Below are 443751 nucleotides of genomic sequence, written 5' to 3'. Positions count from 1 at the left end.
CCGCCGCCGTCGTGGACGCTGACGATGTCCGCGCCGGCGGCACAGTTCAGCAGGGCGTTCAGGATCGGCCAGTCGGCGACGGCGTCAGTGCCGTCTTTCATCGCCTCGGTTTCCCGGTTCGGCGAGGCCACGCTCCCGGCATCCAGATGGTCCCGCGTAACGACGACGGGTGCCGAAATCTCCCCGTCAGCGACGAGTTCGTTGATGCGGAGCGCGAGGCGGGCACGCTCGGTCAGCCCGTCCTCGGTCGCGTACCCAAGCCAGCACACTCGCGAGGGGAGCCCCTGGAAGGATACCTGCTCCTGAGCGAGGTCGATCCAGCGGTGGAGGTCGTCCTTCTCCGGGAACAGCTCCTTGACCGTGTCGTCTGTCCGGTGGATGTCCGCGGGGTCGCCCGAGAGCGCGGCCCAGCGGAACGGCCCCTTGCCCTCACAGAACAGTGGGCGGATGTACGCGGGAACGAACCCCGGGAAGTCGAACGCGCTGTCGAGGTCGCGCTGGTCCTCGACCTGTCCACGGATGTTGTTGCCGTACTCGAAGGCGATGGCTCCCCTGTCTTGCAGTTCCAGAATGCCCTCGACGTGTCGCGACATCGTATCGAGGCTCTCTGCGACATACGTCTCGGGGTCGCGTTCGCGGAGCCGGTCGGCGTCCTCGACAGTGTAGCCAGCGGGGTAGTACCCTTCGAGTTCGTCGTGTGCGCTCGTCTGGTCGGTCACTACATCGGGGACGAACCCCATGTCCAACATCTCCGCGAGCATGTCGGCGGCGTTCATGTGGACGCCGACGCTGTAGGGCTCACCGTTCGCCGCGGCCGCCTGTGCGCGCTCGATGGCCGTCGCGAGCTCGTCGGTTTTCTCCTGGCAGTACCCCGTCTCGATACGCCGGTCGATACGGTCCGCGTCGACTTCGGCCGCGATACAGACGCCGTGGTTCATCGTCACCGCGAGCGGCTGCGCACCGCCCATTCCGCCGAGACCGCCGGTGACGACAATCTTCCCGCGAAGGCCGTCGTTCTCTGGGTAGTGTTTCCGGGCAAGTGCGGCCAGCGTCTCGTAGGTCCCCTGGATGATGCCCTGCGTGCCGATGTAGGCCCACGAACCGGCGGTCATCTGGCCGTACATGATCTGTCCCTTCGCTTCGAGTTCGTGGAAGTGCTCCCAGGTGTCCCACTTGCCGACGAGGTTCGAGTTCGCGATGAGGACGCGGGGGGCTTTCTCGTGGGTTTTGAATCGACCGACCGGCTTGCCGCTCTGGACGAGGAGAGTTTCGGTAGCACCGAGTTCGCGGAGTTCGTCGACGATGGCGTCGTAGGCGTTCCATGACCGGGCCGCACGCCCGGTTCCGCCGTACACGACCAGCTTCTCGGGCTGCTCGGCGACGTCGGGGTCAAGGTTGTTGTTCAGCATCCGTAGCGCGGCCTCCTGTCGCCACCCTTCACACTCGATATCAGTGCCGGTGGGCGCACCCTGGTACTCGCGCCACTGTTCTGAGGGCGTCCCGACGTCGTGGCCGGTGTCTGGGCCAGACTGCTGTGCCATACCCTCCTGTTTGCGCCCGAGTGTGATAGCAGAGGCCCTCCTTGCGGAACTGTTTTTATATGTATGTGTGTATTGGTTGCTATGTACGAGGCGGTGTTCCGGGTGGCCGGTGACGGGGCCTACGAGGCGGCGACCGACGGGACGGGCACGCGAATCGAGCTGTGGTGTACCGACCACAGCGACCTCCTCTACGTCCGCGGAGGGGATGTCGGGCCGGTCGTCGAGCAGGTCCGTGAGACTGTCGGCGTCGCCGAGCGCCTCGAAACAGATGACGGGCAGGTTCTGGTCACAGAGGCGTGTCTGAAGGTACACTTAGCGGATACCGTCGAGCACTATCTGGCCGACGAGGGGTGTCTGCTCGTGCCGCCACTTCGGTACGCGGAGGGGCACAAGCTCGTTCGAGCGCTGGGGCTCAGTTCCGAGGCGCTGTCGGCGGTGTACCGGTCATTAGCGTCGGCGTTCGAGGTCACTGTCGAGTCGAAACGCGAGGTCGGATCACTGACGCCCGACGCGCCGCTGGTGACCGTTGGCGACGTGGTCCCGTCGCTCTCGCCACGCCAGCGCGAGGTGTTCCTGACGGCATACGAGCAGGGGTATTACGAACTGCCGCGCGGGACGACGACGGCGGCTATTGCGGACCGTGTTGGTGTCCAGCGCCGAACTGCGGAGGACCACCTGCGGCGCGCCGAAAAGAAACTGGCCGACGCGCTGGTGGGGTACCTGTAGCGACGGCGGGTGCGACCAATACGCTGTCCTAGCAGCACCCTGTTCGGGGATGGTATCGATGCCCGCAGTCCGGACACGTCGCGCTGAACGCCGTCGCGTCATACTCGAAGCCGGTGTCACACTGCTGGCAGACGAGTAGCTGTGCCATAGCAGTAATGCAGGTCTGCGTCCACATCAGTGTCCTGCTGCCGCTGGCGGGGTGTATTTCCGTGTCCGGGCGAAGGGCCGAGTATGGACCTCGACCGCTTTACCGACGACACGCCGGCCGACGACGCACCCGGCGAGGCCAGGGTCTGTGTTGTCGCCGCGCAGACGGAGACGTTCGAACGCTGTCGGCAGGGTTTCTACCCGTCTCCGGAGTCGTATGACCGAACGACAGAACCGTTCGACTACATGGCGTTCTACCGGACTGCCCCGGTATCGGCGGTCACGCACTACGCTCCGGTGACCGCCAGAACGGAGCAGACCCGTGGCGGCCCGGGACCGATGGACGCTGACGATTGGGCCGCCCTCATCGACCCGTTCTCGGAGACGGACGATGTCGTAGTGTTCGAACTGGCCGACCTCGTACCGCTCGGAAGTCCTGTCGAGAACGACCAGCACGGCCTCCGAGGGGCGTGGTACTGCACTATTGAGAACCTACGGACCGCCGATACGCTCTCGACGCTGGCTGCTACCGCGACTACCTGAGCAGGGTCCGATAGCCCACGCAACACCCCGCTATCAGGGGCGAGGGTTCAAGCGGGAAGCGCCCGTATAGATGGCGAATGCTCATCTACCCATCAGTCCGAGACCACGGCGTCTCGCTGTGTGAGCGGGCCGGCTACGATGTGGCGGTGCGTGACGATAGCGGCGGACCGCCCGCGCTCGCGACGCCGAACGACGACGCGGTCGGTCTCGTGGATGCCACAGACCCGCGCCCCGTCGCTATCGAGCCGCTGACCGAAGCCAACGTCGGCCCCGATGGACTCATTCCCCGGTTCGTCGACGCGGTTCGGGAGGGCCGGGACTGCCTGTTCGTGGTCCCGTCAACGGAGGCGATGGGAACGACACTGACACAGATGGTCGCTACCATCCTGGGTGAGCCCGCCTGTCTCGCCGCCGACGGCCCTGACGGCCGGCAGTTCTACAATGGCCCCGACCGCGTCCCGCTCTCAGATGGAACCTACGCCTGTGCGCGAGCCCCCGCCAGTGACCTCCAGTGGCGCGAAGTCAGAGTTGATCAGGGTCGGCCCAGACTCGAACTCGGCGTCGGGACGGAGGTGATCGCAGTTCTCGAACACGTCGACTCGCTCGCCGAGGCCGGTCGCCACGCCTTCCAGCACGCCTACCGCCGGGCGGATAACGGGCAGTTCGAGGTGACAGCCGGCGGCGACGTAATCGAACGGTTCCCCGGTCCGACAGCGATGCGGCGCGGCGGCTACCCGCCCGTGCCGATGCCGCTGGTCCCTGAGCACCTGTTCCCCGAAAACGCGGACAGCTCACGGTGGGCCGTCTGCCAGCCCGATGGCGGTACGGACGTACTGACCGTCACTGGACTGAGTGCCTGGGGCTGACGGCGGGTCTTTTCTCCTGCTACTGTGCGGACAGCGACTGGTGTCTGCATCAGAACGACTATGTATCACCGCAAAATATCACTAAGTGGTATGAGCGATTCCGACTCATTCGAACAGTTCAGCGACGTCGGCGAGGCGGAAGTCACACGCGCCATCGGGCAGGAGTGGACCGAGGAGTTCATGGACTTCTCGGACTCCGACGTGATTATCGTCGGCGGCGGCCCCTCGGGGCTGATGGCCGCGAAAGAACTCGCCGAGCGCGGCGTGCAGGTGATGGTCGTCGAGAAGAACAACTACCTCGGCGGCGGTTTCTGGCTCGGTGGCTTCCTGATGAACAAGGTCACTGTCCGCGACCCGGCCCAGCAGGTGCTCGACGAACTCGACGTCGACCACAAACAGTCCAAAGACAGCGAGGGGCTCTACGTCGCCAACGGGCCTGAGGCCTGTTCCGGCCTCATCAAGGCCGCCTGCGACGCCGGCGCGAAGATGCAGAACATGACGGAGTTCACCGACATCGTCATCCGCGAGGACCACCGTGTCGGAGGCATCGTCATGAACTGGACGCCGGTCCACGCGCTACCCCGCGAAATCACCTGCGTCGACCCGATCGCCGTCGAGGCCGACCTCGTCATCGACGCGACCGGCCACGACGCGATGGCCGTCAAGAAACTCGACGAGCGCGGCGTCCTCAACGCGCCGGGCCTCGAAGACGAAGCCAGCGGCATGGACCAGACCGACGACGACACCTACGGTGCGCCTGGCCACGACTCACCCGGCCACGACTCTATGTGGGTCGGCGAGAGCGAAGACGCTGTCGTCGAACACACAGGCCTCGCCCACGACGGCCTCGTCGTCACCGGCATGGCCACCGCGACGACCTACGGCCTCCCGCGCATGGGCCCGACGTTCGGCGCGATGCTCGTCTCTGGCAAGCGCGCGGCGCAGGTCGCGCTTGATGAGCTTGAAGTCGATGCCGAGCCGGTCGACGTCACGAGTCGCGACGCAACCCCGGCTGACGACTGAATCCCCTCCCACGTCACTGGTTTTAAAAAACCCATCTTTTATACGTTTCAGTAATCCATTCAGGCCATAATATCGCATTAATACAAACAATTATACAACCGTGCGATAGTTCTGTTAGTGATTGACAATCAATGCCTGAAGAGATGCAGCGGAGCGACAACCACGGGTCTGACGAGCCAGTCGGCGGCGAGATCGCGGTCCAGCTCTGGAGTCGGCGACCGGTCTGTGGCCCTCGAACGACAGCTATCGACCGGTTCACAGAACTCGCCGCAACGGGAGTTATCGATGACTTCGATATTCAGACGTGGCCCGAGGAAATTCCCGTGTCCCAGCGGAGCGAGCATGGAGAGATGCTTGCGACTGTCGACAGATACGAACAGTGGGCGACCAGACGAGGACTGAGTCTCCGACCGCCCTTTGAGACGCGGACCTCGTCGTTACTCGTCGGCGGCAGTACGGAGGTGCTGCGACTCCCGATGATAGCCGTCGCCGTCTACGCAGACGACGATCTGGTCGGGGTATACCCGTGTACTGACGGGGAAACCACATGGTCGGTCACGGATTGCATCGACGCGCTCACTGCGGACCCGACGGCACTCCCGCACGAACCGAAGTAGTGCTCGCCACTGGAACGTCACAGACTGTCCGTGGCGGTTCTGGCCAGCACTGCGGTAGGTGGCTGTCTCTCACCGGTAGCGCCGCATCGACCCGTTCGCTCTGATTCTTCAGTTCGCCGTCTCAATGCGCGGGGGTCTCCGAGACACAAATGGTATTACCCAACGATACCACTGGCTAATACAATGAAGTCCGTCACGCTGTACCGCGCCCCGACGGCGGTCGTCGACGCCGACGCGATCGCCGACTGGCTCGACGAACGGGTCGAGGCCACTGTCTCCGTCCGGGACCGGTTTCTCTCGTTGCATGGCGACTCGGACCTGGCGGAGTCGTTCGCGGAGGCGCGGGTGCTCTCGCCGTACGATCGCGAGACCGGGAACACGATGCTCGGCATCGTCCGCTACGAGGAGCGAGCCATAGAGTCGCCCGAGCGGGCCGGCGGCGTCATCTACGACGGGCTGGCCGTCCAGCGGGCGCTCCACGAGCGACTCCCCGAGTCCGAGCGGTCGCTGGACCACCTCCACGTCCCGCTGTTGGACCGCGTCGTCGGGACCTGGGGCGACCACGACGGCCGCTGGCACAAGCGCGTGCACGTCCTCGGCCAGCCCGCGGTCGTCTCGGTGCCGGGGCTGTACGAGGCCCCCGCAAAGCCCGAGCAGTACTACAAGGAACAGCAGAAACACGCCCTGCTCTCCGGCGGTACGCCGCCCCGCGAGGTGCTCGAAAACGAGGTCGAGGGGGAGTTTCTCGTCGAGGACGACCCGCGGACGACCGAGGCGCTCAAGGGCTACGTCCTGCAGGCGTACCACTACCTCGACACGGGCGAGGCGTTCTGTGACGTGGAGACCTGTCGGCTCCACAACCCCCACCGCCAGCCCGGCGTCGTCGCTGCACAGCTACGGAAGCCCGAGTTCTGTCCGGCGCACGCTGAACGGTACCGACCGTAGCGGTTCGGCCCGCGCCCGTCAGGGCACAGTCCCGCTCAGCAGGCCGAGGTATCCCCCGGCGAGCGCCTCGTAGCGCCTGTCGACGGTCAGTTCGGTGAGTCGCTCCCGGGCCGCCCGGACCCGCCGCTCGAACGCGCTGGCGTGTGACCGCCGCGACAGCCGCGTCCCCGGCGCTGAGAGCCGGACGAACCCCTCGAACGCGAGGTTCAGCGGCGCGGCGAGGGCGCTGGGACTCCGCTGGAAGTTCAGCAGGGCGACACGGCCGCCGGGGGCGACGCTGTCACACCACGCATCGACCGCTGCCGCGGGATCCTCGAAGATGCCGGCAACGAACGTCGCCAGGACGGCGTCCGCCTCTCGAACAGGCGGTCGGGCGGCGTCGGCTTGCACGTAGTGTACGGTCCCGCCCGTCCGCGCGGCGTGTTCGCGTGCGCGTTCGAGCATCGCCCGCGTCACGTCGACGCCGACGATCCGACCCGACGGGTCGACTCGCTCACGGAGCGCCGGCACGTTCGCCCCCGTGCCACAGCCCATCTCGACGACGGTATCGCCGGGCGCGAGCGCCAGCGCCTCCGCCGTCCTGTCGCGCCATGCCGTCACACCGGGTGCATTCGCTATCCAGTCGTACACCCGCGCCCACCGGCCGTAAAACGACTGCGCGTCGGTCACAGGATTTCGCGGGCCGTTTCAGCGACCGAGACGGCGTCGTCCCCGAGCAGGTACACCACCGGTTCGATACCCATCGCGCCGGTGTGATAGAGCACGTCGACGCCCGGGTCGTCGGCCAGCGCGGCTGCGACGGCTGGTTCGACGCGCTCCTCGGCGTCGAACTCGACGACGGTCCGGCCCGCCTCTCGCAGCGCGGCCACGACGCCGTCGTCGTACCGGACGTTCAACACCGCGCGGGCGTCGCTCCCGGCGGTCCGCGCCGCCAGCAACAGCGTCGCGACGTGTTCGCTGACGCCGAACTCCGGGTCTGCCGGAATCGTTGCCCGCCCTTTCACGTCGAGAATCCGCCCCGGGACGGCGGCCACGTCCTCGATGCTCTCGGCGTCGGGGAGACACTGGACGAGGTTCGACCCCACTGCTGGGATGAGCGTCGCGAACCCGCTGGTGTTTTCCAACACACTGAGTCCGCGCCGCACCGACGCGAGCGTTCGTTCTGCTGCTCGGAGCTGTGAGTCCGGGTCGTGGACGGCGAACTCGTCGTCGTAGTCGCCCAGTTCCGGGACGGCGTCCTCGTGTATCTGCGCCAGCACGCCGCCCTGTTCGAGTTCGCGGATGAACACCTCCGTTTCGACCAGCGCTTGTACCGGACTCATATCGCCGTCAGCCAGCCCGTCGGCCAGCCGCTCGACCAACTCTTCCAGCCCGCGGTGGGCCAGCAAGTCCTCCTGACGCGCCACGTCGCCGTGGACGTACTTCGAGACCGCACTCTGGCTGATTCCCAGCAGGTCGGCGACTTCGGACTGTGTCAGCCCGCGCTCCCTGAGAGCGTCGGCCAGCAGCGAGCGAAACGTCGGCAGGAAGTCGTCGACGACGATCTCCTCGATGAACCGCATCTATTGGTCGCCTCCGAACTCGCGGTCCCCCTGTATCTTGCTGGCCTGCGGTCCGGACTGGCCCTGGTACTTCGAGCCGCGTTCGGCCCCGTACGGGCGGTCGGCGGGTGTCTTGAGTTCCGTGAACGTGAGCTGTGAGATCCGCATACCGGGCGTCAGCGCGACCGGCGCAGTGCCGAGGTTCGACAGTTCGAGCGTGATCTGTCCCTCGTAGCCGGGGTCACAGAGTCCGGCGGTCGCATGCACCACAATCGCCAGCCGGCCCAGCGACGAGCGCCCCTCGACGTGGGCGATGAGGTCGTCAGGGATGGCGACGCGCTCGTGGGTCGTCCCCAGCACGAAGTCGCCGGGGTGGAGGATAAACTCCCCGCCCTCCTCGATGATGGTTTCCTCGACGTAGTCTGCGACTTCGTCCTCGGAGTTCGGATGAATACAGGGGATGTTGGCGTGCTGGAACTCCAGGAATTCCCGGCCGAGACGGAGGTCGACGCTGGCCGGCTGAATCTGGATGTCCGGGTCGTCGAGCGGCTCGACGACGAGGTCACCCTGCTCCAGCCGTCGGAGAATATCAGCATCTGAGAGTATCATGAGAGTGGCGTTTGCGGCCGCGGGCCTAAACCTCCCGGTTCTCGTAACGGTGGCCGCACCGGTTTCGTGATAGTCGTCACCGAGCACTCCCGACCAGCCGACGGTATCAGGCGACTGTTACTGGTAGCGTCGCGGCGACGACGGCGACGGCGACTGCGGCGTACCTGCTGATTCCGTGGACGACGCGGAGGCCGCCGGCCCACACGTACGCCTGCCAGGCCGCGGTGCCGACCTGTATCGCGAGGAAGGTGAGCCCGGAGAGGCCGGTCTGTAAGGTCCGGACCTGTTCGAGCAGCACCTGTGGCGAGGTGGCGGCGAAATCCGCTCGGGCGGCGAACCCGACGAGCGCCGCCCCGCCGACGGCAGCGCCGACGACCGAGGGGAGCAGGCCCCAGCCCGTCACCTCCAGCGTCGGCCCGAACCCGGCCGAGCCGCCGGCGATTTTCGCGCCGACGTACAGGGCGACGGCGAGGCCGAACCAGACGACGACGAGGCCGACGAGTACAGCGGGGAGTATCTCGGCAGCCTGGTCCCAGATGAGCGACCCGACTTCGACAGTCTGTGTCGCCGGTTCGTCACAGCCCGAGGGGGTTATCCCGGCGACGCCGTCGTCCTCGCAGAACTGGTCGGGCGGGCGCGCGGGGTTGTCTATCTCGGTGGTCGCGGTGAACTGGGCGGCAAACAGGCGGAGCGCGAGTCCGACGACGGCCGTCAGGGCCACGGCAGCGCCGAGCGCGAGCCCCGCCCCGCGGACGCCGCCGAGGTCGTCGCGTCGCTGCTCGAAGAACGTCTCGGGGTACAGGAGGACGGTCTGGACGGTGGAGGGCATCTCCGGGGTGTGCTCGGCCACGGCGTATGTACTCTGTGGTATGTGCAACCGTGGAGGGAGTCCGACGGGAGTTTAAGTACGGGTGGCCATGTAAGCATATGAAGCAGGCTATCGTCGCACGGGCCGACATCGGCATGGGCGAGGGCAAGCTCGCCGCCCAGGTTGCCCACGCCTCGCTGTCGGCCTACGAGGACGCCGGCCCGAAACCCCGGAAAGCCTGGAAGGGCGCGGGGCAGAAGAAAGTCGTCCTGAAAGCCACGAGCGAGTCCGAGCTGTTCGAACTCGCGGACGTGGCCGAGCGCGAAGGCCTGCCGCATGCGGTCGTCCGGGACGCCGGCCACACACAGCTCGACCCGGGAACCGTCACGGCGCTCGCCGTCGGCCCCGCCGAGGACGAGCTGGTGGACCGCGTCACCGGCGACCTGCCGCTGTTCTGAGGGCAGCGGCCCGCGATACGGTTATATAAGAGCAACCCTAACCTCAGGTGAACAACAACACGATACATCATGCAAGGAAACGAACAACAGGCCTACGACCGCGGGATTACCATCTTCTCCCCGGACGGACGCCTCTATCAGGTCGAGTACGCACGAGAAGCCGTCAAGCGCGGAACCGCCAGCGTCGGGGTCCGTACCGAGGACGGCGTGGTCATCGCCGCCGACCGCCACGCCCGGTCGCCGCTCATCGAGCGCGACAGCATCGAGAAGATCCACGAAATCGACTCCCACGTCGGCGTCGCCAGCGCGGGCCACGTGGCCGACGCGCGCCAGCTCATCGACGTAGCTCGTCGTCAGGCCCAGGTCAACCGCCTGCGCTACGACGAGCCGGCCTCCGTCGAGTCGCTGACGAAGGAAATCACGGACTACATCCAGCAGTACACCCAGACCGGCGGCGCGCGCCCGTTCGGTGTGGCGCTGCTGGTCGCCGGCATCGAGGACGGCCAGCCGCGGCTGTTCGAGACGGACCCGTCGGGAACGCCCTACGAGTGGCAGGCCGTCGCCATCGGCGGCTCGCGCGAGGACATCCAGTCGTTCCTCGAAGACGAGTACGCCGAGGAGATGGACCTCGAAAGCGGCATCGAACTCGCGCTCCGGGCGCTCGCGTCGGTCAACGAGGAAGGCCTCGACGCCACGGGCGTCGACATCGCCACCATCGACGTGGAGACCGAACAGTTCGAGAAGCTCTCGGAGGAGGACATCGCCGAGCGCCTCGAAGAGTTCGAACTCGGAGGTGAGAACTGATGTACGACCCCGAGAACCGGCTGACCGACGCCTACGAGCCCGAGGTCGGGACCCTCCCCAACGAGAGCGAGGGCCGCGACGAGGAGAACGTCGTCAAGACCGGGACCACGACCGTCGGCCTCTCGACCGAGGACGGCGTCATCATCGCCACGGACCGGCGCGCCTCCCTCGGCGGCCGTTTCGTCTCGAACAAGCAGGTCACGAAGGTCGAGCAGATTCACCCGACAGCCGCGATGACGCTGGTCGGCAGCGTCGGCGGGGCCCAGTCGTTCATCCGCTCGCTGCGCGCGGAGGCGGACCTCTACGAGGTGCGCCGCGACGAACCGCTCTCGATTCACGCGCTGGCGACGCTCGCGGGCAACTTCGCCCGCGGCGGCCCGTACTTCGCCATCAACCCCATCGTGGGCGGCGTCGACGAAGAGGGCAGCCACGTCTACAGCGTCGACCCGGCCGGCGGCGTGCTGGAAGACGACTACACCGTCACCGGGTCCGGGACGATGGTCGCGACGGGGACCATCGAAGGGCAGTACGACCCCGAGATGACCCTCGACGAGGCGCGCTCGCTTGCCATCCGCGCGGTCAACGCCGCGGCCGAGCGCGACACCGGCTCCGGCAACGGCGTCGTCATCGCCGAGATCACCGACGAGGGCGTCGAAATCGACGCCTTCGACGACTACGAGTCGGCCGAATAGCTCGGCTCCCTCGGTTTTCGGTTTCTTTGCGGTCAGTTGTTCCCGGCAGTTGCTGCTCAGTCTCGTGGCACGACCCGCATCGGGTACTCCGACTGCCGCATGATGTCCTGTGCGACGCTGCCGAAGATGAGCCGGTCGGTCTGACTCCGCTTGCGGACGCCGATGACGAGTTCGTCGGCGTCGACCTCCGCCGCGATGTCGAAGATATCCGTCGCGGGGCTGTTGCCCCGGATTATCTGGTAGGTCTCGACGGACACCTGGTCGCCCAGCCGGTCCGAGACGACTTCGAGCGCGGCCTTCCCGTCGGCGACCGCCGCCGACGACGTGCTGTCGCCGCCGCGCTGTGAGTTGACCGCGTAGACGCTGTCGTCGGGATCGAGGACCCCTTCGAGGTACGAACACAGCGTTTCGCTGACTGTCTCTGAGTTCGTCGCGAGCACGAAGGTCTGCATACGCCGAGGTGCGACCGCCGCCGTTATAAGTGTGTTTCTAGTTACCAATCCACATTCGAGCGTCACTCCGTGACGACCAGCCAGCAGACCGCCAGAAAGACCGCGAGGACGAGCAGTATCGACCCCCAGACGAGCGCCCCAAAGGCCGCCGAGCCCAGCGCGGCGAGGGGGAGCGCGGCCGTCGCGGTCATCGCTCGGACCCCCCGTCGGCCACCGGGTCGTCGAGCGCGCGCACCTCTCGTCCGAGAGTGTCGAGGTCGGCGTCGGCCCCGCCGAGCAGCGTCGCCGCGGCGGTGAGCGCGGCCGAGACCAGCGTCGCGCCGGCGAAGGCGACCAGGAACGACGGCGCCGGCAGGACACCGCCGATGCCCGGCACGGCGGCGACGAGGCCACGCAGCGACGGGAAGTACGCGAAGCCGACGGCCAGGCCCGCAACTCCCGAGACCATCGCGCCCGGCCCAGTGAGTCGCTCGGTGTAGAGGCCGGTGAGGAACGGCACGAAGACGCCGGCGGCAAGCAGGTCGGCCGTCAGGAACAACTGGAGGACGCTGTACCCCTGTGCGCCGATGAACATCGCGGCGAGGGCGACGGCGACGGTCAGCCCCCGCCCGCCGAGCCAGAGGGTCCGCTGGTCGGGGTCGTCGAGCAGTCGGGCGAGGTCGGCCGTGACGACGCTGGCGATGGCGTTGAACATCGTGTCGGCGGAACTCATCACCAGCAACACGGCGAGGACGACGACGGCGAGGGTCACCCACGCCGGGAACGCCTCCGCGACCACGAGGAAGAAGGCGATGCTGGCGGAGCCGGATTCCGTGAGCCCCAGCCCTGCGGCGGCGATGCCGAACAGTCCGGACAGCAGGAGCATCGGGACGACGACGACGGCGGCGATGCCCATTCCGCGGCGGAGGGTACGCTCGCCGTCGGCGGCGTACACCCGCTGCCAGACGCCTTGGTTCAGCATATTCGCGCCCAGCAGAGCGAACGCGACGTACAGGCCGAACTTCAGGCCGGGACCGAACGTCGGGTCGAGCAGCGTCGGGTCCGCCGACACCACCGTCGCGTGGAATTCGCCCGTGCCACCCAGCGAGAGCAGCGCGCCGCCGAAGCCGACGGCCAGAAGCGGTAGGATGACCAGCGTCTGGACGGTGTCGGTGACGATGCTGGCGAGCAGGCCGCCGTATGTCGTGTAGATGAGGACGAAGCCGCCGATGAGCAACGAAGTCTGCCAGAGGGGTACGTCCGCGACGAGTGCGAGCGCGCCGGCGATGCCAGTCATCTCCGCAGCGAGGAAGATGAACATGTAGAACACCGAGACCAGCAGGACGAGCAGGTACATCCCGGAGCCAAAGCGGGCGTAGGCGAACTCAGTCAGCGAGTGGCCCGCGGGCATCACCTCGCGGATGCGAGCGCCGACCGGAATAAAGAGGACGAGCGGGATCGCGCTGCCGATGGCGTAACCCAGTACGGCGGGCAGCCCACCGAAGGCGGCCCCGGCTTCGGCCGGGCTCAGCAGAATCCAGACGCCCATCATCGACGCGATGACGGTCGCAGCGAGGGTTCCGCTGCCGGCCGAGTCACGAGCAGAGATGTACGTCTCCACTGAGTCGATGCGGCCGCGGGCGGCGAAGAGGCCGACGCCGGTGAACACGAGGACGGTCGCCGCCGTCAGGCCGAGAGCCACGGTCGAGGAGACCATCTACGGGCGCACCTCCCCGTCGGCCGCGCTCTCGTAGGCCGTCTCGAAGAACCGCCGTTCGAGCGCGACCGTGCGGTCGAACAGCGACGCGACGCGTGCCGCTCGCCGCGGGGAGAGCGTCGGGCCGACGGCGTCGAGTTCGCCCCGGAGCCAGTTGACGAAGGCGACGAACGAGTCGACGGCGTGGAGGTCCACCCACTCGGCGAAGTAGAAGGGCAGTCCCATCCCGGCGCTGGGCGGGCCGTCCGGGTCGCCGTGGTCCGTAGCGACCGCTGTCGCCCACGACTCGTATATCCACTCTGCCGGGACGAGGACGGCCAGCGTCTCTGCGTACCCGCCTTCCCGTGCGGCGCGGCCGAGCAGGTCGACGAACGCCGCCGTCGTCGGCGTAGGCTCGGGGTCCTGCCGGCGCGACTCGTCGACCCCCAGTGCGGCAAAGGAGCGCTCGAAGTAGTCGTCTTCGTCATCGGTCACGGTATCGAGGAACTCGACGAGGCGGCGCTTGGCGGTCATGTCCGGGGCCTGCCCGACCGCATGGCCGAACGTCCCGACGAGTTCGCCGACGAAGGCATAGTCCTGCACCAGGTAGTGTGCGAACGCGTCCTCGTCGAGCGTGCCGGCCCCGAGTTCCTCGACGAATCGGTGGCCGACAGCGTCGTCCCAGTCCGGCTGACTCTGGTCGCGGAGCCACTCGGTGAATCGGGGTTCGTCGGTGCGCTCGGCGTACGCTGAGTACGTCTCGGCTGTCATAGCGCCCACCCTTCTTGCGTGTAGGCCATCTCCCAGAACCGGTGTTCGAGCTTCGCACTCGTCAGAAACGCGTCCTCCATGGCGTCGCGCTGGCCGGGATACCGCTCGCCACAGCGGTCGACGTACGCCCGACACCAGCCCGTCGCCTCGCGGAAGTCATCGCTGGTGTACATCTCGATGAACGGTGTGTACCGGTGTTCGCCGTCAGCCAAATCGGCCATGTGCTCGGCCACGTCGAGATAGCCCTGCATGCAGGGGTACAGCGCAGCAGCAATCTCCGCCTCGTGGCCCTCGTAGGCTGTCCGAACGAGGAAGTTCGTGTACGCCAGACAGGTCGGGGCTTTCTCGGTCGACTCCAGTTCTCGCTCCGAGATACCGTACTCCGACGCGAACTCCCGGTGGAGATCCATCTCGGTATCCAGCACCTGATGGGCGACCCCGAGTAGATGCGTCATCGTCGACTCGTCGTCTGCCGTCGCGCCGGCGAGCGCGAACAGCCGCGCGTAGTCCTGCAGGTACCGGTAGTCCTGTTTCACCCAGTGTTTGAACGCCGACTCGTCGAGCGTCCCGTCGGCCAGTTCGCGGACAAATGGGTGGTCCTTCTGTGCGTCCCAGATGTTCTCGCCGATGTCAAGCAGGTGGTCGCTGAACGCCATTGGTAGCAAATACAACAAACTCCGAGGTAATATATCCTGCTAATACAACTAGGTTGTAACTCCGTAGACGAGCAGTGCGCGCAGTGAGCTACAGGTGCTGCGCGTCTCGGGGCCGGTTTCGCTGCTGGCAATCACGACAACGCAGTCGACCGACAGCGTCCGTAGTCCCAACTGCTAAGCGAACTACGCCCCTCACTTCCGGCAATGACACTGCAGTTACCGAGCGAAATTGTGGTCGAGCGGTTTCTCCCGACGGCCCGGGCGATGCTCGCCACGAGACTCGACGAGGAGGGCTGGACGCAACAGGAGATCGCCGACCAGCTCGGCGTGACACAGGCCGCAGTGAGCAAATACGGCAGCGGCTCGGTCACCATCGAGGAGCGGTTCCGGGACGACGCCCGGATGCAACAGACCATCGAGCGGATCGCTGACGGCCTGGTCGCGGGCGAGATGGACGAGTACGCGGTGCTGAACGAACTGCTCACCCTGGTACGGGAGTTCGAGGACCGGGGTCCCATCTGTGCGGTCCACGAGGAGGAGATGCCGGCGCTGCAGGGGATGGGCTGTGACCTCTGTGTTCGGGGGACAGACACCGCAGTACAGGCGGAACGGGCTGTGCTGTCGTCAGTCCGGCGAGCCACGCGGCTGCTGGCCGACAACGACGCCGTCGTCGACGCCATCCCGAATGTGGGGATGAACGTCGGCATGGCACTGCCGGACGCCGAAGACGCGCTCGACGTGGCGGCAGTTCCCGGTCGGATTCACAACCTTCGAGGGCGGGTCAACGTGCCGTCGAACCCCGAGTTCGGGGCGTCGGAACACGTCGCCCGGACGATACTGACCGCGATGGCGGTCGATCCCTCGTGCCGAGCGGCGCTCAATCTGACGACTGACGAGGCATTTCTCGATGCTGCCCGGGAACACGGTGTCGAGCCGCTGAAGTTCGACGCCGGCTACGAAGACCGTAACGAACGGCTCGAAGCCACCTTCCGCGAACGCGGCGCTGTTCCGCGTGTCATCTACCACAGCGGTGCGTTCGGTATCGAACCGATAACCTACGTTTTCGGTGAGTCAGCGGTCGAAGCTGCTGAACTGATGATCGAACTTCTCGACGCGGCCGACTCCTGAGCGGTTTCGGTCGCCGAACCCGTCAGAACCAGCCGGTCTCGGGGTCGATGGGATTCTCGGGCTCCTCGCCCCGCAGTACCCGGATGACATCTTCGGCCACGGTCTGTGTCAGCTCGACCCGGGACGCCTCGGAATACCACGCGACGTGCGGGCTACAGACAACGCTGTCGAGGTCGTGTAGCGGTGAGTCTCCCGGCGGCTCTGGCTTGCGCACGTCCAGCCCGGCCCCGCCGAGGTCGCCGCTGATGAGCGCGTCGTACAGCGCTGCTTCGTCGACGAGCCCGCCCCGGGCCGTGTTCACGAGCAGTGCGTCGTCGTGCATTCGGTCGAGCGCGTCCGCGTCGACCATCTCCCGTGTCTCGTCGGTCAGCGGGGCGTGCAGCGAGACGATATCGGAATCGGCCAGCAACGTCTCGAAGGTGACTGACTCGACACCGAGGTCGCCCATCCGGTACTCGGGCACGTACGGGTCGTGGGCGACGACATCGACGTCGAACCCTCGAAGCTTCGCGGCGAAGCGGCTGGCAAGCTTACCGAAGGCAACGAGACCCACGGTACTACCGGCAAGACGGCGCATCGGCTGGCCGACAGTCCACTCCCACTCACCACGCTTGACCGAGCGGTCAAACGTCGGTATCTTCCGCAGGCAAGCCAGCGTGAGCGCGAACGTATGAGTTGACACCTCCTCGACAGAGTAGTCCGGGACATTGACCACCCTCACACCGGCATCGACCGCCGCTCGCACGTCGATGTTGTCCACGCCGATGCCAGCCCGCCCCACCACTTTGAGCGAGTCCCCGGCTTCGACGACCTCGGCTGTGACCTGTGTGCCGGCGTCGACAATTAACGCATCAGCGTCGTTCACTGCGCGCGCGACGGCCGCCGGTTCTTTCGCCGCTGTCGTTTTGACGGTCGCATCGACCGCATTCAGCACCGCCGCCCGTGTCTCCCCGTCCATCACTTTGGTGTCAGAGACGACAACTTTGTGAGACATACTCTGGCTTGCTCTGCCCCGGAAATAAAATCATCTGTCAGGATCGGTTCAGTCATTGAAACCGCGTCACTGTGGCACTACTGCGCCCCGGTAACCGGCACAGAACTGACAGAATAGTAGCAAACTTTTATGATACATTCGCGAGGAGGTGGCAACAGTATGTCGGCTGGTAACACAGGTGAGACAGCGCTCGAACGTATCGGCTATCGACTCTCTGCGTGGGTGGAACGGTGGATGCCAAGCCCGTTCCTGTTCGCGCTCATCCTCAGCTACGTCGTGTTTCTGGCCGGCGTCGGCCTCACCGGCTCCGGCCCCGTGAAGATGGTCCAGTTCTGGTACGACGGCTTCTGGGCCTTCCTGACGTTCTCGATGCAGATGGTCCTCATCCTGATGACGGGCTTCGTTGTGGCGTACCATCCGCGCGTCAATGCCGGCATCCGCCGGCTGACAGAGCTACCCAGCACCGGAAAGCAGGCGGTCGTCCTCGTCGGACTGTTGACGATGCTGCTTGGCTGGGTCCACTGGGGACTGAGCCTCATCCTCGGCGCGATCTTCGCCCGGGAGATGGGCAAGACCGCCCACGAGAACGACATCAACGTCCACTATCCGGTCCTCTGTGTCGCGGGCTACCTCGGTCTCGGTCTCACCTGGCACTGGGGGCTGTCCGGGTCTGCACCGCTCTTGCTCGCGACGGAGGGCAATGAGTTCATTCAGCAGGGCGTCATTGACGTCGTCGTCTCCGCCTCAGAAACCATCTTCCACCCCTACGGCCTCATTCTGACCGGCCTGTCGATAGCCTACGCGCTCGTCGTCCTCTACGTCATCACGCCGACCGGAGACCAGGCGCGGGGCATCACGCATTACATCCCCGAAGACGACCTGTTCGAATCCGCGAGTGACGGCGGCGTGGAAGCAACCGCAACCACCAATCAGGTCCCGGCCGAGCGCATCAACCACAGTCGCGTTCTCGGCGGGATTATCGGCCTGACCGGCATCGCGCTGGTCGCCTCACAGTTCGTCCAGTCCGGCATCGACGCGCTCGGACTGAACATCGTCAACTTCGGCTTCCTGACGATTGGTATCTTCATTTACATGGACCCACAGACCTACCGGGAGAAGTTCGGCGAGGCGGCGACCGCCGCCTCGGGCATCGTGTTGCTCTTTCCGTTCTTCGCCGGCATTCAGGGCATGATGGCCACCTCCGGGCTGGCGCAGTTGATGGCAAACGCGCTCATCTCGGTCTCGACGCCACAGACGTTCCCGGTCATCGCCTGGCTCACCGGCGCGACGGTCAACATCTTTGCTCCCTCCGGCGGCGGCGAGTGGATCATCCTCGGGCCGCCGATTCTCGAAGCCGCGCAGAACCTCGGGGTCCCGGCCGGTCAGGCGACGATGGCCTACGCCGTCGGCGACGCCCACACGAACCTCCTGAACCCTTTCTGGGCGCTGCCGTTGCTCGCTATCACCCGCATCAAGGCCCGGGAGATGTTCGGCTACGCCATTGCAATGTTGCTCGCGCTGACGCCGTTTCTGGCTGTCGTGCTGTTCGTCCTCCCGTACTGAGACGGCAGCGGCGTGACAGCCGAGGCTGATTGCCTCTTCTTCGAGCGTTAAGTTGTTAGAGAAACTGCACTCCGACAATGGCAACTGAGACGGGAGCCGAGGGGGACGTAGATCTTCTCGACTCCTTTCGGCAGTTCTTCGCGCTGGAGCGGGACGTGCTCGTGCTGTCGCTGTCCATGCTGGCATTCAGCCTCGCGTTCCAGATGACCAGCCGGTACGTCCCCGAGTACATGCGGATTCTGGGGGCCAGTGCCGGCGTCATCGGCCTGTACGGGAGCGTCGGGAACCTCATCAGCGCGGTGTACCCCTACCCCGGCGGCGCGGTGTCTGACCGCATCGGCTCGCGGCTGGCACTGACCGCCTTCGCGACGCTGGCGACGGTCGGCTTCGGTATCTGGTATCTCGCTTCGGTCATCGGCGACATCGCGCTTGGAACGGTGACGCTGCCGGCCTGGACGCTCGTGTTCGTCGGCCTCTTTCTCGCACAGGCTTGGAAGTCCTTCGGGCTGGGTGCGACATTCGCTATCGTCAAGCAGAGCGTCCCGCCGGGGCGACTGGCGATGGGATTTGCCAGCACGGAGATGTTCCGCCGCATCGGCTTCCTGCTCGGACCGCTCGCCGCCGCGGCGCTGCTGGCGACGACTGCGACGTTCGTCGAGGGGTTCCAGCGCGTGCTGGCGGTCGCGCTTGCCTGTGGCGTCGTCGCCACTGTCGCTCAGCACGTCCTCTACGACGCCAGCGAGGACACGCTCGGGAAGTCCTTCGAGGGCATCGACCAGATTCTCGCCGACCTGCGGACGATGCCGGCGACGCTCCGCCCGCTGCTGGTCGCCGATACGCTCGTCCGGTTCGCTAACGGCATGGTGTATGTCTTCTTCGTCATCGTCGTCACCGAGTTCCTCGCTGTGGGGTTCACCGGCTTCGGCGTCCAGTTGCGGCCCGACGCCTTCTTTGGCGTCCTGCTCGGCGTCGAGATGGTCGTCGCTATCCTCTCGATGGCCCCCGTCGCAAAACTCACCGAGTGGGCCGGCCTCAAGCCCGCCGTCGCACTGGGCTTTCTCGTCTACGCCGTCTTTCCACTCTTGCTCATCTTCGCACCGGGTGACCAGTGGGTGCTGGTGCTGTTGTTCGCGTTTTCGGGCCTGCGATTTGCCGGCCTGCCCGCTCACAAGGCGCTCATCGTCGGCCCGGCGAAACAGGATACTGGCGGCCGCGTCACCGGGACGTACTACCTGCTTCGGAATACGCTGGTCATCCCCAGCGCTGCGCTCGGTGGCTGGCTGTACGGCAGTGAGTGGGCCGTCGGCGTCGGTGGCGTGACGCTACGGGCCGGCCCCGAACTCGCCTTCGGCGTCGCTACCGCCGTCGGACTGGCCGGCGTCGCCTACTTCGTCGCCTTCGGTCGGGAGTTCGAAGCCTACGAGTAGTCGGGCTTACCACTCCTCGCGGGGCGGGAACTCCTCGCCACAGCGAGGGCAGTACCGCATCGGTGCGCGGGACTCCTGACCGTCCCTGTCGAACGTTATCTCCCGTCCACAGCTCTCACATGCTAGCTTTGGCATCGTGGTGCTCTCGGGTCGCCTGCACAGCCACGACCTGTGCTAGATAGAGTATGTCCCGTGATAACACTAGGTATCGGCTGAGAGACGGACCCACGCCGAGTCCGCAAACGCCAGCCATAAGCGCCGAGCAACGAACTACTCGACCAATGCGAGACGCCCATCCAATCGAGCGAGCGGTCGGCATGGAGTACTACGTCAGCGACGCCGACGGGGTGGGCGGCCGCCTCCGTGCCGCCCCGGCGGACTTCCGGGTTCGGGAACTGGAGGCGTTCGACACCGAGCCGGTCGACGCCGACACCGGCGCGTACCCGCATCTCGTCTTCCGGGCGGAGCTTCGCAACTGGGAGACCAACGACTTCGCCAGCGAGCTGTCGGACCGACTGGGCATCTCCCGCGAGCGGGTGTCGTGGGCGGGGACGAAGGACAAGCGCGCGGTCACGACCCAGCTGTTCTCGGTGAAAGGCGTCGCGGCCGGGGACCTGCCGGATATCGGCGGCACGGACATCGAAGTCGTCGGCCGCGCCGGCCGCCCCATCCTCTTTGGCGACCTGGCTGGCAACGCCTTCGAAATCGTCGTCCGGGACACCGAGAACGCCGACGCCGCCGCGAGCGTCGTGGCGGACCTCCAGGCGTTCGCCGCCGGGGAGGACCCGACTGCCGGCGAGGACCGCTCCAGCGACGCCGCGCTACCGGCCGGCGACACGACGGTCGGCGTGCCCAACTACTTCGGCCAGCAGCGGTTCGGGTCCCGCCGGCCGGTCACCCACGAGGTTGGGCTGGCCATCGCTCGCGGCGAGTGGGAGGATGCGGTTCTCGCCTACGTCGGGAACCCCCACGACCGCGAACCCGAGTCAACCCGGGAAGCCCGCGCGTACGTCGACGAAACTCACGACTGGGCCGGCGCGCTGGACAGGCTGCCCGGCGCGTTGGGCTACGAGCGCTCCATCTGTCACCGCCTGGTCGAGAACGGGGCCGATGAGCCGACGGATTTCCGTGAGGCGCTAGAAGCGCTACCGTCGAACCTCCAGTCGCTGTTCGTCAACGCCGCACAGTCCTACGTGTTCAACCGCATCCTCTCGGAGCGGCTGGAGCGGGGGCTCCCCTTCGACCGGCCGGTCGAGGGCGACGTGGTCTGTTTCCGGGACAGCGACGCGCCCGAGGACTTCCCGATTCCGGACGCCGACCGCACCCAAGAGGTCACGGCAAAGCGGCTCTCGACCGTCGAGCGTCACTGCGAGCGTGGTCGAGCGTTTGTCACCGCGCCGCTGGTCGGGACCGACACCGACCTCGGCGGCGGCGAGCCGGGCGACATCGCCCGCGGGGTCCTCGACGACCTCGGGCTCGAACGCGGCGATTTCGACCTCCCCGGGGCGTTCGACAGCGACGGGACGCGCCGCGCGATACTGCTCCGGACCGACCTCGGCGTCGACCGTACCGGCGACGACCTGACGTTCACCTTCTCGCTGCCGAAGGGGAGCTACGCGACAGTCGTCCTCCGGGAGTTCCGGAAAGGCGACCCGGCAGAGTGAGCAGTCGCTTGTGGCGCAAGTGACGCGGAATATGCAACGGTTAAGTCCGGCCACACACGCCATCTCGTATGGGCGAGCTACCGGACGAGTTTTCGTGTACCATCACCGACTGGGAGTACATCTACGGCCTCTGTCGAGACGTGGCCGACGACGTGAAGGCCGCCGAGTTCGAGCCCGACGTGGTCGTCGCGCTGGCGCGGGGCGGTTGGTTCGGCGGGCGCTGTCTCTGTGACTTCCTCGGGCTGGACGACCTGGCGAGCCTGAAAGTCGAACACTACGTCGGGACCGCGGCGAAAGGCGAGGAGGCACAGATTAAGTACCCGCTGGCCGACGGCGCGGTCGAAGGCAAGGACGTGCTGGTCGTCGACGACATCGCCGACACCGGCCAGTCAATCGAGACAGCCGCCGAGTGCGTCCGCGACCGAAACCCAAGCAGCGTCCGAACGGCGACGCTCCAGTTGCTCCAGACCAGCGACCACGAACCGGAGTTCGTCGGCGAGCGCCTCGACGAGTGGACCTGGGTCGTCTACCCCTGGAACTTCGTCGAGGACATGGTCGAACTCGTCGCGGGTGTGATGGCAAAGAGCGATCAGCAGACCCACACCGAAGATGACATCCGCCGTCTGCTCCGGGAGTACCACGGTGTTAGCCGGACGAATCTGGAAATCGCACAGCCGAACCGCTTGGGCGAGGTCACGACCGAGATGGAACGGCGGGACGTCGTCAAATCGGTCGGTGACGGCTGGCAACTCACCGACGACTGAGCAGGTCAGCCGCGACAGCCCGGCAGGTATCGCTCACGCTCGCTAGTCCCGACGCCCACTGCCGCTAGGTCCAATACACACCGCCGCCGGTCACGATACAAACGCGGTTAACGGCGAGTTCGGCCGTCGTCCCGAACGTACTCTAACGCACTGAGGAACAGTTCTGTGTCGACTCGTTCCTCGGACTCTTCGAGTCGTTCACGAATTTTCGTTGGAGTCATGTGTGTTGGTAACATGGTTCTACACCGGTATAACTCTTTCTCACCTGCTAACACATTCGACGCGAGCGCAGGTCTGACACGGCAGCAGGGCCGCCCGGTGGGCCGCCAAAACCATCACACGGGAACACCCCGTTGAGGGAATATATTTAATACCCTGCTCACCCAACAGAAACCATGGCCGCTTACGGCCGGCCGTCACTTCGAGACCTGTTCGATGAATCACCGACGCCGCACATCGCGCATCCACCGCGGAGTCACCATCGAGACTTCTACATCGCCACAGACGGGTCGTTCAGACCCCACAACGGCACCACATCACCCGACAGCGAGGCAGCTAGCTCGACCGGCGGACTGGGTGTCGTCGTGGAAACTCTCGACGGTGAGCGCGTCGTCAGGCTATCGGTCCCGGACACCTGCCCCGACAACAACGTTGCGGAGTATCGGGCACTCCATCTGGGGCTCGACGTGCTTGCGAGACGGGCTCCGCCCAACGCCCGCGTCGGCTTACTCATCGACCACGACCAGCTCGCTGAGAACGTGAACGCGGAGGTACTGGCCTCTCACGGCTCCGCCTACGACCCACCACACTCCGTGTCGGTCCCGCCGGCGACAGGGCTGCACTGGCGCGGGATTCAGGCACGTATCAACGGGTTCGGCGAGGTCCGCGCCGCACGGATTTCCGGCGACCGCAACCCCGCGCATCCGCTCGCGAACGCGCCCGACCAGTACGCCCACGTCAACGGCGAACCGGACCGGTGTGTCCTCCCCGACGCGCCGACCGTGAACGAACGCGTCCCGCCGCCGTCGCGTGCCGAGCGCGGCGGGGCATCGGACTGACGGCATCCGGTCGGTCCCACCGACCGGCGGCCCCCTGTTCTCTCGAATCGTTGCCGACAGCGCCGCGTCGCCATCTGGTTCTCTCCGGCCCTGCCCCCGAGTTCGGGATACTAACATACGGCGACGATTCTGCGAGATTCGACAGCCACGGTGAGAGCGTGTCGTAGCGAGCGGCTCTAGGGTGCTGTACCGGTCCTGTTTCACAGTAGATTATCTCTATAAGTTATGCAGATAGCGTAGCGAGTGGCCGCGTACGTTCGGGTAACGTCACACAGACCAAATTTTATGTATTAGAAATGGGATAGTATACGGTGGGAGGTGAGCTACGTTGAGTACCAGAACTGACGGACCCGACGGTTTCAGCGGACAGTACGTCGAGCAGCTGTTGCCGCGTCAGTCGCCGACGCGGCACGACCTCGTCCTCGCCGTCATCCCCGCGGTGTTTGTCCTCACACTCGCCGCCGCGGTCGTTCTGGGCCTCTCGTTGCAGGCGGCGATAACCGGCGCGTCGCTCGTCGGCGCCGTGGCGGTCGTCGACGCGCTCTTCCTCCACCCGCCGACCCGCGGCCGACGGCGAGGCGATACGTGACATCGCGTTCCGGCGACAGGCCTGAACGCTATGTTTTTTCGGACGGATGATTCCGACCTAACTCGAAAAAAGCAGTCGCCTGTCCGTTACTCCTGTTGCGCGTCGACGACAGCGACGCCGGCGAGGTTCACGATGTCCTTGACCTCGTCGCCGCGCTGGAGGACGTGGACCGGCTTGTCCATGCCGACGAGCATCGGCCCGATGGCCTCAGCGCCGCCAAGCCGCTGGAGGAGCTTGTAGCCGATGTTCCCGGCTTCGAGGTTGGGGAACACGAGGACGTTCGCGGGGTCGTCGAGTTCCGAGAACTCGTAGGTGTCCTGCAGGATGTCCTCCACGACGGCGGTGTCGGCCTGCATCTCCCCGTCGACCGGGAAGTCGACGCGGTCGTCGTCCTGCAGGCGAGAGACAGCCCGGCGGATCTTCTTCGTCCCGAGGTTGTCGACGCTGCCGAAGTTCGAGTACGACAGCATCGCCGCCCGCGGTTCGACGTTGAACCGGCGGGCCAGTTCCCCCGTGTGGCGGGTGACCTCCTCCAGCACGTCCGCGTCGGGGGCCTGATTCACGGTGGTGTCGGCACAGAAGATGACGCGGTTCTTGAACGTCAGCATGTAGACGCCGGCCGCGTAGTTGGCGTCGTCAGCCGTCCCGATGACCTGGAGCGGCGGGCGCAGCGCCGAGGGATAGTGGTGGGTCAGGCCGGTCAGCATCGCGTCGGCGTCGCCCATCTCGACCATGACGCTGCCGAGGTAGTTCCCGTCCCGAATGAGCTCGTCGGCCTCGCGGCGCGTGACGCCCTTGCGCTGGCGGAGTTCGTACAGCCGGTCGGCGTAGTCGGCCACGTCGGCCGTCTCAGGGTCGACGACGACGGGGTCGAACTCAAGCCCGAACTTCCGGCGCGTGGACTCGATGCGGTCGGCGTCGCCGATGAGTATCGGCTCGGCGATACCCTGTTCGACCAGCTGGTAGGCCGCGCGGATCATCTTCTCGTCGTGGCCCTCGGCGAGCACGACGCGCTGGGGGTCGCTCTTGGCTTTGTTGAGCACGACGCGCATCATCTCGCGGGACTTGCCAAGCCGGGCTTCGAGTTCCTCGACGTAGGCCTCCGTATCGATTTCCGTCCGTGCCGCGCCGCTCTCGATGGCGGCCTCGGCGACCGCGGGCGTCACCTCGAACAGGACCCGCGGGTCCAGCGGTTTCGGAATGATGTAGTCCGGGCCGAATTGCAGCGGCTGGTCGCCGTAAGCCTTGACGACCTCGTCGGGCACATCCTGCTTGGCGAGGTCGGCCAGCGCTCGGGCCGCTGCCACCTTCATTTCCTCGTTGATTTCGGTCGCTCGCACGTCGAGCGCGCCGCGGAAAATAAACGGGAACCCGAGGACGTTGTTGACCTGATTCGGGTAGTCTGAACGACCGGTCGCCATGATAACCGTGTCGTCACGGGCGGACTTGGCAGACTCGTAGTCGATTTCTGGATCCGGGTTCGCCATCGCGAAGATGATGGGGTCGCTGGCCATCGACTGCACCATCTCCTGGTCGACGATGCCGCCGACTGAGAGCCCGACGAACACGTCGGCCCCGTCCATCGCGTCGGCGAGGCCACCCTCCGGAATATCCCGGGCGAACTCCTGTTTGAACCGGTTGAGTTCCTCGTGGGTCGCCCGCTCCTCAGTGATGATACCCGAGGAGTCACACATTGTGATGTTGTCCTTCGAGACGCCCAGAGAGACGTAGAACTTCGCCGAGGCAATCGCGGACGCTCCGGCCCCGGAGAAGACGACCTCTAGGTCCTCCAGTTCCTTCTCGGCGATGTCGGCCGCGTTGACGAGCGCCGCGCCGGAGATGATCGCGGTCCCGTGTTGGTCATCGTGGAACACCGGGATGTCGAGTTTCTCGCTGAGTCGGCGCTCGACTTCGAAACACTCCGGGGCGGCAATGTCTTCCAGGTTGATACCGCCGAAGGTCGGTTCCATCGCCGCCACCGTCTGTATCATCGCCTCAGCGTTGTCCGTGTCCAGTTCCACGTCGAACACGTCGATGTCGGCGAACCGCTTGAACAGCACGCCCTTGCCTTCCATGACCGGCTTCCCGGCCTCCGGACCGATGTCGCCCAGGCCGAGCACGGCGGACCCGTCGGAGACGACGCCGACGAGGTTCCCCTTCGCGGTGTACTCAAAGGCCCGCTCGGGGTCTTCGTCTATCTCCTTACACGGTGCGGCCACGCCGGGCGAGTACGCCAGCGAGAGGTCACGCTGTGTGTTCGTCGGCTTTGTTGTCGCAATCTCTATCTTCCCCGGCGGCTTGCTCCGGTGGTACTCCAGTGCGTCCTCGTCAAGTCCCATACCCGGATGTCGAACCCAACTGTAAAAAAGACAAGTTTACCGTCAACGAACGAGCGGTACAACGACGGTTGTCGAATACCGGCCGGTTGCAGCGGATTTTGCTTCGGTTGTATCCCATCAATTGGAAAATATCCACTGTCGAGACAGCGTCGTACTGGACCGCCGTCGGCTCTCAGTTCGCGTTCGTGAGTTCACCGACTCGGTCGGTCAGTTCGGTAACTGCGTCTTCCTGCTGGTCGGTCGCCTCGACGATCTCCTTCGTCGCCGCTTCGGCCTCTCGGGCGTGATTCTGCGCGTCTTCGACCATCGAAGTCACGTTCTCGATAGCGCTCGCCTGATCGTCGTTGGCGTCGGCGACTTCCTGGATACCGCTTGTCGCCTCCTCGACGGCGTCGGAAATCTCGTCCAGCGCATCCAGCGCGTCCTCGATCTCGGACTCCGCACGCTCGACCTGTTCGTGGGATGTCTCGACCATCTCGGCTGTCTCGGTCGCCTGGTCTTGAATCGTGGTAATGCTCGTCGAGATCTCGGAGGCGTATTCGCTCGTCTCGTTCGCGAGCGTTTTCACCTCGTCGGCCACGACAGCGAACCCGCTCCCGCTTTCACCAGCCCGGGCCGCTTCGATGTTGGCGTTCAGCGCGAGCATGTTCGTCTGCTCCGCCACGTCGGCGATGATCTCGACAATCTCGCTGACTTCGTCCATCTGGTCGTCGAGGTCGGTGACGGTGTCCACGAGGTCCTCGCTCGTCTCGGCGAGCCCGTCGGTAACGTCCATGACAGCTTCGCCGGCGTCTGACCCGTCTTCCGCGGCCGCCTTCGCGCGCTGTGCCGCCGAGGCCACTTCGCTGGACGTTGCGGCGACCTCCTCCATCCCGGCCCCGATGTTCTGGATGTTGTCAGCCGCCTGCGTGAGGGAGTCCGTCTGTTCGGTAACCCGACTTTCGACAGCCTCTGCGGACGAATTCGCCTGTTCGATAGTGACCGCGAGTTGCTGTGCCTGCTCGTCCACCTGGTCCGCCAACTCCTCGACCTGTTCTGCCATATCGTTGAGCGACCCGATGACTTCGTACAGCTGATCGTCGACGTACTCGCCGCCGTCGGTCCGGTCGAACGACGCCCGGGCGTCGAGGCGGCCGTTCTTGAGTGCAGCCATGGTCGATTTGACCTCCTCGACCAGGTCCGTCACCGCCTCGTGACGCTTGGCCTCGTCGGTCCGGTCCTGGACCATCTCGACGACCGCGATGAGTTCGTCGTCCTCGTCGTAGATGGGAGCGGCGCTGAACGAGATGTTGCGCTCGTTTCCGTGCTGGTCGGCCATCACGCTCGTATCGCGGTACAGCGTGAAGTCCTCGTCCTCGACCTTTGGCACGTCGTACTTTCTGTGGGTCGTCTCCGGGGCGTCGAGGACCTTGTCGGCGAGGGTCTTCCCGCGTCGACCGTCCGGATAGAACGCTATGCTCGCCATCTCCATCTCCTTTGCTTCGGCCTCGGAGACACCAGTCAGGTTTTCGATCGAACTGTTCCAGCTGCGGATATCACCGTTCGTATCCAGAACAAAGAGCGGCGTCCCGATATGCTGCAGTACGTCGTGGTAGTCGAACCCGTCGGTAGCGCTGCTTTCAGCTGTAGCGCCAGTGAAGGCATCGATACCGGCCTGGGTGACAGACTGTGTTGTTTCCAGCCCTTCGTGAAGCTCCGCCTCGACAGTGTCGATAGCATTCTGTGCATCCGGGCCGAGTTCGTCCCGAAGCTGTTCGAACGCACTTTCGACGAGCGATTCCGTGACAAAGCCCTGGGTGGCGATAAACTCACGCTGGCTTATGCCGGCGGTTTCGTAGTCGTCAATCAGCGCCCGGAGTTCGTCAGGTTCGAGTTCGAACTGCCGCTCGACGTGCTGTGTCCCGATAGCGGCCGTATCTTGGTCGTCGAAGCGGTCAGTGAGGCGTGGCGAGTTCGGGTCAAGGGCGTCGGCCAGAAAGCGAGCTTGTCCGTCACTCGCGACGAATCCGCCGTCCGCCCGTCTGGCCGCAGCGTCCGGAGAACGGGACCGTTGGCCGGAGAGATAAGTGCGGATCTGTTCGAACATAAGGTGGCTATGTTACATTGGCTAACAGCTGTAGATAAAGATGACTCCGAGAGTATCAGTAAAGATAATTGTGCTCGGTGGCCGAGCGCGAAAAGAGAGCATAAGTACGTGCAACCGAAGGTCTAGGTATGACCACCCGTTTCCGCCGACTGGTGGCGACGACGACGGTGCTGACGTTCGCACTCATCCTGCTCGGCGTGTACACCGGTGCTATCGGTGCCGGGCTGACCTGTGAGGCACGCTGGCCGTTCTGTGACGGCTGGATGGGGCTGTTCCCCGCAAACTGGGCGAGTTTCGTCGAGTGGTTCCACCGTTTAGTCGCAATGATCACTGGCTTTGGCATCCTCGGTTCGACGATCGCCGCGTGGCGCGGTGAGTACAGCCGGCGGATCAAACTCGCGACAGGTGTCGCCACGGTCGTGCTCCCGGTGCAGATTCTCCTTGGCGCGAACACCATCTTCAACTTCGGTGCCACGGCGCAGGTACTCCACCACGGGGCCGCACAGCTCATCTTCGGCGCGATGGTCGCGGCGACGGCGTGGGCCTACACCGATACGGCGGAGTCGCCGTCGGTACAATCGACCGAGACCCAGCACACAGCACGCGCTGACGATTGAACACGTGTCCCACCTCCGTGGGTAACACGTAAGATATATTCCGGTCTGTCGTGTGGTGAGGACTATGTCAGACAACGGTCTTTCACGACGCCAGTACCTCTCCACCGTCGGTGGAACTGCAGTAACTGTCTCGCTCGCTGGGTGTTTCGGGGGCGGTGGCGGCGACGGCGGCGCTACCGAAATCACTGCCGGAACTGCACCGGGGTTCCCCCCGTTCGAGATGAAACAGGACGGCGAACTCGTCGGATTCGACATCGACCTGCTTGAAGCGGTCGTCGACGAGACCGATTACACCCTGGCCGGCTGGGAAGAGTTCGAGTTCAAGTCGCTGATTCCGGCGCTCACGAACGAGAACATCGACGTGGTCGCCGCAGGGATGACCATCAACGACGAGCGGGACGAGACCATCGACTTCACCGACCCGTACTACAGTTCGAACCAGGCGATTGTCGTCCGTGAAGACGGTGACTTCTCATCGGAGTCGATGTCGGACCTTTCCGGGCGCCCAATCGGCGCACAGAAGGGCACGACGGGCGAGAGCACGGTCCAGTCGGAACTCATCGAACCGGGGAACCTCGACGAGTCGAACTACAATTCCTATGGCAACTACGTGCTGGCGGTCGAAGACCTCCAGAACGGCAACATCGACGCCGTCGTCATCGACGAGCCGGTCGCACAGACCTTCGCCGCACAGCGTCCGGTCACCATCGCCTTCACGTACGAGACGGGCGAGAACTTCGGGTTCGGCGTCCGGGAGGCCGACGACGAGTTCACCCAGGCGCTCAACGATGGCCTGTCCACAGTCCGGGACGGGAACACGTATCAGGACCTGACGAACAAGTGGTTCGGCCAGCAGTAACCGATGCCACCGCTCCCGTTGCAGAGTGACTGGGCGTTTGTCGCCGGGAACCTTGACCTGCTACTCGCAGGCACGGGTGTCACGGTCGGCCTGACAGCCGCGAGTATTCTGCTCGGCTTTCTGCTCGGCTTTCCGGCGGGAGCCGTTGAGGTGTACGGCCGTGGGCCGCTCAAACGCGCCGTCGAGACGGCCGGCGTCGTCCTTCGCGGCACGCCGCTGCTCGTCATCATTATCCTGCTGTTCTTCGGTCTCTCGGTGTCGAGCAGCGCCTTCGTGACGGCGACTATCGCGCTCGGACTCCGGAGTGCCGCGTATCAGTCACAGATCTTCCGCGGCGCACTCCAGAGCGTCGACGAGGGCCAACTGGAAGCCGCTCGCGCCGTCGGCATGGGCCGGCTCCAGGCCATCCGTAGCGTCGTCGTGCCCCAGGCACTCCGCCGAAGCGTGCCCGGCTTCCAGAACGAGTTCACGATCGTCCTGAAAGACACGAGTATCGCCATCGTCATCGGTCTCGGCGAACTGCTGACTGTCGGCCAGAACCTCTACCAGGGCGGTCAAAGCACCGCTGCGCTTGAGATTTTCCTGACTGTGAGCCTCATTTACTTCGTTCTCACGTTCGTGACGAACCGCTCGCTCGATTACGTCGACGACCGCTTCAGCATCCCCGGAGGTGAGCGGGCGTGAGCGATCCGTTACTGGAACTTGACGACGTGTACAAGTCCTACGGCGATGAACAGGTCCTCTCCGGCGTCAGCTTCGAGATGGACGCCGGCGATGTCGACGTGGTTATCGGCCCCAGCGGGAGCGGCAAGTCGACGATGCTCCGCTGTGTGAACCGCCTCACCGAGATCGACAGCGGCGACATCTACCTCGACGGCGACTGCGTCACCGACGCCGACACCGACGTCAACGAACTCCGAAAACAGGTTGGGATGGTGTTTCAGGATTTCAACCTCTTTGCCCATCTCACGGCGCTCGGGAACGTTACACTCGGCCTGCGGAAAGTCCGCGGCATGGACAAATCGGCGGCCCAGGAGAAGGGGTACGAGCATCTGGAACAGGTCGGACTGCTGGATCAGGCCGACTCGTACCCCGCTGAACTCTCAGGCGGGCAGAAACAGCGTGTCGGCATCGCCCGCGCGCTCGCCATGGACCCAGAACTGCTGCTGTTCGACGAGCCGACCAGCGCGCTCGACCCCGAACTCGTCGGCGAAGTCGTTGAGGTAATGCGCGACCTCGCCGCCGAGGGCATCACGATGCTCGTCGTCAGCCACGAGATGGGATTCGCGCGGTCGGCGGCGTCAGACATCATCTTCCTTGATGACGGGCGTATCGTCGAACACGGCCCGCCGGAACAGCTGTTCGAGAACCCAGAGGCGGCACGGACCGGCGAGTTCCTCAGTCGCTTGGAGACGACCCACGAGGGGGAGTGACCCATGGGGACGCCGGAGTCAACGACCGCCGGGCGAACCCTCCGCGCCCGCGCTGCCGGGCTGACCGACCAGCCGCTGACGCTGCTTACTGTCGCCGTCTTCTGGACGTGGCTCGTCGTGCGCTGGACGAACGACTTCCTGCTGGACGGGGCGCTCATCGAGCGCAATACGTCGTTCTTCCCGACTGCGCCGTTTGAGGCGGCCGCGTCAACGCTCGGCGGGCTCGCGACGAGTCTCGGTCCGGTTGGGGTCCCCGTCGGCTGGGTCGCCGGCTTCTTCGAGTTTCTGGCCGCGTCGATTCCATACCTGCCGCAACTGGCGACCGGCGTGTGGGCCACGATACTGCTGACAGTGCTCGGCATCGCGCTTGGGTTCTTCATCGCTGTCCCGCTTAGCGTCGCTCGGGTATACGGCGGGTCTGTCACCCGTCTGGTCGCGCTGGCGTACACCGAACTGTTCCGCGGGACGCCGCTGCTCGCCCAGTTGTTCGTCCTCTACTTCGCGACGCCGCTGACGGCAATCATCCGCGAACTGCCCACAGTCGGGACCGGATTCATTCCCGCACAGGCGTTCTGGGTAGCCGTTATCGCGTTCATGCTCAACAGCGCCGCCTACCAGTCGGAGTACATCCGCTCGGCGCTGAACTCCGTCCCGGAGGGGCAACTCACCGCCGCGCGCGCCATCGGCCTCTCGAAAGTCGATGGGATACGGCACGTCGTCCTGCCACAGGGCCTGCGCTACGCGATTCCGGGCTGGTCGAACGAACTGGTGTACCTCATCAAGTACTCGTCGCTTGCGAGTTTCATCACCGTCCGTGAACTGTTCGAACGGACCGACGCCATCGCCAGCGAGACCTACCGGTACACGGAACTGTTCGTCCTCGCCGGCCTGCTGTATCTGGCGCTGGTGCTCTCGGCGTCGCTCCTGATGGAATTCGTCGAGGACCGGGTCGCCATTCCCGGCCTCGGCACGACCAGCCGATGACTACATAAAGTCAGAAAGGCCAGACTGCTGGTCGTCATCGGCTGTCTCGCTCGCTGTTTCCGTCTCGTCGTCGGTAGCGCTGTCGTCCTCGGCGGCGTCGGAGCCAGCGCCATCGTCCGCCGCAAGCGTCACCTGCTGCTCGCCGTTCTCCTCGTCAGCGCTGGTATCCTGACTATCGGTCTCCGTATTGGTTTCGCCGTCCCCGTCGGCACTCGCATCCTCGAATGCCCCACCGGAGTGTTCGACGGCAGCTTCCTCCTTGAGTGCCTCGGCGTCAGCGACGATGTCCTGCACCTTATTCGTGTCTTTGCCCGATCCAGTGACGAATGAGACGTGCTCGGCCTCCATGTCGTAGGTCGCCGCCATTGCCACCGTCAGGTCCCGGTTCCGGCAGTGGTGAGTCATCGTCGAGAGGAAGGGCATGATCTCCCGGCGGGCGGTCCGCATCGACACGCCGTCGATAGCGGCAATCTGCTGGGCGACGTAGTCCCGTGTGTTCCGGGTTCCCTTCGACCGGCCGAGCTTCGACCAGTAGCTCGGCGGGCCGTAGCGAGTCCAGCCGCCCTTTGTCCCGTCCCGCGCTGCGGCGACGCCGGCGGTCATGTTGTCGCCGGCATACCGCCAGAAGGAGTAATTCTGCGTCTCGCGCACGCGGCCAAGCCACTGGTCGGCGTTCGAGAGGAACTCGTAGGCGCGGACCAGTTCGGCCCCTTCGTAGTCCTTGGGCATGTTGTCCTCGATCCAGTTGATGAGGTCATCGGGCGTCTCATCTACGTCGTAGCTGGCCTCAAGGGCTTCCTGTGCGCCGGCCTCCTTGAGCACCACGTCGAGGTACTCGAAGATGCCCTCAGTCGTGTCGCGCTCGCCGGTTACCACGTCGTCGGCGGTCAGCTGCTCTGTCGTTTCGGCGATGGCTTGGAGGTCTTTGACCGCGCCCCGCAGGTCGCCGCTGTTCTGCTCAGCGAGTTCCTGCAGCGCGTCGGACTCGTACTCGACACCCTCCTGGCGGCAGAGGTCACGGAGAACGGGGACGATAGAGCGGGGCGAGACGTCCCGGAACTCGATGTCCTGGCAGTTGTTTCGCAAGCCGTTTGACATCTCGTAGTACTCGTTGGCGATGAGAATCATCGGCTGACTGGCCTCTTTCACGAGGGCCGTGATCGCTCGTGCACCCCCGCGGTCGGCGTTGCCGTGGATGTTGTCCGCCTCGTCCATGATGACGAGCCGGCGGCCGCCACCGCCAGCGGTCAGCGTCCCTGACTTGGCCGCCTCGCCGGCAACCCGATTGATAACGTCCTTGGTCCGGGAGTCGCTGGCGTTGAGTTCGATAGTCGGCCACCCCATGTCGTTTGCCAGCGCGTGGGCCGCTGAGGTCTTCCCGATACCCGGGGAGCCATAGAGGATGACCGCCTCACGGTGGTCGTCCCACGTCTCCGCCCACTTTTTGAGTGCGTCGCGGGCCTTGTCGTTGCCCCGCACCTCCGACAGTGTCGTCGGGCGGTACTTCTCCGTCCAATCCATTGGCTCGTTGTTGGCGCGACCGGCGTTTAGGGATTGCGGAGCGGTGTCGGTCCACTACTGAGATTTTTATTGAAAGCAACGGACAGTGTGTCCCACCAGTGGCCGGACGAAATCTCCCTTCTGCTCGTCGCGGCGTCAGTCCCGTCGTCGGCGTGGTCCTCATGCTCGTGATTAGCGTCCTTTTGGCGGCAACAGTCAGCAGTGTTGTGTTCAGTGCCAGCAGCGACCTGAACCAGCAGACACCGACCGTTGCCCGCTCGACAGGGGAGTTCGTGATTGGTCCGTCGGGTAGATGCGGTGAAAATACGGTGACGATTCGACACGACGGCGGCGACCCGGTCCCGGCCGACGAACTGGAAGTCGCTGTTGGACTGCCGGACAACGGCGCCCGCATCGTTGCGCTGCCAGTTTCCGGGACGGCGCTGTCAGCGAGGAATACTGCTGATCCGGACAACGTCGTCTACGACTACTGTGTCGGCGGTGTCATCGCTAATGGCGGACAGCGGTGGTCTGCGGGCCGGATAATCGCGTTCCAACTGAACGCCGGCGGTGGAACCGTCGAGCCGGGCGACAGCATCGAAGTACGCGTCGTCCACGCTCCCACGAACGGTGTCCTTGTCGAGGCCGAACTGACCGCTCGCCGGTAAGCGCCCGTGGTTCCGATACCCTTTTATTCGCGACCCCCCAGCGTGTGAACTAATGGCAGGGGGCGCACGTGACGACCTCGCGGAAAAAATGGCGGGCGAGGTGGCACTGAGCGACGACCCAGGGGCGACCCTGCGGAAGTGGCGTACCGACTTCGACGTTGCACAGACCGAACTCGCCGACAAACTCGATGTCTCCCCGTCCGTGGTCTCGGACTACGAGAGCGGTCGGCGTGACAACCCCGGTATCGGCGTTGTCAGGCGACTCGTCGTCGCATTGCTTGACATCGACGAGAACCGCGGCGGCGACCACATCCGCCAGCACGCCCGCGTGCTTTCGGCTGGATTCGACAGCGACGTGGTCCACGACCTCCGCGAATACTCCGCGAATGTGGGCGTCGAGCGGGTCTACGACGCTATCGACGCCGAGGAACTGTTCCGGGGTAGTCAAGACACCGTGGCGGGCCACACTGTCATCAACTCCATCGCCGCCATCACGCGCCTCTCTTCGGACGAGTTCTACCAGCTGTACGGTCAGTCGACGAACCGCGCGCTCGTGTTTACCAATGTGACCCGCGGCGAATCCCCCCTGGTCGCACTTCGGGTCGTCTCACCGACGCCCAACGCCGTCATCCTCCACGGACTTGACGACGAGGCCGTCTGGGAGCACGCGCAGGACCTCGCCCGCATCGACGACTTTTCGCTTGCGATCACCAATACAGATCTTGAGGATCTGTTGGGTGGCCTTCGAGAGCTTCCCTGAGCGCGCCGGTTCTGGCCGTGCTGTTTCGCGCCCGTCGACGTACTCTCTGGAAAACGACTGTTGTCGTGACTGCGATCTCTTTGTTCACCGGACAGCGTGACACAACTGCTCCGTCGGACTGCAGAGTTTCTAGGGAGAACTACTTTGATACCGAGGTGTCATGTCCACGCATGGTGCAATTGGGCTATCTTATCCTCTGGGCGTTCGCCGGCTTTGGACTTCTTGTTGCTGCCTCATTCGTCGGGACGATGCTTGCGCTTCAATACTACAACAGTGGGGGAACCCTCTCTGTGTCTCTCGACGACAGTATTAGCCGCCTCAACAACGATAAGCCGTAGTCGGGTAGTGTATACTGTCCAGTGCAGTACAAATAGAATTCCACGTATCCACGACAATAGATGGGATACCCCTCGCTATTCTCCACGGCTCCCTGCGGTCGCCGTTCCGACTCGAGAGCCACTCCCTTCGGTCGTGCCTCTCGCTGCTCACGGGTCACTCCGTTCCCCGTTCGCATTTCGAGGTTCTCGCTCGCGCTGCTCGCTCCGAACCTCGCTATTCTCGCGGCTGCGCCGCTCGTCTGTACGAAACCCCTCGCTTCGCTCGGGCTCTCGCTACTCCACGTACCGATATTTCCGCTCACCCATCCGGCCCCAGCCGTCGAAGGCGAACTCGTTTTCAGGGGCGGTGAACTCCTCGACATCGGTCTCAGTCTCGTGATTATGGACGTCGTGGACTTGTTCGTACTCGGCGAAGGAGAGGTCGTAGCGGTTCCGGATCTGTTCGTCGATGTCGAGCGCGCCGATTTCCTCCTCCCAGCCGGGGACGACAGTCTCGGCGTGGACTTCCGCCTGCGCGCCGGACCCGTAGGAGGCAACTAACAATCTGGCATCGTCCAGATCCAGTCCGTTCTCACGGGCGTGTTTCAGTCCGGAGGCACGGGCGATGTGGACGGAGCCGGTGTACCAGTTGCCGACCTCGCGGGAGATCTCAAGCGTCGGCTCTATGGTATTGGCGTACCAGTCCTGATAGCGCTCGGTTTCGGTGAGTGCATCGGTGTACTCCTTGATTGCGGCATGGAACTCGTCGTCTGTCTCGAAGTCCGACCGCATGGGCTGGTGACCGATTTCCTCGGCCAGCAGGTCACCCACGTCCGTGCCGCGAACGATGTGTCGGTAGCCGAGTGCCGCGGCCTTCCGGACCATCCCCGGGAACGGCGTGTGGAAGGGAATCATCTCGTAGTCGCCCGGGTGGATGTCGCCGGCCACCTCGGCGAAGTCCTCAAGCGCTTCGCGCATGCGGGCGAGGTAGACGTTCACCGAGCGTTTCCCGTCAACTGACGGGAACTGCTGATTGGGCTTGAGGAAGTCAGTCTCGTCGGCGCTGCCGTATCCCTGTTCGGCAGAGAGTTCGACCAGATTCGGGTCTTCGTCGACGAGCATCGCCACCGCGCCGGCTCCCTGCGTGGCCTCGCCGGGGTCGTCGCGGGCGTACAGTGCGGTGTCAGTAGCGATGACGAGCGCGGCCCGACCGCGGTTTCGTCCGGCGCGAATCCAGTTGTAGGCGTCGTCGAGGCTCTGTGTCCCGGAGATACAGGCGAACTTCCGCTCGCCCTTGTTGGCGTGGTGGAAGTTCTCGTCGTATACCTGTTCGAGACAGCCCGCGATGTATGTCGAGACGGGTTTTGAGTTGTCGAAAGCGCTCTCGGTCGCTACGTCGATACGGCCGATATCTTCCGGTGTTAGCCCCTTGCGCTTCATCAGGCGATGGGCCGCATTCGCCCCCATCGTGACGATGTCCTCGTACACATCGGGGAACGATGATGCGCGCAGGCCCAGTCCCTTCGTGTACTTCCCCGGATCGTCTCCCTGAGCCGGTGCGAACGTCTCAGCGAGGTCGAGTTTGAGCTTCCCGGTCCAGATCTCCATGGCGTCGATACCGACTGCAGTCATGAGTCTAACGTCAGTGTGGATGTATATGGGTTTGTCGACTGGTCTTTCGACGATTGCCTAGTATTGCGCCAATCTGGCGCGAACGGTCCGTGAGATAGTTATTCGCTGGCTGCCGGCTTCGTATTAAAGGAGAAATCGACCATACATTCGTCTTCGAGAACGTCGTACGGCTCACTTGGTGACGGAACGGCACGCGACCAGTCGGTGTTGTTGACTACGAGCCGATACGTTCCCGGCTCGATAGTAATCCGGTTGTCGCGGATGTTCGTCTTGTGGAACCGTGACACCTCACCAGCGTACCGGGCCCGGTAGCGACTCTGGAACGCCCGGTACTCTTCTTCGGTGAACAGAATGACATCCACGGCCGGGCCGCGCCGAACGATGAGGTCGTAGGTGAGCGTCGTCTGGCCAGTCACGTCGACTGTGAAATCTTCGTACTCGTTTTCTTCCAATCGGAACGTCGTATCAACCGACCGGTGGTTCGGCTCGGGTGTCGGCGTCGGTGTCTCAGTCTCGACCTGCAGCCGTGCCGATGTTTCCGTAGTGCTGTTCGCCTGCGACGCCTCGGCGCGCTGTGCTGTTGAAGTGTTTGCCGGAGCAGCACTATTCGCTGACGAGGCAGTGTTAACACGATCCGCTGTCGCGGTGCGTTGTGACGCTGTCGGTTCCGGGACTGGCGTCGTCTCGGACTCCTCTTCAGGTCGATTCCCGAGACAGCCGGCAGAGAGCGCGGCGAGCACCGAGGCTCCGAAGCCGCGCCGCGACAGGTCACCCATACCTCAGGACACTCATCCACAGTAAAGATGTTTACGGGCGGGTTCTCGTCGCTGGTAATTGGATCGCCGCCCCCTCCCAAACATATTTGTGGAGAGAGAGCCGAATCTACGCCGTTCGAGACGGGTCCGAGATAACTGTATCCAAGGTATCATTTCTCGGAACCGAACAGGAACGTTTCATATGAACAGGTCGGTCATCACACTCGGAGTAGTGGTTCTGGCGGTACTCAGTGTCTCGGGACTTGCGGGAGTAGCGGTCGAGGGAACGCTTGGCGTAGACGCGAGTCAGCCAGCCCCGACGGAGTCCGTAGAAGCGTCGTCGGCGACGACGCCCCACAAGGACAGTGTGTCACCCGACACGCCACGCAGTGAGAAGACTGCGGCCGTGGTCACACAGTCCACCGAAGCTCCCTCGACGCCGGAAGCGGTACAGCCCACACCGGCAGACTCGGGGACAGATATCGATACGACCCGCCTCGAAGACCGGCTCGTAGCGGCAATCAATGACCGACGCGGCAACCCGGTTGCCAACGACGCTTTCGACGGCTCGCTCTCGGATGAGACCAAAACCGGACAGAAGCTCTCAGCGATGGCCGGCAACCACAGCCAGCGAATGGCTGCACAGGGGTTGGCCTCCCCGATTGCGAACGGGTCAGATACGACAGATCGATACGCAGCCGCTGGACTGTCCGAGCAGTGTCGCCTCCGTCACGAAGGCAATGCGTATCTCCGCCCGGTGACCGACCTCGAACTGGTCACGAGCATCGACCCGAACGGGGCGAACGCGACCCGGACGGCGAACGCCGTCGCCGACCACTGGTTCGACCTCTCGGGCCCCCGTGACACGTTGTACGTGGCGAACGCGAACCACATCGGCGTCGGCGCGGCGACCGCCGACGGCGTCGTCTACATTACTGTGAATCTCTGCTGAGACCGGCGACAGAGCGGCCGTTACGGCACCTCTTTGCGAACAGTATCGGCATTTCCTCCCGAGTCAACAACGCGGAGTGCGACTACTGTGCCGGAGTCTACCTTTCTGTTCTCTACCGTCTGTCCGGTTGCATCGTCGAAGATACCGTCGCCGTCGAGGTCCCACTCGTAGGCTGCGATGTCGCCCTGCGGGTCGCTGGATGGGCTGGCATCAAAGTCCCACTTGTCGTTCGATTCCGGTCCATTGGAGGCTATCGTGAAGTCGGCGTTCGGTTGCTCGTTCGTGTTCGCGCCGCCGGGAGTGACCGTGAACATCTTCGAATCAGTACCGCCGCTTGCCAGCTCGTAGGTGACTGTTATCGTGACGCTCTCGCCGGCCATATCCACCTCGGAGGTGCCAAATAAAGTGTCCTGGACGAACTCGAACAGGTGGAACGTCGCAGTTGATGTGTCGGACAGTACCGGGTTTGGACCGTTCAGGCTGCCATCACTGTCGACATCAACAGTTCGTGGGATATCTGTTCCGCCACCGAAGTCGGTATATCCGTCCGTGTCTGCCTGGATATATATCTCATTCTCTTGTGGTGCCGGGGGACGGTCGTTGCTAAAGCTGTCGCTGAGTCGGATTATATCGTCATTAACGGGGTCGATTGCCACCGTCGTTATTGTGATCTCCTCATCCAATTCATTGGTGACAGTAAACTGGACGCCACCGTCAGTGTCCCCGTTGCTATCGAGGGCAACAGCGTCCTCGTTGTAAATGAGACCACTGGTGCCAGACCCATCACCGGATCCTTGGTTTGGCTCCGTCACCGTTAGCGGAATCGAGACATTTTCTGGGGTCTCCCCATCGAACGACCCGTCGATTTCACCGAGGCTGAACTGTGCGGTGTATGTTCCAGTTGCCGTCGACTGGTTCGCTTCGTAGACGAACTTGACCCGACCGTCGTTGTCGGACACTTCCGTACCCGTGGTAAGCGAGCCGGCGTTACTCCCGTCGACTGTGCCGTTGACTTGGATATCGCCGCTGGGATTGTTGTACGCGTCCCGAACCTCCAGCACAACCTCTCCGCTTTCGCCTTTCGCGACAGTAATATTCTCACTGTCGACCGTCGTGAGGTACGCCTCGCTCTCGGAGGTAACCCGAGTACCGACACCTGCTTTCGCCATCTTCAGGCGGTAGTTCGTCCCTCGTTCAAAGACGATGGTGATGTTGTAGAGCGATCCGGGTCCATCAGCCTCGGTGACGTTCGCGACGTATCGTTCGTTGCTCATGTCGCCCGGATTCGGGTCGATTTGGTCCTCAAGAAGGACACTCCACTCCTCCTCCGGGAGACGGGAGAGAAACGAGACCGAGACGTTCGATGTCGCCGTCGTATTTGTTACGCGGACCGTCCGGGAGGACTGGGATTTCGGCTCTACGTCGACCGTGACCGAATCGCTCGCCGAGCGGCTCATCGACCCGTTGAGCGTGACGAGCGTGATGTCGCGCCCGTCGACCATCGCCTGTTCCGAGAGCGTGATGTTCCCCCCGCGGAACTGGTTGTAGACCACCGAGTGCTCGTAGACAGTCTCCGGCGCCTCCCCGTAGACGTTGTATTCCGGCTTGTAGGCGATGGCCCCCGTGTTGTAGTGTCGCGGCGTGGCTCCGTCCCAGTAATCTGCCGTTTCAGGGGTAATCGCCTCAGCGTTGCGAACCGTGAGGTTTTGCGACTCGTTGCTGGTCCCATCTGTGTACAGCAACCCCGACGGTGGCCCGGGATTCGTCGCCACCAGCCGACTCGGGTATCGCGTCCCCAACTGGACCGAGACGGCTTGCCGGCTCGGCTGTCCCGGGACAGAGACGATTGCGTTTCGCAGGTCCTGTAGTTGCGTTTGGACCTGCTGATTGTGGTTGAACTCCACCTCCCGGTTTTGCTCCGGCACGGCAAACGCTTGGTACGATGAGAAGGCGATGATCAGCACGCCAAACAGCAGTACAGCCCCGACCTGTACTGACTGCGCACGCTCATCGCCCATGAAAGTCATGGCGATGAGTTGCGGAGACGGCGGTAAAAACCTGACTGCCGAATTATCAACTCTCGTCTTCTTCGACGACTTCCGGATCGCTCATCGCAGTCTGGAGACTGTCGAGTCCATTGACCCACTCGGAGACGAGTCCGTATTCGAGGTCCTCAGCGACCTCCATCGGGAGCTCCGACCCGCCGATGATCTGCGTGCCGGCCTGCACACAGTACCCGAGCGCCGCATCGAGATCCTCTTGGGCTTCCGCGTCTGCGGCAGCTTCAATGTAGTCCGTGATGGTCGCGTCGTCCGCGGCCCCCTCAGCAACGAACTCCTCGGCCGCGTAGAACACGCACAAAAGCGAGGTCTGGACGCCGTCGATCAGCATCACGGTCTCCTCGTCGTCGATGTTGATGTCATCGAGAACGATTTCCCGGACCCCGGTAAGCTCGTCGAGCGTCGCCTCCTCGTCAAGCGGTCCGTCCTCGTAGTCGGTGATAATCTTCGCGACCGCGATCGCGGCGTCGTCTTGGAGGTTCAACAGGAGACGCGCCGAATCCTCGTCTTCAGGGTCGACGTCTTCTTCCTCGATACGGTCTAGCCAGTTCTGCCAGCGTTCTTCGGTGTAATACTCCCCCGGCGGAGTGCTCATACCAGTCCGTTCGTGCCGTTGGGGATAGTAGTTTCGACCGGCGGTCGCTCTGGCGCGCGGGCTTTCTCATAGAGAGGGACAAGCGAACCACTATTTTAGCGCTTGAAACAGCTCCTTTGTGAGGATTTCCGGATCGTCTGCACGCTCCGAAGGCCTGCTACGGTCTCGGTTGAGGGACGCACTTTTATGTCAGCCGAACATGTTATGTTCTGTCATGGCACAGCGACAGCCAGTTCCGACCTATGACGGCCCACTCGAGCCGGCTGCAGTGGCCGTGCTGGCCAAACGTGTTGGTCTGGCGCTGGTCGCCGTGGCGCTGCCGGTTGCAGTCGGTGCGTTCGCCGGCATGGCCCTTACCGCCGGGTCGCTCTCGGCCGCGACCGATGCCACGGCCGGCGCAATGAGCGGGCCGCTGACAGCAGCGCAGGGCCTGTCTCGGCTGTTCTACGTCAGTGCGCTCGGGACCGCGCTGGGATGCTGGGCTCTCGGGCTGGGGCTCCTTCTCGACGGTCTCGACCTGTAGGTCAGCCGTCGCCGTCCGGACGCATCTCCACGCTGCCTTGCAGTGACTCCTCGTCCGCCGCGTCCACGCGGTTCGAGAGGGTCCGCTGAGGGAACGGGATCGAGATGTCTTCCTCGTCGAACGTGGCTTTCACGCCCCGGACCACCGCCGAGATGGCGCGCCACTTCCGCGGTGGCGTCGGGTGATCGATCCAGAACCGGAGTTCCATCACCACGGCGGAATCGCCGAAGTCCTTCGGGACAACGTCCGGCGTCGGCGAATCGACGACGTGCTCGATGTCCGCCATCGCTTCACGGGCAAGGTCCATCGCCCGGTCGATGTCGGTGTCGTAGTCCACACCGATGTCGACTGTGAGCCGCAACAGTCCCTTCCGGCTGCGGTTCGTCACCGCGCGGTCGCTCACGCGGTCGTTCGGTATGATGACGAACTCGCCGTCGAAGTTCTCCAGCCGCGTGTTGAAGATCGTTATGTCGGTCACGATACCCTCCTGATCGCCGACGAGCACCCAGTCGCCGATAGTGAACGGACGGGAAAACATCAGGACGAAGCCGGCGATGAGCGAGCCGAGCGTCTGTCTGGCGGCCAGACCGACAACAATACCGAGAAACCCGGCCCCGACGAGCAGGCCACTGAGATCGATACCCCAGACGGCGAAGATCGTTGCACCGATGGTGACGAACACGGTGACCTGCCCCAGTCGGAGGAGGATCTCCTCCTGATGTTCGGTGAAGCCGGTAACAGCTTGGCTGAACCGTCCAATCCACCGCTGCATCTGGTCAGACAGGACGAAGGCCAGCATGACGAGAACGACCGTCTGTATCGTCGCCAGTACTGACCGATCGCTCCCGTTGAGGTACGGCCCGACTGTCTGGACGATATCGAGAACGCCCCAGACGATGAGAAACGAGACGACGACGAGAACGACCATCGAGAACTGGGCGATCCTGAGAAACACGCCCCGGATGGTCGTCGGCGTGTAGTCGGCCATGAGCTGCAGCCAGTCCCCGGTTCGGGCCGATGCGACAGATCGAAGCCGGGAGAGGACTGCTGGAACGACGACGACGCTGAGAAGGAGCACAGTCAGGAGAATGAGCGTCGCGACGAGTCGCCCCTGCGTTGCGACCAACTGGTCCAGCGACCGCTGTAACACTGTAAAGAGGTCCAGAAGGCTTTCTCCGGTGTCGTTGGCCGTCGGCGTAGGCGTGGCCGTCCCCTGCACAGCCACGTATCGCCGCCGTAGGAACTTGTGTCTTCGTCTTTGAGACGGTCTGTAAGTATCTGAAACCGGTCAAAAGCGACTCGTTGTGGCTCCAGTTAGACGCCGCGACCCTGCAACTGCTCTTCCTCGTCTAGGTCCGCGTTCGCTTGGCCTTTCATCCCTTTGCCGGGGTTCTTTGCGATCTCTTTGAGCTGTTCGGGGTCGTCGTAGTTGTTGACCGCCGCGACGACGGACTCACCCATCGCCTGTGGGTTCTCAGCGCCGAAGATACCCGAGCCGACGAAAATGCCGTCACAGCCGTGTTGCATCATGAGCGCGGCGTCGGCGGGCGTGGCGATGCCGCCGGCCGCGAAGTTGACAACCGGAAGCCGACCGCGGTCGGCCGTCTCGTGGACGAGCCGCCGGGGCGCGCCGTGTTCGCGGGCCCACTCGTCGCGTTCTTCGTAGGCCATCCCTTCGAGCTTGCCGATAGCACGCTGGATGTTACGCTGGTGCGTGACGGCCTGATTCACATCGCCGGTACCCGCCTCGCCCTTCGTGCGAATCATCGCCGCGCCCTCGTCGATGCGGCGCAGCGCCTCGGCGAGGTTCCGCGCCCCGCAGACGAATGGAGCGGTGAACTCGCGCTTGTCGATGTGGTAGCGGTCGTCGGCCTGGGTCAGCACTTCCGACTCGTCGACCATGTCCGCGCCAGCCGCTTCCAGAATCTGGGCCTCGGCGGTGTGGCCGATGCGGGCCTTGCCCATCACCGGAATCGACACTTCCTCGATTATCTCTTCGAGTTTACTGGGGTCAGCCATCCGGGCGACACCGCCTCGCTTGCGGATATCGGCCGGCACCGACTCTAGGTGCATCACGGCAACCGCGCCGGCGTCCTCGGCAATCCGGGCTTGCTCACGGTTGACGACATCCATGATGACGCCGCCTTTCTGCATCTTCGCGAAGCCGCGTTTGACGAGGTCAGTCCCGCGACGGAGGTCCTCGAGGTCGGTCTCTTCAGTCATTATCCAGACTTAGTGCTGGATTTACTTAACGCGTGTCCTTTCGAGGGACAGAACGCCGTTTGACCCACCCGCGGGGACCCGGTATCGGGCCAGCGATCACAGGACGAAGCTGAGACCACTACCGTTTTCATCGCGTCTCCCCACTCCATCGACATGGCTCCGGATGAGGGTGTCGGCGGACGCATCGACGCGGCTGTCGCGCGGGTGTTCAGCCGGCGGCTCCCCGATGCCGAAGGGCTTCCGCGGTACGTCGCGCCGCTGCCGGCGTGGCTAGAGAACGTCGGCCTCAGACTCGCCTGGCCAATCGCGCTCGTCAATCTGGTCGGGACGCTGTTCGGGTTCTGGTACTACGCCGGCCGGCCGCTGAACACAGCGCCGCCGCTCATAGAGGGGCAGCTCGGTGCGGCTCCGCTAGCTGCTTACCCCCTGATTCCGGATTCACCCGTGGCGACGATGTTCATCGGGCTCTCGCTGGTGGCCTGGCGGCTCGACTGGAACGCTGAGTGGCTCCACATGCTCGGCTTCTTCGGCTGCATCAAGCTCGGCCTCTGGACGCCGTACGTCCAGCTCGCTCTCAATGGTCCCGGCGGAATTCCGCTGTGGCTCTACTGGTTCCTGATTCTGAGCCATCTGGCGATGGCGCTGGAGGCGTTTCTCATCCACCGCTACGCGAGCTTTTCGGTCATCTCGGTTGCCGTTGCGGTGTTCTGGTACGGCTTCAACGACATCGTGGATTACTTCCTCCCGATTCTGGACGGTCCCCACCACACTTGGCTGCGTGCTGAACCTCTCGCCGCCACCGGTGGGTTCGACCACACGGTGCTCGCCCACGACCTTGCGGCCGGCTGGGCGGTCGTACTGACGCTCTTGGCGACATTTCTCGCGCTGGCGACGCGTGTAGAGAAAGTAAAACGACAGGCGTGAACGGTTCGGTCTCCCGCCAGTGGTTTCGGTAGTGTCTCAGGTCGTGAATCCGTCCTCTGCCTCGCGCTCGTCGAGCACCCACTCCAGTTCCTCGATAGCGCGCAGGATGGCGACCTCCGCCTCGTCTTCCAGTTCGGTCGACGGCGGGTCGTGCTTGTCGTACTCGTCCTGCAGCGCCTCGATGCGGTCCCGAATCGTTTCCTCTGTTCGCATGGTTCAAATGACCGGACCCGCAGGTCTTGATGCTACTGGTCCCGGCGATGTGCGGTCAGTGACCGCCGGGAACACCTGCAAAACGAGCCGAGTCTACCGAACGACGACGACGGCGCTCTCGGTTTCGGTCATTTCGCCCTCGCCGGAGTAGGTCCGGGACTCTTCGACGGTGAACATCTCGTCGGTGAGCGTGACACCGGCAACGTGCAGTTCGTCGTCGTCGATATCGTAGTCGCCATCTTCGATAGCAGCGTCGATAGCGCCGACTTCGCTGCCGAACTCGGGGCCGACCAGCGAGTAATCGAGGTCAATGCCGCTGACCTCGGTCGTGATGTCCGGGGCCTCGTCGTAGGTGTCCAGTTGCGCGACGTGCATCGCCTCGGCGACGGCGTCCTCGAAGCCGGCGACGTGGCCGAACACCTCAACGTGGTCGAGGTCGGCGTTCAGCGGCAGACCGTTCTCGGTCTTGTACCGCCGGAGCGCGGAAACGACCTCCATCGCCGTCTCGCCCGCTTCGAGGTCGGCGTCGTAGCCGCCCGAAGTCGGCCAGTCCGTCGTGTGGATTGAGGTATCCTCGTTATAGCACCGCTCCCACAGTTCCTCCGTGATGTGGGGGAGGAACGGCGCGAACAGCTGCAGGAAGGTCCGGTGGGCCTGCAGCAGCGTGAACTCGGTCGAGGCCGCGGTCCCGTCCGAAAGCCGCTGCTTGGCGATTTCGAGGTAGTCGTCACAGAACGTGTTCCAGAAGAACGACCGGAGTTCGTTGCGGGCCTTCGAGAACTCGTAGGCCTCGAACTTCGCCGTGACCGACTCGATGGTCGCGTCTAGTTCAGCCAGCAGCCACTCGTCGACCGCGGCGAGGTCGTCGGGCTCGTCTGGCTGACTCGCGGGCGTGAGCTGGTCGACCAGCCGGGAGGCGTTCCAGAGTTTCTGGAGGAGTCGCTCACCAGCTTCGAGGTCCCCCTCCTTGTATGGGAAGTCGTCGCCGATGGAGGTGCCGGCGGCCCAGTACCGGGTGGCGTCGACCGGGAACTTCTCTAAGACCTCGCTTGGCGGGATGACGTTGCCCTTGGACTTGGACATCGCCTCGCGGTTCTCGTCTAAGACCATCCCGTTTATCATCACGTTCTCGAAGGGCACCTCGCCGGTGTGTTCGTAGCACTTGACGACGGTGTGGAACAGCCAGAACGAGATGATGTCGTGGCCCTGCGGGCGCAGGTCGAAGGGGTACAGCTCCGGCAGTTCCATGGTGAACGACTCGCTGTCGGCGTCCCAGTCCCAGCCGGCATTCACGAGCGGCGTCAGCGACGAGGTCGCCCAGGTGTCGAACACGTCCTCCTCGGGCGTCAGCGAGTCGTGGCCGCACTCAGGACAGCTATCGACCGGCGGGTCGTCTGACAGCGGGTCGACCGGGAGCTGGTCGCGCTCGGCCATCACGGGCTCGCCGCAGTCGTCGCAGTACCACACCGGAATCGGGATGCCCGAATCGCGCTGGCGGGAGATACACCAGTCCCACTCAAGTCCCTCTATCCAATGCTCGTAGCGGGTGGCCATCTTCTCGGGGAACCACTCCATCTGGCGGCCCGCCTCGATGTACTCCTCTTTCTTGTCGAGCAGTTCGATGTACCACTGCTCGGTGACGAGGTACTCGACTTCCTCTTCACAGCGTTCGTGGACCTGGACGGTGTGGTCGTGGTCGCGGCTCTCCAGCAGCGACCCCTCCTCGCGCAGGTCCTCGATGATGGCCTTGCGGGCCTCGGTGGTGTGCATCCCCTCGTAGTCGCCGGCGAGGTCGGTCATCGTCGCGGACTCGTCGATGGCGAGCCGCAGCGGCAGGTCGTGGGCCTGGTACCACTCGATGTCGTTCTGGTCGCCGAAGGTACAGCACATCACGATGCCGCTGCCGGTCTCCATGTCGACGCGCTCGTCGGCGATGATGGGAACCTCTTGCTCGAAGATGGGGACCCGGGCCGTCCCGCCGACGAGGTGCTGATTGTCGTCGTCCTCGGGGTGGACGAAGACGGCGACACAGGCCGGAAGTAGCTCGGGCCGCGTCGTCGAGATGGTGAACGTCGCGTCCTCGTCGGCAGGCCCCTCGCCCGTCTCCACGAGGTCGAAGGCGATATCGTTGAACTTCGTGTGCTTGTCCTTGTCCTCCTGTTCGACCTGTGAGATGGCCGTCTCACAGTCCGGACACCAGATGGTCGGTGCGCGCTGGCGGTACTCCCGGCCCTGCTCGTAGAGGTCGAGGAAGGATAGCTGGGAGACCCGCTGGACGTCCGGCGCGATGGTCTTGTAGGTGTTGTCCCAGTCGACCGAGATGGCAAGCGACTGCACGTCCTCGGTGAACTCGTCCTCGAACTGTGTACACACGTCGCGACACTTCTCCTGGAACTCTCGGCGCGGGTAATCCTGGTGTCGGATGCCGAGTTCGCGCTCGGTGAGCCGTTCCGAGGCGATGCCGTTGTCGTCGTAACCGAAGGGGAAATAGACGGTGTCGTCGCGCATCCGGTGGAAGCGGGCGACGAAGTCCTGCAGGGTGAACTGATAGAGGTGCCCCATATGGAGGTTCCCCGACACCGTCGGCGGCGGCGTGTCGATAGTGAAACGGGTGTCGGCGTCCCCGTCGTAGGCGTAGGTCTTGTCCGCGACCCACTGGTCTTGCCACTCCGGCTCTACCTCGCGAGGGTCGTACTCCCCCTCAAGGGCGTTTTCTGGTTTGTCTGCGCTCGATTCGTCCTGCGGTGGGTCCTGTGTATCACTCATATTCAAACTGTGGGTGTAACACCCGGGTCGCATCTGACTGCGGCGTGGTTATCAGCGGTGCGTGCGTCGATTTGGGGAGGTGGTGTGGGGCGTGGGGGCCCCTACACCGACGGGCGCGAGAACCAGCGTTCGGGAGAGTCGACGCACCATCTGTACAATACTCGACCAACGGCAGGATTAATGACTTCGGTTTTCACTGGCGCCCCGGCGGGCTCACACCAGCGACCGGCTCACGGCAGGTCGGGCTCGCGATGTTCGCGGTCCTCGGCAGAGTGAGCACGGACCCAGAGCTGTCCGATACGCGAGAGTGTCGTCCGGTAGGACTTTCCGTGCTCTTCCTGCTCGATATACCCCTTCCCGCCGGGGCCGAGCCGGTCAACGTTGTAGATGACCTTCGATCGGAAGGAGTCGGTGTACTCCTCGCCCATGTCCCGGGCCAGCTGTTGGGCCAGTTCGGAGACGGATTCGAACTCGCCGTGTTCGCCGAGGGTAAACAGAATGACCTCCTCGAAGGGCTTGACGTTCGAGAAGGACGCGACCGGCAGTTCGACGATGTGGGACCCGTCGATCTCTTTCGCGCCGATGGTCGTCCCGCGTTCGTCGAACTCCGCCAGCAGATCCCGTGCGGTTTCGAGTCGGTCATCGACGCGTTCGTCGACATCCTCGCCCGTGCGCATGTCTTCCAGCATATCGATCTGCTTGCGCAGTTCCTCGGCGAGTTCCGTCTCCAGATACTTCTCGGGGACCGTGTAGTAGGTGTGGATGCGGTCCCGGTCGCCCTCGCGTTCGACCATAATCGAGTGGGCCGCGGTCGCAAAGGCAAAGGAGACAGTCCGGGGCATCGCGGAGACGTTGACCCACACCTCGCTTCCCGCGTCGAGTTCCGCGTTGATGAGCTCGAAGGCCTGCTCGAAGGCCTCGTCGTAATCGTACACGTCGGCGACGACGAACCGCTCTGTTTCGGCCCCGAGCAGGTTCTGGTAGTCCTTTTCGAGCTTCTCGGCGAGGTTGCGCGAGTACTCGACGTTGGCCTCGCTGCCGACCGCCCCCTCGAGCAGGATGACGCGGTCAACGTCGAGTTGCTCGCGCACCAGCGGCGCGATGAGCCGGTCGTAGTCGAACCCGACCGGGACGATGTGGGTCTGCATATGTGGGACAGTGGGCGGGAATTTATAAAAACATCAGCCTCTCGATCGCCGTTATGCCCATCCTGATGCTTGTCACAGCACTCTCCTGTGTTTCTATAGCGATAGGACCGCCGTGGCGGTTTCAGTCCGTCCCGTATTCCAGAAGACCGTCGCAGAATGACTTCGCTGGCGCGCTGATTTCGGGCACTGAGGTAAAGCACTCAGTACAACAACCAACGGCGGATGTGACGCCTGCGCGAATACTCTTGATTATTGACCGAACTGATTGGATATCCATTCTTGGTCGTCTGTCGGCCAGTAAGGATGAGGTCAGCCGGGCAGTACCTCTGACTATTATGCCCCCTATTGTCGTTTAGTTGTAATAAACACGGCTATACAACCCGTTGCCCACCTCTATAACCTGAGAACACACTACTTTATACGTGGGTTCCCGAAAATCGTATATGTTTCCAGAAAGGTACAACCTTACCAATTTACAGCGGGTCTTTAGTAATCCCACGCTTCTCAGACGGGAACTTGGGCGTATAACTTCGAGGGTAGTGTTCCCCATAAATAATGAAATATTTGAGAGGAAGCACGGAGACGGCATTGATATAATGTCCCAAGACTGGGATAATTTGGTTATTCTTGACGCGTGCCGATATGATCACTTTTTAGAACAAAATACCCTTCGGGGTTCGCTGCGTCCAGTCCTGTCTAAGGGAGCCCACAGCTGGGAGTTTATGCGGAATAATTTCGCTGGAAAGTCTCTCTATGATACCGTTTATGTGACGGGAAATCCGCACACCCCAAAACTGCCTGATAATACATTCCACGCTATCGACATAACACACAACCCATCTGAACCTGAAAAAACAATACAAATGGCACTCGATGCTCATGAAAAGTATCCGGATAAGCGTTTAATTATTCATATCATGTCGCCTCATGCACCTCATCTTGGAAAGACTGCTAAGAAACTCAGAGAGCGAAATGAGGAGCTGAACACCTCAAAGACAGGGAACTCCAGTGGGCAAAATATATGGAAGTCGACAATAGAAGGGCAGGTTACACGGGAAGAACTTCGTCAAGCCTATCAAGAATCGGTTGACATTGCTTTAGAACATGCTGAAACATTAGTTAATGAACTCGACGGCAAGTCCGTTATAACATCAGATCACGGCGAAATGCTCGGAGAGCGGGTATTCCCGTTAACACACCGCCAGTACGCTCACCCGCATAACTTGTACACCCGTGAGTTGCGCTTTGTTCCTTGGTTTGAGGTTGAGCAGGATTCAGAAACCCGGCGTGAAGTGGTTAGCGAACCACCTACTGCATTTAACAGACCAGATAAGGAGACTGTTGACAACCGTCTCGAGGCACTAGGTTACAAATCCTGATATTCTGTCCAACACTTTTTAATTGATTCATAGTTCTGCCCTATTTATTGAATACCGTTAAAATGACATAGTGATACGATTTGGTTACGACCGCTGGCGATGGTTAGCAGCATTTTGTCGTAATTGTCTCCCCCACAAGAGGACAGGTTGTCTTGTGCAGTTGTCAGTGACAGGCGCCATGTGGTTTGTCTCTCTATGACCACTAGCGACGTTCCAAGGCTTGGAAGAGTCTCGTGGGGCCGCTATAGTAACAATTGAAACGATTTACACACTGATCGCACTGCCGTCGGGCGATCAGGTGTGTATTGATTTTCAATGGCTACTATCGTCTTCGGGGGTCAGCAATAGATATGTTGTTGCCAAGGGTATGATTATATCAGACTCTTATTTTTGAAAGCGTAAGTTCCCCCCATTTCGTCCAATTCAACAAACCCAGCAGAGACCATTTTATCCACATATTCTCTTTCGCTAAACTCGTCAAACGGGTGGAACTCGATAATTGCAAAGGGAACAAAATCTGAAATAATATTGAGTTCTTCCTCAATCATTCTAAATTCTCCTCCTTCCATATCAGATATTAATACGAAATCGTCTAGTTCATATTCGGCACAGATGCTTGATATACTGAACCCTTCGACACTAATTTGTCTGCCAGACATTTCCTTTTCCGTACTCCCGGAGGAAAACTTATTATCAAGACTCAACTTTACGTCATCGTCATTTGCAGAATATGCACCTTCCAGCAGAATATAATCAGACTGATTTAGCTGCTTCGTCATTTTATTACAGTTAACATTCTCCGGATTTGGTTCGACAGCGATTTGCCTCTCGTCGTCTCGAACTTTGCTATCAATGTAAGCTGAAATATACCCAATTCCGGCACCAAACTCAATTATAGGATAGTTTTCTGGAAGATACGCGTCAATGAGATTTTTTTCTCTTATTGAATGTTCATTCCGGAAGTAATACGGAAAGAAACGCGCTTTATTCTTCGTTTGTACTGCTCCACAGTTTGTGTTTATCTTTACGCCATTATAATCAACCGGGTTGAGAAATTTCTCAACCGCATGACCAGACATTATCTGGTAGGCTTGTGCGATCTTGTTTTTGATTGTGTTCATCAATGGTTCCTACAGCGTGTGGCATACAGAAGGACGCGAACGGTATATATCTACCACCAATTGTCCTACTAGTGAATCAGGCATTCAGTTGACGTATTCGCTGAACTCGTTCGAAGCCCGAACCGTATACTCCCTTGCCTGCCTCGTGAGGGTCAATTATCAGCGTCAATAGCTGTAGCGTGTTTCATACATCTATTTCAACTTGTTGTCGTGGGGTGTTCGGCCGGTCTCAATGCTATCCTCGCTTGAAGTAGCCACGACGCTGTTCCCCCTCCATCGATATATAGCGCCGGTCGTAGTCGAACCCGACCGGGACGATGTGGGTCTGCATACGTGCATGACTGGGGCGGTGATTATAAAAAGGACCAGACTCAGGCTGCCGAACGCGTCTACGGGCGACCGCTATTCGCAGCTTTCGTGCACGATAGCGCCTTCTTCGTTCGGTCCGCGGCGCTCACCAGGAACGATTGGGTCCTCACAGACGGCACAGGTAAGCTTCCCGCTGGCGTGGCCGTTCGAGGCCTCGGCGTCGTCGGACGACGTGAAATCCACACTCACGTCCGTCGACTCATCTGCTGGCTCGTCGTCCACGTTCGGAGCGAACACGTCGTCGTCATCGGCCGTCGTATCGATGTCAAGCGTATCGTTGAAACCACAGTAGCCGGTTGAAGCGTTGAAACCCAGGCCGAGCGCGCCGATTCCGGCGAGCAGGCCGCGCTTGCGTTTCCCGCTGCGAAGCCAGCGCAGGGAGACGATTGTCAGGACAACTGCCAGCACCGCTCGGATCAGGCGGTCGCGACCGCCGACATTCTTATCGGAGTCCATATTGACACATTCGTCTGGATGCTTTTGTAGGTTTACATGTCGGCCGGTGGCCGCCGTCCGGCGGTTCCCGTGTAGAACGGAGCGCCCTGTTCAGTCGCTCTCGACGCCGGAGACGGCGTAGACGGTGTGGTTCTCGGTCGCAGCGGGAGCAGTCACCAGCGAGACGCTGACCGTCAGCACGAGACCGACTATGATACCGACGATGCCCGGCGTCCAGCCCAGGTATGCCGTCGGCAGGGCAACGCTGATACCGACAAGTCCGCCAAGTGTCGAGAGCACCGGGAAGACGTGCAGGCCATAGAACACCTGGCTGCCGATCACGCCGGCGTACATCCCCGTTCGCGTGGTCCCCTGCCAGTACAGCGCAAGTGCGACAGGAAGGGTAAGCTGTGCGAACCCGCTGAAGGCCGTTTCGCCGATTTGGACCAGCGTTCCCGGCGAGTAGAGACTCGCAATGAACGAGAGGGTGGCAAAGACGATCACGCCGAGGCGGGCAACGAGCGCCTCGCGCCGGTCGGTTGCTTCGTCGCTAGCGTTGCTACGGCCGGTCAGTGGGCGGTAGAGGTCTCGAGTCAGGTACGACGAGCCCGACAGCAGCATCGAGTCGCTGGAGGACATCATCGCGGCCATCGCGCCGGCGATGACCAGCGCGGTGAACCACGTCGGCGTGTACTCGCCCAGCAGCGCGGGGATGACGTTGCCGCCCTCCGGCACCGTGACACCGAGGCCGGCCGCCCACGCGCCCAGCATGAACGCCGGCACGAACAGAAGCAGGACCAGCACCGGCCAGAGCGCGAACGTCCGCTTGAGCACCTTCTTCGAGCCGGCGGCGAAGAAGCGCTGATTGATCTGGGGGAACATCGTCACGCCGAAGGCGATGCTGACCGCGGTCGAGATGATGTACTGCGGCGTGTAGAGGCCGCCGCCGAGACCGACGAAGGCTGGCTCTTTGGACGCCAACAGGGCCGTCGCCTCGCTAGCGCCGCCGACAGCAGAGAGGACCCAGGCGACGGCGACCCATATTAAAGAGAGCATGAACAGCCCCTGAAGCGTGTCGGTCCAGGCGACGCCGCGCATGCCTGAGAGCGCAACGTAGGCAATCATGAACAGCGTGATGCCGCCGGCCCCGACCCAGAACGGGACCGCGCCGTTCGTGAGGCCGACGATAGCCTGTCCGGCTCCTTTCTGCTGGAGCATCACGTACGGGAACAGCCAGACAAGGCTCACGCCGGCGACAACAACGCGGAGCGCCGTCGAGCCGAAGCGATCGCCCAGCATTTCCCCCAGCGTGACGTAGCCGTGGCGCTTGCCGACGAGCCACTGCTTGTACCCCAGCACGTACCAGAGGACCGCGAAGATGATGCCGTCCATCAGCCCCATCACGAGAATCCACTCGGGACCGGCGCTGAAGGCGAGGTTCGGGCCGCCGAAGAACGTAAACGCCGACAGGAGCGTCGCAAACGTCGTGAACAGCAGGACGACCGTCCCGAGCGTCCGGCTGGCGAGGTAGTAGTCCTCGGCGGTCCGGTCGGTCAAACGGTAGGCGACTGCGCCGACCGCGAGCGCGATGATCATGTACGCACCGACGATACCCAACTGGAGCCCGGTGTCAGCCATCTCACCGCACCTCCTCGACCCCGAGACCCCAGTCGGTGCGCGCGAAAACGGCGAAGACGATGCTCGCGAGCGCCATCCATCCGATGTGCCACCACAGCCACACGGGTAGCCCAGCCGTGACTGTGCTGGTGTCCCAGAGGAACCACGGCACTGCCAGCGCCATCAACACGAGCGCGACGACTGTCCACCCAGCGGCCCTGACCGTACTCATATTACAACGGGCTAGCCGCTGGCCGTACTAATGGGTAACGAACCTTCATCAACTCTGGTTGAAGAACTATCTTCTTCAATACACGCGGGTGCCGGGGTCGACCTCCCGTTCGGGTGTCAGGTGAACGACGCCGTCCTCGCTGTCGACGCCGGTCACCAGACACTCGCTCTCGAACCCGGCGATAGAGACTGTCCCGAGGTTGACGACGGCGACGACCTGTGAACCCAGCAGGTCCGCAGGCTCGTACACGTCGGTCAACCCTGCGGCCGACTGGCGGGTCTCGTTGCCGAAATCCACGTCGAGCTTGTACACATCCTTGCGTGCTTCGGGAAACGGCTCGACATCGACGATTTCACCGATACGCATCTCTACGTCTTCGAGGAACCGTGCGGGGTCGATCTCGGTTTCAGTGAATCCCATGCCCCCCGATAGCCCGTCCAGTTATTTTACGACAGCGTTCGCAGCAACGATATGCAGACAGCGATCCAGCTCTGGACACTCCGCGAGCTCCGGGAACCGCTATCGGACGTGCTCGACCGCATCAGCGCCGCGGGCTACGACGGCGTAGAGTTCGCCGGTATCGGCGACCCGGGTGCGTCTCAGCGCGCACTCGACGATGCGGGGCTCGACATTGCCGGCGTCCACGTCCCGCTGGACGACCTGCAGTCCGACCCGCGCACTGTTGGCAATCAGGCCCGGACGCTCGATGCGCCGTACATTGTTCTCCCGTATCTCGACGACGACCACTTCGCAAGCGAAAGCGCGGTCGAGTCGACGGCGACGCTGCTCGGGATGCTCGCGGCGGACTTTGACCGGCCCCTGCTGTACCACAACCACGACCACGAGTTCGTCCCGTTTGGCGACGGCACCGCCTTCGACGCGCTCGTCGACCAGACGACGATTGATTTCGAGTTCGACGCCGGTTGGGCGCACGCGGCGGGACAGGACCCTGTCGCACTGCTTCGGCGACTCAACGGGCGCGTGCCCGTCGTCCACCTCAAGGACATGACTGCGGATGGGGAACCGACTGCCCTCGGAGACGGCGTGGTGCCGCTCCAGGCGGTGGTCGATGCGGCCCGCGAGGCCGGGACTCAATGGCTCGTCTTCGAACACGACAATCCAACGGACCCAGTCGACGCTATCCGGGCTGGTATCGACGGCATGCGCCCGTTGCTAGAGTGAGTGGCTGCCCTGTCGGTGAGAGTGTTTCACAGCGGCAGTGTTGACTCACCACGCAGCTGTGGGACGATTCCCCCATCGAGTCGGGTGCGCAAGGTTATTCCGCTGTACATCCCAACATCAGTATAGTGACAGCAGTCCGTCGGAACACCGGTTGACGGGCTGGAAAACAGGACAATCATGCAAGATACGGCGAAATATCTGATACATGCCGACATCACGGCGGCGGGAGTCGTCGAGCGGAGCGACGTCGTCGGCGCGGTGTTCGGCCAGACGGAGGGACTACTCGGCGACGAACTGGACCTGCGGGACTTGCAGGACTCGAAGAAGGTCGGCCGCATCGACGTGGAAATACGCTCCGAAGGTGGACAGTCCTTTGGCGAAATAACCGTCGCAAGCGGCCTCGATAGGGTCGAGACCGCGATTCTCGCCGCGGCACTGGAGACCATCGAACAGGTGGGACCGTGTCGGGCCGAGATAGAGGTCTCCGAAATCGAGGACGTGCGTAGCGCCAAGCGGCGCGAGGTCGTCGAGCGCGCGACGGAACTGCTGAACGACTTCGAGGAGAAGTCCATCCAGACCGCGGACATCGTCGAGACGGTCAGACAGCAGGTCCGGGTCGCCGACGTGACCGACTACGAGGGGCTCCCGGCCGGACCGCGCGTGGCCGACTCCGACGCAATCGTCGTCGTCGAGGGCCGCTCGGACGTGATGCAACTGTTGAAGTACGGCATCAAAAACGCCGTGGCGGTCGAGGGCACGGACGTCCCCGACGCCATCGCAGACCTGACAGCTGGCCGCACGGTGACCTCGTTCCTCGACGGCGACCGCGGCGGCGACCTCATCCTGAAGGAACTCGCGCAGGTCGGCGACGTGGACTACGTCGCGGTCACGCCCACCGGCAAGTCCGTCGAGGACCTCTCGCGTAGCGAGGTGATGGCGGCGCTCCGGGACAAGGTGCCCTACGAGACGGTCGCAAGCGCACAGAGCCTCGACACCATCCGCGAGGAGATGTCCCAGACAGGAGAATCGACGACCGCTGATGGCGGTGCCGTGGCGACTGCGATGTCGGACGACACCGCTGACACCCAGCCCACACCCAGCACACAGGCTGGGTCGGCACAGGCCGAAACAGCCGACGAGGCGACGGCGGCGTCCGACGAGTCGGATACGGCCCCTCCGGCGGCCGACGCGACCGACGAGGATGCCACCGACAACCCGGCCATCCCGTCGCTCTCAGACCACATCGAGGCTGTCATCCAGAACCACAGCGGGACGGCCAGACTGCTCGACGAGGACGCGACGCTGCTCGCGGAGGGCGAGACCGACGATGTCGTCTCGTTGCTTGCGTCGGCCGAGACTGTTCCCAGGACGGTCGTCGTCGACGGCGACTGCACGCAGAAGCTCCTCGACGTCGCCGCCCAGTGCGGCGTCGATGTTGTCGTCGCCGCCGGCCACGGTGAGTACGTCAAACAGCCGACGGCCGTGCAGGTCCGTATCGAGGGTTAGAGGTCCCGAACGAGCAACACGCCGTCGCCGTCGTCGTAGTGGCCGGGGAGTTCGTCGGCGACCGAGAACCCGAACCCGTCGTAGAAGCCGCGCGCTCGCTCGTCGTCCGTGCGCGCGGTGAGTCTGACTGTTTCGAACTCACGAGTCCGGAGCCTGTCCAGTAGCCCGTCCATCAGTGCCGTCCCGAGGCCCTGTCCCTGTTTGCCGGGGGCGATAGCGAACTCCGCCAGATACGCGACTGGCGGGTCCGGTACGACCAGCGCGTAGCCGAGCGGTTCACCGATGTCGAGCACCAGCACGAGCGGCGGACCGTCGATTCCGACACCGAGTAGTTCCGGCCACGGCTCGTCAAGCGTGTTTGTCTGGATCGCCCGGAGCCGGGCTTCGTCCTCAGGGCGGGCCTCACGGATCATAAGAGGCCGACGACCAACACGACGCCGACTCCGGCTAATGCGGCCGCCAGGGTCGCGAGCATGTTGACACCCTGATTGCCGACGACTGACCCCTCGACGGTCGCACCCAGCAGGCTGTCGACGGTCATGCCGACCAGCCCACAGAGGAGGATAACACCGCTGCCGACCGTGGTGATGTCCTGTGTGAGTGCGGCGATGCCGGCGATGATACCCGCGCCGACAGCCCCAGCAGCTACGCCTTGCCAGGTCACGCCCCCGTCAGTACCCGGCTCGACGGGTTTGAGCGTCGTGATGAGTCGCGGGTTGTCGTAGAGCCCGCCGAACTCGCTAGAGAACGTATCGGTCATTGCCGCGGCGACGGCCCCGGCAAAGGCATAGAAGAACAGCAGCGGGTCGACGGTGATGTGGCTCGGGCTCGCCGCCGCGGCGACGACGGCAAAGAGCGCGACGATGGAGTTCGCCAGCACGTTCCCGCTCCCGCGTGCCCCCTCGTTTTCCTCGGCGATGCCTCGTTCCAGTTTCTCGTCGTAGCGGTACTTCGTCGAGAGGCCGCCGAGCCCGAAGAAGGTTATCAGCATGGCGAACCAGCCGAAACCGCCGAGCACGATGGTCAAAAAGGAGAGGAGGACGCCGGTGAGCATTCCGGGGAGCGACGCGGTGTCGAGCGCGTAGGAGAGGTAGCCAAGCAGTACTGTTACGGCGAGTGCGATGACGACGCGCCGTGTCGTCACTGACGGGTCGAGCTCGAAAAACAGCCACAGCAGCAGTCCCACGGTGAGTATCACCAGCGGGTCGTCCCGTTCGAACAGGACCGAGCGAAGCAGGGCGGCGACGAACGCGCCGCTGGCGGCGAGAAACAGCACGAGCGGCAGATCGACGGCGGCTGCTCCCTCGCCGACGGCCGCCTGAATCCGCGTTCCGAGCACCTGCCCTGTGACCCCGGCGACGAAGCCGACGAAGACGAAGCCCGCGGTTGCCACCACCTCGTCTGCGCGGACGGTGTATGCGAGTCGCTGGCCGAGGTTGCCGTAGGCGACGATGACGACGACGCCGACGAACACCGGCACCGGTAAACTGAACCGGACGGCAAGCAACGCGAGCCCGGCGGCGGCCAGTGAAAAGGCTGCCAGCCCGTACAGTTTCCCATCCTCGTAGTCGCCGGGGCGCGCGAACAGGTCGAACAGCCGAGAGTCCTGTCCGATGACCGTTACGCCGAGCGCGGCGACGATCACGAAGGGCGCGATAGCGGCGACAGTCGCGAGTTCGAGCGAGCGAAAGCCCGTTGCGGCCGGGACGGCGACCGCGAGGGTCCCCACCGCGGCGAACGCACCTGCCCGACGGACTGTGCCAGTCACGTCCCACCGGTATCCCCGAGAGGCACTTACCCTTTCCGAACTGTGGAGGCGACGGTACCGTGGGATTTACTGTGGCTGTCAGCATACCGGCGGGCGTGGGACTATACGACCGGTATCTCGCAACGCGTGTTCGGCGCAGCGACGCCGACCTGCCCGAAACGGTCGCGCTGGTGATTACAGAGCGAGACCTGCTGGGTGACGGTGCATATCGGACCCTGGAGCGGTTTTTCGACTGGGCTGTTCAGTACGGCACTGACACCGTCGTCGTCTACGTGAGCGTCCTCGACGAGGAGGCGATTCCGACGCTACAGCGTGAGCTCGAAAATGTCACCGCGCCACGGGAGATAGCGGTCAGAGTACCGGACGACGAGACGACGGCCGACGCCCCGATTCAGATTTCAATCGGACTCGGCGGGCAGTCGGAGTTCGCGACGGCCGTCCAGAAACTCGCGGAAGACGTCGATGCGGGCTCACTCGACCCGGACGACATAGACGAGGCCGCGGTCGAGGAGCACCTCGTCTTCCCGACCGACCCGGACCTGGTCATCAAGACCGGGGCCGAACGGCTCTCCGATTTCATGATTTGGCAGTCCGTCTATTCGGAACTGTACTTTACCGACGTGAACTGGCAGAACTTCCGGCAGCGGGATTACTTGCGGGCGCTGCGGGATTATCAGGAGCGACAGCGGCGGTTCGGGCGGTAATCAGTCCGCGAGGTCGTACTCTTCGTCGAGTCGCTCGCGTTCGGTACTCGGGAGCGCGTCACGGAATCGCCCGAGCATCCGCTTGGCCGTCGGTAGCTCCGATTGCTCGATGGCACGAACCAGTGCCAGCGACCGCTCGGCACGGGTCGTCCGCCAGGACTGCTCTCGGTTCTGGTACGTCCGGATCGCTCGCAGGAAGTCGACTTTCCGGAACTCCGGCCAGTAGGGGGTACAGAAGAACGTGGCGGCCTCGTTGCCGTTGGCGTGCCACGGCAGGAAGTTCGAGGTGCGTTCGTCGCCGCCGGTCCGGACGATGAGGTCAACGTCGCGGGTCGGCCCCTCGTAGAGCCGTTCTTCGATGGTTTCCGCGGAGACATCCGTCGGGTCGAGAGTCCCGTCCTCGACAGCAGTGGCGATGTCGCGAGCCGCACCGAGCAGTTCGGCCCGGCCGCCGTAGGCCAGCGCGACGTTGAGATTGAGCTGGTCGTACTGGGCGGTTCGTCCCTCCGCGTAGTCGATGGCGTCACGAACCCGCTCGGGGAGCATCTCTGTCTCGCCGATGGCGCGGATACACACGCCTGCCTCGTGGACCCGGTCAGCGTCGGCAAACGTCCGGAGCTTCTGTTCGACGAGGTCGAAGATGTGTTCGCGTTCCTCGGGGTCGCGATCGAAGTTCTCCGTCGAGAACGCGTACAGGGTCACTTCACGAATGTCGAGTTCGTCACACCAGTTCAGGAGCGCCTCCGTCGTTTCAGCCCCTTCTGTGTGGCCCTTTTGCTTCTTCGTCCCTTGTTTCTCGGCGTAACGGCGGTTCCCGTCCTGAATGACAGCGACGTGGTCGGGCGTCCCGGATAGTTCCCACTGGAGCAATCGCTCGTAGGCCGCATATCCCAGTCGCTTCCCCCTCGATAGCATCGTTGTAATCATTTCAACCACTCAATAAGGGCTTTGTGGAAGGGACTGGGTACAGTTATTTCCTGCCTAATATGGTGAAATATATGCGCATAGTTTTAATATACCCCGGCTTAACGTTCAAATTGCAATGGCGACCGGTACGGTAGACTTCTTCAACGACACAGGCGGTTACGGTTTCATCGATACCGAAGACTCCGACGAGGACGTCTTCTTCCACATGGAGGACATCGACGGTCCTGACCTCGAGGAGGGGCAAGAAGTGGAATTCGAGATTGAGCAGGCCGACAAAGGCCCGCGCGCGAAAAACCTCACGCGGCTGTAACCATGGCGACAGGCACTGTCGACTTCTTCAACGATACGGGTGGCTACGGTTTCATCGAAACCGACGATGCCGACGAAGACGTGTTCTTCCACATGGAAGACGTCGGCGGCCCGGACTTAGAAGAAGGGCAAGAAGTCGAATTCGACATCGAACAGGCAGACAAAGGCCCGCGAGCGAAGAACCTCAAGCGGCTGTAAGCGAGGACGGCTCGCTTTGCAACGGGTTCGCGACTGACTGAGCGGTGCAACTCGGCAGCGTGTGGGTTCCCACCGCTGTCGCCGCCCCGTCACTCGAACCGAATATCTTCGGGTAGAGCCGACCAGCGTTTGGAATCCGAAGTGTCTTAGGGACAGCAACACCGACCGCATGGTATGAGCGAGGCCGACGCACTTGACGACGACCTTTACCGCCGGACTAAACAACTGCTTGAGCCCGGCGAGATTCAGCTCAACGGCGCTGTCGTCCACACGGAGTACGACGGCAGTGACGAGATAGAGATGATGCAGGCCACCATCGAGGTCGGTGAAATCATCGCCGAGGGCGCGGGGCTGGACCCGACGGACACGTTCGTCTACTCCGGTAGCGACGACCCCGAGTTCGCCTCGAACCAGCATCAGGGCCTCACGCTGGACGACGAAGAGTTCGTCTGGGAGTGCCAGCAGCTCCTGCGCAACGGCTCCTTCGACTTAGTCTTCTACTACGAGGCGAGCGCCGACCACGACGGGATTCTCAAAGCTATCGAGGACGCCGGCTACGCTGTCACCGGGGTCGAAGGCGAGTAGCTACGTTAGTCGCTGGTCACCAGCCGTTCCTGGCAGTTGTGACAGTAGGTGTAGTCAGGGCCGTTCGCTGCGCCACAGATACGGCAGTTTGTTGCTTCGACGGCGGCCTGTTCGAAGTAGGCGTTGAGCTGGCCGGTGTCGCGACCGTTGGGCTGGCCGCTGAACTGCTCGACAAGCGTGTCGTGTGCGGCGTAGTCCATGAGCCGGAACATGAGAACGAACCACAGCGGCACCCCTATCAGGACGAACAGGTAGACCAGCAGCCGGACCGTCAGTTCGGCTGTCGAGATTACCACATCTGGGGTAGGGACGCAAGGAGGTAAAACGCTCCGGCGACCCGGGCGTGCGGGCTGCATTCGCCCGCCTGTCCCGGACTGCTTTTATTCGCAGAACCCCCAGATAGCGCTATGAGCGAAGACCTCGGAACAGTAGACCGGGCCGTGCTGAACGCCTTTCAGGGGGGGTTCCCGGTCGTCGAACGGCCGTTCGAGCCGGCCGCGTCGGCGCTTACCGACCACGGTGTCGACATCGACGCGGACGAACTGTTGACGCGCGTACAGGACCTCGACGACGCGGGCGTGCTCACGCGGTTCGGGGCACTCATCAACGCCGAAGCGATTGGCGGCACTGCCACGCTCGTCGCGACCCACGCCCCCGAGGAGAGCTACGACGACCATGCCGAAATTATAAACGCGTACCCGGAGGTCGCGCACAATTACGAGCGAGCACATCCGCATCTGAACATGTGGTTCGTGGTCTCGGTGGCTGAAGAAGGACGTGTCGAGGAAGTCCTGGCCGACATCGAGGCTGAAACCGGCGAGGAGACGTACAATCTCCCGAAACAGCAGGAGTTCCACGTCGGCGCGAAATTCCCCGTCGAGGGCCCACAGACGCAGGCAGTCGACTGTTCGAACTTAGGGCCGGATGTGACACCGACTGACAGCCAGTCTCTCACCGCCGACGAACTTGATCTCGTGCTTGAAATTCAAGATGGCCTCCCAGTCACTGCCACACCGTACGCCGACGTGGCCGACGAGATCGGCGCCGATGTCGACTGGGTACTGGAGACGCTACAGCGGTTCAACATGGAAGGAAAGGTCCGCCGCGTCGGCGTCATCCCGAACCACTACGCGCTCGGCTACAGTGAGAACGGGATGACCGTCTGGGACGTGCCCGACGCAGTCATCAACGAAGTGGGACCGGCCATCGCCGAGTTCGACTTTGTGACCCACTGCTACGAACGGCCGCGCCACGACGGCGTCTGGCCGTACAACTTCTTCGCGATGACCCACGGGCGAAGTGAAGCGGAGAGCCAGGAGCGCATCCAGCAGGTCCGCGACCGAATGGCCGACCACTGGGACGTGACCGAGGACGACTGGGACACGCTGTTCTCGACTCGCATCCTGAAAAAGACAGGTATCAGGTTGGACGAACGAGCGCGACAGAACACCGAGACCGCGTGAACGTACGCATCTCGGACTGGAGTGTCGAATCAGGGAGCCCTAACCGATGATTCCGCTCATGCACGACTTCGAGGGTGAGACGGTACTCGTCGTTGGCGGCGGTCCGGTCGGCGCGCGCAAGGCCCGAACGTTCGCCGCGGAGGCGAGCGTCGTCGTCCTCAGTCCCGAATTCGATGATCGCGCGTTCGCGGACGCGGAAAAAGTCCGGGCCGCACCGACCCCGGAGGACGCCATGGACTGGGTCAAGCGGACCGACCCGGCGCTGGTCGTCGCCGCGACGGACGACCCGGACCTGAACGACGCCTTCAGCACTGCCGCCAATGACCACGGCGCACTCGTCAACCGCGCTGACGACCACGGTGGCCAGTCGTTTGGCAATGTCGTCGTACCGGCCACGGTACGGGACGACCCGGTGACGCTCGCGATTGCAACCGGCGGGCGCGCACCAGCGCTATCGAAGTACCTTCGCGAGGAGTTCGAAGACGAGTTCGGAAACGCTGGTCTGATGGCGGAACTCGTCGGCGACCTCCGTGAGGACCTGCGCGAGCGAGGGGTCCCGCCGGCCAAACGGCGTGACGCCGTTAGGTTCGTTGTCAGGTCACGGGAAGTTTGGAAGGCTTTAGATAGTGGCAGGTCCAAGGGTGAGCAAGTAGCTAGAGACGTGACCGGAGAGTTACCTGGTGATCAAACGTGAGAGGGGACACTGGTGCAATCGTTGGGGTCTGTATCTCCCATGAACGCGCAAGCGTCGACCAATTAGAGACTGCTGCGGCGGACAGCGAGCGCCACGCCGTCGAATCCCTGCTCGCGAATCCCGCAGTGGAAGAAGCGATTGCGCTGCAGACGTGTAACCGTACCGAGGGGTACGTTGTCGTCTCTGATCACGAGGATGGGCTCGACGCGCTCGAACTGTTTACCCGAGCCGTGCCCGACGAAGTTGTCGTCGAGATGGGTCACGAGGAGAGTCTCCGTCACTTGCTCCGGGTGGCCGCCGGGCTCGAATCGATTGTGCTGGGCGAGGACCAGATCCTCGGCCAGCTCCGGACCGCCTACGAGACCGCCCGCGGCGTCGGCGGCATCGGCCCGATGCTGGAAGACGGCATCACGAAAGCGATTCACGTCGGCGAGCGCGCCCGCACGGAGACAAAAATCAACGAGGGCGTCGTCTCGATTGCCTCCGCCGCGGTGCGTCTTCTCAAACAGGAGAGTTCGCTGGCAAACGAGACAGCGCTCGTCGTCGGGGCTGGCGAGATGGGCCAACTCGCTGCCGATGCACTCAGCGAGGAGGTAGACCGGCTGCTCGTGGCCAACCGGACGGTCCCACACGCCGAGCACGTCGCCGAATCGGTCGACATCGACGCCAGTGCGGTGGCGCTCGACGGCATCGAGGCGGCGGTCTCCGAGGCCAGTGCGGTCATTTCGGCGACGGGAAGCGGCGATCAGGTGTTCGATATCGGGACTTTCAGCGATGCCGGCGAGGTGTCAATTGTCGATATCGCACAACCGCGCGACGTTCCGGCCGGCGCGGACCGCCTCCCGTCGGTGACGGTGTACGACCTCGACGCGCTGGAGTCGGTGACCGCCGAAACGCGGAACAAGCGACAGCGAGCCGCCGAAGCGGTCGAGCGTATCGTCGACGAGGAGTTCGACCGGCTGCTCACGCAGTACAAGCGCAAGCGCGCAGACAGGGTCATATCGACGATGTACGAGAGCGCCGAACAGGTCAAAGCCGCAGAAATAAACAGCGCACTTTCCGCGGCTGACTTCGACGAGGACCAGGCAGAAGTCATCGAAGCGATGGCCGACGCTATCGTCTCGCAGATTCTCGCCGCACCGACCAAGAGCCTGCGCGACGCCGCGGAGGAGGACGACTGGTCGACAATTCACACGGCGCTGGAGCTGTTCGACCCGGACTTCGGCGGCCCCGACCAGGCTACCCAGCCCGAATTCACCAAGGGTATGTCGGTCGAAGACATCCCGGACGGCATGCGCGACGACATCCCGAACGCGGTGCTCGACCGCCTCTCCGACGACTGACCACGCCCACCTTTTTGCCCACGCCGTCCGACGTGGTCGATATGGCAGACCTGCTCTCTGACGAAGAGATTAGCGACCGACTACCGAAAGAGTGGACCCGGGAAGGCGACGAGATCGTCCGCGTCTTCGAGTTCAACGGCTATCTCGACGCGTCGGGCTTTCTGAGCGCTGCGGCTGGCATCGCTGAGGACGCGTGGCATCACCCGGAGATGACCATCCGCTGGGGCGAGGTCGAAGTTCGACTCACGACCCACGACGCCGGTGGCATCACCGAGAACGACATTGATCTCGCCGAGCGCTTGAACGGCATCCACGACTGACAGTGTGACCGTGGACACGACTGACAGACTCGCCGCCCTCCAGCCGACTGCGCCCGACGGCGCGACCGCGCGGTACGTTTTCCGGGTAGAGGTCCGACTGGAGCCAGCCGCAGATGGGTTGTGGACCGACCCTGACCGGTTCGAGACGACGCTGTACCGGGCGGCTGACGACCCGGGGACAAGCGGCTGGCTGTTCTTCCGGGACACGCTCTGGCGGGGTGAAATCGCTGACGAACCGCACTTCCGCCGGCTCGTCGCAGACGAACTCGGCTGTCAGGTCGTTTCGGCGTCGTTCAGTGAACTCAGGACTGACGAGGCGTATTTCGACGCGCTGAAAGCCGAGATTGCGGACGACCTGTCGCTGTTCAATGCCGACTCGGTCAGCGACGTGACCAACAAGTACCTTGGTAGCTCGATCCGGGTGACGTGAAACGAGCCGCCGCTGCGTAGTCAATGGCTACAGAGCAGTTATACGCAATAAAACCGGTCGTAGGGCCCGAAAGACTTTATTAGAGAGTCTCCAAGTGATGTATCCTCATGACCACCGACTACGACTTCTGGCTGTTTGATCTCGACGGGACGCTCGTCGACATCGAGCCAGCCTACCCTCGGAAGGTGATGGGTGCTGTCGGCGACCGCCTCGGCGTCGAGTTCACCGACCGCGAACGGGATGCACTCTGGTACGGATTCGGTGGGACACGGTCACGGACGCTTGCAGAGCGCGGCGTCGACCAGCAGGAGTTCTGGCGGCTGTTCCACGAGGAGGAAGACCCCGTCGCTCGGGCGGAGGCGACGTATCTCTACGACGACGCCGAGGCGTTCCTCGCAACCCTCGATACACCGGTCGGACTGGTCACACACTGCCAGCAGTACCTCACCGAACCGGTGCTTGACCATCTCGACATCGCCGACTGGTTCGAAACAGTCGTCTGCTGTGACGACGATATCGGCTGGAAGCCCGACCCGAAACCGGTCGAACTGGCGATGCGGGAGCTGGGTGTCTGGTACAACGGCCACAGCGGCGTGCTGGCAGGGGACAATCCGTCAGACATCGGTGCGGCGTGGAACGCAGGCCTTGATGGCGTCCACGTTGGTCGGCGGTCCCCGGCGGAGACGGGACGGTGCGTGCGCGGCGACAGACGCGTCGCCACGTTGCTCGATCTGGCGTCGTCTCAGGGCAGGTAGTCCCAGTCCTCGACGGTGACGGCCGTTCCGGCATCGATACCGGCCTCGTCTGCGGGCACGGACACCCAGCCATCAGCCCGGGTCGCTGTCGCGAGGTCAACACCGGGCAGCGGCGTTGCCGTCCCGTCGCTTACGGCGACCGGAGTAAACGTCTCGATGCCGGTCTGACTGTCGACGTGCGCTGCGAGCGTCGCTCGTGTTTCGGGATGAGGAGACAGCGGGGCATGGGCAAACGTCTTCAAGAGCGGGCGCACGAGCTGAACAGCGCCGACGCGGGCAGCGCCTGCCGACTCCGGCAGCAGTACTACCGGTCGGTTCTCGACGACGGCTAGTCCGGCCCGACGGCCGGGGTCGATCGCGAGGCGGTCCGCAAGCACCTCGCCGAGTTCGGCGACGATTTCTCGGAGCGTATCACCCGGCTCCGTTCCGGTAACGACGATCATATCACGGGTAAGGTCGCGCTGGATGGCCATCCGGAGCGCCGGCGCGTCGTCGGCGACTGGGTCCCGGTAGGTCACCTTCCCGCCCCACCGGTCGACGTACTGAGCAAGCGTGAACCCCGCCGTCTCGACCTTGCTGGCCGTGCTGGCATCCGGTCGGAGTTCGTCACCGGTTGGTATGATTCCGGCCTGCGGTCGCTGGCGGACGAGCAGTTCGGAGACGCCGGTTGCCCGCAGCAGCCCCACGTCGCCGGGCCGTACCTGATGGCCCTGTTCGAAGACAGTATCGTCGACCGAGATATCTGCCTCCTCGACAGGCTCGTTCGCTGTCGTATCTGTCGCCAGAATGCGTCCGACGGCGACGGAGAGCGGAATTCTGTCCGTCCGGTCGATGGGTCCGGCAACACTGCCGATTCGGCGGCGGGCGGTCTCCAGCGAGAGCGACGCAGCATCCGACGGCGAGGGGCCAGCCATACCCGTACTAGCAGCCGCTCTATCAAAAGTACCCTGCGTAGTGGCGCTGTCGCGATGCGGTGCCGGTTCAGCCACCGCGGCGACGCTGCTTTGTGCTGGCTGCCGCGTGTGGCGACGTTGCTCTCAGCCGGCTGCCGCGCCCTAGCCGTCGGTCGGCATAACTGGGAACATTTTTTTCAGCCGGGTCCGGCATCGACGTATGGTCCTCCCGCAACTGGTTGCCACCGTCTTCTTGCTCATCGGTAGCGTCGTCCTCTTCCGCGGCGGCCAGGAACTCCAAACGGTGTTTCACATCCTCCGGAACGATCCGGTCCCGGTGCGCTCGCTCGATGGCCACACCGGCCCCGTCGAAATCACCGGTGCGGCTGTCGCCCACGAGGAGGGCGAGACCGTTACGGCCCCCTTCACCGGCAGCGAGTGTCTGGCATACACCTACGAGGTCGAGGAGTACCGGTCGTCCGGGAAACACTCACACTGGGAGACGCTGGACGAGGGACAGAACGGCGTCGACTTCGTCGTCGACGACGGGAACGACCGCGTCCGAGTGAACCCCGATGGAGCGGACGTGCGATTCGAGTCTCAGTCAGTGACGGTGTCTCCCGGAACTGAACTCCCCGAGCGCTTGGCCGACTACGTCGAGCGAACGGAGGGCGTCGAGGCGCAGGACGGCTCCGTAAACCTCCTCGTGACGGAGATCAGCCTGGGGAACAAACAGCGCTTTACCGAGCGCCGACTGGACGTTGGGGAGGACGTGTACGTCTACGGCCAGGCGATGCGCGGCCCCGCAACAGAATGGGGGAGCAATCTGGTCGACGCCATCGTCGGGGACGGCAACGCGACGCCGGTATTCGTTATCTCCGACACCAGCGAGCGTGGTACTGCCCGACGGATTGTTCGGGGCAGTATCGCCGAAGTCGCGTTCGGACTTGTCGCAGTCCTCATCGGCGCTGCCGTCCTCCTCTCCGTCCTCCTGTAGTAGCGAAGACCGTCGGGTTTACCACAGCCTACCACCTAGACGAGCGTATGTCTGCCCTGCGTGAAGCGCTTCGGGACCTTCCCGATGCCGTGTTCGCGGACGTGCTCGAATCCGAGGACGAATACCTGCTCGTGCTCGACCTGCCGGGTGTGGCCGCGGATACAATCGACGTGACCGTTGAAGGGGGCCGCCTTCGCATCGACGGGCAACGGACCAAGGATGTGCCCAGAGAGTTCACCTTCGTCCGCGAGGACCGCTCTGTCTTCCTCGATGCCGAACTCCCGCTCCCGCCGGACACGACCGGTCAGGGCGGAGAGGGAACCGTGGAAAACGGCGTCCTCGAACTCCGCCTGCCGAAGGCAACAGCCGCACCGAGTACGACGATTCCGATCGACGGGGACTGATTCAGAGGTGGCAATCCGGTGAACCTTCGCGCGTACTGGCGGTTCCTCGTCGTCGCTCGCCACTTCCTGCCCCTGTTGGTCGCGTACGCACGAGACCGAAAACGGTTCTTCGTGATCGGCTCATCGCGCCGCGTCACGTCCGAACAGCGTCGCAAACGAGCACAGCAACTACTGGACTCGCTGTTGACGCTCGGCCCGACCTTTATCAAACTCGGCCAGATCCTCTCGACGCGGCCGGATGTTTTGCCACCGGAGTACATCGAGGAGTTCTCGAAGCTACAGGACCGCGTGCCACCGGCTAACTGGGACGAGGCGCGGGTCGTCCTCGAAGACGAACTCGGCCCTGTCGACGACCGCTTCGACGAGTTCGAGACGGAGGCGATAAGCGGCGCGTCGCTCGGGCAGGTGTATCTGGCGGAAGTCGACGGCGAGAAGGTCGCGGTCAAGATTCGCCGCCCCGGCATTGAGGCGCTGGTCGAGGCTGACCTGCGGGTCGTCCGCTGGTCGCTGCCGCTGTTGATGTATTTCATCGACGACTCCCGGTCGTTCTCGCTGGAGACGCTCGCCGACGAGTTCTCGAAGACCATCCGCGAGGAGATGGACTACCAGCGCGAGGGGCGGATGCTCACCGAAATCCGGGAGAACTTCCGGGACAACGACCGCATCTGCATCCCCAAGGTCAAGGAGTCCCACTCCACCCAGCGGGTTCTGACGATGGAGTACGTCCCCGGCACGAAAATAAACGACATCGACAGCCTCGATGCGGGCGGTATCGACCGGACGGAGCTGGCTGAGACGCTCCAGCGGGCGTACCTCCAGATGATTATCGACGACGGCGTGTTCCACGCCGACCCCCACCCGGGGAACCTCGCGGTCCAGGACGACGGGACGCTGGTCTTCTACGACTTCGGGATGTCCGGCCGGGTCGACCCGTTCGTCCAGGACAAGATAATCGACTTCTACGCCGCCGTCGCCGACCAGGACATCGACGCCATCCTCGACGCCCTCATCGAGATGGGGACGCTCTCGCCGGAGGCCGACCGGCAAGTGATGGGCGATGTGATGGAACTGGCCATCGCCGACGCTCGTGGCGAGGATATCGAGCAGTACCGCGTCCAGCAGATCATCCAGCAGGTCGAGGACACGATCTACGAGTTTCCGCTCCGACTGCCGGCGAACCTGGCGCTCGTATTGCGCGTCGCCACAGTCGTCGAAGGCGTCTGTGTCACTCTCGATGAGGACTTCGACTTCATCGGCGTCGCCACCGACTACCTGCGCGAGGAGGGGTACATCGCCGAGGGCGTGCGGAACTTCGTCGAGGACCGCGCAACCGAAGTGTCCGATGCCGCCCGGTCGGCCGTCCGGATCCCGCCGAAACTGGAGTCCGCCCTCGACAGGGTCGAGCGTGAGGACTTCCGCGTGCAGGCCGATATCGAGGACTCCGATGGGCTGCTCGCGACGATGACCAAGCGGCTCATCCTCGGGATGTTGCTCGCGAGCACACTGTTCTCGACGGCGTTTCTCTACACGCAGGCGTCGCTGCCGGCCACTGGGGTCGGCATCGCTGGAACCGTCGGTCTCTCTCTGGCGCTGTGGTGGTCATTCCGCTCAAAGAAGGCTGTCCGCGCCAAGCCGCAGTTCACGCGACAGAGCATGCGCGAGCAAGACCGGGAGAGTCCGGGCGGACTCAACACCTCTTTCGGCGAGGACACCGACGACGCCTACAGCGGCGACTGAACGCCGACCGAGTTGGGGGTCAAAGCCGCTTTTCGAAGTGAACGAGTTCGTACTCGCCCTGTGTCGACCGGCCGACCTCCTGATACCCCTCGTCGCGGTAGAACGCGACCGCGGCGGGCTGGCTCTGTGATGTCGTCGCAAGCAGGACCTCGTACCCCCGCTCAGCCACTTGCTGTTCGAGTCTGTGCAGGAGTCGACGACCGTAGCCACGCCGCTGCCGGGACGGAGCGACCCGCATCCGGTGGAGTTCGGCCGCGCCGGGCACAGTCCGCTCGTCGGCGTGGCCGACCTCGTTCGGGAGGAACCCCCCCATCGCGGCGAGGCCGCCGTCGAACGTCTCCGGCAGTTCGTCGTCGACGGCGGGAACGACACCGACGAGAAACGCGCCGCCGGTGTCGAAATACCGCGTTTCGATGTGTCTCAGGTCTGACGTCCCGGGGATGTCGCTGGGGTCGTTGCCGGTCGCACGGATCGCCCGCTCGTGGAGACGCCAGACGGCGGCGGCGTCTCGGTCGTCGTAGGACCGAAACTGAATCTGGTCGGTCATCGAATACGCTCTGGACGACTCATTGTCGAAGTGAGGCTTTAATTCTACCTTATCAGCGTATGGTTCTATTATAGCCGCCTGAATTTATCCGGAACGTTCAGTATTCCGGCTCTGGTACAGGGGGTATGAGAAAATCCGGTGGCACGTGCTGGGTGCAACCCCCCGTTTGCGGACGCGATACGTCGATACCATTGCGATCAAGGGGGCATGTGAGTCGACAATGACGGCCCCAGCAACCAACAACGTGGTGTTGGTCACGATTGATTCGCTGCGGGCGGACGCACTGGGTGGCGCTGACAGCGTCTCCCCTGTCATGGACTCGCTCGCCGAATCTGGCGTCGTCTTCGAAAACGCCGCCGCACAGGGAAACTGGACGCCGTTCTCGTTTCCCAGCATCCACGGGTCACGGCCAGTGTTCGCGGAGAGCGAGGACATCGGTCTGGCGTCGACGCCGACGCTGGCCGAGCAGGTGTCCGATGCCGGCATCGAGACCGCAGGCTTCAACGCCGCAAACGGCTTTCTCACCGATCACTGGGGGTACGACCGCGGGTTCGACGAGTTCGAGCCGTTCGTCGACAGCGGCGGCTACAGCAAGTACCTGGCGGCCCACCCGACGATTCAGGCCTGGGTCCAGCTGGGAACCTCGCCGTTCCGACGCGCTGCGACCGTTCTCAGCGGCGGGTCCGACGAACGCCCCTTCGCTGACGTGTCCCGGATGGGAGACCTCGAAGACCACGCGACTGAGTTCCTGAAGACGACCGATGGGCCGTTCTTCCTGTGGGTCCATTACATGGACACGCACACGCCGTACGTGCCGGCACCGCGGCATATTCGCGAAGTGTCGGACAACCACTTCGGCGTTCTCCGGATGCTCACGTCCCACCTCCGAACCGGGCTGGGCTGGGAAGTCGACGACCGGACGCTGGAGACACTTCGGACCCTGTACGAGGCGACAGTCCGGCAGGTCGACGCCAGCGTCGGTCGGCTACTCGACACCCTCGAAACCGAGGGCCACCGCGACGATACGGCCATCATCGTCGCCGGCGACCACGGTGAGGAGTTCCTCGAACACGGCCATCTCGCCCACTACCCCAAGCTCTATCGAGAACTCATTGACGTTCCCTACATCGTCTCGACGCCGGACAGCGAGGACCAGTCGGTCGAGACGCCGGTCGGCCTCGATACAATCGCGCCGACAGTGTGTGACCTGCTGTCGCTCACGCCCGCGGCGGAGTGGGACGGGGAGTCTGTCGCTCCGGCGGTCCACGGCGCGGCTATCGAGGACCGCGGCCCCATCGTCTCCGCAGCGGTCCGGGGCGAGAGCGTGACCAGCCAACCGATTCCACGGAGCCGCGCGGACGGGGAACTCCTCCTCAGCGCACGTGACGAGCGCTACACGTACATCGAGTTCACAGAGTCGGGCCGTCAAGAACTGTACGACCGGACGAACGACCCCGAGGAGCAGGTCGACCTGTGTTCGGACTCGACGGACGCCGACCCGCCCGCGACCGTTCTCGACCGGCTTTCGGATGCTGTCGCTGAGCACCTCGCCACACTCGACAGCGACGGGAACGGAGCTGGAACCACTGAAGCGTCCGACGAAATAACAGCACGGTTAAAGGCGCTCGGTTATCAGTAAGGCTGTATGGCGTCTGCTGTCGTCACACCGGCCCGGCGACAGCAACTCGTCCGGTTTTTCCTCGTCGGCGTGGTCGCGGCATCCGCCCAGACGGTGTTGCTGTGGTCGTTCGTCGATGTCGGCGGTCTAAACTACATCCTCGGGGCGGCGCTCGCTATCGAACTCACGATACTGTTTCAGTACGTCCTCAACAACGCCTGGACGTTTCACCGCTCGCAACACTCGACGCTCAAAGAGTACATGCTGGGGATGGGGAAGACGAACCTCGTCCGGGGAACGGCAATTCCGCTCCAGCTGGGCCTCCTCTATGCGTTCGTCACCTGGGGCGGCGTGACGTACCTCATAGGGAACGGCGGCGCAATCGTCATTACTGGCGTGTACCGGTACGCGCTGGACGCCCACTGGACGTGGGGTTAGACCGTCGGAACGGGGACCTCGTCGAGCACGCTCTGGATGACCGTTCCCTTGTCCACCTGCTCGACGCGGGCATCAGGGGTTAACACCAGTCTGTGTGCCAGCACCGGCTGTGCGACCCGCTTGATGTCGTCCGGCGCAACGTACTCCCGGCCCGCGATTGTCGCCATCGCTCGCGTCGCCTCGAACAGCCGCTGGGTCCCACGTGGTGAGACTCCAACATCCACGCGGTAGTCGTCCCTGGTCGCCCGGACGAGGTCAGCCATGTACTGCAGCAGGTCGTCGTCGACGGTGACCGTCTCCGGGACACTCCGGAGTTCCGTGACCGATGCCGCGTCGAGTATCGGTTCCACGGTCGGGCTCTGTGTCGTCCGGCCGGCACGCCGCCGGAGGAGCTCGACCTCGCCTTCGTCGTCGGGGTAGCCGAGTGACGTCTTTGCCAGGAATCTGTCGACCTGTGCCTCCGGCAACTCGAAGGTCCCCTCCATATCGACCGGGTTCTGCGTGGCGATGACGAAGAACGGCTCGGGCAGGTCGTACGTGTCTCCGTCGACGGTGACCTGTCCTTCCTCCATCGCTTCGAGCAGCGCGGACTGTGTCTTGGGCGGTGCGCGGTTGATTTCGTCGGCCAGTACGACGTTGGCGAACACTGGCCCTTCAGTGAATTCGAAGCTCCGGGTCTCCTCGTTGAAGATGTGTGTTCCCGTGATATCGGCCGGCAGGAGGTCCGGCGTGAACTGGATGCGGGAGAAAGACAGTCCCAGCGCGGTCGCGACGCTGCGGGCGGTCAGCGTCTTCCCTGTGCCGGGCACGTCTTCGAGGAGGACGTGGCCCTTCGCGACAACACCCAGCAGCACCGTCTCGAAGAAACCGCGGTCAGCGATGACGGCACTCCCGATCTCGTCGAGGATCTGACTCGACACCTCGCTTGCCTCGGTAGCGTCCATAGTCTGTCATGTTACGGGTCCGATAAAGGGGTGTCGAGTCCGAAATCGAAACCCCTAAAGAGTAAACGGCGGTACTGATGGATGAGCCGAGGTAGCCTAGCCTGGCCAAGGCGGTTGCTTCGAGAGCAACTGTCCTCACGGACTCAGGAGTTCAAATCTCCTCCTCGGCGTTCTCTGTACCAGAACCGGTGAGCGTCGCGAGTCTGAATGCTGTAGCAGACAGTAGAAACCCGGATGAGGAGCCGCGGTACGATGCTGTGACCACCGCCCGTGGTTCGCCTCCGCTCCCCGGGCTCTCTGACTGAACACCGGGCGATAGCACTGGGGCCGAGCGGGCCGTTTCCGGTCGACTGCCAGTCAGGTCAGCAAGAAAATCAGCACGCTGATCGTCATGACGATGAGAATAAACGCCGCGGCAAGCGCACCGCCCATCGACACCATCGCGTTGGCGGTCGAAGCCAGCGTCTCGGTTCGGTCGTTGCCAAACACCGTCACGGTCACCTGTTCGCTCGCCATCCCGGCCTCGACGGGTTCAAGATCGGCGACGGCTCTGTCGACGAGGTCCCCGATGAGCGCAACGATTTCCTTCTCGGGGATGGCCTGCCCGACCTGATTCTCGGCCTCGACAGTATTGACGATGTGGGTGTCGCTGGTCATCACCTCCATCATATCCACGCCTTCGGCGGCGTCGATGATGCGCTGACGGAGGCCCGGCTCCATGTTGTTGCCGTCGATGAGTACGTACGCCGTCCGCTGGTCGTTGACCTCGAAGACACAGACCCGGATACCGAGCGGGCCGATGCCCTCCGCAGGCTCCCAGGGCGTTGCGTCCCAGGCGACCCCACAGCGGAGTTGGCCAGTTTCGGCGTCTGTGAGCAGGCTCCCGAGCTGGCCAGCTCCGTGGAGCATATCGAAGGACCGCTGACTGCCGGGCACGACGTGGCCGAGGTCGTCGCCTTCGAGTCCGTCGTTGCAGTTGTGCGCGTCGACCAGCAGCACGTCTTCCAGCCCGTCGGCCCGTGCTTCCGACATCGCTGAGAGTCCGACGGCGTACTCCACGTCGTCGGCACAGCCTGGCGCATACGTGTTCACGACGAGCGCGTCGGAGCCAAATGCCTGTCCCGTCAGCGTGGCCTCGCCCTCGGTGACTCGGTGGCCTGCCGTCGCATGGCTGTCGTATTCGATGTGCTGGTACGCTGTCTCGGCCGTCGACAGAATCTTGTCGACTTCCCGCTCTGTGACGAGGTTGAAGTCGTGGCCGGCAGTCGCGTGGGGCGGGAATGCGAGGCCGTCAGCCGACTCGGCGACGCGTCTGGGGAGGTTCCCCCCGCCGATCTCACCCATCGGACCGGGGTGAATCATCGGCAGGACGAACCGGGCTTTCTCCTCACCGTCCGGCCGACGGACCGACAGCAAGGTGACCGGAACGACGGCCTCTTCGCCGATATCCTCGAAGAACTCCTCCAGTTCACGCGTGCCCTCGGCGATGTGGCCGATGAAGCCCCGGAGGAAATCTAGCGCGGAAACACCCAGCGAGGAGCGCCACGGTTGGTCGATGACGACGAGGAACAGCCAGACCGCCAGCGCGTAGATGACACAGATAACCGCGAGAATGATGAAGTCTTCCGGGATGAACCCCTGGACCTGTGGCGGGACCTCTTCGGGGCGAGAAAGGTACTCCCGGAGCATCGGGTCTTCGAGGATGAACGCGGTCGCCCCGCTGTATATCGCCAGCAACACGGCGGCAGTGACTGTCTGGACGCTCGCCGGAATCGTCGCTTTCAGCAGTGAGTGCCGCGAGACGGCCATCAGTATCAGCAGCCGGAAGGCGAATATCGACGCCAGCGCGACTAGCAACACGTCGAAGACGAAGTTCTGCCCGAGGCGGACAGTAAAGATGGCGATGAGGCCGGCAACGGTCAGCATCGCGATGGTGATGAGCTCACAGATGACTGCAAGCAAAGTGGCCCGGTTCGGGGTGAGTTGCCCGCCAAGCTGCCGGTCGACCCACGGCGTCACCGCACTGGCGATTGAGGTCGGCAGGCCGATGAGAAACACGCCCTGCCAGGCGTCGTCAAGGATGAACCGTGAGTCGAACGCAACGATGCCGGTCATCGCGGCGATGACCAGCGCGAAGGCGAGGCTCGTATACCAGGTCGGAGCCCTGAAAATAAATCGCGAAAGGCTAGCAAGATTTCCCTGTGTCGCCGTCATTTTTGTATCACACCCTACGAGCGAATATAAAACCAGTTACATTCTTCCCCGGCGGTTACTGGCGGGCGACAGACTGCTGATCACACACCGACAGGAAGTTCTCGAACACTTCTTCGCCCTCTTCGGTGTGAGCGACCTCCGGATGCCACTGGACGCCGTATATCGCCTCGTCCGTGTTGCTCATCGCCTCGACGCCACAGACATCGGAAGTCGCGGTTCGCTCGAATCCGGGTGGGACCTCTTTCACTTCGTCAGCGTGGCTGGCCCACACACGCGTGTCGGGATACAGCGAACCGAGGAGCGGATCGGCCTCGTCGAGAATGTCGACTGTCACGTCCGCGTAGCCACCGTACTCGCCGCTGCCGACCCGGCCGCCGAGTTCGTCGGCGATGAGTTGCATGCCCAGGCAGATGCCGAGCACGGGAACGTCGAGGTCGAGGTACTCGGGACAGTTCCCGATATCGTCCATATCCGGGCCGCCCGAGAGGACGATGCCGTCGGCGTCAATCTCTTCGGGTGGGGTCGTGTTGTCCCTGAGCGAAACGTCGACGCCCATGTCACGGAGCGCGCGTTGCTCCAGATGTGTGAACTGTCCGTGATTGTCGATAACGTCGATTCGGGTCATTACTGACGCGAAGGCCGCGAAGGCGTATATATCTCCTGATGCGGTCGACGGGTCCCCTCGCGTCCGGTTTCAGGGCCACTCTCGAAGGGTCTGGCGAATCTCGTCGAGGACCGTCGGGCCGCACAGTTCCAGCGTCACGACATTGCCGTCGTCCGAGGTTGTGAGGTGTACGGCCCCGCCGTAACTTTCGACGATCCACGTCGTCAGCCACAGTCCGACTCCTTTCGAGTGGTGCAGTTGCGTCTCCTCTCCGCTGTCGAGGACCTCCCGTTCGTGCTGTGGAATCGACGGACAGTTATCGCCGATGTGGACGAACACGGTTCGGCCGTGTTCTTCGACCGAAATATACAGTGTCGGGGTCTCCTCGCAGTGGACGACTGCGTTCTCGACAACATTCCGGAACACGATGTCGAGCATCCAGTCGGCGTACACCTGCGACTGTTCAGGGAGGTCGAGTTCGACGGTGGCCTCCGGGTGTGACTGCGTGATCTGTTTCGCCTGTTCTCTGATACACGGTACGAGGTCAATCGGCTCCTGTGCGCGGCGGTCCGCATCGAACGCGAACTCTATCTGTCTCGCCTTCTCTGTGGTGTCGATGATGCCATCGATGGTCCCGCTCAGCTGCTCGACGTGTGCACGCGACTTCGGGCTGCCGCGTTCTGCCGTCTCCCGCTGCAGTTCGCCGAGGTGTCCGAGTGCCACGTTGAGATTGTTCCGGAGGTCGTGCCTGAGCACTCGAAACAACACTTCGTTGCTCTGTGCGAGTCGGCGTCTGGACCGCCGGAGTTCGAGCAGCCATCCGAACAAAATCCCGCCGAACCCGCCGACTGCGACCCCGCTTGCGAGTATCGACGGGATCATCGAGGACTGCGGCATCGGGGCGAGCAGTACGACGATTTTGATGAGCGTAAACAGCGCGATGCCCAGCCCGCACCACTCCGCAGCAGTCCATATCTGGTCGCCGGACAGTCCGCTCACCGGAAGCCAGTAGTTCGCCGCTACTAGAGCTAGCGCCGGTGTCAGCCCCACGCTGAGGATGACCATGTCAATCAGGGACGGGCGGACGGTAGAGATGCCGTGGGCGAGCAGTGCGCCGGTAATCACAACACCGGTTGCGACGACATATCCCGTCCCCAGCGACTGCTTCGTGAGCGCCGGAGAGGTCACTATACTACTCAGTTACTGTGATCCTACTTATCGGTCTGCCACCAGATATCAAATTTGATATTAAGATGGAGTTACGAGTCGTCGTAGCGGTCGGCTGCCGATTCAAACCCCAGTTCGGATTGCTCCTTAGAGCGGCGCTGTTCCCGTTGTGCGATGGCTTCGGGGTCTGGATTCACGTCGTCGTCGAGCCGCGCCCAGGACTGGTGGATTTTGGCGTGACACCACCGGCAGAGAAACACCGTTATTTCGTGCGATAGCTCGTCGCCGTCGCCGCGGTACGAGAGGTGGTGTTCCTCCAGTAGCGGCCGCTCGTCGGAGTGGGCCATACGCCGCTCTTCGAGTCCGCAGCGAACACACTCCCGGTCGTGATTCCGGGAGCGGAAATGCGGGCAGTCGGCCCAGTCCCATTCCGGCTCTGTGTCTGCATCTGCGTCGTCGGGCGCGATTGCTGCCGGACAGCGAAAGTCGTCAGCGCTCCGTGTGTTGGCGAATTCGGGGTCGTGGCGGCCGTGTTCGCGCGCCCAGCGGCACTTCCCCTCGCTGGTAACGAAGTCACACCGCGTCACGTGGTCGTACGGGTCGTCAACGCCGACGGATGTCCCCCCGGGAGCCTTCTCCATGTCATATAGTCCGTGGCCATGCCCCCTCAAACCCTCCGTTCCGACAGAAGACTTTTTGACTGCGTACGACTTCCGCGGTGGTATGCGGCTCGTCCACGACCCCGACGGCGCGGCTCGCCCTCTCGCGACGGAAGTGGAATACGCCGAATCGATACTCGAACAGAGCCGGGGGCTGATGTTCCGGTCATCGATTCCCGACGACTACGCGCTTGTCTTCCCCTTCAACCGCGCCAGCCGACAGTTTATCCACATGCTGTTCGTCCGGTTCCCGCTGGACGTACTCTGGCTCGTCGACGAGGAGGTCCAAGCCGTCGAAACCATGCAACCTTGGCGCTCGGTCGGCTACGCGAACGCGGACACTGTCATCGAACTACCCGGTGGCGCGGCATCAGACGTCTCTGTGGGTGACATGGTCCGCTTAGAATCCTGAACACGACCGGTATGAAGTGTGGTCGTCGGTTCCGTCACCTTTTAGACCGTGAGGATTAGAGTAGTCACCACTATGTCGGAACACCCGACGGAGGATAGAGGAAGTCGCCGCGAGGCGGCTGGCCGCGAAATTCGTGGCGCGTGATGGAGCATCTTCTGTGAGTCAGAACACACTGTTCGAGGGGCACCCAGCGATGCGTGCGCTCTCAGATGTCGGTGAGGTACAGTTTCTCGACACGACACTGCGCGACGGTGAGCAGGCCCCCGGCGTCTCGCTGACGCCGGACGACAAGGCCGACATCGCCCGCTCGCTCGATGCGGCGCGTATCGATGTCATCGAAGCCGGGAGCGCCTGTACTGGCCCCGGCGAACGCGAGACGATTTCCCGCGTCGCGGGACTTGACCTCGACAGTACTGTCACCAGCTTCTGTCGTGGGATCCAGAACGATATCGACCTCGCGCTCGACTGTGGTGTCGACGGCATCAACCTCGTCGTTCCGGCCAGCGACAAGCACGTAGAACAGAAGGTCGGCACCTCGAAGACCGAGAACGTCGACAACACCGTCGAACTGGTGGAGTACGCTGTCGATCACGGGCTCTGGGTTGAGGTCATCGGCGAGGACGGCTCGCGGGCCGACCTAGACTACCTCGAAGAACTGCTCGGAGCGGCCACCGAGGCCGGTGCGGACCGCATCTGCTGGGCCGACACCGTCGGCCACGCGACGCCGGACCGCGCGCTTGAATGCGTCTCTCGGCTCTCGGATCTGGGTCCGGTCAGCACCCACACCCACGATGACCTGGGGCTGGCGGTGACCAACGCCTTGGTGTCTATCGCGGCGGGCGCGGACCTCGTCCATGGGACGATAAACGGCATTGGCGAGCGTGCCGGCAACGTCGCCCTCGAAGAGGTCGCCATCGCGCTCGACCACGGCTACGGCGTCGAGTCGATGGACCTCACCGAGGTGTACGACCTCGCCCAGCTCATCGCCAACCGGACCGGCATCCCGCTGGCTCCGAACAAGGCGGTCGTCGGCGAGAACGCCTTCACCCACGAGTCCGGCATCCACACCGACGGCACGCTCAAGGACGACTCGATGTACGAGCCGTACCCACCCGAGAAGGTGGGGCGCGAGCGCCGCCTCGCGCTCGGCAAGCACGCGGGCCGGGCCGGTGTCGAGGCGGCCCTCGACGAACACGATGTCGAGGTCACCGAAGACCAGCTCTCGGAGATCGTCAGTCGCGTCAAGGAAATCGGCGACCGCGGCAAGCGAGTCACCGACGCCGACCTGCTGACCATCGCCGACGAGGTGACCGGCGACGCACGCGACCGCCGGGTCGAACTGCTCGGCCTGACCGCCGTCTCCGGCTCCGATACGCCGACCGCAAGCGTCCGACTGTCGGTCGACGGCGAGGAACGCAAGGAGGCAGCGGTCGGCTCTGGACCGGTCGACGCCGCGATGAACGCCGCCGAAGTGGCGTTGTCCCACACTGCCGACGCGACACTCGAAGACTATCACGTCGACGCTATCACGGGCGGGACAGACGCACTCGTCACTGTCGAAATCGAGATGTCACGCGGTGACGATCACGTTGTCGTCTCTGCCAGCGACTCGGACATCACCCGGGCGTCCGTGCGCGCGATGGTGGACGCGATGGACCGCCTCGTCGCCGACGACGAAGAAACGCTCGTCGCCGACGACTGAGTAACTGATTTACGCAGAACGGGTCCCCTCCCGGGACCACGACACGAACGGTCGTTACTTGTGTCCGCGGCTGGCCTCGTGGTACTGGAACACTGTTTCCATGCCCCGAACCAGCGCATCGAGGTCCACGCTCTCGGTGTCGAACTCGCGGTCGCGAACGGACTGGTAGATGTCGGCCCACCGGTCCCGGAACCGGGCCTCGAACTGTTCGGCTTTGATTTTGTCGATGAGTTCGGCTTTCCCGTCAGGGTTTTCGAGTTCCTCGGGCGTGACGAATCCCTCCTGAAGGGCCAACACGACGATTCCCGCAGTGTAGTCCCCTTCTTTGACCTCTCGTTCCCATGTCGTGAGCCAGTTGCCGATTCGGGCCATCTCCTGTAGGTCCCAGATGAGGTCCCGAACGGTGCCGTAGTCAGCGAGTTCGAAATCCGGCGAATACATGAGGTCAACAGCCGCGTAGGGGAACATTACCATGTTATGTGCCCCATAAGTTTCTGCCCCGCTGAGGTTCGCAATCCGGGGGTTCTCGTTGACGACTGCGCTGTAGTCCATCGCGTTCAGCGTCTGTCGCATATCGTACGTGAACACGTCGTAGAACTCGTTGACGCGCGGCGCGTCGGTCAGTCCCCCCTCGAACTCCCGCCAGACGCGCTCGATAAAGGAGAAATAGTCTTCACTTACTGCCGCACGGCTCGGGTCAACGGCTGACGGGTCCTGAACAAGCCGTCGGGCCTCTTCGAAGGTGTCTCGGTCTCCGTCGTTCTCGACGATATCGTCCAGAATCGTGACGTACATCGTGAGAATCGTCTTCTGTGTCCGGACGTGGTCTGCGTGGGCCGGATGGACGGAGGAGAGGGTAAACTCGGGGAACAGCGAGTAGATCCACTGCCAGAGGAACCGATCACGCTCGCCACAGACCCGCTCGTACTCGTCTGCCAGTTCTGCAACCCGGTCCGGGAGGCTGGTCGTCCGAACCTCTTCGAGAAGGCTCTGTGCATCAACCGACGGAGACTCAACGCTCATCGTGACTGCCCTCCAACGCTTGCAGCCTCTATTCCGGCACAGTCGGTGGAATAATGTCTGATTAACTGAGGTTTTGCTGTCTCTACTGCCTCGGATTGAACGGTCACTGCCTTGGCGTTCTTACCCGACTGCGAGCCGGTTTCGATCAGTTGGTGTCCGACGTCCATACATCCGAAAGGCGAAGTTGAGCCTATAGTGGTACTGACGCCTAGCCTGCTGGTAGTATACTATTAACAAAGTATTTGACCGATTTTACTCCAGGTTACGTACCAGTTTTTCAATTGCTACCGGAAAAGAAATATCTACTTACTGAAACGTAGCGGCGATATACAACTCAGAGAGGAAAATAAGGTAATAATAACCCACCTGTCGGCGGGACCACTCACGATAGAGAGTGTCAGGAGAACAGCCGTGGGGTCAAGTTACGCTTCGAGTCCGGTTGCGGCCGAAACGTCACGGGACGGTGTCACCAGCACTGAGCGGTTCCCCTCAACTTCGATGCGGCAGTTGGCCATACTGAACACGACCAGGCCGTCAGGACTCGGTGCCCCATCCGTGTCTGGGCGGAACAGCCGGTCCAGCGCATCTGGATCGATACAGTCACTGATTCGATCATCGAGGTCGACGGGGTCGACACCCAGCGTGTCAGCCACGGCGTGGACGATGGTTTCGCTCAGCGGTTCGTTGGGTGTCGGTCTGTAGACCAGTTTTGCCTGGGACATTGTTCGTCGCTGTTTGTGGTTTGATGAGTGATTGAAAAGGTGATTGTGGCTATACAGATACAGCTCGGTTGACTGACCACTAATAGTATAGCGACGGCGTCAGCTATCGCCGAACACGAGTTCGAGCAGCTTTCGCTCGCTGACGCGGAGGTGCCGGTTGACCGTCGGCTGTGACACGTCCAGACTGGCCGCGATTTCCTGCCCGGTCGTCTCTCGGGGCCAGTCGAAAAAGCCACTCAGGTACGCCGTCTGGAGGACTTCAAACTGTCTGTCTGTGAGTTGCTCTTCCAGCGCCGACCGGACTGTCCCGTCCTGTTGACTGTCAGACTCTGCGCCGTCACGGCGCGCAATCAGCGCGACGTTGGCGTAGCGCTCGTCGAACTGTTCGACAAACTGCCGGATGTCAGTCTCACCCGAAACGACAACTGTCACCGTGAGTCCGCCCGTCGATGTTCGGATCGATTTCAACCGCCCGCCCTGCTCCAGTAGCGTCCCTGCGACGGTCTGGCCAGTCACGACAACCTCGTAAAGCCCGTCCAGCTGGTCGGTAGAGATCGCTCGCGCGGTGTCGACACGAGCCATCGATAGCAGCTGTTCCTCGACAACAACCGGGTCACAGTCCGAGACAGCGAGGAAGAGACGGAGTGCACCGTCGCCTCGCTGTACGGCGCCTTCGCAGACGACAGAGACGCCGAGCCGGTCCGCGAGCTGGGTCAGGAACGACTGCGGAGCAGACAGCGATAGTTCGAGTTCGACAGTGCCGTCGCCGGCCCGTCGCTGCCGGGATTCGATTTCCCGTATCGCATTCGCGATTGTCTCACCGAGTTCGGCGAACACCTCTTGGAGCATCTCATCGAACCCGTCTTCCTGGTCGGCGTACACCGTCAGGACGCCGTAGACGAAGTCGTCGTACTCAAGCGGGATACTGAGCGCCGACTGGAATTCGCGAGAGAGCGCCTCAGTCCGCCAGTGGTCGCCCCGGAGGTTGTCGGCCACTGACGGGACAACAGTCATCGTTTCGGACTGTGCGGTCTGAACGGCCGGCGGTCCGCCGCCGCGTTCGAGTGACAGCGAGATGGCGTCCAGATAGCTCGCGGTGTCGCCCGCCCACGCCCGGGGGACGAGTTCCGTCGCATCCTGCCGGCCGAGCCAGGCGAAAGAGAACCACTGTGAGTCGGCCAACTGGTCACACACGGCTTGTTCGATCTCCTCGGTGGTCTCCGCTTCGACGAGTACCTGATCGATCCGTCGAATGATCGCGTTGACCTGCTTGAGCCGCCGCAGTTCGCGGTTCTGTTCGCGGCGTTCAGCCTCGCGTTCTCGGAGCGTCGTCTCGCGGTCGACGCGTGCGAGTGCGGCTTCCGCGCTGGCGGCGAGCAGGTCTACCATCTCGCGCGTTCTGGCGTCGCTGTGTTGCTCACCCAGTTCGATGTAAAACACGCCGTGGTCTTCGAGCGGGAGACAGAGTCGCTTCGCGTCCGCCGTTACTGGTCCCGCCCCGAGGTCGATGGAGTCGCCGGGGGCGACTTCGACTGGGCTGTCTTGTACGAACACGTCCCACACCGTGCTCTCGCCCGGTCCGACAGACGCGCTTCGATCCGTCTCGACGTCGCCGACGCTTCGGAGGGTGTTGTCACTCCGGTCGAACAGGTAGATCTCTACGTCGGGCAACTCCAACACGTCGACGGCGGTGTCGAGTATCTGTTCGGCCACAGCCGTCTTCGTTTCCGTGTGTAGCAACTTCCGGGTCGACTCATGTAGCGCTGCGAGCGTCTCCTCGAACCGCTTCCGGTCCGATATGTCGCGGACGACACCGACCTGCCGGTAGCTCCCGTCCTTGCGGTCGTATGTGGTGAACTTGGTCTCTATCGGGAGCGTCTCGCCGTCGGCGGTCCGGAGGTCCGTCGTCAGCGTCCCCACGTCGCGTTCGCCCTCGATGAACTGTCGCGACATCTCCGCGGCCTCCTCGATGACGGATTCGTCCGCCAGCAGCGTCGCGTTCGACCCGACCAGCGTGTCTTTGTCGTAGCCAGTCATCGATTCGACGGCGCTGTTGACCGTCTGCATCGTGAACGACTCGTCGAGCGTGTAGATGCCGTCCTCGATGGTCTCGACGATGCGCTCGTACTGCTCGAGCATCTCCGTCCGCTCGTGGCGCTCGGTGACATCGTGAACAATACCCAGATACAGTTCCTCGCCGTCCCACTGCTGGGGCTCGAAGGCGATTTCGACCCACCGTTCCGTGTCGCCGGCAGTACACGACGACGTCAGCGGTGTTCCCGGTGACTCACTGCAGTGGGTCCCGAGGTCAGCGTCACGCAGAGCTGGGAAGAACGCAGCTATCTGGCTTCCAAACACGTCCGACGGGTCGGAGTCAAGGAGCGCACAGAGGTGATCGTTCCCGGTCCGTATCTCCCCGTCCGCGGCGACGACGATCACTGGCTCGGGCATTCGCGCGGCGAGCGTCTCCAACAGCACAGGGGGGGACTGCTGTGCCGGTGTGTCAGGTGCCGCTTGTTCGTCTTCATCCGTTCCACCGACCGGCTTCTCCATACCGTTTCACGGCACTTGCCATGGGAAAGGTTGCTTTCAGTATACGTACCAGAATGCGGCGACTGTGTATCTGTTGGGTCCGGATACGGCTCAGTCGCTCCCGCTACGTCGACCGGCGATTCGAACTACGTCTTCGAGGCCGGACACATCGTAGTCTGGGGTCACGTCGAATTGCGTGTCGACCCTGTGGGGTCGACGGATGAACGCCGAGTCGATGCCGGCCCGGTGTGCCGCCTCGATGTCGGATGCGTTGTCGCCGACGAACAGGGCGTCACTGACATCGAGGTCCGCCATCGCCCGCTCGATGTAGTACGGCCGGGGTTTCTTCCGCCGAAGGCTCTCGACTGTCGGCTCGCGCGCCCAGACGGTGTCGAAATAGTGGCCGATATCGAAATGCTCGAAGGCGAAGGCGACGGTCTCGCGCTGGTTCGAGGAAACCACACCCAGCGGGCAGTCAAGTCGGTCAAGCTCGGCTACGTCGGCGTAGGGCTGTTTCTCGCCGGCCCGGATAAGCGCCTGCTGCACCGCGGTCAGGGCCTCGTCACGAGCCCGGAAGAACCGCTCGGGGTCGATATCGTACTCCGTACAGATGTCAGTGAGTTCAGAAACTGTCACGCCGATGCTCATCGCTTCGACGTGGGCTGTCGACGGCGAGACCACCCCCAGTTCCTCGAAGGCCTGCCGCGCGCCGACGTAGTGTGCATCCATGTCCGTCAGCGTCAGCAACACGCCGTCGTTGTCGAAGATGACCGATTCGTACCCCATCACGCATTTTTAGGACGGACAGGCGCAGAAAGGTTTCGCGTCCTCACAGGCCGAGATCCTCACTGTCGCTTCCGCCCTGATCGAACTGCTCCGGCGGTCGCCCGGCCTCGTCGATAACGTCATCGGTTACTACGACTGGGCAATCTACTCGCAGGGAAATTGCGATAGCGTCCGATGGGCGGGCGTCGAACACCATGTCCTTCCGCCGGTCGTCGGTGTATTGCTCCGCGTCGATTTTCCCGTAGAACGTCCCGTCGGCCAAGTCGTCGATACGGACGCGGTCGATGGCAGCCCCGAATTCCGTCACCATCTCGACCAGCAGATCGTGGGTGAGCGGGCGCTCGAAGGGCTCGCCGGCCATCGCCAGCTGCATCGACTGGGCCTGGTCCTTGCTGACGAAGATTGGGACGATCTCCTCACGCGCCCGGAGCAGCACGACCGGCGTGCCGCCCCCCTCCTCGCTGACGCCGACGCCGACCCCTTCGACCGTGGCATCGTGTTCCATGGACCAGTGTTGGGCTCGCGGGTATGAAAAGCTACCCCGCCGGTGGTTTCAGGAGCTGTTCCGTGTACGATTCGCTCGCCGTCTGGACCGGCAGCACGGCGCGCATGCCAGCCATCTCATCCGGCAGTCCGGCTACAGTGTGACTGAGCTGTGAACGGGCGTCGAATCGGAATTAAACCGAATTAAAACGGACGTTAGAGAACCCAATTCGGATAAATTCGGCTTAATCCGCGTTTTCCGCTTCCCTCCTTCATATGCTACTGGGCCAGAGAGCCAAGCGGAGGCAACGACCACAATGAAACTCACTACGATTGCCGGCGGCCTACTCGCCGTGCTCGTTATCACGGGCTCGGCGGCGGCACTGCCCGGCGCAGCAGGTGCACAGGCCGATGCCCACGCGGACAACGCAGAGGCGAACACCGCGACGGAGCAGGCAGCGAACGAAACAACGACCGCAAACGAGAACGAATCGGGCGGCGCTGCCGAGGCGGCTGACCGACGCGGCCCGCCCGCTGACGCCGGCCAGGCAGCCGACCAGCGCGGCCCGCCATCGGCTCTTCCCGAACAGGTCCCTGACTTCGTCAGCGAGATCCACACGCTCATCGACCAGAAGCAGGCCGGTGAACTCACAGGGAATCTGGGCGAACAGATCAGCGACTTGACTCCCAGTGAGGAGAGCGATGCGACTGCGAACGAAAGCGGTGACGCGGATGACGCTGATGAGGAGCCGACTGGCGAGACGGATTCGGACGGCGACCAGTGAACTGACGACGACAGTGACGCGTACCTCCCCCTGACTCGCCGGCTCTCCACCGACGACTGACCAAGCGCGGTTTTTTTGCTTGCTGACCTCTGAGTGGTGTGTATGGATGACACCGCCGAGTCCAGCGTCCACGCTGACGACGGAACTGGTGACCGCACGACAGCGGACCTCCTTGCGGGTGACGAGGACTCGTCGGCGTCAGAATCGTCGGGCGAGATGAACCGGAAGCGGGCCCTTCTGTTTGTCTCGCCGTTTCTCGCTATCGGGCTGTTCGACCTGGCCCTGTTGCTCGGCTGGGGGCTGGACCCGCTGTGGGGGTTCATGATTCTCCCGCCGATACTGTTCGTCTCAGTGCTCGGCTGGATCGCGTTTCGGACCGGATTCGCGAGCGACCGGACCGGAGACCCAGCCCTCGATGGCCACGACTGACGGTTCTCGGCGTCGGTAGAACACCGAGTGACTGCCCGCGCCGGTGCGGGTGCCTATTCTTCGAACAGGTCGTCGACGGCAGCCCGGGCGGCGAGGGCGGCGTCGTCCGCGACCTGTGCCTCGTCCTGACGACTGTCGGGCGCGTTGACGTACACGTCGACGTCCAGCACGCTGTCTTCGAAGGTGACAGTCACGTCGAGGTCCTCGACTGCGCCGACGTCGTACCGAGAGAAGACAACGTCTTCGGCGGCGGCCGAGGCCGTCTCGACGACCTCATCGTCTGTCGGCATCGCCTTATGCGCCGCCAGCGCCGGGGCCGCCGGCCGGACCCGCGCCGCCCGCGCCGCCGAGCATCTGCTGGAGCTCGCTCTGGAGGTCTTCGAACTGCTCTTGCACACGCTCTTCCTGCTTTTCGAGCGTTTCCACGCGGACTTCGAGGCTGTTAACCTTCTCTTCGAGGTCGTCCTGTGCCTCGTCGAACTCGGTCTTCACGAGGAGTTCGCCGACCTCGCGGTACATGGTCGCGTCCTCGTCGATGTCGTCGAGCTCGTCGAGCGCCGTCTGGGACTCCTGGAGCTCTGTCTCGGCCTGCTGTTTCTGTGCAGCGACCTGCTGTGCTGTCTGCTGAAGGTCCTGCAGTTCCTCGAGCTTCTCCTGTGCTTCAGGCGGAAGATTACCCTGCATACCTTCAGAGTTGGGAGCCGGAGTGTTAAACCCATGCATCTAGCTCCGAACATAGGTGTCGAAACCGCGGCAGGCTCAGGGTCCGAATCGTCCGATATCGGCGTAAAACGTCCGAACTGGGGGCAGAGTCAGCCCAACGCACCGACAGTAGAACCACACGGGACCACAGGGATAGACGAAGTCCTGAGAGCATGGCATCATGACGGTGTCTGAACAAAGCACCGAGAGGGTCAGCGTAACACGTTTGCGTCTCACAGCCCTGACTACGGTATGTCCCACCCGTCACCGGAGACAGCCGCTGACCCGGATGAACTGGTCGCTGCACTGCCGGACCCGCTGGAACCGTGGCAGCGGACTGATGCCAACGGTGGTATCGTCGAGTATCGGATTCCGGACGACGACGGCGTCTGTGCCGCGGCCAAACTCGTCGTTCGACCCGAGCTTTTCGACGCCAGCGCGGTCCGGGTCGATAGAAAACAGGGGTGCAAAGACGTCGGAACGGGTCGATATCCAGATATCGAGAGCGCTGTCGATGCCGTTACCACGGAACTGGCCGCCGCGGCCGGCGAGTAGTTGTCGCGGCTAGCTACGCTGGCCCGTCGGCTAGGCCGGCGACTGTGACGTACAGTCCGAACGTCGAGATGACCGTTCCGGCGAGCTGTGTTCCCGCAGTGGCGAGAAAGCCGACATCCGTGTACAACAGCGGGGCGAGCATGAACCAGCCGCCAAAAATCGTCGTCAGGACAGCCGGTGGTAAACTCGGCTCGCCGGTCACGCGGAGCAGTTGGAGGTTTCGGACGGTGAAAACGAGTCCGAGAAGCCCGCTCGAAGTCACGCTGCCGGTAAACGCGGCTGATGACCCGACAACAACCGGGAGCAGTGCTCCGACGAGACAGCCCAGCACGCAGACGGCGGCCGAGGCCACGAGAAACTGAGGCGCGGGTTGTTCTGACACGGCAAGGAGTACGGACCGTGTTTATTAGTCCCTTACCCCAGCACAGATGGGCTAACGCCGGCGCGTGTTCAATTGGCGCTATGCGACCTCGCCGACGGCCCGTTCCCGCAACTCCCCAGTCAAATGCATCCCGTGCTGGTCGATTCGCCTGACGATTCGCTTTGCCTGGGACGGTTTGAGGTACTTGTCCTCGATAGCGGCCCGGACTACGACGCCGAAACTGCTCGTTACTTCCGCGCCGAGGCCCTGCGCCATCCGGCGGACGGTGCGATCCTCAGAGACGACAGCCACGGCGGAGCGGTCGTCGCTGGTACGGTGAGCTAACACGCCAGCGAGCACTGTCACAGCGGCTCCGAGTTCGGAATCGCCGAGCAGAGACCTGGCTTGGTCGATGTGGTCCTCGTCGACGCCGGTGTCGATATCGTTCTCGCGGTATTCGGTCAGGTTCGTCGCGGTCGGTTCGACCTGTACCTCGCCGATGACTGGCTCTGGGATGACGATGTCGCCGTCAAAGGCGTCAAGCAGCGACAGCTCCCCAACCTGCCCCAGCGAGTACAGCGACGTCGGCCCGACGTAGATGCGAGTCATAGCTCCGCGGCTGTGTCGGCATCGAGTTCCAGATCGGAGAGTTCGAGCTGTGTCGTCAGGTTCCGCTCGCGGGCCACGTCGAGCCACTCCGCGATGGAGAGGTCCGCAAGCTGTGCGGCTTCGGCCGCCGACACGTCGCCGGACTGGTACTGCTCGACAGCGACGCGGAGTCGGAGCGTCTCCAGTCCCTCCCGGAGGGCCTTTCGAATCGTGGTCGACCGGTCCTCGGAGAGCAACTCGGCGACATCGTCCAGTTCGGCTTTCTCTTCGCTCGGGAGTCGCGCGCTTATCGTCGGCATGTTTGCACAGTCATCCGCCGTAAACGCACATCAAACTACGGGTCGGAGAACTGCCTGTCGGCTGGCCTGAACGTCTGGACGGGGCAGACGAGGCGACCACCAACCCTTAACGCCGCCGGAACCCACGGGGAGGCAATGAGCGACGAAGCACACGCGTTCGTGCCCGGCCACATCACGGGCTTTTTTACCGTCGACCGGGGCGACGATCCGATCGAGACCGGCTCTCGCGGCGGGGGGCTAACCCTGTCTGATGGCGTTTCTGTTACTGTCAGCCGCGAGGCTGAAACCGAGATAACGCTGAACGGCGAGCCGATTGCGGTGGAGGCTGTCGAGCGAGTGCTTGACGCCCTGCGAACAACGGCGACTGTCACCGCCGAAACGCCGCTTCCGCTCGGGTCCGGCTTCGGCGTCTCTGGCGGACTGGCGCTCGGCACTGCGCTAGCGGCCAACGCTGCCTTCGGCCACGGCCTGTCGTACAACGAACTGGTGACCATCGCCCACGGCGCGGAAGTCCAGTCCGGCTCGGGCCTCGGCGACGTTGTCGCGCAGGCCCGGGGCGGCGTGCCGCTTCGCCTCGAACCCGGCGGGCCGCAGTTCAACTACCTCGACGCCATCCCGGCCCGCAGCCGCGTCGAATATCTCACGCTCGGCGAGCTATCGACGGCGGACGTGGTCGGTGGTGACACGGAGCCGCTGACGGCTGCCGGCGAGCGCGCGCTCTCTACCGTCGTCAAAGAGCCGAAACTATCGGCGTTCATGCAGGCCGCTCGGAAGTTTTCCCGCGAGGCGGACCTGTTGACGCCGGAGGTCAAGTCGGTCATCGACGACGTGGCCGAAGCCGGCGGTGACGCCGCCATGGCGATGCTCGGCGAGACGGTGTTCGCGCTCGGTACCGGGCTCTCCGACGCCGGCTACGACGCGACCGTTACGACGGTCTACCCGCCCGGGGCGACCATCGAAGACGAGGGCTGACGCAGCGCCTCGGGAAACTGCCGAACCGTCTCGCTTATCAGCGCGGACCCGTAGCCACAGCTATGGACTGTCGGCAGTGTGCCACGCCGCTCGACCGACCGGGCGATTACTGCCTGGTCTGTCACACTGCCAACACGGACGCCGTCGTCCTCGAACTCGACCGCGAGCGGGCGACGGTGACAGCGCTGCTTGACGGGGCTGTCGTCGGCCAGCGGACGGTGACGACGACGCCGGAGGGCGAGGGCAGCGACGAGGCCGTCGTCGTCGAACTGCGGAACTTCGCCGGCCTCGTCGCGGACGAAGTCCGGCGCAAGCGGCCCGAGGAGGTGTACGTCACGGGCGACCGCGACGTCATCGCCGCCGTCCGCCCGCAGTTGCACTACGAGTTCTTCCGCGTCGAGGGTGAGGACCCGGTCCAGCGGGTCATCGACCGCCAGGGCGAACCGGCGCTGGAGGTGGTCGACGCCGCGCCGGCGGAGAAACTCGGCGGGAGCCACTCGACGCTCATCGGCGGCCGGTCGGGCCAGCGGGTCATCCAGACCGTCGCCGGCCACCCCCACGTCAAGAAGGTCATCCCCGGTCCCATCGACGCCGGCGGCGCGAGTTCGCCGACGGGCGTCCGGGCGAAGGCGACCCGCGCCGACGACAACGGCAACGTCCGGGTGCTCATCCGCGACGGCTCTAGCGTTCAGGAGAACCGTGTCGTCACGACGGCCGGCGACCGTGAACTCGGCGAACACGTCCGGGCCGACCTGAACGAAGCACTCAGAGAAGCCGAATTGCAGGAGTAGTACCCGCAGCACCTGTGGTCACGCCACCACGACGCCCGCAACAAGCACTGCGGCCACCGCGACACCGACGACACTAGTCCGGTGAGCAGCCGGTAACGCCGTTCGGACGTCGAGAAGCATCGGGAGCGCATGGAGCGCGGCGAGCGCCAGGTAGCCGGCCGAGGAGACAAGCGGGAACGCGACCGCCCCGATGGCCAACAGACCGAGTCCGACAACGCCGGCACCGAGGTACCCGCGGCCGCGCACGGGCTGTCCGGCTCCTTCGAGGACGCCGCCGGTCCAGCAGTAGCCAACGGCTGTCGCACCGACCCACGCGTGCCAGAACGCCAGTTGTCCGGGGACGACACTGAAGAGGCCAGCGACGGTCAGCGCCATCGCAGTGCTGTTGACTGCTCCCCAGGCGAACATCGCGTCGGAGAAGCGGATGGAGTCCGGTGCGTGAAGCACGGTCAGGCCGACGAAGCCGCCGATCAGGACGGCCCACAGCACCGTGACGAGCAGCGCGCCGGTAGCGTGGTCCGACCACGCAACCGCCTGCGTACCACCCCAGCCGACCAGCCCGGCCGCTGCACCCGAGAGCAAGAACTCCGATGCTGTAAGCCGCCCGCTCGTGGCTGGCGCGACCCGCTGGATGCGACTGCGGAGTTCGTTGGCTGCCATCGACCGATGGTTTGCTCGCCTCCCTCTTGAGTGCTCTAGGCTAGCTCTGCGGCCAGCAGGAGGACGCTGGGGGCAATGAGGAGGACCAGACCGACGAGTAGCAGCACTGCTGGCACGACGAGCAGTCCCATGTCGGTGAACAGCCACAGACCGAGGCCGCCCAGTAGCGCGACGAGCCCGACGATTCGCACGAGCCACGTGACGATACCCTCGAATCCGGAGTCCGCGACGAGGTCGACGACGTCGAGTATCTCGTCCATGTCGGTCGGGCGTTGCTGGCCGAGCGTGTTAATCCCTGTGGCCGTCGGCCGACTGGACCGCATCTCGAAGGCCTTATGTGGCCGCTCGGCGGACAACAGACCACTATGGCTAGCAAGAGCGGAAAGACCGGTAGCTCGGGCCGTTTCGGCGCTCGCTACGGTCGCGTGTCTCGACGCCGCGTCGCGGAGATTGAATCGGAGATGAACGAGGACCACGCCTGTCCGAACTGCGGCGAGGACCGCGTCGACCGTCAGGGGACGGGCATCTGGCAGTGCGGGTACTGTGATTACAAATTCACCGGCGGCAGCTACAAGCCGGAGACGCCCGGCGGCAAGACCGTTCGACGCTCCATTCGGGCTGCACTGTCCGAAGACGAGGAGTAAAGGACCTCCGCTCCTATCTCTCAACTATGAGCTACAAGTGTTCACGCTGTAAGCGCGACGTGACGCTGGACGAGTACGGCGGCGTTCGCTGCCCGTACTGCGGACACCGCGTCCTGCTGAAGGAGCGGTCGCCAGACGTCAAAGAGATCAACGTCAACTGAGGCGGTCGGTTCGCGGCCGACAGCCAACGGTCGACTGCGCCACGTTACATGCGGCTTTTCTGGGGCAGTCCTGCGACCGATTCGATACCCACCAACAGTATGACTGCACCACATCAGACCCACCTCACCGCCGAGTACGACAGCGCTGCCAGGGCTCGCGCTATCGAGCGGAGCATTCGTCCCGAAATCGACGATATCGAGGGCGACCGGACGACAGCGCGGCTCGGCCGGGATGGACAGCGAGTCGAACTCACGGTCGAGGCGACTGACCTCGTCGCACTGCGGGCGGGTATCAACACGTGGTTGACGCTACGCGGCGTTGCCGAAGACGCTCTCGTGGGACGGCAGAGAGAAGCAGCGCCGAAATAACGGAGGCATCACGGAAATCAGGAAGCGGCGCGGCAGGCGAGCGCTATTGCCGGTAGCGGTCCGGGACGTGGGCCGCAATCGATTCGGGAACGTTGCCGAACACAACCGGTGCCAGGGCTGCCAGTCGACGGCGCAGGAGGCCATAGGTCACGCCGGTGAGGAGGGCCACGGCGACGACCCAGCGGAACGGTCCGTCTAGAACGACGAACAGCGGCGCGCCAACGAGTACCATCAGCCCCACGTCTGCAGGTGCCCCGTCGTACAGTATCCATCGCTTCGGCGACCGCCATCGGCCGCGGACGTGGTCGTACACGGCGCGCTCGGACGTAGCTTCCCACGGACGGAGTTCGAGGCCGCCGCCGTACCGGTCCATCCGGCAGTGGAGGGCAGCGGCCAGCAGGACGAAAGTGACCGCGACGAGGAGTGGCGTCTGGAGAATAGCGGCGAAACCGGCACTCGGGAGCGCCGCGAGCGTGTACCCGCTGGGGTAATGCAGCGTCCGCCGATGGCCCGAGTACAGGTCGAGATCGGGCAGAACGCCACCGACGAGACCGCCTGCGAGCGCGACCGCGGCGTGGTCCGGCGCAAGGACGAGCAGCGGTGTCGCAATGGCGAGCCCCGCTATCGCGTGCGTCGGCAGCATCATATACCTGTATAAGCGTCTGTCGGCGGTATAAACACGTCGCTGGGTTTATTCGCTGTCGTACCCCACGTGGACGCAATGACGGATGGGTCCGAGCGTCCCGACGGTACCCTCGGGAACATCGACCTCGACGACACGCTCGAGATGCTCTTCCGCGATGGGCGAACAAACGCACTCATCGCGTGGCTGCTCGTCGCTATTCTCACGGCTGTGTTCATCGAAAGCGCCCTTGATGTCGACTACCAGTGGATACTACTCGTCGGTGTCGTCGGCTTCGTCGTCCTCGTGCCGCCGGTGGCGTTCCGCGAGTGGCGCGTCATGCTGCCGTGGGAACTACTCTTTCTCGCCTGTCTGCCGATCCTGGTCCGGGGCCTCGTCGGCGGCACGGTCGGAACCTTTGCGACGTATCTCTCGCTGGCAGCGCTGTCGTTGCTCGTTATCGCGGAACTGCACATGTTCACTGAGATGGAGGTCACACACTGGTTCGCTGTCTGTCTCGTCGTCCTGACAACACTCGCCGCCGTGGCGGCCTGGACGGTGTTCCGGTGGAACGCCGACCGGTTTCTCGGAACGACGTATCTCACGACCAACGAAGCGCTGATGACCGAGTGGCTGTACGTCACCCTCGCTGGCCTCGTCGCGGGTGTGTTGTTCGATGGCTACTTCAGACGGCGGGACCGCCGCCTCTGGCGCGTCATCCGACGGATGGTGCGACGATGAGGCTGCCCCGACCGTCGATTCGGAATCAGCGGCGGATCACCCATGCAATGCAACTCGTCTTGCTTGCGCTGGTCGCCTACGGCATCGTCGCCGGTCGGCCAAAGCCGATTACGAACGGTAGTGTCGGTCTGCTGGTGACGTTTCTCCCTGCAGTGATGCGGCGGAACTACAACCTCGCGCTTGACCCGTGGCTCGCCCTCTGGATCACGACCGCGGTGTTTCTGCATACGCTCGGCTCGGCCGGACTCTACGGTCAGATCGGCTGGTGGGACCACCTCACCCACGCGATGTCGGCCTCGCTCATCGCCGCATTCGGGTACACGACGGCCCGGACCATCGACCTCCACAACGATTCGATACACATCCCAAAGCGCGTCTTTTTCGTGTACATCTTCGTCGTCGTCCTTTCGTTCGGAGTTATCTGGGAACTGTTCGAGTTCGCGCTCGATATCGTCGCCACCGAAACAGGTGTCACGATGCCGCTGGCGCAACACGGTCTCGACGACACGGTCCGGGATACGATGTTCAATTCGCTCGGGGCGCTGCTGGTCGCGGCGTTCGGACAGGCCCACCTCACCGATGTCGCCGAAACCATTCGAGAACGACTGTTCGGTGTCAACTGATACTGTGTCGCCGGATTTGGTAGCCGAAATGCTAGCTACGGTGGCTGTGGTGGCCGAACACAGTACACCATTGACCCGAACGATGTCTGTTCGATAGGCCACAACGGAAGCCGCGTGCGATCCCCAGCCGTTCAATTACCATGGCCACCATCCAGTTGGGTAGCTGTCATGTGAAACCTGTCGCCGCCGAACAGTTATTATCCCTCAGTAAAGTGGTTGAACAGCATACCAGGGTGATGATTGGAAACGACCTCGACGACGTCGCGGTTGCGGGAGCGAGACAGGCCGACGCTGCCAGTCGAGACATCGAAGTTGTGTATCTCGACTCCGACGCAACGGCACGAGAGCAGATACGCGAGGGACTGGCGGACCACCACGCTGATATAACGGTGACGAGCGTGGCAACGACAGATGCCGCGCTAGAAGCCGCCGTGTCGACGGATGTCTCCTGTCTCGTCTTGGACCCGACTGGACTGGGCGATATCCCGGCCGCACTGGTGTCGAATGACCGCTACCCGGTCGTCCTCTACACCGACGCCACTGCGACGAATAGCGCCGCGGCTGTCGTCGACGATGCGGCGACAGTCGTCTCGAAACAGGGGGACGGACAGCCGCTGCTGCTGGCGGAGAAGATTATCAGCGTCGTGTCGGCGTCAGCCGACCGGACCGAGTCCGCGTTCCGAGATGCGCTGTCCGAAATCGAATCGCGTGCTGAAGCGAACGAAATCGCTGTCCTGCTGGCAGATGACGGAACGGTACACTGGTCGAGCGAATCGGTGTCGGTGTTCGTTGACTCTCTCGACGACACTCGCCAGGTCGAACGCTTCTACGACGCCATGCAGACAGCACTCCCCGATACGTCCAGTGGCCGTCGGCAGTTACAGCGGCTCCAGAGCACCTCGACTGAACCGGTTGCCATCCGGGTTTCGGGTAGCGACCGCGATCAGTACCTCCTCCGACGCGGGCACGAACTACCGGCCGCTGCGGGCGGACTTACGCTCGTCCTGCTGCGAGATATCACTGACACTGCCCGGCGTGATGCCCGCACAGCGCTGCTGGATCTCATGGTCAAGCGGGCACAGGACGGGCTCTACACGCTCGACGAACGCGGTGTCATCGACTTCTGTAACGAGTCGTTTGCGTCGAACCTCGGGTACGAGCCGACCGAACTGTGCGGTGAACACGCCACGACAGTGCTTGCCCCCGGTGAACTCTCGACGGGGCAGGCGACTGTCGAAACACTGCTTGAAGCGCCTGAACGGGAGAGCGCAACTGCTGATCTGACGTTTCGTCGGAAAGACGGTACTGAACGGAAGGTGTCAATCAACCACACGCTGATTCACGACGAAAACGGCAACTACAGTGGGCTGCTCGGCGTCGCTCGGGACATCACGGAACGCTGTGACCGCGAGCGCGAGTATCAGGAGATGACGGAGCGATTGAACTTCGCGCTCGAGGGCGCGGAACTCGGCGTCTGGGACTGGAACCCCAAAACCAACGCTGTCACCTTCGACGAACGATGGACCGGAATGCTCGGTTACACGACAGACGAACTGGAGCCACACTACGAGACGTGGGCCGACCTCGTCCATCCAGACGACCTCGACCGAGCGGAACAGGCGCTTGAGGAGCTGAAGGCCGGGGAGACCGATCTGTATCAGTGCGAGTTCCGAATGCAGACCAAAGACGGGGACTGGCGGTGGATCCGGGACATCGGCAAGGTGTTCCAGTGGAACGACGACGGCGAGGCGATCAGAGCAGTCGGAATCCATCAGGACATCACCGACGAACGGAAACGTCAGAACGCAATCGAACGCCAGCGCGACGAACTGGCGACACTCAACGGGGTCAACATGGTCATACAGGACCTCATTCACGCGCTAGGTGGTGCCGCGACCCGCCGCGAAACCGCGAAGACGGTGTGTGAGTGCGTCGTTGAATCCGACCTCTGTGAGCTAGCGTGGATCGCCGAGCGAGCGGGCGCGAACGACAGTCTCGTCCCGAAAACGGTAGCCGGCGACGATGGCGCTTGTGTCGACGACCTCATCGGTGGTGACGGGACCAACCGAGCGCTGTGTGAAACGGCCCTCGTGACAGGCGCCGTCCAGACGATACAGGACTGTGGTGACCCGACCGAATTCAAGCGGTGTGGGGCCGCCGCTCGTGAACAGGGATTCAAATCTGCCGCAGCGATTCCACTGGTTCAGGGGAACACCGTCCACGGCGTTCTTTGCGTGTACGCCGACCAGCCGGCGGCATTCAGTGGCCGTATAGCCGAGAGTTTCGCTGTCCTCGGTGAGATGGTTGGGTACACGCTTGCCGCGGTCCATAATAGGCAACTCCTGTCTGACGACACCGCGCTTGAGCTGACATTCGAATCAGAACGCCCTGACATACCGCTTGTCTCGGCAGCGAACGCGTACGGATGCCGGCTTGAAGTCATTGAGTCTGTCGAGACCAAGCCGACACATCTGCTCTATCTCTCCGTACACGGGGGGCCGCCCGATGCAGTCGCTGCGCATCTCTGTTCGCATACGGAGGTCCTCGGTTCGCGGGTCGTTCGTTCAGACGAGGCCAGCGCCGTTGTCGAACTTCAGGTGACAGAAACCGTCCAATCACTGCTGCTGGATGTCGGTGCCCGCTGTCGGACGATAGTTGCCGATGACGGGACGCTCTCTATTACTGTCGAGGCCCCGCAGGATGCCGATTCCCGGGCGATACAGGACGCAGTCTCTGACCGGATGCCAGGCATCGCGCTGACGGCAAAACAGGAGTGTGAGCAGCCAAGCGACATCCCTGACGCCGAGACAGACCCTCGGAATCACCTGACTGAGCGCCAGGAAGAAGTCCTCAGAACGGCCTTCCTGACGGGCTACTACGGCTGGCCCCGGGACACCAACGCCGAGCAACTGGCAGAGCGGCTCGGTATCGCGTCACCGACGCTTCATCAGCACCTCCGGCGGGCGCAGCGGAATCTCATCGATGCCGTGTTTGAAATAGACTCCTGAGCCGCGGTGAGGCCGTCAGCGAGCGAGGGCGGCGCATTCGACGGGTGCCTAGCCGTCTAGGTACAGAGTTAATATGGGGTAGGGCTATTAATTTTACGTGGGTAATGAGTAACCAAAGGAATGGAGGGTCTCAGAGCGACCAGTGGTGTGGGATGACGCCGTCGGAGCGAACGCTGTCTACGGCGGATGTAGATGACGTGTTCGAGGTGTTGGCTGATTGGCGGCGCCGCGCCGTCTGTCGCTACTTTGCGAGCAGTGACCGGACGGCCGCTGACGTTGGGGCGCTCGCATCGGCGATCTCGGAGCTGGGGGGCACGAGCACGGTCGATGCAGCAGACACGTCACCCGCGACTATCCGAGCCCAACTCGAAGAGCAGCACCTACCGATGCTCCATCAGATCGGACTCATCGACTACGACGAGCGAAGCGGCGCAGTAAAGTACTGGGGTTCGCCCACCGTTGAAAAGTGGGCTGACCACGCGGCGGCCGTCACGCAGCAGACCGATTTCTAACCGACCGAGGGGCGCATCTGGGGGGATGTCCCCTGTCGGAGCCGCTACTGGTTTTTAACGGGGGTCCCAACGCTGGAGCATGGACCTCCCACCAGTCGGGCTCGGCACGATGGGTATCGAGGACGAGGCGGTCGTTCGGACAGCCGTCGACTGTGGCTACCGTCATCTCGATACTGCTCAGATATATGACAACGAGAGCACTGTCGGCGCGGGCATCGCCGCCGCCGAAACCGACCGTGCCGACCTGACTGTCGCGACGAAGCTCTGGATCGACGCACTCGGGGCAACTGCCGTCCGCCCGGCGACAGAAGCGAGCCTCGACCGACTCGGCCTCGACGCCGTCGACTTACTGTACGTCCACCGGCCACGTGGCGACTATGACCCGGGAACAACGCTGCCCGCCGTCGAGGCCGTGCGCGAGGCGGGACTGACCGAGCACGTCGGACTCTCGAACTTCGACCCGGACCAGCTGGCTATCGCGCGCGATCACCTCGATGCGATTGCTGCACATCAGGTCGAGTTCCATCCGCTGTTCTGGCAGGAATCACTCCTCGCTGACGCCCAGAAACACGGCTATCCGCTGGTCGCGTACGCACCGCTGGCCGGCGGTCGCGTATTCGAGGAACCGACCATCGTCGACATCGCGGACCAGCACGACGCGTCGCCGGCCGCCGTCAGCATCGCCTGGGTGACCAGCTACGAAGCTGTCGTCACGATTCCGAAGGCGTCCTCCCGGTCCCATCTCGAAGCCAACCTCGCCGCTGCCGACTTGGAACTGACCGACGCCGAGATTGCGCGTATCGAAGCCATCGAGCGTGAAGAAGAACTGTTCCCGGAGTGACTCCCAGCGTCCACCACGAGCGGCCAGGCGCGGTCTGAGACGGTCTGGCTCGGCGGTCCTCTCCCCGTGTCCGTGCGTGGCCTATCCCTTCCGAAACCCGAATCCGATGGGCCATACCGATACCGTTTGGCTACGCGTCTTTAAGTGTACTCTTCGTAGTTAGCATACATGACAGCTGCCAGTACCACTGCAACGACAGTGCTTCAGGCGACACAGTCAGACGTGCTTCAGGAGATACAGTCGAATTTCCTCCTGAACTCCTCGCTCTGGGTGAACATCGCGCTGGCGGGCGTCGCCATCCTCCTGTTCGTCGCAATGGGTCGAGACATAGAGTCGCCCCGCGCAAAACTCATCTGGGTTGCGACGATGCTGGTGCCGCTGGTCTCGATTTCCAGCTACGCCGGCCTGGCGTCCGGGCTAACGGTCGGGTTTCTGCAGATGCCGCCGGGCCACGCCCTCGCCGGTCAGGACGTCCTGTCGCCGTGGGGTCGGTACCTGACCTGGACGTTCTCGACACCGATGATTCTCCTGGCGCTGGGCCTGTTGGCTGACACCGATATCGCGTCGCTGTTCACCGCGATCACGATGGACATCGGAATGTGCGTGACCGGCCTCGCCGCCGCGCTCATTACCTCCTCGCACCTGCTGCGCTGGGTGTTTTACGGCATCAGTTGCGCGTTCTTCCTCGCCGTACTGTACGTCCTGCTCGTCCAGTGGCCAGCCGACGCGGAAGCCGCCGGCACAAGCGAGATATTCGGGACGCTCAAGCTTCTCACTGTGGTGCTGTGGCTCGGCTACCCGATTCTCTGGGCGCTGGGTTCCGAGGGGGTTGCCCTTCTGAGCGTCGGCGTCACCTCGTGGGGCTACTCCGGGCTAGACATCCTCGCAAAGTACGTGTTCGCGTTCCTGCTCCTGCGCTGGGTCGCCGCCAACGAAGGCACCGTCTCAGGGTCCGGAATGGGCATCGGCTCCGGCGGGGCTGCGCCTGCAGACGACTGAGTAGGGTATTGAGACAGAGGCGGTGCTCTGCCGCCTCTCCGCCCCTGCCCGCACAATAGCAGATGCAGAAAAAATAAGCTATATCGCCCAAGTGGCTAGTCTGTATGCCCTCCCCATTCGAGAATCCGATTGTTCGATACGGTCTCCCACTGGTCAGCGCCACGATCGTTGCGGCTGTCGCGCTCTTCTTGCTCGAAGGAACGATACGCTATGTCGCACTCGGAATCGCCGCACTCGAAGTTGTGGTTGTGCCACAGATTCTGAAACAGGCGGCAACAAACGCGTAGTCGGGGACAGGTCGGATCGCCGCCCTCGTGTCGGTTCGGAGCGGAGCCCTGCGGCTATCCATCGCTGCCATTCCAAACTCGAGAACGTGAACCACTACGAGACAGTGTGACTCTACGAAGAGAGTCGCTGTCTCAGGGAGACAAGCGCTGCCGGTCTCGCGGGAACAGCACCGCTTCTCGGATGTTCTCCAGTCCGAGCATCGTCATGATGAGGCGCTCGCCGCCGAGGCCCCAGCCGGCGTGTGGCGGCATGCCGTACTTGAACATCTTGGTGTAGTACTCGAAGGCCTCAGGGTCCAGCCCCTGCTGTTCGAACCCTTCGACGAGGTGGTCGAAGCGGTGTTCACGCTGGCCCCCCGAGACCAGTTCCATCGACGGGTGCATCATGTCGAAGCCGGTCGAGACCTCCTCGTCGTCGTCGTGGTCCTTGATGTAGAACGGCTTGATTTCGCTGGGCCAGTCAGTGATGAAGTAGTGCTCGCCGACTTCCTGCCCGAGGACGTGCTCGGCCTCCGTCGAGAGGTCGTCGCCCCACACCAGCGGTTCGTCGAGTTCGCCGGTCGCATTGATCTTGTCGAGCGCTTCCTCGTAGGTGAGCCGCGGGAAGTCACCTTCTGGGGCCTCGAACTCCTCTTCGAGACCGAGGGCGTCCAGTTCGTCCTGACAGTTCTCGGCGACGCCCTCGTAGGCGGACTTGACGACGTGTTCGCAGGCGTCCATTGCCTCGGTGTGGTCGTAGAAGGCCGATTCGAAGTCGATGGAGGTCGCCTCGTTGAGGTGCCGCGGCGTGTTGTGCTCCTCTGCGCGGAAGATTGGACCGATTTCGAAGACGCGTTCGAGGCCGGAGCCGACCATCAGCTGCTTGAACAGCTGTGGGCTCTGGTTCATGAACGCTTCCTGTCCGAAGTAGGTGATCGGGAACAGCTCGGTGCCGCCCTCGGTCCCCGTAGCGACGATTTTCGGCGTGTTGATCTCCGTGCAGTTGAGTTCGCGGAACGCCTCGCGGACCGACCGGAGGACCTCCGCGCGGATCTCGAAGATGGCCTTCACTTCGTCCTTGCGGAGGTCGAGCGTGCGGTTGTCGAGGCGGGTCGGCAGTTCGGCGTCGACCTTACCCGACGGGTCAAGGGGCAGTTCGGGGTCGGCTTCCGAAATCACGTCGACGGACTCCGGCGTGACTTCGACACCGGTGGGCGCGCGTGGCTCTTCCTCGACAGCGCCGGTCACCGAGATGACCGATTCACGCTGGACGTTCAACCCCGTTTCCACGAGGTCGTCGTCCATCTCGTCTTTCTCGAACTTGACCTGTATCTTGCCGGTGGTGTCTCGAAGGATAAGGAAGGCGATACCACCGAGATCTCGGATCTCGTGGACCCAGCCGGCGACGGTGACCGTGTCGCCCGGCGTCGCGTCCGCCGTGTAGGTTCGGTTTTCCATGGACGTTGGTTCTTGTGGCCGGAACTTAAGAACAGCCTTTCGAGGTGAGGACGCAAGTCGTTCCTGGCGGGGGTGGTATTAAAAATGTCTCCAGTACCGTTCCGGCCCGACCGAAGCGGTAGCTCGGTGCCGCTTGAACGTATAAACAGTTGATAGTGTGTTTTATGTGATACACTTTCAAATCCGACCACATGGCCCTCCCTCGATGGTTTCCCGTTGCGCGGAAAGAAGCAGTCGCGCTACTCAAATCAAAAGGAACCTGGCTACTTGCTCCCCTGCTCGCCGTCTGGGGCTACGGTCCCACCTACATCAGTTGGGACCTCCTTGGTCCGGATGTTACGGTCGGGTTCGTTCAGGCGGCCGGGTCCACGCTGCTCCCACTTGGCGTCCTGTTACTCACGTATCGATCGATTATCAAGGAGCGCACGTCGGGGAGTTTGAAATTCTTGCTTGGACTGCCTCTCACGCGAACTGATATTCTCATCGGCAAGGTCTTTGGTCGGAGCGTCGGCACCGTGCTTCCATTTGCCCTCGCAACGGTCATTCTCGGCGTGGTTGGCGGTGTCAAGTTCGGGCTGTTCTCCCCGCTGCGTTTTATTGGCGTGTTTCTGGTGACGGTGCTGTACATCGCTGTGCTCGTGTCGATTGCAACAGCGGCATCGGCAGTGACGACCAGCACAGTCCGTGTAACCGCCGTGGTCTTCGGCGGTTTCTTTCTGCTGCTGACACTGGGATGGAAAATCGTTGGTGTCCGGCTCTACTCAGCTGTGACCGGGAACGCAGTGAATCCGCTCGAACCGCCCGCTGACGGCCTGCTGTTCGCTATCCTTCGGATTTCACCGGGGCGAGCGTACCGAACGGTAACGAACTGGATACTCGGACTGGCAAACTCCGGCGGCCAGTACACGTCAGTCGCCACGGTACTGTATCCCGGGCATTCGATCAACGAGTACGTCGTTGACGCAGCCTTCAGTGGACAGCCAGTCCCTGCCTACCTGCACGAGTCGGTTGCTCTCGTCGTATTGCTTCTCTGGGGCGTCATCCCGCTCGCACTGGCCAGCTATCGATTCAATCGAGGTGACCTCGCGTGACGCCGCCGGCAATCGAGACCGAGGGGCTTTCGAAACAGTACGGCGAGGTTGATGCGCTCGATGCACTGACCATGACCGTAGCGCAGGGCGAGGTGTACGGTTTCCTCGGCCCGAACGGCGCCGGTAAGTCGACCACGATCAATCTGCTGATGGACTACATCAAACCAACGTCGGGGACAGCGCGCGTTCTCGGCCACGACCCGTGGACCGATGTCGTCGCCTGCCATCAGCGCGTTGGGATCTGCCCCGACCGCTTCGAGACATACGAGTCGCTGTCCGCGCGGCGGCATCTCGAACTGGTGATTGACACGAAGCGTGCCGACGACGACCCGCGGGCACTGCTTGAGCGCGTCGGACTGGTCGATGCTATCGAAAGACCCGCCGGCGAGTTCTCACAGGGAATGGAACAGCGGTTAGCACTCGCGATGAGTCTCGTCGGGGAACCGGACCTCCTGATCCTTGATGAGCCGTTCACTGGGCTTGACCCCCACGGCGTCGCGCTGGTACGGGATGTCGTCGAAGCCGAATCCGAACGTGGGGCAACCGTCTTCTTCTCCAGTCACGTCCTCGGGCAGGTCGATCTGGTCTGTGACCGCGTCGGGATTCTGTACGAAGGGGCCCTCATTGCAGAAGGCACGCTGCCGACGCTCCGAGACACCTGTGACCTTTCGTCCGATGCGACAGTGGAAGACATCTTCATGACACTGACTGATGGCTCCGCCCACGTTACCGAGGTGGACCTATGAACCGCCGCCGGTATCTGGCTGTGTCGACGGCGGTGCTGTCCGGACTCGCCGGCTGTTTGGGCGATCCTGAGTACACGATCTCCAGCGTGGAAACCGAAGCTGATTCGCACCCGCTGGCACTGGATGTGACAGTGATTGATCGGGACATCGCAATCGAAAGCCCCGGTCGGCTGGACATAACGCTCCGAAACACCGGGACACAGGACGTTACAATAAAGAACACCGGTGTCTGGCCACTCGGGATGTTAGGGTTGACGCCAGTGGGCGGGTCAGTGTCCGCTGACATTCTCCTGTTGACCGCTGCGTATGAGCAGTCAACTGCTGTCGAGGTACGGCCAAACGGGGCGCATAAAGACGGCGACCCACTCACCGGAACGCTAGCGACTGCTGAATCTATTCAGCGGCAGTACCAACTCATCGGGCGGCGGGTGTCGACCGCCGGCACGTACACGCTGCAGGGCTACTTTGACGACGTTCTGCTATCCTACCGCACCGGCGAGGATACCGACTGGGTCGCGTATCACCCGACAGTAACCGTGACACTCACCGAACAGTCGGTGCTTTCCTGAGACATAGCGGCGTCTGTGCCCCGAGCCCGCAGAGCGGGGCGTCGTGCTGCTGGTGAGTCACAGAGGAGTGTGGAAAACAGCCTGACAATACCGCAGCGTCCGGGCCAATATCCTGAACTTTTGTACTGGTAGCCGTCGAAACAGTTGACATGGCCGACGCGGAGTACCCTATCGACGACCTGGACCGGAACATCATTTATGCGCTGCAGCAGGATGCGAGACATACGTCGGCGAGTGAGATTGCCGAGTCGCTCGATGTCTCCGCACGAACGGTCCGGAACCGTATCACGAAGCTCGAAGAAGCTGGCGTCATCGCCGGCTACGATGTCGATGTCGATTACGAGGCCGCGGGGTACCAACTCCATACGCTCATCGTCTGCACGGCACCAATCCACGAGCGCGAGGAGGTCGCGCAGCGGGCACTCGACGTCTCCGGCGTCGTCGCCATCCGAGAGGTCATGACGGGGGCCGACAACGTCCACGTTGAGGTGGTCGGAACCGACGGAAACGACCTGAGCCGCATCGGCAGAGACCTCAACGATATCGGACTGGAGGTCGTCGACGAGGACCTCATTCGGAACGAGTACACCCGGCCGTTTCACCAGTTCGGGCACGACGATGCCGAAGGTGAGTCTACATAGTGTAATCTTCCGAAAATAGATTATATATCCACAATAGTCCGGAATCGGAACTATTCCCTAGATATTTATCGGTTTCCGGAATCAATGCTGGTGTACTGGCCGGGTAGCTCTGGCCTCTACGAACCCAATGATATCTCTTACTGGACTCCGCGAACGAGTGGACGACGACATCGACCCCCCGTCGGTACTGATCATCAGCGACCGGTACGTCGGGTCTGAGGTAGTAACGACGTTAGATCGGGGCACCGATGCCTGTCTCGTCACCGACCACGATGGCGTTGCCGGGCAAACGCCCGACGACACACGCGTGGTAGTCGGTGACGGCCGGGAGCGTACTGTTCTTCAGGACGCCGGGGCCCAAACGACCGATGTCGCTCTGGTATCGATGCAGACCGACCACGGGGCGTTCCTCGTGACACAGCTGCTTCGGACGCAGTTCGATGTCGAAACCGTGGTTGTCGTGCTTAACGACCCGCAGCATCGATCGGCGTTCGAGTCGGTCGGCTCCGAGGTGGTCTGTGGTTCGCAGGTCCTGGCGACCGAACTGGAACGCACTGTCGAAACAACGCTCCAGATGTCCGAAACCGCGAAATAATGGCCAAGGGTCTGGAACGCGACCTCGGACTGCTGTCAGTGGTAGCGATATCAATCGGCGCGATGGTCGGCAGCGGGATCTTCATCTTGCCGGCGCTGGCGGTGAAAGACGCCGGGGCCGGCATCATCGCTGCCTACCTTCTCGCGGGCGTGCTCGTGCTGCCCGCCGCACTCAGCAAGGCCGAAATGGCGACCGCCATGCCCGAAGCCGGCGGCACCTACGTCTACATCGAGCGGTCGATGGGGCCGCTACTGGGCACAGTTTCGGGACTCGGAACGTGGTTCTCCCTCTCGTTCAAGGGCGCGCTCGCGCTCGTCGGCGGCGTGCCGTACCTCGTTCTTCTCTTCGACCTGCCGATCCGTCCGGTTGCGATCACGCTCGCCGTCGTTCTCATCCTCGTCAACATCCTCGGCGCGGAACAGACCGGCCGACTCCAGATCGGCATCGTCGCGGTGATGCTCGTGGCAATCGGCTGGTTCGTCGCTGGCGGCGGGCCGGCAGTCAACACCGCGACGTACGGCGGGATGTGGGACTACGGCGTCGAAGGGATCTTCGCCGCGACCGGCCTCGTGTTCGTCTCCTTCGCCGGCGTGACGAAGATCGCTTCTATCGCCGAGGAGGTCGAGGACCCGGACCGCGTCATCCCGCTCGGAATGCTTGGATCGCTCGCCTTCACCACGCTGCTGTACGTGCTCGTCGTCGCCGTCGTCGTCGGCGTCGTCCCGCTCGACCAGCTTGCCGGGAGCACGACGCCCATTGCGGACGCGGCCGAGATGACCCTCGGAACCACTGGTGTCGCGGCTGTCGTTCTGGCGGCGATTCTGGCGCTGGTCAGTACAGCTAACGCCGGCATCCTTTCGTCCTCACGCTACCCGTTCGCCATGAGCCGCGACGGACTCGCGCCCGACCTGCTCAGTACGGTCAGCGACCGCTTTGGCACGCCGGTGACCGCCATCACGCTGACCGGCGGCGTGATGTTGCTGCTTATCCTCTTCGTTCCGATTCTGGAGATCGCGAAGCTCGCGAGCGCGTTCAAAATCCTCGTGTTCGCGCTCATCAACGTCGCGCTCATCGGCTTCCGTGAGAGCGACGCCCCAGACTACGACCCCTCCTTCGAGGTCCCGCTCTACCCGTGGACGCCGATATTCGGCACCCTGACCGGCTTTGCCCTGCTGACGCAGATGGGCCTGATCGCAATAGTCGGAGCCGCCGGTATCGTCGTTGGCAGCGTCATCTGGTATCTGGGCTACGTCAGACCGCGAGTCACCAGAGAAGGCGCGATCAAGGAGTCCGTTCGCCGGAGTATCGGCGACCGCGCGCTCGACCGGACTGAGGCGACGCTCGACGAGACGGCGGATACATCCGTGCTTGTTGCCCTTCCCGAGGGGTCCTCGCGGGAGAGCGAAGCGACACTGCTGGAGGTCGGGGCCGCGCTCTCACCCACCGGCAGCAGCCTCTCTGTCGTCCAGTTCGACGAAGTGCCCGACCAGCAGCCCCTCGATTACGCCTCCGGCGTGCAATCTCCGGACGACCGCGAATTCGAGTGTCGGACTGATACGCTGGCGGCTGCCCTTGATGTCCCGGTCGAATACGGCGAACTTGTCAGCCACCACCCCGAACGGGCCGTCGCCAACGCCGTCGACGAGCAAGGCGTCGATGTGTTGCTGGTGGAACGTGGCGCGTCGTTCGGGGATTCGCTGCTGGGCGACAGTATCGACCGCATCCGGAAACAGACTGACTGTGATACCATTGCCGTCGACGCACAGCCGCTCGACGCGCTGGAGACGATCACACTGGTCACGACCCGCGGCCCGTATGACCCGCTGAAAGTCCGCGTTGGGAACGCTGTCGCGACAGCGACCGAGGCCGACCTCCAGTTCCTCTACCCGCTTGATGAGCGCCAGTCGGCCGAACAACGCCAGCAACTCGAAGCATACCACGATGACCTGCTGGACCTCTGTGACGTGCCGACGGAGCGGAGCTTCGTCGACCGGCAGGACCTTTCAGCGACAATAGACGCGGCTGACAGCGACAGGACGCTCCTGATACACGCACACAACGGTGGGCTTTCGGCCCGCCGGTCAAACGGCGACAGCACTACGCAGTCGGCAATTCAAGACAGCGACCACGCGTCGATGGAAGTAGACACAAAACGTCATCCCGACGGTGTCGTCGGCCGTCTGCTCGAACGGCTCGCGTTCTAACTACCGAACGGTCGCCGTGGCGTCCTTCGCGCCTTGCACCGTCTCTCGCACTGCCTCGACGCCTTCGTCGTGGACGAGGTCGCCGACGACGATGGTATCGGCGTGCTGTGCCATGGTGCGGGCGGACTCGTAATCGTGGATGCCGCCGCCATAGAACAGCGTCGCGTCGTCGAGCGCGTCTGCGGCGGCGGCGACGATGTCGGTGTCGCCGAGCATCCCCGAGTACTCGACGTAGACGATTTCCTGCCCGAGGAGATGCTCGGCGGCTTCGGCGTAAGCGGCCACGTCGGCCGCGTCGAGGTCGCAGTTGGCCTGCGTGTAGGACGCCACCGACGCCTCCGGGTTCATGACGATGTAGGCCTCCGTGAAGGTCCGCGACCAGTCGATCTCGTCGTCGATGCGTATCCACTCCTTGTGCGCGCCAGTGATCCAGGCCACGTCGCCAGCATTCATCACGACCGGGATGAGATAGCCGTCGTGACGATCGCTGTGGACGACCGACGCGGGATTAGACGGCTCGATGTACACGGGGATGTCGTGTTTCCCGCAGGCGTCGACGACCCGCTTCATCTTCTCCTCTGTCATTCCGGTGGTCCCGCCGACTTCGATGGCGTCGGTCCCCGTCGCCGCGACGTCTTCGAAGGTCTCTCCGTCGACCAGCGTCTTGTCGGGGTCTATCTTCACGATGTGGTCCCAGTCCGCCCAGTCGCTCATACCTGCCAGACTTGCGCGTGGCCGTATAACCGCTTCGGATACACGTATCACAGTGGGTCACGCTGACAGCCCGATCGGACAGTCCGACTGGCGTCGGCTCCGGATATATATGTCTCCGAAGATTTATGACGGTTATGTTACAATCGTCAGACGATGACAGCGGACAAGCGCCGGTACATCGTCACTGCCATCCGAGGTGTGCTCGTTCTCACGGGCGCTGCCGTGACGGTGGCAGTGTTGTACTCCCTCTCGACGATGCCGACAGCGTCGTCGTCCGGTGACAGCTTCGTCCGCGGACTCTCGTATCTGTTCGGCAGCGTCTTCTTCGTCCTCGCGCTTGGCGGTGCCGGGCTCGGTATCGCCTTGCCATCGCTTCTGGGGGCCGAGGACACGCTGGCGTTCGACCGCTGGCAGCGCCGCTGTCTCAAGGGTGCCGGCGGCCTCTTCGTCGGCGGGTTCGTCGTCGGACTGGTCGTGGGGCTGCTCACCCAACTGCAGTTCGGCCTCCTCCTCTGGCTGGTCGCCATCGTCCTCGGCGTGCTCGTGGTCAGTTGCGTGCTGGTCTGGCGACTGTTCGCGGTGTTCGTTACTGCACTGGTCCGTCTCATCGCCGCGGAGACCGGTGAGTGACGCAGACAGCGGGAGGCGTGCGACGGGAACGCTGATACCGGCGGCAACCTAACGCGCCAGTCGTGCAGCGACTTACGACAGTCGAGACGGTCCACGAAGACGGGTCATGGCTGTTCACCGCGGAAGACCCTTACGGCGACCTCGAAGAGGTCGTTCTCGTCCCCTGTGACGACGGCGTCGAGGCGTGGGTGAACCGATGTACGCACGAAGCACAGCGGTTCGACACCGGACGAGGTGTCCCGATGCGGGACGACCAGCTCATCTGCCCCCGACACGGTTCGCTGTTCGATGCCTGCGACGGCGGCTGTGACAACGGCGACGCCGCTGGGACGACGCTCCCCGGGGTCGAGATATCGGAGACCCACGGCGACGTGTTCCTCACCGACGACGACTACGCGTTCGCCCACGAGGGTGGCATCGACGACGACGGCCCGAGTTCCACGTCCCACCTCCAGTTGTGACCGGCGGCCACAGCATCGACCGGGACCGACTCCGGGCCGGCGTCGTCGAGTGCCCGCTCTGTGAGCGCCAGATTCCGGAGCCGATGAGACACGCAGTCGTCTACGGCGCTGTCGACGAGATAACTGTCGAGACTGCCGAAGCGGTCGAGTGCCCGGTGTGTGGCGGCGTAACCTTCGTCTCGTAGCCACACTCACTGTTACTGTCCTGTTCTACGCCGGAAAATAAACATCAGTTTCCATTCACCCTTGGGAGTATTTCGGCAGACTGAGCGACTGCCGGCAGCTGTCCATCCGGCTTTGCAGGTTGTACCCTGTACCGAAGAATAAGGACGCTTCACCGCGTAGACGTAGTTATGTCAGAGTCCTCGACGGGTGACCCAGACACCCCGGACTCGTCGCCAGCTGACAGGCGTCGACAGCTCCAGACCCAATTTGCGACGACTGAGTTGCCTCGCCACCTCGCTCTGTTTTACCGGACACATGCAGAACAGATACGCGTCGTCACGACATTTGTCGCCCGCGGCATCCAACAGGATGAACAGGTGATTTACATCGCCGATGAAAACGAGACGGCAACAATCGCGACGGCGCTCTCCGACGCCGGACTCGACGTTGATTCGCTGCAAGCCGACGGCCAACTGGTGTTAGTTGACTCCGCCAAGATTTATTCAAACGGGGTATTTGACCCGAAGGAAAGCGTCGACGAGTTCCGTGACTTAGCTGCCGATGCTGTCGCAGACGGATATAGCGGACTCCGTGCGGCTGGTGAGAATAGTTGGTCGCTTGACCTCGACTGCAGCTTTGAGGATGTCATCGAGTTCGAACACCGGTTTGACGAAGCCCACCCGGACCTGCCAGTCACGGCGCTCTGTCAGTACAGCCTGGAACAGTTTACCGGCGAGGATATCGGCAAAGCGTTACAGACGCACGAGGCCATTATTTACCGCGAGACACTCTGTACAAACCCATACTACACCCCGCCGAAGGAGGCCATTGAGTACGGCGCACCACTCTCAAACGCAGCGCTCCTCCTGGAGCAAACGCGCGATATCCACCGATTCCGCGACGACGTCGAGCGCCGAGAGGAACGCCTCTCAGTCGTGAACCGAGTGCTCCGGCACAATCTTCGGAACGAACTGAACGTCATCAGCGGTCGGCTGGAATGGCTCGAAGCGCAAGGCCTGTTCGATGCAGCGGCTGTAGACCATCTCGACACCATCGCTACGGCGGCGGAGCGCCTGTCTTCGCTTTCGGAGAACGCACGGCACGTCGACCGGACCCTCGATGCCCGAGAGCAGGAGCCGGCAAACCTAAACGCTACCGTTGAGGCTGGCGTCACCGATGCCCGGCACGAGTATGCCGACCTCTCGGTCACTGTCGACACTGGACCGCCGGACGCCACTGCCGCCGACGCGACTGTCCAGACGAGCGTCCGAGAAGTGATTGCGTGCGCTGCGACCAATCTCTCCGCCCCCACAGTCGAAGTCCGGGTCGAGGCCGACGAACAGTACAAGACGGGAACGGTCGAAGTCGTCGCCGACGAGGGGTTCGTCTCAGAGGCGACGATGACTGCGTTCGACAACGATAGCGAGCGCTCGCTTGCACACGCGCGGACCCTCCGGCTGTGGGTTGCGCAGTGGACTATTCAAAGCATGAACGGGCGACTCGAACTGGGCGGGTCGCCGCCAGCGAACCGTGTTCGCCTCTCGTTCCCGACTATCGAAACGCGACCGTGATATCTCAGGCTTCCAGTTCGTCCTGCCACTCCCGGACCTGCGTGGCGCTGACGCCCTGAACTTCGGTAGCGATGGTGTCGGGGTCGGCCTCGCGGAGCGCCGCCAGTGAGTCGACGCCGGCGTCGCCGAGCTTTTCGGCAGTCGCCGAGCCGATGCCGTTCAGGTCCTCTAGGTCTTCGACGGCCGTGCGGGCCTGGTACTCCTCGTAGTTGCAGATGGGGCAGCCAAGCTCCCAGGGGTCGTCGCTGTCGGCGTCGATGACCAGCTCCGGCAGGTCGTGCTCCTCGCAGAAGGCGTCGGTCACCGAGATGTCGCCGTTGCGGGGCAGCGGCAGCGAGTAGTCACACTCGGGGTAGCGCGTACAGCCGACGAGCCGGGAGCCCGAGCGGAGGTGTTTGATGGCCAACTCTCCGTCGTGCTCGTCGCCACAATCAGGACACGGCCCAATCACTTCGTCCTCGCTCTCGTCGGCCTTCTCGGCCTCACAGCGGGGACAGCCGTGGACGAAGGTGTCCCGGCCGGCGAGCATCTTGACGTGGTGCATGTCGTGCTCCTCGCAGTGGTCTTCGAGCACTTGCGGCTCGCCCGAGGAGGGCAGCGGGAGCGTGTTGCGACACTCGGGGAAGCCGTCACAGCCGACGAAGTACGATCCTTGGCGTGACCGCCGGACCAGCATGTCCTCGCCGCACTTGGGACAGGGACCGAGCGTCTTGTCGGCTTTCAGCGACTCCTGGAGGTGCTCGCCGATTTCCTCGCGGGACTCGCGCAGTTCCTCGAACACCCGTTTGAGCATCTCACGGGACTCGTCGGCCACCGTATCGAGCGTCTCCTCGCCGTTGGCGATGGCGGTCATGTCCGCCTCCAGTTGGGCGGTCATCTCGTCGCTGACGACGTGGTCGGCGAACTCCTCGGCGGCCTCGACGACGGCCATCGCCAGCGTCGTCGGCCGCGGCGGGTCGCCCTCGATGTAGCCGCGGTCGTACAGTTTCTCGATGGAGTTGTGGCGCGTGCTCTTCGTCCCCAGCCCCTTGTCCTCCATCGTCTGGATGAGCCGCGACTGGCCGTAGCGGCGGGGCGGCTGGGTCTGTTTCTCCTCCATCCGGACCTCCGAGATGGCCAGTTCCTCGCCCTCTTCGACGTCGGGGACGTGGTTCTCGCTGGCGCTGGAGTAGGGATACACCTCGTGGTAGCCCGGTTCGACCAGGCGCTTGCCGTTGGCCTTCAGCGAGCGGCCGCCAGCCTCGGCGACGACGCGGAGGTGCTCCCACGTCGCGGCCTCGGCGACCGTCGCGAAGAACCGCCGGACGACCAGTTCGTAAATCTCCCACTCGTCGTCGGAGAGGTCGACCTTCGGCGGAATCTCGCCCGTCGGGTGGATGGGCGGGTGGTCGGTGGTCTCCTCGTCGCCCTCGGTGGCGGTGATGTCCTCCTGCTCCAGCAGGGCCTCGGCGTCCTCGCCGAAGTGGCCGGCTCCGACGAACTCATCGAGCAGGGCGTCCTCTTCGAGGTCGTCCGGGTAGACCGTGTTGTCCGTTCGCGGGTAGGTGATGTAGCCGGTGGTGTACAGCTCCTCGGCGATTGACATCGCCTGCTGGGCGGAGTAGCCCAGTGAACTCGCAGCGGAGATGAAGGCGGTGGTGTTGAACGGCGTCGGCGGGCTGTCGGTGCGGGTCCGGCGGCGGACGCTCGTCACCGTCGCCGCGTCGACGCTCGTCAGGTCTGCGTACGCGTCGTCAGCGTCGTCTTCGACCCACACCCGCTCGGCTTCTTTGCCGTCGTCGTCGTAGAAGTACTGGGCCTCGAAGGCCGAGCCGTTCTTCTGGAGGTCGGCGAATATCTCCCAGTAGTCCTCAGGGTCGAACGCCTGTATCTCGCGCTCGCGGTCGACGATGAGCTTCAGCGTCGGCGACTGGACCCGGCCGACGGAGATGAAGTCGTCGCCCAGTTGCCGGGCCGACAGCGAGAGGAAGCGCGTCAGCGCCGCGCCCCACACGAGGTCGATAATCTGGCGGGCCTCGCCCGCGGCCGCGAGATCGAAGTCGATGTCGTCGGGGTTGGCGAAGGCCTCGCGGACCTCCCGCTCGGTAATCGAGGAAAAGCGGACGCGGTCGACGGGCACGTCAGTCTCCTCGCGGATGAGTTCGTAGGCCTCCTTGCCGATGAGTTCCCCCTCCCGGTCGTAGTCTGTCGCGATGGTGGCCTCGTCGGCCTCCCGCGCCAGTTGCTGCAGCGTCGTGACGATGTTCTCCTGCGTCGGTTCCTTCGTCACGTCGGCGTCGATGAGTTCGACCGGCTCCACGTCGCGCCAGTCGTTGTACTCCTCGGGGAAGTCGACGCCGACGACGTGTCCGGAGAGGCCGACCACGCGGGTGTCACCCCACCGATAGACGTTGACGCCGTTGCGCCGATTCGCGGACGCACCTCCTTCTGAGAGGATCTCCGCAATGCGGCGAGCGGCGTTGTCTTTCTCGGTGATAATCAGCCGCATCGGACACCACCTGTCTCTGTCATTACCCGTCGCTACGGAGTCAGTTGTTCTAAAGGCTTTCGGGAAAATCAGGCGACAGCGCGGGTGTGCGGGCGCTTGCGGGGCCGCTCGCGCTCGCGCGGAGGTAGCCATTACAACGTCGGCCCCGTCCCACGAAGGTGGCGGTCCTCGGCACGACTCATCACTTCGACGCACTCTTGCCACTGCCACTCCGACTGTCAGTATGGATCGCCGGACGACCAAACTCCTCCGCGGAACCGCCGCCACGCTCGTCTTTGCGACGGCGGCGTTTCACCTCTGGTGGGGACTCCCGCGAAGCATCATCTACGCGCAGGCGATAGAGGGACTGTTCGGACGGGGACTCCCGCCGGACCCTCGCCCGTTTCTGTTTGTCGCCTTCGCCGCGGTATTGCTCGCTGGCCCGTATCTCATTACCCGGGGCATCATCGGTCTGCGGAACGCCTATATCGTCGGGACTGTCCTCATGATTGCGTCCATCGCCGGGTGGGTGTTCTGGCACGCCACCGGGCACGGGGCCTTCCTCGTCGACGGGTTCTCTGCACCGTCGTCCGGCGGCGGTGGCCACCACCACGGCGGGAGCACTGCCCTGCTGATACTGGACCATTTCACCACGGAACCGGTCGAATCAGCTATCAAGACCATCGAAGCGCTCGCCGCGACGGTCTTCGTGACACTGCTGTGGAAGGACCCCGCGATTATCCCGGGCGAGCGGCGTGAGAACGTCGAGTCGAACGCATCGAGCGAATCGTAGCATACGACGCACCATAGCGGCTCTTTGGACAGCCTCTGACAGTAACTACGCCTGTAGCATTCAGGACCGATTCGGCAAGAGAACGGCGGTATCGTGACATTTATTATCAGTAGTGTGTCTCTTGTTACAGGATGGGAACTTCTATCCCGGACGTGGTATGGGACACAGGGATGGACCGGGTGTTTGAAGCGCTGTTTACCCGCCGCCGTCGAATGATTCTGTTCATGTTGAAACAGCGGAGTCCACGGCCGATTGTCGATTTTCTGCCCAGAAGTGCTGGAGCCAGAACTACCGAAGCCGAACTCCGACACGACGACCTGCCCCGACTGGCCAGTTTAGCGTACATCGACTGGGACCGAGCGGCCGACGAGGTCTCACGGGGCCAGCGCTTCGACGAAATCGAACCGATGCTCGAACTGCTCGAAAATCACGCTGATGAACTGCCGGACGACTGGCCACGGCGGTGACAGGGCGACAGAGATACAGATTCGCCCTCCCCGGGACGGTCGAGTAGAACGCCCGCCTAGCTCTCCAGTTCCTCGCGCAGCAGCCCGTTCACGTCGCCGGGGTCGGCGCTCCCGCCGGTCTTTTGCATGACCTGCCCGACGAGGAAGTTGATTGCGCCGTCCTCGCCGCTGTGGTAGTCCTCGACGGCGTCGGGGTTCTCGTCGATGGCTTCCACGACAGCCTGCTGGACCTCGTCGCCGGTGGTCTTGCCCAGTCCCTCGCGGTCAACGACGGTATCGGGGTCGTCGCCGGTGTCGAGCATCTCCCGCAGGACCGTTTCGTGGGCGTTTTTGGCGGTGATTTCGTCCTCCGCGACGAGTTCGACCAGGCGCGTCACCTCGTCGAACCGGTCGTCGATGTCGGTGATAGCCATGTCCCGGTAGTTCAGTTCGCCAAGCAGATTGTCGGCGACCCACGTTGCGGCGAGGTTGGCATCGAAGCGCTCGGCCACGTCCTCGAAGAAGTCCGCGACCTGTTTCGTGCTCGTGAGCTTCGAGGCAGCCTCCTCGCTGAGACCGTACTCGGCGACGAACCGCTCGCGGCGGGCGTCGGGGAGTTCCGGAATCGGGACCTCGTCCTTCCAGTGGCTGACTCGCAGGGGCGGCAGGTCGGCCTCCCGGAAGTAGCGGTAGTCCTTCTCTTCCTCCTTCGAGCGCATCGACACTGTGTTGCCGTGTGTCTCGTTGAAGTGGCGGGTCTCCTGTTCGACGGCGCGGCCGGACTGGATAAGCTTCCGCTGGCGGGAGGCCTCGAAGGACAGCGCCTGCTCCGCGCCCTTGTGACTGGAGATGTTCTTGACTTCGGTGCGGTTGGCGTCTTCGAGGACGGCCTCGTCGATGTCGCCGTCGTCGTCCACCTCGCCCGCCTCGACCATCGAGAGGTTCGCGTCGATGCGGAGGCTGCCGTCCCGCGTTGCGTCGAACACGCCTAGATACTCCAGCACCTCTTCGAGCTTTTCGAGGAACGACCGGACCTCGCCCGGCGCGCGGAAGTCCGGTTCCGTGACAATCTCCATCAGCGGCGTCCCGGCGCGGTTGTAGTCGACGAGCGTGTAATCCGCGCGCTCGATGGAGCAGGTCCGGGATTCGAGCGGGCCGGACCCCTCGCGGACGTGCTTGATAGAACCGGGGTCCTCTTCCAGATGCGCACGGCGGATGTCGACGCTACGACGGTCGCCCTCGACGGTGAACTCCAGTTCCCCGTCCTGGCAGATGGGCGAATCGTATTGCGTTATCTGGAAGTTCTTCGGGAGGTCTGGGTAGTAGTAGTTCTTCCGGTGGAAGGCGGTCTCTTCCGGGATATCGGCGTCGATAGCCTTGCCGACCTTCACCGCCGCCTCGACGGCCCCCTCGTTGACCACGGGGAGCGCGCCGGGGAGGCCGAGACACACCGGGCACGTGTGGGTGTTGGGCTCGGCGTCGGCCACGTCGGTCGAGCAGCCACAGAAGATCTTCGTCGCCGTCTCAAGCTGGACGTGGACCTCCAGCCCGATGACGGCCGCGAGTTCGCGGGACTCGGACGCTTGTGCGGTCATTATCCGGGGTTCGGTGGCGCGTGGCTAAAGGCTAACGACCCTGTACAGGCGCGGACGTATCAACCGAACTGGTAATGTCTGACGTAGGTATAAGTGTCCAGAATGGCTGGGTATCGGGTATGTGCGGCAACCGAGTCGAGGAACTCGAAACGCGCGTCAGAGAACTGGAAGCGTCGGTCGAGGGACTGACCGACGAACTCGTCGAATGCAAGGTCCGCATCCGAGAACTCGAAGCCAGCGTCGACGAGGACAACGGATTCAGCGCCGACGCGTCCGACTCGGAAGAATCGGCCGCCACCCCAACCGAGGCCGACACACCTAACACTGCGGATACCGACGAGGGTGATAACAGGGAGGAAGCCGAAGCCGCGTCGGAGACCGAGGGCGAAGAGGACTCGGAGTCCGACATCATCGTCGCGTAGGGCTGTCGGCCACACCACCGTATGCATATCAAAGAGCTCGTCCTCGACAATTTCAAGAGCTTCGGGCGGAAGACCCGAATCCCGTTCTACGAAGATTTTACCACTATTAGCGGTCCGAACGGCTCGGGCAAGTCCAACATCATCGACGCCATCTTGTTCGCGCTCGGACTGGCTCGCACCTCGGGCATCCGCGCCGAGAAGCTCACCGACCTCATCTACAACCCCGGCCACGCCGACGAGGACGCCGAGTACGACGGCGAGCGCCAGGCCAGCGTCGAGGTCATCTTAGCGAACGACGACCGAACGCTGGAACGCGCCCAGGTGGTCAACGCCGCCGGCACGGAGGACGTCGGCGACGTGGACGAAATTGCCATCAAGCGCCGCGTCAAGGAGACCGAGGACAACTACTACTCCTACTACTACATCAACGGCCGCTCGGTCAACCTCTCGGACATTCAGGACCTGCTCGCGCAGGCGGGCGTGACGCCGGAGGGGTACAACGTCGTCATGCAGGGCGACGTGACCGAGATTATCAACATGACCGCCGGCTCCCGCCGGGAGATTATCGACGAGATCGCCGGCGTCGCTCAGTTCGACGCAAAAAAGGCCGACGCCTTCGACGAACTGGAGGTCGTGCAAGACCGCATCGACGAGGCCGAACTCCGCATCGAAGAGAAACAGGAGCGCCTCGACCAGCTCGAAGACGAACGGGAAACGGCGCTCAAGTATCAGGATCTCCGCGACGAAAAGGAGGAGTACGAGGGCTACCGCAAGGCCGCGGAACTCGAAGACAAGCGTGAGGAACTGGCCGCCGTCGAGGAAACTATCGACGAGCTCGAAAGCGAACTCACCGAACTACAGACGGAACTCGACGAGCGTCAGGGTGCGGTCATCCGGCTGGAGGACGAACTCCACGAGCTCAATCAGGAAATCGAGCGCAAGGGCGAGGACGAACAGCTCGCCATCAAGCGGGACATCGAGGAGATAAAGGGCGACATCTCGCGGCTGGAGGACAAAATCGAATCCGCCGAGGAAACCGTCGAGGCCGCCGAAAACGAGCGCCGACAGGCGTTCGTCCAGATAGACCGCAAGCAGGAGACCATCGACGACCTCGAAAGCGACATCCGCGAGGCGAAAGTCGCCAAGTCAAACGTCAAGGCCGACATCGCCGAGAAGGAGTCCGAACTCGCCGAGGTTCAACAGCGCATCGACGAGGTCGGCGAGGAGTTCCAGGAGGTCAAGGACGAACTGGAGACAAAGCGCTCGCGACTGGAGACGCTCAAAAGCGAGAAAAACGACCTCCAGCGTGAGCAGGACCGCCTGCTCGATGAGGCCCGGCGGCGCTCGAACGCCGAGGACGAGAAGCGCGCGGCCATCGAGGAAGCGGAGGCCGAGATTCCCGACCTCGAAGCCGACATCGAGGACTTGCAGACGGAACTGGAGAAGGCAAAGCAGAACAAGGCGACCATCGGCGAAGTCGTCGATGACCTTCGGGCCGAGAAGCGGGAACTCCAGTCGGACTTGGACGAGCTGGAAGACGAAATCAGCGCGAAACAGCAGGAGTACGCCCAGCTAGAGGCGAAGGCCGGCGAAGACGGCGACTCCTCCTACGGCCGCGCGGTCACGGCGATTCTCAACGCCAGCCAGGACGGCGTCCACGGCACCGTCGGCCAACTCGGCGGGGTCGACCCCGAGTACGCCACGGCCTGTGAAACGGCGGCCGGCGGGCGGCTCGCTCACGTCGTCGTTGACGACGACAGCGTGGGCCAGCGCTGTATCGAGTACCTCAAGTCACGTAGCGCCGGCCGGGCGACGTTCCTCCCGATTACGCAGATGCAGAACCGCTCGCTGGGGTCGCTGCCCAGCGCCGACGGCGTCGTCGACTTCGCGTACAACCTCGTCGACTTCGACCCCCAGTACGCGGGCATCTTCTCGTACGTGCTCGGCGACACCGTCGTCGTCGACAGCATGGACACCGCCCGCGACCTGATGGGCGAGTACCGGATGGTCACGCTGGACGGCGACCTCGTCGAGAAGTCCGGCGCGATGACCGGCGGCTCCTCGTCGGGCACGCGCTACTCCTTCTCGGGCGGGGCGGGCAAGCTCGAACGCGTCGCCACGCGCATCAACGAACTCGAAGACGAGCGCGCCGACGTGCGCGAGGACCTCCGGGACGTGGAGGAGCGCCTCGACGACGCCCGCGACCGCGAGTCCGACGCGACCGAGCAGGTCCGGGACATCGAGACGAGCATCGAGCGCAAGGAGAGCGCCCTCGAAGACACCCGCGACCGCATCGACCAGCTGGAGGCCGACCTCGAAGAGATAGCCGCCGAGCGCGAGGACGTGGCCGACCAGATGGACGAACTGGAGGCTGACATCGAGGCAAAGACCGAGGAAATCGACGCGCTCCAGGCCGACATCGACGACCTGGAGGCCGAGGTCGAGGACTCGGAACTGCCGGACCTGACCGACCGCCGCGAGTCCATCGAGGCCGACATCGACGCGCTCGAAGACCGCCAGAGCGACCTCGACGCCGAACTCAACGAGTACCAACTGGAGAAACAGTACGCCGAGGAGGCCATCGAGGACCTCCACGACGACATCGAGGCCGCACAGAACCGCAAGGCCGAACACGAGGAGCGTATCGACGACCTCGAAGCGGAAGTCGCCGAGAAAGAGGAGCTGAAAGCCGAGAAGGAGCAGGCCGTCGCCGATTTGGAGGAGGAACTGTCGGAACTCAAGTCCGAACGCGAGGACCTGAAAGCCGACCTGCAGGAGGCCAAAGAGGCCCGCGACGAGCAACAGGCCGCGGTCTCGGAGATCGAGCGTGACCTCGAATCAGAGCAGGAAACGCAGGAGCGTCTGGAGTGGGAAATCGATGAACTCGAAGCGCAGGTCGGCGACTACGACCCCGAGGACGTGCCAGACCACGAGACCGTCGAGCGGGAAATCGACCGACTCGAAACGGAGATGGAGAAACTGGAGCCGGTCAACATGCGGGCTATCGAGGAGTACGACCGGGTCAACGACGACCTGCAGGAACTCGAAGACAAGAAGGCGACGCTGGTCGAGGAGGCCGACGGCATCCGCGACCGCATCGACACCTACGAGGCGCGCAAGAAGGAGACGTTCATGGAGTCGTTCACGGAGATCAACGACCAGTTCCAGAACATCTTCGAGCGGCTCTCGAACGGTACCGGCCACCTCCACCTCGAAGACGAGGACGACCCCTTCGAGGGCGGGCTGACGATGAAGGCCCAGCCGGGCGACAAGCCCATCCAGCGGCTGAACGCGATGTCCGGCGGCGAGAAGTCCCTGACCGCGCTGGCCTTTATTTTCGCCATCCAGCGGCACAACCCCGCGCCGTTCTACGCGCTTGACGAGGTCGACGCCTTCCTCGATGCAGCCAACGCCGACCTCGTGGGCGAACTGGTGGACGAACTCGCCGGGGACGCTCAGTTCGTCGTCGTCTCGCACCGCTCGGCCATGCTGGAGCGGTCCGAGCGGGCCATCGGCGTGATGATGCAGGGCGACAACGTGAGCGCCGTAACTGGCATCGACCTCTCTGGCGAGGGCGACGGCGACGAGGAGGTGCCCGCTGATGACTAGCGAGGGGAGCGAGCCGTCACGCGGCTCGGACTCGCGAGCGGGGAGCGACGCGACCCGCGAGACGGAGGAGCAGCGCGACGGAGGTCCCTCCGACGCGACGGACGACCAGCCGGACGACATCCCCCTGAACATCACCGGGCACGAGGACCGCGAGCCGCCAGGTGGCTCGGACGACGCGGCGGCGCTGCTGGGCGACTCCCCCGACCCAGACGACGAGACAACTGCACAGGACAGCCCCGAAAGCGACCGGACGACCGACGAGGACGAGGACGAAGACGTCGAACCCGTCGAGGTGCTGGTCCAGCTCGCCGACGACGGCGAAATCGACCCGTGGGACATCGACGTGGTGCGGGTCACCGACAAATTCCTCGACCGCATCGACGACGCGGACCTGCGCACGTCGGGGCGGGCACTGTTCTACGCGAGCGTCCTGATTCGGATGAAAAGCGACGCGATGCTCGGCGAGGGACAGACTGAGGAGGAACCGGCCGAGCCCTGGGAGCAGGCGATGCACGAGGACGCTCCAATCGAACAGCCCGACCCCTTCGCCGCCCTCGAGTCGGAGATGGACCGCCGGCTCGAACGCCGCCGCGCTCGCGGGATGCCACAGACGCTCGACGAACTGGTCCGGGACCTCCGGGACGCCGAACGGGACTCCTGGTGGAAAGAATCTCGGGAGTACGACACCAGCGACTCCCCGAGCGGCTTCGACCGCGGGACCCAGGAACTGGACTACCGCGGGGCCGACGACATGCGGCTGGACGAGGAGCCGTCGGCCGCCGACGTGACCGGGACGGCCCACGCCGAGAACATCGACGACATCATCGCCGACGTCCACGACGCCGTCCGCGAGCAGTACGACAAGGGCCGCGAGGAAGTGCTGTACCGCGAGGTCGACACCGCTGGCGGGACTCGCGTCGAGACGTTCCTCGGATTGCTCTTTTTGGCTCACCGCGGACAGGTCCGACTCCAGCAAGACGACCTGTTCGGCGACCTCTGGATTCGGGACCCAAACGCCGCGACTGGGTCGGACGAGGCCATCGCGGACTGACGAGGCCGGGGCCAGCAAACAGGTTCAAACGGGTCGAACCCTAAACGGGAGTAATGGCGACCCAGTCCTCGCCGCCGGAGTTGCCGGACCCGGAAACGCTCGCAGACACCTTCCACGTCTACGAGGTCGACAGGACCGCAGAGGACGGTATCCGGTACTACGGCGAGCCGATGACCGAGTCAGAGCAGGTCATCCACCGCATCGCGCCGGCGTTCCGCCAGCGCGGGTATCGCGTCGCACTCAAGCGAGAGATGGGCGAGTGGGTATTGATCGCACAGGAGCGGTCGCTCGGCGTCGACGGCATCCCGTGGTTGAACGTCGGACTCGCCGTCCTGACGCTGCTGTCGACGCTGTACGCCGGGACTCGCTGGTACGGGCTGTCAGTTCTTGAAGACCCGACAGCGATGCTCGCGGCGTGGCCCTTCGCCGCGGCAGCGCTCGGTATCCTCGCGGTCCACGAGTTCGGGCACTACGTCATGAGCCGCTACCACGAGGTGGAGGCGAGCCTGCCGTACTTCCTGCCGTTCCCGAACGTCCTCGGGACGCTGGGGGCGGTCATCAGCATGAACGACCACATCCCCGACCGCAAGGCGCTGTTCGACATCGGCGTCGCCGGTCCGCTGGCGGGCTTGGCCGCCACGGTCGTCGTGACTGCTATCGGCGTGACACTCCCGCCGGTGGAGGTGACACGCGGCATCGTCACGAACATCGAACTCGGCTACCCGCTCTTACTCCAGGGCATCGCCGCGGCGATGGGCGAGCCGCTGGAGTACGCGAACCCGCAGCTCCTCCCGAACCCGGTCGTCATCGGCGGCTGGGTCGGCGCGTTCGTGACCTTCCTGAACCTCCTGCCGGTCGGACAGCTCGACGGCGCACACGTCGCCCGGTCGCTGTTCGGCGACCGCCTGTCGCTGGTCCAGCTGGCCGTCCCCGCCGCCCTGTTCGGGCTCGCGGCATACCTCGTCGTCTTCGAAGGAGGGCGGGCGGCCGGGCTGTGGGCGTTCTGGGGAATTCTGGCGCTGGTGTTCGGGCGGCTGGGCTCCGCGACGCCGCTGGACGAGACGCCGCTGGGACTGGGCCGCTGGGCTGTGGGCCTGCTTACGTTCGTCATGGGGATGCTCTGTTTCGTCCCGGTGCCGCTGGTCATCACGATGTAGCGCCCGACCGGGACTCACAGCCCGTACGGGTCGTACTCGGGCCTGTTGTCGGCGTCGGCGGGAAGGTCGTACCGCTCCCGGAACTCGGCGAGTAGCTCGTCGGCCTCGGCGGTGAACAGCACGGCGACGCCGTAGGGGCGGGAGTACGAGTCGGCATCGGGCGGGTCGGGGTCAATGAAGATAGCGTCTGTCGGCGGCTCGCCGATACCGGGGAGTTCGGTCAGCAGCGACTCCATCGGAACAAGACCGGTGAGCACACTCGGGACGAACGCGCCGCCGGGCAGCGGCGCGCGCGGCTGGACGAAACACTCCGCGACCTGCTCGCCGTTCTCTTCGAGCACGGTGCTCGCCGGGCGTTCGAGCCCGGGTTCCCAGAGCGCAGCCGCCACTGCCGGGATTTCGGCGTCGACGGCGAAATCCATCGCAACGCGGTCAAGCCGCTCGAACGAAAGCAGCGACCAGGCCTCATCCGAATCATCGGGGTCGCCGCCCAGTGTCGCCTCGACGAGATCGCCCGTCCGGAGGTCGTCGACCGCCGGTTGTCGCTCGCCGTAGCCGGACTGGTACACGGTGTAGAGTCGCGTTGCATCAGTGTCGAACAGATTGATATGTGGGACCGCGTTGACGACCCGGTAGACCCTGAACACGCCCGTGCGCTCGTCCATATTCCCCCGACGCGCTCCACCGTCAAGACTCCGCGGACTCGCCGCCGGTCAGTCGGTCGCCATCAGCCGGAGCCACTCGGTCAGGCAGTCGTCGCTACAGTGGTGGTGGCGCTGTCGGCCGCCGGTCGTGTCCACCACGCCAGTGACGAGGTGCCAGTCGTCGGCGTACACGTGGCCGCCACAGACCACGCAATCGCGCACTGTCTCGTCGTCCGTCTCTTTCCCGACTGACACCGTCTCGACGTAGTAGGTCCCGCCGAGAGCGTAAGGCGTTGGCAACTTCATCGATGCAGTCTGGGGACCACACCCCCCTAAATGACGGGGCAAAACCGTCCGGTCCGTCACAACACGGAGGTAGCTTCGGCTCTAAGCGACAGACATGAGTCACTCCACAGATCTTCCAGATCCGGACCCAGAACAGCTCCGCCTGGCCATCGAGCGGCTGCTCGACGAGACGGTTGACCGCAACGAGCCACTTCACCTCTCGGCCGACGAGCTGTCTGTCTCTATTCCGATGCAGTTCGGCTCGGATGCCCCGCAGGCGACGTGGCGGTTCGACGGCGACGTGACAGTCTCAGTCGATGGTGTTCGGGGGCCGCTGAGAGAATGGGTCGATCTCGTCGACAGTCGGTCCGCGGACACAAAGTGAGAGCCAGCACAACGCGAAGAGCGCCCCCCAGAACATTGCATGCGGTGTGGGAGTGTCGCCTGTTCTTGTGAAATAGGCCACAGTTCTTACGGTCCCATCTCATTTCGGTGTAGTCCAATCGCCGAGTGGACACGGCGGGACGCCACCAACTGTGTCTGTCAACGGAATCTCCTGGTCCTTGCCGCCGTGTCCGCCCGCCCATCCCATCGTCTACCTGCTGTTGACCGTCCGCACCCCGTAGGTCGCTAGACACGCCACAAACGCGATGGTGCCGAGTTTCCCGCCGAACCCTGCGAGGTACGGCATCGTTCCGACGTAGAGGCCGCCGGCGAGCAGTCCGGCTCCGAAGGTTGCTCGCTCGCTCGGCAGCCGGTTGGGGCTCACCATCCCGACGAACGAGGCACAGAACGCTACAGCGGCGACCTGGCCACCGACCGGTAACAGCGTCGGCGCGAGCAGACCGACGACCAACCCGACGACCGCCGATCCGACGACGGGGCCATGGTCGAGGCGGACGCTCACGACGAAGGTCAAGGCTGCGGCGACGCCAGCTACCGCGACGAGTGCGACCGCCGTCACCGGGTCCGGGAGCGCTGCTGGCTCGGCCGGGTTCGTGCCCGTCGTCAACGCGACCGTCCCGCATCCGACGAACGCCGTCGTGCCGAGTTTGCCGCCGAACCCGTCGAAGACGCGTTTGGCCGCGACGAAGGTGACGCCGGCCATGAGACCTGCGGCCGCGACCGCCAGGCGGCCCACAAAGACGCTGGGGGCGACCATCCCGACGAACGACCCGCAGTACACCGGAGCGCCGTACGTCGGCACGAACAGCCCGGCTAGCAACCCGACCAGCGCCGAGGCGACGACCGGCCCCAGGCCGGCCTCGACCGCGAGCCAGCGCGTGACCGGCGCGGCGACCGCGACGGCGTGTAGATTCACGATATCGGTCTCTGTCACGACGAAGCCGCCGTCAGTCACGACACGTCTGGCCTCCCCGGCCGTCACGTAGCCGATACAGACCGCTGGCAGACAGGCGAGTGTGATGACCCAGGGCAGAGAGTGCGCGTGAACCAACTCTGCGACACCGCTCGCGGCCGCAACCGTAACCGTCGACGCCGCTACCGCGAGAGTACTCGCTCCGAAAAGATGCGCCGTCCGACGCATGCAACGAGGGTAAGGAATAGTGACGGAACCACACCGTCCCTGCATATACGGGCTGTACTCCGACCCCACACCTCGCTGGTGAGTATCCAGGGCATACTTGCAGAATATACCTACAGAGTGCCGAGAAGCTACACCGACGGTCTATGAACGGGTTGGGGCCTCGCTTGGCTGTGAATATCAACGAATCGCCGAGACAGCGACCTCAGACGGGGCCCAGCGACTCACCGAGGCTGCTCAGTCGCTCCCGCCGTGCGAGTGGCCGACGAGCAGCGAAACTGCGTTACAGACGACGAGTGCGACGAACGCTGTCCGCGTTGCTCCGGAGTGCAGTCCGGTGACCAGTAGCGGGAGATAGAGAAACGGGAGTGCAATCGCTGTCCAGAATGCGATACCTCGAACGGCGGAGACGAACGGCTCGTCGAACTCCGGAATGGACTCATCAAACTGGGCGAGTAACTCGTATGCGGACGAACTTGACATGTGGGAGGGACCTGTCCACGACTTCCACTGGAGATAGCTTATAACCTCTAGAGGTTTCCGCCCGTTTCGCTTCGTTTCACACACAGCGACACCCCAGCAGCTCATTTTACTACAGTCTGAGCGGCGCTTAGACGTTTTATCCGCGTTGCAGATGCTGTGTGATACGCAGTGGCACTTCCGCTTTCGGTGACAGCTCTGGATGGCGTATTCGACCGATTACGGTCCGAGTAGTGACACGGTTACGTCGTGGTCCGTATCCACTAGTGTCGTGCTATCGACGACGTGATCAGGCAGGGACTCACGCCACTCGGCGAGCCGTTGTTCGTGGTAGGTCCGATGGCGTTCCACCGAGTACGTCTCGTCGTCCGCGTCTCGAAGTTCGTCGGCGGTGTCGTCGGGCGTCGGATACGACGGTGCGTCCGTCGCCAGTAGTGAGTCGGGCTGGATGTGTATCGGCTCATCGTCGTCGCCGGGCTGGACGACGTGGAGACGCGCTCGCATCCGACCGCTGAACGGCGGTGTGACGCGCAACACGGTCTCTGATCCGTCCGCAGTCGCTTCAATGGCTGCGACGAGGTCAGTTGCGTTTATCGCAATTGATTTGATGTCTGTCGGATCTGTGTCCATGGCTGAGTCTGTGGGTTCCATTGGTTCAGGCTGTTACATTCGGTTGCTGTAGTCCCAGGTGTGGAGGCGGTCGGGCGTGATAGTGATCTGTATCTCGCGGCGGTCAGGTGCAAGCAGTCGTTCGGCCAGCGGCGAGTCAGTGCCGCCGAGATACCGGTGTAACAAGTCAGTGAGAACGGTTTTATCATCGTCCGCTGTCATCGTCGCTGTCCCGTTACCCCTGACACCGCAGTACGGCGGCTCGTTCGTCGAAACCTCGAACGAGACGTCGTCGTCGTAGTCGAGGTAGTCGACGACTGCCGCGTCCGCGCCAGTCGCACACTCGAAGGTCCCGTCGACGAACCGGTACCACAGCGAGAGCATCCAGGGCCTGCCTGCTGGAGTTCGACACCCGAGGCGGAGTGGCACAGTCTCGGCGCTGAGAAACTGTGACATTTCCTCGCTCGTCCACGGTCCGGAGACGGTCACCATACACACAGCGTACGGTCGCCGCTATGTTAACATCTCTGGCATGAGTCACTGTATTGTGACAGTACAGTCGCATAAAATGGCAATAGAACAACTGCTACATTCTCAGAATTGATAATATACTGGATAGCTTTATGTTGTTGTTCAGGAAAGTCTCGGTGAGAGCAGTACGTGAGTCGACAGGAGGGATAACAAGTGCAAATGCGTGGTGAGACGGAGGAAGCAACGGTACTCGTGGTCGACGATGAACAAGACATCGCAGATCTGTATTCGACGTGGCTGCTGACTGCACACGACGTTCAGACCGCACACAGCGGTACGGAAGCGCTCGAGTTAGTGGACGCGTCGGTCGATGTCGTTTTTCTGGACCGGCAGATGCCCGACATGAGCGGTGACGAAGTGCTCGACGCTATCGCACAGCAGGGCATCGACCCGGCAGTGGTGATGGTGACAGCCGTCGACCCGGATTTCGACATCGTCGAGATGCCCTTCGACGAGTACCTGACCAAGCCGGTCGGTCGTGATGACCTCCTCGACACTGTCTCGGAGATGCTCGTCCGAACCACGTACGATGAGCAGGTCCAGGAGTACTTCGCCGTGGCTTCAAAGAAGGCAACGCTAGAAACGCAAAAGAACACGCCGCAACTCGAAGCGAGCGACGAATACCAGAGCGTCAACGAGCAGTTCCACGAACTCCGTGACAGAGTCGACGCCACGGCTGCAGAGATTGACGATTTCGAGTCTGTTTTCCAGCAGTTCCCCGGCAGCGGTCTCTCGTCTGGGTGACCGCTGCCGATTCTTGCTCAGTGAAATCGCTCCACCCTCCGGAACTGCCATGACGAACGTAACGGCGTTTGAGAGCCACTCACCGCTGCGGCGACCTGCTCGCTCGGAACACCATTCTTTCAACCGACACAACGCCATCTGTCCGGCTCCGTGACAGAGACGCTGGTCGCTATTGACCGATGTGATCTGGAAAATGCCCGGGGAGGGCAATATACCCGAGCTTTACATGCCCGTCGCCCGTGGCACTGTCTACATGACCGACAACCCCGCCAGCGCCGTCGATACCATGGTCGACCGCCTTGAGGACGGTCACTATGACATCAGCGACGCCGACCGGGACCTCCTCCTCGACCTCGACCGGCAGATCCGCCTGCTGGGCCCCAGTGAGTTCTCCGACCACCGCCACGAGTTCCTGCTCCGGCGTGGGCTCATCATCGCGAAGCGTGTCGGCGGGCTCGCCGATGGCGTCGACGACCGTGAAGCCGCGGAAGATATCATCCAGTGGATCAACACCGAACAGACCGGCAGTCCCGAGACGAACAAAGACTACCGCGTCGCGTTCCGCACGATCGGGAAGATCGTCACCGACGGTGACGAGTACCCGGACGCTGTCGAGTGGGTCCCCGGCGGGTATCCCGACAACTACGACCCGGCACCGAACCCCGCAACCATGCTGGACTGGGCCGACGATATCCAGCCGATGCTGGACGCCTGCCTCAACTCCCGTGACCGGGCACTGGTCGCCCTCGCATGGGATCTGGGCCCTCGCCCCGGCGAGCTCTACGACCTCACACCCGGCGATATCGTCGACCACGACTACGGCCTGCAGGTCACACTCAACGGGAAGAACGGTCGCCGGTCGCCCGTCCTCGTCCCGTCGGTCCCCTATGTCCGCCGATGGCTCGACGATCACCCCGGCGGCGATACCGATCCGCTGTGGTGCAAGCTCTCGTCGCCGGAGAGTATCTCGAACAACCGTGTCCGTGACGCACTGAAAGACGTCGCCGACCGCGCCGGCGTCGACAAGACCGTCACGCCGACGCACTTCCGAAAGTCCTCGGCCAGCTATCTCGCCTCGCAGGGCGTCTCGCAGGCCCACCTCGAAGAACACCACGGTTGGACGCGTGGATCCGACATCGCGAGCCGGTACATCGCCGTCTTCGACGACGCCAGCGAGCGGGAGATCGCCCGTGCCCACGGCCTTGATGTCGAAGCTGACGAACCCGATGCTGTCGGCCCCATCGTCTGCCCGCGCTGTGAGCAGAAGACGCCCCGGGAGAAAGACGCCTGCGTGTGGTGTGGCCAGGTCCTCTCCCAGACCGCGGCCGAAGAGGCCGAACGACAGCGACAGGATGCGATGGACAGCATGGTCGCCGCCGACAGCGACCTTGCCGAAGCCATCGCGACCGTCGAAGCTGAAATCGGTGACGACGTCTCCATCCGTATCGAAGGACTGGACGAGTGACTCAGACATCGTAGCCAGCCTCCCGGAGTGACGCAAGCCAGTTTTCCGCATATTCGGCGTAGGGAACGTCGCTCTCGGCGATGGTCTGCAGTTCTTCGTGGACGTTGTACAGCGTTTCGAGTCGGTCGTCGTCAGGATCGTCAATTTGTGTATCAGCAGTTTTACTCATCAGAAATCAGCCTCCTGCAGTGAGCGCTCGTGGTCCTCGTGGACCTCGCGAGCAGCGGCGTGAAGGTTCCCTCGGGCTCGCAGATCCGGCGCCGGCGCGGTTACCCCCTCAAAGGAATCACGCTGGCGCCATCGCGTGGCGAGCTCGGTGGTGATACGGCCCAGTCCCTCACACAGCGCACAGCGATTGTCGCCGTGCATGCAGTGGCCCTTCGCGTGACAGATATCGTCGATGCATTCGACGTGTTCACCGGTGCCACCGCAGCGAATACAGTTGATCCAGTCAGCGTTGCCCCGGGTGGTGGTCATGGTATCGCCCCCACGATGAAGGCGGTCACGACCAGCGAGGCAAGCCCCAAGAGCAGCATGACAAGACTGTGGTGAACCGGCTGCATCAGGTCTCACCCCGGTAGCCGCTGGCGTCGGTCACCTGGTCGTACACACCGACGGTGTGACAGAACAGGCGTGCTCTCGCTTCCCGGACGTTTAGCTCGTCGGCGACGTCGCCGAGGTAACTGAGCCCTTCCCGCTGCCGTCCCTCAACTGCCTCGACAGCGTTGCGGATATCCTGTGCTGTGACGCCCGGCGGCAGATCCCCATCCGACTCGGTCGTGACACCACCGTCGGCCTCGGCCTCCTGTGCACCGGCGCTGTCCTCATCGATTGGGTCACCAACGCGGTGTTCGTCTCGCTCGCTTTCGTCGACGAGCGAGTAAAGTTGCCGGCGGCCGTCGTCGGGGTCTGGACGCGACTCGACGCGCCCCATCTCTTCGAGGTCGTTGAGATTTGTTGAGATAGCCTGCAAGCTACGCTGAGTGACCTGCTTTAGCTCGGCACTGGGGAGCTCACCATGCTCGGCGAGGGCAGCGAGTACTTCCTCTCCTGTTGGCGGTAGCTCTGACACGTCGTCGTCAACGGTGACTTCGACGTCAGCATCGGTCGCCTCGTCATCTGTGTCATCGGCCGTGTCACCCGGCTGTCCCTCTTGCTCGGTAACGTCACCGTCGATATCGAACCCGAGTCGGTCGGCATTGAACTGGACCTGCGGGAGGGCAAACGCTCGCTCGCCCCACTCGTCGGTGAGCCGGTCGATAACGGTCTCGATCTGGGCGTCATCGTAACAGCCCGTGGCCGTGCCGTCGTCGTGGACCTGTTCCTCATCGGGTAGATGGTCAACGACGAAACGTCGGGCGAGCTCCCAGTCGTCGACGTCGACGATCTCGACCGGGTGCGTGGTGAGGCCGGCTTGCTCGGCGACCCACAGGCGTTTGTGTCCCTCAACGACCTCGAAAGCTTCCGTGCCATCGACGGGCCGGACGACAGGGAACGAGCCGGTCCAGCCGTCGTTACGGACACGAGCGATGTAGCCGCAGTTCCCTTCACGGTCGAACTCGCGAACGGCGTACGGCGCCGGCTCGATGGCGTCGGGACTGACTGGCTCGATGCGACTGTCACCCTCTAAAATCTCGATGCTGTCGCAGTGGGCGACGTAGGCCGTCCCGATATCGTCGTCGCGGTCCACGTTGACCGCGTCACGGAGCAGGACATGGCGGTCGTGGTGGTGTAGGCGCTTGGCCCAGCCCTCGTAGGTGGTGCCGTCGTTGCCAACGACACGGACTCGTTCGCCTCGGAAGTGGCCGTCGAGGGCGTCGAACAGCGGGTTGCTCATGCTATCCGCCTCCGAACGGTGTCGACGTGCCACCACGCGGTCATAACGGTCCAGTCGTCGTTGGCTTCCGCGCCGGTCGGGTAGCCGCCCGGCCAGACGTGGGTTGCCTCACCAGTGTCGATGAGATAAACCGTCGCGACGTGTTCACTGCGGAGCCGGGCCGTGGCCTCTCCGACAGGCTCACCGTCGCCGGCCGGAGCGCCGACCTCGCCGTCGACGTCGTAGGTGTCGCCCTCAGACATCGTCGTCACCACCTTCGAAAAAGCACTCAACACAGCTGTCGAGCCAGTCGCCCTCTGGTCCGGGACAGCCAACGACGCCGTGTTGGCAGGTAGTGTCTTGGTCGCCGACGCCGGTCAGCTGGGCCGTGGTCGCGATGGCGTCGCGACGGCTCACGCCACCGTCCGTCGCAACGCGCTTGACCTCGACATCATGCCGTTCCTTACGTTCGTGGCGCTCGGCTTCGTCGCTCGCCGACACGAGATCCTGCGCAGTCTCGGACCACGAGCAGTCCCGACAGTCAGCGACCGCCATCAGTCTGCACCTCCCTCGACTAGCGTGGCTTCGTCAGCGGTCACAGCCCGCGGGGATCCATGGAGCAGGTCCTTTGCGGCGGACCGGGTGGCGACCTCCCGGAAGTACGGCTCCTCGTCTTGGAGTCGGTCCAGCGCCGAGTACCCGGCGACGAAAAACCGACCCTCGTCGGGAACGTACTCGATCTCGTTGAACCCAGCGCTCGACCAGGTCACTACGACGAGGTCGCCGCCGGTGTGTTGGATGGCCCGCAGCCAGTAAATCGGGCGCGGTTCGTCGGCGGGAATCTCGCCACACAGTGCCGCCCGGACACGCTTGACAGTCTTGCGCTGCCCGTTGTCGGCCTCGTCGAGAGCAGCCAGTGCGGCGTCGGTCGCGGACTGGTCGGCCGGCAGCGGGAGCTGGTCCAGATCCCACGGGAGGTCCTCGTTCGGTGGGTGGCTTCGCGCCGCAGGCTGGCGTGATGTGGCCGCCATCTACGCCACCTCCTCGCCGTGCTTGCGGTCCCACTCGAACTCGTAGTCGACCTCATCCAGTTTGTGCCGCAGCGAGGGCCGCTGGTCGCTACGACCGCCGTGTGGCTGGTCGAGGACACACTTCGTACAGGCCGGATACAGCCGGCGGTGACACTCCCGCCGGGTCATGTCCGCTGGATCGTCGGCCGTGAGGTCGGCACAGTCCGGGTCGTCGTGATAGCAGATGTCGCCGCGGCCGCTTGTCCGGACTCGGTAGACGGTGTCGTCGAGGTCGCCGTCGTCTTGCTCGATCCGATGGCGTCGTTCGTCACGGGTGATTGCGCCGGCCATCAGCACCACGCCTCCCGCTCGACCACGACGTTACTCTTGATCCACTCCTCGGACTCAGTTGTCGCGACTGTGACGTTCGCGAGCGTGGTGAGCTGGATGTCGGCCGTCGGCGCGAGCAGCACACCGGTCGGGTCTTCGATACAGGCCATCGCCTCTGGCATGGTGTGCTGGCGCTCGCGGGCGCACGCGGAGGCTTCCGACATCAGTCATCACCCCACGAGCCACGGAACGTCTCCTCGACGGTCACATACACGGACACGTCGACATCGTCGGCCGCCGAGTGTCGCGCCGCGCGTTCGAGATCATCCGCGAGCGTGCGGAGTTTCGAGGCGGCCTCGATGCGGGTGTCGGTGTGTCGGTAGTCAGCGGAGGTGTCGTTGCGGAGGTAGTCTTCAACAGCATTCAAATCCGCCCGCTGGTCAGGGGTCATACCGTCCCACGCGCTGTCGAGGACGGTCCCAACCATGTTCGCAGCGGCCGTGTCGGTCATACCGCCATCGGTCATCGGCTCGCCGACGTGGTCGGCGCTGACAGCCTCAGGATCAGCTTTCGCGAGCTCTCCGGCGAGGTAGCCGGGATCGCCGTTGTCCGCGTAGCGGTCGCGCTCAATGGGCTCATCGAACGTAGCTCCACAGTGACTGCAGGCGTACTTCGCTTGTGCGGGCCGGCCGCGCATCTTGTTCTTTGCCCGCCTGCAGATGCCCGTCGTGTCGCACTCAGGACAGGCACGGACAGTGTTATCGGCCTGTGGGCCAGCGGTGCTAGTGGAGGGGCCGGTGCCTATCTGAGTCCTCTCCAAGTGGCTCGCGGTGTCACGCGAGTCCGTTTTCTGAGTACTGTTCTGTTCTGGAGTATCACGACCGTCTGCACGGTCGGCTATGCCGCTCTCGTTGGGCTCAGTTTTAAGAGCCCGATGTCCGTCTTTGTTCATGCTCGGAAACCTCATGCTGAGGTTCGACCCGAGCCCGGCGTAGTACCAGTACGCCGGCCTTTCGTGGGCCGGAAGGCCCGGGTCAAATAACTCTTGAGTTGCCCGATTAATAGTTCTTGCTGTGAGACTCACAGCAAATTATCTGTAACTGGGTATATATTTATACAGTCAGTGTCCGTATAGGTGCTTACCGGAATCACTATGAGTTTCACAGCGCGACAGTGCGACGTGGTTAGACAACGTGCAGAGTGGATGCGCCCCGTTGATGAACACATCTTGGAGACGATGCGTGACGAGGGCAACATGACACCTGATGCGTTGGAAAACACATTCGACGTGACTGTCGCCAACTACGCCAGTAACCGGCTCTCGGAGCTGGCAAAGTATGGACTTGTCGAGCGGTTGGGAACTGGCCTGTACCGACTCACCGACGACGGTCGGGCCTTTCTTGATGAGGAACTTGACGCCAGCGCCCTTGCTCCCGTTGACGAGTCCTGACATTCTCACGCGGGCTGTGCTATCAACGATAGCTCATCTTCCAACCAGTCGGGCGTCTCGATATCGGCGAGTTCCCCATCGAGGTACGTGCTCTCGACGTCCATCTCGCCGGACAGACTGACTTGACAGATCCAGCGCCGGCCATCGGGGTGCGTGACCTTCAGTCGGTGGCCGTCCTCGCTGCGGCCCAGCTGGTGCACTTCAACTTCGTTGCCGGCGTAGTCCCGGATACTCATTTTCTGTGGCATACACGCCACACCGAGGGGTGGATATTGCTTAAAAAGGTGCTAGATGTCCGAATAATCGGGCCGGGCCACTCATCGATATTGGCCGCTGTGCGTTTGGTGGGCCCGGTCGTGGCGTGGGCGGTACAAATCAGTAAAAGCGTGACCCCACCCGAGTGAAAGCTATATTTTGGAACTACAACTAATCCACAGTTTGATTTAATGTAGCAACCTACAAGTACGAAATGAGCGGGGGATTTAGTATGTTCTGGGCGATTATCGCGATTGTCTATGCAATCCTTGCTATTAGTACCGGCAGATGGTTCTTGAAATTGAGGTCGTTTGAAAATAAAAGTGAGTCTACACTCGTTCTTGCACCAGGTAGTATAAAAGTTACAGATAATAAAAATGACATTCAACAAGGAGATCTTGTTGTTCGAGAAATGTTCAAATCAATAGTCGCCACAGATATAGTCGCTCTACTGATTGGGTTGTTGGCGGCGATATGGAGCTTTGTTGCTTCTTAAACGTTCACTCTGATTAGCGATTTCTCATATGAGCTGCCGTCTGGTCAGTACAGTATACTGACCGATTATTATATGTGGGCGACAACCTGAGATCAAGACAGATCATGAACACATTTTTAATTTTCAATGACAACCCAATTTCGAACGTTACTCAACGGCCACGCCGGAAGGCCAGACGAAAGCTGGAGAATTTGTCTTCTGAAGAGATTCTATCGACGAGCTCGGATGACTTTGCGGATTATGTCGTCCGAGATTTTGAGTTGAATCCTCTGAACCTTGATACGGACAACCCTCAGGTTACGATTGATGACTGGGGTGATGAAGACCCAGCCCTTCGGTTCCAATACGCCGGTAATGAACGGATTCTGCACCTCAAGCCTTCACCTAGTCGAAGTAGTGGATACCGAGCTGAGGTGAATGATGAGAAAAACTACGTAGACGTGTATTTCCCTAGACGAAACGATGGTTACTCGGATAACGAACTCCAGAAGTTCCAAGAACAAGTTAAGGACTATGTCAAAACGCACTATCGTCGGGTCAACAGTAATCTGGATGAGTTCTACGATGAGATTCGAGAGGAGGCGACGAGCCTTCACGAAGAAAAGAAAGAAGAGATTCAGCAACAACAGAAGCGGTTCCAAGCCCTCGGAATAGATGTTATCCGGCGTGACGATATAGATGAGACGCTGAAAATTGATGAACCTCAGCGCAGGAAAGAGATTACTGTTGAAGACATCAGTAAAAAACAACTTGGTCCAGGAATCTCTGATGACATCTATCATGAAATTATTGAGGCAGTAGACGCAGTTGGACACGGCTTTGAGAAGTCACCGGAGACTTACTCTGACTTTGGGGAAGAGGATTACCGGAACGTCATACTCACATTCCTTGAGATGAACTTCGAAGGCTCGGCAACTGGTGAAACGTTCAACAAGGATGGCAAATCCGACATTCTCCTCCGCAATGACGGAGACAACATCTTCATCGCAGAGTGCGGGATGTGGGCCGGCCCACAAACACTTTCGGGAGCGGATGAGGAGGGCGGAAAAATATCACAGTTGCTTGAACGCTACCTTACGTGGAGAGATACAAAGGCCGCAGTAATCCTCTTCGTAGAACGCGATTCGTTCTCCAGCATCTTAGAGAAGATTCCGGACGCTGTTGAGGAGCACCCACTCTGCGCCGGTCTGAAGAAGAAAAAGCAAAAGAATTGGTGGCAGTACTCGTTCGACAGACCGGATGACGATAGTAACCAGGTAGACATAGCTATCCTTTCCTTCGACGTGTCGACGGAAGATTAGCGCTAGCTCTATTGCTGTTGCACAAGCTCTTTGACGCCATCTTCTCATACATCTCAGCCGCAGCGCCTCCTTGATGTCCTGCAGGTACAGGATTCAGCCCTCAACCCAGCGGCCTGAGAAAATCCCCGCACAGTAGTCAATCTTGCAGGCCAGACTGTAACGCTCTACTCAGTTCGATATCGTAGCCGGACCGGACACTCTCGTCGATAACCGCATACCGACGATCCCGCGTTGAGCCCAGCCGCTCAACAAGGTCGTACTCATCGAGCTTCCGGAGCTTCCGGCGCTGTGACCGCTCCGCCAGTGGCGTTCGCGAGCGGCCGTCGTACGCTCGATCCGCGACAGCGTCGTAGCGGTCGTGCAGCGTCTCGCCGTCGATCTCCCCGGCGTCCCGTACCAACGCGTAGAGCAGGTGATGATGGAACGACAGCGAGTCCAGCGCTGCCTGCCGCATCCACTCCCGGGCCAGTGGATACGCGCCGGCGACGTCCTCATCGCGAACAGTGTGGTGATCCCGATCCTGTGCCAGCGTCGCTGCGGCCAGCAGCGAGTAGATCCCGAAGCGGGCGATGCCAGCGACCTCGTCGGCGATCATTTCGAGCTGGCGTCGGGCGACGACGCCATGGTCCAGTCCCTTCTCGGCGCGGGGTTCGAGGATGTCGGCCAGCTCATCGGTGCCGTAGCGATCCAGCGTCAGCGTTTGTCCGTGCAACCGGTGGGTGATCCGTCTGGGGGCGTGGGTCAGCCACTCGGCAGCGTCGTAGCAGATGACCACCAGCGAGATGCCGGTGACGTCGGCCAACCGGTCGAGCGCCTTGGTGTCGTGGATGTCAGAGGCCTCGTCGAGGATAACCACCAGCGGGTCCTCAACACGCTCGCGCAAGGAGAGACACAGGTCTTCGAGTGGTGTGTTGGTAGCGGGTTTGGGCCCGACCGCCGCCAGCACTTCTCGGATGATGCTCGCCGTCGACGCGCCCATACACTCGACGTGGGTGTAGTCGAGATCGTGGCGCTCGGACAACTGGCTGAGTGTGTGTCGCGCCAGGACAGTCTTCCCGACGCCGGGCGACCCTTCGATGAGCAGGTCATCGCCTTGCTGGCCGCGCTTTGTGGGGGCGAGCGCAGTGGCAAGTCGGTCGACGGCAGCGTCGCGGTGGAGGAGGCGCTGGGGCGGGTACTCGTCGTCAAAGACCGACCGGTCCGCAATCATGTCAGCGACTGATGATAGCGTGGTATATAAATGGGTGCGTGATGTCCGAATGTTGCTGCAAACGACTCAAAAATCAGCTTTCAAACTGGTTCTGCGGGGCCGGCCCTTTGACTATGACTACAAAATCGGCCATGAGATATTGAACATAGATATCACGGTATTTTATTCGCATTTGTTTGAAAATATACCGCCCGAATAAAAACACAGAACCGGCGAATATGCCGATGAGTAACGGGTCAACTTGGTAACTGCCCAAAACTGGCTGGTATATCGTCAAGCTAAATCTGGACTGCTGGGTGGCGTTCAGTATCGCATATCCATAGTAGATCACACCGAACGTAGAAAACACGATATACAGATTGCCATAGAAATCATAGATTGCTTGGAAGGTACGCGATCGCCCGCGTGAGTCCATGTGAATCTGTGAACGGACCAGCGAGTACAACGTGTCCAAGTCGTTTTCATGCTTTTTTCTCTCTAAATCGCCTAAATCATCGGGCAACCCAATATCGTCAAAGTGTGAGACAGCCGCTTTGTAGAATTGTTGGACCAGGTCGTCCGATGAGATGTTCGCACTAAATATCTCATCGATGAAGACATCCCTGTGTGTTTCAGCATCAGCCTCAGTGACTGTGTACAACCTAGCGGCATGGACAGACCGTCCGGCTACGACACCCCCTACGATGAGTATCGCGATGGCGGCAGTAGCTGGCACTTTTGTCTTCTGCGGAAGTAGCGGGACCACGCCGAGAAGTAGCGTTGCGCCGGGAATGAAAATTGAAAAGAAGTCATAGAGGTCAAGCTGCCGTGTCCCCCGCCCTATCATCTAAACCGTGGTATGTCATTACGGCTGATAAATCCGGCGGTGGTTATATTGTAGTGGAGTAACACATTGTGGGTGAAGATAATCCAAAGTCGTTAACCAAGCTGGTCCAAACACCCGATACAGAACACCAAAGCATGGTCGCAGATTCGAAGCGGCGAAAGCCGTCGTCCGTGGGGCAGTTCCTGAGAGCCTTCGATGAGGTACTATCGAAGCTATTCCCCCTCACGCTCATTCTGCTCGGTCTATTCCTTCTGCTCAGACAGACACGCGAATATGCGACCGTTTTTTTACTCTTAGCGCTGGTTGGGGCTATTATTTGGGCAGTTGCTGACAGCTGAGTGTCTGGTGAGCGATCAAAAAGAAAACGCCGCTAAATTAGCCCTGCAACTGCTCAGCGTACCACTGCGAGTGAACGAACCGCTGTGGGCACCACTGTTCATGCGGGAAATCATCGATGTTCGTCGCCACAGCCCCACACTCGGTACACCGAATTTCGCCGGTCGGCCGGCGTGCGGTCAGCCCGCCCTGCCCGACCGAGGCCTCCTCGAAGACGAGTTCGAACGTCGTTGACGGGTCAGCGAAGGACTTCATTTGAGATCGACCTCTAGGCCACTCGACCGTCGGTACGCCAACAACGCGAGTCGGTCGCGTGGGAGCGGCACGTACACGCCCAGCCGCAGCGACGAAAGCGGCGTCAGCTCGACATGGGCCCAGTTGATGTGGCCCTGCCCGTACTGCATCTCGGTCATGCCAGGACCTCCGCACCTTCGATGTCGATGCTATCGACAATCTCCGATCCAACGTAGATCCACTGACAACCGTTCCAGCGCTCCTCAACGCGACGCCAGCCGCCCTCGTCACGCGGTTCGTAACGGTTCCGCTGGGCTGGCCCCCGGAGTGGCTCGCGTCGTACGACGACCGCGTCGGTCTGGTCCGGACTCATCGGGACACCCCGGTATCGATGTGTAGGCCATCGTCGATAGCGTCGTAATCAACGCCGGCGGGGATTGCGCGCTCGCCGCGTGCGAACTCGACGCGTCGGATGTGTTTGCAGCCACCGGATGGTCGCCGATGGATCATGTCCGGACAGTCACAGCAGGGAACGTGAGGCGTGACGATGTAGCGCTGCCCGCGGTTGTAGACCGCGACCTGCTCGCCACGGGTGGCGGGATCGTCCGGGTAGATATCCATATGCTCGGTCAACGCCGCCACATCGCGCTGGTCCAGCTGGGCGAGGGCGTCGATGTCGACAGCTGCCGCCATCAGTCCTTACCCTCCTCGTCGTCGTGAACCGGCGTCTCCAGTCGGAGTCGTGAACGTGGGTAGGCGTAGCGCTGGACGCGTTCGATATCGACGGTGGTCCGCTGGGCGAAGACAGCCTCAACGACGCGGTCGTCGGCTGGGTAATCTTCGTTGTAGTCGGCGACCGTCGCACCATCGCCGCACTCGTGCTCATCGGCGCGGGCGGCCAGCATCGCAACGACGACAAGCGGCGCATCACGATCCTGCTCGCGGTCGTGGACGTGGTCGCCGACGTGGAGCGGCGGCCAGTCGTCGGACTCACTCATCGGCAATCGCCTCCAGTGCGCCGACGCGAACCGCGATATTGGTGTGGCTTTGCAGCCAGTCCCGGGCACGGCGTTGTGCGACGGTCACGTCCTCGGCGTCAACGTGGTCCGTGTCGGCCCACTCGTCGCCGTCAATAATGACTTCGACACAGCATTCTGCAACAACTTCGAGAGCGCGCTCTCGGGCGGCGTGGGACAGTCGCCCCCACGCTTGGTGTGCCGCGCTCGTCAGTTCGTCGTCACTGGGTTCGGGCCGATAGTCGGCCGCGGTGTCAGCGTACGCAGCCGCGTCGCAGAACCGTTTGAGCTGCTCATCTTGGCTGATTGACTCGTAGACACGGTCCTGCAGAACAGTCGCGTCGTCGACCGCGGCCGTCATTGCCTGCTGGAGTTCCGATTGCTTGTCCGTGGACGATTTGGGCCGGTGGACCACCATCACGCACCGGCCTCCATGGCGCGGGCGAGCATGTCGTCGAAGCCCTCGTCGAACCGGAGATCGTCCCACGCCTCGACGTGGCGGACCCAGTCGTCAATGTCGCGGCCGGTGCCGGCAAGATCAAACACCTGGACGTCATCGCCGTCGACGACGAACACGCGCTCGTCATAAGCGGCAGCTGCCATGTAGTAGTGGCTGCGACCCTCGGAATCGGTGCCGACGAGCGCAGCGCCGTCGGGAACAGTACTCTTTTCGGTGGGTGCGATGTAGTCTTGCATGTCTCGGCTCCACGAGACACCGGTCGACTGCTGGAACAGTCGGCCACTTTCTGTGGCACCCGGCGTCTCTACTTCATAGTATAGCGGCCTTGCACTAATAGTTTGTGATACAAACCTGTATAGGCAACTCCCGTAGCAAGCTTTTTACACGAACGGATTGAAGAGTAAGCTTGTAATGCAAGCCGAAGAAACGAACCCTATGGCGTTGGACGATGATGATCTCCGTGACGTCGACCGAGATCTGTTGGATTATCTCCGTGAGGGGCGTGTAACACCAGCCTACGCACGCGACCGTATGGCCGATGAAGGCGCGCGTGAGGTGACAAGTACATACCTCGGACAACGACTACAGCGGCTGGAGGAGCACGATCATGTGGTCAATCTCTACAACAACGGACTCTATGAGCTTGCCGACGACCCGCGAGAGAAGAACGATGCCTGAGCAGGCCCAACTCGGCCCCGAAAAGATGACCGACTCGACTGTCACGCTCGGTGATGTCCAGTTTGACCCTGCTGCGGAGCGGGACTTCCGGCTGTAACTGGGTGCCATCCAGTGCGGAGACAAAACCATGACAGACACCACGACTCTCACCGTCCGTGTGGGTGACGGGACGACGACCAAAGAACAGACGCGTGAACGCATCCGTGCGATGGAGCGCGGCGAGGACCTCGAGGACCGGCATGTCCTCGTGCTGGAAGACGAGTCCGATTTGCAGCGGTTGCTCAGTCCGGCGAATCTTGCTCTGCTGCGAACCATCCGAGAACACGAGCCCGAGAGCATGCGCGAAACTGCTGCCCTCGTTGGGAGAGATTTCAAGGAAGTGCATCGAAACCTGACCGAACTGGAGACACTGAACGTGATCGAGTTCGAGCAGTCGGGACGGTCGAAGCGCCCTGTTGTTCGATTCGATGAGATCGATATCGAAGTGTCACTCGATACTGCCGACACTGATGCTGCAGCTGCGTGACTGATGTACCAGAACGGCCACTACGGCGCAGCGCTACTCTTTGTCGCCCCAACCGGCGCGCTCCTCATTGCCGCCGGCTTCGTCGAGCTCGCCCTCATGGCCGGAGCCACGGCGGTCGCCCTCGCGATGGTACCCGATCTCGACCAGCGCGTGCCGGGTGTCACGCACCGAGGCTCCACTCACACGGCCTGGTTTGCGCTGGCTGTTGGTCTCCTGCTCGCTGCGGTCGGGACGGTCATGGCGGTCGCACCCTCGCTGGTAGGGGCCGTGACGGGCTTCGTCGTCGGTGCCGGAACTATCGCGTCGCATATCGCCGCCGACGCGCTCACACCGGCTGGCGTCCGGCCACTGAGTCCGGTTGATGACACGCATTACTCCCTCAACGTCGTCAAAGCGAAGAACCCACTCGCGAACTACGCGCTGCTAGGACTGGGGATCGCCGGCGCAGCGCTTGGTGTCTGGGTCGGGAGCACGGTCGCGAGCGTCTAACCAATGCGCCGACTCGCTGGCTGTGATTGGTAGCCAGCACTGAGAGCCACACCACCGTTTCCGGAGTAAACGTCAGGTATCACAGCTTCAACCCAACAACCGTCCATCTGAAACCAGATAGTATCGGGGAACACTCGCAGGGTGGTGCAAGCTTCACAAATACTATCCCGTGGGGTGGGGCCCTGCAAGCTCAAACGCCGGTCAGTCTTCCAAAGCCACTTCGAGCGCCTCGTCGATGGTCGGCGTGTCTCGATAAACAAGCCAGAGCCCGACCGTCCGAGGACGTACTCAGCACACCGCCGAAACTGGAGGTGAGGCGGAGGAAATGTGAACTGAATTAGCGGCAGGAGCGATCCCGATCCACGCGGAGAGTTCAGAGGTATCCCATATCTTGTAGCCGCTCCTCAATCTCATCAAGGTCCGCTGAGGACTCCTCCCTGTCCGTTTCGGCAAACTCGCTATCAATGTGTGTTATCGAGCGCTCCCTAATTTGTGTGCTCGGTTCGAACACATCATTGAGCACGTCGCCGTCGTAGTGTGTTGGCACCGGTTGGTCAAAATAATGGAGAATAGTCGGAGCGATGTCAAGTATCGATGCACCCTCCACGGCCGTGTTACGTATCTGTTCGCCGTTGGCCAAAAAGAGGCCGTCCATCGTATGGAAGCCTATCGTATCGCCGCCTGCTCGTAACTCCGATGCTGGACGTGATTGACGCTGTTCGTATCCTGACGAGCCCAGATAACCGTCCCTAAATCGAAGAACAATATGTGGGAATATCTCAATATTTTCTCCGTCGAAGACGTCTTCGCGACGAAACGCTCCCTCGATACGTGTGCCGAGATAGTCGTCTGTCTCTAATTTGCTAATAATGTCATCAACGAGGTCGTCAACCTCGTCAGTATCTACGATACCTTTTGGATTATCCGCTTTAGTGTTCAAAAATATCCCACCGTGTGTGAGTCCGTTAAATGCGACTGTTTTCGACCAGTCGGCATTGATAGACTTCCTCTGACTCTCGTCTCGATACGAAGCAATAACCGACTCGACGACGTCCTTGAGGACCGGAACGCTACTTGCGTGTCGGAACGAGGACCGAACAACATCTAATTGTTTCAGCGTATCGATGAGCCGCGATCTAAGACTCAAGTCTGAGGAATCGGGGGTATCAGACGCTGGCGTGTAGTATCCGTGCTTCTCCAGAATCCGGTTAACATAGATTCGTTCGTAGAGGGGGCAAAAGCCGTGGTCTGACATGACGACGAATGGCGTGTCATCTCCGACTCGTGCACGAAGTTGACCGATCTGTTCGTCGACGGCTTGGTACACCTGTTTCACTGATTCCGCCTCTTCAGGGTCGTGGAGAGGATGATCTGGGTCGATAAAGGGTGCGAACTGATGATGTGCCTGTTCGGTTGCGTAGAACATCGCTACGAGAAGATTCCAATCGTACTCATCACAGAACAGTTCAATACCCTCGCCTCGCTTCTTGACGGTCTCAATGAGATTCTCTACTGGGTCGTCAGGAGAATAAAAATCAGCCTTTCGTTGGTACCCGATACGTTCGAGTTCGGTCTCAAACTCGGCCGGATACGCGTACTGACCACTGGCTGATGTCCACGAGGTAACCAATACACCATTGAGCGGCGTTGGTGGACTGGTAAGCGGGATGTTAAATACACCAACTGTTTTCCCAGCGTCCGAGAGGGTCTGCCAGAATCGTGGCGGTGCGATGTCAGCTCCAGTGACAGGGAGGAAATCGTAGCCATCCTTCTGCCGCCAGTCACTGATACCGTGTTTTCCTGGGTTGGCACCAGTACTGAATGATGTCCATGCTGCAGATGAGTGGGGGCCCGGAAGTACGCTCCGGAGCGTGCCAGCGGCCCCATCATCGAGAAACGCACTGAGATTGGGAAGGTCGTCAGCAAACCGACGGACCACATCGAGTCGGACTCCGTCAAGTCCGACGACAACAAACTGTTTGTTTTCCATTTACACTGAGAATCATGTTGTCCAATAAAATAGCATTTGGCTCTCGTTTCAATTGAGTATATTTTTTAGTCTTTTGCTACTGTTATCCGTGGATCTGAGTGGTGACAGCGCTGCCGCTGGCGAGTACCCCGTGCGTCTAACCAACGCGAACCGGAAGTAGCCCTAGAATGTTGGTTAACCCGAGAAAAACAGCGGGGCTACTGTCGTCGGATGCCATCGCTGCTGGGTAGAATCCATGAGCCAGCCCTTCAGTGGGACCGCGAACTCATCGCCACAATTAAGTATGACTTTGAAATACCCACACATCCCCGACTCAATGGTAGGATCAAAACACAGAGAAGCAGCAGTTCTCGCAATTATATTTACTGGCCTTACCATATGGGCTCTCAAACTCGCCCAAGATCCCCTGCCTGAACTTACAGGCGATCCACACATTATCATGAAACGGTCGCTGCGTGTCGCTACTTCGGGAAATATCTATAGCACAATTGATCCGCCACTACGGTACGTCCCGCTCGCCATTCTATTCTGGATCTTGAATATCACGACTGTTGGGCCAGAAGCCGCGTATATTACACACCTCTATTCCACGATGATGAGTTACGTTGTGTTGCCCGCAACACTGTACCTGCTAGTCCGGGAGACTATAGACCGGAAAGCGGCGCTACTGGTGCTTCTCGGGGTCATTTCGTGGCGGCTACTCGGGATTGGATTGAACGCCTACATCCATGGGTATTGGATGTATGACTACACAATCCCGTTCATTTTCATCGCACTCACCATCGCCCACAGGACTATTCTTGAGGACCGCCAACATCATCGGTTCCTGCTTGCTGCCGGCACTGGATTTGCTGTTGGAGTTGTTGGATTGAATGAATACATTCTCGGTGCTTACACTGCTGGGATTGTTGCTGTCCTATTTATTTTTCATAACCGGATTCGGGAGCTAATCTTGACCGGCAGCATAGGCGCTGTGATGGCGTCATCACTCATGTTCATGTCGAGCTATGCGAAGGATTTTATTATCTCGTCTGGGGATGACCGATTGAAACTCCTAACGGTTACTGCGATCCCGGGAAATGTAATTGATATTATCACGACGCCTGCGTACATGCTCCCGGTGGGGCTTGTGGTTGTGGCAGGTGTCCTCTATCATTGGACACGGTCACCGCCGACGAGTTCAGGCGTGCTGGTAGCGGCGTGTATCGTATTGGGTATTGGCTGGCATTCTCGCTTCGTGCTGTCCTCTGGATGGTTTGCGCTGCTCGCCCAGTACGTCGGCCAATATATTGTATTGGCGTTAGCCGTCCAGCAAGTTGTCGATCATGTCGATGGTCTGGTTAAAGCCCACTTAGAGGAACTTATTGAGCGCGGTTATTCATCTGACGGTCGCTTATGATGTGCGTTGCTCGACGGACCCTGTAGTTCCGACGCCATTGAAATCGTTACCAAACCCACTGAAGAAGTGGGGGCCGGCTGTTTTGGCATCACCTCCGCTCACATTGCGGAAGTTGATCCCATTCTGGCCACTTCCCGAAGCCTCCATATCCGTTGCACAAACCATTGTTGGCCCGTCATCTATGATTATCCCGTCACCGCCTTTGAGATTCTGAACGCGAACGCCCATAATTTGATGCCCCCCTCCAAACACGACCTTAATTTCTCCGGCTTCGTTGGCTTCTCCTTGATAACCAATTACTTGGACCTCATTACCCTCAATGGTGAGGCTGGGACCAATCTGGTTGTTTGCCCAAAAACAACCAAAGAACCGAGTGTTATTGTTAGCCCCACTTGCGACATCAACATGGACAGATGCGGCCTCGGAAAAGCCAGATGCATCTCCCGTTGCTCCACCGAATAGACAGCCATGCCAAACGCTGTTGAAATAGTTATCGAGGTAGACGTTTTTAGCCCAGCCGTCAAAATTCACCCATCTAAACCTGCTTTGTCCGTCGCCGGTATCCCCCTTAATTCCAATATCAGTGTTTGTGGATGTTCCGGGGCCGGTGAGCGTTACGTTCTCAATTAGGACCGATGCGTCGGCTTGGATGCCAACCCCGGCACCCTCTTCCCAAACAAGCCGCGTGCCACGACCGCCCGCCGTCCCGCTAACGGTTCCCCGGCGAGGGATATCTAATGTGGTCGTATCAAAATTGTATGACCCTCCGGGTAGCAACAATCGGTATCCCTCTGTTGCATCCGTTACGGCACTTTCGATTCCATTGGCGGTGGCGGGGTAGGTTTCTATACTACTATTAATAAGAATAGTTGATTCTGTGTTAGATAGAGCACCTGTACTGATCGATGGAGTATCGATCCCCTGCCCCGCCGTCTGCTCGTAGATGTCGTCGTCATCGGTGTCTTCGAAGATCCCACCACCGCCGAGTTGCTCCTCGGTCCCGTCGGGGTTGACCTTGTAGACATTTCCGTCCGACTCGTCGACGTAGAGCACACGCTTGTCGCTGACACCGCTGGGCTGAGCGGCCCGGTCGGCAAGCGCCGCTTGGTTGAACGCTGCCGCTGGGTCCGGATTGAGCGGTGTCGCCGTCCCCGCACCGCCGTCGGCAGTCGCGATCTTCAGCGACGGGTTCGCCGGCGGTGTGTCGTCATCGTCGACGTGGTATGCGATATCATCGTCGACGGCCTCGTCGATGACAAGGTAGACGTGGTTCATCCCGTTTGGCGCGGGCAGGGAGATGTCCGTGACTTGGTTCGGGAAGACGTCGTAGGCGTGGATGCCGTCCTGGACGATGCAGTGCCCAGAGTCGATGTCGATGGTCCCGGCTGCAGCGTCGACGACGACGGATAGCCCGCGTTCGACGTAGTCAGTTGCGTTGCTCCTCGCTGCGGATCTCGTGAGGTTAGCCTCCGAGAGATCGTCCCCGTTCTGATAGAGGACGTCACCAGAGACTGTAGTCTCATTGCTTGCCATGTCAAAAACTCACTCCGGAGTGGACTGCAGGATGCTCGCCCGTCGTCACAGGGTCATCGCAGTAAGATTAGGTTCGCTGCTCGGTCGCACCCAGCCGTTGCTCAAGATTCCGTATGACCTCCTCGATCTGATCCCGTGACCCCAACTGTAACACAACTTTCTCAGGACTGTTCTCGACGGACTGTGTCTCTAATTGCTCATCCGTCGGCAGGTCCGACAATTGCACAGCCTCAATTAGCGACCGCTGTGCGTCCGCTCGGGAAAGCGTGACCGTTGCCTCCACGAGTGGCGTATCAAGATTCTGCTGGAGTACGAGCGCCGCCTGATCGGCCTGTCGTTGTGTCGTGACACTGTTGATCTTCTTCGACGGCAGTGCTCGATCCGTTGACGGGTCGTAGTTGGAGGCTTCGTACGTGCCGACCGGCTCGTAGAGATAGTCGACAATGATGGACTGCCCGTCTACGATGTTTCCATCAGACAGCGTCGTAATCGAGCCGATCTTGTAATCAACTGAGTAGTCGACTTTATTCTCGTACAGCGTGCCATCCGACGCAGCCCGGACAGACTCCTTGGCCGTGACGAGTTCGTCCTCATCAAGATCAACAGCAGTCCCGTGGTTGGCTGTGATCTGCTCACCGGCTCTGGATTGGGCCGAGCCTCGAACGGTCGCCTTCTTGTACACTCGCAGATCCTTCTCGATATTGTAGTCGACAATGGCGTCATCTGATGTCCCTGTCCGCTGACCGGACCGTGTCCACTCGACACGGATGCCGGGGACCGACTCATCATAGGTGAGCTCGTATAGAGAGTCGGCATAGTCTGCAATCGCCTGGAGCCACTCGCCGACGGTCGCTTCTGTTCGGCGATTCTCCAGCACCGGACTGTTCTCGACCGTCGCATACAGCTCGTAGCTGTCGATGCGCTGTGGTTCAACCCCGGTCTTCGGCGTGGTCGATTGGGACCCAGTCCGTCCGAGCGTGGCCTGCAAGCGCAGCGACGCGCCGGCTTCGGCGAAGGACTTGTCGATTGTTTCCGTGTTACTCACTGTGTTGTAGTTTTTCCCACGATCGTTCGATACTGCGAGTTGCTGCCCATCGTCGACACTGGTGAAGGAGGTGGTGGCACGACCACCAACAACGTTCCGCACCGTCTCTGCGTCGGCGAAATCCACCGCCGGGCCGTCTGGGTAGAACTGCGGCCCGTCGAGCGCCCCGCCCGAGGCATCGAGTGTGTTGTCGAATGTGTAATTAAAACGCGTATCCAGCGGGGCAACGACGTCAACAACAAAGTCATCAGTGCCAGTATCGACCACCTCGGCTGTCAGGCTATGCGAGCCAGCAGACAGTGTCGAACCAAGGCCACCATCAAGAGAGTCTGCAGCGATTATCCCGGTTTCCCACCGTGGGTCATCGGCAGTGTCGTTCCCCGGACTGTATCGTGACACAACGTCGCCGTCGACGGACCATTCAACGTCCGCTGCATCGAATGACCCACCGTTTGACGCCCACCGGATCGCGATATCAAAGTCGGCTGGGTCGATATCATACTGGGTGGTGAAGTTCCAGGTCCTGGTCTGACCAGATGACCCGAACGTGGCGGCACTCCCACCACTATAGGCGTCACTGGATCTGGTTGTTGGCGAACTGCTACTGTCCGAGTCCTCTCCTTCCGTAGTGAAACAGGTCTGATGTGGTTCGACGCCGCCGTTGACGATCTGATAAGCATCAGTGGCCTGCTGGGACAGGACGGTTTCGAACTCGCTCTCCGTCGCGATGTCCTGTAACAGGATTTCTTCGGAGGTCGTCGCCGGGTCATCGAAGTTCGTGGCGTACGAGGTCTCGGTCTGGATCGTGTCGCGGGCCTCGAGCCACGCCTCTTCCTGATCGACCTCGCGTGAGATGGGTTTGTCCAATTCTTTGCCACCCTCACCGACCAGCACTACCTCCGAATTGCCTGGCTCGACCTTCCGCAATTCGTCGATCGGGAGCCGTTGCCCGTCGAGCCAGACCCGCATCGTGGGTTCGACGCCCTCGAAGTCGGCTGCAAGCCACCGGTCTTTTGGCGGGACCGGGATGCGCACCTCCGGTTTCGCGTTCAGGGCTGGTAGCCACTCGGCATCGTCAAGCGGGTCTGCGACCCAGGTGTGGCCCGTGTTTGGATTGTCCACCTCGACGTAGAAGCCAGTTGCGGGGACAGTCACCGGTCCACCTCCGTCCGCTTAATCACATCTCCTGTTGCCTGTATAACCCTCTCAGAGTCGTCGGCGATAGGATCAAGCCGGTCGATAAGCCCTTGTGGCGGGCTGGTGCTGTTTGTCGGGACCGTGAAAACGACGTCATCAAGGCCCCGAACGAGCGTCGCATTGAGGTTGTGCCGGTCGCCAGTGTTGAGGTCCTCAAACTCCATCTGAGCTTCGATGCGAGCGAGACCGACGTGCGTGAGATCGATATCCCAGAGCCGCCACGGTGAGTTACCCAGCTGGACGATCACATACTGTCCATTTGCCGGCGACCAGCGATACGCACGGAGAACATCCTCGGGCTGGTCGATCACGAGCCGTAGCCGATCTGTCTCCAGGACCATGTCGCCGACCCAGTCGTGGTCTGTGACGTAGACTCGCTGCCATTGACTGGCCACGTAGACATCGTATCCTGAGACCGTGGCCGACCCAACCGTGGCTGACCCAACCGTAGCCCCATCACCCGACTCTTTGTAGATCTTCGGTCGGTTGTATGTATCCCAGATCGTACAATCTGTACGGTATTCCTCAGCGTAGGGTATGTCGTAGATGAGCACAGGTCTGTCAAACGCCGGGTCACTGGCATCGTAGATACCGAGGTAATCGTGCTCGCCCTCGACCCGTCGCTGCGGCGTTGCGTCGACGACGGCCCCTCCGACATCGTCAAACCAGCGTACCTTGCGAGCACGGATTGACAGACCTATCTCTGGGGTGGATGCTGTCCCGAACGGGTTGTCCTCAGTTTGGGGATTAGTGCGGACAGCCCGCCAGTGTGATCGCCGAGTGCCCTTCGGTGTGAGTGTGCCGTCGAAGTCCTGGATACGGTCATCGCGAGCATCTGCGAAGTCTTCATTGATATTCTCCGGAGAGTAGTAGCCGTCAGTGGTACTGTCGCCCTCGCAGAGCGTGTACGGAACAACGTCGACACCGGAGGCGTTGAACAGTTCTTCGAGTTCCGCAGCGATGAGTGGTGCGAGTCGGCCACGAACCTGTCCTGCAATCGTTTGCCGACCGGGCTGTGAAGAGATCGTCTCCGTCGACGAGACGTCGCTTTGCAGGATACCCTGCTTCGATAGTTTTCGCTGTCGCGTCGATCCGGATTCCTGCTGGGCGTCGCTGGGAACGTTGAGTGCGTGGAGTAATCGATCTGGCATGGGTTATCCTGTCCTGTTGGCGCCGTCGACGACGTCGCTGATCGCCTGGACACTGAGGAACGTGAGCGTCCCGGTGAACGTCGACCCGTTCTCCGCTGTTCGCGTCCCTTGCGGGCTTTCGAGAACGACATCGAGTGGGTCGTAGAGTCCGTCTGAATAATGCTCGCCGTACTCAAGCGTGGAGGGGTTTCGCGAGTCGATCTCGGCAACACTCAGGTACTGAAACAGTACTTCGAGCTGTGTGAGGGGGTCCTCACCTGTCGCATCTGCCTTGGTCGGGCCGCCATCGCCAGTATCGCCCCACTGTTCTGAAGACCCTTCCCAGCCGTTGAAGGATACCTCGACCGATCGCACACCACCCCCGAGGTCGAGGTAGATACCCTTGCGCTTTGACTCTCCTGAGCCGACAGTGGAGCTGACTACCGAGTTGATAGTCGAGCCACGATTGTCCAGCACGAAACCGGTGCGTAGCGACGGGACAATCTCGATGTTGCCAGCCATGTGGAACTTGCCGGTCTCGAAGGTGCCGTCGCCGTCGACATCTGCCTCTACAGTGAGTATTGCTTTGTGTAATGTCATGTATTAAATGGAATGTGAGGACCGTCAGCCCAGCCCAGAGAACACGGACTGGACTTCGCGCACCGCTTCGTCGACAACTTCTCTCTTGAAGGCCTCTAGTTCAGAGTCCAACTCACTACGGATGTTCCCTGTCGAAAAGTTGAGGTCTGGTGCAGGGACTTCAAGAGTGAGTCCGATGTCACTGCCACCAAAGTTGCTTACCCATGCCGGTTCTTCGATGTTGAACTCGGGGTTCGCAAACTCAGACAGCCACGCCGGTTCGGAGATCGTCGGATTGGACAACGCCGTCAACCAAGTCGGCTCTGAAATAGACGGGTCCGACAGCGTCGAGAGCCACTCTGGCTCACCGAGTGCACTGTTCAGCGCATCGAGATCACTGGAGTCAATAGAGACAGTTTTCACAGCCTGCGAGGAGTCTTGCTTAGCTCTATCGACATCGCCCTGGGCAAGGCCGAGTGCTGCACCGCCGACTGCAGCCGTATTCTCCACGGAACCCGGTAACAGCTGTGAGATTCCAGCCGCGGCGAGTTGTGTTTCGTCACTCCCGATCTGTGACTGGACGTCTTGTCCAGTGCCTCGAATCTCCTGTGTCACACCTGCCTTCTGGAGACCACGAACACCTCCTAAACCCAACCCGATACCTGCAGCGCCGCCTCCCAATAGCGTTCCTGTTCCACCTCCTGCAGCCGCTGCACCACTTCCTCCGAGAGTACTCAGAGACGGTAATCGTGAGGCTGCAATACCAGTAAGTGAGCCGATGAATCCGGAGATCTCATCTCCACCACCGCTGCCAGCGAGGGCCGCCGACTGTCCAAGCTTTTCGAGTTCGTCGTGGATGTCCTCGAGAACTTCGAGCTGGTCGTCCAGGACATCGACGGCGCCAACCGTCGCACCCTGAGATAGTAGCGACGACGGGCCGCCGTCCCCGCCAGCGCTCATCGGCTGGTTGGTCTCAACGTCGACAGAGAGTGTCCCGAGGTCGTCCTCGATCGCCGCTCTGGCTCCGTCGACATCGCTGATCAGCAGATCGGCTTCAGTTGTGAACTCATTCATGGGTTAGTCCGGGATGCCGCCCAGTGTAGAGCGGGCTTCAAGCAGATCGTGCACGGTCAGGTACGCGTCGATGTCCCGCCACGGCAGCTCGTCGACGACACGCGGATCGAGTCCGCGGTGCATCGCGATAGCACGAGCATATTGCAGGACTACTCGTCGGTCGATTGCTCCTTCCGTGCGTCCGCGAGCCAGTCGGCGAAGCGCGGTTCGTTTCCCTCAGTCACACTGGAGAGTTCGTCGATGCGGGCCTCGGCCCAACGCAGGTAGCCAATGGGTAGGCCTGACGCCGCTGCGATGCAAGCATCGAAGTCCATGTCATCGTCGAGATACGGCGCGTCGACGGTCCCCTTCGCGACGTAGTAGACACGCCGAGCACCGGGCCCCCCAGCGGCTGGGAGTTCGTCCTCGACGTGACCGTATTCGCCGCCGGTGAGCCCACCAAGGGTGACCGCGTCGACGTCCCACTCCGATCGGGCCCAGCGGACGCCGTCCAGCTGGGACTGGAGTTGGTTCCCACGCCGCTGCAGCCGTGGCGCCGCTGGGTTCTCGGCGTCCAGGGGCGCGAGTTTCTCAGCCGTCTCGCGACACTCCTCCTTGAGGCGCTCGGCTTCGTCGTTGAGGTCGTAGGTATCAGTTTGGAGAGGCATTTATGCAACACTCACCCCGCCGTCGACGTTCCACGTGAGGCTCTGTTCCGTGTTTTCTGTGCTGATGACGTTCTCCCAGGATCCCGACGCCGGCGTCACCGTGAGGTTGTACGTCGAGACCTGAGTCCCGTTGACCGTGACGTCTAGCGTCGCCGAGACACCACCGACGAGATCCTCGGGCGAGGTCGCGTCGGCCGACCCGTAAGCCAGCTCCAGGCGTGACGGAGAGTCGGAGCCGAAGACAGCCGATGTCTCCACAGTCGATTCTGGTGCCGCAATGACAGCGTCGACGGGCGCCGGCCCTGCAGCGCCGCGGATGAAGCGGGCGATACTACTGATAGAGAGCTGTGCTGACTGCAGTTGAGTGACCGTGACACCGTCGATATCCAGCGTGAGAGCGTGGTCTGGTGCCGACGTGGCGTTGCTGACCGAGTTCACGTTCGACGGCGTTATCGACGCAGACTTGTTTTCGTCAGCGTAGAGGAACGAGATACTGAACGTCAGCAACCCACCCTCGGTGTAGTTGATCGGGGTGAACTCCGTTGGGATACAGCCAATCAGCTCCCGCTCGGCAGTCCCGCCGACGTAGTCGACGCCGGCGTAGATACGGGACGAGGCCGCCTGGCCGCTCGTGAACGAGGTCCCCGCGTCGTTGAAGACGATGTCCTCCACGTCGTCGAACGTGTCCGAAGAGATGGTTGCCTCAACGCCGACCGCGCCCTCGAAGGCCTGTTTGACGGATTCAACGTTCTCGACGACGCCCGCGTCTCGCATCCGCTGAAGTTGGTTGTCCAGCGAGAGCTCGGTCAACGAGGGATTTCGGCCGAAGTGCCAGTAGTCTGGGTTGCCGTCGTTGTCCTCATCAGCGAGACTCTCCATGAACGATGTTTCTTTGCCGAACGCCAGGTTGCCGCTACCCGCACCCGGCATTACTCGATACCTCCGTCAGTGACGGGCCTGAACGTGGCCTCGTCTCGGTGTGTGTGTATCATATCTATCACTCGAAAAGAAGGGGTTAGGAGAGGTCCTCGAAGCCGTCAAAGACGACGTCGACGTCCCAGCGGAAGTAGTGCTGCCAGTCGTCGGACTGCGGGGCCGGGTTCGTCAACTGCAGATGGGTAAACGAGACGTTCGACCGGCCGGCGCTGGGGTACTCGCGCCCGTCGTACAGCGCCATCCGGAGGCGATGCTTGAGCTCGTCGAACGGAACGCCATCATCGCCGGCGGGGTCGACGTGGCCGAACTGACTCTCGTGCAGGCCTTCGACCCGCAGGCCGACGACGTGCTCGATATCGAGGTCGTACTCCGTGCCGATGGGTTCCTCGGCCCCAGCCGCTTGCGTCGCCCCGATGAAACAGCCCGTGCGCAGTTCCCCAGTGCGCTCGGTGATCGGCGCCGTCATGTCGACCGACTGCGAGCCTTCGTAGGTCTGGGCATCGTCGCGGTCGACGCGCTTGATGACCACATCGGAGGTCGTGCCGTCCTGGTTCGTGATGGAGTAGTCCGTCGCAACGCTGTCGACGACGCTGGCCAGCTGGTCTAGGACCCAGTCGACGTCAGCGCTCACTGTCCGACCTCCCGGCGGAGCCAGTTGAGCGAGTCACGCACTGCACGAGCCTCCGGCAGGCCCGAGACCTCGACCTCGGGGAGGAACGCCGGCCCGTCGCCGAACATGTCTTCGAGGAACGGATACTCGCCGGAGTCAAATTCAAAGACCAGCAGCGGATCGCCTTCGACGGTGTGGTCCGATGTCCCGAACTCCATGAAGCGGAAGGCCTCATGGGCCCAGGACCACTCGACGTGGATGGACGTCCGGGTGCGCTGGTAGTCGACGCCGGCGAAGCTCTCGATGAGCGACTCAACCTTGTAGTCGCCCACTCGGCTGGCGTATCGCTCCAGTCGGCCGTGGACACGCTGCACGCTCTGGAACACGAGGTTCTGCCTCGAGCCAACCATCGTTCGTTCGACGTTGTCAAGCAGAGCCTGACGGGCATCGTCGGATGGCGCGCTCGGAACCGCGATGTCGAGCGTCGCACCGACGGGGTCGGTCTCGAACTCCAGGTCGAACTCGATGGTGATCGAGACGTCGGCGTCGGCCACGTCACTCGTACACCTCCATCAGCTCCTCGGCTTTCCGTTCCAGTTCTTCAGCCTTCGTATCGACACCGTAGACCGTCGCGTTCTGCGGGATCTCCACGACGGCCTCCTCGACGAGGTCGGCGGCCGCCCAGTTCGCGACGGCGCGGCGCACGTTTCGCGGGAGGCCCTCGTGCCCGTAGTCGAAGTCGATGTAAACGGCGTTGGAGAACGACGGGATGTCGTCGTCCATCGCGTGAACGTCCAGATAGAGCTCCGAGACGCCGCCGTTGTTGACGCGGGCCCAGTAGTCTTCGCCGCGGTGCTGGTTCCCCACGCCGCCGGAGTAGTCGTTGTTGGCGACCCAGTCGTCGTAGCCACCCTGCTCGTTGACGACCGACAGCGTGTTGATCGCCTGGACGTCCTTCCGGGCGAGCGTGATGCGCGTGTACGCCGGGACCGTGTCGTCGACGGGCGGCTCCAATGATTCGGGCCGCCCGAAGGCGATGCGGATCTCCTCTTTCGGGTCCTGATAGTGCTTCCGCCGGCGCTCGTGGCGTGGGCCAGCCTCGAGGAGCGCATCACTGTTCTTGCGCGTTCGGTGGCGCTCGTTTTCGCTGGCCCCGTGGACCATGCCGGCGTGGGTGGCGATGTCCTCTTCGTCATCCCGCGTGTTCGCCGACATCGGAATGTCGACATCGGATGCCTCAGTGATGCCGTCGGGTTCGTACCAGTGCCGGCTGTATGTCTTCTCCAGCCAATCGGTCCGTGACACGATGGCGTCGACGGCGATCTGTGGATCCTGATTGACGTCGCCGGGAAGGTTGGCCTTGCGCAGCGCTCGCCGGAGGTCCTCAGTCGTGCAGTACCCTACGTCGGCCATGTGTTACCTCGGATTGTTCCGCGCTTCGGCGCTGATCGTCGTCCCGTTCGCACTGGTCAGCTCAACGCTCTCGGCCTGCGGGACGTCGACGACGTAGCTGCCTGCCGCCGACAGCGTCCGTTCGTCGACCTCGTACGTGCCGACCGAGCCGGTGATCGCGATGGTGATCGTGTCGTCGGCACTGCCGTCAAGCGACTCCAGCGACACACAGACCGCCGGCGTGTGGTACTGCGAGACGTTGGCCGTTTTTGTCTCGTCGGCCCCGAACGTTTCCGAGTCGGCGATTGTCGCGCTGTCGTACCACGTCGGCATCTATCAGCCCTCCAGTTCGCCGAGGCGCTCTTCGATGGCGTCCGTTGCGCCAGAGCGGTCCTTCTGTTCCTCTTCGAGGTTCAGCAGCGCTCGCAGCGTGGCGGGATCGTCGATGTCGGCGGCGCGATCAGCGACTTCGTCGTTGGTGAGGTCCGCGGGGTTGAACGGGAGCGTCCCGCTCTCGGCATCGTCTTCGAGATCGTCCGGGTCAGGTGGCCCGTCCTCCTGATGGACATCATCACCGCCTGTCTCATCCTCCGCAGCGACGTCGTCGATGCGCTCGAAGTCGCCGCGTTCGTCACAGAGGTAGGCGGCGTCGTCCTCGCTAACTTCGGCCTGATCACCGAGGCCGAACTCACCGATACCTCGGACAGTGACCCGGCCGCCCTCGGTTTTCTCAACCGTCGGCATAGTCAGGCACTCCCGGTCGCTTCGACGACCCAGCCGCTGGTTGTTCCGTCGACGTTGCGGACCGTGGCGGTCGCGCCGGCGGACGTCATGTTCGCCGGCCCGGTCCCCACGAAGTCGGCGTCGTCGAACGCCACTGTCGGTGTGTTGGCACCGCCGTTGTGGACGATCGTCACGACGTGACCTTCGCGAGCCGCGGCGTCGAGGTCGACAGTGTTGGTGCCGTCGGGGTTGACGACATGTTGGCGAGCATCCTCGCTGACGGCCGTCGCTGCGCCGTTGCCTGGACTGTTCGTCTCCGCGTAGGGATCATCCCCCTCGTAGTGTTCTCGGACGCGGTTGTTGGTAGTAGACATGTGGCTACCTCAGGCGATGTTTTCGACGAGGACGCCAGCCTGGAGCTGCTTGATCTGGAAGTCGAACTGCCCTTCCAGCCAGTTGCGCGAGTGGAGTCGGTTCTCGTGGACCTTGTCCGTGTCCGTGGTCTGGTCGAGCTCCATCTCTTCGAACACACCGAACGCCAGGTTGTCGGGGTCGGTGAGCATCGCGTAGCTGTCGGGCCAGCCGTTGACGCCGACGACGTCGTACGAGAATGGCGTGATGTCGGAGTCGCCGAAGATGACAGCCGAGCCCAGTGGGTCCTCACGCTCGGTCAGGGAGAAGACGTACTCCTGAACGACGTCCGGCGACGTCAGGAACACGAAGTTGTCCGGATCGCGGTAGCGCGAGTCCAGCGTCTGGATCGTGTCGTTGAACATCTTCGTGTCGACAGAGCTGCCAGCCATGTCGACCGACGGCATGGTGTCGACATCGCCAGCTGCCGTGTTCTCCAGACCCATCCGATCCGATGCCGTGTCTTCGCCCTCTGCGATGGCGATCCACCCGTTCCAAGTAGAGTCCAGCGCTGCGGCGCCGCCGATGGACTGCAGGTTGCCCGAGTCGGCGTTGGCCCGGATCCCGATGAGGCCGACATCGTTGAACCAGCGCTGGATGAACTGGTCGACGATGTAGTCACCGAACTGGTCGGGACCGTAGTGGGTGTTCTTTAGCGCGTCGCGGGTCGGCTCGACCAGAATGTAGTACTGCTGGTCGGTCGCGTTGAAGGCGACGTCTCCGTCAGAGTTTGCAGAGTTGGATGTTCGGGTTCCTTCTTCGGCCCGGGTCGATCCGGACAGCTGCGGGACGCCGAACATCGGGACGTCCATCTCCAGGCGCTCGAGGACCATCGTGTCGGCCATCTCCAGCACCTGCACCTCCTTCTGGGCCCGTTCGAGGAAGTCTTCGGTAACGTCGCGCGGGAGCTGGAAGTTGTCCAGCGTGGCGAGGTCGACATCCTTGTCGACGCCGCCGGCGACTTGATTCTGCGTGCGAACTGCGTCGATGGTGTTAGTACTCATCTGTAGTCACCTCAGGAAAGGGCCTTGCCCAGGTCGCTCAGTCGGTCGCCGTCGTCGCCCTCGCTGGAGCCGCGGTCGAGCTGCTGGCTGCCAGGGGCCTCGCGGGAGATCGAGTCGAGGCGCGCGTGGAGCGCTTCGATGTCGGCCTTCGTGACCTCCTCGCTGCCGGCGTTCTTCTCAGTGCCGCCGTCGTCTTCGAACCAGCCGTCGACCTCGCTCTTCGAGACCTCGACGACCTCCCCACTGGGAAGTTCGACCTCGGCTGTCTTGTCGGCGTCCGGCTCGCCGCCATCATCGCCGTCGACGGCCTCGGTGAGGCTCTTGACGGCGTCAGTCAGTTCGTTGATTTGTTCGGCGTTCTGCTCGGCGAGAGACTTGCCGCTGTTGTCAGTGTCAGTGTCGTCAGACATGTCGTCGGCAGCGGTCGTGCTGCCATCATCGGCCGGCGTGTCGCCGCCGGCGGCGTGCTTGTCGTCCTGGTCATCGCCGTCGTCTCCGTCGTCTTCATCCTCTTCGTCGAACGACCAGGCACGGGCGTCGTGCTCCGAGAGGTCGAAGTCGACGTCGTCCTGGTCGGTAAACCGCGTCATCTCGTGGCCGACGCCGGCGTCCTCGAGGACATCGAGCCCGGCGTCAATGGACGCCATGATGGACTCACGGTTGCGCTTCGAGAGCGTTTGGCCCTCTTTGCGGGCCTGGTCGCGGTCGGTGTCGGACGACCGTGCTTTCGACGAGTCGTCCCCAGTGAGTGCCGAGAGGAACGCCCTGCCAGCCTTCGCGAACATCGACTGCTTGCCAGGGTCGCCGGCGCCCTCCTCTTCGAGCGCACGAGTCAGGTTGTCCCACATCCGCTCGGCGTCGTCCTCCGAGTGACCGCGTTCCATCGCCTCCTCGATGAAGGCGTCGCGGTCACCGAGATGCTCGGCGAGCCGCTTCTCGGCGTCGGCTTTCGTCTCGAGGATCTCCGCATCGGGGACGGCCGGGATGTCTACCGCCGACACCTCGCGGATGATGCCGTCGGTCAGCTCCCAGACCATCGCGTCGTCGGGGAGCTGGTCGGGCACGTCGACGTCGTCCACGGCGTCGTCCTCACCGATAAGGTACGGCCCACCCCACTCGACGCCCTTTGCGCCGATGGAGTAGCCGCCGTAGACGCCGTCTTCGACGAGCCCCCAGGTACCGGCATCATCGAACTGCCACTCCTGCACCCACGCGCCAGCGTCGACGGTCTGGCCGCCGATGTCTTCCGGCTCGTCGAGGACCTCGTTCCGTTCGAGGGACATCCACTCTGACGGCCATGCGGCGTGCATGATGCCGCCGTCGGCGCTGCCCGACTCCATGAGCGCGCCGAACTCGTCGGCGAACGCCTGGATGGTTTCCTCTCGGGCGAAGTCGTGCTGCAGGTCCGCCTTGTCCGGCACCATCACGATCCCGGCGGCGACCTGCTCGTCGTCGTCCTTCGTGACGAACTCTACCTCTTTGCGGAAGGCGTCCCCGCCGGCCTTTCTCACAGGTGGCACGGGTCAGCCCTCATCATCGTCGTCTTCGGCGTCAGCGTCGGCATCCTTCGTCTTGTCCAGGCTCTTGGCTCGACCGGTCGAGAGGACGCCGCGCTTCTCGCCGCGCTCTGCGTTCTTGTCAGTCATGGTCGTAGAATCCTATCGCCCGGTCGAACCTCGCACAGGGGAGTCGGGCGCTCCCTGGGTCATCGGTCAGTCAGCTACGCCGGGACGTCGTTGGGGACATCCTCGGGATCCGGCTCGGGACCCTCGGGCAGCCGGTCGTGGAAGTTGGTGATTTCCACGTAGGGGTACTCCAGCCGGATATTGTCGTAGTGGTACGAGCCGTGACTCGATGCGTTGACGAGCCCTGCCCACTCCGACGCCGGTACGTCGACGTAGACGTACAGCGAGTCCGTCCCGTCCTCGCGCACGAACGAAAGGAAGAGCTCCTGCTCGCCGAAGTCGTACAGCCCCTCATCCAGATTTGAGCTGTCGAATTGCGTCTGCTCGATGGGGTCCTTCGTCGCGAGGTCGGCTTCCACCTCGCTCCAGTCCCGCTCGTAGAGCTTGTTGCCTGGCGGCGGCGCGGCCTCAGCCCTGGTCTGCTGGACGGCGTCGCCGACCGGCTGGGCTGGCTCCTCCTGGCCGACGTTCGCGAGCAGCGTCTGGCCGTCGACGGGATGGTCGTCGGGCAGCGGTTCCTCGCCGATCATCTCCAGGGCCCGGTTGACAGGGACAGCCCCACGTACGGCCTGGATCTTCCGGCGGACGACCTTCGCATCCTCACCCGGCCGGTCGGCCCCGCGCAGTTCGTAGTCGATGGTCCAGTCCGTGACGCCGAGGTACTGCTGGTGGATGAGCTTGTAGAGTCGCTGGCTGAACTTGTGCTGCTCCGGTGCGATGACGTTGTTCGCGAAGTCCGCGACCTGCTCCTGGGAGTTGGACCGGTTCGACGTCTCGGTGACGCCGATGAGGATGGGCGGCACCTCATGCACCTTGGCGATCTCGTGTTCGTTCTTTTCGCGGAACTGCCTGAAATCCATCTCCTCGCTGATGCCCTGGCCCAGCGGCTCCAGTTCGATCTCGACGTCGTCGTCCATCCCGTCGAAGAACTTCTCGACCTCGAGGATGACTGCCCGGTGGCTCTCCTCGCGCAGGCCGTGGAGCATCTGCCGGAGGTCGTTCTTGCTCTCTTCGGAGAGTTCGCCACCGGTCACCTTGATGACGAACCGGGGAATCGTGTCGTTGTCGAAGAATGCGCGGTTGTAGTCCTTCGCCGCCTCGTCAGCGCCGATGGTCCGGATCCCACTGACCCAGTCCGGCACGCCGTAGTCCTGCTCGATGGGGCTGGGGTTCCTGATGAAAATGAGTTCGTTCGCCGGCTCGTTGTCGAGCCCGCCGGCGTCACCGATGGCGACATCGCCCGTCTCCCGGTCGACGAAGATGGGCTCCTTGTCAGTGTCGTCGTCGGTGTAGGTGACGCGGGGTTCGTCACCGTCGATGATGGTGACCTCCTGCCCGCGGTGGCGGTCGCCGGCCTCGCCAAAGTAGCGCCGGCGGCCATCGCGCTCCTGGACGTAGCCTCGGGAGGCGTAGTGTCCGATGTCGGTGTCGACGAAGTTGCCCGTCTCGGGGTGGCGAGGCTGGTCGAAGCGAGACTGCGGCTTCCGGACGCGGATCGTGTTCGCTGGGACGTGGGCCAGGCCGACCGGCCGTCCTTCTCTGTCGGTCAAGATCTCGAGTGCACACCACCCGACGGAGTGGTAGTCCTGCCGGGCGAGTTCCTTCACCTCCTCAGGCGTCGTGGGCTCGGCTGACTGGTGCGGGCCGGTCTCCCAGCGCGAGTCGGGGCCTCGCCAGAACGACCGGGCGACCGCGCGTTCCTGATCGTCGGCGTCGTCGATGTCGACGTCCGCGTGCGTGGCGAGCTCGAAGCCGAAGCCGACCTCGTACCGAGCCTTCTTGCGGACGGCAGTCGCGTGCGTCTCGTTGAGTTCGAGGAAGCTCGCTAACCGGTCGGGGTTGTACGGCGGCTTGACGCCGTGGCCGACCGAGTGGATCCGGCTGTCCGAAAGCTGCTGGCTGTTCGCGGCTTTCGACAGCGTCGTGTCGCCGCCAATCCCCTCGACGTTGACCTTCGTGGTGTCGTCTGATGTCATAGGTAGCTCACTCCAGAGTCGCTGTCGTCGCCGGCGTCATCTTCGAGCGCGCCCATGCCCTCGAGGCGGCGGATGCCCTGCTCGGCCATGTACCACGCCGCGATCAGGTCTGGCGTGTGACCCTGCAGCTTCCCGTCCTGCAGCGTCAGGGACATCGCCGCCTGGACGAAGTCTTCGGTCCCCGAGTGGCCACGATAGAACTGGATCCCGCCGTTCTCGACGAGCCGACGAAGTCGCGGGATGCCGTTCTCCCAGCTGTGTTTCGACCCTGTCGTCGGGATGCCTGTGACCTTGCTCCGCAGCGAGGCCGAGAACTCGAGGGCGTCGTTGGCGACGTACTGCTGCATCCCGTTGGACTCGATCACGATCACCGCCGGATCGTAGCGGTCGTCGTAGTCGGCGAGCGTCGCCTTCACCGCCGAGGGTTGCATCCCCGTGTCGGCATGGGCGTCTAGGAGGCGACGTCGTCCATCGCGACCGACACGGAAAGCGACGAACGCTGCGTTGTCTCCCGACGGAGACTGAGCCGGGTCGTGGGCGACGATCGTCGCCTCGCCGGCGCCGGGTGTAAGACGGTGGGGCGGCTCCTGCCCCCGGATAGAACAGCCGCCGTCGTCGACGAGGCGGTTGACGTCTTCCTCTTCGATGAGGTTGCCCGAGGCCCCCTGGATCGTGAGCGTGTACTCGCGCCAGAAGAGGTAGTCCGCCATCTTCGAGCGCTTGTTCGCCAGCCACTCTGGACCCCGAGCCTCCGGCCACAGCAGCTGGAGCGTCCCACCGCCCCACGGGTTGTCAACCTCGGTGTAGAGGTCTTCGTCGGGCCGGCGGGCCTGCCAGTCGTCGTCCTCGCGATACTTCTGGTCCCATGTGTCGAGGATGGCGGGGAACTCTCGCAGCGAGTACCCCTCGTAGTCTCGATAGTGGCTGTAGATGTCGTCCGGTCGCTTGCGTGTCCCGACGATCACGGTGCGACCGTCGTCCTTGACCATCGGCTGGGCGACGCCGTCGACCCAGTTGAGGACGCCTTCGGTCGGGCCGTCGCCTTGTTCGGAGATGATGTCGTCCAGAATCAAGAGGTGGGCACGGGCCCCCTCGATGGATCCCTTCAACCAGCCCGTCGTCAGCGACGAGCCGTTCGCGAACTCTTTGGTCTTCTTGCTGTCCGTCTCCCGCGGCTTGTTGAGGTTGACCAGCCACGGGTTCCGCTCGATGAACTTGTTCAGCTCGCGATCGGCCTTCTCGTAGGCCTGCTCCTGCGTGTTCATCGTCCAGATGACGCGGTAGCCGTCGAGGTACTCCATGCAGGCAATCGCGAAGGCCGAGATGATCGTCGTCTTCAGCCCGTCCCGGTGACACAGGAGCGCGAGGTCGCCGTTGACGTCGGCCTCGCCGGCGAGGTGTCGGAGCCACTCGGAGTGATGCCCGCCGAGTGGGGCCCAGTCGTCGTACTCCGCGTCCATGTAGCCCTGCGTGAGCTTGTTCGCGAAGTCCAACCAGCACCCATGCTCGAACGGGTTGTAAGCAGCGCGGATCTCTGCCCGGGAGAGGTCGACCTCGGTCGTGCTGGCGTCGGCAGTACTACTCATCGTCGAGCGTCGCCTCCCTGATCGTCGCCGCAGCTTCCTCGTCGAGCGAGACGGTCGTGTCCAACTCGCCGTCGACGTTCATGTTGATGTCCGTCGTGTAGACGCCGAGGACGTCCGCCTTCTCGTGCAGGTGAGCGGCCATCTCCTTGCGTGCCATCGCTCGCTTCTTCGGGTCGGGTTCGTCGCGCTGGAGGCCGGCCATCGCCTTGCGGTACTCTGGGAGTCGGCCTCGTTCGGCCCCGACGGGATACTCGTCGCCGGGCTCAATGTAGCGGACGTCGTCGGTGAACTCGATGATGATGTCCCGCTCGCTTGCCCACTCGGGCCGGCGGTCGTCACCAGGCGGGACGCGCTCCCAGTCAGAGACACGCAGCTCGCCGTCGCCAGTGTGGCGGTCCTGTTTCGGGACCATCGCGAGGACCGGCTCGTCCTCAACGGCGAGTTCGAGGTCCTCGCGAGCTTCCTGGTATAGTCGTTCGAAGCGGTCGGCCGCCTGCAGACGGATGTCCGCGTGGCGCTTCTCGATCGCCTCGATGACCTCTTCCTTCGGCTTCTCGTTGAGGTAGTCCCGGATGGTCGACCGGGTGTACGAGCCGATGCCCTCCTCTTCGAAGCGGTCCCGAATCTCTGCGACGCTGAGATTGTCGAGATACTTCCACTTCAGGGCGATCTGTACCCGGCGGTCTCGTGAACTCATGATGGAAATCTGTCGTGCAGTGTCGGCAGCAGTATTATAGTTTAAAAGGGGCAGTCAGGTGGCGGTTCGAAGGCATGTCGTGACGCGATACGTGTGTCAGGATCACGACTGGTCGTCGTCATCGCCACCCTGGACGTCCTGGGCTTCCTCGAGGGCAGCCCCGAACGTGCGCTTGCCGAAGACGGCGTAGCCGGCGGCGATGACGATGGCCAGCGCGACGACGTCCCAGAGCGTGCTCAGGGGCTGGCCGGACAGCTGTCCGTAGGCCCAGAGGCCGAACGTCACAAGCAGAACGACCGTCCCGACGAACGCACGAAGCGCTCGGTACGGTCGTTGGGGACGCTGCATCAGTCGTCGCCCTGTTCGTTGTCGAGACGCCGGGCCGCCTCGACGACGGCCTCGACGTCGACGTCTTCTGCGCCGGCAAGATAGCTCTCGACGAACTCGGCCCCGACGACAGCGACACCTGCGACGATGAGTGCCAGCTCCGGTTTTACAGAGGTTGTGACCAGCGCGATGATACACAGCGCGACGACGAGTAGCTCGCTTAGAGCCTTGACGAGTCTGTACATTGGGAGGCTTAGCCCCCAGCGCCGGGTGATGGCGTGGGCGAGGAGGAGTTCGTGAAACTGTTCTTTCCGTCGGATTCGAGACAGCAGTGAGGGTTGTGGCGTGGACATGGTGTCATGCACAACGAGGGCCCGGCTGGGGAGTCGAACCCCGCGCTCGTAAAGTGGTGTTGGGGGGACGAGCGCACCGGATCCGGACTGGGCGGCCGACGTCAGGGACAAGCTGAGGCCGACCGGTTAACGTACGGTGCGGACCCTCGCTGCCAGTCGGTGGATGGGGGAAATGGGGGTAGAGAACACGTGGCAGGTCATCGGGGCCGACGCCCGGCCCGAACGGCCCGCTCGGTTGCCGTCCGGAACGTCACGAAATCGTCGCCGGCGTAATCAGGATCCCGCTTGAGGTCGCCGACCTCGACGATCAGCGCCAGCGGGTCGTGTGAACAGCCGAACTCGGTCAGCGTCGCGATGATGCCGACCGCCGCCTCCAGGGCCTCGCTACGCGACCGCGTCGACGGCGATCGGTGCGAGTCGATGGCGCCACAGAACGAGCAGGCCGAGCCCGAGTCAAGGTCGTCGCCCGGTGGGTTCGCGTGCTCAGTCCGATCGGCGAGTTGCGCCTGTTCATGGTACTCGCGGTCTGAGGTGTTCCACCGGGGCTCGCCTTCAGGCAGGTCGTAGTCGACGAAGCTCAGGATATCGCCCCACCGACGGCCCGACAAATGGTCGAAGTTGTGTCGGGCCCGAATGCGCCGGTAACATTGTTGGCAGCAGAGCTCGGGATCGGCGACCAGTGTTTCGAAGACATCGCCCGGCTGCTCGGGAACGTCGACATCGTCGGTCGCGATGCTCGCGGTGGGTGAAAACTGGATAGACATGGCTGGTGGGGTCACCGCCGGTGTAGAGCGGCTGGGAGCAGTCGCTACTATATCACTTCCGGGAGGGGTTATACGTCCGCATAGTCACGGTTTTCATGACTACCTGTCTGAGGTCGTCGGTATCGCGGGCCCTGAGTATAAAGTCGCATTTTTCGAGAGTTTCGGCAGCGTCGTCGAGAGTGCTCTCGCAGAGCTGTGTCTCCTCCTGTAGCTCCTTGCGAGACAGCGGCCCCTCCTCGTCGAGAACACGGTAGACGTACTTGGCACTGGGCGGGAGGTCATCGAACCGTCCCGACTCAGGGCCAGTCACGCCGACGAGGCACCTCCACCGAGGGATACCGCCCCCGATTCCTCACCGTGGAGTTCGAAGACGCGTTGGGCCCACTCCAGCCAGTCGAGACCAGATTCCGATTCGGCCAGTAGCACCCTCAGCTTCCGCTTTGCTGCTACTTTGAAACTCCCGTTACTGGATAGTACTGATAACGCTGATTTCAAAGTAGCAGAATCGATAGCGTAAGCAACCCCAGCGTGCTGTTCGTACCGCTCGGGGTTGAGAAGGCCCACGTCCTCCAGAGCGTGGACCCAGTTGTAGACCGTCCGCTGGGTGACATCGAGCCCTGACAGTTGGGCCAGCCGGTGGTAGCCCTCGACTCGGTTCGAGATCGTGCCGTCGTCACGCTCGTCGACGAGCCGATCAGCACGGAACCCATCGGGACCGGCGCCGCGGACGACGTCGTCGACGGCCTCCAAGAGGTCGATGGCCCCTTCGGGGACCGGAAGCATCGCTTCGAGCGGATCGGCGAGCTCGTCGAACGACGCAACCTCGTCGATGGGGACGTCGGTTGGAACGTTCGTCAGCAGGTATGCATGCTTGGTTTCATCGGCCAGCACAGGCCGAGTGCGGTGGATGACCTGAGTCAACTCTTTCGAGCGGCTCTCCTCGAACAGGTCACCGGTGAGCCCGCTGAAGTGCTTCGTCGGGACGGCCCGGCCCTGACCAGCGCCGTCCTCGAAGTGGAGCTTCCGGTAGACGGGATCACGGGTATCAGTACGGGTGGAATACTCGGTCCCGCCGGCGGCGAGATCTGGGTGATCCATCGCGAGCAGTTCGGCTTCACGCTGGAGATCCTCGACCTTCGGGTGTGGAGCACCGATGGCGACGACGGCATCGCAGTCGTTGTAATTGAGTCCACGCGCAGCGTGGTAGTGCAGCACCGGCGCGCCTTCGGGAAACTCGAAGTGCGCTTGGAGGCTGCGCTTGACGACGTACAACGGTGACTGGTGGACATCGGCGGCAGTATCAATGACTCGCTGGATACGCTCTTGGAGAGACCCGCTGTCGTCGATGGTCCCCGCGTGGTACTGGCCGTCCAAGACCTGCGTCGCTCGTAGATTGAACGACTGTGGCTCGTCGCCAGTGACGAGAACCTTGTCGACGGGCGTCTGGTAGAGCCCGGCTATCTTCCGTTTTGTCGTCGTCGCGTCGAGAATGAGCGGCGAGTCGGGGAGGTCAGTCGGCCGCGGAAGCTCCTCGTAGAAGATGCCCTGAGGCTGGCCAGCCTCATCGGGTTCGAGGTCGAGCTCGGCGCGCGCCCGGGCCGTGGGACCATCTCGACGGGTGATGTTGTGTTCGTCCTCGTGCCAGTCACAGCTTTCGTCTTCGCAGTGGCGAGCGCCGTTGTCGAAGACGATATCGGACGCACACCAGGGGCAGTTGTCCAGCGTTGTCGGGACGGCGATGGCCTGCCGACAGCTCTCCTCATCAAGGCCGGCCGCCGCAGCGGCGGCAAGCAGCGCGTCGAAGACAAGTGGTGTCCCAGACCAGCGGTCATCGCGCATCCGTGCGATGAGAGTCTCGTTGTAGTGGACCTTGCACCGGGCGAGGGACTCTTCGAGCATCGTCTCCTCGATGACAGGCTTCTCGACGTTCTTGTACCCCTCACCCGGCATCCCACGAGGCTCTCGGACGGTCTTCGTTTCGACATCGGCCTCATCGACACTGTCAGGGAGATCGTCGATGTCAACCTCGCGAGTGATAGTATCGCTGTCGACCGCTGGCGCGTCTAGGTTGGCGAGCTCGTCTGGGGCGTCGGGATCGGTGATGGCGTCGACGAGGTCTCGCGAGAAGCGAGCGAACTCGCCGAGCGCATCCCGGTAGCCCTCGGGCGCGTTCGAGACCATCCCCTCCAGCGCGTTCCCGACACGGGCCAGGTCCTCGACGGTGACGCGACGGTCCGACCGGAGAGAGTCCGGGCTTTCGTCGATGAGGATGTCTCGCTGCGGGCCATCGGACCCGCGGCGCTGGACTGTCTTCAGGAGCTGGTACTGGTGGACACCGACGATGCGGTCCTCGCTGGACAGCTTGTCGAACTGGTCGAGCCACGGGCAGTGGCCGTGCTCGTCGTGGCCCGGCAGTTCGTCGGCGAGTATCTGGTGGGCCTTGACCGGTCCGAGCTCGCCAGCCAGCGCTTCGTAGCGTTTGCGCCCCTCGTGGTCTGTCGCGAAGTCGTAGATGGGGCACATGTGCGGGCAGTCGGCGACGTGCCCGTGTTCGGGGCACATGTCCCTGCTGTCGTCGTGGTCGACGTCCATGCAGACATCGCCGCGCTTCTGAGCACCACCACGAAGGTGGTAATAGTCGTCAGCCGTCGGGTCGTCCTCGATGAACTCCCGGGCCTTCTGGTGCTTGTCGAAGAGGACAGCGTGTGGCCGATCCCGCTTTGCGGCGCCGATGGCAGCGTTGGTCGTCTTGCCGTTGCCGGGGTCATCAGCCCAGGCGACGGGCCCGTCGGCGTCGACGAACTCCTCGAAGCGCTCACCCTGAAGCTCATCCCAGCGTTCCTCGGGTGTGACCGACTGGCGGTCCAGACCCGGTGGCTCGCACTCCTCGATGGGCCAGTGTTCCGAGATACCGCCGCTGGTCTGTTCGGGGTCATAGTGGTCTTCGAGTTCAGGAATGTCGAAACCGAGCTCACGAAGATGCTCGACGCCAGTCCACCAGTCGGCACCGGAGACGCCACCGGCAGCCTGCTCCGGTCGGAGTTCGCCGGCGTCGATGAGCGCCATCACGACGGGGCCACCGTAGCCGCCACGGTCGCCGGTGTCCATCCAGCGCTGGTCGTTGACGATGTTCGCCGTCCCGTTGCTGTTGGGTCCCCAGGTCGGTGCGAAGGCACGCTCGCCATCGCTCGTCGACGCTGAGTCGTTCCACCGGTGGACGATCGTAGCTTCGGCGACGCGCTGGGCGTCGAGGCGGTCCAGGGCGTGGAAGATGTCTCGGATATCAGTCGTCGCCTCGTCCGTCGATGTCGCCGTAGGTTCGTAGTCGGAACTGTCGAACTTTTCGCGAGCGGCGTCGACGTCCTCAACGCGGTCGCGCTGGCTGGATGCCACTGGGTCGTTGGCCTCGACGAGGGTTTCGAGGACATCGCCGTTCCACTCACGAACCTCAGTCGGCGTGCCCGTGACGTGGTCGCCGGTCATCACACACACGCGCTTGCGGGCGTAGATCTCGATACTCGGAAGGTCATCGTTGCCGCCCCACGGATCGTTGTCGATCTGCCACGATGCCTCCTTGACGCCCTCGGGGAGTTCCCCACGGTAGATGGCGTGGGCCCCGCTGCCAGACTGAGAGATGTCCGCGTAGGTCAGCCCCAACTGTTCGAGGATTGCGATGAACGCCGGGTGGACGTCGCCGGTCTCTGGGTCACGGACGTCGTCGCCGTCGACGTAAGCGAAGGGGTCATCGGGCTGCTGCAGGAACGCCCGACCGTCGAGCCGTGGGTCGACCTCGGCCATCGCGATACCCTCGCCGTCGAGGTAGTTGCCGTCGTAGCCCCACTTGTAGCGGGCGTCGCAGTCACATGTCGCCGCCGTATCGTGGCCGTCCTCGCCGCACTCGGCAGGGGCGTCACTGTCACCCCACGGGGCGAACGGTTTCTTGTCCTGATGGCCCATCCACTGTTCGCGGGCAAGCAGCGCTGCTGGGTAGATGTCTGCCTCTGGGTCTGCCCAGCTGGCGTCGGTCCAGCGGTCCCACTCGGGGCTTCGTTGCAGCCGTAGTGGTGACTTGCTTAAGCGATCGCCGGTATCGTTACTTGAAGATTGCTCTGAATGAGGGGGATCCTCGTCAAGGACCTCCGCGACTGCGGTGGGCGATTCGCTGAGTGCCCCAGCGATGGCGACCGTACTGGCGTCGGGGTTGCGTTGAAGGTAGCTCTCGATGCGCTCTCGCAACGACAGGTCGGTCACGCCAACCACCTCCAGTCCTTGAAGGTTGTCTGTCCCTCCGGATCGGACCGTTCACTTCCATCGTCGGGAACCGGGACATTCTCGACCGTTGCCTCGCCCTTGGCATCGAGACGGTCATCGACGACATCAATGGTCTCACCGGTATCGTCCAGTTCCGGCCGCTCGGTGAGGTACTGAACGGTGCCATCAAGCGGGTCACCGGAGTACGAGCGCCCGCTCATGACAGACACCCCACCGTTTCCGCTGGAGTATCTGAAGAACTATCTATTGCGTTATATAATTCATCGCCGCGTTGACCGGTCAGCGAGGTGTCTCTATGTCGGTTCTGCCGATGGGTATGTAAAGTTTCAGAGTAGTGCCCGGGGAGGGCTCCGAACCCTCGATCTCCGCATGGCCCAGGTCTGGGGCGTGACGAGCGCCCCGGGGTCATGACGGGTTGCACTGCCGCATGAGTCGAGAGACCCTATGAGTGCGGCGCTATGTCCAGCTAAGCCACCCGGGCGCGGGTGCATTCAGCCGTTGGCCGTTAGCCGTCTTGAAGGTTCTCATCTCCACCGGGACTGTGGCACAGTCCCACGCTGCGTGGGCGCATCGTCGCTGATACTCGACCCGCGGATTTAAGCCATCACGCAGGTATGCAGCCAGTATGGAGATACCAGACCTCGTCCAGCAGGAACTCGGGGACGAGGAGATCCGGGGCGGTGTCAACCTCGGCGACGAAGACGCGGCCTGTTTCACACCGACCCGGACGCTCGTCTACCGCGGTGAGGGTCTTCTCAGCGACGAGAAGGTCGCCAGCTATCCACACGACTTCGAACGGCTCACGGTTTCGGCCGGTCGGCGAAAGACCAAGTTCTCGCTCATCTACACTGGTGAGAAGCTTGAGCTGTCCGTTCCCGGCAACCGCAGCGACGCCGTCCTCGAACGGCTACTCGAAGGCAAGCTCGCCGTCTCGGGCGGTATTGCCCCGGACGAGAGTCTCGCCGGCGTGTTCCGGTTCAGCGAACTCACGCTGGTGGTTACCGACCGCCAGTTGCTCAAGCACATCGGTAACGTCACCTGGGATGCCGACTACGAAGCGTTCTCCTTCGACGACGTGACCGGCCTTGAGTTCGAAGAGGGCAGCGTCGCTACGGCGGTCGTGCTCTCGTTTAACGAGCGACCGGAGCGCATCAAGGCTCCGTCCGAGCAAGCACCGATGGTCCGGAAAACGCTCGAAGAGGCCCTCTTCGCGTACCACGACGTCGACTCGCTTGCCGACCTCAACACCAAAGTCGGGGCCGACCCAGACGAGAGTGCAGACGAAGGTGGCAACGGGCTCGGCCTGGAATCCGGCATCGACCCCCTTGTGAGCAATGACGAGGAGGGCAGTGATGAGTCCGAGACTGCATCTGCGAGCACCAGCACGCAGGCCGCGACCCAATCGACCAGTGAGCAGGGAACTACCGCCGAAGCCACGACCGAGACACGATCCACTGGCACAGCAGGCATAGACACCGACTCGGTCGAGCCGGACACCGCTGCAGACCCCGATATCGCTGAACTCGAAGCACAGGTCGCCGAACTGACCGCTGCTGTCGAGGCCCAGAACGAACAGCTCCAAAAGCAAGAGCGAACAATCAAACAGCTCATCAAGGAACTCCGGCAAGGCCGCTGAGTCGTCTGTTTTGACTGGGGCTGTACTTCTGAGGCCGCTTGGCTAATGAAGTCGTGGGTGCAGCCCCGACCTCGCTACCTGCAGGCCGTACCGTCCCAGTCACAGAATCAGGACCGTCCCCTAAGATTGCGATGCTCACGGCTCCTTGCGTCGCTGTTCGCATCAACGAGGGTCGCTCCCTGCGGTCGCTCCTTTGCTCGCGGGTCGTTCCTCCCCGCTCGCCTGACCGACGCCGTGGCCTCTGTCGCGGCCACCGCTCCGCTACTCCCGCCCTAACACTTTCCGAATACACGTCGACCCGAACGGGCCCAGTTCGCCACCGTCGAACTGGACGAAGTGACCCGTGTTGATAGCTGCACCACAGCGCTGACACGAGAACTCTCCTTCCCGGACGACCACGTCACTGTCGAAGTTCACGTACGACCCCTGTGACCGTGGGCGGACGACACCGTTCTCGCGTTCGATGAGGCCCCGCATCACGGCGGTATCGAGTATCTCGCGCTGGACCTGTGGGTTGGTCGTCACCGTCTCGATACGGTCGAGGGCGTCAGCGACGGACAGCTCACCGTGTTCCAGATGGGCGAGCAGTTCGACGCCGAGTTCGACCGGGTCTCGCGTCTCGGACACAACCACCGATTCAACCCCGAACAACGTAAAAGATACCACAAAGCGTTTGTCGATTGCTGCCGCTCAATTGGGTAGATGGACCGCCTCGCGAAGCGACAGCTGGTCGGGACTGCTGGGCTGGTGGGAGTCGTCGCCATTGCGACGACGCTGCTCACGCCCGAGCGGGTGGTAGCTCAGATGCTGCACCTGGCCGACCACCCTGTCTACCTCGCGGGCGTCATCGTCGGCCTGTATCTCATCCGCCCGTTCTTTGCGTGGCCCACGATGCCGCTGTCCGCGTTCGTCGGGTTCGTCCTCGGCATCAAGTACGGCTTCCCGGTCGCGCTGATGGGGGCACTCGTCACGTGCCTCATTCCCTACCGGTTCGCGCTCCGGGCTGGTGAACAGGGCGGGATGTTCGGCTGGCTGGGCGACTCCGGCCGCCGGATCATCGAGGTAACCGGCGAGATGCGGGGCGTCCTCGCAGCGCGGCTCTCACCGGTTCCCGCGGACCCCGTGTCCTATGGGGCCGGGTTCGCCCGCGTCTCGCCGCGTTCGTTCGCTGTCGGGACCTTTCTCGGAGAGATTCCGTGGGTTGCCGTCGAGGTCACTGCGGGCGCGTCGCTGCGGTCGTTGACGCTCACCGGCCTCACTATCGACGCGCTCCCGCACGTCCTGCTGTTTTCGGCGGCGCTGGCCGTGTTGGTGCTTGCGGGACCGGCCTATCGCCACGTCAACGCTCAGAACTCGTCGTGAACTCGAACCGCGCGCCACCGCTTTCGCTCTCTGTCACCGACACCGACCAGCCGTGAGCCTGCACAACCTCGGTGACGATTGCCAGCCCGAAGCCGGTCCCCGTGTCGCTCGTGGTGTAGCCGCGGCCGAACACGTCCTGTCGCTCCTCCGGCGGGATTCCGGCTCCGTCGTCGGCGACGTAGAAACCGTTGTCTGTCGTCCCGACGGAGACCGTTATCGGTGCGGCATCATCCGTCGAGGCCCCGTGTTCCACGCCGCCGTCGGTCCCTGACCGACTGCTCGTGGACCCATGTTCCACACTGTTTCGGAACAGATTCTCGAACACCGTCCGGAGCCGTGCCGCGTCGGCCTCAACCGTCGCCGTTCCGTGCTCTTCCAGCTTGGCTTCGCCTGTTTCGACATCGGCCCAGGCCTGCCCAGCGAGAGCGGTGAGATCCACCATCGCCGTCTCACCGACCGTCTCGCCCTGTCTGGCGAGGGTCAGCAGGTCGTTGATGAGGTCGTCCATCCGGTCGGCCGCGGACTCCGCCGCTTCGAGGTGCGATACGTCGCCCGACGTCCGAGCGGCCGATATCCGCCCTTTGACCACGTTCAGCGGGTTCCGGAGGTCGTGGCTCACGACGGAGGCGAACTCCGCGAGCTGTCGCTCTCTCTCTTTCCGGTCGCTGATGTCGCGGATGACGCCCGCCGTGCCGTTGAACTCTCCATCGGCTGCCGGAAGTAACGCGATGTGAATCTCGATAGGGGTGTGCTCCCCGTCCTGGTCGACGATATCGGTTTCGAAGGTCACGTTCTGCCGGGTCGGCTCGGATAGCATGGTCCGGATGAGGTCGCTACCGCGGTCGATGTCATCACCAGCCATAATCGTGGAGATGTGTTCACCGATGAGGGTATCCGGCTCGAAGCCCGTCAGTCGCTCTATCGCCTCGTTCGCGTAGGTGAACACGCCCTCGTCGTCGAGGGTGTACACCGGGTCGCCGACGGCCTCGATAATCGTCTCGTAGCGTTCGAGTTCCCGCTTGCGCTGCTTTCGATCCGTTATTTCACGCATCACACCGACCGAGCCGTCGAAGGTTCCATCCTCGTCGAACAGTGGGGCGATCCTGTCTTCGTTGATCCGAACCGTCCCGTCAGCCGATATCGTCCGCATCTCGTAGGACGCCCACGTTCGCTCGTCGTCGAGCAGGTCACGAATGAGGTCTGCCGCTTCCTCGACGTCCGCGTCGGGCATGAACCGGGCCGGATTCGAGCCGATGATTTCCGAGCGGTCGTACCCCAGATGGACGGCCATCGCCTCGTTCACCATCTCTATGGTCCCGTCCCTATCGAGGACGTACATCGGGTCTCCGACGTTTTCAACTAGCGTGCGATACTCTCTGAGTGCCCGCTCTCGACGCTTCCGCTCGGTGATATCCCGTCCGATCCCGGCAATCCCGAACGGGTCACCGCGCTCGTCCTCGATGAGCGAGCCCTTGAACTCATACTGGAGTTGCTCGCCGTTAGCCGTTTCAACACCTGCCTCGATGGTTCCGTACCCGGTCTCCAGCGTCTCCTCGAATATCCGCCACAGTTTGTCGTGGTCAGTGTCCACAATGAGCTCGTCAATTCCTATCGACGCTAATTTCTCGTTGGTGTACCCGGTCACCGACGGGACGGTGTCGTTCCATCGGACCAGGCTCCCGTCGGTAGCGACCACGTAGAACATATCGTCGATAGAGTCGATGAGCTTCTCGGTAAATGCCCGCTGATCCGCGAGTTCCCGTTCGCGCTCCTCGCGTGCGGTCACGTCGGTGATGAATCCTTCGAGGATTTCGACGCCGTCGTCGTCAGTGTCGACGACACGCCCGCGTTCCCACATCCAGCGAGTCTCACCGTCGGCCGTCTCAATCTGGTAGGAGACTTCGAACGGTTCGTCGGCGGCGATACAGGTCTGGACTGTCTCCCAGAGACGCTCTGTCTCGGAATCCTCTATGAGCGTGCCCCAAGAAACGTCGCCACTCTCGAGCGCCGCCGAACTGTAGCCGACGAGTTCCGCTGCACCGTCGCTGACGAACTCCATTGGCCAATCGGGTTCGTTCCGCGCGCGATACACCATTCCCGGAAGGTTCGAGATGAGCGTCGACAGCATCCGCTCAGACTCTTCGAGCGCGGTCTTGGCCCGTCGTTCCCCCACAGCCCGCTCGATACGGTTCGCGAGCACGGCGTACTGGTCCGTTCCGACTCCCTTCTGCAGGTATTCGGTGACGCCGGCAGAGATCGCGTCACTCGCGATTTCCTCGCTTCCCTTGCCAGTAAAGAGGATAAACGGGAGTTCCTCGTACTCCTCGCGAACGACTCTCAGAAACTCGAGTCCGTCCATGCCCGGCATGTCGTGGTCGCTGACGACACAGTCGAACGCGTGTTCAGACAGTCGCGCTAACCCGTCGGCCGCACTTCGTTCGGTACAGACAGAGATGTCGCCGTGCGTTTGCTCCAGATGGACCGCAACGAGGTCACCGAGGTCGGGGTCGTCGTCGACGTGCAGCACCGAAATCTCCTCCCCGTGACCACTCATACCACTCTTTTCATTGTTCCAAGCTAATAAACCCGTGAGCGTCTCGTCAGTAGAACGTGTCGGCGCAGTCGTACACGACCCCGTGTTCCGGACAGACGTACTTGCAGTGTCGGTGGTACATCGCCCGTTCACAGAGCGGGCAGGGCCGACCGCCGGGCTGCTCGTCCATGATTCCGTAGACCAACCCCGCTCGCTTGTGTCTTCCGGAGTTTCGGAACGGAATCTGGGTGAAATTGGAACAATCTCTTTTGCCGGGTAGACCGTCAGTGCAGCCATGACTGACGACCTTCTCGACTCTCCCGGCGGGCGGCTGCTGGTCAGTGTCGTTGCAGCCGTCGCGGGCCTGGCCGGCTCCTACGCGGTCACTGGCTACGCACCTGCGTTCATCGCCTCGCCTATCGAACGGACGCTCGCACGGTCGATGCCCGGCATCATCGTCTCGACCGCCATCTCGTCGCTTGGCAGTCTCGGCCAACAGTTGAATCTCCTGTTCGCCATCGCGCTCGCTGGGCTGTTCATCGCACTGGCGGCCAGGGCAGCCATCCTCATCGGGCAACTGGCGAATAACCGCGCCCTCCCTGTTGTCGGAACGGCTGTCGTCACCTGGGTTGTCAGCGTCGTTCTCACCGGCGAAGTCGTCCTTGCCGCTGGCCCGGCGGTCCCCGCCGCCGCCGTCGTCGGCCTTGCGCAGCTCCTTGACGGACTCAGTGGCTCGGTGTCGCCGATATCCTCGAAACGACGGCGGGCGCTCTCGACGGTCGGTGCGGCTGTCGCCGCGGCAACGGTCGGCTACACGGCTGGTAACCGGCGTTCGGTCGCCGCGACGGGTGACGACGCGCCCGTACTGAATGCGCCGGGGGCAGACCTCGACGATGTCGACGAGAAGCTCGCCGTCGCCGCGGAGTCCTCGCTTGGCTTTGGCGACATAGACCCACTGGTCAGCGAGAACTTCTACGAGGTCGATATCAACTCCATCGACCCGCAGATCTCGGCCGCGGACTGGTCGCTCTCTATCACTGGTGCCGTCGAAGAGGAGATCACGCTCGACTACGGGGACATCCTGGAGATGGACGCCGAAAACCGGTTCATCACGCTCCGCTGTGTCGGCGAGAGTCTGAACGGCTACAAGATAGACAACGCGCTATGGACCGGCGTTCCCGTCGACAGCCTGCTCGAAGAAGCCGGCGTCCAGAGCGGCTGTGAGTGTGTGATGCTCCGGGCCGAAGACGACTACTACGAGGAGTTCCCCATCGACGCGCTCCGGGGCGGGATGCTCGCCTACGGAATGAACGGGAAGATACTCCCGCGCGGCCACGGCTACCCCGTCCGGGCGCTGGTCCCCGGCCACTGGGGCGAGGTCAACGTCAAGTGGCTCTCGGAGATCGAAATTCTCGACGAGGAGGCCGACGGCTACTGGGAGAAACGCGGCTGGCAGGGGACCGGGCCGGTGAATCCGGTCGCCAAACTCCACCACGAATCGATGCTTTCCGACGGCCGGCGGCGGATCGGCGGCCCCGCCTACGCCGGCCTGCGCGGCGTCCAGCGCGTCGAGGTCTCCACCGACGGCGGCGAGACGTGGGCGGACGCAACGCTCTCGGACCAACTGCCGGCCGCCAGCGGCGACGGCCCCGCCGAGGACGCATGGCGACAGTGGGAACATACCTATGACCCGCCGTCCGGCGGCCACACCGTCGTCGTCCGGATGGTCGACCAACGCGGCGAGGTACAGCCCGAGGAGGAGACTGACTCCTATCCCAGCGGTGCCTCGGGCTGGGTGTCGAAGCAGTACTCGTAATGCAAAGCGAGCGGCACATACCGCTGTAGTCGCTATCGTGTGTATGGACGAGACGATTGCCGGCGAGGTCATTCACGTCGTCCCGCCGGCCGATCACGAGGACTACGACTTCGAACCTGAGATGGCGTCGCTCGCCGAATCGCGCTACGTTATCGTCTGCCGGAAGGGTGGGACGCCGTCGTGGCTCGAACGGATTGCAGCCTTTCTTCGCCGCCAGCCCATCGAACCAGTCACGCTCGTCGCAGATTCGGCGGCTGAAGAAGGGACAGAAATCACCGCAGCCGTCGAGGAAACGACGATTACCGGCGTGTACGACGTGACCGAGTTCCGGTAGCCGGTCCTCGGCGAGTCAGCGAACGTGAAAAGAACGGGCTTCAAGCGCGGCGAATGACAGAGCCGCCTCTCAGGCTGAGACGGTCAGCACTCGGACCAGCCACAGGACTCGCAGGTCTTGCAACCCTCTGAGTAGTACAGCGACAGCGAGCCACAGTCAGGACATTCCGGGCTCTCGCCGGCGTCGATGATGTCCTGCTGGTCGCCGCTCGTGTCGGCTGCGGCGGCCGCACCGCCGTCGGTCTGGGTCTGTGTGGCGGGTTCGGTCTCGCCTTCGGCCTTCTCGGCCGTCTCCTCCAGCGTGGTCTGGTCGGGATAGGCCTTGTCGACGTCGCCGTCGAGGTAGCGACGCAGGGCGGTGCCGATGGCGTCCGGGATAGACTGTATCTGCTCGCCCTTGTCCCAGGCGACCTTCGGCGACCGGATGCCCTGCAGTTCGTCGGCGATTTCCTCGGGGTCGACGCCCGAGCGCAGCGCCGTCGAAATGGTCTTTGCCAGCGCCTCGGTGAAGGAGGCGGTGAAGCCGCCGGAGTTGCCGATGTTGGCGAACAGCTCGAACGGCCGGTCGGCCTCGGGGTCCTCGTTGATGTTGACGTAGAGCTTTCCGTAGCCGGTGTCGATGCGCTGGGTGACGCCATGGAGCACGTCCGGCCGGGTCTGCTTCTTGGCGAACTCGGCGTCGGTGTCGCCGTCGGCGACACTCAGGATTTCCTCGACGGAGTCGTCGAGGGCGGCCTGAACAGCCTCGTCTTCGAGGAAGCCCTCGATGCCGCCGAAGACCTCCTCTATCTGGGCAACGACCTCCTCGGCGTCCATGTCCGAGAACTCCGTGTTCTGGGCGCGCGTTGTCAGCACCTGCTTGCTGCGGGTGCCGTCGCGGTAGTAGGTGACGCCCTTGCCGCCGTGGTCGTAGATGTACTCGAACACTTCGGCTGCGTCCTCGGTCGTGGAGTCGTTCGGGGCGTTGACCGTCTTCGAGATGGCGGAGTCGACGCCCTCCTGACAGGCCACCTGGATACCCGCGTGCTGCTTCGCCGAGAGGTCGCCAGTCGTGACGAACAGCTCGCCGATGGCGTCGGGCACAGTCGTCAGCCCGTCGACGCCGTCGAACTCGTTGTTGGCCATCTGCTCTTGGGCCTCCTGCTTGACGGCCTCGACGTCGATGTCGTTGTCCTCCAGTGCGCGGAGGAAGTAGTCGTCGAACTCCACGAGCATCTCGTCGCCCTGCACGTCGTCGGAGACGTTCTTGTAGTAGGCGACGTTGTAGATCGGCTCACAGCCACCGGTGGTGTTGCCGATCATCGAGGTCGTCCCGGTCGGGGCGATGGTCGTGGTGTTGTGGTTGCGGATCGGGTAGCCGTCCGCCCAATCCTCGGCGTCCTCGCCGGTCTGTTTCTCGAACCAGTCGGGGTAGTCCGTCGGGTTCGCGTACTTAGAGTTGTCCCACTCCTCGAAGGTGCCGCGCTCGGTCGCAAGCTCGTGGCTCGCAGCCTTGGACCCGTGGTTGATGTGGCGCATCGTCTGGCGGGCGATCTCGTTTGCCTCCTCGGTCCCGTAGGCGACGCCGAGCTGGATGTACAGCTGTGCGAGGCCCATGATACCGAGGCCAATCTTGCGCATCTCCCGGACCTTCTGCTCGATCTTCTCGACCGGGAAGTCGGACATCGTAACGACGTTTTCGAGGAAGCGGGTGCCGAGTTCGATGCGTCGGTCGAACTCGTCCCAGTCGATCGCTTCCTCGAGGAACGCGTCGATAGCCGCTTCAATCGAGTCGTATTCGTCAGCGTGACGGTCCGACCAGACGCGCCAGTCCGGCGCGTCCGTGGCAGCCAGCGTCGAGAGGTTGATGTGCCCGAGGTTGCAGGCCTCGTACTCTTCGAGGGGCTGTTCGCCACACGGGTTCGTGGCGAGAATCTCGTGGTCGGGGTGTTCCTCGACGTCGAAGGAGTGTTGCTTGTTCACCCGTTCGAGATAGATGACACCGGGCTCGCCGTTCTCGTGAGCGCCCTCGACGATGTCGTCCCAGAGCTCCTCGGCCGGAATCGAGAGCTCCTCGCCGACCTCGACGTGCTCGCCGAGGCCGAACATGTCGTACAGTTCTTTCGTCTCTTCGGTGACGATGTGAGGCTCGCCGGTCCGCGGGTTGGTGAAGGTGAATTCTTCGCCGGCTTTCAGCGCCTCCATGAAGTCGTCAGTGACCCCGACGGAGATGTTGAAGTTCGAGAGGTGGCCCTCGACGGCGTTGCGGAGGTGCTTTGGCACCTTTCCGTCGTCGTCAATGAGTTCCCGTGCTTCTTCCAGGGCCTCGGCAAAGGAGTTGTGCGTGAAGTCGTCCGGGTCGTTCAGGCGAAGCGTCTCGGCCAGCGAGACGTCCTTGTTCTTGGCGTGGATGAACTGGATGACATCCGGGTGGGAGACGCGCATGACGCCCATCTGTGCGCCGCGGCGAGCCCCGCCCTGCGCGATGGTCTCGCACATCTGGTCGTAGGTCCGCATGAACGTGATGGGGCCGGACGCGATGCCGCCGGTGGAGCCGACGGGGTCGCCGTACGGGCGGAGCTTCCAGAACGCATAGCCCATGCCACCGCCGGACTGGAAGACCTGTGCGGCCTCCTTGGCGGTCTGGTGGATGTCGTCGATGTCGTCAGCTGGTGAGTCGACGAAACAGGCGGAGAGCTGCTGGAGTTCGTCGCCGGCGTTCATCAGCGTCGGCGAGTTCGGCATAAAGGAAAGCTGTTCCATCTGCTCCTGGAAGGCGTCGGCGGTTGCTTTGACATGCTCGCGGACGCCCTCGGGCAGTTCCGGCACAATCGTCTCGTAAGCGAACTTGTTGACGTTGTAAACAGAGAGTTCGGTCTCGACATCGTCGTCGACCGACGTGCCCTTGCCGAACACCTCGTCGGCGAGCTCGTCGCGGCGCGGGTGGTCGGGCTTCAACTGGTCCGGCGAGACGTATACGTCGATGTCTTGCTTGTTGGCCTCGAACACTGCTTCGGCGAGCGCGATGTTCTTGGCGACGCGGTCGAAGAGGTCTTCGGGTTCCTCGATGAGGTCACCGTTGGCATCCTTCCGGAGGTAGCGAGCCGGGAGAATGTTGTGGTAGGCGTTGCCTGTGAGTCGCTCTTCGATCGTGTCACCGTCGGTACGTTTGATCGGGAGCGTGATCTCGTCGGCGGAAAGGTCGCTGTTACTCATCGCCCGCTCCTCCTCCCGACAGCGGCCGTCTGTCGGTCGATACCCCTCGTCGTAGCTACCCGTGATCCTGTCATTTCTGGCGGCGAATACGTATTCATCGATAGCGTTTAATCCTTCTTGTCTGCGATTCGGTGGCGGCCGTAGCAAGCTCCGGAGTCGCGGCTACGGTGCTCGACGAACTGTGCTGGTGACGCGTGAAACGATAGCCGCGTACAACGGAATAGATGCCGTCGATTCTTCTTAATACTGTCTAGACCGAGGTGAAAGTGAAAACCCGTCCTCGTGAACCACCAGACGTGACCGAGATATCCAGTAGAAACAGGCGGGGGGTTTGCGCGTTGTGACAGCCGCTCACTAACGGTACGTGGGGAGGTTATAAGACTGTGTTAGGCCCTCCGCCCTAGTGCGGTTTTGCCAAATCAGTCCTGTCAGTCCGTGCGGTTGTCGATATCGCGTGCATGTTCGCTGTTTTGCTCTTGGTTCTTCTGGAACGTGTCCGCTATAGAGTCCGAGAGCGAACTGATTGACAGGCGAGAGGCGGGACGCTTACAGGTCTGTGGACCGAAGAAGAACGCGTGCAGTACGATGGGCTCACCAAGGGAATCGCAGTGGTGTTTGGAGGCCTGACAGTCGTCCTGACGGCGGTGGGCCTCGTAATCAATCCTGCGGTGCTCTTTCTGGCGCTCATGTTCGGGGTGTCGACGTATTTCATGTACTACCACCTCAGCGGGAAAATGGCGGCAAGCCTCTACGAACGGGTTGAGCGACAGGCGGCACAGAACACGGGGAACGCCCGTCGCGGCGGGTTCGGAGCCGGGCCACGAGAGGAGTGGGAACCACCGCGAGACGGTCGTCGAGCACGCCGCTCACAGGCGAGTCAGGGTGGCCAGCGTCGCCGCCAGCGACGCCAGCGCCAACGACGCCAGACAGCGGGCGGCCGGCAGCGCCGACAGCGCGTTCAGTCGTCGGGACCGAGTCCGGCGGAGGCCTACCGACGGCTGGGCCTCGACCCGGATGCCGACCAGAGTTCCATCAAGCGGGCCTACCGGGAGAAAGTCAAAGAGGTCCATCCCGACACCGACAGCGGGAGTGAACGGGAATTCAAGCAGGTGCAGGCAGCCTACGAGACGCTGACCGACGACTGACCGCAATTTCCATAAGCGGTGCTCCGAACCGGAACGTATGGACACCGACACGCCGCCCCTCATTGTCGACATCGACGGGACACTGACCGACGAGAACCGCGCAATCGACCCCCACGTCATGCCAGTCCTCCGCGAGTGGCCTGCACGCGTCGTCATCGCCACCGGTAAGGCAATGCCGTTCCCGATTGCCCTCTGTGAGTTTCTGGGTATCGAGCGGACAGTCGTCGCCGAGAACGGCGGCGTCGTGTTCGTCGAAGCGAGCGACGAACTCAGGCTGGAAGGCGACCACGAGGCGGCGTTAGCGGTCGGCGAGGCCTACCGCGATCTGGGCCACGACCTCGGTTTCGGGCAGGTCGATCTGGCAAACCGATGGCGCGAGACGGAACTCGTCGTGTCGCGCGATCGGCCGCTTGAACCACTGGAGGAACTGGCTTCGGCGCGCGGGCTCGTCGTCCTCGACACCGGCTTCGCCTACCACGTGACGGACCCGGTCGTCGACAAGGGGACCGGTCTTGAAGCGGTGTGTGCAGAACTGGGCTTGGAGCCGGCCGAGTTTCTGGCGGTCGGCGACTCGGTAAACGACGCCCAGATGTTCGACCTGGCCGGCGAGGCTGTTGCTGTTGCTAATGCCGATGAGACGGCACTCGAACGGGCCGACCGAGTGACCAGCGGGAGCTACGGCGACGGCTTTCTCGAAGCGGTCGCGCCATACCGGGAGTGACGGTCGCATGACCGACGGTCTGACCAGTCCCTGTCCGAATGGGCAAGCAGGTGACGCCATCGACACCAGCTAGCACACGGAGCGGCGTCACGCAACCGCGAACCCCGCGTGGCGGCTCAGTTCATGGCCCGTGCTGGCCGCGTCCTTGCGTATAAATATCCGTCCGAGCGCTACTGTGAGAGATACACTCAGCCACCGGATTCAGGAGGGCTCTAGAGCCGTAAATCCGGGGAAGGCTTATGTCTGCCCCACGGTAACGAGGGGATATGAGCCCCGACCGGGCTGTCCTCCGGCGTGCGCTTGACCGCGGCGAGCGTGAGGGCGGCAGCGTCGAGTTCAAAGAACGGCTCACCGAGAACCTCCACCTGTCCGAGGGGCGACTCGAATCTCTCGCGGCGCAGCTGCGCCACCGCGTTCTCTCCGGGGATGGGGAGGCGACGTACGTCGTCGGGGTCACCGACGACGGTGGTCTCGCAGGCATCTCGCCGGCGGAGTTTTCCGAGTCGATGGACGTACTCAGCCTGCTGGCAGAAGAGGCCGGCGCACACATCGAGGATGTCAAAACATGGGGCGTCGATGGCATCTCGGACGACGGGTCGACCGACACGGACGGCATCGTGGGTGTGGCAACGGTCTCCGAGGGGTCGGTCCTCGCGGACGACGACCACATCGTCGTCGGAACTGCTGGGCACGTCGACCACGGCAAATCCACGCTCGTGGGGTCGCTGGTCACCGGTGACGCCGACGACGGCGAAGGCGGGACCCGCGGTTTTCTGGATGTCCAGCCTCACGAAGTCGAGCGGGGACTGTCGGCGGACCTCTCCTACGGCGTCTACGGCTTCGACGACGACGGAGAGCCGATCCGCATGGACAACCCACATCGGAAGGACGACCGCGCTCGCGTCGTTGAGGAGTCTGACCGACTGGTCTCTTTCGTCGACACTGTCGGTCACGAGCCGTGGCTTCGGACGACGATTCGCGGCCTCGTCGGCCAGAAACTCGACTACGGCCTCCTGACCGTCGCGGCCGACGACGGGGTGACAGAGACGACGCGAGAACACCTCGGTATCCTGCTGGCGACGGACCTCCCGACGATTGTCGCCATTACCAAAACCGACCTCGTCGAGCAAGAGCGGGTCGCCGAGGTCGAACGCGCCGTCGAGCAGGCACTGCGAGAGGTCGACAAGACGCCGCTCCGGGTCGAGCGCCACGGCGTGGACACGGCTATAAACGAGATCTCCGAGACCGTCGTGCCGGTAATCACCACCAGCGCCGTCACCAAGGAGGGGCTGGACGACCTTGACGAGATGTTCGAGGCGCTGCCCAAAACCGCCGGCGAAGTGGGCGACTTCCGGATGTACGTCGACCGGACGTACAACGTCCAGGGCGTCGGCGCGGTCGCCTCGGGTACCATCAAGTCCGGCGCGGTCGAGGCGGGCGACGAACTGCTTCTCGGACCGATGCAGGACGGGAGCTTCCGCGAGGTCGAGGTCCGCTCCATCGAGATGCACTACCACCGGGTCGACGAGGCCAAGGCTGGCCGCATCGTCGGCATTGCGCTGAAGGGCGTCCGCGAGGCAGACATCGAGCGTGGGATGGTCCTGCTCCCGAGCGACGCAGACCCGTCGCCGGTCCGCGAGTTCGAGGCCGAGGTGATGGTGTTGAACCACCCGACCCGCATCGGTGACGGCTACGAACCCGTAGTCCACCTCGAAACGGTCAGCGAGGCCGCAGCCTTCTATCCGGACGGCGGGCAGTTGCTCCCGGGCGACGCCGGCAAGGCCCGGATCAGTTTTAAGTTCCGCTCCTATCTTATCGAGGAGGGCCAGAAGTTCGTCTTCCGCGAGGGCAGTTCGAAGGGTGTGGGCACCGTCACCGACACCGACCCGGCAGAGTAGCGCCCCGCCGTCTCTATCGTCCTCTCACCGGTCTGCGCTGTCTCCGGTCAGTAACCTGTAGTCGTCATCCGCTCTTTCTGCGAGACCAAACAGCACGGCCCAATCCAACAGACTCGTCGTCCGCTCTCGCCAGACGGCCTCCCAATCGGTGTGCCGCTCGCGCTCCCAGCGAGGAATCTCAGCCCGAAGCGCCTCGAACGCAGCATCGGCATCTACGCCCTCTGAATCGAGAGCAGCGAGGAGCACGTCGACACCGAAAACCGCTTCTTCGAAGGCTGTCGCAAGGGCCGCCCGGTCGGGATCAGTCCTCGTCCGGTAGTAACCTCGTTCGCTCTCGGCGACCAGTCCCAGTGCCTGCAGGAACACCAGGTACTCCTGTGCCGTTTCGCGGTCGGATACGTCGGTTCCTGTCTGTATCGCTCGACAGCAGTCGGCCTCGCTGTCGGGGACCAGCGGAATCGCCTTTCTCGCCGTGTCCAGAAACGAACGCGATCGGGCCGGCGGCGCGACCTTGTAGCGCATACCCGATTACAGGCCGAAGCTCTCGGCTAACACGTTCTCGCTCGTCTCACCGACGACGTGCGTGTCGCCGCCGACAACGTCGATGGTGACGGCAGCTGGGCCAAACAGTTCGACGGGAAGCTCCGCGAAGTCCCAGTCCACGTCCTCGAAGACGCCCTCCAGTGGCTCGCCGTACTCCCTGGCGGCGACGGAGGGGACCTCGTCGAAGCGGTCGAAGGACTCGTCGACGGTGAGATGCACCTCGCTGCCGTAGGCGAGTGCGTCTGTGGTCCGAGCCATCGCGGTCGCCTCGTTACTGGCGACCGGCGCGACCGGCGCGCGGCCGCTGGCCGACAGCACCGACACCGGATCGAAGCCAAGCTCGGCCAGCCGGAAGACGGCCAGCTCGGCGGCCCGCGCCGCGGCGACAACGCTCCCGGTCACGCTCGCTGTCGCAAACGACGGCAGGAACACGCCGGTCTCGGGGACGCCGGTGCGCTCGGCGACCTGGCTCGCAACGTCCTCGTCCGGCAGTTCGTCGGTCTCAAGGGCCAGCACAGCGAAGTCGGCGTCCTCCCGGTAGCCGATACGCTGGAACGCCTCCTCTTCGGCGACCAGCGCGCGTGCCGGGCCGCTCCCGAGCGCCTCGAAGCCGTCGACGGCCAGTTCCCAGCCGCCCTTCTGCGAGCACAGCAGGGCCAGTGCCGGGTGGTCTGTCGACAGCTCGACGTGGTTCAACGGTGCGCCGCCAACGGTGTCCATCGTGGACTGGACCGTCGCCAGCCCGGCTGTCTGAATTTCCGCGAGCAACATGCCAGCTTCGACAGCACCGGGAACCTCGACGCCGAAGTCCAGCACCGCGGCGTCGCCTTCCAGTGCGTGTACGTCTATCGTGAGCTCATCGGCAAAGTCGATGGCCTCGTCGACGAGTTCCGTGGCCATCCGATTGAGACTGTCCATACGCCGTCTTTGGTACCCTTCCCTTTAGTCTCCGCCTTCGGCCGCGTCGCTTCTGGCCGCCCGACCCAGGTGCTCCTCGACGGCGTCGACCTTGTCCCGCGCCTGCTGGTCGACAGTCCGCTTGTCGTCGATCTTCAGGAACGTGCTCACGCGGTCGGTCTGCTCGCCGACGGCCTCGTGAGCCGCGTGGGTGGCCGCGAACAGTTCCTCGCTGTCCTCCGCTTCGATGATAGTCCCCATCGGCGTCGTCTCGTAGTCGACGTCGAACGCCTCCAGCGCCGCGACGGCGTCGGCGACGTACGAGGACATGCTGCCTTCGATGACCGGTGCGACCGAGAGAAACCCTATGCAGGTCATATCAGTCTCCACGCGCGCCCGCGACCTAACCGCTGTGGTGCTCGCGTGCTGCTATCGCTGTCGGACTGGAGTAACGAAGCCGCCGCTGTTCGGAACGGTTACTCGCCTTCTTCGACTGGTGCGCCGCGCGCGTTCGTCTTCACGCTCTGGAGCCCCTGTTTCGCCTTCTGCTTCGATGCGTACCCCTGTCCGCAGTCGGCGATTATCTCACCGTTGTCGTGGCGGAGCCGCCAGCGGGCCTTGTCCCCGCTGTCTTTGAACAGTTCGAACGTCGCCTTGCTCCCGCCGTCGTCGGGGGCGGTCTCGTCCTTGGATTTGTCGACGACATACGCGCCGGGGGCGTTGTTCTTGACGCTCTCGAGCCCTTGCTTTGCCTTCTGCTTCGAGGCATAGCCCTCGCCGCTGTCGGCGATGATGTTCCCGTTGTCGTGGCGGAGCCGCCAGCGGTACTGCTCGGCGTTGTCCTCGTACACCTCGAACGTGGCCTTGCTCGCGACGACCTCGGTCTCGACCTCGCCGTCCGCTTCCTCCCATTCCATCTCGATTTCGAGGGTGACGGTGCCGTCCTCGCGTTCGACCCCGACCTCGAAGTCGGACTCAGCCGGTGGGTCGACAGTCACAGTCTGTTCCTCGTCGGCCGGCACTGGCTCGCCGCGGCTGAGCCTGTTTGCCAACCGCCGGAAGTACGACGCGATTCCCCTTCGACTCCGTGTTTCCTGTGACTCGTGGACGGTCTCGTCTGTCATGCAACCACACTGTCGACGGGAAAACGGATAACGCTGCCCCCCGATTCGTCAGCCGACGGTGCTGTCTGTCGCAGAAGCACGTCATCAAAACGTCAGGAGCCGACGCGCCTCGTTACGCTCGTCGGTTGGCGTCAGCAGAAATGCGCTGGCTGGGATTTGAACCGGACCGAGAAATGCTCGCTCACGCTGTTCGCTGTGCGTTCCTCGTAGGGCTCAAATCCAGGGCGATTTCGCCTCGCGACGCGACTCGCTACGCTCGTCGGTTGGCGTCAGCAGAAATGCGCTGGCTGGGATTTGAACCCAGGTTGTGACCATGGCAAGGTCACGTGATACCAACTACACTACCAGCGCGTACTTCGTTCGCCCTGACCTTCGCGGCCGTCGGCCGCTCGGTACCAGCGCGCAACGCCTCGTTGCAATCAAATCTGGCGAGGGTGAGAGTAAAAAGCCTTCCGTTTTCCGGGGAAAACCATGGGAAGTGAGGGCAATCATCTCCCCGGCTGAGCGCCGGATCATGTGATGGCGTCACGAGACATAGACTTTCGGAAGCGGCAATACAGTGAGCCGTTGCATCGGCCCCGAACCGGCATGACGGACCATGTGAACGCGACGCATCGCGAACGCGAAACGGGGGCTTTTTAAGCCCTGGAAAGGGAGATATCGGCACAGTCTAGTGGCGCGACGTGGAAGCGTCACGGCATGACGACCAGCGTACTCGTGCCGTCTTCCCTCGCACGGGAAGCCGAGGACAGACGCGAGGCAACTCGCAAGCTCGGTTACGTGGCCCGCGCGGCTGCGGTCTACCGGGTTGATCGGCTGACAGTGTATCCCGACCCTGACGGGGCGGGCAAGTGGGAAGACGGGTTCGTCGAAACCGTGCTGCGGTACGCCGCGACGCCCCCACACCTCCGAAAGGAGATGTGGGGTAAGCGGGACGAACTGGAGTGCGTCGGCGTCCTGCCGCCGCTCCGCGTGCGTTCACAGACCGGCTCCGGATCTGAGGGTTCGGGGTCGTTAAGACAGGGAATCGTGACCGAGGTCGGAGCTGATGGGCGCGTCCGGGTCAATTGCGGCATGCAACACCCGATCTCCCTGCCCGTCCCAGCGGATATGGACGTGGCACAGGGGGAGCGCGTGACCGTCAGGGTCTCTTCGCGACGGCCGGTCCGGGCGAAACTCGTCGACGCCCCTACAACGGGATTCGACGTTGTCGCCGCGGACCTCGATGCGGCACTCTCGCGCGACGATGCCGGGCTCACTATCGCGTCCTCGCGATACGGCGAGCCGGTAACGTCGACCCGTCTCGGCCAGCTGGCCGAGCGGCGCGACGCCGAGGGCGGCATGACTGTCGCCTTCGGGGCACCCGAGCGCGGGTTACCGTCGATACTCGACGTTGCCCCGGACGCCGTCGGGGGAGACCAGACGAGCGACGAACCAGAAGGGTTCGACCTCTGGCTGAATACGGTTCCGAACCAGGGCAGTGAGGTCGTGCGGACGGAGGAAGCTCTGTTCGCCTCCCTCACCTGTCTAACCCTCACGGAGTAAACGAATGCCACAACCAAGCAGACCACGCAAAGGCTCAATGGGCTTTGGCCCGCGCAAGCGCTCGACGAGCGAGACACCTCGCTTCAACAGCTGGCCGTCCGACGACGGCCAGCCGGGCGTCCAGGGGTTCGCCGGCTACAAGGCAGGCATGACACACGTCGTGCTCGTCAACGACGAACCCAACTCCCCCCGCGAGGGGATGGAGGAGACTGTCCCGGTGACAGTCATCGAGACGCCGCCGATGCGCGCCGTCGCCCTGCGAGCGTACGAAGACACGCCGTACGGTCAGCGTCCGCTGACGGAAGTCTGGACCGACGAGTTCCACTCGGAGCTCGACCGGACCCTGGACGTTCCGGAGGACCACGACCCGGACGCTGCTGAGGAACAGGTACGTGACGCACTCGAGGCCGGTGACCTCGGGGACGTGCGAGTTATTACGCACACCGTCCCCGACGCCGTCCCGAGCGTCCCGAAGAAAAAGCCCGACGTGATGGAGACTCGCGTCGGCGGTGGGTCCGTTTCGGACCGCCTCGACCACGCCCTCGACCTCGTCGAGGACGGTGGCGAACACGCCATGAACGACATCTTCCGCGCCGGCGAGTACGCCGACGTGGCCGGTGTCACGAAAGGCAAGGGGACGCAGGGTCCCGTCAAGCGGTGGGGCGTCCAGAAGCGGAAGGGCAAGCACGCCCGCCAGGGATGGCGCCGACGGATCGGCAACCTCGGTCCGTGGAACCCGTCCCGCGTGCGCTCGACGGTCCCCCAGCAGGGGCAGACCGGCTACCACCAGCGCACCGAGCTCAACAAGCGTCTCATCGACATCGGCGAGGGCGACGAGCCCACCGTCGATGGCGGCTTCGTCAACTACGGCGAGGTCGATGGGTCGTACACGCTCGTGAAAGGCTCCGTGCCCGGTCCGGACAAGCGCCTGGTGCGCTTCCGGCCCGCAGTGCGTCCGAACGACCAGCCGCGCCTCGACCCCGAGGTGCGCTACGTCTCCAACGAATCGAACCAGGGATAACCTATGCAGGCAACAATCTACGACCTGGACGGCAACACAGACGGCGAGGTCGACCTGCCGGACGTCTTCGAGACGCCGGTTCGGACCGACCTCATCGGCAAGGCTGTACGTGCCGCACAGGCCAACCGGAAGCAGGACTACGGGTCCGACGAGTACGCCGGCCTCCGAACGCCGGCCGAGTCCTTCGGTAGCGGCCGCGGGCAGGCACACGTCCCGAAGCAGGACGGCCGTGCCCGCCGCGTCCCGCAGGCGGTCAAGGGGCGACGCGCCCACCCGCCGAAAGCCGAGAAGGACCGCTCGCTCGACCTCAACGACAAGGAACGGCAGCTGGCCGTTCGCTCGGCGCTGGCCGCGACGGCCGACGCCGACCTCGTCGCCGACCGTGGCCACGAGTTCGACCGTGACGAAGTCCCCGTCGTCGTCTCCGACGACTTCGAGGACCTCGTCAAGACGCAGGAAGTCGTCTCGCTGCTGGAGGCGCTCGACGTCCACGCGGACATCGACCGCGCCGACGAGACGAAGATCAAGGCTGGACAGGGGTCGGCCCGCGGACGGAAGTACCGTCGTCCCGCCTCGATTCTCTTCGTGACCAGCGACGAGCCGTCGACGGCCGCCCGCAACCTCGCGGGAGCCGACGTGGCGACCGCAAGCGAGGTCAACACGGAAGACCTCGCGCCCGGCGGCGCACCCGGTCGACTCACCGTCTTCACGGAATCCGCACTCGCGGAGGTGGCCGAGCGATGAGCTGGGATGTCATCAAACACCCACACGTCACTGAGAAGGCCATGAACGACATGGACTTCCAGAACAAGCTCCAGTTCGCCGTCGACGACCGCGCCTCCAAGGGCGAGGTCGCCGACGCCGTCGAGGAGCAGTACGACGTGACAGTCGAACAGGTCAACACGCAGAACACGATGGACGGCGAGAAGAAGGCCGTCGTTCGCCTCTCCGAGGACGACGACGCCCAGGAAGTCGCCTCCAGAATTGGGGTGTTCTAACGATGGGACGACGAATCCAAGGACAACGGCGCGGCCGCGGGACCTCTACGTTCCGTGCGCCGTCGCACCGTTACAAGGCTGATCTGGAGCACCGCAAGGTCGAGGACGGCGACGTCGTCGCCGGCACAGTCGTCGACATCGAGCACGACCCGGCCCGCTCGGCCCCGGTCGCCGCCGTCGAGTTCGAAGACGGCGACCGACGGCTCATCCTCGCGCCGGAAGGCGTCGGGGTTGGCGACGAGCTACAGGTCGGCGTCAGCGCCGAAATCGCACCCGGGAACACGCTCCCGCTGGCGGAAATCCCAGAGGGGGTCCCGGTGTGCAACGTCGAATCCAGCCCCGGTGACGGTGGGAAGTTCGCCCGCGCGTCGGGTGTCAACGCCCAGCTGCTCACCCACGACCGCAACGTCGCGGTCGTCAAGCTCCCCTCCGGGGAGATGAAGCGGCTTGACCCGCAGTGTCGTGCCACCATCGGCGTCGTCGCCGGTGGCGGCCGAACTGACAAGCCGTTCGTCAAGGCTGGCAACAAGCATCACAAGATGAAAGCGCGAGGGACGAAGTGGCCCAACGTCCGCGGTGTTGCGATGAACGCTGTCGATCACCCGTTCGGTGGTGGCGGCCGCCAGCACCCCGGCAAGCCCAAGTCCATCTCGCGGAACGCCCCGCCTGGCCGTAAGGTCGGGGACATCGCCTCGAAGCGAACTGGTCGAGGTGGCAACGAATGAGTTCAGAGTATCAAATCGGCCACGAAGGAGAGTTCTCCTTCCGCGGCCACACGCTCGACGAGCTGCAGGAGATGGAGCTCGAGGAAGTCGCGGAACTGCTCCCCGCTCGACAGCGGCGAAGTATCGTACGCGGCCTGACCGAGGAGAAACACAAGCTCCTCGACAAGGCCCGCGCGGCCGGCGAAGAGGAGACAGCCAACGACCCGATCCGGACGCACCTGCGCGACATGCCGGTGCTCCCGGAGATGGTCGGGCTGACCTTCGCCGTCCACGACGGCCAGAACTTCGAGCGTGTCAAAGTCGAGCCCGAGATGCTCGGCCACTACCTCGGTGAGTTCCAGCTCACCCGGAGTAGCGTCGAACACGGTCAGGCCGGTATCGGAGCGACACGCTCCTCGAAGTTCGTACCGCTCAAATAATCATGGGAATCAGTTACTCAGTCGAAGCCGACCCGGACACGACGGCCAAAGCGATGCTCCGGGAGCGGCAGATGAGCTTCAAGCACAGCAAGGCCATCGCCCGCGAGATCAAGGGCAAAACGGCCGGCGAGGCTGTCGACTACCTCGATGCGGTTATCGAGGGCGACCAGCCCGTTCCGTTCAAACAGCACAACTCGGGCGTCGGCCACAAAAGCAAGGTCGACGGCTGGGACGCCGGACGCTATCCGGAGAAGGCCAGCAAGGCCTTCCTCGACCTGCTCGAGAACGCGGTCGGCAACGCCGACCACCAGGGCTTCGACGGTGAGGCCATGACGATCAAGCACGTCGCCGCCCACAAGGTCGGCGAGCAGCAGGGTCGCAAGCCCCGCGCGATGGGGCGTGCCTCGGCGTGGAACAGCCCGCAGGTCGACGTCGAACTCATCCTCGAAGAGCCGGAGGTCGAAGACTAATGGCCGACGAACAACAGTTCATCGAGGACGGACTCCAGCGGACCCAGATCGACGAGTTCTTCGCAGAGGAACTCGGTCGCGCCGGCTACGGCGGCATGGACGTCGCCAAGACGCCGATGGGGACCCAGATCGTGCTCAAAGCCGAGAAGCCAGGGATGGTTATCGGCAAGGGCGGGAAGAACATCCGGAAGATAACGACGGAACTCGAGGAGCGGTTCAACCTCGACGATCCGCAAGTCGACGTGCAGGAAGTCGACGAGCCGGACCTCAACGCCCGCATTGTCGCGGACCGACTGGCCAACGCACTCGAGCGTGGCTGGTACTTCCGCAAAGCGGGCCACACCACCATTGATCGTATCATGGAGTCGGGCGCGCTCGGCGCAGAGATCGTCCTCTCCGGCAAGGTCACGGGTGCACGCTCGCGCGTGGAGAAGTTCAACCGCGGCTACGTCAAGCACAACGGCGAGCCCGCGGAGGAAATCGTCGACAGCGGTGTCGGCGTCGCCGTGATGAAGCTCGGTACCATCGGGGTCCGAGTCAAGATCATCCCGCCGGACGCGGAGCTCCCCGACGACTTCGAGATCTACGAGGATGTCGACGTCGAGGACTACGTGGCCGACACCGACGGCGAGTCCGTTGAGGAACTCCTCGAGGGCGAGCCCGAAGACAGCGAAACCGCCGAGGAACTCGACGAGGACGTGGCCGCCGGGGCCACCGACGACGCCGAGTCCGACGAGGAGTTCGTCGACGAGGAAATCGTCGAGGAAGACGTCGAAGTCCCGACCGACGACGATGTCGAGGACGTCGATGTCGACGAACTCGAAGAGGCCGTCGACGAGGAACTCGACGAAGACGTCGAGGCGGAAGCCGAAGAGCTGATGGACGAAATGGACGAGGAGGGTGAGGACGAATGACTGTCCTCCACGTCCAGGAAATTCGGGACATGACGCCCGCCGAGCGCGAGGCGGAACTCGACGACCTGAAGACCGAACTGCTGAACGCCCGGGCCGTCCAGGCCGCGGGTGGTGCGCCGGAGAACCCCGGCCGCATCAAGGAGCTGCGGAAGGCCATCGCCCGCATCAAGACGATTCAGGGCGAAGAAGGCGACCTGCAGGAGAACGAATAATGCCACTGACACCCGAGACGCTCCCACGACACGAACTCGTCGGCCTCGACTGTGAGGTCGTCGCGGCGTCCAACCCGGACGCCGTCGGTATCAGCGGCACTGTCGTCATGGAGACGACACAGATGCTGACGGTCGAGGGGACTGACCGGGTGTGGCACGTGCCGAAGGACAGCGCGACCTTTTCGTTCGGCGTCGACGGACAGCGAGTCCAGGTCGACGGCGACCGACTCGTCGCGCGTCCCGCTCGTCGCACAGAGAACACAGGAGATTCACTATGGCGCTAGGACTGAACGTACAGGAACCGGAGGAAACCTGTGCCGATCAGAACTGCCCGTTCCACGGAGAGCTCTCCGTGCGCGGACAGACACTGAACGGCGAGGTAGCCTCCACTGACATGGAGAAGACCGTTGTCGTCGAGCGCGAGTACGACGTGAAGGTGCCGAAATACGACCGCTTCATGAAGCGGCGGAGCCGCGTTCCGGCTCACGCACCCGACTGTCTCGACCTCGCGGTCGGTGACACGGTCACGATAGCAGAGTGTCGACCGCTCTCGAAAACGAAAAGCCACGTCGTCGTTAGCGCGGGCTCGGACGAGGCCGCGAACGACGAACAGGACGGTGATGCCTGATGGAAGCACTCGGTGCTGACGTCACGCAAGGCCTAGAGAAGGGCTCGCTCATCACGTGTGCGGACAACACGGGAGCGCGCGAACTCAAGGTCATTTCCGTCCACGGCTACTCGGGAACGAAGAACCGCCACCCCAAAGCTGGACTGGGCGACAAGATCACGGTCTCGGTCACCAAGGGGACGCCCGAAATGCGTCGCCAGGTGCTCGAAGCCGTCGTCGTCCGCCAGCGAAAGCCGATCCGTCGACCCGACGGTACCCGCGTCAAGTTCGAAGACAACGCGGCCGTCATCGTCGACGAGAACGAGGACCCGCGCGGGACCGAGCTGAAAGGTCCCATCGCACGGGAAGTCGCACAGCGATTCGGCAGTGTGGCATCAGCAGCGACGATGATCGTATAGAACCATGAGCAAGCAACCAGACAAACAACGCAAGAGTCAACGACGTGCCCCGCTTCACGAGCGGCACAAGCAGGTCCGGGCGACGCTGTCAGCCGACCTCCGCGAGGAGTACGGCCAGCGAAACGTCCGCGTCAACACCGGTGACACCGTCGAGGTGCTCCGTGGCGACTTCGCTGGCGAGGAAGGCGAAGTCCTCAACGTAGACCTCGACAAGGCCGTCATCCACGTCGAGGATGTCACGCTCGAAAAGACGGACGGCGAGGAAGTCCCGCGACCGCTGGACACCTCGAACGTCCGCGTGACGGACCTGGACCTCGAAGACGAGAAGCGCGAGGCGCGTCTCGAATCGGAGGATGATTCCGCATGAGTAACCACCAGAAGCGACTCTCGGTGCCAAACAGCTGGCCTGTAGAGCGCAAGACCGCGACGTTTACGGTGAAAGCCGGTGCCGGCCCGCACGGTGAGGACGGGGTTCCCCTACTCATCGTTCTCCGGGACGTGCTCGGCTACGCCGACAACCGCAAAGAAGCCCGCTACGCCCTCAACGAGGACAACGTCCTCATCAACGGGAAGGCTATCTCCGACGAGGAGCGCCCCGTCGGGATGTTCGACATCCTGGCCTTCACCGAGCGCGAGGAGTACTACCGCGTGTTCCCCGGCGAGGGTGGTCGGCTGGCGCTGACCGCAATCGACCCGGACGCGGCCGAATCCAAGCTCGGCAAAATCGTCACCAAGACCCACGTCTCCGGTGGCGACGTCCAGCTGGGCCTCCACGACGGTGAGACACTCATCGTCGAGGACGACCAGACCTACGATGCTGGTGACTCCATCGTCGTCGGCAACGAGGACGGCGAAATCGTCGCCCACTTCGAATACGAAGAGGGCGCGCTTGTCACCGCCGTCGACGGTGCCCACGCGGGCGAGGTCGGCGAAATCGAGGAGATTCAGGTGACGCCGGGCTCGGCCCAGAACAACGTCATCGTCTCACAGGACGACGGCGACGGCTTCGAGACAGTCGAAGAGTACGTCGTCGTCATCGACGAGAACTTCACAGGTGATGACGAATGAGCTCCGAGAGTGAGTCCAGCGGCGATTTCCACGAGATGCGCGAACCGCGCATCGAGAAGGTCGTCGTCCACATGGGTATTGGCCACGGTGGGCGCGACCTCGCCAACGCAGAGGACATTCTCGGGGAAATCACCGGACAGACGCCGGTTCGAACGAAGGCCAAGCGGACTGTCGGCGAGTTCGACATCCGCGAGGGCGACCCCATCGGTGCGAAGGTCACCCTCCGCGACGAGATGGCCGAAGAGTTCCTCCAGACGGCGCTGCCGCTCGCTGAACTGGCGACGAGCCAGTTCGACGATACCGGCAACTTCAGCTTCGGCGTCGAGGAACACACCGAGTTCCCGAGCCAGGAGTACGACCCGAGCATCGGAATCTACGGGCTGGACGTGACGGTCAATCTCGTCCGCCCCGGCTACCGCGTCGCCAAGCGCGACAAGGCGTCGCGCTCGATTCCGACGAAGCATCGACTCAACCCGGCGGACGCGGTCGCCTTCATCGAGTCGACCTACGACGTGGAGGTGAGCGAATGAGCGAAAGTGAAACCACAGACGAGCCCGATTCCGAGACGGCAACCAGTGAGCGAACTGGCCAGCTCGAGTCCTGTCAGCGCTGCGGGCGCGAACAGGGACTCGTCGGCAAGTACGATATCTGGCTGTGCCGCCAGTGCTTCCGCGAGATTTCGCGGGGCATGGGCTTCAAGAAGTACAGCTAACAATGACAGGGAACGACCCATTTGCCAACGCACTGTCGGCGCTTAACAACGCCGAGAGCGTCGGGCACCTAGAGCAGACAGTATCGCCCGCTTCGAACGAGATCGGCAGCGTCCTCGAGGTCTTCTACGACCGCGGGTACATCGACGGATTCAGTTTCGTCGACGACGGCAAAGCCGGCGAGTTCGAAGTCGAACTGAAAGGAGCCATCAACGAGTGTGGCCCGGTCAAGCCCCGCTACTCTGCGGGCGCAGACGAGTTCGAAAAGTGGGAGAAGCGGTTCCTCCCCGCCCGTGACTACGGGACCCTTGTCGTCACGACCAGCCACGGCATCATGAGCCACTACGAGGCTCGTGAGCAGGGCGTTGGTGGCCAAGTCATCGCGTACGTATACTAACAATGCCACGAGTAGAACTGGAGATTCCGGAGGACGTGGACGCCGAGCAGGACCACCTTGACATCACCGTCGAGGGGGACAACGGCAGCGTCACGCGTCGGCTCTGGTACCCTGATATCGACGTGTCCGTCGACGGCGACACGGTCGTCATCGAGTCCGACGAGGACAACGCCAAGACGATGTCGACGATCGGTACCTTCCAGAGCCACATCGAGAACATGTTCCACGGCGTGACCGAGGGCTGGGAGTACGAGATGGAAGTCTTTTACTCTCACTTCCCGATGCAGGTCGACGTCGAGGGTGACGAAGTCGTCATCGAGAACTTCCTGGGCGAGAAGGCCCCCCGTCGCACGACGATCCACGGCGACACGGACGTCGAAATCGACGGCGAGGAGCTGACCATCAGTGGTCCCGACATCGAAGCCGTCGGTCAGACCGCTGCGGACATCGAACAGCTCACGCGCATCAACGACAAGGACGTGCGTGTGTTCCAGGACGGGGTGTACATCACCCAGAAACCGAACCGAGGTGACGCCTGATGGCGGACAATGAAGAAGATGTCGAAGCAGAGGCAGAGTACACCGAACTGACCGACATCAGCGGCGTCGGCCCGTCCAAGGCGGAATCGCTCCGCGAGGCCGGGTTCGAGTCGGTCGAAGACGTCCGCGGTGCCGACCAGTCCGCGCTCGCCGATGTCAGTGGCATCGGGAACGCGCTGGCGGCCCGAATCAAGGCCGATGTCGGCGGACTCGAAGTCGACTCCGAGACCGAAGCCGAAGTCGAAGAGGAAGGCGGCGAAGAAGCCCCCGACGAGGATGTGGAGACAGAACTCCAGGCTCGCGGGCTCACCGACAAGACGCCGGACCTCTCCGACGATGAAGCGCGGCTGCTGACCCAGCGGCACCGGGTCGGCAAGCCGCAGTTCAACCGCCAGGACCACCACAAGAAAAAGCGCGTCTCGACCTCGTGGCGCAAGCCCCGCGGCCAGCTCTCGAAGCAGCGCCGCGGTATCAAGGGCAAGGGCGACACGGTTGAGGCGGGCTTCCGCTCGCCGACCGCGGTTCGTGGCAAGCACCCGTCCGGCTTCGAGGAGGTCCGCGTGCACAACGTGGACGACCTCGAAGGCGTTGACGGCGACACCGAGGCCGTTCGGATCGCCTCGAAGGTCGGCGCTCGCAAGCGCGAGCGAATCGAAGAGGAAGCCGAGGACGCGGGCATCCGCGTGCTCAACCCCACCTACGTCGAAGTCGAGGTGAGTGAGTGATGACTGATCTCTCTGCACAGAAGCGACTCGCGGCCGACATCCTTGACGTCGGGAAGAACCGCGTCTGGTTCGACCCCGAGCGACAGGGCGACATCGCTGACGCGATTACCCGCGAGGACGTTCGCGAACTAGTCGATGAGGGCGCCATTCAGGCGAACGACAAGAAAGGCAACTCCCGTGGACGCGCCCGGGAGCGCCAGAAGAAGCGTGCGTACGGCCACCAGAAGGGTGCCGGTACCCGGAAGGGCAAGGCAGGCGCACGGCAGAACTCCAAGGAGGACTGGGAGTCACGCATCCGCGCACAGCGGACGAAGCTGCGCGAACTGCGTGACGAGGGAACGCTTTCGAGTTCGCAGTACCGCGACCTGTACGACAAGGCCGGCGGTGGCGAGTTCGACAGCGTTGCCGATCTCGAACGTTACATCGACGCAAACCACGGTGACGCATAATGGCGACAGGACCACGATATAAAGTACCGATGCGGCGACGCCGCGAGGCCAGAACCGATTACCATCAGCGGTTGCGCCTGTTGAAATCCGGTAAGCCACGTCTCGTTGCTCGAAAGAGCAATAAACACGTCAGGGCGCAGCTGGTGACGCTTGGCCCCAACGGCGACGACACTCTCGCGTCCGCTCACTCGAGCGACCTCGCCGAGTACGGCTGGGAGGCCCCGACGGGCAATATGCCCTCGGCCTACCTCACCGGTCTGCTCGCCGGGCTTCGCGCGCAGGAAGCGGGCATCGAGGAGGCAGTGCTCGACATCGGACTCAACAGCCCGACCCCCGGAAGCAAAGTATTCGCAATACAGGAAGGCGCAATCGACGCCGGCCTGGACATCCCACACAACGACGACGTACTCGCCGACTGGCAGCGCACGCGCGGTGCCCACATCGCCGAGTACGACGAGCAGCTCGACGAGCCGCTGTACAGCGGCGACTTCGACGCTGCCGATCTCCCGGAGCACTTCGACGAGCTCCGCGAGACCCTACTGGAAGGTGACATCGAACTATGAGTGCTAACAACGGATGGGAGCCACGGACACGCCTCGGCAAGCAGGTCGTCGAGGGCGAAATCGACTCCATGCAGGAGGCGCTGAACTCCGGGCTCCCGCTGAAAGAATCGGAAGTCGTCGACCAGCTCGTTCCCGATCTGGAAGACGAAGTGCTGGACATCAACATGGTTCAGCGGATGACAGACTCCGGCCGCCGCGTGAAGTTCCGCTGCGTGGTCGCCGTTGGCAACCGCGACGGTCTCATCGGCTACGCCGAAGGCCGTGACGACCAGGTCGGCGGTGCCATCCAGAAAGCAATCGACATCGCGAAGCTGAACATCATCGATGTCTCCCGCGGCTGCGGGTCCTGGGAGTGTGGCTGTGGCCGTCCCCACACGGTCGCGCTGCGCACCGAGGGCAAGGCCGGAAGCGTCGAAGTCGAGCTGCAGCCGGCCCCGCGCGGGCTGGGCCTCGCGGGCGGAGAGACCGTCCGCAAGGTGCTCGAACTCGCCGGCATTGAGGACATCTGGACACGCAGTAGCGGGAACACGCGCACCACGGTCAACTTCGCAAAGGCGACGTTCAACGCCCTGCAGAACACGGCCGAGGCGCGCGTCCCCGAACGAACCTTCGAGAAGCGAGAGGTGATCGAGTGATGCACGCGCTCGTCCAGCTCCGTGGCGAAGTCAACATGCACAGCGACATCCAGGACACTCTGGAGATGCTCAACATCCACCACGTGAACCACTGCACGCTCGTCCCCGAGACGGACGCCTACCGCGGCATGGTGACGAAGGTCAACGACTTCGTCGCCTTCGGTGAGCCGAGCCAGGACACCTTGGAGACGATTCTGGCCACGCGCGCCGAGCCGCTTGAGGGCGACGCCGACGTGGACGACGAGTGGGTCGCCGAGAACACGGACTACGACGACATCTCCGGGCTCGCGTTCGCGCTCCTCTCCGAGGAGACGACGCTGCGCGAGCAGGGACTGTCACCGACGCTCCGTCTGCACCCGCCTCGCGGCGGTCATGACGGCGTCAAACACCCCGTCAAGGAGGGCGGGCAACTCGGGAAACACGACACCGAGGGAATCGACGACCTCCTGGAGGCGATGCGATAATGACGAGTAAAAAGAAACGACAGCGCGGCTCGCGCACGCACGGCGGTGGCTCGCACAAGAACCGACGTGGTGCCGGCCACCGCGGCGGTCGCGGTGCCGCAGGCCGTGACAAACACGAGTTCCACAACCACGAACCGCTGGGCAAGAGCGGCTTCAAGCGCCCGCAGAAGGTGCAGGAAGAGACCGCGACGATCGACGTTCGCGAGATCGACGAGAACGTCACGCTGCTGGCTGCCGATGACGTCGCCGAAGTCGAAGACGGTGGCTTCCGCGTCGATGTCCGTGATGTGGTCGAAGAGGCAGACGACGCCGATTACGTGAAGGTCCTCGGTGCCGGCCAGGTTCGCCACGAACTCACGCTCATCGCCGACGACTTCTCCGAGGGCGCTCGCGAGAAAGTCGAAGCCGCAGGCGGAAGCGTCGAACTGACCGACCTCGGCGAGCAGCGCCAGGCCGAGGCCGAAGAAACCGACGACGCGGACGCGGACGAGGAATAACGAACGATGAGCTGGAAGGACACCGCCGAACCACTGCTTGTCCGGATGCCTGCAGTCCAGCGACCGGACGGACACGTCCCGTTCAAGCGCAAGCTCACTTGGACAGGTGGCGTGCTCCTGCTGTATTTCTTCCTGACGAACGTGAAGCTGTTCGGGCTGGACATCGACGCCAGCCAACAGGTGTTCGGGCGCTTCTCCTCGATTCTGGCCTCCGGCCAGGGGAGCATCATGCAGCTGGGTATCGGTCCGATTGTCACGGCGTCCATCGTGTTACAGCTCCTCGGTGGGGCGGACCTGCTCGGGCTGAACACCCAAGACGATCCGCGAGATCAGATCCTCTATCAGGGGCTCCAGAAGCTGCTGGTGCTTGTGATGATCTGTCTCACCGGGCTCCCGATGGTGTTTGCCGGCGGCTTCCTCCCGGCTGACACAGCGGTCGCGAACTCACTGGGTATCGGCACGGCCGGTGTCCAGTGGCTCATCTTCGCCCAGATGTTCGTCGGCGGTGTCCTCATCCTGTTTATGGACGAGGTCATCTCCAAATGGGGCGTCGGCTCCGGTATCGGGCTGTTCATTGTCGCCGGCGTGAGCCAACGGCTTGTCGGTGGCCTCCTGACGGCCCCGTTCCTCGGGAACAGCGAGGGGATTATCTACACCTGGTACCTGTTCATCACCGGCGAGCGCGGCACCGGACCAGTGCTAGCTGCTGATGGCCTCCAGACCGTGCTGCTTCAGGGCGAACTGCTGGGGCTGTTCACGACGGTCCTCATCTTCGCCGTGGTCGTCTACGCCGAATCGGTCCGCGTGGAGATTCCGCTGTCGAACGCCCGCGTGAAAGGGGCCCGTGGCCGGTTCCCGGTCAAGCTTATCTACGCGAGCGTCCTGCCGATGATCCTCGTCCGGGCACTGCAGGCGAACATCCAGTTCCTGGGCCGGATCCTGAACGCCCAGCTGGGTTCGATGCCAGCGTTCCTCGGCACGTACGCTAACGGCCAGCCCACCGGCGGCCTGTTCTACTTCCTTGCCCCCATCCAGAGCCGTGGCGACTGGATGTGGTGGCTCGAAGGCACGGCCCAACCGGTCTGGCAGATCCTGACCCGCGTCGGTATCGACCTGTTCGTCATGCTGGTCGGCGGCGCCATCTTCGCCGTGTTCTGGGTCGAGACCACCGACATGGGCCCGGAGGCGACGGCCAAGCAGATCCACAACTCCGGGATGCAGATCCCCGGCTTCCGTCAGAACGTCGGCGTCATCGAGAAGGTCCTTGAGCGGTACATCCCGCAAGTGACCGTCATCGGTGGGGCCCTAGTCGGACTGCTCGCAGTGATGGCCAACATGCTGGGTACCATCGGCGGCGTCTCCGGTACCGGACTGCTGCTGACGGTCTCCATTACGTACAAGCTGTACGAGGAGATCGCCGAAGAGCAGCTCATGGAGATGCATCCGATGATGCGCCAGATGTTCGGATGAGATGACAGAGAATCCGCAAAGCGCCGCTTAGCTACCTCTTTTTCCGTATCGTCCGAATGGCATAGCAGTTTCCTCAAGAATCGGGAGCTACCGATCGGTCATTCAGTGTGGGGCGAATAGACACAGATACCCGTCCGCTCTCGCCTCGGTCAAAGTGCTGCGGATGACCTTTCCTTGCGGGATACACCGTGAAGCGGGACACCCAGAGACGACGACAAGACACGATTGTATCATTACGCCTTGCAAGCACTGAAAAGGGTGCCGCTGACGAAGACGCTGAGCAACGGTGTTCTGAGGCGTGATATGGGGAAACATGACCATGAACTCTTAGTTCCCCTGTCGTTCTTTCACCGGCACGACTGTTTCTAAGCCGCACATGTGATTGACTCCTATAGGCTGAACGTACCGCGTTGCCCTTTCACCTGACACGCTGCAAGCAAACGATCAGAACGCAGGAAAGCAACGGAACAACACTGTCAACAGGTACGACTTCAGTGGAGAGAACGACACGGATATGTGCCGCGATGATGGCAATAATTATCCCCTAGTAAAGAGTGGGTGCAGTTGTTGCTGTTAAGATGTCCACGGTTGGGCCAGACACTACGCGCTTGTTCCGGTGCACGTCCGGCAGGCAGTGAGCACATTGATCCACTCATAGAATCGGGCACCATTGCCAGCGTAATTCAGATTCCAGCCGCATATCGATGTGGTGCAGTCGGTGAATGCCTAAGACGAATGTACCCCTATCCTAAGCCACTGATGACAAAAATGAACGGTAGTAATCTTTTCTCAAGACAGTCAAGTTGCATAAATTCCGTTTGAAAACACCTCGTCAGCAGCCACTCACGGTTTATATTCATCGGTAAGCCGGCGGTCGATAACTGTCACCATCCTTTCAACGGTACGAGTCCATGTATGTGAAGCGGCCCAGCACTGTGCTCCGTCTGAGTACTGTCGGTCGTCATCAAGAAGTTCACGGAGAGCTGCTGCGACGGCGTCTGGGTTGGGACGGGTGCATCTGCCTGACGTGCCATCTGCAATCGCGTCTTCAGCGCCAGTACCGAATGTCCCGACGACTGGGACTCCGTGACGGTTTGCTTCAAGATACACGAGTCCAAAGCCCTCGAAATGGTGGTTGACATACCGGGGCGTGAGGATGAAGGCTTCAGCGGTCGCGTACCATCGCTCAAGTTCTTCGTCTGGAACCTTCCCCTCAAAATGAATACGGTCACTCAGTCCGTTCTCACGCACGATGTTTCGAACGCCGTCTGCGTACTCGGTGTCTGATCCACTGCCGACCAAATGATAGTCAACGTCTGGTTCGTCGTCAGCAATACGGACAAACGCTTCGGCAGAGAGGTGCTGACCTTTTCGAGGCTTGAACGCCCCGACAGTCAGTAAGACACGGTGGTCAAGCGAAAACGGCGTTGGAGGATCGTTCACCGGAGGCACGCCGTTAGGGACCGTGACGAGGTTCTGAGATTTTGTAACTGACCGAATGCAGTCGGCGGTAAACGTCGAAACGCAGAACGCTGCGGCTGCCTTAGACAGCGCTAAGCGCGCCGGTAATCTGTGCTTCGAGTGGAGCGGCTCGACCGCGTACGTCCCGTGACACGAGACGAAGTACGGCACGTCAGTACGACGAGTGGCGAGGTAGGCTACCAGTGAGTAGGGGTACGCGACCAGTGAGAAAATGGCGTCTACGTCGTCAGTCGCACGCCGAACGCTGCTGGCCGCCCGGAGAACAGAAACAGGCGATGACTGCAGCGCCAATGGGCTAGGGAGGTCGGTTCGGACGTCAACTTCATAGTAGTCACGGAGTCTTGAGACGACCGCCTCGGAGTACTGTCCCCAGCCAGTGTCGGGGGATAATGTTGGCGTCAGAATAAGGAGACGATGCATAACATATAGAACGAAATAACGAGATATGCAAATACTTGTTGGCATTCCCTGTAGCAGGCATATCATTAAATCGCCCGCCTTTGCGGGAGATCTCGGTTTATTATCGGCATCATAAGAGCGTCAGCCTTCCCGGCGGACGCATCCGGGGACGATTCAACGAAAAGATTGACTATTTGTCGCCGTCCACGGTTCATTAAATGAATCTGACAACGCTGGTAGCGGGTGGTGGCGGTTTTCTCGGAAGTCACCTCTGTACGGCATTAGTCGAAGACGGACACGAGGTTATCTGCATTGATAACTTTGGTAGTGGACGCCGTGAGAACCTCGCACACCTTGAGGACCACCCGCGGTTCATGCTCATTGAGGCTGATATCCGCGAACCGCTAGGACTGCCCGCTGCTGACCGCGTGTACCACCTTGCGTCGCGCGCCTCGCCGACAGACTTCACTGAGTTCCCGGTACAAATCGCGCTGACCAACACTGAGGGAACCCGCAATCTACTTGACTACGCGGTCAAGCACGACGCACGGATGGTGTATGCAAGCACGAGTGAGGTCTACGGCGACCCGGAGGTCCATCCCCAGCCCGAAAGCTACACCGGAAACGTCAATATAAGAGGTCCACGTGGCTGTTATGACGAGTCGAAGCGTTTCGGCGAAACACTGACCGTCGCCTACGAGAAGCGTTATGACATCGACGTTCGGACCGCACGAATCTTCAATACATACGGTCCCAGAATGCGGGCTGACGACGGTCGGGTTGTCCCCACATTCGTTACACAGGCGCTTGACGGGGAGGACCTCACCATCTACGGCGACGGCACACAGACTCGGAGCTTCTGTTACGTCAGTGATATGGTGGCCGGTCTCAGAGCTTTGATGGACCAGCCAGGTCTCGACGGCGAAGTGGTCAACATTGGCAGAGAAAACGAGATTACAATTCGGACGCTGGCCGACCGCATTCTCGAACACTGCGACACGGATAGTGACCTCATATTCGAACCGCTGCCTGAGGACGACCCTGAACGGCGACGCCCCGATATCTCAAAGGCACAGAAACTGCTCAACTGGGAACCAAACGTATCACTGAACGAAGGTCTTCGCCAGACCATCTCGTACTTTGGACACAATTAACTTCTGAACCGTATGTGGTCTCGGCAGAACGTAATGTCTTAGTCGTCCTCCCGAAGCTATCTATTATGCATATTGCAATTCTTTCTGATCGGTACCCGGGACATGGCGCTGCTGGGGCAGGGACGATGGCCGCACGACTCGCAGAACAATATGATAAGCGCGGCCACATCATTAGCGTCCTAACAACTAGCTCTGAAACAGAACGGCCAACCGCATTTACTGCCATGTCCCCCAACATTGACAGCCACAACGACATTACCGTCTACTGCTTCCCCCGTCCCCCCTACCGCCAGTTTCGCTCGTACCATGCCCTCTACAACCCGTGGACAAGCCCCTCAATCCAGCAGTGGTTCGCTCATCATGCCGTTGATGCTGTGCACGCTCACAACGTTCATGAGTTCCTTTCGTATGATGCCCTCCGAGCCGCCAGCACCCATACAGACAGTGTCGTCCTCACCTATCACGACGGAATGAGCTTCGCATACGGGAAGGTTAACCACTTTGTAGACGGTGACCCCAATAACGACGGCCGACCACCTAGTTATGCATACTGCCCCTCAGAGCTACACCAGATACGTAGAGCGAAGTTCCAGTACAATCCCGTTCGAAACCGAGTAAACAAGTGGTATTTATCGACCTATATCAATCATGGTATCGCAGTTAGTCACGAGCTCGGCCGCGCGCTCCGCGCAAACGGCCGGCCAGTTGATTATATTATCCATAACGGTATTGACCCACAACGATATCTTGAAGCTGATGGTAACCAGTTCCGAGATAAATATGGCCTGAATGAACAACCGTTTATCCTTTTCGGCGGCCGTGCCTCAGACCTCAAAGGGGGTACTCAATTAGCCCGTGCTATCGCATGCTCGGAAACCCAGCCCCTACTGGTCCTTACTGGCGAAAATAAAAAGTACGCTGAAAAGTTACGTAGCATGCACCCGCAAATATCGATACGAGAAACTGGCTGGGTGGACGAAGACCTGATGCCTAGTGCGATGTCCGCTGCGGCAACCGTGGCGACGCCGAGTGTCTATCTTGAGCCATTTAACCTCCAGAACCTGGAGGCGATGGCCGCAGGAACACCGCCGATCACCACCTGTTACGGAGGACCACCGGAGGTTGTGGAAGACGACCGCACCGGGTTTGTTGTCAACCCGTTTTCAACCCGTGAGTTCGCTGACCGGATTGACGCCCTCATTCAACATGCCGACAAATGTCAAGAGTTGGGCCATAATGCCCAACAGAATGTCACTAAGTCGTTCACTATTGAAGACACCGCTAGCAAGTATCTGTCACATCTTATGGCATAAACCACATCAGTCCCATAGTGCGTCCTGATCAATGACTTCCGCCGGACTGCCAACAAAAAGGGTTGTTAGTGAGCATCGTCGGTGACCGCGCCTTCGCTGGCGATTACCGTTCCACTCTGACGATAACTGCTTGATTGAATATCACGCCGTCTCCAGTCCAAACGACGTCTTTAATCTCGATTGGTACTATTCAGGCTTACGTATCACTGCCCCGGTAGAGCTGATCACGGTCTGTGTCGAGAATCTGAACATCCTATGAGATGGCATAGTTATCACCGACAGCATTCGGTCTTGAAAATCACTTTCGTCATTGGATTAGCATCTGAGCGTCACATTTCAAACTCTCGTTCAATTTTCACACGCAAACAACGCACGCACACACAGTCCAGTATCGGAAAACTAATTACGGTACTAAACGTCCGAATGTCGGCAGTACGGACTCATTTGTATCTTCAAGTCGCCGTGGGACTTCCCAGTTGGATAGTGTCTGGTGTGGCGACAGTCATCGTGGCTGATAGCGTTGCCGTTAAATATCATGACTGGACGGCTATTTTCCAGCACCGCCGGTCGAGTGAGGGGAAAAGTAGTCCGAGAGGACGTAGACTTGCATTAGCAGAGTGGAGATGAAGTGCAAAATATAGGTTTTGGAAACGGGTTCGGTTCCGGAACGTATTTTCGCCGGCAACCAGTGCTAGCGGTAATGGCAGTCAGTGAATTGCTTATTCTCGGAGTAGATGCCGCGGATTTTAGTGTTCTCAGTTCGGACTCGGTCTCACTTCCGACGCTCGAACGACTAATGCAGGAGGGTGTTTCGGCCCCTCTCGAGAGCACCACGCCTCCGATAACCGGCGCAGCGTGGCCTGCGATGGCCTGTGGGCGCGACCCCAACAGTATCGGAATGTTTGACTTCCGGAACTTCTCGCGAGAGGATTGCGGTGAGTACCGTCCTTCGCCGTCGGCAGTTGATCCATTCTGGAGTTACCTCAGTGAGGAAGGGTATACTGCGGGTATCAGTGGCTACCCGATCGCGCCGCTGGACAAGCCCGTCGACGGGTTCGTCCTCTCATGGCCGTGGTATCTACCAGCGGACGAGCAACGCTTGGCTCCTGCGGAGTTCTTTGAGGACACTGACATCGAGGTTGATGACTACATCCGGGAGAACACAGAGTTCGAGGTCGAGCAGGTACTCACCGACCTCTGGGACAAGGCCGAGTTTGACGAACGTGTTTTAAATCGCTTTGATTTCGATGTGTATTTCACGCATCTTGACGCTGACACCATCATTCACATCGCAGACGAAGATACACTTGACGACGTGTATCGAGTCTACGAAGCGATAGACGAGATTGTCGCGTCCATACTTGAACACTGTGCAGACGACTGTGCCGTCATGATGGTCTCGGATCACGGCATTTCGAAAGTGCATGGGAAGTTCTACATGACACAGTTTCTCATTGACCAAGGGCTGCTTCAGAGAGAGACCACGGCAGCCGAACGGGTCACACAGACGGATATCAGCCAGCGCGCTATCGAGTTGGCCAAAACCACGCTGAACGCTCTCGGACTCACACGTCCCATCCAGAAGTTGTTGTTAAGTGACGATAAGATTCGCCAGCAGGCAGGACTCGAACACGGATTGGATTTCGAGGATATCGACTGCGAGAACACCGTTGTCGTCAACAGCGGAGATTGGGGTCAGTTATACGGTACAGACGGAGACGACGAGGTCAAAGCAGTTGTAGACTACCTCTCTCGGATGGCGGCTGAACAGGGCTTCGAGGTAGTCGTAGACTGGCCCGAAACGGCATACGAAGGCGATCAGTTGCATCCTGATGCGCCAGACGCCATCGTAACGATACGCGCACAAGACGGAATCCTGCGCCCAAAATCAGTCGTCTCACCAGGAAAAGAGGACCCTGAGGACTACTTCGAGACGTTCGACACGGCAAATCTGAACCACGGCGAAGACGGAGTGTTCGTCCTTTCGGGACCGAACGTGAAGCACAACACAGAGGTCGAACCGCTTCATTTGCTTGACGTCGCACCGACGATTCTGAACCAACTTGTGGGCGTCGTACCACCCGACGTACACGGGACAGCCCGGACCGATCTCTACGAGCCCGGTAGTCGGCCAGCGTCAACTCCCCAAACCGGATTCAAAGATTTCCAGCAGACGTTAATCGAGGACCGGTCGGAGCACGGAGAGATGGACGAGGTGAAGGAGAAACTGGCCGAGCTCGGATACTTCGAATAATTTCGATGGCATCGGATTTCATCCGCGACCTGCGCTGGGTTTCGTTTGCTGAAGTCTTCTCACAGGCCGCGTCATTTGCCACAGTCCCACTCCTTACACGGGCATTGGTCCCGTCTGAATACGGTCTCTATCGGTCGGCGTTCGTGGTGGTGTCACTGTTGATGTTCGTCAGGGGTGTAGTGAACCTCCAGCCGCTTCTTCTCGACCAACTACCACGGCTCGAGAGACAGCGCCAGAGGTCGTTGACGGTGGCAGTCAGCGTATGTACGGTTGCTTTGACCACGATGTCGCTCGTCGGACTCGTCCTTTTGACAGAGATAGGGATATTGAACGAGGTTTCGGGTCGGATCCAAGAGTTCGTGGCCGCTAACCTTTGGTTGACGATGTCTCTCGTGGCATCGAGGTCGCTGTATCAATACGGCCTTACTGTATGCAAAGCCTTGGACGAGTTTGCGACGTACAGTGGCGTCAAGTTCCTGTACGAGATGACGTTCTTGGGGGCACTTGTCGCGTTGTTCGCTGTCGATCTGCTCACGATTGTAACGGCAATCTCGGCGTACGTAGGCGCGAGTATGCTAGCCATCGGTATCATCCTCGTGATTGTCCACGATGAACTCCGCGCGAAGCCCGACTTTGGGAAGCTGATTGGCGAGTACCGTCGAGTCTCAGCGCCACTGATTCCCAGGTCACTTGTCGAGAAGACAAAAGGGCTCACTCCTCGATTCCTCATCGTGAGCGCGTTCGGGGTCGGAACCTTCGGGAGCTGGTCAGTTGTCTTCTCCCTTGCCATGTCGTTTCGGCTATTGAGCAGGCCGTTCTCGGAGATTCTCCTGCCGAAGATATCGAAAGCGCTCTCAGAAGGCCAGTCGCTCGACGGACTCGTATACCAGTACTACCGCGTGATGGGAACTCTCATTTCACCGGCGGTCGTCGGCGGCTGGCTTCTCGGTGCTGAGGTCATTCAGTACGTCTTTGGTGCGGAGTATGTTCTCGCTGACGTCGTGATTTGGCTTCTGCTCGCCGGGTTTGGCATCCAATCGATCAATGCGATAACGGGTTCGGTATACGTGGCCACTGATCGAAGTGATCTCGCGACATATACCCAGATCCTGTCCGCAGTCGGCCTTCTCTCGCTCGTGTTGCTCGGAGCTTTCGTCTTCGATTCACTTATTATCGTCTCAGCCGGATATCTCGCAGAAAACCTTATCGCGTTATCAATCTCACTCAGATATCAATCTACCATCCTTGAACTTCCACGGCCGAGTTTCGAGACGGTCTGGAAGCTCTGTTTGTCACTCGCTATGATGGTGATAGCCGTAGTGCTCGTAGAACCGTGGATAGCTGGTGTACCGACGACATTCGCTGCCGTCGCTGTCGGTGCGGCCACGTACTTTGTGACGCTCTACGCTACAGGATTCATCCGCGAGCAGGAGTGGGAACTCCTTCACCAGTTTGTTAGTATATAACCAACACGTATTTATTTGCGCATCCTAGTCCGATACTACTGTCGTTAGATCGAACGCATGCACGTACTTTCAATAAGTTTAGACGAGTCGATTGCGCTGTCGGAGAGCGACGCTCACCAGCGACAGCGGAGGTACGCCAAGTATTTCGACAGATACACTGTTGTGGCAAAAACCGATTCAGAACACGACAAGCAGATTCGGGACGGGGCACTACGGGTGATTCCCACGAATTCGACGACACGGTATCACTTTCTGATAGACGCCTACCGACTCGGACGTACGGCGGCCGAAGAGTGGGCACCTGATTGCGTGACAACGCAGGATCCGTTCTCAACTGGCGTCGTTGGACTCGCGCTTGCACGACAGTTCGATGCGTCGCTACGGGTGCAGGTTCACGCCGATTTCATATCTAACCCAAAGTGGCGGTGGCAGTCGGCGAAGAACCCGTTCGCGGAAGCGCTCGGCCGAATCGTATTGAAGCATGCTGATGCGGTTCGAGTTGGAACTAAACACGAACGTAGAAAGGTCAGTTCGGTCGTCCAAGACTCGACCAGGGTTTCGGTCGCTCCGGTTCGGATGGACTTCGATGGGGTTGTCGGTGGTAGTGAGCGGTCGGTGACCGAACTTCGGTCGGCCTTCGGTTTTGGCGAGCGCCCAGTCATCTTCTTTGCGGGCCGGTTCACCGATCAAAAGAATTTGCATAAGTGGCTCGAAGTTGCCGCGATCGTTCACGAAGCGGCTAACAGGACGCCACTATTCGTCATGGTGGGTGACGGCCCACAGTCCGAGAATGTTCGACAGCAGGTCACTGAGTTCGGCATAGAGGACAGCTTCCGGTTCCCTGGATGGGTAGAGACCGAGCGCCTCGCGGAGTACTACGACCTCGCAGACGTGTTTCTAATAACCTCTGACTATGAGGGCACTTCCCGAGTCGTCGTTGAGGCTGGCATGAACGAGACGCCGGTCGTCGCGACACCGTTTGCAGGCGCAATGGATAACATTGTTGACGGAGAAACTGGCTTTGTCGCTGAAGACGTGGAAACGCTCGCTCGACGAGTCTGCGAGCTACTTGAAGACGCGACCGTACGCCAACAGATGGGCACTCGGGCACGGGAACACTTGATGGAGCGATTCGACGCCGAGCGGCTGGTTGAAGAGTACGTAGAGTTCTTGCAGGATGGACTATGTGGAGAACGAAGATACTAGGTTTTGAGAGTCCTCGTATGAAGTGGATAGAACAAACCGCTGAGAGTGAACGCATACTCGACGTTTGATTCGTCGACGAGTGTGAAACAAATACTGCACGCCGAAGCGTTGCATAGCCGAATCCTGATGCAACATTGTAGGAACTGATTTAAAACCGACTGTTGGGGAACGGGCGGCTGGCGAGCCCATCAGAGACGACCTCTTTCCTCTGTCCTTTGCAGATGGCATTTTCGATGGCGTCGTTTTTGCAGAGGTACCGGAACGCTTGCCCAATCCTGGAGACGCGATACCAGAGCTCGCAACTGTTCTTGAAACAGGCGGGCGGCCATATCTAACAAGAACCCGCTCGGCCTGTATCGCTACCTTCGACACTCCCTACTAGTGGACTCTCCTGACCAGGGTCACTACCACGAGGCGGACGGCCATGTCCAGCTTGTAGCCCCGCTCTCGCTGTCACATCTGTTTGATGGTCACGGATTCCGTGTTGAAGAACGGACCCGCCCAAGTATCACTCTATCTAGGTCTCCGACGTGCCCTCGATTGACCGCTCTTCCAGAGTTTCTGTTCAACCGGGGTTGAACAGACACCTGTATCGTCGCGGTGAGCGAGTGATTCAGCCGCCTTCGCAGGGTTCTCAGAGTCTGGACGCCAGATTCGACATCAAGGCCCGTACGTCGTGGCGGTCACGGGCAACTTCTCGACTCCGCTGACAGAGGCTACGGTACTCGGCGTCGTTCAACTCAAAGATGGATTCGAGACGGTCGGCAAGCGCCGCCGGATCACCACTTGGGAACGTGAGGCGAGAGGCGTTAAGGTCCGAGTCGTGGACCATATCTACGTATGAATCGTTGGAGGAGACGACCGGTGTCCCGGATGCCATCGCTTCGACTTCCGTCTTGTCGAGACTTCCCGTCGCACTATCATTGAGGAAGACACCCGCACGCTGGTACTTCAGGACGACTTCCTCATGCGGGACGGCTCCAACGAATTCGACCAAATCGGTCAACCCCTGTGATTCAACCGTCTCGTATAGTTCTTCGACATACGCCTCGTCACCCGACGGTGCACCAACGATCTGTAGTTTCGCGTCGATACCGCGGGTATCGAGCACCTCGATAGCACCGACAAGTGTCTCGAACCGCTTTACCGGATCAAGGCGGCCGACGCCAAGAGCCAGTCGTCGGTCGGTGCTTGAACCGTTTGGCGCGAACGTATTGGTGTCGATACCGTGACCGAGCACCGAGAGCTTGTCCGACGGAAGTCTGAAGCTACCTTCGGTCGCGGTCACTACCCGGTCGGCTAGCCGGTGTGCAACCTTTAGATGCCACTCGACGCTGCTGTGGGCGTACCAGAGCGTAACTGGAACTCCTGCCGACCTGAACCATGGCCAGCCCGCAATAACGTAGTGTGGAATCATGTGGGCGAAGACCGCATCGATACCTCGCCGTACGGCCTCGATACAGTGTCGCTCGAACGAGAGGACCCGCCTCGCCTTCGAGTATCCCTTCTCCTTCCCGAAGCTGTAAAGCGTAACGTTGTCGGGGAGGTCGTACTGGCCGATGTAGCTTGTTAGTACGTCAAGCTTCTCAACGTGTTCGGCAAGTGCGCTGACCCAGTCGACAGTGAATCCGAGGATATCGTCGGTCGAATCTACCTTTTGTGTGATCATTAGGACGTGCATGCTCAGACCCCTATCTGTAGGAAATCAACGATGCTCTCGGCTCGGTGCTTCCACGTATACTGTTTGACGTCCTCTCGAGCGTGGCGTGCGACCTTGCTTGCGTCCGGGTCGTCCAACACCTGACGTATTGAACGCGCGAGTGAACTGGAGCTGTCAGGCGGTGCGAAGTAGGCACTGGAGTCGTTCAACACTTCCTTCAACGACGGGATATCGGTGGCGATTATCGGTCGCCCGACTGCCATGTACTCGAACAGTTTGAGCGGCGAGGTGTACCGGCGTGAGATAGCTCTTTCAGCTGTGTTCGGGAGGACGAGCGCATCGCTGGCCGCGAGATACTTCGGGACCTGGTCTGGGTGGACGTGTCCAACCATCTCAACATTGCTCGGCATTGTCCCCACAGCAGTTTCAAGTCGGTCCTGCTGAGCGGCCGTACCGCCCACGAGACAGACAGTCACTTCAGGTATGTCTTTAGCTGCTTCGACCAATGTATCGACGCCTTTCCACTGTTTGAGGCTGCCGGCGTAGCAGACTAACTCGCCCTCCGGGAGCGATAGCTCGGTTCGAAGTGACGACTTTGAGCGCTTGATTGTGAACCGGTCAAGGCGTACACCATCCGGTGCGACAAGCATCGGCGCATTGGTGAACGAGCGCCACTCGTCCCGGAGCCCCTCGCTGATGACAACTACACCGCAAGTGTGCTCCAATGCCCGTCCAAGAAGTGCTGCGACTCGGTCTCTCGAAGGCCGACGGTGCAGTTCGACCGCAAGCGAATCGCCGAACAACGGTGCACCGAGGACGGCGAACAGAAGTCCGCGGGAGTACAGCCAGTCCCAGTCGGATCTGAGCGTGTACGCGAGCGCAGCGAGTGTGAACGTGATCGACTGGAGGTAGAACGCGAAGCGGAGGAGCGGCTGGCGTGAGCTACTGCCGAGAAAATCGATACACGGCAGTCGTGTTATTTCGAAGTTAATAGGTGAGTCGAAGTATTCCTCAACTGAATCGGGCGCGTCGTCTGGCTGGACGCGATCAGGGATGACTAGTTCAACCTCGTGTCCGTTCTCGGTAAATGCGTCGCACATCTGGACGATTTGATAGGCGTGTGCTCGCCGGCTCGGAAGCCTTGCGTTTGCCACGTACTGTATCCTAGCCATTTTTTTTTCGGTGGCCGTCTCTCGCGGAGGCTACCTTCCGCAGAAGGGTCTCGTATTCGGCGACCATCTGTTCGTGTTCAAACTGGCTCTCGAGGCGCTTGTACGCTTGCGTTCGGAGTTGACTCCGGAGCGAGGAGTTCGAGAGTAATTGCTCAAACCGCTCAGAGAACGCCTCAATGTCGTCCTGTTCAACGAGGAACCCGTCTTCGCCGTCGGTAATGGCCTCAGGAGTGCCACATACCGCGGACGCGACGACAGGTGTCCCGCAGGCCATCGCTTCGAGGACAACATGGGGAAGCCCCTCGTAGGTCGAATTTAACGCGAAGACGCGGCTACGAGAGACGATGTCGAGTACACGTTCGTGAGGGATGCGACCATGAAAGACAACTTGCTCACTCACGCCCCGTTTGTCTGCGTGCGCTTCGAGGGTGTCCCGTTCAGGCCCGTCACCGATGACGTGTAACTCCGCGTCGGGTACGTCGGCTCGTTCGAAAGCATCAACGATTCCGCCTATCCCTTTCCACGGGACGAGTCGACCGACGGTCACGATTCGGGGTGGTCGATCGGAGTCGGTTATCGACGGCCTCTCTATGTCTATCGCATTGTAGATGACGCTCGTCCGGTCGGGAGCCACTCCCCACCCAGTCACGAGTGAGCGGAGAAACTTGCTTGGCACCGCGACGTGGTCTGCCAATCGAACTGGCGCTGTCCGAAGAAGTTTCCAACCTTCGAGTTTCGGATTAAAAGTGAACTGCTGGAACGTCTCAATGTCGTTGCAGGTCTCGCCGGAACGGCGGGCCCGCTCCCATGCGGCGTCACCGACGATTTTGCTGACGGTCGGGACGCCCACGATGCGCCCGGCAGTTATCGCCTGCAAGTCGAACGCGTTTACCAACATCACGTCCGGTTCGTACGACCGGAGTTCGGCCACGAGGGTTCGAATCTGTCGGGCATATCTAAAGACGACGGAATCACCACGAGGAATGCGTACGACTTTGAACGGAAACCGGTCGTCGAACCCCGACGAGGCACGACCGTTCGTGACGACGCGGACAGAGTGGCCCCGGTTGACGAGTTCGCGTCCAAGCGATGAGACGAATGTCGCTGGACCTCCGGAATCGGGTGGAAAGATACCGGGGGCGAGCAATACGCTGACTGACTCCTTCACTGTTGGCTGAACAGTGTCTGTCCCGCTTGAAATATCGTTCTATTCGCGATGGAACTCTCGGAAAAGCGTGTAACGGCCGTTCAAGAACCTGTCGCCTTCTCTGGCCAGTCTCCAGAAAATCACTATCGAATTAAACACGCTCTCGCCAGTGAGGACTGATACTTATCTGCTACCGAACGTCATCTCAACCATTCTCGATAGCGCACGCAGAGACCACGCGACATTGAACGAAAATAGAACGAAATATATGGTATCTTATCGGTACGAGTGCATTGAGCAAGAGTTGGGACATTATCCGCACACTGTACGACAACGAACTCGACGATGCCGACGCGTGCGTCGGTCAACTACCGAATTGGTCAGCGACTCAATCCCGGGGAACGGGATTCCTCGTGGCCACTACCCGTGGTGAGCTACTGGGCAATAGATAACTCAGCGAACAGATATGCGAGCGGCCGGTCAAACTTGGCTCGTGGCCGGAGGAAGCCAAAGTCAGTACACCTTTGGTAGAACACTAGAAATCAGGCGACAATGACAGATACACCGAGCGTTCTCCATGTTATTTCTGGTATCGATGTCGGCGGCGCAGAGAATCACCTTCTGATGCTTCTTGACGGACTCGCCTCACGGGAGTTTGACGTTACCGTAGCATATCTGAAAGGCGACGGCGAACTCGCGGACGACTTCCGAGAAGCAGGCTGCTCTGTTGAGCGAATTGGTATCCGGTCGGACTTGGACCCACTCGGGCTCGGGAGACTCGTCGCAAAAATAGCTCGAAACGATTACGACATTGTCCACACTCACCTCTTTCACGGTGACGTATACGGCGCGACAGCCGCAACTGTTGCTGGAGTTCCAGCTATCGTCTCCTCGAAGCATAACGATCCACCATACTGGCAGGACCAACCGCACAAGCTAGTACACGACCTGTCGCTGTCTCGTACCGACCGTATTCTCCCAATTTCTGAACATGTCCGTGACTACTTGCTTGAAACCTCGAATGTCAGCCCAGATCGAGTTCAGACGGTCCGATACGGGTTCTCGCTAAAGGACTTCGAAGACGTATCTGAGAGTGACGTCCAATCGGTACGGCGAGAATTTGTCGACGATAATAAGCCACTCGTTGGAACCGTCGCTCGACTCACTGAGCAGAAAAATCTGGAAACGCTTCTCCGCGCGTTCGAGCAAGTCAGAGACCGGGTGCCGGGCGCACATCTCGCTATCGTTGGACGCGGCGAGGAAGAAGACCGCTTGATACGCCTTGCAGACACTCTCGGTATTGCGGACGCCGTGACATTCGCCGGATTTCGGACTGACATTCCCGAACTTATGCACGCATTTGACGTGTTCGCACTGCCATCGCGGTGGGAAGGCTTTGGCGTTGTGTTTCTCGAAGCGATGGCCGCCCAGACACCCGTCGTCGCATCTGAAGTGAGTGCCATCCCAGAAGTGGTCGCAGACGGCAAGACTGGACTGCTGTGTCCCCCGACAGACGAGACGCAGTTTGCCGATGCTATCTCAACCCTGCTTGAGGACCGAGAACTGGCCGAATCGATGGGCGAAGCCGGGAGGGAACGGCTCGACAGGAAGTTCACGGTCGATAGGATGGTCGAAGAAGTAGCGACAATCTATCAAGAGATACTGTCCACCAAATCGCGGTAGAGCGATTGGTACGACTGTTCCATGTTTTCGAGCGTAAATCGGCTGAGGTCGGCGGTAGTTTGTTTGCTCATCTTACGCCGGAGCGACGGTGATGCGACGAGTTGCCCGATGCGGGCGCTCAGTTCTGAGATGTCACCCGGCTCGACTAGAAATCCGGTTTCGCCATGCGAAACCTGTTCGGGGATTCCTGCGACAGTCGTCGAGACGACCGGCAACCCGGCAGCACGGGCTTCGGTGACGACGCGGGGCATTCCCTCACGATAGGAGGGGAGTACGAAGACATCCGCCGTGGCGAGGAGCCGGGCAACATCGTCGCAGTAGCCGAGAAATGAGATGTTGTCTTCAAGCCCACGTCGCTTGACCGCATCCTGTAGTTCTTCTCGGCTTTCTCCTTCGCCCGCGATATCTAACTTGACCGGATGCTCTCCGGCGACCTGATCGACTGCCTCTATCAGGTCGAACAGGCCCTTGCCGTCCGCTAGTCGGCCGACGAAAAGTAGCGAAACTGGTTCATCGGCGGATGGCAGGTTATCCCACCGGTCCGGAACGCGATATGCGTCTAAGTCTAGACCGTCGTAGATGACCTCGTACTGGTCCGGATGACCAAACCCGCGGTCGAGATAGGTGTCACGAACCCTCACTGAGTTGGTGACTATGCGGTCGCTCAGCGGTGCACTCGCGCGCTCGAAGACGTAGAGTGTGGCGTTCAACAGCGGGTTCCGGTCGCTTGCGATTGGGTCACCGTGAACGCTGTGGATAGTGACTGGGACATCTGCAAGGGCGCCCGCCCAGCGTCCAATCACGCCTGCCTCTGTGCTATGTGTGTGGAGGATATCTATCTGTTCGTGTTTGAGATACCGTGCGACGCACAGGACCGCCGGAAGTGCAGTTACTGGGTTGTAGTGTCTGATCGCCCGGAACACAGTGACGTCGATTCCTCTCTCCCGGAGAGCATCAAGTCGCTCGGAAGCATGTTCCGCGCCGACACCGACTCGTAGGTCGTACTGCTCTGGTGCGGTCCGAAGCGCCGAGAGGATTTGTTCGACGCTCTTCTCTGCACCGCCATCGAGAAACCGAGTGATGAGGTGGAGGACACGATACGGCTCAGTCACAGGTCTACGTTTCGACGACTCGAGTAAAGGATTGCCGAAACTTCATCATCGACCGACCAATCTACGAACTATCCGCACAATGGCCGTGGTGCAGAATCCCACCTTTCGAATGAAATTTTTATGTCGAGCCAGAGTAATTTGTTTCAAACGTTTTTAATGTTGTGCTTCGATTCCTTTTCGCATCGTGACCTACTCAGGCCGTTACTCCCGGCGAGTCTGGTCTGTCTGAGCCTGACGAAGCACCACTTACGCCAGTCAGATGCCAGCGGTGAGTTTAGGACACTCGGAATACCGCTCAACGATGCTCTTGTCCCTCACCAGAACCGACCAGATTTGTTGGGCCTCGTTGAACCATGTGCTTCCAAGACACGACCGAGCCGAATAATGCTTAGTCTCCTTCGAGAGCGATTATCGAAGGCCGCCGGTATACAAGAACAGCGGTCGTGAACGCTGTCTAAATGGGAGGGGATCTAGCTAAGATGTGAGCAACGGTCGAGGCCAAGATAGAACCACGAATACTTATCGCCCGATACCCACTCCAGGAGGATATCAGGCTCAAAAGACGGCCTGACCGTTTGAAAGCTCTCATCTATGGCATGCGGACAAGATATTGTGCCGTCGGACACCAGTCTACGAATCGATGCCGAAGGGCAATTGCTACTTATCTTTTAAGTGGATACCATCACAACTATATTCGTCGGTTGTAGTGTTCCAACAGAGAAGGTAATGACGCTCAAGTCGATGTTCCGTGGTCGATTACACGAGTGGCTCCTCCGAGCCAACCGACTCTATCACAGACGGCTTTACACAGTAGAGTCCAATCCTGACGGAATCGACATTTTTGACGAGGACTGGGACTCACTTGTTCTTCTTGACGCTTGTCGGTACGATGCTCTCGTAGACCGGGATGAACTCCCCGGTAACTTGGAGTCACGGGTTTCTAAGGGGTCACAAACATACGAATTCCTCCGAGCGAATTTCACAGACCGAGACTTGCGTGACACGGTTTATGTTACCGCAACGCCGCAGTACTACCGGTTCGAAGACGAACTCAACGCGACGTTTCACGAGGTTGTTAACATCTGGAGCGATGATTCGAACGTATGGCACGATGGTGGACGACAGGTCGTGCGCCCCGAAACGACCACCGAGCACGCACTCCAAGCCGCCGAGCAGTACCCGAACAAGCGGCTACTGGTGCATTACATCCAGCCCCACACTCCCTTCCTCGATCGACCGACCGAGAAACTGAATACTGACCGAAACACGTACCGACAGTTCATCAGCGGAGAGCTATCGGTGGACGCCTCGACGCTGCGTGAGGCGTACCGACGGAACGTTGACATTACGCTTCCGCACGTAACTGACTTACTCGAGGGGCTTGACGGAAAGACCGTTGTCACTGCGGACCACGGAGAGCTACTGGGAGAACGATTATATCCGGTACCGGTTTCGGGCTGGGGACACCCACACGGAACATACGTCGACGAACTCGTACGTGTGCCGTGGCTAGTCCACGAACAGGGTGAGCGACGAGATGTGACCTCCGGGTCGTCGAAGAGTGGCGACGAAGAAATTAAGCATGACGTGGTTGAACAGCGACTGCGTAGCCTTGGCTACACGAACTAATCGAGATTGACAGGGACTGACCGAACCGCGAGAATCCATTTCACAGGTAACCGAGGTCTCGAAGGTGTTCGACTGTCTCCTTTCGTTCAAATTCGTCCTTGTCACCTTGTTCGCCAGTAACCCTCGGTTTGAACTTGGGTTCGTACTCGCCTCTGTCACGTGCAGTTGTAGTCGCCCATGGGACGCATTTCACGTTCGGTTGGAGGCTTCCGAGGGGGTGTTTGTACGTTCCCCAGCGGCCGAATCCTTCGCCGTGGTCCGCGCTAATTGCGACGCGCTCGGCATTCAGATTCTCAAGCAACACCGAAACGGAGTCAAGACTCATCCTGAGATTTTCGAGATACGCGTTCCAGACCGTCTCTCGCTCTACACTTCCGGCTCGAAGGCATTTGAATGGATTCGATTCCCATGGTTTCAGTTCCCGTCCTTCACGCCTCGCCATGGCGATGTACGGTGAGTGGGGTTGCGAGTAGTGGACAATGAGTCGGTCTGGCTGGAGTTCGCGGCCGACCGTGATAGCGCGGTCGGTCAAATGTTCGGGGAGCATGTGTTTGTAGGGGTGCTCGGGCTGATACTGCCACGCGTCGTCTACAAGCAAAAAGTCGTCTGCATCCGCCACCTTCCAGTTCACTGGTGCCCGGTCAGCCGGGAAGTTACGATCTTTGAGAACTCGCTTCGAGAAGGCGTTCGCTGAAACGTAGGCCGTTCCACGAATCTCGCTCGTATACGTTGTGCGAAACGTGTTTGCGACCCACTCTCGACTGGTGCTCCCAACAGAAACTATCGAATCGATATCTGACAAAAACGAGTACTCATCTGCAACCTCTTTCAGTGCGTCTACACGGCAGGTGTCGAGTATGATGAGCGCATCCCAGTCTCGCTCAAAGACATTCGCCCCAACTGGGTATCGGGAAGTGAGCGAGGCCCACAGCGCAATGTACGCGTCCCGCAGCTCCTCTGAAATCAGTGTGGTGATTTTAGTCGGCTGCATGTGTTCGAACTGATTACGAACTCCTTTATGCTCAATAGGTCATATATTTTGAGATCCTCACATTTGGCTATGCTTCTAACCAGAGGACTGATGATACCGGGTTTCCCATCCGTCAGCACTACGCAGGGTCGCCGAATATCGCGAGAAGGGAGTAATCTCTTTCGATAGAGTTTATACGGCGACATTCTAATCGATAATGAATGCGTCAGGGCGCTACGATGGCGATGGGAGCCGGAGTGGCGATGGCAGTCGGTATGATTCTCGCCGTTTGGGGTTTGACAGCGGTGCTTACCTTAATCTCAATCGTACTCACCCTCCTTATTCTGTTCAGCGGTGCAGCCCTCCTCTGCCGGAGTCGGGCGTGGTTCGCTATCCTGCTCGTCGGCATACTCGTTCGGCTCCCGTACACGGTATTGAAACCCGTCCACGACGACTCCTCAGTATACGTCGGGAGAGCACTCAACCTGCTTGAGGGCCAGATCACAATTTCCGGACACATCGGTGTAGAAGCCATCATGGCGCTGTTTCTCGGGCTCTTTGGCCAAATGGGTGGAAACCTCGCGTCGTTTGTGGCGTCTTTGGCAACGGTGTGGCTCGTCGGTCGAACAGCCACTGTGCTGTTTGATTCTCCCCGGGCAGGTCACGCCGCCGGATTCGTCCTCGCAGTTACGCCGCTTCACATCAACTTCTCGTGGTGGGCTTACACAGAACCGATTGCTGTCTGTTTTTTCACTCTCAGCCTATACTTCTTCGTTAGTCGAAGGTACGTGGCCGGAGCGGCCGTCGGAATCATCGTATTTTTTATGCGTCTAGAATACCTGTTTCTTCTCCTTGCTCCGCTCGCCGGACTCTATGCGTTCTCTGAAGACAGGTTTCGCCACGTCTTCGTACTCGGCCCACTGCTGGGGTTCGTTGGAGTCATACTGCTTTATCAGCTCTCGTCAGGGGACTCACCAGTAGTTACCGTTCGGACACTCGTCTCAATGCCCTCGCTGTTCTCGACCGGCTTCTTCGTCGGCTTGTCGAATGCACCACTCGAACATACGGTTCGGAACCTCCAATTCTATGCGCCTCATTTTCTTCATTGGGGTGTTCCTTACTTCGAGTTCGTACTGGTGAACCCTCTTCTACCGGTACTCTTTTTGATTGGAGTTGTGGCCCTTCTCCCAAGGGTGCGGTACGCTCGCATCTTGCCGGTAACTATTGCTATCATCATCGCTGCCGCATTCATGTATCGCGAGCTAACTGTCGGGACGGGGCTCATTGGGCCTTCGATAGAGCTGGTTGCATGGCTATATGCTAGCATTTTCGTCGCACTCGTCGTGCTTGTGTTACAATCGACCGATAAGCGACTCTTCCCGCTGTTTGCTACGATTCCGTATCTGTGTCTTCTTGCTATCCTATACCTGTCCCCTAGATATCTCCTCCCGATGGCTGTCGTGGGTAGCCTCTACGCCGGATACGGGCTCAAAACCATCCTTGACATGGTGGTTATTAGCAGCGACGACACTGAAGACGCTGCAGCTACCTAGTCCCAGTGTGTTGCGAGTTTTCCCGTAACTATAGTAACAGTTGAAACGATTTACACACTGATCGCACTGCCGTCGGGCGATCAGGTGTGCATTGATTTTCAATGGCTACTATAGCACATCCTACTCTTGGTTTGTTCAATGCCGATCAATGAACTGCTCAGTGCCCTCACGAACCGTTGTCATCAATTCGTAACCGATGAGTCGCTGGTGCTCAAAATATTATTATAAGTGAAATTGGATTTACTCCGTTGAATAAACGCTGAGGCATAGTTAGAGTGGAACACGCAGCGGTTCTATATTTGCAGTGGTAAACACCAAATCGATTTCACAGAACCATTGGTACAGCAAACACTCGCTTAACTCTGTCCTGCGAGCGCTTAGTTGTCGAATATGAATTTCGGCCATCCAGCTCCGAGAGCTCTCTTTTGTCCGGACGGATGTGTTATCTGCGGTTACGTTCAGTGACGACCCACGAGAGTGAACGAGGTGATCAATTTCTAGCGTAGCAATTTCGCATTCGGTACGCCAGTCTTGGAAAAATCAGTCCCTGTCAGTGAATGGGTGGGATGGATACGTCAGAACGGACTGTCGTCCAGATGGAGAGACTCACAGCTCTGAAGTCAGACGGAGTACTTGAACACGACTGCTTTTATATGATCTGTCAATGTCTACTATCCTCTCTATAGAATCTTAGGTCGAGTTGTCCGCAATAGAGTTCTCAACACGCCACCGACAACACCCCTTTGATAATAACGTGGGTTATGGACAGTCACTGATCGCTTTTGCGAGTGTGTATTCACAGTCAGCGTGCTACTTTCTCACCTCGTCATACTGTTTCTCTGGTCACTGCCTCTCACCGTATCTCGGTTATGCCAAAGAGTGTGTAGAAAGCCTCGTGTCGAATGCACAGTGTTCAGAGTGCGTCCAGCACAACCGCAAACCTACAACGATACTACCACCGGAGAGTTTCAAGGGTTGTGCCACAATCCGGACACTCACCGTCGGTAATCGTTAGCTGTGCATCGCACGACGGACAGTAGTCACGATAACACGCTGGGTCGCCCATATCACACATCTATTCCGGCAGAGTGTGAGCGTTTCCCCGTTCTCAGACAGTCCTTCAACGAAGCACTGATAACCAGGAAAAGACACGACCTCCTTCTTCGGCTATCAATATAGCATCCTGATTCCCATACACTATTCCTATAGCAGTAACAGGCTTGTGCGCGATCCGTCTGGTGTCCATATGCGCAACACCGGCGACCAAGGGTCAGCAGCCGAAGCGGACCAGCCAGTCGATGGTGCTGGGTACGGGCCGGCGAGCCCATCAGAGACGGGTGAGACATCACGGGGGAAGAGCCTCGGTGTCGATCTGTGTCTGAGTCATCCGGAGCTGGTTCTGACGGAGGCAGTCGAGAGTAGTCCGGACATAACAGTCCGTCCGGAGCAGATGGTCGACGACGGTACGTCGAGTTTCGTGGTGATAGAGGCCGTCGGTGAGGGTCTCGACCAGTTCGAAACAGAACTGGAGAGGGATAGCACGGTATGCGAGTCCGTCGTGTTAGACTGGACGGAGACGAACCGCGTCTATCGGGTTGAGGTGGCCGACAGCGCCGTTCGACTCACGCCCTCGCTCGTCCGCGCCGGTGGTCGGGCGCTCGATATCAAAGGGACAAGTGGACAGTGGCTGGTACACGCCCAGTTTCGGTCGCGGGCGGCACTGTCACAGTTCCGCTCTGACTGCTCTGACCGGAATATCACGTTTCGACTTGATCGACTGTACTGGACCTCCGGAGAAGTCAATGCCGGTGCATGCGGGCTAACCGCAGACCAGCAAGTCGCACTCGAGACGGCACACAGCGAGGGGTACTTCGACGTTCCCCGTGGCATCTCACAAGCAGAGTTGGCGGACAAACTCGGCATTTCACCATCTGCGATGTCACAGCGGATTCGGCGCGGGATGGATCAGGTCGTCGGGTCGGAGCTTGGACTATCTGATGAGTAGATGACTAAAGAATAAATAATTATATCTGAATTATCAAGTGTGGCCAGACGTGACAGGGCTATCATGTGCCAAAAAGGATATTGTTCCGCTGTGACACCCGTTCCGTATGAGACACCGGATCGTGAGCGGGATATGCGCTTTATTCCTCCTCTTGACAGTCGCGTCCGTCTCCGTGGGTGTCGCTGCTGCAGCGGACGCCGGGCAGTATGCTGATGACACAGCGACGGGCAACGAAACAGCGCCAGCGATACAGTCGGCTGGTCCCACACAGGCTGTTGCGCACGGGCCGAACGGAACCGCGTTCGTCTGGGAACGGATAGACGGCGCGCGGCCCGGCGGGTATCAGATCGCAGTGACCGTTAGCTCGCCGCAGGAGAACCGCTCGGTCTGTGCGCGCGCGAACGGGTCTTTGAACTGTACGTCGGTCGGCCCGAACGGAACAACGACCCTCACGACTCCCGGGACAACGGGGATCGATGATCTCTCAGTCTCTCTCTACAACACGCGCACCGACACCATGATAGATCGGCAACCGGTGTCTCTGCAGCCGATTCAGCGTACCGGTGATATTGATGACGACGGGCTCAACAACAGCCACGAGGTGGTCCAGGGTACGAACCTCACTGACGCCGACACTGACGGCGACGGGCTGTTGGACGGGACAGAAGTCCACCAGCACGGGACGGCCCCCACAGCCGCAGACACTGATGAAGACGGTGTCGCCGACAGGACTGAGATCCAACAGGGCACCGACCCGCGACGGGCCGATACCGATGGCGACGGGTTAGCAGACGAACGCGAACTGGCACTCGGGACGAATCCAACCGTCGCGGACACTGACGGCGATGGGCTGTCCGACCAGCGAGAGGCGTCTGGCGAGACCGATCCGACCGACGCGGACACGGACAACGACGGCGTCGTCGATGGCAGGGAGCTGGCGGTCGGCACGAACCCGGTACAGGCCGACACCGACGCTGATGAGGTCGCTGACGGCAGGGAGCTGGCCCTGGGCACCGACCCGACGGTCGCAGACACTGACGGTGATGGGGTGGCAGATGGAACAGAACTCGAATCGGGGACCGAACCTACCGAGAGTGATACAGATAGTGACGGCCTCGACGACGGAAGAGAACTGGCAGCCGGCACGTCCCCAACCACCGTCGATACGGATGGCGATGGTCTCAGCGACGGGCGCGAGGTTTCGGCCCTTGGAACGGACCCGCTCGCGTCCGATTCGGACGGTGACTTCCTGACCGACCCACAGGAAGTCACCTGGGGGACGAACCCGAACAGCGTTCTGACGCCAGCCTGGGTGACGAGTTCGCTACTGGGGTTCCTGATAGGGACTGGGCTGACAGTCGCAGCGATCAGGCGTGGCTGGGTCATAAGGCTCTCCACGGCGGCCAGACTGTTCATTTATCGCTACCTCGAACTGGATCGGGAGATACTCGAAATTAACCGTGAAATCGACGCCACGGACAGGGTGGTCGAAGCCGACAGTGCAGACATCGACGTGGACACTGCAGCTGAGGCCTTCGAGCAAGCTGACCGGGAACTCACCCCTGACGCGCACCTCGTGAAGCTGATGCTGCAAGCCGAGAACGGTCGTCTGCACCAGACAGATATCGTTGAGGCGACGGACTGGTCGAAAGCGAAGGTTAGCCGCCTCCTTTCGCGGATGGTGGACGAAGACGAAGTCGTAAAAATACGTCTCGGCAGGGAGAACCTCATCTGTCTGGAGCGGGCAAAGCCCCCGGCGGCGAACTCGCCCCACGCAGGCGATATCAAGCCGCCGACGCCCGGCGGATAAGCTGACACACGGGCCGGATAGCTTGGTCGGTAGTGGCGTCACTGCACAGAGATGGGTAAATCTCCGCCAAGCGCACCTGTCCGCCGCCGTCACGGCGGTCAGGAATATGTGCACAACACCCTGCGGCAGATAAAGGTCACCGTACTCCCGGCTTTTGTGCCTTCTACGTCCCGAAAACAGTCGAATAGGCCCGTGACATGCGAAATTCCCACGGTGCACGAGTGTGGTTTTTCACATACTAGTTGCTGTCGAAACGGTGGAACGATCCGGTACGGTGCGTGAAACAGTACTGGAAAGCAATAGCTGGGGCGAAACGACCTATATGGCTGTATTCGTCCTTCAGAAGCCACTTTTACTGTCCTGTGTCCAGAGTAAGTCGGTCACTACCGACCGGCTAAATCGGTGAAACAGTCGCAACCGACGGAACAGTCGACCCGGTATATGGCGGCCGCTGGAAAAGGAAAAGTCACATGTCGATAGCTGAAACGACTTCCGAACCCACAGCAGCCGAGGCAGAGGCGTCCACGACAGACGAGTCATCGTCTGGAGACGCCTCGTCTGACGATAACCTCACCCGCGACGACATTTTCCATGTCCTTCAGTGTCGTCGTCGCCGCTTAGTCCTCAAGTACCTCCACGAGCACTCCGGCGAAGAGCCAGCCGATATGAGCGACATCGCAGAACACATCGCGGCGCTGGAACACGACACCACCATCGACTCGCTGCGCTCGAAACAGCGCCAGCGCGTCTACATCGCGCTGTACCAGTCCCACCTCCCAAAGATGGACGATGCGGGCGTTATCAACTACAACCAAGATCGAGGACTCGTCGAAGCGACCGCGCTCGCGAACTCCTTTGATAAGTATCTCGCTGCGGAACCATCACTTCTGTCGACGCCGCCTGCGGAGTCGACGCTGTCGGCCGGTGTAACTGACCACGACCGGCCCGGGGCCCACACGCCTGCCGATGAGCGATGGGCAGGTCGGTATCTCGGGACTGCGTGTGCCACACTGGTTGCAGTCGGTGGACTCGCACTCAGCGGGACTACAGTGTCAGGTGTCGCAGTTGCACTCGTCGTGAGCGTGGTATTTGTAGCACTGGCGGTGATCCATCGGCTCTCACTGATGGGGTCGCGGTCGCTTTCAGACCGTCTACGAGCGGCTCTCGATATGGAGATGTAAGCTACGTACTGGACAAATGCGTGCACACAGCGGTACACCCGGGGTGAGTAACATATGCGACCGGCAGTAGGGCCCGACGCCGTCGTTGATACCGGAAAAAAGACTACGCCGCCAGCGCAGAACGACCTCGATGGCGCAACCCTATTCGATATTCTCGGTAACGAGCGCCGCCGCGCATGCCTGTACTGCCTTGCTGAACACGGGACGGCGCTCTCTGTCAGTACGCTGGGCAAACAGGTGGCGCGGGCCGTCGCCGATGCAGAGACCGATAGTGACGAACTCTACGACAGTGTGTACATCTCCCTCTGTCAGACTCACCTGCCCAAACTCGACGCTGTCGGGCTGGTAGTGTACGAGCAAGACCGGAAACGTGTCTGTCAGGGCCCCAGATTTGACGCTATCAGGGACCAGTTCGAAGCGGCCCGCACGCCCAGAGAACAGGCAGCCGAGAGTCTTCGGGCAGAGACCATCGTGAGTGTTCTGACGGTGGCGATAGGCGGGGCCGCAGTCGCGAGTCCACCGACAGCTAGAACCGTACTGCTTTCCGGACTCGTTGGGATTCACCTTTTCGTTCTCATCCTCGGGTCCGCGTCTCCGTTCAGAAGTAGTGACTGAGCGCGTCCGTCTGGTCGGGCGTAGCACATACACTGGCCAGTGGTGAAATAGTAGTCACCTGCTACCGTAGTGAACGCTCCGCCGGGCGGCTGTTGCGTGTTTGACAGGGCTGCAGACAAAGACCGGTGCCGTATTGTGGTACAGTCCCTGACGGCGGTTCCCTGAATTGCGTGGCAGAAGTACGTGTCTACCGGGTAGATAGCGGGCGTAAAGAAGCATATAATCAAACGGTGGGCGACAGAGAAAGCGTGTATGACCGACTACGCCAGTATGCGAAAAGCGATCGAAGAGACGAAAGAATCGTTCGACGCGGTCGAGCGGTTCCAACGTCGGTCAGCCCTCTGTCCTTGGTTGAATGTACCGCTTCGGGATGAGCCGTAAGTAAGCCACAGGTACGTCTTGACCGCCGGATTCGGTAGCCTGTCCGCCCCGATGGGGCCGGACTGCTGGCCGGATGAAAATACACTTCACCCATCGGCGGAAAGCTGATGCATATGAATCAGGCGGAGGCGCAGCCGTGTATATCGTAATCGTCGGCGCGGGCGAGGTCGGTTCGAACATTGCTGAGAGCCTCGCTGAGAGCCACGAAGTCGCCGTCGTAGATATCGACCCAGACCGCGTTGAAAGCCTGATGTACGAGGCTGACGTGCTGGGCGTCGAAGGGGACGGTGCGGAACTCGACACCCTCTCCGAGGCCGGTATCGAGAAAGCCGACGTTCTCATCGCCAGTACCGACGACGACGAGACGAACATCGTCACCTGCGGGACGGCGGTAACGGCGGCTGACCCCTTCACCATTTCCCGCGTCAAGAGCGCGAAGTTCCTCCGGACTTGGGAGAAATCCGAGGGCGCCTTTGGCGTGGATCACATGGTCGCGACGAACCTGCTCACTGCGGAGAATATCGCCCGAGTAATCGGGCTCCCCGGTTCGCGCGACGTAGAAACATTTGTTGACGGTCAGGTCCAGATGGGTGAGTTCGAAGTGCGCGAATCCAGTCCAATCACGAACCTGACCGTCGCTGAGGCCGACCGCTACGAGTCATTAACCTTCGCTGCCGTACTGCGCGACGGCGAAGTCATTATCCCGCGCGGAGAAACAGTCATCAAAGCCGGCGACGATATCGTCGTCATCGGCAGCTGCGAGAGCGTTCGCCTGTTCGCGACCGAGATCGCGCCGAAGTCGGAGGCGACCCAGAACGTCCTCGTTGTCGGCGGGAGCGACGTCGGCTATCACACCGCACGACTGCTTCAGGATCGCGGTATCAAACCGCGGCTTATCGAGCGCGACCACGACAGAGCGCGCGAGCTGGCAGAAGAGCTGCAAGGAACCACCGTGCTGGAGAGTGATGCAACCGACACTGAGTTCCTCGAACGGGAACACGTCTCCGATGCCGATGCTGTGGTTGCGACGCTCGATAGCGACGAGAAGAATCTCTTAGTGACGCTGCTGGCCAAGCGACTCGGTGCGGAGCGAACCGTCGCCGTCGTCAACTCCGGCGAGTACGTTGACCTGTTCGAAGCTGTTGGCGTCGATGTAGCTGTCAATCCCCGCGAGACGACCGCAGAAGAGATTACCCGGTTCACCCGGGAGTACGACGCGACGAAGGTTGCCATCATCGAATCCGACCGCGCCGAAGTGCTGGAAATCGAAATAGCCGCTGACAGTGTCCTCGCCGGGCGACCGATCCAGGAATCGGTGCAGGAACTGCCGACTGGCGTGGTCATCGGAGCTATCAGCCGCGGCGGCGAGCTTGTCATCCCCCGCGGTGACACTGTTATCGAACCCGGCGACCACGTCGTGGTGTTCGTGGACGCCGACTGTCTGGAAGCGGTCAACGACAAGCTGTAGTAACAGCGCTACGCCCAAGAGACTAAGCCTGTTTCCCGCCTCAGTTAGTGTATGGCTTCCGTTGCGGCCCGTATCGTGCTCTCGTTTGCTCCCAACACCACCGATGGAGACCCGTGGTCCGGCGTCGATACCGAGTGGATAGCTGACGAACTCCGCGGGGACACCTATCAACAGTACCTTCGACGCGCCCACAGCGGCCCGGTAGCCGTCGGCGAGGAGTGGGACGAGTTCGTGAGCTGTGGTTGCGCAACGCCACAGGACGTGGTGCTGCGCGTCGAGCGCGTCGAGGCCGGAACGGCAGTTGGTGACGAAACGACGCTTGACGTTCATCCCCGTAACGACACCGAGGCAGTGCCCCAGTAGCCGTTTTTTGCTGTCGAGCGTGTCTGTTCCTGCATAGTAGTCCGCCGCGACTGTCGCACCGGTCAGTATCGGGAGATATTGGGAGAAGGGAAAGGCTGATGCATGGCACTAGCACATTCCGGACTATGCCACGCGATTCCTATCAGGAGGGACTGAACTCGCTCCGCGAGGATGTCCTTTATATGTCAGAGATCGTCCTCGAGCGGCTTCGGCTTGGCTTGGATGCGCTCGAACAGAAAGACGAAGAGATGGCCCGAGAGGTCATCGAGGGCGACCACGAGATCAATCAACTGTATCTCGACCTCGAACAGGACTGTATCGACCTGCTGGCGCTGCAACAGCCGGTCGCATCCGATCTCCGCTTTATCGCCGCGTCGTTCAAGATCATTACCGACCTCGAACGGATCGGCGACCTCGCCACGAACCTCGGCGAGTACTCGCTGGAGGCCGAACGCGATGTATACCCCGAGGTCGACATTCAGGACGTTGCCGACGTGACCATCGAGATGGTCGAAAACGCTATGCAAGCCTACGGCGACGAGAACGCCGACCAGTGCTACGCCATCGCCGATGTCGACGACGAGGTGGACGAACGCTGTGAGGCCGCCTCGGAGACGGTCGTGCGCGACCTCATTGAGCGGGAGATAGACACCGACTCCAGCGAAGGCGAGATTGAGCAACTGATGGCCGACGTGTCCCGTCTCCTGCTGACGATTCGTGACATCGAGCGGGTCGGCGACCACGCCGTCAACATCGCCGCGCGGACGCTGTACATGGCCGAGAACGACGACGACCTCATCTACTGAACCTTTTTCGTCGTCGGGTCGCCGGGGGCGACCGCTCCTCGAAAAACGGTCATGAAAAAGGCCGAGCACGGCGAGCCGTGCTCGGTGAAACCGCGCTCGCTCCGCTCGCGCGGTATGCGTCGAACGGCCACAGAACCGCGACGGCCCGTGCCCGACTGGTTCGGCAGTTAGGGCGGGCTACTGCGGCGTCTCGGGCGTGTCGTCGCCCACGAGTCCCGAGTCGGTGATGCGGAACTGGGCCGTGTCGCCGGCCGGTTTGGCGCGGTGTTTCTCCAGTGTGGCGCGGCGGTTGCCGCCGCGGAACCGGTCCAGGCGGACGATTGCGCCCGACCAGTGGTTGAGGGTATGGCCGCCGAGCGCCGTTGAGCGGTCGCTGTCGGGGTCGGTAAACACCTGGTTCGTAAACAGGACCGCGAGGTCGTGTTTGCGGGCCAGCGAGAGCAGGTGGGTAATCTGGCGGGCCACGTCCCGAAGCGTCTCACCGCCGTCCTCGTCGTCGCGGCGGAGTCGATAGAACCCGGTCGCGCTGTCGAGCACGATGAGTTCGACCTCGGCGGCGAACTCCGCGGCGTCCTGGACGGCCTCGGCCTGCTCGTCGTAGTCCAGCGCCTCGGTGATGATGAGGCGGCCGGCGAGGTCGTCCACGGTCTGGGCGGTCCCGCGAGCGCGGCCGCTAGCGACCTGTTCCATCCGGTCGGCCGAGAGTCCTTCAGTGTCGATGTACAGCGCCGCGTCGCCGGCAGCGGCGACTTCCATCACCGCCGACAGGGCGAAGTTGGTCTTGCCGGCCGCCGGCGGGCCGTACACCTGTGTGACCGCACCGCGCTCCAGCCCACCACCCAGGAGGTCGTCAATAGCGTCACACCCGGTCGGGACGTACTCGCTCACGGGCAGGGGTTGGGCAGGTTCGGATAAAAACACTGGTACCTGACGACACTGCTGTCAGTCGTCCGAAAGCCGTTCGGCCAGCGTCCACTCGGCGAGGGACACGTCGTCGATGTCGGCTGTTGCAAACCGGAGGGCAGTCCCCCATCTGCGGGTGATGACGAGCGACTCGGCGTCGAGCTCGTAAGATTCCAGTTCTTCCCAGGCGTAGAACCGTCTGGCAATTGGGAGTCTGACTTCCAGACCGCGCTCGGTCGCCACGACGGTTCGGGTTCCGCCTGTCGAGAGAAGGACGAAGCCGGACGGGAACAGCACCTGACTGATGTACTGGAGCAGGGCGATATCGAACACCGCACCGACGGCGAACCCGATGGTCGCGACGCTAGCGATGGCTCCGCCGACGTGCAACCGCCGACGCTGTGCAGACTCGGGCCAGCTCGCTCGCCAGCGGGTCAACTCCTCCGCCCCTGCGGTAACTGCCGCAGTGTACCGTGTCTGTGACATAACCGCGACAGCGACTCCGAGCAAAACGGCTAGCAAGCCGAAGAAAAACGCCAGCACGCCACTGACACCACTCATCTCCAGCGACGCAAAGCCGACGGCGGCGTACACGGCCGCGATCGCCGCTGGAAGCCACCGGGCGCGAGTCGCGCCGACTGTAACGGCTACTGCCGGTCGACTGGAGAGCAGCCATCCTATTACGGTGGTCACAGCGGTCACCGTCCCGACCAGCGCGGCGTAGAGCGCCCACGCTTCGGTAACGCCGACCCACTTCAGCCCCGGTACAATCGGCGGTGCCAGAAGCAAGCCCAGATAGGCTCCGCTGGCACCACTGAACAGTGGGTCGGAAGCCGCGCCTGCTCCGTCAGTGCGAACCACCGGACGCATCACTAGCAGTCCAGTTAGCTGTTATAAAAATCCTATCAAATATAATAGGAATCGTAGATGTCCCCAACTCGATGTATCCAATGGTGTCTGGTAAATATCTAGAGCACAAACGTGGACTAACGGACTCCCATATCTGTAAGTAATCGGCGTCCGAACTCCGGTTGTGATTGTCGTCGCCACAGCGGACTTCGAAGTGTACCACGGTGTCGTCAACGAGCTGCGCGACCGTGGCGTGGCGTTCACAACTATCGAACCGGGCGACCAATGGCCCGAGGAGGCGGAGGTCGCGGTCATCGCGGCCGGGGAATCGGTCGAAATCCCCGACGGCGTCGACCTCGTGCAGGCGGACCCGGACACACCGCGTCGAGCCGTCGAAACCGTCATCTCGACACTCCGGGGTGGTGACGGTCGAACCGTCATCGGTATCGACCCCGGCGAACGGCCGGGTGTCGCGATTCTCCACGGCGATATGGTCGTCGCGGCGTTTCAGGTACCTGTGGCGGAAATCACCGACATCGTTCGCGATGAAGTCGAGGACGCGGTCGACCCGGTCGTCCGCATCGGCGACGGTGCACGGCTCGTCGGCGCGCGCATCATCGACGAGATTCAGTCCGTGCCGGTGGAGTTGGTCGACGAAACGGGGACGACGCCGTATCTCGGGTCCGGCGCACGCGGAATGGGTGACGTGCTGGCCGCGGTCAACATCGCCCGGCTCGACGGCGAGGTAATCGAGAGCCGAACCATCGAACCCACCGCCGGCGAACTCCAGAAGATCAAGGACCGCTCGCGGGAGGCAAGCGAGACGAACCGGGCAATCAGCGAGGGGCTGGCCCGAAAGGTCGCCACCGGCGCGCTCACCGTCGAGGAGGCGCTGGCCGAACACGACAGCGACACTGCGGTCGGGGACGGAGACGAGGGCGACTCCGACCCGAACACGGCCGACGAGTAGCGGCTATTCCCGCACCATCCGCTCGGCTCGCTGCATAACCGCCCGGACGGGGAGCCCGGTCGCGTCCGCGACGGCCGCGGCGTCGTCGTACTCCGCGCTCACGTCGAACACTGTGCCGTCAGTGTCACTTGCGACTTTGACCGTGACCTCGAACTGCTCGCCGTCGACGGAGAGCGCGACCGTCTTGTACTCCCGGTCGGCGACCCAGCGGTGACCGGCCCCGGACTCGCGCACGCCGAGCGTCCCGGTCGCTTCGGCGAGGCGGCGCGCGACCCGCTCGGCGTCTTCCGGCCTGCAGATGACCTTCACGATGTGGCCGGGCCGGGACTTCTTCATCGTCGTCGGCACTATCGACACGTCGCGTGCGCCGACCTCCGGGAGCGAGCGCTGGAGGTCGCCAAGCACTTCGGGTGGGACGTCGTCGACGTTCGTTTCGAGGACCGTGATTTCATCGCGGCGGAGCCGCCCCGCGCCGTCGCCGACCATGGCCCGCAAGACGTTGGGGCGGTCGTCGAGGTCCCAGCCGCCAGCGCCGTAGCCTGACGCGTCGAGATCGAGCGGTGGCAACGAGTCGGTCCCGTCAGCGATGTGGGCGAGAATCGCCGCGCCGGTCGGCGTCAGGAGTTCCCTGTCGATGGGGCCACCCTGCAGCGACCAGTCGGCTTGCTCCGCGATTGCAACTACTGCGGGAGTCGGGACCGGGTAACTGCCGTGGCTCATCTCGACAGTCCCGCCGCCCGTCGCCAGCGGCGTCGTTACGACCCGCTCGATGTCGAGGTCGTCCAGCAGGAGGCAGACGCCGACGATATCAGCGATGGCGTCGTCGGCCCCGACCTCGTGAAAGTGCGTGTCGTCGAGATCCGTCCCGTGGACAGACGCCTCGGCCTCGCCGAGTATCTCGAATATCGCCAGCGCGTCCGTTCGCACTGTCGCCGGGAGGTCCATCTCCCCGACGAGTTCGACGACCTCGGCGTACGTTCGGCTCGGGCCGCGCCCCTCAGCGTGGGTGTGGTCGTGGTCTTCGTGGGTGTGTGGGTGTGCGTCGTCGTCCCCAGCGTGGCCGTGTCCCTCGTCATGGTCGTGGGAGTGAGAATGCGACTGGTCGTCGTGAGAATCGTCGACATCGTCGGCGTCGGTCAGCAGTACGTCGACGCGCGTTGCAGCAATCCCTGAGCGGTCCACCGCGGAGACGGCGTATTCGACGTCCAGCGCGTCTTCAACCGGCGACAGAGCCTCGCGGTCGGCCCCGGCGGCCAGTAGTGCCCCCAGCAGCATGTCGCCGGCAGCACCTATCCGGCCATCGAAAGCGAGTGTTCGCATACCCGGAGAGTCAGGCTGGGCCGGTAAAAGCCCTCTCGCTACAGCCTCACGTCTGGCGGACGATGTGGATGTCGTAGGACTCGCCGTCTGTGACTTCGCCGATGGGGACGACGATGTCTTCGGTGTCGTCGCTACCGAGGAACACGACGCTGGCGTCAACGTCTCGGGCGGTCTGCCTGATCGTCGTCGACAATTCACTGGTGGAGTGGGCGCTCACGTCGTCGTAGCGGAGTTCGGAGTCGTCGGTCGCCTCCTCGATCTTGCGTCTGAGGTCATCTGCGGCGGTTTCGGCGGCGAAGTCTTCAGTGGGGTCGACGCGTCGGCGGCGCTCGGCGTAGTCGGCCCCAGTGGGGATGAACGCGACGGCGACGACATCCTCGTCAAGCGCTCCAGCGTAGGTGACGGCGCGGTCGAGTGCGGCATCTGCAAGCGGTGACCCATCGAAGGGAACAAGAAATACCATATCGGCGCTATCGGGTCCAGCCTTATGAAACGCGGCGATGGCGGCAGCCTGTGTCACTGCGTCCCAAAACAGAGGCTATTACCGCATGCTGTGCGGTGTGTTATTAGGTATCATATAAACCCGTCGCCCTGCGTCTTGGCCGCCGGTAGCATAAAGCATATCTCCGGGGCTACCCGAGTTCGTTGTAAGCAGGCTCTACTATGAACGAAGTCCAATTGGAAGTGGCGAAGGCGTACCCGAACGACTCGGGGCGCGGCATCGCCCGACTCGACCCCGACACGCTGCTGCATCTCAAGCTTTCCCCCGGCGACATCATCGAGATAGAAGGGAGCGATACGACCGCGGCCAAGGTGTGGCGGGCCGACCGACAGGACTGGAACACCGACACCGTCCGCATCGACGGCTTCACGCGCCAGAACGCAGACGTGGGCATCGGCGAGCGCGTCACCATCCGCAAGGCCGAGGCCGAGAAGGCCGACAAGCTCGTGCTCGCCCCGCCCGAGGAGGCATCGGTCCAGTTCGGCTCCGACGCCGCCGGCATGGTCAAACGCCAGATTCTCAAGCGGCCGGTCGTCGAGCGCGACATCGTCCCCGTGATGTCCTCGACGAACCACCCGTTCATGCGCTCGCCCGGACAGGCCATCCCGCTCATCGCAGTCGAGACCGAGCCGGAGGGCGTCTGTCTCATCACTGAGGACACCGAGGTCGAACTCCGCGAGGAACCCATCTCCGGGTTCGAGAAGACCGGCGGCGGCATCACCTACGAGGACATCGGCGGCCTCCAAAACGAGATTCAGCGGGTCCGCGAGATGGTCGAGCTGCCGATGAAACACCCCCAGATATTCAAGAAGCTCGGCATCGAGCCGCCACAGGGGGTCTTGCTCCACGGGCCGCCCGGCACCGGGAAGACCCTGCTCGCGAAGGCCGTCGCCAACGAAACCTCCGCCAGTTTCTTCTCTATCGCCGGCCCCGAGATAATCTCGAAGTACTACGGCGAATCGGAACAGCAGTTACGCGAGATCTTCGAGGACGCGAGCGAGGAATCGCCCTCGATTATCTTCATCGACGAGCTGGACTCCATCGCGCCCAAGCGCGAGGACGTGACCGGCGAGGTCGAGCGCCGCGTCGTCGCCCAACTGCTGACGATGATGGACGGCCTCGAATCGCGGGGCCAGGTCATCGTCATCGCCGCGACCAACCGCGTCGACAGCGTGGACCCGGCGCTTCGCCGCCCCGGCCGCTTCGACCGCGAAATCGAGATCGGCGTGCCCGACGAGGTCGGCCGCGAGGAAATCCTCCAGATTCACACCCGCGGCATGCCGCTGTCTGACGACGTGAACCTCGCCAAACTGGCGACGGACACGCACGGCTTCGTCGGAGCCGACATCGAGAGTCTGACCAAGGAGGCCGCGATGAAGGCGCTCCGGCGCTACCTCCCCGAAATCGACTTGGACGAGGAGGACATCCCGCCGAGCCTCATCGACCGCATGATAATCAAGCGCGACGACTTCAAGGGCGCGCTCAACGAGGTGAGTCCGTCGGCGATGCGGGAAGTGCTGGTGGAACTCCCGAAGGTGTCCTGGGACAGCGTCGGCGGCCTCAGCGAGCCCAAAGAGCAGGTCCAGGAGGCCGTCGAGTGGCCGATGAACTCCCCGGAGAAGTTCGAGCGCATGGGCGTGACGCCGCCGTCGGGCGTGTTGCTGTACGGTCCGCCCGGCACCGGAAAGACGCTCATGGCGAAAGCTGTCGCCAACGAGACGGACGCGAACTTCATCTCGGTCCGCGGGCCGCAACTACTCAGCAAGTGGGTCGGCGAGAGCGAGAAGGCCATCCGCCAGACGTTCCGGAAGGCTCGCCAGGTCGCCCCGACCATCATCTTCTTCGACGAACTCGACTCGCTGGCACCGGGTCGGGGCGGCGAGATGGGGTCGAACGTCTCCGAACGCGTCGTCAACCAGCTCCTGACCGAACTCGACGGGCTCGAAGAGATGGAGGACGTGATGGTCATCGGCGCGACCAACCGCCCGGACATGATCGACCCGGCCCTCATCCGCTCGGGCCGGTTCGACCGGCTGGTGATGATCGGCGAGCCCGATATCGAGGGCCGCGAGCAGATCCTGAAGATCCACACGGACGACACGCCGCTGTCGCCCGATGTGAGCCTGCGTGAACTGGCCGAAGTCAGCGAGGGCTTCGTCGGCTCGGACCTCGAATCCATTGCCCGTGAGGCCGCTATCGAGGCGCTCCGTGAGGACGACGACGCGGAGGAAGTCGAGATGCGCCACTTCCGGCAGGCGATGGACAGCGTGCGTCCGACGATTACCGACGACATCCGCGAGTACTACGAGCAGATGGAAGAGGAGTTCAGAGGGGGTTCCAGCCCACAGCGTCAGGCTGGAACCGGCGGCCGGATCGGCTTCCAGTAACGCCGGCGACCTCGATACTGCTTCTCGCTTGATTTGAACGCGTTTTCCGCTTCACCGCTCTCGATCAGCGATGCATCCCTCGTGGCTGCACAATACCCGTGGATAATTATTAGATAAACTATAAAACCGGTGCTTGTTTCTCCTTTCGAAGCCCCCTTTCAAGTCGCAAGTGTATGAGGGGTGATGTCGAACACAAACCGCGTTTACCGGCTGGCGAAGCGCCCCGAAGGGACGCCCGACCACGATACGTTCGAGCTTTCCGAGGAAGAGATCCCGGACCCGGGGCCCGGCGAGGTACTCATCAAGACGCTGTACCTCTCTGTCGACCCGTATATGCGTGACCGGATGCGAGACAGCGAATCGTATGCGGACCCGTGGGATGTGGGCGACGCGCTCAAGGGTGCTGTCGTCGGTGAGGTTGTCGAGTCCAACGGTGCACGTTTTGACGAGGGCGATGTCGTCACCGGCGAGCTAGAGTGGGCGGAGTACGCCACAGCGCCCGGACCGGTGCTCACAGAAGTCAATCCGGAGCTCGCACCCATTTCGACAGCGCTCGGCGTCTTAGGGATGCCGGGCCTGACAGCGTACTTCGGCACGCGGGAAGTCGCGCAGCCTGCGGCCGGCGACACGTTCGTCGTCACCGGCGCTGCGGGCGCCGTCGGCTCCGTGGCGGGTCAGCTCGCCAAGCTCCAGGGCGCACGCGTCGTCGGTTTCGCCGGCTCCGACGAGAAAGTCTCGTTCCTCGAAGACGACCTCGGCTTCGACGCTGGCATCAACTACAAAACGACCGACGACTACCGGGCCGCGCTGGACGAGGCCGCGCCGGACGGCGTCGACGCCTACTTCGACAACGTCGGCGGCCCGATCACCGACGCGGTGTTCACGCGACTCAACACCGACGCGCGCGTCGCCGTCTGCGGACAGATCTCGCTGTACAACAGCGAGGAGGTCCCGATGGGGCCGCGCAAGCTGACTCAGGTCATCCAGTCCCGGGCAACCGTCGAAGGGCTTCTCGTCTCCGACTTCGAGCCGCGGTTCGAGGAAGCGACGAAGCAGCTCGGTCAGTGGGTCGCCTCGGGCGACATTTCCTACCGAGAAACCGTCACCGAAGGCATCGAGAACGCGCCCGACGCGTTCCTCGGGCTGTTTGAGGGCGAGAACATCGGCAAGCAGCTCGTGCAGGTCGCCGAGCGATAGAAAAAACGAGTATCCGGTTATAGCTCGCCGAGCTTACGGAGGAGCTGGCCGCGGTACTCCTCGTCGGCCTGAACGCCTTTCAGTTCGAGGACGTTGCGTTCTAGCTTGTCGAGCGCGACGTTGAAGGCGGTTTCAGCGCCGTAGCCCTCACCGGAGCCGGCCGCCTGACCCTTGTTGGTGCGCAGGCGGATCTGACACTGGATGAGCGGCGTGCCACGGAGCTTCTCCTTGTGCTCGTGGAACCGGACGTGCGCGTGCTGGACCTGCATCGCTCCGTACTTGTCCGCGACCGTCTCGATGTCGGCCCGGATATCCGCACGGGAGATGGTGTCCAGCAGTTTTATATTCGTGATCTGGACGTCCATGTGCTCTTCTTCGGTGTAGGTCAGCGCACGGAGCACGTCGGTCTTCGTGAGGATGCCGGCGACGTGGGTGTCGTCCTCTTCCGGCGTGACGACGAGCCCGGCGAAGTCGTTTTCGAGCATCCGCGCGACGGCGTTCTCGACGGAGTCGCCGAGCTTTGCCGTCTCCACCGGACTGCTCATTACGTCGTAGACCGGCATGTCGAGCACGCGCTCGACTTCGCCGGAGCGGTCGCCCCGCGTCGTCTTGTTCATGTCCCGGACGACCACGTCGACGATGTCGTGACGCGTGACCATCCCAGTCAGGCCGTCGTCGTCACCAAGTACCGGAAGCCGGGAGATGCCGTGTTTCCGGAGGAGGTTGACGACTTGCCCGACGTTGGTGTCCTCAGAGACTGTGATGACGTCCTGCGTGTAGATGTCCTCGACGCGCAGTGCGTCGAGGTTGTCGAGAACCGCGTCGAGGATATCGTCCTCGGTGACGATACCCCAGAGCTCGCCCGCCTCGAACACCGGCGCGAGCTTGACACCACCCTCGACGAGGACGCGCGCGACCTCGCGCACGTCGTCGGTGCGCTCGACTTTCGGCGCCGAGCGCGTCATCGCCCCCGCTTTCGCGTTGTCCTCGACATGGGACTGGACCAGCTGTTTCTGCGTGATAACGCCAGCGTAGTCACCGTCTTCCGTGACGATGATACCCTTGGGGTTCTCGCGTTCGAAGATAGACCGGACTTTCCCCAAGCGCTTGTTGGCGTCAACCTCGACAAATTCTCTGGTGGCGATATCAGCAATATCCATCGTTCTTCACAATTCGTAGATTCGACGTGTGGGGTTATCAAGGTTGGTTTAGTCCCCGGAAACCGAGAGACGAACTAAGCTTTAGGCCCGTAGATCTAAGGTCGGTGTATGCTGCCTGACATCGGGGTCTTCGGCCCCTACACCTACCTAGTGACCGAGGTGATCTGGGGGAGTATCGCTCTCGTGTTGCTCTGGCGCGCGAACGCCCTCCGGATGGCGGCCAAGACCATCGTCGCGCTCTATCCGATCGCCTACGTCTGGGACTGGTACACACTGACCGTTGGTGTCTTCGAAATCAAACTCCGGACCGGTGTCGACCTGCTCGGGATTCCCATCGAAGAACATATTTTCATGATCGTCGTTCCCGCGCTCATTCTCGGTATCCACGAGAATCTCCACGGTCTTTCGTCCGGGTCGAACAGCGAATAGTAAGAAATCCGATATCGCTTTCAGCTGTTAACTACTTCCAAATTTGCGTTACAACTGGAATCGGACCGCTCACAGATACTGCTGATTTCGCGCGTATCTCGTCCTGAAAGGGCCATCTGTACTATGCAGACATCTCTCACAGTATCTATATGTGTCAGCCGGGAGTGCTGTCGGATAGCCATGAGTGATACTAACCCGACACCTCATATTGAACTGTATGTCCGGTCGATGCTGCCTGACGGCGCACACGAACGACAGGAAGCGGTCATCGACCGGCTTCAGACGCTCGACGAGAACGACCACATCGACGGGTTCAACGTCATCGTCTGGGGCAAACAGATCGCACCGCAGTCGGCCGCCGCACGGACGGAGGAAGGCAAGTACATCCTGAACCGGGTCGCCGAGTTCAAGCAGTGGGCACTGAGCAACAATGTCTCGCTGGACTCGTTCTATCAGGACACAACCGTTGATTCAGAAGTAGCGGAGTCGGCGTACGACGCTATGGCGTTGCCAGTCATGGGGCTGGCTGAATACGACGGCAGCGAACTCGTCCACGTCGCACCCTGTACGAAAGACGATGTCGTCCACACGATTATGGACCGCCTTGACCGTCTCGAAGTGGGCCAACCACCCGCTCTCGATCAAGAGGGTGGCGACGTGAGTGTCGTCTAACGGGAACCTACGAGGACCGCACCGTTTCGATATACGAGTTGAATTCGTCCGTCGTCGACAGCGCTTCAAGCACTTCATCCGGGTCTCCAGCCAGTCCGTATCCCGGCCGCCCTTTCCCCGTGGGTGACTCCGTCTTTTCGTTGCTCAGGAGTCCCTTCTCGGCGAGTTGTCCCAGCACCGAGATGACCTTCTGGCGCTCGACGCCGCCGAAGGGCTGTCGGTCGATATCTGCGAGGTGCGCTTTCATTGTCTGCGTCACGTGATAGGAGTGGACTGGCGTTTCACCGGCGGTTTCGAGTTCCACAACGGCCAGCAGCACGAACTGTTCGAACGCGTCCGCCGACTGGACCTGATCTCTCATATAGATGACTCTAACGCGGTTGGGGCAAGAAACTATGGGACGGTTCTGCCGGCCGATCGGTCTGCTTCCGGCTTCGTCGGGGTGCGCCAGTGTCGTACTCATTCCCGACGACAACGGGAGTGGACTCGGGAGGATTGTGGTCCACGTCGAGACGGGTGCGTTTGCACAGACTCGGCGAACCAACGCCAGCAATCGCTGCAGACTTGCTTCGCTCGCCGGCAGGGATAGTAGAAATGGGTTCGGGCGGATTTGAACCGCCGGCCTCCTCCATGTCAAGGAGGTGTCATAACCGACCTAGACCACGAACCCTCACTGCGAGGTACACCACATTGTTTCCGGCGGGTGTAATTGAAGGTTTCGAATTCCGTATCGCTACGTTGTCTGTTGATTGTCCACACGTATCCGTCAACGGGCAAAGTCCCGATAGGCTTAAGTCAATGTACGGATTTGTACATCACAACACGAAAGAGTCCATTGGTGAATACAATGAAAGAGTATATTGAACGCGTCACCGACGGTGAAGACCTGACACAGGACGAGGCTCGGACCGTCGCGACGACTGTCTTCGAGGATGCGACCGAGGCACAGATCGGAGCGCTCCTGACGGCACTGCGGGCAAAGGGGGAGACAGAGGCCGAGATCGCTGGCTTCGCGGAGGGGATGCGAGACGCCGCACGGACCATTCGGCCCGACCGCGAGGGGCTTGTCGACACCTGCGGGACCGGTGGCGACGACTACAACACAATCAACGTCTCGACGACGAGCGCCATTGTCGCGGCCGGGGCTGGCGTCCCGATTGCCAAACACGGCAACTACTCTGTCTCTTCATCGTCTGGGAGCGCCGACGTGCTCGAAGAGGTCGGCGTCGACATCGAGGCCGAACCGCCGGCTGTCGAGGAGACGATTGAACGAGACGGGATCGGCTTCATGCTCGCACCCGTGTTCCACCCGGCGATGAAGGCCGTTATCGGCCCGCGCCAGGAACTCGGGATGCGGACTGTGTTCAATATTCTCGGCCCGCTGACGAACCCTGCCGATGCGGACGCACAGGTGCTTGGCGTCTACGACCCGGACCTCGTGCCCGTGATGGCCGAAGCGCTGGCTCGACTGGATGTCGAGCGGGCGCTGGTCGTCCACGGCGACGGCCTCGACGAGATTGCAGTCCACGGCGAGACGGTTGTCGCGGAAGTAACCGGCGACCGGATCGCGGAGTACACCATCTCCCCGGAAGACATGGGGCTTGAGACACATGACATCGAGGCCATGGCGGGCGGCGAGCCCGCGGAGAACGCCGCCGACCTTCGTGGCATCGTCTCCGGAGAGATCACCGGGGCGAAGCGGGACATCATCCTCGCTAACGCTGGCGCAGCCATCTACGTCGCCGGTGTCGCCGACACGCACGAGGCGGGGGTCGAACAGGCCCGGCAGGCTATCGAGTCGGGCGCGGCGGCCGACAAACTCGACGATCTGATCGGGGCATGACGCGCGTGAAGATCTGTGGCGTGACGGACAGCACGGACCGCGATGCCGTCGTTACGACCGGCGCTGACGCGGTCGGCGTCATCCACGGTGTCCCGGTCGACACACCACGGGAAGTCGATGCGGCCACTGCCGAGAAGCTCGCCGACGGCGTCCCGCCGTTCGTGACGAGCGTACTGGTGACGATGCCGACGACGGTTCAGGAGGCCGTCAGGCGCGTCGACAGGATCGAACCCGACGCAGTGCAGGTCCACGACGGACTCTCACCGGCAGAACTCGGGGCCCTCGACAGCCGCATCACCCAGGATATCGTCGCCGTCGTCGAGGCGGACGCGCCAGCCATCGAGAGCTATGCCACCCACGCCGACGCCTTGCTCGTGGACTCAGTCGACGCCGACGGCGGCGGCGGCACGGGCGAGACACACGACTGGGAGCGCACGCGCGACCTCGTCGACTCGCTGGATGTGCCCATCGTGCTGGCCGGCGGACTGACCCCTGAGAACGTGGCCGACGCCGTCGAGACGGTCGAACCGTTCGCCGTCGACGTGGCGAGCGGCGTGGAGTCCGCTGGCGGCACGAAAGACCACGACGCGGTCAGCCGGTTCGTCCGGAACGCCAAGCAAGCAGCGGAGGGAGCGGTATGACCCTCGATATCTCCCGCGAGGAGTTCGTCGAACACGCCAAGGCCGACCGCCCGGTCGTCGTCCGCACCGCCGCGGAGCTGGACGTCGACGTGGAACCGCTGACCGCGTACGCAGCGCTGACCGGCCGCACGAGTGACGTAGCCGCAAACGATTACACGTTCCTGCTGGAAAGCGCCGAGAAGGTCGCCTCCAGCGACCCCGACGGCGCGTTCGCGCCGGAGACCGACGACCGCCACGCCCGCTTCTCCTTCGTCGGCTACGACCCGCGCGCTGTCGTTACCGTGACCGGCGACGAGAGCGAGGTCGAGGCGTTCGACGACCGCTACGCCGACCTCGTGACGACCGATGGCGGCGACGTGGTTGATGACCTCCGGGCCGCGATGCCCGATGTGGCGCTGCGGAACTTCCCGGAGATGGACCGCCAGCATCTCGAAGGCGGCCTCGTCGGCTTCCTCTCCTATGACGCCGTCTACGACCTCTGGCTCGACGAGGTCGGCTTGGACCGCCCCGACTCGCGGTTCCCGGACGCGCAGTTCGTCCTCACGACGTCGACGGTCCGATTCGACCACGTCGAGGATACTGTCTCGCTCGTGTTCACACCTGTTGTCAGGCAAGGCGAGGACGCCGGCGAGCGCTACGACGAACTGGTCGCCGAGGCCGAACGGGTCGAGGCCGTGCTGACGGACCTCGCCCCGCTGGAGACTGACGGCTTCCGCCGCGAGGACGAAGTTGCTGGTCCGCAAGACGAGTACGAGGACGCCGTCGAACGCGCCAAGGAGTACGTCCTCTCGGGGGACATTTACCAGGGCGTCATCTCGCGGACCCGCGAGCTGTACGGCGAGGTCGACCCGCTGGGCTTCTACGAGGCGCTCCGGGCGGTGAACCCCTCGCCGTACATGTATCTGCTGGGCTACGACGACCTGACCATCGTCGGCGCGAGCCCGGAGACGCTGGTCTCGGTCGCCGGCGACCACGTCGTCTCGAACCCCATCGCGGGGACGTGCCAGCGCGGAAACTCCCCCGTCGAGGACCGCCGCCTCGCCGGCGAGATGCTCGCCGACGGGAAGGAGCGGGCCGAACACACCATGCTGGTCGACCTGGCGCGCAACGACGTGCGCCGCGTCGCCGAGGCCGGGAGCGTCCGCGTTCCTGAGTTCATGAACGTCCTCAAGTACAGCCACGTCCAGCACATCGAATCCACGGTCACTGGCCGGCTCGCCGCGGACAAGGACGCCTTCGACGCCGCCCGCGCGACGTTCCCGGCGGGGACCCTCTCGGGCGCGCCGAAGATTCGCGCCATGGAGATAATCGACGAACTCGAACGCTCGCCGCGTGGCCCCTACGGCGGCGGCGTCGGCTACTTCGACTGGGACGGGGACACCGACTTCGCCATCGTCATCCGCTCGGCCACGGTCGAGGACGAGGGCGACCGGGACCGCATCACCGTCCAGGCCGGCGCGGGCATCGTCGCGGATTCGGACCCCGAAAGCGAGTACGTCGAGACCGAGCAGAAAATGGACGGCGTGCTGACGGCGCTGGAGGAAATCGAAGGGGAACCGGTCGACACGACTGTGGGTGCCGACGACACCGAGGCTGCGAGCGGAGCCGACGGCCCCGAGGAGGTGACCCGATGAGTGCGTCACAGCCCGCTGGTGTGGACGCTGTCAGGGATGACCTCCGGGTGCTGTTCGTCGACAACTTCGACTCCTTTACGTACAATCTCGTCGAGTACGTCTCCGAACACGCAGAGACCGAAGTCGTCCGCAACACCGCGACGCTCGACGAGGTCAAGGCGTTCGACCCCGACGCCATCATCCTGTCGCCGGGGCCGGGCCATCCGAAGAACGAGCGGGATGTCGGTGTCACGCTGGAGGTCCTCCGCGAGGTCAGCCCTGACGTGCCGACGCTCGGGGTCTGTCTGGGCCTCGAATCGGCGGTGTACGCCTACGGCGGTAGCATCGGTCGTGCGCCGGAGCCGATTCACGGCAAGGCGTTCCCTATCGACCACGACGAGACGGGGGTCTTCGAGGGCCTGGAACAGGGGTTTCAGGGCGGGCGCTATCACTCGCTCATCGCCGAGGACGTGCCCGACGAGTTCGTCGTCAGCGCGACCACGGAGACCGAGGACGGGACAGAGCTGGTGATGGGTGTCCGCCACCGCGAATATCCCATCGAGGCCGTCCAGTTCCATCCGGAGTCGGTCCTGACTGCGGTCGGCCACGACGTGATTCGGAACTTCCTCGCCGGCCTCTAGATGACCTGAAAGCCCAGCAGTCCGAGTATCCAGAGGACGGCGACGGCGATGATAGCGATGATAACGAGCCGCCACGCCACCTTCATCACGAGCCGACCGACCAGCAGGACCACGGCGATAGCCAGCAAGCCGACGAGTATCGCTGGCAGCGATGGCAGCGCTCCAAGCTGAAGGAGTGGCAACATACTACAGATAGGAATAGCCACGGGGAAATACTTCGTGGCCGGCGGGGACTGTCCCGGCACGGGTTGCTGAACACTGCACGCTCACACCGCCAAAGATTCAAACGGCCAGCTGTGCTACCCACTATCATGAGCGTCGCCGGACTGTGTGAACTCTGTGAGCGCCCCGACGTGGACCACACCTGCGACAGGTGCGGGCGACTCGTCTGTGATCGCCACTGGGACGACGACACCGGGATGTGCGTCGAGTGTGGCGCAGAGGTCGGTCGGCCGGGCGACCGCGTCTCGCCGGAAGACATGCCTGACGGCGTGGACACGTTCCGCTTCTGATACTGTCGGCTGTAATCACGTACCGAATGTTGCCACCTCGAACTGGCGAATATCTCCACGAAGGTACGGCTACCATACGAGCTACCGGAACTGATTCAATCGCTCTTTGAGCTGTCGTGCCGACTGGCCGGCGGCCTTGAAAAACGCGCCACCAGAGTCATCGCGCCGCGCGTCAGCGTCCTCGCCGGCGAAGATGATACCCCGCGAGGAGTTGACGAGGCCGACGCCGTCGGCGAGGCCGTGCTCGACGGCGGCCTCGGCGTCGCCGCCCTGCGCGCCGACGCCGGGGACGAGAAACGGAATGTCTGGAACCAGTTCGCGGATTTCCTCGAGTTCGTCGGGGTTTGTCGCACCGACGACGAGACCGACGTTCCCGTTGCCGTTCCAGAGGTCAGCGAGGTGGACGACGCGCTCGTACAGTTTCTCGCCGGAGGCCAGTTCGAGGTCCTGTAAGTCCTCGCCGCCGGGGTTCGAGGTGCGCCCGAGAACGAACACCCCTTTGTCCGCGCACTGGAGGAACGGCTCCAGCGAGTCTCGTCCGAGAAAGGGGTTGACCGTGATGGCGTCGGCGGCGGGGCCTGCCTCGTCGTCGAGAATCTGGGCGTACTGCCGTGCGGTGTTGCCGATGTCGCCCCGCTTGGCGTCCAGCAAGACCGGCACGTCTTTGCCGTGTGCGTAGGCGATGGTTTCTTCGAGGGCGCGCCAGCCGTCGGGGTCCTCGTAGAAGGCGGCGTTTGGCTTGTAGCACGCGGCGTGCTCGTGGGTCGCGTCGATAATCCGGCGATTGAACTGCCAGCGCGGGAGGTCGGCGTCCAGCACGCTGTCTGGGAGGCGGTCGGGGTCCGGGTCGAGACCGACCGATACCACGCTGTCGGCGGTCGCGATGCGGTCCGCGAGGCGGTCGAAGAAGTGCATAGATACCGCGGCGGTTGGCAGCGATACAAGCGTTTCCTTCTCGTGTCGCCCCTTGCTTCGGTGGAATCAGATTTGATACTTCTTCCGCTGTCTATTTCACACCGGAGGGAGAAGCCCGCGTATGGATCGTTTCGTGGATGTCGGTCACGTGGCCGAGACTCTCCCAGACCTGAGCGAAGCCCTGGATGACCCACGGCTGCGGCAGTTCGGACTCGTCGGCGGTGTCGTGCTCGTGGCCCTCGGCGCGCTTCTGTCGCTCGCGCCCGCGTCCGAGCAGTGGCTGTTCTGGTCGTACGCCGTCGCCGCGACGCTGGTGTTTATCGGCGTCCCACTGCTGTGTCTCGGCCTCGCCGCCCCCGACCCGGAACCCGGGTCGCTGTTCCATCTCGGTATCGAACTGACGACGACACAGCGCCGGGCCGTCGCGCTGGGCTCGCTCTGTATCACAGTGACACCGATTGTCATCGCCCTCGGGACGCCGCTTGGCCTTCCAACGCTGGTGCTTGCTATCGCTGCCGTGACAGCTATACTCGGCTCCGTGCTCATCCTGACCGGATTCGTCGCATGGACGTCGGCAGCTATCGCTGAGCCGAGCCGTCACTGAGTGCAGTTCAGTCGGTGTCCAACCGTTTCCGTCCTCCGAAAGACCGTCTACCCCGAGAGAGTCTGCTCCAGCACGTCGACCGTGGCTTTCACCGCCGCGCCGCTGTGAACAACAACGGTCCCCCCGTCGGCTGTGATATCGTTACGCTCTGGGACGGTTACGGGCTCCGCGTTCAGGACCAGTCGGGCCGTCTCCGGCGTCACCTCGACAACCGCCACTTCAGTGTCGTTGGCCGTCACACGGTAGGCGAAAGCCCCGTCAGGCGTCGGCTCCACGTCTCTGTCCGCATCAACGACGGAAATGTCCGCGAACGGGCCGCGCTGGAGACCGGTCAACTCCGAGGCGAGCAACTGCCCGATCCGCCGGCCGTCAGTGATTCTGTCCTTGACCATCAGAGTTCCTCCCGAACGTCCGCCGCGATAGCTTCGACATCGACACTCTCACTTCGCGCATACACGACAGCCGCGGCCTCAAGCGTAACGCCGATGTCGGACTGAAGCGCGTTGATGCCGGCGACGGCGGTTTGCTTTTCGATGCCGGCCTCGACGACAGCGTCGAGCACCCGCTCGAACGTCGACCGCGACTGCAGGATTTCCTCGCCGGGCGTGAACCCATCCGGGATGTCGGTGTGCGTGGCGTCGAATCCGACGACGAGGTCGTCGTCGTCCCGTTCGACTAACCCCTCGCTTGCGGCCACATCGACCAGTGTCTTGGCCTGGTCGGGCGAGAACCAGTTCCGGTCCAGCGAGAGCGCGACGACGAACTCGCTTTCCGCCATCCGGTCGGTTCCACGCTGGCGGAACGGCGCGGCGACGGCCGTCTTCAGACTCATCGTCAGAGCAACCGCTCGGCACGGGGGTAACGATTACGATGGCGAGTCGGCATCGAACGGTTCAAGTAGCCGCTGGGTCTTCCTTCCCCTATGAAAGACCAGGGACGCTCCCCTCGCAAGCGGACAGGCGGACGCCGACGACCGAACCACAAGAAGAAGAAACACGAGCTCGGGAAGGACACCGTCGAGACGCAGGTCGGCGAGCAGCGACTGAAGACCGTTGACTCCCGCGGCAACACCCAGAAGGTCCGTGCGGTCAAGACCGACGTTGCGAGCATCGCTGACGGCGCGGAAACCATCGAGGCGACCATCGAGAACGTCGTGGAGAACCCGTCGAACCCGAACTACGCCCGGCGAAACATCATCACGAAAGGCGCAATCCTCGAAACCACCGAGGGACGTGCCCGCGTGACCTCCCGTCCCGGGCAGCACGGGCAGGTCAACGCCGTGCTTGTCGAGTAATCCGGCGCGCAATCAGCGTTTTTAGCTGGCCACAGGTTCGGAGCGACAGCTACGGCCGTGGCGCAGCCTTCTGGAGTGCGCTTTCGGCGATATTGCCACCGTAGTCTGCAGTCCGGGACAGCGAGTCAACCACGCGACCAAGTAGTTGTGCGCTCTGTGGATCTAGCTCCCTGACTTTTCCGTCGACCTCGCGGGCGGTTTCATCGACTTCGGGAATGCGGGACCGAGCCTCGTTTGCCAGCTCGACGGCCTCGTCGTTGTCGTCAGCTAACAGCGCATCCATCGCGGTTTCGGGGACCGCAATGGCTTCGGTCTCCAGCTGGTCGAGAAGGTCGGCGGTTTCGCCGGTGATTTCGTCAATCTCCTGTGAGAGGCCGGCGATCTTGGTCGCGTGGTCGGCGATGCGTTCGAGTTGCCGGGCGCTGGACTGGTAATCGAACACAGTCTCACGCGGGAAGCCGATCTCGTTAGCCGCTGTCGGGTTCCGGAGGACGGTTCGGAACACACGGGAGACCATGTACCAGAGCCGGTCTACGTCGTCGTCGCGTTGCATCACGTCTTCTGCGAGGTCGTTGTCGTCCTCGATGAGCGCCTCGACAGCATCGGAGAGCATCGTTAGCGACACGAGTCGCATACGTGTGATGGCGTTGAGAACAGAGAGTTCCGAGGAGTCAAGCAGGTCCTGCAGAACAACACGGGCAGCCGTTTCCTCGATCATCTCGAGGCCGACCAGTCCCTGGGTCGCATCGCGGATGATGCGTCGCTGCTCGGCCGTGATCCGAGCGGCTTCCAGTCGGATGATGTCGAAGCCGCTGACGTACATCGTCATCACTGCCCGCGTGAGTTCGTGCCTGTTTTCCAGGCCGGTCACGTCCAGCGCTCCCTCGACGTGGTCGTCGCCGTGCTGTGGCGAGACCAGTAGCAGGTCGTCTTCGGCGTAGAATTCGACGATACTGCCGCTCTCGACACCGTTCTCTGTCGCCCATTCCTTCGGTAATGAGACGGTATACGTGGACCCACCCGTCAACTGTACTTTGCGCGTCTCCATAGTACTACAAATACACGCCAGAGATTTATAAAATATGATTTGACTATATATTAGCCATCGGTGCTCTATCAGATGCTGCCATGGAATCACAACCCACTGTGAAAGCACTATTCCAAGTGGTCTGCCACCACCGGAGTATGTGATGGATTTCGCTCTGTATTAGGATTAAAACGGCTTCAGACGGCCGCTGAATCGGTTTAACGGCATAGCTTGGTAGGAGAACACAATAATATATAGCAGTATATAGCGTTTATATCTGGATATAGGGCTAATAGTAGGGTACTTATCCGCTCTTCATCTGGAACTGGATGATGACAGATTCACCGAGCGGTGGTTTCTCCCGCCGTCGTTTTCTGACGAGCTCCGGTGCAATCGGAGCGCTGGCACTGGCCGGCTGTACTGAACAGTCCTCTGATGGCAGTGACGGAAGCACCGGTAACAACGGTGGCAGCACCGACAGTAGCGGCAGCGGACAGCTGTCCGGTGAAATTACGATCACGGGGAGCAGCACGGTGTTCCCCCTCGCGACGGCCGTCGCAAACGAATTCCAGAAGCAACACGGCCAAGTCAACATCAGTCTCTCCTCTACGGGGTCCGGTGGCGGCTTCAGCAACCACTTCTGTGTCGGAAACGCCGAGTTCAACAACGCCTCACGGCCGATTTCTAGCGAAGAGAAGCAGCTCTGTGCCGATAACGACATTGAGTTCCACGAGATTCAGGTCGCCACCGACGCGGTGACCGTTATCGTCAACACGGAGAACGACTGGGTCGATTGCGTGACGCCGGAGCAGCTCAGACAGATGTGGCGCGCAGACGGTGCGTCGACCTGGGCGGACGTGAATTCGGACTGGCCCGATGAGCCGATCAACCGGTTCGGTGCCGCCGACACGTCCGGGACGTTCGATTACTTCAACGAGGCGATTCTCGGCGAGGAAGCGGACCACACCAGCAACTACGAAGCCACCGAACAGGATAACCTCATCCTGCAGGGCGTCCAGCAGGACCAGTACGCCATCGGCTACTTCGGTTTCGCCTACTACCAGAGTAACACGGACGCAGTCACGGCACTCAGCATTGACAACGGCGACGGCTGTGTCGAGCCTTCACTGGAGACAGCCAAGGCCGGCGACTACCAGCCCCTTTCTCGCCCCCTGTTCACCTATCCACAGAAGGGCGCGCTCGCCGAGGAGCACGTCGCCGAGTTCGCTCGGTATTTCATCGAACAGAGCGCCAACACTGAACTCGTCGCCGAGGACATCGGCTACGTCCCACGGACAGAGGAAGCGATGCAGGCGGAACTCGACGCCCTCAACGAAGTTATCGACGAGGTTCAGTAACGAGTCAGCTATATAGACAGTAGAGAACTACAGATACAATCACGCACTTTTCCCGAGATACATAGAATGAGCGAACAACACCGATGAGCAACGAAGGACAGACGCCAGACCTAGCAGGGGATCGAGGGTTCAGGTCGGTCCGTGAGTCGGCATACAAATACGCGCTGGCGGGCTGTGCCGTCCTATCCGTCCTGACGACGGTGAGTATCATCGGGGTGCTCGTCCTGGACGCCGCGGAGTTTTTCGCCGAGGTGCCAGTCCTCGCGTTCTTGACCGGAACGACGTTCAGCCCGAACCTCGAACCGGTCTCGTTCGGCGTGTTGCCCCTCGTTCTCGGGACGATTCTCATCACCATCGGCGCGGGCGCGCTCGCGCTCCCGACCGGCGTGTTGACCGCGATATACCTCAGTGAGTACGCGAGCGACCGCACGCGGTCGATACTCAAACCGATGCTCGAAGTGCTCGCCGGCGTCCCGACCGTCGTCTACGGCTACTTCGCTATCGTCTACGTCACGCCCGCGCTGAACGCCGCAATCACGTGGCTCAACGGCGCGTTCGGGACCGGCTTCGACGAGCTGGGGCTGTTCAACGGGCTCTCGGCTTCCATCGTCGTCGGCATCATGATTATCCCGATGGTCTCCTCTATCAGCGAGGACGCGATGAGTTCGGTCCCGGACTCACTGCGCCAGGCCGGCTACGGCCTCGGAGCGACGAAGTTCAATGTCTCACTGACTATCGTCGTGCCGGCGGCGGTTTCCGGTATCGCCTCGTCGTTCATCCTCGCTATCTCGCGGGCCATCGGCGAGACGATGGCTGTCGTACTGGCCGCGGGGTCGCAGCCGCCGGATATACCGCCCGTCCAGCAGGCCTTCGGCATCCCGTACGTGGCACCGGCTGACGTGATCGGGCTCTTTACCGAGAGCTCTGCGACAATGACCGTCGCGATGGTCAACATCGCACAGGGGGACATCTCCGGCGGGTCGACCGCGTACCAGTCACTGTTCGCTATCGGGCTCACGCTGTTCGTCATCACGCTGGCGATGAACGTCGTCAGCGACCTCGTGGCGAGTCGCTACCGGGAGGTTTACGAGTAAATGGCCACGACATCACCGACCGAGACCGAGTTCGGCGAGGTCAGCCGAATCAAAGGCATCGTCTTCAAGTACATCTCGTTTGCTGCGTCTATCGTCGGTATCCTCGCGCTCGGCGTGTTGCTCGCGTACGTGTTCTGGGACGCGCTGGGCCTAGAGAGCGCTGGCACCGGCTGGTACCTCGCGTACACGGGCACGCTGCTCGTCCCGCTGCTCGCGTTCTTCGCCTACGCCCGGACACGGCCCGCCGTCGTCGCGGGGACGTTCGAACTGTTCAGCATGACGCTGGCCGGCGTCCTGCTGACCGGCGCGGGCGTCATCATCCTCTCGATTATCGCCAGCCCCGGGGTGTGGTTCGCGTACTTCCTGACCGTCGTCGGGCCCATCGTCGGCCTGTACGTCTACGGCCAGTACGACCGCGAGGCGACCTGGGTCGGCCTGGCGATGCTCGGGGTGGTACTGCTCGGCCCGGTCGTCGGGACGCTCGGGCTGGGCCCGCTGACCGCGGTCGGCGCGTTGCTCGGCTCGCCCGGCATCTACTTCCTGTCGCTCGTGGTCCCCGCGGCCGCCGTCGCCGCGTACCTCTCGGCGGAACGGCTGGATTTCTCCCGCCGGCGGAGCCTGGGTATCGGTGTGGGCCTTCCGGTTCTGGCCATCGCCGCCGTCCCGCTGGTCGACACCGTGCCGGCCATCTCGCGGTCGGTCTGGCTCATCGGGCTCGTGTTGCTCGGCCTCCCGGCCGGGTTCGCGGTCGCGAACACGGCCCGAACCCGCGAGCGGTGGCCGGCGTTTGCCTTCCCCGCAATCGTTGCTCTCGGGTTCCTCGCGGGCGAGGCCGTCGTCACCGCCATCGGCGCGACGCCGCCGACCCCGTGGCTCGACTGGCAGTACGTCACCAGCGGCCCGTCCCAGACCGCGGCGGAGGCGGGACTGTACCCCGCCATCATCGGCTCGATATTCCTCATCGTGCTGGTGAGCGTGTTCACCTTCGTCTTCGGCGTCGGCGCGGCCATCTACCTCGAAGAGTACGCGCCCGGCAGCGGCCCGCTGGCCGCCATCACGCGGATTATCAAGGTGAACATCTCGAACCTCGCCGGCGTTCCCTCAGTCGTGTACGGCCTGCTGGGGCTGGGCATCTTCGTCAACATCGAGTCCCAGCTCGGCCCGTTCACCTACGCCGGCTTCGGCGTCGGGACGGTGCTGACAGCCGCGATGACCCTGTCTCTGCTCATCCTGCCCATCGTCATCATCTCCGCACAGGAGGCGATTCGGTCCGTGCCGGACTCGCTGCGGCAGGCGTCCTACGGGATGGGCGCGACCCGGTGGCAGACGATTCGGAACGTCGTCCTGCCGCGCTCGCTGCCGGGCATCCTCACCGGGACGATTCTCGCGCTCGGGCGGGCTATCGGCGAGACCGCACCGCTTATTATGGTCGGCGCAGCGACGACGAAGTTCTCCCCGCCGAGCGGGCTGTTCGGCAAGCTCACCGCGATGCCGATGCAGATTTTCGCCTGGGCGTTCGAACCGAGCGACGAATTCCGGTACGGCGTCGTCGCGGCCGGCGTCGTGACGCTGCTCATCGTCATGCTGACGATGAACTCAGTTGCGATTCTCGTACGGAACAAATATCAACAGGAGGCAAACTAATGACTTCACAGGACATGGCCAGCGACACCGACGTTGAGACCGACGACGACTCCCTCGTGACGACCGACCCCGGCAAAGGCGGTCTGGACGAGAACGCCGACCGCGGCTCGGTCGGGCAAAGCGGGGCGGGGACCGTCATTGAGTCCCGCAGTCTCGACGTGTTCTACGGCGAGACCCAGGCGCTCCAGGACATCGACCTGGCCATTCCGGAGAACCAGGTGACGGCGATGATCGGCCCCTCGGGCTGTGGCAAATCGACGTTCCTGCGGTGTATCAACCGCATGAACGACCTCATCGACATCGCCCGCATCGATGGGGAGCTCATGTTCAAGGGGAAAAACGTCTACGACACTGACGTGGATCCGGTGGCTCTCCGACGCCGAATCGGAATGGTGTTCCAGCACCCGAACCCGTTCCCGAAGAGCATCTACGACAACGTCGCCTACGGCCTCCGCATTCAGGACAAGACCGATAACATAGACGAGGTGGTAGAGCAGTCTTTGAAGAAAGCGGCGCTGTGGGACGAGGTCAAAGACCGGCTCGACGAGTCGGCCCTCGATCTCTCTGGCGGGCAACAGCAGCGACTGTGCATCGCCCGCGCCATCGCCGTCGACCCCGAGGTCATCCTGATGGACGAACCGGCCTCGGCGCTTGACCCCATCGCCACCTCACAGATAGAGGACCTCATCGAGGAACTGGCCGAGGAGTACACTGTCGTCATCGTGACTCACAACATGCAGCAGGCGGCCCGCATCTCCGATAAGACGGCCGTCTTCCTCACCGGCGGCGAACTCGTCGAGTTCGACGACACGGACAAGATATTCGAGAACCCCGACAGCCAGCGCGTCGAGGACTACATCACTGGGAAGTTCGGATAGCCGTCGCCTGCGGACCGGCCGTTTTCGTCGCCTCTTACTGTTCTAGCGTCGCTTCGGTGTCAATACCGTACACCGCCTTCGGTGTCTCGACGTGTGCCGTTCTGACCGCGTCCTCGTGTCCCTCTTCGAGTAGCCAGCGGACGCGCCGTGGGACGGTTTTCGGTCCAAGTACCGCACCGGGGCGGTCCGGGTCGTCGATGTAGTCGGTCTCCATCAGGAACGGCTCGTCTGTCTCGACGGCGATTTCCAGTTCGTCCTTGTCGGCCAGCACCGACTTGACCGGCCCCTGGAGCCGGCCCCCGGAGTAGTGTTTGACGACCTGCGTGCGGTCGAGGCCGCGTTCTTCGGCCCAGCGGGCGACTTCTTCGAAGTCTTCGCCGCCCTCGGTGTGAAGCTGTATCGCACAGCCCACGTCGGCGGCGCGCTCGAACCCGTGACACATGACTTCGTTCGAGGCTTCCCAGACGGCGTCGTCCACGTCGTAGTGCGGGCGTCCGGATTTCATCGCGAGTGCGTCACCGGTATCGACATACTCCGCCGCCACGTCGAGGCCGGTCTGCATGATGTCCCGCGCTTCCGATGGCGTGTGGCCGTCGTCGACGAGCTTCGAAACCAGCGCCGGGTGAACACCGAGGACGGGCCAAGTCCGGCCGTCGAGTACGTCCGACGCGTCGGCGGCCGCTTCGACAGTCAGGTCGAACACTTCCCGGAAGGTGGCCTCGTCGGTGGCCATCTCGACTAAATGCCAGGACGGCTTGTTGAGCACCAGCAGGTGTGTGCCGCCCTGTGCTGCGAACTCCTCGGCTGCCGCAACGTTCCGTCCGTTGACCGGGTCGAGATGCAGGTGGTTGTCCAGTATCGGCGTGTTGTCGATATTCATACGTGCTCACTAGCACTGGCGGAAAAAACAGTTGGCGTCATGAGATTCGAACCTTAGAGCGTTACTGCGTCCTCAGCCGCGTTGCGTAACGCATCAGAGCGGCCATACTCTCCCGGCGCGATGGCGACCGTTCGGACTCCTTCTCGTGCAGCCACTTCCAGCGCCGGCTTGAAATCCGTATCCCGCGAGGCAACGGCCAGTACGTCGATTTGTCCAGCAACGGCGGCGTCTGTCGCGTCAACAGCCAGCCGGACATCGACGTCACCGCTGGTGGTTCGAACCTCGAAGCCGCGGGCCTCGGCGGCCTGAATAAGCCCCGGCGAGGCGTTCTGGTCGACGTAAAGACGCGTGACCGCCAGCGGGCCGTATTCGGCTGCGATATTCCGGACCACATCTAGGTCGACATCGAACTCGGACCTGAGCACGTTCGGGCCGTCGACGAATAGTCCGACGCGCTGTGGTGAGTCTTTCTCCTCGAATATCCGACGGAGCAGCTCCATACGCCTCTTTCCCTGCCCGGTCTGCTTATGCGTGCCGCTTCGGTCGGTAAACTCTTTCTCGCTATATAGAATGATACGACACAAAGTTTAGTATGATACCCTCCTCACACTATGTACGCATTTCCGTCCGGAGTCGGCCAGCAATAATGCGTGGACATTGACATATGAGTGAAGAACGCCTTCACGACCAAGACGTACTAAACGGGCTCTGTGAGATTATTTCTGATCCGGCTATAGTTATAGACGCCGACGGCGCCTTTGTCGATGTTATCCACAACGCCCACAACGGGGCATTGTTTTTCAAAGATCCAGAGACACTACTTGGAGCAGATCTCTGGGATATTTTCTCTACAGCACAGGCAGACCAGTTCTACGCGATTATAGAGGATGCTTTACAAAGTGGTGAACAGCAGGATATCGAGTACCAGTTATCGCTCGATCACGGAGAGCGATACTTCGAGGCTCGTGTCACGCCGGTCGGCGGTGATAACATGGAGCGCGTGCTATGGCTGGCGGAGGATATCACACAGCGTAAACAGCGGCAAAAAAAGCAGGCCCTCATCGAACGGGTGTTCGAGGTCAGTCCGGTCGGCATCGTCGTCGTAGAACGGTCTGGCAAAATTTCGCTAGCTAACGAGCGCGCCGAGGAACTGCTCGGTCTCGAACGCGAGAAGATCACTCAGAGACGATACACCCAACCGGAGTGGAATATTTACTACGAAGACCGGACGCCAATCCCCAACTCAGAGCACCCGGTTACGCAGGTACTCGAATCGGGCGAACCGGTGTTCGGGTTCGAGCACTGGATCGAACTCGCTGACGGCAGCGAGCGGTGGCTTTCGAGCAATGCCGCGCCGATACTGGGCGAGGATGGGACTGTCGAACGCGTCGTCGTTGGTCTGGACGACGCCACGGGATTGAAACAGCGCGAAGAACAACTGGAGTGGCTTGTCGGGACCGAAACGTTGGCCGACATTGGCGGGTGGGAACTCGATCTGGAGACGGGTACGATAGAGGGAACGACTGGAATGAAGCGCCTCTACGGAACGTCAGAGTACAATCCAACGCTTGAGGAGGCTATCGAGCAGTACCATCCCGACGATAGAGCGGCCGTTCGCGACGCCATCGAGGCCTGTTGTGAGACCGGCGAACCGATGGAACTAGAGGCACGCCGCCAGACCGCGTCCGAAACCGAGCGCTGGTTCCGACTTCGGGCCGAAAAAACGGTCCGGAACGGGACGCCGAAACTGCGAGGCATCGTTCGCGACATCACACAAGACAAAGAGCGAGAGCAGCGGCTCATGGTCATGAGCCGGGTTCTCCGGCACAACATCCGGAACAAGCTGACCGTGATACGGGGTAATTCGAGACTTCTCAAGGAAGAACTCGATTCGCCTGGTTTCACTGTTGACGCTGCTAGCGGACACATCGAAAGAATCGAAAACGCCTCCGAAGAGCTTGACTCGCTGGCTGAGCGCGCACGGACGTTCGACCGGGCTATTGAGCGCGACCTCCGGAGTGGGACATTTCACCTCCAGCAGGCGCTCACTGCTGTCCAGAGCGACCTCACAGAACAATATTCCGAGGTGACTATTAAGGTAGCGCCGACTGACGCGGAGGTATCAGGCGACAGGATGGCTATCGACCTGATACTGGAGATTCTCGTCGAGAACGTGCTGGAATACAGCGACCTGTCCGACCCGACAATTGAGCTTACCGCTGAGGAGACACCGTCGGGACAGGTGACAGTTGAGGTCGACACCGATGGCTCCGCAATCCCCGATATGGAACGCGACGTTCTGACTTCGGAGACTGAGGGGCCAGTGGCACACAGCCGTGGGCTCGGACTATGGGCAGTCATGTGGCTTGTCCGACGACTCGGTGGGTCCGTGACGATGGACGAAGATCACGGCGACGGAACCCGAGTTGAACTCGTGTTCCCGCAGGCGCGAAACGAGTAACGAAGACGCTGCTTGTTTTCTCTCTCTCAATTCGCCGTGTGCCTGCCACGATTGCCGATTTGATATCGCCGTATATGATTTATCAGCAGTCCGCAGGCGGCGGAGGGCCAAACGGTAAGACCACGCGGTTCGAGAGGTTCGCGTATGACACTGCGGGCACCACCGCTTTCTGCGGTTCACCAGCGAGCCGACGCTTCGTTCACCGATTTCGGCGGGTGGGAGATGCCGGTCGAGTTCGAGTCGATTCGCACGGAACACGAGGCAGTTCGGAGCGAGGTTGGGAAGTTCGACGTTTCGCACATGGGACAGATAACCGTGGCCGGGCCGGACGCGGCAACGCTGACACAGCGGCTGACCACCAACGACGTGACCGTGCTGGACCCGGGTGAGGCCCAGTACGGAGCCATCACAGACGAGGATGGGATCATGCTGGACGACACCGTCGTCTACCGGCTGCCGGAAGGCGCGGCCGATGAGTTCCTGTTCATCCCGAACGCCGGTCACGACGGGGAGATGACCGAGCGGTGGCTCTCTGAGCGGGACGAACGGGGGCTTGACGCGACAGTGACGAACCGGACCGAGGAGTACGCGATGATCGCCGTTCAGGGGCCTGACGCGCCGGACCTGCTGTCGGCCGAGACAGAGGTTTCGCTCGCTGGCCTGTCGCGGTTCGAGGTGACTGACGGGCCTGTCGCTGGCGTTGACTCTCTGATTGCCCGGACGGGATACACGGGCGAACCGGGCTTCGAAATCCTCTGTCCGCCAGACGATGCCGAGGCGGTCTGGGGCGCGCTTGAGTGCCAGCCCTGTGGGCTCGGCGCGCGCGACACCCTCCGCTTGGAAATGGGATTTCTGCTCTCAGGGCAGGAGTTTCATCCAGTCGACGAGCCCAGGACGCCCTACGAGGCCGGTATCGGTTGGACTGTCAAACTGGATACGGAGTTCGTCGGTCGGGACGCACTGGAGGGCGTCGCCGCTGACGGTCCCGAAGAGAAGCTCATCGGCATCGAACTCATTGACCGTGGTGTCCCGCGCCACGGGTACGACGTGACGACGCCTGACGGGGAGCCAATCGGCCACATCACCAGCGGGACGATGAGTCCGACGCTGGGAGCGCCGATTGCCCTCGCCTACGTCCCGGCGGCGTACGCCCAACCGGGCACATCCGTCCGCGTTGTCGTCCGTGGTGAACCGAAGAAAGCACGTACCAGGAGCACGCCATTCCTCGATAGATGAGCTTCGACGTTCCCGACGACCTGCGATATCTGGAGTCACACGAATGGGTACGCGTCGCCGGCGATACCGCAGAGGTCGGCATCACGGCGTTCGCACAGGACGAGCTCGGCGACGTGGTGTTCGTTGAGCTGCCCGAGGAAGGGGCGGAGTTGACCGCCGCCGAGGACTTCGGCGTCGTGGAGTCGATCAAGGCCGTGTCCGACGTGTACGCCCCCGTCTCCGGCACCGTCACAGCAGTTAACGACCGACTCCGCGACGAGCCGGAACTGCTGAACGAGGACCCGTTCGGTGACGGCTGGATGCTCAAGGTCGAAGTGGCCGACGAGAGCGAAGTCGACGACTTACTCTCACCCGACGCGTACCGCGACCAGATCGAGTAACCCGGTGGCAGTGGTCCCCTGCAGGGGTGAAAGGAGTAACCTAATGTGGACACGGTCGCTAGCTGTCGATATCATGTCACCCCGGCGCTACTGGGTGGTTCTCCAATGAGCGATAGTGATTCACACGCGACAGGCAGTCCGTACGCACCGCAAACGGCTGCAGAGACCGCGGCGATGCTCGACGCGGTCGGGGCCGACGACCTCGAATCGCTGTTCGACGTTCCCGAGTCCGTTGCTTTCGACGGCGAGTTCGGCATCAATGCCCGGAGCGAGCGGGCGACCCGCCGAGAAGTCGCCGGCCTCCTGAGCCGCAACGCCGACCTTACCGAGTTCCTTGGCCGCGGCCACTACGACCATTACGTCCCGAGCGTCGTCGACGACCTCGCAAGCCGGTCTGAGTTTTTGACCTCCTACACGCAGTATCAGCCCGAGGTCGCACAGGGGTTCCTGCAGGCCCTCTTCGAGTTCCAGTCGATACTGGTGGAACTCACGGGGCTGGGCGTTGCTAACTGCTCTATGTACGACGATGCGACGGCGCTGGGTGAGGCGGCGACGCTCTCCCAGCGCGTCCGCTCGGTGTCTGGCGACCGGATTCTGGTCCCTGAACACCTTCGGGAGAGCAAACGAGCCGTGCTGTCGAATTACGCCGATGGACCGGCTCTCACGATCGAGTCCTACCCGATGACCGACGGGGCCGTCGACGTACCGGCGCTGTCTGACCAACTCGGCGACGACACCGCGATGGTGTACGCCGAGTCGCCGACGGTCCGCGGCGTTATCGAGGAACGCCTCGGCGCAATTGGCGACCTGGCTCACGACCACGAGGCGCTGTTTTGCCTCGGCTCGGACCCGCTCGCGCTGTCCCTGCTTGAGCGCCCGGTCGATGTCGGGGCAGACGTGGTCGTCGGCGACGCCGCGTCGCTGGGGACCGGGACCGCCTACGGCTTTGGACTGGGGATGTTTGTCACCCGCGAGGAGTACCTGCGGCAGGTCCCCGGTCGGCTGGTCGGGGCCAGCGAAGACGCCGCTGACCGCCGCGCGTACACGCTGACACTCCAGACACGAGAGCAGCACATCCGCAAGGAGCGAGCCACCTCCAACATCTGTACGAACCAGGCGTGGGTCGCGCTCCGAACCGCGATGCACGCCGCGTGGCTCGGCCCGGACGGGCTGGTCGACCTCGCCGAGGACTGTGTGACCCGCGCTCGTGACCTGGCCGACCGCCTCGACGACATCGTCGGCGTGAAAGCGCCGATTCACGGCCGCCATCACTTCCGGGAGTTCCTCGCACGTACGGACCAGCCCGCAAGCGCCATCGTTGCCGATCTCGCAGCAGAGGGCTTCGCGGTCCACGCGGTCGATAACCATCTGGTACAGGTGTGTACGACCGAGACCACTGCCGACGCCACAGACGAGTTCGTCGCGGCGTTCCGAGAGGTGGCGAAATGACACTCGCCGCACTGCGTTCGGCGACCCACCGTGGGACAAGCCACGCCCCACGAGCGTCACGCTCGACACGGGGGTGTCTCGCGTGAAATACGATCAAGCGCGCTGGACTGACGACAGCGAGGACCTGTACGAGCCGCTGCTCTCGGAGAAAGCGAACAAGACGGTCGCGGTCGAGGACTCGCCGCTACCCGATGACCTGACGCGAGACAGTCTCTCACTGCCGGACCCAGCCGAGCCCGAACTGGCCCGGCACTACACGCGCCTCTCGCAGATGAACTACGGCGTCGAGAGCGGGCCGTTCCCACTCGGTTCGTGTACGATGAAGTACAACCCCTCCTTTACAGAGGATGTCGCTGGACGAGCCGATGCTGCCATCCACCCGGACCGACCCGATTCGACGGTCCAGGGGACGCTGGCACTGTGTCATCGCCTGCAGGACTATCTCGGCCGCATCGGTGGCATGGACGCCGTGACGCTGCAGCCACCCGCCGGCGCGGCCGGCGAGTTCACCGGAATACAGATCGCAAAGGCGTACCACGAACACAACGACGACGAGCGCCCGGAGGTCGTCATCCCGGACTCGGCACACGGCACGAACTTCGCGACAGCGGCGATGGCCGGGTACGAGGTCGTCGAGCTCCCGAGCGGCGACGACGGTCGCGTCGACATCGAGGCACTGGAGGCGGCTGTCGGCGACGATACCGCCGCGCTGATGCTCACGAATCCCAACACGCTGGGGCTGTTCGAGCGCGACATCGAGCGCATCGCCGACATCGTCCACGACGCCGGTGGCCTGCTGTACTACGACGGCGCGAACCTCAACGCGCTGCTGGGGCGCGCTCGCCCCGGCGACATGGGCTTTGACGTGATGCACTACAACGTCCACAAGACGTTCGCGACGCCCCACGGCGGCGGTGGCCCCGGTGCTGGTCCGGTCGGCGTCCGCGAGGGACTGGCCCAGTTCCTCCCGAACCCACACGTCAGAGAGCGCGGCGGGAACTACGAACACTACGAGCCGTCGAACTCCGTCGGGAAGGTGCATGGCTTCTACGGCAACTGGCCGGTGCTGCTCAAGACCTTCGCGTACATCGCCAGACTGGGCGACGAAGGGCTCCGCGACGCCAGCGCGAAGGCCGTGTTGAACGCGAACTATCTCGCCGAGCAGATCGAGTACGACGTTCCGTTTGGCCCGTTCCACCACGAGTTCGTCGCCAGCGCGGGCGAGCAAGACGCTGCAGACGCGGCCAAGCGGATGCTCGATTACGGCGTCCACCCGCCGACGACGAAGTGGCCCGAAATCGTCGACGAGGCGCTGATGACCGAGCCCACGGAGAGCGAAACCAAGCGCTCGCTGGACCAGCTCGCGGCCGCGTTCAACGCTGTGGCCGGTGACTCGGACGCCGAACTGGCCGACGCACCGTCGCGTCCGACGGCGAAACGCATCGACCAGGCGACTGCGGCCCGGACCCCGCGGCTCTCCTGGCAGGCGCTTGACGACACGTAGCCGCTCGTTTCGACATTTGATACTCTCGCCCGAGCGTATATGCCACCCCGTTGTATAGCATTTACAACGGAACGCTATGTCCGATATGCCGCATTTGTTGTACGTAGGCTCTGCTGGCGATGACGCGGACACGGCCATGCCCGGCACGCCGGCTTCAGTCACGTCAGTCACCGGCGTGGCGGACGCACTGTCGGAGCTGGCCGAGCACGCCTACGACGCCGTCGTCTGTGAACAGCACCTGTCGGGAGGGGAAACTGGGCTGGAGGCACTGGCAGCGATACGTGAGCAGTACGACGCGCTCCCGGTCGTGCTCTGCACGGCCGAACCGGACGGCTCGGTCGCCGCTCGCGCGACACGACTCGATGTGACCGAGTACGTCCCTCGCAGCGACGTGTCGCTGACGGACCGAGTGTACGACATCGTGACGCAGGGGCGCGAACCAGCGGGCCGCGGCAACGAGAGTCGCTCATCGGCTGCTCTCGATGACGGGCCGACCCGGCTCCCACCGGAACTCGCGGACTCCTTTGACGCCATCGCCGGCAGTATCTCCGACGCCGTCGTCACAATCGATGCCGACAGCGAAGTCGTGTACGCCAACGACGAGGCCGCTGAGCTAACTGGCTATGACCGCGAGACGCTGGTCGGTGACGATTTCGCGAAAGTGATTCCCGAACATCTGCGAAGCTCCCACTTCGACGGCGTGGACCGCTACCGCCGGACCGGCGACCGGAACGTCGACTGGGACTACCTCGAACTGCCGCTCGTAACCGCTGCCGGAGAACAGCTGACCGTTGCGGTGTCGTTCGGTGATTTCGAGCGAAACGGGCAGTGGTTCTGTACGGGCGTTCTCAGGGATATCTCTGACCGGAAAGAGCGCGAGCGGGCGCTCGAAGAGACGAACCGCCGCCTCGACCTGGCGCTGGACGGAACGGATACCGGCGTCTACGAGTGGAATCTGGGCACCGGCGAGATGGTCTGGGACGAAGCGACCGCGGAACTCTTCGGAACGACGCCAGCGGCCTTCGAAGGCACCGTCTCCGCGTTCTATGAGCGCGTCCATCCCGATGACCGGCAGTCGCTCGAAGCGGCGTTCGAGCGGGTGTCCGAGAGCGACGAGCGGGTCGACGCCGAGTTCCGTACCGATGTCGACGGAGAGACGCGATGGCTCCGGACGAGCGGCGTTATCGAGGACCGCGACGCACAGGCCCCACGCCTTGTCGCCATCGCCACGGATATCACGGAGCGTAAGGAGCGCGAACAGACGCTGCGTGCCAACAACGACTCGCTGCAGGAGCTGACACAGCTTGCAACCGGGAACGGACTCGACAAGGCCGAAACTGTCGGCCGAGTTATCGAAATCGGGCTGGACCGGCTCGACATGGCGTTTGGCTACCTGAGCCGTATCGAAGACGGGGTCCACGAAATCCAGCTGGTCACCGGGGACACCCCCCTCGAATCCGGGACACAGACGCCGCTTGAAGACACGTACTGCCAGCGAGTGCTCGAATCCGGCGACCTCTACGCAATTACCGATGCCACCACCGAGGATGGGCACGTGGGTGACGTGTATCGAAACAGCGGCGTCGCGTGCTACGCCGGTGGGCTCATCACAGTCGACGGTGAGCCCTACGGAACGCTCTGCTTCGGCGACGAACAGGCCCGGTCGGAGTCATTCTCCGACAGCGAGGAGGCGTTCATGAAACTGCTCGTCGAGTGGGTGAACCACGAACTCCAACGCCGCCACCGCGAGGACGAACTCGAACGGTACGAGAACATCATCGAGGCGGTCGACGACGGCGTGTACGCCCTCGACTCCGAGGGGTACTTCCAGTTCGTCAATCAGGCGATGACCGACCTCACGGGCTACTCCGAGTCTGAACTGCTTGGCTCGTACACCGGTTTCATCAAGAACGATGGCGTCGTCGAGCGGGCCGAATCCATCGTTCAGGAGATGATATTCGAGGACCGCGACGACGAGGAGACGTTCGAACTGGCGATTCAGCAGGCGTCGGGTGGGTCGTTTCCCGCGCAGGACCACATGACGCTGCTGTACGACGACGACGGACGGTTCGCCGGGACCGCGGGCGTCATCCGGGACATCACGGAGCAGAAACGGCGTGACGAGGCACTGTCCGGACTGCTTGATACGACCCGGTCGCTCATGCAGGCACAGACGCCGCAGGAGGTCGCCGAAACAGTCATCGAAGCGATCCAGTCGGACCTCGGGTTCGACCACGCGCTCGTACGGCTGTACGACGAGGCAACGGACACCCTCAGACCCGCCGCCGCCAGCGATAAGGTCCCGGAACGGCCGGTGTACGATGCCGACGAGGGGTTCCCCGGCGACGCGTTCCAGCGCGGCGACCCGCTGGTCATCGACGAGTTCGACCGGGTGGACAACTACGACTCCGACGCCCTGTCGGCAACGATGTACCTCCCGATGGGTGATCACGGGGCCGTGAGCATCGGCGCACAAGACGGGATGGAGCTGACCGACTCGGACATCTCCGTGGCAGAAATCCTTGCCTCCAACGCGGCCGCCGCGTTCGACCGCGTCGAGCGCGAGCGGAGCCTGTTGCGGTACGAGTCGGTCGTCGAGAACGTCCGCGACATGATGTACGTCCTCGACGACGAAGGCCGGGTCCAGTTGGTCACTGAACCGCTCGCGGAGTGGCTCGGCTACGAGCGGGCGACGCTTCTCGGCCAGCATCCGAGCGTGGTCCTCGAACAGGACGCTGTCGACGAGTTCGCCCGCCGCATCGCCGACCTCCGTCAGCGGGACGGGACCGGCGGTATCCAACTCGAAACGACCCTTGAGACGGCCGCCGGGGAGCGGCGGCCGGTCGAAATCGACGTGTCGCTGCTCGATGCGGAGCAGTTCCGTGGCACCGTCGGCGTCGTCCGTGACCTGACCGAACTCAAACAGGCGCGGGCGGAGCTGGAAGACGAACGCGACCGGTTCTCGTACCTGTTTAACACGCTTCCAGACGCCGTCATCGAGACGGAGACAGTTGCAGGCGACCCGGTCGTCAGGTCAGTCAACCCTGCCTTTTCCGACGTGTTCGGGTATGGTCAGGAGACAGCCGTCGACAGTCCTCTGTCCGACCTCCTCCGCCCACCGGACACCAGTCGCGATGAACTACCTCGGTTCGACGGCAAGCAGCCGAACGGCGACCCCTTCCAGACCGAACTCCGACTGATGACCGAGACGGGGTTCCGTGACTTCCTCTTCCGGGGCGTGCCGTACAGCCGGGACGGCGACAGCGTCCGTGGATTCGGAATCTACACTGATATCACCGACCAGCGGGAGCGCGAGCGTCGGTTGAAACTGCTCAACCGCGTCCTCCGGCACAACCTCCGGAACGACCTGACTGTCGTCCTTGGCATGGCTGATGCACTGGAAGACCGAATCGACGACGCCGAGCGCGCCGCCATTCTCGACAGACTCCAGCGAAAGGCCGAAGAGATGGCATCACTGAGCGAGCGGGCACGAGACATGGAGCGGTCCGTTCGCCGCGACCAGTTCGGCACGGACCCGGTCGACGTGTCCGCGGCTGTCACGGATATCGTCTCATCATATCGCGACACGCACGCCGGCAGAATCGAAACAGACCTTCCGGATACGTCGGTGACAGCGGGCGATGGACGGTTACATCGAATCCTGGGCGAACTCATCGAAAACAGCCTCGAACACTCCGGCGACGACCCGTCGGTCCGCATCGAGGTGACGACAGACCAGCGAACCGTCTCGATCACGGTCGCCGACGACGGTCCGGGAATTCCACAGCACGAACTCGATGTCGTGACCGGTGATGAGCCGATTACGCAACTGCGCCACGGAACTGGACTCGGCCTGTGGCTGGTCGTCTGGGTAGCCGAAACCTACGGCGGCACAGTGAACTTTGGTAGCGGTCCGGACGGTGGGGCGGTCGTCACGCTGGAACTGCCAAAGATAGACCGCTAGATGGTGTTTCGAATCCGGTCGGCGAGCACGCCGTACTGCTCCGTGCCCGTTCCTTTCTGGACCACGGCAGTGACGCCGTTTTCGGTGGCGGCATCTGCGACATCGTCGTGTTCGCGCGCCGTGAACAGCAGGAACGGAATGTCAACACCGTTTTCGCGGAGCGCGGCGCACAACTCGATTCCGTCGAGCCGGGGCATCTTGTAGTCACTGACGACGGCGTCGAAATCACCGTCAGTTGCCAGGTCCAGTGCCGCTTCCGGATCGGCCTCCGTCGTTATCTCGAACCCGTCTTCCTGTCCCAGAAACGTCCCGACAATTTCCAGAACGTCTACGTCTTCGTCTACCAGTAGAACCTCGATGCTCATCGGTTCTAGGTCCGTGGTTCCCCGGTAAAAACTCTCGGTCACCGCATCGCATCGAGACCGACGACGACCGACTTATCCACGGTCATCCACGTCGACAGCTTGGCGACGCCGGAGAGCCCCCGCGGTGACACGGTGCACCGGTCCGGTTCACTGGTGTACTCAACCACGGTCATCGACAGTTCGTGCGGGGCCTGCGGTCGCTCGGTGGCTGCGCTCCCTGCACCGTCCGGGTTGAGGCTCATCGGTAACAGATGCTTCTCGGTGACAGTGTAAAACGGCTGCTAAGAGGTCTCTATACCGCTCCGGAGAGCTATGCCGCCTGTCCGGTGTCGACTTCGCCGTCGATGCGGACGAACCCGTAGTCACACTCCGGGCAGTGCCACTTGACCTTGGTCCCCAGATGCATCGTCGTGCTCGCGACCTTCCAGAAATCGCGGTACTCTTCGCATTCAGGACAGTAGTGTTCGAGTTCGAGGCTCATACTGAGTTGTTTCCATGGGGGTACAGTTGAATTTCCCGGTTCCACACGGGGCGTCGAAGCAGGCAAACGGCTCGAAGCCCTGTCTTCAAGTATGACTCCGAGTGCGTACGAGCCAACCCATCCCACAGCACTGGCTGTCGATGCCGAGGCACCGGGGCCGGCGGCGACAGCATCAGCGACGTTCGGTATGGGCTGTTTCTGGGGCCCGGACGCCCGCTTCGGCGCGATGCCGGGGGTGGTCAGGACGCGAGTGGGCTACGCCGGTGGAACCGAGCCGGAGCCCAGCTACTACTCGCTGGGCGACCACACAGAGGTCGTGCAGGTCGAGTACGACCCGGAAACGGTGAGCTACGAGGCCCTGCTGAACGTGTTCTGGGCGAACCATGCGCCGTTCTCCGCGCCCCTGAAGCGCCAGTATCGCGGTGTGGTGTTAGCCCACGACGACCGGCAGCGCGAAACCGCAGCGAGGACGCGTGAGGAACTGGAATCGCAGACCGGGAAGTCCGTCGAGACGGCAATCGAAACCCTCGACCGGTTCTATCTGGCGGAGGGGTACCACCAGAAGTACGAACTCCGCTCGACGCCAGTGGTCGCCGACGAACTCGAAGAGACCTACGGCGATGCGTTCGTCGATTCGACGGTCGCCGCCCGGCTCAACGGCTTCGTCGCCGGCCACGGGGACGACGACGAACGTGAGGCGCTGTTTGCCCAGCTGGATATCTCTCCGGCTGCGCTCTCTGAGGTCCGCCGCCGGCTCTAAGCGCGGGGCTGAGAGCCCAGAGTCGGCACGTGGCTCGGGCGCCCGCGCTCCCCAATGATTCGCCCACGGCTATAAGACGCTGGCAGTGCCAGATTCAGCTATGACTATCTACACCGGTCGCGGCGATCAGGGCCAGACAGATCTCCGGAACATGGAGCGGGTATCGAAGGACAGCCGCCGTATCGAGGCGTACGGCACTGTCGACGAGGTGAACGCGCTGGTCGGTGTCGTCAGGCCGACCGGCCACGACGATATCGATGAAAAGCTCCGGGTCATCCAGAACCACCTCCACATCGTTCAGGCCGACTTCGCCAACCCCAGCCCAGAGGAGGACGACCCACGGATACAGGAGTCCCACGTCGAGACGCTCGAAGATCTCATCGACGAGGCCGATTCGGAGCTGGACCCGCTCGAATCGTTCATCCTCCCCTCCGGGTCGGAGCCGGGGGCGAAGCTTCACCACGCCCGCGCGGTCTGTCGCCGCGCCGAGCGCCGCTGCGTCTCCTTTGCCGCCGAGGAGGCCGGCGTCAACGAGACGGCTATCATCTACCTGAACCGGCTCTCGGACGCTCTGTTCACGCTCGCCCGCCTCGTCAACAAGCGCGAGGGCATCCGCGAGGAGAACCCCGAGTACTGACGCCGTTTGCCGACCACGCCGGCGCCGGCGGTTCGCAATAGCAAAGTGACCGGCCCGGAAGGGTGAGATATGAAAGCGACCGCGAAGGCACATCCGATTCAGGGGCTGGTCAAGTACCACGGGATGCGCGACGAGGAACTGCGACTGCCGTACCACGACAGCATCTCCGTCTGTACCGCACCGAGCCACTCGAAGACGACGGCCGCCTTCGACCCGGACCGTGAGGAAGATGTGTACGTCATCGACGGCGAGGAGGTCACTGGCCGCGGAGCCGAACGTATCGACGCCGTCGTGAACCACGTCCGCGACCTCGCTGGCATCGACCACGGCGTCCGCTTCGAGTCGGCGAACAACTTCCCGACGAACATCGGGTTTGGCTCCTCCTCGTCGGGCTTTGCCGCTGCGGCGATGGCTCTCGTCGAGGCGGCAGGCCTCGACATGACGCGACCTGAGATTTCGACGGTCGCGCGCCGCGGGTCCTCGTCGGCCGCGCGTGCTGTGACCGGCGCGTTCTCGCACCTGCGGACCGGGATGAACGACAAAGACTGCCGGAGCGAGCGCATCGAGACGGACCTTGAAGACGACCTGCGGGTCGTCGCCGGCATGGTTCCATCCTACAAGGAGACCGAGGAAGCCCACAAGGAGGCGGCCGAAAGCCACATGTTCGAGTCGCGGATGGCTCATATCCACGGTCAGATTTCGGATATGCGCGACGCGCTGTACGACGGCGATTTCGACGCCGTCTTCGACCTCGCCGAGAAGGATTCCCTGTCGCTGGCCGCCGCGACGATGACCGGGCCGGCCGGCTGGGTGTACTGGCAGCCCCGCACCATCGAGATATTCAACGCCGTCCGGGAGCTCCGAAACACCGAGGACGTGCCGGTGTACTTCTCCGTCGACACGGGCGCGAGCGTCTACATCAATACGACTGAGGAGTATGTCGGCCGCGTCGAAGCGACGGTCGCCGACTGCGGCGTCGACACCCGCGTCTGGGATGTTGGCGGCCCCGCACAGATTCTCGACGAAGACAAGGCGCTGTTCTGAATTAGTCGACTGGCCGCCGGAGGCGGATCTCGACTTCGGTTCCTCCGAACCGGCTCTCCGAAACCGAGATCGACCCATCCGACTCCCGGACGATCCACTGCGTGAGCCACAGCCCCGTGCCCGTGCTGTGCGCGAGCGGTGTCTCTGTTCCAGTTGTGAGGACCGACTGTTCCGTATCAGGAAGCCCGGGCCGTTGTCAGCTATTCGGAAGATGACGCGGTCGCTTCCGCTCGCTGGCTCGGCAGCCACATCGATACGGGGCGTCTCAGCGTCGTTGTGTTCCACTGCGTTGTCGAGGACGTTGTCGAGCGCATACGGGAGCAGTTCGTGACCGACAACGCGGCCCGTGACGCGCACGTCTTGCCGAAGGGCAAGGGTCGCTTGCTCGGTCCGCAGACGGCCGATCCGGTCACAGAGCAGCGCGCTCGGGTCGAAGGTCCGCCGTTCCGTCTCGTCGCTGTGTTGCAGTTGCTCAATCTGCTGTGCGGCCTCGCTCAGACTACGGATGTCTTCGATACGGTCCGCGATAATATCGATATGCTCACTCTGGCGTTCGTCGCTGAGCAGGTCCAGATGCCCGCGGATGACGGTCACGTCGTTACGGATGTTATGCCGAAACAGGCGGTTGAGGACCATGAGCCGCTGCTCGCGTTGTTTCTGCTCCGAGATGTCGGTGACAAACAACGACGCACCGTCTGTACTGTCGCCGGCGAGCGGTGCACCCCACAACTGCACGTCGAGCGTCGACCCGTTGGCGTGCCGGTGGGAGGATTCAACGCCGGTGAGCGACTCTCCGGAGACGAGAGAGGATAGCAGGTCGTCGAGTGTCGCTGGCGACTCCGCAAGCGTCTCGGCGTACGAACGGCCGGTCACCCGATTCTCGCTCCAGCCGAACAGTCGCTCGGCACCGTCGCTCCAGAACTGAATCGACCTGTCCGCGTCGATTACGACCACCGCGGCAGGGATTGACTGCACGATAGCCGAAAACCGTTCTACCAGCGAGCCGACCGAGTTCGCCAGTATCTCGACTTCCGCATCGCGGTCGAGTCGGGCGTCTAACAGCGCCAGTAGTTCAGACAGTAACGTCCGCGAAAGCGCTTCCCGCTCCCGGACCGCGCTGTCTTGGTACACTTCCAACAGCGCTTCACGCGTCTCTGTCCGTCCCTCCTCAGCAAGGGACGAAAACAGTTCGCCGACAAGTAACTCGGCACCGTCGTCCATTTTAGGCTAGCCTAATCAGAAGAGTGCATGAATATAAATGGTATGATGATCGCTCGCCTGTCTGTCCCATGGAGGCAGGCCTTTCAGCGTCTAGCTCCAAGCGAACGGTATGCGTGTCGCCGTTCTCGGAGCCGGGTACGCCGGGCTCACGCTCGCCAGAAAGCTCCAACAGATACTCCCCGATAGCGTCTCGCTGGTCGTCGTCGACGAACAGTCCGAGCATCTCGTTCAGCACGAACTCCACCGGGTCGTCCGGCGGCCGTCGCTGGCCGAGGAAATTACCGTCGACCTCGACGCCGTTCTGGACTGTGAAATCCGACAGGCGACGGTCACCGATGTCGACCCTGATGCCGGCGTTGCGACGCTGGACGAGTCGGAGACGCTGTCCTACGACGTGGGGGCGGTGTGTCTCGGCGCGCAGACGGCGTTCTATGACCTCCCGGGTGTGCGCGAGCACGCGACGCCGCTGAAGCGCCTCGATGACGCGCGCGCGATCCGCGAGCGGTTCCACACCCTCAGTGACGGCGACCGCGTGGTCGTCGGCGGCGCTGGCCTGTCGGGCGTGCAGGTGGCCGGCGAACTGGCCGAGATGCGCGAGGACAGTGATATCGAGATCCGCTTGCTCGAACAGGAAGACGCCGTGGCACCGTCGTTCCCCCCGTCGTTTCAGTCGGCGGTCCACGACGCGCTGGTCGACGCCGGCGTGACAGTCATGACCGGGACCGGCGTGGCTGGAGCCGACGCCGACGCCATTTCGCTCGCGGACGGCTCGGACCTGCCGATGGACCAGTTCGTCTGGACCGGCGGTATCGAGGGGTCACCGGCGCTCGATTCCGACCGGCCCGTCGTCCGGGCGGACCTCCGACTCGGCGAGTCCACCTTCGCGGTCGGCGACGCGGCCCGGGTCGTCGACAGCGACGGCGAGGCCGTGCCGGCGAGCGCGGCGGCGGCCATCCGCGAGGCCCGCGTCGCCGCTGACAACATCGGAACACTCGTCGAACGGTCACAGGGTGGCCACGGCGAGTTCCAGCCCCGGCTGACCCAGTACCAGTTCAACGTGCCGGGCTGGCTCGTCTCGGTCGGCGACGACGCCGTGGCGAAGGTCGGCCCCTCTGTCCTCACCGGCGGGGCCGCGCTGGCGCTCAAGACGACCGTGGGCGCAGGCTATCTCGGGACGGTGGGTGCCGTCCAGAACGCGGTCGATCTCGTCAGCGAAGAACTGGACCTCCACGGCGAGAAGCCGGACAGTGAGTAAGGGGCGGGAAAACGGCCCGGATACCCCTCTCAAAGACGCGAGATTTTCACGGCCGTCAGCATGAGCGGGTACCTGAAACCCACGGGGGAGCGGAAGTTAACACATATATCCGACACCCGTGTATTCCGACGTTATATGCAATTCTGTGACGAGTGTGGCTCGGTAATGCACACGGAGGGCGACACCTGGGTGTGTCGCTCCTGTGAAAACGAGGAACCCCGGGACTCGCAGGCAGAAGCGGCGATGGCGACCCAGGATGCACAGCGGGACGACGGGGCACCCGCCGTGGCCGACGCGACGCAGGACGCTACCGAGACGATGCAGGAGCCCTGTCCGGCGGACGACTGCGACAGCGACCAGGCCTACTACGAGATGCTGCCGAAGCCGGGCGGCTCCTACGAGGTTCGGCTATTCACCTGTGTCGAGTGCGGCCACAAGTGGCGCGAGTCCTGATGGCGCGTCTCGCGAACCCCGTTCTTGTCGGTCAGTGAGTAGCCGATTCAAGGTCTCCGACATGAGAAGGGGAGCCGCTGTGCTGGGCGGACTCTCTCTGCGGTCCGGCAGCTATTCCGTCATGAGGGGATGCAATCAAGCTGAAAACAGTAGCGTCAGTCCTCGCCGTCCGCGGTTGCGTTCCCGAGAACGTCGTCGGGTTCGATCCAGATGACGAACTCGTCCTCGTCGTCACGGTCGACGACGCCGTTGATGTACTCGCCGTCGACCGGGGCGGTGTTCACTTCGGACTCGGCGACGGGGACGACCTGCCGGACCTCGTCGACGATCCAGCCCATCGCACCCTGTTCCTCGAACACGCCTGCGTCGAAGACGACGATGAGATTCTCGGTCCCGTCGCTGTCGATGTCCATCATCACCTTGGGGTTGAGAATCGTCGTAATCTGGCCCCGGAGGTCGACGACGCCCTCGACGTAGTCCTCGGTATTTGGGACGCGAGTGACCGTTTCGCGCTTGACGATCTCCTCGACGTAGTCGATGTCGAGACAGTAGTACTCGTCACCGAGCGCGAACTCGAGTACCCGGACCAGCTCTTCTGTCTGGGTCGCGTCGTCATCGATAGCCGCGGCGCGAGCGCCACCTTCGGTCGTGGCGGTGTTGTCCGACGCCATCGCCTCCTCGATGAGTTCCTGGTCCGGCAACTCGACGCCGGTCGGCCCCTGCATCGGGCTGGCCGAGGCCGAAAGGTCGTCCGTCGGCTGGTCGGCAACACCGGCGTCGACGTTCTCACCGGTCATCTGTGCGGAGGCCTCGGCCGCTCGCTGTGCGGCGGCCATCGCGTCAGTATCGGTCTGGGCAGTGGTTGCGCCGTCGGCGTTCGTGTCGCTGCCGTTGTCGTCAGGAGTCTGTCCATCGGCCGCCGCTTCCTCAGGCGCGTCGTCGCTCTGGGCGGCCGACGGTTCCGCGTCACCGGCCCTGACCGGCGTCTCCTCGTTTCCGCTGTCGTCGGAGTGGTCACTGGACCCATCCGCGGAGTCATCGTCCGTCTCCTCGGTGTCGTCGGTAGTCTCTGCTTTGTTCCCCTCGCGCATCTGTCGGATGCGCTCCGCTCTGTCCATACGTTCGTCGTCACTCATGCTGGTACCTCTGTGTCGGTAAAGCCGAACTGCTTGTCGAGTTCTGCGGCGATGTCCTCGAAGACAGCCGCCATATCACACGATTCCTCTGTCGCGAAAATCGATTGGCCGGCGCTGAACGCGCGCTGGAGCGCGACCCGCTTGCGGACCTCCCAGACGGGACTGTCCGGGAATGCCATGTTGAACCATTCGAGCATCGTCTCGTCCTCGGATGTCGTTTCGACCCGGTTGGCGACGACGCCGAGCGTGTTGATCGACGCGTCGGTCTGGCGCTCCATCGCGGCCATCTGGTCCATCAGCAGTTCGATGGCTCGCTCGGAGGTCGCTTCAGTCAGCGCGGGAATGAGGACGTTCTGTGCGGCGTACATACCGGTGTCGGTCAGCTTCCCGTAGAACGGCGGGCAATCGATGATAACGTAGTCGTACTCGGCGTCGAGCGTCGACAGCGCCCGGTCGAGCGTGTCGAGCGCGTGTGACCCCGTGACCATCTCTGGCGTGATGTTGATCGCGAACGAGGCCAGCGCGGCCTGGTCGATATCCCCGCCTTGGGTGTTGACCCGGGCGATGAGGTCGGCGATGGTCAGTTCGTGCTCGGCCTGGAGCATATCGATGCTGGAGGGGATCACGTCCATCTCCTCACCCTCGCAGATGAGGTCACCCAGCGCCGATGGGTCACCAGTCAGTGCGTCGAACAGCGTCGGCGGGTCGGCGTCGTACGCCTCGACGAGACCGACGCCTTCCGTGGCGTTGCCCTGTGGGTCGAGGTCGATAAAGAGGACGTCCCGGCCGCGGTCGTTCAGTGCACCGGCTACGTTGATAGCAACTGTCGTCTTTCCGGTCCCGCCTTTCGCGTTGGTCACACAGAAGCGGGCTGGACCGGTTTCTGATTGCCGGTTCATCATCCAAGTATCCACAGGTCGACTCCGAGCCACTATAAAAATGTGGTCCCGATTATCAACCTCGCAACTGGGGGACGGAACGCGGACGAGACCGAAATGCCCGCGAGCGTGTGCATGACGGCCGTCTGACGGTGTGCAAGATTTATGATTGTGTAGATTGAAGGGTCAGTATCATGACCATCAACCCGCGTGATTACGACCTCGACGAGTTACGGAAGATGGCTCGTCAGCGGGGCAACGGGATGGGCGACGAGGACGTTCCGGACCCGACAGATCTCGACATGGGGCTCGACGACTCCGACGAAGAGGTGCTTGCGGGGAGTTCGTTCCGTTCCGGGCTCTACCGTGAACTCCTGCCGTTCCTCGGTGGTGACGCACAGGAGAAACCCTATCTCGAAGCGCTGCCCGAGACCTACGCCGCAGAGTTCGTGGTCTTCGAGTGGCTGGAGTTCCTGCTGATGCACTCCGGGTATCAGGGGGCCGACGAAGCGCTCGATTACTACCGCTCTATCGACTGGATCACCGAGGACGTACAGGACGACCTCTCGGACTATCTGCTCGGCATCGACGAGTCGGCGACCAACGACGACAACGAGCTGAGCGTCGACGACCACATGCTGAGCCTCGTCTACATCGCGAAGCTCACCGCGATGACATAACGCTCGTTTTCAGCAGCAGTTCTTTCCGTCACATTCCTGATATCGAGGATGCTGCAGTATCAGTCACCCGAGGGGGCAGCTATCAGTCCTGAATACTAGGGAGAGGATATATATCGGGCGGTCGACAAGGACGACCGTATATGAGTGACGAGGATGCGGACGACGACACCGGGTCCGAATCAGACGCCGGTGTGTCGTCAAGCGGCGCTGCCGCTGTTCCGGTCGGGGTCAAGCTCGGGAGTACCCGGACCGTCATTGCCCTGCCGGGCGAACACGGCACGGAGAACCGGATCATCAAGACACTGACGTGCATGGCGACGTACGAAGACGCCCTGACCGGTGAGGAGAAAATCCTCTACGGCGAGGAAGCGGCCCGCGAGTATCCGGATCGCGTCGAGTACATGCTCCGGTCGGGACTGCCCGAGGACGCCGACCGGGCCGAGATGACCAAGACGTTCTTCGAGGCGATCATCGAGGAACACGACATCCCGGCAAACAGCGGCGTCGTGTACGCTATTCCGACCATCGACAATCCGACTGGGCTGGAGAACCTCCAGAACGTCATCGAGAACTCCTCGATCGGGCTGGAACTCGTCGAGAGCTATCCAGAGTCACTGTGTGGCTCCATCCCGGCCTTCGGCGACGACCTCGAAGCCATCGACGAGATATTCGTCGCTGTCAACATGGGGTCGACGAACCTCGAAGCCTCTGCGTACCGCCGCGGCGAACAACTTTCGCCGTTCACGACGGGCGCAGTGACCGGGAACGAGGTCGACCGGATGATCGCCAACTACGTCGAAGAAGAGACGCAGGGCCGTGTCAACATAGACAACCAGACTGCTCGCGAATACAAGGAGGAGCACGCCGACTTCGTCGATTTCGAGCCGTTCACGGACATCATCCAGCAGCCCGGCGGCGGCTCACACGAGTTCACCATCGAGCGCTCTGTGATGGACGCGGTCAACGAGTACCTCGACGACGCCGTCGACGAACTGGCGAACACGTTCCTGCCGGAGCTGGCAAACGACTACATGAAAGTGTACCAGCTAGCACTGGACCGGCCGATCGCCATCACCGGCGGCATGGCCTGCATTCCCGGTATCGTCGACGAGTTCGAGGAGCGACTCAGCGCGGAACTGAACCGCGATATCGAAGTCATCGCCGCCGACGAACCGGACATCGCACCGACTATCGGCGCACAGCGGATCGCGGCGCGTCTCGTCGAGACCAACTAGGGATTCCGCCAGCAGTCCAGCCACTGTGCGATTCTGGGCTCGGACTGTGCCATTTTGTGACCGCGACCAGTCGAGAGCAGTTCGAATACGTCAGTGTCGATTCCGAGGCCGGTCGCGTCAGTTGCGAGGTCACCACCCCGTCGCTTCTGAGACGGACTCCCGCTGAGACGAGTACGTGGCATATGCTCGGCTATGCGAGCATGACACCTAAAGTCAAGTCAGACAGCCGTCTGCCGGCTGACGGACGGCGTGGCGAGATACGCGGGATATCGACGGCCGCGGCCTGACGGGAACGCGACAGCGCAATTCAGGTGAAGACTGCAGTAATTTACTACACCAGTATCAGAATTCATAAGTCAAACTCAAGTCTTCAGGTGTATTTTGCTCCGGTAATGGGAAAAATTATCAAATTAAATAATTTGGAGGATCCACCTGATATCCTCACCCGCACCGGTCCGGGCGGGCTCTTCTCGACCGGCTATCTCCACGACGAGCCAGCACTGGCAGCCGTCGACGACGACGAGACCCCACGGTTCGCTCTCACCAGCCGCAAACACGGCGTCGAACTCGGTACGTCGAAGTCTGGCGAGACGGTGCAGCCGGGCAGCAACTACCGCATGATCGGCGTCGTGACGGACAGGCGACTCATCGTGCTAGTGGGAAACGACGACGGCGACAGGCGGTTCGCCGTCCCACACGTCGATATCGATCAGGTCGCGGGAGACCACTCGCTGGGCCACGGTCAGATCACGCTCCGGCGGTGTGGTGGGACGGAGTGGCGGGTTCACTGTGGCAAACAGGGAATCGTCGACCTGACCGCGTATCTTTCCCATGCGTCACAGGCGTGGGTTCGCGTCGAGAATATCTTGGACGAGGTCAAGCGGATGCTCGTGAGAGCAACAGAACAGCGCGATCAAGGGGACTACGAGCAGGCACTGGCGACGGTGCTGGAAGCCGGGGACCGTCTTGACGTGGCCGGTGAAACGGCCACGGAGTTCGGGCCGTCCGACGATGCGAACGCGCTCGAAGACCGCGTTACCACGGTGCGAGAACGCCACACTGCGACACTCGCGGAGGTCCGTCGCAGCCGCGCTCGACGGGCAGTCGACACCGGTGAGCAGCGCTGGCGAGGGCGCGAATTCGAGGCGGCGTACGACGCCTACGAGGTGGCGCGAGCGGAGTATGACGAGATTCTCTCACTTCCGACCGAGGGCGTTCCAGAACTTGCCGACATCCGTGCCGAGCGTGACCGACTCGAAACGGTCATCGATGACCTCGAACAGTCGCCGCTGCGCACTGCGGCTGCAGCCGACAACGAGGCTGTCGCGGCGCAGGACCCCGCTGTTGCCGCCAAACACTGGGCCGAGGCGCTCGAAGCCTACCGAAACGTCCTCGAGCTCGACTGGGGGGCGGATGAACGCCGGTTCGCTGGCGACCCTGAGCGGGTCCGGGACCGACTGGGGACCGTCGCGGAGCACCTCGTCACCGCGCGACGGGCGGTTGCGACGGACGCGATGGAGGCAGGGGACTGGTACGCCGACGCCAGCCAGCCCGACGCCGCGTTAGCGGAGTACAAGACGGCAAAAGCGGCGTTCGAAACTGCCCTCGCAGACGCCAGAGACTGTTATCCGGACGCCATCGACCACCTGGAAGCGGAACTCGATGCCGTGGAACAGCGGCTTTCGAGGGCGAAAGCCAGACTCGATGGCGACCCCGTCGACGTGGACGACCGCTTCGTCGGGACTGAGACGACGCCGGACCCGGACATAACGACCGCTGACGAGCGCTCGCTGTCGCCGACTGACACGACCGACCGCTCGGATATCGAGGACGGTAGCACCGACCCGAAAATCGACCCGACGGGACACGGCGGGTCGTAGTCCCAGCCAGCCACGCGCTCTCAGCTACCCGTCGATTGTCTGTTCGCTCTGGAGAACTGTGTCGCGGTGGCGCTGTCGACACAGACGGGAGCTTCTGATCCGATCCATGTGAGGAGATAGCACAATTCAGCCGTGTCAGGCCGTCTCCCGCCCGGGCCGACCATGTGCAGGAGAAAATTTATATCCCATAGTAGAATATATACAATTATAATGGATTGCACCAACTGTGGCACGCGGATGTCATACAACGATCAGACGACAAAGCTCACCGAGTTCGTCTGTCCCAGTTGTCATGAGACCGTCATCGACTGGAAGGCCGAGGCCCGCAACGCTCGCGTCCACTGACCGGCTCTGCTCGCTTTTTCATCGATAGTCCGCTGTCAGCTACTGCTCTGGCTGTTAGCCCTCCCTGACTGTCTCTGTACACTGTCGCTGAGCGGGGTGAGGCTACGCTGTAGGCAGCCAGTGGGCTGCCGGATGGGTGCTGCCCACAGCAACGCCGCAATACACAATATCGTGCACATTCACTCAAAAACGATTGCCGAATGTTTTTATATTTCAGGCAGGGATAACGGGCAATGGCAGATTCGCCACGCATCGGCTGTCTCTACGCCGACACCTGTACGGACGAGCAGGCGTCGGCCTACGACTGGTGTCAGGAGACACTCGACGATGCCGAGCGGTGCGCACTCTCCTCTGTCGAACCCACCGAGTACGATGTCCTCTGGTGGCACCGGGACGAACTGTTCGACGGGCGAGCCCTTGCGGACGCGCCAGCGCTAGCCGCGTACGTCCGCGACGGCGGCTCGCTCCTGCTGACGCTGAGCGCGCTCTCGGCCGTCGAACCACTGGGATTCGAGGCGGTTGCGCCAGATGCGACCGGCTGGGAGGAGATCCCCGAGCCGACCGGCCACCTCTGGCAGGCCCTGTATGCCGACCACCCGATCCACGCGGACTACGACACCCTGCGCGTCCACACCCGCGGCCCGGGCGTGACGATTCCGTACGCGCGATACGAGTCCATCGCGCCACAGTCCGGGGACATCCTCGCCAGCACGGTCCGGGGCGACACCGACGTGGTCAAACAGATGGCGGCCATCTCTTGGGAGCCCGGCGACGGGCAGGTGCTCGGGGTGGGCTCTTCGGTGGCGTTCGCCCAGCCGACCCACGACGTGTGTCGGGGCAACCGCGAGACGCTCATCGAGAACGCGCTGAGATTTCTGGCGACCGACGACCGGCATCCGCTGACTGGCCGTCCGAAGGATGCCGACACGTTTGGGCAGTTACGCAAGCGCCTCGACAACGACCCGTGCCGGCCGTCCTATCACGTCACCCCGCCCGCGAACTGGCTCAACGACCCGAACGGCCTCATCCACTGGAACGGTCGCTACCACCTGTTCTACCAGTACAACCCCGTCGGCCCGTTCCACAACACCATCCACTGGGGCCACGCGGTCAGCGACGACCTCGTCCACTGGGAGGACCGTCCGGTCGCGCTCACGCCCTCGCCCGACGGGCCTGACCGGGACGGCTGCTGGTCGGGCTGTGCGGTCGACGACGGCGGCGTCCCGACCGTGCTGTACACCGGCGGTCGGGACAAGCGCCAGCTCCCCTGTATCGCCACCGCCGCGGACGACGACCTCACGGCCTGGGACAAGGACCCGGACAACCCCATCATCGAGGAGTTGCCGGCCGAGCCGGAGGTGCTCCGCACCGAGCACTGGGAAGGGGAGTTCCGGGACCACTGCGTCTGGCGCGAGGACGGGACCTGGTATCAGCTCATCGGGGCCGGCATGGAGGGCGGCGGCGGCGCGGCCCTGCTGTACGAGTCCGCTGACCTCCGGGACTGGGAGTATCAGGGCCCGATCCTCACCGGCGACCGCGACACCGCCGGCACCGTCTGGGAGTGCCCGGAACTGCTGGATTTCGGCGACCGCCAGCTCCTGCACATCTCGAACTACGAGGACGTGGTGTACTTCCTGGGCACCTACGCGGACGGCGAGTTCGAGGTCGACCGCCGGGACAAGCTCGACCACGGCGACTTCTACGCCCCGCAGTCGATGTGGACCGACGACGGCCGCATCCTGACCTGGGGGTGGCTCCCCGAGGCCCGGGACGTGAGCGGGCAGTGGGACGCCGGCTGGTCGGGCGCGATGTCGCTGCCCCGGGAGCTGTCCCTGGCCGACGACGGCGGCCTCTGCCAGCGGCCGGCCCCGGAACTCACCGAGCTACGGGGCGAGCACACCGGCTACGACGTGGTGCGGCTCGGCGACGATGATAGCAAGGAGTTGCCGGTCGAGAGCCGGTCGTTCGAGCTTCGCGCCACGGTCCGTCTGGAAGACGCCGAAGCCGTCGAGCTGTCCGTCCTCGAATCGCCGGACGGCGAGGAGCGGACGCCAATCCGGTACACCTACGAGAGCGAGATCGCCGTCGACCGGTCGGCCTCGAGCACCGACCCTCAAGCGACCGGCGACACACAGTCGATGCGAGTCCAGCCCTACGACGCGCCGCTGTCGCTGCGCGTCTTCGTCGACGGCTCTGTCGTCGAAGTGTTCGCCAACGAACGGCACTGCCTGACCAGCCGCGTGTACCCGACCCGCGAGGACGCGACCGGTATCTCGCTGTCTGCCGAGGGCGGGCGCGCGACCGTCGCGTCGCTGGACGTCTGGGAACTGGACTCTGTCTGGTAAGCGGTATCCGCGAAAACGCCGCTGTGTCGGTTACTCTGACCCCGTCCGCGCGCCGTAGCTCCCGGTGCCGGCGTCGGCCCGTTGCCCGCGCCGAATCAGTTCCCGGTCTGTCGGCGGCAGTCCCTCGCCGTCCAGCGGGATGTGCCAGTGCCCGAGCGTTCCGATGATGCGCGTTCGGCTCCCCTCGACATCGAGCCGGAGCGTCGGGCCGAGCGAGCCGCCGAACCGGCGCATCTGCTCGGATTCGGACAGATGGGCGATTTCGTCCAGCGTCTCGCCGTCGAAGTCGTAGTAGTTGAAGAAGCTCTGGACAAGCACCTCGCCGTCGTGGGGAAACGCCATCCACGAGTAGGACTGGAACGGCGCGTTTTCGGGGTTCGTGGCGACGAGCCCCGACTCGTTCAGCGGGACGTACTCGCCCCGTAGCTCCTCAGCGACGAAGCCGTACAGCGCGTCGAACCCTTCGAGGCCCGGCGCGAAGGTGTGGAGGTGGCTGGAGATAAACAGGTAGTACAGGCCGTCCTGATACACGATGTGTGGCCGTTCGAGTTCCTGATTGACGCCCACAGCGTCCAGCAGTGGGTCTTCAAGCCCCCACGCCAGCGGGTCGCCGGTCGGCGAGCGAGCGATGCCCACGCTTCCGTTGAACTCCTGTAACGCGTCGTCGCCACCACAGATGTCGCTCCCCTCCAGAACCGGCGTGTTTGCTTCGAACAGGAGCCACGTCTCGCCCGTCTCCGGGTCCTCGAAGAACCACGGGTCGCGGAAGGTGTATATCATCCCGCGGGACTGGTCTTCGCGCTCGTAGCGTTCGCCGTCGGGCTGTAGCAGTTCGTGGTGGGTCCACGGACCCGAGAGTTCGAACCCGTCTGTCGTGTCGATGCTGCCGCCACCTGCACCGACAATACGCTGGGTGTATGTCAGGTCTTCGGCCCTTTCCTCGCCGGCCGCAGTGTAGAACAGATAGACGCTGCCGTCGTCGTCATACAGGGCGGACCCGGCCCACTGGCGCTGCCCCAGTGCGTCCTCGAACACCGGGCCAGCGTTGTGCCAGTTGCGACCGTCGTCAGAGTAGAAACAGCGGATGGTCGCCACGTCGTGGCGCTTGCCGGGTAGCAAGTCGGACGGAGCCGTCAGGGAAAAACAGACCCGGTAGCCGTCGACTGTCGCCAGCGTGCCGTCGCGGTTGCGGAGGAACCAGGTGTCCCAGATATGAACCTCGGGAATCTGTTCGGTTTCCGGCGGATAGACGATGGGGGCAACGGTGTCGTCGGTGCGCGCGATCCGACTCGCCTGCTCGCGTGTCCACCCGGCGCGTCCCCTCGTTCCGGGACGGCTCTCGCCGAGTGCCTCGTTTGTCATACCTCACGTTGGGCCGACCACGGCTATAAATGTTGTCAGGCGGGTACCACGGGTGTTGTATGAGAATTTTCCAATACGTGTGTTTCCGGGAGCAGACATGGCGAAAAAAACTGCTAGTGTGTAGTCAGGGAGCCGAACAGCACGTCACTCGCTTGAGTCCTCACTCCCGCTAACGCCCTCTGGGCCGGTGATATCGAGCGGCCGGACCCACTCGTACCAGATGAAGACGACGCCGAGGCCGTACCCCAGCGCCCAGACAGCGCTCCCGACCCAGGGGTAGCCAAGTGTGCTGAAGCCCCAGTTTGCGAGTCCCGGGAGGATGATCGCAGCAACGACCGTCAGCACCAACACTGCTGTATCCCGATTGTTCACGGTCGCAGCCCCCACGTTGCTGTGCCGTTCATACGTCGAGTTAGGCTCGGACACTCCTGAGTCTGTCGGAACACCGACCCGTGACCGGGTCGAGACTGACACCGTAGCCGTCCCATTTTTATCATCGTATGCCCTACCCCGGATGTCGGGAATGTCTCAGAACCACACAGACCGGTCGTCTTCGGAAGACATCGAGTGGTGCTACGATGCCGTCCATCGTGTGTCGCGGACGTTTAGTCTCACAATTTCGGAACTCAACGAACCGATGGCCCGGGACATCTGTCTGGGCTACCTCCTCTGTCGTGTGGCTGACACTATCGAGGACGCCGGTCATCTCCCTCCAGCGGTACAGACTGAACTCCTGCAGACGTACAGCCGCTCGCTCGAACCATCGAGCGGGACGACCGTGTCGTCGTTCCACGACGCTGTCGAAGAGTGGATCCCCACGACGACGAACGCCGACTGGGAAGTCGTCGAGAACGCGGGCCGCATCGTCGACGTGTTTCACACGCTCGACGACCACTCCACGCGGACGATCCGCGGGCCGGTCCGGGAACTCGTCGACGGGATGGCGATGTTCGTCGACCGCTACGCCGAGGCCGGCGGGCTTCGAATCAAGACGCTCGACGAACTCGAAGAGTACTGCTGGTACGCCGCGGGCACCGTCGGCACGCTGGTGACCGGACTGGTTTCCCACGAAGCCACCGACGAGCAGATCGCCCAGATGGAGGAAAACGCCCGGTCGTTCGCCCTGCTACTCCAGCTCGTCAACGTCGCCAAGGACGCCGCGACGGACATGGAAGAGGAGAACAACGTCTACCTCCCGCTGGAGTTGCTCCACGAGCAAGGACTCGATCACAGCGACGTGAGCAACACGGACAACGTCGACTCGCTGGTCCCCGTCATCGAGCAGGTAACCGAGCGAGCGGAGGGCTACCTCGACGACGCACAGGCGTGGCTCGAGGCCATGCCCGAAACCCGCGGCAACACGCTCTCTGCGTGGGCCATTCCGTTCCTGCTCGCGGTCGGCACGATTCGTGAGCTCCGTGAGCGACCTGCCGACGTTATCGAGCAGGGCAACGTCAAGATCTCCCGCGAGGAGGTCCACTCGGTGACACAGCAGTTCGGCGGCGACGGCGATCCCTCTATTGGGGAGTTGCGAGCCAAGATCCGCCAGCAGCCGCTCCACCAGTACTGACGACCAACAGAGACATTCCTCTTTTGCGGTCGCATCCGCAGGCCCCTGTCGGACGCGAACAGGCAGCCACTACCCTACCTATGTCCGTTGGTCTCTCCCTCACGCGCGTCGTACTTCTGGACGAGTTCGCGGAGCCACCAGAGCTTCAATCCCCCCATCGCAACCGTTGCGACTGCAGCGCTGACCGGCCGACGACGCCAGGCAGCGTACAGGGCGATAATCGACGCCAGCGCGCCGGCAGTGTTACAGACGTTCGGATAATCGAGGCCCATCGTTCCGCTGTCCTGCTCCCTGAGCCACCACCGCTCTGCCAGCACAGCACGGGTCATCCAGGCGTCCTCAGTCTCGGGCGGCGCGAATAGGACTGGGTTGACCAGCGTCCACAGGAAGGCCGCAGCCAGGAGCCGCCAGTCCCGCTGATACACGGCGTACACGATGACAGCGCCGGTCGGCACACGCGACCAGCCGCTCTTGGGATTCGAATGCCGCGCCCAGAACCGGTCCTGTACGCTGTCTGGAAGTGGGACAGTCATATCATCCCCTTATCGTATCAGATAATAACAGTACTGCCGGTGAGACCCAGAACAGGGGCTTCGAACGGGGACAGAACACTCATGTCCGCCCTGTGCGAACGCCGTCTATGGCCACAGCGGCGTCGGGACTCTCCGAGCCACAGGTACTCGCCCGGACGAAAGAGAGGCTATTTACCGACCGCGAGGACGCCTACGTCGTCGCGGACACGCAGTTCGCACAGCAGCGTTGGCTGGACGACACACCTATCGAGGCGTCCGTACAGGCGACGCTCGCGCCGTTCAACCACGTCCGGGTCGGGACCGGCTATCCCGACCTCGTTGGCGTACAGACGCTCTCGACGGACCTGCTGTCCGTCGACCGACTCGGTGACCGGCCGCCGCTCATCGCCGTCGAGGCGAAGGGCTACACCGGTGACGGTGCCATCGACGCCGAGCGCGGGGTTGTGCAGGCACACGACCGGCTCAACGAGGCCAACGTGGCCTTCTTGGCTGCGCCTCAGAGCGGTATCTCAACCGCCGCCCGGACGATGGCCCGCGAGCTAAACGTCGGTGTGCTGGGCGTCAAATCCGGCGGCTCAGTCGCGGTTCTGGAACGGCCACGCGTGGTCGGCCACGGGTCGATGGATGCCGCTTCGGCGGTCCGGTTTCAGGCCAGTGCCCAGGGTGTCGCCGATCAGAACTTCGGACTCAACCATCCGAAGAACTACATCGCGGTGCCGTTGACGGTCTACCACGACGATGACGCACGGGACCTGCTTGCGTCCCACGTCGTCGGTGCCGTCGACGGGGCTATCGCCGGAGCGGCGTTTCTGAATCTGATCGAGACCGGTCAGGGCACACCCACGCTGACACCGCTGGGGCGGGAGGTGGTCAGGTTCGCGCTCCGGACGGTCGGCGACCTCGACGCCGCTCTGCAGCGGTTCGAGGACTGGCAGCGGTCCCGCCGGCGCTTCATCGATATCGCCCCACAGTGGGGGCAGCTTGTTCGCCGCGTCGTCTCCGACTACCCCGCCACGGAACTCCTGGTTGACGGGCTCTATGCCTGCCATCGAGATGGTTACGAGGCCCCGACGCTCGTCGAGTTCGTCGAGTACCTCCACGCGCTCCACCCGGAGTTCACCGTCGAACTGTTCCTCCGCGGCGACGAGGCGGTCCGCCAGCGGGTGCTGACCGGCGACGGGGACCTCCGCCGCGCAGAGCTGACCGACGGCAGCGTCTATCACTCACCCACCGTGTTCCAACTGAAGGCGATGTACTACCACGCTGGCATCGTGACAGCCCGCGGCGCGGAACCATCGAACCTCGACCCAGAGGCGGACGAGTGGGCGCTGTGCGACCCGATCACGTAGCGGTGTTGGTTCGCGCACAACGCTGAAACGTCGGTAGCTCCTATGTGTGCGTGATGGCCCGGACCCTGGAGCTCCCCAACGGCGACGTCGTCTCGGCGGACGACGTGTTCTGCTACAATGACTACCCCTACCGGCTCGTCTGGCTGGAGGACGATACCCACGAGTTCGCGCTCTCCCCGCTATACTGGGGCGACAGCGGCATGGACATCCCGTTCCGTGACCGGGAGGCGCTGGTCGACCAGTGGGAGGTCGATTCACAGGGGCAGATGACGGCTGAGGAGTGGGCGGACTGGCTCGACGACGCGACGGCGGACCCACGATTCAGCGACGACGAGGTCGCCTCGCTCGCGGCAGAGCTACCAACAGAGTGGGACTCAGGGAGCGGGGACTCGGATTCCAGCGGCGGAATCCTGGACCGTCTCGGACTGTAACGCTGTCGCCGGAGTCTGAAAGGTATTAATCCGTCCGTCCTGCAACGCTTGGCATGGAACCGACCTGGCTCGTCGCCGGCGGGGTGGCCCTCGCTGTGGGCCTCGTGCTGGCGTTCGCGATCACCCGTCGCTCAGAGAGCAGCGCATCGAAACGCGCTCACGAGGCCGCAAAGGAACGAGAACCACCTGTAGAGATCGGTGAGACCTACGAGTTTGGCATCAGCGAATTCAGCGACCACCACTCCGGCGACCGCGTCGCCGTCGGGAAAGTCGAGGGATTCGTCCTGTTCACGGAGGACGTGCCGTCGTCGGTGTCTGCTGGGGACGTGATCCGGGCGAAGGTGCTGTCGTTCAACCGGGGCCACACCTCCGCCGACGCTCGGTTCGTCGAACGTGCGTGAGCAGCGGCGGACACTCCCGGTGGAGCACGCGTCGGTCTGACGCTGGCTCAGCAATCCCGCCGGATGGAGAAACCGATATGTGCCTACCACGATAAAACAGGGCATGAGCGAATCGGACGGGCAGAGCACGCCACAGGACACCCGAGAGGTCATCATGGAGGCAACCTTTCGGGCGCTGAGCAAGCACGGCTACAAGGACTTGCGGGTCCGGGATATCGGCGAGGAAATGGAGATGTCCCGGCAGGTGATCCACTACCATTTCGACGGCAAGTACGACCTGATTTCGTCGTTTTTGGAGTATATTATCGACCAGTACGAGGGCAGCGTCGAGGTTGACGACGAAACCGACCCCCGGACGGAGCTTGATGTCCGCATCGATCGATGTCTGTTCGGTCCGGAGTTCGAGGACTTCTCGCACTGGGACCGGATGAAGGTGTACCACGAACTGTACGCCTACGCGCAAAACGACGCGGAGCACCGAGCGCTGTTCAACGAGCACTACGACCGCCTTCGAGAAAGCATCTCGACTGTCATCGAAGACGGAGTTGAGCAGGGCGCGTTTCGCGATGTCGATGCTGACTTGATGGGCCAGCTCATCACGGACGTGATTCACGCGGCCCGCGGCCGACGGATCGCGCTCGGCCACGAGGACGCACCCGACGAAGCCAAGCGGGCCGTCAACGACTTCATTCTCGACTCACTGTACCCGTCTCAGTAGATTGGGCCGAACAGCCAGCGTCAGAGGGGGCTGATGCCGACGCTGAGCGCCCATGTACCAGTTGCTGACGCGGCGACGACGAGTGCCCCGCCCGCGAGTGTCACGTTCTTCAGGAAACTGTTCAGTTCGTCCTGTCGGTCCTCGTCGGGCACGGCCCAGAAGTCGTGCATCGCGACCGCCGAGACGATGAGGAACGCGGCGAGACAGACCGCCGCGACGACTGGGAAGACGCCCACGGTTACACCGAGCCCACCGAGGATGAGGAGCCCACCTGACGCGAGGACGGAGAGTCGCGGCGCTGGGAGCCCCTTGTACTCGGCGTAACCGGCCATCTGTTCGGTCTGCGTGAAGTGACTCAGGCCAGTAAAGGCGAGGACGCCGCCGAAGAGGACACGACCGACAACGAGCAACACGACGTTGAGTTCGGGTGTCATCAGGCGCTCACCACCGACGGCACGCGAGCGTTTCCAACAGTGCGATTTGGGATAGTAGCGGCATTCATTGTGGGAGCCGAATCTGACTGCATCATTAGAGTTCCGGCACGTCTGACGGCATGTCGAAGTCGTGGTAGTACTCGCCTTTCTCTTTCGAGAGAATGTCGAGGACGGCGGCCGCGCCGTCACCGGCTGCGATGACCGCTTGCCACTTCTCCGCTCGGCCCATCGCACCGGTCGCGTAGACGTTCTCGACGGACGTTTCCATGTCGACAGTCACGTCGACGACGTCCTCGTCGGTGAACGCACAGCCGAGGTCCTCGGCGAGGCTCCGGTCGCCGCCGGTCGCCAGGACAACGTACTCCGCGGTGTACTCGTCCTCGTCCGTCGTCAGGACGAACCCGTCGTCGGTCTGCCCGATGCCGGTGACCTCCGTCTCGTGGAGCGTCGCACCCCGGTCGCGGGCCTGCCCGCGGGCGATGGTGAGGAACTCCTCGCCGCTAATGGACCGGACGGCGGGGTAATTGAACAGGTGCGCTTTGTGCATCCACGACTCGTCCGTATCGAAGGCGATCGTTTCGAGGTCGTTTTTCGCAGCGTACTGTGCCGCACTCAGACCGGCGGGACCACCGCCGACAACTGCAACATCTGCCATATGTCACGGCAGGGGTCGCCCGCAAAAGAGTCTTACCATTTGGTAAAACGTGTCCAGCCTCGAACGGACACCCGCTCTCGGCCGTCAGCGAGTCACCACGGCGGCTCTCACAGGACGAACGGACCACGCTGTCGAATCGGCTCCCCGTGCGGGCGGCCCGAGACGGCGACGGCCCGGAGCGACGAGTCGCTCCGCAGCGTCACCGACCGCGCGTCAGTGACCGGCAGGATGTCACCGGCGGCGAGGGGCCGTCCCTCGACCGTCCCGCTGCCGCCGACGCCGTAGACGAACCCGGCCCACTCGTCGGGCACCGACCACGTCCACGCGCCGGCGACGGTCACGTCCAGGTACTCCATCGGCGTCTGGAGGCCGATGGGCGAGCCGTCGCCGACGACCGTCGTGACCGTCGCGCCGTCCCGCTGGGCCGTCGGCAGCTCCTCGGCCCTCGCGTCGACGTAGTCCGGGTCGACCTCCTTCTGCGCCCACGGCAGGTTCACCCAGAGCTGGAGGCCCGTACAGGCCCGCCCGTCGGCGGGGAACTCGGAGTGGCGTATCCCACTGCCAGTGGTGATTCGCATCGCGTCGTTCTCGTAGGCCGTGTTCGTGACCCCGAGGGAGTCCTCGTGTTCCATGCCGCCCTCAATCATGTACGAGACTATCTCGAAGCCGCGGTGTGGGTGCATCGGGAACCCCTCGTCGTGGTCGATGTAGAACTGCTCGAACAGGACGAACGGGTCGAGGTTGTGCGGATACCCCTCCGTCGGGAACGCGCGGTTCGAATTCACGCCCGTCCCGTGGCGAACCGTCTCCCCGGCGACGGGGCCGTCGGCCAACGCGTGGGACTCGCTGCTGGTCATACCCTCTATAGTTTACCGAGCGGTAAAAGCGGTCGGGTACGCTCCGCTCGTCCGTGTGAGTTACTATCGCCGGCGGATATCCGACAGTCTGTGCGGCGGCAGGTCGGGATTCACGTGGACGTCGCTGTGGCAGGACCTGCTTCGAGAGGACTGGTCTCGGTCAAAAGTGTGAAGCGAACGGATGGGTTGGGGCGGATTCGAACCGCCGACTTCCTCCGTGTGAAGGAGGTATCATAACCGAACTAGATCACCAACCCGACGCACTCAACTCTATTCGAGCGCATCCCTTAAGAATTGCTTTCCGACTACGCTTCGGTCTCTTCGGCACCGCGATACTCGCCGATTTTCTTGCGGGCGTCGGCGATGGCGTCCTCGGCCTCACCTTCGGCTTTCTCCTGTAGCTCCTTCAGGTCCGCTTTGACCGCCTCCAGTCGGCTGGGTTCGGGCTCTTCCTCCTTCCCGGTGAGTTCGCGGAACCGCTCCTCGACCGGTTCGAGTTCTTCTTTGACGCCTTTGGTAGCGGTCTCCCCGGCGCGTTTCAGGTAGTACCGTGCGTCTTCGAAGTGCTTGTTCATATCTGTCCCTACGCGAAGGACGAATATATCTCTTGTGCCCGGAAAACAGTGCAGAACTACGGCTAACCGGGGGACAGCGAGCGCCCACGATAGTAAACGTGTCGTGCGGGTACGAACTGTTTTGCGCCGCCACCTGCAACGAGGCGATATGTTCACACGGGTGTCGATTCCGACGCCGTTTCAGGTCGGGCCAGTCAATGCATACATCGCGCGTCGAACGATTGTTGATCCGGGACCCGACAGTGAGGAAGCGTGGTCGCGTCTGATCGAGGCGCTCGAAGCGCGCGAGCTGTCACCGGCCGACATCGAGCAGGTGCTAGTCACACATCCGCACCCGGACCATTTCGGTATGGCAAACCGGTTCGCTGAGCGGGGGGCGCGTGTCCTCGCCAGCGAACCGGGGGCAGCGATCATGCGTGATTTCGCGGCGCAACTACACACCGAACAGTCCTACTTTGCGGATTTCTTCGAGCGGTGCGGTGTCTCACGCGAGACTGCCGAAACGGTCACACAGTTACCGGAAGCCTTCCTGCCATATGCCCAGAGTGTCGACACCGACCGCGCGCTCACAGCCGGTGACACCGTCACCGTCGACGACACAGAACTAATCATCGACACCGTGCAGGGCCACTCCGCGGGCGAAATCATCTTCTCGTACGATTTGCAGGGTCGTCGTGAAGCGATTGTCGGCGACAACGTGCTGGGCGACATCACGCCCAATCCGTTCCTGCAGGTGCCCGACGAGAGCGGGACGCGGCCGCGGGTGTTGCCGGCGTTCAACGACTCGCTACGGTGGCTCCGTGAGCAGGGTCACGACCGCTTTCTCACCGGCCATCGCGAGCCAGTCGAATCACCGCGGGAACGCATCGATGACATCCTCGCGGAACACGACCAGCGTACCGCAGAGGTCGCAGACATCGTCTCCGGCGGCGCGACGACGCCCAGCGACGTGATGACGGCGCTGTTCGGCGATCTCCCAGCTACGGAGTACTTCGCCGGGATGAGCGAGGCTGTCGGTCACTTGGACGTACTCGAAGTCACTGGCCGCGTCGAGAAACGCGAGAGCGGCGGGGTGTTCGTCTACGAGTCGGCGTAAGAAGACGCGTCGAACCGCGCTTACAGCAACTGCGCGGCCTGGAACGCGATTTCAGAAACGCGGTTGAAGCCGGGGACGAGCAGGACAGTCACGACCGCGGCACCAACCACGGCGGTGTACAGTCCCATCGGATAGGACTCGATGGTCCGGCTGCCGTTCGGTTCTTCGATCCACATCGCCTTGACGACGCGGGAGTAGTAGAACAGGCTGAGTGCGCTGTTGATGATAAGCGCGGCGGCCAGCGACCACGCGCCCACGTTGAGGGTCGCCGAGAACAGGTAGAACTTCGAGAAGAACCCGCCGCCGATAGGCAGGCCGGCGAGGCTAAAGAGGAACACCGTCATCGCCGCGCAGGCGACTGGCGCTTCCTTGCCGAGGCCGTTGTAGTCCTCGAAGCGTCGGCCGACGCCCCAGTACTCGGCCAGCGCGATGAACAGGAACGCGCCCGTGTTCATGAAGCCGTAGACGAGCAGGTGAGACATCCCGGCGCTCAGGCTGAGGCTCAGTCCCTCGCCGGAGCCAGAGACGGCGGCGAGGCCGATGAGGACGTAGCCGGCGTGGCCGACGCTGGAGTAGGCCAGCATCCGCTTGACTGTCTCCTGAGTCGCGGCGGCGAAGTTCCCGATGAACATCGTCGCGATGGCGAGGATCTGGAACGCCATCACCCAGTTGATCGCTCCACCAGCGGCGAGCAGGTCGCCAATGGGGAAGGCGACAGCGAAGACACGGAACGCCAGCACGAAACCGGCGGCCTTCGACGCCGAGGAGAGGAACGCCGAGATCGGTGCTGGTGCGCCTTCGTACGCCTCTGGTGCCCAGAAGTGGAACGGCACGGAGGCGGTCTTGAACGCGACGCCACCGATGATCATCAGGATACCGACGCCGAGGATAGCCATCGGGACGGCTGGCTCACCGGACTGGGCCTGTATCGACCCCTCGGATATGGTCTGGATCGTGCCACTGGAAATAGCTGTTGCGACGCCGTCGAATCGAAGCACGCCCGTCGCAGCGTACACCAGCGAGATGCCGTAGGCCAGCACTGCCGAGGACACCGCGCCGATGAGGAAGTACTTCAGTCCTGCCTCGACGCTGCCCTTGTTTTCCTTGAGGAAGGCGACGAGTGCGTAGGACGGCAGCGACACAAGCTCGAGTGCGACGAAGGCCGTTGCCAGGCTGTTGGCCGCACTGAGGATACTCATCCCGGTCGCAGACAGCAGAACCAGTGCGAAGAACTCGGCCTGGTAGCTGTGCTCAGCGACGTAGTCGTAGCTCGCGAGCACGACTAGGGTCGTGACGCTACCGACGATGGCCATGAAGAACAGGGCCATCTGGTCGACGACGAGCTGGTCATTGAACAGCGCGACGCCGGTGCCGTTTGCCATCCCGGTGCCGGCGGTAATAAACCAGCCGGCGAAGCCGAAGGAGACCAGTGACCCAAGCGCCGAGATACCAGCCAGCAGCCCCGTGTTCGTCGTGTCTGGGTTGACTGAGTCCGACAGCAGCAACACCAGGGAGGCGAAGGCCAGCGAGAGTGCCGGGGCGAGCGCCATCCAGTCAGGGAGTGCGACCATCTATGCACCACCTCCGATTTCGAGAACCGGTGATATCGAGTCCTGTATCATAGCAAAGGAGAGGTCCGGCGCGACACCGAGTGCGATGACCAGCAGGAGCAACACGGCCAGCGGCGCGACGTCGTGGAACGCGGCCGGGCTGACCTCGTAGTCGGTCTCCAGGCTGAAGGCACCGAACAGCGTGCGCTGCATGGCCCACAGCAGGTAGCCGGCGACGATGACGATGCCGAACATCGCCAGCGAAGTCAACACCGGCGCGGCTCCGCCGAGCGTCGGCGCGTTGAACGAGCCCTGGAAGATGAAGTACTCCCCGGCGAAGCCGGCCATCAGCGGCAGGCCCATGTAGCCGAAGGCGGCGGCGACGAAGATGCCGACCGTCCAGGGCATCCTGTCCGCGAGGCCGGACATGTCGCCGACCATCCGCGTGTGGGTCGTGTTGTAGATGACCCCGACGGCCATGAACATCAGCCCTGAGATGAGGCCGTGGGCAATCATCTGGAAGGTCGCCCCGCCCATGCCGTAGGGCGTGAACGCGACCAGCCCAAGGATGACATAACCCATCGACGAAATCGATGAGTAGGCGACGATTCGCTTGAGGTCGCGCTGTGCCAGCGCGAGCATCGCGCCGTAGATGACGCTGACGACGCCGATGATTGCAAGCGGAACCGCAAGCGCCCGTGCTGTGTCCGCAAGCATCGTGAAGTTGAACCGCAGCAGTGCGTAGGTCCCCATCTTCAGGAGGACCCCGGCCAGCATAACCGACACCGGTGTCGGGGCCTCGACGTGAGCGTCAGGGAGCCACGTGTGTAGCGGGAAGACGGGCACCTTCACCGCGAACCCGAAGAACATCATGATGAAGGAGATGGTCATCAGGTTGACGCCGGCGATGGTCGGGAGTCCGCTCGCGGTGCGGAACGCCTCAGCCATCGCGGGCAGAGACAGCGACGTGAGACCAGTACTGAACACGAGCGCGAACAGGCCCGCGAACATGATCAGCGACGCCACGTTCGTGTAGACGAAGAACTTGATGGCGGCGTACTTCCGGCGCGGACCGCCCCAGACTCCGATGAGCAGGTACATCGGGATGAGGACGCCCTCCCAGAAGACGAACCAGAGGAAGAAATCGAGCGCGGAGAACACGCCGATGAGGCTCACTTCCATGAACAGCATCAATCCGTAGAACTGGGACTGGCGCTCGTCGATGGGCGTCCACGCCGAGACGATTGCGAGCGTCGTCAGGACCGTCGTCAGCGCGAGCAGCGGCATGCTGATGCCGTCGAGGCCAACGTAGTACGACACTTCCAGTTCACCCAGCGTGATCCACGGGATCTGCTGGCCGAATGCGATGTCGGCGGGCGACAGCAGGGCGTTCCCCGTGCCGCCGTACTGCGTGAGGTACACCCAGTACATGTAGAGGCTGCCAAGCGCTGGCACCGCACTGACGGCAGCGGCGAGCTTTCCGGCGTACCGGTCAGGCGAGAGGAACACGAGACCGGTTCCCAGCAGGGTCACGAGCAGAAGCGCAGCGACCCACATCTAGAACCACCCTCCCATGACGCCGAAGGCAGCAAGCAAGAGCACGAGTCCAAGCGTCAGCAGCGTCGCGTAGTTGCTGACGACGCCGGACTGGATTCGTCGGATGCGGCTGCCGCCGAACAGGCTCACGCTGGAGATGCCGTTGACGACACCGTCGACGACACCCTGGTCGAACTTGTTCATCACACGGGCGAGCGGGTAGGTGACACCCGTCGCGAGCCACACCTGATATTCGTCCTGGTAGTAGTTGTGCATGAGTAGCGTCTTCAGACTGCCAAGCTTGTCGGTATGCTCAACCGGGTCGGCACCAGCATAGAGACCCCGAGCAACGAGCACGCCGGTGAGTGCCAGCCCGAGTGAGAGGGCTGCTGAAACCAGCAGCGTCCCGGTCTCACCACCTAGCGGATACGCTGGGTCGACGTGGGGCACATTGTGGAGCAGTTCCTCGTAGTGGTGTAGGTCCGTCGAGAGAAGGGCTGGCCAGCCGCCCTCTTCGGGCCCGGTCAGCCACTTGTGGAGGAAGTCGATTTCCGCGCCGGTGAGCTTCTTGACCGGGGCCATGTTAATGAACCCGATGGTTGTGGCGAGGATGCCAAGGACCGTCAGCGGGCCCTTGACGTTCCAGCGGACGGGCTCGGGGTCGCGTGCAGTGTCCGAGCGGGCGTCGCCGTGGAAGGTCAGGTACACCATCCGGAAGGTGTAGAAGCCGGTGAAGAACACGGCCAGCAGCCCCATCGCGTACGCGACGAGGTAGGCCGTCCCGAGGCCGCCCTCAGTACCGAAGCCGTGGATGAGTGCCTCGTACAGCACCTCGTCCTTGGACCAGAAGCCGGCGAACGGAACGATACCGGCCAGTGCGAGCGAGCCGGCGAGGAACGTCCAGTAGGTCACTGGCATCCGGTCTTTCAGACCGCCCATGTCCCACATGTTCTCGTTGTGGTGCATGGCGATGATGACCGACCCCGCGCCGAGGAAGAGCAGCGCCTTGAACACGGCGTGGGTGGTCAGGTGGAAGACAGCGGCGATGTAGCCACCCGACCCCAGCGCGAGCATCATGTACCCGTACTGGGAGATGGTGGAGTACGCGAGTACTTGTTTGATTTCCTGTTTGACCAGGCCCATCGTTGCCGCAAACAGTGCGGTGAAGCCGCCGATGAGAGCGATGACGGCCAGCGCCGTCGGCGAGAGCGCGTAGAAGCCGTACATCCGTGCGACGAGGTACACACCGGCTGCAACCATCGTCGCTGCGTGAATCAGCGCCGAGACCGGCGTCGGACCTTCCATCGCGTCAGGCAGCCACGTGTGCAGCGGGAACTGCGCGGACTTACCGACCACACCGCCCAGCACGAGGAGGCCAAGCACAGTGAACCAGGCCTGTGGTCCCATGCCGACCGTCTCCAGCATCGCGATACCTTCGACCTCGCCGTCGACGATAGCGTGTTCGGCCAGCATCGGGAAACTCTCGGCAACTACTTCGCCGCCCTGCGTAATGGGGGCGAAGAGGCCGGTCCCAAAGGTGGCGAAGATGCCGACGACGCCGATGAGGAAGAAGTAGTCACCGAAGCGGGTGACGAGGAACGCCTTCTTCGCGGCGCTCGGCGGGCCGTCCTGACGGAACCAGAAGCCGATGAGCAGATACGAACACAGGCCCACCAGCTCGAAGAACATGAACGCCATCAGGAGATTGTTGGCGACGACGAACCCGAGCATGCTCGCCGTGAACAGGCCGAGCCCGGCGTAATAGCGCGGGAGACCGGTCTCGCCCTCGTCGTTCATGTAGCCGAGCGAGAAGATGTGGACGAGGAAGGATATGAGACAGACGATAAGCAGCATGAGCGCAGACAGCGGGTCGAGCAGCAGGCCGAAGTTCAGCCGGAGCGACTCGACGCTTGCGGTCCACGTGTACAGTATCTCGTTGTGAACCTCACCGCCAGCCACCGTCAGCGCGACCCAGATCGATAGCAGGAGCGACCCGCCCGTCGCGGTGATGCCAGCTAACGCGCCGCCTTTCGGCATGCGGTCGCCGGCGAACAGCGCGACGAGGAACGATACGAACGGCAGCAGGACAATCGCCGGAGCGTATGTGAATGCAGCCATCTGTTACCACCTCATCGTCGTCGCCTTCGTCACGTCCACGTCTGTGAAGTTGCGGTACAGGACCAGGACGATACCGATGCCGATGGCGACCTCCGCGGCGGCGAGTGCCATCGTGAACAGGGTGAACACCTGGCCGGTGAGGTTCCCGTGTTGCAGCGAGAACGCGACGAGGTTGATATTCGCAGCGTTCAGCATCAACTCGACGGACATCAGGAAGATGAGCGCGTTCCGTCGGGTGAGGATGCCGAACAGACCGATACAGAATATGGCCGCCGACAGGAGGAGGTACGTCTCAGCCGGAATCACGAGTCGTCACCCCCCGGGCCACCGTCAGCGGCAACAGCCATGTCGTCGTCATCCGTGGTTTCGACACCGAGTGTTACTGACTCGCCAGCACCCTCTCGTCGGGCAAGCATGACGGCCCCAACGAGTGCGGCTACCAGCACGATGTCGATAGTCTCGAAGGCAACGAGGAACCCTTCACCGGGAACAGCCGTCTCACCCTCGCCCATAATCGCGCTCGGAGCGATGTCGAACATCGCCGCGCCGAGGCTCTTAGTTATTGCTGCTCCCTCGCCAAAGCCCGCTGGCGCGGGAAACGAGACGCCCATGAACACTGCACCGAGGACGACGAACAGGGCGATTGCGGCCAGTCCAGCGACGAAACTCCCCTCCGTCTGTAGTTCGGGCTTTGTGGTCATGGTGTCACCTCGATCACCGACTCGTCCTCGCGGGTCAGCATCACCGCGAAGGTGATGAGAACGAGGACGCCGCCGACGTACACCAGGATCTGCATCGTTGCGACGAACGCCGCCTGGTTCATTACGTAGAACACTGCGACGCTGACGAGTGAAACGCCCAGTAACAGCGCCGAGTGCCAGACGTCCCGGACTAACACGACGCCCGCAGCGCTGCTCACCGTTACGATAGCGAACAGCGCGAACGCAATTGACTCTGCCAGTGCCATCTTACTTGGAGACTCTTTGCGGCGTCCCTTTGAAGATTCCTCTTTCGTCTCGCCAGTAGAGCCACTGTTTGCCGGTATGGCCCCCATATTTCGGGGCACTTCTGTCCTTCTGGAGAATACGCATCAGTATCTAGATGGGTTCGGGCGATTGAGACAGTCTACTCTGGGAGTACTACTGGAAAGCCAGCCTCGCTGAGCAGCACGTCACCTCGGCACGTACGGACGAAGGAGCCGCGACGCCTGTCCTAAGAGAAGCCCGATAAAATCCGCCGCAAAAGGGATTACTGGTAATCCACTTCGCCGTCGCCCTCGCCGATCCACGCGCCCCGGTCGGGTTCGCGGGACTCCAGCGGGTCGATATCCTTGTACCACGGCACGTTCTTGAGTTGCTCCTTGTCGTAGGCGAACTCGTCTTTCGTGTCCGCGGTGAACTCGAAGTTCTGGGTCAGCAGAATCGCGTCAGTCGGGCAGACCTCCTCACACAGCCGGCAGTAGATACACTGGCCGATGTGGAGGTTGTACTGCTCGCCGTTGCGCTGCTCGTCCATCACGATCTGGATGGTGTTGTTCGGGCAGACGTTCTCACACTGCCGACACCAGATACACCGCTCCTGGCTCCACTTGTGGACGCCGCGGAAGCGGGGACTCACCTCGGGGGCGACGTCCGGGTACTCCACCGTGAACGTCTCCCCGTCGAGGGCGTGTTTCATCGTCGTCGCCATTGATTTCAGGATTCCAATCATGACAGGTCACCTCCGGTCGCTCGCGGGTCGGTTCGTGTGGCCGTCATCAGACGGTCACCCCGACAATAACGGCAGTCAGCAGCAGGTTCGCCAGCGAGAGCACCAGCATTCCCTTCCAGCCGATTTCGATGAGCTGGTCGATCCGGACGCGGGGCACCGCCGAGCGGGCCCACTGCGTGAACAGGAAGACGCCCCAGATCTTGATGAGGAACCAGACGATGCCCGGGAGAACCGGACCGGCCGGTCCACCGAGGAAGATCGTAGCGATGATCGCCCCACCGAGGAAGATGTGGATGAACTCCCCGAGGTAGATCAGGACGAAGTACACTGAGGAGTACTCGGTCTGGTAGCCGGCGACAATCTCGGTCGGCGCTTCCGGGATGTCGAACGGGTTCCGGCCGACCTCCGCGAGGTTCGCGATCATGAACAGCACGAACGCGAATGGGTTCACGAACGCGTACCACGACGGCAGCGGGCCGATCAGCGACTGCTGCTGGGCCGCGACGATTTCGCTCATCTGGAGCGAGCCGGCGAAGATGACGACCGACGCGCCCGTCAGAATGAGCGGGATCTCGTAGGCGAGGTTCTGCGCGACGGCGCGCAGCCCGCCGAGGAACGAGTACTTGTTGTTCGATGCGTAGCCGGCCATCACGAGACCGATCGACGTGGTCGAGGCCACGGCGAACACGTACGCCAGCCCGACTTCGGGGTCGGCGAGGTGGATGCCGTTCCCCATCGGAATCACGGCGAAGCCAAGCAGCGCGGTACTGGCGATAATCAGCGGCGCGAGGTCCCACGCCGGTCGGTCGACGCCTTCGGGAACGATGAGTTCCTTCGACAGCAGCCGGACGGCGTCGGCCACGATGATGAACAGCCCGTACGGACCGATGCGGTCGACGGCGATGCGGTCAGTGAACGCGGCCGTAATCTTTCGCTTCGCCCACGGGCCGGCAAGCGCCGTGTTCGTCATCATGAGTGTCCCGATGAGTCCGGCCCCGACGAGGCTCAGCACGATCATCACGGCCGTGCTGTTGGGATCCAGCCCCAGCAGGTTCGCGAGCGTTTCCGGTAACGGCGCCGACTGCATTACCGGTCCACCTCCCCGAGCACGATGTCGAGGCTCCCGAGCGAGGCGATCATGTCAGGGATGTACTCGCCCTGGGACATCTCCGGCAGCGTCTGCAGGTTCGAGAAGCACGGGCTGCGGATCTTGAACCGGGCCGGCTTGTCCGTCCCGTCCGAGCGGATGTAGATGCCGAGTTCGCCCTTCGCACCCTCGACGGAGCGGTAGATCTCCTTGTCGGGGTCCGGGCGGAGCGTCCGCGGGACGTTGGCCTGAATCTCGCGGTCGTCTTCCGGCCACTGCTCTAGCAGGTCGACACACTGCTCGATGATGCGGGCGGACTCTTCGACCTCGCGGAGGCGGACGAGAACGCGACTGAAGTTGTCGCCGCCTTGCTCGGTGACGACGTTCCAGTCGAGTTCGTCGTAGTAGCCGTACGGGTCATCGCGCCGGATGTCGTAGTCGACGCCGGAGCCGCGTGCCACGGGGCCGGTCGCGCCGTACTGCTTGACCTGCTCCGGGGAGAGGACGCCGGTGTCGACACACCGCATCTGGAAAATCTCGTTCCCGGTGACGAGGTCGTGGATTTCTTCGAGCTTGTGCGGGAGGTCATCGAGGAAGTCGCGGATCTTCTCGAAGTACTCCTCGCGGGGCTCGGGCAGGTCCCAGGCGACCCCGCCCAGCCGGAGGTAATTGAACATCAGCCGCTGGCCGGTCAGATCTTCGAGCAGGTTCTGGACGATTTCGCGGTCGCGGATGCCGTACTGGAAGACGGCGGTGAAGTCGCCGAACACGTCCAGCGCGAACGTCGCCAGCGCGAGTTCGTGGGAGGCGATGCGGCACATCTCTGCGGCCATCGTCCGGATGACCTGCGCGTACTCGGGGACCTCGATATCCGCGAGGTCTTCGGCGGCGCGCGCGTACGCCCACTCGTTGAGGATCCCAGCGGAAATGTAGTCCCACCGGTCCGGGTACGGCATGATCTGGTGACGGTAGGTGCCCTGCTGACACATCTGCTCCTCACAGCGGTGCAGGTAGCCGATGTCGGGTTCGAGGTCGGCGATCTGCTCGCCGTCAAGCACCGTCTCGACGTGGAGCACGCCGTGAGTCGCCGGGTGGTGCGGCCCGATGTTGACGAACATCGTGTCCGGGTCGTCCTCGCTGCGCTTGTCGTCTTTCAACGGGTTCGCGTGCTCGCGCAGTGAGACGATCTGTGGCTGGTCCTGATTGTAGTCTTGGCTCAGGGGATGGCCCTGCCAGGTCTCAGGCAGCAGGATGCGCCGGAGGTCTGGATGGTCGTCGTAGTCGATGCCGACCAGGTCATAGGCCTCCCGCTCGTGCCAGTCCGCGGTGTCGTAGACGCGAGCGGCCGACTCGTTGTGCGGGTCGTCCTTCGGCGACGGGACGACAATCGACAGTTCCTGTGTCGGGTCGTTGTACTTCCGCAGGTGGTAGATGGATTCGTACCGGTCGTCGTACTCCTGTGCCGTGACACAGGCGCAGTGGTCGAATCCAGCTTCCTCTTTCAGCGTCGAGAGGACTTCCTGGACTTCGTCGGGACGGATGACGAACCCCTCGGCGTTGACGTGCTCCTCGCGGTCGAGGACATGGCCCCCGAGCAAGTCCGCGAGCGCGTCGTAATCGAGGCCGTCCTCCGTAACGCCGACATCGAGCGCCGTATCGCGTGATGGTTTTTCTAAACTCATGGCAAGTTATGGAGAGTCGTTCCAGTTGTACCGCATGACGAGGTCTTCCTCGTCGATTTCGCTGGCGAGTTTGTCCACGAGCTCGTCCTGTTCGAGATCACCGAACTGCTCCAGTTCGTAGGGCTTGACGGTCACTGGCGAGGACTCACCCTCGGCGATGCGCTCTTGCAGCTTGGCGACGCCGTAGATGAGTGCCTCGGGGCGTGGCGGACAGCCCGGCACGTGGATGTCGACCGGAATGACCTCTTCCGCGCCCTTGATGACGTTGTACCCTTCCTGGAACGGGCCGCCGGAAATGGTACAGGATCCCATCGAGACGACGAACTTCGGCTCGGGCATCTGATCGTAGACACGCTTCATCCGCGGGGCGAACTTCGAGACGATGGTCCCCGGGACGATGATAACGTCCGCTTGGCGCGGGGACGCGCGTGGCACCCCCGAACCGAAGCGGTCGAGGTCGTGCTTGATCGCGTAGGTGTGGATCATCTCGATGCTACAGCAGGCGATCCCGAACTGCAGCATGAACATCGAGGAGCCCCGGACCCAGTTCATGAACTTGTCGAACTTGGTCAGGATGAACGGCGTCGACCCGAACGCCTCGCGTAGCGTCGAGTTGAAGCGGTCGTCGGCCCCGTCACCCATGCGGGCTTCCTGTGTCGATACGTCTTCGACGGCCGGTGGTGTCTGGTCACTACTCATATGTGTCTGCCCCCTTCGTGGCGCGCGGACTGCGCACCCACTGAACTGCACCGTTACGCCAGGCCCAACCGAGTCCAACGGCGAGAATTCCGATGAATACGACCATCGGTAGCAGTGCCTGGGTCATCCCGACCGCAGCGACGGCGTCGCTGTAGATGACCGTCCACGGGAAAATGAAGACGGTCTCGATGTCGAAGACGACGAACAGCAGCGCGACCATGTAGTACTGGATATTAAACTTGATCTGTCGACTGCTGCCAGTCGGCACTTCACCGGACTCGTAGGTGGTGCGTTTGCCTTGTTCCGGCACGCTGGGCCGCAAGAGGCTCGAAACTGCCATCATCGTCAGTGGGATGGCCAGTGCCACGACCGCGAGCGCGCCGATGGCGATCCATGGATTACTCATTCCGGTATCTCCTATCGTCTGTCGGTTAGAAGTACTCGCATATAAGGGTTCATTGTTCGGTTTTTCGGCCCTGTGGGTCTTTAAGAGCCGACGCGCTCTCAGACCGAAAGTGCCCTGCATCCGCCACACCACCCAGGTGTGTCCCCCCGCTGTTCACTCGTCCCAGTACTCGCGTTTGAATCCGGGCGTCCCGAGTTCGTGGAGATCACGTGACGCCTCGCCGACGTCAGTCTGCAGACCCTCGTGATATGAGACGAGGCGGTCACGGAGTTCGTCGTACTGTCGTGCGAGAATCTGTACCGCGGAGAGCGCGGCGTTGAAGGACTTGCCGGCGTCGACCGCGGTGATGGGCGCGCCCTGTGGCATCCCGATGACCGAGTCGACGGACTTCTCCTGCACTGGGACACCGATGACAGGCAGCGGATAGGCGATGCTGGCGGTCATGTTCGGCAGGTCCGCGGATTTGCCGCCAGCACCGGCGATAATAACGTCGACACCGCGGTCGGCGGCCGTCTCCGCGTACGCGTACATCAGATCTGGCGTCCGGTGGGCCGAGCAGACGAACGTCTCGAAGGTGAAGCGGCTCTCGGGCGCGTCGGTGTAGTCCGTCTGTTCCTCGAAGCCGAGTTCGTCCGCGAGCGCGGCGTAAGCTCCCGGCCGCTTGCCCTGCCCGCCGGCCATCGTCGGCAGGTCCGAGTCAGATCCCATGATGATGCCGACGTCGGGCGTCAGGTCGTTCGGCCGGTCCATCTCGGCTTCGTCGTGTAACTGGTCGATGAGCGACTGGACGCTGTCTGCGGACATACGACCCACTGTGACGGGGACCGGCGTAAGTGTGGGCGGTTTCCGGTCAGTCGGTCAGCACCTGCTCTAATTCGGCACGCAACGTCTGTGGGTCCGCGGGGAAGCACCTGAGCGGGTCGGCACGGCCGGCGACCCGTATCCTGAGTGCGTACCGTTTGCGGTAGGTGAGTGCGAGGCTGACGGCACCAGCGACAGCGAAGGCCCCGCCGAGGAGGACGGACCGGCCGAGCGACAGCAGGCCGAACCCGACCAGCGCGGCGCTCATCACCGCGAGAAACCAGTCGATGTCCTGCAGACTCACCTCGACCACGTCGTCGAGGTCGACGACCACCGGCTCGTCATCGCGGTCGACCACAAGGCGGTCAGCACCGAGGACGATAGTCCCGCCGGTTCGGAGTGTGCCCGTGTACTGCTCGGTGTCGACGGGTAGTTCGGTGCCTGCGGTCGTGCCGTCGCCGTCCTCGCCCACGGTCAGTCGTCGCTCACCGCGGACGGACGATCGCCGCCGCGGCCGCGGATCCGGTCTGCTGCTGAGACGTATTCACTGTCGTCTTCTGTGAGCGCGGCCCAGGCCGCGAGGCCGCGTTCCTCGCGGGACCCGGGCACGGTGTTGTCGAGGATGAAGGCGACAATGCCACCGACGACCATCCCGGTCCCGCCCATGACGAACAGCGTTGTCGCAACCACATCGGTTCCGAGGACGCTCCCCAGCACCGGCACGGCCGCGAGGCCCTGCTGGAGGGCCGTTGCACCGCCGACGTCCATCCCCTGGCCGACCTGGCTCATGTACTCAGGGACTGCGAGACCGGCAAAGAGCGCGAAGCCGACGATGAAGACGTTTCGGTTGGCATCGAGGTCGACGTACTTGAGCTGTGAGAGGCCCACGGCGGCGATCTGTCCGAACATGACGATATAGAGGCCGCCGATGATTGGCGACGGAATGGTCGCGAACAACTGGCCCGCTGGTCCGAAGTAGCCGACCAGAATCATCACCGCAGCGCCAATCTGTACGACGTAGCGGGACGCGACGCCGGTGATGGCGATTGCGCCGACGTTCTCAGTGTAGGAGGTGCAGCCGTTGCCGGTGCCCATGATGCCAGCGAACACGTTTCCGACTCCCTCCATGCCGATACCGTCGTTGATCCGATGGCTGTTCGGCGCGCCGCGGCCGGCGATGCGGGCGACGGAGTGGTAGTCGCCGAAGCTCTCGACGACGGAGGCGAGCATTCCAGCGAACATCCCGACGATGAAACCCGGCGTGAACTGCGGGAGCCCCCACTGGAACGGGTAGATGGGCTGGACAAGCGGTGCGCTCGCGACCGAACCGAGCGAGACGTAGCTGACCGAACCCGAGGTAAAGACGCCGGTGACCGAGAGCAGGGCTGCGACAGTCCACGCAAACAGAATACCCAAGAGTACGGGAAAGAGCTTGAACGCCCGGTGGCGTCGGTCGAGGTACTGTGAACACGCGATAATCGAGAGCATTGTCAGCCCGAGCAGCCACCAGTTCTGACCGGTCCCCGGGTCGCCGAAGTTCGGGTTCGCTATCTGTGGGACGTTAAACAGCGAGAGGCCGATGAGCGCGATGACCGGCGCGATGACGACCGGACCGACGTACCGCTTCAGCTTTCCCATGAGACCGCTGTAGCCGATTACCATCTCGACGATACCAGCGACGATGACGGCCCCCTGTAGCTCTACGAGCATGGTCTGCCAGCCTGCGCCCTGCTGGGCCAGCACGCCGATAATGGCCAGCCCGGGTGCAAGCATTGAGAACGTTCCGCCCTGAACGATCGGGTACCTGTTTCCGAGCGTCGTCTGGGCGAGCGTCGCAATGCCGGAGACGACGAAGAACGTCCCGATGAGACGGCCGACCTGCTCCGGCGCGGCCTCGAACATGCCCATCGCGCCCGCGAGTCCGAGCGGAATCGCCACGGACGCGCCGATCATCGTCAGGTAGTGCTGGACGCCGAGCAGTATCGCCTGCTTTCGCGGCGGCTTGTCGTCGATGCCGTACTCGACGAAGCCGGCGGTTTCCGGTTCCTCCGGTGTGGTCGGGTTTTGTCCGTCGTCCGGTGGTGTCGCGTCAGTCATGCTCGCTACCCATGGCACTGCAACTCCCGATACATATTCTTTGCTCGTTGGCCCGGCAGCGACGGGACGCAACCGCCGCCGCGAAAGGAAAACGCTCTTGGCCCGCTCCGACACAGTCTTGGACATGAGCAACGGGGACGACGAGGCCGACGCGTCGGACGACGCCGAGGCAGATGGGAGCGACGTGACCGCCGAAGAACTGGAATCGCGTCTCACAGAGGCCGGCGACGCGTTAGAGGCCGCAGAGACGGAAGCCGACCTCGACGACGTTGAGTCGTCCCTCGACGACATCGAGAGCGACCTCGAAGCCGCTGACCTGCCCGAACCCGACGAGGACGACGATGACGCCGATGACCCCCGGGAGGAACTGGAGTCACAGCTCTCCGACCTCCGCGACGATCTCGGTGCACAGCGCGGCCCCTACGCCGAGGATGTCGTCGCCATCGTTTCCGACGCCGCCGACACTGTCACCGACAGCGAGTGGACCGACGACGGAGAGGCCGAGGCTCAGGACGCCGTCGAGACGTTCCTCGACGAAAGCGCGGAGTTCGTCGACCACGACGCCGACACGGGCGGCGATTTCGTCGCTGCCGGGGACGCACTGAGTACAGTCGCCGACGCCATCGACTCGGCAAACCTCGACCCCGACGAGGACGCTGAGACTATCGAGGGCCTTCTCGAAGCGGCCGAGACGCTAGAAACGGGGCTCGAAGATGCCGAAGTCTGGGACGACCTCACAGTGCAGGAGCAACTCGACGCGCGTGGGTTCTACGACATCCTGACGAACGAGAACCGAAAAGACTTCCCGCCGGAGTGGAACGCCGCAAAGCTCCACGCCGAAGAAGGGGACTTCGAGCAGGTGCTGTTCGCCTACGACAAGCTCGGGTCGGAGTTCTTCGACGGCTACATCGTCGACCTCCTGTACAACCTCGGGAGCGACGCCGAGCCGGCCTTTGACGCGATGCACCAGCGCGCACAGAAACGCGACAAGGGGCCCATCGAGGTACTGGGGAAAATCGGCGACGAGCGCGCCACCGAGACGCTGCACGACTATATCGACGGCGACGGCGATCCCGCGCTCCAGAAGGTCACGCTCCGCGCGCTGGGCGCTATCGGCAGTGCGGAGTCGGTCCAGCCGGTCGCCAATCGGCTCGACGCTGACAGTGAGGAGGTCCGCTCGGTCGCGGCTCGGGCCCTCGGCCTACTTGGGGATACTCGCGCTATCGAGCCGCTGAGCGACGTCCTCAAATCCGACGACAGCGACTCAGTTCGCGCCTCCGCCGCGTGGGCGCTCCGACAGATAGGGACCGAAGCGGCCCTCGACGAGGCCGCCCGCTATACGGACGACCGCGCGTATCTGGTCCAGGCCGAGGCGGAGAAAGCGGCGAGCGCCTGAGCCCGGGAACCTTTTTATGCGAAAGGGCGGCCAGACGCCCCGATGCGGTCGCTCACACTCGTCTGTTGCGTGCTCGTCCTCGTAGCCACGGCCCCACAGACCGCCACCGGACAGGCCGCTTCGACCGCGACGACGGCCGGCGGTCCCGACGAGCCGTCGATTCACGCGGTGTACCCGGACCCCGTCGCCGGCGGCGACGAGGGGGAGTTCGTCGTCCTCAGCATTCCTGACGAGACCAACATCGGGGAGTACGCCGTCACCGACGGCGACAGCACCGCCCCCGTTCCGAACACGACCGCTAGCGGGCGCGTCGTCCTCTCGACGGCACCGAACCGGACCCGGACGCTCACCGACTGGGCGGTCGTGGGCCTCGGTGGACACCTCGGGCTGGCAAACAGCGGCGAGCGTATCCGACTCCAGCGCGGTAACCGGACCGTCGACGCCGTCCGGTACGCCGACCCGGCGGAGGGCGAACTCGGCGTCGTGCACGGCTCGGTCGTCCGCTGGCGACCGCTTGGCGCGACCGACCGCCCCGTCGTCAGGGCCGCCGGTGGCGAGGTCCGTGCGTTCACGCTGCCGGATACACCCGCTGCTCCGATTCGGCCGATCCGAAACGCCGACGAGCGGGTGTACCTGGCCGGGTACACACTCTCCTCGGCCAGGGTCGCCGACGCCCTCATCGCCGCCCAGCGCCGCGGCGCGACAGTCCGCGTCCTTCTCGAAGGTGAACCGGTCGGTAGCCGCACCGCCGCGGAAGCCCGCACCCTCGACCGGCTGACCGAGGCCGGCGTCCCGGTTCGGGTATTGACAGGCTCGCGCGCCAGATACCGCTACCACCACGCCAAGTACGCCGTCGCCGACGAGCAGGCCGTCGTGCTGACGGAAAACTGGAAGCCCGCTGGCACCGGCGGCAACAGCAGTCGGGGCTGGGGCGTGGTGACGGCACAGCCGCGGGTCGTCGCGGGGTTGAACCGGACGTTCCGTTCCGACGCCGGCTGGCAGGACAGCAAGTCGTGGGGGCAGTACCGTCGGGGCCGGCAGTTCGAGCGCGGAGAGCCGGCAACTGGGGAGTATCAGACCCGCTTTTCGGCAGAGTCGGTGACGGTCCGGCGGACGGACCTCCTGGTCACCCCGGACAACGCGCAGGGAGAGCTCGTCGCGACGATAGACAGCGCGGACGACTCCGTCGACGTCGTCCAGCCGACAGTCGGGGACTGGGACAGCCCGCTACTCCGGGCGCTCCGTCGAGCGGCATCCCGCGGCGTCGAGGTCCGCCTGCTCCTCAGTGACGCGTGGTACGTCCGCGAGGAGAACGCACGGACGGCAAAGCGGTTCCGGGAGTGGGCCAAGCGCAACGACGCGGCGCTGGCGGCCAAGGTGGCCGACCCCGACGGCCGCTACGAAAAGATACACGCGAAAGGCGCAGTCGTCGACGACGAGCGCGTCGTCGTCGGCAGCCTCAACTGGAACGAGCAGGCGGCGACGGAGAACCGGGAGGTCGTGGTGGTACTCCACGGGAGCGACGCGGCGGCCTACTTCGGCGCGGTCTTCGACACGGACTGGGCAGCCGGCGGGTTCGACACGCCGGTCGGGGTCCTCGCCGCGGTGGTCAGTCTCCTCGTGGTCGCCGGACTCGCCGCTCGCCGCGTGTCCTTCGAGGCGTAAAAACGAGCGCTGACCCTATACTTCTTCGGGCAGCGCCGTCGAGCTTCCGAGGTCCTCGTCGATCTCGGCTTCGGCCATCTTCTCGACGAGAGCGTCGATGACCGACTCGCGGCGGCCCTTGACGAACTTGATGGAGCCGACAACGAGGTGGCCGCCCCCAGAGACGCCGCCACCGTCGACTTCCTCGGTTAGTTCGGTGACCATCCGCGGGATGTCCAGACGAACACCGTCCGAGCGCAGGACAGCGAAGTCCGGGCCGTAGCCGATGGTGATGACGGGGTCACCGGTCTCCGCGACCTTCCGGTCGTGGATTTCGCCGGTGGTCTTGCCGGGGGCGGGGTACGTGAATCGGTGGGCGTGGTTCTCCACGTCGATGGTGTAGAGGTGTGCGCCGTTGTCGAGGCGCTCGTGTTCGACGTGGCTCATGGCGGCGTCGAGCTGGTCCTCGACGTCGCGTTCGGCCCGCTCGGCCAGGAAGTCGACGACTTCTCCGTGGCGGTCCCGGTCGTCACAGTCGACGTTTAGCACGTCGGTGATGAGCTGTTCGCCGGAGTTGTAGCGCAGCCAGTGGGTCGCGTAGTCAAGCGCCTCGCCGATGTCGCGCAGGTCGGCCTCGTCGTAGTCCTTCTCGCCGGCGAGGTCGATGTAGTCGCGCATCGCCTCGGCCTCGGAGCGGTCCGACAGGCCCGCGACCGCGGGGACGTGTCGGAGGTCCTCGGTGAGGTCGGGGTCGATCATCCGGGCGAGTTCGACACAGAGCATGCCCGTCGTGATGCGGTAGTCCTCGTCGTGGAGGTAGGGATTGACGTGTTGTTCGATGAGCGGTTCGACGGCCTCCGGGTCCGGATGGTGATGGTCGACAACGACAACCGGGATGTCGTAGTGCCGGAGGTTGCGGTAGGCCGGCGTGTCCTCTTCGGTCGAGCCGTTGTCGAGCATCAGCAGCATCGGGAGCTTCTGGCCGTGGCGGGTGCGGTCCTCTAGCGCGAAGTTGAGGTCTCGGGTCACGTCCTCCATCTCGTAGTAGGGGGCCTTGCTCGGCAGGCGCTTGAGGAGGTGCTGGGGCGCGCTGGCGTCCTCGTACTGGGAGGCGATGAACGATTCCAGCGCGACCTGTAGCGGGACGCTTGCACAGAGTCCGTCGCCGTCGGCGTGGTGGCGCATCCGGATCGGACGGCCCGAGAGCACCGTCTTTCGGAGTTCCGTCGCGACTTCACGAAGGTCGTCCCACAGCTTCTCGAAAGCGGGCCACTCGACGAGCGGCTCCACGTCGGCTGGTTCGGCGGCCTCGGCCAGCGCGGCGTCGAGGTCGCTCTCCACGTCGGCAGCCGCGTCGCCGTCGAGGACAGTCAACGACTCGGCCTCGACCTGCAGGCCGTCGTCGCGCTCTTCGGCCCGGCCCGAGACGCGGACGATGTCGTCGATCTCCACGTCGGGATGGGCGCGGACGCCAGCTTCTTCGAAGGCAGCACACGGGACGATGCCGGTTTCGTCACGGACCTGGAACACTGTGGGACCGCCGGTCTGTTTGATTTGGACGACCTGGCCCTCGATGATGACCGTCTCGCCGGTCGCGTCGGCGAGGTCGGCGACGGTGGTCGCGTCGCCGTGGACGACGCGCTCGTCCTCGTAGTCGGCGACCCGTACTTCCTCGAAGCTCAGGTCGCCGTCGGGGCGGATCTCGCCGAGTTCGACGATGAGGTCGTCGCCCACGTCGTACTGGCCCAAGAGATTAGAGTCGTGGACGAGCCCGGAGACAGCATCGGAGAGATCGACAAACACGCCGTATTCGACGGTGCCGTTGACAGTTGCGTGATACAGTGCGCCTTCTTCGAGATCATCGGACGTACATTGGTCCGCGAGATCGTAGACGATGGTCCCGCCGTCGGGGACCGTCGCACCGTCACCGGTGCCAGTTGGCGAAGACATTTGTCAATCCTTCGGTGCTCCCCCGTTTGTACTCTTCGGAATCCGCGGAGGGCCGAACACAACGCGTAAAAAGCGTCCGACCCGACTGCGTGATATGGGGTTGTTCCGAACGGGCGGGATACTCGGGATCGCAGAGTCCGCACTCGAGTTCGCGCTCGCAGCCTCCGAGGAGGCCCATCCCAACGAATATATGGGCTTTCTCCGGGGCGATGACGCCAGCAAGCTCGGGCTCGACGACGACGGCACGGTGCTGACCGACGTACTAGTCATTCCGGGAACGGAGTCGAACCCGGTCAGCGCGACCGTCAAGACGAGCATGGTGCCAAACGACATGCGAGCGGCGGGATCGATTCACTCCCACCCGAACGGCGTCCTCCAGCCCAGCGACGCCGACCTGGCCACGTTCGGCCGCGGCGACGTCCACATCATTGTCGGCTACCCGTACGGCCGCGACGACTGGCAGGCCTTCGACAGCGACGGGAGCGAGGTCGACCTCCCGGTGCTGGACGTCGAGCCGCCCGAGGAGTCCTTCTTCGATTTCGACCAGGCCGACATCGACGCCGAACTGCGCGAGGAGGAGTTCGACAAGTGACCCGCGTCGTCGCACAGGGCACGTTCGATATCCTGCACCCAGGCCACGCCCACTACCTCGCAGACGCCGCCGACATGGGCGACGAACTGCACGTCATCGTGGCCCGGTCGGTCAACGTCACGCACAAGGAGCCGCCGGTCGTCCCGGACGAGCAACGGCGAGAGATGGTCAGCGCACTCAAACCCGTCGATAAAGCACATCTCGGCCACTCGGAAGATATCTTTGTCCCGATCGAACGCATCGAACCGGACATCATCGCGCTTGGGTACGACCAGCACCACGACGACGACCAACTCGAAGCAGCGCTGTCCGCCCGGGGTATCGACTGTGAGGTCCGCCGGGCCAGCCCGCTGGAGGCCCACGCGTCCGACCGACTGCTCTCGACGGGGGACATCATCGACCGGATTCTCGACGAGCGGAGCGAGTGATTACGCTTCGACAGTGACTGTCGCCTCCGAGACGGCGCGCTCGTCTGCGGTGGCCGTCCCGGCCTCGACCGCAAGCACGTACTCGCCGGGTGTCGCTCCGTTCGGGACGGCGACTGCCAAGCTGCCTGTCACTGACTCGGCGACGGGATCCCAGACTAGCTCGGGCGGATAGGACTCCCGCACGGCGGTCGGCTGCGGCTCGAAGTTCTCGTGTGCCACCTGCCAGCGCTCGGGAATCTCGGCCAACTGCCAGGTCAGGACGCCGACCGACGAGGCCTGTACCGCGATTCTCGCTGTCTCGCCTGGCGCGGCGGTCGCATCTGCCACTTCGATAGTGAGACCGCCGTTCGAGCCGCCGGGAGCCCCACAGCCGGCGAGACAGAGTGTCCCGGCAGAGAGGGCAAGCATTGTTCTCCGAGTTCGCATACCGGCTGTTCCAACGGTCGAGTCAAAACGGTTCGCACGGACCTGTGGCGAGTTCGAAAGGTGAGTTGTCCAGAGTGGCGACAATCAAGCGCTCCTCAGCCGGTAAAAGTGTACATTCGTGTTCCTTCACCACCGATAACCCTAAAAGGCGACCATGAGCACCAGAGTTTGGAATGTATCAGCCAGATGATTGTCCCTCCCCTCGGATACTAAGCCGCCATGTCAGGCACCGTAACTGCGGCTATGTTACAGACGGGTAGTCCTGCGATATCCGCCGAGGCAGCCAGCTATCTCGCCGGGGGACTTGCGGCCCTCGCCGTCGGGTTAGCGGCGCTTGGCTCCGGATTCGCCGAGCGCGGTATCGGTGCGGCGGCCGTTGGGGCCATCGCCGAGGACCCTGATATGTTCGGCCGGGGACTCATCCTCACGGTCCTGCCCGAGACGCTCGTCATCCTCACGCTGGTGACGGTGTTCGTCGTCACGTAACAAAACAGCCCGTTTCCGGGCCTCTCCCGGTTTTCGCCGTGGTTCGAGCGACTAGAGAGGGCTGTGTGAGCCGACGGTTAGATGAGGTCGGCCTCGGCCAGCCGGTCGACAGCTTCCTCCAGTCGTTCCTTGCTGTTGGCGTAGGAGATGCGGGCGTAGCCGGGCGTCCCGAACGCGGTCCCGGGGACGGTGGCGACCTGCGCCTCGGAGATGGCCTGGTCACACCACTCGGTGTCGTCGCCGTCCGGAGCGATTTCGGGCATCATGTAGAACGCGCCCTGGGGTTCGGGGACGTGGACACCGTGGTCCTCGAACAGACCCATGAGGAACTCGCGGCGCTCGGCGAAGGCCTGGCGCATCTCCTCGACGGCGTCGTCGGTGTTCGTGATGGCCTCGACGCCGGCGTGCTGGACGAAGTTCACGGCACACGAGACCGAGTGGGAGTGGACCTTGCCAGCCTGTGAGACCAGTTCTTCCGGGGCCGCGAAGTAGCCCAGCCGCCAGCCGGTCATCGAGTAGGCCTTCGAGAAGCCGTTGAGGGTGATAGTCCGGTCTTCCATACCCTCAAGCGTGCCCAGCGAGGCGGCTTCGACGCCGTCGTAGGTAATCTCCTTGTAAATCTCGTCGGAGATGACCGTGATGTCGTGCTCGACGGCGAGGTCGCGAACGCCCTCGAGCGCTTCACGGGAGTACACGGCACCGTGAGGGTTGCCCGGCGAGTTCACGACGAGAAGTTCCGTCTCGTCGGAGACGGCGTCGGCGAGGTCGTCGAGTGCGCCCTCCAGTTGGAAGTCGTGGGCGGCGGTGTCGACGCGGGTCAGCGTGCCGCCGGCGAGTTTCGCCATCGCCTCGTAAGACACCCAAGCCGGGTCGAGCAGGGCGACTTCGTCGCCGTCGTCGATGATGGTCTGGAAGATTTCGTACAAGGCCTGCTTGCCACCCGGCGTGACGATGAGGTTCTCCGGGCCGTACTGGGTGAGGCCGTCGTCGTGGAGCTTGTCGGCGATAGCCTCTTTCAGTTCGGGGATGCCGTTGGAGGACGTGTAGCCGGTGTGCCCGGCGTCGAGTGCGTCCTTGGCGGCCTGTTTGATATTCTCCGGCGTGTCGAAGTCGGGTTCGCCGACGCTCAGGTCGACGACATCCTTGCCCTCGGCCTCCAGTTCGGCGGCCTTGTTGCTGATCGCGAGGGTCGCGCTCGGTTCTACACGTTCGACGCGGGAAGCGAAGTCCATAGTCATTGTTCGAGTTCGGTGGCGAGTTCGATTGCGCTCCGGACGGCCGAGGCCCCCTTGTCGGTTCGGGCCTCAGCCTCGTCCTGGCTCATGCCCGGGCCGATGATGCCCAGCGTGACTGGGGTGTCGCGGTCGAGGGACACGTCGGTCAGCCCCTGCGCAGCGGCGTTGCCGATGACCTGGTCGTGGTCGGTGTCGCCGCTGATGATCGCGCCGAGGACGGCGACAGCGTCGACATCTGATCGGCGCGCGAGCCGGTCAGCGGCCAGCGGCGTGTCGTAGGACCCGGGGACATCAATCGACGCGATAATTTCGGCGTCGCTGTCGGCAGCGGCCTCGTAAGCCCCGTGCTCCATCTCCTCGATAACGGCCCCGTGTTTGTCGTACTGGGCGACAACCAGCCCGAGCTGCACCATACCTGACACCCGGGGAGGGCCGAATAAAGTACTACCGTTCCGTAGCTGGGGCCGGTCGCCGTGCCGAACGGCTGGATTAAAATCCTGTTATAGAAACCAGAAGGATTCTAATGCCCCATGTGCTTGAGCCAGGTATGGCTGAGCCGTCCCTGCCGTCCGCCCTCCGCGATGTCCGGGACCGGAGCCGGTCCTGGTTCGCGGACGACCCCCGCGCGACCGTGAAGCTCGTCGTCGCCGCGACGCTTCTCGGTCTCGTCCTCAGAGTCGCAGCACTCGGGAGCCGCGTCGCCCATTTCGACGAAGGCCGCGTGGCCTACTGGGCGCTCCATCTCCGCGATTCCGGGTCGTTCGCCTACCGATACATCATCCACGGTCCGTTCATCCAGCACGTCGATAGCTGGGTGTTCACCCTCGCCGCGCCGACCGATTTCACGATGCGGCTCCCAGTCGCGATTGTCGGTGGCCTGCTTCCGCTGACAGCGCTGCTCTTTCGCCGACACCTCCGGTCCGACGAGACAGTCTTCATGGCCGCCTTTCTCGCACTCAATCCAGTTCTCCTGTACTTCTCGCGGTTTATGCGTAGCGACGTGCTGGTCGCGGCGTTCATGTTCACCGCCTTCGGCCTGCTCGTCCGGTTTGTCGACACCCGGAAGGCGCGCTATCTCTACGGCTCCGGGGCGTTCATGGCATTCGGATTCGCCTCGAAGGAGAACGCTATCGTCTACGTACTGACGTGGCTCGGCGCGACCGGCCTCCTGCTGGCGAAGGTACTCGTGCTCCCGAACGGCTACCGCGACGCCGCCGCCTTCCTCCGAACCGTCCCGAGTATCGGTGCCATCTGGGGCCGCGTCGCTGGTCGCGTTCGGGCGGACGTCGGGCTTGTCGTCACCACCGTCCGCTCGTTCCGCGACCGCCACGACAGCGCCGCCTCCGTCCTCGCGGCGTACGCGAGTCATATCGTCCTCGCCGCGCTGGTGTTCGGCCTCATCTCGCTGTTCTTCTATGCGCCCCGCGGCGCTGGTGTCGCCGGTATCGAACATCCGCCAGCACCGGCCGCCAGCGGCGACATAAACTTCTGGTCCGGCGTGACGAACCCATCGCTGTTCCCGGAGCTCGTCCAGACCACCTGGGAGCGCGTCGCTGACCAGTACAGCGAGTGGTTCTCGCCGGCCTCGGAGAAAGCCACGACCACTGAAACGGGCCTCGTCGCGTCTATCGAGACGTTCTACGAGAGTGTCGACGGTCACTACGAGGTACTGCTGAAAGCGCTGGGCTACACTGCGGCACCGCTGCTCCTGTTCTCGGTCTTCGGGTACGCGGTCGACCGACTGGGAATCGTCGAGCCGCGTCACCTCATCCCGTTCGCGGCCTACGGCGGCTACGTCTCGATTCTGGGCTACCCCATCGGGACCGACATCGGCGCGCCGTGGCTCGCCGTCCACGTCGTCGTCCCGCTGTCGATTCCAGCCGCCGTCGGGTTCGCCGCCGTTGTCCGATGGGGGAACGAATCGCTGTCGGCTGACGACGTGACCGGCGCTGTCATCGCCGCCGCCATCGTTCTGCTCGTCACTGTACTCGTCGTCAACACGAGCGCAACGCGGGTGTATACAAACGAGCATCTGGAGGAGAACTCGCTGGTCCAGTACGCTCAGCCACAGGAGTCGCTCCGTGCGGATCTGGCCGAGATGGACCGGATCGCGACGGCCAACGGGAACGGCACCGATGTAGTGATGTATCACGGGGAGCGCGGCGATGCATACGACGGCGACGACGCGTACGTCAAGGAAGACCGCGGTGAGTGGAACGACTCGTGGTGGAACACCAGACCGACCTGCCTGCAGTGGCACAACTCGCTGCCGCTGCCGTGGTACTACGCGGCCGACGACGTGAACGTCTCGTGTGAGAACCGGCCCGACATGCTCGTCGAGCAGGCGGAGAGTGACCAGCCGCCGATAATCATCACCCAGCGGATTGACAGCACGGTCCCTGACGAACAGCTCGAAGCCGCCGGGTACGCGCCCAAGACCCACCGGATGCGAACGAAATACAGCTCGAACGACATGACAGTGTGGGTCCATGAGTCCTACGGCCGAGAACCGAACCGTTAACCCTGCTGCTGTGGAAGCGCGCGGTATGACGCTCACGTCACCAGGGCCGACCGTCGGCGTGGTCGGCGGTGGCCAGCTCGGCCGGATGCTGGGCGAGGCGGCCGCGCCGCTTGGCCTCGAACTGCTCGTGACCGACCCGACGCCGGACTGCCCGGCCGCGTCGGTCGTCCGCGACCAGCTCGTCGGGGATTTCGACGAGGCGGCGACCCTGCGGGAACTCGCTGAGCGCGCCGATTACCTCACCTTCGAGATCGAACTCGCCGACCCGGACGTGCTCGAACGGGTCGCTGAGGAGACAGGGACGCCGGTACATCCCGCTCCCGAGACGCTCCGGACGATTCAGGACAAACTCGTCCAGAAGCGCCGGCTCTCGAAGGCCGGCGTTCCAGTCCCCGAGTTCCGCGCCGTCGACACCGCTGACGACCTCCGGGAGGCCTGTGCGGAACTGGGCTACCCTGCGATGCTCAAGGCCCGGACCGGCGGCTACGACGGTCGCGGAAACATCCGCGTCGAGGGGCCGGAGACTGTTGAGGACGCTATCGACGACATCGCCGGTCCCGCGATGGTCGAGGAGATGGTCGACTTCGAGCGGGAACTGGCGGTCATGGGCTGTCGCGGCGTGGACGAGCGGGACACGTTCCCGGTCACCGAGACTATCCACCGCGAGGAAATACTCCGGGAGTCGGTCGCGCCGGCACGGGCGTCGGACGCTGTTCGTGAGCGCGCGCGTGGAGTGGCTCATGACGTGCTCGACGTGATGGACGGCCGCGGCGTGTTCGGCATCGAACTGTTCGAGACGACCGACGGCGAGATTTTGCTCAACGAAATCGCGCCCCGGCCCCACAACTCCGGGCACTGGACCATCGAGGGGTGTCACACCTCGCAGTTCGAGCAACACCTGCGGGCCGTCACCGGCCAGCCGCTGGGGTCGACCGACCAGCGGTTCCCGACCGTCTCGACGAACATCCTCGGCGACGTTGCGGAACGGCAGCCGGCAGAGTTGGAGGGGGAAGACGGCGTGCTGGCGACGCCCCGAGCACATCTGCACTGGTACGGCAAGCGCGAGGTGTACGCCCTCCGGAAGATGGGCCACGTGACGCTGACCGCCGACGACCGCGACGGCCTGCTCGACGATGCCCGCGAACTCCGTGACGGATTGACCTTCGAGTGACCGCCGCCGGCTGATTCGTGGTCCAAAACCGAGCGGTCTTTGACTATGCGGTCCTGAGTCGCGGTATGGAGCGACGGGATTTTCTCCGTGCGGCCGGCCCGGCGGCAGTCGCAGGGCTCGCCGGTTGCCTCGGCGGTGGGAGCGCTGACACCGACTACGACGTGGGGATGTCCGCGAAGGCGTTTCGCCCGGTTCGCATCGCTGTCGAACCAGGAACGACTGTGCGGTGGCTCAACACGAGCAAACAGGGCCACTCGGTCACGGCCTACGAAGACGAGATCCCAGACGAGGCGGACTACTTCGCCTCCGGCGGCTTCGACACTGAACAGGCCGCCCGCGACAACTGGGGGAGTTCCTCTGGCGGGACGATGTACGAGGGTCAGGATTTCACCCACACCTTCGAGGTACTCGGCGAGTACGCCTACTTCTGCATCCCGCACGAGCGGGCCGGGATGGTCGGAACCGTCGTTGTAACCGAAAATCCAGAAACGGCGACGACCGGCGAGTAGCATCGCTGTCGCTTTTTCGGAGCTTCTCTCGTCTGTGCTGGGTGTGTCGTCTGTGCGCTGTTTTGCGGTAGCGGTCGCTAACTCCGACCGTCGGCAACAGCGTCACAGGAGAGGGGCAGGTCCGCTGCGTCGCTGTGAATCGGTCTCTTACTGCGGCAGAAAAATCGACCGTTGGTGCTGGAACGTCTAGGCTTCGACGTCGACGTCCTCTTCGTCCACGTCGACGGCCGTCTCCTCTTCCGCGGCGACTTCTTCGGGGCGCGCTTCGAGCGTTGTCTTCTTGATTTCGACGCGTCGGAGCGGGTAGATGTCCTTGGCCTCGCCGTAGATGGCCGAGGAGAGACGCCCTTCGACGACGCTGTCGACGAGCTCCTCGAAGGTTCGGTCTTCGGCCGTCTCGCGAACGAGGTCGATCATCGTCCGGCGGATGGCCTTCTCCTGGGAGGCATCGGCCTTCTTCGTCGTCACGGCGACCGGCTGGACCTGGACGCGGTAGTCGTCTGTGGTCAGCACGGTGATGTAGGCCTCGACCTTCGAGGAGCCGCGGCGGACGAGCGAGCGGAGGTAGTCCCGCGTGAGTTCGTGGCGGATGAACTCCGTGTACGCCGAGTCTGAGGCGACCTCGTTGATCTTGAAGGTTAGCTTCGTGTTGTTCTCGCTGGCGTCGTTGGTCAGTTCGCCGAGCGTTGTTTCGATGGTGCGTCCGAGCACCTTGTCCGGTTCGTCTGCCGGTGTCTTACCGAGAACCTCCCGGTCGAACTGCTCGGGAGCCTGCACGGTGTACCACCGTTTCTGTTCTGTGCGCTTGGAAACGCTTCGTTCACTCATGGTTGGATTGTGTGTGTTGGTCTGCGAGCTGTGCTGCAACCCGGATGTTGACGACGTAGTCGTCGACGGTCGCCTGCAGGCCGCCGGTCGAATCGCGCTCGACGGTCGTGACCACGGCGTCGCCCTCGACGCGTGTGGTCATCTCGTCGGTGTTGTCCGGCCGCACCGCGCGTGCGACGCGTTCGGGCGAGTCGTGTGTCGTCCGAATCTCGGCCCGTCTCATACTGCCTCCCGAAACGCTTCGATGAAGTCGGCCGTCGAGGCGTCGAACCGGGCGCGTGCCCGGTCGCCCGTCCCGACGGCGTCGCCGCCGACAGCGTCGGCGGCCGCGCGCATCGTTTCTGTCACGTCCTGCCCGTCCGTGGCGCGGGCTGCGGCCCGGCCGTCGGTAACAACGAGCGTCACCGGTTCTGGTGCGCGATAGCCCGCGAACAGACGGGCGACGGTGCCGGTCGGCATCGCGTCGCCGCGGGCGACGAACAGGCCGTCGTACCGGCCTGTGGCCGCCTCGGACACTGCTTCATGGGCGCGCGCGGCGTGTGTCCGCCACGCGGCCAGCGCGTCATCGTGGACAGCCTCGTGGCCGAGCGCGAGCGCGACGCCGGTGCCCGGCTGTTCGCGGGCGACGGCGTCGAGCACGTCGGCGTAGCCGCCGACCGTCTCGAAGGGGCCGCCCGTCGTCGGGCGGAGCGCGCGCTGGACCGTCTCAGCGGCCCGGGGCGGTGCATCTTCGGTGACAGCTAACGCGACCAGCGACGCGAGGCGTCGGTGGTCGTCTGTCGAGAGATCACCGGCTTGCACCGAATCCGAGCCGAGGCCCAGTTCGGTGAGTTCGGCCCGCACTGTGTCGGCGTCGTCCGAGAAAGGCGCGACGAACAGCGTCGAGTAGGCCAGCCCGTCCGCGAGGTCCGCTGTCGGAACGGCGACGCCGGGTCGGCGTTCCAGTCCGGCCTGCTCGGCGGCTTCGGCAACAGTCCCGTCAACGTCCCCGGCGGCAATCGTGCCAGCCAGGGCGAGCGCGGCGTCGGCCGTGCCGAGTTCGCGAGCGGTCTCGAAGGCAGTCGCGGCGGCGCGGTCGGTCAACGTCACGTCGGCGGTCGGCTGCGTGCGACCGATGGCGACAGTGATGTCGGTCTCGGTGGTCCGGTCGGGGTCCTCGAACGGGCGGACGACGCTCGCCTGGAACGGCGTGTCATCGAGCGCCCGCGCCAGCAGGCCGGTCGCAGCCAGCGCCTCGCCGGTCGCATCGCTGACGAGGCGAACGAACGTGGCCTCACGTAGCGACCCGGCGAGGTCACTGGGCGACGTGGCTGGCGTCGGTTCCCGACCGGTCGCCGACATCTATTCGAGACCCAGCGCTTCGACGGCGTTGTCGTAGCTGTAGGTGAAGTCCTCGTCGACCTCGTCACCGCGGTAGTAGTCGATGAGGCGTCGGATCTTCGACTGCGTGTTCTGGAGCGCACGCTTGTTCTGGTAGTCACCGGGGTTCTCGTCCATGTGGTCGCGAAGGCGGACGGCCCGTTCGAGCAGGTTCCGAAGGTCCTCCGGCAGGTCCGGTTCGGCTTCGTTCTCCTCGAGAATCTCGGTGACTTTCTTGCCGGTCGCGAGCGAGACGTCAGGGATCGGCGTGCCCTGAACGCCCTCGTCGCGCAGCTTCAGGCCGATCTCGCTGGGCGAGTGGCCCTGTTCGGCCAGTTCGACGACGCGCGCTTCGATGGCGTCCTCGTCGACGTCACTCCACTCCGGGGGTTCGTCTGCCGCCGGTTTGTCCGAGTCGGACGAACCGCGACGGCGTGTATGCATTCGTGCCATTGTAATCTGGTTGGAACCGCACGAACCGCTCTCGTTACGAGGCGTATTGGCACTGTACAGTGCCGAACACGGCCGCAATCCCGAGCTGTGAAAGGCCACAGCGAGTCAGATTTGCGGTCGTGCTGTTCCCATCTCCCTGTCTGAGAGGGCGCGACTAAACCGTTCCGCTTCCCGGTCGCGCCTCGAAGCAGCGATGCCGCTCACGAGTCGACACTGCAACGACCCGCACAGTATTACAATTGATAACTTGCCCCGCTGTTTTAAATCATTTGCTGCGGTAATTGTGCGTAGTATGGGTAGCGCTGGGCTGAGCCTCGGGACTCGCGGCCAGAGTGCTCCGCTCGGGCTAGCACTGGTTTTTGCGGTGATGATTGTGTCGACGACGGCGGTCGTCGCGCTGGGTGCGGACGCGATCACGAGCACACAAACGCAACTCGATGTGGAGCGAACCGAAAAGTCACTGACGGAACTCAATTCCAAAACCGCGCTCGTAGCACTGGGACAGACGGATGTCCAGCAAGTCACCCTTCCCGCGAGTGGTTCGAGTACCTATTACATCGACGGGAGCGCCGGGTGGATGAACGTCTCCTATCGGAACACAACGTCCGGGAACCGGACGACTGTAGTCAACGAGTCGATGGGCGAGGTGGCCTACCGCGGCAACGGTGCGACGCGACTCGCGTATCAGGGCGGTGGCGTCTGGCGGTCGACCGGCGACGGTCGATCAGTGATGGTGTCACCGCCCGAGTTCCACTACCGGGACGCGACGCTGACGCTCCCGCTCGTGACGGTGAGTGGGTCCGGGGCACTCAGAGACAGCGCATCTATCTCACATAACGCTTCGAAACAGTACTGGCCCAACAAATCAGCGGGGGCAGTGAATCCGCTCGAGTCGGGAAAAGTCGAGGTTCGGGTACAGAGTGAGTACTACCGGGCGTGGGGACAGTATTTCGAGACGCGGACCGACGGCTCGGTCGATTACAACCACAGCAGTAACATTGTCACCCTCGAGTTGCTCGTCCCCGCGACCAATCCACCAGTACAGGGCGGGATCGTCGCTGGGACACCCGGGACATCAATGACAATCAAAAACAATGCCGAGGCAGATAGCTACAACTCCTCGGTGGGTCCGTACAGTGGGTTCCCCGACAGCTCGAATTCGCGAATCATCTCTGCTGGCGATGTCGATGTGGAGAACAATGCCATCATTGAGGGAGACCTCGAATCCGGTGGCGACGTACAAATAAGCAATAACGGGGAAATCCGTGGCAACCTTTCTTACGGGGGGACAGCTAGCGGTGGCGGTTACCCCGGCGGTGTCAGTGGCTGGAGCGCACAGAACGCCTCAGTCACCGCACCCGACTCTGTTGAGCGCCTCATCGATACACGTCGGTCGAGTATCTCGTCGTCGAACGACAACGCCGACCCGAGTGTCGACATCGACAATAGCTCGAACAGGCTTGAGAACTGCGCGTCGACATGCGAACTGACGGCCGGTGACTACTTCCTCTCGGAAATCACACTCAACAGTGGTGAAAACGCTCGTATCGACACCTCCAGCGGCGATGTCAACATCGTCGTCAACGGAACAATCACGATACAGAACGACCAGCAAATAGCGGTCGTTGGCGGGAACAGAGTGAATGTCTACGTTGAAGGCGACTACTATCAACGGAACGGAGCACTCGTCACTGTCGAAGATGATAAAGCCCCGAACTTCTGGGTGTATACGAATCCCGACGCAGATGTCGAGTTCGATAACAACGCCGAGTTCACCGGCGTTATCTACGGTCCGAACGGACCGGACAACGATGGGGCGGACATAACACTCGATCAGAACGCCCACGTCTACGGCGGTGTTGTGGGTGACGTGACGTTTGTGTCGAACAACTACGGGATCCACTACGACGAGGCACTTCAGCGGACAGAGACAACGACGATTCCACAGGCAATCCCGTCTGTTACGTACGTCCACATCTCGACGAACGACGTCAACATCACATCCGGCTGATAGCCAACACGGTCGCCCACCGGATATCAGAATGGGTAGTATCCAAACTCGGACGATATTCAGTGCAGCCGACAGAGTCAGCCGCTGCGCGGTGGCTGCGATAATTCGGCCAGCAATCTTATCAGCTATGATAACTACTGTCGGATAATGCACTCCCCCAGGGGTCAGGAACGCGCACAATCCGCCCCGCTCGGGCTGATACTGGTCCTCAGTCTCGTCATCGTCGGTTCCAGCATCGTTGTCAGTCTAGGAGCGACAGCGCTGGTCGATACTGAGGCTGGGCTCGATGTCTCCCGGGCGGAGACGGGGATGACCCAACTGGACTCACAGGCGGCGCTGGTGGCACTTGGGAACGCTGACAGCCAGCAGGTATCGCTCGTCGGGACGGACAGATCCACGTACCGAACCAACAACACAGCGGGTCGGATGACAGTCAGTATCACCAACCACTCGGCTTCGCCCCCGACAACTGTCACGCTGATGGAGGAGGAACTCGGCGCGGTCGTCTACGAGAACGGGAACCAGAAAGTCGCCTATCAGGGCGGTGGCGTGTGGCGGCGCTCTGGCAGCGGCAGTGTCATGGTCTCACCGCCGGAGTTCTACTATCGCGACGCGACGCTGACGCTCCCGCTTATCACCGTCCGCGGTGACCGCTCGCTTGGCTCACAAGCCAGCATCTCAAAGAACGGCACGACGCAGGTGTACCCCGACCAGGCGGCCGGAAACGTCAATCCGCTAGATACCGGAACGGTCAATATCACCGTCGAGAGCGACTACTACCGGTCATGGGGGCGCTACTTCGAAGAGCGGACAGATGGCGACGCGTACTACGATCACGAAAACGACAGCGTGACCACGACACTAGTCGTGCCGACAGGGCCGCGAGAAGTGACGAGTGCCGTCGCGGCTACGTCCGCTGGCGGGCAGATTACGCTCTCCGGTAGTGGCACCGACCCCGCTCGAACGGACAGCTACAACTCGTCTGTCGGCGACTACTCGACATCACGAGGGTCGTTCGGAACGATCACCACAGCCGGTGACGTGTACGTGAAAGGGAACAGCGAGGTAGACGGCACTGTTCAGTCCGGTGACCGGGTCGAGGTCAAGGGTAGCGGCGTCGTTACCCGTGACGTGGAATACTCGACCACGAAGCACATCAAGGGCACTGTCAACGGCGATGTCAGACAGATTTCAGGCGTTGAGGGAGCGGGCGCTATCGACGGCCTGGTGACCCGGCGAGTCGCCAACGCAAGTGCCACCAATGACAACGGTGCGACCAGCAGCATTTCGGGCGACCAGCTCGCCGCCGGTGACCAGACGCTGGACGCGGGCACGTACTACTTGGAAGACCTGACGTTGGACAGTGAGACGCTGACGATTAACACAGGCGGTGACGACGTGACCATCGCCGTCCGAGACTACGTCTACATCGAGAACGGCGGACGGATCAAGGTGAACGGTGCCGGGAAAGTGCGTCTCTACGTCAAAGGCGAAGCTACGTCCGCCAGCGGCCACCACTTCCACATCTATCGTACCGGCGAGGTCGATGTCGATACCGCGCAGAACTCGACGCAGTTCTGGGTGTACGGCCAGTCGGACTTCGACGCCGTCATCGAAGGGGATACCGATACCCCGCAGTTCGAGGGCGTGATTTACGCACCCGCCGGCGGTGTCGGTGCCAGCAGTGTTTCGCTCAAAAAGGCAGAGCTGTACGGCGGCCTCGTCGCTGGGTCAGTCACGGTGGATAACGGCGGACTGGTCCATTACGACCGGGCGCTCAGAAACGAGCGAGCCGTCCCGAAGAACACGAACATCATCCGGCTGACGTACCTCCACGTCTCGGAGAACCGGATTAACGTGACCAGCGGATAGGCGATCCATTACTGGTCGATGTCAACCGCAATATCGTGGTAGACGACGTACGTCCGCTGGATGCCGCCGGACGACGTGAAGTTACACCAGCCGTTGGCCCCGCAGCTGAACCCTTCACTCTCGAAGTACGACTGCCAGAGTGCCTCACGCTGTGGGGTTGAGTCGACACTGACGTTGACGTGTTCGATGTTCCCACCGGTATCGGCGAACGACACGTTGCTGTCGCGGTGGGTTGTCCGGACGAGCACCGTCGAGCCGCCCAGGCTCTGCTGTTCACTGGCGGTCGTACCGACCACAGTGATGAGTACGCGGTCGTCCGAGACGAGTATCGGCGGCGTTCGTTTCTGTACCCCACCGTCCCGGTTCGTCCGATACACTGCCCCGGCTTCGTATACGAGCGCTCGTTCCTGATTGCCGGCGTATATGATTGGGCGGATCTTCCATGTTCCGACGTCTTTGGGAGTGGTCCCGTCGTGGACCTGGACCGATATTGTCGTGTTTTCACCCGTCCTGAGCGATGCCTCACCGAGACTGACCTCCGTGGCACGGCTCGGTGCGCCCTGTTTGTGGAGGTCTGCGATGTTGTCCGAGAGCACGTCAAACGCCCGCTCAGCGTTCTCTATCTGCTCCGCATCCCGGGCGTTCTGTAACGCCCCCAGACCGCTCACCGAGACAAGAATTATCGAAGCTACAATGAGACTGAACACCAGAGCGAAGCTCAACACCTCGCTGACGGCGCGGTCAGCCATTTCGGACCTCCAGTTGCCCGCTCGATTCGTCGTAGAACACGGTTATTACACCGCCGTCAGCGGTGGAGTCTCCCAGGTCTGTCCGGGTTGTGAGTGACACAGTCACCGACACCTCCGGCGATGTCGATTCGAGCGTTAGTTCATCGGCGGCGGGGGCAATCGAGACCCGGTAGCCGGACCCACTCACCCGCGCCGGGAACGTGTGATTCAGCCGCGCAGTCGGGTCGGTGTCGGCAGCGACCACCAGCCGATCAATACGCCCGATGTCGGCGGCGACCTGCTGTCCGATGACTTCGAGCTCGTCTCTGATAACCTGCTCCTGCCGGTCCTCGACGAAGTTCCCGCCGGCAATGAGGAGGCCAGACACCAGAATCGAGGCGATGGCCAGGCTCAGCGTGTAGCTCAGCGTCGTCGAGACAGCGCGGTTACGACGCATCCGGCTCACCCGGGGCCACCCGTATCTTTGCCTCGTACCGTAAATTCGAGGTGTCGTAGCGGTAGCGGACGGTCGTATTATAAATCGCGGTCGTGCTGAACGGCGACGCAGGTGCTGTATCGAGCGTGCTTGCTGGCGTGCTATCGCGGACGACCAGCGAGTAGTTCCCCCTGATCTGGTCGCCCGATTCGTACGTGATGTTGTACTCGTCACCGACACCGTGGGCGAACCGTCCGTCGAAACTCCCGCCCTGCAGCGCGAGGCACGGTTTGCTCTGCACTGTTCCGTCAGTCACGTCAATGTGGGCATACGGCTCCTCGATAGGGACGGTACACGTCTGTGTGCCGCTCGGTGTGTCGACTTCCACGTTTACGGTCCCACCGGGTCCGACATCCCCCCAGACCTGCATCGTCCATTTCGGGTTGCCACCGGTACCGTTCGCTGTGACAGCAAACGCGTCCGTAGAGTCCGTCGGGATGTCCGTCGCGTTGATGACGAACCCTCTGGTCGCGTTCGTGCCGTCACCCGGGCGAGTGACCCGCTCTCTGACCATCCAATCGGCACTCGGGGTCGCCTCACCGGATTCGAACAGTGACGTATCGTTCTGTGCGATCCGTGTGCCGTATGTCGGCGAACCGGTGAGTGTCGCGTTCACCAGTGCCCCGCTCGTGACCCGCTGTCGCTCCGTCTGTGTACTGACGGTCCGAACACTCTCACGCACACTGGCTTCGAGCGTCGTCTGCGTCGAGTAGTTGTACCTGTTCGCCGCGATAATGCCCCGCTCGACGTTCGCCTCTACAATTGCCCGCATCTCCAGTGCGTCGTTGCTCCCGGCGACCTCGCCCCGGCTGGCAAGGTTCTGCGTGTAAATCGCGGAGTTGACGACCAGCGCCAGCCCGATGAACGTCACCGCCAGGGCCAGGGCGGCGATGAGAATTATCTGTCCGCGGTCGTCGTCGTTCAGATGCGCCACGCGACCACCTCCACGCTGACCGTGTTGTAGACGTTCGTCCCGGTGTCCGAAACCGTATAATCGGTCGCCGGGTCACCAAGCCGTGTGCTGTTTCGCGTCCCATCCGCGTCTCGCAGATGGTCGTCGTCCATGAGCGTGATTGTGTGGCTGGCACGCACTGCGTTGTCGCTCGGCTCACCGCTGTAGATGTATCGAGTCGTGACGGTTCGCCCCTGCATATTCTGGAACCTGAGGTAGACGTTGTAAGCGATTCCTCGCTGGTCGAACGCACGCTCCAGCAACTCTCCGAACCGATTGTCCGGTGGCCCGTTCGTGTAATATTCCCGACCACCGGCCGTGTTATGGAACTGCGCCGTGCTGTTGTCCCAGTAGAGCACAGCCGGTTTTAACGCGTCCTCTGCCGCCGCCGAGGCGAGGACTCCGTGGCCGATTGCCTGCTGCTGGTTCTCGATGTGCTGGCTCGACGTACTCGCAGACAGCGGCGTCACCGCTGTCATCTGGAGGGCAAACACCAGGCTTGCCAGTAACAGCATTCCGCTGACGATGGCTTCGAGCGTGTGCGCCTGCGCACGCATGCTACCACATCACCACGCGTACTGTGACGTCCTGCCCGTTCAGCGATACCACTCGCAGCGCAGTGACCGACGCGTCGTTGTTTGTCGGCGGATTCCCGCCAGTCGTGAGTATCGTTCCGCAGCCACCACTGGCCGCAACGAGCTCCTCATCTGTTCCATCCCAACAGAGCGTTTCGTCGGTGGCTGCCGTTGCCGTCGCATTCCCCCGAATTGTGACGTTCACGTTCTCCAAAGCCGGATCAAGCCCAACCCGTTCTTCTGTACTCCCACCGGAGTCGTAGCCACATCCTGACGGTGGTGCGTTTCCAGCGAAGAACTCTCGCGTACAGTGTTCGTCCAGAACGTACGGCTGCTGTGGCGAACCAAGCATCCCCATTGTGAGGCCGTCGGCAACTCTGTCAGTCGTGACCGTCTCCTCCTGAACCCCTGCCGAAAACGGCGACAAAAGTCCCGGAATGAACAGGAAAATGAATATCAGGACGCTCAAAAACAAGCTCATACCGATTGCGAAGTCCAGTGTCGTCTGCCCGCGCTGGGGCCTTCCGATCCAGAGTGCCCGGGCGACACGACGGTTGGTAGACTGCGTCTCATTTTTCCTACGGTTCATAAGCCTGATTCACTGAACTGAGATTACTGTAGGGATGGTATCAGGCGTTATAACCATTGTGGCCGTACTGTAACTCCAATTACCAGATCTCCACGCACCCCTGGAAGTCGATGCAATACTGATCTGTTTGCGACCATGAGGCCGGTTCCCTATGTCCCGGTGCTTCGATGGGTTTAAGCAATCCCATCGGGAAGCAGATAATGCACACAAGGGCTCGTAGATCAGGGGTAGATCACTCCCTTGGCATGGGAGAGGCCCCGGGTTCAAATCCCGGCGAGTCCATCCTTATTGTGCTACTGTGGTTGAGGAGTTACCATGACTCTCAACGGGTCAACTGTGCAGCCAGGCAGATTTGATACCGGCCCAGATAAGCGAATTTACAACGCTGTTCGTAACAGTAAAGAACACGTACGGTCACCCACAAGGGCAGACCAGTAATTACACGTCTTTCTCCAATTAGAAGTTGCGTTTGCAGTCCTGGCTTCGCAGGTAGCGTCTAGTCCCCTCGGATGCAGGTACTGAGCAAACCAAGGTCTGTGCTGTTTGTGAAATTGTTATTGTCCACCACTTACGCTATCATGAGTGAAAATGGCACAGACAATAGCATATTGTCTTGGCTGATTACCGAATAGTTGCTGTACATATTGTAATGCAAAGCAGGAGCGCCAGTCGTGTAGCGTGGGATTTGTGGTGGGTTGAGACTGTATGTGTGATAGTCATGCTTGGATGTCCGTGATAAATCTTCATTAATTTATATTGAAACAGTACATTTATGTGCAATAGTTGGTATGTATTTGAGTATGTTCGAGTGGGGCAGCCGGGGGGCTGGAGACCGGGGTGTATCGCACGTTCTGGGTGTGGTGTTGTTGGCGAGTGCAGTCATCATTGGTGCCATACTGATCGTTCAGGCGGGCCAGCAGACAATCGGAGATATCAACGACGACGCGAATGTCGAGCTCGCTGAGGAGGTGCTGCTGTCGGTCGATCAGAGCTTCCAGCGGTCAGATACCAGTGAGTCAGTTAAGCTTCCGGACCGGGTTCGGTCTGATGTCGCTGTGACGGACGACGCGACATACAGCCTGACGCTGAACCGTAACTCGACCTGTTCGACGGGGAATCGGACGTTGCAGACGCTTCAGTATCAGGAAAACGGCCAACAAGTTGGCTATCAAGGCGGAGGTGTATGGCGGATGACCGAGTCGGGCGCGACGATGTCGTCGCCCCCGGCCGTGAACTACGATAAAGGGGCGCTGTCAGTCTCGTTCGCGAATATCTCTGGGCACCAGATGGGGGGGAGTTCGGTCGCGATTCAATCGAACACGACGGCGAACCGATCACACGAAGCAGCACTTCAAACGGCGCTATTCACTGAGGCGACATACGAAGGCGTACGGAACGGCTCGTGGGACTCTTCTTCGCCGAGCACCACCTGTGCCCCGTCACAGGTCACCAACGCTACGTTGACAATCGAGAACAGCAGTTACGCTCGCGCGTGGGCGGACTGGGCACAGGACGCATACGACGACAAGTACGTCACGGTGACTCCGAATTCAGCGGAGCCGGGTGAGACCATCTATATTAACTTTGCACTTGGCAACGTGAGCGACCCGGTGTTCGAAGTACGGAACATGTCGGTGCAAGAAGACCCATCAGACGGTCAGAAAGCACTTGTGAATGCCACGATACGGAACTCTGGTGGTTTGCAAGACACCCAAGTGATCAGACTGAATCGGTCCGGGGCGGCAGATAATGCGACAGCCACGGTCACGCTTACTGGTGGCGATTCAGCTAGCGTGAGCAAGTCGATAGATGCCGACAGCGGTGTACACAACTTCACTGTGGCATCTGAGCAAGACGAAGCCTACGAGCTGGTCAACTACACGGCTGTGCCCGGATCACCGTCACTGAATATAACTAGTGCCTCGATCCCCGCAACAGCACGGCTCAATCAGGTCCCAGAAGCGAATGTCACAGTCGAAAACAACGGCAGTATGACAGCCGAACAGAGCGTCACGCTGCTGGTTAATGGCTCGGTGACCGCTACGCGGCACGTGACAGTCCATCCGGGCAACAGCCGGACAGTTGATTTTGGATCGGCGATGCCGACCGACGAGAACGGGACCTACGATATCGAGGTCACGACGGACGACGACACGTATTCGCAGTACAGCGACGACGGCCACTACTTCGTTGTCGGTGACGTCGGTGTCTTTGAGGTGACATCGGTTTCGCCACCGGGTGGGGTAAAGAGCGGTGACACAGTCACGATCGCGGCGACAGTCAAAAATACCGGCAATATCCGTAAGTCCGACGCCGTCAAAATACTCATCAAAAACGAGTCGAACACAAAGGTTGAATCGAAGGAGAAAACGCTCACGCTCAATGGAACCAACAGCGGTTCAGAAAAAGAGACGGTAACTCTCACTGGCGGTCCGCTCACTGCACCGTCATACAGTAATTACACCTACGTCGTCGAGACGCCGGACGACCGCAGTTATGGGACCTTCACTGTCGGCGGGTCGGCCCCACCAGTGTTCGATATCACTGGCCTCGGCGTCGACAACCCGGTCGAGCCAGAGAACAAGACCGAAGTCAGCTTCAATGTCACGAACACTGGGGGCAAAGAAGGCTCCCAGACGCTTCGCATCGGCAGAGACTGGGGAGCCGACAAGTCAACGGACGAACAGCTTGGCCCGGGAGAGAGTACGACGGTCACACAGACCGTTACAGCGCCGTCCGAAGATGGACTCTATCGAGTGAACTTTACCACTGAAAACCAGACTGCCTGGCGACTCCTAAACGTGCGGTCGAATACTGCGGTCGAGCGTGACGAGGGAGGGATGACAACCAACGAGCGGGTCAACGCAACAATCGAACTCAAGGGAGCTGAGCTTGAGGGTAGTAACGGCTATCAGATTACGCACACGAAAGTAGACATGGATCTGGTCGTCAACAATCAGTCCGGCGACCACGAGATTCCACTGTGGCGCGACGTGGGATACAGCTTCGAAGACGGCGATGTGAACGGCCCGCATGCTGAACGACGGCTGATTAACGACGACTATCCGGACCCATACGAGTTCACCAAGACTTTCGAAGCGAATTCGAGCTTCTCCGTCACCGCCACATCCTACTATTGCTATGAAACGACGTATACGGACATTCGGTTCAAGATAGACGGCACGAACTACTACACCAAGAGATGCAGCAATCCAGGTGGGGTCCGAATTTCTACCGACGAAAGCAGCTCAAACGCAGACATATTGGCCGATGGAGAGGTGATTCCCGGCTACGGGCAGGCCGGCAAGGCACAGCGGAAACTCCGGGATATGCTTGGTGAGCAACGGCTCACCGCACTTGCGAACGGATCAGCGAGGCTAAACCTCGCTGACGGTGAATTTGTGTACCTGTATGAACTCTCACAAGATAACGCAAGCCCCAGCAACGCATACGGTTACGGCGATCCTGACTACAACGACGCGGTGGTTATATTCAAGACCAACTCTATTGAAAACGAGGTTTTGGAGCCGAAATTCAACTACGTTGATGTCGATGCCCCAGCGCGGACTCTGAAAACAGAGAACGCAGAGGTAACGGTGACGGTGAAAAACGTTGGTACCACCGCCGGTACTGCAGAGCTCACGCCTACCTTCGATGGAAGCACAATCAAGACGCGGAATAAAAAGATCGGAGTAAACGAAACGGCACAGTTCAACATTGAGCTGGCGACTGCAAGTAAGGCTCCGGGGCAATCGTACCAGTACAGGTTCAATCTCACGAACCCCAACCGCTCCGAGTCCGCTACTGGGAAGCAGTGGGGCGGAAATATCTACGTCGGCGACATTGACGAACAGTTCATGCAAGTCGACTCTGTGCGCGCCACGAGCGCAATCGACAATGACGAGTCTGCAAACGCTACGGTCAACGTCACGAACGTCGGAGGAGAAGGCGGAACCGCCGATGTGAAACTCTATGCAAAGAACACCGACGACGCGAGCTCGACGTTCGCAGTGTCTGACGCCGCAACAACCAACGTTCTCACAAGCAAAGAGACGAAGCAGGTGAACCTCAGCCTCCCGTCTGACCGCGGTAACTACACGTACTACGTCCAGACACGGAACAGCACCTCAGCAAAGCAGTCGTTCTTCGTTGGTCGGTCGAATGTCGTGGTAAACGACACGCAGGGCATCAATATCGGTGCAGAGACTTACAACACTTCGACGCTCATCGAACGCCGCGGTAGTGCACAGCGAATGACCGTCGAAGTCAACAATGAGGGAACTGTCGGCGACAAACGCGAGGTGAGCCTCACTGTCAAGAACAAGAGTGACGGCAGTACAGTGTACACAGGCACTGAGAACGTCACCGTGGGTAGCGGTGACCTTACCGGGACCGATGCGTATCCGGCGTGGGCTGGCTACGATACCGACCTCGATGCCGGATACTACACGTACGAAGTCACAGTGTACAACGACACGGCCAGTGGGTCGGTTGACGATACTGCGACGGGTGAAATCTACCTGAAGGAAGTCGACGAGAGTGGCGCAACCACGAACGACTCACCCATCTCGATTGACTCCGATACGATTACGATCGGTAGCTAAGGCCGCAGCAGACCCGTTTTCGGTGTAATCAGACTCGTATGTCAGGCAGTACACGCTGGATTACAGCTCGGTCGTGGCTCAGCATACTTGTCCAATAGAGATACGGCTATCGGCGGGGTCAGTATTGACTCCTCTCACCGGTCGAGCGCACGCAAAGAAAAAACTGAGCTGTGTTGAACCGAGTTAGCCGAAGAGTTCGCCGAGGCCCTCACCGCTTGCCTCGTCGTCCTCGTCGTCATCGTCGTCGCCGCCGTCGTCGGCAGCCTCTTCTTCGGCTTCTTCGTCGGCCTCGTCGGCTTCGTCGGCGTCACCCTCTGCGGGTGCGGCCGCGCCGCCGCTTGCCGGCACCGGTGCCGCAGCGGCCTGGTCGACGGCCTCCTCGATGTCGACGTCCTCGAGGGCGGCGACGAGGGCCTTGACGCGGGACTCCTCGACGTCGACGCCAGCGGCGTCAAGCACGTCGGTGAGGTTGGCTTCGTTGATTTCTTCGCCCGATTCGTTCAGGATGAGTGCAGCGTATACGTATTCCATTGTTGTAGTGTGAGTTGTTAGAACATCGCTCCGAGCGCGTCGCCGGCGTCTTCATCGTCGTCATCGTCGCCGTCGTCGGCCTCCTCGGCCGCGTCGTCGGCGTCGGCGTCGTCCTCGGATGCGGTGTCGTCGTCTTGGTCGTCAGTCGGTTCCTCTGTCGCCACGTCGGCCTCGACGCCCTGGAGCTCCTCCGGGAGTGCCTCCTCGTCGTCGATCTGCGAGGCGAGCGCACGGACCTGTGCGTCGGCCTTGCTCACGAGGTCAGGCACGACCTCGGGGTCCTCGATGGCCGCCTGGAGCGCGAGGCTCTTGGCGTTGCCACGAGCGGACTGGAGCATCGTCGGGGCCGTCGTCGCGGTCGGGTAGTCGGCGTTGACCGAGAGATTGAACGCTCGGCCGGCAGCCGCCTGGATGTCGCTCCGGTACTCGTCGATGTCGAGTTCCAGTTCCTCGGGCTCGAACAGCACACCGTCGGCGAAGACGGCGCGGAGGTCGAGACCGACCTCCTTCGGTTCGATGCCGAGTTCGTTCAGCACATTCGCGAGTTCTTGGGAGACTTCCTCGCCGGTGTCAAGCACCGTCGAGTCGGAGAGGACCTGAATGGAGCCCTCCTGAATGCGTGCGTCGGCACCCACGCTCTGGAGTTCGCCGACGAACGGACCGGGGTCGACGCCCGTGTCGCCTTCCGGAATCACGATGTCGTTCGGGGCTACCTCGCCGGCACCGATGGGTGCGGGCGTTTTGGAGGCCTCGAGTTCCTGAAACAGCGAGAACGGGTTGTCGTCGGTTCCGATGAGCCCGACCTGCCCGGTGATGTAGCTGTTGAGGTCTTCGAGTCCGTCGTCGACTTCGTCGAGTGCACGCTCAAGCAGCGTGTTCCGGGAGACGCGGAGCTCGGCGGTCCCGTGCAGGTCACGTCGCATGTCCTGTAGCTGTCGGGACGGGATCCCGGCGATGTTGACGACGCCGACGCTCTCGTAGGACTCGATCATCTCTACGATGGCGTCGACCTCTTCCTGCTTCCACTCGGGAATGGTCTCGGTCTTGCGTTCGGATTCGGCGCTCATATCAGGCAACCTCCATCGCAGGCCCCATCGTCGTCTTCACGTAGACCGTGTCGATGTTGAGCGGGCCCTTCTCGAGGTCCGCGTGCAGACGGCGGAGGATAACGTCGATGTTGTCCGCGATATCCTCGGCGGACATGTCCTCCGCGCCGACCCGCGTGTGGAACGTTCGCCGTTCCCCGCTGCGGAGCTGCACGGTGTTTTTCATGCGTTCGATGACCTCGACGACGTCGTCGTCGGGGTCGAGCGGTTCCGGCATCTTCCCACGCGGACCGAGGACGGTCCCGAGGTAGCGACCGATGTCCTGCATCAGATCCTTCTCCGCAATGAAGAAGTCAGTGTCATCGGCGAGGTCCTTGGCGGCGTCGTCGTCGCCACCCAGTTCCTCGAGTTCGTCCTCGTCGAGTACGTCGTCTGCGACTTCCTCAGCACGAAGGGCGGTTTCGCCCTCGGCGAAGACCACAATAGTGGTCTCCTGACCGGTGCCAGCAGGAAGCACGACGGACTCGTCGACGCGGTTCGACGGGTCGTTAAGATCTAAGTCGCGCAGGTTCACAGCGAGGTCGACCGTTTCGCGGAAATTCCGCTCAGGTGCGTCCTCGAGTGCGCGCGAGACTGCGTTCTCTATTTCCTGATCTGCCATTGTTCACCTCCGTAGTACGCCAATCGGCTTCTACGGGTCAGTGAAACAGGCGGATGCCTGTCTCGTGCGGGTAGACGCCAATGCGACACTTAAACCCGTCGAACCAGCCCAAGGGCCGCTGACGGGCGTGTTTCCGGTTCGCAGGGACCAGTTGTTGACGGGGGTCCAGCAGACAGTGCAGTGGCTCAGCAGCGTCGAAAGCAAGGGAAAACACACGCCAGTCGCACAGCGGTCCGACTTACGCCTGTGCTTCGGCCGCGAACACGTCGTCGTACTCGCCCGCGTCGATGCGTTCCTTGAACTCGCGTGGGTTTTCGCCTTCGATAGTGACGCCGAGGGAGGTACACGTCCCGACGACTTCCTTTGCGGCGTTCTTCAGGTCGTAGGAGAGCAGGTCAGTCTGCTTTTGCTCGGCGATCTGCTTGACCTGGTCGACGGAGAGATCAGCGACGAAGTCTTCCTGAGGCTCGCCGCTGCCAGTCTCGAAGCCGGCCTCGTCCTTGATGAGTTCGGCCGTCGGCGGGACACCGACTTCGATCTCGAAGGAGCCGTCGTCGTCGTACTCGACGGTGACGGGGACTTCGGTGCCGTCGAACGCTGCCGTCTGGTCGTTGATCTCCTGTACGACTGCCTGCACGTCCACCGGTGTCGGGCCGAGTTCCGGGCCGAGTGGCGGGCCAGGGTTGGCCTCCCCACCGGGAACGAGGACTTCGATAGTTCCAGCCATACATAGTGGAATCCTCGCGGCGGTTTAAAGGATTGCGTTTCACGGATCGCTGCGTGAGGCCTCCACACGCTCGAACGCTCACTATTCTATCGACGGAGCGTCCAGCACGACAAAAAATAGGATCCCTGTCGGCTCAGGCGAACGTCACGCCGTGCCGTGCGAGAAAATCACTTGCGTCTTTGATTTCGACCGGAGAGCCGATGATCCGAATCTGCTCACCGTCTTGATGAACACTCACAGTGAACTGCTGTTCCAACTCATCGCGAATCCCGTCGAGCGCACCGACTGGCAGCAGTATCTGCGTACTGTCGCGGAACCGACTCGCCGCTCCCATTATCGACATATGACGGAGGGTGGCCTATAGGTGTGTCGAATTACATGAGGGTCGTTTGACCATTCTGAACGGGAAGACAGCCATGACGCGTGCCGCGGGGGTGGCGTCGACGAGGGAGGAAAGCCTTATTCGGTGTGAGGGGCCGACATACACTTAATGGGGCTCGAAGAGGAGATTCAGGAACTCGAGGACGAAATCGCCAGCACTCCCTACAATAAATCTACAGAGGCCCATATCGGTCGGCTGAAGTCCAAGCTCGCCGAGAAAAAGGAGAAGCTCGAACAGCAGGCCTCGTCGGGCGGTGGCGGTGGCTACGGCGTCGAGAAACACGGTGACGCGACTGTTGCGCTCGTCGGGTTCCCAAGCGTCGGGAAGTCGACGCTGCTGAACGCACTGACCAACGCCGAGTCCGAGACCGGCGCATACGAGTTCACCACGCTCGACGTGTACCCGGGGATGCTCAAGCACAAGGGAGCGAACATACAGATTCTCGACGTTCCGGGTCTCATCGAGGGCGCTGCTGGCGGCCGCGGTGGTGGGAAAGAAGTGCTGTCCGTTGTCCGGACCGCGGACCTCATCGTCTTCCTCATCTCCGTCTTCGAGATCGACCAGTACGACCGCCTCAGCGAAGAGCTGTACAAGAACAAGATTCGCCTCGATCAGGACCCGCCGTGGGTTAACGTTCGAAAGAAGGGTAAAGACGGGATTTCGGTCAACACGGCCTCCGGCGTCGAACTCGACGACGAGACAGTCAAGGCCGTCCTGCGTGAGCACGGCTACGTCAACGCCGACGTGACTATCGGCGAGGATATCGATATCGACCAGCTCGTTGACGGTGTGATGGACAACCGCGTCTACCTGCCCTCGCTCGTCGCGGTCAACAAAGCCGACCTCATTGAGCCAGACTACCTCCCGAAAGTCGAAGACGAACTCCGAGAGCGGGACATCGACCCCGACGAAGCGATCTTTATTAGCGCCGAGGAGGAGAAAGGGCTGGACAGCCTCACCGAACGCATCTGGGAGGAGCTCGGCCTGATACGGATCTACATGGACAAGCCGGGCCGCGGCGTTGACCGTGAGGAACCGCTGATCCTCCGTGAGGGAGACACCGTCGACGACGCCTGCGAGAAACTCGGCGGAAGTTTCGACGAGCGGTTCCGTTTCGCTCGTGTGACCGGCCCGAGCGCCAAGCACGACGAACAGCAGGTCGGGCGTGACCACGAACTCGCGGACGAAGATATCCTGCGAATCGTCGCCAACCGGTAGTGGTTGTCGCGCGTCGGCCCGCGCGTGCACACGACATCCAAGTTCTGACAAAGAAGTAGATGCGTTCATGGGTGTGGAGCCCTGCGACCAGATATGGATCGCGGTCCCCGACGCCGTCTTGTGGCCGTTGTCGTTGCCGGCCTCGTCCCGTGGACAGTAGTGCTAATCGGAGCAGAACTGACGCTCATCTTCTCCTTTGGGCTCTTTAATACGAATCCGCCGGAGCTACTCTCGGCCTATAGCTACTTCGTTCGGTTTACCAACGCACTCCCGCAGTTTATCGAGTCGTGGGGTTCAGGCGTCCTGCTGTATGCCCTTGCCCTGGCCAGCGCTGCCGCCGGTGTCGTCTGGCGTGAGGATGTTCGGGTCACCGCTCTTGCTCTTGCAGGTGCGGGTCTGACCCAGTTTCCCGTGTTTCTGGGATTCAACAGGCGGCTCAACTACGTGGCTGTCCCGGTAGGCTCTCTCGTCTTACTGGCCGTGGTCTGGTGGTACTATCTGCCGGCAATTCGGACCAGTTCGGCGACGCGGTGACCCGCAGTATCGAATCCGGACGGAACCGCCTGTGGCGGTAGCCTTTTCGCTCGCTCGGACCACATGCCGTGTATGTGGTCACTCGATCATACGATGATGCGCGTCGAGGATCTGGACGCCTCGCTAGACTGGTACCAGACGTATTTCGATTACGAGGAAAAGGGCCGCTGGGAAGCCGACACGTTCACGAATGTCTTCCTTGGTCCGGAGGACGTCCACGACGAGGGTGCACTGCTCGAACTCACGTACAATCATGACGGGCGCTCGTACACGATGGGCGACGCGTGGGGACACATCGCCGTCCGCTGTGATGACGTGTACGACGCCTACGACGACCTGATGGACGCCGGTGTCGAGGATTACCGCGACCCAGACTCCTGTGGCGGTTCCTATGCCTTCGTCACAGACCCCGACGGCCATGAGATCGAGATCGTCGAGCGGGACCACGGCGCGAAGTGGTCGCTCGACCACACGATGATCCGCGTCGAAGACGCCGACCAGGCTATCGGCTGGTACACCCGAAAGCTCGACTACGACCTGTTCCGCCGCGAAGAGTTCGACGACTTCGCCCTGTACTTCCTCAAGCCCGAAGATGCTCCCGACGAGGCGATGTCAGTCGAACTCACATACAACTACGACGGCCGGTCCTACGAACTTGGCGACGCGTGGGGGCACCTCGCGGTTCAGACTGATGACCTCCACGACGCGTGGGAGACGCTGATGGGGCGCCACGCCGAGGACTACCGTGATCCCGGTAGCTGTGACGACCGTTACGCGTTCACCAAAGACCCCGATAGCCGTGAAATCGAAATTGTAACGAACTGACGGTACTAGTCGGAAGTGACCGTTCAATCCTCCTATGCCGTAGCTGTCAGGTGTGGTTCTTCTGCGGACTCGTTCCTGAGTGAGCAGTTAGCACTCGTGAGGGTCTGGTATCTCTGGCCAATGAAACCAGCTCCACGATGTACATTCAACCCGTCAGACGCACGAATGACGGAATTATAGCTTGGAATCCACGCTGCTTCTCCTACATCTGATCGCCACGGACGGCGTTTCAATCCTTGACCAGTCATGACAGTCAGATATCCTAACCACAAAACATTTACAGTATACACCTATCGTTTAGACTGTACCCCTACCCATGGCGCCAGAAGTGAGTACGCCGGTTCGGTCTACACGCGATTGCGGTGATTGCGTTCCGACCAGGTGGAAAACTGCTGGGGTCGCCCGATAGCAAACACAAACTATGACAGGAAACTCAGACAAGATCCGCAGCCTGTTCCTGACGGCGCTGATGGTCTTCTCGGTATTTGCCGGGACCATCGCGTTCTCCGGTGGCGCAGCCGCCGCCGCAAACGTCAGCGTCGAGCAGGCAGCAGAATACGATAGCGGCACAGTTGAACTGGCACTTAATGGATCGACCGGCAGCGCAGTCCCAAGAGGGAACATCGATGTCTACATTGACGGGAACGAGAACCCCGGTAATTACAATGTTTCCTCTGTCGATGGGACTGACGACGGGACGACTGGACGTCTTGAGTTCAGTCTCGATCAGGACGTTCAGCCGAACCGGAATCTGACTGTCAAGGTCACCGGTCTCAGTGGCGGTGACGGAACCGTCGTCGCTCAGGATATCGACGTGACATCCGAGACAATCACGACGACTGGGACAAACGATACGGACATCAACGCCTTCCGCGGTGAAGTGATTGCCGTTGAAAACACCTCTGCAGACAACGTTAACAACGGCCCATCCATCGAGGTTGATGCAGACAGCGTCGTTCTGTCCGACTCGTACACTGACAACAGTGAAGTCTACACCGTTGACACCAGTGACCTCGACACTGGCGAGGATTACACGATCAGTGTCAACAATAATGAGGAAGCGGTCGTCACAGTCAGCGACCTCAGTCTGGAAGTGAACATCGACGATGATGTCGGCGACGGTGCCAACATCGACGACACAGACACGCTGGCTGTCAACGTCTCCACGAACCGTGGTGGCGAGCCAGCCAACGCAACGCTGTTCAACGAAGACGACGACAAGGTTGCCACAATTGTCAAAAACCTCCAAGGTAACGAAAATGTCGTGTTCGACTTCGGCAACCAGAGCGCCGACGACAGTCCGTACTACGTCAAGGTGACGGACAACCAGACCGGCGTCTCCGCGGAATCCGACCAGATCAACGTCTCCGAGTCCGACGACGGTGACGCAAGCTTCGAAACCTCAACTGTACAGGATGAGATTGGTGATGTCAGCAACATCACGGTCCAGATGTCCAACACCGAGGACGCCGTGATTAACGTTGGTAGCCAGGAAGACGACAACTACTACATCCAAGGTCAGCTGACCGACGAAGATGGTGACGGCGAAGTCACTGTTCAGTTCAACAGCTACACCGCTGGGACTAACAACAACAACACGGTTCTCAGTGTCCCCGGTGACGACGACCTCGATGATGTCGAAGAGGGTGGTAGCTTTACCGGAAGCAGAGCAGCCCTCGATGAGGACGTGCTTGAAGCCGGTTCCTACTCGATGAATGTGACTGCAGGGACGTCCCCAGATGTCACCAGCCCTGATAATGTTGGAACGCTCCGACTTAACGAGAACTCAGTCGAGAATATGCGGACTTGGGTTGCACCGAGTGACGCGGATATCGACGACGAGGATATCGACATCTACGATCGCATCGGTGAGAACCTCACGCGGTCCGACGATGTCGCAGCTGAGGATCTCGTCGTCCACGAAATCGAAGCATCCGGTATCGAAGGTGCCCTCGAATACGAGCAGGAAGATAACGGATCTTCCGACGTGACTGAGGCGTTCATCGCCGCTGCCGACACTACGCCGGATCGTATCAATGATGACTCGAGTGCGTCCGGCCTCCGACTCTACGTCAACCGGACCGATGTCGGTGCGAACGCGGATGAAGATCCCGTCAACTTCACGAACAGCAGTGATGCCGTGACTGTTGTCGACGACCCGGACAACAACACCTACTTCGTTGCTCTCGACACCAGTGATGTTGAGTTCGAGTCTGGTAACACGATTACCGGCGAAGAGGACACGGCACTCAACGCGACCTTCTCCGTTCAGGAAGGGCCGTTGAGCGACGATAGCACATCCGAAAGCGCACTCTACACAACGTCCGAACGCAACGCGGAGTTGAACCTCGACGAGGACGGCTTCGTTACTGTTGGAGCCGCGGCCGGACAGACCGTGAGCGGCGATACGAATGTCGCTCCTGGCTCCGAGCTTGAGGTCGAAATGGAGTCTGAAAGTGAGGCAAATCCATTCGTCCTCCGTCCGGAAGCAACTGTCGGTCCAAACGGCACGTACACTGCCACGGCTGACTTCAGCGAATACTCCGCCGGCACGAACTTCACCGTCCAGACGCTCGACGTCGATGGTGACTCTGACTTCAGCGACGAGGAAGACGGCCGCATCGTCGAAGCCGACACGGCCACCGTGAGCATCAGTGACCAGGAATCCGACGGAAGCGAAGTCGTCGTCGACAGCGCGCAGCTGTCTAGCGGTGGGTTCATTGTCATCCACGACGGCTCACTGCTTGACGGCGATGTCGAAGGTAGCGTTATCGGGAACTCCGAATATCTCGAAGCCGGTACCTACAATGACATCACGGTCACGCTCGACGAGCCAATGGACGAGAACTTCACGGCCATCGCGATGCCGCACCTCGACACCAACGGCAACGAAGCGTATGACTTCCCGGGTGCTGACGGTCCGTACACCTCGAACGGCTCTGCCGTGACGGACAGTGCGAACGTGACCGTCTCAGCCGAGGAACCGGAGGACACGCCTGAGGACACGCCTGAGGACACGCCTGAGGACACGCCTGAGGACACGCCTGAGGACACGCCTGAGGACACGCCTGAGGACACGCCGATGGACACTGAAACCGAGACCACTGCAGCGGAAGGCCCTGGCTTCACCGCAGCTATCGCGCTCATCGCGCTGGTCGCTGCTGCGCTCCTCGCTGTCCGACGCGACAACTAACCGGAACACCCCCGGTCCCTGAACACCGTTCTTTCTTCCGCGCGCACGTGGGCAGTGCCAACAGTCTCATACAGCGTCACCGATTCGCGGCCCGGTTCCCGATTCGGGATTGTGCCTTCGCTTCCATGCAGCTAATTGCCGACTGTCAGTCGTGACTGGGTATAGTCGGACGCTGGCGCTCTCTTCGAAATGAACTCCGAGTGAGACACACCGGTCTGTGGCGCTCTTCAGACAACTGCCTCAGCCGGCGTGGATCCTTTCTAATTATCTAACAGGTCAACGGAAATACCATATCAGGTGTAAATATATGTTCAAAAACATTATTCGCTGATGACTACTTGTAGTATACTTACCAGCTTTATTCCACAAAGCATTTACCACACTTCGGGCAATGTACCGATACCCCTACCCATGACGCCAGAAGTGAGTACGCCGGTTCGGTCTATGCGGGGCCTCGGTGGCCGCGTTCCGACCAGGTGGAAAACTGCTGGGGTCGCCCGATAGCAAACACAAACATGACAGATACAAGCGAAAAAATCCGCAGTCTGTTCCTGACGGCGCTGATGGTCTTCTCGGTATTTGCCGGGACCATCGCGTTCTCCGGTGGCGCAGCCGCCGCCGCGAACGTCAGCGTCGAGCAGGCAGCAGAATACGATAGCGGCACAGTTGAACTGGCACTTAATGGATCGACCGGCAGCGCAGTCTCTGCCACTGACATCGATGTCTACCTCGACGGGAACAAGAACCCGAGCAACTACGGCATCACCAGCGTCGGTGCTGACGGGCAGAACGGACGTCTCGCGTTCAGTCTTGCTCAGGACGTTCAGCCGAACCGGAACCTGACTGTCAAGGTCAGCAACCTCACCGGTGGCGACAACACAATCGTCGCTGAGGACATTGATGTGACGTCCGAGACGATTAAGGCGTCTGGTTCAAACGATACGGACATCAACGCCTTCCGCGGCGAAGTGATTGCCATTGAAGACACCGACGCAGACGCCACTAACAACGGCCCATCCATCGAGGTTGATGCAGACAGCGTCGTTCTGTCCGACTCGTACACTGACAACAGTGAAGTCTACACCGTTGACACCAGTGACTTCGACACTGGCGAGGATTACACGATCAGTGTCGACAATACTGAGGAAGCGGTCGTCACAGTCAGCGACCTCAGTCTGGAAGTGAACATCGACGATGATGTCGGCGACGGTGCCAACATCGACGACACAGACACGCTGGCTGTCAACGTCTCCACGAACCGTGGTGGCGAGCCGGCCAACGCAACGCTGTTCAACGAAGACGACGACAAGGTTGACACAATTGTCAAAAACCTCCAAGGTAACGAAAATGTCGTGTTCGACTTCGGCAACCAGAGCGCCGACGACAGTCCGTACTACGTCAAGGTGACGGACAACCAGACCGGCGTCTCCGCGGAATCCGACCAGATCAACGTCTCCGAGTCCGACGACGGTGAGGCAAGCTTCGAAACCGGAACCGTTCAGGACGAGCTCGGCGATGTCGCCAACATCACGGTCCAGATGTCCAACACCGAGGACGCCGTGATTAACGTTGGTAGCCAGGAAGACGACAACTACTACATCCAAGGTCAGCTGACCGACGAAGATGGTGACGGCGAAGTCACTGTTCAGTTCAACAGCTACACCGCTGGGACCCATGGAACCAACACGGTTCTCAGTGTCCCTGGTGACGACGACCTTGATGAGGTCGAAGAGGGTGGCAGCTTCAACCGAGGAACGCTCTCGGACGACGCACTTGAAGCCGGCTCCTACTCGATCAACGTGACTGCAGGGACTTCCCCTGACGTCACCAGCCCCGACGCAGTCGGGACGCTTCGCCTCAACGAGAACTCCGTTGAAAGCATCAATACGTGGGCCGCCCCGAGCGACGCAGAGATCGACGATGACGATGTCGATATCTACGACCGCATCGGCGTGAACCTCACCGAGTCCGACGACCTCGCAGCCGAGGACGTTGTCGTCCACGAGATTCAGGCCTCCGGTATCGAGGGTGCACTCGAATACGAGCAGGAAGACGGAAGCGCGTCTGACGCAACCGAAGCGTTCATTGACGCGACCGACACCACGCCGGACCGCATCAACAGCACTGATACGACGGACTCCGGCCTCCGACTCTACGTCAACCGAACCGATGTCGGTGCGAACGCTGAGGAACAGCCGATTGACTTCTCGAACAGCAGTGGCGCCGTAACTGTTGTCGACGACCCGGACAACAACACCTACTTCGTCGCTGTTGATACCAGCGACGTTGCGTTCGAAAACGGCAAGACGATCGTTGGCGAAGAGGACACGCGCCTCAACGCGACCTTCTCCGTCCGAGAGGGTCCGCTGACCGACGACCGCAACAGTGACAGTGCGATCTACACCACGTCTGAGCGCGACGCGACGCTGAACCTTGACGACAGCGGTGTTGTCACGGTCTCGGCCGCGGCCGGGCAGGAAGTGACTGGTACGACGAACGTCGCCCCCGGCTCCGAACTCGAAGTTGAGATGGAGTCTGAAAGCGAGGCGAACCCGTTCGTCCTCCGCCCGGAAACTGATGTCGCACCTGATGGCACGTACACTGCCACGGCTGACTTCAGCGAATACTCCGCCGGCACGAACTTCACCGTCCAGACGCTCGACGTCGATGGTGGCTCTGACTTCAGCGACGAGGAAGACGGCCGCATCGTCGAAGCCGACACGGCCACCGTGAGCATCAGTGACCAGGAATCCGACGGAAGCGAAGTCGTCGTCGACAGCGCGCAGCTGTCCGAGGGTGGCTTCATCGTGATTCACGACAGCACTCTCCTTGACGGCGAGGTCGAGGGTAGCGTTGTCGGGAACTCGGAGTACCTCGAGGCAGGCAGCCACGAGGACATCACGATCACGCTCGACGAGCCGATGGACGAGGACTTCACGGCCATCGCGATGCCGCACCTCGACACCAACGGCAACGAAGCGTACGACTTCCCGGGCGCTGACGGTCCATACACCGCCAACGGCTCCGCCGTCACGGACAGTGCGAACGTGACCGTCTCAGCCGAGGAAGAGCAGACCGAAGCGCCGGACACGGAAACCGAAACCGAAGCGCCGGACACGGAAACCGAAACCGAGGAGCAGACTGAGGAGGCCACCACCATGGACTCCGGAACCGAAGAAGCTGAGACCACCGCCGCGGAAGGTCCCGGCTTCACGGCAGCTATCGCGCTCATCGCGCTCGTCGCTGCTGCGCTCCTCGCCGTCCGACGCGACAACTAACCGGAACACCTCCGGTCCCTGAACACCGTTCTTTCTTTCGTGCGCTACGCCGGTAGCGACAGCGCTACCGATAGGTCGGTCTGACGACACTACCGCACAGTAGCGCAACGACAAAACATATACGCCGGTTTGGCTAACGTACGAGCAATGAGTGAGACAGTCCTGCAGGCAGGCGTCGACATCGCTGGACTGTCGTTCGACCCGGTCACAGTTTCGGAACCGCTGATGTGGCTCGTTCTTGCGGCGTTTCTGGGAAGCGTGGCCGTTGCGCAGTATGATACGCGACTGGCTCGCCCCGTTGGCACGGCCGGCTGGGTTTTATTCGCGGCGTACTGGCTCGTCCTGGCCCCGCATTTCATACTGATACAGAAAAGCGTCGTCGAGGGACTGGGAAGCGTCATGGCCGTCCCACTGTCGCTGTACACCGGCTATTTACTCTGGAACGGCCGGGAGTCGTTGCTGGTATTGACCCGTGCCATCGGTATCATGGGGGTCATCTACGTGCCCTTTCTCACTATCGGGCCGCTCCGCCAGACAATCATCGAGATCGTCACTGATCAGGTCGCCTTCCTGATGACGCTCATCGGGTACGACCCGATGGTAGTCGACGGGCTTTCGTACAACGGCATCGACATCGCGTCGAAGCAGTACCCTTACGAAAACACGTTCTGGTTCGACAGGAACGAGCGGCCGATAACGTACACTATTATTCTGGCCTGTACAGGTATCGGCAGCATCTCCATCTTCGCCGGCGGCATACTGGCAGTCAAGGCACCGTGGCGGCGGAAGCTCCGCGTGCTGGTCGGGGCCGTCGGTATCATTTATCTCTTGAATCTCCTTCGGAACCTCGGGATCGCCCTGGCCTTTGGCCTCCAGAAGGCGCAGTTCTTCCCGGGAACGGTCATGACGCTGTTTGGCCTCAGTGACCCACAGCTCGTGTCCTACTACATCGTCGACCGGATGGTGGCGCAGTTCGGCTCCGTCATCGTCCTCGTCGGGCTGACGTGGGTACTGATGCGGGAGCTACCGGAACTCACGGTTATCGTCGAGGACCTTCTGTTTCTCGTGACCGGAACAGAGTACGACCTCGGAACGGCGTTCGAAAAGGACCGGTCGGAGTCGAGCCCCGCAGCGCCCGGTGACGACTGAACCGCGCCGCGGGACCGACACTCGCTATTCTAGCGCTGCACCAGCGATTGACTCCAGTGCATCCGCCTCAAGCGGATGAAGTGACCCGGGGATGACAAGCAAATGTAGCGGGTCGCCAAACGTCTGTGTAGCGAGTTCGTCGAGCGTAGCAGCAACCACCAGTGGTTCAGGACTACCGGCTCTGGCCACGACAACGCCGTGCGTGTCCGGGAATGGCTCCGACAGCATGGCGGCGGCCTGGCTTGCGGTCATGTACGTGTCGTCGCTGTCGTCCCAGTGGGGGTCGTCGACCTTGATATCGAGGTAGACCAGCGTATGGAGGTCCCGGTCCTGATTGTCCTCGATGGTAGCAACGACGCTATCCGGAACGCCGTCACCGCCGTGGGCGTCTTCGAAGGGGAGCGTTGTGGCCTTCCCGAAGCGGTAGTTCTGCAGGCCGGTCAGCGAACCGGCGGCAGTCTGGGCGGTCGTGCCGTGGACGATTCGGGTCTGGATACCGCGGTTCTCGGCACGGAGTCGGAGATCAGTGTGTGTCGTTGAGACCATCGTATCCCCGGCGGTACAGAAGACGACGCTTTCGCGCTCAGCGGCTTCGAGAATCGGCTCGGGGTCCTGCTCGATACCGGCACGGTCGCGGAGTTCGATACTCGTCTCCAGCGCGTCTTCCAGCGTTTCGAGATCAGTGCCGATCAGCCGGCTCGTGTAGAACTCGGCGAACACCCGGTCGGCGTCCCGGATGGCGTCGCGGCCTGCGACCGTGACAGAGCGCTCGTCATAGAGGCCCAGTCCGACGAAAGTGAGCATATCCGGAGTGGGTCGCCGCCGGGCATAAAGGGCGCGAAGCGTCAGGCTTACCGCCCACGGTCGGGGAAGAGACGTATGGGCGTTCCCTGCGTTCGCGTTCCCCGCGAGGCCGGCGAAGAGACGCGCCAGCGCCTCGCCGAGGCAAACCTCGTCGACGACGGCTACGATATCACGGTCGTCGACGGCCAGCTATACGTTCCTGTCACCGACCCCACAGCGGTGCCGTCGGACCTGGCCGTCGTGGAGGCAGACCCGCCGGTCCGCGAGGGCCAGACGATGCCGGCGGATGCCCTCGGCTTCGATCCGAGCTACGAACGCATCGGCGACGTCGCGATTGTCGACGAGGACGACGGCGAGCGGGCGCGGGCGATTGCCGACGCGATTATGAAGTCGGACCTCCCCGTGCGAGCGGTGCTGAATCGCGCATCGAAAATCAAGGGCGAACAGCGGGTCCGCGACTGGGACGTACTCGCTGGTGAGGGGACGGAAGTCACTCACCGGGAGTACGGCTGTACGTTCGACCTCGACCTCGCCGAAGTGTACTTCTCGCCGCGGCTGGCGACAGAGCGCCATCGTGTTACCAAGCAGGTCAGTGCGGGAGAGCGAGCCTTCGACATGTTCGCCGGTGTCGGTCCGTTCGTGATTCCGTTCGCCAAACGCGAGGCGACCTGTGTCGGGACCGACATCAACGAGACGGCGATCAAGTACCTCCGGGCAAACACAGAGCAAAACGGCGTCTCCGACCGCGTGACCGGTATCTGTGGCGACGTACGCGAGGTTGCCGGCGAGTACGAGGGCTGGGCCGACCGCGTCGTGATGAACCTGCCCCACAGCGCTGATGAGTTTCTTGAGACCGCCGTCTGTCTGGCGGCCGACGAGTGCGTTCTGCATTACTACGACATTCAGCACGAGGACGACCTGTTCGGTCCCGGCGAGCGAGTGATCCGGGCGGCTGCGGAGCCGACGTACGACGTGACGGTCGAAACGCGCCACACTGTTCGGTCGTATGCCCCGAAAGAACACAACGTCGTTCTCGACGTTCGGCTGACACGCTAAGACGAACAGTTATGTTCATTCGTCTGATGGTGGGGAATAGTAGCAGATGGAGGTGAGCGAGGGTGACGATATCGACATCCACGACATCTCGCCGACAGCGTGGCGGCTCCTCCGCGTCGCGGCGGGGTTCGGCCAGCGGGAGGTCGAGGTGGAAATCGACGATATCATGCAGGCTCACATCTCGATGCTGGAGAACAACAACCGGAGCCTCTCGGAGCAACGACTCGAAGTGTTGTTCGATCTGTACCAGTCGGAGCTGACTACCGAGCAGGTGCGCGTGCTGGTTTCGAACTTCTAACCATGACCGAAGGGATATCCAACGGACGCCGAGACGCGGTGACTAACCAGCGGGGCTTGCCATGACCTGGTCGGGTCGAACGCGACCGCGACGAACGGCGGCGGCGATTGCCGTCGCGCTCGCCTCGACAGCTGTGATAGCCGCGGTCCCGACGCCGTCCGGACTCGATATCGCCGCCCAGTATGCACTGGCGACGATGGCCTTCGCGGCGATTCTCTGGGTGACCGACGCGCTGCCGCTCCCGGTAACGGCGCTGCTGATACCGGTGTTACTGACGGTGTTCGGCATCTACACCGAGATGGAGGCCGCACTCTCGGGGTTTGCCGACCCGCTCATCTACCTGTTCGTGGCCGGCTTCATGCTCGCGAAGGCGCTCCAGACTCACAACATCGACCGTCGCATCGCCCTGCACCTCATTAGCTGGATGGGGCGCTCGCCACGACTGCTCATTCTGGCAATCATGGTTGCGACGGCGTTTCTCTCAATGTGGGTGTCGAACACGGCGACGACGGCGATGATGACGCCCGTCGCACTGGGTGTGCTTGCCGAGGTTGTCGGTCGAGATGTTCCCGACGGCGAGACATCGAACATGCGGGTCGCGACCTTGCTCGGCACGGCCTACGCGGCGAGCGTCGGCGGGGTTGGGACCCTCATCGGGACACCGCCAAATGTCGTCGCCGTGGCGTTTCTCGACAGGCTCATCGGTGTCGAGATATCGTTCGTGCAGTGGCTGGCCATCGGGCTTCCGATCGTCGTGTTGACCCTCCCACTGACGTGGTACGTTCTGACGTTCTGGCTCTACCCGCCGGAAGTCGAGGACGTGAGTGGAGCGAACGCGCAGGCGAAAGCGTATCTTGCGGAGGAGGGGCCGCTATCGACGGGCGGTCGCCGCGCAGCATACATCTTTGCAGCCACGGCGGCCCTGTGGATCCTCGGTGGGCTTGGGTTCCTGTTCGAAGGCATTCTTCCCGACCCGGTGTTCGTGACACTGTTCGGCGGCGCAGGCGACACTGTGTTCGGTCTGACGGGACATCGCGGCGTCCTGTATCTCGTGGTGGTCGGACTGCTCGCGATTCCGGCACTCGTTCTTTCCGGCGCCGACGACTGGGAGAATCTGGTCGATATCGACTGGGGGACGATTATCCTGTTCGGTGGCGGCATCTCACTGGCAGATGCACTGGCCGAAACCGAGGCGACGACGTGGCTGGCACGGACTGTCTTCGATACTCTAGTCGGCGCACCGCTGGTCCTCGTCGTGCTTGCTGTCGTCGTCTTCACCGTGCTGGTGACGGAACTGTCTTCAAATACGGCGACGACAACGATACTCGCTCCGATCCTCATCGGCCTCGGGAGCGTGCTCGCCGGAACACTCGGCGTTGAGCCGGTGCAGGCTGCGATCACGCTGACGGTTACCGGAGCTATCGCGGCGAGCTTCGCGTTCGCACTCCCCGTCGCGACGCCGCCGAACGCCATTGTCTTCGGCAGCGGCCACCTAAAGCAGCGGGATATGATACGGGCCGGTGTCGTGCTGAACGTCCTGATGACGCTCGTGTTGACAGGGCTCGTCCTCGTTTCCTTCGCGGTCTTCTGGCCGCATATACTCTGGTAGGCCGCTCTTCCGCGTGGCTCGCTCTGAGAGGGGTTTTATACGTACAGGTCTGTCTCTGTCGCCGTATCCTTAACATTTAATAGGGTATGTCACAACGGAACGTACAGGCCGTGTATCATTGATACACGGGTGTAAAACGACCTATGACTGGACAACACGACCGACGCGCGTTTCTGAAGGTGGCAGGAAGCACAGGTGTCCTCGGACTGACCGGCCTCGCTGGCTGTTCTGGTGACGGGGGCGACGGCAGTAGCGACGGGGGCGATGGAAGTGGTGGCGGCGACGGCGGTTCCACCGGTGAAAGCGGCAGTGGAACGAACGTCATCACCCTCGGTGGCTCGATGAGTCTCACTGGAGACAACGCCGACCTCGGGCAGTTGTACAAGGACGCGTACGAACTGACCATCCAGCGCATCAACGAGTCCGGCGGCGTCGAGGCCGGCGACGGCAACACGTACGAACTGGAGATGGTGCTCCGGGATGACAGCACCGACGCTTCCCAGTCGAAGTCCATCTATCAGGAACTCATCGACCGCGAAGGGATCGACTACCTGCTCGGACCGTACTCAAGTACGGTCACCCTGCCCGCGAGCGCCGTGGCCGCACAGAACCAGAAGCCGATGGTCGAGGGCGGCGGCGCAAGCCCGGAAATTTTCGCACAGGGCAACGAGTGGATTTTCGGCCTCCTGCCGACGGCGAACAAGTACGCCAAGAGCTACATCGACATGTGCCTCGCACAGGACTCGGCACCGGAGTCTATCGCGATCCTTGCCGAAGACGGCACGTTCAGCCAGTCGACCGCAGAGGGGGCACGGAACAAAATCAGTGACACAGATCTGGAACTGGTCGTCGACCAGACGTTCCCCTCGGACACATCTGACCTCTCGACGAACCTCGGCAGAGTTCGAGACAGCGGCGCTGACATCCTCCTGCTGTGTGCCCACCAGAAGCACAACATTATTCTGGCCAACCAGATGGAGAGTCAGAACGTCAACGTCGACGCGGCGATGGGGACCGTCGGCAGCCTCAACGAATCGTTCAAGAACGAGGCCGGCGCGAACGGTGATTATCTGTACGGGCCGTCCTCGTGGGCCGTCAACGCGAACTTCGACGATCCGGTGTTCGGCAAGACCGGCGACTTCGTCTCGGCTATCGAGGAGAACTACGACTACACGCCGGACTACCACAGCGCGGCCGGCGAGGCAGTCATCCTCACCTATATGAACGCCTTCCAGAACGTCGACGAACTCAACCCGACAGCGGTCCGAGACCACATCCGACAGGCCGAATTCTCGACGGTGTACGGGTCTGTCGCCTTCGATGACAGCGGCGTCATCGACAAGAACATGCTGGTCTATCAGTGGCAGCCTGACCCGGGCCTCCAGATCACGTACCCGGAGAACGTCGCACAGTCGGAACCGATATATCCGATGCCCGACTGGAGCGAGCGCTGAGAGCGATGGCTGCCACCCAGTTCGTCGTCAACGGCCTGCTGGTCGGTGCGCTGTTCGCAGGCGTGGCGGTCGGATTCGCGCTCATCTGGGGCGTCGTCGACATCATCAATCTCGCCCACGGCGAGATGGTGATGCTCGGCGGCTACACCTCTTACTGGGTGCTGACGCTGATTACCGGGAACGCGGAGGGGTCGCCGCTCCTGTTTCTGGCGACCATCCCGGTCGCCATCGCCGTACTGTTCGGAATCGGCTACGCGCTCCAGCGAACGCTGGTCTCGCGCGTCATCGGAACCGACATCTTCCTCACACTGCTGGTGACCTTCGGCGCGAGCATCGCCATCCAGCAACTGGCGATACAGGCGTGGTCGGCGAACCCGCGGTCGATTCAGGTCAGCTTCGCGGACCCGTCGATGACTCTCGCCGGTATTGTCGTCCCGAAGATGAAACTTGTCGCCTTCGCCGGCGCGCTCGTCCTCACTGCGCTCATGTACGTGTTCCTCCAGAAAACACGGACCGGACGAGCGATACGGGCCGTCTCACAGAACCCCGAGGCCGCGGCGCTGGTCGGCATCGACGTCGAGCACACCCGCGCGGTGACCTTCGGCGTCTCATCGGCTATCGCCGGCGGTATCGGCGCGTTCATCGCCGTCATTCTGAACATCCAGCCGCAGATGGGGCTCATCTACACGCTCAAGAGCTTTATCATCGTGGTCTTTGGCGGCGTCGGAAGCATCCCCGGCGCGCTCATCGGCGGCCTGTTGCTCGGCTCGGTCGAGGAACTGGTCGCCGGCTTCGCGTCCTCGCAGTGGACGCTCGCAGTGAGCTTCTCGCTGCTCATCGTCTTGCTCATTCTCAAACCGAAGGGCCTGTTCGGCCAGGAGGCTGACCAATGAGCACGACTGACGAGGAGTCTGGCGGCGTCCTCCGGTCGATTCTTCCGCCGGAGCAAGTCGACCGGTTCCTCGGGACCTGTGACGACTACGGCTGGCCGCTTCTCGGTCTTGGAGCACTGGTTGCAGCCTCGTTCCCTCTCCTCGGCCTCGAAGGCGGGTACTACATGACAGTGCTCACTGAGATGTTCCTGTTTGCCATCCTGGCGCTCTCCTGGGACATCGTCGGCGGACAGACCGGGTATCCGAGTTTCGGGAATATGGCCTTCTTCGGGATCGGCGCGTACGCGACGGCCATCCTGACGAAGGACTTCGCCCTCGCGTTCCCGGTCGCGTTCCTGCTGGCCGGCTTGCTCGCCGTCACCTTCGCAGCTATCATCGGCATCGTCGTGCTTCGGCTCCGTGGCCACTACTTTGCCATTGCGACGCTGGGCGTCCTGCTGGTCGCGCAACAGGTCTCCCGCATCCTCGATATCACCGGTGGCGCCAGCGGGAAGATACTGCTGGAGACGCCGTCAGCTGAGACCTTCTACTACCTGTTCCTCGGCGTTCTCGTCGTCGAGATGGGGCTCGTCTACTACCTCTCGGGGACGCGCTTTGGCTTCGTGCTGAACGCCATCCGCGACGACGAGGAAAAGGCCACGGCGATGGGGTTCAATACCACCTACTACAAGACAGCCGCGTGGATGCTGGCCGGCCTGTTCACGGGCTTTGCCGGGGCCGCGTACAGCCTGTTCAACACGTTCATCGACCCCCAGACCGCCTACAACGGCGCGTGGAACGTGGAGCTCATCGCGATGGCGCTGCTGGGCGGGTCCGGCACCGTTGCCGGCCCCGTCATCGGCGCGTTCGGCCTCCACACCATCATCGAACTCGTGGAGACGTACGCCGTCGGGTGGCAGCTCGTCTTGCTCGGTGGGGCCGTCATCATCACTGTTATCGGCTTCCCCAAGGGGGTCGTCGGAACGCTCAGCGAATACGCGAGCCAGATGGACTACTACAAGCACGGCGGCATGGCCGCCACAGATACTGACGACGGATCGGAGGTGAGTGCCGATGAGTAAAGCGACGAGCGGCCCGGTGACCGACACGGACAGCGACCGTGCGGTGTTACAGACGGACGGCGTCACGAAGCGCTTCGGCGGGCTGACCGCCGTCGACGACGTGGACATCGCAATCCACAGCGGCGAAATCGTCGGCCTCATCGGGCCGAACGGCGCGGGCAAGTCCACGCTGTTCAACTGCATCACCGGCACGCTGACGCCCGACGAGGGCCGGGTCTACCTGCAGGGCGAGGACGTGACGGACTGGCCCGAACACAAAATCGCGCGGGCCGGCCTGGGCCGGATGTTCCAGGAAACCCGCATCTTCGGGGACATGACCGTCCGCGAGAACCTGCTGCTTGCGGCACAGGAGGGCGGCGCTGACGTCTCAAGCCTCATGCGTCGCCCCGACAGTTCGCTGCTCGCCCGGACGGACGAATTGCTGGACTACGTCGACCTCGGCGGGCTGGCCGAGACCCGCGCCGGGCGGATGAGCTTCGGCCAGCAGAAGCTACTCGAGTTCGCGATGGAGCTGATGTCGGAACCGGAGATCCTGCTGATGGACGAACCGGCCGGTGGCATCAACCCCTCGATGCTTGGGAATCTCATCGACTACATCCGCAGTGCCAACGAGGAACAGGAGTCGACCATCTTCCTCATCGAACACAACATGGACTTCGTCATGGACATCGCCGACCGCATCTACGTCCTGGCCCACGGCGAACGTATCGCTGAGGGGACGCCCCAAGAGATACAGAACGACCAGCGCGTGCTCGACGCGTACCTCGGGAGGGAGTAAGTATGGCATCCACACCAGACGCCACGGGCGACTCGACCGGGGAGCCGGTGCTTCGGATGGAGAACGTCACAGCCGGCTACGGCAACACGACGGTGTTACACGACGTGAGCATCGCTGTCGAGGACGAACAGGTCGCCTGTCTCATCGGTCCGAACGGCTCGGGGAAGTCCACGCTGATGAAGAGCATCTACGGCTTCGCGGATGTCCAGACCGGGACAGTATCGTTTCGGGGCGAAGACATCACTGGCCGGTCGCCACAGCAGAACCTCAGCAACGGGATGAGCTACGTGCTGCAAGATGCCAGCGTCTTCCCGGGGATGAGCGTCCACGAGAACATGCTGATGGGCGGGTACGTGTTCAACGACGACGACCGCGCCGCCGCCCGTGCCGAGGAACTGTACGCGGAGTTCCCGGTGCTCGCCGACCTCCGGAGCCAGTCTGCCGGCACCCTCTCGGGCGGCCAGCGTCGCCTGCTGGAACTGGCCCGCGCGCTAATGGTTGAACCGGACGTGATGATGCTCGATGAGCCGTCTATCGGACTCGAACCGCGGTTTATCGACGACGTGTTCGAGCGCATCAAGCAGCTCAACGACCTCGGGACGACCATCCTGCTCGTCGAACAGAACGCCGAAAAGGGGCTCTCTATCGCCGACCGGGGCTTCGTGCTCGCAAGCGGCGAAATCAAGTTCACCGGCACGGGGACCGAACTGCTTAACGACGAGGAAGTCGGACGCTTGTATCTAGGAGGGTAAAACATGTACACGATACTTGTCCCAGTCGATGCCGATGAAGACCGCGCTCGTGGCCAGGCCGCCTTCGTCGCGGAGCTACCGTCTGCCGAGACCGAGATCAAGGCCGTAATCACACATGCACTGACCAAGGAAGAGGCGGAAGCGCCCGAGGAGATACGCAACGTCGAGCGGATCTCGACAGTCAGGCTCGTACGCGACTATCTCGAGGACCACGATGTCGATGTCCAGCTAGCTGAGGGCCAGCAGCCGCCGGCTGACGGCATCATCGACCTAGCCGAGGAGTTCGACGTCGACCAGATCGTCATGGGGTCCAGAAAGCGGTCACCGACCGGCAAGGCCGTGTTCGGGAGCGTCTCCCAGCAGGTCCTGCTTGAGGCGGACGACCCGGTCACCGTCGTCGGGTCCCGAGCTGAGTGAGAACGTCTCTCTCGGTGGCCCCGATTCGCAATCCTTATTGCGGTTATGCGTCCAACAACTGATGTACGCGAGCGACGCGCCGGTGTAGCTCAGACTGGCAGAGCGAATCCTTCGTAAGGATTAGGCCGAGGGTTCAAATCCCTCCACCGGCTTTCCGCTTTTGAATGTTGGTTTACGGGTTAGCCGTGTATTCTACCGAAGGCGGTTTGTCGACAGTTACAGGAACTGTGTCACTGTTCCGACGGTGCTCCGCAAGCTAATATAAAAATGAACCTCAGCAGTGATGCGATACGGCAACGGACTGCCGGGCGGAATTTCTAGCCGTAAACGATGGTCACACAGCACGAATTACTGGCGGAGACTGCGGTGTGCCCGCGAGACCGGCACGACGGACGCACGTGCGGACAGTCAGATGGAGTGTGGTTCTGATGGATTTCCGAAACGCCTGGCACCGCGACACCGACGAAGACGTCTGTTGCATCGCCTGCGGTGAAACGGTCGCCCGGTCGGACGCCCGAGAGTATGATAAGTACGGGGACCGCTGGAACCGCGACGGCAAGTCCTTCGAATATCTGTGCAAGCCCTGCTACCAAGAGTACTGTCACTTCGGCCGGGCCGGGCTGGAAGACCGACTCGAAGCGGCCGGTGCCGGGACCGTGAGTCGAGACACGTTTCTCAGACGCTATCATGATCTGGCCGAGGACACAGAGCAGACCCGCGCCGACGGTCACTGAGCCGGACGGTGGGTCCTCCGCCCGGCGATGGGATACCGTCTCGGAAACGGTTCAGGGCGTTATAACCGCTCTCCCGTCGATATCCCGGTTTTCCAGCATCTGTGCGACGGTGTTCACCTCGCTGAGGTCGTACTGGGTCGTGTGGAGGGTAACCGCGCCGCGGTCGACGAGTGCGACCAGTTCCTGCAGCTCGGTGTACTGACCGACGATGTTTCCCTGATAAGCGAATTCGCCGTTGACGAGCGCCTGCGCGGGCTCGTGGATATGGCCGCCGTAGCCGATGATGTGGTGGTCGCCGCCGGCGGCACAGATATCGGGCGCGAGCGCCGTCGTCTCATCGGCCCCGACGAAATCAAGGACTTGTGCGGCACCGACGCCATCGCTGATGGCTTCGACCTCGGCGGCAACGTCTTCGCTTTCTGGGTTGATGGTGTAGTGTGCACCGAGGTCGGCGGCGAGGTCGCGAGCGGACTGCTTGATGTCGACGGCGACGAGGTCGGCGGCACACATGGCGTCGAGGCACTGGAGGCCGATGTGACCGAGGCCGCCGATGCCGATAACGACCGCTGTGTCGCCGGGATTGAGTCCGTCGACGGCCTTCTTCGCCGCGTGATAGGCCGTGATACCGGCGTCGGCGTGCGGGGCGATGTCAGCCGGGTCGACGCCATCGGGGAGCGGGATGACCGACCGGTCGCTGGTCAGTAACTGGTCGGCGAAGCCGCCGTCGGTCGTCAGTCCGTTGAACGCGTCGTTCTCGCAGTACATGGTCTCACCTTGCCGGCACGGTCGGCAGGTCCCACAGGTCTGGACCGGGTGGCAGATGACTTTGTCGCCTTCCGAGACGATGTCGACGTCGTCGCCCGTTTCGACGACTGTGCCGGCGTTCTCGTGGCCCAGCGTCATCGGGAGGTCCTGCGGGACGTACTGCTCCCACATTCCCTCGATGATGTGATTGTCAGTCTGGCACCAGCCGGCTCCGTCGACTTCGACGATGACATCATCTCCGGCTGCGACCTGTGGCGCACCTACGTCGTCTATCGAGAGCCCGTTCGACATGTCGTGCGTGTACTCGTGGAGTCTGGCTGCGCGCATCGTCCTGTCTCCGGACGAAACGACAATAAACCCATATTATAAAACATCGTATATATTGGCTGTATCGTTGTCCACCCGTCTGGAAGAGTGTCGGGCAGTCGGTCGGCGTTGCGTCCGAATATAAAAACAGCGGTGCGGAGACGCAGCTACTCAGTCCCGACTGGCAAGCAGCGCGGCCCCCAGCAGTGCCACGACGGCGACGGGAATTCCCATACCGGGACCGAAGGCCGACGAGGGCGCGGGGCTGGTCGCGCGGATTGGGTCCTCGACCGGCTCATCAGCCGCGTACTCCCAGACAGCGGTCTCGTTTTGAACGATATCAGCGTTCGAAGACGAGATGTCGGCGGGCATCGTCAGCCGGTACTCGACTGCGACGCCGTCGCCGAAGGCCACATCAGTATCCTCGTTCGCAGTGACGAACGTCCGGTCTTCGAACGTGACGTTGCCCCCGCTCGCGTTGACCGACACATCGCTTTCCGGGCCGGGGTTCCAGTCCGTGAATGTCATCGAGAGCGTGACGTTCTCACCCTCCAGTTCTTGTTCGTACGTGTAGTTCGACATTCGACTGGTGTTCACGTCGGCCAGAAGATATCCTTCGACCGAGTCATAGCCTTCCTGCTGGGCCTGATTCTGAAGCCCGTCGTACACTGACGGGGACATTTCGAGGGTCAGGTCGTACTCCGAAACTGTGCCGTCGGCGGCCACAGTCGAGTCAACCGTCGCCGTCACACAGCCGGATAGCACGACGAGGGCAGCGAGGCCGATTGCGGGGATAATCCGATGCATACCTCACCGAATCGGATGCGGTGGAATAAGCCTTGTTACCGAAGTCGGTCCGGCTCAATGTGTCAGGACCAGCAGCTGGTCATCAGTCCGGACCAGACAGAAGGGCGACCCGGGGTTTCCGAAGGTGTTTGTCCGTTTGTCGCTGATAAAGAGCGTCTCGAACTCGTTGCCACAGGCCGGACAGGCGAACCCCTCTCGGTTCGACAGCGTCATCGTACCCCGGTCGTCTTTCAGCAGCTTGAGCCCGTGTCGGTACTCGTGAACGTCAAAGCTCCCGCTGATGTCTAGCCGATCCATACGTGTGAAACGAGCGGCGGCCGTCTAAAACTCGTCGGCGACTTACACCAGGTTCGCGCCCATGTAGAGCACGACGACGAGGAAGATCCAGACGATATCGACGAAGTGCCAGTACATCGACGCCGTCGAGACGGAGGTGTGCCGTTCAGCCGAGTACTGCCCGTAGTACCCGCGGATGAAGACAATACCGAGGAGCACAGCGCCCATCGTGACGTGGAGCCCGTGGAGCCCAGTCAGACCGTAGAACGCGGACCCGTAGATGCCGCCACCGATTGTAAAGCCCTTGTGAACGATGAACTCGTAGTACTCGTAGACCTGTCCGCCGATGAAGACGATGCCCAGTAGCAGCGTCGCGCCCAGCAGCTTCAGGAACCGGCTGCGGTCCCCGTTACGGAGCGCGACGTGACTGAAGTGCAGCGTCACGGAGCTGGCAATCAGAATCAGCGTGTTAATAATCACCAGCGAGCCGAACACTTCGGGCACTGCCGCCTGTGTCCAGACCTCGCCGCCGCGCACAATGAAGTAGTACACGAAGCCAGCGCCGAACGTGGCGATTTCGCTCCCGAGAAACAGGAGCATGGCGAACTTCAGCGTCTTGTCCGAGTGGTAGTCCGTCCCGCGCTCCCAGAAGTCCGAGACGAAGGCGTGGTACAGCCAGCCGTAGATGCCGACGAGGAAGAGGCCGACGCTCCCGGCCATCGCTCCTGCCCCGACAGTCTGGCTGACAAGCGCGTTCTCACCCATCGAGAGCACGAGCAGGGCCGCGCTGACGTAGATGCCCGAACCACCGATCGCCGTCACAAAGGGCCACCAGCTGGCCTCGCCGAACCCGTGGGGCCAGTCCTCCGTCGCCGGGAGGTGGTGGTCCCCGTGCCCGTCGTCCGCGTGTTCATCGGAGACACTCATACTAGGGCCCTTGCGAACGGAATACTAAAAGCCCATCCAATTCCCTGCGGCCTGTGCCACCGCAACCTCGATCCGACGGGTGCCTCGCCGGCATCCCGGAAACTACACGGGGGCGAAGCCCCAACTATCGACGATGACATCTGGGAGGCGTCGCACAGTCGCGCTTGTGGTGTGTGGGCTGGGCTGGCTGGCCGCGACAGGGACGGCGAGCGCACACGGCGGCAGTCTCGCCGGTGGCGGTCGAGAGTCACTGACGATCCCGACGTGGCTCTTTCTGAGTACCGGCGGCGCGGCCGTCGGCGCGTCGTTCCTGCTGGCGTCGTTTGTCACTGACCGCGCGTTCATCGAGCGGATACACGACTGGGGGCGACCGCTGTCGGGTAATTTCGAAGGCATCCTCCGGCTCGCTGGGCAGCTCATCGGGCTTGCCGGACTCGCCGCAGTGTTCGTCGTCGGCTTCATCGGGCCGACGAACGCCCGGACGAATCTCGCAATACTGCTCGTCTGGGTCGGCTGGTGGGCTGGACTGACGATGACAACGTACCTCGTGGGGAACAGCTGGGCGACGCTCAATCCGTTCAAGACCCTCGCTGGGTTCCTCCCGACACTCGACCGCAGCTACCCGGCCCGCGTCGGGTCGTGGCCCGCCGTCGGCGGCCTGCTCGTGCTGGTATGGGTAGAGGTCGTCAGCCCGCTCGCTGACCAGCCCCGACTGCTCGCGTCAGTTGTCGCCGGCTACGCTGTGGTGACACTCGCGGGCGCGCTCGTGTTCGGGCCTGACGACTGGTTCGCTCACGCCGACCCGGTGGAACGGGTGTTCCGCTACTACGGTCGCTTTGCACCCATCGGCCGCGATGAGGACGGACTCCGGCTCCGCCTCCCCGGCATGGACCTCTCGACGCCGCGGCTGGTCGACGGGCCTGACGAGGTCGCCTTCGTGATCGCTTTGCTGTGGGTCACGACCTACGACGGACTGGTCACGACACCGGTCTGGCGGGACCTGACGACGCCACTCGTCGCAGCCGGTGTCCCGCCGCATCTCCTGTATCCGGTCGCGCTCGCTATCGGCTTCACCGGCTTCCTCGGTGTGTACCGACTCGCGGTCCGGCTCTCCCGCGATATGTCGGACACGTATCTGACCCCGGCGGTTCTCGCACGGCGGTTCGCGCCGCCGCTCGTCGCCATCGCCGTCGGCTATCATTTCGCGCATTACCTCGGATACTTCCTCGTCCTCGCACCCTCACTGGCCGTCGCGCTCACGTCGCCGTTTGCGAATCCGGCAGTAGTGCCGACCGTCGACCTGCCGGCGTGGTTCGGCGCGGTCGCGCTCGCGTCGGTCATCGTCGGTCATCTGGTCGCTATCTGGGTGGCCCACGCCGCCGCATACGACCTGTTTCCCGCGCGACTGCAGGCGATTCGGTCGCAGTACCCGTTCATCGCGGTCATGGTGTTTTATACGATGACGAGTCTCTGGGTCGTCTCACAGCCGGAGGTGGCACTCCCACATCTATGACTGACACAGCAACCCAGCCGGTAGCTGATACGGCAGCGACAAGTACCGACGACGAACCAGCCTACGATGTCCCGGCCGACGCCACGGCCCACACGTGTTCGTACTGCGGCCGGCCGTTCGCCCGCGAGTCTTGGCTCGCGCTCCACCGCGGTCTGGCCCACCCTAACGAACTCGGCGACGAGGAGATTGAGGCCTTTCGAGCGGCCCACAGCGAGGAGGAAGAGTCGCTTTCGACGTTCCGACTCCAAGCACTGGGCGCGCTCGTACTCCTCTACTTTGGCTTCCTGATGGTGTACGCACTCGTGTAGTCTCCGGGTGTCACGCTGTCACCGACACAGCGGACGGGAAGCGAAGCGTTGATGGGTCGCAGGTGACCAACAGATGGGTATGGACCTTCGCGTTATCGACAAATCCGACACGGAACTCTCTATCGAAATCGCCGGTGAGGACCACACGTTCATGAACGTCATCAAAGGGGCGCTGCTGGAGACAGAGGGCGTCACGGCGGCGACCTACGACGTGAACCCGGAACAGTCCGGTGGCCAGACGGACCCGGTGCTGACAATCAAGACCGAGGAGGGCGTCGACGCGCTGGAAGCGCTCGAAGACGGAACCGACGCCGTCATCGAGAAGGCAGACAGCTTTACCGACGCGTTCGAAGCCGCCGCGTAATTCTAACAGAGCACGTACGTGACGAACACGCGTTCGTCCGGACCGACGTGGATGTCGAGACCGATCAGTCCGTCCTCCGCTCTCTGAATCCTCTTGCCTCGCTCAATGTAGCTGTCGACGAGCGCGGTCGCCAGTGCCGTCTCGTTCTGGTACTGGCTGAGTGACTGCGGCGTCCGGTCGTAGGCCACCTCGTAGCTGACCACGACTGGGCGCTCACAGGAGGGGGCGAACCGGGAGACCCCTTCGCGCGTCGGCCGCTCGCCGTTGTCGTATCGCGCGTCGACACGGCCCTTGTTGTAGTAGGCTGCGGCGTCGTCTAGGGTCGCGTTCCGCGAGACCGTCCCGCCGCCGACGCCCGACCGCCGGACGTTGTACACGTCGACGTAGGTGCCCTCGACTGCGGCGAGCGAGAGCGAGTCGACGGTGTCGCCGCTTCCGGCGGGGGATGCGATCTGCGGTGGGCCGGCGGGGGTTTCGGCGGCGAAGCCCGGCAGCGTGATGCCGCCGACAGCAGCAAGCACAATGAGGCCGAGCAGCAGTGCCACGGCGGCGTAGCCGAGCACGTACTTCGTTTCGAGCACGTCCAGCCAGCCGGTCTTTATATCATCCAGCGGATCGTCCTCCGGCGGCCCCGTCCGTCGCTCGAAGTTACTCCCGCCACAGCGTTTGCACGGCGGCGAGTTCTTCTGGTGCTGGCGACCGCAGTCCAGACAGACCCATCTGGGGCCGCCCTCGACGACTTCTTCGTTGACTTGCGTCACGGCCTCCTCGAAGGAACCGTGCCCGCAGTTGTCACACGGCGGGTCATTTTCTTCGTGAGGTTTGCCACACCACTCACACCGCCATTTCATTGGTGATGCTCCGTGGTGGGCGGATAAAGCCTGCCCGATGCTAGGCCACGGCGCTGTGACTCTCTGGAGCCGTACCCCCACTGTCGCTCAGCCAGTTGACGCCCCGGGTACGACCTCCCCCACGGACGGATGCTGCCAGCGACTGCCGAATCTGTGCCCGCTAACGCCGACAGCTGATACCGAACGCCGAGACGCGGAAAAAACCGAGGCCATCCGAGACGCCCAGAGAACTGCGTCATACAAAGAAAGAGACAGGTACGGCTATTTACTATTTCGACCCCAGGCCGGGGACGGTGTTACAGTCGGACCGGAATCCCCTTGCCGTCGAGATACTCCTTGGTCTCGGCGATGGAGTACTCGCCGAAGTGGAAGATAGAGGCGGCGAGACCGGCGTCCGCGCCGGCATCGACGAACACTTCTTCCATGTCGGCCGGGCTCCCACAGCCAGAGGAAGCGATAACCGGCGTCGAGACGGTGTCACAGACGGCTTTCATCAGCGGGATGTCGTAGCCATCCTTGGTCCCGTCGGCGTCGATAGAGTTGACGAACAGCTCGCCCGCGCCGCGCTCTTCTGCTTCGGTGGCCCACTCGATGACGTCCAGTCCAGTTCCCTCGCGCCCGCCCTTGACGGTGCATTCGAACCAGCAGGACTCGCCGTCGACCTCTGTGTAGTGCTCGCCGTCGTTGTCAAAGCGCCGCCGGGCGTCGACGGAGATGACGATGCACTGGCTCCCGAAGGCTGCCGCGCCCTCGTTGATGAGGTCCGGTTCGGCGATGGCCCCGGAGTTGATCGATACCTTGTCCGCACCGGCCCGCAGCGTCTCTTTGATGTCGGCGCGCGTCCGGATGCCACCGCCGACGGTCAGCGGGATGAACACCTCGTCGGCCACGGCCGACACTGTATCGAGCATCGTCTCGCGACCCTCGGCGGAGGCGGTGATATCCAGAAAGACGAACTCGTCGGCCCCGGACTCGTTGTAGGCCTTTGCCATCTCGACCGGGTCGCCGGTGTACTCCAGATCCTCGAAGTTGACTCCCGTGTACACTGCCGCGTCACCGTTCTCGTCTACGTCCACGTCGATACAGGGGATGATCCGTTTCGTGAGCGTCATTCGATAGCTGTGGATTCGACACAACGCCGCTTGACCGTTTCGACTGGTGCAAGTGTCTGGCCGATACGCAGTGCCAATCCGACAGCTACACGTACGACGCTCCTGAACCACCGACTATGGCAGACGACCACCACGAGGAGGACCGGCCGGATTACGACCCCGAACACGTCGAACTCCCCGCGCGCGAACCGCCGCTTCGGTCGACGGCCCCACAGAGCGCGTTCACCATGTCGCAGGTCGGCACAGGGCTCGGCGTACTGCTGGTCGGACTGGTTCTCACCTTCGGTCTCGCGCTGGCGCTGGCCTGAGACGGTCGATAAGGCCTCGCCGACCGGCATAAATATCAGATCTGATATTCCTGGGGAGGGGTATATAGGCTTACACGTCAATAACTGTTGTACGATGTCGCCCCAGTCAGACGCACGTACGGCGGTCGCTACGGGAACGTCAGTGGCGACTGCTGGGAAACGCGCTGGCCGGGAGGCGACAAGCACTGCTCGTGACCGGCTTGACGCCGAGCGAGTGGATTTCTGTCAAGTGTTTGCTAGCTCGGAGTTCGATGCTGAAGCCGTTCTGGCGGGCGTGAATGCGCTCGTCGGCGACGAGACAGCCGTTGTCGGCTGTACGGCCAGTGGCACGTTCACCGAGGAGCGAGCGATGGATACCGGCGTGGCCGTCACGCTCGTTACCAGTGATTCGTTCCGGTTCGATACGGCCCTTGCTGCTGGCCTCAGCGACAACACCCGTGGGACTGTCAGAGACGCTGTCCGGTCGCTTCCTGGAAACATCGAAGAACCGTACCAGTCAGCGATCGTTCTCCACGACGGTCTCGCAGGTGTCGGTGAGCAGTTGTCGTTGTCGGTCCAGCGACGGCTCGGCCCCTATGTCGAATTCGCAGGTGGGGCAGCGTCTGACGGTCTCCGGATGGAGTCAACGCCGGTGTTTTGTGATGCGTCGGTTGTCGAGGACGCAGTCGTTCTCGTACTCGTTTCCGGCGAGAAACGTCCGATCATTACTGTCAACCACGGTCACAGCCCCATCTCGGAGCCTTGGGAGGTAACTGATGTCTCCGGAAACGTGGTTCATGAACTCAACGGTGAGCCAGCCTTCGACGTGTGGAAAGACGCCGTCCGAGACCACGTTGCGGAGACGTTAGGGGTCGCGGTCGATGATGTCCCCGTCGGTTCAGCGCAGCTCAGGAAGCTCATGGTCGCATACCTGTTTGGCATCGACCAGGGTGACACCTACAAGATTCGCTGGCCACGGACTGCGATTGAAGAGACTGGCGCACTGCAGTTCGCCGTCGATATTCCGGCGGGGACTGTCCTTCGGATAATGCATGGCGACAGACGGGACCAGATCAGGTCCGCCGAGCAGGCTGCTGTCGACGCTGTCTCGCTGTGCGACGGTAATATCGCCGGCGCGTTCGTCTACGACTGCGCGTGCCGTCAGATTCTCTTCGACGACGCGTTTCCGGCGGCTGTCGACGGTATCACGTCGACCCTGTCGGCTCCAGTCGCTGGGTTTGAGACGTACGGGGAGCTGTGTATGCAGGCCGGACAGCTCAGTGGCTTTCACAACACGACAACGGTGCTTTTCGCACTGCCGGAGTAACAGATGGATCGAACAGGACTCGTTTCAAAGTTCGCAGAAACGGTGGGCATCGAGAAGGCGTCAGCTATCGTCGACGACGCGATAGCCGACCTCGGTATCAGCGACGAAACGGAGATAGACAACACGGATGCACAGGACATCTGTGATATAATCCAGCACAACCACGAGGGATACGTCGCACTCGTCGCGAGTGAACTCCGCGTACAGCTGGCGGCACAGGAACGATTTGACGCGCTTCTGGGAAACATTCCGAACCCGGCTGTCGTCGTCGGGTTCGAGCAGCGAGAACCGTACGTCAAGTCGATCAACGAAGCGTTTGCGGAGTCGTTTGGCTACGACCAGACGGATGCAGTCGGAGCGAAGCTTCGGACACTCCTTGCGCCACCCGGGTCCGACGCCGAAGGTATCAGGACAGACTGGTGGGAACAGACCGGTCAGTCAGAGCAAGAGGTCAGACGGATGACCGCATCAGGCGAGGTCCGGACCTATCTGTTCCGGAGTACGATTGTCACCCGTGACAGCAGCCAGCTGGAAGGGTTCGGGATATACACCGACATCACAGATCGAAAGCGCCGGGAACAACAGCTGAAACACCAGAACGAGCGGCTCGACGAGTTTGTCAGTATCGTCAGCCACGACCTTCGGAACCCGTTGAACATCGCCTCCGGCCGCACCCACCTCCTGCTTGATGACATTGAGGATGGGGCTGTGCAGGAAGGGCTACAGGAGATCGCTGCAGCACACGACCGGATGGCCCAGATTCTCGATGATACGCTGACGCTCGCGCGGCAGGGGCGAGTCGTCGGAGAGACCGCGAGCGTCTCCATCGAAACCGTCGCCGCCGACGCGTGGCAACAGGTCGAAACCGAGGACGCAACGCTTACCATCGAAACCGAAGCGACCGTCGAGGCGGACGCCGAGCGCCTCCAGCAGCTCTTCGAGAATCTCTACCGGAACGCCATCGAGCACGCGGGCGCTGACTGCTCCGTTGTTGTGTCTGTGCCCGAGAGACACGGGCAGAGTGGGTTCTCCATCGCGGACGATGGTCCCGGTATTCCACCGGACGACCGTGAGCTGGTGTTCGAACACGGTTACTCAACGAACTCGGACGGGACAGGGTTCGGCCTATCAATCGTTCAGAGCATCGCTGAAGCACACGGCTGGTCGGTCACAGTCACAGAGAGTGAGATGGGCGGGACGCGGTTCGATATCCGCTGGTAATCAGGCCAGTTCGTCGTCGATAACGGACCGCAGAGCGGCGATTTCCGCGGCGTCGTACTGCAGTTGCTCGTCGGTGACGGTGATATCGAGGTGGTTCGAGCCGGTGGCCGCACCGAGCTCCGTCACCGGCGCGACGCCATCGAAGGCCTCACGGACTGCTGCCGGGTCGGTCGTCTCGAACACGACGCGGCCGGGCCGCTCGTTGAACAGGAGTCGGTTCTTGGTCCCGCGGTCGACCGTTTCGATTTCGACCGACGCGCCGGCGTCCTCGTGGACCATCTCCGCAAGTGCCACCGCGAGGCCGCCGTGGCTCACGTCGTGGCTCGCCAGTACGTGGTCGGCGTCGGCGACCTCGGCAACGGTCTCGACGACCTCCGTCGTATCGGCGGGGAGGGCGGGGAAGCGGTCGGTTCCGCCGAACTGCGCGGTGTACTCAGAGCCGCCCAGCCGCGGGTCGGTCTCGCCTTCCAGCGCGGTGTCGCCGACGACCACGAGCGTTCCCTCACCGGACAGCGACAGCGGCGGAGCGTCGTAGCCTTCCTTGACCCCGACCAGTGCGAGCGTCGGCGTGGGCGGAATCGGCCCCTCCTGGGAGTCGTTGTACAGCGAGACGTTGCCGCCGACGACCGGCACGTCGAGGTCGCTGCACATGTCGGCCAAGCCATCGACGATGCCTTTGAAGCCGCCGTAAACGTCCGGCTTCTCGGGGTTTCCGCCGTTCAAGCAGTCCACGGCCGCGTGGGGCGTCGCGCCCTTCGCGGCGACGTTGGTGGCGTTCTCCAAGGCGACGGCGCGAGCGCCCTCGTAGGGGGCCGCGTCGGTCCAGTTGGGGTCCGCGCCGGCCGAGAAAGCGAGGCCGGTGCCGGCTTCGCGGATGGCGAGCAGGGCGGCGTCGTCCCCCGGCAGGACGCTCGTGCGGACCTGCACCTCGTGGTCGTACTGGCGGTACACCCACCGCTTCGAGGCGCAGTTCGGACTGGCGACGATGCGCTCGAAGGCTTCCTCCAGTGACACGGTCGGCAGGTTCCGTTCCTGTTTCGGTGGCGCGTCGCTCGGCAGGTCGTTCATCGGCGCACCGTCCCCGAGGAACGCGGCGTCCACGTCGACGACCGTCTCGCCCTCGAAGGTACAGACGTAGTTCGTACCCGGCTCGGTGAGTTCGCCGATGACCGAACAGCCGAGGTCGAACCGCTCGGCGAGTTCGGCCACGCGGTCGACGTTCTCCGGCGCGACCTCGTAGACCATCCGCTCCTGGCTCTCGGCGAGCAGGTACTCCATGGCGTTCATGTTTGGCTCGCGCTCGTGGACGCGGTCGAGTTCGATGCGCGCGCCGAGGCCGCCCTTGGCGACGAGTTCCGAAGACGCCCCACCGAGGCCAGCGGCCCCGAGGTCGCGGGCCGACTCGACGAGGCCCTCGTCCAGCAGCGCCTCGTTGCACTCGATGAGCAGTTTCTCCGAGTACGGGTCGCCGACCTGCACAGCCGGCCGGTCCTCCGTTTCGGCGTCCTCGGCGAGGTCCTCGCTGGCGAATGACGCGCCGCCGAGGCCGTCCCGGCCCGTCGCGTTGCCGACGAGGACGAGCTTGTTGCCCGGCTCCTGTGCCTCGGCGGTGATGGTCCGCTCGGGTTCCAGCAGGCCGATACAGGAAACGTTCACGAGCGGGTTCCCCTCGTAGTCGTCGTGGAAGGCGACGCTGCCGGTGACGGTCGGGACGCCGATACAGTTCCCGTAGTGGGAGATACCCTCGACGACGCCCTCGAAGAGATAGCGGGAGTGCTCTCGGTCGAAGTCGCCGAAGTACAGGCAGTCGGCCAGCGCGATGGGATACGCGCCCATCGACAGTGTATCGCGGACGATACCGCCAACGCCCGTCGCCGCCCCGTCGAAGGGGTCGACGTAGGACGGGTGGTTGTGGGACTCGACGCCCATCGTGATGTACATCTCCTCGCCGTCACCGTGGGACGGCAGGGAGACGACGGCTGCGTCGTCGCCGGGGCCGATGACGACCTGCTCGCCCTCGGAGTCGAACGCCGACAGCAGGGGGCGAGAGGAGCGATACGCGCAGTGTTCGCTCCAGAGGTTCTCGAAGAGAGCGGCCTCCGCCCGTGTCGGCTCCCGACCGATCTCCTCGACCACGAGTTCGTGGTCCGCGTCGGACAGGCTCATTACCTCGTCGTGGCCGCCCACAAGATAAGTCCCTTTCCATGCACTCGCGCCGGCAGCACACGAACGTACAACAGCGTCGGGAGCACACGTCCCACGCGAGGTGAGTGACCTGTTCAACGACCCGCAGCCAATAGCTGAAACGCATGTCTGACTACGAACTTCCACTGCCCTCGACTATGGTTTTCAGGAAGTGAAGATGAAGACGTAGCGCAGTCATAATGAGGTCCTATGCCGGTATTCTGCAGGAACCACACGGAACTCCTTTTTCAAATCAGATAACTGGCCCTCGCAGTATATATGGCCGCTAGACGTACCCCGGTACAGGATGGGGTCTGCGGATAGCGACTGGCTGACGCTGGAGGGGAGTTCCTTCTCTGTCCGGTCGTTCTCCAGCGTGTGGGCGGTGGCGCTGGCGACCTACGGCGTCGGCGACGTGGTTACTACCATCGCCATCGTCTATTTCGTCCCGACGTTCACCGAGGCGAATCCCGCGATTCGGTGGGCGATCCAGTCGTTCGGCGGCGGTGGCTTCCTCGGACTCAAACTGCTTGTTATCTACTGTTGTCTCGGCTTGAGCATCTGGGGCGGCGTGCTGGAGGAAGACCCACTGCTCTACTACGGCCCGCCGGTGCTCCTGACAGTGCTTGGCCTCGTCGTGACCGGCTTCAATCTCACGCTCCTGTTTTCTTGAAAACTCCCACAGGCGCACCCCTTCGAAGTAGCGACGCTAGCAAGTGAGACGTCCCAGCGGGACCGGGCTACGCAACCGTCGTGTTGCTGGTGGGTGTCCCGTTCGACTCGTCGGTAGCCGGTGTCGGGGTTTCAGTCAGGAGCGCACTCGGTGGCGGCGAGCCACTGCCGCCGCTCTCGGTCGGCGTAGAGTCGGTTCCGGCCGGTGTCTCTGCCGAGGGTGACTCTGTCGGAGTAGGCGGCGTCTCAACGGCGGGCTGGTTGGGAGCCGGGTCGTTAGTGTCGGTGAGACCGAGAGTTCCGACACCAGCGCCGATGGCGGCGAGTAAAACGAGAAGGACGAGTCCCAGAAGCCGCTTGTTGTAGGTCCCGTCCGCATCTCGGACGATGCCGCTACTCATGTCAGTTTCGCCCCCGGCTGGCTGTGGCATCGCGGTGGAAGTGCAATACTATCATTTTTTGGCACGCTGTTACCCTTTTCGTAGAGAGACCCCTCCACGGTCCCACCAGGCCACCGATATCCCACCCCAGTCGACTCGGCTTACGATATGTCGCCCAGCAGACCGTATAATGGTTTCCATGTTTTCAGCCGTCACAAAAGGTTGGTTCTCCCCGCAGTATTCTGCCAGTGTGGTTGCCCGGACCGACTGCCAGCGGATATGCTTCACGAGGTCACTGAGCACGCTACGCTGCGGGCTGTCGGCTGTCAGAACGGGACGCTCTCGTCGGACGCTTCGCCTTCATCGTCGGCTTGGAGTTCACCGGTGTGTCGGTACCGTGTCTCGAGTTGCTGGAGTTTGTCGTTGATACTCGTACTCTGGTGGTGATCCGGGCTTACGCGAACGCGGACAAGATCGTACTCGTGGCGGTCCGAGAGCCCATTCCAGGCGCGGAACGCGCCGACAGTCAGCGTGTCGCTCTGGGGGCAGAACTCGGTCGTCGGCGTGAACTCCGCTCTGAGAACACTGCCGCCGTCGGGTTCACGGCCGTAGCGGAAGCCCGCGTCCGGGTGCCGATGGTCGAGGTTCAGCCGTGCGAGGTTGTACCCGAAGGTCATGTCGTACACGCCACGCTCGTCGAACAGGTCCATCGTGAGGCGGTGGAAGGCAGCGTGGTCGGCACCGGTCAGTACCGCTGTCTCAGACAGAAACGGGCCGGGGTCGGGGTTGTGTTCGAGAACGAAGGTTCCGTAGCTGTCAAACCCGACGTCTGAGCCGCCGCGGAGGCCGGAGAGAAGGCTCATAGTAGAGTGAACGGGTGGCACACTTCAGGGCCTACTCCCGAACGTGTTCGGGGCAACCCCCTCCCCGACTCCCGGCGAACACGCAGGTGATGCCAGCAACCACACTCGACCTGCGTGAGACGCCGCCGCCCGAGCGACACTCGAAGATACACGACTCCTTTGAGGCGCTGTCGTCCGGGGAGACGCTTCGGATCATCAACGACCACGAACCGAAGCCACTGTTCTACGAAATGCAAGCCGAGGTCGAGGCGTTCGACGCGGCGAACTACCAGTGTGAGCAGGACGGTCCAGAAAAGTACGTCGCGGACCTCCCGAAACAATGAGCGAATCTACTGCCGCAAAAACGGAGCGAGCAACGCTCGACGGCGGTGAAGACGGCCGGACGAGGTTGTTTGACGGGGAGCCGAAGACGGTCCAGTTGACGCTTGGTGCGGGCGAGTCGATTCCGGCGCACAAGCATCCCGGTCGGGACATCGTGTTCGTCCTCCGTTCAGGCGCTGTGGACCTGACGCTCGGTGACGAGACGCTGTCACTCTCTCCCGGTGATGTCGTCCGGTTTGACGGGGATCAGGACATCTCCCCCACCGCAGCGGCGGACAGCGAGGCACTGCTCGTTCTGGCGGCGTCGTCGGAGTAGGCGCATACTGGTCGGCTGTCTCTTCGTTCGGACATCGTATTCTGCGGACGCACTAGTCGCCAGGGGAGTACGACCGCTCGCCTCACTCGAACAGGGAAATCGCCGTTTCGATCCGCTCGTCGTCCGCGTTCTTTGCCGCGTCCTGAAGACTTGCACGGGGGACAGCGAGCAGTCGCTCGACGAGCCGCTCGCTCAGTTGTTCCACCGCCAGCCGCTGGGCAGCCGTCAGGTCACCGTCCTGCTGGAGCTGTGACAGCGTCTGTTCGAGTTGCTCCTGCTGAATCTTCGCACCGCGGCTGTTGATACGAGCGACCGCTTCGTCGACATCGACAGGGGACTCCGTGTTCCGACTCATCTTCGCCAGATGACCGTCACTGTCGTGTCCTCGGTCTCAACACTTTCGAAGTCGTATCCTCTGTCTTCGAGTTTCGGATAGAGGTGCTGTGGGGCACGGTCGTTGAACTGGACGAGAACAGTATCGTCGTCGAGGTCCGCAAGCAACTCCAGCGTCTGCTTGAGCGGCTTTGGCGGCCCCAGCGACTGCACATTGAGGCACTCCGTCGGTGCGTGATCGGGCGCATCGGTTTCCGAAACCAGGGCCGCGGTTTGGGCTGTTGGCTGGTGGTTCGGCGTCATGTGTTCTCGTTCGGTTGTAAGCGGGCCGACCCTTTTCCCGAACATATTCGGCCACACTGCCAGCAGGGACAGAACCGTATCAGACGATAATGAGCGGAATGCCTGCTGATGTGGACGCTGACGCCGCACCGCCGATGACGGTTCCGCTGCGTCATTTCGTCGTCGCGCTGGCGTTTCTCGTCGCCGGTGTCACGGTCGGCGTCGTCGAGGGTCGGGCCGGCCACCTCGCGCAGGTCCACCTGCTGCTTGCGGGATGGGTCTGTCTCACCATCATGGGCGCACTGACGCAGTTTGTCCCGGTCTGGTGTGGCATCGAACTTCATTCGCATCGCCTTGCCGCTGTGCAGTTACCACTCGCAGCGGTCGGGTTCGTAGGGCTGGCAGCTGGCTTCCTAACGGGGACTCCCGAGCTATTGCCAGTTGCTGGCGCAATCGCGCTGGTCGGGGTCTGGACCCTCTGTTACAACGTCGGGCGGACGCTACTCACTGCGGAGCCCGACGTCACGGCGATTCACTTCGGCTGGGCACTGGTGTTTTTCGCCCTCGTGACGGCTTCGGGGTTGGTGCTGGCGCTGGACCACGCCGCCGGCGTCCTCCCGCTTTTGGGAATCGGCCGGCAGGGGCTCTTGCTGGCCCACGGAACGCTCGCCGTGTTCGGCGCGGTCCTGACTACTGTCGCGGGCGCGCTGGCCCAGCTCGCCCCGATGTTCACGCAGGCCGACACCGGCCGCATTGACACGGCGGTCCAGCGGGTCGAGACCGCTTGTTATCCGGTCGGCGTCCTTGTCTTGGCTGGCGGTCGCCTGGTCGGCTCGCTCGTTCTGGCCCGGCTCGGTGCAGTACTGGTCGCTGCTGGGCTCGGCGTGGTGGCGGTGCTTCTGGCGCGACAGCTTATCGGTGCGCGAGTCGAGTGGTCACCGATGCTGACCCGCTACAGCGTCGCAGCGTTGTCGCTGTTTCTCTGGGCAGGCCTGACGGCGGTCGCGTGGTGGACCGACCCGCTGGCGTACACCGGGCTGCTCGGTCAGCCGTCGACAGTATTGCTCGTCGGCGGCGTCGGCTTTGTCGTCTTCGGGACGCTGTATCACGTCGTCCCGTTCATCATCTGGGTCCATCGGTACAGCGACCGTCTCGGTTTCGAGGACGTGCCGATGGTCGATGACCTGTACGACCACCGTATCGCGGCGGTCGATGGCGTTGCACTGACTATCGCATACGCCCTTCTCGTGAGTCAGCAGTGGCTTGAGACACCGAACGGCACGGCACTGGCAGTCGGGCTACTCGCGTTTTTCGGGACCGTCCTGTTCGCGGGTAACCTCGTCGCCGTCTTCGTCGAGCATAGCCCACAATCGCTGCCGACACTCCTGACCGGCCGTGAACGCACGCCCGCCGAGGACTCGTGACTCAGGTCGTCGTGGTCGGTTGATCGGTGTACAGCGAGTACGTCAGAATAAAGAATCCAGCAGCGGTGAACAGTTCTTCGACAGTGACGCTCTGTGCCACCGGCAGCCCGACGAGCTGGTGGAGGCTCCCGCCGAGTATTGCGCCCAGCGTGACGAACCCGATGCCGAAACAGAGCGCCCGCATCGCCGGTGCCTGAGTGCGACGGTATGCGCGGTAGGTCAACGTCGTCAGTACCACACCACAGAACAGTGTGACGGTCTTCATTCCGATTAACAGCACTGCGTTCGCTCCGAGCATGCTCCTGATTGACACGTCCGTACAGATATACCGTCCGTAGCGTTTCCAGTCGGTGGGAATCCCACCGTCACGACGCGAAACGGACCAGCGGCCCGTTCCGACGAGATCGAGGCGGAAGAAGCGAATCTGTTACCGGGTGGGCGCTCTCCGTGCTCGCTACCGCACGTACAGCGAGTACAGGATGATGCCCAGACCGATGGCTGTTAGCGAACTCGACGTGAAGACGCTTACCGGAAGCAGTTCTTGGCCGAGATACCTGCCGATGGCGATGTCGAGCACGCCGCCGGCAAACGCACCGAGCGTCACCACGCCGAACCCGTATGTGAGCCACTTGTGCTGGGGGCTTTTCGTCCGGCTGTACGCCTGATACGAGTAGTACGTTATCAGTCCACCAAGAATGAGGATCAGTGTCTTCGAGACGACGATGCCGACCTGTGAACTTGGGATGTGTACCATGGTTATGTCTCCTTTCGCACCTCAGACCAGAGGTTTTCGAGCCGTTGGTCCGGCGTCCGAGCGCGATGTGAGATATCGACGGTGAGCGACAGTTCCTCGTCGAGGCTGATGACGACCTCCTCGAAGTCAATCGCGTACCGACTGGCGTGTTGACCGTCCGACCTGACTTCCACACCCTCGTACAGCAACGAGGACTCCGTCAGTAGCTCCAGCTTTCGGTAGGTCGTCGATAGCGGTACGCCGCTCCGGTCGGATATCTCGCTCGCCGTCAACGGTTCCTCCAGAACGCTGACAATGGCGCGGCAGTCCTCGTCGTCGAGTGCGTCGAGGACCGCCTGTAACTCCGGCGTCTCCTCGTCAGCGAAGGGGTCCCGGACCATCCTTGCCCGACACTGCCCGCCCAAGACGTTTAATGTAACCGACTTAGAACCGCCTACCGCCCGACAGAGTCGACGTTTCCGTAACACAGCACGCAATATATGGGGAACTTATCTGTAACCGTGCAGTCGTTCCCAATTACTGAGAACGCTTCTGTTGGCCTGAGAACTCGCTTTGGGGGTTTATACTGTGGTGTCTTACCCCCAATTGCTTATGGAAGACCAGATCGGCGCACCCGGATCGGGCATCTCCCGTCGCGACTTCGTGAAAGCCTCCGGCCTCGGCGGCACGGTCGCGCTTGCGGGCTGTACCGCTCCGGGTGAGGTTCCAACTGAAGAGTCAGTCGACACCACCACTACCCCAGCACAATCCGACAGCGACCTCCCGACCACGTCGCCGCCGGAAATCGTCAACGTCGACGAACAGGGTGGCGAAGTGACGCTGTCCTCCGTTCCGGCCAAACACGAAGCCCATCCCGGTGAGTCGATGGGCGGCCCGGTCGAACTGCCGAAGGTGTGGGCGTTCAAAGCTGACGATGGCGAACCGAGCGTCCCGGGGCCGATTCTCCGGACGACGGAGGGCGAGGACATGGAGGTCACCTTCGACAACACCGACGGCATGCGCCCGCACACAGTCCACTTCCACGCCGTCCAGAAGCAGTGGGAAGACGACGGCGTCCCGACGACGACGGGTATTCGTATCGACCCTGGCGAGAAGCACACCTACACCATCCCCGCGAACGTGCCGGGCACGCATCTCTATCACTGCCACTACCAGACCCATCGCCACATCGACATGGGGATGTACGGCATCTTCCGCGTCGATCCGAAGGGGTACGAGCCGGCCGACAAGGAGTACTTCATGACCCTGAAGGAGTGGGACTCCCGGCTGAACCGACAGATGGCAGGCATGGACGCTAGCTACGATGTTCGCAACCGCCGCCCCGACACGTTCACCGTCAACGGTAAGTCAGCGCCCCGGACGCTTCACCCGGAGGACGGCTCGCCGATCATCGTCGAGCAGGGCGATACGGTGCGCATCCACATGTGTAACAACGGGTACATGGACCACCCGATGCACATCCACAACCACCGCTTCCAGGTGACCCACAAGGACGGCGGAAAGATTCCGGAAGCCGCCCGCCACGACCAAGATATCACCAGTATCCCGCCCGCCGGTCGGCACACGATTGAGTTCGAAGCCGACGCCGATCCCGGCATCTACCTCGCGCACTGTCACAAGGTCAGCCACGCGATGAACGGGACCTCGTACCCCGGTGGGATGATCACCGGTGTTGTCTACAAAGAAGCGATGGACACCGACATCTTCAAACAGCTGATGGACTACGCCGGCTACGACGCATAACGCAACGCTCGGCGCACCGACTCGCTTTTCGAGGCACTCTCGGGAGAGAGGTCATAAATTAGCTGATGCTATATCGAATCCGGCTGTCGTCCGGCAGCCGAGTCGCTGGCCACTGGCCGCGACCACAGAATGAGGCACCACGCCGCAGAGAAGAAGCCGATGGCGGATTCAGTCCGGCGATCGCTACCGCGTTACCGGACGATGACGCTGCCTTTCATGCCGAGCGCCTTGTGGGGCGTGCAGTAGTAGTTGTACACGCCGGTCTCCTCGAAGGTGTATTCGAACTTCACGCCTGTCCCGCTTTCCGACGAACCGGAGTTGAAGGTCTCGTCCTCGGCCACGACGTTGTGTGCGGCCCCCTTGCCCGTCCACTCCCACTGCACCGTCGTGCCGGTCGATATCTCGACTGCCGCCGGAGCATAAGCGAAGTTCCCGTTGTTCCCCGATGCCCCGACCTCCACCGTGACGGTGTCCTGTCCGGTCGCGTCGGTCACACTGCCGTCGAAGTTGCTCGTGTCGCTGAGATACGACGACACCGAGGACGGCACGTCCCCACCACCGGACTGTGCGGCGGTTGTCGCTTCCTCCGTCGGGGTCGGGGTGGCCGTCGCCCCGCCGGCGTCCGCTTCGGTCTCGCCGCTCGGCGACTGCTCCGCCGAACTCGATGTCGTCCCGGGCGCAGTACACCCCGCGACGGATGCCCCCGCAACTACTGTGCCGATACTCGCGATGAACCGACGTCTGTCAATGTCTCCTGTATCAGTCATAGTTATCGAATTGCGTTCCGCCCGACGCGTCACGCGACCATACCGGTCACGAGTAAGTGAATATGTTCGGGGGAATAATAGCGGCGTGCGTTCCCAAAACCTGATAACCGGCTGCACTACTGAAACACGCTTGCGGACCTACTCTTCAACAGGGATGCGTACGCGTTCGGTAGTTACAAACTCCTGTATGCATCACGTGTCTACACACGAACCGTGTCGTGACCGACCGGTCCGGCCGTGACACCACACTATCTATGCAAACGAAAACAAGGCTTCTCGTCGGGGGCGTGGTAATCCCGGTGCTGTTCGGAGCGATGGCCGTCACCACGATGGGCGGTGCGGCCGAGTTTACGACACCGACCAAGATAACGAACACCGGCGAATACGACGGCGACAGAGTGAACCTCGAAGGCATCGCCATCGACATCGAGCAGACGAACGAGCGGCTCTCGTTTGCGGTCACCGACGGGAACGCGTCGGTGCCCGTCGTCTACGAGGGGCCGATGCCGGAGACGATGTCCGCCGGACGAACGGTCGTCGCCAAGGGGTACTACAACGGGAGCGCGGTCGAGGCGGAGTCGCTGTCCATCCGCGCACACGAGGGCGAGCACCCGTCGGGTCACAACAACTCCACGCAGTACGGGTCGATGAACGGCACCCACGCGAACGTCACGGGCTACGACAAGGGGGCCTACGGCAACGCGTCGGACGGAACGAACAGCGAACGAGTGGCCGCGCCACGCCGGGAATAACACCGTCTGACCTATGAGTGAGACACCTTCGGTCTTCCAGGGCCGGTCTCGTCGTGCGCTGACGGTCTTCGCCAGCGGCGTCTCGGTTGTGGGGACCTCCTTCGCGCTGTATGGCACCACGCGGGAGTTCGTCATAATCGCGGCCAGCCGAACCGCGCTGGACGTCCTTCCGAGTTCGGTGGTCGCCTCCATCATCTGGAACTTCGGCGACCTGTCGTTCTCGCTTGCCCTCCTCGTGTTCGGCATCGCGCTGGCCGGCGTCACCGGCGCGGTCAGCTACGCCGGCTTCCGGGCGGGCGAGCGCCTCGTCGGCGAAGCCCCGAACGTCGGCGGGATGGCCCTCTCGCTGGCCGTCGTCTGGGCGCTCGTCGCCGCGACCGTCTGGTCACCGCTGGCCGCCGTGGTGCCCGCCGCCGCTGGGACAATCGGGACCGGGCTGGTGATTGCGCGCTCGACCGACGACGCCGACCAGCTATCGACCCCTGACGACAGGCGGGCGTTCGTCAAGACCCTCGCCGGTCTCGGTGCCTACAACGTCGTCGCACACGCCGTCGGCTTCGTCCAGGGCAGCGGGTCCCGGACGGACGAACTGTCGACGCCGCCGTCCGAGAGCGAGGCGTCCGACCTGGTCCAGCAGCGTCTCGACGCGGCGGCTGACCGTTCGCTCAACGTCGACGGGATGGTGGGGCTGGTCGACACGACGGACTCGTTTTTCACCGTCGACATCAACCCCCGCCCGCCGACCGTCGAGGCAGAGAACTGGGCGCTCTCGGTCACCGGCAACGTCGAAACCGAGCGGGAGTTCACCTACGAGGAACTCCGACAGCGCGAGACGGTACATCGGTTCAAGACGCTACGCTGTCTGGGCGACCCGGTCGACGGCGAGCAGATAGGGACCGCCCTCTGGACGGGGTGTTCGCTGCTGGACCTCCTAGACGAGGCCGGCGCGAACGGGAGCCACGTCGTCCTCCGGGCGACCGACGACTACTACTACTCGGTGCCGATGTCGATGCTCTCGGAGGCGATGCTGGCCTACGGGATGAACGAGCAGCAACTCCCGCGCGAGCACGGCTACCCCGTCCGCGCGCTGATTCCGAACCGGTGGGGGAAGCTCAACGTGAAGTGGCTCGACGAAATCGAGGTCGTCGACCAGTCGGAGAGCGGCTACTGGGAGGAGCGGGGCTGGAACGGCATGGGGACGGTCAACACGGTCGTCAAGTTCGGCGCAAGCAACCGCCTCTCGGACGGACGGGTCCAGCTCGGCGGCCACGCTTACGCCGGGACCGACGGGATACAGGAGGTTCGCGTCTCGCTCGACGGCGGCGAGACGTGGGACACGGCGACGCTGTCGGACCCGCTGCCCGACCCCGACACCTGGCGACAGTGGAAGTACGAGTGGCAGCCCGACAGCACGAGCTACACCGTCGTGGCGAAAGCGGTCGACGGGACCGGAACGGAGCAGACGCGCGTGCGTTCGAGCCCGTTCCCGGACGGCGCGACCGGCTGGAGCCGGCTCGACCTCAGCGTGCAGCTGTGAGACGGGGTTACTGGTCGACGAGGTCCGAGACCTGTTCTTCGAGCGCCGTAATCCGGTTCCGGAGGTAGCCGACGTACATGATGAGCGCTAGGAAGACAGCGCTGTACCCGACGAGGAGGAGGGGTTCCACGTTCACTCACCCCCCTTCCCCATCGCGTGGTCGTCGAGCGACCGGTCGCGGCGTGCGTAGTCGACGCGGCGCTTGAGTTCCCGTAGCTGTACGCGCGAGCCGACGAGATAGAGGTAGACCAGCAGGAGCGCCGCGATAGAGAGCAACAGCGCCGGGACGGTAATCGTCGCCTGCGTGTCCGGGTTCCCCGCCGTCGGCCGGTGGAACGTGGGGGTCCAGAGCCGCGTGGACAGGTACGAGAGCGGCACGGTCACGAACCCGATGATGCCGTATACCGACGTGATGCGTTTGAGTGAGGCGGAGTCCCCGCCGGCGGAGTAGATGAGCAGGTAGCCCGCGTAGATGAACCAGATAATGAGGAACGTGACCAGACGGATGTCGGTCCACTCCCACCAGCTGTTCCAGATGACGCGCCCCCACACGCTCCCGGTCACCAGCGTCAGCGTGACCATGAGGAACCCGACCTCGCCCGACGAGTGGGCGAGGAACTCCCAGAACGGCGTCTCGGTCGCCAGATAGAGGGCACAGCCGAGAAACGTCACGGTGAGCGCGACCGCCGCGGCCGTCGCCAGACCGATGTGCCAGTACGCGATGAGGTTAATCTTGTGGCTCACGCCGTACATCGAATCCGACGCCATACCGAAGACGCTTCCCAGCGACGCGACTCCGGCTAGAAGGGTCAAGTACTTGATAACGTTGGACCGCAACAGCGCGCGGAGGGACGGAATACCGCGGGTTTCGAGCCGTGCCAATACGCTCATACGCTCAGTTCTTCAGGCCAACTTAAAAACTGTTGTGCGGATTCCCACGGACTCGTAGGCCGATAATCGATAGACTGCGACCGGCTGTGTCGACGGATTCCCTGTATATTTACCGCTCCGTTTTAAGAAGGAGCCGGAACATGTGCGAATATGTCGCGACAGCCGTTGGCTCGCGCCGTCTTCGTCGTTGGCATGTCGCTGCTGTTGATCGGCGGACCGATCGTAAGCACCGTTGGTGCTGTGGATGGGGGGCCGTCGGGCGAGGCAGTGGGCGACACGCTTGACGAGACAGCGCAACAAACCGCACAGACGAGTAATCAGAGTAGCAACGAGACATCCGATTTACCCGTCGAGCCGCCGACCAGTCAGCCGCTGCCGTCCTACGAGGAGGTCCGGCAGCCAAACGACACGGAGGCGAAAATCGAGCTCGGCAAGAAACTGTTCTTCGACCCCCGCCTGTCCGACACGGGGTCTATCTCCTGTAACACCTGCCACAACGTGATGGAAGGTGGTGACGGCAGCCGGACCGTCGGCCGCGGCGTCCACGGCCAGACCGGGCCGCGGAACTCGCCGACGGTGTGGAACGCCGTGTTCATGAGTACCCAGTTCTGGGACGGCCGTGCCGACACGCTCGAACAACAGGCGAAAGGGCCCATCACCGCGGGCGTCGAGATGGGGATGCCGACCTCGGAAGCGGCGATGGAGAAGATACGTAGCAACGAGGGCTACGTCGAGATGTACGAGGAGGTCTACGGCGGCGAGAACCCGGTCACGCTCAACAACACCGTCGACGCGATCGCAGCCTACGAGCGGACGCTCATCACCCCGAACAGCTCGTACGACCGGTACGTCAGAGGGGACGAGGACGCCCTGACCGAACGACAACTCAACGGGATGGAGACGTTCAAGGAACTGGGCTGTCAGGGCTGTCACTCCGGTCCCGCGTTCAACGGCCCGCAGTGGCAGATGGAGAACGGGAACGGGTACTACCAGAAACTGGGCGTCTACCAGGGGTCGAACCCGCAGTGTGACCAGTACATCGACCGGTACAACCTGTACGCCGACTCCGGGCGCGCCGGCGTGACCGGTGATAGCAGTGACGAACACAAATTCAAGGTTCCGACGCTCCGGAACGTTGAACATACAGCGCCGTACTTCCATAACGGTCAGGTTCGGACGCTGGAGAACGCGACGAAAGTGATGGCTTCCTGTCAGGTGGGGCAGAACATTTCCGACCAGCAGGCCGAAAACGTCACCGCGTTCATGACCAGTCTCACCGGGCAGTACCCCGAACAGCAGATGCCGCGCATCCCGTCCCGGAGCGGCGGCGAGCCGATGCTCCCTGAAGACGCAGGTGACGCATCTGCTCCGGAGACCGACGACGCCGCCTCTGTCGGGACGCCTGCAGAGACGGCTGCGTCACAGCAGACGGCTGCCCCACAGCAAGCCGGGGTCCGCGGTGGCGGTGACGGAGGCTCCCCGACTAGTACTGCTGCGTTCATGATGGCCGCTGCGCTGATCATCGCGCTAATCGCTGTAGCCTACGCACAGCGCAAGTAAGCGGAATCGACAGCCTTTCTGGCACTACATCTTTTATTCCAGTCAGCAAATGAATGCTCGTAAAACGCTCACCGTCGCGTTCTTTCTAGTGGTCCTTGGGGTGGGCCACTACTCAATGAACGCCGCACCGGTGGTCCGTGACGACGCGCACACGTATCAGGGAGGTCTAGAGTGGGAAACTGAGCCCAGCACTGCGTTCGACGCGGCCCAGTCACAGGACAAGCCGGTTCTGGTCTACTACTGGGCGACGTGGTGCACGTACTGCGAGCGGTATGACAAGAACCACTATCGAAACGAAACCGTTCGCGCTGTGCTAGATGAGTACGTCTTGCTCGCGGTAAACATCGATGAACCTGGGAACGGGACGGGGCTGGTTCGCCAGCATCAGGCGACGTATCCACCACAGCATCGGATCATGACACCCGAAGGCGAAACTGTCGAGAGCGTTGAGGGGTATATCGGGCGGGACGAACTACTCGCAATACTTGAAGAGAGGTCCGAGGAGGCAACATGACAGCGGTCGTGTTCGGTCTTGCCGTTGGTACCTGGCTGCTGGCAATCGGCCTGTTCGGGAGCGTACTCGCCACAGTATTGCTCGGCTACGAGTACGCGACCGGCGACCAGTCGTTCCTTCGGGTCAGCAAAGGCGCTGCAGGAGTTGCGACGGGGTCATTCGTCATTGCACTGCTGTACCTGACCTTGCAGTTTCTCAGTGGGGATTACACCAACGCGTATGTCTGGGACAACACTGCAAACTATCTCCCGACGCTGTACAAAGTCACGGGCGTCTACGCGTCCAACGCGGGGTCGGTGCTCCTGTGGGCGATGCTTACGGCCGTTGTCGTCACAGCGACTCTGCTTCTGGATCGGTATAGTGCGCGTGGCGCGCGTCTCCCCCAATCCCTCGGAATGGGGGTTGTCACCGTCTTCGCCTGGATGCTCGTCACTGACAGTCCGTTTACCCCCCTGTCGACAAGGTATCCCGCCGTCGCAGCGAACGGGATTCCACGGGATGGCAGCGGTCTGAATCCGTTGCTGGTTGACCCGTTCATGGCGATCCACCCGCCGATCACGTTCTCGGCGTACGCACTGTTAGTGGTGCCCTTCACTGTTGGCGTGACACACTTCGTTGCCAGGCTCCGGGGGACCGAGAGCGTGCTCGACGACTGGCTGGACGGCATGACACGTTGGCTCCGGGCGTCGTGGCTTCTGTTGACCGCCGCAATAACGCTCGGCGGGCTCTGGGCGTACCGGGTGCTCGGCTGGGGTGGTTTCTGGTCGTGGGATCCGGTCGAAACGTCCGTGCTCATTCCGTGGCTCGGCCTGACTGCCGTGTTACACACGCTTAATCAGTACCGACGCTCGGGCCGGTACGCGGTGCTCGCGCCTGCTGCCACGGCCGCGTTGTTCCCGCTGGTTATCTACGCGACGACTGTGGTCCGGAGCGGCGTCTTCCGGAGCGTCCACTCGTTCGCCGGTGGGGGCATCGGAAGCGGCGTCTTGTTCCTTCTCGGAGGGACGAGCACCTTGGCAGTCGGCCCCGCGTTCGTCCACTGGTTCAGGACTGAACAGGGAGACACAGATGAGGCGGGGCTGCTCGACCGGGCGACGATTTACCACGCTGCTGTGCTCGGGTTCATCATGCTTGCGTTCGTCTCGCTCTGGGGCCTCACGTTTCCCGTGGTGCGCAGCCTCGCTTCGGGCGTCGAGGTCAGTGTTGACGCGCGGTACTACAACCTCTGGAGCTTCCCGGTCGTCGTCGCGATGTTGCTTGCTGGCGGGATGTACGCACAGCAAGAGCGCTTCAGCACGCGAGTGACAGTCGGAACGGCCGCCGCAGTGCTCATTGCCGCCCTCGTTGTTGGTGTCGGGCTGGCACGACCGGAATGGCAGTTGGCGTCGACTGAACCGTTCGACCCGGCGTATTACCGCGCTATTGGGAGTCTCAGTGTAGTGACCGTGCTCCCGCCGGCAGTGTACTTCGCAGGCGCATGGGTCGTCCGCTACACGGGACGCCTCCGTCGGCTAACCGGACGGCGCGCGAAGCTGAACGAGACTGGCATTGCGCTCATCCACGTCGGCGCGGCGCTACTCGTCGTCTCTGTCTCGTTCGTCTACGTCTTCTCGACGACGGCGTCCGTCGGTATCGCCGGCGCGACCGAACTGGACGATACCGGGGAGCGAATCGTCCGCGACGTCGAGGGGTCGCCGTACACGGTCGAGGTAACCAATTACTCGCCGGAGCACACGCCGACGATAACCGACGCAGCGATGACGCCGGCCGAGATTGGCTCGGTCTCCCCCTCGACGTCAGTATTGCTCGTGAAAGGGGAGGTGACAGCGGTCCAGCGCTTCGAGAACACCACCATCGCACAGCTCAACGACTCGCGCGTGTGGGTCGGTGCCGACAGTGGGGCGGTGCAGTTCGAAGAGGGATCGGTAATCGTCGCCCGTGGGTCCCTCTCTGATCCCCGCTCAGAGAATATCGACGCGCTCGTCTACACTACCGGCGAGAACGTCGGACCCATATCGGCCCCACCGACGGACGCGTACACGCCACGGGTCGTTGATCATCAGTACGATGTCCAGCTGTATCGGGGCGATACGCTGGTCGCCGACGGCACCGTCGCCGAGCAGTCTTATCGCGGGCGCGACATGCAGACCAACGACCCGCTCATCGAGCGCGGGCTTGCTGGCGACACGTACGTCGTCGGGACCCGCACTGCCGGCGGACTCTCGATTGAAATCAGCCGCTACCCGCTGGCCAACCAGATATGGTTCGGCGTCGCGGTGATGCTCGTCGGGATGGCGCTGGTCTTCCTGTTCGACCCGGCCTCGGGTGCCGTCGGTGCCCGCGAGTGACGGGGTCAGGCTTCGATGACGAACTCGAAGCTCACCCACCCGGTGACGAGCACGGCCCCGTCGTAGACGAGGAGGATTCGGAACCACTCCGACAGCCAGAACGGCCCCCTGGAGAGGCTCGTGAGTTCGATTCCAGCGAGGATGACCGGCACGACAAGCGGGACGAGTAACACCGGGAGCAGCGACTCGTTGACCTGTGAGTTCAGCGTCAGCGCGGTCAGTAACACGCCGGCGGCGCTGAATCCGACTGCCGCGAGCGGGAACACGAGCGCCAACTGGACGAGCAGGGCGGGCTCGAACGGCGTCCCCAGAAACACCGTCACCGCGACGAGGGTCACCCACCCGATAGCCGTCACGAACACCGCCGAGCTACAGACCTTCCCGAGGTAGATCGCGGACCGGTCGACGGGGGCGAGCATCAGCCCCTCGATTGCGGCGTTGTCGTCCTCGACGGCGATGCCCCGGGAGAGCGCGAGCGTCGTGGCGAACACGAGCGCTATCCAGAGCCCACCGCGGGCGATGACCGCCGGCTCGTCGACCCGGCGGACGAACACGAACGAGAAGATGACGACTATCAGCAGCGCCAGCACCGCCGCGCCGTTGGCCCGCCGCTTCCCGCGGGCTTCGAGCAACAGGTCCTTCGCCGCGATAGCCCGAACTGCGCGCAGATACCGTCGAATCATGGTTGTCGAGGTGTGTCCACGTACTGTTGTCTGATCGCGTCCGGCCCGGGACAGTCGGCCGTGTCAATATCACGGACGAGCTGTCCTCCCTTGAGTGTGAGCACCCGGTCGGCGTGAGTGAACCCGTGGTCGACATCGTGTGTCGCGAAGACGATTGTCGTCTCCTCCAGATTGCGTAGCTGGTCCGTCACTCGTAGGAGAGACTCTTGATCAAGTCCAGTGAACGGCTCGTCTAGCAACAACAGCAAAGGGTCATGCAGCGTCGCCCGCGCGAGTGCGAGCCGCTTTGCCATCCCGTGGGAGAACTCGCTTACGGGGTCGCTGGCTCTGTCCGCGAGCCCGACGGCGTCGAGCTGGGTCTCACACCGGCTCCGGTCCACCCCGTGTAGCCTGGCGTGCAGGCGGAGGTTCTCCCGGGCAGTCAGTTGCTCGTAGTGGTACGTCTCGTGTGCCACGAAGCCGATTTCCCCACGCTGTGTCGGTCGGTCGCGGGAGAACTCGGTTCCCTCAAGCGAAATCGTCCCCTCGCTCGGTCGCGTCAGCGTCGCCAGGAGCCTGAGTAGCGTGGTCTTGCCCGACCCGTTGTGACCGAACAACAGCACCGACTCGCCGCGACCCACCTCGATATCGATCCCCTCAACACCGACCTTCGGCCCGAAATACTTCGAGACTGTAGACAGCGAGAGGACGGCCATCACCAGAGGGACGGACAGCAGATGTTTTTACCTTTTGTAATCCAAATACGGGTATGGCAGCGGTCTCACTCCTAGCGTCGTTTGCCGCCGGTGCCATGACCGTTCTCACGCCGTGTTGTCTCCCGGTGCTCCCGCCGCTCCTGTCGGGGAGCGTGGGTCACCGGCTGAAACCGCTCGCGATTGTCGGCGGGAGCGTCGTCTCCTTTACCCTCGTCGGCCTGGTCACCGGCTACCTGGGGACGCTCACCTCCGACTCGCTGCGGGCCCCCGCGTTCCTCGTCATCATCGCCTTCGGCGCGGTCATGGCCGACGACGACCTCCACGAGGCGTACGCGGCGACGGCGTCGAAGGTCTCGGGACGGGTCGACGGGCTCGGCATCCTCTCCAGTTCGGCCCACCCAATCGCCGCCGGGTTCGCGCTCGGGCTCGTCATCGGCATCCTCTGGCTCCCGTGTGTCGGCCCGGTCCTCGGCGCTGTGCTGGCGTACGCGGGCACGACGGGCGACATCTCACAGAGCGGCCTCCTGCTGTTTAGCTACGGCGTCGGGTTCGGGCTCCCGATGCTCGGTGTCGCCTACGGGAGCAAGGTCGCCGGCGGGCGGGTCAGGGAGGTACTCCCGGGTGCCGAGCAGACGGAATCGGTCCGCCGGCTCGCCGGGTACCTCCTGCTTGTCAGCGGCGTCGCGTTGTTGTTTCAACTGGACCGCGTGCTCCTCTCGACGCTTTGATTAGCCGGTCATCGCGGCGACGCGGAGCATCAGGAACAGCATCGTGACCTGCAGCGCCCCTTGGACGGTAAGCAGTGTCGCGGTCCGGACGCCGAGGGAGACGACCCGTTCCGGGTCGGGGTCCGCACTGCGGAGTTCGCGGTAGGTGAGTACGTCCGCCGGCAACACGCCGAGCAGTGCGATACCGGCGATAGCGACCGCAACGCCGAACACGGCGCGCACGAGCGTCGTCATCGGCCACACGATACCGTACGCGAGCGCCATCGTGACGCCGGCGGCCAGCGTCACGACCGTCAGCGTCGGCAGCAGGACCAGCGTCGTCGGTGCGAGCCGCGCCACTATCGGGTAGGCCGCCGCCGTATCACGTTCGCGCAACAGCGGTGCCAGGACGAACCCGTACGCGAGGACGAGCGCCGTCCACGCGGTCCCGACCCAGACGTGGATGGTCCGTACTGCCCCGATGGGACCGGTCAGGGCCGCGTACCCGAATCCGGCGGCGACACAGGCCGCCAGTCCGCCGCCGACGCCCAACGCCGCAGTCGGCCCGTGTCGGTCCGGCATCGGTCTGTAGTACGTCCGGCCGATGAAAAACGAGTCGGTCGACGCGTTCGGGGCCTCGACCCGCCAGCGTCCCGCCAACATCTGGCGGTCTGCCGGGATTGCACAACGCTCATAGGTTCGGTGGAAAAACATCCGGACAAGGCTCTCAAACCGTGCCTCGAAACCAGACGCGCCGGCGGACGCTCGCGTTGCTCGGCTCCGCGCTCTCGGTTCCGGTCGCCGGCTGCTCGGGCGGCCTGTTCGGCAGCGAGACGGACACCGCGCCCGACACCCCGACACCGACCCCCGAGCCGACAGTCCAGCGCGTACCGGCAGCGTACCGGCTCCGGCGCTGGCTCCCCCCGCTGTGGACGCTCCCGTACTCGAACCCCGCGCAGGTGGGCTACCAGACCGTGAACGTCTCCGACCTGCGGTTCGCTCGGCTCGACGCGTCGGCCGGGAACGAACTCATCGCCGACGCGGCCAGCGACGCCCGAACGGAAGACAGCATCCCGCTGGCGATGACATACCGCACCGAGGCGCTCGAAGTCGTCGTCATCGCCCGCGGACCGACGGAGGCCCTGCTCGACTCGTTCGAAGCCCGGGGCATGACCGAGGGGTCGTCGGACGCCGGCTACCGGGTGTACTACCAGACCGACGAGGAGGGCGAGCGACGGCTCACCTACATCGGCGGCAACGAGTGGAGCGTCTACGTCCGGTTCAGCGGCGACCGGGACGAGGACCTCACCGCGGCGCTGCTTGAGGCCAGGACCGGCGAGGGCCAGTCGTGGGCGAGTGCCAGCCCCGAGACCCGGCCCCTGTTTTACGACGCGTACGTCGCCGCCGACGCCCAGGGTGTGCTGTTCCCGTCGCCGACCCCCGGCAGTTTCGAGGGCGTTGACGGCGACCTCCACGGGGCGCTGGCGAGTACGGTCTTTCCGGGCAGCGACGAGCAGTCCTACGACACCGCGCGGATGCAGGTCACGCTGGCGTTCGCCCCCAACGCGCCCGCCCGGCGCTCGGCCGTCGAGGCCGTCTATCGCGGGGCCGCGGAGTCCGCCGAGCGGGAGACGTTCCGCCTGTCGTACTGGCCGGTCTTCGACGACCCGACCGTCGAGCAGGTCGGCGAGAGTGCGATACGCGTCCGGCAGGACGTCGACACGGAGACGCTCCGGGACGCATAGGGCTCCGAGTGAGGGCGGGTAGTTCCCAGTAGCTGAGAACACGCCAGTCCCGTTTTTCTTGGGGAGACTAACAGGGGGGTATGGAAGAGTTCGACCACGAGGTGGACGCCCCGCGGGGCGCAACGAGCCGCGAGTGGGAGGTGTTCGTCCGCGAGGACACGGCGGACCCGCTGGCCCACGTCGGAAGCGTCAGCGCACCGTCCGCCGACATCGCCAGGGAGCAGGCCGCGTCGCTGTTTGGCCGGACCGCCGTCACGCTGTGGCTGTGTCCCGCCGACGAGACCCGCCGCTACCAGACCGACGACGCGGCCCTCGGGTCGGGGGCGACGGGGGAAGATGCCACGATGAGCATCGACGAGATGGAGTCGGAGACACTCCGGGGTGAGAACCGATGATTTCGGTCTCGAAACTGCTCTGTGACCTCGATGCCGAGGGCGATGGCCTCCGGTACGACGCGGCCGACGAGTCGACCAAGCGCCAGATACGCGACCGGAAACAGCGCCGCCCCGTCGTCGTCTGGAACGTTACGAAGCAGTGTAATCTCTACTGCGACCACTGCTACGCCGCCGCCGACACCGACATCGCCGACGGCGAGCTCTCGACGGCCGAGGGGAAGGCGCTGCTGGAGGACCTGGCCGACTACGGCGCGCCGGTGGTGCTGTTTTCCGGCGGCGAACCGCTCGTCCGCAATGACCTCGAAGAACTGGTCGCCTACGCGAACGAGGTCGGTGTCCGCCCGGTGCTCTCGACCAACGGGACGCTCATCACCGAGGAGCGCGCCGAGTCGCTCAAGAATGCTGGGCTGAAATACGCCGGCGTCTCCGTCGACGGCCTGCCGGAGCGAAACGACGACTTCCGCGGGGTCGACGGCGCGTTCGAGGGCGCGGTCCAGGGCATCGAGAACTGCCTCGACGCGGGCCTGAAGACCGGCCTCCGGTACACCATCACCGAGCGCAACGCCGCCGACCTGGAGGGCGTCGTGGACCTGCTGACCGACGTGGGGGTCGACCGCTTCTGTTTCTACCATCTGGACTACGGCGGGCGCGGGACCGAAATCGTTGACGCTGACCTCACACCTGAGGACCGCCGGCAGGCGGTCAAGCGGGTCTGTGACATGACTCGGAAGTACCACGACCGCGGCGAGGAAATCGAGACACTACTGGTCGGGAACTACGCCGACGCGGCCTACCTCGTCGAGTACGCCCGCGAGCACATGAGCGACGCGCAGGCCCAGCGAGTGTACGAGTACCTGCGGGTCAACGGCGGAGACCCGACCGGCGAACGCGTTGCCGACGTGGACTATCAGGGCAACGTCCACCTCACACAGTTCTGGCAGGGGTACTCGCTGGGGAACGTCCGCGACCGCTCGTTCGGCGACATCTGGGAGGACGAGTCGAATCCGCTGCTTCGGGCGCTCCGGAACCGCGAGGACCACCTCAGCGGGAAGTGTGCCGACTGCCGCTACGCTGGGGTCTGCCGCGGCGCGTCGCGCCTGCGTGCGCTCACCGTCGAGGACGACCTGTTCGCCCCGGACCCGCAGTGCTATCTGGAGGACGCCGAGGTTCACGGGCCGCTGCCGTTCGACACCGGCGGGAACTCGGTCGCTGGCGGGAGTTCGGCAGACTGACCCGCTCGTGTTTAGTCGAGAAACTGCAAGTACTACTGACCAGCCCCGCGTTCAGTCCCGCCCTGTCGGCTGACCGAGCGGCTACGCCGGAACGGGAGGGGTGTCGGCAGCGCTACACGCCCGCTGCTCGGGCGACCTGCGGTCTCCCGGTGGCCGGGGTTTCTGGCTCTCAGCACCACGCTTCGCAGTAACCGCTGCCACCGACCCGGACAGCCCTACTTTAATCCCCGCCAAACCAAGGGGGACGACTCATTCCTGCGTGCCGGTAACTATCACATGCGACCGTCGATTGACGGTCGTGTCGTCGGGAAACACACGCTCAGTCTCGTGGGACAGATGGGCGTTCCTTCGGGCATTCGGCCGCCCTGGACACGGCGGCCGGTTTGTTCTCTGTGAGCACTGGGGCGGACCGGGGCGTTTTTGCCCTGCCCCCCGCTATCGACACCTGTGCAGTCGGTTGAGCTACACGCGCATTCGTCGCTGTCGTACGACGGCCGGGACCCGGTCGAGCTCCTCTTAGAGCAAGCCAGCGGTGTCGGACTGGACGCGCTGGCTGTGACTGACCACGACGAAATCGACGCCAGCCTCCGGGCGGCCGAACTCGCCCCGGAGTACGGCCTCGTCGGGATTCCCGGCATGGAGGTCACGTGTGCCGCCGGACACGTCCTCGCGCTGGGGATACAGGAGGCGATTCCGCCCCACCTCCCCTTCGACGAGACGCTTGACCGCATCCGCGAGCAGGGCGGGCTCGCGGTCGTCCCGCATCCGTTTCAGGAGTCCCGCCACGGCGTCCTAGAACACATCTCGAAGGCCGAACTCGCGACGGCCGACGCCATCGAAGTGTACAACTCGCGGCTGCTGACCGGGCGGTCGAACCGGCAGGCCGAGCGGTTCGCGCGACGAAAGGGGCTGCCGATGACCGCTGGCAGTGACGCCCACATCGCGGAGATGGTTGGGCAGGCGGTCACCAACGTCGGCACGGACGAACGAACCGTCGAGGCGATTCTAGACGCGATCCGCGAGGGTAAGACGACTGTCGAGGGGAAGCGGACGCCGTGGCGCATCAGCTTCCGGCAGGCGGCTGGCGGGGCGAAGCGACGCGTCAAGAACGGTATCGCGGAGCTCCTACAGTGATGCAGGGAGCCGACGCGGCCGCCGTCGCCGACGCGCTCGACAGCGGCGACCCGCTCCCGGGGACCGGCGGGTTCGCGGGCGACGTGGACGGGACGCTCGTCCGGGACGTGCTCGGGCGTTACCCGCTGTTCGTGGAGCGAGACATTGCCGAAGAGGGGCGACTCGGCCACGACCAGTGGGGTCACGACCCGGCGGCGCTGGAAGACCCGCGGTCGTTCCCCGCAGGCCACGTCCGCGACGGCGACGGGACCAGACGCCGCTTCACGCTGCCGTCGCCCGACCCGTTTCCGGACCGAGAGACGGCGGTCGAGGCGGTCCAAGCGGCCGTCGAGACCAGCGTCGACGCCGTCGACACCGACGGGCTGGCAATTGCCTTCTCCGGCGGCGTGGACTCGGCGTTGCTCGCGGCGCGGCTCGACGCGCCGCTGTACGTCGCTGGGTTCCCGGACAGCCACGACGTCGAGGCGGCGCGGTCGGCCGCGGACTTGCTGGGGACCGACGTGCGCGTCGTGGACCTCACTCACGACGCCATCGAGCGGGCCGTGCCCGAGGTCGCGCGCGCGACGGGGCGGGTCAACGCCATGGACGTACAGATAGCGCTCCCGCTGTACCTGGCCGCCGAACGGGTCGCGGCGGACGGCTTCGACCGGCTGGCGCTCGGGCAGGGAGCCGACGAACTGTTCGGCGGCTACGCGAAGGTCGCCAAGGCCCCCGAGGACCCCCGGGTCGACGCTGACACGGTCAGGGGCGCACAGCGCGAGGTCGTCGCCACGCTCCCCGACCAGCTAGAGCGGGACGTGCTCGCGTTGCGGGCCGCGGGCGTCGAACCGGTGACGCCGCTGTTGCACGACCGCGTCGTCGCGGCCGCCCTGCGACTGGACGGCGACCTGCTGGTCGACGGCGAGACGCGGAAGGTCGCGCTCCGGGCGGCCGCCCGGGAGTCGCTCCCGGACGAGATTGCGGACCGGGACAAGAAGGCCGCCCAGTACGGCTCCCTGGCGGCCCGCGAACTCGACCGCCTCGCCCGGCAGGCCGGCTACAAGCGCCGGATGGACAATCACGTCACGAAGTACATTGAAGCGCTCATCGAGTGAGCTGCGGCTACGGCTCGTGAACCGACTCGATTGCTCGCTGGCCGACCTCGACGACATCTGCCGGGAGTTCCCCGCTCCGGTCACGTAAGTCAGCCACGGAGAACCACTCCCAGTCCTCGGCCGGCTGTTCGCCCGGCCCCGGTGTGATGTCGCGGCTGTCCGCCCGGCCGTAGAAGATGAAGTCGATGTGCTGGTGGCCCACCTCCCCCTCGGCGGTGACGTTGATGTCTTCGAGCAGGAAGTGCTGTGGCTGAGGTATCGACTGGACCGTCTCGCTCTCGATATCCTGCTGGGGTGCGATGAGGTCGACATCAAGACCCAGTTCCTCGCGCGTTTCGCGGAGCGCGGCTTCGTGGGGCAGTTCGTCGCGGTCGATGTGGCCGCCGGCTGGCAGCCACATGTCGAGCTTGCTGTGTTCGTGCAACGCGACGCGGCCGTCGCTGACAACGTAGACGGTTGCGACAAAATGGCGGGTCGTCTCCATACCGACGGAACGGCACAGTCAGAGGTTTAGGTTACGATACCGGTCAGGGGTGGATGTTGTCTTCCGCTTCCAGCAGTTCGTGGTAGCGGTTGCGGATGGTAACCTCGGAGATGTTGGCGACTTCGCTGACCTGGCTCTGGGTCACCTTCTCGTTGGTGAGCAGCGAGGCGGCGTAGACGGCGGCGGCGGCGAGGCCGACCGGCGACTTCCCGGAGTGGACGCCCTCTTGCTTGGCGTTCTGGAGCAGCTGGCGGGCGCGCCGTTCGACCTCCTCGGAGAGGTCGAGGTCCGACGCGAACCGCGGGACGTAGCTTTCGGGGTCGGCGGGCTGGATTTCGAGGCTCAGCTCGCGGACGACGTAGCGGTAGGTGCGAGCGATTTCATCCTTCTCGACGCGGGAGACGCCGGCGATTTCGTCGAGCGACCGCGGTGTGCCGGCCTGTCGCGCGGCGGCGTACAGCGACGCTGTCGAGACGCCCTCGATGGAGCGGCCGGGGAGCAGGTCCTCGTCGAGGGCGCGCCGATAGATGACGCTCGCGGTCTCGCGGACGTTCTCGGGCAGGCCCAGCGCGGAGGCCATACGGTCGATTTCGCCAAGCGCCTGCTTGAGGTTGCGCTCTTTGGAGTCCCGTGTCCGGAACCGCTCGTTCCATGTGCGCAGGCGCTGCATCTTCTCACGCTGGCGTGAGGACAGGGAGTTGCCGTAGGCGTCCTTGTCTTGCCAGCCGATGTTGGTCGACAGGCCCTTGTCGTGCATCATATTCGTCGTCGGCGCACCGACGCGAGATTTCTCGTCTTTCTCCTTCGAATCGAACGCGCGCCATTCGGGACCGGGGTCAATCTCGTCCTCCTCGACCACCAGCCCACAGTCTTCGCACACCGTCTCACCGCGCTCGCTGTCGGAGAGTAGCGCACCGCTACACTCCGGACAGACGAGTGATTCCGACTCCTCTTCCTCCGTCTGCTCTGTCTCCGTTTCGCGCTCGTTCGAGTATCGGCGGATGCTGGTATCGGTCATTTGTTGGGGGTGGGACAACCGGGTATCGTACCCGAAAAACGTGTTGTATCCTATTGTTGTATCTACGGCGACTTAAAACTTTTGTCTGTTTCAGAAGTCCAATTTTCGGAACGGAAAACAAGAGTTGGCAAATCGTGTGTATTACCTCCTATAATTGTTAACTTATTTATATTTCTGCCCGGTGTTTCGAAACGCTTACCGCGTATCCAGCACTCCGGCCCGACATGAGCGACCCCGCCGTCGATCCCGAGGAGGTCCGGCACGTCGCCGACCTCGCCCGTGTTGACCTCGCAGACGACGAGATCGAGCGGTTCACCGAGCAGTTCGGTGACATCCTCGACGCGTTCGAAGCGCTCGACGATGTGCCCGAGACAGAACGGGAGGCAGACCTCTCGAACGTGATGCGCCCCGACGAGATACGTGAAAGTCTCTCACAGGAGGACGCACTCCAGAACGCCAGCGACACCGAGGAAGGACAGTTCAAAGGACCGAAGGTGTCGTAGATGACGGCGTACAACGGCTACGTCACCGACGAGACAATCGAGGGGGCCGAGGACGGCCCGCTGGCGGACACGACCGTCGCAGTCAAGGACAACATCTCAACCGAAGGCGTCCGGACGACCTGTGGCTCGGCGATGCTTTCCGACTACGTCCCGCCCTACGACGCGACGGTCGTCCAGCGGCTGAAAGACGCCGGTGCGACCATCCCCGGCAAGACCAACATGGACGAGTTCGGGATGGGAACGACCACCGAAACGTCGGCGTTCGGCCCCGTCGAGAACCCCGTCGCCGAGGGCCGCGTCCCCGGCGGTTCCTCCGGTGGCTCGGCCGCCGTTGTCGCGGCCGGCGATGCTGACCTCGCGCTGGGGAGCGACACCGGCGGTTCCATCCGCTGTCCGGCTGCGTTCTGTGGCGTCGTCGGCATCAAACCGACCTACGGACTGGTCTCCCGGTACGGCCTCGTGGCCTACGCGAACAGCCTCGAACAGATAGGCCCCATCGCGCCGACCGTCGAGGACGCTGCAGAACTGCTGGACGTTATCGCCGGCCCGGACGAACACGATGCAACGACACAGGAAGCACCCGAGGCCGACGGTTCCTACGCGGCGGCTGCCGACGGTGACGTCGACGGACTCTCTATCGGTGTTCCGACAGAGCTGCTCGACGGGGCTGACCAAGAGGTTGTCGAGACGTTCTGGACGGCGTTGGACGACCTCGAAGCACAGGGCGCGAGCTACCACGAGGTTGACCTGCCCTCGGTCGAACACGCCGTCGAGGCGTACTACGTCATCGCCATGTCCGAGGCGTCCTCGAACCTCGCGCGGTTCGACGGCGTCCGCTACGGACAGTCGGGCGGCTACGACGGCAACTGGAACGATTCCTTCGCCAACGCCCGCGAGGAGGGCTTCGGCGAGGAGGTCAAGCGCCGGGTTCTCCTCGGAACGTACGCCCTTTCGGCGGGCTACCACGACAAGTACTACAAGAAGGCACAGGACGCCCGGGCGTGGGTCAAACAGGACTTCGACGAGGCGCTGGATGACGCCGACGTGTTGGCGTCACCAACGATGCCCGTCCCGCCGATGAAACGCGGCGAAAGCCTTGACGACCCGCTCACGATGTACCTGGCCGACGCCAACACGACCCCAGTGAACCTGGCGAACCTCCCGGCTATCTCCGTGCCGGCCGGCGAGACCGACGACGGGCTCCCCGTGGGCCTGCAACTGGTCGGACCGGCCTTCGGCGAACGCGAGATAATCCGCGCCGGCAGCGCGCTGGCGTAGGGACGCGAGTGAGCGGAGCGAACGAGCGATTTTTCGCCTACGTTTTTCGACGAGTGGTGCTCGCAGCGAACGCAGTGAGTGAGGACACCCGGGGAACAAAAAGGTGGTTGGCGAGCGAGAAATAATCCGCGCCGGCAGCGCGCTAGCGTAGGGACACGAGTGAGCGGAGCGAACGAGTGATTTTTCGCCCGCGTCGCGGTCGACGGGTTTGCGCCCCGTCACGCTTTTTGAACAGGCTGGTGAAATAGACACGAGAGTGCCCTCCACCCACAGTACACGCCGGCTACGGCTGGGTGCCCTCCTGCTCGGGCTGGTCGCCTTCGACGCCCTCGCCGTGGTCACGGCGTACGTCCTGGCACACGTCGCGTACGGCTTGCTCCCGACGCTTGGCCTCCCGGTCGGCGCGTCAGTCTGGACCCGGGGGTTTCATCTGGTCCCGCTCGGACCCGTGGTGCTCGCCGGGACACCGCTCGTGTTGGCCCTCCAGTGCTGCTTTGGCTACCGGGTCACGCTACGGAAGGCCGCCGGCGGCCCGGACCTGCCCGAGGCACCCGGGCCGGAAACCACCAGAGAGCGCTTCACCGCGATCAAACGCAAGCGGACTGCGACACAGCTCCGCAAGCGGGTCGCACGGCTGGCCCAGACGGTGGATATGGCAACGCCCGAAGTGCGCGTCATCGACTCGGCGACGCCGAACAGCTACGCCGCGAGCCGACCCGGCGAGCGGACGCTGTTCGTGACGACGGCGCTCATCGACCAGCTTGCCGACGACGAGCTGGACGCCGTCCTCGCTCACGAACTCGCGCATCTGAAAAACGGCGACTCGTTCGTGATGACAGCGGCGGCGTTCCTGCCGATTGTGAGCGCACGCGCCACCCGGAGGCTTCGGACCACGCTCGAAACGTCGGTGTTCACTCACCGGTTCCTCGACGGAGAGATAAGCAGAAACGCCGTCGGCACTGCCTATTTTCACCTCCCGCTGGTCGCGTTCGCGCTCGCCGCAGTACCGTTTACCGCGGCGCTGTATCTCGCCAGCACGACCTGTTACCGGCTGTTGTCCAGAGTCCGGGAGTACGCGGCGGACGCAGGCGGCGTCGCCATCTGTGGCTCCCCGGCGGCGCTCGCCAGTGCTCTGGAGACGCTGACAGCGGACCAGCGCCCGGCCACGGACATCCGAACTGCTGAGACCGGTGTGCGGGAACTGTGTGTGGTGCCGTACGCGATTGCAGACGGGACGCCCGACCCGCCGGAGGGACGGGCCGAACGGCTCGCCCACCGCTGGCGGAGCGTCTCCGAACGGCTGCTGCCCGGGTCGCATCCGGACGTCGAACGCCGCATCGCTGCGCTGGCAGAGCGACAGTCCGCCCGTGACCAGCACGAGCGCCCGTGACGAATGGGTACAGTTTACTCGCCGGCGGCCCGAAAGAGCGTATGAGCGACGACGCCGAAGGGCGACTCAGCTGGCTCCACTGGCCGACAGTCCTGAAGGGGCTGGCACTGGGAATCGGGGCTGGCCTGATACTGGCCGTCTCACTGGGGGATTTCTACCTCGGGATACTGCTCGGGACACTCAACGGGCTCGCGTTCGGTATCGGTTGGTCACACTCGCGGGCCTGAGCTGCGGAGTCCGGCGCTGTTCGGATGACGGTTACAGCACGCTAGCGTACACGTCGGCCAGTTTGTCGATGGCGTGCTCGACGCTGATTACGTCCCGCCGGGCAAGACAGCGCTCTCGAAGCTGTATCTGGTCATCGAGGACGCGCTCGATAGCCCGGCGAAAACCGTCGATGTCGCCTTCGTCGTATGAGTAGCCGGTTTCACCGTCTTCGATGGTGTCGCTGAGTGCGCCGGCGTCGACGCCCGCGACGGGCGTCCCACAGCAGTTGGCTTCCAGCGCGACCAGCCCCTGCGTTTCGACGGGGCTGGGGAACGCGAACACGTCAAGTGTCGAGTACAGCTCGGGAAGCTCCGCCCGGTCCAGAAAGCCGAGAAACCGCACGTCGACATCGCTGTGTTCGGCCGTCGCTTCGAGGGTTTCACGGGCCGGGCCGTCGCCGCCGAGCACGACAGTCACGTCCAGCCCCTCGCAGGCGGTGATGATGTCAGCTAGACATTTCTCGTAGCCGTGGCGGCCGGTGTAGCCGACGATGGGGCCGTCGGGGAGGTCGTAGCGGTCCCGGAAGTCGGTCGTGTCGACCGGTTCGAACACGGTCGTGTCGACGCCGTTCGGGACGACGGACACCGTTGTATCGAGGCCAATAGACTCCCGGAGATGGGTCGCTGCGCGCTCGCTTGGCGCGATAACGGTGTCGGCACGGCCAAGGAACCAGCGTTCGTAGCTCTCGGCGCTGGAGCGGACCGCTGACTCGACAGCGCCGTTGAAGGAGACGTACTCGGCGTACTCGCTCGTGGGCGTGTGATACGACGCGACGAACGGGATGTCAAGCTTCCCCGCGAGTCGCTGGCCAGCCATCCCGAGGCTGAACGGCGTGTGGGCGTGGACCAGTTCGGCGTCCCGGACGCCGTTCGGTATCTGTGGCATCCCGAGGCGAAAGCCCTCGTAGAACGGGAACGGGAGGCTCCGGACCGGGTACTCGTTGTCGGCGGGGTCGTGGTCGCTTTTCGGATAGACCACGCCCATGCGACCGCCGCGGTCGCGCCAGCGGTCCCGCCACGTCTGCACCGTGTAGGTCACCCCATTGACGGTCGGGAGATACGTGTCGGTAAACGTCGCGACGTGCGGCAGTGCCATCGCCGCGGCGTAGCAGGACCAGGGCTTAAACCGTTGCCATTGGCAAGCCACTAATCAGGTGATTGTCACCCGCCACCAAGCGCCAGAGCGCTTTTCCGGGACCGTGGTGGAGTGTGGGTAATGGACCGGGACGGCTGGCTGTACGCCTGGGCGCTCGCATCGGTGGCACTGGGCGCGGGTTCGCTGCTCGTGCCGCTGTATTTTGTCGCCATCGGCGGCGAGACGTTCATGCTGGGCGTCCTCGCCGGGGTGGCCGCCGCGGCGGGCGCGCCCGGCGCGCTCGTCTTCGGGCGCGTCGCCGACAAAACGGGGAAGCGCCGTTCGCTCGTCCTGGTCGCGCTGGGACTGGCGGTCATCGCCCTGGTGCTCGTCTCGCTGACGGAGCGGCCGTGGCTAGTCATCGTCGGCAACGGCCTGCTGTGGTTCGCGGCGGGCGCGGTCGCGCCGGTGCTGACCCTGCTCGTCACCGTCGGAACCGTCGAGCGGGACTGGCCCGCGCGGTTCGCTGTCCTGAACCGCTACCAGGGCTGGGGGTGGGCCGGCGGCCTCGTCCTCGGCCTCGTGTGGACGACGCTGCTCTCGGGACCGCTCGGTGAGGTTCCCGCCCAGCAGTCGCTGCTGTGGCTGTGTGCGGCCGCCGTTTCTCTGTCGATGGCGCTCGCGGCGAAGTGGCTACCGGCCGACCCCGACGAACTCGCCAGCCCACGAGCCAGCCGGCTCTCGCGGGCCATCGCCCGGTCGCGCCGGCTCCCGGTCAGGAGCGCGACGTTCCCGGTCGGCCCGGGCCGGCTGTACTGGCTCACGCGGTCGATACATCCACGGGACGTCGTGGCCCGGTTCACTCCGGCGCTGACGGTCTACTTCGGAGGCGTCGTCGCCTTCTTCGTCGGGTTCGGCGTGTTCTGGGGACCGTTGCCGCTGTATCTCTCGCGGACGCTCGGCTACAACTCCGGTCTGGTCTTTGCGCTGTATCTCGTCTCCAGCGTCGGGTCGGCGCTGTGGTACGACCGCGCCGGCAAACTCGCCGAGCGGTACGACCCGAGCGGGCTTCAGGTCGGCAGCCTGCTCGCCCGCGCGGCGCTTCACCCGGCCGTCGCCGTCGTGGGACTGCTCTTCTCGGCGGCGCTCGTCGGCACAGCGGTCACCGGCGTCGTGTTCGCCCTCATCGGCGTCGCCTGGGCTGTCATCGCCGTCACCGCGGCCAGCGTCGTCACCCAACTCGCGCCGGCGGCGATTCGCGGCGAGGCGCTCGGCATCTACACCGCCGTCTCTGGGCTGGCGAGCGGCGTCGGGTCGATACTCGGCGGCTGGCTTGGCGGCTACGGCTTTCTGCTCGCGTTCTCAGTCGCCGGTGCGCTGGTGTTTGTCGGCGCAGCACTGGTCGCAGTCGTCTGGCGTCGCTCACCGTCGGTAGCTGTCGCAACGGACCCCCGCTCAGCATAACAATCCGCTGGGGCGGCGATCAGACCAGTTTTTCGTACGTCTCGATCAGCCGACGACCGACCCGGTCTAAGCTGTGTTCTCTGGCCGTCTCTTTAGCGTTCTCTCCGAGTCGGTCCCGCAGGTCCGGGTTCTCGGCGAGACGCTCCAGTGCCTCGCGGAACTCCGTTTTGTCAGAACAGATGAGACAGTCGTGGCCGTCCTCGTAGTACTCTCGGAACACCGGAATATCGGAAAGGACGACCGCCTTCCCGCAGGCCATCGCCTCCAGCACGGCGATACCCTGATTCTCTGCCTTCGTCGGGAACAGGTACACGTCGCCGGCCCCGAACGCGCCGCGGATGTCCTCGACCCAGCCGGTGAACGTGACGTTCTCTGGCGGGTCGTTCACCCACTGCGAGACGGTCTTCGAGGCCTGTGGCCCGGCGTCGTATGGGCCGAACCACGCGAAGTCGTGCTCCGTTGCCTGTGCGAGTTCACAGAACGTCGTCAGCCCCTTGCGCTCGAAGACGTTGCCGACGGCGAAGACGACCATCCCGTCGAGGTCGTAGCGCCCGCGGTAGTCCTCGCGCATATCCTCGTAGCCTGCCAGCGCGTCGATGTCGACGCCGTTTGTCATCGGCCGTATCGGCGCATCGACCGGGTACGACTCGAGGATGTCCTTCGTGTACTCGGAGGGACAGAGCACGAGGTCGGCCTGCGAGTAGAACCACCGGAGGTACCGACCCAGTGCCGGCGCGACCAGGTTCGACCCGCGGAAGCTATCCCGGAAATCCTCGCGGGTGACGTGGGCGTGCAGGACGAGCGGGATGTCTGCCTGCGCCGCGTGTTGTGCCACAGCGACGGACCCCGGTCCGATCATGTTGCAGTGAGCGATGTCAAACGCTCGGAACACCGGATCGTTGAAGGCGATATTGCCACCCAGTGCCCACGCCGGATGGCCCTCCTGCCAGGGCGTCGTCTCCACCTCGATGTCGGTCTCGGACAGCGCCGCCCGCTGGTGGTCCACGGCAGTTCCGATGCCCGACCGGTCGAGGCGGTCGGCTAGTTCGAGATAGTTCAGGACGCGCACGTCTCGGGCAACTCTACCGGGGCCGAAAATCCTATCGACTTTCCCTGTGAGGGGTTGTAATAGATCGCAGTTGCCAGCTCGTTCGGAAGGCATTTTCCCGCCGCCGACCCAGTACCGCCAATGACGGACGAGGCGACCATCGCCCGCGAGCGGATCGAGCGCCTCCAGTCGCTCGCTCGCGAGGCCGTCAAGGCTGGCAACGAAGACCGTGCTCGGTCGTACGTCCGGCGCGCGCGACGCGTCGCGGAGCGTCACCGTCTGCGGCTGCCGCGGTCGTTCGAGCGGTCGACATGTGACGCCTGCGACACGTATCTCTTGCACGGCCACAACGCCCGCTCGCGAACCCAGTCCGGCCACGTCGTCATCACCTGCGACTGTGGGTCACAGTCCCGCTACCCGTACGACTGAGGATTCTTTACGACTACTGGTTTTAAGGGGCTGTCCGCGCTAAACCGTGTACATGAGTGACTCTTCTCGACAGTCTCGGATACACGACCTCGACGCGACACTCCGCGTCGGCAAACACGGCATCGAATCAGTAGCGGACGAACTCGATGACCAGCTGGAGAACACCGACCTGGTGAAAGTCAAGTTCCTCCGCTCGTCCCGCGGCGGCACGACGACCGAGGAACTCGCCGACGACCTTGCTGAGCTGGTCAACGCCACCGTGATTCAGGTTCGGGGACACACTGCTGTGTTTGAGAAATGATGCAGGTCCAGCCACTCGCCGACCTACTCAACGGGCTCGGTGTGCCAGCGGCCGGCTCTATCGCTTCGGCAGTGGTCTTCGTCGTTGTCTTCGCCCTCGTCTACGTTCTGGGGAAGGCAATCGTCCTGCCTATCGTCGACCGCTCGCTCAAGTCCCGCGACCTCGATACGCACGCTCGGCGGCCGCTGAAGAAGGTCGTCAGCATCGGTATCGTGTTCGTCGCCATCTCCGTCGCCTTCGGGATGGCCGAGTACGGGAACTTCCTGCAGTCGCTGGCGACCATCGCCGCGGCAGCGACGCTGGCCATCGGCTTCGCGATGCAGGATGTCATCAAGAACTTCGTTGCCGGCGTGTTCATCTACACCGACAAGCCGTTCCGCATCGGTGACTGGATCGAGTGGGACGGTAACTCAGGCGTCGTTGAGGACATTAGCCTCCGTGTGACTCGCGTCCGGACCTTCGACAACGAACTGCTTACCGTGCCGAACTCGAATCTGACCGACGGCGTCATCAAAAACCCCGTCGCAAAGGACCAGCTCCGATTGAAGTTCGTGTTCGGCATCGACTACGACGACGACATCGACGAAGCGACTGAAATCATTCTCGACGAGGCCAGGGCACACCCGGGGATTATGGACGACCCCGAGCCCTCCGTTCGCCTCGTTGAACTCGGTGATTCCTCTGTCGGACTCCAGTCCCGTATCTGGATCGAAAACCCCAGTCGGTCCGACTTCGTCAAGACCCGCGCCGAGTACGTCAAGTCAGTCAAGCAGCGGTTCGATGCCGAGGACATCAATATGCCGTATCCGAACCGGACCATCGGCGGCGGGCTGGAGATGACCGGACTCGACAGCGTCGTGGAACCGGCCGACGACTGAGGGCAGGGCGGCGGCTTTTTTGTGGGCGACCGCGGCACGTGACTGCTGTCCCGGCAGCTGGTGGTCGGCTCGATACTGTAATTTTCGCCTGCGTGAACGGGCCGACCAGAGGCAACGCTCTCGGCTGTGCGGGTGGGGCACAGGTAGTGATGTGAGGGAAACGCTCATATTGTGTGTGAGAGACATATGTGCTATGAACGAATCGGACAGGCAATGGGATGACGTCTGATGGCGCGTTCCAGTTTCCGACCCGATGCGACCGACGCGCTGTGTACCTGGCAGCGTGACCGACTCGACGAGCACGAGAGTCGGTTCGACGCGGCGACGCAAATCACGTCCCGGCTCGGTGCACACTGGCGAGACAGCCACGCGGAGTTCGGGTTCTGGACGCCGGAACTCGTCGGTGCGGTGCCGGCCGAATCTGTGGAACTCGAACTGTTGACGGCGACAGAGCCGGTCGACCTGGCCGCCGCTGAGCAGACCGTCGCCTTCGACAGACAGCTCGTGGAGACGCGCCGGGAAGGGGAGTTTACGTGGGCGGCGGTTGACGGACCACGGCCGGGGACTCGCGACCAGCTCGGGACGCTCTACCGCCTCAGCTACGAGCAGGACGGCAGCCGGGAGACCATCACGGATCCGTTTGCGGACTCACTGCCCTTCGGTGCCTACGGCCCGCCGGAGCTGTACGACATGGACCGCCTCGATGAGCGCCGAGACGACCGTGCGTACTTCCAAGCGCTCGCAGAGGACGGTGCCGCCCCGCACGCCCACGAGGACGACGGATTGCCCCGATTCGAGCCTGCGACGAGCATGCTCGAAGTCCACCCGGGGACCGCAACCGAGTCGGGCACGCTCGCTGGCCTCACCGATGTCTTCGACCGAATCGGTCAGAAACAGCGCGACGGCGAGGCGCTGACGCCGGCCGAACGCAACTTCACCGGGTACGACGCCGTCCAGCTAATGCCGCTCGCCCCCATCACACAGAACGAAGACGAACTGGGCTACTGGCTCCCCGAGGCCGAGAGCGAGGGGCAGCTCACGGCGACAGTCAGGCACCCCGACATGATAAACTGGGGGTACGACATTGTCATCTCCGGGTTCGGAACGGTCAACCCGGCCATCTTAGAGAGCCGTCGGCCGGACGAACTCGTCGACCTCATCGCGACCTTGCACACGATGCCGGACCCGGTCAAGGTCGTCTTCGACATCGCGCTGGGCCACGCCGACAACGGCGCGCTCCCACTGCTCAACGACGAGTGGTTCGCCGGACCGGGGATGTACGGGCAGGAGCTTGATTACACCCAGCCGGTCGTCCGTGCGGGCCTGCTCGAACTCCAGCGCCGCAAGATGGACTTCGGGGCGGACGGGATCCGCGTCGACGGCGCACAGGACTTCACGAACTGGGACCCCGAGGCCGAGGAGGAGTACCACGACGACGAGTACCTCGCCGAGATGGACCGGGTGACACAGGAGGTGGCCGGTGTCGAGTACCGTCCGTGGATGATCTACGAGGACGGCCGCCCGTGGCCGCGCTCGGACTGGGAACTCGCGTCGACGTACCGGACGCTCATCGAGGAACACCCCCACGCCTACCAGTGGGGGCCGGTCACGTTCGCCCACAATACGCCGGCATTGCAGACGTTCTGGGCGACGAAGTGGTGGCGCGTCCGCGAGGTCGCGGACATGGGCGAGAACTGGATCTCCGGGGTCGCGAACCACGACACGATCCGCCGCGGGACACAGCTCGAACCGGACCCGCCGTTCAGCCAGCCACAGATAAACCGATATCTCGGCGACAGCCGGCAGGAGCAACTCGAACGGGCCTACAACAATCCCGCCACGACGATCCTGTTTCACGGCTTCATGCCCGGCTGTCCGATGGATTTCACGCACGCCAACATGCGAGCCCCGTGGGGCTTCGTCCGCGACACGGACGCCGTCTGGAACCTGAAAGTCCTCGCCGAGGAGAAGAACTTCCCCGAATGGCAGATACGGGACCGCGACTTCGAAGACGACCGGTTTTTCACCCGTCTCAAGGAGTGGGGATTCGAAAGCCGCGCGGAACTGAGCGCGTTCCTGACGTGTCTCAGCGACACGGTCAGCATGACCGACTACGACAAGGCGGAAATGGCAGCGCTACTTTCTGTGGTCGGGACACCCGTCGGCGACGACCTCTCCGTCGAGGACCTGGAACAACTGGGTCTCGACTGGATGCGGGACATCGCTCACTTCGCCACGCTCTCACACTGGACCGACACACAGGACGACGACCGAACCGCGTTCGACCTCGAAGTCAGACGGTTCCGCCACGAGCACGACTGGGTGACGACAGACCTTACGGGCGAAGATGTACTCGACTACGTCTATCCGACTGACGGGACAGTACTGTACTACGGCTACCGCACCGATTCGGAGACCGGCGAAGAACTCCTGTTCGTGGGGACCATGGAAGGCGTTGCCGAAACCGTCACTCCCAGTCATCTTGTCGATGTCGACGAAAACGGGTGGGATGTCGCGCTCGCCTCCCCAGGGCTGGCAGTCAAGGACCCGGGCGAACCGGTAACGCTCGCTGACAGCCAGGCCGTGCTCTTCAGTCGATCTACTGCGAACGGGCCGTTGTGACACTATCTCATAGGACGGCGTGTTCACTGCGACGTAGAGCGATAGTGTGGCGGCCCTGCTACATGGGCCGTCTTTCGAGGCAGGAAGAGCTGTCTTATCGACTGCTTTGGCTAGCACCAGGTGTCTGACCGAGTTCCGCTCGGATGCGTGCGACGTACTCAACGAACCGGTGGGACGTTCGCTCTCGGGGACGGTCTATGTCGACGGTGACTGTCGACTGGACAGTGCCGGGGTCGTCGTCCAATACAACGACCCTGTCAGCTAGTTTCACGGCCTCGTCGATATCGTGAGTGACGAAGACGACCGTCTGGCGGGTTTCGGCCCAGATATCGAGCAGTTCGTCGTGGAGTCGGTCGCGTGTTCTGGCATCTACGCTGCCGAAAGGCTCGTCCAGCAACAGTATCTCCGGATCGACAGCGAGCGCACGGGCGCTGCCGACGCGCTGTTTCATCCCACCCGAGAGCTCCTTGGGATACGCATCCTCAAACCCTGACAGACCGACGAGGTCGACCAGTTCCCGTATCCGCCCTTCACAATCGGGACAGTCACACGCGGGCCGGTCGAGACCAAAACGGATATTCCCCCGGACCGTCAGCCACGGGAATAGCGCGTACTCTTGAAAAACCATCCCGCGGTCAAGCCCCGGCTCCGTGACCCGGTCGTCGTCGACCAGAATCGAGCCGCTGTCGGTGTCCTCGAGGCCCGCTATCGTTCGCAACAACGTCGTCTTGCCACAGCCCGACGGACCGACGATACAGCAGAACTCGCCTTCCCGAACGGAGAGTGAGACACCCGAGAGTGCCTGTACGGAGTCGTAGGCCTTACTGACACCGTCGACGACGATTTTCCGACCCGCTTTGGCCGGGTCCGACGACCGTTCACTCAGCGCCATGCGAGAGCCCTCCGTTCGAATAGCCGGAAGCCAACGTCCATCGTAAGGAAGGCGAGGCTGATGAGGAACATGTACGCGACGCTGGTCTCCATCGCGAGGTTGTTCGCGGCGTTGATGATCTCGTAGCCGACACCGGGCGCACCGAACAGTTCGGCCCCGACGACAATCATCCAGCAGCGTCCGATGCTGGTACGGAAGCCCGTCAGCAGCTGCGGGGCGGCACTCGGGAGCGCGACCAGCTTCAGCATCGACAGGTCCCGTTTGACTCCCAGCGTCGATGCGGCGTCGGTGAGTTCGCTCGAAACGCCCTCGACGCCGCCGTAGGCGGCATAGAAGTTAATCCAGAACGCGCCGACGAAGACGATGAAGGCCGCTCCCGTGTGATGGATACCGAACCAGACGATGGCGAAAACGACCCACGCCAGCGGCGGAATCGGCCGCAGCACCCGGACGAGTGGCCGAAGCCAGTCGTCTAGCACGTCGTGCCAGCCCATCGCCAGTCCGAGGCTACTGCCACAGGCGGCACCCAGCAGTAGGCCCGGGATGTAATGAAACAGGGTCTGTGTGAGATGTGCAAGTCCCGTCGGCAAGACGAGTTCCAGTCCGGCGAGCGGGGCGACGATTCGTGTCGAGGTTGCGAACAGCTGGACGAAGGCGCGTGCGGAGTCGACGGGTCCCGGAACCAGATACGACGGCTGCGTCGTCAGCGCTCCGACCCACCAGATAAGCAGGAAACTCGCCAGGCCCCCGAGGCCACGGAGATATCGCCGTGATTCTCTCTCGACGCCTCCGTCCAGCAGCGTCTCGGGACCGGTGTCGGTGGGCGCGCTCATGACTCGATGGCGTCGTAGGGGCCGAAGGCGAACAGTTCCTCACTCGGCACCGGTTCGTCGATGTTTCCGACGCTCGCAACGAACTCGCCCATCGTCGCGGTCTGCTCGGTGACAGCATGCGGGTCCGAGATGAAATCGGACGCCTGTGACTCGAAGGCCGCCTGAGCGAGTTCCTCGCTTACACCCGAGCCGATGACCGACGCGGCGTGGCCCGCGGCCACGTCCGGTGCGCTCGCTGTGAATGCGGTCGCTACGGTGTGCTGTTCGACCAGTGACCGTGCGATATCGCTCGCGTCGATGACCTGCTGAGTCGCGTAGAGCACCGTCACTGGATGGTTCTCCAAGACAGTCCCCGACCATTCGAGTTCGCCGTAGCCGTCTTCACGGCCGATTATCGTCGCGAACGGCTCCTGAATGACGGTCGCATCGATATCGCCCGACTGAATTGTCTGGACCGCTTTCGCCGGTGGAACCTTCGACTTGTCGATGACGGTGTCAATTTCCCCGGCGTCGAGAGCCTCTTGAATCCAGTACCGGAGCACAATGTCGGGAACGCTCCCATCCGGTGGGACACCGAACCGGATTTTTCGTCCGTTCTCACGCTCGAAGCGGTCGAAAACGGCGTCGGCCTCTTGCTCGTACAGGTCGACGAGCTTGCTTGTCCCCATAATCTTGAACCCGTTTCGTGAATTCGCAGCGAGAACACCTGCGTGCGTGCCTCTGTCGGCGAGTACCATCGCCGGAGTGACGCCAAAGAACGCGACATCGACGTCCCCACTGGCAAACGCTGTGACGACACTGGGGCCCGAGCTAAAACGCTCGACAGTGACCTCTGCCGGGACAGCGTCGTAGTAGCCCTCCCGTTCCATTACGTAGTGTTGCATGTTGGGGTAGATCGGGACGTACCCTACAGTCACGGAATCAAGCGAGGCCGCACCCTGGCCGAGACAGCCGGTTACCGTCGTCGCGGCTGCACTAGCGCCAGCCGTCTGCAGTAGTCGTCGCCGCGTGATAGATACCATCTGTGTTATTAAATATACAGCTATTTCTAATAATTCCTGTGATAATAGAATCTTGTGTTAGTAATAATGTATCGGCACAGGCGCTCCTTCCGTGTTCTCTCAAGCCGGATAGTAGATGGGTCGGTGAACACAGTCACTTTACCACTGTTACGGGACGCTCCCGTCGGTGTTTGACGGCGAAGCTATCGTGGTCGCTGTACTGGCAGCTACGGTAGGTCACTGCAGCGCAACCCGACGACCAGGTCCGCTCTCTGGACTCTTTCAGACGCTCGCCACTTGCCCTTACAGTATCGGGTGTTTCGACCAGTACATCGACCTGATAGTGGTCGGCATCGAACGGTAGCGCTTCAGGTCCCGAGCGATTGGACGCGTGCAGACGGCTACGTGCGCCGTGGACTTGATTACCGTCACGCCGGCTCCGCCCTGCTGCAAATTCCACAGGCAACACTCTTCAGTTCGTACTGTCTGCTCGCAGCAAAATGCCACGGGCGCTGAGGGCGCTCGCTCGACTGGTGAACGAAGTCCATTGTTTGGCCTGAGGCGGCCAAAATCAGTGGTCCTAAGATTCACCGAAAAACACAGTATTCTGTGAACACATAGCTTGTTGTATGCCCAGTATCACTGTCAACGTGGACGACGACCTCAAGGAACGCATGGAAAGACACCCCGAGATCAACTGGAGCGAGGTCACACGACAGGCCATCGAAGAGAAGATCGAGGCGCTCGAAGTGATGGACGAACTCACCAGTGAGAGCGAACTCACCGAGACCGACGTACAGGAGATCGCCGACAAGATAAACGAGCGTGGACGGAAGCGCGTCGACGAAGAATCGGCGTAGACACGACGAATAAAACTGGTCATCGACGCCAACGTCGTCATCTCTGCCCTCATCGCTGATTCGAAAACGCGAGAACTCATCGTCACACTCGAACCGGACCTCTTGACACCGGCATTCGTCCACGACGAGATCGATAGCTACAAACGACTGATCGCGGAGAAGTCCGGGATGGAACCGGACCGCGTGGCACAGTTCGTCGATCTCCTGTTCCAGTACATCGAAGTCGTTCCTGCCGGAGACTTCCACCCAGCTATCAAGCACGCAGACGAAGCAATCGGTGACACCGACCCCGACGACGTTCTCTATCTGGCGTGCGCGATTGCCAACGATGCAGCTATCTGGAGCGATGATGCCGACTTCGAGGAACAGAACCTGGTCGAGACGTACTCCACGGGTGACGTGATTAACTCGTTCGATACCCGCTGAGTGATTGAGTTTCTTAGCGGCGTACAGTGTGACTAGAGGTAAATCACCGGAAGGCACAAGCCCTGTCCCAACCGCTTGACGAGCGAAGGAAAGCAACAACATTGCGTTCATAGAGAATTTCGGGCCAACGCTGTCGGGCAGTTTGGGTGGTGAAAATCCGCGACGGGCGCGGAGGGCGCTCGCTCGACTGGTGGACGGGTTTCCTTGTTGGGCTTGAGGCATCGTAATCCACGGTGTCGAATGCCCGTTATATGTGAGAAACCAGACTTTCTCGTGGGCTCGTGCTGAATACACAGCACATAGCCAGCAGCGACGCGTCCACTGCCGGACCAGTGAACAGTATCTGATAAACACTCTTGACGCTTCGGTCAGCAGGGGCCGTATGGTACTGGTTCAGGCGCTGTCGTACACCGCGCTCGCGGTTGTGGCCGCCTTGGTGGGCGGCGTAATCGCCATCTCCTATCCACCGGGGCCGCAGATGGAAAGCAACATTCAGCACTTCGCGGCCGGAGTTGTGATCGCCGCCGTTGCCGCTGAGTTGCTCCCGAACATTCACGACCGGGCACCCCGAGTCGTAGTGCTTGGGTTCGCCATCGGGGTTGCGACGATGTTGGGCATCCACCGGCTGAGTAAGACCATCGAGAAGCGCGATATTGGCGGCCAGTTTGCTGGCGCGGCGGGGTTGCTCATCACCGTGAGTATCGATATGCTCATTGACGGAGTCCTCATTGGGGTAACCTTCCTTGACAATCCCGACACCGGCGTCATCATCGCCGTGGCGCTGGCCATCGAGGTGCTCTTCCTCGGTGTTGCTGGCGTCATCGCACTCCCACGAGATATCGGGGTGGTCAAGAAACTCGCAGTCCCGACAGTCTTCGGACTGCTGCTCGCGTCAGGCGTAACTGGTGGCGTGCTTGCACTTGACGGAGTAACCGGCGCCCCCATCGCGATTATCCTCGCCTTCGGTTCCGCTGCCCTGCTGTACCTCGTCACCGAGGAACTGCTGGTGAAGGCCGGGAAAGTTCCCGAGACACCGGTGTCGACGACGCTCTTCTTCGTCGGCTTCCTCGCAATCTTCCTGCTTGATATGCTCCACTGAGACGGCGATCAAAGCGAGAAAGAGAGCCGTTATCCACTTGACCGGACCCGGGACAGCTCACACGCCACAGGCGCGTCGGGTAGTGGTCGTCGGACCAGACGTGACTGTTGAACTCCTTCTATATATTCAGCACGGAACACTTGACAGCGTTCGAGGCGGTTCCTGAATGCCGTGAGTTTCCGATACAAGCGGTGGTGACCCCTCAATTGCCGATTGATTTTTTCAGAGACGAACGGTGCAGATGTAGGCGAATCACCAGACGATACCGCTCCAGTTCAGAACCGTTCGATTGTTGAACGAAAGGAACCGAGATTATAAATCCAGAATCTGCGATTAGAAGGATTTAAACCCGAAAATTCGCCGGAACTAACCGATACGGGCGCTGAGGGATTTGAACCCCCGACGGTTTGGTCCGAAGCCAAGCACTCTGTCCAAGCTGAGCTAAGCGCCCTACGTACAATGGTATGATGACGTTATGATTTAAACCAACCGGTTCCGCCGCGCTCATGGTACCGCTGTCTGGGAGTTACTCTGAAGCCGCTTCAGCTGTGTTCTTATCAGTGTCAGCGGCGACTTCGGCCACGACTGCCTCCGGGTCGACGCCCCGTTCTTCGGCGAGTGCCTCGATGAGCGCGCGCTGTTCGGCCAGTTCCTGCTCCATCCCGTCGACGCGGGTGTTCGTCTCGTCGACAGTGCTTCGCAGGTCTTCGAGCTGTGTTTTCAGCTCGTTGACCTTCTTGTAGAGGTCCTCTGCAATGTCGGCGACCTTCTGTATCTTTTTCGCGGTGGAACCCAGTCCCATGGTCACGGATACGGAGAGCCGACATTTCCTCGTTTCGCTCGAACGTCGCTGTTAAGACGCCGCCGGCCACAGCGACGATATGGACGACCTGCGGCTCGCTCCAACTGTCGGCATCGTCGGCTGCGTTCTGTATCTCCTTGCGCTCGCGGTTCCGTACGGCCTCGTCGAGACCGCGAGCGCCGTGGGAGCGTACTACAACTCGGGGGCGTTGTCCCCGCTGTTGCCGGGCGTGTTCGCGCTCGTCTGCATTATCGTGCTGGCGGCCGGCCGCGAGGGGCGGTCGGACCCGAGCGTCGCGGCGGGCGCGAGCATCGGCATGGGCGTGTTCATCGTCGCTTTGAGTCTCCTCTGGGCGGTCACCGTCCCCGAGAGCCTCGTGTTGGGGCTGACCGAGTCAACGCTGATGGAACATCACCGCTGGGGCGTTGTCGCCGTCGGCTGTCTCATCCCGCTCGGTGGCACGTGGTTCGCGCGGGCGCTGGACCTGCTGTAGGCCCGTCTGCCCACTGGGGCGTCGTCCAGCGGTCTGTGGGCGCATCCGAAAGGCCCTTATGGGGTGGCGGCGGACTTTCAGATGGACTAGGTCGGGGGGCTAGGCCCCCCTCCTCGCCCGCACTGTGGTCTTGAGCGGGGACCGAACACCGGGGGCGTCCGGTCTGACGGACGTGGACCCCGTAAGCTAACGTGGAAGCCTCGTCCCACGGGGACGGCGGTCCGCGTGGTCGCACCTGCAGGGGTGTGCCCACGTGGTTAAACGATGGCACCCCGCCAGGCACGGAAGTGAGCAGCGGACCATCGAACACCCGTCGCTCGTGGGGTCGCGGGGTGGAGGAGGCAAACGGGATTACCCGCGTCCGAACGCCGGGCTATCCTGGCTGTCCGTTCCATTCATACCTTCTGCACCGACGACCAGTGTCGTACAGGCACACCGCTGGAGAATCAGCCGGCCTTTCGGTGGAACAGCCGTGTTTCGGAGTGGATTGTGCCGGGAACCGTGCTATCGACAGGTAACTGACCGGTGTCTCGAATCCGTATTGCGTTAGAGTCTCCAAGCGCCGTTAATTTGGTGTCGTATTTCGTATTTAAGCGTATAATGACGGTATTTATTACTATATATTGCTCATAAACCGCAATTTCTGAACATAATCCGTGATGGGTTCAGGCATTTATGCCGACGCATCGATAGAAAACCAGGATACGAACACAGCGTCCCAGATGTGGTGTTCACTTCACCGATTTCGGCACCAAGTGACTGTTCGGTCCCGAAAGCTACGATGACTCGCCGTCGGCGTGCCACTCCTGGAGTTCTGTGCGCCGGATTTTCCCGCTGGTCGTCTGTGGCAACGCGTCTGCGAACTCGATTTCGCGGGGGTACTCGTACTCGGCGAGGTGGTCCCGAACGACGGACTCGATTTCCGACCGGAGCGTCTCCCGTGCCGGCGCGTCCGCGGCCGTCTCGACGTAGGCCTTGATGATTTCCCCGCGCGTGTCGTCGGGGACGCCGATGACGCCGGCCTGGACCACGTCGGGGTGTTCGAGAATCGCGCTCTCGACCTCCGTCGGCCCGACGCGGTAGCCGCTCGTGATGATGACGTCGTCCTTGCGCGATTTGAACCAGACGTAGCCGTCGTCGTCCTGCCGGGCCAGGTCGCCGGTGACGAACCAGCCCTCGACCTCCTTGGCCGCCGTCTTTTCGGGCATGTTCCAGTACTCGTCGAAGAACACCGAGCGGTCGTGGGGGCGCAGCGCTATCTCGCCGAGTTCGCCGGCCGGAACGGGGTCGGCGACGCCGCGGTCGGCGGCCTCGGGGTCCAGAATCGCCAGGTCATAGCCCGGCAGCGGCTTGCCCATGCTGCCGGGCTGGGTGTCGAACCAGTTCGAGTTGTTGGCGACGACGAGGTTCAGTTCCGTCTGGCCGTAGAACTCGTTGATGGTGACCGAGTCGAACGTCTCGGCCACCCAGTCGACGATTTCCGGCGTCAGCGACTCGCCGCCGACGGCGATGGTCTCGACGTCGAGGTCGTACGTCGCCGTCGGGTTCTCGACGTCCATCAGCATCCGGAGGGCCGTCGCGGGCACGAACGACCGGGTGACGCCGAACTCCGAGAGCAGGCCGAACGCTTCGTCGGGGTCAAAGCCCGAAGCGGGGTAGCCGACGACGGTCCCGCCGTGGTGCCACGTCGCAAAGAGCGTCCCGCCGAGCGCTGCGCCCCAGGCCCAGTCCGCGGGCGTCCAGACGGTCGCGTCCGGGCCGAGTCCCTGGTCGAAGAAGTTGTACGCGGCTGCGGCTCGTCCGAGCCAGAGCGCGTGTGAGTGACGGACGCCCTTTGGCGGGCCCGTCGACCCGCTCGTGTACAGTATCGCCGTGTCGGTGTCCGGCGTCGCGTCGTAGGGCTCGATAGCCGCGTTCTCCGGTGCTGCGAGCACGTCTTCGAAGGCGTGAACGTCCCCCGGCGGCGCGTCGGTCTCGATTTCGACGACGTGGTCCAGTGCCGGACAGTCGTCCCGGACCGCGTCGATGTCATCGCGCACGGCCGGGTCGATAACGGCGACAGTCACGCCAGCGTCGTCCAGCCGATACCGGAGCGCGTCTGTGCCGAACAGGACCGTCAGCGGAACCGACACGGCTCCGAGCTTCCAGTTCGCCAGGTGCGTAACCGGGTTCTGTGGCTTCTGTGGCACGACGACGCCGACTCGGTCGCCGGCCTCAACGCCGAGCCTAGCCAACCCGGCCGCGAGCCGGTCCGATAGCGCGTCCAGTTCGCGGAACGTGTACTGTTCGCGTCGCCCGTCGGGGTACGCCTGTTCGAGCGCTACCCGTTCGGGGTCGTCGTGTTTTTGCAGGAAGTCGACGGCCGGATTGTACGACTCCGGCAGTTCCCAGGTGAACTGCTCGCGTGCCTCGTCGTGTCCCTCGAAGTCCGGCATCACTGTCCAGCCCATGGCATGCTGGTCGTCTGGGTGGCTGTTGCGTCTTTCGGTCATGGTCATCACGACCGTTCCGGCAGAACTTTCCGTCTTCCCCACCCGAGTTGACCGTGGACTCTACCGACATTCGCGAGGAGTGGGCCGACCGGTCCGGCGAGTACTCCCCCGCGTATTATGCCTACTATGGAGCGGACGAGACGAGTGAGCTGGTGCAGTCGATACTTGCAGAGCATGTCGAGCGAGACGCGGCTATTCTAGAGGTCGGGTGCAGTTCCGGGCGGCACCTCGCCGCATTGTCCGACGCTGGCTACTCTGATCTAACCGGAGTCGATATCAACGCCGACGCGCTGGACATCCTTGCCGAGACGTATCCCGAACTCGCGGCCGACGGTTCGTTCCACGCGATGGCTATCGAGGACTTCGTCACGGATGTCGCGGATGACACGTACGATGCCGTTTTTTCAGTCGAAACCCTCCAGCACCTCCATCCGGATGTCGACTGGGCGTTCGAGGAACTGGCACGGATTGTGGACGATCTGCTAATCACCGTCGAGAACGAAGGTGGCGACGCAGGTGAAGTAAACTACGTCGATGACAACGTCCCGCTGTACTATCGGGACTGGAAGGCGGTGTTCACAGACTGTGGACTTATCGAAGTGGATTCGATAGATGGAAAGCGCGATACTGTTCGGATTTTTCGGGTTCCCAAGTGAGAATTGATATTAAAAACGCTGTATCCAGTCTAGCAATGACATATGTCGATAATATCTGCTTGTATACTCGAATATGGATCAGAAAAGTCCGAGTGTGGTTGTAACCGTGTGGGCAGTGCTTGCAGAATTCGCGTGCGATTTATCTATTGCTTGTGACTTGTTGCAAATGGACATTACAAAGGTGGTGGCGGATTGAAAGCCGTAATGCTATCACTCAAACACCTGTGCCTCGAATAGGAACTGGGCTGCTGGGTCTCACGACACACACTGGGATATCAGAATAACGTATGTACGTCTGTCATTCAAACTGTTCCGTATTGCTGAACAGAGATCAGCCTGATTGAAAGGTGGTTGTTGCCCGACGGCAGGAAGTTGGGCGTGTGTAGCTCTGTGGAACATAGTGGTTGCGCCCAATTACTTGTCTACCGCCGGATAGCCGCCTTCCACAGCAAATATCAGTGCGGTCTTACGACAGGCAAGAGCCATACCGTTGGCAGCACAAGATTCATGTAGTGTTGCAGTTTGCATCTCTGTATGAGATACTACCAGCTGCGCGACGGGAACTCACAGCGGTTAGCGGTCGAAACTGGGGACAGTACGTACGATTTGACCAGCGTCAAGCCCCAGCTCCGAACGTTCCGTGACCTCCTCAAATCATCGTCGATTGCGGAGACCGCGCCGGACGAACTCAGCGCCCGCCACCTCGATGCTGCCGAGGCAGTGTCCGAACAGCGGCTCGGAGCTGATGCGACCGATCCCGTTACTGCCGACGAAGTCTGGGCCGCTGGCGTGACATACCAGATCAGCGAAGAAGCGCGGACGGAGGAAAGCGACACGCCCGAGATGTACCTCGACGTGTACGACGCGGAGCGACCGGAGATATTCTTCAAATCGACGCCGAATCGGACTGTCGGTCCCGGCGAAGCGGTCGGTATCCGAGCCGACTCAGACTGGGACGTGCCCGAGCCTGAGCTCGCGGTTGTTCTCTACGAAGGAGAGATCGTCGGCTACACTGTCGGTAACGACATGAGCAGTCGGTCTATCGAGGGGCAGAACCCGCTGTATCTGCCCCAGGCTAAGGTGTACGACCGCTGTTGTTCGGTCGGCCCGGCCGTCGCCACGGATATCGAGGACCCGCACTCGCTGACGCTCTCGATGTCGATTCACCGCGGCGGCGACCGTGTCTATCACGGCGAGACCAACACCAGCGAGATGAAACGCACCTGCGAGGAACTCGTTTCGTACTACACCGCACACAACGCAGTCCCCGAGCTGTCAGTGCTACTCACCGGTACTTCGCTCGTTCCCGACGACGATTTCACGCTGCAGGAGGGAGATGAAGTCACTATCGACATCGAGTCCATCGGAACGCTGAAAAATCCCGTTACAGTCGTCTGAGCGACCATCGGACCGAGCACGGGTCAGTACCCGCTTTGGATAGGGTGTCACAGCGTGATACCCCGCTCACCCCTCGGCTTGATTTCGATTGTGCGCCTGTGTGTGGGTCTGGTAGGGATGTGCGCCGACGGAGTTATTACACTTCATTTGACTGCCCGCGCCGTGGGTATCGCTGTCTGCGACAATCGGCCGAAACAGACGCGCTACAGTCTGCAATGAGGTGCTATTGATATGCCATGACCGGGACCAGTGTGCCGTCGAAGCCACCGCTCTGTCCCAGATGTTTGAACAACTGTTTAATACGAGGGCGTACCATGACCGGGTATGGCAAAGACCGCTCAAAACCCAGTCAAATCCGCCGAGACGACATTCGAGGTGCTTGACGCACTGAAAGACCTCGATGGGGCCGGAGTCACCGAACTGGCACAGCACCTCGGCATCCCGAAGAGCACGGTTCACAACTACTTGAGCACGCTGGAGCAAGAAGAGTACGTTGTCAACAGAGACGGCGTGTACGAGGTCGGACTCCGATTCCTGGAACTGGGCGCGTACGCCCGTCACCGGGAGAAACTGTTCGAGATTGCGAAGCCAGAAGTTGATCGGCTGGCTGCAGAAACCGGCGAACTCGCGAATATTCTTGTCGAAGAACACGGCCGCGGGTCATACCTGTACCGCGCTCGGGGAGACAAAGCCGTGCAGGTCAAGGCCCACGTCGGAACGCGCGTTCCGCTTCATACGACAGCGCTCGGAAAAGCGATTCTCGCACACATGCCGACCGAACGGATTGATGCGATCGTCGACCGCCACGGACTCGGTGGGGAGGCCAGCAAGTCGATACGCACCAGAGCGGAGCTGGAGCAAGAGTTAGCGGACGTTCGGGAGCGCGGCGTCGCTTTCGACGACGAAGAGCGTCTCGAAGGGCTTCGCTGCGTCGCTGCCCCAGTGCTCAACCACGATGACGACATTCTCGGTGCGATCAGCGTCTCGGGACCGACCAATCGGTTCCGTGGCGATCGGTTCCGCGAGGAACTCCCGCAGAAAGTACTGGAAGTCGCCAACGTGATTGAGCTGAACGTCACCTATTCGTGACGGCAGTGTTCAGCGACGGGGAACGATAGTACAATCCTGTGGACGCCACGCTTGAGCAGCGTACTTTCGACAACACGGCCGTACTCGGACAGCGATTGTAGCACAACACAGACCGGTCAAGGGAGAACTCGAAGTGCACGTAAGCGTTTGCCACGTATTATATCGTCACATAACACCCGTAAGGGGACACGAGCCCCTGCTTTCATTGGATACTGTTAGTTCGTAGCGTTGGCTGATAACCGGTGTCTCTGCGTATTGTTCCGTATGAGTGAACGGTTGTCAACGTCATCGTACATCGGTCGGTACTGGATGCTACCATGACTCTGCCGTAGTCCGTATCTCAATAATGGATGTACTACTGTTACGCTAACTGAGACACATCGATTACGCGTTTCGTATCACTGGATATGTTCCAAGTAGTAGCTAAACACACCGAATTTCGATGTAGTACATCTGAATATCTGTTTTAGACACAATTTTTCGAAATATAGTACTAACACAGCAGCGTAGATGCAAATAGCGCGAAATATATTCGAGTTTTGGATAGAGACAACTATATTCTACTGGTACTGAGATATATTACCACTCATCTGTCTGTATATTTTGCGCAGGGAAGGACACGCTATAGCTATCGCTTCAGCAGTGGCGTGTCAGATCGAGGTGTGCAGTTACGCGAGGAACTGGACGCCCAGCCCCAGCAGGAACAGCACGACGACCCCAATCGAGGATAGTTCGAGCCATCTGGACTGCACGTCAGCGGACCTGATGCTCGCGACGAACAGCGTTCCGACGATACCGACGACGACGACCAGTGCCAGATACACCGCGTTGAGCGCTGATGCCATATGCTATCATTTCACAGCGGTACAGTAAACACTACTGGTTGCACGGCCCCGCCACAACGGTAATGAGAGACAGTCACATAGTCAGGGACATGCGTCTCGAACTGCGAATCTGTAAACACTGCTACGAGGGTGCTCATGGGAACGATCAGAAGACGGCGGTGACACAGGACATGGTCGCCTGCGCCGAACAGGTCCGTGAGTACAAGGACCTCATCGGGCTTGATGCGCTCTATATCACGAAGGTGACGGAAGGCGACCCCGGCGGCGCGGAAGCACTGGATGTCATCGTCGCCAGCATCGAGGGCGATCAGGTCGCGCTCTCCGACACACAGCTGGTCATGGAGGACGGCGACGGCAACATGCTCGTCTATCCGGAACCCAAAGACATTCTCAAGGTCCTGACGCGGAACCTGAACCAGATTCAGGAGCAGACCCGACAGGATGTCGGCGTCGAGCTATCGCCGGAAGGACAGGCACTCATCGCGTAGCTGCACAGAAAACGGTTCTCAGTCGGGTCAGTTCTCGGTGTCGTCTGATTCAGGCTGGCCGCCGTCGGTCTGGGGTTCGCCTCCGTCGGCCGCAGTCGTCGGCTCCCGCTCCTGCTCTAACTGCTGTTCCCAGCGGATGCGCAGGACGTTTCCGTACATCGAGAGCACGAGGCCGACGCCGAGCACGACCATCCCGAGGTTGATACCGACGGTCAACAGGATGCTCGACGGTCCGCCGCCGATGGCAATTTCACGCGGGACCGGATAGCCCTCGTCGAAGATGCTCCCGATGAGCACCGAGACGATGCCGATGACGGTCATCGCGCCGAAGACAGTCGAGACCGTTCGCCACGACGGGGACAGCGAGAGGCGCTCAATCCCCGTGGTGTCCGGCTCCTCATCGTCGTCGCCGTGGTGCTCGGGCACCATGCTCCGGGGGATGAACGCCTTCGTCTCGACGGGGTAGAAGGCGGGGTGCATCCCGTGCTCGAAGATGTGGAACATGACCCCCATCAGCATGATGACGCCCAGCAGGCCGTGGAACGTCACGAAGGCCATCGCGGCCGCCTTGGTCTGGAACATCGCAGCGAGGCCGGTCTTGCTCCAGATGAGCAGCCCCGAAATCGCAAGCAGGGTCAGCTCGATGGAGAAGATGAACACGACGCCCTTGCCGATGTAGGACAGCAGCGGGACCTCGTCGGCCTTGTAGCCGGCGAACTGCCGGGCGCTCGGGTGCCGTTCGTCGACCCGGCCGAGCACGAACTGGATGTCCTGAATGAACGCGTCAACATCGTCTTTCGCCGGGAGAATCTTCGCGAAGTTGCTCCGTCCGGTCGAGGAGATCACCTGCAGTGTGATCCAGAAGACGACGAGCGCGACCAGCCCGATGCCGGTGATGCGGTGAATCGCCGTCACACCGGAGGCCCCGCCCATCAGCGTCAGCATCCACCACAGTTCGTCGTTGAACATGATGGCGTAGCCGGTGAAAAACAGCAGGAACACGTCAAGGCCCAGCAGCGAGTGGAACAGGGTCGTCACGCGCGTGAACTTCCCGTGGTCTAGGTTGCTCACGAGCTGTCACCTCCCTGTCCTTCACCGGGAGCCGGCGAGCCACCGTCGGCCGCGACGGCCTCGCCCACGTCCTCTCCCGGGTCGCGCATCTGGCCGGCGAGCCGCTGGAACGCCGCCCAGTGGATGAACACCATCACGAGGATGAACGCGCCCATGATGACGTCGGCCGCGTGGATGAGCGCGATGAGGAAATCGAGCGCGGGGATGGTGTTGCCGAACACCCAGTCCGCGCCGATACCGCCGCCCTCGACGCTTGGATTGACCCGGTACAGCGACTCGTAGCCGAGCCTGAATCCCTGTGCCCAGAACAGCGCCAGCCCTGCGACCACGAGGCCGACGACCGCGCTGACGAGCACCGAGACGCGGCTGTAGCCGTTCACCTCTGGAAGGTCTTCTGTGTTTGTCATTGGAACTCACTGGCGTCCTCGCCAAAGATGATGTCCATGGCGACGTCGTTGAAGAAGGTGCCACTGTCCCTGTTGTCCAGTTCGTCCGAGATCTGTTCAGGCGTTCCGACCAGAATCGCGTCAGTGGCACACTCCTCGGCGCAGGCCGGCCCCTTGCCGACGTCCTGGCGCTCCTCGCACATGGTACACTTGTCCATATTGCCGCCGCTGCCGACGAGGTTGGCGACCCCCTCGTCCTCGTCGGGGAACTGGGGCGCGCCGAAGGGGCACGCAGAGAGGCAGTACTGACAGCCGATACAGAGGTCGTCTCGGACCCGGACGAAGCCGTTCTCCTTCGAGATGAGCGAGTCGGTCGGACACACCGACACACACGGCGCGTTCGAGCAGTGGTAACACTGCATCGGCACCGCGGTCTCGCCGGGCGATTCGCTCTGTTCCATCGCTCGACCGCTGCTCGCATTGAGCCCGGAGGCTGCCTCCTGGCCTTCGAGCATCGTCGCGATACTGATTCGCTGTTCGTCCCGTGGGACATCCCACGTACGCTTACAGGAGACGACACAGCCGCCACAGTCGATGCACGCTTCGACGTCCGGGAAGATGCGCGCGTCCTCGCCGGTACTCATCACGCCGTCGTGCATTACTTCATTTCCTGTTGACATACTAGCTCACCTCATTGCACCGTCGAGTTGTCGCGGACATCGAAGTCCTTCTGGGTCCCGACGTCGTTCACGTCCTGCGGGAAGTCGAAGTCGAGGTCCACGTCGATGTTGTACCGGTCCAGTACCGCCGGTGTCGCCGGGTTGACCGCGACCATCGACACCTTTGTCTCCTGCATCTGTGTCTCTACGTCGTAGCCCCGGGACGTGATGGCGTTCGCCGAGTCCCCGATGGCGTAGGGGACGTGGCCGTCCGGGTACTTGTCCTCCAGACTCTCGCCTTTGAACACGCCGCCCCAGTGGTACGGCAGGAACACCTCCTGGTCGTTCGGCCGGTCCGTCACGCGGGCTTTCACCAGCACGGAGCCACGGTCCGTCGAGGAGATGACCACGAGATCACCGCCGTCGACGCCGAGTTCTTCCGCCTTGTTCGGCGTAATCTCCGCGTACATGTGCGGCTGGAGGTCGGCGGTGTGGATGTTGTTTCGCGTCTCCGCGCCGCCGCCCTGATGTTCGACCTGCCGCCCGCTGGTCATGATGGTGTCAAGATCTGGACCGTCGTCCTGATTGTGGATTATATCTGTGGCCCGTTCCTGCTCGACGAGGTTGTTCTGGTCGAGGCGGTAGAAGTTCCGCTGTTGGCCGTTCGCTGGCCACTCGTTCAGCAGTTCCGTGTCCGGCCCCTCGATGGGTTCACGGTGGACCGGCACCTTGTCGAGGAAGCTCCAGACGACGGCCCGTGCCCGGCCGCGCCCGGTCGGCGCGTCGGGCTGGGCGTAGTCGTACTCCTCGTAGAACTCGGGGTCGACGCCTTCGCCAATCATCGTTTCGAGGTACTCGTCGAACACTGCACTCCCGGTGTCAGGGTCGTTCAGCGTCTGCGCGGCGGTGTACACAGACTCCTGATTGTCGAGCGCGTACTGCTGTGGGATGGTGAGTTCGTCCGGCTGGACCTCCTGCTCGGGGTCGACGAGGCTCTGTGGCGGCGTCACCTTCCAGCCCGGGTACTCCGGGATGCCGTGAATCATGCCGTCCGCGGCCGTATCGTCGTCGTCGGCCCACTCTGGGTCGTACGGCGCACGGGTCAGGTCAAGCGCTTCTTCCTGACTCTCGTACCGGTCGCCGACGGCGTCGAGCGTCTCCTGCATCGGGTAGTCGTCGTCGGTCGGCATCGCCTCCCAGTCCTCCGGCGTGGGTGCCTGGACGCCCCAGCGGGTCCGGAAGTCCTGCCCTCCGTTGTTGGGGTCCAAGTCGTCGTTCCAGATAATCGGGGTGCCCGGGTGGTCCTCGCCCCAGCAGGGCCAGGGGAGCATCCAGTACTCGCCTGCGACCGGCGTTCCTTCGGCCCCTTTGAGGTCCTCGTTGGAGAACGCCCAGTCGTACTCTAAGTGTTGCTGGAGGCGCTCGGGGGTCTGCCGGTAGCCGATGGTGTTGGTCCCGAGGTTGAACTCCCGGACGACGCCCTCGTAGCTGGACTTGCCGCTGTACAGCTCCGAGCCTGCGCCCCAGTCGAAGTGCTCGCCAAAGCCGAGATAGCCGGCCAGCTCCTGCATTATCTGGAGGTCCGGCTTGGAGTTGTGGGCCGGCGAGCGGACCGGCTCGGACCACTGCACCGACCGGTTCGTGTTGGTCAGCGACCGGTAGTGTTCGTACTGGCTCGACGCCGGCAACAGCAACACCGGCGGGCCGTCCTCGTAGTCCGGGAGGACACTCGCGACCGAGGGGAACACATCGATAACGACCAGCAGGTCGAGGTTCTCCATCCCCTCTTTCATCTGCTCCATCTCGCTGATGGAGTTCGCCGAGTGCCCCCAGAAGAACGCGATTTTCGTCTGGTCGGGCTGGTATATCGGCGTCTCCTGGTACCGGTCCTCCCGGTCGAGCGCCGACTCGAACCAGCGGGCCACTGTCAGCCCGTTCTGGAACATCATCGAGTTCTCCGCCGGGTTGTTCGGCCCGTGGTCGGCGTTCGGCGGTAGCGAATCGGCGTCCTCGCTCCCTTCGTAGTTCGGGCTCTGGCGGACATACTTCTCCGGCGGCATCAGTTCGAACCGGTTGTACATGTCCGCAAACGATGTGTCGCCGCTGGTCTCCGGGGTCCGGTCCCAGATTTCGGCCCACCAGGACCAGCCGCCGGCTGAGAGACCGTAATACCCCGGCAGGATATGGCTCGCGACCGCGAGGTCGGTCGCACCCTGGACGTTTGCATGGCCACGCATGACCTGGAGGCCGCCGCCGCTCCGGGCCGCGCTCCCGGAAGCGAGACTCGCCATCGCGTACGAGCGGATGTTCTGGGTCCCGTTGTTGTGCTGGGTCCCGCCCATCGCCCACTCGATCTGGATGTGGGGCCGGGCCTCGTCTATCATGTCGGCGATGCGCTCGATGTCCTCGGCGGACACCCAGGTTATCTCCTCGACGGTCTCCTTGTCGTACTGGTCGAGTTCAGCGTCGACGTCCTCCCAGCCCTGGACGCGGTCGGTCAGCATGTTCTGCCCGCTGTCGTCCGCGTCCGGGTCCATCGCGAGCCCGTGCTTGTCCCGGAGCTCTTTGATGATACCCATCATCAGGGCCACGTCGGTGCCCGGCCGGAACCGCATGAACTCGTCGGCGTGGGCCGAGGTCTTGGTGAACCGCGGGTCCAGATTGAGGATGGTCCCGCCGCGTTTCTGCCCCTCGAGGATGTGCTGCATCGCGATGGGGTGTGCCTCGGCGGGGTTCTGGCCGATGATGATGTTCAGGTCGAAGTTCCGGTAGTCCTGAACGGTGTTCGTCATCGCGCCGTAGCCCCAGGTGTTTGCCAGCCCAGTCACCGTCGTGGAGTGGCAAATCCGGGCCTGGTGGTCGATGTTGTTCGTGCCCATGAACGCCGCCAGTTTCCGGATGGCGTAGGCCTCCTCGTTGGAGTGGTGGGCGCTGCCGAGCAACATCACGCTCTCGCGGCTGTGCTCCGCGTCGACGTCGACGGCCTCGTCCGGTGAGGTATCGTCGTCGGGCCACAGCGCCCGGATGTCCGTCGCCAGGCGGTCGTAGGCCTCGTTCCACCCCATCTTGCGCCACTCCCCGTCTTCCTGTATCATCGGGTGCTTGAGGCGCTTCTCGGAGTGTTCGGTCTCGTAGATGCCAGCCCCTTTCGAACACAGCGACCCGGCGTTTATCGGGTGTTCGTGCCATGGCTCCATGCCGACGAAGGAATTACCCTGTCGCTCGCCGCGGAAGCCACAGCCCACCGAACAGTAGTTGCAGATTGTCTTGGTCAGTTCGGTGTCCGTGTCTGCTCCGTCCGTTTCCTCGCCGTCCTCCTGAAGTGCCCGACCAGCGCCGCTGACGCCGAGGGCGACGCCCCCTGCGAGGGCGCTCGCTTTCATAAACGAGCGCCGGTCGAGGTCCAGTGAGACTGGGTCCTGTTGTGTACTCATGGTGAATGGTGCCCACCCATTACCGATGCTGTCCACGTTTGCCACGCAATCTGGTTTGTCATTGTCTAACTAGGCGTGCTACAAATTCACTGTCATGTATGATAAAAGGTGTCATATTTTGCCATGATTATTACTGGGGATTTTTTGACGGGCCAAAATTTTGGGGGTTGTGTTCACGAACACATATGTGAACACTCCGCAAGTTCTATTACTTCGACAGGATTTTGCATGATTAATGAATACAGGTGCCTTTGTGTGTTCCTGTGGGGGGTCGTGTGACATCGACCTCGAAGCGGTACGGGACGGTGTCGACGATGTCGATGTCGTCGCCAGTTCCGAACTGCTCTGCCAGGACGGGCTGGCCGGGATGTCACAGGTCATCGAGGAGTACGACCTCGACCAGATCATCGCGACGACGCCAGAACCGTCGTGTCAGGACCGCATTCGCGGGCTTGTGGACGAGCACGGCCTGCACCCCGAGGCGTCGGTGTTCGTCGACCATCGGGAGACCAACGCCTGGGTCCACGGCGAGGCGGCGGCAACCGACAAGACGGCCCGCCTCATCAACGCGACACGCGCGGGACTTCGCGAGGAAGCACCCTCGCGGACGGTGTCGAAAGACGCCGGCAACCGCGTCGCCGTCGTCGGCGACCCGGGGACCGCCCGGTCGCTGACCGACGACGCCGACGTGACGGTCATCGCGGACGGGCAGGACTTCGCTGACGTGGAAGGGCTGAGCAATGTGACGATAGAGCGCGGGCGCGTTGTCGACATCGAGGGCTCGTACGGCGAGTACGAACTCACGCTGGAAGCCCGCGTTACCGACGACTGCATCGACTGCATGGACTGCGTGCGGGAGGGTCCCGACGGCATGGTGACGGAGTTTCCCGTCGACATCCACCCGGACGCGCCGGACGGCGCGTGGACGGACACCTGCCCGACCGACGCTATCGACCTGGCGGGGGTCACGCGCACCGTCGAGGTCGACCAGGTCATCTACCCCGGCGGCCGCGACGACGCCCGCGGCGGCCGACTGGGATTTTATACCGGTCCGGTCGACGCCGGAACCATCGCCGCCGTGGAATCGCAACTGGGCGGCATCGAGAAGCCGCAGTTCCTCGACCTGGAGATGGACATCTGTGCCGCTGGCGCGTCCAGTCAGGAGGGGTGTACGGCCTGCGTCGACGCCTGTCCCCACGGCGCGGTCGACCGGCCGACCATCGACTCCGTGGAGTTCGACGAGGCCGCCTGCGAGAACTGCGGGGCCTGCACGAGCGCCTGTCCGACGGGCGCGACACAGCTCCGCGAGCCGTCGAACCGACGGCTCGCTCGCGAGGTCGAGGCGCTGTTAGAAGACGATTCGGACGAGGGCTTGCGCTCCCGCGGCGACGGCGGCATCGACACGCAGGTCGTCGCGTTCGTCTGTTCGGAGTACGCCGCCGAACGGCTCCGGGCGCACGGACGCAAGGCCGTCCAGTCGGGCGACCTCGACTACCCGCCCATCCTCCCGGTCCGGGTCAACTGCACCGACACGGTCGGCGAGGCACACGTCATGCACGCGCTGGCGGCCGGCGCGGACGGCGTCGCCATCGTCGGCTGTGGCGGCTCCTGTCTCCACTCCGGGCCGGACCCCAAGCAGGACCTCGTCGACCGGCTCAATCAGGCGACGACCGACCTCGGCCTGGGCGACCGCGTCGGCTTTTTCGCCCCGGAAGCGGGCAACCCCGAGGCCTTCGCCGAGTCACTGTCCGGGTTCGTCGAGTTCGGCCTCGACGAGACGCCGATACCGGCCGGCGACTACGAGGCGACGGGCCGCAGCGACGCCGACCGCGAGGAACCCCGCCCCAACCCCGACTTCGACAGCCACGGCTGGACTCTAGAGAGCGTCCGAACCATCCTCGACCACGTCGACCCCGAGCGGGAGGTGATTCGCGGGCTGAAGGACTTCGGCGTCATGGACGTCAGCGACGCGTGCACGCTGACGCCGACCTGTACGAACCTCTGTCCGACCGACGCTATCCAGCGGACCGGCGAGGGCGAACTGGCGTTCAACCACGCGGACTGCGTGAACTGCGGACTCTGCGAGGAGGGGTGTCCCGAGACGGCGATTACGATGCACGACGGGCTGGACCGCTCCCTGCTCCCGGAGAACCGGGGCGGCGAGGCCTGGGTGACCGTCCACGACGGCGACATGCTCGAATGCGTCCGCTGTGGCAAGCCGTTCACCAGCGTCGCCTCCGCGACCAAAATCGAGGAGGAGGTCGGCAGTCAGGTCGAGGGCCTGGCCCCCGACGCCGACCACTCGGTCTTCGAGTACTGTAGCGACTGTCGGAGCCGTCTGCTGTTCGATCAGGGGGAGAAACGATGAACGACGCGGCCGTCTACGAGGCCCGCCTCGAACTGGTCGATTTCGTCATCGACGTGTTCTGGGACGTGCCCGACGAGGCGTTCGTCGAGCGGCTGTTGAGCGGCGACGTGCAGCTGCCGGGCGACTCCATCAACGACCAGTTGGACGAGGGCTTCGAGATGCTACGGGCGTGGATCGACGACAACGCGGACCGGTCGGTGTCGGCGGTGCGTGACGACCTCGAACGGGAGTACACGGACCTGCTCGTCGGCCCGCGCCCGCCGGTGTTGCCCCACGAGACGAACTACCGCGAGGACACGGAGTTCATCGGCGAGGGGCTGGCCGAGGTCGATGCCAGCTACGCCGCGGCGGGGTGGGCACCCCCCGAGGAGTACCCCGAGGAGGACGACTTCATCGCCGTCGAACTGGCGTTCCTGCGCTATCTCATCGAGCGCCAGCGCGAGGGCGACGAGGAGACCGTCGGCTACGAGCGGGTGTTCATCGAGCAACACCTCAGCGAGTGGGTCGTCGACTTCACCGACGAGATGCGCGAGGAGGCCGACGACGGACTGTTCCTCGCGGCGGCGCTAGTCTGTGAGGGCCTGGTCCGCTTCGAGGACGAAATCGTCGCCCAGATCGGCTAGGCTACTGGATGCGGAGGACGAGCCCCACGCTGGCGACGAGGCCGACGACCAGCAGGACCTTCACCGCGGGCAGCAGGAACGCCATCGCCTGTTCCATGAGAAAGAGCGACCGCCAGGTATTGACCGACTGTGCGATGACTGCGACCGCTCCCGCACCCGCGACCAGCACGCAGAGCAGCGTGACCGACACCGCCGCGACTACCCCGAATGGGTTCACACGCAGTCGCTCACGCATCGGGGACCACCCGTCGACCGACGACGAGGACCACGAACAGCGGCACGAGGACCATCAGGAGGCGGCTGACGAACAGCCCGATGTAGCTGATGGTCGATTCGAGGTGAATCTGCCAGTGCCAGCTCCCCTTGAGTTCGGCGATGAGGCCGATTGTGCCGACAACAAGCAGTGACAGCGCCAGCAGCGTAGCGAGGGTGTAAACCAGAATTCGGAGATATCCGAGAAGTGAAACGGCGGTCAGCCTGGAATTCGATTGCTCGGTGGCCATCAGGTACCCTCTCCGGCCCAGTGCTGCTGATAGATATCGTACGTGATGACGGCGAGGACGACCAGCCCGACACCGAGGACTGCCGCGCCCATATCGGGTGGAAACGGGAGATTGAGTCCCGGTTCCGAGTGAATGGGTATAGTTAACATGGAATGTGGTACGGACTGGCAACTAAAAAACCGTTGCGACCTGTGCTCCTGAGACAAAGTTTTTCTCCCCGTAGTTCCACCCCTGTGATAGTATACCATGACTTCGCGCCGCGGACTGCTGCTTCGGCTCTCTGCACTCACCGGAGCGGCCGGTCTCAGCGGCTGTTCGTCCTTGCTGGCCAGACAAGCGGAGTCACCGACGGGTGACCTCGACCCGAACCCGCGAGCCGACGAACTCCCGATACGGCAACACGCCTGGAACGAGCGCCTCCGGAGCGATGCCGCCGGCAACGACCTGCTGCCACATCATTTCCGGCTGTTCATGCTCGACCTCGACACCGAGCCGTCGGATGCAGCCGCGGAGACTGTCGAGCTAGCGATGCGAACACTGGAAGACGCGTATGAATTCAACAGTGCAGGGCTCCTGCACATGCTCGCCTGGGGGACGAACTACTTCGACACCTACGGGTCGCTCGATACGTCCCCGATACGCAGCCCGCGAGCCCTCTCCCGGACGGACGACCCCGACCTGCAGTCTTTCGACGCGATGCTCGTTCTCGCGAGCGACGTTCCCTCGCACCTCGCCGCCGCAGAATCCGCGATGTTCGACACACGGCCGAGGCTGGCCGATACGGAGATTCAGGGCCGGCTTGGTGACGTGTTCTCCGTCGCCGACCGCCGCGGCGGCTTCATCGGCGAGGGACTCCCGGCGGCCCACGCTGATGCCGAAGGCGTCCCTGCCGACATCCCCGAGGAGTCTTATATGTTCTCTGGCTTTTTTGCCGGCCGGTCCGGCACCCAGGCCAGCGAGGACCGCGTTACAATCGACGACGGCCCCTACGCCGGCGGGACGACGATACACCTCTCACGAATCAACGAGGCCTTCGATACCTGGTGGGAACTCGCCCAGTCCGACCGCGTCAAGCGACTGTTCTCTGCGGAGTTCTCGCCGGCGGACATCGACAGGGGCGACCTCCCTTTCGCCGACATGGTCCGCGAGCACGCGAGCAGCGAGGGGGAGGTCGGCCACTTCGAGAAGGTGGCCCGCGCCCGCAAGGACGGGGAGCCGATTCTTCTCCGGCGGGACTTCAACACGATTGACGGCGGTCAGGCCGGCCTGCACTTCCTCTCGCTACAGGAGCACCCGCGTGACTTCGAAGAGGTCCGGGACGCGATGAACGGCTGGTGGCTCCGGGAAGAACACGAAGAGCTCCGGGACCGGCAGAACAACGGTCTGCTGGAGTTCATCGAGGTGGTGTCACGCTCGAACTTCTACGTCCCGCCCCGCGACAAGCGGGCCTTCCCGGCCCCGTAGCCGCCGCTGATCAGCTGTGAGAATTGAAGGCGGACGCCGCTACTCCTCGTCGCTCGTCGTGTCGTTCTGGTTCACGTCAGCCGGCCAGACGCCGTGGTCCCAGACCTCGAAGCCGTTGAACGTCTCTGTCGCACCTTTGGGTTTCCACTCGCCTTGTTCGTGTGCCATTATGTATCAACTGTCACAGTGACTGGGCTTAAATTTTGGTGCCGTCACTCAGACGGCGTCCCCGGCGGTTTCTGCTCGTCCGTCACCTCGTCGAGGAACGCGTTGGCGTAGAGGTCGACGTGCATCTTCAGAACGGCACTCTCGTCGATCCCGCTCTCTTCGGCCTGTCGACGGAGCAACGCAGCCAGTTCCTCGGTCGGTTCGTACCGTATTTCGCGGCCGTCGACCTCGAAGACCACGTCGTGGGACTGTGAAACGAGGTGCTCAATCTCTAGCAGTGCCTGCTCGACTTTGGTCTCCAGCGCCTCGTCAATGTCCTCTAGCCGCCGGTCGGCCCACTCCTGGGCGGCCTCGTACAGCCGGTCGCTCACCTCGAAGGCGAGCGTCAAAACGACACCCCCTCGCCCTCGAACTCGGGCGTCCACAGCGTCGTCTCCTCACACACCGGACACTCCTGCCGGCGCGGCTGCCCCTCGAACGCCGAGAGGTCTATCATCTGGCCGCATTCCTCGCAGCTGTAGTAGGTCATTCTTCGGATGGCGGCCACGACTGCGGAGCCGGGTCCGTCTCGGTAATCTCGGAGTACAGGACCACGAGCGCCCCGAGTACGATGGTCAACACGAGCACCCCGGCGACCCCGCCCAGCGCGTTCTGGCCAACGAATGAGGTTGTCCCGGTCGCGAGGTCGATGGTCGACGCGACATCGAACAGTGTCAGTAAGAGCCAGACGAAGGCTCCCAGTACCACGAACGTGAGTATCTTCGACTGCTGGATCGCGGTTCGAAGTGCCATTGTTGTTCGTGTATGACAATGACCAGCAAGCATTATAAAATACGGCGTTACCCGTCGACGAGGTCCCAGTCCGCTTTCTCTGCGGCGTCGGCGAGCGGAACGAACTCCCAGCCGGCCCGCTCGGCGACGGGTTCGTCGTCCGGGCGGCCGACCAGGACCATCCGCTCGGCGTAGAACATCGAGTGCTCGTCGATGTCGGCGAGGCGCTCGGCCGGCTCCTGGCCCGCGCCGCTGAAGAAGTCGGCGTCGATGCCGTGGTCGCGCTGGAACTTGTTGATGACGAAGGCGTCGACGTCGCCGACGATACCGACCCAGTCGGCCCATCCCCGCGCCTCACGGAACACCAGTTGCGGGTCGGCGAACTGCCGGGCCGCGTCGTAGGTCACGGCCATCGTCATGTCGTCGATGCCGCCGCCGTGCGGACCGCTCGCTTCGACGGCCTCCTCGCCGGCGTCCGGGTCCTCGGCGACATTCGAGGCTGAGTCGGTGTCGGCCGCGGCCGCGCCGCCCGCGCCGCCGCTGTCCGTCGGGATGCCGACCGGCTTGTCCTTGTTCTCCCGCGGGACGTGAGGGACCGGCTGGCCGCCCGGGCTGTCGGCCGATTCGCTGTCCGCGTCTGCGCTCGCGTCCGTGGCGTCGTCAGCCGATGCCGCCCCGTCCCCGGCTGGCACCGGTTCGTCCTCGGGTTCGCCCTCCCCGCTCCAGAACCAGTCGCCCCGGTTCGGCGTCTCTTCGTCGTCCTGTACGTCGAGGTCGTCGAGGTCTATCTGGTCTGTCATTCTCCGAGTGTCCTGCCTGCCGGGAGCGTCGACGGGTCGAGTGGGTCCGTGAGGCCCAGTCGCTCTATCGTCTCGCGGGTGGGCCGGCCGTCGGCGTCCCAGCCGCGCTGGCCGTAGTAGGCGTCGAGCATCGCGTCGAAAGACTCGGCGTCGACCGCCGCGCCCGCGTTCGGTCCCGAATCGAGCGGTTCCTGTAGCTTTGCCGGGAGTTCGTCGTCGGCCCGCGAGACGCCCTCGCGGACATTGAACAGGCGAGTGAGTGTCCAGACGCGCTCACCGACCGTCGCGAGGTCGTCGTCCGTGTCGAGGCCGATAGCGTCGAGCCACTCCGCGCCGAGGTCGTCGAAGGCGTCGCCGACGAAGTCGTCGACGATGAGACACCACAGTGCCGAGCGCTGGTCCTGTTCGCGAATGACGGCTGCGGCCGCCCGCTCGGGGCTCCAGTCGCCGTCGAAGGCCTCCCGCTCGATGGGGAGCGCCCGCCGGTGGCAGGCCCCGCGGTCGCTGGTCGCGTACGCCAGCGCCATGCTCCGCGCGCCGCGGGGGTCGTAGGCGGGCAGTTCCATGGCCTTGACCGTCGGCAGGAGGTCGGCTCCGCCCAGACGGTCTGAAGCCGCATCGACACCGTTGGCCAGAGCGTCGCCGAGCGCTGTCTCCCGCGCGACAATCTCTTCGAGGAGCGCCTGCGCATCGTCGGGACTTCCGTACTCGAGCGAGCGGTCGAGCAGGCCGGCATCGCCGGCCTTGATGGCCCACGCGACGGCGCTCCCGGCGCTTATGAGGTCGAGCCCCAGCCGGTTGCAGGTCTCGCCCAGCGCCGCCACGGCATCGAAGTCGTCGATGCCGAGCCCGGCCCCGAGACTCATCGCTGTCGCGCCGCGCGGGATGGTCTCGCCGTCTTCGGTCTGGACGCGGAAGCCGCCGGGGTTACCCTCGTCGTCGTACTCCCGGCCTGCGGCGAGTTCCTGGACGGCCTCGATGCCGACGCCGTCGGCGCCCTCGAACTGGCCGTCCTCCCAGCCGCGCGTCGAGAGCGCGCCGACCTCGTTGGCGAAATCGACCGTCTCGACGGTCCCGCTGGCCTGTAGCCACTGGCCGGTGTCGCCCTCGCGGTACCGCTTTGCGTACCGTTCCCGTAACTCCGCGAGGTCCGTCGGCGGGTCGCCGCGAACGACGACGGCTTTCAGCCGTTTTGCGCCCATCACCGCCCCGGCACCGCCTCGCCCGGCGTGGTGTTCGCCGCCGTCGGAGGCGATGGTGGCGAATGCGACGCCCTGCTCGCCGGCCGGCCCGATACACGCCACTGCGGCCTCGGGGAACGCCGCGTCAGTTTCGGCTGTGTCCTGTCCCCACGTCTCGGCGGGTTCGACCGTCGCGCCGTCGTCCTCCACGACAAGTGTGACCGGCTCCGGCGCGCGCCCGGTGACCAGAATCCCGATGTGGTTCCGCAGCGCGCCGGCTAGCGTGTCCGGAAACGTCCCGCCCGCGTACGAGTCGAGGAAGCCGCCGGTCAGGGGCGACTTCGTGACTGCGGCATATCTCGTCTCACCCGGCAACAGCCCCGATACCGGCCCGAGCATGAACAACAGGAGGTTCTCGGGGCCAAGCGGGTCGGTGCCGGCGTCGAGTTCGTCGTACAGGTACCGAGCGCCGAGTCCCTTGCCGCCCACGAACTGGCGACGCCAACCCTCTGGGACCGGACGGCTTTCGACTGACGCCGACGACAGGTCGACTTGGAGCATCCGGTCCCGGTTGGCTACTGTCATCATACCTCACTCCTCCGTCTGTCGACTAAAGGATTATCCCCACCAGCCATGCACGAAGCGCCTTTCTGCCAGAGCCGAGAAGGCAGGGTATGCGCGCAGGCACTATCGTCGCTGGCGGCCGGTCGACGCGGTTCGGCGACAGCGACAAGGCCGTCGCCGACCTCGCTGGCACGCCGATGATTCGCCGCGTCGCCGACCGACTGGGTCAGGTCGTCGACGAGCTCGTCGTGAACTGCCGCGAGGACCAGGTCGAGGCCATCGACGCCGCGCTGTCAGGCCACGCCCTCGACCCGACGTTCGCGCTCGATGCGGACCCCGACCAGGGGCCGATGGCGGGCATCGCGACCGGGCTGGAGGCCGTCGACAGCGAGTACGCCGCCGTGGTGGCCTGCGATATGCCCTTTGTCGATCCGACATTCGTCGACTACCTGTTCGAGCAGGCGGCGTCCCACGAGGCCGCAGTTCCGCGCCCGGACGAGTGGTTTCAGACGACGCAGGCAGTGTATCACGCGGACGCGATGCACGACGCCTGCCGGCGAGCGCTGGAGCGCGGCGAGCACAAGGTCGTCGAACCGCTGTTCGACCTCGATTACGTCGTCGTTGAGCGCGAAGCCGTGCTCGAACACACCACGCTGGAGACGTTCGAGAACCTCAACACCCGCGAGGAGTTCGAGGCCGCGGCCGAGCGGTTTTGAACGAACGGGGCCGGCGTCGGCTCGCTCTCAGACGACTGCCACCAGTGGATCGTCGGCTCGCATTTCCGCGAGCACCACGCGTGGCACGTCGGCGCGGTCGTGAATCGCCTCGGCGACAGCCCGCGCGTTCGTTTCGAGTCGCTCGTCGTCGACCATGTTGAGCAGCGGAATCGCGGTCGCGTCGGCTGGCACGTCTTTCAGCCCGCCGCGGCCGCTGGCGAGCACCGCGGCGACATCTCTCGGTCGAATCTCGTCGCCGGGGGCACGCCCTGTGATTGTGGCCACCTCGTCGACCCGATGGACAATGTCGTCCGTCAGCGGTTCGCCGACGACGTGTGCGCTCGCGATGGGGACGACCGTCGATGCCGTCGCGGGAAGCTGTGGCTCGCGGTCGCTCGGCGCCTTGAATTCCCGCATCCGCGCGCCGTCAGCTTTCACCAGAATCGGGGACGCGATGTCAGCCAGGTCGGCGACGGTTTCCGGGTCGTAGCCGCGGTAGCGGTCCGGTCGCTCCTGTGCCGGGACGACGCCCAGCGGCCACGCAGACGCCGTGTCGATGGCTGATCGGGGGCTCTCAGTCACGACAACGTCCGCGACCCAGCCGTCGAAGATGGGTATCCGAACCGTCGCGGTGACGACTGCCTGCTCCAGTCGCGCTGCGAGCGTTGCCATCGTCGTCTTCTTCCCCCCAGCGCCGACGAAGCAGGTGGTCCCATGTCGCCCGTCCAGCGCGTCGACGATGTCCATACGCAGTGCAGGGCGGTGGTCTGGTTAATCGTTACCCCGTGTCCGACGACGGAACCGGAACAGTCACGCCATTTAATAGGCTGTGCTGTGAACAGTTAGCAAGGATATGCTCGAAGACGACTTCGGTCGCGAGGTCTCCGGTGTCCGCGTCTCCCTCACCGACCGGTGTAACTTCGACTGCGTCTACTGCCACAACGAGGGGCTGGGCGACACACGGGGCCCGATGGAGGCACAGGACGACGAACTCACTGCCGACACCATCGTGGCCTTCCTCGAAGTCGCCGCCGAATTCGGGGTCGACTCGGTGAAGTTCACCGGCGGGGAGCCGATGCTTCGGGAAGACCTCGAAGCGATTGTCCGCCGCGCCCCCGACGAGATGGAGGTGTCGATGACGACCAACGGCACCTTCCTCCCCGGACGCGCCCCGGACCTCGTCGACGCCGGACTCGAGCGAGTCAACGTCTCGCAGGACGCCCTCGATAGCGAGGCCTTCGCCGAACTGACACAGAGCGGGGCCTACGACCGCGTTCTCGAAGGCGTCGAAGCGGCGCTGGACGCCGGCCTCGCCCCGGTGAAGCTCAATATGGTCGTCTTCGAGCCGACCGCGGGCTACGTTCCGAAGATGGTCGACCACGTCGCCGAGAACCCCGGCCTCCAGCTCCAACTCATCGAGTACATGCCCGAGCTGGCTGGCCACCCGGAGTGGGCCATCGACATCGACCGCGTCCACGACTGGTTGGAAGACCGCGCCGACAAGGTCGAACACCGGGAGATGCACGACCGCAAGCGCTACTGGATGCACAGCAGTGACGCGGCGGTCGAAAGTAGCGGCGCGACCACATCGCTGGCCGCGTCCGACGGCGGCGTTCGGACGGAGCCGGTCAACAACCACAACAGCGGGATGGTCGAAATCGTCGACCCCGTCGGCAACGAGAACTTCTGTGCGAACTGCCACCGCGTCCGGCTCACCCACGACGGGTATCTCAAGGGCTGTCTGAACCGCAACGACGACCTGCGCGACATCGGCACGACCAAGGAGTCGATGCGCGCCGCGTTCCGCGAGACAGTCGACACCCGCGTCCCCTACTACGGCGAGTACATGGTTGAAACAGAGGACGGCGAGTGGGAGATGAACGAGGCGTACATCGACACTGACGGGGACCGTGCGCCCTACGAGTACTCGGAGTAGCGGCCGCCGCGGGCCGGTACGCTCACTGTTTCGCCGTCGGTACCAACCGTCATGAGTTTCCGGTTCCGCGACCGGACGACGGTTTCGCTGTCGTGGACCGAACTGACCGGAGCAGTCGGGGACTCTGCGACGGTGCTCCCGGTTGTCGTGGCTGTCGCCGTGCTGACAGAGCTTTCGCTCCCGGTCATGCTCGTCTGGTTCGGCGTGTTTCAGGTCGTCTGGGGGCTGTACTACGGTGCTCCGATATCGGTCGAGCCGATGAAGGCTTTCGCCGCGCTGGTCATCGCCGGGACCATTTCGACCGGGGAACTCGTCGTCGCAGGGCTCCTGTTGGCAGTGCTTTTACTCGCGCTTGGCACCACACAGTCGCTCGAAACTGTCAACCAGTACGTCGATGACACTGTTGTTCGTGGGGTACAACTCGGCGTCGCGCTGGTCCTGCTGGAGACCGGCGTCGGTCTCGGACTCGACGACCCGAAGCTCGTGGCCGTCGCCGCCGGTATCGTCGCTGTCCTTGCGGTGGTCGGCTACAGCGGGCAGAGCGCCTTCGCCGTCTTCGTCTTTGGAGCGGCCATCGCTCTCGTGGAGACCGGGGTTCCGACGCCGGCCGTTCCAGCGGTTGACGCCATGTTTATGCTCCCGACGATGACACTGTCGGTGCAGACGGTAGAGGCTATCCTCGCTCAGGTCGCGGTCACGGTCGGTAACGCCGCCCTCGCCACGTCGGTCCTGCTCGCCGATTATTTCGATCGGGACGTATCCGCGGACCAGCTCTCGAACAGCATGGGGCTGATGAATCTGGTCGCGGTTCCTTTCGGCGCGTTTCCGATGTGTCACGGGAGTGGCGGCGTCGCCGGGAAGTACGCTTTCGGGGCCAGAACGCCCGGTGCCAATCTGATACTCGGCGCGGGCTACGTGCTGACCGCGTTCCTCGCTGTCGGTGTCATCGCGGCCTACCCGACGGCGCTTCTCGGGGTCATTCTGGTACTGATCGCGCTCCAGTTGGGCTGGACCGGGGTTTCCAGAACGGACGACTTGGCAGCTGTCGCGGCTATCGGTGTCTTCGGTGTGCTCGTCAACCTCGGTCTCGCACTCGTCCTCGGCGTTCTCGTCCAGCAACTGCGCGCCCGGTCGTGAGCATTGCAGCGCGTCCCGCGAGGGCCGCCAACCGTGGCTTTCCGGCTGTTCTTGGCTTCTATACACTGCGTGTCTGCCGGCCCCCACACGCTTGTATCAGGAGGTCGAAGGGACAACTGATAGATGCGCCCTGCAACGGAACTCGAAAATCTGCTTGGAAAGGCCGACTCACTCACTATCGTCTGCCACAACAATCCCGACCCCGACTGTCTTGCCAGCGCGCTCGCGCTCGGTCGCATCGCGGCCGCCATCGGCATCGACGAGCGGCGAATCCTCTACAGCGGCGAGATTTCACACCAGCAGAACCGCTCGTTCGTCAATCTGCTGGAGATGGACCTCCGGGAGTTCGACCCGGCCGACGTGACCGACCGCGAGTCTTCGGAGCTGCTCGCCTTCGTTGACCACTCTGTTCCGGGGTCGAACAACCGGGTCCCCGAAGATGTCTCGGTTGACATCGTCATCGACCATCACCCAGCCGAGGATATCGCGGCCACGTTCGTCGACCACCGGGAAGAGATCGGAGCGACGGCGACGATACTGACCGAGTACCTCCGAGACCTCGACATCGAACTCAATGACCGTCTGGCGACAGCGTTGCTGTTTGCCATCCGGCGGGAGACGCTGGGGTTCCTGCGCGGCGTGACGCCGGACGAGTACGGCGCGGCCGGCTTTCTGGCCGACACGGCCGACTCTGGCCTGTTGCGGCAGCTCTCCTCGCCGTCTGTCAGCGGCGCGACCGTCGACGCAATCGCCGACGCAATCGAGAACCGGACGGTCCGCGGGTCGGTGCTGATATCACACGTCGGCCGGACAGGGGAACGGGACGCACTCCCGCAGGCGGCCGACTATCTGGCGACGCTTGAGGGCGTCGAGACAGCCATCGTCTTCGGCATTGTCGAAGACGCTATCCAGCTCAGCGCCCGGTCGACCGACTCCCGGGTCAACATCGGCGACGTGCTGAGCGAGTCCCTGAGCGATGTTGGGAGCGCAGGCGGACACCGCGAGATGGCCGGCGGCGAGGTGCCACTCGGTATCTTCGCCGACTACACGAGTGACGACACCGTCCTCGTCGACATCGTCGAGCAAGTGATCTCGGCGCGGCTGTTTGCCGGATTGAATCTCTCGGAGGAGAGCTAACTCGCCGTTCAGGACAGCCGGAACGTTTCGAGGTTCTTCGGGTTGTGGGTCCGCATGTTGAACTTCTGGTACAGCGCCGAGGACAGCTGGTTCGTCGTTGACGCGTCGCCGTGGACACAGAGGATTTTCTCCGGCCGCGGATGCATCGTCTCGACGAACGATTCGAGCCCCTGTCGGTCGGCGTGGCCGGAGAAGCCGTCGACCGTCTCCACGTTCAGTCTGAGGCTCACCCGTTCGGCGCGTGGCCCGCTCGTGTCGCCGAGGGTGACCTCGTCCTGACCCCGCTGTATCTGCCGACCGAGCGTCCCCTCAGCCTGATAGCCGACGAACGCCATCGTGTTGTCCGGGTCGCTGCCCAGCAGCCGGAGCCAGGACATCACGGGGCCGCCGGTGACCATCCCGGAGGTCGTCAGAATGATAGACGGTTCGTCGTCGGCGATGTCCCGTCGCATCTCGTCGCCGCCATCGACTTGCTCGAACTGCTCTGCGAGGAACGGGTTCTCGTCCTCGTAGAGGATACGCTGGCGGAGGTCGTCCCGGAGGTACTCCGGATACGCGGTGTGGATGGCCGTCGCCTCCCGAATCATCCCGTCGAGGTACACCGGCATCGTCGGGATGTCGCCCTTTCGCATCGCTTCTTCGAGAACGAGCATGAGTTCCTGCGACCGACCCACGGCGAAGGCCGGAATCAGTACCTTGCCGTCGTTCTCGTGGGCCTCGTTGATAACGTCCTTGAGGACCCGCTCGGAGTCGGACTGGTCGGTCTGGTAGTCGTTTTTCCCGCCGTAGGTCGACTCAAGCACGAGTGTCTCGACTCGCGGGAAGTCGTTGACCGCGCCATCGAGCAGGCGGGTATCTTTGTAGTGGATGTCCCCAGAGAAGGCGACGTTGTACCGGCCCTCGCCGATGTGGAAGTGACACACCGCCGAGCCGAGGATGTGCCCGGCGTTGTGCATCGTGAGCTTGATGTCGGGCGCGATGTCGGTGACGTTGCCGAACTCCAGTGGAATCGTGTGTTTCAGCGCGTCCCGGACCTGCTGGCTCTCGTAGGGTGGGGTGCGGCCCTCCTTCGAGGCCACGTCGAGGTAGTCCAGCTGGAGCAGGCCCATCAGGTCCCGCGTCGGCGCGGTCGTGTATATCGGCCCGTCGTAGCCGTACTTGAACAAGATGGGGATGAGCGCAGAGTGGTCCAGGTGGGCGTGGGTCAGGACGACGGCGTCGAGAGAATTCGGCCCAGCCGCGAGGGCTTCGGGTGCTTGGAGATACGGAACCTCGCCCTCAGCACCGGGTTTGTCACCGCAGTCGATGAGGATTCGGGACTCCGGCGTCGAGAGGATGAATGCGGCGCGACCGACTTCACGACAGCAGCCGAGCGTCGTGAGCCGAACCCAGTCCTCGTCGCTCGTGGTAGGTCGGTTGATCTGGCGACCGACACGCTGGAGGATGTCCCGGCGTTCCTCGCGTTCCTGCTTGAGATAATTCCGGACGTTCGAGACCGTCGAGGACTCCATCGGCGGCGTCCGGACGACCTCCGGGGTCCAGCCGACGGAGGCGGAGATCTCGTCGAGGGTTGCCCCGTGGCGGCCGATGACGCGACCGGGCTTTTCGGCTTCGATGAACACTTCGCCGGTCTGGCGGTCGAAATCCAAGTTCTGGACGCCAGCGTCCTCGGGAATCGTCTGCGTGATTCGAGTCCGCGCTTCGTTCGGCGGGACGAGTGCTTCTTGCGTGGGGCGAACGTTGATTCGTTTCCGCAGCGTCTGTGCGAGATTTCTGACGATACCGTCGCGGTTGGCAACCGTCTGCGCGTCCGGCGTGTAAATAACTAGTTCCGGTCCCTCGAACGCGACAGATTCGATTTCGATGTCGTCCGGTGTCTCTTCTTCGACCTGTGCTTTAATTCGATCAAGTGTCTCGTCTGCGGAACTCATAAGTTTGGAGATGGAGGCCCGATAGCCGTCGGTAAAACCACGGCTCTCGACTGCCGTTATCTAGCGGGAGTGCAAGCACAGTAAAGAACCTTTGCTTGTCTCGCTATGTCATTGGAGGGTTGTAGCTCGGCAAGAACCGGCGAATTTTAGTGTGGGACTCCGAGTTGTGTGTGTATGGGCTTTGGTAGCTACGATGAATCCGAACAGAAGGACAACGACGTAGATGCAGACGACAGCGATGGCGTTGCGGTCCACGAGAACGACCACGACGGATCGGTCTCCTTCGAGACGGAGGCGACCACGAGCGACCTCGTCGACAAGCTCGGCGACATGAAAGACGAAGACGAAGAGTAACGCCGCTCCCGACCGCAGTTACTGACCGACTTTTTCGCCGAGTTCGCCGCGCTCGTGAAGCTGTTCGAGGATATCGCTGCCACCGATGAACTCCCCGTCGACGAACGTCTGTGGAATCGTCTCGCGCCCGCTGTGGCGCTCTAGAGCCTCCCGATAGGCATCAGTCGCTTTGAGCACGTCCACTGTCTCGATGTCGTCGCGGTGCTGTTGCAGCAGTGCGAGGGCCTTCTTCGAGTAGCCACACTGTGGCATCAGCTCATTGCCTTTCATGAACAGCACAACCTCGTTGTCTTCGATGACGCTGTCTACCTGATCCGTGACTTCATCCGGGGAGAGTTCTTCGGGCTCAAATCCCATACCGTCACTAACAGCGTCGGCAATAAAGGCGTACCGACGGTCGAGCAGAGCCGCACCGCCGGGGTACACGGTTACTCGGCTTCTTCGGGCGTCAGCGTCGTCAGCTCGATGGCGTGAATGTCGCGAGTGAGATGCTCTCCCAGCGCGTCGTGGACGAGCTGGTGCTGGTCGACCAGCGACTCGCCCTCAAACGCCGGCGAAACAACGCGTACCGCGTAGTGTTTGTCGTCGTCGGGGTCCCGCGGCGTGGTGACCGTCGCCTGTGCCTCCGGAAGCGCGTCCTCGATCAGTTCGGCGACCGCATCCTCGTCCATACGCGCTCTGTGGAGAGCGGCGGGCAAAACAGTTGGCGTCACACAGTCGTGGTCACCGAGTGATTGACAGCTCCCGACCGATACCGACCCCGAGGGCGACCAGTCCCAGAACCGCGAGCGCGACCCCGCCGAGCCAGAGCGCCGAGAGCGAGGCCGTAGTCGGACGGTCCAGAGCCCGGCTACCAGCGCCAGCCCGCCAGCAACGACCAGCTTGACGAACCGCTCCATGCCCGTGCCTGCGGTGACCGGCGGTAAATCCCTGCCGGCTGAACCACAGGTGTTTGTGCCTCTGGCACGTAGCTCGTATATGAGCGACGCAACGCTCGTCTACGACGACGACTGCGGTTTCTGTACGTGGTGGGCGGACTTCATCGACGAGCGGTCCGACCTCAGGGTCGTGGGCTTCTCCGAGCTAGACGACGACGTACTAGAGCGACTCCCGGACGACTACGAATCCTGTTCGCATCTGGTGACCGAGGAGGACGTGTACTCCTGCGGGGAATCCATCGAGACAGCGCTCACATACACCGACATGGGCAAGGCGGCTCGGCCGCTGCTCTCGTTTCTCCGGCAGTTCGAGGATTACGAGCGATTCCGCGAGCGGGCCTATCGGCGGATCGCCGATAACCGTTCGAAGTGGGGGAAGGTCATGTCGAAGACGCCGCCAGCGCGCAGGAACGACGCGAACTGACGCCCCATCTCAAACGTCGGCGAGTCGCAGGTCACCGTCGCTGATCGGGCTGACATAGGTGCCGACGCGTTCGCGCTCCCACCACTGCCCAGTCTCGCGGCGCTCTTCGGGCGTCGTGAACCGATACCGGTAGCGGACCGCACGGACGTGCGTCGGCGTGGTCTCCGAGAACGGCACCGAGGCGAGCAGTTTTTCGGTACCCTCGTCGCCTGCAAGCAGTCGGTCCAGCAGCGCGAGAAACCACGGACTCCGTCGCGGCGAAGAGGTCATCGCCGCGAACCACAACTGCCAGTCAAGCCGGTAGTGGTAGGGCGCGAGTTGCCGCGGCCGCTGTGCTGGGTCTGTTGGTTTGCCTTTGAACTCGTAAGTCTCCCATTCCGTGTCGGCCGTGACGACCTCGTCGGTGGTCCCCTGGACGACGATTTCGTAGCGCGTTCTGGTAATCGAGCCGAACGCGCTGTAGGCGTTGACTAACCGGAGCGAGTCGAAAGCGGTGTTCATCACCTGCCGCTCCGAGAGGATGTTGCGGACCGGTCCGACGCTACGCCAGAGGACGACAGCAGCGAGTCCGACCGACAGCGCCTGCAGGTACAGCGGCGGCGCAGTCGCGCTCGGAGCAGTGACCGGGAGGGTTGCTGTGAAAACGTCGTCCCTGAATGCCGCAATAGCCTGAACGATAGTGAGGGCATTGAGCCACGAGAAGTTCCCCGTCAGCATGAGCCAGCCCTGAAAGCCGATGGTCGCTACCCCCGCTACTGACGCCCACGGCTGTGGCGCGAAGTAGAGGAACGGTACGGCGACTTCGACGACGTGGTTTCCCAGCACTTCGAGTCGGTGGAACCGGTCGGGGAGGTGGTGGGCGTACCAACTCACCGGGTTCGGAATCGGCTGGGTTTCGTAGTGGTAGTCCAGTGCGGTGAGGTCCCGCCAGCAGTCATCCCCGCGCAGTTTGATGAGTCCGGCACCGAACATATTTCGGAACAGCGCCCACAGCAGGAGCCACAGGAGTATCGACACGGGGACCGCGTACGGACGCGGGAGCCACGATGGGACTCCGACGAGTGCCAGCGCCGAGAGCCCGACGCCGGCCCAGGCTGTGATGCCGATGACGCGGCCGTTCGGATAGACATAGAACAGACTGGGCCGGTCACGGAACTCGTAGCGGTCGACGTACTGCTGTATCGGCAACAGGCCGTCCTCGCCCGCGAGCGGACGGAACTGCGTGGCTGCGACGACGAACGCCAGCAGGTAAATAACCGCCAGCGCCCGGTGGAACAGCATCCGAACGAGCCAGTACGCCGCTGGCTCCCACGGCAGCATACACCGGATGTGGCTCAGCCACGGACTAAACCGTACCGGGCGACGGCCGTGTCAACCGTACTCAGCCATTATCTGCCTGTTCAGGCCAGCAGTTGCTGGTGTGTCGGCTTCATACAGCGGTCCTGGACGACGCGGCGGCCAGCAGCTTCGGCGCGTTCGACGGCCTTGTCGTCGTGGATGCCGAGCTGCAGCCAGATGACGGCGTCGTCGTCGCGTTCCAGGGCCGCGTCGACGATATCGCTGACCTCGTCGCTGGGCCTGAAGACGTCGATAATGTCTATATCACCGGGAATATCTGCCAGTGAGTCGTAGGCCTTCTGCCCGAATATCTCGTCAGCAAAGGGGTTGACCGGTATCACCTCGTACCCCTGTTCGGTGAGGTACTTCGGAATTTCGTGGGCGTCCTTGCCGGGGCTGGTCGAGCAGCCGACGACGGCGACGCGGTCCAGTTCGAGAATGTCTCTGAGTTCGTCATCCGAAGTAACGGGCATACACGACAGTTCGTCGGGCACCAATAAAAGCGATTGCCTGCGGGACCTACTCTGCGGGCTCATCAGCCTCTGTCGGTTCCTGCAGGTAGGTCTCGCCCCACGCTGCCATTTCGGTAATTACGGACTCCAGTGACTCTCCGTGTTCGGTGAGCGAGTAATTGACGCGAAACGGCTGTTCGTTGATTACTTCGCGGTCGACGAGCCCCTTCTCCTGCAGGTCTTCGAGGCTGTCGGAGAGCACTTTAGATGAGATACCGTCGACGTTCTCCTTGAGTTCGTTAAATCCTGAGGGGCCGTTATCAAGCAGCCGGTGGATGATAACGGGGTGCCACTTCTTCCCGATAAGGGACGCCGTCGTGGTTATAGGACACCAGTCCTCGCCAGCACACCAGACGGAAAGCTTCTCCGGTGAATCGCTCATATCTTGTCGTGATTTCGGCCGCGGCCGGCTAATAACTACCCCTGTGCAGGTACCGGAACCACCGTCTGTGGACTACATCGGGAGACACGGTGGACACTCCCACACCGATGTCGGAAAGAACTATGGCCCGCCATATCCAGCGGTACCTGATTATGGCTTCCCAGCACGGTTGCTGCCGCAGGCGATTTCAACTATTGTCGCAGCTCGTCGCGTCGGCTGGTCGCGATGTTCGAAAAAACCAGTCGAATGCCTGAACAGGTACCGGGATCACTTCGATCCTCGCTAGTATTGACACGTTGCTCTTCAGCCGCGAGCGAGTAGTCATATTTTTCTCTGGTTATTCAGTGTATTCTTGTATGGTTGCAGTCACCGTGTGGAACGAAAACCGGCACGAACGGGCGACAGGCCCCGCCAATGCGATGTACCCCGACGGGATCCACACGACGTTGGCTGAGATGCTTACGTCCTACGGCCACACTGTTCGGACAGCGACACTTGATGATCCTGCTAACGGACTCACCGAGACGGTGCTCACCGACACTGACGTGTTACTGTGGTGGGGCGATGTCGCACATGATGCCGTCAGCGATGCGGCTGCGAGCCGCGTTGAGCAGGCTGTCCGTGACGGGATGGGGTTCATTCCGCTTCACTCCAGCCACGAATCGAAGCCGTTCGAGGCGCTTATCGGGGGAACTGGTACCCTGCGGTGGCGCGAGGAGGGCGAGCGTGAGCACGTCTGGGTCGTCAAAGCGAGCCATCCTATTACCGACGGACTTCCCGAGGAGTTCGAACTCGAACGTGCCGAGATATACGGAAAGGGGTTCGACCTACCGATACCCGACACCCTGGTGACTGTAAGTTGGTGCGACGACGGCACGGTATTTCCCAGCGGGTGTTGTTACTACCGTGGTGCAGGGCGTATATTCTACTTCCAACCCGGTCACGAAACGTTTCCCGTGTACCACCGGCCAGTCGTCCAGAGGCTCTTGCACAACGCCGTTGCGTGGGCCGCGTCGAATGAGCGCGATCACTCCACGCCGAACAGTCCTGCTCATCAGGACAACCGTCGTGGTGCCTGGTAGCCCGACTGACTCCCAATTAGCTGTCTGGAAACGACCGCTCGAATCGTAATTGGTGATTAAGAGTCGTCTTTCGGAACGGTAGGCGCTGTTTTCTCTCGGGATGGTGACCGAAGGCAACTGCAAACTTAGGAAACTGGACCACGACCATGAGCCAGTATGCGAGGACAACAGCAGAGCCGTAGACCGATTCCAAAGGGTTTGTATCTAATGACTCCGGAGAGTGGCCTATGACAGAGAACGTGGTCGTGCTCGGGTCGGGGTATGCCGGCGCGGGGGCAATAAAGAGTTTAGAGGACGAGTTAGACGGTGAGGCGGACGTTGATGTCACGTGGGTTTCTGAGACGGACTATCATCTGGTCTTGCACGAGTCTCATCGGTGCATTCGGGACCCGAGTGTTCAGGAGAACATCGCTATCCCTGTTCACGAGATCAAGCAGCCCTCGACCGCCTTCATTCAGGACGAGGTCGTCGGCATCGACACCGACGCTCGGGAGGTCGCCCTCGCCG

Annotated in this window: 482 protein-coding genes, 8 tRNA genes, 1 other RNA gene and 3 pseudogenes (1 of these 494 only partly in view); 256 read left to right on the top strand and 238 right to left on the bottom strand. The window is 62.6% G+C overall.

Annotation, left to right across the window (positions count from 1 at the left end):
• Positions 1–1541, bottom strand: the 5' portion of a protein-coding gene (gene hutU, locus DVK01_RS02385; RefSeq protein WP_121535248.1) for a urocanate hydratase. Its footprint begins 208 nt before the window's first position; 1541 of the gene's 1749 nt are visible here — the first part of the coding sequence; its start codon is at positions 1539–1541; its stop codon lies off the left edge, out of view.
• A gap of 81 nt (positions 1542–1622) precedes the next feature.
• Between hutU and DVK01_RS02380 the strand changes: the two genes are divergently transcribed.
• The 6 genes from DVK01_RS02380 to DVK01_RS02355 all read left to right on the top strand — a co-directional run bounded on the left by DVK01_RS02380 (position 1623) and on the right by DVK01_RS02355 (position 6408).
• Complete coding sequence (locus tag DVK01_RS02380) at positions 1623–2267, top strand: helix-turn-helix domain-containing protein (protein WP_101350721.1); 645 nt, start codon at positions 1623–1625, stop codon at positions 2265–2267.
• A gap of 231 nt (positions 2268–2498) precedes the next feature.
• Positions 2499–2957, top strand: coding sequence for a hypothetical protein (locus DVK01_RS02375; protein WP_121535246.1), 459 nt, complete (start codon positions 2499–2501; stop codon positions 2955–2957).
• 77 nt (positions 2958–3034) lie between these two features.
• Positions 3035–3823 (top strand): hypothetical protein, encoded by a 789-nt coding sequence (locus DVK01_RS02370; protein ID WP_121535244.1) that lies wholly within the window; start codon positions 3035–3037, stop codon positions 3821–3823.
• A gap of 90 nt (positions 3824–3913) precedes the next feature.
• Positions 3914–4846, top strand: coding sequence for a sulfide-dependent adenosine diphosphate thiazole synthase (locus DVK01_RS02365; RefSeq protein WP_058994571.1), 933 nt, complete (start codon positions 3914–3916; stop codon positions 4844–4846).
• A gap of 131 nt (positions 4847–4977) precedes the next feature.
• Positions 4978–5463 carry an HTH domain-containing protein gene (locus tag DVK01_RS02360; RefSeq protein ID WP_101350718.1) on the top strand — a complete coding sequence of 162 codons (486 nt, stop codon included), beginning with the start codon at positions 4978–4980 and terminating at the stop codon, positions 5461–5463.
• Positions 5464–5646: 183 nt separating this feature from the next.
• Positions 5647–6408 carry a DUF7001 family protein gene (locus tag DVK01_RS02355; protein WP_121535242.1) on the top strand — a complete coding sequence of 254 codons (762 nt, stop codon included), beginning with the start codon at positions 5647–5649 and terminating at the stop codon, positions 6406–6408.
• A gap of 18 nt (positions 6409–6426) precedes the next feature.
• Here the strand turns inward: DVK01_RS02355 and DVK01_RS02350 are convergent, their stop codons facing one another.
• The 4 genes from DVK01_RS02350 to DVK01_RS02335 all read right to left on the bottom strand — a co-directional run bounded on the left by DVK01_RS02350 (position 6427) and on the right by DVK01_RS02335 (position 9387).
• Positions 6427–7077, bottom strand: coding sequence for a class I SAM-dependent methyltransferase (locus DVK01_RS02350; RefSeq protein ID WP_121535240.1), 651 nt, complete (start codon positions 7075–7077; stop codon positions 6427–6429).
• Complete coding sequence (locus DVK01_RS02345) at positions 7074–7970, bottom strand: thiamine-phosphate synthase family protein (protein WP_101350715.1); 897 nt, start codon at positions 7968–7970, stop codon at positions 7074–7076. Before DVK01_RS02345 ends, DVK01_RS02350 begins: the two co-directional genes overlap by 4 nt.
• A complete protein-coding gene (gene dcd / locus DVK01_RS02340; RefSeq protein WP_101350714.1) occupies positions 7971–8558 on the bottom strand; it encodes a dCTP deaminase in 588 nt (195 codons plus the stop codon).
• A gap of 106 nt (positions 8559–8664) precedes the next feature.
• Positions 8665–9387: a Yip1 family protein gene (locus DVK01_RS02335; protein WP_233562744.1), complete on the bottom strand. Its 723-nt coding sequence runs from the start codon at positions 9385–9387 to the stop codon at positions 8665–8667.
• Between the two features lie 98 nt (positions 9388–9485).
• On the opposite strand from DVK01_RS02335, the gene pth2 reads away from it, so the two are divergent.
• From pth2 to psmB, 3 genes are all read left to right on the top strand, one after another.
• Complete coding sequence (pth2, locus tag DVK01_RS02330) at positions 9486–9824, top strand: peptidyl-tRNA hydrolase Pth2 (RefSeq protein ID WP_004591375.1); 339 nt, start codon at positions 9486–9488, stop codon at positions 9822–9824.
• A gap of 69 nt (positions 9825–9893) precedes the next feature.
• Positions 9894–10628 (top strand): archaeal proteasome endopeptidase complex subunit alpha, encoded by a 735-nt coding sequence (psmA, locus tag DVK01_RS02325; RefSeq protein ID WP_121535236.1) that lies wholly within the window; start codon positions 9894–9896, stop codon positions 10626–10628.
• A complete protein-coding gene (gene psmB, locus DVK01_RS02320; protein ID WP_121511615.1) occupies positions 10628–11320 on the top strand; it encodes an archaeal proteasome endopeptidase complex subunit beta in 693 nt (230 codons plus the stop codon). The genes psmA and psmB overlap by 1 nt, the downstream gene beginning before the upstream one ends.
• Positions 11321–11376: 56 nt before the next feature.
• On the opposite strand, the gene DVK01_RS02315 is transcribed toward psmB, so the two are convergent.
• From DVK01_RS02315 to tenA, 5 genes are all read right to left on the bottom strand, one after another.
• Entirely contained in the window at positions 11377–11772 is a 396-nt protein-coding gene (locus DVK01_RS02315; RefSeq protein WP_101350709.1) for a universal stress protein, read from the bottom strand.
• A gap of 62 nt (positions 11773–11834) precedes the next feature.
• Positions 11835–11963: a hypothetical protein gene (locus tag DVK01_RS22775; RefSeq protein ID WP_255410196.1), complete on the bottom strand. Its 129-nt coding sequence runs from the start codon at positions 11961–11963 to the stop codon at positions 11835–11837.
• Positions 11960–13468 (bottom strand): sodium:proline symporter, encoded by a 1509-nt coding sequence (locus DVK01_RS02310; RefSeq protein WP_121535234.1) that lies wholly within the window; start codon positions 13466–13468, stop codon positions 11960–11962. Before DVK01_RS02310 ends, DVK01_RS22775 begins: the two co-directional genes overlap by 4 nt.
• Complete coding sequence (locus tag DVK01_RS02305; RefSeq protein WP_121535232.1) at positions 13469–14218, bottom strand: TenA family protein; 750 nt, start codon at positions 14216–14218, stop codon at positions 13469–13471.
• Complete coding sequence (gene tenA, locus DVK01_RS02300; RefSeq protein ID WP_101350706.1) at positions 14215–14874, bottom strand: thiaminase II; 660 nt, start codon at positions 14872–14874, stop codon at positions 14215–14217. Before tenA ends, DVK01_RS02305 begins: the two co-directional genes overlap by 4 nt.
• A gap of 204 nt (positions 14875–15078) precedes the next feature.
• Here tenA and DVK01_RS02295 point away from each other — a divergent pair, with 204 nt between their 5' ends.
• Complete coding sequence (locus DVK01_RS02295; RefSeq protein WP_101350705.1) at positions 15079–16002, top strand: thiamine-phosphate synthase family protein; 924 nt, start codon at positions 15079–15081, stop codon at positions 16000–16002.
• Positions 16003–16024: 22 nt separating this feature from the next.
• Here the strand turns inward: DVK01_RS02295 and DVK01_RS02290 are convergent, their stop codons facing one another.
• Positions 16025–16996 carry a C-terminal binding protein gene (locus DVK01_RS02290; protein WP_121535230.1) on the bottom strand — a complete coding sequence of 324 codons (972 nt, stop codon included), beginning with the start codon at positions 16994–16996 and terminating at the stop codon, positions 16025–16027.
• Positions 16997–17155: 159 nt separating this feature from the next.
• Between DVK01_RS02290 and DVK01_RS02285 the strand changes: the two genes are divergently transcribed.
• Together DVK01_RS02285 and DVK01_RS02280 are read left to right on the top strand one after the other, a co-directional pair.
• Positions 17156–18559, top strand: coding sequence for a short-chain fatty acid transporter (locus tag DVK01_RS02285; protein ID WP_121535228.1), 1404 nt, complete (start codon positions 17156–17158; stop codon positions 18557–18559).
• A gap of 77 nt (positions 18560–18636) precedes the next feature.
• Positions 18637–19986, top strand: coding sequence for an MFS transporter (locus DVK01_RS02280; protein ID WP_101350703.1), 1350 nt, complete (start codon positions 18637–18639; stop codon positions 19984–19986).
• A 6-nt stretch (positions 19987–19992) separates the two neighbouring features.
• Here DVK01_RS02280 and DVK01_RS22770 read toward each other — a convergent pair whose 3' ends face one another.
• Positions 19993–20121 (bottom strand): hypothetical protein, encoded by a 129-nt coding sequence (locus tag DVK01_RS22770; RefSeq protein ID WP_255410195.1) that lies wholly within the window; start codon positions 20119–20121, stop codon positions 19993–19995.
• Between the two features lie 146 nt (positions 20122–20267).
• Here DVK01_RS22770 and truD point away from each other — a divergent pair, with 146 nt between their 5' ends.
• The 4 genes from truD (at position 20268) to DVK01_RS02260 (ending at position 24061) form a co-directional block, all read left to right on the top strand.
• Complete coding sequence (gene truD, locus DVK01_RS02275; RefSeq protein ID WP_101350702.1) at positions 20268–21650, top strand: tRNA pseudouridine(13) synthase TruD; 1383 nt, start codon at positions 20268–20270, stop codon at positions 21648–21650.
• A 68-nt stretch (positions 21651–21718) separates the two neighbouring features.
• On the top strand, positions 21719–22414 hold the full coding sequence (locus DVK01_RS02270; RefSeq protein WP_101350701.1) for a phosphoribosyltransferase: 696 nt from the start codon (positions 21719–21721) through the stop codon (positions 22412–22414).
• A gap of 395 nt (positions 22415–22809) precedes the next feature.
• On the top strand, positions 22810–23472 hold the full coding sequence (locus tag DVK01_RS02265; protein ID WP_101350700.1) for a ribonuclease H: 663 nt from the start codon (positions 22810–22812) through the stop codon (positions 23470–23472).
• A 328-nt stretch (positions 23473–23800) separates the two neighbouring features.
• A complete protein-coding gene (locus tag DVK01_RS02260) occupies positions 23801–24061 on the top strand; it encodes a hypothetical protein (protein ID WP_101350699.1) in 261 nt (86 codons plus the stop codon).
• 86 nt (positions 24062–24147) lie between these two features.
• Here DVK01_RS02260 and DVK01_RS02255 read toward each other — a convergent pair whose 3' ends face one another.
• The gene (locus DVK01_RS02255; protein ID WP_121535226.1) at positions 24148–26400 is read right to left on the bottom strand and encodes an NADP-dependent malic enzyme; all 2253 of its coding nucleotides are present in this window, start codon (positions 26398–26400) and stop codon (positions 24148–24150) included.
• Between the two features lie 172 nt (positions 26401–26572).
• A complete protein-coding gene (locus DVK01_RS02250; RefSeq protein ID WP_121535224.1) occupies positions 26573–28486 on the bottom strand; it encodes a methyl-accepting chemotaxis protein in 1914 nt (637 codons plus the stop codon).
• A 128-nt stretch (positions 28487–28614) separates the two neighbouring features.
• Between DVK01_RS02250 and DVK01_RS02245 the strand changes: the two genes are divergently transcribed.
• From DVK01_RS02245 to DVK01_RS02225, 5 genes are all read left to right on the top strand, one after another.
• On the top strand, positions 28615–29103 hold the full coding sequence (locus tag DVK01_RS02245) for a COX15/CtaA family protein (RefSeq protein ID WP_053967533.1): 489 nt from the start codon (positions 28615–28617) through the stop codon (positions 29101–29103).
• A gap of 64 nt (positions 29104–29167) precedes the next feature.
• On the top strand, positions 29168–29962 hold the full coding sequence (locus DVK01_RS02240) for a basic amino acid ABC transporter substrate-binding protein (protein ID WP_121535222.1): 795 nt from the start codon (positions 29168–29170) through the stop codon (positions 29960–29962).
• Between the two features lie 3 nt (positions 29963–29965).
• Complete coding sequence (locus tag DVK01_RS02235; protein WP_101350695.1) at positions 29966–30646, top strand: amino acid ABC transporter permease; 681 nt, start codon at positions 29966–29968, stop codon at positions 30644–30646.
• On the top strand, positions 30643–31395 hold the full coding sequence (locus DVK01_RS02230; protein ID WP_121535220.1) for an amino acid ABC transporter ATP-binding protein: 753 nt from the start codon (positions 30643–30645) through the stop codon (positions 31393–31395). Before DVK01_RS02235 ends, DVK01_RS02230 begins: the two co-directional genes overlap by 4 nt.
• Before the next feature lie 3 nt (positions 31396–31398).
• Positions 31399–32379 (top strand): amino acid ABC transporter permease, encoded by a 981-nt coding sequence (locus DVK01_RS02225; RefSeq protein WP_121535218.1) that lies wholly within the window; start codon positions 31399–31401, stop codon positions 32377–32379.
• On the opposite strand, the gene DVK01_RS02220 is transcribed toward DVK01_RS02225, so the two are convergent.
• Positions 32380–33900, bottom strand: coding sequence for a replication factor C large subunit (locus DVK01_RS02220; protein WP_101350692.1), 1521 nt, complete (start codon positions 33898–33900; stop codon positions 32380–32382).
• 98 nt (positions 33901–33998) lie between these two features.
• On the opposite strand from DVK01_RS02220, the gene DVK01_RS02215 reads away from it, so the two are divergent.
• The 3 genes from DVK01_RS02215 to DVK01_RS21795 all read left to right on the top strand — a co-directional run bounded on the left by DVK01_RS02215 (position 33999) and on the right by DVK01_RS21795 (position 35645).
• On the top strand, positions 33999–34547 hold the full coding sequence (locus DVK01_RS02215; protein WP_232794475.1) for a type IV pilin: 549 nt from the start codon (positions 33999–34001) through the stop codon (positions 34545–34547).
• 52 nt (positions 34548–34599) lie between these two features.
• On the top strand, positions 34600–35307 hold the full coding sequence (locus DVK01_RS02210; protein WP_101350691.1) for a helix-turn-helix domain-containing protein: 708 nt from the start codon (positions 34600–34602) through the stop codon (positions 35305–35307).
• Between the two features lie 170 nt (positions 35308–35477).
• Positions 35478–35645, top strand: coding sequence for a hypothetical protein (locus DVK01_RS21795; protein WP_158598756.1), 168 nt, complete (start codon positions 35478–35480; stop codon positions 35643–35645).
• Between the two features lie 273 nt (positions 35646–35918).
• Here DVK01_RS21795 and hmgB read toward each other — a convergent pair whose 3' ends face one another.
• On the bottom strand, positions 35919–37256 hold the full coding sequence (hmgB, locus tag DVK01_RS02205; protein WP_101350690.1) for a hydroxymethylglutaryl-CoA synthase: 1338 nt from the start codon (positions 37254–37256) through the stop codon (positions 35919–35921).
• A gap of 98 nt (positions 37257–37354) precedes the next feature.
• Entirely contained in the window at positions 37355–38032 is a 678-nt protein-coding gene (locus DVK01_RS02200; RefSeq protein WP_101350689.1) for a hypothetical protein, read from the bottom strand.
• A gap of 181 nt (positions 38033–38213) precedes the next feature.
• On the opposite strand from DVK01_RS02200, the gene DVK01_RS02195 reads away from it, so the two are divergent.
• Positions 38214–38963 (top strand): CAP domain-containing protein, encoded by a 750-nt coding sequence (locus DVK01_RS02195; protein ID WP_121535216.1) that lies wholly within the window; start codon positions 38214–38216, stop codon positions 38961–38963.
• 20 nt (positions 38964–38983) lie between these two features.
• On the opposite strand, the gene DVK01_RS02190 is transcribed toward DVK01_RS02195, so the two are convergent.
• Complete coding sequence (locus DVK01_RS02190; protein WP_121535214.1) at positions 38984–40990, bottom strand: hypothetical protein; 2007 nt, start codon at positions 40988–40990, stop codon at positions 38984–38986.
• A 46-nt stretch (positions 40991–41036) separates the two neighbouring features.
• Positions 41037–41618 (bottom strand): DUF2150 family protein, encoded by a 582-nt coding sequence (locus tag DVK01_RS02185; protein ID WP_101350686.1) that lies wholly within the window; start codon positions 41616–41618, stop codon positions 41037–41039.
• A gap of 214 nt (positions 41619–41832) precedes the next feature.
• On the opposite strand from DVK01_RS02185, the gene DVK01_RS02180 reads away from it, so the two are divergent.
• On the top strand, positions 41833–42141 hold the full coding sequence (locus tag DVK01_RS02180) for a hypothetical protein (protein WP_101350685.1): 309 nt from the start codon (positions 41833–41835) through the stop codon (positions 42139–42141).
• A gap of 1 nt (position 42142) precedes the next feature.
• Here the strand turns inward: DVK01_RS02180 and DVK01_RS02175 are convergent, their stop codons facing one another.
• Both DVK01_RS02175 and pdxS read right to left on the bottom strand, forming a co-directional pair.
• The gene (locus DVK01_RS02175) at positions 42143–43366 is read right to left on the bottom strand and encodes a mechanosensitive ion channel family protein (protein ID WP_101350684.1); all 1224 of its coding nucleotides are present in this window, start codon (positions 43364–43366) and stop codon (positions 42143–42145) included.
• A gap of 89 nt (positions 43367–43455) precedes the next feature.
• Complete coding sequence (pdxS, locus tag DVK01_RS02170) at positions 43456–44364, bottom strand: pyridoxal 5'-phosphate synthase lyase subunit PdxS (protein ID WP_004517082.1); 909 nt, start codon at positions 44362–44364, stop codon at positions 43456–43458.
• Positions 44365–44517: 153 nt separating this feature from the next.
• On the opposite strand from pdxS, the gene DVK01_RS02165 reads away from it, so the two are divergent.
• The gene (locus DVK01_RS02165; protein WP_101350683.1) at positions 44518–45288 is read left to right on the top strand and encodes a DUF1405 domain-containing protein; all 771 of its coding nucleotides are present in this window, start codon (positions 44518–44520) and stop codon (positions 45286–45288) included.
• Between the two features lie 36 nt (positions 45289–45324).
• Here the strand turns inward: DVK01_RS02165 and DVK01_RS22055 are convergent, their stop codons facing one another.
• The 3 genes from DVK01_RS22055 to DVK01_RS02155 all read right to left on the bottom strand — a co-directional run bounded on the left by DVK01_RS22055 (position 45325) and on the right by DVK01_RS02155 (position 49415).
• Positions 45325–45501, bottom strand: coding sequence for a hypothetical protein (locus tag DVK01_RS22055; RefSeq protein ID WP_004957739.1), 177 nt, complete (start codon positions 45499–45501; stop codon positions 45325–45327).
• A gap of 93 nt (positions 45502–45594) precedes the next feature.
• On the bottom strand, positions 45595–48267 hold the full coding sequence (locus tag DVK01_RS02160) for a valine--tRNA ligase (RefSeq protein ID WP_121535213.1): 2673 nt from the start codon (positions 48265–48267) through the stop codon (positions 45595–45597).
• Between the two features lie 230 nt (positions 48268–48497).
• Complete coding sequence (locus DVK01_RS02155) at positions 48498–49415, bottom strand: DUF6293 family protein (RefSeq protein ID WP_101350681.1); 918 nt, start codon at positions 49413–49415, stop codon at positions 48498–48500.
• A 443-nt stretch (positions 49416–49858) separates the two neighbouring features.
• Here DVK01_RS02155 and DVK01_RS02150 point away from each other — a divergent pair, with 443 nt between their 5' ends.
• The gene (locus tag DVK01_RS02150; RefSeq protein ID WP_199722307.1) at positions 49859–50794 is read left to right on the top strand and encodes a hypothetical protein; all 936 of its coding nucleotides are present in this window, start codon (positions 49859–49861) and stop codon (positions 50792–50794) included.
• A gap of 371 nt (positions 50795–51165) precedes the next feature.
• Here DVK01_RS02150 and DVK01_RS02145 read toward each other — a convergent pair whose 3' ends face one another.
• The 5 genes from DVK01_RS02145 to DVK01_RS02125 all read right to left on the bottom strand — a co-directional run bounded on the left by DVK01_RS02145 (position 51166) and on the right by DVK01_RS02125 (position 54988).
• Positions 51166–51915, bottom strand: a complete 750-nt coding sequence (locus DVK01_RS02145) for an FkbM family methyltransferase (RefSeq protein ID WP_121535212.1) — start codon at positions 51913–51915, stop codon at positions 51166–51168.
• A 402-nt stretch (positions 51916–52317) separates the two neighbouring features.
• A complete protein-coding gene (locus DVK01_RS02140) occupies positions 52318–52740 on the bottom strand; it encodes a DUF2892 domain-containing protein (protein ID WP_101350679.1) in 423 nt (140 codons plus the stop codon).
• A 90-nt stretch (positions 52741–52830) separates the two neighbouring features.
• The gene (locus DVK01_RS02135; protein ID WP_101350678.1) at positions 52831–54357 is read right to left on the bottom strand and encodes a sodium:solute symporter; all 1527 of its coding nucleotides are present in this window, start codon (positions 54355–54357) and stop codon (positions 52831–52833) included.
• Between the two features lies 1 nt (position 54358).
• The gene (locus DVK01_RS02130; protein ID WP_101350677.1) at positions 54359–54568 is read right to left on the bottom strand and encodes a DUF3311 domain-containing protein; all 210 of its coding nucleotides are present in this window, start codon (positions 54566–54568) and stop codon (positions 54359–54361) included.
• Between the two features lie 75 nt (positions 54569–54643).
• Positions 54644–54988 carry a tRNA-binding protein gene (locus tag DVK01_RS02125; RefSeq protein ID WP_101350676.1) on the bottom strand — a complete coding sequence of 115 codons (345 nt, stop codon included), beginning with the start codon at positions 54986–54988 and terminating at the stop codon, positions 54644–54646.
• Between the two features lie 51 nt (positions 54989–55039).
• Between DVK01_RS02125 and DVK01_RS02120 the strand changes: the two genes are divergently transcribed.
• Together DVK01_RS02120 and dnaG are read left to right on the top strand one after the other, a co-directional pair.
• Positions 55040–55750 carry a sugar phosphate isomerase/epimerase gene (locus DVK01_RS02120; RefSeq protein ID WP_121535211.1) on the top strand — a complete coding sequence of 237 codons (711 nt, stop codon included), beginning with the start codon at positions 55040–55042 and terminating at the stop codon, positions 55748–55750.
• Positions 55751–55927: 177 nt separating this feature from the next.
• A complete protein-coding gene (gene dnaG / locus DVK01_RS02115) occupies positions 55928–57256 on the top strand; it encodes a DNA primase DnaG (RefSeq protein ID WP_101350674.1) in 1329 nt (442 codons plus the stop codon).
• Here dnaG and DVK01_RS02110 read toward each other — a convergent pair.
• Both DVK01_RS02110 and DVK01_RS02105 read right to left on the bottom strand, forming a co-directional pair.
• Complete coding sequence (locus DVK01_RS02110; protein WP_121535210.1) at positions 57253–57669, bottom strand: N-acetyltransferase; 417 nt, start codon at positions 57667–57669, stop codon at positions 57253–57255. The two genes, dnaG and DVK01_RS02110, sit on opposite strands and share 4 nt — an antisense overlap.
• Complete coding sequence (locus tag DVK01_RS02105) at positions 57666–59024, bottom strand: DUF92 domain-containing protein (RefSeq protein WP_101350672.1); 1359 nt, start codon at positions 59022–59024, stop codon at positions 57666–57668. Before DVK01_RS02105 ends, DVK01_RS02110 begins: the two co-directional genes overlap by 4 nt.
• A 95-nt stretch (positions 59025–59119) precedes the next feature.
• Between DVK01_RS02105 and DVK01_RS02100 the strand changes: the two genes are divergently transcribed.
• On the top strand, positions 59120–59728 hold the full coding sequence (locus tag DVK01_RS02100) for an undecaprenyl diphosphate synthase family protein (RefSeq protein WP_101350671.1): 609 nt from the start codon (positions 59120–59122) through the stop codon (positions 59726–59728).
• Here the strand turns inward: DVK01_RS02100 and uppS are convergent, their stop codons facing one another.
• The gene (gene uppS, locus DVK01_RS02095) at positions 59729–60655 is read right to left on the bottom strand and encodes a polyprenyl diphosphate synthase (protein ID WP_121535209.1); all 927 of its coding nucleotides are present in this window, start codon (positions 60653–60655) and stop codon (positions 59729–59731) included. It abuts the gene before it with no gap.
• A 115-nt stretch (positions 60656–60770) separates the two neighbouring features.
• Between uppS and DVK01_RS02090 the strand changes: the two genes are divergently transcribed.
• The 3 genes from DVK01_RS02090 (at position 60771) to DVK01_RS02080 (ending at position 61747) form a co-directional block, all read left to right on the top strand.
• Positions 60771–60965 carry a cold-shock protein gene (locus DVK01_RS02090; RefSeq protein ID WP_004517065.1) on the top strand — a complete coding sequence of 65 codons (195 nt, stop codon included), beginning with the start codon at positions 60771–60773 and terminating at the stop codon, positions 60963–60965.
• A 2-nt stretch (positions 60966–60967) separates the two neighbouring features.
• Positions 60968–61162 (top strand): cold-shock protein, encoded by a 195-nt coding sequence (locus DVK01_RS02085; RefSeq protein WP_053967563.1) that lies wholly within the window; start codon positions 60968–60970, stop codon positions 61160–61162.
• Between the two features lie 174 nt (positions 61163–61336).
• Positions 61337–61747: a DUF5778 family protein gene (locus DVK01_RS02080; RefSeq protein WP_101350669.1), complete on the top strand. Its 411-nt coding sequence runs from the start codon at positions 61337–61339 to the stop codon at positions 61745–61747.
• Positions 61748–61752: 5 nt separating this feature from the next.
• Here DVK01_RS02080 and DVK01_RS02075 read toward each other — a convergent pair whose 3' ends face one another.
• On the bottom strand, positions 61753–62043 hold the full coding sequence (locus DVK01_RS02075; protein WP_101350668.1) for a hypothetical protein: 291 nt from the start codon (positions 62041–62043) through the stop codon (positions 61753–61755).
• A 111-nt stretch (positions 62044–62154) separates the two neighbouring features.
• Between DVK01_RS02075 and DVK01_RS02070 the strand changes: the two genes are divergently transcribed.
• The 6 genes from DVK01_RS02070 to DVK01_RS02045 all read left to right on the top strand — a co-directional run bounded on the left by DVK01_RS02070 (position 62155) and on the right by DVK01_RS02045 (position 66752).
• Positions 62155–63210: an Lrp/AsnC family transcriptional regulator gene (locus tag DVK01_RS02070; RefSeq protein ID WP_101350667.1), complete on the top strand. Its 1056-nt coding sequence runs from the start codon at positions 62155–62157 to the stop codon at positions 63208–63210.
• Positions 63211–63256: 46 nt separating this feature from the next.
• Positions 63257–63904, top strand: coding sequence for a bifunctional precorrin-2 dehydrogenase/sirohydrochlorin ferrochelatase (locus DVK01_RS02065; RefSeq protein ID WP_101350666.1), 648 nt, complete (start codon positions 63257–63259; stop codon positions 63902–63904).
• Positions 63901–65247 carry a glutamyl-tRNA reductase gene (gene hemA, locus DVK01_RS02060; protein WP_101350665.1) on the top strand — a complete coding sequence of 449 codons (1347 nt, stop codon included), beginning with the start codon at positions 63901–63903 and terminating at the stop codon, positions 65245–65247. The genes DVK01_RS02065 and hemA overlap by 4 nt, the downstream gene beginning before the upstream one ends.
• 41 nt (positions 65248–65288) lie before the next feature.
• On the top strand, positions 65289–65567 hold the full coding sequence (locus tag DVK01_RS02055; protein ID WP_101350664.1) for a 4a-hydroxytetrahydrobiopterin dehydratase: 279 nt from the start codon (positions 65289–65291) through the stop codon (positions 65565–65567).
• A 10-nt stretch (positions 65568–65577) separates the two neighbouring features.
• A complete protein-coding gene (lwrS, locus tag DVK01_RS02050; RefSeq protein WP_101351465.1) occupies positions 65578–65997 on the top strand; it encodes an LWR-salt protein in 420 nt (139 codons plus the stop codon).
• Between the two features lie 107 nt (positions 65998–66104).
• The gene (locus tag DVK01_RS02045; RefSeq protein WP_101350663.1) at positions 66105–66752 is read left to right on the top strand and encodes an HAD family hydrolase; all 648 of its coding nucleotides are present in this window, start codon (positions 66105–66107) and stop codon (positions 66750–66752) included.
• Here DVK01_RS02045 and DVK01_RS02040 read toward each other — a convergent pair.
• On the bottom strand, positions 66740–67666 hold the full coding sequence (locus tag DVK01_RS02040) for a molybdopterin-binding protein (protein WP_121535208.1): 927 nt from the start codon (positions 67664–67666) through the stop codon (positions 66740–66742). The genes DVK01_RS02045 and DVK01_RS02040 overlap by 13 nt on opposite strands.
• A gap of 199 nt (positions 67667–67865) precedes the next feature.
• Between DVK01_RS02040 and DVK01_RS02035 the strand changes: the two genes are divergently transcribed.
• From DVK01_RS02035 to DVK01_RS02025, 3 genes are read left to right on the top strand one after another with little or no spacing between them, the layout of a single operon-like run.
• On the top strand, positions 67866–68642 hold the full coding sequence (locus DVK01_RS02035; RefSeq protein ID WP_121535207.1) for a GIDE domain-containing protein: 777 nt from the start codon (positions 67866–67868) through the stop codon (positions 68640–68642).
• A 47-nt stretch (positions 68643–68689) separates the two neighbouring features.
• Positions 68690–69046 (top strand): Hsp20/alpha crystallin family protein, encoded by a 357-nt coding sequence (locus DVK01_RS02030; protein ID WP_121535206.1) that lies wholly within the window; start codon positions 68690–68692, stop codon positions 69044–69046.
• 18 nt (positions 69047–69064) lie between these two features.
• Positions 69065–70783, top strand: a complete 1719-nt coding sequence (locus DVK01_RS02025) for an AarF/ABC1/UbiB kinase family protein (protein ID WP_101350659.1) — start codon at positions 69065–69067, stop codon at positions 70781–70783.
• Between the two features lie 19 nt (positions 70784–70802).
• Here DVK01_RS02025 and DVK01_RS02020 read toward each other — a convergent pair whose 3' ends face one another.
• The gene (locus tag DVK01_RS02020) at positions 70803–71330 is read right to left on the bottom strand and encodes a GNAT family N-acetyltransferase (RefSeq protein ID WP_121535205.1); all 528 of its coding nucleotides are present in this window, start codon (positions 71328–71330) and stop codon (positions 70803–70805) included.
• A 220-nt stretch (positions 71331–71550) separates the two neighbouring features.
• Between DVK01_RS02020 and DVK01_RS02015 the strand changes: the two genes are divergently transcribed.
• The gene (locus DVK01_RS02015) at positions 71551–72969 is read left to right on the top strand and encodes a sulfatase-like hydrolase/transferase (RefSeq protein WP_121535204.1); all 1419 of its coding nucleotides are present in this window, start codon (positions 71551–71553) and stop codon (positions 72967–72969) included.
• 6 nt (positions 72970–72975) lie between these two features.
• Positions 72976–73386 carry a GtrA family protein gene (locus tag DVK01_RS02010; protein WP_101350656.1) on the top strand — a complete coding sequence of 137 codons (411 nt, stop codon included), beginning with the start codon at positions 72976–72978 and terminating at the stop codon, positions 73384–73386.
• On the opposite strand, the gene DVK01_RS02005 is transcribed toward DVK01_RS02010, so the two are convergent.
• Positions 73383–74330 (bottom strand): MoxR family ATPase, encoded by a 948-nt coding sequence (locus tag DVK01_RS02005; RefSeq protein WP_101350655.1) that lies wholly within the window; start codon positions 74328–74330, stop codon positions 73383–73385. The genes DVK01_RS02010 and DVK01_RS02005 overlap by 4 nt on opposite strands.
• Positions 74331–74415: 85 nt before the next feature.
• Here DVK01_RS02005 and DVK01_RS02000 point away from each other — a divergent pair.
• Positions 74416–74500, top strand: a tRNA-Ser gene (locus tag DVK01_RS02000).
• Positions 74501–74687: 187 nt separating this feature from the next.
• On the opposite strand, the gene DVK01_RS01995 is transcribed toward DVK01_RS02000, so the two are convergent.
• The 4 genes from DVK01_RS01995 to DVK01_RS01980 all read right to left on the bottom strand — a co-directional run bounded on the left by DVK01_RS01995 (position 74688) and on the right by DVK01_RS01980 (position 78956).
• Entirely contained in the window at positions 74688–76544 is a 1857-nt protein-coding gene (locus DVK01_RS01995) for a DUF2070 family protein (protein ID WP_121535203.1), read from the bottom strand.
• A gap of 55 nt (positions 76545–76599) precedes the next feature.
• The gene (locus DVK01_RS01990; protein WP_101350653.1) at positions 76600–77169 is read right to left on the bottom strand and encodes a GMP synthase subunit A; all 570 of its coding nucleotides are present in this window, start codon (positions 77167–77169) and stop codon (positions 76600–76602) included.
• Between the two features lie 69 nt (positions 77170–77238).
• Complete coding sequence (locus DVK01_RS01985) at positions 77239–78336, bottom strand: ATP-binding protein (RefSeq protein WP_121535202.1); 1098 nt, start codon at positions 78334–78336, stop codon at positions 77239–77241.
• Between the two features lie 71 nt (positions 78337–78407).
• A complete protein-coding gene (locus DVK01_RS01980) occupies positions 78408–78956 on the bottom strand; it encodes a hypothetical protein (protein ID WP_121535201.1) in 549 nt (182 codons plus the stop codon).
• 82 nt (positions 78957–79038) lie between these two features.
• On the opposite strand from DVK01_RS01980, the gene DVK01_RS01975 reads away from it, so the two are divergent.
• A complete protein-coding gene (locus DVK01_RS01975; RefSeq protein ID WP_101350650.1) occupies positions 79039–79386 on the top strand; it encodes a DUF192 domain-containing protein in 348 nt (115 codons plus the stop codon).
• Positions 79387–79579: 193 nt separating this feature from the next.
• Positions 79580–81088 (top strand): (R)-citramalate synthase, encoded by a 1509-nt coding sequence (locus DVK01_RS01970; RefSeq protein WP_101351464.1) that lies wholly within the window; start codon positions 79580–79582, stop codon positions 81086–81088.
• A gap of 54 nt (positions 81089–81142) precedes the next feature.
• Here DVK01_RS01970 and DVK01_RS01965 read toward each other — a convergent pair whose 3' ends face one another.
• From DVK01_RS01965 to DVK01_RS01945, 5 genes are all read right to left on the bottom strand, one after another.
• Positions 81143–82111 (bottom strand): terpene synthase family protein, encoded by a 969-nt coding sequence (locus DVK01_RS01965; RefSeq protein WP_121511660.1) that lies wholly within the window; start codon positions 82109–82111, stop codon positions 81143–81145.
• 422 nt (positions 82112–82533) lie between these two features.
• Positions 82534–82833: a HalOD1 output domain-containing protein gene (locus tag DVK01_RS01960; protein ID WP_101350648.1), complete on the bottom strand. Its 300-nt coding sequence runs from the start codon at positions 82831–82833 to the stop codon at positions 82534–82536.
• A gap of 99 nt (positions 82834–82932) precedes the next feature.
• Positions 82933–85386 (bottom strand): bacterio-opsin activator domain-containing protein, encoded by a 2454-nt coding sequence (locus tag DVK01_RS01955; protein WP_121535200.1) that lies wholly within the window; start codon positions 85384–85386, stop codon positions 82933–82935.
• Between the two features lie 90 nt (positions 85387–85476).
• A complete protein-coding gene (locus tag DVK01_RS01950) occupies positions 85477–86151 on the bottom strand; it encodes an HAD family hydrolase (RefSeq protein ID WP_101350646.1) in 675 nt (224 codons plus the stop codon).
• Positions 86152–86194: 43 nt separating this feature from the next.
• Entirely contained in the window at positions 86195–86656 is a 462-nt protein-coding gene (locus tag DVK01_RS01945; RefSeq protein ID WP_101350645.1) for a bifunctional nuclease family protein, read from the bottom strand.
• Between the two features lie 295 nt (positions 86657–86951).
• Here DVK01_RS01945 and DVK01_RS01940 point away from each other — a divergent pair, with 295 nt between their 5' ends.
• The gene (locus tag DVK01_RS01940; RefSeq protein ID WP_101350644.1) at positions 86952–87419 is read left to right on the top strand and encodes a hypothetical protein; all 468 of its coding nucleotides are present in this window, start codon (positions 86952–86954) and stop codon (positions 87417–87419) included.
• A gap of 102 nt (positions 87420–87521) precedes the next feature.
• Complete coding sequence (locus DVK01_RS01935) at positions 87522–87848, top strand: hypothetical protein (RefSeq protein WP_101350643.1); 327 nt, start codon at positions 87522–87524, stop codon at positions 87846–87848.
• Between the two features lie 53 nt (positions 87849–87901).
• Here the strand turns inward: DVK01_RS01935 and DVK01_RS01930 are convergent, their stop codons facing one another.
• The gene (locus DVK01_RS01930) at positions 87902–88138 is read right to left on the bottom strand and encodes a DUF3194 domain-containing protein (protein ID WP_101350642.1); all 237 of its coding nucleotides are present in this window, start codon (positions 88136–88138) and stop codon (positions 87902–87904) included.
• Between the two features lie 4 nt (positions 88139–88142).
• Positions 88143–88532, bottom strand: coding sequence for a prefoldin subunit beta (locus DVK01_RS01925; protein ID WP_053967593.1), 390 nt, complete (start codon positions 88530–88532; stop codon positions 88143–88145).
• Between the two features lie 270 nt (positions 88533–88802).
• Here DVK01_RS01925 and DVK01_RS01920 point away from each other — a divergent pair, with 270 nt between their 5' ends.
• Complete coding sequence (locus DVK01_RS01920) at positions 88803–89105, top strand: hypothetical protein (RefSeq protein WP_101350641.1); 303 nt, start codon at positions 88803–88805, stop codon at positions 89103–89105.
• A gap of 13 nt (positions 89106–89118) precedes the next feature.
• Here the strand turns inward: DVK01_RS01920 and DVK01_RS01915 are convergent, their stop codons facing one another.
• The 3 genes from DVK01_RS01915 to DVK01_RS01905 form a co-directional block, all read right to left on the bottom strand.
• On the bottom strand, positions 89119–89436 hold the full coding sequence (locus DVK01_RS01915; RefSeq protein ID WP_101351463.1) for a hypothetical protein: 318 nt from the start codon (positions 89434–89436) through the stop codon (positions 89119–89121).
• Between the two features lie 129 nt (positions 89437–89565).
• Positions 89566–90075, bottom strand: coding sequence for a hypothetical protein (locus DVK01_RS01910; RefSeq protein ID WP_121535199.1), 510 nt, complete (start codon positions 90073–90075; stop codon positions 89566–89568).
• Positions 90072–90374, bottom strand: coding sequence for a UPF0175 family protein (locus DVK01_RS01905; protein WP_004957605.1), 303 nt, complete (start codon positions 90372–90374; stop codon positions 90072–90074). Before DVK01_RS01905 ends, DVK01_RS01910 begins: the two co-directional genes overlap by 4 nt.
• 135 nt (positions 90375–90509) lie before the next feature.
• Here DVK01_RS01905 and DVK01_RS01900 point away from each other — a divergent pair, with 135 nt between their 5' ends.
• A complete protein-coding gene (locus tag DVK01_RS01900; RefSeq protein ID WP_121535198.1) occupies positions 90510–91346 on the top strand; it encodes a pantoate kinase in 837 nt (278 codons plus the stop codon).
• Positions 91347–91408: 62 nt separating this feature from the next.
• On the top strand, positions 91409–92137 hold the full coding sequence (locus DVK01_RS01895) for a DUF2103 domain-containing protein (RefSeq protein WP_121535197.1): 729 nt from the start codon (positions 91409–91411) through the stop codon (positions 92135–92137).
• An 18-nt stretch (positions 92138–92155) separates the two neighbouring features.
• Here DVK01_RS01895 and DVK01_RS01890 read toward each other — a convergent pair whose 3' ends face one another.
• A complete protein-coding gene (locus tag DVK01_RS01890) occupies positions 92156–92797 on the bottom strand; it encodes a hypothetical protein (protein ID WP_101350637.1) in 642 nt (213 codons plus the stop codon).
• Positions 92798–92832: 35 nt separating this feature from the next.
• A complete protein-coding gene (locus DVK01_RS01885) occupies positions 92833–93153 on the bottom strand; it encodes a hypothetical protein (RefSeq protein WP_232794557.1) in 321 nt (106 codons plus the stop codon).
• On the opposite strand from DVK01_RS01885, the gene DVK01_RS01880 reads away from it, so the two are divergent.
• The 3 genes from DVK01_RS01880 to DVK01_RS01870 all read left to right on the top strand — a co-directional run bounded on the left by DVK01_RS01880 (position 93133) and on the right by DVK01_RS01870 (position 93971).
• A complete protein-coding gene (locus tag DVK01_RS01880) occupies positions 93133–93441 on the top strand; it encodes a 50S ribosomal protein L37ae (RefSeq protein WP_053967600.1) in 309 nt (102 codons plus the stop codon). The genes DVK01_RS01885 and DVK01_RS01880 overlap by 21 nt on opposite strands.
• Before the next feature lie 26 nt (positions 93442–93467).
• Positions 93468–93602, top strand: a complete 135-nt coding sequence (locus DVK01_RS01875) for a DNA-directed RNA polymerase subunit P (RefSeq protein WP_004517024.1) — start codon at positions 93468–93470, stop codon at positions 93600–93602.
• A 99-nt stretch (positions 93603–93701) separates the two neighbouring features.
• Positions 93702–93971, top strand: a complete 270-nt coding sequence (locus tag DVK01_RS01870) for a KEOPS complex subunit Pcc1 (RefSeq protein ID WP_101350636.1) — start codon at positions 93702–93704, stop codon at positions 93969–93971.
• A 43-nt stretch (positions 93972–94014) separates the two neighbouring features.
• Here DVK01_RS01870 and DVK01_RS01865 read toward each other — a convergent pair whose 3' ends face one another.
• Positions 94015–94617, bottom strand: a complete 603-nt coding sequence (locus DVK01_RS01865; RefSeq protein ID WP_101350635.1) for a metal-dependent hydrolase — start codon at positions 94615–94617, stop codon at positions 94015–94017.
• A gap of 75 nt (positions 94618–94692) precedes the next feature.
• On the opposite strand from DVK01_RS01865, the gene DVK01_RS01860 reads away from it, so the two are divergent.
• The 7 genes from DVK01_RS01860 (at position 94693) to DVK01_RS01830 (ending at position 101604) form a co-directional block, all read left to right on the top strand.
• Positions 94693–95334, top strand: coding sequence for a hypothetical protein (locus DVK01_RS01860; protein ID WP_101350634.1), 642 nt, complete (start codon positions 94693–94695; stop codon positions 95332–95334).
• A 17-nt stretch (positions 95335–95351) separates the two neighbouring features.
• The gene (locus DVK01_RS01855; RefSeq protein ID WP_121536138.1) at positions 95352–95957 is read left to right on the top strand and encodes a hypothetical protein; all 606 of its coding nucleotides are present in this window, start codon (positions 95352–95354) and stop codon (positions 95955–95957) included.
• 236 nt (positions 95958–96193) lie between these two features.
• The gene (locus DVK01_RS01850; RefSeq protein WP_121536136.1) at positions 96194–98965 is read left to right on the top strand and encodes a PAS domain S-box protein; all 2772 of its coding nucleotides are present in this window, start codon (positions 96194–96196) and stop codon (positions 98963–98965) included.
• A 104-nt stretch (positions 98966–99069) separates the two neighbouring features.
• Positions 99070–99477: an ArsR family transcriptional regulator gene (locus DVK01_RS01845; RefSeq protein ID WP_232794472.1), complete on the top strand. Its 408-nt coding sequence runs from the start codon at positions 99070–99072 to the stop codon at positions 99475–99477.
• A 79-nt stretch (positions 99478–99556) separates the two neighbouring features.
• Positions 99557–100318: an aldo/keto reductase gene (locus tag DVK01_RS01840; RefSeq protein WP_101350631.1), complete on the top strand. Its 762-nt coding sequence runs from the start codon at positions 99557–99559 to the stop codon at positions 100316–100318.
• A 168-nt stretch (positions 100319–100486) separates the two neighbouring features.
• Positions 100487–101317 (top strand): halorhodopsin, encoded by an 831-nt coding sequence (hop, locus tag DVK01_RS01835; RefSeq protein ID WP_101350630.1) that lies wholly within the window; start codon positions 100487–100489, stop codon positions 101315–101317.
• 104 nt (positions 101318–101421) lie between these two features.
• Positions 101422–101604: a hypothetical protein gene (locus DVK01_RS01830; RefSeq protein WP_101350629.1), complete on the top strand. Its 183-nt coding sequence runs from the start codon at positions 101422–101424 to the stop codon at positions 101602–101604.
• 132 nt (positions 101605–101736) lie between these two features.
• On the opposite strand, the gene aspS is transcribed toward DVK01_RS01830, so the two are convergent.
• A complete protein-coding gene (aspS, locus tag DVK01_RS01825; protein WP_101350628.1) occupies positions 101737–103041 on the bottom strand; it encodes an aspartate--tRNA(Asn) ligase in 1305 nt (434 codons plus the stop codon).
• 191 nt (positions 103042–103232) lie between these two features.
• Here aspS and DVK01_RS01820 point away from each other — a divergent pair, with 191 nt between their 5' ends.
• The 6 genes from DVK01_RS01820 to DVK01_RS01795 all read left to right on the top strand — a co-directional run bounded on the left by DVK01_RS01820 (position 103233) and on the right by DVK01_RS01795 (position 108887).
• Complete coding sequence (locus tag DVK01_RS01820; protein ID WP_121535196.1) at positions 103233–104132, top strand: ABC transporter permease subunit; 900 nt, start codon at positions 103233–103235, stop codon at positions 104130–104132.
• Positions 104129–104878, top strand: coding sequence for an ABC transporter ATP-binding protein (locus tag DVK01_RS01815; RefSeq protein ID WP_101350626.1), 750 nt, complete (start codon positions 104129–104131; stop codon positions 104876–104878). Before DVK01_RS01820 ends, DVK01_RS01815 begins: the two co-directional genes overlap by 4 nt.
• On the top strand, positions 104875–105447 hold the full coding sequence (locus DVK01_RS01810; RefSeq protein ID WP_101350625.1) for a hypothetical protein: 573 nt from the start codon (positions 104875–104877) through the stop codon (positions 105445–105447). The genes DVK01_RS01815 and DVK01_RS01810 overlap by 4 nt, the downstream gene beginning before the upstream one ends.
• Before the next feature lie 149 nt (positions 105448–105596).
• The gene (locus tag DVK01_RS01805) at positions 105597–106088 is read left to right on the top strand and encodes an Lrp/AsnC family transcriptional regulator (protein WP_101350624.1); all 492 of its coding nucleotides are present in this window, start codon (positions 105597–105599) and stop codon (positions 106086–106088) included.
• A gap of 157 nt (positions 106089–106245) precedes the next feature.
• Entirely contained in the window at positions 106246–106683 is a 438-nt protein-coding gene (locus DVK01_RS01800) for an NAD-binding protein (protein ID WP_233560745.1), read from the top strand.
• The gene (locus tag DVK01_RS01795) at positions 106683–108887 is read left to right on the top strand and encodes an APC family permease (RefSeq protein WP_121535195.1); all 2205 of its coding nucleotides are present in this window, start codon (positions 106683–106685) and stop codon (positions 108885–108887) included. The genes DVK01_RS01800 and DVK01_RS01795 overlap by 1 nt, the downstream gene beginning before the upstream one ends.
• Here the strand turns inward: DVK01_RS01795 and DVK01_RS01790 are convergent, their stop codons facing one another.
• On the bottom strand, positions 108888–109601 hold the full coding sequence (locus tag DVK01_RS01790; protein ID WP_101350621.1) for a phosphoglycerol geranylgeranyltransferase: 714 nt from the start codon (positions 109599–109601) through the stop codon (positions 108888–108890). It lies immediately after the preceding gene.
• A 153-nt stretch (positions 109602–109754) separates the two neighbouring features.
• Between DVK01_RS01790 and DVK01_RS01785 the strand changes: the two genes are divergently transcribed.
• The 4 genes from DVK01_RS01785 to DVK01_RS01770 all read left to right on the top strand — a co-directional run bounded on the left by DVK01_RS01785 (position 109755) and on the right by DVK01_RS01770 (position 112428).
• Complete coding sequence (locus DVK01_RS01785; RefSeq protein ID WP_121535194.1) at positions 109755–110231, top strand: hypothetical protein; 477 nt, start codon at positions 109755–109757, stop codon at positions 110229–110231.
• Between the two features lie 62 nt (positions 110232–110293).
• Positions 110294–110692: a Rieske 2Fe-2S domain-containing protein gene (locus DVK01_RS01780; protein WP_064287728.1), complete on the top strand. Its 399-nt coding sequence runs from the start codon at positions 110294–110296 to the stop codon at positions 110690–110692.
• Positions 110689–110877 (top strand): hypothetical protein, encoded by a 189-nt coding sequence (locus tag DVK01_RS01775; RefSeq protein WP_064287727.1) that lies wholly within the window; start codon positions 110689–110691, stop codon positions 110875–110877. The genes DVK01_RS01780 and DVK01_RS01775 overlap by 4 nt, the downstream gene beginning before the upstream one ends.
• Positions 110878–111045: 168 nt before the next feature.
• Complete coding sequence (locus DVK01_RS01770; protein ID WP_121535193.1) at positions 111046–112428, top strand: MEDS domain-containing protein; 1383 nt, start codon at positions 111046–111048, stop codon at positions 112426–112428.
• Positions 112429–112432: 4 nt separating this feature from the next.
• Here DVK01_RS01770 and DVK01_RS01765 read toward each other — a convergent pair whose 3' ends face one another.
• Positions 112433–114916, bottom strand: a complete 2484-nt coding sequence (locus tag DVK01_RS01765) for a DNA topoisomerase I (RefSeq protein ID WP_121535192.1) — start codon at positions 114914–114916, stop codon at positions 112433–112435.
• Positions 114917–115139: 223 nt separating this feature from the next.
• Between DVK01_RS01765 and DVK01_RS01760 the strand changes: the two genes are divergently transcribed.
• On the top strand, positions 115140–115688 hold the full coding sequence (locus tag DVK01_RS01760; RefSeq protein WP_121511680.1) for a hypothetical protein: 549 nt from the start codon (positions 115140–115142) through the stop codon (positions 115686–115688).
• A 170-nt stretch (positions 115689–115858) separates the two neighbouring features.
• Positions 115859–116155: a hypothetical protein gene (locus DVK01_RS01755; protein ID WP_101350616.1), complete on the top strand. Its 297-nt coding sequence runs from the start codon at positions 115859–115861 to the stop codon at positions 116153–116155.
• A 56-nt stretch (positions 116156–116211) separates the two neighbouring features.
• Here DVK01_RS01755 and gatB read toward each other — a convergent pair whose 3' ends face one another.
• Entirely contained in the window at positions 116212–117729 is a 1518-nt protein-coding gene (gene gatB / locus DVK01_RS01750) for an Asp-tRNA(Asn)/Glu-tRNA(Gln) amidotransferase subunit GatB (RefSeq protein WP_121535191.1), read from the bottom strand.
• A 119-nt stretch (positions 117730–117848) separates the two neighbouring features.
• Between gatB and DVK01_RS01745 the strand changes: the two genes are divergently transcribed.
• From DVK01_RS01745 to DVK01_RS01730, 4 genes are read left to right on the top strand one after another with little or no spacing between them, the layout of a single operon-like run.
• Positions 117849–118151 (top strand): hypothetical protein, encoded by a 303-nt coding sequence (locus tag DVK01_RS01745; protein ID WP_101350614.1) that lies wholly within the window; start codon positions 117849–117851, stop codon positions 118149–118151.
• 21 nt (positions 118152–118172) lie between these two features.
• Positions 118173–121760 (top strand): chromosome segregation protein SMC, encoded by a 3588-nt coding sequence (gene smc, locus DVK01_RS01740; RefSeq protein ID WP_121535190.1) that lies wholly within the window; start codon positions 118173–118175, stop codon positions 121758–121760.
• A complete protein-coding gene (locus tag DVK01_RS01735; protein WP_121535189.1) occupies positions 121753–122811 on the top strand; it encodes a ScpA family protein in 1059 nt (352 codons plus the stop codon). Before smc ends, DVK01_RS01735 begins: the two co-directional genes overlap by 8 nt.
• 53 nt (positions 122812–122864) lie before the next feature.
• Positions 122865–123968 carry a site-2 protease family protein gene (locus DVK01_RS01730; protein ID WP_121535188.1) on the top strand — a complete coding sequence of 368 codons (1104 nt, stop codon included), beginning with the start codon at positions 122865–122867 and terminating at the stop codon, positions 123966–123968.
• A gap of 14 nt (positions 123969–123982) precedes the next feature.
• On the opposite strand, the gene DVK01_RS01725 is transcribed toward DVK01_RS01730, so the two are convergent.
• Both DVK01_RS01725 and DVK01_RS01720 read right to left on the bottom strand, forming a co-directional pair.
• Positions 123983–124633, bottom strand: coding sequence for a hypothetical protein (locus DVK01_RS01725; protein ID WP_121535187.1), 651 nt, complete (start codon positions 124631–124633; stop codon positions 123983–123985).
• Positions 124634–124681: 48 nt separating this feature from the next.
• Entirely contained in the window at positions 124682–124918 is a 237-nt protein-coding gene (locus DVK01_RS01720) for a hypothetical protein (protein WP_121535186.1), read from the bottom strand.
• 94 nt (positions 124919–125012) lie between these two features.
• On the opposite strand from DVK01_RS01720, the gene DVK01_RS01715 reads away from it, so the two are divergent.
• Positions 125013–125282: a hypothetical protein gene (locus DVK01_RS01715; protein ID WP_101350608.1), complete on the top strand. Its 270-nt coding sequence runs from the start codon at positions 125013–125015 to the stop codon at positions 125280–125282.
• A 210-nt stretch (positions 125283–125492) separates the two neighbouring features.
• On the opposite strand, the gene DVK01_RS01710 is transcribed toward DVK01_RS01715, so the two are convergent.
• The 4 genes from DVK01_RS01710 to DVK01_RS01695 form a co-directional block, all read right to left on the bottom strand.
• Complete coding sequence (locus tag DVK01_RS01710; protein ID WP_121535185.1) at positions 125493–126443, bottom strand: hypothetical protein; 951 nt, start codon at positions 126441–126443, stop codon at positions 125493–125495.
• Between the two features lie 234 nt (positions 126444–126677).
• A complete protein-coding gene (locus tag DVK01_RS01705) occupies positions 126678–126923 on the bottom strand; it encodes a hypothetical protein (RefSeq protein ID WP_053967630.1) in 246 nt (81 codons plus the stop codon).
• A gap of 216 nt (positions 126924–127139) precedes the next feature.
• A complete protein-coding gene (locus DVK01_RS01700) occupies positions 127140–127550 on the bottom strand; it encodes a hypothetical protein (RefSeq protein WP_101351460.1) in 411 nt (136 codons plus the stop codon).
• 33 nt (positions 127551–127583) lie between these two features.
• Positions 127584–128021: a pyridoxamine 5'-phosphate oxidase gene (locus DVK01_RS01695; protein WP_101350606.1), complete on the bottom strand. Its 438-nt coding sequence runs from the start codon at positions 128019–128021 to the stop codon at positions 127584–127586.
• A 192-nt stretch (positions 128022–128213) separates the two neighbouring features.
• Between DVK01_RS01695 and DVK01_RS01690 the strand changes: the two genes are divergently transcribed.
• Both DVK01_RS01690 and DVK01_RS01685 read left to right on the top strand, forming a co-directional pair.
• Positions 128214–128804: a HalX domain-containing protein gene (locus tag DVK01_RS01690; protein ID WP_101350605.1), complete on the top strand. Its 591-nt coding sequence runs from the start codon at positions 128214–128216 to the stop codon at positions 128802–128804.
• 253 nt (positions 128805–129057) lie between these two features.
• Positions 129058–130269 (top strand): tyrosine-type recombinase/integrase, encoded by a 1212-nt coding sequence (locus tag DVK01_RS01685; RefSeq protein WP_233562743.1) that lies wholly within the window; start codon positions 129058–129060, stop codon positions 130267–130269.
• Position 130270: 1 nt separating this feature from the next.
• Here the strand turns inward: DVK01_RS01685 and DVK01_RS21790 are convergent, their stop codons facing one another.
• The 9 genes from DVK01_RS21790 to DVK01_RS01645 all read right to left on the bottom strand — a co-directional run bounded on the left by DVK01_RS21790 (position 130271) and on the right by DVK01_RS01645 (position 134122).
• Positions 130271–130438, bottom strand: a complete 168-nt coding sequence (locus tag DVK01_RS21790; RefSeq protein ID WP_155120729.1) for a hypothetical protein — start codon at positions 130436–130438, stop codon at positions 130271–130273.
• Entirely contained in the window at positions 130438–130746 is a 309-nt protein-coding gene (locus DVK01_RS01680) for a hypothetical protein (protein WP_121535183.1), read from the bottom strand. The genes DVK01_RS21790 and DVK01_RS01680 overlap by 1 nt, the downstream gene beginning before the upstream one ends.
• An 85-nt stretch (positions 130747–130831) precedes the next feature.
• On the bottom strand, positions 130832–132106 hold the full coding sequence (locus DVK01_RS01675; protein WP_121535182.1) for a MarR family transcriptional regulator: 1275 nt from the start codon (positions 132104–132106) through the stop codon (positions 130832–130834).
• Positions 132103–132348, bottom strand: coding sequence for a hypothetical protein (locus DVK01_RS01670; RefSeq protein ID WP_121535181.1), 246 nt, complete (start codon positions 132346–132348; stop codon positions 132103–132105). Before DVK01_RS01670 ends, DVK01_RS01675 begins: the two co-directional genes overlap by 4 nt.
• Complete coding sequence (locus tag DVK01_RS01665) at positions 132341–132640, bottom strand: hypothetical protein (protein WP_121535180.1); 300 nt, start codon at positions 132638–132640, stop codon at positions 132341–132343. Before DVK01_RS01665 ends, DVK01_RS01670 begins: the two co-directional genes overlap by 8 nt.
• Positions 132640–133116, bottom strand: a complete 477-nt coding sequence (locus tag DVK01_RS01660; protein ID WP_121535179.1) for a hypothetical protein — start codon at positions 133114–133116, stop codon at positions 132640–132642. Before DVK01_RS01660 ends, DVK01_RS01665 begins: the two co-directional genes overlap by 1 nt.
• Positions 133117–133446 (bottom strand): hypothetical protein, encoded by a 330-nt coding sequence (locus tag DVK01_RS01655; protein ID WP_064287741.1) that lies wholly within the window; start codon positions 133444–133446, stop codon positions 133117–133119.
• Entirely contained in the window at positions 133446–133649 is a 204-nt protein-coding gene (locus tag DVK01_RS01650) for a hypothetical protein (RefSeq protein ID WP_121535178.1), read from the bottom strand. The genes DVK01_RS01655 and DVK01_RS01650 overlap by 1 nt, the downstream gene beginning before the upstream one ends.
• The gene (locus tag DVK01_RS01645) at positions 133649–134122 is read right to left on the bottom strand and encodes a hypothetical protein (RefSeq protein ID WP_121535177.1); all 474 of its coding nucleotides are present in this window, start codon (positions 134120–134122) and stop codon (positions 133649–133651) included. Before DVK01_RS01645 ends, DVK01_RS01650 begins: the two co-directional genes overlap by 1 nt.
• Positions 134123–134629: 507 nt before the next feature.
• Between DVK01_RS01645 and DVK01_RS01640 the strand changes: the two genes are divergently transcribed.
• Complete coding sequence (locus DVK01_RS01640) at positions 134630–134875, top strand: ArsR family transcriptional regulator (protein ID WP_121535176.1); 246 nt, start codon at positions 134630–134632, stop codon at positions 134873–134875.
• 5 nt (positions 134876–134880) lie between these two features.
• On the opposite strand, the gene DVK01_RS01635 is transcribed toward DVK01_RS01640, so the two are convergent.
• Complete coding sequence (locus DVK01_RS01635; protein ID WP_233562742.1) at positions 134881–135123, bottom strand: hypothetical protein; 243 nt, start codon at positions 135121–135123, stop codon at positions 134881–134883.
• Between the two features lie 239 nt (positions 135124–135362).
• On the opposite strand from DVK01_RS01635, the gene DVK01_RS01630 reads away from it, so the two are divergent.
• Positions 135363–135626, top strand: coding sequence for a hypothetical protein (locus tag DVK01_RS01630; RefSeq protein ID WP_147435158.1), 264 nt, complete (start codon positions 135363–135365; stop codon positions 135624–135626).
• Positions 135627–135700: 74 nt separating this feature from the next.
• On the top strand, positions 135701–136927 hold the full coding sequence (locus tag DVK01_RS01625) for a hypothetical protein (protein ID WP_147435157.1): 1227 nt from the start codon (positions 135701–135703) through the stop codon (positions 136925–136927).
• Between the two features lie 136 nt (positions 136928–137063).
• Here DVK01_RS01625 and DVK01_RS01620 read toward each other — a convergent pair whose 3' ends face one another.
• The 9 genes from DVK01_RS01620 to DVK01_RS01580 form a co-directional block, all read right to left on the bottom strand.
• Positions 137064–138137 carry a Cdc6/Cdc18 family protein gene (locus DVK01_RS01620; RefSeq protein WP_121535173.1) on the bottom strand — a complete coding sequence of 358 codons (1074 nt, stop codon included), beginning with the start codon at positions 138135–138137 and terminating at the stop codon, positions 137064–137066.
• A gap of 73 nt (positions 138138–138210) precedes the next feature.
• Positions 138211–138963, bottom strand: a complete 753-nt coding sequence (locus DVK01_RS01615) for a hypothetical protein (RefSeq protein ID WP_121535172.1) — start codon at positions 138961–138963, stop codon at positions 138211–138213.
• Positions 138964–139338: 375 nt separating this feature from the next.
• Positions 139339–139554 carry a hypothetical protein gene (locus tag DVK01_RS01605; RefSeq protein ID WP_121535170.1) on the bottom strand — a complete coding sequence of 72 codons (216 nt, stop codon included), beginning with the start codon at positions 139552–139554 and terminating at the stop codon, positions 139339–139341.
• Positions 139551–139712, bottom strand: coding sequence for a hypothetical protein (locus tag DVK01_RS21785; protein ID WP_158598755.1), 162 nt, complete (start codon positions 139710–139712; stop codon positions 139551–139553). The genes DVK01_RS01605 and DVK01_RS21785 overlap by 4 nt, the downstream gene beginning before the upstream one ends.
• On the bottom strand, positions 139709–139906 hold the full coding sequence (locus tag DVK01_RS01600) for a hypothetical protein (RefSeq protein WP_121535169.1): 198 nt from the start codon (positions 139904–139906) through the stop codon (positions 139709–139711). Before DVK01_RS01600 ends, DVK01_RS21785 begins: the two co-directional genes overlap by 4 nt.
• Positions 139903–140226, bottom strand: coding sequence for a hypothetical protein (locus tag DVK01_RS01595; RefSeq protein WP_121535168.1), 324 nt, complete (start codon positions 140224–140226; stop codon positions 139903–139905). The genes DVK01_RS01600 and DVK01_RS01595 overlap by 4 nt, the downstream gene beginning before the upstream one ends.
• Positions 140226–140531, bottom strand: a complete 306-nt coding sequence (locus DVK01_RS01590) for a hypothetical protein (protein ID WP_121535167.1) — start codon at positions 140529–140531, stop codon at positions 140226–140228. Before DVK01_RS01590 ends, DVK01_RS01595 begins: the two co-directional genes overlap by 1 nt.
• Positions 140524–140967: a hypothetical protein gene (locus tag DVK01_RS01585; protein WP_121535166.1), complete on the bottom strand. Its 444-nt coding sequence runs from the start codon at positions 140965–140967 to the stop codon at positions 140524–140526. The genes DVK01_RS01590 and DVK01_RS01585 overlap by 8 nt, the downstream gene beginning before the upstream one ends.
• On the bottom strand, positions 140967–141245 hold the full coding sequence (locus tag DVK01_RS01580; protein ID WP_121535165.1) for a hypothetical protein: 279 nt from the start codon (positions 141243–141245) through the stop codon (positions 140967–140969). The genes DVK01_RS01585 and DVK01_RS01580 overlap by 1 nt, the downstream gene beginning before the upstream one ends.
• Positions 141246–141420: 175 nt before the next feature.
• Between DVK01_RS01580 and DVK01_RS01575 the strand changes: the two genes are divergently transcribed.
• The 3 genes from DVK01_RS01575 (at position 141421) to DVK01_RS01565 (ending at position 142702) form a co-directional block, all read left to right on the top strand.
• Positions 141421–141687, top strand: coding sequence for a hypothetical protein (locus DVK01_RS01575; RefSeq protein ID WP_233562741.1), 267 nt, complete (start codon positions 141421–141423; stop codon positions 141685–141687).
• Positions 141688–141814: 127 nt separating this feature from the next.
• Positions 141815–142213, top strand: coding sequence for a hypothetical protein (locus tag DVK01_RS01570; RefSeq protein ID WP_121535164.1), 399 nt, complete (start codon positions 141815–141817; stop codon positions 142211–142213).
• A gap of 3 nt (positions 142214–142216) precedes the next feature.
• Complete coding sequence (locus tag DVK01_RS01565) at positions 142217–142702, top strand: metal-dependent hydrolase (RefSeq protein ID WP_121535163.1); 486 nt, start codon at positions 142217–142219, stop codon at positions 142700–142702.
• A gap of 373 nt (positions 142703–143075) precedes the next feature.
• Here DVK01_RS01565 and DVK01_RS01560 read toward each other — a convergent pair whose 3' ends face one another.
• Positions 143076–144692: an alkaline phosphatase family protein gene (locus DVK01_RS01560; RefSeq protein ID WP_121535162.1), complete on the bottom strand. Its 1617-nt coding sequence runs from the start codon at positions 144690–144692 to the stop codon at positions 143076–143078.
• Positions 144693–144975: 283 nt separating this feature from the next.
• Here DVK01_RS01560 and DVK01_RS01555 point away from each other — a divergent pair, with 283 nt between their 5' ends.
• Positions 144976–146091, top strand: coding sequence for a hypothetical protein (locus DVK01_RS01555; RefSeq protein ID WP_158598754.1), 1116 nt, complete (start codon positions 144976–144978; stop codon positions 146089–146091).
• Here DVK01_RS01555 and DVK01_RS01550 read toward each other — a convergent pair.
• The 26 genes from DVK01_RS01550 to DVK01_RS01435 all read right to left on the bottom strand — a co-directional run bounded on the left by DVK01_RS01550 (position 146086) and on the right by DVK01_RS01435 (position 170513).
• On the bottom strand, positions 146086–147624 hold the full coding sequence (locus tag DVK01_RS01550) for a hypothetical protein (RefSeq protein ID WP_121535160.1): 1539 nt from the start codon (positions 147622–147624) through the stop codon (positions 146086–146088). The genes DVK01_RS01555 and DVK01_RS01550 overlap by 6 nt on opposite strands.
• A gap of 67 nt (positions 147625–147691) precedes the next feature.
• The gene (locus DVK01_RS01545; RefSeq protein ID WP_121535159.1) at positions 147692–149824 is read right to left on the bottom strand and encodes a hypothetical protein; all 2133 of its coding nucleotides are present in this window, start codon (positions 149822–149824) and stop codon (positions 147692–147694) included.
• Positions 149821–151017: a hypothetical protein gene (locus tag DVK01_RS01540; protein WP_121535158.1), complete on the bottom strand. Its 1197-nt coding sequence runs from the start codon at positions 151015–151017 to the stop codon at positions 149821–149823. The genes DVK01_RS01545 and DVK01_RS01540 overlap by 4 nt, the downstream gene beginning before the upstream one ends.
• Positions 151018–151020: 3 nt before the next feature.
• The gene (locus tag DVK01_RS01535; protein ID WP_121535157.1) at positions 151021–151596 is read right to left on the bottom strand and encodes a hypothetical protein; all 576 of its coding nucleotides are present in this window, start codon (positions 151594–151596) and stop codon (positions 151021–151023) included.
• 24 nt (positions 151597–151620) lie between these two features.
• Positions 151621–152649 carry a hypothetical protein gene (locus DVK01_RS01530; RefSeq protein WP_121535156.1) on the bottom strand — a complete coding sequence of 343 codons (1029 nt, stop codon included), beginning with the start codon at positions 152647–152649 and terminating at the stop codon, positions 151621–151623.
• Between the two features lie 149 nt (positions 152650–152798).
• Positions 152799–153296 (bottom strand): hypothetical protein, encoded by a 498-nt coding sequence (locus DVK01_RS01525; RefSeq protein WP_121535155.1) that lies wholly within the window; start codon positions 153294–153296, stop codon positions 152799–152801.
• On the bottom strand, positions 153297–154226 hold the full coding sequence (locus tag DVK01_RS01520) for a phage tail tube protein (RefSeq protein WP_121535154.1): 930 nt from the start codon (positions 154224–154226) through the stop codon (positions 153297–153299). It abuts the gene before it with no gap.
• 85 nt (positions 154227–154311) lie between these two features.
• Positions 154312–154863 carry a hypothetical protein gene (locus tag DVK01_RS01515; protein ID WP_121535153.1) on the bottom strand — a complete coding sequence of 184 codons (552 nt, stop codon included), beginning with the start codon at positions 154861–154863 and terminating at the stop codon, positions 154312–154314.
• Positions 154860–155396, bottom strand: a complete 537-nt coding sequence (locus DVK01_RS01510) for a hypothetical protein (RefSeq protein ID WP_121535152.1) — start codon at positions 155394–155396, stop codon at positions 154860–154862. The genes DVK01_RS01515 and DVK01_RS01510 overlap by 4 nt, the downstream gene beginning before the upstream one ends.
• A 1-nt stretch (position 155397) precedes the next feature.
• Positions 155398–156255, bottom strand: a complete 858-nt coding sequence (locus tag DVK01_RS01505; protein WP_121535151.1) for a hypothetical protein — start codon at positions 156253–156255, stop codon at positions 155398–155400.
• A gap of 3 nt (positions 156256–156258) precedes the next feature.
• The gene (locus DVK01_RS01500) at positions 156259–156567 is read right to left on the bottom strand and encodes a hypothetical protein (RefSeq protein WP_121535150.1); all 309 of its coding nucleotides are present in this window, start codon (positions 156565–156567) and stop codon (positions 156259–156261) included.
• A 3-nt stretch (positions 156568–156570) separates the two neighbouring features.
• On the bottom strand, positions 156571–156978 hold the full coding sequence (locus DVK01_RS21580) for a hypothetical protein (RefSeq protein ID WP_147435155.1): 408 nt from the start codon (positions 156976–156978) through the stop codon (positions 156571–156573).
• 2 nt (positions 156979–156980) lie between these two features.
• Positions 156981–157331 (bottom strand): hypothetical protein, encoded by a 351-nt coding sequence (locus DVK01_RS01495; protein ID WP_121535149.1) that lies wholly within the window; start codon positions 157329–157331, stop codon positions 156981–156983.
• 9 nt (positions 157332–157340) lie between these two features.
• Positions 157341–158372 carry a hypothetical protein gene (locus tag DVK01_RS01490; RefSeq protein WP_121535148.1) on the bottom strand — a complete coding sequence of 344 codons (1032 nt, stop codon included), beginning with the start codon at positions 158370–158372 and terminating at the stop codon, positions 157341–157343.
• Between the two features lie 11 nt (positions 158373–158383).
• Positions 158384–159892, bottom strand: coding sequence for an XkdF-like putative serine protease domain-containing protein (locus tag DVK01_RS01485; RefSeq protein ID WP_121535147.1), 1509 nt, complete (start codon positions 159890–159892; stop codon positions 158384–158386).
• A 3-nt stretch (positions 159893–159895) separates the two neighbouring features.
• Complete coding sequence (locus DVK01_RS22765; RefSeq protein WP_255410193.1) at positions 159896–160018, bottom strand: hypothetical protein; 123 nt, start codon at positions 160016–160018, stop codon at positions 159896–159898.
• Between the two features lie 74 nt (positions 160019–160092).
• Positions 160093–162033 carry a phage portal protein gene (locus DVK01_RS01480; protein WP_121535146.1) on the bottom strand — a complete coding sequence of 647 codons (1941 nt, stop codon included), beginning with the start codon at positions 162031–162033 and terminating at the stop codon, positions 160093–160095.
• A complete protein-coding gene (locus tag DVK01_RS01475; RefSeq protein WP_121535145.1) occupies positions 162030–163619 on the bottom strand; it encodes a hypothetical protein in 1590 nt (529 codons plus the stop codon). Before DVK01_RS01475 ends, DVK01_RS01480 begins: the two co-directional genes overlap by 4 nt.
• Entirely contained in the window at positions 163612–164316 is a 705-nt protein-coding gene (locus DVK01_RS01470) for a hypothetical protein (protein WP_121535144.1), read from the bottom strand. Before DVK01_RS01470 ends, DVK01_RS01475 begins: the two co-directional genes overlap by 8 nt.
• 102 nt (positions 164317–164418) lie before the next feature.
• Positions 164419–164664, bottom strand: a complete 246-nt coding sequence (locus tag DVK01_RS01465) for a hypothetical protein (protein WP_121535143.1) — start codon at positions 164662–164664, stop codon at positions 164419–164421.
• Entirely contained in the window at positions 164664–164996 is a 333-nt protein-coding gene (locus DVK01_RS01460) for a hypothetical protein (protein WP_147435154.1), read from the bottom strand. Before DVK01_RS01460 ends, DVK01_RS01465 begins: the two co-directional genes overlap by 1 nt.
• A gap of 197 nt (positions 164997–165193) precedes the next feature.
• Positions 165194–165760 (bottom strand): hypothetical protein, encoded by a 567-nt coding sequence (locus tag DVK01_RS01455; protein WP_121535141.1) that lies wholly within the window; start codon positions 165758–165760, stop codon positions 165194–165196.
• A gap of 52 nt (positions 165761–165812) precedes the next feature.
• Complete coding sequence (locus DVK01_RS01450) at positions 165813–166070, bottom strand: MarR family transcriptional regulator (RefSeq protein WP_121535140.1); 258 nt, start codon at positions 166068–166070, stop codon at positions 165813–165815.
• The gene (locus DVK01_RS22050; RefSeq protein WP_199722305.1) at positions 166067–170011 is read right to left on the bottom strand and encodes a hypothetical protein; all 3945 of its coding nucleotides are present in this window, start codon (positions 170009–170011) and stop codon (positions 166067–166069) included. Before DVK01_RS22050 ends, DVK01_RS01450 begins: the two co-directional genes overlap by 4 nt.
• Complete coding sequence (locus tag DVK01_RS01440; protein WP_121535139.1) at positions 170008–170232, bottom strand: hypothetical protein; 225 nt, start codon at positions 170230–170232, stop codon at positions 170008–170010. The genes DVK01_RS22050 and DVK01_RS01440 overlap by 4 nt, the downstream gene beginning before the upstream one ends.
• A gap of 135 nt (positions 170233–170367) precedes the next feature.
• Positions 170368–170513: transfer RNA gene (locus tag DVK01_RS01435), tRNA-Met, on the bottom strand.
• Positions 170514–170657: 144 nt separating this feature from the next.
• Here DVK01_RS01435 and DVK01_RS01430 point away from each other — a divergent pair.
• Positions 170658–171668: a hypothetical protein gene (locus tag DVK01_RS01430; RefSeq protein WP_101350604.1), complete on the top strand. Its 1011-nt coding sequence runs from the start codon at positions 170658–170660 to the stop codon at positions 171666–171668.
• 261 nt (positions 171669–171929) lie between these two features.
• On the opposite strand, the gene DVK01_RS01425 is transcribed toward DVK01_RS01430, so the two are convergent.
• Positions 171930–172319 (bottom strand): DUF5830 family protein, encoded by a 390-nt coding sequence (locus DVK01_RS01425; RefSeq protein WP_101350603.1) that lies wholly within the window; start codon positions 172317–172319, stop codon positions 171930–171932.
• Between the two features lie 51 nt (positions 172320–172370).
• Between DVK01_RS01425 and DVK01_RS01420 the strand changes: the two genes are divergently transcribed.
• Positions 172371–173030, top strand: a complete 660-nt coding sequence (locus tag DVK01_RS01420; protein ID WP_121535138.1) for a TVP38/TMEM64 family protein — start codon at positions 172371–172373, stop codon at positions 173028–173030.
• Here the strand turns inward: DVK01_RS01420 and DVK01_RS01415 are convergent.
• Positions 173008–175584 (bottom strand): PAS domain S-box protein, encoded by a 2577-nt coding sequence (locus DVK01_RS01415; RefSeq protein ID WP_121535137.1) that lies wholly within the window; start codon positions 175582–175584, stop codon positions 173008–173010. The two genes, DVK01_RS01420 and DVK01_RS01415, sit on opposite strands and share 23 nt — an antisense overlap.
• A 46-nt stretch (positions 175585–175630) precedes the next feature.
• Entirely contained in the window at positions 175631–175753 is a 123-nt protein-coding gene (locus DVK01_RS22760) for an HVO_2523 family zinc finger protein (protein WP_004591539.1), read from the bottom strand.
• A 105-nt stretch (positions 175754–175858) separates the two neighbouring features.
• Between DVK01_RS22760 and DVK01_RS01410 the strand changes: the two genes are divergently transcribed.
• Complete coding sequence (locus tag DVK01_RS01410; protein WP_101350600.1) at positions 175859–177379, top strand: sulfite oxidase; 1521 nt, start codon at positions 175859–175861, stop codon at positions 177377–177379.
• A 43-nt stretch (positions 177380–177422) separates the two neighbouring features.
• Complete coding sequence (locus tag DVK01_RS01405; protein ID WP_101350599.1) at positions 177423–177713, top strand: hypothetical protein; 291 nt, start codon at positions 177423–177425, stop codon at positions 177711–177713.
• Positions 177714–177796: 83 nt separating this feature from the next.
• Here DVK01_RS01405 and DVK01_RS01400 read toward each other — a convergent pair whose 3' ends face one another.
• Positions 177797–180907 carry an adenosylcobalamin-dependent ribonucleoside-diphosphate reductase gene (locus DVK01_RS01400; RefSeq protein ID WP_121535136.1) on the bottom strand — a complete coding sequence of 1037 codons (3111 nt, stop codon included), beginning with the start codon at positions 180905–180907 and terminating at the stop codon, positions 177797–177799.
• Positions 180908–181482: 575 nt separating this feature from the next.
• Between DVK01_RS01400 and DVK01_RS01395 the strand changes: the two genes are divergently transcribed.
• From DVK01_RS01395 to DVK01_RS01385, 3 genes are all read left to right on the top strand, one after another.
• Complete coding sequence (locus DVK01_RS01395; protein ID WP_101350597.1) at positions 181483–182052, top strand: J domain-containing protein; 570 nt, start codon at positions 181483–181485, stop codon at positions 182050–182052.
• Between the two features lie 37 nt (positions 182053–182089).
• Positions 182090–182773, top strand: a complete 684-nt coding sequence (locus DVK01_RS01390) for a phosphoglycolate phosphatase (protein WP_121535135.1) — start codon at positions 182090–182092, stop codon at positions 182771–182773.
• 266 nt (positions 182774–183039) lie between these two features.
• Complete coding sequence (locus DVK01_RS01385; RefSeq protein ID WP_101350595.1) at positions 183040–184671, top strand: GTPBP1 family GTP-binding protein; 1632 nt, start codon at positions 183040–183042, stop codon at positions 184669–184671.
• A 24-nt stretch (positions 184672–184695) separates the two neighbouring features.
• Here DVK01_RS01385 and DVK01_RS01380 read toward each other — a convergent pair whose 3' ends face one another.
• The 5 genes from DVK01_RS01380 to DVK01_RS01360 all read right to left on the bottom strand — a co-directional run bounded on the left by DVK01_RS01380 (position 184696) and on the right by DVK01_RS01360 (position 187586).
• Complete coding sequence (locus tag DVK01_RS01380) at positions 184696–185193, bottom strand: hypothetical protein (RefSeq protein ID WP_121535134.1); 498 nt, start codon at positions 185191–185193, stop codon at positions 184696–184698.
• Positions 185194–185199: 6 nt separating this feature from the next.
• Positions 185200–186132, bottom strand: a complete 933-nt coding sequence (gene mch / locus DVK01_RS01375) for a methenyltetrahydromethanopterin cyclohydrolase (RefSeq protein ID WP_121535133.1) — start codon at positions 186130–186132, stop codon at positions 185200–185202.
• Between the two features lie 24 nt (positions 186133–186156).
• Positions 186157–186489, bottom strand: coding sequence for an MTH1187 family thiamine-binding protein (locus tag DVK01_RS01370; RefSeq protein ID WP_101350592.1), 333 nt, complete (start codon positions 186487–186489; stop codon positions 186157–186159).
• A 98-nt stretch (positions 186490–186587) separates the two neighbouring features.
• A complete protein-coding gene (locus DVK01_RS01365; protein WP_121535132.1) occupies positions 186588–187235 on the bottom strand; it encodes an HVO_2922 family protein in 648 nt (215 codons plus the stop codon).
• Between the two features lie 279 nt (positions 187236–187514).
• Positions 187515–187586: transfer RNA gene (locus DVK01_RS01360), tRNA-Gly, on the bottom strand.
• A gap of 348 nt (positions 187587–187934) precedes the next feature.
• Between DVK01_RS01360 and DVK01_RS01355 the strand changes: the two genes are divergently transcribed.
• From DVK01_RS01355 to secY, 25 genes are read left to right on the top strand one after another with little or no spacing between them, the layout of a single operon-like run.
• On the top strand, positions 187935–188780 hold the full coding sequence (locus DVK01_RS01355; RefSeq protein ID WP_101350590.1) for a putative RNA uridine N3 methyltransferase: 846 nt from the start codon (positions 187935–187937) through the stop codon (positions 188778–188780).
• Between the two features lie 4 nt (positions 188781–188784).
• Positions 188785–189801, top strand: coding sequence for a 50S ribosomal protein L3 (gene rpl3p, locus DVK01_RS01350; protein WP_101350589.1), 1017 nt, complete (start codon positions 188785–188787; stop codon positions 189799–189801).
• Positions 189802–189804: 3 nt separating this feature from the next.
• Entirely contained in the window at positions 189805–190545 is a 741-nt protein-coding gene (rpl4p, locus tag DVK01_RS01345; protein WP_101350588.1) for a 50S ribosomal protein L4, read from the top strand.
• Entirely contained in the window at positions 190542–190799 is a 258-nt protein-coding gene (locus DVK01_RS01340) for a 50S ribosomal protein L23 (protein ID WP_004591553.1), read from the top strand. The genes rpl4p and DVK01_RS01340 overlap by 4 nt, the downstream gene beginning before the upstream one ends.
• A 2-nt stretch (positions 190800–190801) precedes the next feature.
• Complete coding sequence (locus DVK01_RS01335; RefSeq protein WP_004516968.1) at positions 190802–191524, top strand: 50S ribosomal protein L2; 723 nt, start codon at positions 190802–190804, stop codon at positions 191522–191524.
• Positions 191521–191943 (top strand): 30S ribosomal protein S19, encoded by a 423-nt coding sequence (locus DVK01_RS01330; RefSeq protein WP_101350587.1) that lies wholly within the window; start codon positions 191521–191523, stop codon positions 191941–191943. Before DVK01_RS01335 ends, DVK01_RS01330 begins: the two co-directional genes overlap by 4 nt.
• Before the next feature lie 2 nt (positions 191944–191945).
• Complete coding sequence (locus tag DVK01_RS01325; RefSeq protein WP_101350586.1) at positions 191946–192413, top strand: 50S ribosomal protein L22; 468 nt, start codon at positions 191946–191948, stop codon at positions 192411–192413.
• Positions 192413–193327 carry a 30S ribosomal protein S3 gene (locus tag DVK01_RS01320; RefSeq protein ID WP_101350585.1) on the top strand — a complete coding sequence of 305 codons (915 nt, stop codon included), beginning with the start codon at positions 192413–192415 and terminating at the stop codon, positions 193325–193327. The genes DVK01_RS01325 and DVK01_RS01320 overlap by 1 nt, the downstream gene beginning before the upstream one ends.
• Positions 193324–193539 carry a 50S ribosomal protein L29 gene (rpmC, locus tag DVK01_RS01315; RefSeq protein ID WP_004516964.1) on the top strand — a complete coding sequence of 72 codons (216 nt, stop codon included), beginning with the start codon at positions 193324–193326 and terminating at the stop codon, positions 193537–193539. The genes DVK01_RS01320 and rpmC overlap by 4 nt, the downstream gene beginning before the upstream one ends.
• Positions 193539–193823, top strand: coding sequence for a ribonuclease P protein component 1 (locus DVK01_RS01310; RefSeq protein WP_101350584.1), 285 nt, complete (start codon positions 193539–193541; stop codon positions 193821–193823). Before rpmC ends, DVK01_RS01310 begins: the two co-directional genes overlap by 1 nt.
• Positions 193814–194167: a 30S ribosomal protein S17 gene (locus tag DVK01_RS01305; protein ID WP_008312918.1), complete on the top strand. Its 354-nt coding sequence runs from the start codon at positions 193814–193816 to the stop codon at positions 194165–194167. Before DVK01_RS01310 ends, DVK01_RS01305 begins: the two co-directional genes overlap by 10 nt.
• Complete coding sequence (locus DVK01_RS01300) at positions 194167–194565, top strand: 50S ribosomal protein L14 (protein WP_004516961.1); 399 nt, start codon at positions 194167–194169, stop codon at positions 194563–194565. Before DVK01_RS01305 ends, DVK01_RS01300 begins: the two co-directional genes overlap by 1 nt.
• Before the next feature lie 4 nt (positions 194566–194569).
• A complete protein-coding gene (gene rplX / locus DVK01_RS01295; protein ID WP_101350583.1) occupies positions 194570–194932 on the top strand; it encodes a 50S ribosomal protein L24 in 363 nt (120 codons plus the stop codon).
• A complete protein-coding gene (locus DVK01_RS01290; RefSeq protein ID WP_101350582.1) occupies positions 194929–195633 on the top strand; it encodes a 30S ribosomal protein S4e in 705 nt (234 codons plus the stop codon). The genes rplX and DVK01_RS01290 overlap by 4 nt, the downstream gene beginning before the upstream one ends.
• Positions 195630–196163 (top strand): 50S ribosomal protein L5, encoded by a 534-nt coding sequence (locus DVK01_RS01285; protein ID WP_101350581.1) that lies wholly within the window; start codon positions 195630–195632, stop codon positions 196161–196163. Before DVK01_RS01290 ends, DVK01_RS01285 begins: the two co-directional genes overlap by 4 nt.
• Positions 196160–196345 carry a 30S ribosomal protein S14 gene (locus tag DVK01_RS01280; RefSeq protein ID WP_008312921.1) on the top strand — a complete coding sequence of 62 codons (186 nt, stop codon included), beginning with the start codon at positions 196160–196162 and terminating at the stop codon, positions 196343–196345. The genes DVK01_RS01285 and DVK01_RS01280 overlap by 4 nt, the downstream gene beginning before the upstream one ends.
• Before the next feature lie 2 nt (positions 196346–196347).
• The gene (locus tag DVK01_RS01275) at positions 196348–196740 is read left to right on the top strand and encodes a 30S ribosomal protein S8 (RefSeq protein WP_004516956.1); all 393 of its coding nucleotides are present in this window, start codon (positions 196348–196350) and stop codon (positions 196738–196740) included.
• A 2-nt stretch (positions 196741–196742) separates the two neighbouring features.
• Positions 196743–197279 carry a 50S ribosomal protein L6 gene (locus DVK01_RS01270; RefSeq protein WP_101350580.1) on the top strand — a complete coding sequence of 179 codons (537 nt, stop codon included), beginning with the start codon at positions 196743–196745 and terminating at the stop codon, positions 197277–197279.
• The gene (locus tag DVK01_RS01265) at positions 197279–198004 is read left to right on the top strand and encodes a 50S ribosomal protein L32e (protein ID WP_101350579.1); all 726 of its coding nucleotides are present in this window, start codon (positions 197279–197281) and stop codon (positions 198002–198004) included. Before DVK01_RS01270 ends, DVK01_RS01265 begins: the two co-directional genes overlap by 1 nt.
• Positions 198004–198453: a 50S ribosomal protein L19e gene (locus DVK01_RS01260; RefSeq protein WP_101350578.1), complete on the top strand. Its 450-nt coding sequence runs from the start codon at positions 198004–198006 to the stop codon at positions 198451–198453. Before DVK01_RS01265 ends, DVK01_RS01260 begins: the two co-directional genes overlap by 1 nt.
• Complete coding sequence (locus DVK01_RS01255; protein WP_101350577.1) at positions 198453–199016, top strand: 50S ribosomal protein L18; 564 nt, start codon at positions 198453–198455, stop codon at positions 199014–199016. The genes DVK01_RS01260 and DVK01_RS01255 overlap by 1 nt, the downstream gene beginning before the upstream one ends.
• On the top strand, positions 199013–199651 hold the full coding sequence (locus tag DVK01_RS01250; RefSeq protein WP_004957374.1) for a 30S ribosomal protein S5: 639 nt from the start codon (positions 199013–199015) through the stop codon (positions 199649–199651). The genes DVK01_RS01255 and DVK01_RS01250 overlap by 4 nt, the downstream gene beginning before the upstream one ends.
• On the top strand, positions 199651–200115 hold the full coding sequence (rpmD, locus tag DVK01_RS01245; RefSeq protein ID WP_053967662.1) for a 50S ribosomal protein L30: 465 nt from the start codon (positions 199651–199653) through the stop codon (positions 200113–200115). Before DVK01_RS01250 ends, rpmD begins: the two co-directional genes overlap by 1 nt.
• Complete coding sequence (locus DVK01_RS01240; protein ID WP_121535131.1) at positions 200115–200612, top strand: uL15m family ribosomal protein; 498 nt, start codon at positions 200115–200117, stop codon at positions 200610–200612. The genes rpmD and DVK01_RS01240 overlap by 1 nt, the downstream gene beginning before the upstream one ends.
• Before the next feature lie 6 nt (positions 200613–200618).
• Positions 200619–202082 (top strand): preprotein translocase subunit SecY, encoded by a 1464-nt coding sequence (secY, locus tag DVK01_RS01235; RefSeq protein ID WP_101350575.1) that lies wholly within the window; start codon positions 200619–200621, stop codon positions 202080–202082.
• Between the two features lie 843 nt (positions 202083–202925).
• Here the strand turns inward: secY and DVK01_RS01230 are convergent.
• Positions 202926–203984 (bottom strand): glycosyltransferase, encoded by a 1059-nt coding sequence (locus tag DVK01_RS01230; RefSeq protein ID WP_158598753.1) that lies wholly within the window; start codon positions 203982–203984, stop codon positions 202926–202928.
• Between the two features lie 197 nt (positions 203985–204181).
• On the opposite strand from DVK01_RS01230, the gene DVK01_RS01225 reads away from it, so the two are divergent.
• From DVK01_RS01225 to DVK01_RS22980, 6 genes are all read left to right on the top strand, one after another.
• Positions 204182–205117 carry a UDP-glucuronic acid decarboxylase family protein gene (locus tag DVK01_RS01225; RefSeq protein ID WP_101350573.1) on the top strand — a complete coding sequence of 312 codons (936 nt, stop codon included), beginning with the start codon at positions 204182–204184 and terminating at the stop codon, positions 205115–205117.
• A 125-nt stretch (positions 205118–205242) separates the two neighbouring features.
• Positions 205243–206430 carry a glycosyltransferase family 4 protein gene (locus DVK01_RS01220; protein ID WP_158598752.1) on the top strand — a complete coding sequence of 396 codons (1188 nt, stop codon included), beginning with the start codon at positions 205243–205245 and terminating at the stop codon, positions 206428–206430.
• Positions 206431–207130: 700 nt separating this feature from the next.
• A complete protein-coding gene (locus tag DVK01_RS01215) occupies positions 207131–208684 on the top strand; it encodes an alkaline phosphatase family protein (RefSeq protein WP_101350571.1) in 1554 nt (517 codons plus the stop codon).
• Positions 208685–208689: 5 nt separating this feature from the next.
• The gene (locus tag DVK01_RS01210) at positions 208690–210150 is read left to right on the top strand and encodes a lipopolysaccharide biosynthesis protein (RefSeq protein WP_121535130.1); all 1461 of its coding nucleotides are present in this window, start codon (positions 208690–208692) and stop codon (positions 210148–210150) included.
• Between the two features lie 57 nt (positions 210151–210207).
• On the top strand, positions 210208–211356 hold the full coding sequence (locus tag DVK01_RS01205) for a glycosyltransferase family 4 protein (RefSeq protein ID WP_101350569.1): 1149 nt from the start codon (positions 210208–210210) through the stop codon (positions 211354–211356).
• A 133-nt stretch (positions 211357–211489) separates the two neighbouring features.
• Positions 211490–211738 carry a methyltransferase domain-containing protein gene (locus tag DVK01_RS22980; RefSeq protein ID WP_121535129.1) on the top strand — a complete coding sequence of 83 codons (249 nt, stop codon included), beginning with the start codon at positions 211490–211492 and terminating at the stop codon, positions 211736–211738.
• Between the two features lie 252 nt (positions 211739–211990).
• Here the strand turns inward: DVK01_RS22980 and DVK01_RS01195 are convergent, their stop codons facing one another.
• The 3 genes from DVK01_RS01195 to DVK01_RS01185 are packed head-to-tail and all read right to left on the bottom strand — an operon-like array spanning position 211991 to position 215356.
• Positions 211991–213037 carry a glycosyltransferase family 4 protein gene (locus DVK01_RS01195; RefSeq protein WP_121535128.1) on the bottom strand — a complete coding sequence of 349 codons (1047 nt, stop codon included), beginning with the start codon at positions 213035–213037 and terminating at the stop codon, positions 211991–211993.
• 2 nt (positions 213038–213039) lie between these two features.
• Positions 213040–214170 (bottom strand): glycosyltransferase family 4 protein, encoded by a 1131-nt coding sequence (locus tag DVK01_RS01190; protein ID WP_158598751.1) that lies wholly within the window; start codon positions 214168–214170, stop codon positions 213040–213042.
• A gap of 10 nt (positions 214171–214180) precedes the next feature.
• Positions 214181–215356, bottom strand: coding sequence for a glycosyltransferase family 4 protein (locus tag DVK01_RS01185; RefSeq protein WP_157829432.1), 1176 nt, complete (start codon positions 215354–215356; stop codon positions 214181–214183).
• A 531-nt stretch (positions 215357–215887) separates the two neighbouring features.
• Between DVK01_RS01185 and DVK01_RS01180 the strand changes: the two genes are divergently transcribed.
• Positions 215888–217018 carry a glycosyltransferase gene (locus DVK01_RS01180; RefSeq protein WP_101350565.1) on the top strand — a complete coding sequence of 377 codons (1131 nt, stop codon included), beginning with the start codon at positions 215888–215890 and terminating at the stop codon, positions 217016–217018.
• Here DVK01_RS01180 and DVK01_RS01175 read toward each other — a convergent pair.
• On the bottom strand, positions 216988–218130 hold the full coding sequence (locus DVK01_RS01175) for a glycosyltransferase family 4 protein (protein ID WP_101350564.1): 1143 nt from the start codon (positions 218128–218130) through the stop codon (positions 216988–216990). The genes DVK01_RS01180 and DVK01_RS01175 overlap by 31 nt on opposite strands.
• Positions 218131–219123: 993 nt before the next feature.
• Here DVK01_RS01175 and DVK01_RS01170 point away from each other — a divergent pair.
• Positions 219124–219759 (top strand): hypothetical protein, encoded by a 636-nt coding sequence (locus tag DVK01_RS01170; protein WP_232794468.1) that lies wholly within the window; start codon positions 219124–219126, stop codon positions 219757–219759.
• A gap of 40 nt (positions 219760–219799) precedes the next feature.
• Here the strand turns inward: DVK01_RS01170 and DVK01_RS01165 are convergent, their stop codons facing one another.
• Complete coding sequence (locus tag DVK01_RS01165; RefSeq protein WP_101350562.1) at positions 219800–220750, bottom strand: hypothetical protein; 951 nt, start codon at positions 220748–220750, stop codon at positions 219800–219802.
• A gap of 200 nt (positions 220751–220950) precedes the next feature.
• On the opposite strand from DVK01_RS01165, the gene DVK01_RS01160 reads away from it, so the two are divergent.
• Positions 220951–222282, top strand: a complete 1332-nt coding sequence (locus DVK01_RS01160) for a hypothetical protein (RefSeq protein ID WP_101350561.1) — start codon at positions 220951–220953, stop codon at positions 222280–222282.
• A gap of 952 nt (positions 222283–223234) precedes the next feature.
• On the opposite strand, the gene DVK01_RS22975 is transcribed toward DVK01_RS01160, so the two are convergent.
• Positions 223235–223348 (bottom strand): DUF2089-like zinc ribbon domain-containing protein, encoded by a 114-nt coding sequence (locus DVK01_RS22975; RefSeq protein WP_394337659.1) that lies wholly within the window; start codon positions 223346–223348, stop codon positions 223235–223237.
• Between the two features lie 180 nt (positions 223349–223528).
• On the opposite strand from DVK01_RS22975, the gene DVK01_RS01155 reads away from it, so the two are divergent.
• From DVK01_RS01155 to phoU, 7 genes are all read left to right on the top strand, one after another.
• Entirely contained in the window at positions 223529–224287 is a 759-nt protein-coding gene (locus tag DVK01_RS01155) for a helix-turn-helix domain-containing protein (protein ID WP_101350560.1), read from the top strand.
• A 106-nt stretch (positions 224288–224393) separates the two neighbouring features.
• Positions 224394–226097, top strand: coding sequence for a hypothetical protein (locus DVK01_RS01150; protein WP_101350559.1), 1704 nt, complete (start codon positions 224394–224396; stop codon positions 226095–226097).
• 470 nt (positions 226098–226567) lie between these two features.
• Positions 226568–227278 (top strand): hypothetical protein, encoded by a 711-nt coding sequence (locus DVK01_RS01145; RefSeq protein ID WP_121535127.1) that lies wholly within the window; start codon positions 226568–226570, stop codon positions 227276–227278.
• 54 nt (positions 227279–227332) lie between these two features.
• Positions 227333–227893 (top strand): hypothetical protein, encoded by a 561-nt coding sequence (locus DVK01_RS01140; RefSeq protein ID WP_121535126.1) that lies wholly within the window; start codon positions 227333–227335, stop codon positions 227891–227893.
• A 517-nt stretch (positions 227894–228410) separates the two neighbouring features.
• A complete protein-coding gene (gene trkA / locus DVK01_RS01135; protein ID WP_101350556.1) occupies positions 228411–229742 on the top strand; it encodes a Trk system potassium transporter TrkA in 1332 nt (443 codons plus the stop codon).
• 51 nt (positions 229743–229793) lie between these two features.
• Positions 229794–230105: a hypothetical protein gene (locus DVK01_RS01130; protein WP_101350555.1), complete on the top strand. Its 312-nt coding sequence runs from the start codon at positions 229794–229796 to the stop codon at positions 230103–230105.
• Positions 230106–230230: 125 nt separating this feature from the next.
• Complete coding sequence (phoU, locus tag DVK01_RS01125; RefSeq protein WP_101350554.1) at positions 230231–230911, top strand: phosphate signaling complex protein PhoU; 681 nt, start codon at positions 230231–230233, stop codon at positions 230909–230911.
• 177 nt (positions 230912–231088) lie between these two features.
• On the opposite strand, the gene radB is transcribed toward phoU, so the two are convergent.
• Both radB and DVK01_RS01115 read right to left on the bottom strand, forming a co-directional pair.
• On the bottom strand, positions 231089–231799 hold the full coding sequence (gene radB / locus DVK01_RS01120; RefSeq protein WP_101350553.1) for a DNA repair and recombination protein RadB: 711 nt from the start codon (positions 231797–231799) through the stop codon (positions 231089–231091).
• 54 nt (positions 231800–231853) lie between these two features.
• Complete coding sequence (locus DVK01_RS01115) at positions 231854–232684, bottom strand: hypothetical protein (protein WP_121535125.1); 831 nt, start codon at positions 232682–232684, stop codon at positions 231854–231856.
• Positions 232685–232847: 163 nt separating this feature from the next.
• Between DVK01_RS01115 and DVK01_RS01110 the strand changes: the two genes are divergently transcribed.
• Complete coding sequence (locus DVK01_RS01110; RefSeq protein WP_121535124.1) at positions 232848–233633, top strand: hypothetical protein; 786 nt, start codon at positions 232848–232850, stop codon at positions 233631–233633.
• A 3-nt stretch (positions 233634–233636) separates the two neighbouring features.
• Here DVK01_RS01110 and larC read toward each other — a convergent pair whose 3' ends face one another.
• Positions 233637–234953, bottom strand: coding sequence for a nickel pincer cofactor biosynthesis protein LarC (gene larC, locus DVK01_RS01105; RefSeq protein ID WP_101350550.1), 1317 nt, complete (start codon positions 234951–234953; stop codon positions 233637–233639).
• A 46-nt stretch (positions 234954–234999) separates the two neighbouring features.
• Positions 235000–235416 carry a universal stress protein gene (locus tag DVK01_RS01100; RefSeq protein WP_101350549.1) on the bottom strand — a complete coding sequence of 139 codons (417 nt, stop codon included), beginning with the start codon at positions 235414–235416 and terminating at the stop codon, positions 235000–235002.
• Positions 235417–235616: 200 nt separating this feature from the next.
• Between DVK01_RS01100 and DVK01_RS01095 the strand changes: the two genes are divergently transcribed.
• Positions 235617–237842 carry a CDC48 family AAA ATPase gene (locus DVK01_RS01095; protein WP_101350548.1) on the top strand — a complete coding sequence of 742 codons (2226 nt, stop codon included), beginning with the start codon at positions 235617–235619 and terminating at the stop codon, positions 237840–237842.
• A 183-nt stretch (positions 237843–238025) separates the two neighbouring features.
• On the top strand, positions 238026–239039 hold the full coding sequence (locus DVK01_RS01090; RefSeq protein ID WP_101350547.1) for an NADP-dependent oxidoreductase: 1014 nt from the start codon (positions 238026–238028) through the stop codon (positions 239037–239039).
• A 17-nt stretch (positions 239040–239056) separates the two neighbouring features.
• Here the strand turns inward: DVK01_RS01090 and DVK01_RS01085 are convergent, their stop codons facing one another.
• The gene (locus tag DVK01_RS01085) at positions 239057–240199 is read right to left on the bottom strand and encodes a CBS domain-containing protein (RefSeq protein ID WP_101350546.1); all 1143 of its coding nucleotides are present in this window, start codon (positions 240197–240199) and stop codon (positions 239057–239059) included.
• A 108-nt stretch (positions 240200–240307) separates the two neighbouring features.
• Between DVK01_RS01085 and DVK01_RS01080 the strand changes: the two genes are divergently transcribed.
• The gene (locus DVK01_RS01080; protein WP_101350545.1) at positions 240308–240628 is read left to right on the top strand and encodes a lycopene cyclase domain-containing protein; all 321 of its coding nucleotides are present in this window, start codon (positions 240308–240310) and stop codon (positions 240626–240628) included.
• Positions 240629–240808: 180 nt separating this feature from the next.
• Complete coding sequence (locus DVK01_RS01075; protein WP_121535123.1) at positions 240809–241300, top strand: HTH domain-containing protein; 492 nt, start codon at positions 240809–240811, stop codon at positions 241298–241300.
• A gap of 7 nt (positions 241301–241307) precedes the next feature.
• Here the strand turns inward: DVK01_RS01075 and DVK01_RS01070 are convergent, their stop codons facing one another.
• Both DVK01_RS01070 and DVK01_RS01065 read right to left on the bottom strand, forming a co-directional pair.
• The gene (locus tag DVK01_RS01070) at positions 241308–241661 is read right to left on the bottom strand and encodes a hypothetical protein (RefSeq protein WP_121535122.1); all 354 of its coding nucleotides are present in this window, start codon (positions 241659–241661) and stop codon (positions 241308–241310) included.
• A gap of 234 nt (positions 241662–241895) precedes the next feature.
• A tRNA-Val gene (locus tag DVK01_RS01065) sits at positions 241896–241970 on the bottom strand.
• A 177-nt stretch (positions 241971–242147) separates the two neighbouring features.
• On the opposite strand from DVK01_RS01065, the gene trpD reads away from it, so the two are divergent.
• The 4 genes from trpD to trpG are packed head-to-tail and all read left to right on the top strand — an operon-like array spanning position 242148 to position 246038.
• Positions 242148–243143, top strand: coding sequence for an anthranilate phosphoribosyltransferase (gene trpD, locus DVK01_RS01060; RefSeq protein WP_101351459.1), 996 nt, complete (start codon positions 242148–242150; stop codon positions 243141–243143).
• Complete coding sequence (locus DVK01_RS01055) at positions 243140–243784, top strand: phosphoribosylanthranilate isomerase (protein WP_121513301.1); 645 nt, start codon at positions 243140–243142, stop codon at positions 243782–243784. The genes trpD and DVK01_RS01055 overlap by 4 nt, the downstream gene beginning before the upstream one ends.
• The gene (gene trpE, locus DVK01_RS01050; protein ID WP_101350541.1) at positions 243781–245418 is read left to right on the top strand and encodes an anthranilate synthase component I; all 1638 of its coding nucleotides are present in this window, start codon (positions 243781–243783) and stop codon (positions 245416–245418) included. The genes DVK01_RS01055 and trpE overlap by 4 nt, the downstream gene beginning before the upstream one ends.
• Complete coding sequence (trpG, locus tag DVK01_RS01045; RefSeq protein ID WP_121535121.1) at positions 245415–246038, top strand: anthranilate synthase component II; 624 nt, start codon at positions 245415–245417, stop codon at positions 246036–246038. Before trpE ends, trpG begins: the two co-directional genes overlap by 4 nt.
• Here the strand turns inward: trpG and DVK01_RS01040 are convergent.
• Positions 246035–246223 (bottom strand): hypothetical protein, encoded by a 189-nt coding sequence (locus tag DVK01_RS01040; protein WP_101350539.1) that lies wholly within the window; start codon positions 246221–246223, stop codon positions 246035–246037. The genes trpG and DVK01_RS01040 overlap by 4 nt on opposite strands.
• Positions 246224–246349: 126 nt before the next feature.
• Between DVK01_RS01040 and DVK01_RS01035 the strand changes: the two genes are divergently transcribed.
• Entirely contained in the window at positions 246350–246550 is a 201-nt protein-coding gene (locus DVK01_RS01035) for a hypothetical protein (RefSeq protein ID WP_101350538.1), read from the top strand.
• A gap of 81 nt (positions 246551–246631) precedes the next feature.
• Here the strand turns inward: DVK01_RS01035 and pyrF are convergent, their stop codons facing one another.
• Positions 246632–247465, bottom strand: coding sequence for an orotidine-5'-phosphate decarboxylase (pyrF, locus tag DVK01_RS01030; RefSeq protein WP_121535120.1), 834 nt, complete (start codon positions 247463–247465; stop codon positions 246632–246634).
• A gap of 121 nt (positions 247466–247586) precedes the next feature.
• Between pyrF and DVK01_RS01025 the strand changes: the two genes are divergently transcribed.
• Complete coding sequence (locus DVK01_RS01025; RefSeq protein WP_101350536.1) at positions 247587–248069, top strand: hypothetical protein; 483 nt, start codon at positions 247587–247589, stop codon at positions 248067–248069.
• Positions 248070–248116: 47 nt separating this feature from the next.
• Here DVK01_RS01025 and DVK01_RS01020 read toward each other — a convergent pair whose 3' ends face one another.
• Both DVK01_RS01020 and DVK01_RS01015 read right to left on the bottom strand, forming a co-directional pair.
• Entirely contained in the window at positions 248117–248461 is a 345-nt protein-coding gene (locus DVK01_RS01020; RefSeq protein ID WP_101350535.1) for a hypothetical protein, read from the bottom strand.
• Positions 248461–248901: a DUF2240 family protein gene (locus tag DVK01_RS01015; RefSeq protein WP_101350534.1), complete on the bottom strand. Its 441-nt coding sequence runs from the start codon at positions 248899–248901 to the stop codon at positions 248461–248463. The genes DVK01_RS01020 and DVK01_RS01015 overlap by 1 nt, the downstream gene beginning before the upstream one ends.
• 90 nt (positions 248902–248991) lie before the next feature.
• On the opposite strand from DVK01_RS01015, the gene DVK01_RS01010 reads away from it, so the two are divergent.
• Positions 248992–249363: a 30S ribosomal protein S8e gene (locus DVK01_RS01010; RefSeq protein ID WP_101350533.1), complete on the top strand. Its 372-nt coding sequence runs from the start codon at positions 248992–248994 to the stop codon at positions 249361–249363.
• A gap of 49 nt (positions 249364–249412) precedes the next feature.
• Here DVK01_RS01010 and DVK01_RS01005 read toward each other — a convergent pair whose 3' ends face one another.
• Positions 249413–250411: a phosphate uptake regulator PhoU gene (locus DVK01_RS01005; protein WP_101350532.1), complete on the bottom strand. Its 999-nt coding sequence runs from the start codon at positions 250409–250411 to the stop codon at positions 249413–249415.
• A 308-nt stretch (positions 250412–250719) separates the two neighbouring features.
• Between DVK01_RS01005 and DVK01_RS01000 the strand changes: the two genes are divergently transcribed.
• From DVK01_RS01000 to pstB, 4 genes are all read left to right on the top strand, one after another.
• Entirely contained in the window at positions 250720–251748 is a 1029-nt protein-coding gene (locus DVK01_RS01000; protein ID WP_101350531.1) for a phosphate ABC transporter substrate-binding protein PstS family protein, read from the top strand.
• Positions 251749–251831: 83 nt separating this feature from the next.
• Entirely contained in the window at positions 251832–252842 is a 1011-nt protein-coding gene (gene pstC, locus DVK01_RS00995; RefSeq protein WP_101350530.1) for a phosphate ABC transporter permease subunit PstC, read from the top strand.
• Entirely contained in the window at positions 252843–254486 is a 1644-nt protein-coding gene (gene pstA / locus DVK01_RS00990) for a phosphate ABC transporter permease PstA (RefSeq protein WP_101350529.1), read from the top strand.
• Positions 254486–255364 (top strand): phosphate ABC transporter ATP-binding protein PstB, encoded by an 879-nt coding sequence (gene pstB, locus DVK01_RS00985; RefSeq protein ID WP_101350528.1) that lies wholly within the window; start codon positions 254486–254488, stop codon positions 255362–255364. Before pstA ends, pstB begins: the two co-directional genes overlap by 1 nt.
• Positions 255365–255398: 34 nt before the next feature.
• On the opposite strand, the gene DVK01_RS00980 is transcribed toward pstB, so the two are convergent.
• Together DVK01_RS00980 and DVK01_RS00975 are read right to left on the bottom strand one after the other, a co-directional pair.
• Positions 255399–256244 carry a TatD family hydrolase gene (locus DVK01_RS00980; RefSeq protein WP_121513292.1) on the bottom strand — a complete coding sequence of 282 codons (846 nt, stop codon included), beginning with the start codon at positions 256242–256244 and terminating at the stop codon, positions 255399–255401.
• A 53-nt stretch (positions 256245–256297) separates the two neighbouring features.
• Positions 256298–256744, bottom strand: a complete 447-nt coding sequence (locus DVK01_RS00975) for an NYN domain-containing protein (RefSeq protein WP_121535119.1) — start codon at positions 256742–256744, stop codon at positions 256298–256300.
• A gap of 164 nt (positions 256745–256908) precedes the next feature.
• Between DVK01_RS00975 and DVK01_RS00970 the strand changes: the two genes are divergently transcribed.
• From DVK01_RS00970 to DVK01_RS00945, 6 genes are all read left to right on the top strand, one after another.
• Positions 256909–258705 (top strand): PAS domain-containing sensor histidine kinase, encoded by a 1797-nt coding sequence (locus DVK01_RS00970; protein WP_121535118.1) that lies wholly within the window; start codon positions 256909–256911, stop codon positions 258703–258705.
• Between the two features lie 144 nt (positions 258706–258849).
• Positions 258850–259941 carry a glycine cleavage system aminomethyltransferase GcvT gene (gene gcvT / locus DVK01_RS00965; RefSeq protein WP_121535117.1) on the top strand — a complete coding sequence of 364 codons (1092 nt, stop codon included), beginning with the start codon at positions 258850–258852 and terminating at the stop codon, positions 259939–259941.
• Positions 259938–260321 (top strand): glycine cleavage system protein GcvH, encoded by a 384-nt coding sequence (gene gcvH, locus DVK01_RS00960; protein ID WP_101350523.1) that lies wholly within the window; start codon positions 259938–259940, stop codon positions 260319–260321. The genes gcvT and gcvH overlap by 4 nt, the downstream gene beginning before the upstream one ends.
• 105 nt (positions 260322–260426) lie before the next feature.
• Positions 260427–261770, top strand: coding sequence for an aminomethyl-transferring glycine dehydrogenase subunit GcvPA (gene gcvPA / locus DVK01_RS00955; protein ID WP_121535116.1), 1344 nt, complete (start codon positions 260427–260429; stop codon positions 261768–261770).
• 82 nt (positions 261771–261852) lie between these two features.
• Positions 261853–263274, top strand: coding sequence for an aminomethyl-transferring glycine dehydrogenase subunit GcvPB (gene gcvPB, locus DVK01_RS00950; RefSeq protein ID WP_101350521.1), 1422 nt, complete (start codon positions 261853–261855; stop codon positions 263272–263274).
• 76 nt (positions 263275–263350) lie between these two features.
• Positions 263351–267238: a PAS domain S-box protein gene (locus DVK01_RS00945; RefSeq protein ID WP_121535115.1), complete on the top strand. Its 3888-nt coding sequence runs from the start codon at positions 263351–263353 to the stop codon at positions 267236–267238.
• Here DVK01_RS00945 and DVK01_RS00940 read toward each other — a convergent pair.
• The 3 genes from DVK01_RS00940 to DVK01_RS22045 form a co-directional block, all read right to left on the bottom strand.
• Positions 267235–267603, bottom strand: coding sequence for a response regulator (locus tag DVK01_RS00940; RefSeq protein ID WP_101350519.1), 369 nt, complete (start codon positions 267601–267603; stop codon positions 267235–267237). The two genes, DVK01_RS00945 and DVK01_RS00940, sit on opposite strands and share 4 nt — an antisense overlap.
• A gap of 38 nt (positions 267604–267641) precedes the next feature.
• Complete coding sequence (locus tag DVK01_RS00935) at positions 267642–267845, bottom strand: hypothetical protein (RefSeq protein ID WP_101350518.1); 204 nt, start codon at positions 267843–267845, stop codon at positions 267642–267644.
• A 68-nt stretch (positions 267846–267913) separates the two neighbouring features.
• Positions 267914–268084 carry a hypothetical protein gene (locus DVK01_RS22045; protein ID WP_167768497.1) on the bottom strand — a complete coding sequence of 57 codons (171 nt, stop codon included), beginning with the start codon at positions 268082–268084 and terminating at the stop codon, positions 267914–267916.
• 91 nt (positions 268085–268175) lie between these two features.
• Here DVK01_RS22045 and msrA point away from each other — a divergent pair, with 91 nt between their 5' ends.
• The 4 genes from msrA (at position 268176) to DVK01_RS22500 (ending at position 271338) form a co-directional block, all read left to right on the top strand.
• Positions 268176–268844: a peptide-methionine (S)-S-oxide reductase MsrA gene (msrA, locus tag DVK01_RS00930; protein WP_121535114.1), complete on the top strand. Its 669-nt coding sequence runs from the start codon at positions 268176–268178 to the stop codon at positions 268842–268844.
• A gap of 100 nt (positions 268845–268944) precedes the next feature.
• Complete coding sequence (locus tag DVK01_RS00925) at positions 268945–269481, top strand: cob(I)yrinic acid a,c-diamide adenosyltransferase (protein ID WP_053968960.1); 537 nt, start codon at positions 268945–268947, stop codon at positions 269479–269481.
• Positions 269482–269550: 69 nt separating this feature from the next.
• Positions 269551–270525, top strand: a complete 975-nt coding sequence (gene mvaD, locus DVK01_RS00920; protein WP_121535113.1) for a phosphomevalonate decarboxylase MvaD — start codon at positions 269551–269553, stop codon at positions 270523–270525.
• Between the two features lie 276 nt (positions 270526–270801).
• On the top strand, positions 270802–271338 hold the full coding sequence (locus DVK01_RS22500; RefSeq protein ID WP_233562740.1) for a hypothetical protein: 537 nt from the start codon (positions 270802–270804) through the stop codon (positions 271336–271338).
• Here the strand turns inward: DVK01_RS22500 and DVK01_RS22495 are convergent.
• Positions 271222–271746: pseudogene (locus tag DVK01_RS22495) on the bottom strand (PAS domain-containing protein); the annotation flags it as partial. The gene DVK01_RS22500 and the pseudogene DVK01_RS22495 sit on opposite strands and share 117 nt — an antisense overlap.
• Before the next feature lie 109 nt (positions 271747–271855).
• On the opposite strand from DVK01_RS22495, the gene DVK01_RS00910 reads away from it, so the two are divergent.
• Both DVK01_RS00910 and DVK01_RS00905 read left to right on the top strand, forming a co-directional pair.
• Positions 271856–273001 carry an NAD(P)/FAD-dependent oxidoreductase gene (locus DVK01_RS00910; protein ID WP_121535112.1) on the top strand — a complete coding sequence of 382 codons (1146 nt, stop codon included), beginning with the start codon at positions 271856–271858 and terminating at the stop codon, positions 272999–273001.
• 135 nt (positions 273002–273136) lie between these two features.
• A complete protein-coding gene (locus tag DVK01_RS00905; protein WP_101350513.1) occupies positions 273137–273454 on the top strand; it encodes an RPA12/RPB9/RPC11 RNA polymerase family protein in 318 nt (105 codons plus the stop codon).
• 155 nt (positions 273455–273609) lie between these two features.
• Here DVK01_RS00905 and DVK01_RS00900 read toward each other — a convergent pair whose 3' ends face one another.
• Both DVK01_RS00900 and DVK01_RS00895 read right to left on the bottom strand, forming a co-directional pair.
• Entirely contained in the window at positions 273610–274590 is a 981-nt protein-coding gene (locus DVK01_RS00900) for a chemotaxis protein CheW (RefSeq protein ID WP_121535111.1), read from the bottom strand.
• Positions 274587–275492, bottom strand: a complete 906-nt coding sequence (locus DVK01_RS00895; protein WP_101350511.1) for a ParA family protein — start codon at positions 275490–275492, stop codon at positions 274587–274589. The genes DVK01_RS00900 and DVK01_RS00895 overlap by 4 nt, the downstream gene beginning before the upstream one ends.
• Before the next feature lie 170 nt (positions 275493–275662).
• On the opposite strand from DVK01_RS00895, the gene DVK01_RS00890 reads away from it, so the two are divergent.
• Together DVK01_RS00890 and DVK01_RS00885 are read left to right on the top strand one after the other, a co-directional pair.
• A complete protein-coding gene (locus DVK01_RS00890) occupies positions 275663–276148 on the top strand; it encodes a FlaD/FlaE family flagellar protein (RefSeq protein ID WP_101350510.1) in 486 nt (161 codons plus the stop codon).
• A 140-nt stretch (positions 276149–276288) separates the two neighbouring features.
• Positions 276289–277383: a rod shape-determining protein gene (locus DVK01_RS00885; RefSeq protein WP_101350509.1), complete on the top strand. Its 1095-nt coding sequence runs from the start codon at positions 276289–276291 to the stop codon at positions 277381–277383.
• Here the strand turns inward: DVK01_RS00885 and DVK01_RS00880 are convergent.
• Positions 277380–277565, bottom strand: a complete 186-nt coding sequence (locus DVK01_RS00880) for a hypothetical protein (protein ID WP_101350508.1) — start codon at positions 277563–277565, stop codon at positions 277380–277382. The genes DVK01_RS00885 and DVK01_RS00880 overlap by 4 nt on opposite strands.
• A 237-nt stretch (positions 277566–277802) precedes the next feature.
• Between DVK01_RS00880 and DVK01_RS00875 the strand changes: the two genes are divergently transcribed.
• From DVK01_RS00875 to DVK01_RS00870, 3 genes are all read left to right on the top strand, one after another.
• Positions 277803–279263, top strand: a complete 1461-nt coding sequence (locus DVK01_RS00875) for a hypothetical protein (protein WP_232794467.1) — start codon at positions 277803–277805, stop codon at positions 279261–279263.
• A gap of 210 nt (positions 279264–279473) precedes the next feature.
• The gene (locus tag DVK01_RS22755) at positions 279474–279608 is read left to right on the top strand and encodes a hypothetical protein (RefSeq protein WP_023843340.1); all 135 of its coding nucleotides are present in this window, start codon (positions 279474–279476) and stop codon (positions 279606–279608) included.
• 233 nt (positions 279609–279841) lie between these two features.
• Positions 279842–281953, top strand: coding sequence for a glycoside hydrolase family 32 protein (locus DVK01_RS00870; RefSeq protein ID WP_121535110.1), 2112 nt, complete (start codon positions 279842–279844; stop codon positions 281951–281953).
• Between the two features lie 30 nt (positions 281954–281983).
• Here DVK01_RS00870 and DVK01_RS00865 read toward each other — a convergent pair whose 3' ends face one another.
• Both DVK01_RS00865 and DVK01_RS00860 read right to left on the bottom strand, forming a co-directional pair.
• Entirely contained in the window at positions 281984–283315 is a 1332-nt protein-coding gene (locus DVK01_RS00865) for a glycoside hydrolase family 68 protein (RefSeq protein WP_101350505.1), read from the bottom strand.
• Positions 283316–283459: 144 nt separating this feature from the next.
• Positions 283460–283687 carry a hypothetical protein gene (locus tag DVK01_RS00860; protein WP_232794466.1) on the bottom strand — a complete coding sequence of 76 codons (228 nt, stop codon included), beginning with the start codon at positions 283685–283687 and terminating at the stop codon, positions 283460–283462.
• A gap of 151 nt (positions 283688–283838) precedes the next feature.
• On the opposite strand from DVK01_RS00860, the gene DVK01_RS00855 reads away from it, so the two are divergent.
• Entirely contained in the window at positions 283839–284885 is a 1047-nt protein-coding gene (locus DVK01_RS00855) for a phytoene/squalene synthase family protein (protein ID WP_053968971.1), read from the top strand.
• A 74-nt stretch (positions 284886–284959) separates the two neighbouring features.
• On the opposite strand, the gene DVK01_RS00850 is transcribed toward DVK01_RS00855, so the two are convergent.
• Positions 284960–285418, bottom strand: a complete 459-nt coding sequence (locus DVK01_RS00850) for a DUF6653 family protein (protein ID WP_121535109.1) — start codon at positions 285416–285418, stop codon at positions 284960–284962.
• Between the two features lie 107 nt (positions 285419–285525).
• Between DVK01_RS00850 and DVK01_RS00845 the strand changes: the two genes are divergently transcribed.
• The 4 genes from DVK01_RS00845 (at position 285526) to DVK01_RS00830 (ending at position 288317) form a co-directional block, all read left to right on the top strand.
• Positions 285526–286767, top strand: coding sequence for a hypothetical protein (locus DVK01_RS00845; RefSeq protein ID WP_121535108.1), 1242 nt, complete (start codon positions 285526–285528; stop codon positions 286765–286767).
• Positions 286768–286820: 53 nt separating this feature from the next.
• Positions 286821–287198, top strand: a complete 378-nt coding sequence (locus tag DVK01_RS00840) for a hypothetical protein (protein WP_101350502.1) — start codon at positions 286821–286823, stop codon at positions 287196–287198.
• Positions 287199–287251: 53 nt separating this feature from the next.
• Positions 287252–287599, top strand: coding sequence for a TRAM domain-containing protein (locus DVK01_RS00835; RefSeq protein ID WP_101350501.1), 348 nt, complete (start codon positions 287252–287254; stop codon positions 287597–287599).
• A 103-nt stretch (positions 287600–287702) separates the two neighbouring features.
• Positions 287703–288317 carry a TetR/AcrR family transcriptional regulator gene (locus tag DVK01_RS00830; RefSeq protein WP_101350500.1) on the top strand — a complete coding sequence of 205 codons (615 nt, stop codon included), beginning with the start codon at positions 287703–287705 and terminating at the stop codon, positions 288315–288317.
• Between the two features lie 20 nt (positions 288318–288337).
• On the opposite strand, the gene DVK01_RS00825 is transcribed toward DVK01_RS00830, so the two are convergent.
• From DVK01_RS00825 to DVK01_RS00805, 5 genes are all read right to left on the bottom strand, one after another.
• Entirely contained in the window at positions 288338–288751 is a 414-nt protein-coding gene (locus tag DVK01_RS00825; RefSeq protein ID WP_101350499.1) for a DoxX family protein, read from the bottom strand.
• 94 nt (positions 288752–288845) lie between these two features.
• Entirely contained in the window at positions 288846–289406 is a 561-nt protein-coding gene (locus tag DVK01_RS00820) for an NAD(P)/FAD-dependent oxidoreductase (protein WP_101350498.1), read from the bottom strand.
• A gap of 107 nt (positions 289407–289513) precedes the next feature.
• Entirely contained in the window at positions 289514–290263 is a 750-nt protein-coding gene (locus DVK01_RS00815) for a pirin family protein (protein WP_121535107.1), read from the bottom strand.
• A gap of 182 nt (positions 290264–290445) precedes the next feature.
• Positions 290446–290520, bottom strand: a tRNA-Val gene (locus DVK01_RS00810).
• 48 nt (positions 290521–290568) lie between these two features.
• The gene (locus DVK01_RS00805) at positions 290569–290838 is read right to left on the bottom strand and encodes a hypothetical protein (protein ID WP_101350496.1); all 270 of its coding nucleotides are present in this window, start codon (positions 290836–290838) and stop codon (positions 290569–290571) included.
• A gap of 148 nt (positions 290839–290986) precedes the next feature.
• Here DVK01_RS00805 and DVK01_RS00800 point away from each other — a divergent pair, with 148 nt between their 5' ends.
• The gene (locus DVK01_RS00800; RefSeq protein ID WP_101350495.1) at positions 290987–291934 is read left to right on the top strand and encodes an MBL fold metallo-hydrolase; all 948 of its coding nucleotides are present in this window, start codon (positions 290987–290989) and stop codon (positions 291932–291934) included.
• 20 nt (positions 291935–291954) lie between these two features.
• Here the strand turns inward: DVK01_RS00800 and DVK01_RS00795 are convergent, their stop codons facing one another.
• The 14 genes from DVK01_RS00795 to DVK01_RS00730 all read right to left on the bottom strand — a co-directional run bounded on the left by DVK01_RS00795 (position 291955) and on the right by DVK01_RS00730 (position 305620).
• Positions 291955–293505 carry an NADH-quinone oxidoreductase subunit N gene (locus tag DVK01_RS00795; RefSeq protein WP_101350494.1) on the bottom strand — a complete coding sequence of 517 codons (1551 nt, stop codon included), beginning with the start codon at positions 293503–293505 and terminating at the stop codon, positions 291955–291957.
• A complete protein-coding gene (locus tag DVK01_RS00790; protein ID WP_101350493.1) occupies positions 293506–295041 on the bottom strand; it encodes a NuoM family protein in 1536 nt (511 codons plus the stop codon).
• A complete protein-coding gene (gene nuoL, locus DVK01_RS00785; protein ID WP_121535106.1) occupies positions 295042–297138 on the bottom strand; it encodes an NADH-quinone oxidoreductase subunit L in 2097 nt (698 codons plus the stop codon).
• 3 nt (positions 297139–297141) lie between these two features.
• Positions 297142–297444 (bottom strand): NADH-quinone oxidoreductase subunit NuoK, encoded by a 303-nt coding sequence (gene nuoK / locus DVK01_RS00780; RefSeq protein WP_053968985.1) that lies wholly within the window; start codon positions 297442–297444, stop codon positions 297142–297144.
• Positions 297441–297839: a proton-conducting membrane transporter gene (locus DVK01_RS00775; RefSeq protein ID WP_101350491.1), complete on the bottom strand. Its 399-nt coding sequence runs from the start codon at positions 297837–297839 to the stop codon at positions 297441–297443. The genes nuoK and DVK01_RS00775 overlap by 4 nt, the downstream gene beginning before the upstream one ends.
• Positions 297836–298105, bottom strand: a complete 270-nt coding sequence (locus tag DVK01_RS00770; RefSeq protein WP_053968987.1) for an NADH-quinone oxidoreductase subunit J — start codon at positions 298103–298105, stop codon at positions 297836–297838. The genes DVK01_RS00775 and DVK01_RS00770 overlap by 4 nt, the downstream gene beginning before the upstream one ends.
• 281 nt (positions 298106–298386) lie before the next feature.
• Positions 298387–298848 (bottom strand): NADH-quinone oxidoreductase subunit I, encoded by a 462-nt coding sequence (locus DVK01_RS00765; protein ID WP_004518194.1) that lies wholly within the window; start codon positions 298846–298848, stop codon positions 298387–298389.
• A gap of 46 nt (positions 298849–298894) precedes the next feature.
• On the bottom strand, positions 298895–299935 hold the full coding sequence (locus DVK01_RS00760) for a complex I subunit 1 family protein (RefSeq protein ID WP_101350490.1): 1041 nt from the start codon (positions 299933–299935) through the stop codon (positions 298895–298897).
• Positions 299935–301617 (bottom strand): NADH-quinone oxidoreductase subunit D, encoded by a 1683-nt coding sequence (locus DVK01_RS00755; RefSeq protein WP_101350489.1) that lies wholly within the window; start codon positions 301615–301617, stop codon positions 299935–299937. The genes DVK01_RS00760 and DVK01_RS00755 overlap by 1 nt, the downstream gene beginning before the upstream one ends.
• Positions 301618–301623: 6 nt before the next feature.
• Positions 301624–302316: an NADH-quinone oxidoreductase subunit B gene (locus DVK01_RS00750; RefSeq protein WP_004957101.1), complete on the bottom strand. Its 693-nt coding sequence runs from the start codon at positions 302314–302316 to the stop codon at positions 301624–301626.
• Positions 302309–302722: an NADH-quinone oxidoreductase subunit A gene (locus DVK01_RS00745; protein WP_101350488.1), complete on the bottom strand. Its 414-nt coding sequence runs from the start codon at positions 302720–302722 to the stop codon at positions 302309–302311. Before DVK01_RS00745 ends, DVK01_RS00750 begins: the two co-directional genes overlap by 8 nt.
• 153 nt (positions 302723–302875) lie before the next feature.
• On the bottom strand, positions 302876–303526 hold the full coding sequence (locus DVK01_RS00740) for an AIR carboxylase family protein (RefSeq protein ID WP_101350487.1): 651 nt from the start codon (positions 303524–303526) through the stop codon (positions 302876–302878).
• Between the two features lie 46 nt (positions 303527–303572).
• The gene (locus DVK01_RS00735) at positions 303573–303995 is read right to left on the bottom strand and encodes a hypothetical protein (RefSeq protein WP_101350486.1); all 423 of its coding nucleotides are present in this window, start codon (positions 303993–303995) and stop codon (positions 303573–303575) included.
• Positions 303996–303997: 2 nt separating this feature from the next.
• A complete protein-coding gene (locus tag DVK01_RS00730) occupies positions 303998–305620 on the bottom strand; it encodes a uracil-xanthine permease family protein (protein ID WP_121535105.1) in 1623 nt (540 codons plus the stop codon).
• A gap of 124 nt (positions 305621–305744) precedes the next feature.
• Here DVK01_RS00730 and DVK01_RS00725 point away from each other — a divergent pair, with 124 nt between their 5' ends.
• The gene (locus tag DVK01_RS00725) at positions 305745–307016 is read left to right on the top strand and encodes a HEAT repeat domain-containing protein (RefSeq protein ID WP_101350484.1); all 1272 of its coding nucleotides are present in this window, start codon (positions 305745–305747) and stop codon (positions 307014–307016) included.
• A gap of 42 nt (positions 307017–307058) precedes the next feature.
• Complete coding sequence (locus DVK01_RS00720; RefSeq protein ID WP_121535104.1) at positions 307059–308681, top strand: phosphatidylserine/phosphatidylglycerophosphate/cardiolipin synthase family protein; 1623 nt, start codon at positions 307059–307061, stop codon at positions 308679–308681.
• 15 nt (positions 308682–308696) lie between these two features.
• On the opposite strand, the gene DVK01_RS00715 is transcribed toward DVK01_RS00720, so the two are convergent.
• A complete protein-coding gene (locus DVK01_RS00715; protein ID WP_121535103.1) occupies positions 308697–310610 on the bottom strand; it encodes a DHH family phosphoesterase in 1914 nt (637 codons plus the stop codon).
• A gap of 94 nt (positions 310611–310704) precedes the next feature.
• On the opposite strand from DVK01_RS00715, the gene DVK01_RS00710 reads away from it, so the two are divergent.
• Together DVK01_RS00710 and DVK01_RS00705 are read left to right on the top strand one after the other, a co-directional pair.
• The gene (locus DVK01_RS00710) at positions 310705–311202 is read left to right on the top strand and encodes a Mov34/MPN/PAD-1 family protein (protein WP_101350481.1); all 498 of its coding nucleotides are present in this window, start codon (positions 310705–310707) and stop codon (positions 311200–311202) included.
• Entirely contained in the window at positions 311199–311630 is a 432-nt protein-coding gene (locus tag DVK01_RS00705; protein WP_101350480.1) for an adenylyltransferase/cytidyltransferase family protein, read from the top strand. Before DVK01_RS00710 ends, DVK01_RS00705 begins: the two co-directional genes overlap by 4 nt.
• Here the strand turns inward: DVK01_RS00705 and DVK01_RS00700 are convergent, their stop codons facing one another.
• The gene (locus DVK01_RS00700) at positions 311631–312056 is read right to left on the bottom strand and encodes a hypothetical protein (protein ID WP_101350479.1); all 426 of its coding nucleotides are present in this window, start codon (positions 312054–312056) and stop codon (positions 311631–311633) included.
• 219 nt (positions 312057–312275) lie between these two features.
• On the opposite strand from DVK01_RS00700, the gene DVK01_RS00695 reads away from it, so the two are divergent.
• A complete protein-coding gene (locus DVK01_RS00695) occupies positions 312276–312542 on the top strand; it encodes an ATP synthase subunit C (protein ID WP_101350478.1) in 267 nt (88 codons plus the stop codon).
• A 77-nt stretch (positions 312543–312619) separates the two neighbouring features.
• Here DVK01_RS00695 and DVK01_RS00690 read toward each other — a convergent pair whose 3' ends face one another.
• Together DVK01_RS00690 and ribH are read right to left on the bottom strand one after the other, a co-directional pair.
• Positions 312620–313780 carry a pyridoxal phosphate-dependent aminotransferase gene (locus tag DVK01_RS00690; RefSeq protein WP_121535102.1) on the bottom strand — a complete coding sequence of 387 codons (1161 nt, stop codon included), beginning with the start codon at positions 313778–313780 and terminating at the stop codon, positions 312620–312622.
• A complete protein-coding gene (ribH, locus tag DVK01_RS00685; RefSeq protein ID WP_101350476.1) occupies positions 313777–314190 on the bottom strand; it encodes a 6,7-dimethyl-8-ribityllumazine synthase in 414 nt (137 codons plus the stop codon). Before ribH ends, DVK01_RS00690 begins: the two co-directional genes overlap by 4 nt.
• Positions 314191–314324: 134 nt before the next feature.
• Between ribH and DVK01_RS00680 the strand changes: the two genes are divergently transcribed.
• The 3 genes from DVK01_RS00680 to DVK01_RS22970 all read left to right on the top strand — a co-directional run bounded on the left by DVK01_RS00680 (position 314325) and on the right by DVK01_RS22970 (position 317978).
• Entirely contained in the window at positions 314325–316298 is a 1974-nt protein-coding gene (locus DVK01_RS00680; protein ID WP_121535101.1) for a flippase activity-associated protein Agl23, read from the top strand.
• A 25-nt stretch (positions 316299–316323) separates the two neighbouring features.
• A complete protein-coding gene (locus tag DVK01_RS00675; RefSeq protein WP_121535100.1) occupies positions 316324–317469 on the top strand; it encodes a 5-(carboxyamino)imidazole ribonucleotide synthase in 1146 nt (381 codons plus the stop codon).
• Between the two features lie 221 nt (positions 317470–317690).
• Positions 317691–317978 (top strand): plastocyanin/azurin family copper-binding protein, encoded by a 288-nt coding sequence (locus DVK01_RS22970; RefSeq protein ID WP_394337657.1) that lies wholly within the window; start codon positions 317691–317693, stop codon positions 317976–317978.
• A 186-nt stretch (positions 317979–318164) separates the two neighbouring features.
• On the opposite strand, the gene DVK01_RS00665 is transcribed toward DVK01_RS22970, so the two are convergent.
• Genes DVK01_RS00665 through DVK01_RS00650 form a run of 4 tightly spaced genes read right to left on the bottom strand, consistent with a single transcriptional unit; the run spans position 318165 to position 320618 of the window.
• A complete protein-coding gene (locus DVK01_RS00665) occupies positions 318165–318806 on the bottom strand; it encodes a 30S ribosomal protein S3ae (RefSeq protein ID WP_053969003.1) in 642 nt (213 codons plus the stop codon).
• Positions 318799–319029, bottom strand: coding sequence for a KEOPS complex subunit Pcc1 (locus tag DVK01_RS00660; protein WP_004518217.1), 231 nt, complete (start codon positions 319027–319029; stop codon positions 318799–318801). Before DVK01_RS00660 ends, DVK01_RS00665 begins: the two co-directional genes overlap by 8 nt.
• Positions 319026–320147, bottom strand: a complete 1122-nt coding sequence (locus tag DVK01_RS00655; RefSeq protein ID WP_121535099.1) for a hypothetical protein — start codon at positions 320145–320147, stop codon at positions 319026–319028. The genes DVK01_RS00660 and DVK01_RS00655 overlap by 4 nt, the downstream gene beginning before the upstream one ends.
• Positions 320148–320618, bottom strand: a complete 471-nt coding sequence (locus DVK01_RS00650) for a 30S ribosomal protein S15 (RefSeq protein WP_004957060.1) — start codon at positions 320616–320618, stop codon at positions 320148–320150.
• Between the two features lie 292 nt (positions 320619–320910).
• Here DVK01_RS00650 and DVK01_RS00645 point away from each other — a divergent pair, with 292 nt between their 5' ends.
• Positions 320911–322629 (top strand): hypothetical protein, encoded by a 1719-nt coding sequence (locus tag DVK01_RS00645; protein WP_232794465.1) that lies wholly within the window; start codon positions 320911–320913, stop codon positions 322627–322629.
• Between the two features lie 147 nt (positions 322630–322776).
• Positions 322777–324501 (top strand): polymer-forming cytoskeletal protein, encoded by a 1725-nt coding sequence (locus DVK01_RS00640; RefSeq protein WP_101350470.1) that lies wholly within the window; start codon positions 322777–322779, stop codon positions 324499–324501.
• Positions 324502–324509: 8 nt separating this feature from the next.
• On the opposite strand, the gene DVK01_RS00635 is transcribed toward DVK01_RS00640, so the two are convergent.
• The 5 genes from DVK01_RS00635 to DVK01_RS00615 are packed head-to-tail and all read right to left on the bottom strand — an operon-like array spanning position 324510 to position 327841.
• Complete coding sequence (locus tag DVK01_RS00635) at positions 324510–325250, bottom strand: hypothetical protein (RefSeq protein WP_121535098.1); 741 nt, start codon at positions 325248–325250, stop codon at positions 324510–324512.
• Complete coding sequence (locus DVK01_RS00630; protein ID WP_101350468.1) at positions 325243–325686, bottom strand: hypothetical protein; 444 nt, start codon at positions 325684–325686, stop codon at positions 325243–325245. The genes DVK01_RS00635 and DVK01_RS00630 overlap by 8 nt, the downstream gene beginning before the upstream one ends.
• A complete protein-coding gene (locus DVK01_RS00625; protein WP_121535097.1) occupies positions 325676–326659 on the bottom strand; it encodes a hypothetical protein in 984 nt (327 codons plus the stop codon). Before DVK01_RS00625 ends, DVK01_RS00630 begins: the two co-directional genes overlap by 11 nt.
• Positions 326647–327234, bottom strand: coding sequence for a hypothetical protein (locus tag DVK01_RS00620; protein ID WP_101350466.1), 588 nt, complete (start codon positions 327232–327234; stop codon positions 326647–326649). The genes DVK01_RS00625 and DVK01_RS00620 overlap by 13 nt, the downstream gene beginning before the upstream one ends.
• Before the next feature lies 1 nt (position 327235).
• On the bottom strand, positions 327236–327841 hold the full coding sequence (locus tag DVK01_RS00615) for a hypothetical protein (RefSeq protein ID WP_101350465.1): 606 nt from the start codon (positions 327839–327841) through the stop codon (positions 327236–327238).
• A 210-nt stretch (positions 327842–328051) separates the two neighbouring features.
• Between DVK01_RS00615 and DVK01_RS00610 the strand changes: the two genes are divergently transcribed.
• Both DVK01_RS00610 and DVK01_RS00605 read left to right on the top strand, forming a co-directional pair.
• A tRNA-Ala gene (locus DVK01_RS00610) sits at positions 328052–328123 on the top strand.
• Positions 328124–328641: 518 nt separating this feature from the next.
• Complete coding sequence (locus tag DVK01_RS00605; protein ID WP_121535096.1) at positions 328642–332445, top strand: CARDB domain-containing protein; 3804 nt, start codon at positions 328642–328644, stop codon at positions 332443–332445.
• Positions 332446–332628: 183 nt separating this feature from the next.
• Here DVK01_RS00605 and rpl12p read toward each other — a convergent pair whose 3' ends face one another.
• The 5 genes from rpl12p to DVK01_RS00580 all read right to left on the bottom strand — a co-directional run bounded on the left by rpl12p (position 332629) and on the right by DVK01_RS00580 (position 335744).
• Positions 332629–332976 carry a 50S ribosomal protein P1 gene (gene rpl12p / locus DVK01_RS00600; protein WP_121535095.1) on the bottom strand — a complete coding sequence of 116 codons (348 nt, stop codon included), beginning with the start codon at positions 332974–332976 and terminating at the stop codon, positions 332629–332631.
• Between the two features lie 17 nt (positions 332977–332993).
• On the bottom strand, positions 332994–334043 hold the full coding sequence (locus tag DVK01_RS00595) for a 50S ribosomal protein L10 (protein WP_121513069.1): 1050 nt from the start codon (positions 334041–334043) through the stop codon (positions 332994–332996).
• 1 nt (position 334044) lies between these two features.
• Positions 334045–334683 (bottom strand): 50S ribosomal protein L1, encoded by a 639-nt coding sequence (locus DVK01_RS00590; RefSeq protein WP_053969032.1) that lies wholly within the window; start codon positions 334681–334683, stop codon positions 334045–334047.
• A gap of 238 nt (positions 334684–334921) precedes the next feature.
• Positions 334922–335410 carry a 50S ribosomal protein L11 gene (locus DVK01_RS00585; RefSeq protein ID WP_101350461.1) on the bottom strand — a complete coding sequence of 163 codons (489 nt, stop codon included), beginning with the start codon at positions 335408–335410 and terminating at the stop codon, positions 334922–334924.
• 133 nt (positions 335411–335543) lie between these two features.
• Positions 335544–335744, bottom strand: coding sequence for a hypothetical protein (locus DVK01_RS00580; protein ID WP_101350460.1), 201 nt, complete (start codon positions 335742–335744; stop codon positions 335544–335546).
• Positions 335745–335900: 156 nt separating this feature from the next.
• On the opposite strand from DVK01_RS00580, the gene DVK01_RS00575 reads away from it, so the two are divergent.
• The 6 genes from DVK01_RS00575 (at position 335901) to artA (ending at position 345989) form a co-directional block, all read left to right on the top strand.
• On the top strand, positions 335901–337010 hold the full coding sequence (locus DVK01_RS00575; protein WP_101350459.1) for a GTP-binding protein: 1110 nt from the start codon (positions 335901–335903) through the stop codon (positions 337008–337010).
• 93 nt (positions 337011–337103) lie between these two features.
• The gene (locus tag DVK01_RS00570; RefSeq protein ID WP_101350458.1) at positions 337104–337544 is read left to right on the top strand and encodes a TIGR04206 family protein; all 441 of its coding nucleotides are present in this window, start codon (positions 337104–337106) and stop codon (positions 337542–337544) included.
• Positions 337545–337616: 72 nt separating this feature from the next.
• The gene (locus DVK01_RS00565; RefSeq protein ID WP_101350457.1) at positions 337617–338369 is read left to right on the top strand and encodes a VOC family protein; all 753 of its coding nucleotides are present in this window, start codon (positions 337617–337619) and stop codon (positions 338367–338369) included.
• Between the two features lie 421 nt (positions 338370–338790).
• Positions 338791–341562: a BGTF surface domain-containing protein gene (locus tag DVK01_RS00560; RefSeq protein ID WP_101350456.1), complete on the top strand. Its 2772-nt coding sequence runs from the start codon at positions 338791–338793 to the stop codon at positions 341560–341562.
• Between the two features lie 515 nt (positions 341563–342077).
• Positions 342078–344840: a BGTF surface domain-containing protein gene (locus tag DVK01_RS00555; protein ID WP_121535094.1), complete on the top strand. Its 2763-nt coding sequence runs from the start codon at positions 342078–342080 to the stop codon at positions 344838–344840.
• A 147-nt stretch (positions 344841–344987) separates the two neighbouring features.
• The gene (gene artA / locus DVK01_RS00550; RefSeq protein ID WP_101350454.1) at positions 344988–345989 is read left to right on the top strand and encodes an archaeosortase A; all 1002 of its coding nucleotides are present in this window, start codon (positions 344988–344990) and stop codon (positions 345987–345989) included.
• Positions 345990–346013: 24 nt separating this feature from the next.
• Here the strand turns inward: artA and dph5 are convergent, their stop codons facing one another.
• On the bottom strand, positions 346014–346793 hold the full coding sequence (gene dph5 / locus DVK01_RS00545) for a diphthine synthase (RefSeq protein WP_121513075.1): 780 nt from the start codon (positions 346791–346793) through the stop codon (positions 346014–346016).
• A 75-nt stretch (positions 346794–346868) separates the two neighbouring features.
• On the opposite strand from dph5, the gene DVK01_RS00540 reads away from it, so the two are divergent.
• The 11 genes from DVK01_RS00540 (at position 346869) to DVK01_RS00490 (ending at position 355845) form a co-directional block, all read left to right on the top strand.
• Positions 346869–347849, top strand: a complete 981-nt coding sequence (locus tag DVK01_RS00540) for a class I SAM-dependent methyltransferase family protein (protein ID WP_121535093.1) — start codon at positions 346869–346871, stop codon at positions 347847–347849.
• 46 nt (positions 347850–347895) lie between these two features.
• Entirely contained in the window at positions 347896–348147 is a 252-nt protein-coding gene (locus DVK01_RS00535) for a hypothetical protein (RefSeq protein ID WP_101350451.1), read from the top strand.
• A 61-nt stretch (positions 348148–348208) separates the two neighbouring features.
• On the top strand, positions 348209–349756 hold the full coding sequence (locus tag DVK01_RS00530) for a DASS family sodium-coupled anion symporter (protein ID WP_121535092.1): 1548 nt from the start codon (positions 348209–348211) through the stop codon (positions 349754–349756).
• A gap of 143 nt (positions 349757–349899) precedes the next feature.
• A complete protein-coding gene (locus DVK01_RS00525; RefSeq protein WP_121513078.1) occupies positions 349900–351210 on the top strand; it encodes an amino acid ABC transporter substrate-binding protein in 1311 nt (436 codons plus the stop codon).
• A gap of 5 nt (positions 351211–351215) precedes the next feature.
• Positions 351216–352103, top strand: a complete 888-nt coding sequence (locus DVK01_RS00520) for a branched-chain amino acid ABC transporter permease (protein ID WP_101350448.1) — start codon at positions 351216–351218, stop codon at positions 352101–352103.
• Positions 352100–353164: a branched-chain amino acid ABC transporter permease gene (locus DVK01_RS00515; RefSeq protein WP_121535091.1), complete on the top strand. Its 1065-nt coding sequence runs from the start codon at positions 352100–352102 to the stop codon at positions 353162–353164. Before DVK01_RS00520 ends, DVK01_RS00515 begins: the two co-directional genes overlap by 4 nt.
• On the top strand, positions 353157–353942 hold the full coding sequence (locus tag DVK01_RS00510) for an ABC transporter ATP-binding protein (RefSeq protein WP_101350446.1): 786 nt from the start codon (positions 353157–353159) through the stop codon (positions 353940–353942). Before DVK01_RS00515 ends, DVK01_RS00510 begins: the two co-directional genes overlap by 8 nt.
• A 2-nt stretch (positions 353943–353944) precedes the next feature.
• Complete coding sequence (locus tag DVK01_RS00505; protein ID WP_101350445.1) at positions 353945–354694, top strand: ABC transporter ATP-binding protein; 750 nt, start codon at positions 353945–353947, stop codon at positions 354692–354694.
• A 3-nt stretch (positions 354695–354697) separates the two neighbouring features.
• Positions 354698–355111, top strand: a complete 414-nt coding sequence (locus DVK01_RS00500) for a universal stress protein (RefSeq protein WP_101350444.1) — start codon at positions 354698–354700, stop codon at positions 355109–355111.
• A gap of 78 nt (positions 355112–355189) precedes the next feature.
• Positions 355190–355263: transfer RNA gene (locus DVK01_RS00495), tRNA-Thr, on the top strand.
• 276 nt (positions 355264–355539) lie between these two features.
• Positions 355540–355845 carry a hypothetical protein gene (locus DVK01_RS00490; protein WP_121535090.1) on the top strand — a complete coding sequence of 102 codons (306 nt, stop codon included), beginning with the start codon at positions 355540–355542 and terminating at the stop codon, positions 355843–355845.
• Between the two features lie 51 nt (positions 355846–355896).
• Here DVK01_RS00490 and DVK01_RS00485 read toward each other — a convergent pair whose 3' ends face one another.
• From DVK01_RS00485 to DVK01_RS00470, 4 genes are all read right to left on the bottom strand, one after another.
• Entirely contained in the window at positions 355897–356937 is a 1041-nt protein-coding gene (locus tag DVK01_RS00485; protein ID WP_101350442.1) for an NAD(P)-dependent alcohol dehydrogenase, read from the bottom strand.
• Positions 356938–357087: 150 nt separating this feature from the next.
• Complete coding sequence (locus tag DVK01_RS00480; protein ID WP_101350441.1) at positions 357088–357723, bottom strand: PGF-CTERM sorting domain-containing protein; 636 nt, start codon at positions 357721–357723, stop codon at positions 357088–357090.
• Between the two features lie 54 nt (positions 357724–357777).
• Positions 357778–358020: a flagella cluster protein gene (locus DVK01_RS00475; protein ID WP_101350440.1), complete on the bottom strand. Its 243-nt coding sequence runs from the start codon at positions 358018–358020 to the stop codon at positions 357778–357780.
• 42 nt (positions 358021–358062) lie between these two features.
• Positions 358063–358926, bottom strand: a complete 864-nt coding sequence (locus DVK01_RS00470; RefSeq protein ID WP_101350439.1) for a heme-copper oxidase subunit III — start codon at positions 358924–358926, stop codon at positions 358063–358065.
• A 166-nt stretch (positions 358927–359092) separates the two neighbouring features.
• On the opposite strand from DVK01_RS00470, the gene DVK01_RS00465 reads away from it, so the two are divergent.
• The 3 genes from DVK01_RS00465 (at position 359093) to DVK01_RS00455 (ending at position 361111) form a co-directional block, all read left to right on the top strand.
• On the top strand, positions 359093–360439 hold the full coding sequence (locus DVK01_RS00465) for a hypothetical protein (protein WP_121535089.1): 1347 nt from the start codon (positions 359093–359095) through the stop codon (positions 360437–360439).
• Positions 360436–360747 (top strand): C2H2-type zinc finger protein, encoded by a 312-nt coding sequence (locus DVK01_RS00460; RefSeq protein WP_101350437.1) that lies wholly within the window; start codon positions 360436–360438, stop codon positions 360745–360747. Before DVK01_RS00465 ends, DVK01_RS00460 begins: the two co-directional genes overlap by 4 nt.
• 79 nt (positions 360748–360826) lie before the next feature.
• A complete protein-coding gene (locus DVK01_RS00455; protein WP_005538371.1) occupies positions 360827–361111 on the top strand; it encodes a DNA-directed RNA polymerase subunit L in 285 nt (94 codons plus the stop codon).
• A gap of 2 nt (positions 361112–361113) precedes the next feature.
• Here DVK01_RS00455 and DVK01_RS00450 read toward each other — a convergent pair whose 3' ends face one another.
• Both DVK01_RS00450 and hisF read right to left on the bottom strand, forming a co-directional pair.
• Positions 361114–361962, bottom strand: a complete 849-nt coding sequence (locus DVK01_RS00450; protein ID WP_121535088.1) for a hypothetical protein — start codon at positions 361960–361962, stop codon at positions 361114–361116.
• A gap of 296 nt (positions 361963–362258) precedes the next feature.
• On the bottom strand, positions 362259–363074 hold the full coding sequence (gene hisF, locus DVK01_RS00445; RefSeq protein ID WP_121535087.1) for an imidazole glycerol phosphate synthase subunit HisF: 816 nt from the start codon (positions 363072–363074) through the stop codon (positions 362259–362261).
• Between the two features lie 116 nt (positions 363075–363190).
• On the opposite strand from hisF, the gene DVK01_RS00440 reads away from it, so the two are divergent.
• The 3 genes from DVK01_RS00440 (at position 363191) to DVK01_RS00430 (ending at position 365909) form a co-directional block, all read left to right on the top strand.
• Entirely contained in the window at positions 363191–363382 is a 192-nt protein-coding gene (locus DVK01_RS00440) for a hypothetical protein (RefSeq protein ID WP_101350434.1), read from the top strand.
• Positions 363383–363476: 94 nt separating this feature from the next.
• The gene (locus DVK01_RS00435; protein WP_121535086.1) at positions 363477–364688 is read left to right on the top strand and encodes an FIST signal transduction protein; all 1212 of its coding nucleotides are present in this window, start codon (positions 363477–363479) and stop codon (positions 364686–364688) included.
• A 3-nt stretch (positions 364689–364691) separates the two neighbouring features.
• Positions 364692–365909, top strand: a complete 1218-nt coding sequence (locus DVK01_RS00430; RefSeq protein WP_101350432.1) for a HAMP domain-containing sensor histidine kinase — start codon at positions 364692–364694, stop codon at positions 365907–365909.
• Here the strand turns inward: DVK01_RS00430 and purL are convergent, their stop codons facing one another.
• Positions 365910–368075, bottom strand: coding sequence for a phosphoribosylformylglycinamidine synthase subunit PurL (purL, locus tag DVK01_RS00425; protein ID WP_101350431.1), 2166 nt, complete (start codon positions 368073–368075; stop codon positions 365910–365912).
• A 325-nt stretch (positions 368076–368400) separates the two neighbouring features.
• Between purL and DVK01_RS00420 the strand changes: the two genes are divergently transcribed.
• Positions 368401–368766, top strand: a complete 366-nt coding sequence (locus DVK01_RS00420; RefSeq protein ID WP_101350430.1) for a hypothetical protein — start codon at positions 368401–368403, stop codon at positions 368764–368766.
• Between the two features lie 67 nt (positions 368767–368833).
• Here the strand turns inward: DVK01_RS00420 and DVK01_RS00415 are convergent, their stop codons facing one another.
• Together DVK01_RS00415 and DVK01_RS00410 are read right to left on the bottom strand one after the other, a co-directional pair.
• On the bottom strand, positions 368834–369166 hold the full coding sequence (locus tag DVK01_RS00415) for a hypothetical protein (protein ID WP_101351457.1): 333 nt from the start codon (positions 369164–369166) through the stop codon (positions 368834–368836).
• Between the two features lie 305 nt (positions 369167–369471).
• Positions 369472–370008, bottom strand: coding sequence for a hypothetical protein (locus DVK01_RS00410; RefSeq protein ID WP_101350429.1), 537 nt, complete (start codon positions 370006–370008; stop codon positions 369472–369474).
• 89 nt (positions 370009–370097) lie between these two features.
• On the opposite strand from DVK01_RS00410, the gene DVK01_RS00405 reads away from it, so the two are divergent.
• The gene (locus tag DVK01_RS00405; RefSeq protein WP_101350428.1) at positions 370098–370331 is read left to right on the top strand and encodes a DUF2249 domain-containing protein; all 234 of its coding nucleotides are present in this window, start codon (positions 370098–370100) and stop codon (positions 370329–370331) included.
• Positions 370328–370645 (top strand): cupin domain-containing protein, encoded by a 318-nt coding sequence (locus tag DVK01_RS00400; protein ID WP_101350427.1) that lies wholly within the window; start codon positions 370328–370330, stop codon positions 370643–370645. The genes DVK01_RS00405 and DVK01_RS00400 overlap by 4 nt, the downstream gene beginning before the upstream one ends.
• Before the next feature lie 82 nt (positions 370646–370727).
• On the opposite strand, the gene DVK01_RS00395 is transcribed toward DVK01_RS00400, so the two are convergent.
• The gene (locus DVK01_RS00395) at positions 370728–371000 is read right to left on the bottom strand and encodes a hypothetical protein (protein ID WP_101350426.1); all 273 of its coding nucleotides are present in this window, start codon (positions 370998–371000) and stop codon (positions 370728–370730) included.
• The gene (locus DVK01_RS00390) at positions 370997–371281 is read right to left on the bottom strand and encodes a DUF2249 domain-containing protein (RefSeq protein WP_232794554.1); all 285 of its coding nucleotides are present in this window, start codon (positions 371279–371281) and stop codon (positions 370997–370999) included. Before DVK01_RS00390 ends, DVK01_RS00395 begins: the two co-directional genes overlap by 4 nt.
• A gap of 89 nt (positions 371282–371370) precedes the next feature.
• Between DVK01_RS00390 and DVK01_RS00385 the strand changes: the two genes are divergently transcribed.
• Complete coding sequence (locus tag DVK01_RS00385) at positions 371371–372684, top strand: hypothetical protein (RefSeq protein WP_121535085.1); 1314 nt, start codon at positions 371371–371373, stop codon at positions 372682–372684.
• 1 nt (position 372685) lies between these two features.
• On the opposite strand, the gene DVK01_RS00380 is transcribed toward DVK01_RS00385, so the two are convergent.
• The 3 genes from DVK01_RS00380 to DVK01_RS00370 all read right to left on the bottom strand — a co-directional run bounded on the left by DVK01_RS00380 (position 372686) and on the right by DVK01_RS00370 (position 373818).
• Positions 372686–372982, bottom strand: coding sequence for a hypothetical protein (locus DVK01_RS00380; RefSeq protein ID WP_101350423.1), 297 nt, complete (start codon positions 372980–372982; stop codon positions 372686–372688).
• A gap of 156 nt (positions 372983–373138) precedes the next feature.
• Complete coding sequence (locus tag DVK01_RS00375; RefSeq protein ID WP_053969073.1) at positions 373139–373438, bottom strand: hypothetical protein; 300 nt, start codon at positions 373436–373438, stop codon at positions 373139–373141.
• 2 nt (positions 373439–373440) lie between these two features.
• Positions 373441–373818: a helix-turn-helix domain-containing protein gene (locus DVK01_RS00370; RefSeq protein WP_004516178.1), complete on the bottom strand. Its 378-nt coding sequence runs from the start codon at positions 373816–373818 to the stop codon at positions 373441–373443.
• Positions 373819–374029: 211 nt separating this feature from the next.
• Here DVK01_RS00370 and DVK01_RS00365 point away from each other — a divergent pair, with 211 nt between their 5' ends.
• The gene (locus tag DVK01_RS00365; RefSeq protein WP_121513095.1) at positions 374030–375181 is read left to right on the top strand and encodes a multicopper oxidase domain-containing protein; all 1152 of its coding nucleotides are present in this window, start codon (positions 374030–374032) and stop codon (positions 375179–375181) included.
• A gap of 191 nt (positions 375182–375372) precedes the next feature.
• Here the strand turns inward: DVK01_RS00365 and DVK01_RS00360 are convergent, their stop codons facing one another.
• Positions 375373–375948, bottom strand: a complete 576-nt coding sequence (locus DVK01_RS00360; protein ID WP_101350421.1) for a halocyanin domain-containing protein — start codon at positions 375946–375948, stop codon at positions 375373–375375.
• A 254-nt stretch (positions 375949–376202) separates the two neighbouring features.
• Between DVK01_RS00360 and DVK01_RS00355 the strand changes: the two genes are divergently transcribed.
• Both DVK01_RS00355 and DVK01_RS00350 read left to right on the top strand, forming a co-directional pair.
• Positions 376203–376700, top strand: a complete 498-nt coding sequence (locus tag DVK01_RS00355) for a cytochrome c maturation protein CcmE (RefSeq protein ID WP_101350420.1) — start codon at positions 376203–376205, stop codon at positions 376698–376700.
• A gap of 13 nt (positions 376701–376713) precedes the next feature.
• The gene (locus tag DVK01_RS00350; protein WP_101350419.1) at positions 376714–378237 is read left to right on the top strand and encodes a molybdopterin-dependent oxidoreductase; all 1524 of its coding nucleotides are present in this window, start codon (positions 376714–376716) and stop codon (positions 378235–378237) included.
• A gap of 7 nt (positions 378238–378244) precedes the next feature.
• Here DVK01_RS00350 and DVK01_RS22040 read toward each other — a convergent pair whose 3' ends face one another.
• Both DVK01_RS22040 and ccsA (DVK01_RS00345) read right to left on the bottom strand, forming a co-directional pair.
• A complete protein-coding gene (locus tag DVK01_RS22040) occupies positions 378245–378367 on the bottom strand; it encodes a CcmD family protein (RefSeq protein ID WP_198560181.1) in 123 nt (40 codons plus the stop codon).
• A 2-nt stretch (positions 378368–378369) separates the two neighbouring features.
• Entirely contained in the window at positions 378370–379128 is a 759-nt protein-coding gene (ccsA, locus tag DVK01_RS00345; protein ID WP_101350418.1) for a cytochrome c biogenesis protein CcsA, read from the bottom strand.
• A gap of 150 nt (positions 379129–379278) precedes the next feature.
• Here ccsA (DVK01_RS00345) and DVK01_RS00340 point away from each other — a divergent pair, with 150 nt between their 5' ends.
• From DVK01_RS00340 to ccsA (DVK01_RS00330), 3 genes are read left to right on the top strand one after another with little or no spacing between them, the layout of a single operon-like run.
• Positions 379279–380688 (top strand): cytochrome-c peroxidase, encoded by a 1410-nt coding sequence (locus DVK01_RS00340; RefSeq protein ID WP_101350417.1) that lies wholly within the window; start codon positions 379279–379281, stop codon positions 380686–380688.
• A 49-nt stretch (positions 380689–380737) separates the two neighbouring features.
• Positions 380738–381202 (top strand): thioredoxin family protein, encoded by a 465-nt coding sequence (locus DVK01_RS00335; RefSeq protein ID WP_101350416.1) that lies wholly within the window; start codon positions 380738–380740, stop codon positions 381200–381202.
• Entirely contained in the window at positions 381199–383550 is a 2352-nt protein-coding gene (gene ccsA, locus DVK01_RS00330; protein ID WP_121535084.1) for a cytochrome c biogenesis protein CcsA, read from the top strand. The genes DVK01_RS00335 and ccsA (DVK01_RS00330) overlap by 4 nt, the downstream gene beginning before the upstream one ends.
• 5 nt (positions 383551–383555) lie before the next feature.
• On the opposite strand, the gene DVK01_RS00325 is transcribed toward ccsA (DVK01_RS00330), so the two are convergent.
• Together DVK01_RS00325 and ccmA are read right to left on the bottom strand one after the other, a co-directional pair.
• A complete protein-coding gene (locus DVK01_RS00325) occupies positions 383556–384233 on the bottom strand; it encodes a heme exporter protein CcmB (protein ID WP_101350414.1) in 678 nt (225 codons plus the stop codon).
• Positions 384230–384928: a heme ABC exporter ATP-binding protein CcmA gene (gene ccmA, locus DVK01_RS00320; protein WP_101350413.1), complete on the bottom strand. Its 699-nt coding sequence runs from the start codon at positions 384926–384928 to the stop codon at positions 384230–384232. Before ccmA ends, DVK01_RS00325 begins: the two co-directional genes overlap by 4 nt.
• A 53-nt stretch (positions 384929–384981) precedes the next feature.
• Between ccmA and DVK01_RS00315 the strand changes: the two genes are divergently transcribed.
• The gene (locus DVK01_RS00315) at positions 384982–385656 is read left to right on the top strand and encodes a cytochrome c biogenesis CcdA family protein (RefSeq protein ID WP_121513101.1); all 675 of its coding nucleotides are present in this window, start codon (positions 384982–384984) and stop codon (positions 385654–385656) included.
• On the opposite strand, the gene DVK01_RS00310 is transcribed toward DVK01_RS00315, so the two are convergent.
• Positions 385657–386298, bottom strand: coding sequence for a hypothetical protein (locus tag DVK01_RS00310; protein ID WP_101351456.1), 642 nt, complete (start codon positions 386296–386298; stop codon positions 385657–385659).
• Between the two features lie 71 nt (positions 386299–386369).
• On the opposite strand from DVK01_RS00310, the gene DVK01_RS00305 reads away from it, so the two are divergent.
• From DVK01_RS00305 to DVK01_RS00285, 5 genes are all read left to right on the top strand, one after another.
• Positions 386370–387380: a hypothetical protein gene (locus tag DVK01_RS00305; protein WP_101350411.1), complete on the top strand. Its 1011-nt coding sequence runs from the start codon at positions 386370–386372 to the stop codon at positions 387378–387380.
• An 80-nt stretch (positions 387381–387460) separates the two neighbouring features.
• Positions 387461–387775, top strand: a complete 315-nt coding sequence (locus DVK01_RS00300) for an Htur_1727 family rSAM-partnered candidate RiPP (RefSeq protein WP_101350410.1) — start codon at positions 387461–387463, stop codon at positions 387773–387775.
• Complete coding sequence (locus DVK01_RS00295; RefSeq protein WP_101350409.1) at positions 387772–389007, top strand: TIGR04347 family pseudo-SAM/SPASM protein; 1236 nt, start codon at positions 387772–387774, stop codon at positions 389005–389007. Before DVK01_RS00300 ends, DVK01_RS00295 begins: the two co-directional genes overlap by 4 nt.
• 447 nt (positions 389008–389454) lie before the next feature.
• Entirely contained in the window at positions 389455–390141 is a 687-nt protein-coding gene (locus DVK01_RS00290) for a PHP domain-containing protein (RefSeq protein ID WP_101350408.1), read from the top strand.
• Entirely contained in the window at positions 390141–391235 is a 1095-nt protein-coding gene (locus DVK01_RS00285; RefSeq protein ID WP_121535083.1) for an asparagine synthase C-terminal domain-containing protein, read from the top strand. Before DVK01_RS00290 ends, DVK01_RS00285 begins: the two co-directional genes overlap by 1 nt.
• A gap of 7 nt (positions 391236–391242) precedes the next feature.
• Here the strand turns inward: DVK01_RS00285 and DVK01_RS00280 are convergent, their stop codons facing one another.
• Together DVK01_RS00280 and DVK01_RS00275 are read right to left on the bottom strand one after the other, a co-directional pair.
• Entirely contained in the window at positions 391243–391719 is a 477-nt protein-coding gene (locus tag DVK01_RS00280) for an NUDIX hydrolase (RefSeq protein WP_101350406.1), read from the bottom strand.
• Positions 391720–391762: 43 nt separating this feature from the next.
• Complete coding sequence (locus tag DVK01_RS00275; RefSeq protein WP_004591831.1) at positions 391763–392737, bottom strand: transcription initiation factor IIB family protein; 975 nt, start codon at positions 392735–392737, stop codon at positions 391763–391765.
• Positions 392738–392961: 224 nt separating this feature from the next.
• Between DVK01_RS00275 and gatC the strand changes: the two genes are divergently transcribed.
• The 4 genes from gatC (at position 392962) to DVK01_RS00255 (ending at position 396135) form a co-directional block, all read left to right on the top strand.
• On the top strand, positions 392962–393240 hold the full coding sequence (gatC, locus tag DVK01_RS00270) for an Asp-tRNA(Asn)/Glu-tRNA(Gln) amidotransferase subunit GatC (RefSeq protein ID WP_101350405.1): 279 nt from the start codon (positions 392962–392964) through the stop codon (positions 393238–393240).
• Positions 393241–394518: an Asp-tRNA(Asn)/Glu-tRNA(Gln) amidotransferase subunit GatA gene (gene gatA / locus DVK01_RS00265; RefSeq protein WP_101350404.1), complete on the top strand. Its 1278-nt coding sequence runs from the start codon at positions 393241–393243 to the stop codon at positions 394516–394518.
• A 256-nt stretch (positions 394519–394774) separates the two neighbouring features.
• Positions 394775–395908 (top strand): M48 family metallopeptidase, encoded by a 1134-nt coding sequence (locus tag DVK01_RS00260; RefSeq protein WP_233562739.1) that lies wholly within the window; start codon positions 394775–394777, stop codon positions 395906–395908.
• A gap of 41 nt (positions 395909–395949) precedes the next feature.
• On the top strand, positions 395950–396135 hold the full coding sequence (locus DVK01_RS00255; protein WP_004516202.1) for a hypothetical protein: 186 nt from the start codon (positions 395950–395952) through the stop codon (positions 396133–396135).
• A 31-nt stretch (positions 396136–396166) separates the two neighbouring features.
• On the opposite strand, the gene DVK01_RS00250 is transcribed toward DVK01_RS00255, so the two are convergent.
• Positions 396167–397270 carry a glycosyltransferase gene (locus DVK01_RS00250; RefSeq protein ID WP_101350403.1) on the bottom strand — a complete coding sequence of 368 codons (1104 nt, stop codon included), beginning with the start codon at positions 397268–397270 and terminating at the stop codon, positions 396167–396169.
• Between the two features lie 102 nt (positions 397271–397372).
• On the opposite strand from DVK01_RS00250, the pseudogene DVK01_RS00245 reads away from it, so the two are divergent.
• Positions 397373–398713: pseudogene (locus DVK01_RS00245) on the top strand (MFS transporter); the annotation flags it as partial.
• Between the two features lie 19 nt (positions 398714–398732).
• Here the strand turns inward: DVK01_RS00245 and DVK01_RS00240 are convergent.
• A complete protein-coding gene (locus DVK01_RS00240) occupies positions 398733–399782 on the bottom strand; it encodes a glycosyltransferase family 4 protein (protein ID WP_101350401.1) in 1050 nt (349 codons plus the stop codon).
• Between the two features lie 120 nt (positions 399783–399902).
• Between DVK01_RS00240 and DVK01_RS00235 the strand changes: the two genes are divergently transcribed.
• The 4 genes from DVK01_RS00235 (at position 399903) to gghA (ending at position 403991) form a co-directional block, all read left to right on the top strand.
• Entirely contained in the window at positions 399903–400190 is a 288-nt protein-coding gene (locus DVK01_RS00235; RefSeq protein WP_121535082.1) for a ribonuclease P protein component 4, read from the top strand.
• A 52-nt stretch (positions 400191–400242) separates the two neighbouring features.
• Positions 400243–400491, top strand: a complete 249-nt coding sequence (locus DVK01_RS00230) for a YhbY family RNA-binding protein (protein ID WP_121513108.1) — start codon at positions 400243–400245, stop codon at positions 400489–400491.
• The gene (locus tag DVK01_RS00225; RefSeq protein WP_101350398.1) at positions 400491–401369 is read left to right on the top strand and encodes a mechanosensitive ion channel family protein; all 879 of its coding nucleotides are present in this window, start codon (positions 400491–400493) and stop codon (positions 401367–401369) included. The genes DVK01_RS00230 and DVK01_RS00225 overlap by 1 nt, the downstream gene beginning before the upstream one ends.
• Before the next feature lie 228 nt (positions 401370–401597).
• Positions 401598–403991, top strand: coding sequence for a glucosylglycerol hydrolase (gghA, locus tag DVK01_RS00220; protein ID WP_121535081.1), 2394 nt, complete (start codon positions 401598–401600; stop codon positions 403989–403991).
• 94 nt (positions 403992–404085) lie between these two features.
• Here gghA and DVK01_RS00215 read toward each other — a convergent pair whose 3' ends face one another.
• The 3 genes from DVK01_RS00215 to DVK01_RS00205 are packed head-to-tail and all read right to left on the bottom strand — an operon-like array spanning position 404086 to position 406738.
• Complete coding sequence (locus DVK01_RS00215; RefSeq protein WP_121535080.1) at positions 404086–404883, bottom strand: ABC transporter ATP-binding protein; 798 nt, start codon at positions 404881–404883, stop codon at positions 404086–404088.
• Positions 404874–405716, bottom strand: a complete 843-nt coding sequence (locus DVK01_RS00210; protein WP_121535079.1) for an ABC transporter permease — start codon at positions 405714–405716, stop codon at positions 404874–404876. The genes DVK01_RS00215 and DVK01_RS00210 overlap by 10 nt, the downstream gene beginning before the upstream one ends.
• Positions 405713–406738 (bottom strand): ABC transporter substrate-binding protein, encoded by a 1026-nt coding sequence (locus DVK01_RS00205; RefSeq protein WP_198560180.1) that lies wholly within the window; start codon positions 406736–406738, stop codon positions 405713–405715. The genes DVK01_RS00210 and DVK01_RS00205 overlap by 4 nt, the downstream gene beginning before the upstream one ends.
• A 608-nt stretch (positions 406739–407346) precedes the next feature.
• Here DVK01_RS00205 and DVK01_RS00200 point away from each other — a divergent pair.
• The 3 genes from DVK01_RS00200 to DVK01_RS00190 all read left to right on the top strand — a co-directional run bounded on the left by DVK01_RS00200 (position 407347) and on the right by DVK01_RS00190 (position 409102).
• The gene (locus tag DVK01_RS00200) at positions 407347–407577 is read left to right on the top strand and encodes a hypothetical protein (protein WP_101350394.1); all 231 of its coding nucleotides are present in this window, start codon (positions 407347–407349) and stop codon (positions 407575–407577) included.
• Positions 407578–407586: 9 nt separating this feature from the next.
• Positions 407587–408003 (top strand): PIN domain-containing protein, encoded by a 417-nt coding sequence (locus DVK01_RS00195; protein ID WP_101350393.1) that lies wholly within the window; start codon positions 407587–407589, stop codon positions 408001–408003.
• A gap of 382 nt (positions 408004–408385) precedes the next feature.
• Positions 408386–409102 carry a ZIP family metal transporter gene (locus DVK01_RS00190; RefSeq protein WP_101350392.1) on the top strand — a complete coding sequence of 239 codons (717 nt, stop codon included), beginning with the start codon at positions 408386–408388 and terminating at the stop codon, positions 409100–409102.
• Positions 409103–409478: 376 nt separating this feature from the next.
• Here DVK01_RS00190 and DVK01_RS00185 read toward each other — a convergent pair.
• Positions 409479–409553, bottom strand: a tRNA-Arg gene (locus DVK01_RS00185).
• A 75-nt stretch (positions 409554–409628) separates the two neighbouring features.
• Positions 409629–409904: a DUF5798 family protein gene (locus DVK01_RS00180; RefSeq protein WP_101350391.1), complete on the bottom strand. Its 276-nt coding sequence runs from the start codon at positions 409902–409904 to the stop codon at positions 409629–409631.
• Positions 409905–409983: 79 nt separating this feature from the next.
• Here DVK01_RS00180 and DVK01_RS00175 point away from each other — a divergent pair, with 79 nt between their 5' ends.
• Complete coding sequence (locus tag DVK01_RS00175) at positions 409984–410397, top strand: hypothetical protein (protein WP_101350390.1); 414 nt, start codon at positions 409984–409986, stop codon at positions 410395–410397.
• A 79-nt stretch (positions 410398–410476) separates the two neighbouring features.
• Positions 410477–410789, top strand: an RNA gene (ffs, locus tag DVK01_RS00170) — signal recognition particle sRNA.
• A gap of 384 nt (positions 410790–411173) precedes the next feature.
• On the opposite strand, the gene DVK01_RS00165 is transcribed toward ffs, so the two are convergent.
• Positions 411174–412847, bottom strand: coding sequence for an acyl-CoA synthetase (locus tag DVK01_RS00165; protein WP_121536128.1), 1674 nt, complete (start codon positions 412845–412847; stop codon positions 411174–411176).
• Positions 412848–412942: 95 nt separating this feature from the next.
• Between DVK01_RS00165 and DVK01_RS00160 the strand changes: the two genes are divergently transcribed.
• The 3 genes from DVK01_RS00160 to DVK01_RS00150 all read left to right on the top strand — a co-directional run bounded on the left by DVK01_RS00160 (position 412943) and on the right by DVK01_RS00150 (position 416032).
• Positions 412943–413545 carry a class I SAM-dependent methyltransferase gene (locus DVK01_RS00160; protein ID WP_101350389.1) on the top strand — a complete coding sequence of 201 codons (603 nt, stop codon included), beginning with the start codon at positions 412943–412945 and terminating at the stop codon, positions 413543–413545.
• Positions 413546–414079: 534 nt separating this feature from the next.
• Positions 414080–414943, top strand: coding sequence for a fumarylacetoacetate hydrolase family protein (locus DVK01_RS00155; protein ID WP_121535078.1), 864 nt, complete (start codon positions 414080–414082; stop codon positions 414941–414943).
• A gap of 324 nt (positions 414944–415267) precedes the next feature.
• Positions 415268–416032, top strand: coding sequence for an IclR family transcriptional regulator (locus DVK01_RS00150; RefSeq protein WP_101350387.1), 765 nt, complete (start codon positions 415268–415270; stop codon positions 416030–416032).
• A 668-nt stretch (positions 416033–416700) separates the two neighbouring features.
• Here the strand turns inward: DVK01_RS00150 and DVK01_RS22035 are convergent.
• The gene (locus DVK01_RS22035) at positions 416701–416877 is read right to left on the bottom strand and encodes a hypothetical protein (RefSeq protein ID WP_199722304.1); all 177 of its coding nucleotides are present in this window, start codon (positions 416875–416877) and stop codon (positions 416701–416703) included.
• Positions 416878–416966: 89 nt separating this feature from the next.
• Between DVK01_RS22035 and DVK01_RS00145 the strand changes: the two genes are divergently transcribed.
• Entirely contained in the window at positions 416967–417365 is a 399-nt protein-coding gene (locus DVK01_RS00145; RefSeq protein WP_101350386.1) for a hypothetical protein, read from the top strand.
• A gap of 27 nt (positions 417366–417392) precedes the next feature.
• On the opposite strand, the gene DVK01_RS00140 is transcribed toward DVK01_RS00145, so the two are convergent.
• Genes DVK01_RS00140 through DVK01_RS00125 form a run of 4 tightly spaced genes read right to left on the bottom strand, consistent with a single transcriptional unit; the run spans position 417393 to position 422915 of the window.
• Positions 417393–418436 (bottom strand): cytochrome b/b6 domain-containing protein, encoded by a 1044-nt coding sequence (locus tag DVK01_RS00140; protein WP_101350385.1) that lies wholly within the window; start codon positions 418434–418436, stop codon positions 417393–417395.
• Positions 418433–418843, bottom strand: a complete 411-nt coding sequence (locus tag DVK01_RS00135) for a hypothetical protein (protein ID WP_101350384.1) — start codon at positions 418841–418843, stop codon at positions 418433–418435. The genes DVK01_RS00140 and DVK01_RS00135 overlap by 4 nt, the downstream gene beginning before the upstream one ends.
• Positions 418840–419502: a 4Fe-4S dicluster domain-containing protein gene (locus DVK01_RS00130; protein ID WP_101350383.1), complete on the bottom strand. Its 663-nt coding sequence runs from the start codon at positions 419500–419502 to the stop codon at positions 418840–418842. The genes DVK01_RS00135 and DVK01_RS00130 overlap by 4 nt, the downstream gene beginning before the upstream one ends.
• An 11-nt stretch (positions 419503–419513) precedes the next feature.
• The gene (locus DVK01_RS00125) at positions 419514–422915 is read right to left on the bottom strand and encodes a formate dehydrogenase subunit alpha (protein ID WP_121535077.1); all 3402 of its coding nucleotides are present in this window, start codon (positions 422913–422915) and stop codon (positions 419514–419516) included.
• A gap of 235 nt (positions 422916–423150) precedes the next feature.
• Here DVK01_RS00125 and DVK01_RS00120 point away from each other — a divergent pair, with 235 nt between their 5' ends.
• The gene (locus DVK01_RS00120; RefSeq protein WP_121535076.1) at positions 423151–425283 is read left to right on the top strand and encodes a hydrogenase iron-sulfur subunit; all 2133 of its coding nucleotides are present in this window, start codon (positions 423151–423153) and stop codon (positions 425281–425283) included.
• Positions 425280–425906, top strand: a complete 627-nt coding sequence (locus tag DVK01_RS00115; protein WP_101350380.1) for a molecular chaperone — start codon at positions 425280–425282, stop codon at positions 425904–425906. Before DVK01_RS00120 ends, DVK01_RS00115 begins: the two co-directional genes overlap by 4 nt.
• Before the next feature lies 1 nt (position 425907).
• On the opposite strand, the gene DVK01_RS00110 is transcribed toward DVK01_RS00115, so the two are convergent.
• Genes DVK01_RS00110 through DVK01_RS22030 form a run of 3 tightly spaced genes read right to left on the bottom strand, consistent with a single transcriptional unit; the run spans position 425908 to position 426558 of the window.
• Positions 425908–426141 carry a hypothetical protein gene (locus tag DVK01_RS00110; protein ID WP_101350379.1) on the bottom strand — a complete coding sequence of 78 codons (234 nt, stop codon included), beginning with the start codon at positions 426139–426141 and terminating at the stop codon, positions 425908–425910.
• Positions 426134–426409, bottom strand: a complete 276-nt coding sequence (locus tag DVK01_RS00105; RefSeq protein WP_101350378.1) for a hypothetical protein — start codon at positions 426407–426409, stop codon at positions 426134–426136. Before DVK01_RS00105 ends, DVK01_RS00110 begins: the two co-directional genes overlap by 8 nt.
• Positions 426409–426558, bottom strand: a complete 150-nt coding sequence (locus DVK01_RS22030) for a hypothetical protein (protein WP_198560178.1) — start codon at positions 426556–426558, stop codon at positions 426409–426411. The genes DVK01_RS00105 and DVK01_RS22030 overlap by 1 nt, the downstream gene beginning before the upstream one ends.
• Before the next feature lie 97 nt (positions 426559–426655).
• Here DVK01_RS22030 and DVK01_RS00100 point away from each other — a divergent pair, with 97 nt between their 5' ends.
• Positions 426656–427873, top strand: coding sequence for a hypothetical protein (locus DVK01_RS00100; protein WP_121535075.1), 1218 nt, complete (start codon positions 426656–426658; stop codon positions 427871–427873).
• 39 nt (positions 427874–427912) lie between these two features.
• On the opposite strand, the gene DVK01_RS22750 is transcribed toward DVK01_RS00100, so the two are convergent.
• Genes DVK01_RS22750 through DVK01_RS00080 form a run of 6 tightly spaced genes read right to left on the bottom strand, consistent with a single transcriptional unit; the run spans position 427913 to position 431381 of the window.
• Entirely contained in the window at positions 427913–428041 is a 129-nt protein-coding gene (locus DVK01_RS22750) for a hypothetical protein (protein ID WP_255410190.1), read from the bottom strand.
• A 44-nt stretch (positions 428042–428085) separates the two neighbouring features.
• Positions 428086–428430 carry a hypothetical protein gene (locus DVK01_RS00095; RefSeq protein ID WP_198560177.1) on the bottom strand — a complete coding sequence of 115 codons (345 nt, stop codon included), beginning with the start codon at positions 428428–428430 and terminating at the stop codon, positions 428086–428088.
• Positions 428427–428570, bottom strand: a complete 144-nt coding sequence (locus tag DVK01_RS22025) for a hypothetical protein (RefSeq protein ID WP_198560176.1) — start codon at positions 428568–428570, stop codon at positions 428427–428429. The genes DVK01_RS00095 and DVK01_RS22025 overlap by 4 nt, the downstream gene beginning before the upstream one ends.
• A complete protein-coding gene (locus tag DVK01_RS00090; RefSeq protein WP_121535074.1) occupies positions 428567–428833 on the bottom strand; it encodes a hypothetical protein in 267 nt (88 codons plus the stop codon). The genes DVK01_RS22025 and DVK01_RS00090 overlap by 4 nt, the downstream gene beginning before the upstream one ends.
• Positions 428834–428880: 47 nt before the next feature.
• Positions 428881–429612, bottom strand: coding sequence for a hypothetical protein (locus tag DVK01_RS00085; protein ID WP_101350374.1), 732 nt, complete (start codon positions 429610–429612; stop codon positions 428881–428883).
• Positions 429609–431381, bottom strand: a complete 1773-nt coding sequence (locus DVK01_RS00080) for an aldehyde ferredoxin oxidoreductase family protein (RefSeq protein WP_121535073.1) — start codon at positions 431379–431381, stop codon at positions 429609–429611. Before DVK01_RS00080 ends, DVK01_RS00085 begins: the two co-directional genes overlap by 4 nt.
• Before the next feature lie 86 nt (positions 431382–431467).
• Here DVK01_RS00080 and DVK01_RS00075 point away from each other — a divergent pair, with 86 nt between their 5' ends.
• Positions 431468–432073: a molybdenum cofactor guanylyltransferase gene (locus DVK01_RS00075; protein WP_101350372.1), complete on the top strand. Its 606-nt coding sequence runs from the start codon at positions 431468–431470 to the stop codon at positions 432071–432073.
• A 27-nt stretch (positions 432074–432100) separates the two neighbouring features.
• Here DVK01_RS00075 and yqeC read toward each other — a convergent pair whose 3' ends face one another.
• Positions 432101–432820, bottom strand: a complete 720-nt coding sequence (yqeC, locus tag DVK01_RS00070) for a selenium cofactor biosynthesis protein YqeC (protein ID WP_101350371.1) — start codon at positions 432818–432820, stop codon at positions 432101–432103.
• A 106-nt stretch (positions 432821–432926) separates the two neighbouring features.
• Between yqeC and moaA the strand changes: the two genes are divergently transcribed.
• The 3 genes from moaA (at position 432927) to DVK01_RS00055 (ending at position 436283) form a co-directional block, all read left to right on the top strand.
• Positions 432927–434009 carry a GTP 3',8-cyclase MoaA gene (moaA, locus tag DVK01_RS00065; RefSeq protein ID WP_121535072.1) on the top strand — a complete coding sequence of 361 codons (1083 nt, stop codon included), beginning with the start codon at positions 432927–432929 and terminating at the stop codon, positions 434007–434009.
• 51 nt (positions 434010–434060) lie between these two features.
• The gene (locus DVK01_RS00060) at positions 434061–435146 is read left to right on the top strand and encodes a putative sulfate/molybdate transporter (protein ID WP_121535071.1); all 1086 of its coding nucleotides are present in this window, start codon (positions 434061–434063) and stop codon (positions 435144–435146) included.
• Between the two features lie 123 nt (positions 435147–435269).
• Positions 435270–436283, top strand: coding sequence for a bifunctional oligoribonuclease/PAP phosphatase NrnA (locus DVK01_RS00055; RefSeq protein ID WP_101350368.1), 1014 nt, complete (start codon positions 435270–435272; stop codon positions 436281–436283).
• Between the two features lie 8 nt (positions 436284–436291).
• On the opposite strand, the gene DVK01_RS00050 is transcribed toward DVK01_RS00055, so the two are convergent.
• Complete coding sequence (locus DVK01_RS00050; RefSeq protein ID WP_101350367.1) at positions 436292–438214, bottom strand: beta-CASP ribonuclease aCPSF1; 1923 nt, start codon at positions 438212–438214, stop codon at positions 436292–436294.
• Between the two features lie 174 nt (positions 438215–438388).
• Here DVK01_RS00050 and DVK01_RS00045 point away from each other — a divergent pair, with 174 nt between their 5' ends.
• Positions 438389–438568: a DUF5786 family protein gene (locus tag DVK01_RS00045; protein WP_053969115.1), complete on the top strand. Its 180-nt coding sequence runs from the start codon at positions 438389–438391 to the stop codon at positions 438566–438568.
• A gap of 18 nt (positions 438569–438586) precedes the next feature.
• Here the strand turns inward: DVK01_RS00045 and DVK01_RS00040 are convergent, their stop codons facing one another.
• Together DVK01_RS00040 and DVK01_RS00035 are read right to left on the bottom strand one after the other, a co-directional pair.
• Positions 438587–438925 carry a glutaredoxin gene (locus DVK01_RS00040; RefSeq protein ID WP_101350366.1) on the bottom strand — a complete coding sequence of 113 codons (339 nt, stop codon included), beginning with the start codon at positions 438923–438925 and terminating at the stop codon, positions 438587–438589.
• A 71-nt stretch (positions 438926–438996) separates the two neighbouring features.
• Positions 438997–439239, bottom strand: a complete 243-nt coding sequence (locus DVK01_RS00035; RefSeq protein ID WP_121535070.1) for a BolA/IbaG family iron-sulfur metabolism protein — start codon at positions 439237–439239, stop codon at positions 438997–438999.
• 307 nt (positions 439240–439546) lie between these two features.
• Between DVK01_RS00035 and DVK01_RS00030 the strand changes: the two genes are divergently transcribed.
• Positions 439547–439930, top strand: a complete 384-nt coding sequence (locus tag DVK01_RS00030) for a DUF393 domain-containing protein (protein ID WP_101350364.1) — start codon at positions 439547–439549, stop codon at positions 439928–439930.
• A 9-nt stretch (positions 439931–439939) separates the two neighbouring features.
• Here the strand turns inward: DVK01_RS00030 and DVK01_RS00025 are convergent, their stop codons facing one another.
• The 3 genes from DVK01_RS00025 to DVK01_RS00015 all read right to left on the bottom strand — a co-directional run bounded on the left by DVK01_RS00025 (position 439940) and on the right by DVK01_RS00015 (position 442162).
• On the bottom strand, positions 439940–441250 hold the full coding sequence (locus tag DVK01_RS00025; protein ID WP_121535069.1) for a lipase maturation factor family protein: 1311 nt from the start codon (positions 441248–441250) through the stop codon (positions 439940–439942).
• An 80-nt stretch (positions 441251–441330) separates the two neighbouring features.
• Entirely contained in the window at positions 441331–441741 is a 411-nt protein-coding gene (locus DVK01_RS00020; protein WP_101350362.1) for a CoA-binding protein, read from the bottom strand.
• A 46-nt stretch (positions 441742–441787) separates the two neighbouring features.
• Entirely contained in the window at positions 441788–442162 is a 375-nt protein-coding gene (locus DVK01_RS00015; protein ID WP_004956789.1) for a helix-turn-helix domain-containing protein, read from the bottom strand.
• Positions 442163–442518: 356 nt separating this feature from the next.
• Between DVK01_RS00015 and DVK01_RS00010 the strand changes: the two genes are divergently transcribed.
• Both DVK01_RS00010 and DVK01_RS00005 read left to right on the top strand, forming a co-directional pair.
• On the top strand, positions 442519–443244 hold the full coding sequence (locus DVK01_RS00010; RefSeq protein ID WP_101350361.1) for a ThuA domain-containing protein: 726 nt from the start codon (positions 442519–442521) through the stop codon (positions 443242–443244).
• A 227-nt stretch (positions 443245–443471) separates the two neighbouring features.
• Positions 443472–443751 (top strand): annotated as a pseudogene (locus DVK01_RS00005) (NAD(P)/FAD-dependent oxidoreductase); the annotation flags it as partial.

Origin of the sequence: Haloarcula sp. Atlit-120R (assembly GCF_003665885.1) — an archaeon.
In the GTDB taxonomy this organism is placed as follows: Archaea; Halobacteriota; Halobacteria; order Halobacteriales; family Haloarculaceae; genus Haloarcula; species Haloarcula taiwanensis.
This window is presented reverse-complemented; position numbering and strand designations above follow the sequence as displayed.

Excerpts from the sequence above, each read along its gene's own strand:
- DVK01_RS02380 (WP_101350721.1), top strand. The coding sequence starts at position 1,623 with ATGTACGAGGCGGTGTTCCGGGTGGCCGGTGACGGGGCCTACGAGGCG.
- DVK01_RS02375 (WP_121535246.1), top strand. The coding sequence starts at position 2,499 with ATGGACCTCGACCGCTTTACCGACGACACGCCGGCCGACGACGCACCC.
- DVK01_RS02370 (WP_121535244.1), top strand. The coding sequence starts at position 3,035 with ATGCTCATCTACCCATCAGTCCGAGACCACGGCGTCTCGCTGTGTGAG.
- DVK01_RS02365 (WP_058994571.1), top strand. The coding sequence starts at position 3,914 with ATGAGCGATTCCGACTCATTCGAACAGTTCAGCGACGTCGGCGAGGCG.
- DVK01_RS02360 (WP_101350718.1), top strand. The coding sequence starts at position 4,978 with ATGCCTGAAGAGATGCAGCGGAGCGACAACCACGGGTCTGACGAGCCA.
- DVK01_RS02355 (WP_121535242.1), top strand. The coding sequence starts at position 5,647 with ATGAAGTCCGTCACGCTGTACCGCGCCCCGACGGCGGTCGTCGACGCC.
- DVK01_RS02345 (WP_101350715.1), bottom strand. The coding sequence starts at position 7,970 with ATGCGGTTCATCGAGGAGATCGTCGTCGACGACTTCCTGCCGACGTTT.
- dcd (WP_101350714.1), bottom strand. The coding sequence starts at position 8,558 with ATGATACTCTCAGATGCTGATATTCTCCGACGGCTGGAGCAGGGTGAC.
- DVK01_RS02335 (WP_233562744.1), bottom strand. The coding sequence starts at position 9,387 with ATGCCCTCCACCGTCCAGACCGTCCTCCTGTACCCCGAGACGTTCTTC.
- pth2 (WP_004591375.1), top strand. The coding sequence starts at position 9,486 with ATGAAGCAGGCTATCGTCGCACGGGCCGACATCGGCATGGGCGAGGGC.
- psmA (WP_121535236.1), top strand. The coding sequence starts at position 9,894 with ATGCAAGGAAACGAACAACAGGCCTACGACCGCGGGATTACCATCTTC.
- psmB (WP_121511615.1), top strand. The coding sequence starts at position 10,628 with ATGTACGACCCCGAGAACCGGCTGACCGACGCCTACGAGCCCGAGGTC.
- DVK01_RS02315 (WP_101350709.1), bottom strand. The coding sequence starts at position 11,772 with ATGCAGACCTTCGTGCTCGCGACGAACTCAGAGACAGTCAGCGAAACG.
- DVK01_RS22775 (WP_255410196.1), bottom strand. The coding sequence starts at position 11,963 with ATGACCGCGACGGCCGCGCTCCCCCTCGCCGCGCTGGGCTCGGCGGCC.
- DVK01_RS02310 (WP_121535234.1), bottom strand. The coding sequence starts at position 13,468 with ATGGTCTCCTCGACCGTGGCTCTCGGCCTGACGGCGGCGACCGTCCTC.
- DVK01_RS02305 (WP_121535232.1), bottom strand. The coding sequence starts at position 14,218 with ATGACAGCCGAGACGTACTCAGCGTACGCCGAGCGCACCGACGAACCC.
- tenA (WP_101350706.1), bottom strand. The coding sequence starts at position 14,874 with ATGGCGTTCAGCGACCACCTGCTTGACATCGGCGAGAACATCTGGGAC.
- DVK01_RS02295 (WP_101350705.1), top strand. The coding sequence starts at position 15,079 with ATGACACTGCAGTTACCGAGCGAAATTGTGGTCGAGCGGTTTCTCCCG.
- DVK01_RS02290 (WP_121535230.1), bottom strand. The coding sequence starts at position 16,996 with ATGTCTCACAAAGTTGTCGTCTCTGACACCAAAGTGATGGACGGGGAG.
- DVK01_RS02285 (WP_121535228.1), top strand. The coding sequence starts at position 17,156 with ATGTCGGCTGGTAACACAGGTGAGACAGCGCTCGAACGTATCGGCTAT.
- DVK01_RS02280 (WP_101350703.1), top strand. The coding sequence starts at position 18,637 with ATGGCAACTGAGACGGGAGCCGAGGGGGACGTAGATCTTCTCGACTCC.
- DVK01_RS22770 (WP_255410195.1), bottom strand. The coding sequence starts at position 20,121 with ATGCCAAAGCTAGCATGTGAGAGCTGTGGACGGGAGATAACGTTCGAC.
- truD (WP_101350702.1), top strand. The coding sequence starts at position 20,268 with ATGCGAGACGCCCATCCAATCGAGCGAGCGGTCGGCATGGAGTACTAC.
- DVK01_RS02270 (WP_101350701.1), top strand. The coding sequence starts at position 21,719 with ATGGGCGAGCTACCGGACGAGTTTTCGTGTACCATCACCGACTGGGAG.
- DVK01_RS02265 (WP_101350700.1), top strand. The coding sequence starts at position 22,810 with ATGGCCGCTTACGGCCGGCCGTCACTTCGAGACCTGTTCGATGAATCA.
- DVK01_RS02255 (WP_121535226.1), bottom strand. The coding sequence starts at position 26,400 with ATGGGACTTGACGAGGACGCACTGGAGTACCACCGGAGCAAGCCGCCG.
- DVK01_RS02250 (WP_121535224.1), bottom strand. The coding sequence starts at position 28,486 with ATGTTCGAACAGATCCGCACTTATCTCTCCGGCCAACGGTCCCGTTCT.
- DVK01_RS02245 (WP_053967533.1), top strand. The coding sequence starts at position 28,615 with ATGACCACCCGTTTCCGCCGACTGGTGGCGACGACGACGGTGCTGACG.
- DVK01_RS02240 (WP_121535222.1), top strand. The coding sequence starts at position 29,168 with ATGTCAGACAACGGTCTTTCACGACGCCAGTACCTCTCCACCGTCGGT.
- DVK01_RS02235 (WP_101350695.1), top strand. The coding sequence starts at position 29,966 with ATGCCACCGCTCCCGTTGCAGAGTGACTGGGCGTTTGTCGCCGGGAAC.
- DVK01_RS02225 (WP_121535218.1), top strand. The coding sequence starts at position 31,399 with ATGGGGACGCCGGAGTCAACGACCGCCGGGCGAACCCTCCGCGCCCGC.
- DVK01_RS02220 (WP_101350692.1), bottom strand. The coding sequence starts at position 33,900 with ATGGATTGGACGGAGAAGTACCGCCCGACGACACTGTCGGAGGTGCGG.
- DVK01_RS02210 (WP_101350691.1), top strand. The coding sequence starts at position 34,600 with ATGGCAGGGGGCGCACGTGACGACCTCGCGGAAAAAATGGCGGGCGAG.
- DVK01_RS21795 (WP_158598756.1), top strand. The coding sequence starts at position 35,478 with ATGGTGCAATTGGGCTATCTTATCCTCTGGGCGTTCGCCGGCTTTGGA.
- hmgB (WP_101350690.1), bottom strand. The coding sequence starts at position 37,256 with ATGACTGCAGTCGGTATCGACGCCATGGAGATCTGGACCGGGAAGCTC.
- DVK01_RS02200 (WP_101350689.1), bottom strand. The coding sequence starts at position 38,032 with ATGGGTGACCTGTCGCGGCGCGGCTTCGGAGCCTCGGTGCTCGCCGCG.
- DVK01_RS02195 (WP_121535216.1), top strand. The coding sequence starts at position 38,214 with ATGAACAGGTCGGTCATCACACTCGGAGTAGTGGTTCTGGCGGTACTC.
- DVK01_RS02190 (WP_121535214.1), bottom strand. The coding sequence starts at position 40,990 with ATGACTTTCATGGGCGATGAGCGTGCGCAGTCAGTACAGGTCGGGGCT.
- DVK01_RS02185 (WP_101350686.1), bottom strand. The coding sequence starts at position 41,618 with ATGAGCACTCCGCCGGGGGAGTATTACACCGAAGAACGCTGGCAGAAC.
- DVK01_RS02180 (WP_101350685.1), top strand. The coding sequence starts at position 41,833 with ATGGCACAGCGACAGCCAGTTCCGACCTATGACGGCCCACTCGAGCCG.
- pdxS (WP_004517082.1), bottom strand. The coding sequence starts at position 44,364 with ATGACTGAAGAGACCGACCTCGAGGACCTCCGTCGCGGGACTGACCTC.
- DVK01_RS02165 (WP_101350683.1), top strand. The coding sequence starts at position 44,518 with ATGGCTCCGGATGAGGGTGTCGGCGGACGCATCGACGCGGCTGTCGCG.
- DVK01_RS22055 (WP_004957739.1), bottom strand. The coding sequence starts at position 45,501 with ATGCGAACAGAGGAAACGATTCGGGACCGCATCGAGGCGCTGCAGGAC.
- DVK01_RS02160 (WP_121535213.1), bottom strand. The coding sequence starts at position 48,267 with ATGAGTGATACACAGGACCCACCGCAGGACGAATCGAGCGCAGACAAA.
- DVK01_RS02155 (WP_101350681.1), bottom strand. The coding sequence starts at position 49,415 with ATGCAGACCCACATCGTCCCGGTCGGGTTCGACTACGACCGGCTCATC.
- DVK01_RS02150 (WP_199722307.1), top strand. The coding sequence starts at position 49,859 with ATGTTTCCAGAAAGGTACAACCTTACCAATTTACAGCGGGTCTTTAGT.
- DVK01_RS02145 (WP_121535212.1), bottom strand. The coding sequence starts at position 51,915 with ATGAACACAATCAAAAACAAGATCGCACAAGCCTACCAGATAATGTCT.
- DVK01_RS02140 (WP_101350679.1), bottom strand. The coding sequence starts at position 52,740 with ATGGACTCCGATAAGAATGTCGGCGGTCGCGACCGCCTGATCCGAGCG.
- DVK01_RS02135 (WP_101350678.1), bottom strand. The coding sequence starts at position 54,357 with ATGGCTGACACCGGGCTCCAGTTGGGTATCGTCGGTGCGTACATGATC.
- DVK01_RS02130 (WP_101350677.1), bottom strand. The coding sequence starts at position 54,568 with ATGAGTACGGTCAGGGCCGCTGGGTGGACAGTCGTCGCGCTCGTGTTG.
- DVK01_RS02125 (WP_101350676.1), bottom strand. The coding sequence starts at position 54,988 with ATGGGATTCACTGAAACCGAGATCGACCCCGCACGGTTCCTCGAAGAC.
- DVK01_RS02120 (WP_121535211.1), top strand. The coding sequence starts at position 55,040 with ATGCAGACAGCGATCCAGCTCTGGACACTCCGCGAGCTCCGGGAACCG.
- dnaG (WP_101350674.1), top strand. The coding sequence starts at position 55,928 with ATGCAAGATACGGCGAAATATCTGATACATGCCGACATCACGGCGGCG.
- DVK01_RS02110 (WP_121535210.1), bottom strand. The coding sequence starts at position 57,669 with ATGATCCGTGAGGCCCGCCCTGAGGACGAAGCCCGGCTCCGGGCGATC.
- uppS (WP_121535209.1), bottom strand. The coding sequence starts at position 60,655 with ATGATTACAACGATGCTATCGAGGGGGAAGCGACTGGGATATGCGGCC.
- DVK01_RS02090 (WP_004517065.1), top strand. The coding sequence starts at position 60,771 with ATGGCGACCGGTACGGTAGACTTCTTCAACGACACAGGCGGTTACGGT.
- DVK01_RS02085 (WP_053967563.1), top strand. The coding sequence starts at position 60,968 with ATGGCGACAGGCACTGTCGACTTCTTCAACGATACGGGTGGCTACGGT.
- DVK01_RS02080 (WP_101350669.1), top strand. The coding sequence starts at position 61,337 with ATGAGCGAGGCCGACGCACTTGACGACGACCTTTACCGCCGGACTAAA.
- DVK01_RS02070 (WP_101350667.1), top strand. The coding sequence starts at position 62,155 with ATGAGCGAAGACCTCGGAACAGTAGACCGGGCCGTGCTGAACGCCTTT.
- DVK01_RS02065 (WP_101350666.1), top strand. The coding sequence starts at position 63,257 with ATGATTCCGCTCATGCACGACTTCGAGGGTGAGACGGTACTCGTCGTT.
- DVK01_RS02055 (WP_101350664.1), top strand. The coding sequence starts at position 65,289 with ATGGCAGACCTGCTCTCTGACGAAGAGATTAGCGACCGACTACCGAAA.
- DVK01_RS02045 (WP_101350663.1), top strand. The coding sequence starts at position 66,105 with ATGACCACCGACTACGACTTCTGGCTGTTTGATCTCGACGGGACGCTC.
- DVK01_RS02040 (WP_121535208.1), bottom strand. The coding sequence starts at position 67,666 with ATGGCTGGCCCCTCGCCGTCGGATGCTGCGTCGCTCTCGCTGGAGACC.
- DVK01_RS02035 (WP_121535207.1), top strand. The coding sequence starts at position 67,866 with ATGGTCCTCCCGCAACTGGTTGCCACCGTCTTCTTGCTCATCGGTAGC.
- DVK01_RS02030 (WP_121535206.1), top strand. The coding sequence starts at position 68,690 with ATGTCTGCCCTGCGTGAAGCGCTTCGGGACCTTCCCGATGCCGTGTTC.
- DVK01_RS02020 (WP_121535205.1), bottom strand. The coding sequence starts at position 71,330 with ATGACCGACCAGATTCAGTTTCGGTCCTACGACGACCGAGACGCCGCC.
- DVK01_RS02015 (WP_121535204.1), top strand. The coding sequence starts at position 71,551 with ATGACGGCCCCAGCAACCAACAACGTGGTGTTGGTCACGATTGATTCG.
- DVK01_RS02010 (WP_101350656.1), top strand. The coding sequence starts at position 72,976 with ATGGCGTCTGCTGTCGTCACACCGGCCCGGCGACAGCAACTCGTCCGG.
- DVK01_RS02005 (WP_101350655.1), bottom strand. The coding sequence starts at position 74,330 with ATGGACGCTACCGAGGCAAGCGAGGTGTCGAGTCAGATCCTCGACGAG.
- DVK01_RS01995 (WP_121535203.1), bottom strand. The coding sequence starts at position 76,544 with ATGACGGCGACACAGGGAAATCTTGCTAGCCTTTCGCGATTTATTTTC.
- DVK01_RS01990 (WP_101350653.1), bottom strand. The coding sequence starts at position 77,169 with ATGACCCGAATCGACGTTATCGACAATCACGGACAGTTCACACATCTG.
- DVK01_RS01980 (WP_121535201.1), bottom strand. The coding sequence starts at position 78,956 with ATGGAGAAGGCTCCCGGGGGGACATCCGTCGGCGTTGACGACCCGTAC.
- DVK01_RS01975 (WP_101350650.1), top strand. The coding sequence starts at position 79,039 with ATGCGGCTCGTCCACGACCCCGACGGCGCGGCTCGCCCTCTCGCGACG.
- DVK01_RS01970 (WP_101351464.1), top strand. The coding sequence starts at position 79,580 with ATGCGTGCGCTCTCAGATGTCGGTGAGGTACAGTTTCTCGACACGACA.
- DVK01_RS01965 (WP_121511660.1), bottom strand. The coding sequence starts at position 82,111 with ATGAGCGTTGAGTCTCCGTCGGTTGATGCACAGAGCCTTCTCGAAGAG.
- DVK01_RS01960 (WP_101350648.1), bottom strand. The coding sequence starts at position 82,833 with ATGTCCCAGGCAAAACTGGTCTACAGACCGACACCCAACGAACCGCTG.
- DVK01_RS01955 (WP_121535200.1), bottom strand. The coding sequence starts at position 85,386 with ATGGAGAAGCCGGTCGGTGGAACGGATGAAGACGAACAAGCGGCACCT.
- DVK01_RS01950 (WP_101350646.1), bottom strand. The coding sequence starts at position 86,151 with ATGGGGTACGAATCGGTCATCTTCGACAACGACGGCGTGTTGCTGACG.
- DVK01_RS01945 (WP_101350645.1), bottom strand. The coding sequence starts at position 86,656 with ATGGAACACGATGCCACGGTCGAAGGGGTCGGCGTCGGCGTCAGCGAG.
- DVK01_RS01940 (WP_101350644.1), top strand. The coding sequence starts at position 86,952 with ATGAAACTCACTACGATTGCCGGCGGCCTACTCGCCGTGCTCGTTATC.
- DVK01_RS01935 (WP_101350643.1), top strand. The coding sequence starts at position 87,522 with ATGGATGACACCGCCGAGTCCAGCGTCCACGCTGACGACGGAACTGGT.
- DVK01_RS01930 (WP_101350642.1), bottom strand. The coding sequence starts at position 88,138 with ATGCCGACAGACGATGAGGTCGTCGAGACGGCCTCGGCCGCCGCCGAA.
- DVK01_RS01925 (WP_053967593.1), bottom strand. The coding sequence starts at position 88,532 with ATGCAGGGTAATCTTCCGCCTGAAGCACAGGAGAAGCTCGAGGAACTG.
- DVK01_RS01920 (WP_101350641.1), top strand. The coding sequence starts at position 88,803 with ATGTCCCACCCGTCACCGGAGACAGCCGCTGACCCGGATGAACTGGTC.
- DVK01_RS01910 (WP_121535199.1), bottom strand. The coding sequence starts at position 90,075 with ATGACTCGCATCTACGTCGGGCCGACGTCGCTGTACTCGCTGGGGCAG.
- DVK01_RS01905 (WP_004957605.1), bottom strand. The coding sequence starts at position 90,374 with ATGCCGACGATAAGCGCGCGACTCCCGAGCGAAGAGAAAGCCGAACTG.
- DVK01_RS01900 (WP_121535198.1), top strand. The coding sequence starts at position 90,510 with ATGAGCGACGAAGCACACGCGTTCGTGCCCGGCCACATCACGGGCTTT.
- DVK01_RS01895 (WP_121535197.1), top strand. The coding sequence starts at position 91,409 with ATGGACTGTCGGCAGTGTGCCACGCCGCTCGACCGACCGGGCGATTAC.
- DVK01_RS01890 (WP_101350637.1), bottom strand. The coding sequence starts at position 92,797 with ATGGCAGCCAACGAACTCCGCAGTCGCATCCAGCGGGTCGCGCCAGCC.
- DVK01_RS01880 (WP_053967600.1), top strand. The coding sequence starts at position 93,133 with ATGTGGCCGCTCGGCGGACAACAGACCACTATGGCTAGCAAGAGCGGA.
- DVK01_RS01875 (WP_004517024.1), top strand. The coding sequence starts at position 93,468 with ATGAGCTACAAGTGTTCACGCTGTAAGCGCGACGTGACGCTGGACGAG.
- DVK01_RS01870 (WP_101350636.1), top strand. The coding sequence starts at position 93,702 with ATGACTGCACCACATCAGACCCACCTCACCGCCGAGTACGACAGCGCT.
- DVK01_RS01865 (WP_101350635.1), bottom strand. The coding sequence starts at position 94,617 with ATGATGCTGCCGACGCACGCGATAGCGGGGCTCGCCATTGCGACACCG.
- DVK01_RS01860 (WP_101350634.1), top strand. The coding sequence starts at position 94,693 with ATGACGGATGGGTCCGAGCGTCCCGACGGTACCCTCGGGAACATCGAC.
- DVK01_RS01850 (WP_121536136.1), top strand. The coding sequence starts at position 96,194 with ATGATTGGAAACGACCTCGACGACGTCGCGGTTGCGGGAGCGAGACAG.
- DVK01_RS01845 (WP_232794472.1), top strand. The coding sequence starts at position 99,070 with ATGAGTAACCAAAGGAATGGAGGGTCTCAGAGCGACCAGTGGTGTGGG.
- DVK01_RS01840 (WP_101350631.1), top strand. The coding sequence starts at position 99,557 with ATGGACCTCCCACCAGTCGGGCTCGGCACGATGGGTATCGAGGACGAG.
- hop (WP_101350630.1), top strand. The coding sequence starts at position 100,487 with ATGACAGCTGCCAGTACCACTGCAACGACAGTGCTTCAGGCGACACAG.
- DVK01_RS01830 (WP_101350629.1), top strand. The coding sequence starts at position 101,422 with ATGCCCTCCCCATTCGAGAATCCGATTGTTCGATACGGTCTCCCACTG.
- aspS (WP_101350628.1), bottom strand. The coding sequence starts at position 103,041 with ATGGAAAACCGAACCTACACGGCGGACGCGACGCCGGGCGACACGGTC.
- DVK01_RS01820 (WP_121535196.1), top strand. The coding sequence starts at position 103,233 with ATGGCCCTCCCTCGATGGTTTCCCGTTGCGCGGAAAGAAGCAGTCGCG.
- DVK01_RS01810 (WP_101350625.1), top strand. The coding sequence starts at position 104,875 with ATGAACCGCCGCCGGTATCTGGCTGTGTCGACGGCGGTGCTGTCCGGA.
- DVK01_RS01805 (WP_101350624.1), top strand. The coding sequence starts at position 105,597 with ATGGCCGACGCGGAGTACCCTATCGACGACCTGGACCGGAACATCATT.
- DVK01_RS01795 (WP_121535195.1), top strand. The coding sequence starts at position 106,683 with ATGGCCAAGGGTCTGGAACGCGACCTCGGACTGCTGTCAGTGGTAGCG.
- DVK01_RS01790 (WP_101350621.1), bottom strand. The coding sequence starts at position 109,601 with ATGAGCGACTGGGCGGACTGGGACCACATCGTGAAGATAGACCCCGAC.
- DVK01_RS01785 (WP_121535194.1), top strand. The coding sequence starts at position 109,755 with ATGACAGCGGACAAGCGCCGGTACATCGTCACTGCCATCCGAGGTGTG.
- DVK01_RS01770 (WP_121535193.1), top strand. The coding sequence starts at position 111,046 with ATGTCAGAGTCCTCGACGGGTGACCCAGACACCCCGGACTCGTCGCCA.
- DVK01_RS01765 (WP_121535192.1), bottom strand. The coding sequence starts at position 114,916 with ATGCGGCTGATTATCACCGAGAAAGACAACGCCGCTCGCCGCATTGCG.
- DVK01_RS01760 (WP_121511680.1), top strand. The coding sequence starts at position 115,140 with ATGGATCGCCGGACGACCAAACTCCTCCGCGGAACCGCCGCCACGCTC.
- DVK01_RS01755 (WP_101350616.1), top strand. The coding sequence starts at position 115,859 with ATGGACCGGGTGTTTGAAGCGCTGTTTACCCGCCGCCGTCGAATGATT.
- gatB (WP_121535191.1), bottom strand. The coding sequence starts at position 117,729 with ATGACCGCACAAGCGTCCGAGTCCCGCGAACTCGCGGCCGTCATCGGG.
- DVK01_RS01745 (WP_101350614.1), top strand. The coding sequence starts at position 117,849 with ATGTGCGGCAACCGAGTCGAGGAACTCGAAACGCGCGTCAGAGAACTG.
- smc (WP_121535190.1), top strand. The coding sequence starts at position 118,173 with ATGCATATCAAAGAGCTCGTCCTCGACAATTTCAAGAGCTTCGGGCGG.
- DVK01_RS01735 (WP_121535189.1), top strand. The coding sequence starts at position 121,753 with ATGACTAGCGAGGGGAGCGAGCCGTCACGCGGCTCGGACTCGCGAGCG.
- DVK01_RS01730 (WP_121535188.1), top strand. The coding sequence starts at position 122,865 with ATGGCGACCCAGTCCTCGCCGCCGGAGTTGCCGGACCCGGAAACGCTC.
- DVK01_RS01725 (WP_121535187.1), bottom strand. The coding sequence starts at position 124,633 with ATGGACGAGCGCACGGGCGTGTTCAGGGTCTACCGGGTCGTCAACGCG.
- DVK01_RS01720 (WP_121535186.1), bottom strand. The coding sequence starts at position 124,918 with ATGAAGTTGCCAACGCCTTACGCTCTCGGCGGGACCTACTACGTCGAG.
- DVK01_RS01715 (WP_101350608.1), top strand. The coding sequence starts at position 125,013 with ATGAGTCACTCCACAGATCTTCCAGATCCGGACCCAGAACAGCTCCGC.
- DVK01_RS01710 (WP_121535185.1), bottom strand. The coding sequence starts at position 126,443 with ATGCGTCGGACGGCGCATCTTTTCGGAGCGAGTACTCTCGCGGTAGCG.
- DVK01_RS01705 (WP_053967630.1), bottom strand. The coding sequence starts at position 126,923 with ATGTCAAGTTCGTCCGCATACGAGTTACTCGCCCAGTTTGATGAGTCC.
- DVK01_RS01700 (WP_101351460.1), bottom strand. The coding sequence starts at position 127,550 with ATGGACACAGATCCGACAGACATCAAATCAATTGCGATAAACGCAACT.
- DVK01_RS01695 (WP_101350606.1), bottom strand. The coding sequence starts at position 128,021 with ATGGTGACCGTCTCCGGACCGTGGACGAGCGAGGAAATGTCACAGTTT.
- DVK01_RS01685 (WP_233562743.1), top strand. The coding sequence starts at position 129,058 with ATGACCGACAACCCCGCCAGCGCCGTCGATACCATGGTCGACCGCCTT.
- DVK01_RS21790 (WP_155120729.1), bottom strand. The coding sequence starts at position 130,438 with ATGAGTAAAACTGCTGATACACAAATTGACGATCCTGACGACGACCGA.
- DVK01_RS01680 (WP_121535183.1), bottom strand. The coding sequence starts at position 130,746 with ATGACCACCACCCGGGGCAACGCTGACTGGATCAACTGTATTCGCTGC.
- DVK01_RS01675 (WP_121535182.1), bottom strand. The coding sequence starts at position 132,106 with ATGAGCAACCCGCTGTTCGACGCCCTCGACGGCCACTTCCGAGGCGAA.
- DVK01_RS01670 (WP_121535181.1), bottom strand. The coding sequence starts at position 132,348 with ATGTCTGAGGGCGACACCTACGACGTCGACGGCGAGGTCGGCGCTCCG.
- DVK01_RS01665 (WP_121535180.1), bottom strand. The coding sequence starts at position 132,640 with ATGGCGGTCGCTGACTGTCGGGACTGCTCGTGGTCCGAGACTGCGCAG.
- DVK01_RS01660 (WP_121535179.1), bottom strand. The coding sequence starts at position 133,116 with ATGGCGGCCACATCACGCCAGCCTGCGGCGCGAAGCCACCCACCGAAC.
- DVK01_RS01655 (WP_064287741.1), bottom strand. The coding sequence starts at position 133,446 with ATGGCCGGCGCAATCACCCGTGACGAACGACGCCATCGGATCGAGCAA.
- DVK01_RS01650 (WP_121535178.1), bottom strand. The coding sequence starts at position 133,649 with ATGTCGGAAGCCTCCGCGTGCGCCCGCGAGCGCCAGCACACCATGCCA.
- DVK01_RS01645 (WP_121535177.1), bottom strand. The coding sequence starts at position 134,122 with ATGCGCGGCCGGCCCGCACAAGCGAAGTACGCCTGCAGTCACTGTGGA.
- DVK01_RS01640 (WP_121535176.1), top strand. The coding sequence starts at position 134,630 with ATGCGCCCCGTTGATGAACACATCTTGGAGACGATGCGTGACGAGGGC.
- DVK01_RS01635 (WP_233562742.1), bottom strand. The coding sequence starts at position 135,123 with ATGCCACAGAAAATGAGTATCCGGGACTACGCCGGCAACGAAGTTGAA.
- DVK01_RS01630 (WP_147435158.1), top strand. The coding sequence starts at position 135,363 with ATGTTCTGGGCGATTATCGCGATTGTCTATGCAATCCTTGCTATTAGT.
- DVK01_RS01620 (WP_121535173.1), bottom strand. The coding sequence starts at position 138,137 with ATGATTGCGGACCGGTCGGTCTTTGACGACGAGTACCCGCCCCAGCGC.
- DVK01_RS01615 (WP_121535172.1), bottom strand. The coding sequence starts at position 138,963 with ATGATAGGGCGGGGGACACGGCAGCTTGACCTCTATGACTTCTTTTCA.
- DVK01_RS01605 (WP_121535170.1), bottom strand. The coding sequence starts at position 139,554 with ATGAAGTCCTTCGCTGACCCGTCAACGACGTTCGAACTCGTCTTCGAG.
- DVK01_RS21785 (WP_158598755.1), bottom strand. The coding sequence starts at position 139,712 with ATGACCGAGATGCAGTACGGGCAGGGCCACATCAACTGGGCCCATGTC.
- DVK01_RS01600 (WP_121535169.1), bottom strand. The coding sequence starts at position 139,906 with ATGAGTCCGGACCAGACCGACGCGGTCGTCGTACGACGCGAGCCACTC.
- DVK01_RS01595 (WP_121535168.1), bottom strand. The coding sequence starts at position 140,226 with ATGGCGGCAGCTGTCGACATCGACGCCCTCGCCCAGCTGGACCAGCGC.
- DVK01_RS01590 (WP_121535167.1), bottom strand. The coding sequence starts at position 140,531 with ATGAGTGAGTCCGACGACTGGCCGCCGCTCCACGTCGGCGACCACGTC.
- DVK01_RS01585 (WP_121535166.1), bottom strand. The coding sequence starts at position 140,967 with ATGGTGGTCCACCGGCCCAAATCGTCCACGGACAAGCAATCGGAACTC.
- DVK01_RS01580 (WP_121535165.1), bottom strand. The coding sequence starts at position 141,245 with ATGCAAGACTACATCGCACCCACCGAAAAGAGTACTGTTCCCGACGGC.
- DVK01_RS01575 (WP_233562741.1), top strand. The coding sequence starts at position 141,421 with ATGCAAGCCGAAGAAACGAACCCTATGGCGTTGGACGATGATGATCTC.
- DVK01_RS01570 (WP_121535164.1), top strand. The coding sequence starts at position 141,815 with ATGACAGACACCACGACTCTCACCGTCCGTGTGGGTGACGGGACGACG.
- DVK01_RS01565 (WP_121535163.1), top strand. The coding sequence starts at position 142,217 with ATGTACCAGAACGGCCACTACGGCGCAGCGCTACTCTTTGTCGCCCCA.
- DVK01_RS01560 (WP_121535162.1), bottom strand. The coding sequence starts at position 144,692 with ATGGAAAACAAACAGTTTGTTGTCGTCGGACTTGACGGAGTCCGACTC.
- DVK01_RS01555 (WP_158598754.1), top strand. The coding sequence starts at position 144,976 with ATGACTTTGAAATACCCACACATCCCCGACTCAATGGTAGGATCAAAA.
- DVK01_RS01550 (WP_121535160.1), bottom strand. The coding sequence starts at position 147,624 with ATGGCAAGCAATGAGACTACAGTCTCTGGTGACGTCCTCTATCAGAAC.
- DVK01_RS01540 (WP_121535158.1), bottom strand. The coding sequence starts at position 151,017 with ATGCCAGATCGATTACTCCACGCACTCAACGTTCCCAGCGACGCCCAG.
- DVK01_RS01535 (WP_121535157.1), bottom strand. The coding sequence starts at position 151,596 with ATGACATTACACAAAGCAATACTCACTGTAGAGGCAGATGTCGACGGC.
- DVK01_RS01530 (WP_121535156.1), bottom strand. The coding sequence starts at position 152,649 with ATGAATGAGTTCACAACTGAAGCCGATCTGCTGATCAGCGATGTCGAC.
- DVK01_RS01525 (WP_121535155.1), bottom strand. The coding sequence starts at position 153,296 with ATGCCTCTCCAAACTGATACCTACGACCTCAACGACGAAGCCGAGCGC.
- DVK01_RS01520 (WP_121535154.1), bottom strand. The coding sequence starts at position 154,226 with ATGCCGGGTGCGGGTAGCGGCAACCTGGCGTTCGGCAAAGAAACATCG.
- DVK01_RS01505 (WP_121535151.1), bottom strand. The coding sequence starts at position 156,255 with ATGGCCGACGTAGGGTACTGCACGACTGAGGACCTCCGGCGAGCGCTG.
- DVK01_RS01500 (WP_121535150.1), bottom strand. The coding sequence starts at position 156,567 with ATGCCGACGTGGTACGACAGCGCGACAATCGCCGACTCGGAAACGTTC.
- DVK01_RS21580 (WP_147435155.1), bottom strand. The coding sequence starts at position 156,978 with ATGCCGACGGTTGAGAAAACCGAGGGCGGCCGGGTCACTGTCCGAGGT.
- DVK01_RS01495 (WP_121535149.1), bottom strand. The coding sequence starts at position 157,331 with ATGTCTACTACCAACAACCGCGTCCGAGAACACTACGAGGGGGATGAT.
- DVK01_RS01490 (WP_121535148.1), bottom strand. The coding sequence starts at position 158,372 with ATGAGTACTAACACCATCGACGCAGTTCGCACGCAGAATCAAGTCGCC.
- DVK01_RS22765 (WP_255410193.1), bottom strand. The coding sequence starts at position 160,018 with ATGACTGACAAGAACGCAGAGCGCGGCGAGAAGCGCGGCGTCCTCTCG.
- DVK01_RS01480 (WP_121535146.1), bottom strand. The coding sequence starts at position 162,033 with ATGACATCAGACGACACCACGAAGGTCAACGTCGAGGGGATTGGCGGC.
- DVK01_RS01475 (WP_121535145.1), bottom strand. The coding sequence starts at position 163,619 with ATGAGTAGTACTGCCGACGCCAGCACGACCGAGGTCGACCTCTCCCGG.
- DVK01_RS01470 (WP_121535144.1), bottom strand. The coding sequence starts at position 164,316 with ATGAGTTCACGAGACCGCCGGGTACAGATCGCCCTGAAGTGGAAGTAT.
- DVK01_RS01465 (WP_121535143.1), bottom strand. The coding sequence starts at position 164,664 with ATGCAGCGTCCCCAACGACCGTACCGAGCGCTTCGTGCGTTCGTCGGG.
- DVK01_RS01460 (WP_147435154.1), bottom strand. The coding sequence starts at position 164,996 with ATGTCCACGCCACAACCCTCACTGCTGTCTCGAATCCGACGGAAAGAA.
- DVK01_RS01455 (WP_121535141.1), bottom strand. The coding sequence starts at position 165,760 with ATGTCTATCCAGTTTTCACCCACCGCGAGCATCGCGACCGACGATGTC.
- DVK01_RS01440 (WP_121535139.1), bottom strand. The coding sequence starts at position 170,232 with ATGAGCGGGCGCTCGTACTCCGGTGACCCGCTTGATGGCACCGTTCAG.
- DVK01_RS01430 (WP_101350604.1), top strand. The coding sequence starts at position 170,658 with ATGGAGATACCAGACCTCGTCCAGCAGGAACTCGGGGACGAGGAGATC.
- DVK01_RS01420 (WP_121535138.1), top strand. The coding sequence starts at position 172,371 with ATGGACCGCCTCGCGAAGCGACAGCTGGTCGGGACTGCTGGGCTGGTG.
- DVK01_RS01415 (WP_121535137.1), bottom strand. The coding sequence starts at position 175,584 with ATGAGTGGTCACGGGGAGGAGATTTCGGTGCTGCACGTCGACGACGAC.
- DVK01_RS22760 (WP_004591539.1), bottom strand. The coding sequence starts at position 175,753 with ATGGACGAGCAGCCCGGCGGTCGGCCCTGCCCGCTCTGTGAACGGGCG.
- DVK01_RS01410 (WP_101350600.1), top strand. The coding sequence starts at position 175,859 with ATGACTGACGACCTTCTCGACTCTCCCGGCGGGCGGCTGCTGGTCAGT.
- DVK01_RS01405 (WP_101350599.1), top strand. The coding sequence starts at position 177,423 with ATGGACGAGACGATTGCCGGCGAGGTCATTCACGTCGTCCCGCCGGCC.
- DVK01_RS01400 (WP_121535136.1), bottom strand. The coding sequence starts at position 180,907 with ATGAGTAACAGCGACCTTTCCGCCGACGAGATCACGCTCCCGATCAAA.
- DVK01_RS01390 (WP_121535135.1), top strand. The coding sequence starts at position 182,090 with ATGGACACCGACACGCCGCCCCTCATTGTCGACATCGACGGGACACTG.
- DVK01_RS01385 (WP_101350595.1), top strand. The coding sequence starts at position 183,040 with ATGAGCCCCGACCGGGCTGTCCTCCGGCGTGCGCTTGACCGCGGCGAG.
- DVK01_RS01380 (WP_121535134.1), bottom strand. The coding sequence starts at position 185,193 with ATGCGCTACAAGGTCGCGCCGCCGGCCCGATCGCGTTCGTTTCTGGAC.
- mch (WP_121535133.1), bottom strand. The coding sequence starts at position 186,132 with ATGGACAGTCTCAATCGGATGGCCACGGAACTCGTCGACGAGGCCATC.
- DVK01_RS01370 (WP_101350592.1), bottom strand. The coding sequence starts at position 186,489 with ATGACCTGCATAGGGTTTCTCTCGGTCGCACCGGTCATCGAAGGCAGC.
- DVK01_RS01365 (WP_121535132.1), bottom strand. The coding sequence starts at position 187,235 with ATGACAGACGAGACCGTCCACGAGTCACAGGAAACACGGAGTCGAAGG.
- DVK01_RS01355 (WP_101350590.1), top strand. The coding sequence starts at position 187,935 with ATGACGACCAGCGTACTCGTGCCGTCTTCCCTCGCACGGGAAGCCGAG.
- rpl3p (WP_101350589.1), top strand. The coding sequence starts at position 188,785 with ATGCCACAACCAAGCAGACCACGCAAAGGCTCAATGGGCTTTGGCCCG.
- rpl4p (WP_101350588.1), top strand. The coding sequence starts at position 189,805 with ATGCAGGCAACAATCTACGACCTGGACGGCAACACAGACGGCGAGGTC.
- DVK01_RS01340 (WP_004591553.1), top strand. The coding sequence starts at position 190,542 with ATGAGCTGGGATGTCATCAAACACCCACACGTCACTGAGAAGGCCATG.
- DVK01_RS01335 (WP_004516968.1), top strand. The coding sequence starts at position 190,802 with ATGGGACGACGAATCCAAGGACAACGGCGCGGCCGCGGGACCTCTACG.
- DVK01_RS01330 (WP_101350587.1), top strand. The coding sequence starts at position 191,521 with ATGAGTTCAGAGTATCAAATCGGCCACGAAGGAGAGTTCTCCTTCCGC.
- DVK01_RS01325 (WP_101350586.1), top strand. The coding sequence starts at position 191,946 with ATGGGAATCAGTTACTCAGTCGAAGCCGACCCGGACACGACGGCCAAA.
- DVK01_RS01320 (WP_101350585.1), top strand. The coding sequence starts at position 192,413 with ATGGCCGACGAACAACAGTTCATCGAGGACGGACTCCAGCGGACCCAG.
- rpmC (WP_004516964.1), top strand. The coding sequence starts at position 193,324 with ATGACTGTCCTCCACGTCCAGGAAATTCGGGACATGACGCCCGCCGAG.
- DVK01_RS01310 (WP_101350584.1), top strand. The coding sequence starts at position 193,539 with ATGCCACTGACACCCGAGACGCTCCCACGACACGAACTCGTCGGCCTC.
- DVK01_RS01305 (WP_008312918.1), top strand. The coding sequence starts at position 193,814 with ATGGCGCTAGGACTGAACGTACAGGAACCGGAGGAAACCTGTGCCGAT.
- DVK01_RS01300 (WP_004516961.1), top strand. The coding sequence starts at position 194,167 with ATGGAAGCACTCGGTGCTGACGTCACGCAAGGCCTAGAGAAGGGCTCG.
- rplX (WP_101350583.1), top strand. The coding sequence starts at position 194,570 with ATGAGCAAGCAACCAGACAAACAACGCAAGAGTCAACGACGTGCCCCG.
- DVK01_RS01290 (WP_101350582.1), top strand. The coding sequence starts at position 194,929 with ATGAGTAACCACCAGAAGCGACTCTCGGTGCCAAACAGCTGGCCTGTA.
- DVK01_RS01285 (WP_101350581.1), top strand. The coding sequence starts at position 195,630 with ATGAGCTCCGAGAGTGAGTCCAGCGGCGATTTCCACGAGATGCGCGAA.
- DVK01_RS01280 (WP_008312921.1), top strand. The coding sequence starts at position 196,160 with ATGAGCGAAAGTGAAACCACAGACGAGCCCGATTCCGAGACGGCAACC.
- DVK01_RS01275 (WP_004516956.1), top strand. The coding sequence starts at position 196,348 with ATGACAGGGAACGACCCATTTGCCAACGCACTGTCGGCGCTTAACAAC.
- DVK01_RS01270 (WP_101350580.1), top strand. The coding sequence starts at position 196,743 with ATGCCACGAGTAGAACTGGAGATTCCGGAGGACGTGGACGCCGAGCAG.
- DVK01_RS01265 (WP_101350579.1), top strand. The coding sequence starts at position 197,279 with ATGGCGGACAATGAAGAAGATGTCGAAGCAGAGGCAGAGTACACCGAA.
- DVK01_RS01260 (WP_101350578.1), top strand. The coding sequence starts at position 198,004 with ATGACTGATCTCTCTGCACAGAAGCGACTCGCGGCCGACATCCTTGAC.
- DVK01_RS01255 (WP_101350577.1), top strand. The coding sequence starts at position 198,453 with ATGGCGACAGGACCACGATATAAAGTACCGATGCGGCGACGCCGCGAG.
- DVK01_RS01250 (WP_004957374.1), top strand. The coding sequence starts at position 199,013 with ATGAGTGCTAACAACGGATGGGAGCCACGGACACGCCTCGGCAAGCAG.
- rpmD (WP_053967662.1), top strand. The coding sequence starts at position 199,651 with ATGCACGCGCTCGTCCAGCTCCGTGGCGAAGTCAACATGCACAGCGAC.
- DVK01_RS01240 (WP_121535131.1), top strand. The coding sequence starts at position 200,115 with ATGACGAGTAAAAAGAAACGACAGCGCGGCTCGCGCACGCACGGCGGT.
- secY (WP_101350575.1), top strand. The coding sequence starts at position 200,619 with ATGAGCTGGAAGGACACCGCCGAACCACTGCTTGTCCGGATGCCTGCA.
- DVK01_RS01230 (WP_158598753.1), bottom strand. The coding sequence starts at position 203,984 with ATGCATCGTCTCCTTATTCTGACGCCAACATTATCCCCCGACACTGGC.
- DVK01_RS01225 (WP_101350573.1), top strand. The coding sequence starts at position 204,182 with ATGAATCTGACAACGCTGGTAGCGGGTGGTGGCGGTTTTCTCGGAAGT.
- DVK01_RS01220 (WP_158598752.1), top strand. The coding sequence starts at position 205,243 with ATGGCCGCACGACTCGCAGAACAATATGATAAGCGCGGCCACATCATT.
- DVK01_RS01215 (WP_101350571.1), top strand. The coding sequence starts at position 207,131 with ATGGCAGTCAGTGAATTGCTTATTCTCGGAGTAGATGCCGCGGATTTT.
- DVK01_RS01210 (WP_121535130.1), top strand. The coding sequence starts at position 208,690 with ATGGCATCGGATTTCATCCGCGACCTGCGCTGGGTTTCGTTTGCTGAA.
- DVK01_RS01205 (WP_101350569.1), top strand. The coding sequence starts at position 210,208 with ATGCACGTACTTTCAATAAGTTTAGACGAGTCGATTGCGCTGTCGGAG.
- DVK01_RS01195 (WP_121535128.1), bottom strand. The coding sequence starts at position 213,037 with ATGCACGTCCTAATGATCACACAAAAGGTAGATTCGACCGACGATATC.
- DVK01_RS01180 (WP_101350565.1), top strand. The coding sequence starts at position 215,888 with ATGACAGATACACCGAGCGTTCTCCATGTTATTTCTGGTATCGATGTC.
- DVK01_RS01165 (WP_101350562.1), bottom strand. The coding sequence starts at position 220,750 with ATGCAGCCGACTAAAATCACCACACTGATTTCAGAGGAGCTGCGGGAC.
- DVK01_RS01160 (WP_101350561.1), top strand. The coding sequence starts at position 220,951 with ATGCGTCAGGGCGCTACGATGGCGATGGGAGCCGGAGTGGCGATGGCA.
- DVK01_RS22975 (WP_394337659.1), bottom strand. The coding sequence starts at position 223,348 with ATGGGCGACCCAGCGTGTTATCGTGACTACTGTCCGTCGTGCGATGCA.
- DVK01_RS01155 (WP_101350560.1), top strand. The coding sequence starts at position 223,529 with ATGCGCAACACCGGCGACCAAGGGTCAGCAGCCGAAGCGGACCAGCCA.
- DVK01_RS01150 (WP_101350559.1), top strand. The coding sequence starts at position 224,394 with ATGAGACACCGGATCGTGAGCGGGATATGCGCTTTATTCCTCCTCTTG.
- DVK01_RS01145 (WP_121535127.1), top strand. The coding sequence starts at position 226,568 with ATGTCGATAGCTGAAACGACTTCCGAACCCACAGCAGCCGAGGCAGAG.
- DVK01_RS01140 (WP_121535126.1), top strand. The coding sequence starts at position 227,333 with ATGCGACCGGCAGTAGGGCCCGACGCCGTCGTTGATACCGGAAAAAAG.
- DVK01_RS01130 (WP_101350555.1), top strand. The coding sequence starts at position 229,794 with ATGGCTTCCGTTGCGGCCCGTATCGTGCTCTCGTTTGCTCCCAACACC.
- phoU (WP_101350554.1), top strand. The coding sequence starts at position 230,231 with ATGCCACGCGATTCCTATCAGGAGGGACTGAACTCGCTCCGCGAGGAT.
- DVK01_RS01115 (WP_121535125.1), bottom strand. The coding sequence starts at position 232,684 with ATGCGTCCGGTGGTTCGCACTGACGGAGCAGGCGCGGCTTCCGACCCA.
- larC (WP_101350550.1), bottom strand. The coding sequence starts at position 234,953 with ATGCGAACACTCGCTTTCGATGGCCGGATAGGTGCTGCCGGCGACATG.
- DVK01_RS01100 (WP_101350549.1), bottom strand. The coding sequence starts at position 235,416 with ATGGTATTTCTTGTTCCCTTCGATGGGTCACCGCTTGCAGATGCCGCA.
- DVK01_RS01095 (WP_101350548.1), top strand. The coding sequence starts at position 235,617 with ATGAACGAAGTCCAATTGGAAGTGGCGAAGGCGTACCCGAACGACTCG.
- DVK01_RS01090 (WP_101350547.1), top strand. The coding sequence starts at position 238,026 with ATGTCGAACACAAACCGCGTTTACCGGCTGGCGAAGCGCCCCGAAGGG.
- DVK01_RS01085 (WP_101350546.1), bottom strand. The coding sequence starts at position 240,199 with ATGGATATTGCTGATATCGCCACCAGAGAATTTGTCGAGGTTGACGCC.
- DVK01_RS01080 (WP_101350545.1), top strand. The coding sequence starts at position 240,308 with ATGCTGCCTGACATCGGGGTCTTCGGCCCCTACACCTACCTAGTGACC.
- DVK01_RS01075 (WP_121535123.1), top strand. The coding sequence starts at position 240,809 with ATGAGTGATACTAACCCGACACCTCATATTGAACTGTATGTCCGGTCG.
- DVK01_RS01070 (WP_121535122.1), bottom strand. The coding sequence starts at position 241,661 with ATGAGAGATCAGGTCCAGTCGGCGGACGCGTTCGAACAGTTCGTGCTG.
- trpD (WP_101351459.1), top strand. The coding sequence starts at position 242,148 with ATGAAAGAGTATATTGAACGCGTCACCGACGGTGAAGACCTGACACAG.
- DVK01_RS01055 (WP_121513301.1), top strand. The coding sequence starts at position 243,140 with ATGACGCGCGTGAAGATCTGTGGCGTGACGGACAGCACGGACCGCGAT.
- trpE (WP_101350541.1), top strand. The coding sequence starts at position 243,781 with ATGACCCTCGATATCTCCCGCGAGGAGTTCGTCGAACACGCCAAGGCC.
- trpG (WP_121535121.1), top strand. The coding sequence starts at position 245,415 with ATGAGTGCGTCACAGCCCGCTGGTGTGGACGCTGTCAGGGATGACCTC.
- DVK01_RS01040 (WP_101350539.1), bottom strand. The coding sequence starts at position 246,223 with ATGTTGCCACTCCTTCAGCTTGGAGCGCTGCCATCGCTGCCAGCGATA.
- DVK01_RS01035 (WP_101350538.1), top strand. The coding sequence starts at position 246,350 with ATGAGCGTCGCCGGACTGTGTGAACTCTGTGAGCGCCCCGACGTGGAC.
- pyrF (WP_121535120.1), bottom strand. The coding sequence starts at position 247,465 with ATGCACTTCTTCGACCGCCTCGCGGACCGCATCGCGACCGCCGACAGC.
- DVK01_RS01025 (WP_101350536.1), top strand. The coding sequence starts at position 247,587 with ATGGATCGTTTCGTGGATGTCGGTCACGTGGCCGAGACTCTCCCAGAC.
- DVK01_RS01020 (WP_101350535.1), bottom strand. The coding sequence starts at position 248,461 with ATGGTCAAGGACAGAATCACTGACGGCCGGCGGATCGGGCAGTTGCTC.
- DVK01_RS01015 (WP_101350534.1), bottom strand. The coding sequence starts at position 248,901 with ATGAGTCTGAAGACGGCCGTCGCCGCGCCGTTCCGCCAGCGTGGAACC.
- DVK01_RS01010 (WP_101350533.1), top strand. The coding sequence starts at position 248,992 with ATGAAAGACCAGGGACGCTCCCCTCGCAAGCGGACAGGCGGACGCCGA.
- DVK01_RS01005 (WP_101350532.1), bottom strand. The coding sequence starts at position 250,411 with ATGGAGACGCGCAAAGTACAGTTGACGGGTGGGTCCACGTATACCGTC.
- DVK01_RS01000 (WP_101350531.1), top strand. The coding sequence starts at position 250,720 with ATGATGACAGATTCACCGAGCGGTGGTTTCTCCCGCCGTCGTTTTCTG.
- pstC (WP_101350530.1), top strand. The coding sequence starts at position 251,832 with ATGAGCAACGAAGGACAGACGCCAGACCTAGCAGGGGATCGAGGGTTC.
- pstA (WP_101350529.1), top strand. The coding sequence starts at position 252,843 with ATGGCCACGACATCACCGACCGAGACCGAGTTCGGCGAGGTCAGCCGA.
- pstB (WP_101350528.1), top strand. The coding sequence starts at position 254,486 with ATGACTTCACAGGACATGGCCAGCGACACCGACGTTGAGACCGACGAC.
- DVK01_RS00980 (WP_121513292.1), bottom strand. The coding sequence starts at position 256,244 with ATGAATATCGACAACACGCCGATACTGGACAACCACCTGCATCTCGAC.
- DVK01_RS00975 (WP_121535119.1), bottom strand. The coding sequence starts at position 256,744 with ATGGAGCTGCTCCGTCGGATATTCGAGGAGAAAGACTCACCACAGCGC.
- DVK01_RS00970 (WP_121535118.1), top strand. The coding sequence starts at position 256,909 with ATGAGTGAAGAACGCCTTCACGACCAAGACGTACTAAACGGGCTCTGT.
- gcvT (WP_121535117.1), top strand. The coding sequence starts at position 258,850 with ATGACACTGCGGGCACCACCGCTTTCTGCGGTTCACCAGCGAGCCGAC.
- gcvH (WP_101350523.1), top strand. The coding sequence starts at position 259,938 with ATGAGCTTCGACGTTCCCGACGACCTGCGATATCTGGAGTCACACGAA.
- gcvPA (WP_121535116.1), top strand. The coding sequence starts at position 260,427 with ATGAGCGATAGTGATTCACACGCGACAGGCAGTCCGTACGCACCGCAA.
- DVK01_RS00945 (WP_121535115.1), top strand. The coding sequence starts at position 263,351 with ATGTCCGATATGCCGCATTTGTTGTACGTAGGCTCTGCTGGCGATGAC.
- DVK01_RS00940 (WP_101350519.1), bottom strand. The coding sequence starts at position 267,603 with ATGAGCATCGAGGTTCTACTGGTAGACGAAGACGTAGACGTTCTGGAA.
- DVK01_RS00935 (WP_101350518.1), bottom strand. The coding sequence starts at position 267,845 with ATGAGCCTCAACCCGGACGGTGCAGGGAGCGCAGCCACCGAGCGACCG.
- DVK01_RS22045 (WP_167768497.1), bottom strand. The coding sequence starts at position 268,084 with ATGAGCCTCGAACTCGAACACTACTGTCCTGAATGCGAAGAGTACCGC.
- msrA (WP_121535114.1), top strand. The coding sequence starts at position 268,176 with ATGACTCCGAGTGCGTACGAGCCAACCCATCCCACAGCACTGGCTGTC.
- DVK01_RS00925 (WP_053968960.1), top strand. The coding sequence starts at position 268,945 with ATGACTATCTACACCGGTCGCGGCGATCAGGGCCAGACAGATCTCCGG.
- mvaD (WP_121535113.1), top strand. The coding sequence starts at position 269,551 with ATGAAAGCGACCGCGAAGGCACATCCGATTCAGGGGCTGGTCAAGTAC.
- DVK01_RS00910 (WP_121535112.1), top strand. The coding sequence starts at position 271,856 with ATGCGTGTCGCCGTTCTCGGAGCCGGGTACGCCGGGCTCACGCTCGCC.
- DVK01_RS00905 (WP_101350513.1), top strand. The coding sequence starts at position 273,137 with ATGCAATTCTGTGACGAGTGTGGCTCGGTAATGCACACGGAGGGCGAC.
- DVK01_RS00900 (WP_121535111.1), bottom strand. The coding sequence starts at position 274,590 with ATGAGTGACGACGAACGTATGGACAGAGCGGAGCGCATCCGACAGATG.
- DVK01_RS00895 (WP_101350511.1), bottom strand. The coding sequence starts at position 275,492 with ATGATGAACCGGCAATCAGAAACCGGTCCAGCCCGCTTCTGTGTGACC.
- DVK01_RS00890 (WP_101350510.1), top strand. The coding sequence starts at position 275,663 with ATGACCATCAACCCGCGTGATTACGACCTCGACGAGTTACGGAAGATG.
- DVK01_RS00885 (WP_101350509.1), top strand. The coding sequence starts at position 276,289 with ATGAGTGACGAGGATGCGGACGACGACACCGGGTCCGAATCAGACGCC.
- DVK01_RS00880 (WP_101350508.1), bottom strand. The coding sequence starts at position 277,565 with ATGCCACGTACTCGTCTCAGCGGGAGTCCGTCTCAGAAGCGACGGGGT.
- DVK01_RS22755 (WP_023843340.1), top strand. The coding sequence starts at position 279,474 with ATGGATTGCACCAACTGTGGCACGCGGATGTCATACAACGATCAGACG.
- DVK01_RS00870 (WP_121535110.1), top strand. The coding sequence starts at position 279,842 with ATGGCAGATTCGCCACGCATCGGCTGTCTCTACGCCGACACCTGTACG.
- DVK01_RS00865 (WP_101350505.1), bottom strand. The coding sequence starts at position 283,315 with ATGACAAACGAGGCACTCGGCGAGAGCCGTCCCGGAACGAGGGGACGC.
- DVK01_RS00855 (WP_053968971.1), top strand. The coding sequence starts at position 283,839 with ATGTCTCAGAACCACACAGACCGGTCGTCTTCGGAAGACATCGAGTGG.
- DVK01_RS00850 (WP_121535109.1), bottom strand. The coding sequence starts at position 285,418 with ATGACTGTCCCACTTCCAGACAGCGTACAGGACCGGTTCTGGGCGCGG.
- DVK01_RS00845 (WP_121535108.1), top strand. The coding sequence starts at position 285,526 with ATGGCCACAGCGGCGTCGGGACTCTCCGAGCCACAGGTACTCGCCCGG.
- DVK01_RS00840 (WP_101350502.1), top strand. The coding sequence starts at position 286,821 with ATGGCCCGGACCCTGGAGCTCCCCAACGGCGACGTCGTCTCGGCGGAC.
- DVK01_RS00835 (WP_101350501.1), top strand. The coding sequence starts at position 287,252 with ATGGAACCGACCTGGCTCGTCGCCGGCGGGGTGGCCCTCGCTGTGGGC.
- DVK01_RS00830 (WP_101350500.1), top strand. The coding sequence starts at position 287,703 with ATGAGCGAATCGGACGGGCAGAGCACGCCACAGGACACCCGAGAGGTC.
- DVK01_RS00825 (WP_101350499.1), bottom strand. The coding sequence starts at position 288,751 with ATGACACCCGAACTCAACGTCGTGTTGCTCGTTGTCGGTCGTGTCCTC.
- DVK01_RS00820 (WP_101350498.1), bottom strand. The coding sequence starts at position 289,406 with ATGGCAGATGTTGCAGTTGTCGGCGGTGGTCCCGCCGGTCTGAGTGCG.
- DVK01_RS00815 (WP_121535107.1), bottom strand. The coding sequence starts at position 290,263 with ATGACCAGCAGCGAGTCCCACGCGTTGGCCGACGGCCCCGTCGCCGGG.
- DVK01_RS00805 (WP_101350496.1), bottom strand. The coding sequence starts at position 290,838 with ATGAACAAGCACTTCGAAGACGCACGGTACTACCTGAAACGCGCCGGG.
- DVK01_RS00800 (WP_101350495.1), top strand. The coding sequence starts at position 290,987 with ATGTTCACACGGGTGTCGATTCCGACGCCGTTTCAGGTCGGGCCAGTC.
- DVK01_RS00795 (WP_101350494.1), bottom strand. The coding sequence starts at position 293,505 with ATGGTCGCACTCCCTGACTGGATGGCGCTCGCCCCGGCACTCTCGCTG.
- DVK01_RS00790 (WP_101350493.1), bottom strand. The coding sequence starts at position 295,041 with ATGTGGGTCGCTGCGCTTCTGCTCGTGACCCTGCTGGGAACCGGTCTC.
- nuoL (WP_121535106.1), bottom strand. The coding sequence starts at position 297,138 with ATGGCTGCATTCACATACGCTCCGGCGATTGTCCTGCTGCCGTTCGTA.
- DVK01_RS00775 (WP_101350491.1), bottom strand. The coding sequence starts at position 297,839 with ATGACCACAAAGCCCGAACTACAGACGGAGGGGAGTTTCGTCGCTGGA.
- DVK01_RS00770 (WP_053968987.1), bottom strand. The coding sequence starts at position 298,105 with ATGGCACTGGCAGAGTCAATTGCGTTCGCGCTGTTCGCTATCGTAACG.
- DVK01_RS00765 (WP_004518194.1), bottom strand. The coding sequence starts at position 298,848 with ATGATTGGAATCCTGAAATCAATGGCGACGACGATGAAACACGCCCTC.
- DVK01_RS00760 (WP_101350490.1), bottom strand. The coding sequence starts at position 299,935 with ATGCAGTCGGCGCCGTTACCGGAAACGCTCGCGAACCTGCTGGGGCTG.
- DVK01_RS00755 (WP_101350489.1), bottom strand. The coding sequence starts at position 301,617 with ATGAGTTTAGAAAAACCATCACGCGATACGGCGCTCGATGTCGGCGTT.
- DVK01_RS00750 (WP_004957101.1), bottom strand. The coding sequence starts at position 302,316 with ATGAGTAGTGACCAGACACCACCGGCCGTCGAAGACGTATCGACACAG.
- DVK01_RS00745 (WP_101350488.1), bottom strand. The coding sequence starts at position 302,722 with ATGAGTAATCCATGGATCGCCATCGGCGCGCTCGCGGTCGTGGCACTG.
- DVK01_RS00740 (WP_101350487.1), bottom strand. The coding sequence starts at position 303,526 with ATGTCCGCAGACAGCGTCCAGTCGCTCATCGACCAGTTACACGACGAA.
- DVK01_RS00730 (WP_121535105.1), bottom strand. The coding sequence starts at position 305,620 with ATGACTGACGCGACACCACCGGACGACGGACAAAACCCGACCACACCG.
- DVK01_RS00725 (WP_101350484.1), top strand. The coding sequence starts at position 305,745 with ATGAGCAACGGGGACGACGAGGCCGACGCGTCGGACGACGCCGAGGCA.
- DVK01_RS00720 (WP_121535104.1), top strand. The coding sequence starts at position 307,059 with ATGCGGTCGCTCACACTCGTCTGTTGCGTGCTCGTCCTCGTAGCCACG.
- DVK01_RS00715 (WP_121535103.1), bottom strand. The coding sequence starts at position 310,610 with ATGTCTTCGCCAACTGGCACCGGTGACGGTGCGACGGTCCCCGACGGC.
- DVK01_RS00710 (WP_101350481.1), top strand. The coding sequence starts at position 310,705 with ATGGGGTTGTTCCGAACGGGCGGGATACTCGGGATCGCAGAGTCCGCA.
- DVK01_RS00700 (WP_101350479.1), bottom strand. The coding sequence starts at position 312,056 with ATGCGAACTCGGAGAACAATGCTTGCCCTCTCTGCCGGGACACTCTGT.
- DVK01_RS00695 (WP_101350478.1), top strand. The coding sequence starts at position 312,276 with ATGTCAGGCACCGTAACTGCGGCTATGTTACAGACGGGTAGTCCTGCG.
- DVK01_RS00690 (WP_121535102.1), bottom strand. The coding sequence starts at position 313,780 with ATGACTATGGACTTCGCTTCCCGCGTCGAACGTGTAGAACCGAGCGCG.
- ribH (WP_101350476.1), bottom strand. The coding sequence starts at position 314,190 with ATGGTGCAGCTCGGGCTGGTTGTCGCCCAGTACGACAAACACGGGGCC.
- DVK01_RS00680 (WP_121535101.1), top strand. The coding sequence starts at position 314,325 with ATGGCTGAGCCGTCCCTGCCGTCCGCCCTCCGCGATGTCCGGGACCGG.
- DVK01_RS00675 (WP_121535100.1), top strand. The coding sequence starts at position 316,324 with ATGACGCTCACGTCACCAGGGCCGACCGTCGGCGTGGTCGGCGGTGGC.
- DVK01_RS00665 (WP_053969003.1), bottom strand. The coding sequence starts at position 318,806 with ATGAGTGAACGAAGCGTTTCCAAGCGCACAGAACAGAAACGGTGGTAC.
- DVK01_RS00660 (WP_004518217.1), bottom strand. The coding sequence starts at position 319,029 with ATGAGACGGGCCGAGATTCGGACGACACACGACTCGCCCGAACGCGTC.
- DVK01_RS00655 (WP_121535099.1), bottom strand. The coding sequence starts at position 320,147 with ATGTCGGCGACCGGTCGGGAACCGACGCCAGCCACGTCGCCCAGTGAC.
- DVK01_RS00650 (WP_004957060.1), bottom strand. The coding sequence starts at position 320,618 with ATGGCACGAATGCATACACGCCGTCGCGGTTCGTCCGACTCGGACAAA.
- DVK01_RS00645 (WP_232794465.1), top strand. The coding sequence starts at position 320,911 with ATGGGTAGCGCTGGGCTGAGCCTCGGGACTCGCGGCCAGAGTGCTCCG.
- DVK01_RS00640 (WP_101350470.1), top strand. The coding sequence starts at position 322,777 with ATGCACTCCCCCAGGGGTCAGGAACGCGCACAATCCGCCCCGCTCGGG.
- DVK01_RS00635 (WP_121535098.1), bottom strand. The coding sequence starts at position 325,250 with ATGGCTGACCGCGCCGTCAGCGAGGTGTTGAGCTTCGCTCTGGTGTTC.
- DVK01_RS00630 (WP_101350468.1), bottom strand. The coding sequence starts at position 325,686 with ATGCGTCGTAACCGCGCTGTCTCGACGACGCTGAGCTACACGCTGAGC.
- DVK01_RS00620 (WP_101350466.1), bottom strand. The coding sequence starts at position 327,234 with ATGCGTGCGCAGGCGCACACGCTCGAAGCCATCGTCAGCGGAATGCTG.
- DVK01_RS00615 (WP_101350465.1), bottom strand. The coding sequence starts at position 327,841 with ATGAACCGTAGGAAAAATGAGACGCAGTCTACCAACCGTCGTGTCGCC.
- DVK01_RS00605 (WP_121535096.1), top strand. The coding sequence starts at position 328,642 with ATGTTCGAGTGGGGCAGCCGGGGGGCTGGAGACCGGGGTGTATCGCAC.
- rpl12p (WP_121535095.1), bottom strand. The coding sequence starts at position 332,976 with ATGGAATACGTATACGCTGCACTCATCCTGAACGAATCGGGCGAAGAA.
- DVK01_RS00595 (WP_121513069.1), bottom strand. The coding sequence starts at position 334,043 with ATGAGCGCCGAATCCGAACGCAAGACCGAGACCATTCCCGAGTGGAAG.
- DVK01_RS00590 (WP_053969032.1), bottom strand. The coding sequence starts at position 334,683 with ATGGCAGATCAGGAAATAGAGAACGCAGTCTCGCGCGCACTCGAGGAC.
- DVK01_RS00585 (WP_101350461.1), bottom strand. The coding sequence starts at position 335,410 with ATGGCTGGAACTATCGAAGTCCTCGTTCCCGGTGGGGAGGCCAACCCT.
- DVK01_RS00580 (WP_101350460.1), bottom strand. The coding sequence starts at position 335,744 with ATGGGAGCGGCGAGTCGGTTCCGCGACAGTACGCAGATACTGCTGCCA.
- DVK01_RS00575 (WP_101350459.1), top strand. The coding sequence starts at position 335,901 with ATGGGGCTCGAAGAGGAGATTCAGGAACTCGAGGACGAAATCGCCAGC.
- DVK01_RS00570 (WP_101350458.1), top strand. The coding sequence starts at position 337,104 with ATGGATCGCGGTCCCCGACGCCGTCTTGTGGCCGTTGTCGTTGCCGGC.
- DVK01_RS00565 (WP_101350457.1), top strand. The coding sequence starts at position 337,617 with ATGTGGTCACTCGATCATACGATGATGCGCGTCGAGGATCTGGACGCC.
- DVK01_RS00560 (WP_101350456.1), top strand. The coding sequence starts at position 338,791 with ATGACAGGAAACTCAGACAAGATCCGCAGCCTGTTCCTGACGGCGCTG.
- DVK01_RS00555 (WP_121535094.1), top strand. The coding sequence starts at position 342,078 with ATGACAGATACAAGCGAAAAAATCCGCAGTCTGTTCCTGACGGCGCTG.
- artA (WP_101350454.1), top strand. The coding sequence starts at position 344,988 with ATGAGTGAGACAGTCCTGCAGGCAGGCGTCGACATCGCTGGACTGTCG.
- dph5 (WP_121513075.1), bottom strand. The coding sequence starts at position 346,793 with ATGCTCACTTTCGTCGGACTGGGCCTCTATGACGAGCGCTCTGTCACG.
- DVK01_RS00540 (WP_121535093.1), top strand. The coding sequence starts at position 346,869 with ATGGGCGTTCCCTGCGTTCGCGTTCCCCGCGAGGCCGGCGAAGAGACG.
- DVK01_RS00535 (WP_101350451.1), top strand. The coding sequence starts at position 347,896 with ATGGAGGTGAGCGAGGGTGACGATATCGACATCCACGACATCTCGCCG.
- DVK01_RS00530 (WP_121535092.1), top strand. The coding sequence starts at position 348,209 with ATGACCTGGTCGGGTCGAACGCGACCGCGACGAACGGCGGCGGCGATT.
- DVK01_RS00525 (WP_121513078.1), top strand. The coding sequence starts at position 349,900 with ATGACTGGACAACACGACCGACGCGCGTTTCTGAAGGTGGCAGGAAGC.
- DVK01_RS00520 (WP_101350448.1), top strand. The coding sequence starts at position 351,216 with ATGGCTGCCACCCAGTTCGTCGTCAACGGCCTGCTGGTCGGTGCGCTG.
- DVK01_RS00515 (WP_121535091.1), top strand. The coding sequence starts at position 352,100 with ATGAGCACGACTGACGAGGAGTCTGGCGGCGTCCTCCGGTCGATTCTT.
- DVK01_RS00510 (WP_101350446.1), top strand. The coding sequence starts at position 353,157 with ATGAGTAAAGCGACGAGCGGCCCGGTGACCGACACGGACAGCGACCGT.
- DVK01_RS00505 (WP_101350445.1), top strand. The coding sequence starts at position 353,945 with ATGGCATCCACACCAGACGCCACGGGCGACTCGACCGGGGAGCCGGTG.
- DVK01_RS00500 (WP_101350444.1), top strand. The coding sequence starts at position 354,698 with ATGTACACGATACTTGTCCCAGTCGATGCCGATGAAGACCGCGCTCGT.
- DVK01_RS00490 (WP_121535090.1), top strand. The coding sequence starts at position 355,540 with ATGGATTTCCGAAACGCCTGGCACCGCGACACCGACGAAGACGTCTGT.
- DVK01_RS00485 (WP_101350442.1), bottom strand. The coding sequence starts at position 356,937 with ATGCGCGCAGCCAGACTCCACGAGTACACGCACGACATGTCGAACGGG.
- DVK01_RS00480 (WP_101350441.1), bottom strand. The coding sequence starts at position 357,723 with ATGCATCGGATTATCCCCGCAATCGGCCTCGCTGCCCTCGTCGTGCTA.
- DVK01_RS00475 (WP_101350440.1), bottom strand. The coding sequence starts at position 358,020 with ATGGATCGGCTAGACATCAGCGGGAGCTTTGACGTTCACGAGTACCGA.
- DVK01_RS00470 (WP_101350439.1), bottom strand. The coding sequence starts at position 358,926 with ATGAGTGTCTCCGATGAACACGCGGACGACGGGCACGGGGACCACCAC.
- DVK01_RS00460 (WP_101350437.1), top strand. The coding sequence starts at position 360,436 with ATGACTGACACAGCAACCCAGCCGGTAGCTGATACGGCAGCGACAAGT.
- DVK01_RS00455 (WP_005538371.1), top strand. The coding sequence starts at position 360,827 with ATGGACCTTCGCGTTATCGACAAATCCGACACGGAACTCTCTATCGAA.
- DVK01_RS00450 (WP_121535088.1), bottom strand. The coding sequence starts at position 361,962 with ATGAAATGGCGGTGTGAGTGGTGTGGCAAACCTCACGAAGAAAATGAC.
- hisF (WP_121535087.1), bottom strand. The coding sequence starts at position 363,074 with ATGACGCTCACGAAACGGATCATCCCCTGTATCGACGTGGACGTAGAC.
- DVK01_RS00440 (WP_101350434.1), top strand. The coding sequence starts at position 363,191 with ATGGCAGACGACCACCACGAGGAGGACCGGCCGGATTACGACCCCGAA.
- DVK01_RS00435 (WP_121535086.1), top strand. The coding sequence starts at position 363,477 with ATGTCGCCCCAGTCAGACGCACGTACGGCGGTCGCTACGGGAACGTCA.
- DVK01_RS00430 (WP_101350432.1), top strand. The coding sequence starts at position 364,692 with ATGGATCGAACAGGACTCGTTTCAAAGTTCGCAGAAACGGTGGGCATC.
- purL (WP_101350431.1), bottom strand. The coding sequence starts at position 368,075 with ATGAGCCTGTCCGACGCGGACCACGAACTCGTGGTCGAGGAGATCGGT.
- DVK01_RS00420 (WP_101350430.1), top strand. The coding sequence starts at position 368,401 with ATGGGGTCTGCGGATAGCGACTGGCTGACGCTGGAGGGGAGTTCCTTC.
- DVK01_RS00415 (WP_101351457.1), bottom strand. The coding sequence starts at position 369,166 with ATGAGTAGCGGCATCGTCCGAGATGCGGACGGGACCTACAACAAGCGG.
- DVK01_RS00410 (WP_101350429.1), bottom strand. The coding sequence starts at position 370,008 with ATGAGCCTTCTCTCCGGCCTCCGCGGCGGCTCAGACGTCGGGTTTGAC.
- DVK01_RS00405 (WP_101350428.1), top strand. The coding sequence starts at position 370,098 with ATGCCAGCAACCACACTCGACCTGCGTGAGACGCCGCCGCCCGAGCGA.
- DVK01_RS00400 (WP_101350427.1), top strand. The coding sequence starts at position 370,328 with ATGAGCGAATCTACTGCCGCAAAAACGGAGCGAGCAACGCTCGACGGC.
- DVK01_RS00395 (WP_101350426.1), bottom strand. The coding sequence starts at position 371,000 with ATGAGTCGGAACACGGAGTCCCCTGTCGATGTCGACGAAGCGGTCGCT.
- DVK01_RS00390 (WP_232794554.1), bottom strand. The coding sequence starts at position 371,281 with ATGACGCCGAACCACCAGCCAACAGCCCAAACCGCGGCCCTGGTTTCG.
- DVK01_RS00385 (WP_121535085.1), top strand. The coding sequence starts at position 371,371 with ATGAGCGGAATGCCTGCTGATGTGGACGCTGACGCCGCACCGCCGATG.
- DVK01_RS00380 (WP_101350423.1), bottom strand. The coding sequence starts at position 372,982 with ATGCTCGGAGCGAACGCAGTGCTGTTAATCGGAATGAAGACCGTCACA.
- DVK01_RS00375 (WP_053969073.1), bottom strand. The coding sequence starts at position 373,438 with ATGGTACACATCCCAAGTTCACAGGTCGGCATCGTCGTCTCGAAGACA.
- DVK01_RS00370 (WP_004516178.1), bottom strand. The coding sequence starts at position 373,818 with ATGGTCCGGGACCCCTTCGCTGACGAGGAGACGCCGGAGTTACAGGCG.
- DVK01_RS00365 (WP_121513095.1), top strand. The coding sequence starts at position 374,030 with ATGGAAGACCAGATCGGCGCACCCGGATCGGGCATCTCCCGTCGCGAC.
- DVK01_RS00360 (WP_101350421.1), bottom strand. The coding sequence starts at position 375,948 with ATGACTGATACAGGAGACATTGACAGACGTCGGTTCATCGCGAGTATC.
- DVK01_RS00355 (WP_101350420.1), top strand. The coding sequence starts at position 376,203 with ATGCAAACGAAAACAAGGCTTCTCGTCGGGGGCGTGGTAATCCCGGTG.
- DVK01_RS00350 (WP_101350419.1), top strand. The coding sequence starts at position 376,714 with ATGAGTGAGACACCTTCGGTCTTCCAGGGCCGGTCTCGTCGTGCGCTG.
- ccsA (WP_101350418.1), bottom strand. The coding sequence starts at position 379,128 with ATGAGCGTATTGGCACGGCTCGAAACCCGCGGTATTCCGTCCCTCCGC.
- DVK01_RS00340 (WP_101350417.1), top strand. The coding sequence starts at position 379,279 with ATGTCGCGACAGCCGTTGGCTCGCGCCGTCTTCGTCGTTGGCATGTCG.
- DVK01_RS00335 (WP_101350416.1), top strand. The coding sequence starts at position 380,738 with ATGAATGCTCGTAAAACGCTCACCGTCGCGTTCTTTCTAGTGGTCCTT.
- ccsA (WP_121535084.1), top strand. The coding sequence starts at position 381,199 with ATGACAGCGGTCGTGTTCGGTCTTGCCGTTGGTACCTGGCTGCTGGCA.
- DVK01_RS00325 (WP_101350414.1), bottom strand. The coding sequence starts at position 384,233 with ATGATTCGACGGTATCTGCGCGCAGTTCGGGCTATCGCGGCGAAGGAC.
- ccmA (WP_101350413.1), bottom strand. The coding sequence starts at position 384,928 with ATGGCCGTCCTCTCGCTGTCTACAGTCTCGAAGTATTTCGGGCCGAAG.
- DVK01_RS00315 (WP_121513101.1), top strand. The coding sequence starts at position 384,982 with ATGGCAGCGGTCTCACTCCTAGCGTCGTTTGCCGCCGGTGCCATGACC.
- DVK01_RS00310 (WP_101351456.1), bottom strand. The coding sequence starts at position 386,298 with ATGTTGGCGGGACGCTGGCGGGTCGAGGCCCCGAACGCGTCGACCGAC.
- DVK01_RS00300 (WP_101350410.1), top strand. The coding sequence starts at position 387,461 with ATGGAAGAGTTCGACCACGAGGTGGACGCCCCGCGGGGCGCAACGAGC.
- DVK01_RS00295 (WP_101350409.1), top strand. The coding sequence starts at position 387,772 with ATGATTTCGGTCTCGAAACTGCTCTGTGACCTCGATGCCGAGGGCGAT.
- DVK01_RS00285 (WP_121535083.1), top strand. The coding sequence starts at position 390,141 with ATGCAGGGAGCCGACGCGGCCGCCGTCGCCGACGCGCTCGACAGCGGC.
- DVK01_RS00280 (WP_101350406.1), bottom strand. The coding sequence starts at position 391,719 with ATGGAGACGACCCGCCATTTTGTCGCAACCGTCTACGTTGTCAGCGAC.
- DVK01_RS00275 (WP_004591831.1), bottom strand. The coding sequence starts at position 392,737 with ATGACCGATACCAGCATCCGCCGATACTCGAACGAGCGCGAAACGGAG.
- gatC (WP_101350405.1), top strand. The coding sequence starts at position 392,962 with ATGAGCGACCCCGCCGTCGATCCCGAGGAGGTCCGGCACGTCGCCGAC.
- gatA (WP_101350404.1), top strand. The coding sequence starts at position 393,241 with ATGACGGCGTACAACGGCTACGTCACCGACGAGACAATCGAGGGGGCC.
- DVK01_RS00255 (WP_004516202.1), top strand. The coding sequence starts at position 395,950 with ATGAGCGACGACGCCGAAGGGCGACTCAGCTGGCTCCACTGGCCGACA.
- DVK01_RS00250 (WP_101350403.1), bottom strand. The coding sequence starts at position 397,270 with ATGGCACTGCCGCACGTCGCGACGTTTACCGACACGTATCTCCCGACC.
- DVK01_RS00235 (WP_121535082.1), top strand. The coding sequence starts at position 399,903 with ATGACGGACGAGGCGACCATCGCCCGCGAGCGGATCGAGCGCCTCCAG.
- DVK01_RS00230 (WP_121513108.1), top strand. The coding sequence starts at position 400,243 with ATGAGTGACTCTTCTCGACAGTCTCGGATACACGACCTCGACGCGACA.
- DVK01_RS00225 (WP_101350398.1), top strand. The coding sequence starts at position 400,491 with ATGCAGGTCCAGCCACTCGCCGACCTACTCAACGGGCTCGGTGTGCCA.
- gghA (WP_121535081.1), top strand. The coding sequence starts at position 401,598 with ATGGCGCGTTCCAGTTTCCGACCCGATGCGACCGACGCGCTGTGTACC.
- DVK01_RS00215 (WP_121535080.1), bottom strand. The coding sequence starts at position 404,883 with ATGGCGCTGAGTGAACGGTCGTCGGACCCGGCCAAAGCGGGTCGGAAA.
- DVK01_RS00210 (WP_121535079.1), bottom strand. The coding sequence starts at position 405,716 with ATGAGCGCGCCCACCGACACCGGTCCCGAGACGCTGCTGGACGGAGGC.
- DVK01_RS00205 (WP_198560180.1), bottom strand. The coding sequence starts at position 406,738 with ATGGTATCTATCACGCGGCGACGACTACTGCAGACGGCTGGCGCTAGT.
- DVK01_RS00200 (WP_101350394.1), top strand. The coding sequence starts at position 407,347 with ATGCCCAGTATCACTGTCAACGTGGACGACGACCTCAAGGAACGCATG.
- DVK01_RS00190 (WP_101350392.1), top strand. The coding sequence starts at position 408,386 with ATGGTACTGGTTCAGGCGCTGTCGTACACCGCGCTCGCGGTTGTGGCC.
- DVK01_RS00180 (WP_101350391.1), bottom strand. The coding sequence starts at position 409,904 with ATGGGACTGGGTTCCACCGCGAAAAAGATACAGAAGGTCGCCGACATT.
- DVK01_RS00175 (WP_101350390.1), top strand. The coding sequence starts at position 409,984 with ATGGACGACCTGCGGCTCGCTCCAACTGTCGGCATCGTCGGCTGCGTT.
- DVK01_RS00165 (WP_121536128.1), bottom strand. The coding sequence starts at position 412,847 with ATGGGCTGGACAGTGATGCCGGACTTCGAGGGACACGACGAGGCACGC.
- DVK01_RS00155 (WP_121535078.1), top strand. The coding sequence starts at position 414,080 with ATGAGATACTACCAGCTGCGCGACGGGAACTCACAGCGGTTAGCGGTC.
- DVK01_RS00150 (WP_101350387.1), top strand. The coding sequence starts at position 415,268 with ATGGCAAAGACCGCTCAAAACCCAGTCAAATCCGCCGAGACGACATTC.
- DVK01_RS22035 (WP_199722304.1), bottom strand. The coding sequence starts at position 416,877 with ATGGCATCAGCGCTCAACGCGGTGTATCTGGCACTGGTCGTCGTCGTC.
- DVK01_RS00145 (WP_101350386.1), top strand. The coding sequence starts at position 416,967 with ATGCGTCTCGAACTGCGAATCTGTAAACACTGCTACGAGGGTGCTCAT.
- DVK01_RS00135 (WP_101350384.1), bottom strand. The coding sequence starts at position 418,843 with ATGACAAACACAGAAGACCTTCCAGAGGTGAACGGCTACAGCCGCGTC.
- DVK01_RS00130 (WP_101350383.1), bottom strand. The coding sequence starts at position 419,502 with ATGTCAACAGGAAATGAAGTAATGCACGACGGCGTGATGAGTACCGGC.
- DVK01_RS00125 (WP_121535077.1), bottom strand. The coding sequence starts at position 422,915 with ATGAGTACACAACAGGACCCAGTCTCACTGGACCTCGACCGGCGCTCG.
- DVK01_RS00120 (WP_121535076.1), top strand. The coding sequence starts at position 423,151 with ATGAATACAGGTGCCTTTGTGTGTTCCTGTGGGGGGTCGTGTGACATC.
- DVK01_RS00115 (WP_101350380.1), top strand. The coding sequence starts at position 425,280 with ATGAACGACGCGGCCGTCTACGAGGCCCGCCTCGAACTGGTCGATTTC.
- DVK01_RS00110 (WP_101350379.1), bottom strand. The coding sequence starts at position 426,141 with ATGCGTGAGCGACTGCGTGTGAACCCATTCGGGGTAGTCGCGGCGGTG.
- DVK01_RS00105 (WP_101350378.1), bottom strand. The coding sequence starts at position 426,409 with ATGGCCACCGAGCAATCGAATTCCAGGCTGACCGCCGTTTCACTTCTC.
- DVK01_RS22030 (WP_198560178.1), bottom strand. The coding sequence starts at position 426,558 with ATGTTAACTATACCCATTCACTCGGAACCGGGACTCAATCTCCCGTTT.
- DVK01_RS00100 (WP_121535075.1), top strand. The coding sequence starts at position 426,656 with ATGACTTCGCGCCGCGGACTGCTGCTTCGGCTCTCTGCACTCACCGGA.
- DVK01_RS22750 (WP_255410190.1), bottom strand. The coding sequence starts at position 428,041 with ATGGCACACGAACAAGGCGAGTGGAAACCCAAAGGTGCGACAGAGACG.
- DVK01_RS22025 (WP_198560176.1), bottom strand. The coding sequence starts at position 428,570 with ATGACCTACTACAGCTGCGAGGAATGCGGCCAGATGATAGACCTCTCG.
- DVK01_RS00090 (WP_121535074.1), bottom strand. The coding sequence starts at position 428,833 with ATGGCACTTCGAACCGCGATCCAGCAGTCGAAGATACTCACGTTCGTG.
- DVK01_RS00085 (WP_101350374.1), bottom strand. The coding sequence starts at position 429,612 with ATGACAGACCAGATAGACCTCGACGACCTCGACGTACAGGACGACGAA.
- DVK01_RS00080 (WP_121535073.1), bottom strand. The coding sequence starts at position 431,381 with ATGATGACAGTAGCCAACCGGGACCGGATGCTCCAAGTCGACCTGTCG.
- DVK01_RS00075 (WP_101350372.1), top strand. The coding sequence starts at position 431,468 with ATGCGCGCAGGCACTATCGTCGCTGGCGGCCGGTCGACGCGGTTCGGC.
- yqeC (WP_101350371.1), bottom strand. The coding sequence starts at position 432,820 with ATGGACATCGTCGACGCGCTGGACGGGCGACATGGGACCACCTGCTTC.
- moaA (WP_121535072.1), top strand. The coding sequence starts at position 432,927 with ATGCTCGAAGACGACTTCGGTCGCGAGGTCTCCGGTGTCCGCGTCTCC.
- DVK01_RS00060 (WP_121535071.1), top strand. The coding sequence starts at position 434,061 with ATGAGTTTCCGGTTCCGCGACCGGACGACGGTTTCGCTGTCGTGGACC.
- DVK01_RS00055 (WP_101350368.1), top strand. The coding sequence starts at position 435,270 with ATGCGCCCTGCAACGGAACTCGAAAATCTGCTTGGAAAGGCCGACTCA.
- DVK01_RS00050 (WP_101350367.1), bottom strand. The coding sequence starts at position 438,214 with ATGAGTTCCGCAGACGAGACACTTGATCGAATTAAAGCACAGGTCGAA.
- DVK01_RS00045 (WP_053969115.1), top strand. The coding sequence starts at position 438,389 with ATGGGCTTTGGTAGCTACGATGAATCCGAACAGAAGGACAACGACGTA.
- DVK01_RS00040 (WP_101350366.1), bottom strand. The coding sequence starts at position 438,925 with ATGGGATTTGAGCCCGAAGAACTCTCCCCGGATGAAGTCACGGATCAG.
- DVK01_RS00035 (WP_121535070.1), bottom strand. The coding sequence starts at position 439,239 with ATGGACGAGGATGCGGTCGCCGAACTGATCGAGGACGCGCTTCCGGAG.
- DVK01_RS00030 (WP_101350364.1), top strand. The coding sequence starts at position 439,547 with ATGAGCGACGCAACGCTCGTCTACGACGACGACTGCGGTTTCTGTACG.
- DVK01_RS00025 (WP_121535069.1), bottom strand. The coding sequence starts at position 441,250 with ATGCTGCCGTGGGAGCCAGCGGCGTACTGGCTCGTTCGGATGCTGTTC.
- DVK01_RS00020 (WP_101350362.1), bottom strand. The coding sequence starts at position 441,741 with ATGCCCGTTACTTCGGATGACGAACTCAGAGACATTCTCGAACTGGAC.
- DVK01_RS00015 (WP_004956789.1), bottom strand. The coding sequence starts at position 442,162 with ATGAGCGATTCACCGGAGAAGCTTTCCGTCTGGTGTGCTGGCGAGGAC.
- DVK01_RS00010 (WP_101350361.1), top strand. The coding sequence starts at position 442,519 with ATGGTTGCAGTCACCGTGTGGAACGAAAACCGGCACGAACGGGCGACA.